The 461,373-nt window shown below is 39.4% G+C and carries 422 protein-coding genes, 14 tRNA genes, 6 rRNA genes, 2 pseudogenes and 2 riboswitches (2 of these 446 cut by a window edge); of the genes and pseudogenes, 177 read left to right on the top strand and 267 right to left on the bottom strand.

Annotated elements, in window-relative coordinates; translation table 11 throughout:
• The 5 genes from filE to filA form a co-directional block, all read right to left on the bottom strand.
• On the bottom strand, window positions 1–542 hold the 5' portion of the coding sequence (gene filE, locus AC0JIQ_RS13155) for a putative pilus assembly protein FilE (RefSeq protein ID WP_474201919.1). Its footprint begins 685 nt before the window's first position; the window shows 542 of its 1,227 coding nt (coding positions 1–542); the start codon lies at window positions 540–542; its stop codon lies off the left edge, out of view.
• Entirely contained in the window at window positions 542–2,206 is a 1,665-nt protein-coding gene (filD, locus tag AC0JIQ_RS13160) for a putative pilus system OmpP1/FadL family transporter FilD (RefSeq protein WP_241306449.1), read from the bottom strand. Before filD ends, filE begins: the two co-directional genes overlap by 1 nt.
• 12 nt (window positions 2,207–2,218) lie before the next feature.
• Window positions 2,219–3,343, bottom strand: a complete 1,125-nt coding sequence (filC, locus tag AC0JIQ_RS13165; RefSeq protein ID WP_474201920.1) for a putative pilus system protein FilC — start codon at window positions 3,341–3,343, stop codon at window positions 2,219–2,221.
• A 44-nt stretch (window positions 3,344–3,387) separates the two neighbouring features.
• Window positions 3,388–4,221, bottom strand: coding sequence for a putative pilus system C39 family peptidase FilB (gene filB, locus AC0JIQ_RS13170; RefSeq protein WP_241306427.1), 834 nt, complete (start codon window positions 4,219–4,221; stop codon window positions 3,388–3,390).
• 287 nt (window positions 4,222–4,508) lie between these two features.
• Window positions 4,509–5,486, bottom strand: coding sequence for a putative pilus system protein FilA (filA, locus tag AC0JIQ_RS13175; protein WP_474201921.1), 978 nt, complete (start codon window positions 5,484–5,486; stop codon window positions 4,509–4,511).
• A 519-nt stretch (window positions 5,487–6,005) separates the two neighbouring features.
• Between filA and AC0JIQ_RS13180 the strand changes: the two genes are divergently transcribed.
• Window positions 6,006–7,355, top strand: a complete 1,350-nt coding sequence (locus AC0JIQ_RS13180) for a chorismate-binding protein (RefSeq protein ID WP_474201922.1) — start codon at window positions 6,006–6,008, stop codon at window positions 7,353–7,355.
• A 13-nt stretch (window positions 7,356–7,368) separates the two neighbouring features.
• Here AC0JIQ_RS13180 and hisC read toward each other — a convergent pair whose 3' ends face one another.
• From hisC to AC0JIQ_RS13250, 14 genes and pseudogenes are all read right to left on the bottom strand, one after another.
• On the bottom strand, window positions 7,369–8,454 hold the full coding sequence (hisC, locus tag AC0JIQ_RS13185) for a histidinol-phosphate transaminase (RefSeq protein ID WP_474201923.1): 1,086 nt from the start codon (window positions 8,452–8,454) through the stop codon (window positions 7,369–7,371).
• A gap of 64 nt (window positions 8,455–8,518) precedes the next feature.
• Window positions 8,519–9,808, bottom strand: a complete 1,290-nt coding sequence (hisD, locus tag AC0JIQ_RS13190) for a histidinol dehydrogenase (protein ID WP_474201924.1) — start codon at window positions 9,806–9,808, stop codon at window positions 8,519–8,521.
• Window positions 9,809–9,939: 131 nt separating this feature from the next.
• A complete protein-coding gene (locus AC0JIQ_RS13195; protein WP_474201925.1) occupies window positions 9,940–10,602 on the bottom strand; it encodes a DUF4272 domain-containing protein in 663 nt (220 codons plus the stop codon).
• 138 nt (window positions 10,603–10,740) lie between these two features.
• Window positions 10,741–11,430 carry an ATP phosphoribosyltransferase gene (hisG, locus tag AC0JIQ_RS13200; RefSeq protein ID WP_004663840.1) on the bottom strand — a complete coding sequence of 230 codons (690 nt, stop codon included), beginning with the start codon at window positions 11,428–11,430 and terminating at the stop codon, window positions 10,741–10,743.
• Window positions 11,427–12,686 carry a UDP-N-acetylglucosamine 1-carboxyvinyltransferase gene (gene murA, locus AC0JIQ_RS13205; RefSeq protein WP_005158797.1) on the bottom strand — a complete coding sequence of 420 codons (1,260 nt, stop codon included), beginning with the start codon at window positions 12,684–12,686 and terminating at the stop codon, window positions 11,427–11,429. The genes hisG and murA overlap by 4 nt, the downstream gene beginning before the upstream one ends.
• 6 nt (window positions 12,687–12,692) lie before the next feature.
• Complete coding sequence (gene ibaG / locus AC0JIQ_RS13210) at window positions 12,693–12,944, bottom strand: BolA family iron metabolism protein IbaG (RefSeq protein ID WP_004663844.1); 252 nt, start codon at window positions 12,942–12,944, stop codon at window positions 12,693–12,695.
• Between the two features lie 135 nt (window positions 12,945–13,079).
• Window positions 13,080–13,421: a ribosome hibernation-promoting factor, HPF/YfiA family gene (gene hpf / locus AC0JIQ_RS13215; protein ID WP_004663846.1), complete on the bottom strand. Its 342-nt coding sequence runs from the start codon at window positions 13,419–13,421 to the stop codon at window positions 13,080–13,082.
• Between the two features lie 167 nt (window positions 13,422–13,588).
• Window positions 13,589–15,037 carry an RNA polymerase factor sigma-54 gene (locus tag AC0JIQ_RS13220; protein WP_474201926.1) on the bottom strand — a complete coding sequence of 483 codons (1,449 nt, stop codon included), beginning with the start codon at window positions 15,035–15,037 and terminating at the stop codon, window positions 13,589–13,591.
• 191 nt (window positions 15,038–15,228) lie between these two features.
• A pseudogene (locus AC0JIQ_RS13225) lies at window positions 15,229–15,567 on the bottom strand (hypothetical protein).
• Between the two features lie 128 nt (window positions 15,568–15,695).
• Window positions 15,696–15,810 (bottom strand): 5S ribosomal RNA (gene rrf, locus AC0JIQ_RS13230).
• A 159-nt stretch (window positions 15,811–15,969) separates the two neighbouring features.
• Window positions 15,970–18,860: ribosomal RNA gene (locus AC0JIQ_RS13235) — 23S ribosomal RNA — on the bottom strand.
• Between the two features lie 359 nt (window positions 18,861–19,219).
• Window positions 19,220–19,295, bottom strand: a tRNA-Ala gene (locus AC0JIQ_RS13240).
• Window positions 19,296–19,350: 55 nt separating this feature from the next.
• Window positions 19,351–19,427, bottom strand: a tRNA-Ile gene (locus AC0JIQ_RS13245).
• A gap of 59 nt (window positions 19,428–19,486) precedes the next feature.
• Window positions 19,487–21,023 (bottom strand): 16S ribosomal RNA (locus tag AC0JIQ_RS13250).
• Together the 16S, 23S and 5S rRNA genes with 2 tRNA genes alongside form the textbook arrangement of a ribosomal RNA operon.
• A 562-nt stretch (window positions 21,024–21,585) precedes the next feature.
• Here AC0JIQ_RS13250 and AC0JIQ_RS13255 point away from each other — a divergent pair.
• The 7 genes from AC0JIQ_RS13255 to AC0JIQ_RS13285 all read left to right on the top strand — a co-directional run bounded on the left by AC0JIQ_RS13255 (window position 21,586) and on the right by AC0JIQ_RS13285 (window position 26,638).
• Entirely contained in the window at window positions 21,586–22,470 is an 885-nt protein-coding gene (locus tag AC0JIQ_RS13255; protein WP_474201927.1) for an MlaA family lipoprotein, read from the top strand.
• A 131-nt stretch (window positions 22,471–22,601) separates the two neighbouring features.
• The gene (gene gigA / locus AC0JIQ_RS13260; RefSeq protein ID WP_034601930.1) at window positions 22,602–23,570 is read left to right on the top strand and encodes an RsbU family protein phosphatase GigA; all 969 of its coding nucleotides are present in this window, start codon (window positions 22,602–22,604) and stop codon (window positions 23,568–23,570) included.
• Between the two features lie 102 nt (window positions 23,571–23,672).
• A complete protein-coding gene (gigB, locus tag AC0JIQ_RS13265; protein ID WP_004664261.1) occupies window positions 23,673–24,194 on the top strand; it encodes an anti-anti-sigma factor GigB in 522 nt (173 codons plus the stop codon).
• Window positions 24,195–24,222: 28 nt separating this feature from the next.
• Window positions 24,223–25,047 (top strand): carbon-nitrogen hydrolase family protein, encoded by an 825-nt coding sequence (locus AC0JIQ_RS13270; protein ID WP_474201928.1) that lies wholly within the window; start codon window positions 24,223–24,225, stop codon window positions 25,045–25,047.
• Window positions 25,048–25,249: 202 nt separating this feature from the next.
• A complete protein-coding gene (locus AC0JIQ_RS13275; protein ID WP_474201929.1) occupies window positions 25,250–25,597 on the top strand; it encodes a DUF4951 domain-containing protein in 348 nt (115 codons plus the stop codon).
• An 80-nt stretch (window positions 25,598–25,677) separates the two neighbouring features.
• The gene (locus AC0JIQ_RS13280; protein WP_474203269.1) at window positions 25,678–26,115 is read left to right on the top strand and encodes a MarR family winged helix-turn-helix transcriptional regulator; all 438 of its coding nucleotides are present in this window, start codon (window positions 25,678–25,680) and stop codon (window positions 26,113–26,115) included.
• A gap of 88 nt (window positions 26,116–26,203) precedes the next feature.
• Window positions 26,204–26,638: an organic hydroperoxide resistance protein gene (locus AC0JIQ_RS13285; protein WP_474201930.1), complete on the top strand. Its 435-nt coding sequence runs from the start codon at window positions 26,204–26,206 to the stop codon at window positions 26,636–26,638.
• A gap of 66 nt (window positions 26,639–26,704) precedes the next feature.
• Here AC0JIQ_RS13285 and gspE read toward each other — a convergent pair whose 3' ends face one another.
• Window positions 26,705–28,195, bottom strand: coding sequence for a type II secretion system ATPase GspE (gspE, locus tag AC0JIQ_RS13290; protein ID WP_474201931.1), 1,491 nt, complete (start codon window positions 28,193–28,195; stop codon window positions 26,705–26,707).
• Window positions 28,196–28,288: 93 nt separating this feature from the next.
• Here gspE and AC0JIQ_RS13295 point away from each other — a divergent pair, with 93 nt between their 5' ends.
• Together AC0JIQ_RS13295 and AC0JIQ_RS13300 are read left to right on the top strand one after the other, a co-directional pair.
• A complete protein-coding gene (locus AC0JIQ_RS13295; RefSeq protein ID WP_474201932.1) occupies window positions 28,289–29,110 on the top strand; it encodes a hypothetical protein in 822 nt (273 codons plus the stop codon).
• Window positions 29,111–29,119: 9 nt separating this feature from the next.
• Window positions 29,120–30,037 (top strand): mechanosensitive ion channel family protein, encoded by a 918-nt coding sequence (locus AC0JIQ_RS13300; protein WP_474201933.1) that lies wholly within the window; start codon window positions 29,120–29,122, stop codon window positions 30,035–30,037.
• On the opposite strand, the gene AC0JIQ_RS13305 is transcribed toward AC0JIQ_RS13300, so the two are convergent.
• Entirely contained in the window at window positions 30,038–32,914 is a 2,877-nt protein-coding gene (locus tag AC0JIQ_RS13305; protein ID WP_474201934.1) for a DUF2339 domain-containing protein, read from the bottom strand.
• A gap of 189 nt (window positions 32,915–33,103) precedes the next feature.
• Here AC0JIQ_RS13305 and polA point away from each other — a divergent pair, with 189 nt between their 5' ends.
• Window positions 33,104–35,869, top strand: coding sequence for a DNA polymerase I (gene polA, locus AC0JIQ_RS13310; RefSeq protein WP_474201935.1), 2,766 nt, complete (start codon window positions 33,104–33,106; stop codon window positions 35,867–35,869).
• Window positions 35,870–35,928: 59 nt separating this feature from the next.
• Here the strand turns inward: polA and AC0JIQ_RS13315 are convergent, their stop codons facing one another.
• The 5 genes from AC0JIQ_RS13315 to ppx are packed head-to-tail and all read right to left on the bottom strand — an operon-like array spanning window position 35,929 to window position 41,064.
• Window positions 35,929–36,498 carry a YggT family protein gene (locus AC0JIQ_RS13315; RefSeq protein WP_004664238.1) on the bottom strand — a complete coding sequence of 190 codons (570 nt, stop codon included), beginning with the start codon at window positions 36,496–36,498 and terminating at the stop codon, window positions 35,929–35,931.
• 16 nt (window positions 36,499–36,514) lie between these two features.
• Window positions 36,515–37,354 (bottom strand): pyrroline-5-carboxylate reductase, encoded by an 840-nt coding sequence (gene proC / locus AC0JIQ_RS13320; protein WP_474201936.1) that lies wholly within the window; start codon window positions 37,352–37,354, stop codon window positions 36,515–36,517.
• A gap of 3 nt (window positions 37,355–37,357) precedes the next feature.
• A complete protein-coding gene (gene tilS / locus AC0JIQ_RS13325) occupies window positions 37,358–38,749 on the bottom strand; it encodes a tRNA lysidine(34) synthetase TilS (protein WP_474201937.1) in 1,392 nt (463 codons plus the stop codon).
• On the bottom strand, window positions 38,686–39,510 hold the full coding sequence (locus AC0JIQ_RS13330) for an acetyl-CoA carboxylase carboxyltransferase subunit alpha (protein WP_474201938.1): 825 nt from the start codon (window positions 39,508–39,510) through the stop codon (window positions 38,686–38,688). The genes tilS and AC0JIQ_RS13330 overlap by 64 nt, the downstream gene beginning before the upstream one ends.
• 33 nt (window positions 39,511–39,543) lie before the next feature.
• A complete protein-coding gene (gene ppx, locus AC0JIQ_RS13335) occupies window positions 39,544–41,064 on the bottom strand; it encodes an exopolyphosphatase (protein ID WP_005214561.1) in 1,521 nt (506 codons plus the stop codon).
• A gap of 273 nt (window positions 41,065–41,337) precedes the next feature.
• Between ppx and trxA the strand changes: the two genes are divergently transcribed.
• The 3 genes from trxA (at window position 41,338) to AC0JIQ_RS13350 (ending at window position 43,908) form a co-directional block, all read left to right on the top strand.
• Window positions 41,338–41,664: a thioredoxin gene (trxA, locus tag AC0JIQ_RS13340; protein WP_474201939.1), complete on the top strand. Its 327-nt coding sequence runs from the start codon at window positions 41,338–41,340 to the stop codon at window positions 41,662–41,664.
• Between the two features lie 327 nt (window positions 41,665–41,991).
• A complete protein-coding gene (gene rho, locus AC0JIQ_RS13345) occupies window positions 41,992–43,260 on the top strand; it encodes a transcription termination factor Rho (protein ID WP_004664227.1) in 1,269 nt (422 codons plus the stop codon).
• A gap of 393 nt (window positions 43,261–43,653) precedes the next feature.
• Window positions 43,654–43,908: a hypothetical protein gene (locus tag AC0JIQ_RS13350; protein ID WP_005214563.1), complete on the top strand. Its 255-nt coding sequence runs from the start codon at window positions 43,654–43,656 to the stop codon at window positions 43,906–43,908.
• Between the two features lie 102 nt (window positions 43,909–44,010).
• Here the strand turns inward: AC0JIQ_RS13350 and AC0JIQ_RS13355 are convergent, their stop codons facing one another.
• Genes AC0JIQ_RS13355 through pheS form a run of 3 tightly spaced genes read right to left on the bottom strand, consistent with a single transcriptional unit; the run spans window position 44,011 to window position 47,699 of the window.
• Entirely contained in the window at window positions 44,011–44,307 is a 297-nt protein-coding gene (locus AC0JIQ_RS13355) for an integration host factor subunit alpha (protein ID WP_004664224.1), read from the bottom strand.
• Window positions 44,304–46,685, bottom strand: a complete 2,382-nt coding sequence (gene pheT / locus AC0JIQ_RS13360) for a phenylalanine--tRNA ligase subunit beta (protein ID WP_474201940.1) — start codon at window positions 46,683–46,685, stop codon at window positions 44,304–44,306. Before pheT ends, AC0JIQ_RS13355 begins: the two co-directional genes overlap by 4 nt.
• A gap of 33 nt (window positions 46,686–46,718) precedes the next feature.
• Window positions 46,719–47,699, bottom strand: a complete 981-nt coding sequence (gene pheS, locus AC0JIQ_RS13365) for a phenylalanine--tRNA ligase subunit alpha (RefSeq protein ID WP_005239606.1) — start codon at window positions 47,697–47,699, stop codon at window positions 46,719–46,721.
• 232 nt (window positions 47,700–47,931) lie between these two features.
• On the opposite strand from pheS, the gene AC0JIQ_RS13370 reads away from it, so the two are divergent.
• The gene (locus tag AC0JIQ_RS13370) at window positions 47,932–48,933 is read left to right on the top strand and encodes a hypothetical protein (RefSeq protein ID WP_474201941.1); all 1,002 of its coding nucleotides are present in this window, start codon (window positions 47,932–47,934) and stop codon (window positions 48,931–48,933) included.
• A 152-nt stretch (window positions 48,934–49,085) separates the two neighbouring features.
• Here the strand turns inward: AC0JIQ_RS13370 and AC0JIQ_RS13375 are convergent, their stop codons facing one another.
• From AC0JIQ_RS13375 to rpmI, 3 genes are all read right to left on the bottom strand, one after another.
• Window positions 49,086–49,643 (bottom strand): NADAR family protein, encoded by a 558-nt coding sequence (locus AC0JIQ_RS13375; protein WP_474203270.1) that lies wholly within the window; start codon window positions 49,641–49,643, stop codon window positions 49,086–49,088.
• A 92-nt stretch (window positions 49,644–49,735) separates the two neighbouring features.
• Window positions 49,736–50,095: a 50S ribosomal protein L20 gene (gene rplT / locus AC0JIQ_RS13380; RefSeq protein WP_004664213.1), complete on the bottom strand. Its 360-nt coding sequence runs from the start codon at window positions 50,093–50,095 to the stop codon at window positions 49,736–49,738.
• 11 nt (window positions 50,096–50,106) lie between these two features.
• Window positions 50,107–50,301 (bottom strand): 50S ribosomal protein L35, encoded by a 195-nt coding sequence (rpmI, locus tag AC0JIQ_RS13385; protein WP_004637967.1) that lies wholly within the window; start codon window positions 50,299–50,301, stop codon window positions 50,107–50,109.
• A gap of 236 nt (window positions 50,302–50,537) precedes the next feature.
• On the opposite strand from rpmI, the gene AC0JIQ_RS13390 reads away from it, so the two are divergent.
• Window positions 50,538–51,791: an MFS transporter gene (locus AC0JIQ_RS13390; RefSeq protein ID WP_474201942.1), complete on the top strand. Its 1,254-nt coding sequence runs from the start codon at window positions 50,538–50,540 to the stop codon at window positions 51,789–51,791.
• Window positions 51,792–51,823: 32 nt separating this feature from the next.
• Here AC0JIQ_RS13390 and AC0JIQ_RS13395 read toward each other — a convergent pair whose 3' ends face one another.
• From AC0JIQ_RS13395 to thrS, 5 genes are all read right to left on the bottom strand, one after another.
• On the bottom strand, window positions 51,824–52,249 hold the full coding sequence (locus tag AC0JIQ_RS13395) for a YqaA family protein (protein ID WP_046738476.1): 426 nt from the start codon (window positions 52,247–52,249) through the stop codon (window positions 51,824–51,826).
• A 27-nt stretch (window positions 52,250–52,276) separates the two neighbouring features.
• The gene (locus AC0JIQ_RS13400; protein WP_050041707.1) at window positions 52,277–52,894 is read right to left on the bottom strand and encodes a glutathione S-transferase N-terminal domain-containing protein; all 618 of its coding nucleotides are present in this window, start codon (window positions 52,892–52,894) and stop codon (window positions 52,277–52,279) included.
• 127 nt (window positions 52,895–53,021) lie between these two features.
• On the bottom strand, window positions 53,022–53,342 hold the full coding sequence (locus AC0JIQ_RS13405; protein WP_474201943.1) for a DUF7709 family protein: 321 nt from the start codon (window positions 53,340–53,342) through the stop codon (window positions 53,022–53,024).
• Between the two features lie 157 nt (window positions 53,343–53,499).
• A complete protein-coding gene (gene infC, locus AC0JIQ_RS13410) occupies window positions 53,500–54,051 on the bottom strand; it encodes a translation initiation factor IF-3 (protein ID WP_081399795.1) in 552 nt (183 codons plus the stop codon).
• Between the two features lie 5 nt (window positions 54,052–54,056).
• Window positions 54,057–55,979 (bottom strand): threonine--tRNA ligase, encoded by a 1,923-nt coding sequence (thrS, locus tag AC0JIQ_RS13415; RefSeq protein ID WP_004664201.1) that lies wholly within the window; start codon window positions 55,977–55,979, stop codon window positions 54,057–54,059.
• Window positions 55,980–56,243: 264 nt separating this feature from the next.
• Here thrS and AC0JIQ_RS13420 point away from each other — a divergent pair, with 264 nt between their 5' ends.
• Window positions 56,244–57,887 carry an acyl-CoA synthetase gene (locus AC0JIQ_RS13420; RefSeq protein ID WP_474201944.1) on the top strand — a complete coding sequence of 548 codons (1,644 nt, stop codon included), beginning with the start codon at window positions 56,244–56,246 and terminating at the stop codon, window positions 57,885–57,887.
• Window positions 57,888–57,932: 45 nt separating this feature from the next.
• Here AC0JIQ_RS13420 and yjgA read toward each other — a convergent pair whose 3' ends face one another.
• The 9 genes from yjgA to mazG form a co-directional block, all read right to left on the bottom strand.
• Entirely contained in the window at window positions 57,933–58,472 is a 540-nt protein-coding gene (gene yjgA, locus AC0JIQ_RS13425) for a ribosome biogenesis factor YjgA (RefSeq protein ID WP_005164369.1), read from the bottom strand.
• 2 nt (window positions 58,473–58,474) lie between these two features.
• Window positions 58,475–58,744 (bottom strand): HPr family phosphocarrier protein, encoded by a 270-nt coding sequence (locus tag AC0JIQ_RS13430; protein ID WP_346511870.1) that lies wholly within the window; start codon window positions 58,742–58,744, stop codon window positions 58,475–58,477.
• The gene (gene rapZ, locus AC0JIQ_RS13435) at window positions 58,741–59,592 is read right to left on the bottom strand and encodes an RNase adapter RapZ (RefSeq protein WP_004664195.1); all 852 of its coding nucleotides are present in this window, start codon (window positions 59,590–59,592) and stop codon (window positions 58,741–58,743) included. The genes AC0JIQ_RS13430 and rapZ overlap by 4 nt, the downstream gene beginning before the upstream one ends.
• Before the next feature lie 23 nt (window positions 59,593–59,615).
• Window positions 59,616–60,461: a pantoate--beta-alanine ligase gene (panC, locus tag AC0JIQ_RS13440; protein ID WP_005214584.1), complete on the bottom strand. Its 846-nt coding sequence runs from the start codon at window positions 60,459–60,461 to the stop codon at window positions 59,616–59,618.
• A 3-nt stretch (window positions 60,462–60,464) separates the two neighbouring features.
• Window positions 60,465–61,274 (bottom strand): 3-methyl-2-oxobutanoate hydroxymethyltransferase, encoded by an 810-nt coding sequence (gene panB, locus AC0JIQ_RS13445; RefSeq protein WP_005214586.1) that lies wholly within the window; start codon window positions 61,272–61,274, stop codon window positions 60,465–60,467.
• 39 nt (window positions 61,275–61,313) lie between these two features.
• A complete protein-coding gene (gene folK, locus AC0JIQ_RS13450) occupies window positions 61,314–61,802 on the bottom strand; it encodes a 2-amino-4-hydroxy-6-hydroxymethyldihydropteridine diphosphokinase (protein WP_474201945.1) in 489 nt (162 codons plus the stop codon).
• The gene (gene pcnB, locus AC0JIQ_RS13455) at window positions 61,799–63,253 is read right to left on the bottom strand and encodes a polynucleotide adenylyltransferase PcnB (protein ID WP_005214590.1); all 1,455 of its coding nucleotides are present in this window, start codon (window positions 63,251–63,253) and stop codon (window positions 61,799–61,801) included. Before pcnB ends, folK begins: the two co-directional genes overlap by 4 nt.
• A gap of 169 nt (window positions 63,254–63,422) precedes the next feature.
• On the bottom strand, window positions 63,423–63,851 hold the full coding sequence (locus AC0JIQ_RS13460; protein WP_474201946.1) for a ComEA family DNA-binding protein: 429 nt from the start codon (window positions 63,849–63,851) through the stop codon (window positions 63,423–63,425).
• Window positions 63,820–64,626, bottom strand: coding sequence for a nucleoside triphosphate pyrophosphohydrolase (gene mazG / locus AC0JIQ_RS13465; protein WP_474201947.1), 807 nt, complete (start codon window positions 64,624–64,626; stop codon window positions 63,820–63,822). The genes AC0JIQ_RS13460 and mazG overlap by 32 nt, the downstream gene beginning before the upstream one ends.
• A gap of 93 nt (window positions 64,627–64,719) precedes the next feature.
• On the opposite strand from mazG, the gene AC0JIQ_RS13470 reads away from it, so the two are divergent.
• The 5 genes from AC0JIQ_RS13470 (at window position 64,720) to AC0JIQ_RS13490 (ending at window position 69,199) form a co-directional block, all read left to right on the top strand.
• Entirely contained in the window at window positions 64,720–65,493 is a 774-nt protein-coding gene (locus AC0JIQ_RS13470) for an SDR family oxidoreductase (protein ID WP_004664183.1), read from the top strand.
• Between the two features lie 201 nt (window positions 65,494–65,694).
• On the top strand, window positions 65,695–67,065 hold the full coding sequence (locus tag AC0JIQ_RS13475; protein ID WP_004664182.1) for a COG3014 family protein: 1,371 nt from the start codon (window positions 65,695–65,697) through the stop codon (window positions 67,063–67,065).
• Window positions 67,066–67,083: 18 nt separating this feature from the next.
• Complete coding sequence (locus tag AC0JIQ_RS13480; protein ID WP_474201948.1) at window positions 67,084–67,491, top strand: DUF1425 domain-containing protein; 408 nt, start codon at window positions 67,084–67,086, stop codon at window positions 67,489–67,491.
• Between the two features lie 29 nt (window positions 67,492–67,520).
• Entirely contained in the window at window positions 67,521–68,123 is a 603-nt protein-coding gene (gene lpoB, locus AC0JIQ_RS13485) for a penicillin-binding protein activator LpoB (protein ID WP_005214603.1), read from the top strand.
• A gap of 74 nt (window positions 68,124–68,197) precedes the next feature.
• Window positions 68,198–69,199 (top strand): CsgG/HfaB family protein, encoded by a 1,002-nt coding sequence (locus AC0JIQ_RS13490; protein WP_474201949.1) that lies wholly within the window; start codon window positions 68,198–68,200, stop codon window positions 69,197–69,199.
• Window positions 69,200–69,294: 95 nt separating this feature from the next.
• On the opposite strand, the gene AC0JIQ_RS13495 is transcribed toward AC0JIQ_RS13490, so the two are convergent.
• From AC0JIQ_RS13495 to cysM, 5 genes are all read right to left on the bottom strand, one after another.
• A complete protein-coding gene (locus AC0JIQ_RS13495) occupies window positions 69,295–69,684 on the bottom strand; it encodes a hypothetical protein (RefSeq protein WP_474201950.1) in 390 nt (129 codons plus the stop codon).
• Window positions 69,685–69,719: 35 nt separating this feature from the next.
• Window positions 69,720–72,026, bottom strand: a complete 2,307-nt coding sequence (locus AC0JIQ_RS13500; RefSeq protein ID WP_004664174.1) for a RelA/SpoT family protein — start codon at window positions 72,024–72,026, stop codon at window positions 69,720–69,722.
• A 31-nt stretch (window positions 72,027–72,057) separates the two neighbouring features.
• Window positions 72,058–73,467 (bottom strand): 23S rRNA (uracil(1939)-C(5))-methyltransferase RlmD, encoded by a 1,410-nt coding sequence (gene rlmD, locus AC0JIQ_RS13505; protein ID WP_474201951.1) that lies wholly within the window; start codon window positions 73,465–73,467, stop codon window positions 72,058–72,060.
• A 9-nt stretch (window positions 73,468–73,476) separates the two neighbouring features.
• Window positions 73,477–74,298, bottom strand: coding sequence for a 3'-5' exonuclease (locus AC0JIQ_RS13510; protein WP_474201952.1), 822 nt, complete (start codon window positions 74,296–74,298; stop codon window positions 73,477–73,479).
• 90 nt (window positions 74,299–74,388) lie between these two features.
• On the bottom strand, window positions 74,389–75,312 hold the full coding sequence (gene cysM / locus AC0JIQ_RS13515; RefSeq protein WP_004664170.1) for a cysteine synthase CysM: 924 nt from the start codon (window positions 75,310–75,312) through the stop codon (window positions 74,389–74,391).
• Between the two features lie 149 nt (window positions 75,313–75,461).
• Between cysM and AC0JIQ_RS13520 the strand changes: the two genes are divergently transcribed.
• The 5 genes from AC0JIQ_RS13520 to rsfS all read left to right on the top strand — a co-directional run bounded on the left by AC0JIQ_RS13520 (window position 75,462) and on the right by rsfS (window position 81,320).
• Window positions 75,462–78,272: a GacS-like sensor histidine kinase gene (locus AC0JIQ_RS13520; protein ID WP_474201953.1), complete on the top strand. Its 2,811-nt coding sequence runs from the start codon at window positions 75,462–75,464 to the stop codon at window positions 78,270–78,272.
• Window positions 78,273–78,348: 76 nt separating this feature from the next.
• Window positions 78,349–79,137, top strand: a complete 789-nt coding sequence (locus AC0JIQ_RS13525) for a crotonase/enoyl-CoA hydratase family protein (RefSeq protein WP_005164310.1) — start codon at window positions 78,349–78,351, stop codon at window positions 79,135–79,137.
• Between the two features lie 18 nt (window positions 79,138–79,155).
• On the top strand, window positions 79,156–80,022 hold the full coding sequence (locus tag AC0JIQ_RS13530) for an NAD(P)-dependent oxidoreductase (protein WP_474201954.1): 867 nt from the start codon (window positions 79,156–79,158) through the stop codon (window positions 80,020–80,022).
• A gap of 23 nt (window positions 80,023–80,045) precedes the next feature.
• Window positions 80,046–80,840 carry a hydroxypyruvate isomerase family protein gene (locus tag AC0JIQ_RS13535; protein ID WP_346511854.1) on the top strand — a complete coding sequence of 265 codons (795 nt, stop codon included), beginning with the start codon at window positions 80,046–80,048 and terminating at the stop codon, window positions 80,838–80,840.
• An 81-nt stretch (window positions 80,841–80,921) separates the two neighbouring features.
• Entirely contained in the window at window positions 80,922–81,320 is a 399-nt protein-coding gene (gene rsfS / locus AC0JIQ_RS13540) for a ribosome silencing factor (RefSeq protein ID WP_004664160.1), read from the top strand.
• A gap of 40 nt (window positions 81,321–81,360) precedes the next feature.
• Here rsfS and AC0JIQ_RS13545 read toward each other — a convergent pair whose 3' ends face one another.
• Both AC0JIQ_RS13545 and AC0JIQ_RS13550 read right to left on the bottom strand, forming a co-directional pair.
• On the bottom strand, window positions 81,361–81,975 hold the full coding sequence (locus AC0JIQ_RS13545) for a hypothetical protein (protein WP_474201955.1): 615 nt from the start codon (window positions 81,973–81,975) through the stop codon (window positions 81,361–81,363).
• Between the two features lie 12 nt (window positions 81,976–81,987).
• On the bottom strand, window positions 81,988–83,310 hold the full coding sequence (locus tag AC0JIQ_RS13550; protein WP_474201956.1) for an ammonium transporter: 1,323 nt from the start codon (window positions 83,308–83,310) through the stop codon (window positions 81,988–81,990).
• A 262-nt stretch (window positions 83,311–83,572) separates the two neighbouring features.
• On the opposite strand from AC0JIQ_RS13550, the gene AC0JIQ_RS13555 reads away from it, so the two are divergent.
• Entirely contained in the window at window positions 83,573–84,394 is an 822-nt protein-coding gene (locus AC0JIQ_RS13555) for an SDR family NAD(P)-dependent oxidoreductase (RefSeq protein ID WP_474201957.1), read from the top strand.
• A 59-nt stretch (window positions 84,395–84,453) separates the two neighbouring features.
• Here AC0JIQ_RS13555 and AC0JIQ_RS13560 read toward each other — a convergent pair whose 3' ends face one another.
• From AC0JIQ_RS13560 to soxR, 4 genes are all read right to left on the bottom strand, one after another.
• The gene (locus AC0JIQ_RS13560; protein WP_004664155.1) at window positions 84,454–85,908 is read right to left on the bottom strand and encodes an NAD(P)(+) transhydrogenase (Re/Si-specific) subunit beta; all 1,455 of its coding nucleotides are present in this window, start codon (window positions 85,906–85,908) and stop codon (window positions 84,454–84,456) included.
• A 3-nt stretch (window positions 85,909–85,911) separates the two neighbouring features.
• A complete protein-coding gene (locus tag AC0JIQ_RS13565; RefSeq protein ID WP_004664154.1) occupies window positions 85,912–86,235 on the bottom strand; it encodes a proton-translocating transhydrogenase family protein in 324 nt (107 codons plus the stop codon).
• 11 nt (window positions 86,236–86,246) lie between these two features.
• Window positions 86,247–87,374, bottom strand: a complete 1,128-nt coding sequence (locus tag AC0JIQ_RS13570) for a Re/Si-specific NAD(P)(+) transhydrogenase subunit alpha (RefSeq protein WP_474201958.1) — start codon at window positions 87,372–87,374, stop codon at window positions 86,247–86,249.
• A 697-nt stretch (window positions 87,375–88,071) separates the two neighbouring features.
• On the bottom strand, window positions 88,072–88,557 hold the full coding sequence (gene soxR, locus AC0JIQ_RS13575) for a redox-sensitive transcriptional activator SoxR (RefSeq protein ID WP_346511850.1): 486 nt from the start codon (window positions 88,555–88,557) through the stop codon (window positions 88,072–88,074).
• Between the two features lie 71 nt (window positions 88,558–88,628).
• On the opposite strand from soxR, the gene AC0JIQ_RS13580 reads away from it, so the two are divergent.
• Complete coding sequence (locus tag AC0JIQ_RS13580) at window positions 88,629–89,048, top strand: RidA family protein (protein ID WP_474201959.1); 420 nt, start codon at window positions 88,629–88,631, stop codon at window positions 89,046–89,048.
• A gap of 20 nt (window positions 89,049–89,068) precedes the next feature.
• Window positions 89,069–90,268, top strand: a complete 1,200-nt coding sequence (locus AC0JIQ_RS13585; protein WP_474201960.1) for an MFS transporter — start codon at window positions 89,069–89,071, stop codon at window positions 90,266–90,268.
• A gap of 156 nt (window positions 90,269–90,424) precedes the next feature.
• On the opposite strand, the gene orn is transcribed toward AC0JIQ_RS13585, so the two are convergent.
• A complete protein-coding gene (gene orn, locus AC0JIQ_RS13590) occupies window positions 90,425–90,979 on the bottom strand; it encodes an oligoribonuclease (protein WP_034601948.1) in 555 nt (184 codons plus the stop codon).
• A 124-nt stretch (window positions 90,980–91,103) separates the two neighbouring features.
• Between orn and rsgA the strand changes: the two genes are divergently transcribed.
• The 4 genes from rsgA to secB all read left to right on the top strand — a co-directional run bounded on the left by rsgA (window position 91,104) and on the right by secB (window position 93,431).
• Entirely contained in the window at window positions 91,104–92,162 is a 1,059-nt protein-coding gene (rsgA, locus tag AC0JIQ_RS13595) for a ribosome small subunit-dependent GTPase A (RefSeq protein ID WP_004664146.1), read from the top strand.
• Window positions 92,163–92,256: 94 nt separating this feature from the next.
• The gene (locus AC0JIQ_RS13600) at window positions 92,257–92,673 is read left to right on the top strand and encodes a rhodanese-like domain-containing protein (protein WP_004664144.1); all 417 of its coding nucleotides are present in this window, start codon (window positions 92,257–92,259) and stop codon (window positions 92,671–92,673) included.
• A gap of 11 nt (window positions 92,674–92,684) precedes the next feature.
• Window positions 92,685–92,945 carry a glutaredoxin 3 gene (grxC, locus tag AC0JIQ_RS13605; protein ID WP_004664142.1) on the top strand — a complete coding sequence of 87 codons (261 nt, stop codon included), beginning with the start codon at window positions 92,685–92,687 and terminating at the stop codon, window positions 92,943–92,945.
• A 27-nt stretch (window positions 92,946–92,972) separates the two neighbouring features.
• Window positions 92,973–93,431: a protein-export chaperone SecB gene (gene secB / locus AC0JIQ_RS13610; protein WP_004664141.1), complete on the top strand. Its 459-nt coding sequence runs from the start codon at window positions 92,973–92,975 to the stop codon at window positions 93,429–93,431.
• Window positions 93,432–93,491: 60 nt separating this feature from the next.
• Here secB and AC0JIQ_RS13615 read toward each other — a convergent pair whose 3' ends face one another.
• From AC0JIQ_RS13615 to AC0JIQ_RS13625, 3 genes are all read right to left on the bottom strand, one after another.
• Entirely contained in the window at window positions 93,492–94,100 is a 609-nt protein-coding gene (locus AC0JIQ_RS13615) for an alpha-ketoglutarate-dependent dioxygenase AlkB family protein (RefSeq protein ID WP_474201961.1), read from the bottom strand.
• Window positions 94,087–94,929, bottom strand: coding sequence for a bifunctional transcriptional activator/DNA repair enzyme AdaA (locus AC0JIQ_RS13620; RefSeq protein ID WP_474201962.1), 843 nt, complete (start codon window positions 94,927–94,929; stop codon window positions 94,087–94,089). Before AC0JIQ_RS13620 ends, AC0JIQ_RS13615 begins: the two co-directional genes overlap by 14 nt.
• A 204-nt stretch (window positions 94,930–95,133) precedes the next feature.
• Window positions 95,134–95,511 carry a cytochrome b562 gene (locus AC0JIQ_RS13625; protein ID WP_004664136.1) on the bottom strand — a complete coding sequence of 126 codons (378 nt, stop codon included), beginning with the start codon at window positions 95,509–95,511 and terminating at the stop codon, window positions 95,134–95,136.
• A 278-nt stretch (window positions 95,512–95,789) separates the two neighbouring features.
• Here AC0JIQ_RS13625 and AC0JIQ_RS13630 point away from each other — a divergent pair, with 278 nt between their 5' ends.
• Entirely contained in the window at window positions 95,790–96,278 is a 489-nt protein-coding gene (locus AC0JIQ_RS13630) for a phospholipase C/P1 nuclease family protein (protein ID WP_346511842.1), read from the top strand.
• A gap of 19 nt (window positions 96,279–96,297) precedes the next feature.
• Here AC0JIQ_RS13630 and coaBC read toward each other — a convergent pair whose 3' ends face one another.
• A complete protein-coding gene (gene coaBC, locus AC0JIQ_RS13635; protein ID WP_004664133.1) occupies window positions 96,298–97,554 on the bottom strand; it encodes a bifunctional phosphopantothenoylcysteine decarboxylase/phosphopantothenate--cysteine ligase CoaBC in 1,257 nt (418 codons plus the stop codon).
• Window positions 97,555–97,664: 110 nt separating this feature from the next.
• On the opposite strand from coaBC, the gene radC reads away from it, so the two are divergent.
• Window positions 97,665–98,387: a RadC family protein gene (radC, locus tag AC0JIQ_RS13640; protein ID WP_474201963.1), complete on the top strand. Its 723-nt coding sequence runs from the start codon at window positions 97,665–97,667 to the stop codon at window positions 98,385–98,387.
• A 44-nt stretch (window positions 98,388–98,431) separates the two neighbouring features.
• Window positions 98,432–99,343, top strand: coding sequence for a bestrophin family protein (locus tag AC0JIQ_RS13645; protein WP_004664130.1), 912 nt, complete (start codon window positions 98,432–98,434; stop codon window positions 99,341–99,343).
• Window positions 99,344–99,548: 205 nt separating this feature from the next.
• Here AC0JIQ_RS13645 and AC0JIQ_RS13650 read toward each other — a convergent pair whose 3' ends face one another.
• Window positions 99,549–100,400 carry a PHP domain-containing protein gene (locus AC0JIQ_RS13650; protein ID WP_474201964.1) on the bottom strand — a complete coding sequence of 284 codons (852 nt, stop codon included), beginning with the start codon at window positions 100,398–100,400 and terminating at the stop codon, window positions 99,549–99,551.
• 45 nt (window positions 100,401–100,445) lie between these two features.
• Between AC0JIQ_RS13650 and AC0JIQ_RS13655 the strand changes: the two genes are divergently transcribed.
• From AC0JIQ_RS13655 to mnmC, 4 genes are read left to right on the top strand one after another with little or no spacing between them, the layout of a single operon-like run.
• Entirely contained in the window at window positions 100,446–101,057 is a 612-nt protein-coding gene (locus AC0JIQ_RS13655; protein WP_004664925.1) for a septation protein IspZ, read from the top strand.
• 24 nt (window positions 101,058–101,081) lie between these two features.
• Window positions 101,082–101,384: a YciI family protein gene (locus tag AC0JIQ_RS13660; RefSeq protein WP_046737900.1), complete on the top strand. Its 303-nt coding sequence runs from the start codon at window positions 101,082–101,084 to the stop codon at window positions 101,382–101,384.
• Between the two features lie 3 nt (window positions 101,385–101,387).
• Window positions 101,388–101,840, top strand: coding sequence for an SH3 domain-containing protein (locus AC0JIQ_RS13665; protein WP_474201965.1), 453 nt, complete (start codon window positions 101,388–101,390; stop codon window positions 101,838–101,840).
• A gap of 17 nt (window positions 101,841–101,857) precedes the next feature.
• Window positions 101,858–103,768: a bifunctional tRNA (5-methylaminomethyl-2-thiouridine)(34)-methyltransferase MnmC2/FAD-dependent 5-carboxymethylaminomethyl-2-thiouridine(34) oxidoreductase MnmC1 gene (gene mnmC, locus AC0JIQ_RS13670; RefSeq protein ID WP_474201966.1), complete on the top strand. Its 1,911-nt coding sequence runs from the start codon at window positions 101,858–101,860 to the stop codon at window positions 103,766–103,768.
• A gap of 69 nt (window positions 103,769–103,837) precedes the next feature.
• Here mnmC and AC0JIQ_RS13675 read toward each other — a convergent pair whose 3' ends face one another.
• On the bottom strand, window positions 103,838–104,152 hold the full coding sequence (locus tag AC0JIQ_RS13675; RefSeq protein ID WP_004664933.1) for a rhodanese-like domain-containing protein: 315 nt from the start codon (window positions 104,150–104,152) through the stop codon (window positions 103,838–103,840).
• A 90-nt stretch (window positions 104,153–104,242) separates the two neighbouring features.
• Between AC0JIQ_RS13675 and AC0JIQ_RS13680 the strand changes: the two genes are divergently transcribed.
• Both AC0JIQ_RS13680 and AC0JIQ_RS13685 read left to right on the top strand, forming a co-directional pair.
• Complete coding sequence (locus tag AC0JIQ_RS13680; protein WP_004655922.1) at window positions 104,243–104,731, top strand: YajQ family cyclic di-GMP-binding protein; 489 nt, start codon at window positions 104,243–104,245, stop codon at window positions 104,729–104,731.
• 14 nt (window positions 104,732–104,745) lie between these two features.
• Window positions 104,746–105,240 carry a DUF4442 domain-containing protein gene (locus AC0JIQ_RS13685; protein WP_004664935.1) on the top strand — a complete coding sequence of 165 codons (495 nt, stop codon included), beginning with the start codon at window positions 104,746–104,748 and terminating at the stop codon, window positions 105,238–105,240.
• Between the two features lie 48 nt (window positions 105,241–105,288).
• Here AC0JIQ_RS13685 and AC0JIQ_RS13690 read toward each other — a convergent pair whose 3' ends face one another.
• The 3 genes from AC0JIQ_RS13690 to AC0JIQ_RS13700 are packed head-to-tail and all read right to left on the bottom strand — an operon-like array spanning window position 105,289 to window position 107,038.
• Entirely contained in the window at window positions 105,289–105,702 is a 414-nt protein-coding gene (locus tag AC0JIQ_RS13690; protein WP_005214645.1) for an acyl-CoA thioesterase, read from the bottom strand.
• A 1-nt stretch (window position 105,703) separates the two neighbouring features.
• Window positions 105,704–106,141, bottom strand: coding sequence for a thioredoxin TrxC (gene trxC / locus AC0JIQ_RS13695; RefSeq protein ID WP_474201967.1), 438 nt, complete (start codon window positions 106,139–106,141; stop codon window positions 105,704–105,706).
• A complete protein-coding gene (locus AC0JIQ_RS13700; protein ID WP_346511835.1) occupies window positions 106,142–107,038 on the bottom strand; it encodes an alpha/beta hydrolase in 897 nt (298 codons plus the stop codon). It lies immediately after the preceding gene.
• A gap of 123 nt (window positions 107,039–107,161) precedes the next feature.
• Between AC0JIQ_RS13700 and AC0JIQ_RS13705 the strand changes: the two genes are divergently transcribed.
• Window positions 107,162–107,497, top strand: coding sequence for a protein tyrosine phosphatase family protein (locus tag AC0JIQ_RS13705; protein WP_474201968.1), 336 nt, complete (start codon window positions 107,162–107,164; stop codon window positions 107,495–107,497).
• A gap of 60 nt (window positions 107,498–107,557) precedes the next feature.
• On the opposite strand, the gene AC0JIQ_RS13710 is transcribed toward AC0JIQ_RS13705, so the two are convergent.
• The 9 genes from AC0JIQ_RS13710 to AC0JIQ_RS13750 form a co-directional block, all read right to left on the bottom strand.
• Entirely contained in the window at window positions 107,558–111,970 is a 4,413-nt protein-coding gene (locus AC0JIQ_RS13710; protein ID WP_474201969.1) for a hypothetical protein, read from the bottom strand.
• A 342-nt stretch (window positions 111,971–112,312) separates the two neighbouring features.
• Window positions 112,313–112,427 (bottom strand): 5S ribosomal RNA (gene rrf, locus AC0JIQ_RS13715).
• Between the two features lie 159 nt (window positions 112,428–112,586).
• Window positions 112,587–115,477: ribosomal RNA gene (locus AC0JIQ_RS13720) — 23S ribosomal RNA — on the bottom strand.
• A 359-nt stretch (window positions 115,478–115,836) separates the two neighbouring features.
• Window positions 115,837–115,912: transfer RNA gene (locus AC0JIQ_RS13725), tRNA-Ala, on the bottom strand.
• 55 nt (window positions 115,913–115,967) lie between these two features.
• Window positions 115,968–116,044, bottom strand: a tRNA-Ile gene (locus AC0JIQ_RS13730).
• Window positions 116,045–116,103: 59 nt separating this feature from the next.
• Window positions 116,104–117,640: ribosomal RNA gene (locus tag AC0JIQ_RS13735) — 16S ribosomal RNA — on the bottom strand.
• A gap of 410 nt (window positions 117,641–118,050) precedes the next feature.
• Window positions 118,051–119,112: a DUF6670 family protein gene (locus tag AC0JIQ_RS13740; protein ID WP_346511211.1), complete on the bottom strand. Its 1,062-nt coding sequence runs from the start codon at window positions 119,110–119,112 to the stop codon at window positions 118,051–118,053.
• 16 nt (window positions 119,113–119,128) lie between these two features.
• Window positions 119,129–119,962, bottom strand: coding sequence for a CDP-diacylglycerol--serine O-phosphatidyltransferase (gene pssA, locus AC0JIQ_RS13745; protein WP_005218223.1), 834 nt, complete (start codon window positions 119,960–119,962; stop codon window positions 119,129–119,131).
• A gap of 49 nt (window positions 119,963–120,011) precedes the next feature.
• Entirely contained in the window at window positions 120,012–120,869 is an 858-nt protein-coding gene (locus tag AC0JIQ_RS13750; protein ID WP_004658904.1) for a 23S rRNA (adenine(2030)-N(6))-methyltransferase RlmJ, read from the bottom strand.
• A 119-nt stretch (window positions 120,870–120,988) separates the two neighbouring features.
• Here AC0JIQ_RS13750 and AC0JIQ_RS13755 point away from each other — a divergent pair, with 119 nt between their 5' ends.
• Both AC0JIQ_RS13755 and AC0JIQ_RS13760 read left to right on the top strand, forming a co-directional pair.
• Window positions 120,989–121,600 (top strand): 2OG-Fe(II) oxygenase, encoded by a 612-nt coding sequence (locus tag AC0JIQ_RS13755; protein ID WP_346511213.1) that lies wholly within the window; start codon window positions 120,989–120,991, stop codon window positions 121,598–121,600.
• 64 nt (window positions 121,601–121,664) lie between these two features.
• Window positions 121,665–122,192 (top strand): hypothetical protein, encoded by a 528-nt coding sequence (locus AC0JIQ_RS13760; RefSeq protein WP_046738040.1) that lies wholly within the window; start codon window positions 121,665–121,667, stop codon window positions 122,190–122,192.
• A 25-nt stretch (window positions 122,193–122,217) separates the two neighbouring features.
• On the opposite strand, the gene AC0JIQ_RS13765 is transcribed toward AC0JIQ_RS13760, so the two are convergent.
• The 4 genes from AC0JIQ_RS13765 to AC0JIQ_RS13780 all read right to left on the bottom strand — a co-directional run bounded on the left by AC0JIQ_RS13765 (window position 122,218) and on the right by AC0JIQ_RS13780 (window position 126,394).
• Window positions 122,218–122,460, bottom strand: a complete 243-nt coding sequence (locus AC0JIQ_RS13765; protein WP_241283369.1) for a DUF2789 family protein — start codon at window positions 122,458–122,460, stop codon at window positions 122,218–122,220.
• A gap of 158 nt (window positions 122,461–122,618) precedes the next feature.
• Complete coding sequence (locus AC0JIQ_RS13770; protein WP_004658908.1) at window positions 122,619–123,605, bottom strand: malate dehydrogenase; 987 nt, start codon at window positions 123,603–123,605, stop codon at window positions 122,619–122,621.
• A 167-nt stretch (window positions 123,606–123,772) separates the two neighbouring features.
• Window positions 123,773–124,459, bottom strand: coding sequence for a ribonuclease T2 family protein (locus tag AC0JIQ_RS13775; RefSeq protein WP_004658910.1), 687 nt, complete (start codon window positions 124,457–124,459; stop codon window positions 123,773–123,775).
• Window positions 124,460–124,486: 27 nt separating this feature from the next.
• Window positions 124,487–126,394 (bottom strand): lytic transglycosylase domain-containing protein, encoded by a 1,908-nt coding sequence (locus AC0JIQ_RS13780; RefSeq protein ID WP_474203271.1) that lies wholly within the window; start codon window positions 126,392–126,394, stop codon window positions 124,487–124,489.
• A 299-nt stretch (window positions 126,395–126,693) separates the two neighbouring features.
• Between AC0JIQ_RS13780 and miaB the strand changes: the two genes are divergently transcribed.
• From miaB to AC0JIQ_RS13800, 4 genes are all read left to right on the top strand, one after another.
• Window positions 126,694–128,145 (top strand): tRNA (N6-isopentenyl adenosine(37)-C2)-methylthiotransferase MiaB, encoded by a 1,452-nt coding sequence (gene miaB / locus AC0JIQ_RS13785; protein WP_474201970.1) that lies wholly within the window; start codon window positions 126,694–126,696, stop codon window positions 128,143–128,145.
• 39 nt (window positions 128,146–128,184) lie between these two features.
• On the top strand, window positions 128,185–129,261 hold the full coding sequence (locus AC0JIQ_RS13790) for a PhoH family protein (protein WP_005218240.1): 1,077 nt from the start codon (window positions 128,185–128,187) through the stop codon (window positions 129,259–129,261).
• Between the two features lie 72 nt (window positions 129,262–129,333).
• Entirely contained in the window at window positions 129,334–129,819 is a 486-nt protein-coding gene (gene ybeY, locus AC0JIQ_RS13795) for an rRNA maturation RNase YbeY (protein WP_474201971.1), read from the top strand.
• Between the two features lie 11 nt (window positions 129,820–129,830).
• Window positions 129,831–130,130 (top strand): antibiotic biosynthesis monooxygenase family protein, encoded by a 300-nt coding sequence (locus AC0JIQ_RS13800; RefSeq protein WP_474201972.1) that lies wholly within the window; start codon window positions 129,831–129,833, stop codon window positions 130,128–130,130.
• A gap of 70 nt (window positions 130,131–130,200) precedes the next feature.
• Here AC0JIQ_RS13800 and AC0JIQ_RS13805 read toward each other — a convergent pair whose 3' ends face one another.
• Entirely contained in the window at window positions 130,201–132,357 is a 2,157-nt protein-coding gene (locus AC0JIQ_RS13805) for a TonB-dependent siderophore receptor (protein ID WP_474201973.1), read from the bottom strand.
• Between the two features lie 266 nt (window positions 132,358–132,623).
• The gene (locus AC0JIQ_RS13810) at window positions 132,624–133,511 is read right to left on the bottom strand and encodes an energy transducer TonB (protein WP_474201974.1); all 888 of its coding nucleotides are present in this window, start codon (window positions 133,509–133,511) and stop codon (window positions 132,624–132,626) included.
• A 287-nt stretch (window positions 133,512–133,798) separates the two neighbouring features.
• On the opposite strand from AC0JIQ_RS13810, the gene AC0JIQ_RS13815 reads away from it, so the two are divergent.
• From AC0JIQ_RS13815 to AC0JIQ_RS13825, 3 genes are all read left to right on the top strand, one after another.
• On the top strand, window positions 133,799–134,479 hold the full coding sequence (locus AC0JIQ_RS13815; RefSeq protein ID WP_004658922.1) for a hypothetical protein: 681 nt from the start codon (window positions 133,799–133,801) through the stop codon (window positions 134,477–134,479).
• Between the two features lie 195 nt (window positions 134,480–134,674).
• Complete coding sequence (locus AC0JIQ_RS13820) at window positions 134,675–135,379, top strand: DUF3108 domain-containing protein (protein ID WP_005162415.1); 705 nt, start codon at window positions 134,675–134,677, stop codon at window positions 135,377–135,379.
• Window positions 135,380–135,467: 88 nt separating this feature from the next.
• Complete coding sequence (locus AC0JIQ_RS13825) at window positions 135,468–136,043, top strand: xanthine phosphoribosyltransferase (protein WP_004658926.1); 576 nt, start codon at window positions 135,468–135,470, stop codon at window positions 136,041–136,043.
• A 46-nt stretch (window positions 136,044–136,089) separates the two neighbouring features.
• Here the strand turns inward: AC0JIQ_RS13825 and AC0JIQ_RS13830 are convergent, their stop codons facing one another.
• Window positions 136,090–136,914 (bottom strand): YwqG family protein, encoded by an 825-nt coding sequence (locus tag AC0JIQ_RS13830; RefSeq protein ID WP_474201975.1) that lies wholly within the window; start codon window positions 136,912–136,914, stop codon window positions 136,090–136,092.
• Window positions 136,915–137,086: 172 nt separating this feature from the next.
• Between AC0JIQ_RS13830 and thyA the strand changes: the two genes are divergently transcribed.
• The 4 genes from thyA to msrA all read left to right on the top strand — a co-directional run bounded on the left by thyA (window position 137,087) and on the right by msrA (window position 140,401).
• Window positions 137,087–137,929 (top strand): thymidylate synthase, encoded by an 843-nt coding sequence (thyA, locus tag AC0JIQ_RS13835; protein ID WP_336938535.1) that lies wholly within the window; start codon window positions 137,087–137,089, stop codon window positions 137,927–137,929.
• Window positions 137,930–137,950: 21 nt separating this feature from the next.
• A complete protein-coding gene (locus tag AC0JIQ_RS13840) occupies window positions 137,951–138,460 on the top strand; it encodes a dihydrofolate reductase (RefSeq protein WP_050042181.1) in 510 nt (169 codons plus the stop codon).
• 20 nt (window positions 138,461–138,480) lie between these two features.
• Window positions 138,481–139,536, top strand: coding sequence for an Lnb N-terminal periplasmic domain-containing protein (locus AC0JIQ_RS13845; RefSeq protein ID WP_474201976.1), 1,056 nt, complete (start codon window positions 138,481–138,483; stop codon window positions 139,534–139,536).
• Window positions 139,537–139,876: 340 nt separating this feature from the next.
• On the top strand, window positions 139,877–140,401 hold the full coding sequence (gene msrA, locus AC0JIQ_RS13850; protein ID WP_046738247.1) for a peptide-methionine (S)-S-oxide reductase MsrA: 525 nt from the start codon (window positions 139,877–139,879) through the stop codon (window positions 140,399–140,401).
• 47 nt (window positions 140,402–140,448) lie between these two features.
• Here the strand turns inward: msrA and AC0JIQ_RS13855 are convergent, their stop codons facing one another.
• The 5 genes from AC0JIQ_RS13855 to AC0JIQ_RS13875 form a co-directional block, all read right to left on the bottom strand.
• Window positions 140,449–140,853, bottom strand: coding sequence for an ExbD/TolR family protein (locus AC0JIQ_RS13855; RefSeq protein ID WP_474201977.1), 405 nt, complete (start codon window positions 140,851–140,853; stop codon window positions 140,449–140,451).
• A gap of 1 nt (window position 140,854) precedes the next feature.
• The gene (locus AC0JIQ_RS13860; RefSeq protein WP_287692885.1) at window positions 140,855–141,475 is read right to left on the bottom strand and encodes a MotA/TolQ/ExbB proton channel family protein; all 621 of its coding nucleotides are present in this window, start codon (window positions 141,473–141,475) and stop codon (window positions 140,855–140,857) included.
• A 44-nt stretch (window positions 141,476–141,519) separates the two neighbouring features.
• On the bottom strand, window positions 141,520–142,341 hold the full coding sequence (locus AC0JIQ_RS13865) for an energy transducer TonB family protein (protein WP_474201978.1): 822 nt from the start codon (window positions 142,339–142,341) through the stop codon (window positions 141,520–141,522).
• Between the two features lie 245 nt (window positions 142,342–142,586).
• The gene (gene purU, locus AC0JIQ_RS13870) at window positions 142,587–143,450 is read right to left on the bottom strand and encodes a formyltetrahydrofolate deformylase (protein WP_004658942.1); all 864 of its coding nucleotides are present in this window, start codon (window positions 143,448–143,450) and stop codon (window positions 142,587–142,589) included.
• 83 nt (window positions 143,451–143,533) lie between these two features.
• A complete protein-coding gene (locus AC0JIQ_RS13875; protein ID WP_004658944.1) occupies window positions 143,534–144,235 on the bottom strand; it encodes a TetR/AcrR family transcriptional regulator in 702 nt (233 codons plus the stop codon).
• A gap of 121 nt (window positions 144,236–144,356) precedes the next feature.
• Between AC0JIQ_RS13875 and AC0JIQ_RS13880 the strand changes: the two genes are divergently transcribed.
• From AC0JIQ_RS13880 to AC0JIQ_RS13895, 4 genes are all read left to right on the top strand, one after another.
• A complete protein-coding gene (locus AC0JIQ_RS13880; RefSeq protein ID WP_004658946.1) occupies window positions 144,357–145,811 on the top strand; it encodes a coniferyl aldehyde dehydrogenase in 1,455 nt (484 codons plus the stop codon).
• Window positions 145,812–145,979: 168 nt separating this feature from the next.
• Entirely contained in the window at window positions 145,980–146,216 is a 237-nt protein-coding gene (rpmB, locus tag AC0JIQ_RS13885; protein WP_004649871.1) for a 50S ribosomal protein L28, read from the top strand.
• Window positions 146,217–146,228: 12 nt separating this feature from the next.
• Window positions 146,229–146,384: a 50S ribosomal protein L33 gene (rpmG, locus tag AC0JIQ_RS13890; protein ID WP_003654787.1), complete on the top strand. Its 156-nt coding sequence runs from the start codon at window positions 146,229–146,231 to the stop codon at window positions 146,382–146,384.
• Between the two features lie 221 nt (window positions 146,385–146,605).
• Window positions 146,606–148,321: a cation:proton antiporter gene (locus AC0JIQ_RS13895; protein WP_004658947.1), complete on the top strand. Its 1,716-nt coding sequence runs from the start codon at window positions 146,606–146,608 to the stop codon at window positions 148,319–148,321.
• A 115-nt stretch (window positions 148,322–148,436) separates the two neighbouring features.
• On the opposite strand, the gene AC0JIQ_RS13900 is transcribed toward AC0JIQ_RS13895, so the two are convergent.
• From AC0JIQ_RS13900 to AC0JIQ_RS13920, 5 genes are all read right to left on the bottom strand, one after another.
• On the bottom strand, window positions 148,437–148,616 hold the full coding sequence (locus tag AC0JIQ_RS13900) for a zf-HC2 domain-containing protein (RefSeq protein WP_474201979.1): 180 nt from the start codon (window positions 148,614–148,616) through the stop codon (window positions 148,437–148,439).
• Window positions 148,610–149,230 (bottom strand): RNA polymerase factor sigma-70, encoded by a 621-nt coding sequence (locus AC0JIQ_RS13905; RefSeq protein ID WP_046738504.1) that lies wholly within the window; start codon window positions 149,228–149,230, stop codon window positions 148,610–148,612. Before AC0JIQ_RS13905 ends, AC0JIQ_RS13900 begins: the two co-directional genes overlap by 7 nt.
• A complete protein-coding gene (locus AC0JIQ_RS13910; protein WP_474201980.1) occupies window positions 149,217–149,984 on the bottom strand; it encodes an HvfC family RiPP maturation protein in 768 nt (255 codons plus the stop codon). Before AC0JIQ_RS13910 ends, AC0JIQ_RS13905 begins: the two co-directional genes overlap by 14 nt.
• Window positions 149,935–150,798: an HvfB family MNIO-type RiPP peptide maturase gene (locus AC0JIQ_RS13915; RefSeq protein WP_474201981.1), complete on the bottom strand. Its 864-nt coding sequence runs from the start codon at window positions 150,796–150,798 to the stop codon at window positions 149,935–149,937. The genes AC0JIQ_RS13910 and AC0JIQ_RS13915 overlap by 50 nt, the downstream gene beginning before the upstream one ends.
• Before the next feature lie 66 nt (window positions 150,799–150,864).
• Window positions 150,865–151,173 carry an HvfA family oxazolone/thioamide-modified RiPP metallophore gene (locus AC0JIQ_RS13920; RefSeq protein WP_474201982.1) on the bottom strand — a complete coding sequence of 103 codons (309 nt, stop codon included), beginning with the start codon at window positions 151,171–151,173 and terminating at the stop codon, window positions 150,865–150,867.
• A 160-nt stretch (window positions 151,174–151,333) separates the two neighbouring features.
• Between AC0JIQ_RS13920 and AC0JIQ_RS13925 the strand changes: the two genes are divergently transcribed.
• Window positions 151,334–151,945 (top strand): HvfX family Cu-binding RiPP maturation protein, encoded by a 612-nt coding sequence (locus AC0JIQ_RS13925; protein ID WP_050041730.1) that lies wholly within the window; start codon window positions 151,334–151,336, stop codon window positions 151,943–151,945.
• 64 nt (window positions 151,946–152,009) lie between these two features.
• Here AC0JIQ_RS13925 and posA read toward each other — a convergent pair whose 3' ends face one another.
• Window positions 152,010–156,008, bottom strand: a complete 3,999-nt coding sequence (posA, locus tag AC0JIQ_RS13930) for a delta-poly-L-ornithine synthetase PosA (RefSeq protein WP_474201983.1) — start codon at window positions 156,006–156,008, stop codon at window positions 152,010–152,012.
• 382 nt (window positions 156,009–156,390) lie between these two features.
• The gene (locus AC0JIQ_RS13935; RefSeq protein WP_474201984.1) at window positions 156,391–156,954 is read right to left on the bottom strand and encodes a phosphatase PAP2 family protein; all 564 of its coding nucleotides are present in this window, start codon (window positions 156,952–156,954) and stop codon (window positions 156,391–156,393) included.
• Between the two features lie 503 nt (window positions 156,955–157,457).
• On the opposite strand from AC0JIQ_RS13935, the gene dusA reads away from it, so the two are divergent.
• Window positions 157,458–158,462, top strand: coding sequence for a tRNA dihydrouridine(20/20a) synthase DusA (gene dusA / locus AC0JIQ_RS13940; RefSeq protein WP_474201985.1), 1,005 nt, complete (start codon window positions 157,458–157,460; stop codon window positions 158,460–158,462).
• A 9-nt stretch (window positions 158,463–158,471) separates the two neighbouring features.
• Here the strand turns inward: dusA and AC0JIQ_RS13945 are convergent, their stop codons facing one another.
• A complete protein-coding gene (locus tag AC0JIQ_RS13945; RefSeq protein WP_474201986.1) occupies window positions 158,472–158,903 on the bottom strand; it encodes a GNAT family N-acetyltransferase in 432 nt (143 codons plus the stop codon).
• 336 nt (window positions 158,904–159,239) lie between these two features.
• Here AC0JIQ_RS13945 and AC0JIQ_RS13950 point away from each other — a divergent pair, with 336 nt between their 5' ends.
• Window positions 159,240–159,722: a hypothetical protein gene (locus AC0JIQ_RS13950; protein WP_004658972.1), complete on the top strand. Its 483-nt coding sequence runs from the start codon at window positions 159,240–159,242 to the stop codon at window positions 159,720–159,722.
• A 30-nt stretch (window positions 159,723–159,752) separates the two neighbouring features.
• On the opposite strand, the gene AC0JIQ_RS13955 is transcribed toward AC0JIQ_RS13950, so the two are convergent.
• From AC0JIQ_RS13955 to AC0JIQ_RS13990, 8 genes are all read right to left on the bottom strand, one after another.
• Window positions 159,753–160,523, bottom strand: a complete 771-nt coding sequence (locus tag AC0JIQ_RS13955; protein ID WP_474201987.1) for a tRNA threonylcarbamoyladenosine dehydratase — start codon at window positions 160,521–160,523, stop codon at window positions 159,753–159,755.
• A gap of 61 nt (window positions 160,524–160,584) precedes the next feature.
• A complete protein-coding gene (locus AC0JIQ_RS13960) occupies window positions 160,585–161,772 on the bottom strand; it encodes an MFS transporter (RefSeq protein ID WP_474201988.1) in 1,188 nt (395 codons plus the stop codon).
• A gap of 109 nt (window positions 161,773–161,881) precedes the next feature.
• Entirely contained in the window at window positions 161,882–164,638 is a 2,757-nt protein-coding gene (gene acnA / locus AC0JIQ_RS13965; protein ID WP_474201989.1) for an aconitate hydratase AcnA, read from the bottom strand.
• Window positions 164,639–164,764: 126 nt separating this feature from the next.
• Window positions 164,765–165,580 (bottom strand): TatD family hydrolase, encoded by an 816-nt coding sequence (locus AC0JIQ_RS13970; protein WP_474201990.1) that lies wholly within the window; start codon window positions 165,578–165,580, stop codon window positions 164,765–164,767.
• On the bottom strand, window positions 165,580–166,494 hold the full coding sequence (locus tag AC0JIQ_RS13975) for an RsiV family protein (protein ID WP_474201991.1): 915 nt from the start codon (window positions 166,492–166,494) through the stop codon (window positions 165,580–165,582). Before AC0JIQ_RS13975 ends, AC0JIQ_RS13970 begins: the two co-directional genes overlap by 1 nt.
• Window positions 166,495–166,602: 108 nt before the next feature.
• Entirely contained in the window at window positions 166,603–167,430 is an 828-nt protein-coding gene (locus AC0JIQ_RS13980; RefSeq protein WP_474201992.1) for a hypothetical protein, read from the bottom strand.
• A 67-nt stretch (window positions 167,431–167,497) separates the two neighbouring features.
• The gene (locus tag AC0JIQ_RS13985) at window positions 167,498–169,090 is read right to left on the bottom strand and encodes a peptide chain release factor 3 (protein ID WP_474201993.1); all 1,593 of its coding nucleotides are present in this window, start codon (window positions 169,088–169,090) and stop codon (window positions 167,498–167,500) included.
• A gap of 343 nt (window positions 169,091–169,433) precedes the next feature.
• Window positions 169,434–170,465 (bottom strand): AraC family transcriptional regulator, encoded by a 1,032-nt coding sequence (locus AC0JIQ_RS13990; RefSeq protein ID WP_474201994.1) that lies wholly within the window; start codon window positions 170,463–170,465, stop codon window positions 169,434–169,436.
• Between the two features lie 1,162 nt (window positions 170,466–171,627).
• Here AC0JIQ_RS13990 and AC0JIQ_RS13995 point away from each other — a divergent pair.
• Window positions 171,628–172,587: a hypothetical protein gene (locus tag AC0JIQ_RS13995; protein ID WP_474201995.1), complete on the top strand. Its 960-nt coding sequence runs from the start codon at window positions 171,628–171,630 to the stop codon at window positions 172,585–172,587.
• Window positions 172,588–172,655: 68 nt separating this feature from the next.
• Window positions 172,656–173,017: pseudogene (locus AC0JIQ_RS14000) on the top strand (roadblock/LC7 domain-containing protein).
• Between the two features lie 111 nt (window positions 173,018–173,128).
• On the opposite strand, the gene AC0JIQ_RS14005 reads toward AC0JIQ_RS14000, so the two are convergent.
• Window positions 173,129–173,698, bottom strand: coding sequence for a TetR/AcrR family transcriptional regulator (locus tag AC0JIQ_RS14005; protein WP_474201996.1), 570 nt, complete (start codon window positions 173,696–173,698; stop codon window positions 173,129–173,131).
• Window positions 173,699–174,320: 622 nt separating this feature from the next.
• Between AC0JIQ_RS14005 and AC0JIQ_RS14010 the strand changes: the two genes are divergently transcribed.
• Window positions 174,321–176,648: a TonB-dependent receptor gene (locus AC0JIQ_RS14010; protein WP_474201997.1), complete on the top strand. Its 2,328-nt coding sequence runs from the start codon at window positions 174,321–174,323 to the stop codon at window positions 176,646–176,648.
• A gap of 93 nt (window positions 176,649–176,741) precedes the next feature.
• Here the strand turns inward: AC0JIQ_RS14010 and arsH are convergent, their stop codons facing one another.
• Genes arsH through arsC form a run of 5 tightly spaced genes read right to left on the bottom strand, consistent with a single transcriptional unit; the run spans window position 176,742 to window position 179,793 of the window.
• A complete protein-coding gene (arsH, locus tag AC0JIQ_RS14015; protein ID WP_474201998.1) occupies window positions 176,742–177,446 on the bottom strand; it encodes an arsenical resistance protein ArsH in 705 nt (234 codons plus the stop codon).
• A 5-nt stretch (window positions 177,447–177,451) separates the two neighbouring features.
• Window positions 177,452–178,492: an ACR3 family arsenite efflux transporter gene (arsB, locus tag AC0JIQ_RS14020; protein ID WP_004659015.1), complete on the bottom strand. Its 1,041-nt coding sequence runs from the start codon at window positions 178,490–178,492 to the stop codon at window positions 177,452–177,454.
• Between the two features lie 7 nt (window positions 178,493–178,499).
• The gene (locus tag AC0JIQ_RS14025) at window positions 178,500–178,973 is read right to left on the bottom strand and encodes an arsenate reductase ArsC (RefSeq protein ID WP_474201999.1); all 474 of its coding nucleotides are present in this window, start codon (window positions 178,971–178,973) and stop codon (window positions 178,500–178,502) included.
• Window positions 178,974–178,979: 6 nt separating this feature from the next.
• Window positions 178,980–179,300 (bottom strand): metalloregulator ArsR/SmtB family transcription factor, encoded by a 321-nt coding sequence (locus tag AC0JIQ_RS14030; protein ID WP_474202000.1) that lies wholly within the window; start codon window positions 179,298–179,300, stop codon window positions 178,980–178,982.
• Window positions 179,301–179,358: 58 nt separating this feature from the next.
• Window positions 179,359–179,793, bottom strand: a complete 435-nt coding sequence (arsC, locus tag AC0JIQ_RS14035; protein ID WP_474202001.1) for an arsenate reductase (glutaredoxin) — start codon at window positions 179,791–179,793, stop codon at window positions 179,359–179,361.
• 260 nt (window positions 179,794–180,053) lie between these two features.
• Between arsC and AC0JIQ_RS14040 the strand changes: the two genes are divergently transcribed.
• Window positions 180,054–181,202 (top strand): alpha/beta fold hydrolase, encoded by a 1,149-nt coding sequence (locus AC0JIQ_RS14040; RefSeq protein WP_474202002.1) that lies wholly within the window; start codon window positions 180,054–180,056, stop codon window positions 181,200–181,202.
• A 109-nt stretch (window positions 181,203–181,311) separates the two neighbouring features.
• On the opposite strand, the gene AC0JIQ_RS14045 is transcribed toward AC0JIQ_RS14040, so the two are convergent.
• The 4 genes from AC0JIQ_RS14045 to AC0JIQ_RS14060 form a co-directional block, all read right to left on the bottom strand.
• The gene (locus AC0JIQ_RS14045) at window positions 181,312–183,372 is read right to left on the bottom strand and encodes a bifunctional diguanylate cyclase/phosphodiesterase (protein ID WP_474202003.1); all 2,061 of its coding nucleotides are present in this window, start codon (window positions 183,370–183,372) and stop codon (window positions 181,312–181,314) included.
• Window positions 183,373–184,046: 674 nt separating this feature from the next.
• On the bottom strand, window positions 184,047–185,063 hold the full coding sequence (gene ilvC / locus AC0JIQ_RS14050; protein ID WP_004659026.1) for a ketol-acid reductoisomerase: 1,017 nt from the start codon (window positions 185,061–185,063) through the stop codon (window positions 184,047–184,049).
• Between the two features lie 104 nt (window positions 185,064–185,167).
• The gene (ilvN, locus tag AC0JIQ_RS14055) at window positions 185,168–185,659 is read right to left on the bottom strand and encodes an acetolactate synthase small subunit (protein WP_004659027.1); all 492 of its coding nucleotides are present in this window, start codon (window positions 185,657–185,659) and stop codon (window positions 185,168–185,170) included.
• Window positions 185,659–187,383 (bottom strand): acetolactate synthase 3 large subunit, encoded by a 1,725-nt coding sequence (locus tag AC0JIQ_RS14060; RefSeq protein WP_046738168.1) that lies wholly within the window; start codon window positions 187,381–187,383, stop codon window positions 185,659–185,661. Before AC0JIQ_RS14060 ends, ilvN begins: the two co-directional genes overlap by 1 nt.
• A gap of 506 nt (window positions 187,384–187,889) precedes the next feature.
• On the opposite strand from AC0JIQ_RS14060, the gene AC0JIQ_RS14065 reads away from it, so the two are divergent.
• From AC0JIQ_RS14065 to holA, 5 genes are all read left to right on the top strand, one after another.
• Window positions 187,890–188,261, top strand: coding sequence for a DUF4124 domain-containing protein (locus AC0JIQ_RS14065; protein WP_474202004.1), 372 nt, complete (start codon window positions 187,890–187,892; stop codon window positions 188,259–188,261).
• 76 nt (window positions 188,262–188,337) lie between these two features.
• A complete protein-coding gene (locus AC0JIQ_RS14070) occupies window positions 188,338–188,802 on the top strand; it encodes a DUF4124 domain-containing protein (RefSeq protein WP_474202005.1) in 465 nt (154 codons plus the stop codon).
• Window positions 188,803–188,936: 134 nt separating this feature from the next.
• Window positions 188,937–191,561, top strand: coding sequence for a leucine--tRNA ligase (gene leuS / locus AC0JIQ_RS14075; RefSeq protein WP_474202006.1), 2,625 nt, complete (start codon window positions 188,937–188,939; stop codon window positions 191,559–191,561).
• 88 nt (window positions 191,562–191,649) lie between these two features.
• Complete coding sequence (locus AC0JIQ_RS14080) at window positions 191,650–192,159, top strand: LPS-assembly lipoprotein LptE (protein ID WP_005218406.1); 510 nt, start codon at window positions 191,650–191,652, stop codon at window positions 192,157–192,159.
• 7 nt (window positions 192,160–192,166) lie between these two features.
• Window positions 192,167–193,156: a DNA polymerase III subunit delta gene (gene holA, locus AC0JIQ_RS14085; RefSeq protein ID WP_474202007.1), complete on the top strand. Its 990-nt coding sequence runs from the start codon at window positions 192,167–192,169 to the stop codon at window positions 193,154–193,156.
• Window positions 193,157–193,158: 2 nt separating this feature from the next.
• Here holA and AC0JIQ_RS14090 read toward each other — a convergent pair whose 3' ends face one another.
• Window positions 193,159–193,608, bottom strand: coding sequence for a bacteriohemerythrin (locus AC0JIQ_RS14090; protein ID WP_004659048.1), 450 nt, complete (start codon window positions 193,606–193,608; stop codon window positions 193,159–193,161).
• A gap of 496 nt (window positions 193,609–194,104) precedes the next feature.
• On the opposite strand from AC0JIQ_RS14090, the gene AC0JIQ_RS14095 reads away from it, so the two are divergent.
• From AC0JIQ_RS14095 to AC0JIQ_RS14110, 4 genes are all read left to right on the top strand, one after another.
• Window positions 194,105–194,932, top strand: coding sequence for an SIR2 family NAD-dependent protein deacylase (locus tag AC0JIQ_RS14095; RefSeq protein WP_474202008.1), 828 nt, complete (start codon window positions 194,105–194,107; stop codon window positions 194,930–194,932).
• A gap of 107 nt (window positions 194,933–195,039) precedes the next feature.
• Window positions 195,040–196,374, top strand: coding sequence for a MacA family efflux pump subunit (locus AC0JIQ_RS14100; protein ID WP_474202009.1), 1,335 nt, complete (start codon window positions 195,040–195,042; stop codon window positions 196,372–196,374).
• Window position 196,375: 1 nt separating this feature from the next.
• Complete coding sequence (locus AC0JIQ_RS14105) at window positions 196,376–198,367, top strand: MacB family efflux pump subunit (protein WP_474202010.1); 1,992 nt, start codon at window positions 196,376–196,378, stop codon at window positions 198,365–198,367.
• Window positions 198,368–198,641: 274 nt separating this feature from the next.
• On the top strand, window positions 198,642–200,042 hold the full coding sequence (locus AC0JIQ_RS14110) for an efflux transporter outer membrane subunit (RefSeq protein ID WP_474202011.1): 1,401 nt from the start codon (window positions 198,642–198,644) through the stop codon (window positions 200,040–200,042).
• Between the two features lie 24 nt (window positions 200,043–200,066).
• Here AC0JIQ_RS14110 and AC0JIQ_RS14115 read toward each other — a convergent pair whose 3' ends face one another.
• Window positions 200,067–200,483: a hypothetical protein gene (locus AC0JIQ_RS14115; protein WP_474202012.1), complete on the bottom strand. Its 417-nt coding sequence runs from the start codon at window positions 200,481–200,483 to the stop codon at window positions 200,067–200,069.
• A 334-nt stretch (window positions 200,484–200,817) separates the two neighbouring features.
• Here AC0JIQ_RS14115 and AC0JIQ_RS14120 point away from each other — a divergent pair, with 334 nt between their 5' ends.
• Entirely contained in the window at window positions 200,818–201,294 is a 477-nt protein-coding gene (locus tag AC0JIQ_RS14120) for a hypothetical protein (RefSeq protein ID WP_314369960.1), read from the top strand.
• A gap of 116 nt (window positions 201,295–201,410) precedes the next feature.
• A complete protein-coding gene (locus AC0JIQ_RS14125) occupies window positions 201,411–201,893 on the top strand; it encodes a hypothetical protein (protein ID WP_474202013.1) in 483 nt (160 codons plus the stop codon).
• 96 nt (window positions 201,894–201,989) lie between these two features.
• Here the strand turns inward: AC0JIQ_RS14125 and AC0JIQ_RS14130 are convergent, their stop codons facing one another.
• The 12 genes from AC0JIQ_RS14130 to AC0JIQ_RS14185 form a co-directional block, all read right to left on the bottom strand.
• Window positions 201,990–202,793, bottom strand: a complete 804-nt coding sequence (locus AC0JIQ_RS14130; RefSeq protein ID WP_269228892.1) for an enoyl-ACP reductase FabI — start codon at window positions 202,791–202,793, stop codon at window positions 201,990–201,992.
• Window positions 202,794–202,934: 141 nt separating this feature from the next.
• On the bottom strand, window positions 202,935–203,669 hold the full coding sequence (locus tag AC0JIQ_RS14135) for a Bax inhibitor-1/YccA family protein (protein ID WP_474202014.1): 735 nt from the start codon (window positions 203,667–203,669) through the stop codon (window positions 202,935–202,937).
• Between the two features lie 370 nt (window positions 203,670–204,039).
• The gene (locus AC0JIQ_RS14140; protein WP_005162636.1) at window positions 204,040–204,318 is read right to left on the bottom strand and encodes a hypothetical protein; all 279 of its coding nucleotides are present in this window, start codon (window positions 204,316–204,318) and stop codon (window positions 204,040–204,042) included.
• Between the two features lie 112 nt (window positions 204,319–204,430).
• Window positions 204,431–204,934 (bottom strand): DUF6586 family protein, encoded by a 504-nt coding sequence (locus AC0JIQ_RS14145; protein WP_241283356.1) that lies wholly within the window; start codon window positions 204,932–204,934, stop codon window positions 204,431–204,433.
• Between the two features lie 72 nt (window positions 204,935–205,006).
• Window positions 205,007–205,366, bottom strand: coding sequence for an ASCH domain-containing protein (locus AC0JIQ_RS14150; protein WP_474202015.1), 360 nt, complete (start codon window positions 205,364–205,366; stop codon window positions 205,007–205,009).
• A gap of 6 nt (window positions 205,367–205,372) precedes the next feature.
• A complete protein-coding gene (locus tag AC0JIQ_RS14155; protein WP_004802550.1) occupies window positions 205,373–205,618 on the bottom strand; it encodes an RNA recognition motif domain-containing protein in 246 nt (81 codons plus the stop codon).
• A gap of 64 nt (window positions 205,619–205,682) precedes the next feature.
• Window positions 205,683–207,662 carry an ATP-dependent helicase gene (locus AC0JIQ_RS14160; RefSeq protein WP_474202016.1) on the bottom strand — a complete coding sequence of 660 codons (1,980 nt, stop codon included), beginning with the start codon at window positions 207,660–207,662 and terminating at the stop codon, window positions 205,683–205,685.
• Window positions 207,663–207,780: 118 nt separating this feature from the next.
• Window positions 207,781–208,353 carry an HdeD family acid-resistance protein gene (locus AC0JIQ_RS14165; protein ID WP_474202017.1) on the bottom strand — a complete coding sequence of 191 codons (573 nt, stop codon included), beginning with the start codon at window positions 208,351–208,353 and terminating at the stop codon, window positions 207,781–207,783.
• Between the two features lie 190 nt (window positions 208,354–208,543).
• Window positions 208,544–209,302 carry a hypothetical protein gene (locus tag AC0JIQ_RS14170; protein ID WP_474202018.1) on the bottom strand — a complete coding sequence of 253 codons (759 nt, stop codon included), beginning with the start codon at window positions 209,300–209,302 and terminating at the stop codon, window positions 208,544–208,546.
• A gap of 95 nt (window positions 209,303–209,397) precedes the next feature.
• Entirely contained in the window at window positions 209,398–212,031 is a 2,634-nt protein-coding gene (gene topA, locus AC0JIQ_RS14175; protein WP_474202019.1) for a type I DNA topoisomerase, read from the bottom strand.
• Between the two features lie 34 nt (window positions 212,032–212,065).
• Window positions 212,066–212,515, bottom strand: coding sequence for a hypothetical protein (locus AC0JIQ_RS14180; RefSeq protein WP_004659081.1), 450 nt, complete (start codon window positions 212,513–212,515; stop codon window positions 212,066–212,068).
• Window positions 212,516–212,671: 156 nt separating this feature from the next.
• A complete protein-coding gene (locus AC0JIQ_RS14185; RefSeq protein ID WP_346511261.1) occupies window positions 212,672–213,034 on the bottom strand; it encodes a winged helix-turn-helix transcriptional regulator in 363 nt (120 codons plus the stop codon).
• Window positions 213,035–213,133: 99 nt separating this feature from the next.
• Here AC0JIQ_RS14185 and AC0JIQ_RS14190 point away from each other — a divergent pair, with 99 nt between their 5' ends.
• Window positions 213,134–214,144 carry a zinc-binding alcohol dehydrogenase family protein gene (locus tag AC0JIQ_RS14190; protein WP_474203272.1) on the top strand — a complete coding sequence of 337 codons (1,011 nt, stop codon included), beginning with the start codon at window positions 213,134–213,136 and terminating at the stop codon, window positions 214,142–214,144.
• 45 nt (window positions 214,145–214,189) lie between these two features.
• On the opposite strand, the gene AC0JIQ_RS14195 is transcribed toward AC0JIQ_RS14190, so the two are convergent.
• Window positions 214,190–214,435 (bottom strand): SlyX family protein, encoded by a 246-nt coding sequence (locus AC0JIQ_RS14195; protein WP_004659082.1) that lies wholly within the window; start codon window positions 214,433–214,435, stop codon window positions 214,190–214,192.
• A gap of 32 nt (window positions 214,436–214,467) precedes the next feature.
• Here AC0JIQ_RS14195 and AC0JIQ_RS14200 point away from each other — a divergent pair, with 32 nt between their 5' ends.
• Entirely contained in the window at window positions 214,468–216,375 is a 1,908-nt protein-coding gene (locus AC0JIQ_RS14200) for an ATP-binding cassette domain-containing protein (protein WP_474202020.1), read from the top strand.
• Between the two features lie 59 nt (window positions 216,376–216,434).
• Here AC0JIQ_RS14200 and AC0JIQ_RS14205 read toward each other — a convergent pair whose 3' ends face one another.
• The gene (locus AC0JIQ_RS14205) at window positions 216,435–216,965 is read right to left on the bottom strand and encodes an O-acetyl-ADP-ribose deacetylase (RefSeq protein ID WP_474202021.1); all 531 of its coding nucleotides are present in this window, start codon (window positions 216,963–216,965) and stop codon (window positions 216,435–216,437) included.
• A gap of 129 nt (window positions 216,966–217,094) precedes the next feature.
• On the opposite strand from AC0JIQ_RS14205, the gene AC0JIQ_RS14210 reads away from it, so the two are divergent.
• Window positions 217,095–218,030: an LpxL/LpxP family acyltransferase gene (locus AC0JIQ_RS14210; RefSeq protein ID WP_474202022.1), complete on the top strand. Its 936-nt coding sequence runs from the start codon at window positions 217,095–217,097 to the stop codon at window positions 218,028–218,030.
• Window positions 218,031–218,312: 282 nt separating this feature from the next.
• On the opposite strand, the gene AC0JIQ_RS14215 is transcribed toward AC0JIQ_RS14210, so the two are convergent.
• Window positions 218,313–219,422 (bottom strand): endonuclease/exonuclease/phosphatase family protein, encoded by a 1,110-nt coding sequence (locus AC0JIQ_RS14215; RefSeq protein ID WP_005218452.1) that lies wholly within the window; start codon window positions 219,420–219,422, stop codon window positions 218,313–218,315.
• A 189-nt stretch (window positions 219,423–219,611) separates the two neighbouring features.
• Between AC0JIQ_RS14215 and asd the strand changes: the two genes are divergently transcribed.
• The 5 genes from asd to truA all read left to right on the top strand — a co-directional run bounded on the left by asd (window position 219,612) and on the right by truA (window position 225,438).
• On the top strand, window positions 219,612–220,730 hold the full coding sequence (asd, locus tag AC0JIQ_RS14220) for an aspartate-semialdehyde dehydrogenase (protein WP_004659097.1): 1,119 nt from the start codon (window positions 219,612–219,614) through the stop codon (window positions 220,728–220,730).
• A gap of 141 nt (window positions 220,731–220,871) precedes the next feature.
• Window positions 220,872–222,359, top strand: coding sequence for a type IV pilus assembly protein FimV (locus tag AC0JIQ_RS14225; protein WP_474202023.1), 1,488 nt, complete (start codon window positions 220,872–220,874; stop codon window positions 222,357–222,359).
• A 61-nt stretch (window positions 222,360–222,420) separates the two neighbouring features.
• Window positions 222,421–223,611: a FimV domain-containing protein gene (locus AC0JIQ_RS14230; protein WP_474202024.1), complete on the top strand. Its 1,191-nt coding sequence runs from the start codon at window positions 222,421–222,423 to the stop codon at window positions 223,609–223,611.
• A 44-nt stretch (window positions 223,612–223,655) separates the two neighbouring features.
• Window positions 223,656–224,624 (top strand): asparaginase domain-containing protein, encoded by a 969-nt coding sequence (locus AC0JIQ_RS14235; RefSeq protein ID WP_346511266.1) that lies wholly within the window; start codon window positions 223,656–223,658, stop codon window positions 224,622–224,624.
• 16 nt (window positions 224,625–224,640) lie between these two features.
• On the top strand, window positions 224,641–225,438 hold the full coding sequence (gene truA / locus AC0JIQ_RS14240) for a tRNA pseudouridine(38-40) synthase TruA (protein ID WP_474202025.1): 798 nt from the start codon (window positions 224,641–224,643) through the stop codon (window positions 225,436–225,438).
• Between the two features lie 41 nt (window positions 225,439–225,479).
• Here truA and AC0JIQ_RS14245 read toward each other — a convergent pair whose 3' ends face one another.
• Window positions 225,480–226,487 (bottom strand): AraC family transcriptional regulator, encoded by a 1,008-nt coding sequence (locus tag AC0JIQ_RS14245; protein WP_004659105.1) that lies wholly within the window; start codon window positions 226,485–226,487, stop codon window positions 225,480–225,482.
• A gap of 229 nt (window positions 226,488–226,716) precedes the next feature.
• Here AC0JIQ_RS14245 and infA point away from each other — a divergent pair, with 229 nt between their 5' ends.
• Window positions 226,717–226,938, top strand: coding sequence for a translation initiation factor IF-1 (infA, locus tag AC0JIQ_RS14250; protein WP_001284370.1), 222 nt, complete (start codon window positions 226,717–226,719; stop codon window positions 226,936–226,938).
• 61 nt (window positions 226,939–226,999) lie between these two features.
• Here the strand turns inward: infA and AC0JIQ_RS14255 are convergent, their stop codons facing one another.
• A complete protein-coding gene (locus AC0JIQ_RS14255; protein ID WP_004659107.1) occupies window positions 227,000–227,371 on the bottom strand; it encodes a lysozyme inhibitor LprI family protein in 372 nt (123 codons plus the stop codon).
• Window positions 227,372–227,534: 163 nt separating this feature from the next.
• Between AC0JIQ_RS14255 and AC0JIQ_RS14260 the strand changes: the two genes are divergently transcribed.
• Window positions 227,535–227,924 carry a hypothetical protein gene (locus AC0JIQ_RS14260; RefSeq protein ID WP_241283337.1) on the top strand — a complete coding sequence of 130 codons (390 nt, stop codon included), beginning with the start codon at window positions 227,535–227,537 and terminating at the stop codon, window positions 227,922–227,924.
• Between the two features lie 67 nt (window positions 227,925–227,991).
• On the opposite strand, the gene leuB is transcribed toward AC0JIQ_RS14260, so the two are convergent.
• The 4 genes from leuB to leuC form a co-directional block, all read right to left on the bottom strand.
• Complete coding sequence (gene leuB / locus AC0JIQ_RS14265; protein WP_005218467.1) at window positions 227,992–229,071, bottom strand: 3-isopropylmalate dehydrogenase; 1,080 nt, start codon at window positions 229,069–229,071, stop codon at window positions 227,992–227,994.
• 45 nt (window positions 229,072–229,116) lie between these two features.
• Window positions 229,117–229,692 (bottom strand): hypothetical protein, encoded by a 576-nt coding sequence (locus AC0JIQ_RS14270; RefSeq protein ID WP_004659113.1) that lies wholly within the window; start codon window positions 229,690–229,692, stop codon window positions 229,117–229,119.
• A 147-nt stretch (window positions 229,693–229,839) separates the two neighbouring features.
• Complete coding sequence (gene leuD, locus AC0JIQ_RS14275) at window positions 229,840–230,490, bottom strand: 3-isopropylmalate dehydratase small subunit (RefSeq protein WP_050042124.1); 651 nt, start codon at window positions 230,488–230,490, stop codon at window positions 229,840–229,842.
• 12 nt (window positions 230,491–230,502) lie between these two features.
• Entirely contained in the window at window positions 230,503–231,921 is a 1,419-nt protein-coding gene (leuC, locus tag AC0JIQ_RS14280) for a 3-isopropylmalate dehydratase large subunit (protein ID WP_474202026.1), read from the bottom strand.
• 270 nt (window positions 231,922–232,191) lie between these two features.
• Here leuC and AC0JIQ_RS14285 point away from each other — a divergent pair, with 270 nt between their 5' ends.
• Window positions 232,192–232,398, top strand: coding sequence for a DUF2061 domain-containing protein (locus tag AC0JIQ_RS14285; RefSeq protein WP_004674543.1), 207 nt, complete (start codon window positions 232,192–232,194; stop codon window positions 232,396–232,398).
• A 54-nt stretch (window positions 232,399–232,452) separates the two neighbouring features.
• Complete coding sequence (locus AC0JIQ_RS14290) at window positions 232,453–233,310, top strand: LysR family transcriptional regulator (RefSeq protein ID WP_005218475.1); 858 nt, start codon at window positions 232,453–232,455, stop codon at window positions 233,308–233,310.
• A gap of 11 nt (window positions 233,311–233,321) precedes the next feature.
• Here the strand turns inward: AC0JIQ_RS14290 and AC0JIQ_RS14295 are convergent, their stop codons facing one another.
• From AC0JIQ_RS14295 to AC0JIQ_RS14305, 3 genes are all read right to left on the bottom strand, one after another.
• Complete coding sequence (locus tag AC0JIQ_RS14295) at window positions 233,322–234,077, bottom strand: glycine-rich domain-containing protein (protein WP_474202027.1); 756 nt, start codon at window positions 234,075–234,077, stop codon at window positions 233,322–233,324.
• Between the two features lie 72 nt (window positions 234,078–234,149).
• Window positions 234,150–234,896, bottom strand: a complete 747-nt coding sequence (locus AC0JIQ_RS14300; RefSeq protein ID WP_474202028.1) for a sporulation protein — start codon at window positions 234,894–234,896, stop codon at window positions 234,150–234,152.
• A gap of 51 nt (window positions 234,897–234,947) precedes the next feature.
• Complete coding sequence (locus tag AC0JIQ_RS14305; protein ID WP_314367086.1) at window positions 234,948–236,384, bottom strand: DUF2252 family protein; 1,437 nt, start codon at window positions 236,382–236,384, stop codon at window positions 234,948–234,950.
• 131 nt (window positions 236,385–236,515) lie between these two features.
• On the opposite strand from AC0JIQ_RS14305, the gene AC0JIQ_RS14310 reads away from it, so the two are divergent.
• Window positions 236,516–236,974, top strand: coding sequence for a macro domain-containing protein (locus tag AC0JIQ_RS14310; RefSeq protein ID WP_474202029.1), 459 nt, complete (start codon window positions 236,516–236,518; stop codon window positions 236,972–236,974).
• A gap of 2 nt (window positions 236,975–236,976) precedes the next feature.
• Here AC0JIQ_RS14310 and AC0JIQ_RS14315 read toward each other — a convergent pair whose 3' ends face one another.
• On the bottom strand, window positions 236,977–237,627 hold the full coding sequence (locus AC0JIQ_RS14315) for an HAD family hydrolase (protein WP_474202030.1): 651 nt from the start codon (window positions 237,625–237,627) through the stop codon (window positions 236,977–236,979).
• 183 nt (window positions 237,628–237,810) lie between these two features.
• Between AC0JIQ_RS14315 and AC0JIQ_RS14320 the strand changes: the two genes are divergently transcribed.
• Window positions 237,811–238,287 carry an RNA pyrophosphohydrolase gene (locus AC0JIQ_RS14320; RefSeq protein ID WP_004659132.1) on the top strand — a complete coding sequence of 159 codons (477 nt, stop codon included), beginning with the start codon at window positions 237,811–237,813 and terminating at the stop codon, window positions 238,285–238,287.
• A gap of 92 nt (window positions 238,288–238,379) precedes the next feature.
• Window positions 238,380–240,671 (top strand): phosphoenolpyruvate--protein phosphotransferase, encoded by a 2,292-nt coding sequence (gene ptsP / locus AC0JIQ_RS14325; RefSeq protein ID WP_241306731.1) that lies wholly within the window; start codon window positions 238,380–238,382, stop codon window positions 240,669–240,671.
• A gap of 66 nt (window positions 240,672–240,737) precedes the next feature.
• Here the strand turns inward: ptsP and AC0JIQ_RS14330 are convergent, their stop codons facing one another.
• Window positions 240,738–241,196 carry a hypothetical protein gene (locus AC0JIQ_RS14330; RefSeq protein ID WP_474202031.1) on the bottom strand — a complete coding sequence of 153 codons (459 nt, stop codon included), beginning with the start codon at window positions 241,194–241,196 and terminating at the stop codon, window positions 240,738–240,740.
• Between the two features lie 617 nt (window positions 241,197–241,813).
• Here AC0JIQ_RS14330 and AC0JIQ_RS14335 point away from each other — a divergent pair.
• The 3 genes from AC0JIQ_RS14335 (at window position 241,814) to AC0JIQ_RS14345 (ending at window position 244,271) form a co-directional block, all read left to right on the top strand.
• The gene (locus AC0JIQ_RS14335; protein ID WP_474202032.1) at window positions 241,814–243,334 is read left to right on the top strand and encodes a catalase; all 1,521 of its coding nucleotides are present in this window, start codon (window positions 241,814–241,816) and stop codon (window positions 243,332–243,334) included.
• Window positions 243,335–243,426: 92 nt separating this feature from the next.
• Window positions 243,427–243,867 carry a thiol-disulfide oxidoreductase DCC family protein gene (locus AC0JIQ_RS14340; RefSeq protein WP_474202033.1) on the top strand — a complete coding sequence of 147 codons (441 nt, stop codon included), beginning with the start codon at window positions 243,427–243,429 and terminating at the stop codon, window positions 243,865–243,867.
• Entirely contained in the window at window positions 243,864–244,271 is a 408-nt protein-coding gene (locus AC0JIQ_RS14345) for a DoxX-like family protein (RefSeq protein WP_474202034.1), read from the top strand. The genes AC0JIQ_RS14340 and AC0JIQ_RS14345 overlap by 4 nt, the downstream gene beginning before the upstream one ends.
• Here the strand turns inward: AC0JIQ_RS14345 and AC0JIQ_RS14350 are convergent.
• Window positions 244,258–245,310 carry an MBL fold metallo-hydrolase gene (locus tag AC0JIQ_RS14350; RefSeq protein WP_474202035.1) on the bottom strand — a complete coding sequence of 351 codons (1,053 nt, stop codon included), beginning with the start codon at window positions 245,308–245,310 and terminating at the stop codon, window positions 244,258–244,260. The genes AC0JIQ_RS14345 and AC0JIQ_RS14350 overlap by 14 nt on opposite strands.
• 383 nt (window positions 245,311–245,693) lie before the next feature.
• Between AC0JIQ_RS14350 and AC0JIQ_RS14355 the strand changes: the two genes are divergently transcribed.
• Window positions 245,694–246,602: a LysR substrate-binding domain-containing protein gene (locus AC0JIQ_RS14355; RefSeq protein ID WP_474202036.1), complete on the top strand. Its 909-nt coding sequence runs from the start codon at window positions 245,694–245,696 to the stop codon at window positions 246,600–246,602.
• 38 nt (window positions 246,603–246,640) lie between these two features.
• On the opposite strand, the gene AC0JIQ_RS14360 is transcribed toward AC0JIQ_RS14355, so the two are convergent.
• From AC0JIQ_RS14360 to AC0JIQ_RS14380, 5 genes are all read right to left on the bottom strand, one after another.
• Window positions 246,641–247,252 (bottom strand): glutathione S-transferase family protein, encoded by a 612-nt coding sequence (locus tag AC0JIQ_RS14360; protein WP_474202037.1) that lies wholly within the window; start codon window positions 247,250–247,252, stop codon window positions 246,641–246,643.
• Window positions 247,253–247,304: 52 nt separating this feature from the next.
• Window positions 247,305–248,003 carry a helix-turn-helix transcriptional regulator gene (locus AC0JIQ_RS14365; protein WP_474202038.1) on the bottom strand — a complete coding sequence of 233 codons (699 nt, stop codon included), beginning with the start codon at window positions 248,001–248,003 and terminating at the stop codon, window positions 247,305–247,307.
• Window positions 248,004–248,080: 77 nt separating this feature from the next.
• Window positions 248,081–248,755 carry an HAD-IA family hydrolase gene (locus AC0JIQ_RS14370; protein ID WP_474202039.1) on the bottom strand — a complete coding sequence of 225 codons (675 nt, stop codon included), beginning with the start codon at window positions 248,753–248,755 and terminating at the stop codon, window positions 248,081–248,083.
• The gene (locus AC0JIQ_RS14375) at window positions 248,752–249,684 is read right to left on the bottom strand and encodes an RluA family pseudouridine synthase (protein ID WP_474202040.1); all 933 of its coding nucleotides are present in this window, start codon (window positions 249,682–249,684) and stop codon (window positions 248,752–248,754) included. Before AC0JIQ_RS14375 ends, AC0JIQ_RS14370 begins: the two co-directional genes overlap by 4 nt.
• A gap of 62 nt (window positions 249,685–249,746) precedes the next feature.
• Window positions 249,747–250,094, bottom strand: a complete 348-nt coding sequence (locus tag AC0JIQ_RS14380) for a hypothetical protein (RefSeq protein ID WP_004659153.1) — start codon at window positions 250,092–250,094, stop codon at window positions 249,747–249,749.
• Window positions 250,095–250,474: 380 nt separating this feature from the next.
• Here AC0JIQ_RS14380 and AC0JIQ_RS14385 point away from each other — a divergent pair, with 380 nt between their 5' ends.
• The 4 genes from AC0JIQ_RS14385 to AC0JIQ_RS14400 all read left to right on the top strand — a co-directional run bounded on the left by AC0JIQ_RS14385 (window position 250,475) and on the right by AC0JIQ_RS14400 (window position 256,173).
• A complete protein-coding gene (locus tag AC0JIQ_RS14385; RefSeq protein WP_474202041.1) occupies window positions 250,475–253,849 on the top strand; it encodes an Rne/Rng family ribonuclease in 3,375 nt (1,124 codons plus the stop codon).
• Window positions 253,850–254,038: 189 nt separating this feature from the next.
• Window positions 254,039–255,880 carry a long-chain-acyl-CoA synthetase gene (locus tag AC0JIQ_RS14390; RefSeq protein ID WP_241283324.1) on the top strand — a complete coding sequence of 614 codons (1,842 nt, stop codon included), beginning with the start codon at window positions 254,039–254,041 and terminating at the stop codon, window positions 255,878–255,880.
• Window positions 255,881–256,000: 120 nt separating this feature from the next.
• A tRNA-Lys gene (locus tag AC0JIQ_RS14395) sits at window positions 256,001–256,076 on the top strand.
• Window positions 256,077–256,097: 21 nt separating this feature from the next.
• Window positions 256,098–256,173 (top strand) — tRNA-Lys (locus AC0JIQ_RS14400).
• A gap of 124 nt (window positions 256,174–256,297) precedes the next feature.
• Here the strand turns inward: AC0JIQ_RS14400 and hemW are convergent.
• Window positions 256,298–257,452: a radical SAM family heme chaperone HemW gene (hemW, locus tag AC0JIQ_RS14405; protein WP_474202042.1), complete on the bottom strand. Its 1,155-nt coding sequence runs from the start codon at window positions 257,450–257,452 to the stop codon at window positions 256,298–256,300.
• Between the two features lie 116 nt (window positions 257,453–257,568).
• Here hemW and AC0JIQ_RS14410 point away from each other — a divergent pair, with 116 nt between their 5' ends.
• Both AC0JIQ_RS14410 and AC0JIQ_RS14415 read left to right on the top strand, forming a co-directional pair.
• The gene (locus AC0JIQ_RS14410) at window positions 257,569–258,030 is read left to right on the top strand and encodes a DMT family transporter (RefSeq protein ID WP_474202043.1); all 462 of its coding nucleotides are present in this window, start codon (window positions 257,569–257,571) and stop codon (window positions 258,028–258,030) included.
• Window positions 258,031–258,060: 30 nt separating this feature from the next.
• Complete coding sequence (locus tag AC0JIQ_RS14415; RefSeq protein WP_474202044.1) at window positions 258,061–259,422, top strand: MATE family efflux transporter; 1,362 nt, start codon at window positions 258,061–258,063, stop codon at window positions 259,420–259,422.
• Window positions 259,423–259,529: 107 nt separating this feature from the next.
• On the opposite strand, the gene AC0JIQ_RS14420 is transcribed toward AC0JIQ_RS14415, so the two are convergent.
• On the bottom strand, window positions 259,530–259,877 hold the full coding sequence (locus AC0JIQ_RS14420) for a hypothetical protein (protein WP_474202045.1): 348 nt from the start codon (window positions 259,875–259,877) through the stop codon (window positions 259,530–259,532).
• 138 nt (window positions 259,878–260,015) lie between these two features.
• Here AC0JIQ_RS14420 and AC0JIQ_RS14425 point away from each other — a divergent pair, with 138 nt between their 5' ends.
• Both AC0JIQ_RS14425 and AC0JIQ_RS14430 read left to right on the top strand, forming a co-directional pair.
• On the top strand, window positions 260,016–261,311 hold the full coding sequence (locus tag AC0JIQ_RS14425; protein WP_346511292.1) for an ABC1 kinase family protein: 1,296 nt from the start codon (window positions 260,016–260,018) through the stop codon (window positions 261,309–261,311).
• A 139-nt stretch (window positions 261,312–261,450) separates the two neighbouring features.
• Entirely contained in the window at window positions 261,451–261,705 is a 255-nt protein-coding gene (locus tag AC0JIQ_RS14430; protein WP_005218504.1) for a type B 50S ribosomal protein L31, read from the top strand.
• A gap of 101 nt (window positions 261,706–261,806) precedes the next feature.
• Here AC0JIQ_RS14430 and AC0JIQ_RS14435 read toward each other — a convergent pair whose 3' ends face one another.
• The 3 genes from AC0JIQ_RS14435 to AC0JIQ_RS14445 all read right to left on the bottom strand — a co-directional run bounded on the left by AC0JIQ_RS14435 (window position 261,807) and on the right by AC0JIQ_RS14445 (window position 263,638).
• Window positions 261,807–262,133, bottom strand: a complete 327-nt coding sequence (locus tag AC0JIQ_RS14435) for a DUF190 domain-containing protein (protein WP_474202046.1) — start codon at window positions 262,131–262,133, stop codon at window positions 261,807–261,809.
• Window positions 262,134–262,148: 15 nt separating this feature from the next.
• Complete coding sequence (crcB, locus tag AC0JIQ_RS14440) at window positions 262,149–262,529, bottom strand: fluoride efflux transporter CrcB (RefSeq protein ID WP_004659163.1); 381 nt, start codon at window positions 262,527–262,529, stop codon at window positions 262,149–262,151.
• Between the two features lie 131 nt (window positions 262,530–262,660).
• A riboswitch (Fluoride riboswitch) is annotated at window positions 262,661–262,727 on the bottom strand.
• A gap of 59 nt (window positions 262,728–262,786) precedes the next feature.
• Window positions 262,787–263,638 (bottom strand): DUF2071 domain-containing protein, encoded by an 852-nt coding sequence (locus AC0JIQ_RS14445; RefSeq protein WP_474202047.1) that lies wholly within the window; start codon window positions 263,636–263,638, stop codon window positions 262,787–262,789.
• 127 nt (window positions 263,639–263,765) lie between these two features.
• On the opposite strand from AC0JIQ_RS14445, the gene AC0JIQ_RS14450 reads away from it, so the two are divergent.
• Entirely contained in the window at window positions 263,766–264,098 is a 333-nt protein-coding gene (locus AC0JIQ_RS14450; protein WP_474202048.1) for a HopJ type III effector protein, read from the top strand.
• A gap of 14 nt (window positions 264,099–264,112) precedes the next feature.
• Here the strand turns inward: AC0JIQ_RS14450 and AC0JIQ_RS14455 are convergent, their stop codons facing one another.
• The 4 genes from AC0JIQ_RS14455 to AC0JIQ_RS14470 all read right to left on the bottom strand — a co-directional run bounded on the left by AC0JIQ_RS14455 (window position 264,113) and on the right by AC0JIQ_RS14470 (window position 267,086).
• Window positions 264,113–264,751: a flavin reductase family protein gene (locus tag AC0JIQ_RS14455; RefSeq protein ID WP_474202049.1), complete on the bottom strand. Its 639-nt coding sequence runs from the start codon at window positions 264,749–264,751 to the stop codon at window positions 264,113–264,115.
• Window positions 264,752–264,769: 18 nt separating this feature from the next.
• A complete protein-coding gene (locus tag AC0JIQ_RS14460; RefSeq protein WP_474202050.1) occupies window positions 264,770–265,180 on the bottom strand; it encodes a GFA family protein in 411 nt (136 codons plus the stop codon).
• A 78-nt stretch (window positions 265,181–265,258) separates the two neighbouring features.
• Window positions 265,259–266,449, bottom strand: coding sequence for a TIGR03862 family flavoprotein (locus AC0JIQ_RS14465; RefSeq protein ID WP_474202051.1), 1,191 nt, complete (start codon window positions 266,447–266,449; stop codon window positions 265,259–265,261).
• Window positions 266,442–267,086 (bottom strand): class I SAM-dependent methyltransferase, encoded by a 645-nt coding sequence (locus AC0JIQ_RS14470; RefSeq protein ID WP_474202052.1) that lies wholly within the window; start codon window positions 267,084–267,086, stop codon window positions 266,442–266,444. Before AC0JIQ_RS14470 ends, AC0JIQ_RS14465 begins: the two co-directional genes overlap by 8 nt.
• A 91-nt stretch (window positions 267,087–267,177) precedes the next feature.
• Here AC0JIQ_RS14470 and AC0JIQ_RS14475 point away from each other — a divergent pair, with 91 nt between their 5' ends.
• Window positions 267,178–267,369, top strand: a complete 192-nt coding sequence (locus AC0JIQ_RS14475) for a DNA gyrase inhibitor YacG (protein WP_005162768.1) — start codon at window positions 267,178–267,180, stop codon at window positions 267,367–267,369.
• Window positions 267,370–267,396: 27 nt separating this feature from the next.
• On the opposite strand, the gene AC0JIQ_RS14480 is transcribed toward AC0JIQ_RS14475, so the two are convergent.
• The 5 genes from AC0JIQ_RS14480 to AC0JIQ_RS14500 form a co-directional block, all read right to left on the bottom strand.
• The gene (locus AC0JIQ_RS14480; RefSeq protein WP_474202053.1) at window positions 267,397–268,041 is read right to left on the bottom strand and encodes an MBL fold metallo-hydrolase; all 645 of its coding nucleotides are present in this window, start codon (window positions 268,039–268,041) and stop codon (window positions 267,397–267,399) included.
• Between the two features lie 29 nt (window positions 268,042–268,070).
• Window positions 268,071–269,087 (bottom strand): ferrochelatase, encoded by a 1,017-nt coding sequence (gene hemH / locus AC0JIQ_RS14485; protein WP_474202054.1) that lies wholly within the window; start codon window positions 269,085–269,087, stop codon window positions 268,071–268,073.
• A 69-nt stretch (window positions 269,088–269,156) separates the two neighbouring features.
• Complete coding sequence (locus AC0JIQ_RS14490) at window positions 269,157–270,185, bottom strand: DUF4062 domain-containing protein (protein ID WP_474202055.1); 1,029 nt, start codon at window positions 270,183–270,185, stop codon at window positions 269,157–269,159.
• Window positions 270,186–270,289: 104 nt separating this feature from the next.
• Window positions 270,290–271,168 (bottom strand): glutamate racemase, encoded by an 879-nt coding sequence (gene murI, locus AC0JIQ_RS14495; RefSeq protein ID WP_004659185.1) that lies wholly within the window; start codon window positions 271,166–271,168, stop codon window positions 270,290–270,292.
• Between the two features lie 43 nt (window positions 271,169–271,211).
• Window positions 271,212–271,835, bottom strand: a complete 624-nt coding sequence (locus AC0JIQ_RS14500; protein WP_050042092.1) for a DUF1285 domain-containing protein — start codon at window positions 271,833–271,835, stop codon at window positions 271,212–271,214.
• Window positions 271,836–272,022: 187 nt separating this feature from the next.
• Here AC0JIQ_RS14500 and AC0JIQ_RS14505 point away from each other — a divergent pair, with 187 nt between their 5' ends.
• Entirely contained in the window at window positions 272,023–273,735 is a 1,713-nt protein-coding gene (locus AC0JIQ_RS14505) for an electron transfer flavoprotein-ubiquinone oxidoreductase (protein WP_474202056.1), read from the top strand.
• A gap of 284 nt (window positions 273,736–274,019) precedes the next feature.
• On the opposite strand, the gene AC0JIQ_RS14510 is transcribed toward AC0JIQ_RS14505, so the two are convergent.
• The 3 genes from AC0JIQ_RS14510 to tusA all read right to left on the bottom strand — a co-directional run bounded on the left by AC0JIQ_RS14510 (window position 274,020) and on the right by tusA (window position 275,699).
• Window positions 274,020–274,517 carry a hypothetical protein gene (locus tag AC0JIQ_RS14510; protein ID WP_227505847.1) on the bottom strand — a complete coding sequence of 166 codons (498 nt, stop codon included), beginning with the start codon at window positions 274,515–274,517 and terminating at the stop codon, window positions 274,020–274,022.
• Window positions 274,518–274,841: 324 nt separating this feature from the next.
• Window positions 274,842–275,438, bottom strand: a complete 597-nt coding sequence (locus AC0JIQ_RS14515; protein WP_474202057.1) for a LysE/ArgO family amino acid transporter — start codon at window positions 275,436–275,438, stop codon at window positions 274,842–274,844.
• Between the two features lie 3 nt (window positions 275,439–275,441).
• Window positions 275,442–275,699 (bottom strand): sulfurtransferase TusA, encoded by a 258-nt coding sequence (gene tusA, locus AC0JIQ_RS14520; RefSeq protein WP_005162798.1) that lies wholly within the window; start codon window positions 275,697–275,699, stop codon window positions 275,442–275,444.
• 175 nt (window positions 275,700–275,874) lie between these two features.
• Here tusA and AC0JIQ_RS14525 point away from each other — a divergent pair, with 175 nt between their 5' ends.
• Together AC0JIQ_RS14525 and lnt are read left to right on the top strand one after the other, a co-directional pair.
• Window positions 275,875–276,714: an HlyC/CorC family transporter gene (locus AC0JIQ_RS14525; protein ID WP_004659203.1), complete on the top strand. Its 840-nt coding sequence runs from the start codon at window positions 275,875–275,877 to the stop codon at window positions 276,712–276,714.
• Window positions 276,711–278,270, top strand: coding sequence for an apolipoprotein N-acyltransferase (gene lnt / locus AC0JIQ_RS14530; protein ID WP_474202058.1), 1,560 nt, complete (start codon window positions 276,711–276,713; stop codon window positions 278,268–278,270). Before AC0JIQ_RS14525 ends, lnt begins: the two co-directional genes overlap by 4 nt.
• A gap of 98 nt (window positions 278,271–278,368) precedes the next feature.
• On the opposite strand, the gene AC0JIQ_RS14535 is transcribed toward lnt, so the two are convergent.
• The 4 genes from AC0JIQ_RS14535 to gspF form a co-directional block, all read right to left on the bottom strand.
• Window positions 278,369–278,755: an ACT domain-containing protein gene (locus AC0JIQ_RS14535; protein WP_005218536.1), complete on the bottom strand. Its 387-nt coding sequence runs from the start codon at window positions 278,753–278,755 to the stop codon at window positions 278,369–278,371.
• Between the two features lie 27 nt (window positions 278,756–278,782).
• Window positions 278,783–279,127: a hypothetical protein gene (locus tag AC0JIQ_RS14540; RefSeq protein WP_474202059.1), complete on the bottom strand. Its 345-nt coding sequence runs from the start codon at window positions 279,125–279,127 to the stop codon at window positions 278,783–278,785.
• A 262-nt stretch (window positions 279,128–279,389) separates the two neighbouring features.
• Window positions 279,390–279,908, bottom strand: coding sequence for a type II secretion system major pseudopilin GspG (gspG, locus tag AC0JIQ_RS14545; protein ID WP_474202060.1), 519 nt, complete (start codon window positions 279,906–279,908; stop codon window positions 279,390–279,392).
• A gap of 23 nt (window positions 279,909–279,931) precedes the next feature.
• Window positions 279,932–281,137, bottom strand: a complete 1,206-nt coding sequence (gene gspF, locus AC0JIQ_RS14550) for a type II secretion system inner membrane protein GspF (RefSeq protein WP_474202061.1) — start codon at window positions 281,135–281,137, stop codon at window positions 279,932–279,934.
• 161 nt (window positions 281,138–281,298) lie between these two features.
• Here gspF and AC0JIQ_RS14555 point away from each other — a divergent pair, with 161 nt between their 5' ends.
• From AC0JIQ_RS14555 to AC0JIQ_RS14580, 6 genes are all read left to right on the top strand, one after another.
• Window positions 281,299–283,524 carry a primosomal protein N' gene (locus AC0JIQ_RS14555; RefSeq protein WP_474203273.1) on the top strand — a complete coding sequence of 742 codons (2,226 nt, stop codon included), beginning with the start codon at window positions 281,299–281,301 and terminating at the stop codon, window positions 283,522–283,524.
• Between the two features lie 121 nt (window positions 283,525–283,645).
• Window positions 283,646–285,463: a cation:proton antiporter domain-containing protein gene (locus tag AC0JIQ_RS14560; RefSeq protein ID WP_474202062.1), complete on the top strand. Its 1,818-nt coding sequence runs from the start codon at window positions 283,646–283,648 to the stop codon at window positions 285,461–285,463.
• A 119-nt stretch (window positions 285,464–285,582) separates the two neighbouring features.
• Window positions 285,583–286,458: an Hsp33 family molecular chaperone HslO gene (gene hslO / locus AC0JIQ_RS14565; protein WP_004659214.1), complete on the top strand. Its 876-nt coding sequence runs from the start codon at window positions 285,583–285,585 to the stop codon at window positions 286,456–286,458.
• A gap of 113 nt (window positions 286,459–286,571) precedes the next feature.
• Window positions 286,572–287,183: a LysE family translocator gene (locus AC0JIQ_RS14570; RefSeq protein WP_346511306.1), complete on the top strand. Its 612-nt coding sequence runs from the start codon at window positions 286,572–286,574 to the stop codon at window positions 287,181–287,183.
• A 141-nt stretch (window positions 287,184–287,324) separates the two neighbouring features.
• A complete protein-coding gene (locus tag AC0JIQ_RS14575) occupies window positions 287,325–288,269 on the top strand; it encodes a DnaJ C-terminal domain-containing protein (RefSeq protein ID WP_474202063.1) in 945 nt (314 codons plus the stop codon).
• 11 nt (window positions 288,270–288,280) lie between these two features.
• Complete coding sequence (locus AC0JIQ_RS14580; RefSeq protein WP_004659218.1) at window positions 288,281–288,607, top strand: chaperone modulator CbpM; 327 nt, start codon at window positions 288,281–288,283, stop codon at window positions 288,605–288,607.
• 29 nt (window positions 288,608–288,636) lie between these two features.
• Here the strand turns inward: AC0JIQ_RS14580 and AC0JIQ_RS14585 are convergent, their stop codons facing one another.
• The 4 genes from AC0JIQ_RS14585 to rpsO all read right to left on the bottom strand — a co-directional run bounded on the left by AC0JIQ_RS14585 (window position 288,637) and on the right by rpsO (window position 294,198).
• Window positions 288,637–289,860, bottom strand: a complete 1,224-nt coding sequence (locus AC0JIQ_RS14585; RefSeq protein WP_004659220.1) for a magnesium transporter CorA family protein — start codon at window positions 289,858–289,860, stop codon at window positions 288,637–288,639.
• Between the two features lie 140 nt (window positions 289,861–290,000).
• Complete coding sequence (locus AC0JIQ_RS14590; protein WP_474202064.1) at window positions 290,001–291,323, bottom strand: dicarboxylate/amino acid:cation symporter; 1,323 nt, start codon at window positions 291,321–291,323, stop codon at window positions 290,001–290,003.
• Between the two features lie 256 nt (window positions 291,324–291,579).
• Entirely contained in the window at window positions 291,580–293,670 is a 2,091-nt protein-coding gene (gene pnp / locus AC0JIQ_RS14595; RefSeq protein ID WP_474203274.1) for a polyribonucleotide nucleotidyltransferase, read from the bottom strand.
• 258 nt (window positions 293,671–293,928) lie between these two features.
• Window positions 293,929–294,198, bottom strand: coding sequence for a 30S ribosomal protein S15 (gene rpsO, locus AC0JIQ_RS14600; protein WP_004637724.1), 270 nt, complete (start codon window positions 294,196–294,198; stop codon window positions 293,929–293,931).
• Window positions 294,199–294,437: 239 nt separating this feature from the next.
• Between rpsO and AC0JIQ_RS14605 the strand changes: the two genes are divergently transcribed.
• Window positions 294,438–295,736, top strand: coding sequence for a serine hydrolase domain-containing protein (locus tag AC0JIQ_RS14605; protein WP_474202065.1), 1,299 nt, complete (start codon window positions 294,438–294,440; stop codon window positions 295,734–295,736).
• A 693-nt stretch (window positions 295,737–296,429) separates the two neighbouring features.
• Here AC0JIQ_RS14605 and recD read toward each other — a convergent pair.
• The 3 genes from recD to AC0JIQ_RS14620 all read right to left on the bottom strand — a co-directional run bounded on the left by recD (window position 296,430) and on the right by AC0JIQ_RS14620 (window position 305,636).
• Complete coding sequence (gene recD / locus AC0JIQ_RS14610; RefSeq protein ID WP_474203275.1) at window positions 296,430–298,148, bottom strand: exodeoxyribonuclease V subunit alpha; 1,719 nt, start codon at window positions 298,146–298,148, stop codon at window positions 296,430–296,432.
• Between the two features lie 132 nt (window positions 298,149–298,280).
• Window positions 298,281–301,994: a UvrD-helicase domain-containing protein gene (locus AC0JIQ_RS14615; RefSeq protein WP_474202066.1), complete on the bottom strand. Its 3,714-nt coding sequence runs from the start codon at window positions 301,992–301,994 to the stop codon at window positions 298,281–298,283.
• Between the two features lie 3 nt (window positions 301,995–301,997).
• A complete protein-coding gene (locus AC0JIQ_RS14620; RefSeq protein WP_474202067.1) occupies window positions 301,998–305,636 on the bottom strand; it encodes an exodeoxyribonuclease V subunit gamma in 3,639 nt (1,212 codons plus the stop codon).
• Window positions 305,637–305,818: 182 nt separating this feature from the next.
• Here AC0JIQ_RS14620 and AC0JIQ_RS14625 point away from each other — a divergent pair, with 182 nt between their 5' ends.
• Entirely contained in the window at window positions 305,819–306,325 is a 507-nt protein-coding gene (locus tag AC0JIQ_RS14625; protein ID WP_005218564.1) for a hypothetical protein, read from the top strand.
• Between the two features lie 25 nt (window positions 306,326–306,350).
• On the opposite strand, the gene pap is transcribed toward AC0JIQ_RS14625, so the two are convergent.
• Window positions 306,351–307,769: a polyphosphate:AMP phosphotransferase gene (gene pap, locus AC0JIQ_RS14630; RefSeq protein ID WP_004659237.1), complete on the bottom strand. Its 1,419-nt coding sequence runs from the start codon at window positions 307,767–307,769 to the stop codon at window positions 306,351–306,353.
• 204 nt (window positions 307,770–307,973) lie between these two features.
• Between pap and AC0JIQ_RS14635 the strand changes: the two genes are divergently transcribed.
• The 16 genes from AC0JIQ_RS14635 (at window position 307,974) to AC0JIQ_RS14710 (ending at window position 324,841) form a co-directional block, all read left to right on the top strand.
• Window positions 307,974–308,681, top strand: a complete 708-nt coding sequence (locus AC0JIQ_RS14635) for a DUF8198 family protein (RefSeq protein ID WP_474202068.1) — start codon at window positions 307,974–307,976, stop codon at window positions 308,679–308,681.
• Window positions 308,682–308,876: 195 nt separating this feature from the next.
• On the top strand, window positions 308,877–309,818 hold the full coding sequence (ubiE, locus tag AC0JIQ_RS14640) for a bifunctional demethylmenaquinone methyltransferase/2-methoxy-6-polyprenyl-1,4-benzoquinol methylase UbiE (protein WP_004659241.1): 942 nt from the start codon (window positions 308,877–308,879) through the stop codon (window positions 309,816–309,818).
• Window positions 309,819–309,828: 10 nt separating this feature from the next.
• Window positions 309,829–310,509 carry a ubiquinone biosynthesis accessory factor UbiJ gene (locus AC0JIQ_RS14645; RefSeq protein WP_474202069.1) on the top strand — a complete coding sequence of 227 codons (681 nt, stop codon included), beginning with the start codon at window positions 309,829–309,831 and terminating at the stop codon, window positions 310,507–310,509.
• A gap of 12 nt (window positions 310,510–310,521) precedes the next feature.
• The gene (locus AC0JIQ_RS14650) at window positions 310,522–312,141 is read left to right on the top strand and encodes an ABC1 kinase family protein (RefSeq protein ID WP_474202070.1); all 1,620 of its coding nucleotides are present in this window, start codon (window positions 310,522–310,524) and stop codon (window positions 312,139–312,141) included.
• A 121-nt stretch (window positions 312,142–312,262) separates the two neighbouring features.
• On the top strand, window positions 312,263–313,579 hold the full coding sequence (locus AC0JIQ_RS14655; protein ID WP_474202071.1) for an FAD-dependent oxidoreductase: 1,317 nt from the start codon (window positions 312,263–312,265) through the stop codon (window positions 313,577–313,579).
• A 26-nt stretch (window positions 313,580–313,605) separates the two neighbouring features.
• Entirely contained in the window at window positions 313,606–313,992 is a 387-nt protein-coding gene (locus AC0JIQ_RS14660) for a VOC family protein (RefSeq protein WP_474202072.1), read from the top strand.
• Between the two features lie 35 nt (window positions 313,993–314,027).
• Window positions 314,028–314,450 (top strand): hypothetical protein, encoded by a 423-nt coding sequence (locus tag AC0JIQ_RS14665; protein WP_474202073.1) that lies wholly within the window; start codon window positions 314,028–314,030, stop codon window positions 314,448–314,450.
• Window positions 314,451–314,532: 82 nt separating this feature from the next.
• Window positions 314,533–315,300 (top strand): bifunctional phosphoribosyl-AMP cyclohydrolase/phosphoribosyl-ATP diphosphatase HisIE, encoded by a 768-nt coding sequence (gene hisIE, locus AC0JIQ_RS14670; RefSeq protein WP_474202074.1) that lies wholly within the window; start codon window positions 314,533–314,535, stop codon window positions 315,298–315,300.
• A gap of 9 nt (window positions 315,301–315,309) precedes the next feature.
• Entirely contained in the window at window positions 315,310–316,812 is a 1,503-nt protein-coding gene (locus AC0JIQ_RS14675) for a UvrD-helicase domain-containing protein (protein ID WP_474202075.1), read from the top strand.
• Between the two features lie 24 nt (window positions 316,813–316,836).
• Window positions 316,837–318,219 (top strand): ATP-binding protein, encoded by a 1,383-nt coding sequence (locus tag AC0JIQ_RS14680; protein WP_474202076.1) that lies wholly within the window; start codon window positions 316,837–316,839, stop codon window positions 318,217–318,219.
• A gap of 405 nt (window positions 318,220–318,624) precedes the next feature.
• Window positions 318,625–321,468: a monovalent cation/H+ antiporter subunit A gene (locus tag AC0JIQ_RS14685; protein WP_474202077.1), complete on the top strand. Its 2,844-nt coding sequence runs from the start codon at window positions 318,625–318,627 to the stop codon at window positions 321,466–321,468.
• Between the two features lie 2 nt (window positions 321,469–321,470).
• Window positions 321,471–321,839, top strand: a complete 369-nt coding sequence (locus tag AC0JIQ_RS14690; RefSeq protein WP_050042068.1) for a Na+/H+ antiporter subunit C — start codon at window positions 321,471–321,473, stop codon at window positions 321,837–321,839.
• A complete protein-coding gene (locus tag AC0JIQ_RS14695; RefSeq protein ID WP_474202078.1) occupies window positions 321,839–323,650 on the top strand; it encodes a monovalent cation/H+ antiporter subunit D in 1,812 nt (603 codons plus the stop codon). Before AC0JIQ_RS14690 ends, AC0JIQ_RS14695 begins: the two co-directional genes overlap by 1 nt.
• On the top strand, window positions 323,650–324,177 hold the full coding sequence (locus tag AC0JIQ_RS14700; RefSeq protein ID WP_474202079.1) for a Na+/H+ antiporter subunit E: 528 nt from the start codon (window positions 323,650–323,652) through the stop codon (window positions 324,175–324,177). Before AC0JIQ_RS14695 ends, AC0JIQ_RS14700 begins: the two co-directional genes overlap by 1 nt.
• Complete coding sequence (locus AC0JIQ_RS14705) at window positions 324,174–324,449, top strand: monovalent cation/H+ antiporter subunit F (protein ID WP_004659265.1); 276 nt, start codon at window positions 324,174–324,176, stop codon at window positions 324,447–324,449. The genes AC0JIQ_RS14700 and AC0JIQ_RS14705 overlap by 4 nt, the downstream gene beginning before the upstream one ends.
• A gap of 11 nt (window positions 324,450–324,460) precedes the next feature.
• Window positions 324,461–324,841 carry a Na+/H+ antiporter subunit G gene (locus AC0JIQ_RS14710; RefSeq protein WP_005162917.1) on the top strand — a complete coding sequence of 127 codons (381 nt, stop codon included), beginning with the start codon at window positions 324,461–324,463 and terminating at the stop codon, window positions 324,839–324,841.
• A 161-nt stretch (window positions 324,842–325,002) separates the two neighbouring features.
• Here AC0JIQ_RS14710 and AC0JIQ_RS14715 read toward each other — a convergent pair whose 3' ends face one another.
• The 9 genes from AC0JIQ_RS14715 to tpiA all read right to left on the bottom strand — a co-directional run bounded on the left by AC0JIQ_RS14715 (window position 325,003) and on the right by tpiA (window position 331,933).
• Window positions 325,003–325,404: a ribosome-binding factor A gene (locus AC0JIQ_RS14715; protein WP_004659268.1), complete on the bottom strand. Its 402-nt coding sequence runs from the start codon at window positions 325,402–325,404 to the stop codon at window positions 325,003–325,005.
• On the bottom strand, window positions 325,404–328,118 hold the full coding sequence (infB, locus tag AC0JIQ_RS14720) for a translation initiation factor IF-2 (protein ID WP_004659269.1): 2,715 nt from the start codon (window positions 328,116–328,118) through the stop codon (window positions 325,404–325,406). Before infB ends, AC0JIQ_RS14715 begins: the two co-directional genes overlap by 1 nt.
• Window positions 328,119–328,128: 10 nt before the next feature.
• The gene (gene nusA / locus AC0JIQ_RS14725) at window positions 328,129–329,613 is read right to left on the bottom strand and encodes a transcription termination factor NusA (protein ID WP_005218583.1); all 1,485 of its coding nucleotides are present in this window, start codon (window positions 329,611–329,613) and stop codon (window positions 328,129–328,131) included.
• A 37-nt stretch (window positions 329,614–329,650) separates the two neighbouring features.
• The gene (rimP, locus tag AC0JIQ_RS14730; protein WP_004659273.1) at window positions 329,651–330,175 is read right to left on the bottom strand and encodes a ribosome maturation factor RimP; all 525 of its coding nucleotides are present in this window, start codon (window positions 330,173–330,175) and stop codon (window positions 329,651–329,653) included.
• A gap of 197 nt (window positions 330,176–330,372) precedes the next feature.
• Window positions 330,373–330,449, bottom strand: a tRNA-Met gene (locus AC0JIQ_RS14735).
• Between the two features lie 87 nt (window positions 330,450–330,536).
• A tRNA-Met gene (locus tag AC0JIQ_RS14740) sits at window positions 330,537–330,613 on the bottom strand.
• 44 nt (window positions 330,614–330,657) lie between these two features.
• Window positions 330,658–330,742, bottom strand: a tRNA-Leu gene (locus tag AC0JIQ_RS14745).
• A gap of 57 nt (window positions 330,743–330,799) precedes the next feature.
• On the bottom strand, window positions 330,800–331,129 hold the full coding sequence (gene secG / locus AC0JIQ_RS14750; protein WP_004659275.1) for a preprotein translocase subunit SecG: 330 nt from the start codon (window positions 331,127–331,129) through the stop codon (window positions 330,800–330,802).
• A gap of 12 nt (window positions 331,130–331,141) precedes the next feature.
• Window positions 331,142–331,933, bottom strand: a complete 792-nt coding sequence (gene tpiA / locus AC0JIQ_RS14755; protein WP_346511323.1) for a triose-phosphate isomerase — start codon at window positions 331,931–331,933, stop codon at window positions 331,142–331,144.
• 342 nt (window positions 331,934–332,275) lie between these two features.
• On the opposite strand from tpiA, the gene pilB reads away from it, so the two are divergent.
• From pilB to coaE, 4 genes are read left to right on the top strand one after another with little or no spacing between them, the layout of a single operon-like run.
• Window positions 332,276–333,991 carry a type IV-A pilus assembly ATPase PilB gene (gene pilB, locus AC0JIQ_RS14760; protein ID WP_474202080.1) on the top strand — a complete coding sequence of 572 codons (1,716 nt, stop codon included), beginning with the start codon at window positions 332,276–332,278 and terminating at the stop codon, window positions 333,989–333,991.
• Window positions 333,992–334,015: 24 nt separating this feature from the next.
• The gene (locus tag AC0JIQ_RS14765) at window positions 334,016–335,242 is read left to right on the top strand and encodes a type II secretion system F family protein (protein WP_474202081.1); all 1,227 of its coding nucleotides are present in this window, start codon (window positions 334,016–334,018) and stop codon (window positions 335,240–335,242) included.
• A complete protein-coding gene (locus AC0JIQ_RS14770; RefSeq protein ID WP_474202082.1) occupies window positions 335,242–336,102 on the top strand; it encodes a prepilin peptidase in 861 nt (286 codons plus the stop codon). Before AC0JIQ_RS14765 ends, AC0JIQ_RS14770 begins: the two co-directional genes overlap by 1 nt.
• 1 nt (window position 336,103) lies before the next feature.
• On the top strand, window positions 336,104–336,709 hold the full coding sequence (coaE, locus tag AC0JIQ_RS14775; RefSeq protein ID WP_046739321.1) for a dephospho-CoA kinase: 606 nt from the start codon (window positions 336,104–336,106) through the stop codon (window positions 336,707–336,709).
• On the opposite strand, the gene AC0JIQ_RS14780 is transcribed toward coaE, so the two are convergent.
• The 3 genes from AC0JIQ_RS14780 to ppnP all read right to left on the bottom strand — a co-directional run bounded on the left by AC0JIQ_RS14780 (window position 336,706) and on the right by ppnP (window position 338,843).
• Complete coding sequence (locus tag AC0JIQ_RS14780) at window positions 336,706–337,617, bottom strand: DMT family transporter (protein ID WP_474202083.1); 912 nt, start codon at window positions 337,615–337,617, stop codon at window positions 336,706–336,708. The genes coaE and AC0JIQ_RS14780 overlap by 4 nt on opposite strands.
• Window positions 337,618–337,647: 30 nt before the next feature.
• Window positions 337,648–338,397, bottom strand: a complete 750-nt coding sequence (gene rlmB / locus AC0JIQ_RS14785; protein WP_474202084.1) for a 23S rRNA (guanosine(2251)-2'-O)-methyltransferase RlmB — start codon at window positions 338,395–338,397, stop codon at window positions 337,648–337,650.
• 119 nt (window positions 338,398–338,516) lie between these two features.
• Window positions 338,517–338,843, bottom strand: coding sequence for a pyrimidine/purine nucleoside phosphorylase (gene ppnP, locus AC0JIQ_RS14790; protein ID WP_004659291.1), 327 nt, complete (start codon window positions 338,841–338,843; stop codon window positions 338,517–338,519).
• Between the two features lie 342 nt (window positions 338,844–339,185).
• On the opposite strand from ppnP, the gene recN reads away from it, so the two are divergent.
• From recN to ruvX, 3 genes are all read left to right on the top strand, one after another.
• The gene (recN, locus tag AC0JIQ_RS14795; protein ID WP_474202085.1) at window positions 339,186–340,844 is read left to right on the top strand and encodes a DNA repair protein RecN; all 1,659 of its coding nucleotides are present in this window, start codon (window positions 339,186–339,188) and stop codon (window positions 340,842–340,844) included.
• A 115-nt stretch (window positions 340,845–340,959) separates the two neighbouring features.
• Entirely contained in the window at window positions 340,960–341,514 is a 555-nt protein-coding gene (locus AC0JIQ_RS14800) for a YqgE/AlgH family protein (protein ID WP_004659294.1), read from the top strand.
• On the top strand, window positions 341,507–341,950 hold the full coding sequence (gene ruvX, locus AC0JIQ_RS14805; protein WP_004659295.1) for a Holliday junction resolvase RuvX: 444 nt from the start codon (window positions 341,507–341,509) through the stop codon (window positions 341,948–341,950). Before AC0JIQ_RS14800 ends, ruvX begins: the two co-directional genes overlap by 8 nt.
• 165 nt (window positions 341,951–342,115) lie before the next feature.
• On the opposite strand, the gene AC0JIQ_RS14810 is transcribed toward ruvX, so the two are convergent.
• From AC0JIQ_RS14810 to AC0JIQ_RS14820, 3 genes are read right to left on the bottom strand one after another with little or no spacing between them, the layout of a single operon-like run.
• Window positions 342,116–343,117, bottom strand: coding sequence for an HlyD family secretion protein (locus tag AC0JIQ_RS14810; RefSeq protein WP_005218603.1), 1,002 nt, complete (start codon window positions 343,115–343,117; stop codon window positions 342,116–342,118).
• Between the two features lie 53 nt (window positions 343,118–343,170).
• On the bottom strand, window positions 343,171–343,386 hold the full coding sequence (locus AC0JIQ_RS14815) for a DUF1656 domain-containing protein (RefSeq protein WP_004659299.1): 216 nt from the start codon (window positions 343,384–343,386) through the stop codon (window positions 343,171–343,173).
• Window positions 343,379–345,472: an FUSC family protein gene (locus AC0JIQ_RS14820; RefSeq protein WP_474202086.1), complete on the bottom strand. Its 2,094-nt coding sequence runs from the start codon at window positions 345,470–345,472 to the stop codon at window positions 343,379–343,381. The genes AC0JIQ_RS14815 and AC0JIQ_RS14820 overlap by 8 nt, the downstream gene beginning before the upstream one ends.
• Before the next feature lie 417 nt (window positions 345,473–345,889).
• Here AC0JIQ_RS14820 and AC0JIQ_RS14825 point away from each other — a divergent pair, with 417 nt between their 5' ends.
• Window positions 345,890–346,663 (top strand): IclR family transcriptional regulator, encoded by a 774-nt coding sequence (locus AC0JIQ_RS14825; protein ID WP_004659301.1) that lies wholly within the window; start codon window positions 345,890–345,892, stop codon window positions 346,661–346,663.
• 215 nt (window positions 346,664–346,878) lie between these two features.
• On the opposite strand, the gene AC0JIQ_RS14830 is transcribed toward AC0JIQ_RS14825, so the two are convergent.
• The 7 genes from AC0JIQ_RS14830 to AC0JIQ_RS14860 all read right to left on the bottom strand — a co-directional run bounded on the left by AC0JIQ_RS14830 (window position 346,879) and on the right by AC0JIQ_RS14860 (window position 354,800).
• Window positions 346,879–348,039 (bottom strand): hypothetical protein, encoded by a 1,161-nt coding sequence (locus tag AC0JIQ_RS14830; protein ID WP_474202087.1) that lies wholly within the window; start codon window positions 348,037–348,039, stop codon window positions 346,879–346,881.
• A gap of 119 nt (window positions 348,040–348,158) precedes the next feature.
• Entirely contained in the window at window positions 348,159–348,746 is a 588-nt protein-coding gene (pgsA, locus tag AC0JIQ_RS14835; protein WP_004659303.1) for a CDP-diacylglycerol--glycerol-3-phosphate 3-phosphatidyltransferase, read from the bottom strand.
• 105 nt (window positions 348,747–348,851) lie between these two features.
• The gene (locus AC0JIQ_RS14840; protein WP_474202088.1) at window positions 348,852–349,649 is read right to left on the bottom strand and encodes a thioesterase family protein; all 798 of its coding nucleotides are present in this window, start codon (window positions 349,647–349,649) and stop codon (window positions 348,852–348,854) included.
• Window positions 349,650–349,753: 104 nt separating this feature from the next.
• The gene (uvrC, locus tag AC0JIQ_RS14845) at window positions 349,754–351,553 is read right to left on the bottom strand and encodes an excinuclease ABC subunit UvrC (RefSeq protein WP_474202089.1); all 1,800 of its coding nucleotides are present in this window, start codon (window positions 351,551–351,553) and stop codon (window positions 349,754–349,756) included.
• Window positions 351,554–351,659: 106 nt separating this feature from the next.
• Entirely contained in the window at window positions 351,660–352,526 is an 867-nt protein-coding gene (locus tag AC0JIQ_RS14850) for a hypothetical protein (protein ID WP_474202090.1), read from the bottom strand.
• Between the two features lie 136 nt (window positions 352,527–352,662).
• Window positions 352,663–353,577, bottom strand: coding sequence for a lipid A hydroxylase LpxO (gene lpxO, locus AC0JIQ_RS14855; protein ID WP_474202091.1), 915 nt, complete (start codon window positions 353,575–353,577; stop codon window positions 352,663–352,665).
• Between the two features lie 158 nt (window positions 353,578–353,735).
• The gene (locus AC0JIQ_RS14860) at window positions 353,736–354,800 is read right to left on the bottom strand and encodes a GGDEF domain-containing protein (RefSeq protein WP_004659308.1); all 1,065 of its coding nucleotides are present in this window, start codon (window positions 354,798–354,800) and stop codon (window positions 353,736–353,738) included.
• A gap of 620 nt (window positions 354,801–355,420) precedes the next feature.
• Here AC0JIQ_RS14860 and fadB point away from each other — a divergent pair.
• The 3 genes from fadB to AC0JIQ_RS14875 all read left to right on the top strand — a co-directional run bounded on the left by fadB (window position 355,421) and on the right by AC0JIQ_RS14875 (window position 359,551).
• Window positions 355,421–357,574 (top strand): fatty acid oxidation complex subunit alpha FadB, encoded by a 2,154-nt coding sequence (gene fadB, locus AC0JIQ_RS14865; RefSeq protein WP_474203276.1) that lies wholly within the window; start codon window positions 355,421–355,423, stop codon window positions 357,572–357,574.
• Between the two features lie 12 nt (window positions 357,575–357,586).
• A complete protein-coding gene (fadA, locus tag AC0JIQ_RS14870; protein ID WP_474202092.1) occupies window positions 357,587–358,759 on the top strand; it encodes an acetyl-CoA C-acyltransferase FadA in 1,173 nt (390 codons plus the stop codon).
• A gap of 168 nt (window positions 358,760–358,927) precedes the next feature.
• Window positions 358,928–359,551, top strand: a complete 624-nt coding sequence (locus AC0JIQ_RS14875; RefSeq protein ID WP_474202093.1) for a PH domain-containing protein — start codon at window positions 358,928–358,930, stop codon at window positions 359,549–359,551.
• 54 nt (window positions 359,552–359,605) lie between these two features.
• Here the strand turns inward: AC0JIQ_RS14875 and AC0JIQ_RS14880 are convergent, their stop codons facing one another.
• Window positions 359,606–360,118 (bottom strand): hypothetical protein, encoded by a 513-nt coding sequence (locus tag AC0JIQ_RS14880; RefSeq protein WP_474202094.1) that lies wholly within the window; start codon window positions 360,116–360,118, stop codon window positions 359,606–359,608.
• Between the two features lie 289 nt (window positions 360,119–360,407).
• Here AC0JIQ_RS14880 and AC0JIQ_RS14885 point away from each other — a divergent pair, with 289 nt between their 5' ends.
• Complete coding sequence (locus AC0JIQ_RS14885; protein WP_474202095.1) at window positions 360,408–361,106, top strand: YidX family protein; 699 nt, start codon at window positions 360,408–360,410, stop codon at window positions 361,104–361,106.
• A 58-nt stretch (window positions 361,107–361,164) separates the two neighbouring features.
• Here the strand turns inward: AC0JIQ_RS14885 and AC0JIQ_RS14890 are convergent, their stop codons facing one another.
• Window positions 361,165–361,914, bottom strand: a complete 750-nt coding sequence (locus AC0JIQ_RS14890; protein ID WP_474202096.1) for a hypothetical protein — start codon at window positions 361,912–361,914, stop codon at window positions 361,165–361,167.
• 176 nt (window positions 361,915–362,090) lie between these two features.
• On the opposite strand from AC0JIQ_RS14890, the gene AC0JIQ_RS14895 reads away from it, so the two are divergent.
• From AC0JIQ_RS14895 to AC0JIQ_RS14915, 5 genes are all read left to right on the top strand, one after another.
• Window positions 362,091–362,786, top strand: coding sequence for a DsbA family oxidoreductase (locus AC0JIQ_RS14895; RefSeq protein WP_241283272.1), 696 nt, complete (start codon window positions 362,091–362,093; stop codon window positions 362,784–362,786).
• A gap of 393 nt (window positions 362,787–363,179) precedes the next feature.
• Window positions 363,180–363,365, top strand: a complete 186-nt coding sequence (locus AC0JIQ_RS14900; RefSeq protein WP_004659320.1) for a hypothetical protein — start codon at window positions 363,180–363,182, stop codon at window positions 363,363–363,365.
• Window positions 363,366–363,376: 11 nt separating this feature from the next.
• A complete protein-coding gene (locus tag AC0JIQ_RS14905) occupies window positions 363,377–364,819 on the top strand; it encodes a hypothetical protein (RefSeq protein WP_474202097.1) in 1,443 nt (480 codons plus the stop codon).
• A 194-nt stretch (window positions 364,820–365,013) separates the two neighbouring features.
• The gene (locus AC0JIQ_RS14910) at window positions 365,014–366,144 is read left to right on the top strand and encodes a hypothetical protein (protein WP_474202098.1); all 1,131 of its coding nucleotides are present in this window, start codon (window positions 365,014–365,016) and stop codon (window positions 366,142–366,144) included.
• A 131-nt stretch (window positions 366,145–366,275) separates the two neighbouring features.
• Window positions 366,276–367,157, top strand: a complete 882-nt coding sequence (locus AC0JIQ_RS14915; protein ID WP_474202099.1) for a selenocysteine synthase — start codon at window positions 366,276–366,278, stop codon at window positions 367,155–367,157.
• Window positions 367,158–367,247: 90 nt separating this feature from the next.
• On the opposite strand, the gene htpG is transcribed toward AC0JIQ_RS14915, so the two are convergent.
• The 5 genes from htpG to AC0JIQ_RS14940 all read right to left on the bottom strand — a co-directional run bounded on the left by htpG (window position 367,248) and on the right by AC0JIQ_RS14940 (window position 373,166).
• Window positions 367,248–369,167: a molecular chaperone HtpG gene (gene htpG / locus AC0JIQ_RS14920; RefSeq protein WP_474202100.1), complete on the bottom strand. Its 1,920-nt coding sequence runs from the start codon at window positions 369,165–369,167 to the stop codon at window positions 367,248–367,250.
• Window positions 369,168–369,283: 116 nt separating this feature from the next.
• Window positions 369,284–369,634, bottom strand: a complete 351-nt coding sequence (locus AC0JIQ_RS14925) for a lysozyme inhibitor LprI family protein (RefSeq protein ID WP_474202101.1) — start codon at window positions 369,632–369,634, stop codon at window positions 369,284–369,286.
• A 133-nt stretch (window positions 369,635–369,767) separates the two neighbouring features.
• Window positions 369,768–370,352, bottom strand: a complete 585-nt coding sequence (locus AC0JIQ_RS14930) for an OmpW/AlkL family protein (protein WP_250752051.1) — start codon at window positions 370,350–370,352, stop codon at window positions 369,768–369,770.
• Window positions 370,353–370,745: 393 nt separating this feature from the next.
• On the bottom strand, window positions 370,746–372,167 hold the full coding sequence (locus tag AC0JIQ_RS14935) for a Na+/H+ antiporter family protein (RefSeq protein WP_474202102.1): 1,422 nt from the start codon (window positions 372,165–372,167) through the stop codon (window positions 370,746–370,748).
• 123 nt (window positions 372,168–372,290) lie between these two features.
• Window positions 372,291–373,166: an alpha/beta fold hydrolase gene (locus tag AC0JIQ_RS14940; RefSeq protein WP_004659337.1), complete on the bottom strand. Its 876-nt coding sequence runs from the start codon at window positions 373,164–373,166 to the stop codon at window positions 372,291–372,293.
• Between the two features lie 114 nt (window positions 373,167–373,280).
• Here AC0JIQ_RS14940 and AC0JIQ_RS14945 point away from each other — a divergent pair, with 114 nt between their 5' ends.
• Window positions 373,281–373,772, top strand: a complete 492-nt coding sequence (locus AC0JIQ_RS14945) for a DUF4442 domain-containing protein (RefSeq protein WP_250752853.1) — start codon at window positions 373,281–373,283, stop codon at window positions 373,770–373,772.
• A 58-nt stretch (window positions 373,773–373,830) separates the two neighbouring features.
• Here the strand turns inward: AC0JIQ_RS14945 and AC0JIQ_RS14950 are convergent, their stop codons facing one another.
• Entirely contained in the window at window positions 373,831–374,190 is a 360-nt protein-coding gene (locus AC0JIQ_RS14950; RefSeq protein WP_474202103.1) for a DNA transfer protein p32, read from the bottom strand.
• Window positions 374,191–374,445: 255 nt separating this feature from the next.
• On the opposite strand from AC0JIQ_RS14950, the gene AC0JIQ_RS14955 reads away from it, so the two are divergent.
• The gene (locus AC0JIQ_RS14955; RefSeq protein WP_474202104.1) at window positions 374,446–375,300 is read left to right on the top strand and encodes an alpha/beta hydrolase; all 855 of its coding nucleotides are present in this window, start codon (window positions 374,446–374,448) and stop codon (window positions 375,298–375,300) included.
• Between the two features lie 103 nt (window positions 375,301–375,403).
• On the opposite strand, the gene rpoC is transcribed toward AC0JIQ_RS14955, so the two are convergent.
• From rpoC to AC0JIQ_RS15095, 28 genes are all read right to left on the bottom strand, one after another.
• Window positions 375,404–379,597, bottom strand: a complete 4,194-nt coding sequence (rpoC, locus tag AC0JIQ_RS14960; RefSeq protein ID WP_249571593.1) for a DNA-directed RNA polymerase subunit beta' — start codon at window positions 379,595–379,597, stop codon at window positions 375,404–375,406.
• Between the two features lie 153 nt (window positions 379,598–379,750).
• A complete protein-coding gene (gene rpoB, locus AC0JIQ_RS14965; protein ID WP_004659349.1) occupies window positions 379,751–383,839 on the bottom strand; it encodes a DNA-directed RNA polymerase subunit beta in 4,089 nt (1,362 codons plus the stop codon).
• A 309-nt stretch (window positions 383,840–384,148) separates the two neighbouring features.
• On the bottom strand, window positions 384,149–384,514 hold the full coding sequence (rplL, locus tag AC0JIQ_RS14970; RefSeq protein ID WP_004659350.1) for a 50S ribosomal protein L7/L12: 366 nt from the start codon (window positions 384,512–384,514) through the stop codon (window positions 384,149–384,151).
• 48 nt (window positions 384,515–384,562) lie between these two features.
• The gene (rplJ, locus tag AC0JIQ_RS14975) at window positions 384,563–385,069 is read right to left on the bottom strand and encodes a 50S ribosomal protein L10 (protein WP_004659354.1); all 507 of its coding nucleotides are present in this window, start codon (window positions 385,067–385,069) and stop codon (window positions 384,563–384,565) included.
• Window positions 385,070–385,315: 246 nt separating this feature from the next.
• Window positions 385,316–386,011 carry a 50S ribosomal protein L1 gene (rplA, locus tag AC0JIQ_RS14980; protein WP_004659356.1) on the bottom strand — a complete coding sequence of 232 codons (696 nt, stop codon included), beginning with the start codon at window positions 386,009–386,011 and terminating at the stop codon, window positions 385,316–385,318.
• A gap of 3 nt (window positions 386,012–386,014) precedes the next feature.
• Entirely contained in the window at window positions 386,015–386,443 is a 429-nt protein-coding gene (gene rplK / locus AC0JIQ_RS14985) for a 50S ribosomal protein L11 (protein ID WP_004637639.1), read from the bottom strand.
• Between the two features lie 112 nt (window positions 386,444–386,555).
• Entirely contained in the window at window positions 386,556–387,089 is a 534-nt protein-coding gene (gene nusG / locus AC0JIQ_RS14990; protein WP_004659359.1) for a transcription termination/antitermination protein NusG, read from the bottom strand.
• Between the two features lie 7 nt (window positions 387,090–387,096).
• Entirely contained in the window at window positions 387,097–387,537 is a 441-nt protein-coding gene (secE, locus tag AC0JIQ_RS14995) for a preprotein translocase subunit SecE (RefSeq protein ID WP_004659360.1), read from the bottom strand.
• 76 nt (window positions 387,538–387,613) lie between these two features.
• A tRNA-Trp gene (locus AC0JIQ_RS15000) sits at window positions 387,614–387,689 on the bottom strand.
• A 54-nt stretch (window positions 387,690–387,743) separates the two neighbouring features.
• Entirely contained in the window at window positions 387,744–388,934 is a 1,191-nt protein-coding gene (gene tuf, locus AC0JIQ_RS15005) for an elongation factor Tu (protein WP_004913952.1), read from the bottom strand.
• 164 nt (window positions 388,935–389,098) lie between these two features.
• Window positions 389,099–389,173: transfer RNA gene (locus AC0JIQ_RS15010), tRNA-Thr, on the bottom strand.
• An 11-nt stretch (window positions 389,174–389,184) separates the two neighbouring features.
• Window positions 389,185–389,260 (bottom strand) — tRNA-Gly (locus tag AC0JIQ_RS15015).
• A gap of 33 nt (window positions 389,261–389,293) precedes the next feature.
• Window positions 389,294–389,377 (bottom strand) — tRNA-Tyr (locus AC0JIQ_RS15020).
• Window positions 389,378–389,430: 53 nt separating this feature from the next.
• Window positions 389,431–389,506: transfer RNA gene (locus AC0JIQ_RS15025), tRNA-Thr, on the bottom strand.
• Window positions 389,507–389,605: 99 nt separating this feature from the next.
• On the bottom strand, window positions 389,606–391,099 hold the full coding sequence (trpE, locus tag AC0JIQ_RS15030) for an anthranilate synthase component I (RefSeq protein WP_474202105.1): 1,494 nt from the start codon (window positions 391,097–391,099) through the stop codon (window positions 389,606–389,608).
• 82 nt (window positions 391,100–391,181) lie between these two features.
• Complete coding sequence (locus tag AC0JIQ_RS15035; protein ID WP_474202106.1) at window positions 391,182–391,874, bottom strand: phosphoglycolate phosphatase; 693 nt, start codon at window positions 391,872–391,874, stop codon at window positions 391,182–391,184.
• A 69-nt stretch (window positions 391,875–391,943) separates the two neighbouring features.
• Window positions 391,944–392,561: an FHA domain-containing protein gene (locus tag AC0JIQ_RS15040; protein WP_474202107.1), complete on the bottom strand. Its 618-nt coding sequence runs from the start codon at window positions 392,559–392,561 to the stop codon at window positions 391,944–391,946.
• A 64-nt stretch (window positions 392,562–392,625) separates the two neighbouring features.
• Window positions 392,626–394,875: a type II secretion system secretin GspD gene (gspD, locus tag AC0JIQ_RS15045; RefSeq protein WP_474202108.1), complete on the bottom strand. Its 2,250-nt coding sequence runs from the start codon at window positions 394,873–394,875 to the stop codon at window positions 392,626–392,628.
• Window positions 394,876–394,916: 41 nt separating this feature from the next.
• Complete coding sequence (locus AC0JIQ_RS15050; protein WP_474202109.1) at window positions 394,917–395,753, bottom strand: type II secretion system protein N; 837 nt, start codon at window positions 395,751–395,753, stop codon at window positions 394,917–394,919.
• Window positions 395,753–396,496, bottom strand: a complete 744-nt coding sequence (gspN, locus tag AC0JIQ_RS15055) for a type II secretion system protein N (protein ID WP_474202110.1) — start codon at window positions 396,494–396,496, stop codon at window positions 395,753–395,755. Before gspN ends, AC0JIQ_RS15050 begins: the two co-directional genes overlap by 1 nt.
• Before the next feature lie 176 nt (window positions 396,497–396,672).
• Entirely contained in the window at window positions 396,673–396,999 is a 327-nt protein-coding gene (locus AC0JIQ_RS15060) for an H-NS histone family protein (RefSeq protein ID WP_004659373.1), read from the bottom strand.
• A gap of 392 nt (window positions 397,000–397,391) precedes the next feature.
• Window positions 397,392–397,829 (bottom strand): acyl-CoA thioesterase, encoded by a 438-nt coding sequence (locus AC0JIQ_RS15065; protein WP_346511781.1) that lies wholly within the window; start codon window positions 397,827–397,829, stop codon window positions 397,392–397,394.
• Window positions 397,830–397,836: 7 nt separating this feature from the next.
• A complete protein-coding gene (locus AC0JIQ_RS15070; RefSeq protein WP_474202111.1) occupies window positions 397,837–399,030 on the bottom strand; it encodes a heme biosynthesis protein HemY in 1,194 nt (397 codons plus the stop codon).
• Between the two features lie 7 nt (window positions 399,031–399,037).
• The gene (locus AC0JIQ_RS15075; protein WP_474202112.1) at window positions 399,038–399,865 is read right to left on the bottom strand and encodes a hypothetical protein; all 828 of its coding nucleotides are present in this window, start codon (window positions 399,863–399,865) and stop codon (window positions 399,038–399,040) included.
• Window positions 399,862–400,638: a uroporphyrinogen-III synthase gene (locus tag AC0JIQ_RS15080; RefSeq protein ID WP_474202113.1), complete on the bottom strand. Its 777-nt coding sequence runs from the start codon at window positions 400,636–400,638 to the stop codon at window positions 399,862–399,864. The genes AC0JIQ_RS15075 and AC0JIQ_RS15080 overlap by 4 nt, the downstream gene beginning before the upstream one ends.
• Window positions 400,638–401,555 carry a hydroxymethylbilane synthase gene (hemC, locus tag AC0JIQ_RS15085; RefSeq protein WP_474202114.1) on the bottom strand — a complete coding sequence of 306 codons (918 nt, stop codon included), beginning with the start codon at window positions 401,553–401,555 and terminating at the stop codon, window positions 400,638–400,640. Before hemC ends, AC0JIQ_RS15080 begins: the two co-directional genes overlap by 1 nt.
• A gap of 103 nt (window positions 401,556–401,658) precedes the next feature.
• Window positions 401,659–402,399, bottom strand: coding sequence for a LytR/AlgR family response regulator transcription factor (locus tag AC0JIQ_RS15090; RefSeq protein ID WP_004659382.1), 741 nt, complete (start codon window positions 402,397–402,399; stop codon window positions 401,659–401,661).
• 57 nt (window positions 402,400–402,456) lie between these two features.
• Entirely contained in the window at window positions 402,457–403,599 is a 1,143-nt protein-coding gene (locus AC0JIQ_RS15095) for a sensor histidine kinase (protein WP_046738950.1), read from the bottom strand.
• On the opposite strand from AC0JIQ_RS15095, the gene argH reads away from it, so the two are divergent.
• Window positions 403,590–405,023, top strand: a complete 1,434-nt coding sequence (gene argH, locus AC0JIQ_RS15100) for an argininosuccinate lyase (RefSeq protein ID WP_004659386.1) — start codon at window positions 403,590–403,592, stop codon at window positions 405,021–405,023. The genes AC0JIQ_RS15095 and argH overlap by 10 nt on opposite strands.
• Window positions 405,024–405,032: 9 nt before the next feature.
• The gene (locus AC0JIQ_RS15105; protein ID WP_004659388.1) at window positions 405,033–405,305 is read left to right on the top strand and encodes an oxidative damage protection protein; all 273 of its coding nucleotides are present in this window, start codon (window positions 405,033–405,035) and stop codon (window positions 405,303–405,305) included.
• A 462-nt stretch (window positions 405,306–405,767) separates the two neighbouring features.
• On the opposite strand, the gene phoU is transcribed toward AC0JIQ_RS15105, so the two are convergent.
• Complete coding sequence (gene phoU / locus AC0JIQ_RS15110; RefSeq protein WP_004659390.1) at window positions 405,768–406,490, bottom strand: phosphate signaling complex protein PhoU; 723 nt, start codon at window positions 406,488–406,490, stop codon at window positions 405,768–405,770.
• Between the two features lie 146 nt (window positions 406,491–406,636).
• A riboswitch (TPP riboswitch) is annotated at window positions 406,637–406,757 on the top strand.
• Between the two features lie 84 nt (window positions 406,758–406,841).
• Here phoU and thiC point away from each other — a divergent pair.
• The 5 genes from thiC (at window position 406,842) to gluQRS (ending at window position 411,926) form a co-directional block, all read left to right on the top strand.
• Window positions 406,842–408,737: a phosphomethylpyrimidine synthase ThiC gene (gene thiC / locus AC0JIQ_RS15115; RefSeq protein ID WP_241341011.1), complete on the top strand. Its 1,896-nt coding sequence runs from the start codon at window positions 406,842–406,844 to the stop codon at window positions 408,735–408,737.
• Between the two features lie 75 nt (window positions 408,738–408,812).
• Window positions 408,813–409,424 (top strand): NUDIX domain-containing protein, encoded by a 612-nt coding sequence (locus AC0JIQ_RS15120; protein ID WP_336938662.1) that lies wholly within the window; start codon window positions 408,813–408,815, stop codon window positions 409,422–409,424.
• Window positions 409,425–409,443: 19 nt separating this feature from the next.
• Window positions 409,444–410,259 (top strand): 3',5'-cyclic-AMP phosphodiesterase, encoded by an 816-nt coding sequence (gene cpdA / locus AC0JIQ_RS15125; protein ID WP_474202115.1) that lies wholly within the window; start codon window positions 409,444–409,446, stop codon window positions 410,257–410,259.
• A 189-nt stretch (window positions 410,260–410,448) separates the two neighbouring features.
• Window positions 410,449–410,982: an RNA polymerase-binding protein DksA gene (gene dksA, locus AC0JIQ_RS15130; protein ID WP_004659397.1), complete on the top strand. Its 534-nt coding sequence runs from the start codon at window positions 410,449–410,451 to the stop codon at window positions 410,980–410,982.
• Window positions 410,983–410,993: 11 nt separating this feature from the next.
• The gene (gluQRS, locus tag AC0JIQ_RS15135; protein WP_474202116.1) at window positions 410,994–411,926 is read left to right on the top strand and encodes a tRNA glutamyl-Q(34) synthetase GluQRS; all 933 of its coding nucleotides are present in this window, start codon (window positions 410,994–410,996) and stop codon (window positions 411,924–411,926) included.
• A 51-nt stretch (window positions 411,927–411,977) separates the two neighbouring features.
• Here gluQRS and ftsW read toward each other — a convergent pair whose 3' ends face one another.
• The 5 genes from ftsW to AC0JIQ_RS15160 form a co-directional block, all read right to left on the bottom strand.
• Window positions 411,978–413,171: a putative lipid II flippase FtsW gene (ftsW, locus tag AC0JIQ_RS15140; RefSeq protein WP_004659402.1), complete on the bottom strand. Its 1,194-nt coding sequence runs from the start codon at window positions 413,169–413,171 to the stop codon at window positions 411,978–411,980.
• Window positions 413,172–413,181: 10 nt separating this feature from the next.
• On the bottom strand, window positions 413,182–414,540 hold the full coding sequence (gene murD, locus AC0JIQ_RS15145) for a UDP-N-acetylmuramoyl-L-alanine--D-glutamate ligase (protein WP_474202117.1): 1,359 nt from the start codon (window positions 414,538–414,540) through the stop codon (window positions 413,182–413,184).
• A 399-nt stretch (window positions 414,541–414,939) separates the two neighbouring features.
• Window positions 414,940–415,191 (bottom strand): DUF6587 family protein, encoded by a 252-nt coding sequence (locus tag AC0JIQ_RS15150; RefSeq protein ID WP_474202118.1) that lies wholly within the window; start codon window positions 415,189–415,191, stop codon window positions 414,940–414,942.
• A gap of 12 nt (window positions 415,192–415,203) precedes the next feature.
• On the bottom strand, window positions 415,204–417,057 hold the full coding sequence (feoB, locus tag AC0JIQ_RS15155) for a ferrous iron transporter B (RefSeq protein ID WP_004659407.1): 1,854 nt from the start codon (window positions 417,055–417,057) through the stop codon (window positions 415,204–415,206).
• Window positions 417,054–417,314, bottom strand: a complete 261-nt coding sequence (locus tag AC0JIQ_RS15160; protein WP_034600743.1) for a FeoA family protein — start codon at window positions 417,312–417,314, stop codon at window positions 417,054–417,056. Before AC0JIQ_RS15160 ends, feoB begins: the two co-directional genes overlap by 4 nt.
• 150 nt (window positions 417,315–417,464) lie before the next feature.
• Here AC0JIQ_RS15160 and xerD point away from each other — a divergent pair, with 150 nt between their 5' ends.
• The 4 genes from xerD (at window position 417,465) to thrC (ending at window position 421,947) form a co-directional block, all read left to right on the top strand.
• Entirely contained in the window at window positions 417,465–418,385 is a 921-nt protein-coding gene (gene xerD, locus AC0JIQ_RS15165) for a site-specific tyrosine recombinase XerD (RefSeq protein WP_474203277.1), read from the top strand.
• Window positions 418,386–418,504: 119 nt separating this feature from the next.
• Complete coding sequence (locus tag AC0JIQ_RS15170; protein ID WP_005163146.1) at window positions 418,505–419,320, top strand: DsbC family protein; 816 nt, start codon at window positions 418,505–418,507, stop codon at window positions 419,318–419,320.
• A 127-nt stretch (window positions 419,321–419,447) separates the two neighbouring features.
• Window positions 419,448–420,749 carry a homoserine dehydrogenase gene (locus AC0JIQ_RS15175; RefSeq protein WP_004659413.1) on the top strand — a complete coding sequence of 434 codons (1,302 nt, stop codon included), beginning with the start codon at window positions 419,448–419,450 and terminating at the stop codon, window positions 420,747–420,749.
• 58 nt (window positions 420,750–420,807) lie between these two features.
• A complete protein-coding gene (gene thrC, locus AC0JIQ_RS15180) occupies window positions 420,808–421,947 on the top strand; it encodes a threonine synthase (protein ID WP_004659414.1) in 1,140 nt (379 codons plus the stop codon).
• A gap of 55 nt (window positions 421,948–422,002) precedes the next feature.
• Here thrC and AC0JIQ_RS15185 read toward each other — a convergent pair whose 3' ends face one another.
• Window positions 422,003–422,905 (bottom strand): hypothetical protein, encoded by a 903-nt coding sequence (locus tag AC0JIQ_RS15185; RefSeq protein WP_474202119.1) that lies wholly within the window; start codon window positions 422,903–422,905, stop codon window positions 422,003–422,005.
• Between the two features lie 161 nt (window positions 422,906–423,066).
• A complete protein-coding gene (gene pbpG / locus AC0JIQ_RS15190) occupies window positions 423,067–424,134 on the bottom strand; it encodes a D-alanyl-D-alanine endopeptidase PBP7/8 (RefSeq protein WP_474202120.1) in 1,068 nt (355 codons plus the stop codon).
• A 210-nt stretch (window positions 424,135–424,344) separates the two neighbouring features.
• On the opposite strand from pbpG, the gene gacA reads away from it, so the two are divergent.
• The 3 genes from gacA to AC0JIQ_RS15205 are packed head-to-tail and all read left to right on the top strand — an operon-like array spanning window position 424,345 to window position 428,009.
• A complete protein-coding gene (gene gacA / locus AC0JIQ_RS15195; RefSeq protein ID WP_005163158.1) occupies window positions 424,345–424,980 on the top strand; it encodes a response regulator transcription factor GacA in 636 nt (211 codons plus the stop codon).
• Window positions 424,981–424,999: 19 nt separating this feature from the next.
• Entirely contained in the window at window positions 425,000–426,556 is a 1,557-nt protein-coding gene (locus tag AC0JIQ_RS15200; RefSeq protein WP_474202121.1) for a sensor histidine kinase, read from the top strand.
• Window positions 426,557–426,578: 22 nt separating this feature from the next.
• Complete coding sequence (locus tag AC0JIQ_RS15205; RefSeq protein WP_474202122.1) at window positions 426,579–428,009, top strand: sigma-54-dependent transcriptional regulator; 1,431 nt, start codon at window positions 426,579–426,581, stop codon at window positions 428,007–428,009.
• A gap of 40 nt (window positions 428,010–428,049) precedes the next feature.
• Here AC0JIQ_RS15205 and AC0JIQ_RS15210 read toward each other — a convergent pair whose 3' ends face one another.
• The 5 genes from AC0JIQ_RS15210 to lptF form a co-directional block, all read right to left on the bottom strand.
• Entirely contained in the window at window positions 428,050–429,225 is a 1,176-nt protein-coding gene (locus AC0JIQ_RS15210) for a S41 family peptidase (protein ID WP_087545139.1), read from the bottom strand.
• A 9-nt stretch (window positions 429,226–429,234) separates the two neighbouring features.
• On the bottom strand, window positions 429,235–430,779 hold the full coding sequence (gene gpmI, locus AC0JIQ_RS15215; RefSeq protein WP_004659428.1) for a 2,3-bisphosphoglycerate-independent phosphoglycerate mutase: 1,545 nt from the start codon (window positions 430,777–430,779) through the stop codon (window positions 429,235–429,237).
• Between the two features lie 118 nt (window positions 430,780–430,897).
• The gene (locus AC0JIQ_RS15220; RefSeq protein ID WP_474202123.1) at window positions 430,898–431,392 is read right to left on the bottom strand and encodes a putative molybdenum carrier protein; all 495 of its coding nucleotides are present in this window, start codon (window positions 431,390–431,392) and stop codon (window positions 430,898–430,900) included.
• A 14-nt stretch (window positions 431,393–431,406) separates the two neighbouring features.
• Complete coding sequence (lptG, locus tag AC0JIQ_RS15225; RefSeq protein WP_004659432.1) at window positions 431,407–432,477, bottom strand: LPS export ABC transporter permease LptG; 1,071 nt, start codon at window positions 432,475–432,477, stop codon at window positions 431,407–431,409.
• Window positions 432,477–433,577: an LPS export ABC transporter permease LptF gene (lptF, locus tag AC0JIQ_RS15230; protein WP_004659434.1), complete on the bottom strand. Its 1,101-nt coding sequence runs from the start codon at window positions 433,575–433,577 to the stop codon at window positions 432,477–432,479. Before lptF ends, lptG begins: the two co-directional genes overlap by 1 nt.
• 157 nt (window positions 433,578–433,734) lie before the next feature.
• Here lptF and AC0JIQ_RS15235 point away from each other — a divergent pair, with 157 nt between their 5' ends.
• The 3 genes from AC0JIQ_RS15235 to blhA are packed head-to-tail and all read left to right on the top strand — an operon-like array spanning window position 433,735 to window position 436,256.
• Window positions 433,735–435,183, top strand: coding sequence for a leucyl aminopeptidase (locus tag AC0JIQ_RS15235; RefSeq protein ID WP_474202124.1), 1,449 nt, complete (start codon window positions 433,735–433,737; stop codon window positions 435,181–435,183).
• A 3-nt stretch (window positions 435,184–435,186) separates the two neighbouring features.
• On the top strand, window positions 435,187–435,594 hold the full coding sequence (locus AC0JIQ_RS15240; RefSeq protein WP_004659438.1) for a DNA polymerase III subunit chi: 408 nt from the start codon (window positions 435,187–435,189) through the stop codon (window positions 435,592–435,594).
• A 35-nt stretch (window positions 435,595–435,629) separates the two neighbouring features.
• Window positions 435,630–436,256 (top strand): cell division protein BlhA, encoded by a 627-nt coding sequence (gene blhA / locus AC0JIQ_RS15245; RefSeq protein ID WP_346511799.1) that lies wholly within the window; start codon window positions 435,630–435,632, stop codon window positions 436,254–436,256.
• A 43-nt stretch (window positions 436,257–436,299) separates the two neighbouring features.
• Here the strand turns inward: blhA and AC0JIQ_RS15250 are convergent, their stop codons facing one another.
• The 7 genes from AC0JIQ_RS15250 to glnK form a co-directional block, all read right to left on the bottom strand.
• Complete coding sequence (locus tag AC0JIQ_RS15250) at window positions 436,300–436,959, bottom strand: riboflavin synthase (protein ID WP_004659440.1); 660 nt, start codon at window positions 436,957–436,959, stop codon at window positions 436,300–436,302.
• 150 nt (window positions 436,960–437,109) lie between these two features.
• Entirely contained in the window at window positions 437,110–437,949 is an 840-nt protein-coding gene (locus AC0JIQ_RS15255) for an MIP/aquaporin family protein (protein ID WP_474202125.1), read from the bottom strand.
• A gap of 341 nt (window positions 437,950–438,290) precedes the next feature.
• The gene (locus AC0JIQ_RS15260; RefSeq protein ID WP_474202126.1) at window positions 438,291–439,583 is read right to left on the bottom strand and encodes a DNA adenine methylase; all 1,293 of its coding nucleotides are present in this window, start codon (window positions 439,581–439,583) and stop codon (window positions 438,291–438,293) included.
• A complete protein-coding gene (gene ribD, locus AC0JIQ_RS15265) occupies window positions 439,580–440,680 on the bottom strand; it encodes a bifunctional diaminohydroxyphosphoribosylaminopyrimidine deaminase/5-amino-6-(5-phosphoribosylamino)uracil reductase RibD (protein WP_474202127.1) in 1,101 nt (366 codons plus the stop codon). The genes AC0JIQ_RS15260 and ribD overlap by 4 nt, the downstream gene beginning before the upstream one ends.
• Before the next feature lie 12 nt (window positions 440,681–440,692).
• Window positions 440,693–441,157 carry a transcriptional regulator NrdR gene (gene nrdR, locus AC0JIQ_RS15270; protein ID WP_004659444.1) on the bottom strand — a complete coding sequence of 155 codons (465 nt, stop codon included), beginning with the start codon at window positions 441,155–441,157 and terminating at the stop codon, window positions 440,693–440,695.
• 126 nt (window positions 441,158–441,283) lie between these two features.
• Window positions 441,284–442,696, bottom strand: a complete 1,413-nt coding sequence (locus AC0JIQ_RS15275) for an ammonium transporter (protein WP_474202128.1) — start codon at window positions 442,694–442,696, stop codon at window positions 441,284–441,286.
• 67 nt (window positions 442,697–442,763) lie between these two features.
• A complete protein-coding gene (gene glnK, locus AC0JIQ_RS15280) occupies window positions 442,764–443,102 on the bottom strand; it encodes a P-II family nitrogen regulator (RefSeq protein WP_000780326.1) in 339 nt (112 codons plus the stop codon).
• A gap of 275 nt (window positions 443,103–443,377) precedes the next feature.
• Between glnK and AC0JIQ_RS15285 the strand changes: the two genes are divergently transcribed.
• The 3 genes from AC0JIQ_RS15285 to AC0JIQ_RS15295 all read left to right on the top strand — a co-directional run bounded on the left by AC0JIQ_RS15285 (window position 443,378) and on the right by AC0JIQ_RS15295 (window position 445,860).
• Complete coding sequence (locus tag AC0JIQ_RS15285; protein WP_474202129.1) at window positions 443,378–443,605, top strand: accessory factor UbiK family protein; 228 nt, start codon at window positions 443,378–443,380, stop codon at window positions 443,603–443,605.
• A gap of 68 nt (window positions 443,606–443,673) precedes the next feature.
• Window positions 443,674–445,152 carry a YifB family Mg chelatase-like AAA ATPase gene (locus AC0JIQ_RS15290; RefSeq protein ID WP_474202130.1) on the top strand — a complete coding sequence of 493 codons (1,479 nt, stop codon included), beginning with the start codon at window positions 443,674–443,676 and terminating at the stop codon, window positions 445,150–445,152.
• 12 nt (window positions 445,153–445,164) lie between these two features.
• Window positions 445,165–445,860, top strand: a complete 696-nt coding sequence (locus tag AC0JIQ_RS15295; protein WP_474202131.1) for a hypothetical protein — start codon at window positions 445,165–445,167, stop codon at window positions 445,858–445,860.
• 58 nt (window positions 445,861–445,918) lie between these two features.
• Here the strand turns inward: AC0JIQ_RS15295 and AC0JIQ_RS15300 are convergent, their stop codons facing one another.
• Both AC0JIQ_RS15300 and AC0JIQ_RS15305 read right to left on the bottom strand, forming a co-directional pair.
• Window positions 445,919–446,707, bottom strand: coding sequence for a TorF family putative porin (locus tag AC0JIQ_RS15300; protein ID WP_474202132.1), 789 nt, complete (start codon window positions 446,705–446,707; stop codon window positions 445,919–445,921).
• A 329-nt stretch (window positions 446,708–447,036) separates the two neighbouring features.
• On the bottom strand, window positions 447,037–447,810 hold the full coding sequence (locus tag AC0JIQ_RS15305; RefSeq protein ID WP_004659454.1) for a TorF family putative porin: 774 nt from the start codon (window positions 447,808–447,810) through the stop codon (window positions 447,037–447,039).
• A gap of 722 nt (window positions 447,811–448,532) precedes the next feature.
• Here AC0JIQ_RS15305 and AC0JIQ_RS15310 point away from each other — a divergent pair.
• Complete coding sequence (locus AC0JIQ_RS15310) at window positions 448,533–449,879, top strand: OprD family outer membrane porin (RefSeq protein WP_474202133.1); 1,347 nt, start codon at window positions 448,533–448,535, stop codon at window positions 449,877–449,879.
• 97 nt (window positions 449,880–449,976) lie between these two features.
• Here AC0JIQ_RS15310 and ppa read toward each other — a convergent pair whose 3' ends face one another.
• The gene (gene ppa, locus AC0JIQ_RS15315) at window positions 449,977–450,504 is read right to left on the bottom strand and encodes an inorganic diphosphatase (RefSeq protein ID WP_046737873.1); all 528 of its coding nucleotides are present in this window, start codon (window positions 450,502–450,504) and stop codon (window positions 449,977–449,979) included.
• A gap of 116 nt (window positions 450,505–450,620) precedes the next feature.
• On the bottom strand, window positions 450,621–451,019 hold the full coding sequence (locus tag AC0JIQ_RS15320) for an MAPEG family protein (RefSeq protein WP_005218756.1): 399 nt from the start codon (window positions 451,017–451,019) through the stop codon (window positions 450,621–450,623).
• A gap of 151 nt (window positions 451,020–451,170) precedes the next feature.
• Between AC0JIQ_RS15320 and AC0JIQ_RS15325 the strand changes: the two genes are divergently transcribed.
• Window positions 451,171–451,563 (top strand): hypothetical protein, encoded by a 393-nt coding sequence (locus AC0JIQ_RS15325; RefSeq protein WP_474202134.1) that lies wholly within the window; start codon window positions 451,171–451,173, stop codon window positions 451,561–451,563.
• A gap of 82 nt (window positions 451,564–451,645) precedes the next feature.
• Here AC0JIQ_RS15325 and AC0JIQ_RS15330 read toward each other — a convergent pair whose 3' ends face one another.
• The 7 genes from AC0JIQ_RS15330 to AC0JIQ_RS15360 form a co-directional block, all read right to left on the bottom strand.
• Window positions 451,646–453,325: an AMP-binding protein gene (locus tag AC0JIQ_RS15330; RefSeq protein ID WP_474202135.1), complete on the bottom strand. Its 1,680-nt coding sequence runs from the start codon at window positions 453,323–453,325 to the stop codon at window positions 451,646–451,648.
• A gap of 156 nt (window positions 453,326–453,481) precedes the next feature.
• Window positions 453,482–455,701 carry a DNA topoisomerase IV subunit A gene (gene parC, locus AC0JIQ_RS15335; protein ID WP_474202136.1) on the bottom strand — a complete coding sequence of 740 codons (2,220 nt, stop codon included), beginning with the start codon at window positions 455,699–455,701 and terminating at the stop codon, window positions 453,482–453,484.
• 160 nt (window positions 455,702–455,861) lie between these two features.
• Window positions 455,862–456,377 (bottom strand): hypothetical protein, encoded by a 516-nt coding sequence (locus tag AC0JIQ_RS15340; protein ID WP_346511810.1) that lies wholly within the window; start codon window positions 456,375–456,377, stop codon window positions 455,862–455,864.
• A 52-nt stretch (window positions 456,378–456,429) separates the two neighbouring features.
• A complete protein-coding gene (locus AC0JIQ_RS15345; RefSeq protein WP_346511811.1) occupies window positions 456,430–457,038 on the bottom strand; it encodes a hypothetical protein in 609 nt (202 codons plus the stop codon).
• Between the two features lie 7 nt (window positions 457,039–457,045).
• A complete protein-coding gene (locus AC0JIQ_RS15350) occupies window positions 457,046–457,690 on the bottom strand; it encodes a trimeric intracellular cation channel family protein (protein WP_004659470.1) in 645 nt (214 codons plus the stop codon).
• Between the two features lie 52 nt (window positions 457,691–457,742).
• Complete coding sequence (locus tag AC0JIQ_RS15355; protein WP_474202137.1) at window positions 457,743–458,225, bottom strand: YchJ family protein; 483 nt, start codon at window positions 458,223–458,225, stop codon at window positions 457,743–457,745.
• An 84-nt stretch (window positions 458,226–458,309) separates the two neighbouring features.
• A complete protein-coding gene (locus AC0JIQ_RS15360) occupies window positions 458,310–459,893 on the bottom strand; it encodes a TerC family protein (protein WP_004659474.1) in 1,584 nt (527 codons plus the stop codon).
• 326 nt (window positions 459,894–460,219) lie between these two features.
• Between AC0JIQ_RS15360 and AC0JIQ_RS15365 the strand changes: the two genes are divergently transcribed.
• Window positions 460,220–460,846, top strand: a complete 627-nt coding sequence (locus tag AC0JIQ_RS15365) for an LOG family protein (RefSeq protein ID WP_474202138.1) — start codon at window positions 460,220–460,222, stop codon at window positions 460,844–460,846.
• A 54-nt stretch (window positions 460,847–460,900) separates the two neighbouring features.
• Here the strand turns inward: AC0JIQ_RS15365 and AC0JIQ_RS15370 are convergent, their stop codons facing one another.
• Window positions 460,901–461,373 carry the final stretch of a choice-of-anchor I family protein gene (locus tag AC0JIQ_RS15370; RefSeq protein WP_474202139.1) on the bottom strand. It continues 1,372 nt past the right edge of the window, so the window shows 473 of its 1,845 coding nt (coding positions 1,373–1,845); its start codon lies beyond the right edge, outside the window; it ends in the stop codon at window positions 460,901–460,903.

Here is a 461,373-nt window from a genome sequence, read left to right on the forward strand (position 1 = left end):
TCTACTTGATTTACACTACTATCTTCAGATTTCTGTTTTATATCTGCGGTAGAAACTTTGGGATATTTTGATATCTGTATACTATTCGAAATAGGAGCCTGTTGTTCTTTTTGAATGTTTACCTGAATAGACTCATTTTTTTTTGATTCATTTGATTGAGTAGTTTTAGTAATTGACTCTATATTATTTTTTGATGGTGATTGAACTACCACATCATTCTGATTAATGCTAATTTTTTGACTGGTAACCGGTGCAGAATTAGAATGAGTTTCTATTTTTACTATGTTCGGTTCTTTTTCTGAACTTGATTGCTTAATCTCAGACGAATTGCCTGATGATTTGCTTTTCTCCTCAAGCTCAGGTTTTTTTATAGGTATAGGTATAGATGTATCTTTAGATATTCTTTTAGGAACAATCATTGGACGGCCATCTGGACCAATGATTGTATAAAAACCATCTGCATATAAATTTGATCCACTTGCTATCGCTACGAATAAACTTAACATAGCAAATTTAGATCGATTCATCATTTTCTTTTGCATTACCATCTTGTTCTATAATTAATACCAAGTAAGGTGACTTTAGTATTTGTTTTAACGTTTAAACCAGCATAAGGATTCAATAAAATATTATCAACACCTGTTTTATTAGAGAGGCTACTTGTATTTGCTGGAATATCATCACGACTACGTAAGAAACCTAAAGATAAATCAAGGTCTGTATCTTGATCAAATCGATAACCAATTCCTAAGCCAAATAATTGTGCGTTATTGATTGGAACCATAGTGTTGCGCTTATCATCAGGAATTGAGCTCGTTCTTGGTTCATATCCCATACGCAATTTTAAACGGTCCGTAGCTGAATATTCAAAACCAATTCCCCAACGCCAGGAAGACTGGAATTTCAAAGGTAAAGCTAAGGATCTATCAGTAACATCAGCTGACAAAAGTTTTGCAACTTTTAATAAAGAAATTTGTCGATCAAATTCAAATTTAAATTTATCCCATGCTGAGAAGTCCGTCCAACCAAGATCAAAATTCATTTGTAAATCTGGAAAAATTTTATATTTAATCCCTGCCTTGAAATGCTGAGGATATTTAAAATCCATAGCAACTAAACCAGATTCAACATTTGGCACATAGCCAGGCAGACCTAAAATTGCAGCTAAAATTTGACCTGTTGCAGACGAATTTAACCCAGCAACGAGTTGTTGGGGTGCAGTTGCATTATTAATTAAATACTTACCACGTAAGCGCATTTTGGCTTCACTTTGGTAGACCATACCAAAACTAAAATCATCAGTAGGTTCCCAAAGTACACCTAAATTATAACTTGGACTAAGTGATTGCTCTAAGGAAACATCTAGTGATCCCATTTTGTTAAATGGATTCATACCTTCTTTTGCATTACACATACCAAAAAGCAATAAGTCTGTGATGATATCACCATTGTCTTTGAAAGGGCCACAAACCACTTCATCAACCATGCGTAAAACACCGATCATTTCATTTGGAAAGCGTAAATCTGTCTTCATCGCAATCGCTTGATAAGACATCCCGAAAGACGCACCAATTGATAAATGATCATTGACTTGATAACCAAATGAAGGAGACAAATAAGTAATACGCTCTAGAGCAACTTGTTGTCCCATATAATTACTTGGATTACCATCTTCTGCACCAAAACCTGCAACCAATGGAGCATATACAGCAGTCGCATAAGTGACCTTTGAGCCAGGCGGTTTATAAGCGATACCAGCAGTCGGAGCAGCTAACGGCGAGTTTGGGCCTAAGTCTACGATTTTCTTAAGAATTGGCACATAAATACTCGCGTATTCAACATCACCGTGCACACTATCTTTAAAATCTGTACAAATATTTGAGTCAACTTCAGGTCCATCATTACAAACTAACGGATCATCTGAATAACCAAAAACGTTATAACCAGCTGGTGCTGAATAATCCCGTTTAATCGCAAAATTAGCTAAAATCCCTTGTACATCAGTTTGTAAACCATCAATTTTCGCAAGTGCAGCTGGATTAAAATGTACTGCACTAATGCCTGGTGGATCAGCGGTAACAGCATTACCTAACGAAAGAGAACGTAAATCAACGGATAAATCTTGCCCTAGTTGAGCATTGGTAATATTCGATAGTCCAGCAACCAAAATTGAAATCGCTAAAGGACATAATTTAGGATATTTCACCATTACATCTCCTTAGCGTATTTTTTTACCAAAGCCTATGATATCTAACGGGAATGATAGACCTAAAGAAACATCTGGCGCATCTTCAGTTAAACCAATACCGACTGTTCCATTTACGATAGTTTCAGGCGAGACTCTTACGCCAAGTGCAAATGACAACATTGCACTACTTTGATCAGCTGATTGATAGCTTTCACCATCTTTAAAATAGAATTTAGAGCCCGTGTTAAAACTCTGTTGATAAGACATCGTTAACGAGACGTCATAGTTAAATGAGTAAGCGAAGCCGAATGAAAATCCACCACTTAAACCAGGATCAAAACTTTCTAAAGTACGAGATCCTCGTAATTGGTTCAATCCTGTTTCTTTTAAGCCATAGTTTGCTGAAACTGAACTAAATAATACAACTGGGTCAATATACTTACGCGTACTTGCACCAATCCCAGCAGAATAATATCCTTTACCCGTTGATAATTCATCAATACCAATTTCATAAGGACTATCACCCGTTTTAGTCGATAAATTACCAAATAAGACTAAAGGTAAACGACCTTGTTTTAGCGGGAATGGCTCCCAACGAGCACCAAAAGAAACATCACCTAGACCTGCAGCTGTCTTATCCTGTAAAAGATCTTTTTTAGCCATTAATGGAATAGATGCAGAAAGCGTTACATTATCTAAGAAACCATATTGAACAGTGAAAGTATTCGTTAAAGTATGGTTAGCATCTTCTTCAACACGCAAACGAGCTAAAGTACTTGTGCTATCACTGGTTGCTAAATCAATACGACTATCTCGATAATACGTATAATCAATATCATAGTAAGATGAAAAAACACCTTTTTTAATTAAGGAGTATTGACGTTCATTAGATGTAAATACTTCTTGCAGATTTGTTTCTTTAGTTGCATCGCCTTCTTGTTTTTGTAATGCATTCGCCGCCTGATTCGCACTACTCTCTGTAGATGGCGCTGCTTCATTCGTCTTTGTAGCTACCGCTTCTGTACTACTAGAGGCGCTATCAACTTTAACCTGCTCAGCTTGATTAACTAAAGGTTGGTCTTCGGCATAAATTACTGAAGTGATTGTGCTTAAACTTAATGCCAGCACACTCATGTTCATCCATTGATTATTCATTATGACGTCCTACTTATGCATTTAATTTGATGAAATTTTGGTGATTATTTACGCTTATAGTACATCCGCATATAAGTCGTGATTGGCTTATTGTAGTTATCAGATTTTGGATCCGAATCTAATACACGACGCATGGTTGATGCCTTATCAGCAATCCGCTCAAGTTTTTGATTTGGGAATTGAATTTCGGCTAAAGCATATCGATTTATTGTGGCATCATCCACATGCCTCATATCAGCATCCTGCAACGCCAATAGATTCTTACGATATTGTTCAGGAACATCAACAATAAATAATGTATTATTATCCCAAATCTGTTTAAAGCGAGATTCATCAAAACTAATATTGCCAAGTGATGGATCTGCTACATATACTCGTCCATCTTTATATGCTTTATATACAACAAAGTGCTTAAAACCTGCATAAGTAATTGGGACGATTGCTGGTTGTTGAAGAGCAGTGAGATCTGAAAATTCTCCCCGATAACCACCACTGTTTAAGCCTAAAGCTGATACAAACCGTTTCATATCTAAAAGTGAAAAGCTTCTGCGCTCAATAATTCGCTGATATTCACCATATTGTAATAGTCCTGTCATCGTCTGTTGCTCTGTTAGCTTCAGACCTCCGTAACCATTGAGTAGAGTCGTTAGGGCAGCAGAGCCACAACTATAATCATAAGCTTGACGGACAATCCCACGAAATTGATCAGCGACTGCAGGTTTAATAGTCACTGCTTCTCTGTGGTTTTTCGTAAATGAAGAATTTCGGGAATCCAAAGTTTCTGTGTAATACACAGTCCCCTCTGGCTTTTTTTCTATTTCGAAGGCTTGCGTTGTAAAGTAATACATCAATGCAGAGCCTAGAGCAATCTCTAACATAAGTCTCTTTTCTTAACAGCGGCATTACTTGCCTTATTCATTTTATTTTTAGCGTCCATGACACTACATCCCTGTTTGTTGAAGATACCTTTTTTTATAAAAAAAAACAGCATTTTTTTAGTTTTTTTTGACGAAATGTAGCAAAATTTAATATTCAGTAAACTTATAGAACAAATTCGTGATTATTGTTGCATTTCGATCAAAAATCCAAAAAATAAAATTAAGTATTAAAACTTTATCTCAATAAAAAAAGCGCATCATGTGCGCTTTTTTTATTACACTAAAACTTAGTGACCAGAAATTGTGATACGAGTACCAGCAACATCACCTGCACCTACGTTATAGTAAGTTTGCATACCTTGAACTTCGATATCACCGATTGAACCAGCAGCAGCACTACCCAACTTCACGCTTTGAACATATACGTCAGTTTTAGGAGTAGATGATCCTGAACCTGTAATAACTTGTAGGAAACCGTTACCTGTAGTTGCTGAAGCGCCATATACACTTACTTTAGCATTTACAGTTAAATCAGTACCATTTGCATCAGCAACTTTGATGCTTCCAATGCGGATTTCACCAGCTGGACGGCTTGCAGCAGTAGAAGCTGTTGAGTTATCCAAAATACCGAGGTTTGTAATCTCTAAACCACCTTGCATAGTTGTATTCAACATAATCATTGCGCCTTGTGGAGCAGCACCAAGTTGAATATTTGCATTAGTTACGCCAGTTTTTAAAGTTAAACCAGATAAGATTGCATTGTAGTTAGAAGCAGTATCACCACGACGGATACTAGTTGTACCTGCAGTACCCGAAGCAGAAACACCAATTTCACCGATGTTAATTGTCAAACCTGAAACTTGTGCAGCAACGTTTAAGAATGCTGAATTAGCGCCACCAACACCAGCATCAGTATCGATTGAGATATCAGCTAAGTTGTGTGAAGGTAGAAGAGAAGTAGCATTTGGAGAAATTACGATACCGTTAGTCGCTGTAGCGCCTGTACCATTTGCCTTGATTACGATTGCACCAGCAGTACCAGTACCACCAAAACCTGCAGTACCAGCAGTACCAGCAGCAGCCAAACCATCGTTATCGTGAATTAAAACTTTTTCGATTTCAATTTTTGAAATACCGATACCTAAGTTGATACCGTCTTGACCTGTTGCAGCGCTTAGTGCAGCATCATCCATTGACTGCATAGCCATTGCATTCGCGCTAATCGCCATTGAAGAAACTAAAGCTAGTTTAGTAAACATTTTCATTGAGCACTCTCCCAAGAGCATTTATTTTTTGACTTTCACTACTCTAAACTGTCCACGGTCGTTTTTTTCTTAATGACAACTTGAACTTCCAATCCTTGAGTAGTTCGTTTAGCAAGTACTAAATTACAGGTTTGTTATTTTATGTTCAACTACTGTTAATCGATTTTTATAAATAACCCGACAAACGGCATGATACTTTTTTCGTGCATCACTTTAACTTATATGCCCTAACATCTGGAAAGCACTATAATTTTTTAATTAGCATTTTTAGAAAATCATAGTGAAATATCCTATTTCGACCTTTTATCATCCGCCCAAATCACTGCAAAATGTAAACAATTGCGCTTTCTTAAATCAATTCATGAAAATTGCAACTTGCTTTGCAATTTTAGTAGATAGAATCACAATACATTTCACAAATATTTTTTAAGCTTCTATCTATAAGATAAATATCAGTAGAGTTTAGATGATTGTAGTACAATTATATTTTCCAAATGTATATGAATGTATTTTTGTTATATGTCTCATTTTCAGCAAAAACTTGACACGCAACTCACCTCTGCATTTGACCTTCTTATACAACTGAATGAACTAACTGGTTTAGTTTATTTATACGACAATCACACTCCAACAATTGGTTTTTTGCCTCAAGAATTCTTAGTATTAGAGCAGTCAGAACTAAAAAAATTTTATAAAACTCAATTTAATAAATATAAGAATGAACAAGCAACCTTACCTATTAGCGATTTTTTAAATTTTCAAGCGAATTCAGAAAGTTCAATGGAAACTAATTTTAGTGGTGGATATATTGGCTTTTTTAGTTATGACTACAGTGCAAATCAATTTATAAACATGGTTTCACGAAATCAACCCAGTTTTTTCTTAGGTCTATATTCGACTTTTTTAAAGTTTCAGGATGATGCTTGGTATTTTTATAGTAATGAAAATGAAGCTGAAAGTATCTATCAAAATGTCATAAATCTACTCAATCAACCAATCAATATTCAAAAGACACCATTCTCATTATTAGAAAAATGTTATCCGCGCTGGTCTAAGCAACAATACCTACATGCATTTAATCAAGTGCAGGAATATATTAAAGCTGGTGACTGCTACCAAATTAATTTAACTCAAGAGTTTATTGCAAAAACACAAGGTTCATTATTAGATCGAGCACAGGATTTATGGGCGCTCACCCATGCACCTTATGCTGCCTATCTCAAGATAGATGATTTTGAGCTACTCAGTTGTTCTCCAGAGTTATTCATCGAGTTTCAAACAAATCGAAAAATTAAAACGCGGCCAATTAAAGGTACAATGCCTCGTTTTGATGATGCTGAGCAAGACCAACAATCTAAAGATCAGCTAAGCCGCTCTGAAAAAGATCAGGCTGAAAATGTGATGATTGTTGATTTACTTCGTAATGATTTAAGTGTTTATGCAGAAACAGGATCTGTAAAAACTACAAAACTTTTCGAAATTGAAAGCTTCAACCAAGTTCATCATATGGTCAGTGAAATCACTGCAACCTTAAAAAAAGAAGTAAACCCCATGCAGATGTTATTGTCCGCCCTTCCGGGTGGTTCAATTACAGGGGCACCCAAAATTCGCGCTATGCAAATTATTGATGAATTAGAAGGTGCTCCACGTGGCGCATATTGTGGAAGTTTGGGTTATTTTAATTTTGATGGAACAGGTTGCTGGAATATCTTAATCCGTAGTATTCAAAAATATCAGGATCAATTATCGATGTGGGCAGGTGGCGGCATTACAGTTGCTTCTGATGCCGAAGCCGAGTACCAAGAGTGCTTTGATAAAATTTCTGCCATGCTTGATTTGCTCAATACATGGCAAAAATCTGAAAACTAAATTTTTATACAAATTATAAAATTTGAGTTTTAAGCGTATCCACCAAACGCTGGTTTTGTTCATCTGTACCAATCGTGATACGCAAGAATTGATTAATGCGCGGCTTATTGAAATAACGCACAATAACCCCCTGTTCACGCAATTGTTGAGACAACTGAGCAGCATCATGTTGCGGATGTGTAGCAAAGATAAAATTGGCTTTCGAAGGCAATACCTCAAAACCCAAGACAGTGAGATCAGTCACTAATTTTTCTCGACTCTCAATCACTTTGGCACATTGCACTTCAAAATAAGCTTGATCTTCAAATGAAGCCACCGCTGCGGCAATCGCAAAACGATCAATTGGGTAGGAATTAAAACTATTCTTCACTGCTTCAAGTGCAGCAATCAAATGCGCTTGTGCAATCGCAAAGCCAACACGTAAACCAGCTAATGAACGTGATTTAGATGTCGTTTGGCAAACGACTAAATTTTCGTAACGATTGACCAATTGCACTGCTGACTCAGCGCCAAAATCGACATAAGCTTCATCAATCACAACGACTCGATCAGGATTTGTTTTAAGTACTTGCTCAATCTGCGCTAATCCTAATGCAATGCTGGTTGGCGCATTCGGATTGGTAATGATGATACCGCCATTTTCCTGTGCATAATCACAAACATCTATTTCGAACTTGTCATTCAAAGGAATCTGCTTGGTTTGCGTTGCAAAAAACTGGCTATAAACAGGATAAAAACTATAGGTAATATCTGGGTAGAGAATTGGCTCTTTCTGAATAAAAAAAGCCTTAAAAATATGTGCTAAAACTTCATCCGAACCATTACCGACAAAGACTTGAGCAACATCAACATGCTGCTGTTTGGCAATTGCTTGCTTTAAAGCCGTCGCATCTGGATCTGGATACAAGCGCAAAGCATCAGCTTGGTGAGTTAAAACTGCTTGGACTGCTTCCACAACTTTAGGTGATGGTGGATATGGGTTTTCATTGGTATTAAGTTTTAGTAAGTTCTGAATCTTAGGCTGCTCACCTGGTACATATGGCTCAAGTTCACGAACTTCTGGACTCCAAAAACGCATTTGTTCAGTTGTAAACGTCATTGTTCTACTCTCATATATCTCAAAAAAGGGGCTTCTATCAGCCCCTATCTATTCTTCGAATCGGTTATTGATAGCGATAGCGTGCCGAGCGTGCATGGGCATCAAGATTTTCTTCAACTGCCAACACATCTGCTGTTTTAGCCAAAGTTTTAACGCCCTCTTGCGAGCACATAATTAAACTTGAACGCTTTTGGAAATCATAAACGCCGAGCGGTGAAGAAAAACGCGCTGTACCCGAAGTCGGTAAAACATGATTTGGGCCTGCACAATAATCACCGATCGCTTCAGGCGTATAACGCCCCATAAAGATCGCACCTGCATGACGAATCTCTTGGCTCATTAATTCAGCATCATCAAGACATAATTCTAAATGCTCTGGAGCAACCTGATTAATCAGTTTAATCGCTTCCGAACGATCCTTTACCAGTACCAACGCACCACGATTTTGAATCGAAGTTCGAGCAATTTCTGCTTTTGGCAATTCACTTAAATGCTTTTCAATGGCTGTTTCGACAGCATTTAAAAGTGCTTCATCTGACGTAATAAAAATGGCTTGTGCAACCGTATCATGCTCAGCTTGAGACAATACATCCATAGCCAACCATTCAGCATTATTTTCCCCTTCGGCATACACCAAAATTTCCGAAGGTCCCGCGATCATATCAATACCCACCTGACCAAAGACTGCACGTTTTGCTGCTGCTACAAAACGGTTCCCCGGTCCTGTAATTTTATCGACAGCTGGAATGGTTTGCGTTCCATAAGCTAACGCGGCGACGGCTTGAGCACCACCAATAGTAAATACACGGCTTACCCCTGCTAAATATGCAGCTGCTAAAACCAATGGATTCAATTCACCATTCGGCGCTGGAACCACCATGATAATTTCAGGAACCCCTGCTACATGTGCTGGTAAAGCATTCATAAGTACAGATGATGGATAAGATGCTAATCCACCAGGAACATAAATCCCGACGCGATCAAGTGGTGTGACTTTCTGACCTAAGGTATTACCCAGATCATCAACATAAGTCCAACCTTCCTGCTTTTGTGCCTGATGAAAAGAACGAATACGTTTTGCAGCCAATTCTAAGGCTTCACGAATTTCTATGCTTAAGCCTTCAAATGCAGTTTTAAGTTGAGCTTGGGTCAGTTCCAAATCCGAGAATTGATGCGCTGGATGTCGATCGAACTGTTGTGTTAATTTAAGTACATGATCATCACCATACTGACGAACATCAGCAATGATTTGGTCTACAGTTTGTACTAATTGAGGATCATTCACAGTTTCAAATGCTAAAAGTTCAGCAAATGCCTGTTTAAAATTTTGATCCTGAGTCGATAAACGTCGCATCAATTTACCCACAAGGCGAATAAGAGAAGGCTAAGTTTACTCTTTTTCAACACGCTTGTGGGCAAGATAACATAAGCATTTCCACCTGCTTTAATAGGAAAAATCATTTTTAGGTTTAAATATTTTAAATTTTATGTATTTAAGTCTGGATTATCCCAATCTCCATCATGCTGTATTAGCCAATTCAAAGCACCATGACGTTCCACAACAACTGAAGCATTTAAATTTTCAGGCGCATCTTGTTGTTTTAAACGAGCATCTACGCATGCCCAATCATAACGATAGGTCAAATCTGCCTGATCTAAAATTTCATCCAGATTTCTTAACTCAACTTGCTGCATAAATTCATCAAATGAGCGACAAGCAGAAACTACCTGAACTGCAAAATCACAATCTGCTATTTCATTTGGATAATTGAGTTCTTTCACAATTCCGAGTGCCCAAAGTAAAACCCAATAAGCTTCATATTTCCAAATCATATTCACGACATCTTGTTGAGAAACCTCTTGATTTAAAATATTTCGTTCTTTACGGGTTAGCTCATCAAATACTTCAAATTTATTTAGTAAATCAACGATAAAGTCTTTAGCTTCTTGATCAAATTGCTGATTGTTTAAATCACATGCCACTTGGATAATGATCAAACACGCAATTGCTCGTTTGGCGATACTTTCAACTGAACGGGCTATAACTTCATCAGCCGATTCAATATGCGGCAACCATTCGATGTAAGGAATCGATTGTGCTTGTAATTTCAAAATAGATTCTTGTTTACGTTGCAAGGGCGTTTTCATTCTTATCTCTAATCACAAAACGATAAACCCTTTTAGCACACAGCCAAATTTGAAAGTAAGACATTCTTTCCCTTAATCAGAAAATTAAGCGATAAAAAAACCGTTCAAAAGAACGGTTTTTTGAATCATCATGCAAAATCATACTGAACGTGATTTCACAGCTTCTTCAAGTTGCGTCAAAATTGGATTTAACACGGCTTGTTTACGTTTAAAGCTCGCTTTATTGACAATTAAACGAGAAGAAACTTTACAAATTTCTTCTAATGGCTCTAAACCATTGGCACGTAAAGTATTACCTGTATCAACCACATCGACGATGTAATCACCCAACCCAACCAGAGGTGCAAGCTCCATAGATCCGTAAAGTTTGATCACATCAACTTGCTCGCCTAAACTTGCATAGTATTGACGCGTAAGATTCACGTATTTAGTTGCAATTTTTAAACGGCCTTTCGGACGTTCCATTCCAACTTTACCAGCAGTCATCAATTTACAATTTGCAATTTTTAGATCAAGTAACTCATAAACATGTTGGGCGCCGTGTTCCATCAGCACATCTTTACCCGCTACACCAAAATCTGCTGCACCGTTCTCAACATACGTCGGTACATCAGAAGCACGAAGAATCAGAATACGTACTTTTTTATGTGTGGTTGGGAAAATTAATTTACGTGATTTATCAGGATCTTCTAATAAATTAATACCCGCATTTTCAAGTAAAGGTAATGTCTCTTTTAGGATACGTCCTTTACTGAGTGCTAAGGTTAAACCATGATCAAAATTACCCATTACATCAAAATTTGGATCATCGTTTCTTAAGTCATTCATCCTTTTACTCGCTTAATCTGAGCACCTAAACTTTGTAACTTTTCTTCAACTTGTTCATAGCCACGATCGATATGATAAATACGATCAACTAAGGTTTCCCCTTCTGCGACTAATGCAGCGAGAACAAGAGAAAATGATGCACGTAAATCAGTCGCCATTACAGGAGCAGCTTGCAATTTATCTACGCCAGTTACGACTGCATCATGCCCTTCCACTTGAATATTTGCGCCCATACGTGACAATTCAGGAACATGCATAAAACGATTTTCAAAAATTGTTTCTGAAATCGTTGCAAAACCACGACCAATCACATTGACCGCCATAAGCTGTGCTTGCATATCAGTTGGAAATTCGGGATGAGGTAAAGTTCTAAAGCTCACAGCTTTAGGACGTTTACCTTGCATATCTAGTTCAATCCAATTATCACCACGGGTCACTTCTGCACCCATTTCTTCAAACTTATCCAATACTGCTTCTAACAATGCTGGATCCGTATGCGTGGTTTTAACTCGACCACCTGTAATTGCAGCGGCAGCTAAATATGAACCAGTTTCAATTCGATCCGCAACAACCGCATATTCACAGCCATGTAAACTTTCAACGCCTGTTACAACTAATGTATCTGTGTCTAGACCTTCAATCTTGGCACCCATTTTAATGAGCATTTGTGCAAGATCAGTAATTTCAGGTTCACGAGCAGCATTACGAATCGTCGTCACACCATCAGCCAATACAGCAGCCATCAAGATATTTTCAGTGCCACCAACAGTGACCATATCAAAAATAACTTCGCCACCTTTTAAGCGACCATCAACAGAAGCATGAACATAACCATTTTCAACTTCAATCTGCGCACCTAAAGCTTCCAATGCTTTCAAATGCTGATCAACAGGACGTGAACCAATCGCACAACCACCAGGTAATGAAACTTTAGCATTTCCATAGCGAGCCAATAGTGGACCAAGTACCAAAATTGATGCACGCATAGTTTTCACAAGTTCATAAGGTGCAAACTGATTATCTAATGTTGACGCATCCGCACGAACCGTATCCCCTTCATAGCTCATTGTAACGCCTAAGCCAGCAATCAGCTTCACTAAGGTGTTCACATCTTTTAAATGAGGTACATTGGTTAAAGTAATCGGAGAATCTGCAAGAATCATTGCAGCAAGTAAAGGCAGAGCAGCATTTTTAGCACCAGAAATACGTACTTCGCCCTCGAGCTTAACACCGCCCGTAATTAAAAATTTATCCATTAATATTTAAGCTCCGAAAAGGCTTGCTTTGCGCCATTCGTCTTTTGTCATTGCGCGAATCGTAACTGCGTGCACTTCACCACTTGCGATATAAGAGTTTAATGGTGCATATACGGCTTGTTGACGAGTAATCGTACGTTTGCCATCAAACTGATCATCAACAATTCGAAGGTCGAATTTCCCAGCTTGGCCACTCACTGCTACTTCTGCTTCAGGGAAAGCTTCTTTTAAAATTTGCGTGAGCTGCTCACTATTCATTACTAGACCTCTTATACAACCATGGCGTCAAACCATACATTTTACTATAACTTTTTCAGATAATTCAGTAAGCCGTTTCTTTTTTTATCGATAAAAAAAAGAGGCTATTTGCAAAGCCTCTTTTGATAAAAAAACTTAAGTTAAAATTGCCAGCTCATGTTGATAAGAACACTGTATTTTTCTATGTTTTGCAAGCTGTCTTTTTAGTTTTTCTGTTAATTTGTTAATCGAAGTATACATATCATCTGCTGTCGCCTGCGCAAACAGTTCAATCCCCGGTAAGCGAATAATCGCCTCAGCAATATGATTAGAGCTCCCTTTATGAGAACGTTTATCAATTTGATGATCTTTAGCCAATTTAATTTGCATACTATTCACTTGATCTAGATGCTTAGTCATTTGACTAAATTTCATTTTTATATTTTCTTCAATAGCAGGCGTAATGGTTAAATGGTGTCCACGAATCGTTATTTGCATAATTCTATCCCTCACCTTTTTCTAAGGATACAAAGAATCGCCCAAGCAAATTTAATGCATATTAAGATTCAACATTCATTAAATCATTTTAGCGATTCCTTTAGTGACTATTAAAAAGATTCATTATTCCGTAATAATGAATCCCTAGAATAGTCACACCTTGAAATTTAGATCAAGACTTTTCTTTCTGAAGATGATGGAATATGTAACGATTCACGATATTTTGCGACTGTACGTCGAGCTACTTCAATCCCCTCATCTTTCAACATTTCCGCAATTGCATTATCAGACAAAGGCTTACGCGGATTTTCATTCGAAACCAATTTCTTAATCATTGCCCGAATCGCAGTTGAAGATGCTTCACCACCTGTCGTTGTTCCAACATGACTTGAAAAAAAGTATTTCAATTCAAATAAACCACGTGGTGTAAGCATATATTTATTAGTTGTTACACGTGAAACAGTGGATTCATGTAACTCAACTTCCTCTGCAACATCACGGAGAACTAAAGGCTTCATCGCCTCAGGTCCTTGTTCAAGAAAAGCTCGCTGATGTTCCACAATACAAGTTGAAACTTTAAGTAATGTTTTATGTCGTTCATCTATACTTTTAATAAAATTTTTCGCCTCAAGCATTTGATTACGTAAATAAATATTATCATCACTCTGATCAGCACGACGAATCATATTTGAATAAAAAGAATTAATCCTTAATTTAGGCATAACATCAGGATTAAGCTGCACTTGCCAATGCTGATCTTTCTTGGAAACCACAACATCAGGAACTTGATATTCAGATTCTTGTTGGCTAAATTCTAAACCTGGATATGGTTTTAATGTTTTTAATAAATCAACAGCACCTTTCAACTGCTCTTTAGACAAACCCGTTTGTTTCAATAATTTATTTAAATCATTTGCTATTAATAATTCATAATACTTCAGTAAACACTTTGCTTCAGCTAAGTATGGTTTTTTTTGATCTATGCCTTCTAATTGGATCTTTAAACATTCTGCTAAATTTCGAGAACCAACTCCAATTGGATCTAAACGTTGAATATGTTTTAAAACAACAATAACTTCATCTTCTTCAACCTCATCAGCACTCTCCATTTCCTGTAATAGCCGAGTAACTGCAAGCAAAATATCATCTAATTCAGCATCTAAAAACCCTTTATCATCTAAAGAATCAACGATGCAATAAGCAATTAATTTATCTACTGTTGAAAAATGTAATAAATTTACTTGCTCTAAGATATGTTCTTTTAAACTCAATTGAACTTGACGATTATCCTCTCGTTCCTCATATTCTGGCGACGCCAATGCAGTTGATTGATGTGTATAAATATCATCCCATTCGGTATCAACAGGCAAATCATTTGGTAAATGGTCTGCATTAAGTTCAGTTGTTAAATCTCCTGACTCACTGATCTCTGAAGTAGATAAACTTTCTGTTGTATTATTTTCTTCAATTTTTTCCAGTAACGGATTACTATCTAATTGAGTTTGTATTTCTTGCTCCAATTCCAAGCTAGAAAGTTGTAGTAAACGAATTGCCTGCTGTAATTGAGGGGTTAACGATAAACTATTCGCAACTTTCAACCCTACAGATAATTTCATACCAAGACTTCCCTTTTAAATAAGCAAAAAACATGCCCATAAAAATATTTATAACATAAAGCAATGTTTACGCCTATAAGCAAAGCTCTTTTCTATTGATTAATCTGCTCAAAAATAGCAAAGATGCAAAATATTTATTGTAATAGGCGGTTGTATCCCTCTCATTTAACAAACATGCAAACAGCATAGAATTATTTTATGTTTTGCTGCTTAAGGCATTCAAGCATTTCTTCAAGCACGTTCTTTCCCATCGTTCTTCGCACAAGCTCATTTAAATCCCCTGCTAGAAAGCTAGACCAAGTCGTACTCGTTGAACCAGAAGAATGAGCATAACGACCAGAAGCAGACCACACCTTTTGATCTGATGTAATAAAAGCTACCTATAGCTCACCGTCAGGATCATCCAATATCCATTCACGAACAACTTTAGGTTCTTGATTTTGTTTCTCTGTATTTTTTTTAATGCTATTCAATATTAAGAAACACAAATAGATAGAAGCAATAGCAGATAAAAGTGTATAAAAAATCATGCTAACCCATCTTTATTAATTATTCGACATATTGCTAAGAGAATAACACAACTCTTATGAAAGAATATTTCCTTTCCCCTGAGTAAAAAACACCCCCACTCTTTCGAATGGGGGTGTTTGAATTTAAAAGCTGGCGATGACTTACTCTCACATGGCAAACGCCACACTACCATCAGCGCTAAGAGGTTTCACTTCTGAGTTCGGGAAGGGATCAGGTGGTTCACTCTTGCTATTGTCGCCAGCAAACTGTTTTGGCTTTCGGTGGTCTTACGTTTTTTGCCACTTATTACCGAAAGAGTTATTAACGGATTAGATTATTGGGTCTGTATTGTAACTAGTTTTCACACTAAATCAAGTTATGTATTGAATTTATCTTGAATACAACAACTGTTTGGGTGTTGTATAGTCAAGCCTCACGAGCAATTAGTATTGGTCAGCTTCACACGTCACCGTGCTTCCACACCCAACCTATCAACGTCCTAGTCTCGAACGGCTCTTTAGAGGAATAAATTCCTAGGGAAATCTTATCTTGAGGTAGGCTTCCCGCTTAGATGCTTTCAGCGGTTATCCCTTCCGAACATAGCTACCCGGCGATGCGACTGGCGTCACAACCGGTACACCAGAGGTTCGTCCACTCTGGTCCTCTCGTACTAGGAGCAGATCCTCTCAAATTTCCAGCGCCCACGGTAGATAGGGACCGAACTGTCTCACGACGTTCTAAACCCAGCTCGCGTACCTCTTTAAATGGCGAACAGCCATACCCTTGGGACCTGCTTCAGCCCCAGGATGAGATGAGCCGACATCGAGGTGCCAAACACCGCCGTCGATATGAACTCTTGGGCGGTATCAGCCTGTTATCCCCAGAGTACCTTTTATCCGTTGAGCGATGGCCCTTCCATACAGAACCACCGGATCACTAAGACCTACTTTCGTACCTGCTCGACTTGTGGGTCTCGCAGTTAAGCGCGCTTTTGCCTTTATACTCTACGCGTGATTTCCGACCACGCTGAGCGCACCTTCGTACTCCTCCGTTACTCTTTAGGAGGAGACCGCCCCAGTCAAACTACCCACCAGACATGGTCCTCGCCCCGGATTACGGGGCAGAGTTAGAACCTCAACATTACCAGGGTGGTATTTCAAGGACGGCTCCATTGGAACTAGCGTTCCAACTTCAAAGCCTCCCACCTATCCTACACAAGTAAGGTCAAAGTTCAATGTCAAGCTGCAGTAAAGGTTCACGGGGTCTTTCCGTCTAGCCGCGGGTACACTGCATCTTCACAGCGATTTCGATTTCACTGAGCCTCTGCTGGAGACAGCGCCGCCATCATTATGCCATTCGTGCAGGTCGGAACTTACCCGACAAGGAATTTCGCTACCTTAGGACCGTTATAGTTACGGCCGCCGTTTACTGGGGCTTCGATCAAGAGCTTCGCTTACGCTAACCCCATCAATTAACCTTCCAGCACCGGGCAGGCATCACACCCTATACGTCCACTTTCGTGTTTGCAGAGTGCTATGTTTTTAATAAACAGTTGCAGCGGCCTGGTTTCTGTGGCTGCCAATAGCTCAGGGAGCAAGTCCCATCACCGTCAGCAGCGTACCTTCTCCCGAAGTTACGGTACCATTTTGCCTAGTTCCTTCAGCAGAGTTCTCTCAAGCGCTTTGGTCTACTCGACCTGACCACCTGTGTCGGTTTCGGGTACGATTCCTGTGTAACTGAAGCTTAGAGACTTTTCCTGGAAGCATGGTATCAGCCACTTCACTGTACAAGTACAGCTTGCTATCAGTTCTCAGCATAGAGTACCCCGGATTTGCCTAAGATACATGCCTACAACCTTCCACCTGGACAACCAACGCCAGGCTGACTTAACCTTCTCCGTCCTCTCATCGCATTACACAGAAGTATTGGAATATTAACCAATTTCCCATCGACTACGCCTCTCGGCCTCGCCTTAGGGGTCGACTCACCCAGCCCCGATTAACGTTGGACTGGAACCCTTGGTCTTTCAGCGAACGGGTTTTTCACCCGTTTTGTCGTTACTCACGTCAGCATTCGCACTTCTGATACCTCCAGCATACTTCTCAATACACCTTCATCGGCTTACAGAACGCTCCCCTACCACTTGACTAATGTCAAATCCGCAGCTTCGGCACATAGTTTTAGCCCCGTTACATCTTCCGCGCAGGCCGACTCGACTAGTGAGCTATTACGCTTTCTTTAAAGGGTGGCTGCTTCTAAGCCAACCTCCTAGCTGTCTATGCCTTCCCACATCGTTTCCCACTTAACTATGATTTTGGGGCCTTAGCTGGCGGTCTGGATTGTTTTCCTCTTGACTACGGACGTTAGCACCCGCAGTCTGTCTCCCGGATAGTACTCATTGGTATTCGGAGTTTGCATCGGTTTGGTAAGTCGGGATGACCCCCTAGCCGAAACAGTGCTCTACCCCCAATGGTATTCGTCCGAGGCGCTACCTAAATAGCTTTCGGGGAGAACCAGCTATCACCAGGCTTGATTAGCCTTTCACCCCTATCCACAAGTCATCCCCTGGCTTTTCAACGACAGTGGGTTCGGTCCTCCAGTTAGTGTTACCCAACCTTCAACCTGCTCATGGATAGATCGCCTGGTTTCGGGTCTATACCCAGCAACTAAACGCCCTATTAAGACTCGATTTCTCTACGGCTCCCCTATACGGTTAACCTCGCTACTGAATATAAGTCGCTGACCCATTATACAAAAGGTACGCAGTCACCGAACAAGTCGGCTCCCACTGCTTGTATGCATGCGGTTTCAGGATCTATTTCACTCCCCTCACAGGGGTTCTTTTCGCCTTTCCCTCACGGTACTGGTTCACTATCGGTCAGTCAGGAGTATTTAGCCTTGGAGGATGGTCCCCCCATATTCAGACAAGGTTTCACGTGCCTCGCCCTACTCGTCATCATTGTGTGTGCCCTTTCGTGTACGGGAATATCACCCTCTACGTTCGCACTTCCCAGAGCGTTCCACTAGAACACACACAACTTAATGGGCTGCTCCCCGTTCGCTCGCCGCTACTAAGGGAATCTCAATTGATTTCTTTTCCTAAGGGTACTGAGATGTTTCACTTCCCCTCGTTCGCTTCATAAGCCTATGTATTCAGCTTATGATACCCGCCTTATAGCGGGTGGGTTCCCCCATTCAGAAATCTCCGGATCAAAGGATATTTGCCGCCTCCCCGGAGCTTATCGCAGGCTATTACGTCTTTCATCGCCTCTGACTGCCAAGGCATCCACCACATGCACTTAATTACTTGACTATACAACCCCAAACAGTCGTTAACACATACAAGTGAGTGTTAGCGTTGCAAACTTAATTGCTACTATTCGTTGTCTGTGAACTTAATCACCATACAGCTTCAATCTAAATTCATATACCAAAACGCTTGATTCAGTGTTTTTGCTAGTTCTCATTTTGTTCTTTCGAACAAATGAGTGAACAATTTATTTCAGACTCAATTTTCTAATCTGTTAATGATTAACTACCACCTCGTCGGTGAGCAGTAAACTGTGATAAATCACAGAGATTAATAAACCAGTCAACTTGGACTGTATTCACTAAACTCTATAATCTTCTTAGCTTTGAATTAAGTTCGTTTTTACAAACTCTTTTAATTCATGGTGGAGACTAGGAGAGTCGAACTCCTGACCTCCTGCGTGCAAAGCAGGCGCTCTACCAACTAAGCTAAGTCCCCAGCTTATCACTTAATGAACGACATATCTTTCAATCTAAGCTACTACAATCAGATTTGGTGGGTCTGACAAGACTTGAACTTGTGACCCCACGCTTATCAAGCGTGTGCTCTAACCAACTGAGCTACAGACCCTCAGATACATCTTCGAAGAACAACTTGTTGTGGATTCTTACCAGTCACCAATCTTTCGTTAAGGAGGTGATCCAGCCGCAGGTTCCCCTACGGCTACCTTGTTACGACTTCACCCCAGTCATCGGCCACACCGTGGTAAGCGTCCTCCTTGCGGTTAGACTACCTACTTCTGGTGCAACAAACTCCCATGGTGTGACGGGCGGTGTGTACAAGGCCCGGGAACGTATTCACCGCGGCATTCTGATCCGCGATTACTAGCGATTCCGACTTCATGGAGTCGAGTTGCAGACTCCAATCCGGACTACGATCGGCTTTTTGAGATTAGCATCCTATCGCTAGGTAGCAACCCTTTGTACCGACCATTGTAGCACGTGTGTAGCCCTGGCCGTAAGGGCCATGATGACTTGACGTCGTCCCCGCCTTCCTCCAGTTTGTCACTGGCAGTATCCTTAAAGTTCCCATCCGAAATGCTGGCAAGTAAGGAAAAGGGTTGCGCTCGTTGCGGGACTTAACCCAACATCTCACGACACGAGCTGACGACAGCCATGCAGCACCTGTATCTAGATTCCCGAAGGCACCAATCCATCTCTGGAAAGTTTCTAGTATGTCAAGGCCAGGTAAGGTTCTTCGCGTTGCATCGAATTAAACCACATGCTCCACCGCTTGTGCGGGCCCCCGTCAATTCATTTGAGTTTTAGTCTTGCGACCGTACTCCCCAGGCGGTCTACTTATCGCGTTAGCTGCGCCACTAAAGCCTCAAAGGCCCCAACGGCTAGTAGACATCGTTTACGGCATGGACTACCAGGGTATCTAATCCTGTTTGCTCCCCATGCTTTCGTACCTCAGCGTCAGTATTAGGCCAGATGGCTGCCTTCGCCATCGGTATTCCTCCAGATCTCTACGCATTTCACCGCTACACCTGGAATTCTACCATCCTCTCCCATACTCTAGCTTCCCAGTATCGAATGCAATTCCCAAGTTAAGCTCGGGGATTTCACATCCGACTTAAAAAGCCGCCTACGCACGCTTTACGCCCAGTAAATCCGATTAACGCTCGCACCCTCTGTATTACCGCGGCTGCTGGCACAGAGTTAGCCGGTGCTTATTCTGCGAGTAACGTCCACTATCCAGTAGTATTAGTACTAGTAGCCTCCTCCTCGCTTAAAGTGCTTTACAACCAAAAGGCCTTCTTCACACACGCGGCATGGCTGGATCAGGCTTCCGCCCATTGTCCAATATTCCCCACTGCTGCCTCCCGTAGGAGTCTGGGCCGTGTCTCAGTCCCAGTGTGGCGGATCATCCTCTCAGACCCGCTACAGATCGTCGCCTTGGTAGGCCTTTACCCCACCAACTAGCTAATCCGACTTAGGCTCATCATTTAGCGCAAGGTCCGAAGATCCCCTGCTTTCTCCCGTAGGACGTATGCGGTATTAGCATTCCTTTCGGAATGTTGTCCCCCACTAAATGGCAGATTCCTAAGCATTACTCACCCGTCCGCCGCTAAGATAAGGTGCAAGCACCTCATCTCCGCTCGACTTGCATGTGTTAAGCCTGCCGCCAGCGTTCAATCTGAGCCATGATCAAACTCTTCAGTTTAAAATCATTAGTAGCTTATGGCTACAAATCTTGGCTCATCAATTTTCTGACTAAAAATTCGCTCAAATAAACTTCGAGAAATTTCTACCATTCAATCAATGAAATATTTTCGATCGATCAACCAGTAAAAATCCACACAAGTTGTTCTTCTATTCTCTTAATGATCTTCTTGATGATTCGTCATCATCAAGCTAGGTCGGCTATGTTACTCTAATTTATCTTAAAGTCAACAGGTAATTTAGATATTTTTAAAACCTATCAATCAATCCAAGAACCCAACCAATCTAGCCAAATCCTTGTTTCTCAACAAGTTTTTATCTGCATCACCGCCGATGGATGTGCATTCTACAGCATTCCTAAACCAATACAACCCCCTTTCTTAATCTTTTTATTTAAGTGAACATTTTTAAACCAAAATCACAATTTTTCTTATATTTTTCGACCGAATTTGTTTTAATAATAAGAGAACAACTAAACTGTATACCTTATATCTATGTTTTGCGTCATGCAGCGCAATCATTCTAATGACTGTATTTCGCTCTAATGGCGACGAAGGACTTATATGCATTACTCAAATTACATCTTGCTTGGGCTGTTAACTGCTGGGGCATGCTCACCTGTATTAGCACAAGAAGTTCAAAACAAGCCATCTATTCACACAAGCTCTGTGGCAAATACTAACAATCAACAATCGACATCGACGATTCAAGCCATAAAAGATTTAAAACATATCACTAGAAATGATTTAAAGGTCAATGCAAACGCTGCCCAACCTGATGCTGTAAAAGATCCTTTACAACCATTAAATAGACAGATCTTTGCTTTAAATGATGCTTTGGATCGTAATTTATTAAAACCTGTTGCAATACAATATGTGGCAAAAGTTCCAGAAGAAGTCCGTACTCCTTATCGCCAATTTAGGAAAAATCTAGGTGAACCTTGGAATGCAGTCAACCAATTAATCCAAGGACGACCAACTCGCGCTGCCAAGACATTAGGTCGTTTCACGATTAATACGCTTACAACACTAGGTTTTGCTGATCCTGCTCGTCGTTTAGGCCTAACCACTGAAGAGGAAAGTTTTGGCGTCACTTTAGGTTACTACGGTGTACCATCAGGTCCTTACGTGATGCTGCCATTTTTTGGTCCAAGCACATTCCGTGACGGTTTTGGTTTAGCAACAGATAGTTTTGGTCGCCCACAAAAATATTTATTAGATGATCAAGAAGGTATTTATTGGTCTAGTAATTTATTACAAGCAATTGATGCTCGCTCACAAATTTTGGATATTGAAGAAAGCTTAAAAGGTGATAAATATTCAATGATCCGTGATTTTTACTTACAACGTAAAGCCTTCCAAATTGCTGAAAAGCATGGAGATTCGGCAGATGTTTCATTTGTAAGTGACGAAGATGATAATAACGATCAATCAGGTGATGACAAGTAATCTCTGAGGAATTTTAAATGATAGACTTATGCATTAATTTAAAGTTTTAGCAATACTATGTTTTTCATCATATTTCATCTATGATGAATTAAAAAATGATCATACAAATACAAAAGGTCGGCTACTTATCTATGTATTTTATTCAACCCACACGCTCAATATCTTATTTAGACCAAGCACTAAATGAGTTACCGAGTTTACAAATCATTCATATTGATGATTTAGATTTGTATGATCAAACTATAATTGCTATTGCCGATGTACAAGATTTTTTAAAATACCAATGGAAATTACCTACAATTGTTCTTGCTTTTGAACATGAAGGAACTGCATTAGCTCAAGCATGGGAAATGGGTGCGTTGGCAGGATGGATCTGGAGTGAATTACCCAAAAATCCTGTTCATTCATTGTTTAAAATTGATGCTCAATATAAACGTAATCAAGATAGTAGAGATTTACCTTCCGCCGCAGAACTACAAAAAAGATTATTACCAAACCCGATCGAATTACCAAACTATCAATTTGAATCATTTTTTCAGCCTTCAGCTTACCTGTCAGGAGATTGGTATGATTACTGGAGATTAAATGATGATGAAGTCTTGTTTTATTTAGCAGATGTTTCAGGGCATGGGGTAACAAGTAGTTTACTCACATCTTGGATGGCGGCATTTCATGGTCGATCAAAGACACCTAGTCAATTGATTCAAAAACTAAATGCAATGTTAGTACAAGAAAATATTGAAAAGCATATTACTATGGTGGCGGGAATATTAAACTTAGCAACTCATGAAGTATGTTGGTCAAGTGCTGGGCACTACCCTCCTCCAATTATTTTTGAGCCCAACCAACCACCACAAATCCTTACAACAAGTAGCTTTCCATTAGGCCTTACTGAAGAGCTAGAAGTTGAAGAACATTGTTGTACTCTGAGCCGTAATGCTCGATTTATATTATGTTCTGATGGTGCACTTGAACCATTTGATGGCGGTTTGAATGATCAATTTAATCAATTGGTCGAACATCTTCAGCATGACGCTTTCAAAGCACCAGATCATGTTGCTGACGATATTGCCATACTAAGCATATGTCGAATGAATTAACTCTAAAATCAATATTTTAATTAGATCACAGCATCCAACCACTTGTGTCTAGAATATCACTATGGGATAATTTTATATCCTTTCTCTGAAAATGGCATTTATATGTCAACAGGTCATGTTGAATATGCAAGTTTGAACGGAACGCATATTTTCAAGCTTATTGGCGAAGTGCGCGCTCACTCTTGTATAAGTTTAGACAAGTTACTCAACAAAATTGAACAGCAACAGAATGTTGTCGGTGCAATTGTTGATTTAACTGAAACTACATTTATTGACAGCACAGTCTTGGGTGTACTTGCAAAACTAGGTCTTAAGCTTAAACAAGTTCATCATATTCAAGCTGTTATGCTCTCGACAAATCCAGATATTACAACTTTAGCCAACAGTATGGGGCTAGGTCAGGTATTTGTGATTTTAAATTATTGCGGCGATCCAAACGTATGCACTTTAGAATTAACTGAAGAACACGTTACACATAGTGCAATGCTCAACACTGTGTTAGATGCGCATAAAACACTAATGCGTTTAAATGAAAACAACCAAAATATGTTTGAGCCACTTGTAAAGCAATTGCAAAAAGAACAAGAGTGTTTATCTCTTGATTCACAAAAACAAAATGCATAATTGCTGAAAACTAAATTGTGATGCTTGTATGACCTTACTTTCTGTTGCACAAATGAACTCTCAAAATGACATTGAAGTAAATTTCATCGTCATTGAGTCATTAATCCAACAAAGTAAGGCTCAAGCTGCTGAGCTTATTGTTTTCCCAGAAAATTTTGTTTGTTTTGCAGCAGGGAAACAACGCGAGACAGCAGCACAATTCGAGAGCATCCAACAACGTTTGGAACAATTGGCTCATCGTTATCAAATCTGGATTATTGCAGGTACCCTCCCTTGCCCATTTCGTCCTGATGGTTCAATCATTGATGATGGTCGAGTTCGAACCGTCAGTTTATGCATTAGCCCTGAAAGAACTGAAGCGCGTTATGACAAAATCCATTTATTTGACGTTCAGGTCAGTGATGCTGTAGGTGGCTATCAAGAATCAAAGTTCTTTGAACCTGGCGATCAAGTGGTAGTTGCCAAAACACCGTTTGGTAATATTGGACTGATGGTATGTTACGATTTACGCTTTCCAGAACTTGCTTTGATTCTACGCCAACAAGGCGCAAATATCCTAACCGCGCCTGCTGCATTTACTTACACCACAGGGCAACTTCACTGGCAATTACTATTACAAGCACGTGCAATGGATAGCCAATGTTATGTGCTTGGTGCAGCTCAGCAAGGCTGGCATGGTGAACAGCGTCAAACTTGGGGTCATGCAGGAATTACAAATAGCCGAGGGCAACTATTAGAAATGATTACGGCCGAAGGACATGGTTTAATTACATCTTCATTTGACCTAGCAGAACAAAATGATATTCGACTAGCAATGCCATTGATGCAGCATCGCAAACTTATCAATTATTAAAAATAATCGTTTTATCTAAGCATACTTTTGTTCAATTTATCCTCATATAGCATCACTTTGACTGTTATAGTCAATTTTCATAAATGTATGTTTTGTAGGATCATGATTTAATAGGCTTTATTTATCATGGTAGAACAAGATCAAGTGGTCGTATTCTATACGTGATGTAATATCTTCAATTAATTCGTATTAAGTTTGATTTATGTTTAAAGTAATTTTTTTATTTTTTATAGGGGCAATTGCACAACTCCATGCAGCCATAGTTGAAACCAATACCAGTCCACAAAGTGTCTTATCTACACCGCAAAATTTATCATTAAATTCTTTTGGACAATGGGTGATTGGTTGGGGAACGGGTGCTGAAGGTGCGAGACAAAGATTAGATAATATCCAGCGAGAAGACGTGCTTATTATCAAACAAAAAGGTGCAACTTTAGAAATGATTATTGCTTGGCAACAATTTTATGAACAAGAAGCGCTTAATAACCCCAATAATCCAACAGCTCGCTACAGAGCACGTTTAATGAAGAAGATTACTGAGCTTTGGTAATTATTGATGTGAAATCTGCATAACTAATCATAAGCAGATCACGATATACTGATCAAATGAATATACTGTTTGAGAAGCGCATGGGTGATGAACATAAGCAATTACTATTAGATAATCAGCTTTGTTTTCTGATTTACTCAACCAACCTTGCCTTAAATCAAGTCTACCGTCTATTGCTCTCTCCTCTCGGATTAACTTACCCTCAATATCTGGTAATGTTAGTGCTTTGGGAAAGGGATCAACTCAGTGTTTCTGAGATCGGTGAAAGATTATTCTTAGAATCTTCCACACTCACTCCATTATTAAAAAAACTTGAAGCCTCACAGCTAATTTCACGCAAACGCTCAGTCGAAGATGAAAGACAGGTTATTATTTCTCTTACGCCACAAGGTAATACTTTAAAATTACAAGCAGTCGATATTCCATCCAAAATTTCAGAAGCAGCGGCCTGTTCAACCACATCACTTACAGAGCTTAAAGATCAGCTTGCGACATTACGTCACCACCTCACGCAATAGAACCTAAGTTTACAAATCGATAGCTTGCATTTCCAGATATATCGTGTACGATTTAATTGTACACAATATTTATTCAGGAATAAAAATCATGTCTTTAGAACAAGTCGTTTATCGTGCAAAAGTAAAAGCTACAGGTGGTCGTGATGGTCGTGCAACTTCATCAGACGGTGTCTTAGATGTAAAATTAGGTGTGCCAAAAGAAATGGGCGGTGCTGGTGGTGAGGTGACCAATCCTGAGCAGCTCTTTGCGGCGGGTTATTCAGCATGTTTCTTAGGTGCAATGAAATTTGTTGCAAATCGAGATAAATTCAAAATTACGAAAGATGCTTATGTTGAAGGTGAAGTGGGAATTGGTCCAATTCCAAATGGCTTTGGTATCGAAGTCACTTTAAATGTCTATTTGATAGGTATGGAACAAGCTGAAGCTGAACAACTGGTTGCCGCTGCACACATTGTTTGTCCATATTCAAATGCAACTCGTGGCAATATTGATGTGAATTTTAATATCGTAACCACTGAATAATGATTTCAGATTTTATAAAGAAAAACAGCATGGTGATCCATGCTGTTTTGTTTACTTATATCATCTTTACACTTCCGCAGCTTCATTCGTCACACGCAATACTTCTTCTAATGTGGTTTTTCCAGCTAACACTTTCAATAAACCATCATCACGAATTGAAGCAGCATGGCGACGCGCATGATTTTCCAACTCAAACTCAGCTGCATTACCATGAATCAAACGGCGCATCGACTCATCTACTGGGACAATTTCATAAATTGCAGTTCGTCCGCTAAAGCCAACATGTGAACATTTTTCACAACCATGCGGTTCAGGCAACTGCATATATTCATCAACTTTGAGATGTTGGAACACTTGTCGCTCAAAATCATCTGCTTTTCGCCAAGTCACACAATGTGGACACAAGGTCCGAACAAGACGTTGCGCAATAACACCTATCAAAGAACTTGCCAACAAGAATGGTTCGATCCCCATATCTTTTAAACGTGTTACCGCACCAATTGCTGTATTGGTATGCAGCGTTGATAACACCAAGTGCCCTGTTAAAGATGCTTGTACCGCAATTTCAGCAGTTTCAAGATCACGAATCTCACCCACCATCACCACATCTGGATCTTGGCGTAGCATCGCTTTTAATGCACGTGCAAAGGTCATATCGACTTTAGTACTGACCTGCGTTTGACCAATCCCTTCCAATTGATATTCAATCGGATCTTCAGCAGTCAAAATATTACGCGTATTGTCATTAAGATCAGACAATGCAGCATATAAAGTTGTGGTTTTACCCGAACCTGTAGGACCTGTAACTAAAATAATGCCATGTGGTCGATGTACCAATTGCGTTAAACGCTCATAGTCATTTTTCATTAAACCAAGATGAGTCATATTTAAACGCCCAGCTTGCTTGTCTAGTAAACGCATGACCACTCGCTCACCATGAGAAGACGGTAAAGTCGATACACGTACATCCACTTCACGTCCCGCTAAACGTAATGAAATACGTCCATCTTGTGGAACACGCTTTTCAGCAATATCCAGTTTCGCCATGACTTTAATACGTGATACCAATAATGGCGCAAGTTCACGGCGTGGCTGTACAATTTCACGCAGTTGACCATCGACACGTAAACGTACCGAAAGTTTTTTCTCAAAAGCTTCAATATGAATATCAGATGCGCTGACACGAATCGCTTCAGACAATAAGGCATTAATTAGGCGAACAATTGGTGCATCATCCTCTTGATCCATCAAGTCTTCAGCTTCAGGCACTTGGTCTGCCAAACTTAATAAATCTGGATGATCTTCTAGACCCGCAGCCACTTGTTGTGACTCACCTGTATCCCCTGCATAACTCGAACTCAATAGAGCATGGAACTCTTGATCAGTACACAACTGATCGTGAGCCGATTTCCCCAAAATTCGACGTGCTTCCTGCAAAGCAATACGCGCGGTGTCCTTCCGTCGCACAATAAAAATTTGATCGCCTTCATAACGTAATAAAACGCCATGTCGTTTAGCAAAACTATAAGGAATTTGTATTTGTTTAAGTATTTGCATCACACAAATAATGATAAAAGAAAACAGTGAGTGTACTCTAAGCAGATTACAGCGTGAAGTCTGTTTAGCATACTCACACAGGAATTTTGCATCTTGTCTCAAAATAATCAATATCAAGCTCCACATGCCAACGAATTGAAATGGTGGGGCGAACAACAATTTGAAATTCAACAAGCCAAAGCTTGGCAATTTGGTTCATTATTATTTCGTCTGACACGTGGCATTAAAGAATGGCGCTTGGAATATCATCGCCCTCAATCTCAACATGATTACGAACAGCAATGGCATGTCTTGAATGACACGATTTTTGCAATGCCACAACCTGCAAAAATTGAACGTTATATGTTCCATAACACCCATGGTACGTTTCATTTAATGCCCCGTTTAGCAGATCGCTCTGTGGTGATTAAACCCGTTGATCCGATTTATATTCCTGCGGGACAACGTGGAACTTTATATATTAGTACCCCACTGTGGATTGCAGGTTTGGTGGATGGACTCACTGAACCTCTATTTGATATTCCTGTGATCCAACCGAAAGACACATGGTTCGGTAAAGATCCTCAGCACGGAGAGATTTGTTACGCGACCTCTGTAGATGGTCGTACTGATTTAAATCTGTTAAAACCACGTGCTTTTCGTGCAGTCACTCCAATTGAATTCCACAATACTAGCCAACATCAATTACGTTTTGATCGTATGAATGTTCCTGTTCCTGCTCTTCCCCTTTTCTATAGTGAAAGTACAGGTCGTTTATGGACTTCACAAATCAAAGTCTATTATGAAGGTACGGATCATCCAGCACGTATTCGGATTGAGAATAAAACCCCAACTCAAGCGGGTGAGGTTATCTATGTACATCCTCCTCGTGCGCCTGGAAGTACATTATTCAATATGTTTGATTCATTCTTTTAAGAGGTTGCTATGCCTGATTCGAATATTCCAAAGGATGTTGCTAGCAGTCTCGCCAGTATTTTCACCAATATTAACTTCGAACGTTTAAGCGAAATCGTTGTTGCGATTATTTTAGCGTTTATTGGTTTTGTAATCGCAAGACTGGTATCGAATGCCTTCATTCGTACAATTGGAAGTCGTTTTAATGCCCATCAACGCTTACTATGGCGTCGAGGGATTTTTTATTTTATTTTCCTGTTATTTATTATGACCAGCTTAAGAGAAGCTGGATTTAAACTCAGCGTGTTCTTGGGTGCGGCAGGGATTCTGACCGTTGCTTTAGGTTTTGCATCACAGACATCAGCAACCAACTTGATCAGTGGTTTATTTTTGATCGGAGAAGGTTCATTTGAAGTTGGTGATACGATTCAGATTACCTTAATTCGCGGACAAACTATTGAAGGACAAGTCATTTCAATTGACCTCCTCTCAGTTAAATTGCTGACACTGGATAATGTGTATATTCGTCTCCCAAACGAACAATTGATTCGAACACCCGTCATGAATTTATCAAAATATCCAATACGGCGTATTCCAATTACATTGGCGATTAATTTTCATGAAGACATTATCAAAGTACGACAAGTACTTTTAGATGTTGCTGCTAAATATCCTTTGGTCATGGATGATCCGAAAGCAACCGTTACTGTAACAGCATTTAGGGAGTCATCGATTGAACTTCTCTTTGCCGTATGGTGTCGACAGGAAAATGCATTGAAAGTTCGCGACGAAATGCAAGAACGTGTACGCAATGGTTTCTTAGAAAATCAAATTGAGATTCCTGTACCTAAAATGGGTTTAATTGATCGCCCTTTACCATTAGAAGATGATGAGGTTGATCAATATGCAAATCAAAAAGAACTGAAAACAGCAGAGAAAGAGAGATAATTAACTCTCTTTCTGAGTATCAGAAATTGCTGGTGGTAACGGTGCAAGATATGCAATCACAAGCATGATTGCACCTGACCCAATAAATGAAATGACACGAGTCAATGTGCCACTTTGCGATAGATCAAGCAGCAATAATTTAGCGACGACAATTGCCAATAATGCAGCTCCAACAAACCAGATTTGTCGAATATGGCGGCGACTGGAAAACGTCATCAAAATAAAGGCCAAAATCACCCATAATAAAGTTAGGCTCAGTTGTACATCACCATTCGACCAAATCTCGATACCCCATAGTGGTGTCCCAAGATAATGATGCATCGCACGCACAACAATACTACTCAAAACCAATAAGCCAACTAAAATAGTGGTGACTTTAAAGCCCCATTCTATTGAATGCTCATCACTCAGCTTGTATCGATAGACTATCCAGATCAGTCCGATGAAGATCAATAACGAGAAAAGATCAGTAAGATTTAATAAAGGTAAGAAATAATATTGTTCAGCAGAATGTATATCTAAACTAATCAGGATTAACCAAACTAGGCTTAAACTAAGCACAGGTATTTGTTGTATAAGCTGTGTATTTTTAGTGATTATTAAAAATATTCCATACAACACTGGAATGATCGCTAATCCGATTAATGGCATCATTGGGAAAATCGACAAACCAATACTCGCCAAACTTAACCACAATAAGCTTGACCATATAATAAGACTTTCCTTTGAAGTAATACTCTTCAAAGTGATTAGCATTAGAGCCAATACGACCGAAGCAACCGCAAAGCTGACTTGATTTAACTTACTCGACCAATGCAACAGAACATACACATTCTCTGCAAAACTTTCACCATAAAGCAGAAATAATAAACTCCCCAATAAGATCAGCTGTACATTGTCCCACTGTAATCTTGATGTAAAGTGAACGACTAGACTAAACGAAGCCAAAAATAAAACTGCTATTGCTAAATATGGGCTCAGTCCATGTTGTTGCCACTGCATCAATTCAACGCCTGCAATCGCTCCTGCATACATGCCCAATGCTAAAAAAATTCCACTGAGCATTCGAGCACTAAAATATTTTTCAACTTGTTGATAATTTAATAAATAGTAAGCTGAAATAAACTGAGCGATTGCATAGATGACTGTACTGAGTATCGGAAAGTGGTCATTTGACCAAACTTGGAAAATAAGTGCCACTGAACTTAACAGCACCAATACAACACCCACATAACGACTTAAACGATAACGTTCAGTTACTCCCCAGACAATTAATGCTGTTCCTTGAATCACCCAACCCGTTGAAGTCCAATGTGCCCCTTTAGCCAATGGGAAAATTAATGCAGTAAAAACCACTGCAAGAATAAAGAAACTTTTTGCCAAGATAGATAATTGTGGATGCCGACGTTTAATCCATAGATTTAATGTGATGTACACAATGGCTAATGCAACAGCTCCCCAAGTTAATGCTTGAGTCGAGTTATGCATTAAATATGCATGCAGGGAAAAACCAAGTACAGGAACACTAAAAATAAGCCCAACATCTAAGATAGGCTGTAGACGTTGACGACTTTGAGGAACTGTCTGATCGATACTTGTATCTTGAGTTTGTGTCCGTAACATTAGTTGGCTATAGCGAATACTTAACCAAATGAATAAAGCAATATGCAGCCATAAGATAATATCTAAGGTGTCAAACTGATATGTTTTTGCATATATCCCAATTGTTGCACAACCTATAAACATGGTGGCAAAAAATGCAATTTGATGCAAAATTTTCCACGGCTGAATAAAATTAACCGCAGCAACAGCTAAATTAATTAAAAAGTAATAGCCAAATAAGAAAATCACATCAGGATGATTTTGTGGAATCACCAGTGGTGCAAGATATGCCATGCTCAAAGCTAACATCGCTAAATACAAGGCTTGCTGTTTTAAACTGAGATAGACCGTCGCTAATAATAGAATTACAAATAAAATACTCGCTGTACTTAAGCTAGCAATCACGGCGAAGTGATGAGAGAAAATCAAGGTCAAAAAAACGACTGCCAAACCCACGCCTTGTAAAGCTACAGCAAATAATTGGTTTTTCTTTTGTAGTAAATAACCTGCTATGGTCGTGATAACACCAGCAAAAGCAATAAAACTGAGTTTCACCCCCAAGCTTAATTGCCAATGCTCGCTAGCAAAGCGTAACAGTAACACCACGCCAACCATTAATATTGCAACTGCAACGCGTAAAATGGGATTGCCATGCATCATCCAATCAAGTGCAGGTTGCCACCATGATACTGTTTGAGTTGTTGCTTGATGCTCAAAATCAACAGGTGACTGACTATTTTGATTTGGTATCGCCTGATAATCAGCTTTCATCCACGCAGGATGTTGTTCAAAAACTGGTGTCTGAGTTTCTCTCTTCTTGGCTTCATCAAGATACCGTTCAATATTTTGGGCGTTGATCTTTTGCTGAGCTAAAGCCTCTATGTCAGTCTCTACATTTGCATATTGTTCTAAATGAGTCAGTCGAGTTTGAAATGCACTGATCGTTTGGATTAAACATAGCATTAATACCAATAATGCACCGCCAGCTAACCACATCCACGTATTGGCGTAAGCAAAAAGTGCCACGAGTGCCGCAGCATAAATGATAATTTTTTGCCCATTTATATTCGCTGATTGTGCAAAAAAACTTGGCGCGACCTGCTCTAGCTGGCGTAAGCGCTGATGAATTTCTGAAATAACGTGCACAATAACAACAGTTAATCCAATTGTTGCAGCAACAATCGCTCCATGCCATTGAAATGCAATTGCACAAGCAAGCAGCACAGTCAAAGCAACTAAAACGATAATAATTCCCTGTTTATTTTTTTTATACATAGACTTAGATCAATTATGACAGCTTCATTTAAGTTATCTTACTTGATCACTTGATAAGCAGCCATTTTTACATACAAAATACTGCAATTATTTAACGCGACACAGTTTGCCACTGCTCTACAAGACAACAAGGACAGCCACTACTTTTTCACGTAAAATGCCATTTAGTTCATAATAAGGATTTGCATAATGCCACCTTTTGTCTTGGTTGACGGGTCTTATTTTTTATTTCGTGCTTTTCACGCTTTACCGCCATTAACAACCTCTACAGGTTTACACACCAACGCAATCCGTGGCGCAATTTCAGCAATTCAAAAGTTAATGCGTCGTACTCAGCCTACTCATATGGCTGTGATTTTTGATACACCAGAACCAACTTTCCGCCACAAATTATCACCCATTTATAAAGGTGATCGTCCAAGCATGCCTGAGGAGTTATCTCAACAAATTCCCTATCTACATGCACTGATCAAAGCTCAAGGAATTCCTCTGTATAGTCTTCCAGGTGCGGAAGCCGATGATATTATTGGTACACTCACTAAACGTGCATTGGCTGAAGGTCATCATGTCTTGATCTCAACAGGTGACAAAGACATGGCACAATTGGTTAATGAACACGTTAAACTCGAAGATAGTTTTAAAGAACGTGTGTTAGATGAAGCTGGGGTATTAGAAAAATTTGGGGTACATCCACATCAAATTATTGATTATCTCACCCTAATGGGAGATGCTTCTGACGGTATTATGGGAGTGCCAGGTGTAGGCGCAAAAACTGCCGCAAAACTACTGACAGAATATGGTTCATTAAATAATATTATTGCCAATGTTGATCAACTGAAAGGCAAAATCAGCCAAAATATTAAAGACAATTTAGAGAATATTAAGATTGACCATCAACTGGCCAGTATTGTCTGTGATCTAGATTTAGCTTTAGATTGGCATGATTTAAAACTAAGCAATCCAAATGTAGATCAATTACGTGACCTCTATACAGAACTAGAATTCCGTAACCAATTACAATCTTTAGACCATCCCAACAATCCAAATAATTCAGCTTATCAACAAACATCTCAAAGTATTGTCAAAGCCGAACAGAAAGTTGAGCAAGTGGTCACTGAGGATCATGCCAACCTTTCCAGTCAAGATGATCAACTCGGAACTGCAACCTATCACACGGTACTAACGCAAGATGCTTGGGATGCTTTATTTCAACGTATGCAGCATGCTGATCATTTTGCAATTGATACTGAAACTACTAATCTAGATTATCGTGTTGCTGAGTTAGTCGGCTTCTCAATCGCATTCGATGCTCATGATGCTTACTATATACCTGTTGCACATGACTATGAAGGTGCGCCTGTTCAACTCAACCGTGAAACATTATTAGCTCAGATCAAACCAATTTTAGAAAATGAGCAAATCAAGAAAATTGGTCATCACTTAAAATATGATGCGCATATTTTTGCTAATCACGGTATCACGATTCAAGGCTGGTATTTCGATACCATGCTTGCCTCGTATGTACTCAATGCAGCGGCAACTCGTCATGGGATGGATGATGTAGCTCGTGTTTATCTCAGCCATTTGACCACCACTTTTGAACAAATCGCAGGTAAAGGCGTAAAGCAAAAAACCTTTAATCAGATTGAATTAGAAATAGCGGCACATTATGCTGCTGAAGATGCACATGTCACTTATCGTCTTTATGAAGTATTAAAAGCAAAACTTCAAAGCCATCCTGAGCTTGTTCATATTCTACATAACATTGAAATGCCTGTAGCACGTGTGCTTACAGGTATGGAAGAAGATGGAATTAAACTGGATCATCAATTTTTGGATCAACTCAGTGTTGAGTTCTCTGAAACGATTCAAACTTTAGAAAACCAAGCAACTGAATTAGCAGGTGAAGCATTTAATATCGCATCACCTAAACAAGTGGGTGAAGTCCTATTTGATAAGCTTGGACTTAAAGGTGGTAAGAAAACTGCCACGGGTCAATACAGTACCAGTGAAAGTATTTTAGAGAAAATCGAACATCCTCTAGCTGAAGTTATTTTAGAACATCGTGGATTAGCAAAACTCAAAAATACTTATACTGATCGCTTGATCGAGCAATCACATGACGCAACGCATCGTGTACATACCAGTTATCACCAAGCACTCACGGCAACTGGGCGTTTATCTTCCACTGATCCAAATTTGCAAAATATTCCAATTCGTACACCAATTGGCCGTCAGATTCGTAAAGCATTTATTGCGCCTGAAGGTCGTGTATTACTCGCAGCCGATTATTCACAAATTGAGCTACGCTTAATGGCACATTTTTCGCAAGATGATGCTTTAGTTCATGCTTTCCAACAAGGCCAAGATGTACACCGTCGTACAGCATCAGAAGTCTTGGGAATTGCGATTGAAGATGTCACTAATGATCAACGTCGACAAGCCAAAGCCGTTAACTTTGGTTTACTCTATGGAATGTCTGAGTTTGGGCTTACTCGTCAACTGGGCTTTACACGCGAAGAATCTCGTAGCTATATTGCACGCTATTTCCAACGCTATCCGGGCGTACTCGACTATATGGAACGTACCCGTCAGATTGCACGTGAACAAGGCTTTGTTGAAACCATTTTAGGTCGTCGTCTGTATACACCAGACATTATGGCAACCAATAAAATGATCAAACAGGCAGCCGAACGCGCAGCAATCAATGCACCATTGCAAGGAAGTGCTGCTGATATCATTAAACTCGCCATGATTGCAGTTGATAAAGTCCTACCAAAAGATCAGGCTAAGCTGTTATTACAAGTTCACGATGAATTGGTATTTGAAGCAGATGTCGCTATTGCAGATGAACTTTCAAAACAAATTGCTGAAGTGATGCAATCGGTATTAGAAATTTCAGTACCATTTGTGGTTGAAGTTGGGCAAGGTCTTAACTGGGACGCTGCTCACTAATACGTGAGCCATAAAAAAAGGATTGTGTAACACAATCCTTTTTTTTTATTTAAAGCAGATTAAAGACCTGTTAAAAGAACTTTAGCTGCTTCATTCATTAATATCTCAGCAATATATAAAGCTAAGAAAGCCAAAATTGGAGATAAATCAATCATCCCCATATTCGGTAACAGACGACGAAATGGGGCAAGTAAAGGTTCTGCAAGCTCCTGAATCACTTCAATATAAGGTGACCGTGACTGGGTAAACATCACCACCCAACTCAAAATGATTGTTGCAAAAATCAAATAACGACAGAAACGAATTAAATCCTGGATCATCGTCACAAATGTCGTGATCACAAGATACACCGCACTATGTGGCATTTGTCCTGACAAATACATCAACCCAAAAATTTTCAGTAAGTACAATACCACCAACAAAGCAACTGCGGCTAAATTGACACGCCCCTTGCCTAGAGTGGGAAAAATACGGCTAAAAACATCCACAATCTTGGTCGCTTTCACGGTTGAAAGGACCACTGGATTGTATGGACTGACTGCCGCTAATTGCATTAAAAAACGGAAAAAGACCAATAAAATTGCAACATTGATCAAAACACCAAAAATTAGCGCAGAACTTGCACCCATAATTGTCTTATCCTACTTAAACCGATTTAGTCTTGTCACTCAACTCTTGTGCAAGCTCTTGGCTACGCTTCTGAGCTGCTGCAAGCGCTGCTTGAATATTTTGTGAAATCTGTGCACGATCAAACACTTCTAAAGCTGCTTGCGTTGTACCATTTGGAGAAGTCACATTTTTACGTAATTCTGTTGGAGAATTTGAGCTGGTAATCGCCATTTGTGCCGCACCCAACGCTGTTTGCAAAGTCAATGCCGTCGCGACTTTCTCATCTAAGCCCAAGTTTTTACCTGCACGAATCATACTTTCCATCAAGTAAAAGAAATAGGCTGGACCAGAACCAGAGACTGCTGTTACTGCATCAATTTGCGCTTCATTGTCTACCCAAATGGTTAAACCTGTCGCAGCCAAAATTTGACTGGTTAATTCACGATCTTGAGCATTTACTGCTTCAGATGCATAAATACCATGCGCACCCGTTTGTACCAATGCTGGCGTGTTTGGCATGACACGAACAATACGCTGACTACCGCCAATTAAATCTGAAATCGTTTGAATTTCAGCACCTGCAATAATTGAAATCACGAGTTTATCTGACAATAAATTTTTTAATGGTTGTAATACCGTTGCCAAAACTTGTGGTTTTACTGCTAACACCACCACATCAGCGTGTTTAACTGCTTCGACATTATCGACTGTGGTTTGAATTCCTTTTTCTTCTAATATGTGACGAATTTGTTCAACTGGATCAGAAACGGTAATGCGGGTCGTCGGTAAACCACGAGAAAGCAGCCCACCAATCAAGGCTTGCGCCATGTTACCACCACCAATAAAACAAATATTTTGATTCAATGTTGTCGCCATGTCCTACTCATCATATGAAAAAGACTGCTGAAAAAAGTCATTGCAGTCAGAAATTAAACTTGGTTGCCAACCGCCCTGCTCTAAATAATCAGATTGCGCCAACCAAAAACCCTTTGGGCTAAAAACCCCAAGCATAACATTATCTACGACCAATATTTGAATTGTATGACGTAACCAAGGTAAAATCTGTGCATCTTGAATGGCTTTTTTCAGTGGCCAATGTCCAACTCGACCATAGAGATGAATTTTTTCCCCTCCTAGGCGTTTCAGCAGCTTTAACTCTCGCCCTAAAAGCTGGGATGAAAACCCAATCGCTTGAGATTCGATTTTAAACGTTCCAGCCGCAACTTTGATCGTTTCACCCATCTCATATCGCTCTAATAATGCAGGCAGAATGGTAGATTGTTTTTCTGCATATAATTGGTTGTGAGTTAAACGATATAATTTTTTCTGATAGCGAACAAAATAGTGTTGATTGATATGTAAAATTGCCTGAGCATCTGGCTTTGCTAGAATAACCTCTTGTTGTAAGCGTTGTACCATATCGTAGCTTGGACGATATTGATCCTTACCTTTTACCCAAGCGGACAGTAATTGACGTTGTCGTGCATCCGATAATTCCAACAAACAAGTTAAATCCAGCTCATTCTCAGTTGCACATAATTTCCAATCACTTTGCAGCACATCATCTAAAATTTCTGCCGCATCTTGCATCAGATAACTCGTTCGTGACACAGCTAACTGCATTTTAGGGAAGCGTTTTTGTAAGACACCCCATAACTCTTCTCGACACCATGCCCGATCATAGTGCGTATCGTAATTGGTGAGATCAGTCACATAATCAAAACCCAGTTGCTGTGACCATTGCTCAATTTGCTCACGACTCATATCTAAAAATGGTCGCCAAATGATCATATCTTGCCGAACATCAATTTGCTGCATCGCTGCCAAACCATTGACACCTGCACCAGAGAATAATCGTAATAACAGCGTTTCCGCTTGATCCTGCTGATGATGCCCGAGTACTAAAATGTCATTCTCAGTTAAATGTCTACAATAAGCTTGATAGCGCGCATTTCGTGCTTGTTGCTCTAGATTACCTGACTCGACGGAGACTTTTTGCAAAACACAAGGAATCTTTAGCGCATCAGCGTGCTTTTGTACTAAATTGCCCCATTCTTCACTCATCGATTGAAGTTGATGATCAATATATATCGCACGAGTTCGGGTGGGGAGAAGTTCAGACATCAGATACAACAACAGCATGGAATCCATGCCGCCGCTGCACCCAATTAAGAATTGAGTTTGTTCAGAAAAATGCTGAGTTTGTGCTAAGACGCGATGCCTAAATTGCTGCTGCCAAACTTCATTAAACGTTGATAACGTGCATCGCATCGTTCTTGTGCATCCATCAGTTGCAATTCATTTAAGGCTAGTTTTAACACATCTTTCAAATCATGCATGACTTTTTCAGGTTGTAAGTGTGCACCTTCACCCTCATCCACCACATACTCAACAATACCTAAAGCTTTCAGCTTGTCGGCAGTTAATGCGAGCGCTTCACTGGCTTGAGCAGCTTTATCTGCAGTTTTCCATAAAATCGAAGCACAGCCTTCAGGTGAAATGACTGAGTAAATACTATGCGATAGCATAATCACGCGGTCAGCGACACCAATACCCAGTGCCCCGCCAGAACCGCCTTCACCAAGTACAGTCGCAATCACAGGTACTTTTAAACTAGAAAGCTGCGCTAAACTTGTTGCAATCGCTTCTGCTTGACCACGCTCTTCGGCACCTACACCAGGATAAGCTCCCATGGTATCGACAAAAGTAAATACTGGAAGATTAAAACGTTCAGCCATATCAAGTAAACGCTGTGATTTACGATAACCTTCTGGATTACACATACCGAAGTTATGTTGTAATTTTTCACGCGTACTGCGACCACGATGTTGACCAACCACCATCACTGGCTGCCCATCGAAACGAGCTAAACCGCCAATCATAGCACCATCGTCACCATATAAACGGTCACCATGAAGAGCATCAAATTCAGTAAAGATTTCACTGACATAATCTAGAAATTGCGGACGTTCAGGATGTCGTGCAATTTGAACCGTAGCCCAAGCCTTGGACTGAGTCGCTTTATTTTTCATAAGTCGTAGATAATCCCTAACAAGGATATATTGTTAATCAACAAAATTGTCTGACTGAATATTTAACTCAATGTCCCAATGTTTAAATTGCACTTGCTCATCATGCAAGTCTGCAACCAATAAAGGCCATTGTTTAGCATCACCAGAAACGCTGAGTTGCCATTGTTGATCATTTCCAACGCTCAGTTCAATGGCAGGAAGCATCTGATCACTACGACTATGGTTCAGCAAAACAGCGAGACGAAGCAGTAAGCAGAGATACAATAAATGACTACCACCAACTTTTAGAACGTCATTTTTTGCATCAGCCCGTAACTTACGACGATGATGTGAAACTAAATGCGAGAGATGATTTTGATCAATTTGTGAAAAACCGGGAATATCGGAGTGCTGTAATAAATATGCGCCATGACGATGGTATCCACCATGGCTAATTGCTAAGCCGATTTCATGCAAATAGGCCGCACGACGCAGTAAGTCACTGTCTTCAGTCGTTAAATTTAAAGCATCCGCCACACCATCAAATAGCTGTTGTGCTGTATTTACGACACGTTCCGCTTGCTTTGGATCAGCATTATAACGTCCCATTAAGGCTTGCACACTTCTGTCACGAATATCTTCATGCTTGAAGCGACCAAGTAAGTCATACATCACGCCTTCACGTAAAGCACCATCAGAATATGCCAATTTATCAAGCTCTAAAACTTCAAAAATGGCATATAAAATCGCAAGACCTGCTGGCAAAACTGCTCGTCGATCTTCACGTAGACCTTCAAAATCAATTTCAGAAATATGTTTAAATTTGAGCAAACGATCTTTTAATTTATATAAGCCTTCACGAGTTAAATTTTCTTGTTCATCACTCAAACCAAGATTTACAGTAATTTGACGACAAGCTTTGATTGTTCCACTTGAGCCAACAACAGTATCCCAACCTTCTGCTTTATAGGTATTTGCAATCGCAGAGAGTTCTTTACGCGCTGCGACAACAGCTTTATCAAAAGCCTTGCTTGAAATCTCACCATCAGCAAAATAAGCTTTACTGTAAGCGACGCAACCCATTTGCAAAGATTCAGTATGCAGTGGCTCAAATTCTTCGCCGATAATAAATTCTGTTGAACCACCACCAATATCAATCACTAAACGTCGACCACCATTAGCCATCGTGTGTGAAACGCCTAAATAAATTAGACGCGCTTCTTCACGTCCAGCAATAATTTCAATTGGTTTTGGTAAAATTTCAGCTGCTTTTTGAATAAATTCATGACCATTTTTTGCTTGTCTTAAAGCATTCGTCGCCACAATTCTTAGACGATTTGCTTGAACAGAGCTTAAACGACCTACAAAACGAGCCAAACACGCAAGTCCACGCTGTTGCGCAGCTTCAGTTAAATTTTTATTTTCATCCAACCCGGCTGCTAATTGTACTTTTTCTGACATTGAAGCAACTTTTTTCACTTCACCGTGATCAACACGAGCAATCGCCAAGTGGAAACTATTCGACCCCATATCAATTGCAGCAAGTAATTCTTCATCAATCAGAAAATCAGACATTATTCATATAAACCTATGCTCAATTCACGCATTAGAGTAATTCACACGCCAATAATTTTAAAGTCATTTTAAGCAATAATAGGTGCGTATTTTCGCTTTTAAGCTATAAATGATTGTAGAAGCCGATAATCAACATCGTGAGCATCCATTAGACTTTTCATTTTGAAACTTGAATAATCAGAACAAACCCTTACATTGAGTAAAGTAGCAATGTAATATTCATGCTGATGATGAACGAATTTGCACTTTATTTATTAAATTTGGAGTAACCTTATGTCTGCGACTATTGTTAATACAACTGATGAAAACTTCCAAGCAGATGTTTTAGATGCTGAAACTCCTGTACTTGTTGACTTCTGGGCTGGCTGGTGTGCGCCATGTAAAGCCATTGCACCAGTGCTAGAAGACCTTTCAAATGAATATGCAGGAAAAATCAAAATCGTTAAAGTTGACGTGACTGCATGTGAAGACACTGCTGTGAAGTACAACATTCGTAACATTCCAGCATTATTAATGTTTAAAAATGGTGAAGTTGTTGCTCAACAAGTCGGTGCAGCGCCTCGTTCTAAACTTGCAGCATTTATTGATCAAAATATCTAATGAGATTTTGACCGTATAAATTAAGAGAAATACGTCTAAATTAAGCGACGTATTTCTCAGTAAAAATTGACAAATTTCTTAGTTTCGCTTATATTCTTGGATCAAGAAGCTTTGAATGGAATCTACTTCATCGCGTTTCTTACAAGACACAAACATAAGATCGCCGCTCGGCAATAATAATTGTTTTCACATTTCTCTCTGAAACAATGAACCAGACTACTGAATTGTGGTTGTGTAACTATACAATTACATCAGCATGTATGTATGCGGTCGATTTTTTATTCTTTCCAAACACTCCTCCACTTATTCCATTCTGTCTGACCACTTATGAACTTAACTGAACTCAAGAAAAAACCCATTGGCGAACTCATTAAAATTGCGGAGTTTATGGGCCTTGAAGGCATGGCACGTAACCGTAAACAAGATATTATTTTTGCCATTTTAAAACGCCATGCCATGAATGGCGAAGAAATTTTTGGTGATGGTGTTCTCGAAATTCTTTCAGATGGTTTTGGCTTTTTACGCTCTGCTGCTGGTTCATATTTAGCAGGACCAGATGATATCTATGTGAGCCCATCCCAAATTCGCCGTTTTAACTTACGCACAGGCGATACCATTACAGGTACTATTCGCCCACCAAAAGAAGGCGAACGTTACTTTGCATTACTAAAAGTTAATCAAATTAACTATGACACCCCTGAGAACTCGCGTAATAAAATTTTATTTGAGAACTTAACCCCTCTCTTTCCAACAGAACAACTGATTATGGAATTGGGCAACGGTACAACTGAAGATCTCACAGCTCGTGTGGTCGATTTGGTTGCTCCGATTGGTAAAGGTCAACGTTCTATTATTGTTGCACCGCCTAAAGCAGGTAAAACAATGCTATTACAAAACATTGCTCAATCAATTGTGCGTAATAATCCCGAAGTGTTCTTAATCGTACTTTTGATTGACGAACGTCCTGAAGAAGTTACAGAAATGGAACGTACTGTTCGCGGTGAAGTTGTGGCATCAACATTTGATGAAGCACCTGCTCGCCATGTCCAGGTTGCAGAAATGGTGATTGAGAAAGCAAAACGTTTAGTTGAGCATAAAAAAGACGTTGTGATTTTACTTGACTCAATTACTCGTCTTGCGCGTGCCTACAACACGGTGATTCCATCATCAGGTAAGGTATTAACCGGTGGTGTCGATGCTCACGCATTAGAACGCCCTAAACGTTTCTTCGGTGCTGCACGTAACATCGAAGAAGGTGGTTCTCTAACCATAATTTCAACTGCTTTGATCGAAACCGGCAGTAAAATGGATGACGTGATTTACGAAGAATTTAAAGGCACAGGTAACCAAGAAATTACGCTTGATCGCCGTATTGCAGAGAAACGTGTATTCCCTGCAATGAATATCAAAAAATCTGGAACTCGTCGTGAAGAGCGCCTAATGAGTGAAGAAAATCTACGTAAAGTTTGGATTTTACGCAAATTGCTTCACCCTATGGATGAACTTGCTGCAATGGAATTCTTATTAGATCGTATGAAAGAAACTAAAACTAATGATGACTTCTTTGATCAAATGAAACGTAAAGCATCTACATAAGATAAGTGCATTAAAAAAGGCTACCTTTATGGTAGCCTTTTTTATTTGGTTGACAAACTTACATAATATTTACAGATTATTTTAAAATCCCAATAAAACAATAAGCCATTGTTTTTAATAAATTTAAAATTAATTTCAATGATAAAAATAATAAAATACCGATTTTAATTTTAATTTCCATAGTTTTTTTCTATCAAAAAATAGCCAAATTCTGCCCATTTTTGTCGTTTTGTTGGACAGAACAGTAGTAATTCATGATCTGCTTTGATAGGATAGCAGCAGACCAGTTAGGCTGCTCCCTGCGTTGTTACCTAAAGCGTTTAGGAATAATAAAAGCACAAACAGACTAACTCTAGGTTTTTTTTAATCTCACAATTTTATGAGAGTGATGCCATGTTATTCAAAAAATTCGCTGTTGCTGCTGCTATTGCTACTACTTTAGCTTTCGTTGGTTGCTCTAAGAAAGAAGAAGCTCCTGCTGCTGATGCTAACGCTGCTGCTTCTGAAGCTGTAGCTGCTGCTTCTGAAGCTACTACTGCTGCTTCTGAAGCTACTACTGCTGCTTCTGAAGCTACTACTGCTGCTTCTGAAGCTGCTGCTTCTGCTCCAGCTGCTTCTGAAGCTGCTCCAGCTTCTGCTGCTCAATAATCTAATATTTTTAGATTATCAAAAAGAGAACCTTTATAGGTTCTCTTTTTTTATGCCTAAATTTCTAATCAAATAAAAATATAACTATAAAAAAAAAGCAGATCAATCGATCTGCTCATTTCCAACGCGCTGTCTAAATTTTTGACCCGCTCTAAACGTAACCACTCGGCGGGCAGAAATCGGAATTTCTTCACCCGTTTTTGGATTGCGTCCTGGACGCTCACGTTTATCACGCAATTCAAAATTACCGAAACCAGAAAGTTTGACTTGTTCACCGGCAATTAATGCTTGGCTGATCTCATCAAAAAACAACTCAACCATCTGTTTTGCTTCACGGCGATTTAAGCTAGTAAGCTCACTTAAATGGTCCGCCATCTCTGCTTTTGTTAATGCTGTCATGAGGCCCTCAATGTCGCTTGGTAAGTGTCTTCCAACACTTGAATAATGTTATCCATACCAGATTTAATTTCAGCATCTTCAAGCGTACGTGCTGGATGTTGCCACAACACTGCAAATGCTAAAGAGCGCTTGCCTTGTTCAACCCCTTGCCCCGTATACACATCGAACAACCATGTTGAGTCGAGTAACTCATCACCAGTCTGCTCAATTAACCGCTGAATATCTCTTACCTCAATATTATCAGAGATTAAAAGCGCAATATCACGTCTAACCGATGGAAAACGTGATAATTCTGTAAAATTAGATACATAAGATTGCAAAACTGCCTGCTGATCCAGTTCAGCCACCCAAGTTATGCCCAAATCTAGTTCATTTTCCAAAGATGGATGTAAGCGCCCCAGATAACCAATTGACTGCCCATTCACTAAAATTTCAGCTGACTGACCTGGATGTAACCACTCGCGTTCAGTACGAACAAATTCAACAGCAATACGACCGGCAGCTAAAATCTCTTCAACCTCACCTTTGAAATCGAAGAAGTCCATTGCTTGTGGTTTTGCATGCCAAGATTCTGGTACACGTGAACCAACCGCAATCAATGCCAAAGTTGGGATCTGTTTTAGATCATGAATGCTTTGCGCATTCTGATAATCAAAACGCAAACCGAGTTCGAAGAAACGTACACGCTGCTGTTGACGGTTTAAGTTGTACTGTACACACGGAATTAAGCTAGACAACAAAGTACTACGCATTGCAGCCAAATCACTTGAAATAGGATTGGCAAGCATCAGTGGCTGTACATCTGGATTTAATTGCTTCTCAAGTTTTGCATCGGCAAAGCTAAAGCTAATTGCTTCTTGATAGCCCAATGTCACCGCAGTTTGACGTAATTGTGCAATTTCAAAACGGTCTTGGTACTTTTCCAGTTTTACATCAATTTTTGGCAAACTAATTTGAATGTTGTCATAACCGTGAATACGGGCAACTTCTTCAATTAAATCTTGATAGATTGCCATATCATAACGATGCGATGGTGGAACAACACGCCACTCACCTTCAGCTTTGCTTTCAACCACACAGCCCAAACGCATCAAAGCATCGGCAATAAAATCACCAGCCACAGCATAACCGAGTAATTGATCAACTTGTGCTTGCTTCAATACAATTGCTTCGCGCTTTGGAAGCAGTTCTGCCTGTTCAGCAACAGTCACTGGACCAAACTCACCACCAGCAAAGGCTTGTATCAGCTCAGAAGCACGGTGCATAGCAATCATTGGCAATTCAAAATCCACACCGCGTTCATAACGTTGTGATGAATCCGTATGTAAACCAAAACGACGCGCACGACCTGCAATCGCTAAAGGTGCAAAGAATGCACTTTCAAGGAAGATGTCTTGGGTATCATCAGTTACCGATGAATCTAGCCCCCCCATAATTCCCGCAATCGCTAAAACTTTTTGATCATCTGCAATGACCATCATGTCATCTTGCAATTCAACTTCTTGATCATTGAGTAACGTCAACTTTTCTTGTGACTGCGCTTGGCGGACTTGAATCGAACCTTCAATTTTTGCCAAGTCAAAGGCATGCATGGGTTGACCCAATTCAAGCAACACATAGTTAGTAATATCCACCAAAATACTATGCGTACGGATGCCTGAGCGTGCCAATGCCTGTTCCATCCATTCAGGTGTCGGCGCTTTCACATTGACATTTTTAACGATACGACCTAAATAACGTGGCGTACCTTCTGTACTGATGTTGACCGCTTTCTCATCAGCAATATTTGCTGCAATGGCCTGAATCTTTGGCTCATTCACTTCAAGCTGGTTAATCACCGCGATTTCACGCGCAATCCCGCGGATACTAAAGCAGTCACCACGGTTTGGCGTGATACTGATGTCAATCACATTGTCATCAAGTTTTAAATATTCACGAATATTCATTCCCACTGGTGCATCAGCAGGCAACTCTAACAAACCATCAATTTTGTCTTCTAAATCAATTTCAGAAGCACCGCAGAGCATACCTTGTGATTCCACACCACGCAGCTTGCCTTTTTTAATTTTGAAATCGCCTGGCAATACTGCACCGATCGTTGCAACAGGAGCTTTCATGCCCACACGAACATTTGGCGCACCACAGACAATCTGTAAGGCTTCACCCGAACCAATATTAATCGTGGTCACACGTAAACGATCTGCATCTGGATGTTGTTCAACCGTAAGGACTTCACCAACAACCACACCAGTAAACGGTTTTGCAACAGGCGCTAACTCATCGACTTCCAAACCCAACATGGTCAATTGATCAGACAATGTATCGCTATCAATGGCTGGATTCACCCAGCTGCGTAACCAATTTTCACTAATTTTCATTTGTATAAACCTTCTTTAATCCTGAAAAACTGTTTAGGCAAATTGGCGTAAGAAACGCACGTCATTTTGGTAGAACATACGCAAATCATTGATGCCATAACGCAACATTGCAAAACGCTCCACCCCTAGACCAAAGGCAAAGCCTTTGTATTTATCAGGATCAATTCCTGCAGCACGCAGTACATTTGGATGTACCATGCCACAGCCTAAAACTTCTAACCAACGACCACGTTCATCCATGATATCCACTTCAGCGCTTGGCTCAGTGAATGGGAAGTAAGATGGACGGAAACGTACTTTTAAATCTTTTTCAAAGAACTCATTGAGTAGGTTAATCAATAAACCTTTTAACTCAGCAAAGCTGGTATTTTCAGCAACGTACAGACCTTCGATCTGATGGAACATTGGCGAATGGGTTTGATCCGAGTCACAACGATAAACACGGCCCGGACACACGATACGAATTGGCGGCTGACTAGTTTCCATGGTCCGAATTTGCACGCCTGAAGTATGCGTACGAAGCAAATGCGTTGCATCAAAGTAGAAAGTGTCATGCATCGCACGGGCTGGGTGATGTCCCGGAATATTTAAGGCTTCAAAGTTGTGATAATCGTCTTCAACTTCTGGACCATGAGCAACTTGGAAACCTGCTTTAGTAAAGAATTGGCAAATACGCTCTTGTACTTGAGTAACAGGATGAATACTTCCCATGCGCTGACCGCGGCCCGGTAAAGTAATATCAATGGTTTCACTTGCTAATTTTTTTGCAAGTTCAGCTTGTTGTAATGTCTGTTGACGCTCAGTCAAAGCCGTATTGATTGCTTCACGCACAGCGTGAATCGCAGCACCTTGTACTTTTCGCTCTTCAGGATCCATTTTTCCAAGCGCTTTCGACTGCTCTGCGAGCTGGCTTTTCTTCCCTGTAAATTGCACACGAACTTGGTCGAGTGCAGCAAGGTCTTGAGCCGCTGCAATGGCAGCAAGCGCTTCAGTGGTCAGGGCTTCCAGTGACATAGTAACTCTCAAAGCAACAAAATATAGAAATATAATAAAACGCTATAGTTTATCAGCTTTTTACCAGTTTGATGAAAATAAACAGCGGTTTAAATAGCGTACTTTTGAAAATATAGACGCAAAAAATAAAACAACAAGATACCTAAGCAGATCAACTAAAATTTCTGAAAAATTACTCAACAATTGAATAAAATGTATAAGATACCGATATCGTCAATGAGAAAGAATAACGATGGCGCTTGATCAAATCTGGAAACAACAGCTTACATTAGTGACTTATGGCAATGAGTTTCTTACAGGTGAACTCAATTTTAGCCGCTGGATTGAACATCCAATTTTCAATCAAAATCGACTGATTTTTAGAGACTTACTATCTCAACACTTGTTAGCACAACATTTCCAGATTTGGCTTGAAGGCTTAAAAAAACAAGGTGTTAAAAAACTCAGCCTACATTTATCTAGCGTACTCAATGATGAGCAAAATCCAAATGCCAACGTAGAGCTGCTTCCCTTTGCACATTTTATTGTGAGCCATCAAGGCAATAAAAAAACCGCATGGATCTGTGGCCATGAACTGGCTGAATGGGATAACAGTGATCAAGCCTTTGATGCACCAGCATCTCAACAAACAACCCTCCGCCAAGAAGTGTTTTGGCGTTATGAGTTGAATGATAAATTCGCTAAAAAAATTGATGCTGACTTACAGAAGGTAAATTGGAATCAGGTTGCCATTTTCTTAGAGAAAGAACTGTTCGATAGTAAATATGCTGAACATTTTCCAGAGCCAGAACAACAAGATTTGCCTTTTTATGGTTATGAAGCTGATCTTACACATCTTTCTAGCAAACAATTAGCATTGATTCCAACAGATTATCCAGCGGATTGTGCACATCGATTATTACATCGCACACAAGCATTAACTAATTATTTAGAACAACAAAGAAAGCATCCTTATACTGCTACAGGTGAGTTAATTAGCCCTGAAGAACAGATTAATCTCCGTAATTTTTCACAAAAAACTGATGACTTATTTGCAAAGCTGATTGTAAAAACCGCAAATCACTACCAAACGGCTCGACTTACGGCAGAAGAACCTGAAATCATTGACCGAACCATGGAAATTCCACATCAGATTGATAAGTCCCACCATCATAAAGTAGGTGCGTCTGGCGTGATTAAATTGATTATATTAACCGTGATTATTTGTCTGGTTGCTTATTATTTTGGACTATAACTTCCATCAAGCGCTCAGTCGTATTCATAGATCTTGATAGAACCAGATTTAGATGTTGGATCAAATCGTATCGTCATAACATCAGCATGTTTGAGCAGACTATAAGGGCTGTACAATAGTACAGAGTATAGCTTCCTCTCAAAGGCTCAATATTACTGAGCCAGAAATTGAGACCGAACCTGCATCAGAGCAAATCCAAGTAAGTTTAACCCCTGCCATTGGTTCGGGTCTTGGATATGCTCGTGATCTTGAGCCATACCAATCCCCCAAATCTTATCAACGGGCGATGCTTCAACCAAAATACGATCATGCGTAGTAAGTAGAAAATCTCTTAGCTCAGGATGCTGTGAAAATTTAGCCCAATTTGCCTGTACTACGATCTCAAAACGCTTTTCCTGCCACAACTGCTCGTCATAATACTGTACTTTCCGACCGAGCTGTTTTGCTTCATTCGGGTGTGTGACCTTCAAAATCTGTTGAAATATCTCATCATCGTTAAAGAGTTTTGCTTTTTGCGCCATCATATAATGTTCCGCCGTGAGATATTCAATACCCTCCTGTTTGAATGGCGATGGAAACCACTGGCTAAAACAACTTTTATCCACATGATTGTTTTGCTTTGGAGTATGTCCCCAGAAATATAAATATTTAAATTGGCGACCTTGCTGGACTTGTTGAATTAAATCATTTAAAAATTTTTCGTCTTGCATCATCTATCTCTGATTATTATCTATTATTGAAAATCCAATTCACTAAAAATAAAAAAGACCGCTAAAAAGCGGCCTTCTTTGAATCTCTAAGCTTATGCAGCTAATGCGCCTTTAGCTTTTTCAGCTAAAGCAGCAAATGCAACTGCATCATGCATAGCGATGTCAGCTAATACGCGACGGTCGATGATCACTTGAGCTTTTTTCAAGCCATCGATCATACGGCTGTAAGACAAACCGTTAAGACGAGCACCAGCATTGATACGCGCAATCCATAAAGCACGGAATTGACGTTTCTTTTGACGGCGGTCACGGTAAGCGTATTGACCAGCTTTGATTACCGCTTGGAACGCTACGCGGTAAACGCGTGAACGAGCACCATAGTAACCTTTAGCGCGAGCAAGAATTTTTTTGTGACGGCGATGAGCCACTACACCACGTTTTACACGAGCCATTTATAATCTCCTTAGATGTATGGGCACATAGCACGAACTGATGCAACGTCACTTACGTGAACCATTACACAACCGCGCAATTGACGGATACGCTTAGCAGATTTTTTGGTCAAAATGTGGCGCTTGAATGCTTGTTTGCGCTTGAAACCGTTTGCAGTCGCTTTAAAGCGTTTAGCTGCACCACGGCGAGTTTTTAACTTAGCCATAGTAACCTCTTTTGGGCACCTGTTCGGCTCGTTTGCACTATTGCAAATCGACCTGCAGGTAAGGAAGGCAGTATCATATAGCATCTTCCTTTAAAACAAAAGTAAAATGCTCATTTTTTAACAGCAACTACTTTATTTTTCTCAAACGTTATTTTCCATAATTAATTCTCAAATTATGAGAAACATCCACAAAATCAGCGCCTATAATAGAATCAAATTATTAAATCTTTATTCTTATGAATATTCAGAATGATGCATTCGCCGCGTTACGGTATCGAGATTTCTCTATTGTGACCTTGAATCAATTTTGCTTAACACTGGCAATTTTAATTCAGGAAATTATTGTTGCTTATTCACTCTATCAAATAACTCGTGATCCCCTAACCTTAGGTTTTATTGGTCTTGCTGAAGCAATCCCATTTATCACGCTTTCTTTATGGGGTGGTTATTTTGCAGATAAACTGAATAAACAAAGCATTATGAAGGTCTGTTTATTCTTTTCCATTCCTTTACCTTTGGTTCTTTGGGGCTTATTCCATTTCCATGGCTTAGAAAAAATTGGTATTAGCACACTTTCTTGGGGCATTTATGCTGTCATATTTGCCTTAGGTACTATTCGAGGTTTTTACAATCCATCAGCAACCTCACTCAAACCCTTTTTAATTCCACGCGAACTGTATGGTAATGGTGCCACTTGGACCACGATCGGCTGGCAAAGTGGTGTCATTATCGGGCCAATGTTGGGTGGCTTTATGTTGGCATTTCTGGGACGTGAAACGAGCCTTTTTGCAGTATCAGCATTATTGGCGATCTGCTTTATCTTGATTAATTGCTTACAGAAACGTACATTCCCAAAAATGGAAACTGAGAATGTCTTACAAAGCCTGACCGATGGTTTCCGCTTTATTTGGAAAACCAAAATTGTTTTATGGGCAATCTCACTAGACTTGGTATCGGTACTCTTTGGTGGTGTGATTGCTCTGTTGCCCATTTTTGCAGAAGAAATCTTAAAGGTCGGCCCTGAAGGTTTAGGTTATCTACGCGCCGCCCCTTCGATCGGCGCACTGATTACTATGATTGTCCTGACCAAGTTCCCACCGATGCATCACGCTTGGCGGAATATGTTATTGGCTGTCGCTGGCTTTGGTATTTTTACCATTCTGTTCGCCTTTTCAAACAATATATGGCTATCACTATTTGCCTTAGCCATGACTGGTGCTTGTGACAGTGTTTCTGTCGTAGTTCGTCAAACTGTGCTACAAATTTTCCCGCCTGAAAATATGCGAGGTCGAGTGGCTGCGGTAAATGGAATGTTCGTTTCATCGAGTAATGAACTCGGGGCTTTTGAATCAGGTCTGGCAGCCAAATATCTCGGAACAATCACTGCGACCATATTTGGTGGTTGTATGACGCTTGCAGTTGTAACTTACTGTTGGTTTAAAACCAGTGATTTATTTAAAGTCGATATTACTAAAGGTACTGATCATTAAAGGTTTTAGGGAAAGTCAAACTTTCCCTTTTTTCAAACAACTCCAAGATATAACACATACAATGTTAAATAACGCCCACCTTTGGCGATGGTGACAATCAATAAAAATCGCCAAAAATTTTCTTTCATCAATCCTGCAATCAAAGTAATCGGATCACCAATCACAGGTGTCCAACTCAGTAGCAGCGAATAAAAACCATATTTATGATAGATCTGTTGAGCCTGCTCTAAACGCCGTCCAGAAACAGGAAACCATTTTTTATCTTTAAAATGTTCAATTTTCAATCCTAACCACCAGTTCACACATGAACCCAAGACATTTCCAATGGTTGCTATTAAGATCAGATAAAGAGGGTTGGAAAGCCCTTGTATCAATAAGGTTATTAATACTGCTTCCGACTGTAAAGGTAATAATGTCGCAGCCCCAAAAGCAGATATAAACAACAACCAATAACTCATGAGGCGAACTTAGACACTATAGAAAAATTAGACTTGGATCGACAAAGCTTTTTGTATCGCAGAACGCGCCGTTAGGCGTTCAATATAGTCTTGCACATACGGATAATCTTCAAGTTGAATGCCTTGCCATTCATAACGCAATGCCCAAGGCAAGATTGCCATATCGGCAATTGAATACTCACCTGCCACGAACTTCTGACCAATCAATTGCTTATTTAAAACAGTGTAAAGACGCTTAGTCTCATTGATATAACGATCAATTGCATAAGGAATACGTTCAGGTGCAAATTTATTAAAATGATGATTTTGCCCTAACATTGGACCAAACCCACCCATTTGCCACATTAACCATTGCTCTACTTCAACTCGCTCTTGTTCATCCGTAGGATAGAATAATCCAGTCTTCCGACCTAAATATTGTAGGATCGCACCTGATTCAAATACAGAAATCGGTTCACCTCGTGGTCCATTTTGATCAACTATCGCTGGAATTTTATTATTAGGAGAGATTCTTAAGAAGTCTGGTTGGAACTGATCATTTTCTAAAATATTAATAGGAAAAATCTGATATTCGAGTCCCATTTCCTCCAAGGCAATTGTTATTTTATGGCCGTTAGGTGTACCCCAATAATATAAGTCAATCATTATATTGTCCTATTCATCGTTATCTTGACTGTTGTTGCGTTATAGCACATTTTATAGTAAATGATCAGCAAACCAGCACGAAAAGAAACAATAAAACCGTGTTTTCAAAGGTAATCTTTTTAAATATCTAAATTCGATCAGCTAAGAATTGTTTTGCTTGTTCTCCTACAAATCTACGCCCCGCATTAGTTCCATTAATCCACTCATCAGCAGAGAATAGGTCAAACATACCCACTTTAAATAAAGTTGGAATTGCTAAAATCAACTCTTCCTCTACCGCACCTCGAACGCCTGCATTATAGAGATTAATATTATGCAGCATAGTGGCAACTGTTCCTGTTTGAACCCGACTACCATCTTTAAGCTTTACCTGTGGCAATACCTCACCATCTTGTACCACTTTTTGATTAATTTCTGCGAGTTCTTTAGTTCCTATAGTTGTAGTCATAAGTGTTCCTATTCTTAAATTATGTAATTATCAATCAAACCTATCATATTTTATTTTAAATATTGTTGAGTAATATGGATAAATTTTAAGTAGATAAATATATTATTTTTTGACATAAAAAAGCACCACTTGTTGTGGTGCTTTTTCTAAAGAAAAATTACTTTTTCTTTTTCGGACCAAGTAACATGCCCATCTGACGACCTTCCATCTTCGGCGCTTGTTCAACTACGCCAAACTCAGCAACGTCAGCTTCAATTTTTTGCAATTGAGCCAAACCAAGCTGTTGATGTGCCATCTCACGACCACGGAAACGCAAGGTAATTTTTACCTTATTTCCTTCTTCAAGGAAACGTAAAATTGCACGCAATTTTACTTGGTAATCACCTACGTCCGTTGCAGGACGTAACTTGATTTCTTTCACTTGCACTTGATGCTGTTTTTTCTTCGCATCTTTTTGCTTTTGCTTTAAGTCAAATAAGTGCTTGTTGTAGTCCATGATTTTACAAACAGGCGGTTCTGCATTAGCAACAATCTCAACAAGGTCAAGATTAGCTTCTTCAGCAGCACGTAATGCTTCAGTTAATGAAACAACACCTTTTTGTTCTCCATCTGCAGCGACGAGGCGTACTTCTTTCGCACGGATCTCTTCGTTAATTGCAGGACGGTTACTTTTAGCACCTTGTTGCTGGTTACGGTCAGGCTGTTTAATCTTTATTACTCCACAATGTACCGGCCGCGTTCGGCAACGGCAGATTTCACTAGGTCAATAAATGCATCTACTGACATAGTACCTAAATTTTTTCCTGAGCGAGTACGCACATTAACAGTACCTTCTTCAACTTCTCGATCACCAAGAACTAGAAGGTAAGGAATACGCTCTAGGGTACGCTCACGAATCTTAAATCCGATCTTTTCATTTCTCAAGTCAGAAATAGCACGAAGACCATTTTCTTTGAGTTTTGCAACCACTTGTTCACATGCTTCTGCTTGTGAATCAGTAATATTCATAACACACGCTTGAATTGGTGTTAACCAAGGCGGCATAAAACCCGCATAGTGTTCAATTAGTATACCAATAAAACGCTCAAAACTACCAAGAATTGCACGGTGAAGCATGACTGGTTGATCACGATCATTGTCTTCAGTGACATAAGACGCATCTAAGCGAATTGGTAAGTTGAAGTCACATTGAATCGTACCGCACTGCCATACACGGCCTAAGCAATCTTTCAATGAAAATTCAATTTTCGGACCATAGAATGCACCTTCACCAGGTTGCAAATCCCAAGCCAAGCCTGCGTTATCTAAAGCATCCGCCAAAGATTTTTCAGCTAAATCCCAAAGTGCATCATCACCGACACGTTTTTCAGGACGTGTAGATAATTTCATTTGCACTTCTTCAAAGCCGAAGTCTTTATAAACATCTAAAGTCAGCTTAATAAAGTCAGCAACTTCTTTACCAATTTGTTCTTTGGTACAGAAAATATGTGCATCATCTTGGGTAAAACCACGAACACGCATAATCCCGTGTAAAGAACCTGATGGCTCATTACGGTGACAAGAACCAAATTCAGCCAAACGAATTGGTAAATCACGATAAGATTTCAAGCCTTGGTTAAACACTTGTACGTGACAAGGGCAGTTCATTGGCTTAACAGCATAGTTACGACTCTCTGAATGAGTTGTAAACATATTATCTGCGTAGTTGGCTGCATGACCAGATTTTTCCCAAAGCGTAAAATCGACGATTTGCGGCGTTTTAATCTCTAGGTAGCCATTGTCCTGCTGAACCTTACGCATGTATTGCTCAAGCACTTGGTAGATTGTCCAACCATTTGGATGCCAGAACACCATACCCGGTGCTTCTTCTTGCATATGGAATAAATCTAAAGCCTTACCAATTTTACGATGGTCACGCTTTTCTGCTTCTTCAATACGTTTGATATATGCAGCTAACTGTTTTTTATCAGCCCAAGCAGTACCATAGATACGTTGAAGCTGTTCATTCTTCGCATCACCACGCCAGTAAGCACCAGAGATTTTTGTGAGCTTGAATGATTTTAAGAATTTAGTGTTTGGTACGTGCGGACCACGGCACATATCCAAATAATCTTGATGGTAGTACAAGCCCATTTGTGTTTCATTCGGCATGTCTGCGATCAAGCGCAATTTGTATTCTTCGCCACGTGCTGTGAATTCTGCAATCACCTCATCACGTGGTGTCATTTTTTTGATGACATCATAATCTTGATCGATGAGCTTTTTCATACGCTCTTCAATCGCTGCCATATCATCTAAAGTAAAAGGACGTGGCATCCAGATGTCATAGTAGAAACCTTCTTCAATGACTGGACCAATTACCATTTTTGCTTCTGGAAACAGCTGCTTAACAGCGTGACCAACGAGATGTGCGCAAGAGTGACGAATAATTTCTACGCCTTCTTCATCTTTAGGCGTGATAATTTGTACAGTTGCATCTTCGGTAATCAAGTCTGAAGCATCGACTAGACGATCATTGACACGACCTGCTACGGTATTTTTCGCAAGACCCGGACCAATGCTTAATGCAACATCCATCACAGATACGGCTTGATCAAACTGTTTTTGATCGCCATTTGGCAAAGTAATAATTGGCATAATAAAATCCTTAAGGAGTGATGCCCTATACGAAGGAGCATATCACCGCGAGATTATGTATTGAGGTGAACCTCAAAAGATAAAAAACGGCGGATAAAAAAGTATTCAAGATTTTACACAGGTTTAGTTGAGGATGAAACCTTTGAATCATAAAAACCTAGATTGATTAGGTTTCATCTCCGACTAAAGCCTAAATGATTTAGACTGAATGACACACTATGTTGATATAGATATAAATGAAAAAAACACAAATGGAGCAAACACATGGTTAGTGCATATGATGAATTACCGAGAACCCCTGCAAATTTCGTTGCCTTATCGCCTTTACGTTATTTAGAACGTGCTGCTTATATTTATCCACACCAAGCCGCAATTATTCATGGGGAACGTCAAATCACATGGCAACAAAGCTATCAACGTTGCCGCCAGTTTGCACATCAGCTCACTCAGTTAGGAATTCAAAAGAATGATACCGTTTCGGTACTCTTGCCGAATGTACCTGCAATGATTGAGGCACATTTTGCTGTACCAATGGCAGGTGCAGTACTCAATACGCTGAATACTCGCCTCGATGCTAAAACCATTGCTTTTATGCTGGCTCATGCAGAATCAAAAGTTCTTTTGGTCGATCCAGAATTCAAATCACTTGCTGAAGAAGCGTTAAAGCTGATCACTCAAGATATTATTGTGATTGATGTATTTGATCAGGAGTATGAGGGTGAGCAAATTGCACTTGGGCAATATGAATATGAATCGTGGTTAGCTAAAGGTAATCCTGAATTTGAATGGTTACTTCCACAAGATGAATGGGATGCGATTAGTCTGAATTACACTTCAGGAACCACAGGCAATCCAAAAGGTGTGGTTTATCACCATCGCGGTGCTTATCTCAATGCGGCCAGTAATATTTTGGCATGTGGTATGAAACCTCGTGCGGTTTATCTATGGACACTACCACTATTTCACTGTAATGGTTGGTGTTTTGCATGGTCAATTGCAGCTAGTGGCGGCACCAATGTTTGCTTACGTCGAGTTGATCCAGTTTTAATTTTTAAATATATCGCTGAACACAAAGTCGATTATTTCTGCGGTGCGCCAATTGTCTTATCGATGCTCATCAATACTCCAGCAGAACAAAAAACAGCTTTCAACCACCATGTTGAAGTCATGGTTGCTGGAGCTGCTCCGCCCGTTGCGATTATTGAAGGTATGCGTCATATTGGAATTAATGTTAATCATGTCTATGGTTTGACAGAAACGTATGGCCCATCGGCATTATGTGCTTCGCAAGCAGGATGGAGTGACTTATCTATTCAAGAACAGGCTCAACTTCATTCACGCCAAGGTGTTCCTTATCCACTCCAAGACAGTATGCGAGTACTTGATCCTGAAACGATGCAACCCGTACCGAATGATGGGCAAACCATGGGAGAAATTATGTTCCGTGGCAATATCGTGATGAAAGGTTATCTCAAAAATCCACAAGCGACTGAAGAAGCTTTTAAAGGTGGTTGGTTTCATACAGGAGATCTAGCCGTTTGCCATCCTGATGGTTATGCCAAAATTACTGATCGCTCTAAAGATATTATCATTTCAGGTGGCGAAAATATTTCATCGCTCGAAGTCGAAGATGTACTTTACCGCCACCCTGCTGTACTCACCGCAGCAGTGGTCGCAAAACCTGATGAACGTTGGCAAGAAGTGCCTTGTGCATTTATTGAGTTGAAGCAAGGTGCATCTGCTTCCGCAGAAGAGATTATTGCACATTGCCAAAAAGAACTGGCTCGCTTTAAAGTTCCTAAAGATGTGGTAATTACTGAGATTCCAAAAACATCGACAGGGAAATTACAGAAATTTATTTTAAGAGAATGGGCAAAAGAACGAGCAAGTGTTTCGTTTGAGAATTAACCCCTAAAAACAAAAAAGAAGTTTCAACTGAAACTTCTTTTGGCTTTAACCTTGGTCAGATAACAAGGCGACTTGCTGTACATAGTTCACAAATTTGAGCTTGGATGCGGCGAGTTCTTCTTCACTCACCTGCTGTTTGATATCTCGATGAATGCGCAAAACATGCTGACGTAAAGTATGGCGTTCAGAAGCATTAAAAACTTTACTAAACTCATTAATGATTGGATCACCTTGATCAATCATTCGATCGACCCAACGCATCAATTGCATTTGTTTTTTAGCACCTTGTTGCGGTGTCAAATAAGATAAAATCGTGGTTTCATTTTCATTACGCAATAACTTACCCACACGTTGAAACTGACGACGACGTGCTTCAAATGAACTGATCTTCTGCACTTCAAGTAATGCATCAATCAAACGTTCATCGACAGGAAGCTTTTGAATTTGTTTTGGATTGAGTTGAGCCAATTGCTCACCTAAAGCAGCCATACGTTGCACAGCTTTTTTTTGCTCGGTTCTACTCGCACGCCCTTCTAATGACTCAAAATCTTCATCTGTATAACGTTGTTGGGTACCACGTGCCACTATTACTCTGCCTCATAAAATTTTGCTGCGAACAGCGTTTGAATTTCTTCCAGTGCTTTTTCTTCATCAGCACCATCAATCACCAATCTTAATGTTGTGCCTTTACCAGCACCCAACATCAACAATGACATAATATTTTTTGCATCAATCAATTTTTCACCCTTACCAATTTGTATCAAAGAGCTAAACTTGGTTGTGACTTCAATAAGTTTACCAGATGCACGTGCATGTAAACCGAGTTTATTAATTACATCAATTGTTGTGTCTATCATGACCAGTGCTTCATTTCTCTATGTAAGATTTGGACAGTCCATTTTGCCTTAAGAGCCTGTTTGAGTCTATCCACGATATAAACTGAACGATGTTGTCCACCTGTACATCCCACTGAAATGGTCATGTAATGTCGATGTCCTTCCGCAAAAGCTGGCAACCATTTTTCCAAGAAGTTATAAATATCAGTAAACATTTCATTGGTTTGTTGATTGCTTTCTAAAAAACGGCAGACGGGATCATCCAACCCAGAAAGACGACGCAACTCTAAATCCCAATGCGGATTAGGTAAATGGCGCACATCAAATACATAATCGGCATCAAGCGGAATGCCATGTTTATAGCCAAACGATTGTAGAATCACAATCAACTTATCAGACTGCCCCAATCGAGACAGCAAGATATGTTTGAGATCATGGACACTTTTACCCGTCGTATCAATATGCACTGTAGAACGGAATTGTATCGGTATAAGCAACTGTTTTTCTTCCTGTATACATTGCAACAGGCTATTAAAACGATTTGCTAAAGGATGTGGTCTACGCGAAGAACTAAACCGTGCAACTAAGTCTTGATCTTGCGTGGTTAAATAAATGATATCCACCGTACCATGTTTTTTTAATTGTTCAAAAACATGATCAAACTCTTGCATATCCGCACGAGTACTTCGAATATCCACACCTAAAGCTAACTGCTCTAAGTTATTTTCATGATCCAGTTTAGCTACAATTTCAGGCAATAATGCCAAAGGTAAATTATCTATACAATAATAGCCCAAATCTTCAAGCACCTGTAATGCAGATGATTTTCCTGAACCTGACTGTCCTGTAACGATAAGAATACGCTTCATCGCATATCGCCCTTTAATTTATTTTATGTTTTAAAATTAATTTGTAAATTATCAATCAAACGTGTTGAACCTAATTTAGCCGCAATAAATAAAACTAAATCACGATCAAACTCTTCAATTGGTTGCAAATTAGGTTGACGAGCTTCTACATAATCCACAACAAATCCAGCTCGTGTCAATTCCGTTGAGATATTTGCTAACACTTGTGAAAGTGATTGCCCCTCTCCCAATCCAACCTCAGCTTGTTTTAACAACTGATAAATTGTTGGCGCAATACTTCGTTGCTCTTCTGACAAATAACCATTGCGTGAACTTAAAGCCAAACCATCTGCTGCTCGTACAATTGGTACGCCGATGACTTCTAATGGAATATTTAAATCCTGCACCAACTGACGAATTACAGCCAATTGTTGATAATCTTTTTGCCCAAAAAAAGCATAATCAGGTTGTACAATATTGAATAGTTTAGTGACAACAACCGCCACGCCATCAAAATGACCTGGACGCGATTGACCACATAAATCATTGGTAATTTGACTAACACTAATATTGGTTAAACGAGGCTGCTTGCCATACATTTGATCGACAGAAGGGGCGAAAATAATGTCACACCCTACATCTGCCAACAAACGACTATCTTGTTCTAAGGTACGTGGATAGCTATCAAAATCTTCACCCGCACCAAACTGGATTGGGTTAACAAAAATACTCACCACCACGACATCACAGATTTTTTTTGCAGCGCGCACTAAAGTCAAATGACCTTCATGCAAGTTCCCCATAGTTGGAACAAAACCAATAAGTTTTTTTGCTGTTCTTGCTGGAGCTAATGATGCAGTTAAGCCTTGTATTGTTGTTTCTGTTTTCATGAGTTAGAGCTCAACTTGAAAAGTGTGTTCTTTAGCAGGAAATGATTGGTCTTGAACAGCTGCATGATACGATTTAAATGCATCTACAATTGCTGTTTCACCTGCTTGTTCTTTCATGAAATTACGCACAAAACGCGCAACTCGACCAAAAGTCAAACCAAGCATGTCTTGTACAACCAAAACTTGTCCATCAGTTTCATTGCCTGCACCAATACCAATCACTGGAGTATTAGGAAATAGTTCAGCAATTTCCTTGCCCAACTGAGCTGGAACACACTCTAATAATAATACCGCGGCACCTGCATCAACCACAGCTTGGCAATCCGCAATTAATTGATCAGCTGCTTCACGCGTTCGTGCTTGAAGTTTATAGCCACCGAATACGTGTACTGATTGTGGTGTTAAACCCAAATGCACGCAGACAGGAATACCATTACGTGTCAAAACTTGGACTAATTCACTTAACCAAGCGCCACCTTCAATTTTGACCATTTGCGCGCCAACTTGCATCACTGCTTTCGCATTTTTCAAACCATCTTCAAGCGTTGCATAACTCATGAATGGTAGATCAGTCATAATTAAGGCGTGCGAATTACCACGACGTACAGCTGCTGTATGATAAGCCATATCTTCAACTGTCACAGGAAGTGTGGAATCTCTTCCTTGAATCGCCATTCCTAGAGAATCACCAATTAAAATTGTATCAATTTCAGCCAATTCCATCGCTTTAGCCATACTTGCATCGTAACAAGTAAGACATGAAAACTTACGTCCATCAGCTTTAAATTTTCTTAAGTCACTTAGACTAATCATGATGATATCCTCTGCAGGCATTTCCAGAACGAAACAATCTTACGCAGTTGCCCAAGATTGATCTGCGATTACAGTCAAGTTTGCTTGCTGTACTAGTTCTAAATCTTTTAATAAGTGCCCATTTAACTGTAAATGAGCATCTAAATCTAATAAGGGAAGGATCACAAAATCACGTTCTAAAATACCAATATGTGGTACAGTCAAACGTTCATTTTGAATCTGCTCTTGACCATAAATCAATAGATCCAAATCAAGTGTGCGCTCTCCCCATCGCCTTAAACGAATACGACCTGCTTCTTGCTCAAATTGTTGTAATTGGTCTAATAAGACAAGTGCTTCAAGTGTCGTGTCCAATTGAACAACAGCATTTAGATAATTTGGCTGGTCCTGAGGACCCATCGGTGGACTTTGATAAAGCCTTGAAACTTTTACCGAACCTAAACTAGCCAACTTCACAACAGCTTCGCTAAGAATCTGTTGTGAATCACCTAAGTTACTGCCTAAACCGATATAGGTACGAATAGTCATTGCGTTGGTCCAAAAACCACTTGGCTCAGATCACGTTGTACACGCTTACGCTTAAGGATCGGATGATCTGCATTGATTTGTCCTGAAACGGCAGTCGCTTTTTCAATAAAACGGCTAGTTGATTCATCTGCTCTAACACGTTCTTTCTTGGCACGGCGGCTTCTCGGCTCAGGGACATTCACCAAAGGCTCAATCTCAGTCGTCTTTGGCTCATCAACTTCAACTGTCTTACGACGTGTTTTACTACGTTGACGGTTGTATTGACGAATTGCGACTTCTTTCTGATCGATTGACATTTCTTGGTAAGCTTCCCACCAAATCCCCATGCCTTCGGTACTGCTATCACCTGATTTCTCACGTAACAACAAGAAATCAAAGCCTGCACGGAAACGTGCATGTCCAGCTAAAGCTTCAATTTGCTGTGGTTTTGGATTGAGCAAACGGGTTTGCATTTCCCATACTTCACGAATAAAAGTTTCAGCAAAACGAGGAATAATGGTACGTGTGGCTTGACGTTTCAATACATCTAAACCGGCTTGGGCACGTGCTTCAGCAGGAACAACACCTTTATTTAAATAAAAATCACAACGCTCTAAGAAAGGCTTCCACAACAATACTGCATAAAAAAATGCAGGATTAATGGTCTTACCAATTTGAATTCGTTGATCAGTATTTTTAGCTGCACGTTCGATAAAAGCTGTTAGATTTGGAGGAATTTCAGCAAATAATTGCTTCCAAACCCCAAACTCAATCAGCATCGGTAAAACGCGTGCAAGATGTCCCATAGTAAATAATTTTTGAGACTCATCGTATAATCGATGAGGTGAAACGTCACGCAACAGTTGCGTCATTTCAACATCAAAAACATCAATAATCGATTGATCAATTTGGAAGTTGAGTTTCGCAGCAAAACGTAAAGCACGTAACATCCGCACAGGATCTTCTTCAAATCGCTGTGCAGGCTCACCTAGAAAACGCAAAGTACGCGTTTTAATATCATCAACTGCATGACAAAAATCTAGCACGATCGCTTGGCGCGGTTGATAATACAAAGTATTAATTGAGAAATCTCGACGCGCAAAATCTTGCTCAATTGTTCCCCAATTATTATCTCGCAAGATCATACCAGAAGCACTGGTGACTGCTTTTTTGGGAGGAGCGCGGAAAGTTGCGACTTCAATCAGTTCGCGACCAGAATAAACATGTGCTAATTCGAAACGTCGACCAATAATTCGGCAACGTCGACCAAAAACTTCTTTCACTTGTGCTGGTGTTGCATTGGTGACAGCATCAAAATCCTTAGGATTAAGACCTAACATCATATCGCGAACACCGCCGCCCACAATATATGCCTCATAGCCCGCTTTCGTTAGGCTATCGATTACATCTAATATTGAAGAAGGGAGTTGGGCTGTGGACAAACCACATTTTGACGCACGCAAAGTTTGCAAAAGACACTGTCTCCTACGTCAGGACGTAAATAACAATTTGTCGCTAATCATAGCTCTAACACAATCAAAGGGCAATTTATTCTGTTGAAGTTTCAACAGATCAGTATGTTTTAATTGCAATATCATCTTTATTTTTATCCTATAATGCTAAGCGTGCTTTATTTTTATCCTATAATGCTAAGCGTGCTTTATTTTTTTCAAGCAATTTTGGACCAATTCCTTTGACATTGACCAACTCGTCCACCGTTTTAAAACCACCATTCTTTTGGCGATATTCAACAATTGCCTGAGCCTTTTTCTCACCAACGCCATTTAAAGTCTGTAACTGCTGTAAATTTGCTTGATTCAAACTAATCTTATCGCCCTGAATATTGGTAGAAGATGAAACTTGCTGAGAACTCTTCTGTGGCGTAGGTCTTGATAAATAATAATTATTGTTAGGCTGCTTCGCTAATTGCTGATCACGTGCTTGTTGTTGAGCTTTCCATTTTTCATAGGATTGATCAAACGGCTGTGCACTCACATAAACAAAGCAGTTTAAAAATATAAAAATAAATAGAATAAAGTTATGTTTGCTGCGTGGTTGCGGCAAATTCATTGGATTTCCCCTGAAGTTTTAAGTGTCGTTTTGCCTGCTCCCATAGTTCATCCATTTCTGTCAAACTCATTTCTTGCAAGTCTTTATTTTGTCTTTGTGCTTGTTGTTCAATGTATGCAAATCGGCTTCTAAATTTATGAATCGTTGCCAATAATGCGGTCTCACTCGACACGCCAAGTTTACGCCCTACGTTAATTAAAGAAAATAGACAATCTCCAAATTCTTCTTGTATTTCATCAGTTTTTCGAGTTTTTATTGCCTGTTGTAATTCTTCTAATTCCTCATTTAACTTCCCATAAGCATCTTCAACTGTTTCAAAATCAAAACCCAACTGCGCTGCTTTTTTTTGAATCTCATGTGCCTGTACCAATGCTGGCGCATGTTTCACTTCATCTAGTCGAGATTGAGCCTTACCTTGTTTTTCTTGTTGCTTAATTTGTTTCCATAATTCACTAACTTGTTCTGGATCTAAATTTTGATATTTTTCAGCTTGAAATACATGTGGATGACGACGAATTAATTTTTCACTAATTGCATCTACCACATCATGAAAGTTAAATGCGCCTTGTTCACTATACATCTGAGATTGGAACACGACCTGCAATAACAAATCGCCTAACTCATTACGAATTTCATTTAGATCACCCTCTCGAATCGCTGCTTCTACCTCATAGGCTTCTTCGATCGCATAACGGGTCAAACTATTTGGTGTTTGTTGTTGATCCCATGGACACTTTTGTCTTAATTCGTGCATGATTTCTAATAACTTTTCCATGAGTTTCTCCAAATACACCAAATTGTTGCAGCCTGAACCTGCTTATGCGTAATATACGCCGATTAAAGAAATATGATAAAGCAAGGGAAAGTAATGCAACATAGCGTATTTATCAGTGGGGCCGCACAAGGAATTGGTGCTGAGATCGCACGTATGTTTTATCGACAAGGTTATAAAGTCGGTATATATGATATTAACGATGAACAAGCACGACAATTAGCCGATGAGCTTGGTGAAAATGCTAAAGCGGGCTATCTAGATGTAAGCAACTTTCGTCAATGGCAAATCGCTTTACAAGACTTTAATAATTGGGCAGGTGAACTCAATATTTTAATTAATAACGCTGGTATCCTATATTCAGGTGCATTTGAAAACACCCCCATCCAATCTCATCATCGTACCATCGACATCAATGTAAAAGGTGTTTTTAATGGTTGCCATGTTGCCTTACCTCACCTACAAAAAGCCAGTTTTGCTCGTGTAATTAATCTTTCTTCAGCTTCAGCAATTTATGGACAAGCAGATTTAGCCTCATATTCAGCAAGTAAGTTTGCTGTTCGTGGTTTAACAGAAGCTTTGGACGTCGAGTGGCAGAAATATAATATTCGTGTGCTTGATGTAATGCCTTTATTTGTACAAACCAATATGGTGAAGAATATGGATGCGGGCAGTATTCAAAATATTGGCGTAGATTTAACCCCCGCTGATGTAGCAAAACAAGTATTACATCTAGCACAACAAAAAGATCACGCCTTGATTCCAACACACACTCCTATAGGAATTAAAACTAAATTGATGTATCAATTGTCGAGCATCAGCCCACAGTTTTTAAATCGATTGACCAATATTTTTTTATCAAAAAGATAATTTAAAAGATTCATTCAAATAATATTTGAATGAATCAAAATAAACATTATGTTTCAAAAACTTATACTAATAAAAAAATCTTTTACTTTATAAAATAAAAATATTTATTAAATATCTTCTTAAATTCCTGTTAATTATTTATAACTTTTTGTATATTTGCGTAATTTTTTAATACAGTTTGTATTTTTTATAGGGGTTTATATGTCATCTTTATTATTAAAACCAAAGCTTTCATTCTTATTCATCAGCTGCATGAGTTTGTCGATTTCTGGTTTAACAACTCAAGTACATGCTGGTTTATTTGATAACTATACAGACACGGCTCAAAATTTTCGTTCATCACTGACTCAACCAATATCGACGCCAACACAAGAATTATTTGAAAAAAAAGCTAAAAGTAATGATGCAGCGTTGTATTTATTAGAAAAAGCACGTTTAGAACAAGCAAACAAACAATATGAAGCCAGTAAGCAAACTTTTGAAAATGCATTTGAATTGTTAGATGCTCAAAATAATAAAGCGACAATTAGCGCCTCTAAATTAGGTTTTAAGGCACTTTCCCTCGTGAGTAATGATAGCGTAGCCCCTTATAAAATTCCTGAATATGAACAAGTATTAGCACATGTTTACCAATCGATAAACTATCTAGCTTTAAATAATACTGAGGGCGCGGCTGTTGAAATGCGTGTAGCGCAACGTATTCAACGCGAAATTGAATTAGCTCATAGCAAAGAAGCAGAAAAAGCAACAGCCAAAGCTCAAAATGATAATTCTGCTCCAGCTGAATACGATGAAGCTTTAGCTGGACTAAATACAATTGCGGGTAAAGTAAAAAACACGTATCAAAATGCGTATGCATTTTATATGGCGGCAACATTATGGGAAGCTTTGGGTGAAAAAAATGATGCTTTAGTTGATTATAAAAAAGCATATGAACTACAGCCAAATGATTTTATTAAAAATGATGTAAAACGACTCGATAACGGTGCAAACAAAGCAAATGCTCAATATCCTGTTGTTATTTTTCTGGAGCAAGGATTAGTTCCTCAAAAAATTTCTTCGACCTTGGCAATTCCAACACCAAATGGATTAGTGAATATCTCATTTGCAAGCTATGACCCTTCAACCTATATCACACCAAGACAGGTCGATATCGCAGTGAATGGGAAAACCGTTGCAAATACAGCATTACTTACTGATATTGGTGCGTTAGCTGTAAAAACACTAAAAGAAAATATTGCCGCTAATCTCACAACTCAAATTGCACGTTCTACAGCGAAATACGCTGTACAAAAAGAACTGGGCAATCGTTTAGGCGTATTTGGACAACTTGCAGGCAATGTCTATAACACTGCCACAGAAAAAGCAGATGTTCGTGCATGGAATACCCTCCCAAGCAATGCACAAGTCACTCGCCTTTTGCTCCCTGTTGGTAGTCATACCATCCAACTTAAAAACAATTATGCAAACCAATCGATCAATATTGAAGTAAAAGCTAATCAGACGACTTTTATTCATGGTATCGAAACCAACCAACAAATTGTCGCTGATAGCTTCAGTATCGCTAAATAATAACTTGAGTAAAACATAATGAAACAACGTTTTTTACCCATAATTCTGTGTAGCTTTAGCCTTGGCTTAACTGCGTGTACGGCACCAAATGCGATGCGTACACAAACAGACCCAAATACTGGCGCAAGTAATGTCAGAACCATGACAGGTAATCCTATTCTTGCAACCCGTATTGGTGTCAATCGAATCAATATGGTCAGTCTTGGAGATATTAAGAAAGCATCACTCGCCTTAAAAAATGGTTGGTTCTACGCACAATCTTTTGAATACAAAGTTGTTTGGTTTGATGCCAATGGAACAGAAATCAATCCAGAAGGTGCAACTTGGAAACCAATCACATTACAAGGGCGTGAAGTAAAAACTGTTCAGTCTGTCGCACCCAATCCAAGTGGTGTTGATGTACTTATTTACATGAAAAAAGATTAACCAATAGATTCTTGATCAGGGGGAAATATATGAAACTTCGCACTTTAGCTTTAGCAACAACAATCAGCACAATCGCTTTTGTGAGTGGTTGCACATCACAATCAGTCTCTTATGGCGATGCACAGGCAACTGAAACACTTACTAAAGATTTTGGATCAACTGATCTTCAACAAATCGCTGCAAAAATGGTTGATGACATGTTGGCATTTCCACCTGTCATTGAAATGACTCAGTCTCGTCGCCCTGTGCTCTTCGTCGATCGCATTAAAAATAAAACTCAAGAGCACATTGATACTGAATCAATCACCGATACAATCCAAACTAAACTCATCAATTCTGGAAAATTCCGTTTTGTAGATATGACCTCTGTAGGTGCTATGGCCGATCAACTGGCATATCAACAACAGAGTGGTATGGTAGACAAACGAACAGCTGTTAAAACAGGTTCGCAAATTGCTGCTGAATACATGTTAAACGGTAATTTATCGAGTATCGTGAAAAACTCAGGTGGTAAGAGTGATGTTTATTACAAATTCACGTTTAAATTACAAAATCTAAAAACAGGAATTGTTGAATGGACGAGTGAAAAAGAAATTCGTAAGTCTGCGAAACGTTCGACATTTGGTTTATAAACTCTTTAAAAAATTAAACCTGATACACAGTATTCCTGTGTCATCAGGTCTTTTGGTTAGAATGATAGATAACGATGAAATCTTTACTTTATGCAGCTTTATTCTGCCTCACAATAACGCATTCAGCCTATGCTGCTTTACAAGAAATTATGAAAGAAGCCACAGGCAGTGGCCCTACGCAACAACAAGCAATTGCCGAAGCTTTGCTCATCGCAGCACAATCTGTGAATGGAACTAGTGTTACTTCACGTACAGATCTGACTGAAGAAGTGAACATGGTCGTAACAAACAATCATTGGAGCTACCAAGGAAAAACTTCTCCAGTTTTTAGTGTTGAAACACAAGGTACCAGTGCAATTAATCGTTTTCAGGTGCTGAGTGTATCTGGTTCTGGTAAAAACTATCGCGCGAAAGTCCGTGCTTATGTCAGCAAGTTTCAATCAAGTGTAGCGGATCAACACTTACGCCGTATTGCGGTTATGCCATTTCAATATAACTATTCAAAAACTCAACTCACAGATGGCAGTGATGCTGATGACTTTGTGACAGAAGTTGCCGATCTAATTGGTACTCAGCTATCAAACTCACGCCAGCTCAGTTTAGTCAGCCGTGACTATATTGATGAGATGGCAACTGAAAATGCATTTCTTCGTTGGGATGGTGCACCAGCAGAAATGGCAAGACTTGGGCAAAAAGTGGGTGCTGACTATATTTTAGTTGGACGTATCAATGAAGCAAAAACGACTCAAGGACGTTCATTTTATGGCGCTGTTCCAGCTGGGCAACAAGCTATCCGTCTAAATTGGCGAGTGATTGAGGTGAATACAGGCAAAGTTGCTGCCGCAGGAACTGTAAATCAACAGCAGCGTCAATCTCTAGGAGAGCTTATTCATAATTCACAATCTACAACCTCATCAGACTTACTCGCACAACAAATAAGTAATGATGTCTTAAATGGCTTGTCTTTAATGCCAATCAGTTACTCTCAACAAAATTCAACACAAGTCGAGAGTTCAGAACCACTCTCGGATGCTGAACTCACACCAGGTTCGAGTGAAAAACCGATTCGTTGGTGATTGAATAACCTGTGTATATTCAACTTATGAATTTTTGTTGATGCAAAAAAAGAACACTTTAAATTAATTTAAAGTGTTCTTTTTTATTATTTTAATCAAATCCCATAACAACCTAGACGGCTAATTGTAAATCCCACCCATTCCCCGATGAGAGATTCATCACTTGAGGAGATAACATCTTCAACTTGCAAAACTAGGCAATCAACTACAACTGGATGAACAGCAACAATACGACCAAAAGCGCGATAGCGCCATCCACCAATATGTTCTAAACCATATTTTTGTTTAGCGTTATTAGCAAATATTTCATCCCAACTCTCATCATCAGATAACTCAATAGTCCAATCAAAGTCAAAAAGGCTATTTATTTTGCTTTCAATGTCATAGAGACTAAATTCATCATAAACATAATATAAATGATCATTAACCTCAATCTGAGCTTCTAAATATACTCCTTGAGTAGAGATCAACTTTGCATGTGACATTGCATAAATCCCTTCTCATAAAAATATAAATATCATCAACTGCCTTGAACCAATCGTCGTGCGCTGATAATGCCCGGCTGCTGCTCTAAACGAGCTAAAAGACGAGACAATTGCGCCAAACCTTTCACTTCAATCAACAACTTCATATTGGCAATCCCATCTGCCTCAGAAATCGTATTAACCTGACGAATGTTTATTTGATCTGAGAAAATCACTTGCGTGAGGTCTTTAAGTAGACCACGACGATCATAGGCTTCAACCACAATTTGCACGCTCTGACCACGCGTTGGCTGCATTTCCCAATCTGCTTCAACAGCACGTTCAGGCTCTTGTGTAGTCATACGCAAATAATCTGGACAAGCAACCTTATGGATACTGACACCACGATTTAAAGTGATATAGCCCCCAATCGACTCACCATGTACAGGTTGGCAACACTGTGCAATATGCAATTCAACATTATCCAAACCGTCAATCAAAATCCCATGCGCAGATAAGGTATGGCTGGCACGTGGATTTAAGGCAGGTTTTAAGACCAGTTCAGGCTCATCTTGATCCAAGTGCATCTGGCGATTCACTTGATTCATCAAGGCATGCAAACTAATATCACCACTGACCAAAGCAACTAAAATATCATCACCAGATTTCAGATTAAAGTGAGATGAATAGTCTTTAAGATCGATACTTTTAGGGTGAATTGCTAACCGTGCTAACTCTTTATTGAGTAACTCACGCCCCACCTCAACATTCTTACTACGATCTTGTTGTCTAAACCAATGCCGTAACTTGTCACGCGCACGAGCAGTTTTGATATAACCTAAAGAGTTCACCAACCAATCACGATTCGGTTCACGATCTTTTTTGGTTAAAATCTCAACCTGTTCACCCGTTTTCAACGTGTAAGTTAATGGCACATAACGTTGATTGACACGTGCTGCATAACACTTATTACCTACCTCAGTATGTACATGGTAAGCAAAATCTAAAACCGTCGAACCTCGTGGCAATTCTTTAATATCACCATCACGACTAAACACATAGATTTTTTCAAAATTTTCAAAATCTTGAATTTGATCTATACCGTTTGACTCTTCATCCTCGCCATGGGGTGTGGTTTCGGTACGCTCTTGATAATGTTCCAATACCGCACGTAAAGAATGTAGACGATGATTAAATGAATGATCGGTATTTTTTGCACCCTCTTTATAATTAAAATGCGAACAAACGCCCAGTTCGGCTTCGTTGTGCATTTCGAAGGTACGAATTTGTACTTCTAAAGATTTATTTTCAGCAATCACTGCTGTGTGCAATGAACGATAGCCGTTGGCTTTTGGATTGGTGACATAGTCATCAAACTGGTTCGGGATATGACGCCACAACTGATGCACAATACCTAAAGCGTGATAACAATCTGGTACACTTTTTACCAATACACGCACTGCACGAATATCATAAAGCTGATCAAAACTCAGATTTTTACTTTTCATTTTTCGATAAATCGAATAAATGTGCTTCACTCGTCCAGTGATTTCCGCCTGAATATGATGCATACCCAGTTCAGTCTTTAGCTTATCAATCACAAACTGAATATATTGCTCTCGCTCTAAACGTTTTTCATTCAACAACGATGCAATTTCTTTATAACGCTCAGGTGCTAAATAACGGAAAGCGAGATCTTCTAATTCCCATTTTAATTGTGCAATACCTAATCGATGTGCAAGCGGTGAATAGATGGTTAAAATCTCGCGTGCAACGCGTTCTTGACGTTCTTTACTTGCAGTGGCTAATTCACGTAAAGCATAAGTACGTTCAGCCAATTTGATCAAAACGACGCGTACATCTTCTGTCACTGAAATCAGCATTTTATAAATGCCGTTTAAATGCTCACGCTGATTGTTATTAAAATGATCTTCTAAACGTTTATTTTTTTCAATCAATTCAGAGAGCTTACCCATCGCAAGCGTGCCTTGTACAAGACCAAGCACCTGTTCGCCAAATTGTTGTTGAATATCCTCTAAAGTAATTAAACCTTCGCGCACACTTCGATATAACACTGCCGCTGACAATGTGTCTTCATCAACATGTAAATGCGCCAAAATATCAGCCATACCAATACCTGTACTAAAGGTATTGCTACGATGATGAACCGTGGTTTCTAATTCTTTTGCCAAGGTCAGCTCTGCAACTTTTTGAAGTTGCTTTAGCTCTGCCCCATCCAAAATATCACGCACTCGATCTAGCCAAGAGACCAGACCACTTTGCGCTTCAGCGGCATGTTCTACAGTCGTTTCCTCTGACAACTCATGGAGTCGTCCAGGTAACTGCTCACGTACTGTGACCATACCATTCTCCTCTGGATATGTAACTCATTCTCTAATCGTTTATTTCTTGGGTCTTTTCAAATTGCTCAATTTTTTCAAACAAGGCAATTGATTCAACATGCTCAGTATGGGTAAACATATCCATTACTGCCGCTTTTTTAAGTTGATAACCATATTGTGCCAGTACACCCGCATCCCTTGCCAGTGTTGATGGATTACATGAAACATAAACGATTCTTTTTGCTCCAAAATTAGGTACATATTGCATAACCTCAAATGCACCTGATCGAGGAGGATCAATTAATAATGCATCAAATCCCTGTTTTGCCCAAGAATGATGCGAAAAGTCTTTTGTTAAATCTTGTGAAAAGAACAGTGCCTGAGACAATTGATTTGCTTTCGCATTTTCAGTTGCCCGTTGTACCATCTCATCACTTGCCTCAACACCAACGACCTGACCTGTCTCACCAACACAACGTGCTAAAGGTAAGGAAAAATTACCTAGTCCACAAAATAGGTCGAGCACTCTCTCCCCTTTCTGTAAATCTAGCAATTCACATGCCAAGTGAATCATCTTTGCATTTACACCACTATTTACCTGAGTAAAGTCTAAAGGTGAAAATGCAAATTTAACCGCAAACTCATCCAGACTGTAGTGCAAACGCATCGGTGCTTGAGCATCATCAACACGATGTAAACTATCTGCGCCTTTAGGTTGCAAATACAACTGCCAATCCTTTAGTAACGCAAATTGACGTAATTGGTTGACATCCGACACATTTAATTCATCCAAGTGGCGAATCAATAAGGCTGTCTCGGTATCACCCATTGCTAATTCTATATGACCAATGTGGGCTTTGCCTGTTAGACTTTCGAGTAGTTTTCTCAACTCTACCAAACTTTCGGACAAACGCTGATCAAGTACGTGACACTGCTGAATTGGTGTTAAATGATTACTGTGATGTTCACGAAAGCCCATCACCAAACGATTTTGTTTAGCAATATAGCGAACGCCCACTCGAGCACGACGACGATAATCTATTTTTTCAGATCGGATTGGATCTAACCATTGTTCTGGTTGTAAACCAGCAAAATGTTGTAAATGTGACTTCAATACATTCTGTTTTAATAAAATCTGTTCATCTGGATGAATATGTTGCAAGCTACAGCCACCACAGACCCCAAAATGCGGACAAATCGGATCGACTCGTCCCACAGCCGCATCACTTTCTAGCTTAACCATATCCGCTTCTTCTAAACGAGAAGTTTGATTACTAATCTTGGCTTGTACTGTTTCACCCACGAGAGCATAACGAATAAAAACCTTCTTGCCATGCTTTTCTTTTGGATGATCAGGGTGCGTTCCATAATGCGCAATCCCTCGCCCCTCATGAGAAAAAGCTTCGATTTGAAAGGTATATATTGGATATTGAGCTGGGCGCTGTTTCGCTTTATGTTTCAAAAGATCAACCTAATTTTTTGGCGCAAACGTATTTGCGGTAAATACAGTATATTGCGATGTTTGTTGCCATACCTGTAAGAATTCTGTTTGTTGCGTTTGAGTTTGTAAATAATCGATCGTGGTTTGAAGCCAATGCTGATGATCATGTTGATTAAGCTGCCCTTTGAGCAACAACCAACGTAAATAGATCAACCATGTATTTAAAACATCACCTTCACAATAACTGGTCAGTTTTAACCATTGTTCAGTACGTACATACTCTGGCACATGATAACCAGTCTCACCACGTTTCCCAGGTAATCCTAAAAGGCAAGCAACATCATCAAGTTTTTGAAAATTTCGACCATTAAACATTGCCATCACATCCATCAAATCGAGATGACGATGGTGATAACGGTTTTGATAGTTATTGAAACGCTTTTGGTTATCAATTTCACCCTGATCGAATAAGCTTGACGCAGACAAACCATGATACATGGTGCGGAATAAAATCACAGGCAGATCAAATTGCGAACCATTCCAACTGATTAATGTGGGTTGCTTCTTATCAAAAATAGATAAAAATTTAGTCAACATCTCAGCTTCTGTATTTTGCTCCTGACTAAATGAAAAAAGTCGAACGCCTTTTTCATCAATCCACAAACCAGAAATACACACAATTTCATGCAAAGGTAGGCGTTGAAAATCCATACCAGATTCTTGACGGCGAATCTTAGTTAATGCTTGTTCAACATCGGCTTCAGGTAAATCAAGATGGTAAAGATGAGCACCGGCCTTTAAATCGGTTAGTGTCTCAATATCAAAAACTAAAATTGGAAAACGTAAATTCATCTTGAAATCTCTTCAAATCCCTCCCAACCCACCTTTTATAAAGGGAGGGTGTTCTCCCTCTTTTTAACAGAGAGGGATTAGGAGGAGATTTTAATCTTGAACTGAAAACAGCCCTGTTGACAAATAACGATCACCTCGGTCACAGATAATGCAGACAATTACAGCATCTGGATGTTCTTCAGCAATTTTAATTGACGCCCAAACTGCACCACCAGAAGAAGTACCTGCACTAATACCTTCAGTACGTGCTAACTTACGCATGGTTTTTTCTGCTTCGATTTGTGGAATATCAATAATTCGATCCACACGACGACGATCAAAAATAGTTGGAAGATATTCTTCCGGCCAACGACGAATCCCTGCAATGCTCGAACCATCAGATGGTTGTAAGCCCACAATTTGAATATCAGGGTTCTGTTCTTTTAAATACTTAGAGACCCCCATAATGGTTCCTGTCGTCCCCATCGAACTCACAAAGTGGGTAATTTTTCCGCCCGTTTGCTTCCAGATCTCAGGTCCAGTTGTGAGGTAATGCGCCTCTACATTGTCTGGATTACCAAATTGATTTAGGACAAAACCTTTGCCCTCAGCCTGCATTTGTAAAGCTAAATCGCGTGCGCCTTCCATACCTTGCTGTTGAGTCACTTCGATTAACTCAGCACCATAAGCCAACATTGCATCTTTACGTTCCTGACTCATGTTATTTGGCATGATCAACTTCATTTTATAACCACGCATGGCTGCAACCATGGCTAAAGCAATGCCAGTGTTACCGCTAGTGGCTTCAATTAAAGTATCACCAGGTTGAATTTGTCCACGCTTCTCTGCTTGAACAATCATGTTATAAGCAGGGCGATCTTTGACTGAGCCAGCAGGATTATTACCTTCTAATTTCGCTAATACGGTAGCTTGAGTATGACTTGCTAAACGTTGCAAACGCACTAAAGGGCTTTTACCGACATAATAGTCTAGTAAAAATTCATCTGCTAAAAAATCAGTTTGCGTATTCGTCATGATCGACACCGATATTAAGGTGGCGACTATTGTATGAAAAAATAAGAAATACTGCACCTTTTCACTATGCTTTTTATTGGCTAGCCAATACCTCTGATTTCGGCAAAGCATGATAAGATGTTTCACAGAATGATAAATCTGACCGCGCTATGTCAAATTTCAATAAAACCCTATCTAAACGCTTACGGCTCAATCATGCTTATGGACAATTGATTGCACTTATTTTAGTGCCAATCGCCGTTCTAACAGGAGTTGGTATTTTATGGGTTCTATCTGAAACAACTAGTGCAGCAAAACAACAACAATATTCAGATGCTTCTGCGATTTTAGCTCGCTACCATCAAACCGCAGAAAAATTACTACAACTGGTACAACAACACCCCGATCAATATGATCGCGCTCAAAACATTATGCAAAAAATGTTTGATGAGAAAAACTTACAACGTGCTGTCATTATTGATAACCAAGGGCAAACCTATCTCAGTGTTGGTTATCAAAATAATCGTTTTTGGCCAACTTTTCCAAATAACAGTAATTTTTTTGGTCCAATCGCACATAACCACAACAGCATCTATGGTGCAAAATTGGCTGGTGGTCATAACGAATCAATTTGGCTCATGATTGAATTAGACAATCAGCCACTTGAGTTAGCTCGTTATAAAATTCTATTAGCCTTGGTCGTGACTGGACTAACTACCCTATTACTTTTATTACTCTGTTTAAACGTATTTTCAAGAATTTGGCTTGCGCCACTCTATGAAATTCGCATGCAAATGCAACGCTTAAATGCAGATACACTTGATCAGCATATCGTGGTGAACAGTACAGGTGAGTTACGCTTACTCCAGCGTGATATTGCCAATGTAGTCAAACGTTTACATTTTAGCTTCTTGGAGTTGAAAGAGCATACTGAACAAACCGAAGAGGATTTACGTCGTACTTTAGATACACTCGAAGTCCAAAATATTACTTATCGTCAAGCACGTGACCAAGCGATTTCATCGAATCAATCTAAATCAGTCTTTTTAGCCAATATCAGTCATGAACTTAGAACACCTCTCAACAGTATTGATGGTTTTATTCACCTCTTGCTTCGTCAGCAAAACTTAAGTAATGAACAGAACCTGTATCTTCAAACTATTCGTAAATCTTCAGCTCACCTTTTAGCACTCATTAATGATGTCCTCGATTTTTCTAAAATTGATGCGGGTAAATTAGAGCTCGAAACAGCGCCATTTGATTTGGAAGAAGCTATTTTTGATGTGATGGATATGCTTTCTCCGCTCGCAGCGCAAAAACATATCAATATGGCATTTTACTACGCTGAGAATATTCCACAGCATGTAGTTGGCGATGCCTTACGTTTTAAACAAATTCTGACCAACCTCATTTCCAACGCCATTAAATTCACTCCAGATGGAGAAATCATCGTTCGTGTACGCATGGAAGATGATGATATTGGACAATGCCTATTACATTTCAGCGTTCAAGATAGTGGTATTGGTCTCAGTGGTACCGACCGTAAAAAATTATTTGAATCATTCTCTCAAGGCGATGCTTCCGTTACTCGTCAATTTGGTGGTACAGGATTAGGCTTAGCAATTTCTAAACAACTTGTTCATTTGATGCATGGTCAAATTGGCTTTGAAGACAACCAAGAACGTGCCCCAACAGAAAAAGGTTCAACCTTTTGGTTTACGGCTTCATTTAAAGTGGATGAACAAGATGAATTTGTTGAGCATCCACATTTTGATCATTTACAAGTGGTCTCTTACCTTGCCCATCCTGCCACAGCGAGTGTGCTTCGTTCATATTTAGAAAACTACCGTGTCTCACATATCGAAACACAATCAATTTTGGATTTATTTAGTCGTCTGAATCATTTAAATCAGCAAGAAAATACATGGCTCATCGTTGACCATAGTGGTGATACAGAAGCACTACTCAAAGAAATTCGTCAGCGTTACCAAGGAAACTTAGCCGTTTACGGTTATCAAATGAGCCTTGACCCGAACATGCTAAATGAATATCGTGCGCGCCCGCTCTATCAACCGTTGAGTCGTCGTGAACTAGTTCAGTTATTGGGAAATCAACCTATCTTTGAGCCTGAACCAGAAAACTTTAATGGTCAAGGATTACATATACTTGCTGTAGACGATCATTTACCTAACCTGATTGTACTAGAAGCATTACTCGGTGAATTGAACGTCACAACCACGAAAGCGCTCAGTGGGCAGAAAGCGATTGATATCATTCAGGCACGTATACAACAAAAATTACCGCCATTTGACTTAGTCTTTATGGATATCCAAATGCCAGTGATGTCAGGAATCGATACAACACGAGCAATTCGTTCCTTAGAGTCAACTTTAGATACAGGCATGCAACTTCCGATTATTGCACTCACTGCACATGCTCTAGCAGACGAGAAGCAAAAATTACTCAAAGTTGGTATGAATGATTACGTAACCAAACCGATTCAAATGGAACAAATCATTCAAATCTTAACGCACTGGACGAAAAACAATTTCTCTTCTCAACCAGCAAATGCGGAACAAAAACGTTCGACTGAAACGATTGATCCTCAAATTTTGAATTGGCAACAAAGCGTTCAACTAGCAGCGAATAAAGAGGATCTAGCACAAGACCTATTGAATATGTTGGTAGACAGTTTCGATACTGAACTTGCTGAAATGCAACAATTGATTGAAATGGAAGACTTCCCTCAACTGGAACATGTATTGCACCGTCTATATGGTGCTACTCGATACGTAGGAACACCGAATTTGCAACAGGTTTCTGGCGAGTTTGAACAATTCGTTTCAACCCTGCGTAAAGAACGACGTAAAGCAGATGACGGCTTTATTCGGGAAACAAATTATCGCTTTAATGAATTAAATACAGCCATTGAACAGGTGCGACAAGCCGCAAATCTCATCTTACACGCCCATGACATTTAATGTGACTGCGGTGTCATGTTTCAGGTTAAAGACTCATGCTATGCTGCCCCAATCAAACACAATAAGAGTATGGTAAATGGCACTTTTACGCGTTGAAAAGAACAATGGGATTGCAACCGTTTCCTTAAATCGACCAGATAAACGCAATGCAATGAGTTTTGCTTTATTAAAAGAACTGGTTGCAACAGCTAAAAAAATTGAGAAAGATCGTTCAATTCGTTGTGTCATCCTCACGGGTGAAGCACAAGTATTTAGTGCTGGTATCGACTTATCAGATCTAAATAATCCAAAAAATACAGCATTTGCGGCATGGGAACTGATCAAACCTGGACAAAGCTTATTTCAAAAAGCTTTTTTAATTTGGCAAAATTTGCCTATTCCAGTTATTGCAGCGATCGAAGGTTTTTGCTTTGGTGCAGGAATGCAGCTTGCACTCGCAGCGGATATTCGTATTGCGACTCCCACTACTAAAATGTCGATTATGGAAAGCCGTTGGGGCCTAGTACCTGACATGGGTTTAACACGCTCATTAAAAGGGCTGATCGGCGTTGATCTAGCCAAAGAACTAACGCTGACTGCGCGTATCTTTGACGCAGAATACGCTAAAGAAATTGGTCTAGTGACACATTTAGATCAAGATCCATTAGCCAAAGCAAACGTGATCGCCCAAGAAATCTTACAGCGCTCGCCAGATGCAATTATGGCAGCGAAGCGAGTATTGGATGCAATGGAACATCAACCTGAAAAGGCTTTACGTTTAGAAAAACTGTGGCAGCTTAAATTACTTTTAGGTAAAAACAGTAGCCTTGCACGTAAAAAAGATAAGAATCCAGAAATTCAATTCTTGCCGCGCCAATATAAATAAGCACGAGGATAAATTCACATGCATGCGAATCAACAAACACCTATCGCGTTCTTAGGTATGGGTTTAATGGGTACACGTATGGCCTCTCGACTTCTTCAAGCTGGTTATAATGTAGCTGTATGGAATCGAAGCCAACATGCATGTGAAGCACTTATTCAACAAGGTGCAACTCAGTTAGAATTAGACAAGATTGCGAAATACCCTGTTATTTTAATATGTTTAGCGGATGATCAAGCTGTTCAAAGCGTTTTCGATCAAATCCAGCCCTATTTAAAAGCAGAGCAAGTGATTGTTGATTTTTCTAGCTTGTCGGTAACCGTGACACAACAATTGGCGCAATTTGCCCAACAGCAACAAGTGACTTGGATTGACTCACCTGTTTCAGGTGGGACTATAGGGGCAGAACAAGGTACATTGGTCATTTTTGCTGGTGGCGATGAACACACCATCCAAGCACTCGAGTCTATTTATAAAGTCTTATCACAACGTGTTACCCGTATGGGTGAAACAGGGACTGGGCAAGCCACCAAAATTTGTAATCAATTAATTGTTGCAGCAAATAGCACTTTGATCGCAGAAGCTGTTGCATTAGCAAGCCAAGCAGGCGTAGATACCAACTTACTTGCCCCTGCTCTCGCGGGCGGTTTTGCAGATTCTAAACCATTTCAAATTTTAGCTCCTCGTATGGCAACCCATACTTTTGAGCCTGTGCAATGGAAAGTGCAAACCTTGTCCAAAGACCTTAATAATGCATTAAAACTTGCTCATAGTTTTAACCTAAATATACCTGTTGCACAAAAAGCTCTACTACAGTTACAAGCCCACCAAGAAAACGGCTTTGCTGATAATGATTTAGCGACTATTATTCAATATATAGAGCAATAATAATTGATTGAAGGAGATTGAATATGAGCCATCTTGCAGTCAATTTGTCGATGATTTTTACGGAAGTCCCTTTGATTGAGCGTTTTGCTTTAGCTCATGCACATGGCTTCCAACATATCGAAATTCAGTTCCCATATGAATTAGAAATTTTTGATATTCAAACTCAGCTTGAACAATACGATCTTTCCCTTTGCCTCATTAATGTGCCTGCTGGCGATTTAATGCAGGGCGGTAATGGCCTAGCAGGTATTCCTGGAAAAGAAATTGAATTTCATCATGCCCTTATGCTTGCAATTCGTTATGCAAAGGCACTGAATGTTCCTCGAGTCAATATTTTAGCAGGTAAACAGCCTCAAGATGCTGACCTCTTACCTTGTTTAAATACCTTAGCAAGCAATTTAAAACTTGCTTGCCACATGCTCACTGAACAAAGTATTGAACCCGTTTTTGAAATGATTAATGGCACAGATATGCCACGCTTTCTAGTTCAGAATATTGCTCAAGCCCAAGAAATGCTTGAAGTCGTCAACCATCCTGCTTTAAAGATGCAATACGATTGTTACCATATGGCAATGATGGGCGAAGAGATTTTGGCTGGATTACAGGAAAATTTACATCAAATTGGACATATCCAATTCGCCGATTATCCAAATCGACATGAACCTGACACAGGAAATATTCCCTATAAGCAAATTTTTGACTGGTTACGTCAAAGTGACTATCAAGGTTATATTGGTGCGGAATACCGACCAAAAACTCAATCAGATCAATCTTTTGCATGGAAAGGAAAGTACTTTTCCAATGACGTGAATACATAAACTGTTACTGCTGAAATTTGAATTTTATAGAGAAAAACGGTATATTTGACGATGAGCAATTGTCAGGAAAATATACCCTCTATGAATTTAGAACCATCGCCCAGCGCTTCTAATTCTCACGACCTAAAAATCAAAACAGCAAACAAAGATGTACATGCTTGTTTAAAAGTTGTACATGAAGCCCTTACTGATGTAAAAGCCAAAGATATTCTAGAACTTGATGTAAGTTCTATTAGCAATGTTGCCGATGCAATTGTGATTGCAAGCGGAACATCTACTCGTCATGTCAAAGCACTTGCTGACAATGTTGCTGATGAAGCACGTAAAGCAGGTTTTCGCCCAATTGGTGTTGAGGGTGAACGAGACGCTGAATGGATCCTAATTGATCTAGGGTTCGTTGTTGTACACGTTATGCTACCTACCGCCCGTAAGTTCTATGACTTAGAAAGTTTATGGCGTGCACCAGAATCAGTAGCGTAATGCTCAAAAAAGCGACCCAAATTGGTCGCTTTTTTTATATTCATAATAACTGTTTTAAATCAATTTCAGGATATTGTTGCTTCACTGTATTCTTAATCTGCGCATAAAGCTGATCAGCTTTATTTGGCCCATAAAAATCACAATAAATAGCATAAAAAATTGTAATCAATTCCGCATAGAATGCTTGAGGTATTTGCTTAAGACAATTTTTTTCTGAACCATCAATAAATCGATAAGCAGCCAATAAGCGATGCTTTTTCATTTTTACCCCCAATTCATCTACGAACTCTAAATAATCATTCCGATGAACTGACTTTAAAATTGTGATAATAAAATCATAAAAAGCTTGAAATAAATCTACAGGCTGCTCTTCTTCCGCAATCACCACATCTTTATCTTCTTTAACCTCAAGATGTTGTTGCTTTTCAACAATCGATATTTCATGCAAGACCTGACGCAACATGTCTTTGCGGAGCAACCGCAACTCTTGTGTTGTACAAATTTCACTTAAAAAACGGTTTAATACAAAAGAAGGCTGATGTCCATATTCACTTTCCCAATACTGCAAAACACGTTGCAAAACGGTATCTGGCAAAAATTGGGATAATCCTTTTGTGACTGCCTGCTTCTTTTGTTCAATTGTCAGTTCAACCATAGCGATCACCCCTTAATGCCGATGAGTGATGTTTTCAGTCTCAAAAGTCACATCTCTTTGAAACTCAGGATAAGATAACTCCGCATGTTCAGTGTAGTCCAAACCACGTTGTTCATGTTGTTGTGAAACTCGCAAACCACCCAAGAGCTTATCAAGTAATTTAAACATAATAAAAGATGCACCAAATCCCCAAATCAATGCAGCCCCCACACCTAAGGCTTGAACAAGAATAATATCTAAATTAAATAGTGCTTTTTCAAAGAAAATACCTGCGGCTAATGTCCCCCAAGCACCACAAACACCATGAACAGTCACTGCATCCACGACATCATCTAATTGCATCTTTTCTATAAATTGTGGAACAAAGGTAATTAATAATCCCGCAATTGCTCCTGTGATAATCGCAAACGGCGGTGACATTGTGGCACATCCTGCCGTAATTGCGACTAGACCTGCTAATGAAGCATTAATCGTATGACGCATCAAAACTGCTTTTGATTGAAGCAGTGCAAGAATCATGTAAGTTGAAGCCGCAGCACACGCAGCAAGATGTGTATTCAGTGCGATACGCCCAATACTAACACTGGCTGCAACGGTTGAAGCGGCATTAAAACCAAACCAAGCAAACCACAAAATAAAGCCTCCTAATGCAACGAGAGGTAAGTTATGTCCTGCTAAAAAATGGCTTTGCCCTTTGCGACCAAATCGACCTAAACGTGGTCCTAACACGATAATGCCTGCGAGTGCCACCCAACCACCAATTGAATGCACGACTGTTGAACCTGCAAAATCAATAAAACCCAGAGCTTTTAACCAACCATCTCCACCAAACAATCCTCCCCAAGCCCAACTTCCAAATATCGGATAAATCACGCCACTGACAAAGATTGCACTTACCACATAGGCCACAAAATGTATTCGCTCCGCCATCGCACCACTTGCAATCGTGGTTGCTGTTGCTGCAAACATCATTTGGAAAAACAATAAATTCCAATGCCAGTCATCTAATTGACTCGGCATAAAATATCCCCACCCTATCCAGCCTGTTTGATTTAAACCGAACATCAAACCAAAACCAAATAGCCAAAAAATGATGCCACCTATACAGGTATCCATATAATTTTTCATAAGAACATTAACGGTATTCTTACTACGAACAGATCCACTTTCAATTAAAGCAAATCCTGCTTGCATAAAGAAAACTAAAATTCCACCAACAACCACCCACACGCTATCCAAGGAAAGGCGAATTTCTTGAATATTAGGTGCAGTTTCGGCAAAAGTAGCGGAAGAGAGAAACAACAGAATTGGCAAAATCAATACGACATTTTTCATATAATTCCCCTAAAAAGAACAAGAAATTAAATGCAAAGAGAATGCCAAAACAAACTTCATTTATTCAAAAAATTTATTGGTTTATATTTATCTATCATAAAAAAACGATTTAACATTCATATTGATGATTAAAGTTTTTTACTCAAAGCACAAAGATGAACTATTGGTAATTTTAAAAAATTGACATGACAAATTGTCAGATTTAACGCACTATAACACCATCTTAGAACTCGGTTAATAAAAAGTATCACAGGAGTAACACATGAAGGTCTTGATTACAGGTGCAAATACAGGAATTGGCTTTGCTACAGCGGAACAATTGGTCAAACAAGGACAGCATGTCATTCTTGCCTGCCGCAATCCTCAAAAAGCACAAGCTGCACAAGTAAAATTACGTAAACTTGATCAAGCACAAGTAGACTTAGTTTCACTTGATTTAAATAGTCTTGAACAAACCCGAAAAGCGGCAGATCAAATCGCAGATCAATATGGCAATCTAGATGTTTTAATTAACAATGCTGGTCTTTTTGCCAAAACCAAGCAACTCACCGCTGATGGATTTGAACAACAATTTGGAGTGAATTATTTAGGACATTTTCTTTTAACTCAAAAATTACTCCCAGTTCTAGAAAAAGCACCTAAAGCCCGAATCGTACACCTTGCTTCAATTGCACATTGGGCGGGTTCAATCAAACCAAATAAATTTCGTGCTGAGGGTTTTTATAATCCACTGTTTTATTATGGCCAGTCTAAACTTGCAAATCTATTGTTCAGTAATGCACTAGCAGAAAGAATGGCAAACAGCACAATTACCAATAATGCTTTACATCCAGGTGGTGTTGCATCAGATATCTATAGAGAACTCCCTAAACCAGTATATGAAGTCATGAAACTAGGTTTAGTACCCACTTCTGTTCCTGCAAAGTTGATTACACAAATGGCGACTGGCGATGAGTGGGCAAAGCGTAATGGAGAATATGTCAGTGCTCATATGCCAGACTGGAAATCACCACATGCTAAAAACCAACAGCTTGCGCGCGATCTTTATACTCAGTCTATGGATCTTGTAGAAAAATATCTTTAATTAAATCGAAAATAAAAAAGCCACCCTTGGGTGGCTTTTACAATCTTAATGAGGTCAGATTAGTGACCACCACCATTGATTGCTTTCGTCATATCTTCCACAACTTTCTTCGCATCACCGAAGATCATCATAGTTTTTTCGTTATAGAACAAGTCATTGTCTAAGCCAGCATAACCTGTTGCCATAGAACGCTTGATCACCATGATAGTACGAGCTTTATGCGCTTCAAGGATCGGCATACCATAGATTGGTGATGTCGGATCATCTTTCGCCGCAGGGTTAACTACGTCATTCGCACCAATTACAAGTACTACGTCTGTTGCAGGGAAGTCTGAGTTAATCTCATCCATCTCTAAGATGTCTTCATATGCAACATCAGCTTCAGCAAGTAATACGTTCATGTGACCAGGCATACGACCAGCAACTGGGTGAATCGCAAAGCGAACTTTTACGCCCTGCTCTTTTAAGATTTCACACAATTCTTTAACCGCATTCTGTGCACGACCTTGCGCCATACCATAACCTGGTACAATCACAACACTGTCTGCATTTGACATCAGGAAGCCTGCGTCATCTGCTGAACCAGAACGGTGATTACGTTGAACTTGCTCACCTTTATCTGCTGATGCAACTGCTGCACCACCCATCGCACCACCAAACAAGACGTTGATGATTGAACGGTTCATCGCCTTACACATGATGTAAGAAAGAATTGCACCAGAAGAACCTACAAGTGAACCCGCAACGATTAACATATTGTTTTCAAGTGTGAAACCAATACCTGCCGCAGCCCAACCAGAGAATGAGTTCAAGAGTGATACCACAACTGGCATATCACCACCACCTACTGGCGCAATCCATACCCAGCCAAATGCAAGTGCAAGTGCTGTCATTGCCCAGAATGCAGTCATGTTACCCGTAGTGAAGAAGTAGAAACCACATGCAAGCATCGCAATAAAGATTGTTGCTTGAACTGGTTTAACCCATGCACCAGAAATTGTTTTTGCCCATTTCTTCGCAGCCAATTTACCGTAAGCAAATACCGACGCAGTAAATGTAATCGCACCAACGAAACAGCCAACAAACAATTCGAATAAATGAACTGGACTCATATGTGCGTGTTGAACACCAGCAGCAGTTAAAGCAGCTTCATTTTGTTCAAACAATACATTGAGTTGGTTGTTGTGCAGAATCGCAGCAATCGCAATTAATACCGCAGCTAAACCGACGAGAGAGTGCATCAATGCAACCGTCTCAGGCATTTGCGTCATTGGAACTGTTTTCGCACGTGCGATACCAACAACAGCACCCAATACCATTGCACCGCCAATCATCCAAACTACTGGATGTTCAGCAACAAAGAAGGTTGTTACTACAGCAATCGCCATTGCGATCATACCGTAGCGGTTACCTGCAATTGCAGTCTTAGGGCCAGACAAGCCACGTAAAGTTAAGATAAAGAGGACAGCACCAATCAGGTAGAACCAATCCGCATAGTCTCGAATAAATTCCATTGCTTAGCCCTCTTTTTTCTTTTGCTTCGGCTTGAACATTTCAAGCATACGAGCAGTTACAGCAAAGCCACCAAAAATGTTGATACTTGCCAAGAACACAGCAACAGCACCTAAGATGCTTACAACATTTACACTTTGGAATGCTACATTGGCATCAACACCAATTGCAGGCATACCTACAGTCTGGATCATCGCTCCAACCACAATAATTGAAGACAACGCATTCGTTACTGCCATTAATGGTGTATGTAACGCTGGCGTTACACCCCACACCACGTAATAACCTACGAAGATGGCAAGGACGAAAATTGTAATCGTTTCAACCATGAGAACTCTCCTTAACCGCGCTTGAGCAGTACTTGACCGCCATGAGTCACGAGTAACGCTTTTTGGATTTCTTCTTCTGGATTAATCGCAAAGTTTTTGTCTTTGTCGAATAATGTTTCAAGGAAGTTAAAAACGTTACGTGCATACAATGCAGATGCTTCCGTTGCAACTGTGCCTGGAATGTTTGGAATACCCAAAATTTTCACACCATTTTCAGTAACAACAGTTTCGCCTTCTTTAGAACCTTCAACGTTACCACCCGTTTCAACTGCCATATCTAAAATGACACAGCCCGGTTTCATCTTGGCAACAGTTTCAGCTTTGATCAGGCGCGGAGCATTACGACCCGGAATCAATGCAGTCGTGATTACGATGTCAGCATTTGATACAGCTTTATCTACAATCGCAGCTTGATCTTTGATGTATTGCTCACCCGGCTGCCAACCATAACCGCTTTTCGCAGCTTCAGCAGCACGTTGTTTTTCTTCGTCTGACATTGGTACGTCTAACCATTTACCACCTAAAGACTCAACTTGTTCTTTAGCAGTTGGACGTAAGTCAGTTGCTTCTACAACTGCACCTAAACGTTTTGCAGTCGCAATCGCTTGAAGACCAGCAACACCAACACCCATGATCACGACACGCGCAGGTTTTACAGTACCCGCAGCCGTCATTAACATTGGGAACATACGTTGATATTCAGCCGCAGCTAACAATACAGATTTATAACCAGCCAAGTTTGCTTGAGAAGAAAGTACGTCCATGTTTTGTGCGCGTGAAAGCGTACGAGGAAGTAACTCTAAAGCAAAAGCAGACACTTGCTGAGTAGCAAACTGGTCTAGTTCTGGATTGCGGTAAGGGTCAAACATAGCTATTACAGTTGTATTCGCCGCAAGTTTTTGAATTTCGTTACCGCTAGGAGCACGTACCTTCAAAATAATTTGGCTGCCTGTATAAGCATCGTCCGTAATAGTTGCGCCAACTTGTTCATAAGCACTGTCAATATAGGCTGCTTTAACACCAGCGCCACGTTCAATGACAATACTATGACCTGCGTTAATCAACTTCTTAACTGTTTCTGGTGTTGCCGCTACACGACTTTCACCTGCAACAGTTTCGGTTGGGATTCCGATCTGCATGAGCGTTCCTCAAGCTAGTTTTTCTTAAGTAAACATCGCGAGTAGCAATGTTTCCCCCAGGAGTATTCTTTGTTGAATTTTGGATTCTAATAGAACTTTTTTAAAATTCCACCCAATATTTATTTAATAAATACCTATATTTTGAACTGATGATTCAGATTAATGTTTACAACTTGTATAATCAGCATGTTTGCCTGCTTATAAGTAAAAACACTTTATCTTTATATACTATATGAGTAAGTCTGATTATTTAGACAAACTCACCAGCTCACTGTCTTTTTCAGTCCTCAACAACAGATAAAAAAGTAAGGTATAAATAACAAATCAGGGCTTTATTGCATCAATGACTCATAATCAATACAAATTACTTATCTGGTTTAGATATTGAACGTATTGTGATTTATAAATCATTCGAATCTGCATCATAATCATGCAATTAATCGGTGGGATTGGCTTCTTAGAACATTTATAGCGTTTTTAGAGCGACTTCGATCAAATTTTTACAGATAAAATCATCGATTAGTAAAGACTAAGCAAATCATTCAAAATGATCCAAAGATGCGTATAGCGATCAATGAAGATAATTATCAAAAATAAATGTAAAAATTTTAAATGGCATTTTTTCAAGTGATATTTGTATGATTTTGTCTAATCAAATCCTAAAAATTGCACAAAATTAGTGCAATAAAATCATCTTTTAAAATTCTGACTCATTTTTTTGATTCATTAAAAATAAAATTTCTTGAAAATGTGCACCCATTGCCTCCTCTGCCAGACAATCTTCAGGATTTCGCAAAGGACATTGCTCCAAAGACAAACAACCACAACCGATACATTGATCCAATTGTTGGCGTAACTGCAACAACATCATGATTTGCTGATCCAATTGCCCCTGCCACTTTTGTGACATGATTTGCCAATCTTTTTTCGTAGCCACTTGTTGCTTTGGTAAGATACTCAGCGTTTGTTTTATTTGTTTTAAACTGATCCCAACCTGTTGAGCCGCTTTTATAATTGCAATTCGCCTAAGCATCGCACGCTGATACCTACGCTGATTTCCCTCCGTTCTAGTACTCCAAATCAGATCTTTTTCTTCATAAAAACGAATCGTTGGAACACTTACGCCGCTACGTTTTGCAAGTTCTCCTATGCTAAGCCACGTTTCTGGCGAATATTGCTTCAAAATTTTCTTGACCTCTAGTTAACTTGAGCTTTGATACTAGCACATATCATATTTTATAAAGATGTACTGGAATGAATAAAATAAATAATCAAGCCTTTCAAATAATTAATCCTGAAGCGCTCTACCATCCTAAAAGCAATGGATATAGTCATATTGCTGTTGTGAAACCGAATATGCGAATTATTCATCTCGCGGGCCAAGGTGGAGAAAATAAAAATGGTGAACTTTCACCTTTTTTTGACCAACAGGTACAACAAGTCTTCTATAATATTCAACAGGCTTTAGCCTCAGTTCAAGCAACACTTTCAGATATTGCCGTGTTACGTGTTCTGATTGTTGATCATGACGCTCATAAACATCAGCTGGTGATTAAAACAATAGTGGATCTTTGGAAAACTCATGAATTCCCTGTTTGTACACTTATTCCAGTCACAGGCTTAGCATTACCAGAAATGCAAATTGAAATCGAAGCGACTGCGTATACTGCCTAAAAACCAGAGAAGAGAATATTATGTCAAACACCCCAAATATTAGTCAAAATAAAGCCTTACTCTGGTTTATGGCAGCAGCATGTGGTTTATGTGCAGGTGCAAACTATTATAGCCAACCCTTAATTCACTCCATTCAGCAATTTTTTGCGGTTACAGAGGGGCAAGCAGCTCTGACTGTAACTTTTGCTCAGGTTTCTTACGCGCTCGGCTTGCTCTTTATTGTTCCAATGGGCGATGTCGTTAATAAGACCAAATTTATTCCGCTCTTAATGGCATTATGTGCAGTAGGCCTATTTATTTGTGCTTTCTCTGTGAATCTACCAATGCTTTGGATTGGTACAATTCTAGTTGGACTATTTTCTGTCGCTGCTCAAGTTTTAATTCCACTCGCAACCATGACTGTTGAACCAGAAAAAACAGGTGAAGTTGTGGGTTTTCTCATGAGTGGTTTATTAGTTGGTATTTTACTTTCCACAAGTCTTGCAGGGCTCTTTTCAAATTTGTTTCATTGGAAAGTCATTTATGTGGTGAGTGGTATTTTAATGTTGATTTTGGCTTATGCACTTAAAAGTCGACTCCCATATGTTATGCGAATCAAAATGGATTACAGACAAATTTTTGTCTCTATGGCTGAATTATTAAAACAAGAAAAACGTTTGCTATTACGTGCATTGACAGGTGCTTTTGCATTTGCAGCAGTCAGTATTTTGTACTCAACGATTGCGTTATTGCTCACAGCAGCACATCACCTTCCTGACCTTGTGATTGGAATGGTTAGCCTAGTCGGTATCTTCGGCGCATTATCAACTCAATATATAGGTCGCTACGCTGACCAAGGTTATACCAAACAATTAACTTGGATCGGTTGTGGCTTGTTCATCCTCAGTTGGATTTGTTTCTATTTTGGACAAACTTTTCTATTCAGCTACATTCTTGGATTTGCGGTTATCCAATTGGCTTTAGCGCTTGTCCATACCAGTAATCAAAGTATTATTTTCCGCTTAAGACCTGATGCAAAATCTCGAATTAATGCCATATATATGACGGCGTATTTTACAGGCGGTGCTTGTGGCTCTGCACTTGGGATTTTTTCATGGAATCATGGTGGTTGGACAATGACTTGCCTCGCTGGAATAAGTCTTGTTTTTGCCTGTATGCTTTTTAGTTTATTGGATAATTACTTAATTTATAAAAATGAAAATACTGCAAATAATTGCTAGGCTTCAAACTAAAATCACTTATCAATCAATGCATACTAACAATATCTTTGAGCATCAAAAACGCCCCCAAAAACAATCAGCTTAATGCTCATTATTTTGGGGTTACCATTTTATTAGCCAATATCACAGCTAACTACTTTTGAGAATCAATGACTTTTAATGATTCATAATAAAAAAGTATTCACGGTAATATTTTAATTCAGCAATCGAATCACGAATATCGTCCATCGCCAAATGTGAGGCATTTTTCTTTAAACCACTCATGATTTCAGGTCTCCAGCGTTTCGCTAACTCTTTCACAGAAGACACGTCTAAATTACGGTAATGGAAGAATTGTTCTAACTCTGGCATTAAACGATGCAAGAAACGGCGATCTTGGCAAATCGAATTACCACACATCGGTGAAGATTTTGGATTGACCCATTTCTTTAAGAACTCAAGTGTTTGCTGCTCTACATCTTGTGCATTCAACTTGCTACGACGTACACGTTCGATTAAACCAGATTGACCATGTTGCTTGGTATTCCACTCATCCATTGCATTCAAAATGAGATCTGATTGATGGACAGCTAGAACAGGCCCTTCAGCTAAAATATTAAGGTTGTCATCTGTAATAATTGTTGCGATTTCAATAATCTTGTCGTTATCCGTATCAAGACCTGTCATTTCAAGGTCAATCCAAATTAATCGTGTATCTGGGGTGCTGCTCATAGATGGCGATTCTAAAGGGCTTAAAAACATCAATAGTAGCAAATTAATTACATCTTGGCTGTAATTCTATAGTGGCTTCATGCTATTTTTGCGGTCTTCAAAGTGTGGATTTTTTGGGACATGAATGGCTTTAATTCGTAAGCGTCGTTTAACTGAACAACAACAGCGTCGTATTGAGAAACAACACAAATCACGTCAAGACGACATTGATACATCGCAAGATTTAGATGGACTGGTTGTTCAGCATTATGGTCGTCAACTCGAAGTGCAAGCCTTATCGGTTCCAGAACAACATCCTGAAAAACCACAAATTGCCGAAGGCGAACCAGAGCCATTCTGGAAACCAATCGAGTTAGATAGTATCTGGCGCTGTCATACTCGTACTAATTTAGAACTATTGGTTACAGGTGATCGAGTCAAGTGGCAAGCAGATCCAAATACGGGCTTGGGTATTATTACTGCGATTTATCCAAGACAATCATTGCTCACTCGACCAGATCGTTATCATAAAGTTAAACCTGTTGCGGCAAATATTAGTCTGATTGTGATTGTATTTGCACCGTTACCAGAACCCGCTCCAACATTGATTGACCGTTATCTAGTGGCCTGTGCCGATGCCAACATTCCTGCCTTATTGGTACTCAACAAATCAGATTTACTGACTGACAATGATCCTATTCTCACAATGCTCAGTGAGTATGAAACTTTGGGTTATGAAACTCTGATTTGTCATTCTCGTGGTGATCTATCTGAGTTATCTACACGTTTGGATAATGAGACGGTAGCGTTCGTCGGGCAGTCTGGTGTCGGTAAAAGCTCGCTCATCAACACCATCGTTCCAGATGCTGCACAGAAAACCAATGTGATTTCCGAAAATTCAGCACTTGGTCAGCACACCACTACCTCAACTCGTTTGATTAAATTTGGAACAAACGGTGCGCTCATTGATTCTCCTGGAATTCGCGAATTTGGGCTATGGCATCTTAGTTTAGAAAAGGTACGTACAGGTTTTCCAGACATCGAAGCACATTTAGGGCTGTGTCAGTTCCGTAACTGCACCCATACCCATGAGAAAAATTGTGCCCTAAAACAAGCGGTTGATGCTGGCGAAATTTTGCCACGTCGTTTAGACAGTTACCTACGCCTCATTGACGAGATTCAAGAAGCGCAGCAAAAAAGTTAGTTTTCTTCAAGTTTTGCCCTTGAACTAACATTTTTGATCACCATAGAGATAAGTTATACTCAGGGTCAATTTTGATTTTAACTTTAGGTGACTTGTGGAACGCTGGTTAGAGTTTATGGGGAATCACCCCTTCTTGTTTGGTGCGCTCGGCGTGTTAATTGTGTTGTTCTTTATTTTAGAAGGACAACGTAATGGCCGTAAAATTTCACCACAATCACTTGGTATTTTGGTCAAGGCAAAAAATGCCATGTTGATCGACTTACGTGATGCGAAAGATTTCCGTGATGGCCATATCAGTGGTAGTCAAAATATTCCATATAGCCAAATCACTAGTCACATTGATGAGTTAAAAGCAAGTGATCGTCCATTGGTATTTATTTGTAACTTAGGGCAAGTTGCAGGCTCTGCATTGCAAAAAGTTGCTCATACGGATAGCTATCGTTTAGATGGTGGTATCAGCAACTGGAAAGCTCAAGGCTTACCTTTAGTGAAAAGTAAAACCAAAGCTTAAGGAGAGATGAAATGACAACCTCAAACGTCACAATTTATTCAACGCTTTCTTGTCCATATTGCGTACGCGCAAAACAATTATTGGAGCGTAAAGGCGTTGCTTATAAAGAAATTAATCTTTCCAACGAAGCCCCTGAAGTTCGTATTGAGTTAATGCAACGTACCAATCATCGTACTGTGCCTCAAATTTTTATTAAAGATCAATTTATCGGTGGTTTTGATCAACTTTATGCTTTAGAGCGTGAAGGTAAACTCGACCAATTATTAGCTTAACAACACTCCAAGATTTAAGGAAAAACAATGAGCGAAGAACAAGTTCAACCACAACTCGCGTTAGAACGTATTTATACAAAAGACATTTCTTTTGAGGTTCCTGGTGCGCAAGTATTTACTAAACAATGGCAGCCAGAACTCAATATCAATTTATCTTCTTCAGCAGAAAAAATTGATCCAACACACTACGAAGTGTCTTTAAAAGTTGTGGTTCAAGCAAATAATGAAAATGAAACTGCGTTCATCGTTGATGTAACTCAATCAGGTATTTTCCTTATTGATGGTGTAGAAGAAGATCGCCTTCCTTACATCTTAGGTGCATACTGCCCAAATATTCTATTCCCATTCTTACGTGAGTCTGTAAATGACTTAGTCACTAAGGGTAGCTTCCCACAATTGTTACTTACTCCAATTAACTTTGATGCTGAGTTCGAAGCAAACATGCAACGTTTACAAGCGGATGCTGATGCACAGGGTCAAGCATAATTACGCTGATGATTGTATTAAAAAAGGACTGATTTTCAGTCCTTTTTTATTGTCAAATAATCAATCAACAATTGTTCTAAAGGTCAAATTAACTCTAGGTGTAGTCACTTTCTTGGTTGGTGGTAAACGATGTAGCCAGTAGCTTTGAGTCGTATCTTTCATGACCAACAAACTGCCATGCTCTAAGTACAACTCGATTTTTTCCTTGCTATGTTTATGTTTAAATGCAAATTTTCTTTCTGCACCAAAACTGAGTGAAGCTATTGCACCATCTCTTTTAAGATCTGTTTCATCATCACTATGCCAAGCCATGCCTTCTTCACCTGTGTGATAAAGATTGAGCAGACATGAGTTGAATAATTCACCTGATAAGCTTTCGACAAGTACCTTTAATTCGAGTAATTCTTTTGTCCAAGGCAATGCATATTTATTGATATTTGAATAGGTATATTCAAATGCCTGATCACCATACCAAGCCACTTTTCTTTTGGTGATGATTTTTCGCCCAAAAATGATTGCTTGATCGTTTTCCCATGCAATATTTTGCATGAGCTTGTCAAAATAATCGTCTGCTCTCAAATTTGGAATCACTTTTCCATAATATTGAACAGTGCCTTGATAAGGTAAATAGTTATGATTTGGATCAGCATCAATATCAAATAGTTGCATGGATATGTACGCCCTCCCAAGCAATGATTGCCGTTTTTCTCAATTGTCCCCATTCATATCCACCGAATGCACCTGTCGATTGAATCACACGATGGCATGGAATCAGAAAAGCAATCGGATTATTACCAATTGCGGTACCCACCGCACGTGCGGCTTTAGGATGATCAATCGATTTTGCAAGCTCTCCATAAGTCGTGAGTTGACCCATTGGAATTTTGAGTAAAGATTGCCAAACCTTCAACTGAAACGCTGTCCCTTTTAAATGTAATTTAATCTTGGCCAATTGACTGTGATCTGTCTGAAACAGGGCTAAAGCACTTTGTTGAAGTGAATCTGATTGAGCAATAAACATTGCTTTAGGAAATTGTGCTTTTAAATGCTGTAAAGCTTCTGTTGGATTTTTCACAAATGTTAAAGCACAAATCCCCTTGGATGTTGAAGCAACTAAAACCTCACCGAATAATGTTTCTGCAAATTGATAAGAAATTGTTAAAGCTTCACCACCATTTTTATATTCAGCAGGTGTCATTCCTTCAATCTGAAGAAAAAGATCATGTAATCGACTGGTACTCGATAACCCTGTGGCAAAAGTCGCATCAAAGATACTGCCCTGTTGCTGCTTCAGAATCTGTTTTGCATATTCAATACTGGTAAATTGCAAAAATTTCTTAGGGCTCGTCCCCACCCATTCTGTAAACAAACGCTGAAAATGTGCTGGACTCAAATGAATATGAGCTGCCACCTCTTCAAGTTGTGGCTGCTGCTGAAAATTTTGTTGAATATAAGCAATTGCTTGAGCAACTTTTTGATAATGTTGTTGTGAGGACATAGACCACCTCTCATCATTCACATTTTCACTGTATCAATTTTAAAATGCAGTGAAAATCTGAATCATGCTAAGTTTAGGTTTTTGTTTATGCTTCTCTCTGTACAAATAAAAAAACTGCGCTCATTCAAGCACAGCTTTTAAAAGATAGAACATAAAATACTTTAGCTGATTACAAGGGATGACTCATCAATCATCTCGATGAGATTAGTGTGTATAGTATTTATGTCCCTGATCACGTAACTCGGCAATTTTTTTGCCTTGTTTTTTTGCTTCATCTAATTTACCCGCTTGAACAAGTACTTTAGCCTTATCAATCTCAACAATAATTTGATCAAATAAAGCTGTTGAGGTCGGTACTTTATCCGTTGTGTTTGCAGCTAATTTATATTGTTTTGAATGCGTTGCGGCATTACGCATATTATTTAAAGCAGTTGTCGCTGCTTGTGGATTTTCAGCTTGGTTAAACGCTTTATAATTTTTACCTAAAGCTTTCATATCATCAGATAAACCCGCAGCCATAACGGTGCTGCTAAGGGCAAGAGAAGAAAACATAATCACGGTGGCTAAAGTTTTTTTAATCATCAAGATATCCTATCGAAAACTGTGGCTGTAGATGGCTGATCAGAAGCAAAACTTATTTAACTCTGATTTGGCTGCATATATTGCTGCGCTGTTTTAGCATACATAAAAAATGCAACGATTTCGTTGCATTTTAATAAAAGGATATGTGTGCAGTTATAGGATGTAGACATTTTAATCACACACGCCATGATCTGTTCTATAGAAGGTGTTATTCATAACGTTACAGCCCGCTTTATGATGGCAGATCCAGATAAAGAACCATAATAAGAGAGAATAAAATGCCGATCACACCTTTACACTTAGGAATTGGCTGTTGTTGTAAAGCAATTGGTCAACAACAATTTAGCATGATGATTTTTGCAGGTACACAGTTTCTAATGGATATCGAACCTTTATTGGGTTTGATCTATGGCTGGCAATATTTACACCTATATACACATAATTTAATGGGTGCGACTCTCATAGGTAGTATTGCTCTCCTGATTGGTAAACCCATCAGTAAATGGAGTTTATCAATTATAAGTCATAGAAAATGGAGTATCTCATGGAAAACTGCTGCAATCAGTGCCTATATCGGTAGTTTTAGTCATATTCTCTTAGATGCCTTTATGCATCATGATGTTTATTTGTTTTATCCGTGGATATTGCAAAATCCATTATTAGGCTTAATTCCTTATTCAATTATTTTTTATGGCTGTGTATTCAGTGCCATTTTAGGCAGTTTATGCTGGTTGATTATTTTGAAACTTAAAAAGAAGGGAGTGTAAAACACTCCCTTGATCCATTCTATAAACGGCGCCGTAATGCATCCGCAATTGACTCCACCAATTGTTGTGAAATCTCTTGTTTTGATGCTTTCTCTAATTCGCGTTTTTGCATATGGTAAGACTGAGCAAAGAAAACCGTCATTGCATTTTCGTCTGAGGCAAAACCAATATCAGGGCGTGATACATCATTACACGCAATCATATCGAGCTTTTTAGCAACCAATTTTCCTGCTGCATATTGCTCAACATTTTGGGTTTCAGCTGCAAAACCAACCATAAATGGACGTTGTTGTTGCTCTGCAATCGTCGCCACGATATCTGGGTTCTTCACTAAAGCCACTGCAAGTTCATCACCTGCTTTTTTAATTTTATGTTCTGCAACTTGAGCCACGCGATAATCAGCAACTGCCGCCGTCGCAATAAAAATATCACAACCTTCTTTAAGCTGATTCATACTGACATCAAGCATTTGCATGGCTGAACTTACATTAATTCGTTGTACACCATTTGGTGTATCTAAACTTACTGGACCTGCAACTAAAGTGACTTTTGCACCAGCTGCGTAACAAGCGGCTGCTAGTGAAAAACCCATTTTACCAGTACTGTGATTGGAAATATAACGAACTGGATCAATTGCTTCTCGTGTCGGACCAGCTGTAATAGTGACACGTTTACCAGCCAACAAACCAAATTTTTCAGCAATCGCACGCTGAGCTTTATGAAAATATGCAGCAACTTGACGCGCCAAATCTTCAGGTTCAGGCATACGTCCTAAGCCGACATCACCACATGCTTGCTCGCCTGCATCAGGCATAATGACATGTACACCATCTTCAACCAAAGTTTGCAAATTACGCTGAGTCGCTTTCGCTGCCCACATTTGTTGATTCATAGCAGGAGCAACCCAAACAGGGGCTTTCGTTGCTAAATATAAGGTGCTCAGTAAATCATCTGCTAAACCATTGGCAAATTTTGCAATGCTGTCACAACTTGCAGGTGCAACCAAAACGAGATCGGCCCAACGCGCCAATTCGATATGCCCCATGCCTGCTTCCGCTTCAGGATCCAATAATTCGGTATGTACAGGATTACCTGACAAAGCTTGGAAAGTGAGCGGTGTAATAAATGCTTGTGCACCGTGCGTCATTACGACACGAACATCGAAACCAAAATCTTTTAAACGGCGTACTAAAATCGCACTTTTATAGGCAGCAATACCACCAGTAACCGCTAATATAATGTTTTTATGTGGAATAACACTTAGATCAAAGCTCACAAACAGGATACCTTACTGTTGCAGTGGCGCTCACAATAGCATTAAATACGGTCATACCCAAGTGATGTACTTGGAAAAATCATCATCATAAAAAAATTACGTGAATAAAAATGAATCAATCTATAAAAACTTGGCCTGAACAAGAACGCCCACGTGAACGCTTATTACTACAAGGTGCGCAAAGCTTATCTGATGCAGAACTTTTAGCAATTTTTCTACGTTCAGGCTCAAAGCAACATTCTGCTGTTGAACTATCTCGGATTCTGATTCAACATTTTGGCGGCTTAAATCCAATTTTTGATGCTTCACTTGAGGACTTATCTCAATTTAATGGAATTGCATCCACCAAATATGCCCAATTGATGGCCGTCAAAGAGTTAGGAAGACGTTACCTGCATAATTATTTTCATCAACAACGTTTATGTTTAGACACATCAAGCTTAGTACTCGATTATTTACGCTACGAACTGCAAGGTGAAAAACAAGAGGTATTTGCTGTATTGTGTTTAGATGCTGAGCTGAGAAAACTACATTTTAAAAAACTCTTTTTTGGTTCACATCATTCATGCAGCGTTTCACTGAATCAAACCTTACGTTATGCTTTACAACAACAGGCTTGCCAAATCGTGGTTGCACATAATCATCCTTATGGTATTGCTCAACCTTCACCAGAAGATATTTATCTGACTCAGCAACTCGAACAAGCCTGTAAACTCGTTGAAATTAAACTGATTGATCATTTCATTATTGCGCCTGATGCTCATTTTTCATTTTCTGAACAACAACTACTCAGCCCTATTCAAATCAAGCAATCTGAGCTTGACAAAGCATAAATCTAACCCGAACATCAACACATAAAATTAATGATTCAAATAACATGATTGTCCGTGATCAACCGAGTATTTTTAAAGTTTTATTCTCATGGCGCGGGACGATTTTACCTAAAATTTTACCCTCTCTAGGATTTGTCATGCTTATCTCTGCCATTATTGGTGGTGTTGAGTATGTAGATCTGTATCGATTTCCAGAAATTCCTTTGGTAGGTTTTACACTGATTGGGGTTGTCCTTTCGATTTTTTTGGGTTTTAAGAATACAGCTTGTTATGATCGCTGGTGGGAAGCACGTAAACTGTGGGGTGTTTTAATTGCAACTTCTCGTCATTTTGACCGTGACTGTCGTGTATTAACTCAGGCTCGCCGTGAACGTATTATTCAAAATGTAATTGTATTTGCGAATGTGTTACGCGACCGCTTACGCCACCAAACAGCAAATCCCACTGAACTTACGGAAACCAGTGGCCTAAGCCAGCAAGCACTAACCCAACTCTATCAACAACATAATGCACCACAATACACACTTAGCCTAATTCAATGGGAACTATTACAAGCCATGAAAGAAGGTGAAATATCAGATATTATTTATACTCAAATGAATCGCCATGTCGCGGCCTTAAGTGAAATGCAAACGGGTTGTGATCGTATTGCGAATACCCCGATTCCATTTGCCTACTCTGTTTTACTGAATCGCACCGTATATTTTTTCTGTTTTATGCTGCCGTTTAGTTTAGGATCTTTATTAGGTCTAGTGACCCCACTTTTAGTCGGAATTTTGGCTTATACATTTTTGGGGTTAGATGCTTTAAGTACCGAAATTGAAGAACCATTTGGAACACAAAGCAATGACTTACCTTTAGATGCGATGGTGCGTTCAATTGAAATTGAGTTACTGGGAACATTAGGTCGCCCAACGCCTCCACCGATTCAAGCACATGATCATAATTTATTATAAATTTAGATAAACCGATGACGTTTCATTCACTTGTAATCAAACTCAGTATTTGATGATTTATCAAATACTGGCAGCAGCAAAGATTGATTTTTAAATTTAATAAGTCATTAGATTACAAAACCGTGAAACATCCATTGTACGCCCCATAAAATAATGATCAAAAAGATGATGATTAAATATAATTCTATTTTTTTCATGTGCAGGTTTATCTAAAACTTTCCCAAATCCCTATCTGCCCTTCTTTCACTTTAGGTGTATTACCCAGTTTAATCCACGGCATATTTTCACCATGAAAATCACTACCGATTGAAACAGCCAAATCAAACTGCTGAATCATTCGATCCACCATTTGACGTGTTGATGCAGGTTCTACACTCGGAGGAAGTTCAACAGCATCTCCGCCCGATTCAGCAAATAATTCAATTAAATAACGAATATTGGTCGCTGATAAATCATATCTGGTTGGATGGGCTAAAACTGCGAAGCCTTGGCTGGCATGGATCACATCAATCGTTTCTTTCAACCCCAAACCTTCAAATTTCACAAATGCCTTTTTTCCTTCTTTAAGAAAACGGTCAAATGCTTGTTGTGGGCGACTGACAATATTTTTCTCTACTAATGTTTTGGCAATATGAGTACGGGTTACTCGATCTGGATGTCCATCAACCTTGGCAATCACATCTGGGTAAATATCAAAATCAATACATTTCTCTAATAAGCTACAAATTACTTTCGCACGTTCAGCACGAACTTTTTTCTGATTTTCAAGCATTGCTTTTATAGGCGTCTCATCTTGCATATTCAAAGCAACAATATGAACACCATAACTCTTTTTAATATTTGGCCTTGACCATTGGCTGGATATCTCTACGCCAGAAATGATTTTAATATCATAGTCTTGAGCATGTTTTTTGGCACGCCTTAAAGCATCCATCGTGTCATGATCTGTCACGGCAAGCATCTTTATTTTTAAGTCAACAGCCGCCTCTACCAGTTGTTCTGGAGAGTACGTACCATCTGAAATTTGGGTATGTGTATGTAAATCGACACCGAACATGGTTTGTATTATGCTATCTGACCTATTTCATCATCGTACTGTAACATGAAAGCGTTGCTCGACTATCTGCCGATTATTATCTTCTTTTATTTTTATAAAACCACTGATCCCAAAGATAGTCATCACCCTTTATTACAGTTGGTTGGTAGTGCAGGAAATACCGATCAAAATCATATTCTTGTTGCAACCTGTGCGCTTTTAATTTCAACGCTTGTTGTTTACGGTTGTTTGTTCTTTTTCCAGAAATTTAAACTGGAAAAAATGCAATGGTTTATTGTTGTCATGTCGGTGATTTTTGGTGGAATCACACTCGTATTCAGTGATGTGACCTACATTAAAATGAAAGCAATCATCATCAATATCGGTATTGGAATAGGTTTTTTAGTTACCCCATTATTCAATAAAGAACGTACCCCAATTATTAAAAAGCTTCTTGGTTCATTACTCGAGTTAAGTCATCAAGGCTGGATGAGATTGAACTTAGCGTGGTGTGGGCAATTCTTTTTGCTTGCCGCTTTACATTTCTTCTTTGGGTTCGTCTATATGCAAGGTAAATATTGGGGCGAATTCACAGCTTTCGGCGATATTATCGTTTCTATCAGTTACCTTGCTGCTATACTATTTTTCTTAAGAAAGCATTTTAAAACCACCGACTGAATTTTGAATCATTGAGCGACTGCCATGCCTTATTTTGTCCTAACCTGTACTGATCATGAAGGTACCTTAGAAAAACGTTTAGCAACTCGTCCACAACATATTGAACGATTGCAAAAGCTAGATGATGAAGGACGTTTAATTGCTGCTGGCGCTCATCCTAAAGATCCAAATAATCCACAAGCAGGTTTTTTAGGCAGTACGATTATTGTTGAATTTGACACGCGTGAAGCGCTAGATAGCTGGATTCAGGAAGAGCCTTTTTTAAAAGAAGGAATTTACTCAAATATTGACGTAAAACCTTTCAACAAAGCTTTTCCAAAAGGGTAAATCATGCACTTTGCAGCCAAAAGCTTTTTCGCCTTATGCTTAATGAGTTCATCAGTCTGGGCTGTTGAACCAACACCAGCTGTCACACCGACAACAACTGTTCAAGCTAAACCAAACTCAACAACAGCTTACCCCCCTGTTGCTACGGCAACTGCTAAGCCCTTAACTGCTGAACAAATTGCAAAGGCTAAACAGCAACAAGAAGCAAAAGTCAAAGCATTGGTTCAAGATCAAGCCAATCGCTTAAAACAACTTGAAAATGCCAATCTTGAAGCACTTTCGCAAAATCAAGAATTACAACTCAAAAATGACAATCTTACTGTTCAGATTCAAGTTTTACAAAGTGAACGCAGTGCTCAAATGTTCTTGTATGGTGCTATGACCATTGCAGTTGGTGTCATTCTAGGTTTCTTTATTGCGAGCTATGTCTACACCAAACGTCGTCGCCAGTGGTAAAAATATAATTTTTATTTATGTCTCACTCATCAAAATTACAAACTGCTGAATTAGATTGGGAAATAGTCGATGGCATCGAAATTCCTATTTCTAAGCAATTCGGTGATGTTTACTTTTCTAAAGACAATGGTTTACTTGAAACCCGACATGTATTTTTAAATGGCAATGATTTAACCGAACGCCTCTCTCAACTACATGATTATCAATATTTCTGTGTAGGTGAAACTGGTTTTGGTACAGGACTCAATATTTTGACCCTGTGGCAACTCTGGCAACAAGTTCGCTTAGATAATCACAGCCATTTACATGTTGTCAGCGTTGAAAAATTTCCATTAAATAAAGCAGATTTGATCCGTGCACTCAATGTTTGGACAGAGCTCAAACCTTTAGCAGAAAAATTGATTCAGCAATATCCCTTGCCAATTGCAGGTTGTCATCGTTTAAGTTTTCCTGAAGAACGTTTTAGCATTGATTTATGGCTAGGGGATGCTCAGGATATTTTTCCAACTATTCCCAAAACTCAAGCAGTTAATGCATGGTTTTTGGACGGTTTTGCCCCGTCTTGTAATCCAGATATGTGGCAAGCAAATGTCTTAGATCACATGGTGCGTTTATCTGATTTTGGAACAACTTTCGCATCCTTTAGTGTCGCAGGCATATTAAAACGTGGGCTTAAACAACACGGCCTCCAAATCAGCCGTCCACGAGGTTTTGGTCATAAACGAGAAATGCTCAAAGCTATTTGGCTAAATGCTTCACAAGAAGAAACTGACACCGCCGATTCGAAGCAAGACATGATGATTCAAAATGAATCTGAAATAACGAGCTCAGCATCTGTACAGCGACATATTGCGATTATTGGCGCAGGAATCGCAGGTTTAAGCTCAGCATGGGCATTTGCTCAACGAGGACATCAAGTTACGATCTACGAGCAAAATGAGCCGCTTTCAGGTGCATCTGGCAATCCACTGGCGTTGCTCAATCCAAAGCTATGCCCAATTGAACAGGCGCATGAACACTTGATGACCTCGAGTTGGCAACATGCGTTAAATTTTTATCCTCGTTTTAAGGCATTTAGACCGATTCAAGTACAGCAGATTGCATTAAAAAATGCAGATGAACTGCTAGGACTGGTTGAGCAATATCCTGAAAACGTTTTAACTGCAAATACAACGCTTGAATGCCTTCCTGAGACAGAGCTTCCAAGTCTGACCTTACATGAAGCGGGTGCAGTTTCACCCCATCAATTACGTGATGAGATTTTACAACATCCTAATATTCGAATAGAAAAAGCAAAAATTTCTCGATTAGAGTCGACTGATAGCCAAGTTACACTCTGGCAAGACCAACAAAAAATTGCCATAACGGATCATGCGATTGTCTGTTGTGCCAAACAAAGTGCTGAGTTATTTGAAAATTATCCTGTCTTAAAGCCAATTCGGGGACAAGTCAGCTGGGTTGAGAATATCCAACGACCTTTAGCACTGAATCAAGCTTATAGTTATGGCGGCTATTGCATGCAACTGGATGCCTCACAGTTAATTCTTGGTGCATCTTTTTATCCCAATCGGGATGATGCAGAAGTGCTAACTGAAGATCATGTTCATAACTACGAACTTATCCACAGTGTCTTCCCTCAATATGCAGAACAACTTCCAAAGCTGGAGACTTGGCAAGGAAGAGCATCCGTTCGCGCACAAAGTTTAGATTATTTCCCCTTAGTTGGGAAAATACAAAATCTTGATCAAATCTATACTTTTGCTGGTTTAGGATCGAAAGGTTTCTTATTTGCGCCATTATGTAGTGAAATCTTAGCAGCACTAATTTTAGGTGAACTTTGCCCAGTTCCTCAAAGTTTATTGGATAAATTAAATCCTCAAAGATTTCAAAAGAAATTAAAAGCTAAAAAACCTTATTATTCTGGGTAAATTATTATTTTAGTTGTTCATTCTTGAAATTTGCCAAAATACCCAAGTATTTTGGCAAATTTAACTGATCTATGCGCCTTGTTCTAAAGCTAAGCCAGCATCACGTGCTGCACGTGTACCGCCCATCAATACAACATATTCACGAGAATCATCTAAACCGTCTAAAAGCTCTGCTGCGCGTGGTGCTTTACTACCGCCACCACATAAAATATAAATCGGCTGATCCGCTGCAACTTGAGTCAAACTATCCGCATTAATTTCAGCAATTGGACGATTTAACGCCCCTTTGACGTGTGCCTCTGCATAAGCTTTGGCATCTCGGACATCCCAAATGACTGCGCCTTCTGGGAACTCAAATGTTGTAATTTCTTGTTTACGGATCATTGTGCACTCCTTTGATATAAACAACACTTGGCAAATGAAGAAAACACCCTTAGCATCTCAAATATTCTTTCCCTTTGTAAAGGTCTAACCATGCCTTCTTTTGATATTGTTTCTGAATTAGAGTTATTTGAAGTCAATCATGCTGTACAAAATACAGAAAAAGAGATTGCAACACGTTTTGACTTCCGTGGACAAGACGTTTCAATTGAGTTAAATGAAAAAAATAAAGAAATCAAAATCTCAACTGAAAGTGACTTCCAATGCGAACAAGTCTATACCATGCTTGAAAATCACTTCTATAAACGTAAGATTGATGTACAAGCTTTAGATCCACAAAAAGCCACTGCTTCTGGTAAAAATGTGGTTCAAGTGATCAAGCTGAAAGATGGACTTGACTCAGATACCGCAAAAAAAATTAATAAAGCCATTAAAGAAAGTGGTATCAAAGCGCAATCTTCTATCCAAGGAGACAAAATCCGTGTCACAGATAAAAAGCGCGATACATTGCAACAAGTCATGAACTTTTTACGTGAACAACAATTTGGTCTACCACTTCAATTTAATAATTTCAAAGACTAAACATTAGGTTCACTATGGCAAAAGATAACCGTCTTTATACGCTGGTTAAAACCACTTCTAAATTTCCAAAAAGTATTCGTAGTACGCTATGGAGTAAAGCTTTTGGTCGTGTTGTTCCTATGGTTGGAACAGCAAATATTCGTTATTTAGAAGTTGATAAAGACCATGTCACTGTGCGCATTGAAAACCAACGTAATATGCAAAATCATATTAAAGGGGTTCACGCAGCAGCAATGGCTTTATTAGCAGAAACTGCAACGGGCTTTTTAACGGGCTTACATATCCCAGATGATCGTATCTTGTTAATTAAATCATTACATGTCGATTATTTAAAAGTTGCGCAAGGCGGTTTAACTGCTACAGCAAGCTTGTCAGCAGACCAAAAAAAGTTTATTGCTGAACATGACAAAGGCGAGTTATTGATTCCTGTGACCGTAATTGACGATTCTGGTAACGAACCAATCCAATGTCAGATGCTTTGGGCTTGGCTACCAAAACGTAAAAAATAGTCTTAGATTTAAAATAAAGCCCAATTAAATTTGGGCTTTATTGTTTTATCAGCTTGCTAAAAAATCTTGCTTAATTTGTTCTGAGATTTGTCGTTTATTACCATTCACATCAACAGCAACAAATGTAAAAACACCTTGAGTGATTCGAATCGGATCCCGTGAATTGTCGTGACTATTCCATACCTCGATTTGCACCTGTACGGAAGTATTGCCGACTTTCAAAATTTTAGTATAGCAACTAATCACATTTCCAACCTTAACAGGCACAAGGAAAGTCATTTCATTAATCGCAATTGTTGCACATCGTCCCTTACTCAAACGCTCAACATGAATCGCTCCTGCGAGATCCATCTGTGAAACAATCCATCCTCCAAATACATCACCACTCCAGTTTGTATCTGCTGGCATAGCAATATTCTGCAAGGATAAAACTCCTTCTGGATGATTTGAACGTTCAGTCATGTTAATGTCCTTGATGTTGCTGTAATTGCTGATTTAACCATTGCTGTAGCTCTGGTGTACGTAATGCACCACTTATTCTGGCCAATTCAGTCGTCTTATTCATTAAGACCAAAGTCGGAATACTGCGGACATTAAATGCCGCACTTAAACGTGGGTTTGCTTCAGTGTCAATTTTAGCAAACACGACGTGAGGATTATGTTTGGCAACCTCAGCAAAATGAGGTGCCATCATTTTACAAGGATTACACCATTCTGCCCAAAGATCGATGAGTACAGGTAAATCTGTATTACTAATGAAATGGCTAAAATTTTGTTCATTTAATTCAATTGGCGCTAACCTTAATAATGGTTGATGGCATTGCCCACAGTTTGGATGTACTGCTAATTTTTCTTCAGGTACACGATTTTTTGCACCACAGGATGCACAGACAATGATCATTTACATCACTCCGATATGTTGATGTAAAAATTCTAATTGGGTTGTGACTGCTTTTTCAAACCAAGAACCATGATAAACATCGAAATGTTTCATTTCCCACTCATGATAGCTTACAAATGGTGCAATATTTGTAGCAGCTTCACGACTAGATTCAATTGGAATCAAAGAATCATGTTTCGCAGCAATAAACAAAACAGGGATATTAATTTTGCGTACAAATTGAATCGGACGATAGCGCATTAAATTAAAAAATACACGCGCAGGAACTTCACCACTCCAATAATAGTCAGGATTTACAATCGAATGATAACCATAATAACTATCGGAGGTCGGTAAAAAGCATAGCTTATGCTGATCTACAACTGGCAGAGTTTTAGGTACTAAGCCCATCTTAGACCCCATGTAATCCTGACTAGAGCGCTTTAAAGCCTCTGGATAACGCTGTAATGGGTATAATTTTGCTGTTTCAGCACCATCAACATAAGGCACTTGTACCATCACGGCCTGAATATTTTTAAGGTCAGTAGCTAAACTAAGCGCATATCCACCGCTTAGTGAGGTTCCCCATAAAATAATACGTCGACTATCAATTAATTTACAATTCGAAGCATATTGAACAATTGTTTTCCAATCATCTAGTTGAGCACTGAGTGAAACCAATTCACGCGGTTTTCCTGTGCTTCCGCCCCAATAGCGATAATCAAATAAAATGACAGCATAGCCAGCTTTAGCGAAACGTTGTGCATACTGAACTAATTTAAATTGGCGTAATCCAGCAAATCCATGAGCCATAAGAATTACAGCAGGTTTAATATTGGTCTTTGGTAGATAGAAATCTGCTGCTATGGTTTCTTCGCCACTAGGAACATACAACGGCTCAACTGTGTAGGTGTGCATGCGCGCTCCAATGCTTTATCTTATTACTTATCATCATTTATTTGCTACAGACATTTAAACTCAAGATCAAGCTTAATGCTATGATAGAGCATAAAATGTTTTGTTTATTTTTGGAGTGACAAGATGTCAGAAAATGTTGGTTTTGCAGGTCAAATCGGCCCTGAACATATAGATCAAGTTGTCGAAAAAGGCTTCAAATCTATTATTAATAATCGTCCAGACATGGAAGGTGGTTCTGAACAACCTACAAGTGCACAGATTGAAGAATCAGCTCGTAATGCTGGCCTAGATTATGTTTACCAACCAGTTGTTGCAGGTCAGATCACAGAGTTAGATGTTCGCACATTTGCTAATCACTATAACGAATTGCCAAAACCTATTTTAATGTTTTGTCGTACAGGTAATCGCTCTAATAACCTATACCAATTAGCGAAGCAGATGGACTTGTTGGATGATTAATTCAATTCATCAAAATAAAACTAGAAGCCCTTGAGCTTCCAGTTTTATTTGAATTAGAAATTATTTACAGGTATGTAAAGTTCCATACGGGCTAGTATTATCTAATGATGGTGTATATGCCCAATTCGACGTATCAAAATCATCGGCAACTGGTGCCAAGGAAACCGTACGATAACCATGTATTGGAGTACTTGATAAGGTTGTTGTTGCTCCAACCTGAACAGACAACCATGAGGCATATGCTTTCGGATAACGAATTTGGAAATCAAATTTACCTTCTTTATCCGTAGTATAAGTTGCTGTATAAGGATTTGCTTCACTTGCACCAATAAAGCGTACAGCATTCAGTGTTTCTAATACTTGATTACCGTTGCGATCCAGAGTCAAGATATCTCGATACGTATTCAATACCTGATCAAATTTGTTCAAACCATGAATAGTCACATTACGATCATCGTATGGAGTTGTTGGATCATCATTTGCAGGAACAGTACATGATAATGGTCCAACTAATGGAGGTGCTGGTGGTAAATATTGAACCCAAGATTTCACTTTTGTTACAGAATCCTCAACTACTGTCCAAGCGCCTCGTTTAAACTCCACAGCCCGCACATCCATTGTAACATTTTGATTTGCAACAGGGCGGCCATCTAAGTCAACAACTTGTGCAGAAGCACTCCAGTTATAATAGACACCATTTGGATCATCCACACCTACTTTGGTTGGATTCATAGTCACTGTAATTGAACCTTGACTAGCAGGAACATCAGCAGCAATTATATCCGCCAAATAGCTTTGACGTCGTTCAGTTCCATTATTATCTTTAACTAGTGCTTCTACACGAAGGTCATCTATCACAAATTGAGCTGCGCTATAACCTTGTCCACGAAGGTTTTCATCAACAACAACTGTGAATGTAGCCCAACCATTTGCATCACTATCAACTGTTGATGCCCCACGAATGTATGCCCCATTTTTTTGGTATTCTGGAATAGTTAAAGTTACTGCCTTACCGGATTGACTCGAACCATTAATATCAGTAACAAGTACAGAAATATCTACAGCATCACCACGAACATGCAACTTATCTTTAGATGCTTTCAATTTCAAATCTAACTGAGGCGCTAACGCAGTTGGTGAATTTACTGATATTTGTGATACTTGTTGTACTAAAGCACCTTGTTCATTAACGTGCGATGCTATGAGTAAAATAGGTGCTGTATTGGTATCGACAGTAGCCTTCATATCTAGGGTAAAAACAGCCTCACCATATTGATTAGTAACAACTTGTGAAGCACCTTTGATTGAAGTTACATTTCTAGGATCAACAATCGTTAAAGTTACTGGCTGATTTGCCACTCCGCCTTGATTAACATCTAATAGCTTAACGGTAGTTAATGCTGTATCACCTGCCGTACTTAATGAGACTTTATTACTATCAATTGTTAAATGATTTACATTGATAGGCGCAACTACAGTGAAGTTTAAGGTTGTTTTTAATTCTTCACCTTTTGGATTTTTAATTGTACCAAAGACTTTTATACCAGAAGTTAATAAAGCAGACTTAACGGAATCTGACATATCTTTTGGAATAGTCATTGAAATTGGGACTGTGCCATTTGCAGTTGTCATTACGGAATCAGCGCTCAACTTTATTCCTGCATTTATTGCTTCTTGATTTAAAGATAAATTAACAGGATAAGCAGTATTTGCACCAAGCTCATCTTTTACAGCAACTTGAACTTGATATGTTTGACCTATTTCCAGGTCATTCTTATCAGAAGTTAAACGTAAATTAACTGAGTCTTTAGGAATGGCAACTTGAATAGTACCTGTTTGCTGGATACGATCACCATTGTTAAGATTCGTTCCAACAACAGCGAATGTAATTCCATTTTTGATTAGACTAGCATCATAAACACCTTCAGATACCTTAACCGTAAACTCAGCTTCACCTTTGCTATTTGTTGTCAGCGAAACATTGGATAAAGAAACTCTAGAACTTACCAAGTTAGATAAAGCAATAGTCAATGGAGTATTCGCAATCATATTGCCTGCATTATCTTTAGCCGTTACTTTTACTCGTACTTCTCCACCCAAAACAGATACTGTTTGGACATCATAAGATAAGGCTAATCCTGCAAGATTTGGCAAAATTACTGGTGGCTGACTAATATCAATTTTACGTGCTATCGTATAGGCTGAACCATCTTTACGCTTACTATTGACAGCAACTGTTATTCCATTCGCAATTAAATTTGCAAGTTCTGTTGGACTATTCGCCTTAATTTTAAGACTAAAAATAGCTTTACCGTTAGCGTCAGTTGAAATTGCTGATGCAGTAGCAAGACTTACTCCATTAGTTATTGCAGCTTCATTTAAACCAATACCAACTTTTTGACCCACTAAAAATTTACCATCAGTACCCGTTGCATTCACTGCTACTTGTATTGTTTGCTCAACACCTTGCGTTATTACTAAATTACCAGGCATGTCTACAGTTAAATAGTCTAGATCTAAATCAGTTTGATCTGTAGGAGCTTTAAAATTAATTGTTGTTGTTTGTTGTGCACTATTCGAACTAGCCTGTGCCGTAATACGAATACCGTTTGAAACTAGTTGCTTTTGTTGACTTAAACCACTTGCCTTATAGTCATAAACAAAAGTTGCGTATCCGGTTTCATCTGTATTTTTAGAAGATGGACCTGTTAGGCTTAAGCCTAAATTTTGTAAATCTGTTGTAGATAATGCTGTTGGTAATGAAACAGAAACTGTTTCACCTTTTAGAGCACTTCCTTTAACACCAATTGCTTTAACTTTTACAGTAATAGTCTGGTCTTTTGTATAATCAAAAGCAGTGTTAATCGGATCAATTAATAAATAACTTACTGCCTCTTCAGATTTAGCTTCATCCGTCACAGCAATTTTTATTTCATTTGTTAAGCTATTATCAGTCTTAAATGTAGCAGTAATACCCGCCTGTACTAAAACAGCAACAGCATCTGCAGTATTCGCATTAGTATGTAAAGTATATGTAATATAACCACCTGCAGCTGTACTAAAATCTCGCTCAGCACTTCCATCAAAAGTTACACCATTAGATGTAGCGATATTATTTAGTGCTAATGTAACTTTTCCTTTTGTAGCGGCCTCACCTTTATTATTAATGCCTTTAACAGTAATCGTTATCTGATCATTTTTTGCATTGATTTTATAAGAAGATGCAACTTCTAAACGTTGTAACGCTAACTGGTCTGCTGCATTACTATCAACAGTAATAACACTAATCGTATCTTGAGCAAAAACTTCTGTATTATCAGAGTATACCGCTTTTAAGTTAATACCCTGTTGTGACAAAGCGATTGGATAGTTAGAATTAGCTTTTAACGTAAAGGTTGCATAACCATTAGAGTCAGTTATTACTTCAGTTTGATCAATACTAACACCGTAAGCATCACTTTTATCTGTGAAAATTAACTTCACTTTTTTATTAGCTAGAGCAATATCACTACTATTTTTTGCACGCACTTTAACGATCGTCATACCATTTTGTGCAGTAATTGGTGCATCGGCTTTAATAATTTCAAGCTTTTGCACAATCTGTGAAATATCTTTAAAAGTAATCGCAGCTTTTACAGTTTTTTGAGCTTTATATTCATCTATCAATTTGAAATCTAAGCTTTGAGAAGTCGCAACAAACTTTTGAACTTCTTCAGTCGTTAAATCAGCATTTGCAACAATTGTAAATGTAGCAATACCATTGCTGTTGGTAGTAAGAGAAGATCCAGAAGAAATAGAAAACTTACCTTGCATCTCAACAGGTAAAGCTAAACTAACATTTTGGCCAGCTTTAACCCCACCATTTTGATCTGTCACTTGTGCATTAATCGTTGCAGATCCTTTAGGTAAATTAAGAACAACTCCTTGCTGAATATTTAAGTTAAAGTTACTTTGAACAGTACTGGTTTTAGCAATGTTTAGAGTATAAACCTGCTTAATTGATGTGCCATTCACAGTTGCTGTTAATAATACTTTACCCGTTCCTGCAGATATAGATGGTACATTTAGTTCAAACTCGGCAATACCGCCATCAACTGTTTTCACTAATGAAACTTTACTGGTTACACCTAATTTTTCACTATCGGTGATAGATAAAGTCACATCTTTATCAGCAATTCCACCACTATCTTTATTTAGTACTTGTATTGAGAATTTAACAGTAGAATTATCATTAGCATTAACAATTACATTATTTGAAGTATCTTTTAAGTCTAATACTTTAATACTTTCAGCAACTTTTGAACTATCAGTAGAAGAGTTATTCCCTGAATCAGAACCACTACCATTGGTATTATTAGAACTGTTATTTCCATAATACCCCCCACCCCCACCCCCACAAGCAACTAATGCAACTGAAGTAGCTAAAAGTGTAGAGTTAACCCCTAATTTTTTTAAATTAATTAAATACGTCATGGCAGTGTCCATCTTATGTAATAATTTAGCCCTAAATTACTATTATGGCTTTAGGACAAAAATTTACTAGAAATAACATTTTTTATCAATCAGCAACTGTCTCTTTATCCATATATATAGAGAACTAATTGGCATAAAAGTTAATTAAAAGTTTTATTGGATCTTTCCAATGCTTTACGTAAATGAAATCTTAGGGATTCTCAATCTAATAGATCTTTGATTTCGAGATATGACTCTATTTTCATCAGACTAAAATTTATTCTTAAATCAATCCCCAATTTATTTATTCCCCCCGAATAAAAAACACCCCCACTCTTTCGAATGGGGGTGTTTGAATTTAAAAGCTGGCGATGACTTACTCTCACATGGCAAACGCCACACTACCATCAGCGCTAAGAGGTTTCACTTCTGAGTTCGGGAAGGGATCAGGTGGTTCACTCTTGCTATTGTCGCCAGCAAACTGTTTTGGCTTTCGGTGGTCTTACGTTTTTTGCCACTTATTACCGAAAGAGTTATTAACGGATTAGATTATTGGGTCTGTATTGTAACTAGTTTTCACACTAAATCAAGTTATGTATTGAATTTATCTTGAATACAACAACTGTTTGGGTGTTGTATAGTCAAGCCTCACGAGCAATTAGTATTGGTCAGCTTCACACGTCACCGTGCTTCCACACCCAACCTATCAACGTCCTAGTCTCGAACGGCTCTTTAGAGGAATAAATTCCTAGGGAAATCTTATCTTGAGGTAGGCTTCCCGCTTAGATGCTTTCAGCGGTTATCCCTTCCGAACATAGCTACCCGGCGATGCGACTGGCGTCACAACCGGTACACCAGAGGTTCGTCCACTCTGGTCCTCTCGTACTAGGAGCAGATCCTCTCAAATTTCCAGCGCCCACGGTAGATAGGGACCGAACTGTCTCACGACGTTCTAAACCCAGCTCGCGTACCTCTTTAAATGGCGAACAGCCATACCCTTGGGACCTGCTTCAGCCCCAGGATGAGATGAGCCGACATCGAGGTGCCAAACACCGCCGTCGATATGAACTCTTGGGCGGTATCAGCCTGTTATCCCCAGAGTACCTTTTATCCGTTGAGCGATGGCCCTTCCATACAGAACCACCGGATCACTAAGACCTACTTTCGTACCTGCTCGACTTGTGGGTCTCGCAGTTAAGCGCGCTTTTGCCTTTATACTCTACGCGTGATTTCCGACCACGCTGAGCGCACCTTCGTACTCCTCCGTTACTCTTTAGGAGGAGACCGCCCCAGTCAAACTACCCACCAGACATGGTCCTCGCCCCGGATTACGGGGCAGAGTTAGAACCTCAACATTACCAGGGTGGTATTTCAAGGACGGCTCCATTGGAACTAGCGTTCCAACTTCAAAGCCTCCCACCTATCCTACACAAGTAAGGTCAAAGTTCAATGTCAAGCTGCAGTAAAGGTTCACGGGGTCTTTCCGTCTAGCCGCGGGTACACTGCATCTTCACAGCGATTTCGATTTCACTGAGCCTCTGCTGGAGACAGCGCCGCCATCATTATGCCATTCGTGCAGGTCGGAACTTACCCGACAAGGAATTTCGCTACCTTAGGACCGTTATAGTTACGGCCGCCGTTTACTGGGGCTTCGATCAAGAGCTTCGCTTACGCTAACCCCATCAATTAACCTTCCAGCACCGGGCAGGCATCACACCCTATACGTCCACTTTCGTGTTTGCAGAGTGCTATGTTTTTAATAAACAGTTGCAGCGGCCTGGTTTCTGTGGCTGCCAATAGCTCAGGGAGCAAGTCCCATCACCGTCAGCAGCGTACCTTCTCCCGAAGTTACGGTACCATTTTGCCTAGTTCCTTCAGCAGAGTTCTCTCAAGCGCTTTGGTCTACTCGACCTGACCACCTGTGTCGGTTTCGGGTACGATTCCTGTGTAACTGAAGCTTAGAGACTTTTCCTGGAAGCATGGTATCAGCCACTTCACTGTACAAGTACAGCTTGCTATCAGTTCTCAGCATAGAGTACCCCGGATTTGCCTAAGATACATGCCTACAACCTTCCACCTGGACAACCAACGCCAGGCTGACTTAACCTTCTCCGTCCTCTCATCGCATTACACAGAAGTATTGGAATATTAACCAATTTCCCATCGACTACGCCTCTCGGCCTCGCCTTAGGGGTCGACTCACCCAGCCCCGATTAACGTTGGACTGGAACCCTTGGTCTTTCAGCGAACGGGTTTTTCACCCGTTTTGTCGTTACTCACGTCAGCATTCGCACTTCTGATACCTCCAGCATACTTCTCAATACACCTTCATCGGCTTACAGAACGCTCCCCTACCACTTGACTAATGTCAAATCCGCAGCTTCGGCACATAGTTTTAGCCCCGTTACATCTTCCGCGCAGGCCGACTCGACTAGTGAGCTATTACGCTTTCTTTAAAGGGTGGCTGCTTCTAAGCCAACCTCCTAGCTGTCTATGCCTTCCCACATCGTTTCCCACTTAACTATGATTTTGGGGCCTTAGCTGGCGGTCTGGATTGTTTTCCTCTTGACTACGGACGTTAGCACCCGCAGTCTGTCTCCCGGATAGTACTCATTGGTATTCGGAGTTTGCATCGGTTTGGTAAGTCGGGATGACCCCCTAGCCGAAACAGTGCTCTACCCCCAATGGTATTCGTCCGAGGCGCTACCTAAATAGCTTTCGGGGAGAACCAGCTATCACCAGGCTTGATTAGCCTTTCACCCCTATCCACAAGTCATCCCCTGGCTTTTCAACGACAGTGGGTTCGGTCCTCCAGTTAGTGTTACCCAACCTTCAACCTGCTCATGGATAGATCGCCTGGTTTCGGGTCTATACCCAGCAACTAAACGCCCTATTAAGACTCGATTTCTCTACGGCTCCCCTATACGGTTAACCTCGCTACTGAATATAAGTCGCTGACCCATTATACAAAAGGTACGCAGTCACCGAACAAGTCGGCTCCCACTGCTTGTATGCATGCGGTTTCAGGATCTATTTCACTCCCCTCACAGGGGTTCTTTTCGCCTTTCCCTCACGGTACTGGTTCACTATCGGTCAGTCAGGAGTATTTAGCCTTGGAGGATGGTCCCCCCATATTCAGACAAGGTTTCACGTGCCTCGCCCTACTCGTCATCATTGTGTGTGCCCTTTCGTGTACGGGAATATCACCCTCTACGTTCGCACTTCCCAGAGCGTTCCACTAGAACACACACAACTTAATGGGCTGCTCCCCGTTCGCTCGCCGCTACTAAGGGAATCTCAATTGATTTCTTTTCCTAAGGGTACTGAGATGTTTCACTTCCCCTCGTTCGCTTCATAAGCCTATGTATTCAGCTTATGATACCCGCCTTATAGCGGGTGGGTTCCCCCATTCAGAAATCTCCGGATCAAAGGATATTTGCCGCCTCCCCGGAGCTTATCGCAGGCTATTACGTCTTTCATCGCCTCTGACTGCCAAGGCATCCACCACATGCACTTAATTACTTGACTATACAACCCCAAACAGTCGTTAACACATACAAGTGAGTGTTAGCGTTGCAAACTTAATTGCTACTATTCGTTGTCTGTGAACTTAATCACCATACAGCTTCAATCTAAATTCATATACCAAAACGCTTGATTCAGTGTTTTTGCTAGTTCTCATTTTGTTCTTTCGAACAAATGAGTGAACAATTTATTTCAGACTCAATTTTCTAATCTGTTAATGATTAACTACCACCTCGTCGGTGAGCAGTAAACTGTGATAAATCACAGAGATTAATAAACCAGTCAACTTGGACTGTATTCACTAAACTCTATAATCTTCTTAGCTTTGAATTAAGTTCGTTTTTACAAACTCTTTTAATTCATGGTGGAGACTAGGAGAGTCGAACTCCTGACCTCCTGCGTGCAAAGCAGGCGCTCTACCAACTAAGCTAAGTCCCCAGCTTATCACTTAATGAACGACATATCTTTCAATCTAAGCTACTACAATCAGATTTGGTGGGTCTGACAAGACTTGAACTTGTGACCCCACGCTTATCAAGCGTGTGCTCTAACCAACTGAGCTACAGACCCTCAGATACATCTTCGAAGAACAACTTGTTGTGGATTCTTACCAGTCACCAATCTTTCGTTAAGGAGGTGATCCAGCCGCAGGTTCCCCTACGGCTACCTTGTTACGACTTCACCCCAGTCATCGGCCACACCGTGGTAAGCGTCCTCCTTGCGGTTAGACTACCTACTTCTGGTGCAACAAACTCCCATGGTGTGACGGGCGGTGTGTACAAGGCCCGGGAACGTATTCACCGCGGCATTCTGATCCGCGATTACTAGCGATTCCGACTTCATGGAGTCGAGTTGCAGACTCCAATCCGGACTACGATCGGCTTTTTGAGATTAGCATCCTATCGCTAGGTAGCAACCCTTTGTACCGACCATTGTAGCACGTGTGTAGCCCTGGCCGTAAGGGCCATGATGACTTGACGTCGTCCCCGCCTTCCTCCAGTTTGTCACTGGCAGTATCCTTAAAGTTCCCATCCGAAATGCTGGCAAGTAAGGAAAAGGGTTGCGCTCGTTGCGGGACTTAACCCAACATCTCACGACACGAGCTGACGACAGCCATGCAGCACCTGTATCTAGATTCCCGAAGGCACCAATCCATCTCTGGAAAGTTTCTAGTATGTCAAGGCCAGGTAAGGTTCTTCGCGTTGCATCGAATTAAACCACATGCTCCACCGCTTGTGCGGGCCCCCGTCAATTCATTTGAGTTTTAGTCTTGCGACCGTACTCCCCAGGCGGTCTACTTATCGCGTTAGCTGCGCCACTAAAGCCTCAAAGGCCCCAACGGCTAGTAGACATCGTTTACGGCATGGACTACCAGGGTATCTAATCCTGTTTGCTCCCCATGCTTTCGTACCTCAGCGTCAGTATTAGGCCAGATGGCTGCCTTCGCCATCGGTATTCCTCCAGATCTCTACGCATTTCACCGCTACACCTGGAATTCTACCATCCTCTCCCATACTCTAGCTTCCCAGTATCGAATGCAATTCCCAAGTTAAGCTCGGGGATTTCACATCCGACTTAAAAAGCCGCCTACGCACGCTTTACGCCCAGTAAATCCGATTAACGCTCGCACCCTCTGTATTACCGCGGCTGCTGGCACAGAGTTAGCCGGTGCTTATTCTGCGAGTAACGTCCACTATCCAGTAGTATTAGTACTAGTAGCCTCCTCCTCGCTTAAAGTGCTTTACAACCAAAAGGCCTTCTTCACACACGCGGCATGGCTGGATCAGGCTTCCGCCCATTGTCCAATATTCCCCACTGCTGCCTCCCGTAGGAGTCTGGGCCGTGTCTCAGTCCCAGTGTGGCGGATCATCCTCTCAGACCCGCTACAGATCGTCGCCTTGGTAGGCCTTTACCCCACCAACTAGCTAATCCGACTTAGGCTCATCATTTAGCGCAAGGTCCGAAGATCCCCTGCTTTCTCCCGTAGGACGTATGCGGTATTAGCATTCCTTTCGGAATGTTGTCCCCCACTAAATGGCAGATTCCTAAGCATTACTCACCCGTCCGCCGCTAAGATAAGGTGCAAGCACCTCATCTCCGCTCGACTTGCATGTGTTAAGCCTGCCGCCAGCGTTCAATCTGAGCCATGATCAAACTCTTCAGTTTAAAATCATTAGTAGCTTATGGCTACAAATCTTGGCTCATCAATTTTCTGACTAAAAATTCGCTCAAATAAACTTCGAGAAATTTCTACCATTCAATCAATGAAATATTTTCGATCGATCAACCAGTAAAAATCCACACAAGTTGTTCTTCTATTCTCTTAATGATCTTCTTGATGATTCGTCATCATCAAGCTAGGTCGGCTATGTTACTCTAATTTATCTTAAAGTCAACAGGTAATTTAGATATTTTTAAAACCTATCAATCAATCCAAGAACCCAACCAATCTAGCCAAATCCTTGTTTCTCAACAAGTTTTTATCTGCATCACCGCCGATGGATGTGCATTCTACAGTATTTCAGGTCTCGTGCAAGGGCTTTATTCAAATTTATTTTACTTATCGCATCAACCGATTATTTTTTACACAAATAAGGCTGAAAATGTGCGATTTGGTCGATTATTTGCTCAGTTTTATTTTTTTCTTGCCAGTGTAGAGGTCTGCAATCGATATATTCACAGTATCCAGTGCCCTCATAACTTTCATTGTTCCAGCAGAGTTGATAGTGAAAGCTGCCCACATAACCTGCTGCCAAACCAAATTTATAATCACCTCGACTTTGTGCTGTTAGTTGAAAGACAACCATATCCTTTTCTGAATATTGCCAAATGAAGTCCCTAGGTAAATACATATCACGACCATTGGGTGTTTGAACTTTTGGATAAACACGGCTGACATCAAAAATGACTTGATCATCATAAAGTCGAGATTGCTGTTCATTCGACTGAATTTCAATCCGAGAAAAAATAATGCTATTCCACTGGTTTCTGAGTTCGGACAAAATAATTTGCAAATCTGCATTAACCTGAATGATTTGATAGGTAAAAAAGTGGAAGGCTATAAAAGGTAAATAAATGGCTCTAGCATGTTTTAAAATACCTTGCGCTTCAATTCGATACTTTTGTTTTTTATAGGTGATTTCCCCTTCACATTGGCAACGCACATACCAATAATCACCAATCCCCCATTGCAAAGCTGAATGATTTTCTATTTCAGTCCCAATATTCACTTTGAGTTGGCAACTGAGCTCCTCATCATCACGCTTAAAATAATAATTTGGGAAATCAACTTGGATTTGATCTACATCTAAAAATTGATAACGGTCTTGCTCTAATTGACACTGCTCTTTGGCACTATAACTTTTGAGATGTCCAACAGTCGATGCGCTACTACTGACCAAAACGGTCGCAGTATCAATTGCCGTCGTAGTAATAGCACTGGCGTTATAACAAATCGGAATGCGAGGTTGACCGATTAGACTAATAAAATTTAAGTAATGAAAGGGTTCAGGTAAATTCGGCAGAATTAAAGCTTGATAAACAATTTTAAATAAGCCTTTTGGCGGATAAAATGTTAAAGCTTCTGACTTATTGAGGTTCAGCCGCTTTAATTGATTGTTATTCATCAATATTGGCATACTGAACCTCTCTTTTCTAAGTTATTATTTTTGCTTCATTCTTTTTTGCAAATAAAGTCGTTACAAAGCCTGAAAGTACATAAAGAATGCATACAATCAAGATCCCTACTGGAATGTTGTACGTGATTGCGGCAAAAATCAAGACCACAGGCAGCATCACAACAAAAGGCACACGTTTACGATCCATTTGTTTAAATGAATAGTATTTGATATTTGAAATCATAAGCAAACCAACTCCAACCATTACAACGGAGTTGATTACTTGAATTACAATATCTTTTAAATCAAAAACAAATGGGAAATCACGACCGACCCACACCACTGAAATCACAGTAACAGCAGCTAATGGGCTCGCAATTCCAATAAAGTAACGCTTATCCACCACACCAATTTGCACATTAAAACGTGCTAAACGAAATGCAGCACATGCAGTATAAATAAAACAGCAGGCTAGACCTATACGTCCAAGGTCATGCAAACTCCAGCTATACATCAAAATTGCTGGTGCAACACCAAAAGCTAATAAGTCAGAAAGTGAATCATACTGCTCACCAAATGCACTTTGTGCACCGATTGCGCGTGCAACTCGACCATCTAATCCATCAAGTAATGCAGCTAAAAAGATTGCGTAAATCGCCTGATTAAAGTTGCCGTTCATACTCGCAATAATGGAGTAAAAACCAGAAAGCAACGCTGCTGTAGTAATAAGATTAGGCCATAAATAAATACCACGGCGTTTTACTTTTTGCCCTTCATGCGTTTGTTCTTCTTCTTCTACTTCAAAGGTGATGCCATCAAAAGAATGATCTTCTTTATTTAAATCAGCATCAGGTTTAAGAGAATTTGTCATTATTTTCAATTCCTCGAGAATATTTTGACTTCTTTAGTGGCGAGATGGGTTATTCACCCACCAACCAACGCACAGCGGCATGACCACCATTTTCACTCATACGTAAATGCGGGAATAGCCATTGTAAGGCTTGGTCTGCATCTTCAGAGAATTTCCAAGGTGGGTTAATTACAAGTAAACCACAACCATTCAAGCCAACTGGCGTGTCATCAGGCCAAACACAAATTTCACAAATTAATTGGCGACGAATTCCTGTTTTGAACATTTTCTTTTCAAAACGTTCAATCATGGCGCGATCTTTGATTGGATACCACACTGCAAATACACCCGTTGGCCATTTTTTATGTGCGGCTTGGAGTATTTCAACCAATTGTGGAAAATCTTTACGCTCGATTTCGTATGGTGGGTCAATCATGACCAATCCACGTTTTTCTTTAGGCGGAATAACACCCATCAGGCCTTCATAAAAATCACGCTCATGCAAGCCCGCACGTTTATCGCGAATATTAAAATACAATTGTTGAAACACATCACGCTGCATTTCAAATATAGTTGCTTTATCAATATCACGCATGCCTTCAAGCGCAAACCAAGGTGAACCTGGATAAGCGCCTTTACCTGAACCTGCACGCATATCTTCAACAATTTTAAGATATTGTTTTATGCCTTCAGGTGCATTACGTTTAATCGAATCATCAAGCTTGACCAAACGATGGATACCCGTTAAAAACTCACCTGATTTTTGTGCTTCAGACGTAGATAAATCATATTTACCTGCACCACCATGGGTATCGATATATCGATAAGGTTTATCTTTAGCATTTAAACGAGCGAGCAGTTGAAGCAAAAGTACATGCTTCATAACATCGGCAAAGTTACCCGCATGGAAATGGTGACGGTAATTCATGTTGACAATTATTCCTCAATTCAAAGGATAGTTTAACATGAAAGAAAAAAGTATTCTTTAGCGTTGATGTGATCATCTAAAATTGCACTGTAATCAACTTATTAATGAACTGGAGTTCTATGCAACAAACCTCTTTCACAAGTTCATGGAACTTAAATCAAATTTTAGATGATTTAAATGAATTTGGTTTTGCTCTAATTGATGATGTCTACTCGGCTGAATATGTGGAATCGCTAGTACAAGAATGTAGCACCCATCTTGCTGAATTCAGAGCAGCAGGAGTACAAAACGGCGTTGTCAGTCATATCCGTAGTGACCATATTCTATGGATTGATGGCCAATTACCGGTTGCCCAACAGCATATCCAAGCTTTAGAAGAGTTCTCACAAGCGTTAAATCAGGAGTTTTATCTTGGGATTAAAGAAGTAGAAGCACATTTTGCCTGCTATAACGCGGGTGAATTTTATGCTTTACATCGTGATAATCCTCAACAAAAAAATGACCGAATGATTTCAACCGTTTTTTATCTACATAAAGATTGGCAGGAAGATTGGGGCGGTCAATTACGCTTGCAGGATAAAAATGGTCAATGGCATATTATCCAACCCTCGCCTAATCGTCTGGCGATTTTCCAGAGCGATTTATTACATGAGGTTCTACGCTCAAAACACCAGCGCTTGTCGATTACTGCATGGTTACGCAGTGGAGGCTCAATCTGGAATCAGAGCTAAGCCCTTTAAATTCCTGAAAACAGCCTTATATACCTAGGCATAACTGATGATTCTGGATCAATACATGTCGAATGAGACGAAACAAGTCATTGCACGAATTGGTGAAACTGACCAACTCTTTTTAGAGAACAATAGTCCTGAACTTGCTTTAGAGCGTGCTGATCTGCGTTTACAGCTAGTCGTACTCAGCCATGTACGTCAAGAACAATTACACTTCTTACAGGAAGCAATCGTACTGCTTGAACAAGCACGTATTGAATATGATGAAATGCCATTAAGTTTGTATTTGAATTTGTCTTTATGTTTAGCTAAAGCATATATGATTTACTTTGAGCTAACCAAAGAGCAGCGTTTTGCTTTAATTACACAGCAAATTCTTAAACCTTTGGCATATACAGAACACTTAGAGATTTATTTCTTCTTGGCTTATGCGTCAGCTGCGAAGCAAGAACCAGCATTAACACGGCATTGGCTAACGAAATACGTATCTTGCTTAGAACATGATTTAGAGTTATTGCAGCTTCATCCTGCTTTTGGTGAAGTCCGTAAAGAAGAATGGTTTAGTACCCTATTACGGAATAAAGCTCACTGATGTGAGCTTTATTTTTACTGAATCATTACTTGGTACTGTCTACATGCAACTGTTGATTCAGTTCATCAATCACAATGGCCCATTCATCATCTTTGTCCCAATGACTTTTTAGAAAATCTCGCTGACCTGCGCTCCAGAACTCAGCTTCATGCAATTTCTGGTCAGCACTGAGCTGATGCGTTTTCACAAAACTTTCAATTGCAGCATCATCTGCCCCAAGCCCCAATTGTTCAAATAAAAGCTCCAATGTCGGTTGCTGTTCAAACATTATTATTCTCCCAAACAAGTTACTTAATAGAAATAATTTAACAGTAATACTGCTAACATACAGAAAGATGTCTATATTTTCTTGTTGTTTTTTGTGTGAACTTAGCATAAAAAAAGCACCTTATGAAAGGTGCTTTTTCAATCTATCAAACTGATAAATTAGTTCAACATGTCTGCAATTGCAGCACGTTCTTCTTCAAGTTCATTTAACGTGAAGTTGATACGCTCACGGCTGAACTCGTCGATTTCTAAACCTTGAACGATTTTGTATTCACCGTTTTCAGTTGTTACAGGGAAACCAAACATAACGCCTTCTGGAATACCATAAGAACCGTCAGAAGGAATACCCATAGTTACCCATTGACCATTTGTACCTAATGCCCAATCACGCATATGATCGATTGCAGCATTCGCAGCTGAAGCAGCTGAAGACAAACCACGCGCTTCGATGATCGCAGCACCACGTTTACCAACTGTAGGAAGGAATACATCTTTGTTCCAAGCCGCATCGTTGATTTTGTCTTTTAAGCCTACACCATTTGCAGTTGCAAAACGGTAATCAGCATACATTGTTGGAGAGTGGTTACCCCAAACAGTCATGTTTTCGATATCAGAAACTGCAACACCAGCTTTTTGAGCAAGTTGAGTTAACGCACGGTTGTGGTCAAGACGTAACATTGCTGTAAAGTTTTTCGCTGGAAGATCTGGAGCAGATTTCATTGCGATGTATGCATTGGTATTAGCAGGGTTACCTACAACCAATACTTTAACGTCACGGCTAGCAACTTCGTTAAGTGCTTGACCTTGACCAATAAAGATTTCGCCATTTACTTTTAATAAGTCAGCACGTTCCATACCTGGACCACGTGGACGTGAACCAACTAATAAAGCATAGTCAGCATCTTTAAATGCAACTTTAGGATCATCAGTCCCGATCATGCCTGCCAATAAAGGGAAAGCACAGTCATCAAGTTCCATCATTACGCCTTTAAGCGCTTGTTGAGCTTTCTCAAAAGGAACTTCAAGCAATTGTAAAATTACAGGTTGATCTTTACCTAACATTTCACCGCTTGCGATACGGAATAATAAGCTATAACCAATTTGACCTGCAGCGCCTGTAACGGCAACACGAACGGGTTGCTTCATGTGATATTCTCCAATGAGATGCGTTTGCACAATTGAACGCTAAAGTGGTTCAATCGAATTATCATAAACGGCAAATATTGTACTCTAAAGCAAACACAGATGCATTTAAAAGAGAATGGATTTCAACAAAAGTCTGATAGAAAATACAAATTAAGTGAAGAAAAAGCTTAATAACTGCCTTTAATTGTAAATTCATTTGGACATCCCGTCACAATATGACTTGCGCATTGTTTGTATTGCCCATTTTTTTGATAACACACCCGAATCTCAGTCAAAATGGAATCAAATTTTGAAGACTGGCAGGTAAAGCGAATTCCTGTAGGAGGTAATGACGGGTTTAATTTCATAAATTGTTGTCGAAGGTTTTCTTTTTGCACTTCAATGGTATTCGGACTCGTCAAATCAGCAGGTACTTTTAAGCGCTCAGCAAAATTAATAATCGTTCTAAAATATTGACTGGCATTCATCGACATACACCCTCCAACATCTTGCCAGAGTTGCACACGTGCATTTTCATCGGGCATTACACGCGCCACAACTTTAGCTTGTAAGGGAGATAATTTCGCAGAAGTTTTAGTGGAACAATCCCGATTTAAAGGAACTTCTGGCAATAAGCTTGCGATAGTAAGAGAATAACCTTCTAAACATTTACGCTGTTTTTGTCTTGATGAATCAAAGGAACAAGCTGCGGGAGTCATTTGAACATGCATCACATAACCCGAAATATCAGGGTTCTCTGCAGCATGTAACGGCGCAGCAAGTGACATGACCAAGTAACAGATCAAGATCTGCAGTGATCGAACTAACCGTCCCTTGAATAAATTCATAAATTTCATCAAATATAAAAACTTCATTGTTTCAAATTAAATGTCTTTGTTTCTTTAAGGTTCATTGCGCACAGGTATTGTTCCCATCCTTTTTTCTAAGGATTGCGCGCCTAACCCTAACACAACACCATAATGCGTCGCATTGGTCATCACATGTTTGACGTAGTCACGTGTTTCCAACAATGGAATAGTTTCTGTGTATTGATCAGCCGCCATGGTTTGAAAATCTGGCTGCCATCGTTTTGCACGATTTGGACCAGCATTGTAACCTGCTGTTGCTAATACAGCATTGCCACTCAGCTGGCTTTGAATCATTGACAGATAGTATGTCCCATAACGAATATTGGTATTCATTTCACTTAGAGCCGCTGGGTTATAAGTTTCACCCATTTGGCGTGCAACTAACTTTGCAGTATTCGGCATAATTTGCATTAAACCACCTGCGCCCACATGTGAACGTGCTGATGTAACAAACCGACTTTCTTGGCGCATTAAACCATATGCCCAAGCTGGATCAATACCAGCATTGTAACTGTGACTCGTGACATTACTACGGTGTGGTGTTGTATAACGATAAGTATCATTATGGCGCGAGGTCGTACGGTCTGCGGCATAGATTGCTCGGTCATACCAACCAATATCATGCGCTTGCTTAGCGGCAGCCAAAAGTAAACCATCATCATGCTGCAAATACGCTTGGCGGACTGCCCAATTCCATTCACGATTAATATAATTTGCTGGTGCATCAATATTTTTTAACGCAAATGCACGTTTAAAGTGGATATTTTGGTTTAAACGTTGAATATCTTGTGAACTTGGTTGCTCGTTATAAGGCTGATGATTATAACGTTCACCTAAACGATCTTTGGCTAGCAAGTTATGATAATCATCTCCACTTTGTGCCAGTTTACGGTAAATCTGTTGAGCAGCTTGCTTTGAAGTAGCATCTGAGCGCTGCTCAGATGCTCGAGCAAGCCAGTACTGCCAACGATCTTCTTGTTTCTGCGTGATTGACATCGCATCAATTGCACGAATCAAACTTTCCCATGCGCCAAATCGAATCGCTTGACGTGCATAAATTTCTGCTTCTTCTGGGCTAAATGGATAACCATAACTTTGATCATAGGCATTTAACACTTCACGGTTAAAGCCATTCTTCATGACCGTCGTCCCCCCCACATAACCTACCGTACGATATAAATATTTTTGTACAGGTTGAGGAGTATCTTGTGCAACACGCTGAATATTTCCTAAAGCATTGGTGAAATCACTGTCTGCGACACGTCCCAATGCAAAAATTAAATATGCATAATCAGCATCGCTGGCTTTAGGAGCATTCCATAAATATGCTAATGGATTGGCTTGGATCTGATTCAACTGAGCCAAGGACAAATCCAGACCTATAGTTTGGGCGGTCGCAATCGCTAAACCAGATTGACCTGCTCGCAGTTGTCCCCAAAGTCGTTGTTGACGATCTTGAACAGTCATCAGAGGACTAGATAACATCAGTCGCCCTAAACCATTACACGATTCAGGCTGTGTACTTGTTGTTAACCAAATATCTTTATATTCAGCAAAAACCAGACTATCACCCGTTTTGGCACGGACTTGTGCAACCGCACAACTCTCTTCTTGGTCAGGATTAGTGACATAGCTGAGTACAGGTTTTGCTTCATTAAAACTGGCTTGTCTTACTTTTTCTTCGACATAATCTGCTGCTAATTTTTCAGCCATCGCTGATTGCGGATAACGTTGCGCAAAAGCGATAATTGAAGAAGCAGGTTGTAGCCCTAGGTTGGTATTCAATTTCCAATACTCAGGGTAATAACCTAATACATCATTTTGCATTTCATATTGATATTGATCGAGCAATGCAATATTGCCAGAACTTGCAGCACGTAGAGCATCATTAAATTGTTCGTCTAGAGCATATACAGATGAGCAGATCACCACGCCTCCCATAGCAACAAGTCGACGGAAGCTTTTCTTATTATTCACTTTATTGCTAACCATTGTTATAAATTGGGGATGTTTATTCATCTTCATCAATACGTTTGCTCAATTTTGCCCGCCATTATAGTGTAATAAGTCTAAGTTCCAACTATTGTTGTGTTATGTAACTTACTGATTCATATTCATTAAAATTCATCCAATTTTATTCATAAACTGTCCATTTTTGTCAGTTTTTTATTCTCTGCGTTCTTGCAAAAATACTGCTATAATCCGCGGTTTGTTTAAATCCACCTTGTTTAGGAGCCTGCATGACGGTTCAAACATTCATTCCAAGTGCTGTAAAAGCTGCTTCAGAAAACACTGTTATCCAGCCAACGCACACCACTGATGTTTCAATTAAAAAGCTATATATTGAAACGCAAGGGTGTCAGATGAATGAGTATGACAGTCATCGTATGGCAGATTTATTGGGTGATTCACATGGTTATGTACTCACCGACAATCCAAATGATGCAGACATTCTGCTCATGAACACCTGCTCAATTCGCGAAAAAGCACAAGAGAAAGTGTTCAGTGGCTTAGGTCGTTGGCGTAAACTCAAAGAACAGAATCCTGATCTGGTGATTGGTGTCGGTGGCTGCGTTGCCTCTCAAGAAGGTGACAACATTCAAAAACGCGCGCCATACGTCGATATGGTATTTGGTCCACAAACTTTGCATCGTTTGCCACAAATGTTGGATCAACATCAAGCTCAAGTTGAAAAGCCAAAGAAAGAAAAAATCAAGCTGGTTGATATTTCTTTCCCTGATATTGAAAAGTTCGACTTTTTGCCTGAGCCACGTGTGGAAGGCTTTAAAGCATTCGTTTCAATCATGGAAGGTTGTTCTAAATACTGTTCATTCTGTGTCGTACCTTATACTCGTGGTGAAGAGGTTTCTCGTCCACTCGATGATGTATTGGCTGAAATTGCGGGCTTAGCTGAAAAAGGCGTGCGTGAGATTAGCTTGCTCGGTCAAAACGTGAACGGCTATCGTGGTGAAACGTTTGAAGGTGAAATTTGCACTTTCCCTGAACTGCTGCGTTTAGTTGCAGAAATTCCGGGTATTGGACGTTTACGCTATACGACTTCTCATCCGCTTGAATTTTCTGATGATTTAATTCAATGCTATCGTGATTTACCACAAATGGTTTCACATTTACATCTACCAGTACAAAGTGGTTCAAACGATGTACTGCAAGCCATGAAGCGTAACCACACTATTGATGTCTACATCGATAAAATTGCCAAATTACGTAAAGTCCGCCCAGATATGCATTTATCTAGCGACTTCATTATTGGTTTCCCTGGTGAAACAGATGAACACTTTGCGGAAACATTACAGTTTATTAAAGATTTAGATTTTGATCATTCATATAGTTTTGTTTACTCAAAACGTCCGGGAACACCTGCATCTGACTTACCAGACAGCACCCCTGATCAAGTGAAAAAAGATCGCCTTGCACAAGTACAAGAAGTGATCAAGCAATCCAGTATTGATAAAACTGATGCCATGCTCGGTAAAGTTGAACGTGTCTTGATTGAAAAAGTATCTGATAAAGATCCAAATGTATTGGTGGGCACAGCAGACAATACTCGGTTGGTTACATTTATCGGTGATGCGACATGGGTTGGACGTTTCGCAGAGATTGAGATCACTGAAATTAAAACTTTAAATTTAGTTTATGGTGAACTCTTGAATCTTGAACCTGACGTGGCGTAATGTAAGGGTATTCTTACAAGTCAACAAAAAGGGTTTCTCTTGACTGCAGCGATTCGACGTACAGTAACGTTCCCTGAAATTTCCATGGAACGTTTGAAAAGCATGCTCGGTGCGTATAACGGGCATTTAAAACAAATCGAACAACGTTTAGATGTCAAAATTACTCACCGAGGCGATGCCTTTTATCTAGACGGTGATATAGAAACAGTTGAAAGAGCCGAAGCACTATTGCAACGGCTTTATCAAGAATCAGAAATTTCCTCACAAATCAGTGCCGATGTTTTACATTTGATGATCCAAGGTTCACAGACAGATCGTGATTTCATGGATGATTCGGAACAAGAACATACAGGCTTAGATAGCGTTTGGTTACAGACCCGCAAAGGGCGAATCAATCCTCGTGGTGCCAATCAAAAGCGTTATGTACAACGTATTTTACAAAGTGATATTTCCTTCGGTATTGGCCCAGCAGGGACAGGTAAAACCTATCTGGCTGTTGCTGCTGCAGTGGATATGTTAGAACGCAATGAAATCCAACGAATCTTACTGGTTCGTCCTGCGGTTGAAGCTGGTGAGAAACTCGGTTTTCTACCGGGTGATTTGACTCAAAAAATCGATCCCTACTTACGTCCACTTTACGATGCTCTCTATGAAATGCTGGGCTTTGAAAAAGTGGCCAAACTGATTGAACGCCAAGTGATTGAGGTTGCTCCGCTTGCCTACATGCGCGGACGTACGCTGAACCACTCATTCGTCATTTTAGATGAAGCACAAAATACCACACCAGAACAGATGAAAATGTTCCTTACCCGTTTAGGGTTTGGTTCGCGTGCTGTGATTACAGGTGACGTGACACAGGTTGACTTACCTCGTGGGCAACAATCGGGCTTAGCACAAGCATTACGTGTACTGGAAAATGTACATGAAATTCATATCACTCGTTTCCATTCCCGTGATGTGGTGCGACATCAATTGGTACAAAAAATTGTTGAGGCCTACGAAGGTTGGGACAGTGAACAGCAACGCCTGTCTGCTGAAGCTCGTGCTGAACGCAAAGCCAAACAAGAAGCATTGATTGCAGAAAATGATTCTGCGGCAGATGCGCAACACATTTAAAAATCCCCCTCACTCCCCCTTTTATTGCAATACTTTAATCGCATATCAGGGGGACGATTTTAAGGATCTATTTTGAAAATCAATTTAAGTCTTCAACAAGACTTTCAAGCAAATGAATTACCACTAAAACGTGGTCAAATTAAAAAGCAGATTGAAACCACACTCCGTCATGTCGGTTTCGACGTAGATTGCGAAATCGGAATTGCCTGCGTTGACCTCGCAGAAAGCCATGAGCTGAATCTGCAATATCGTGAAAAAGACAAACCGACCAATGTATTGTCTTTTCCAAGCGATATTCCTGAAGAAATGCTCAACGTATTGGATGCTGAACCTTTAGGTGACTTGGTGATTTGTATCCCTGTGGTTTTACAAGAAGCCTCTGAACAGCAAAAAACACCTATTGATCATTTCACCCATTTACTGGTTCATGGCATTTTACATTTACTGGGCTACGATCATGAAACCAGTGAAGCTGAAGCAGAAGAAATGGAAGCTTTAGAAATTGAGATTCTAAAAAAACTAGGGATTGCCAATCCTTATCAAGCCGATGAAAGCTAATTTAAAACACTATGTATATCGTTATTTTTAAAGCCACGATCAAACAACTTGATGCAACTTACTCTGAAATGGCACAAAAGCTGAGAAATAAAGCCTTGAGTCAATTTAACTGTGTCAAATTTGAAGCGTGTAGTGAAAATGGTTTTGAAATTGCGTTGTCTTACTGGCATAGCCTTGAAGATATCAAGCAGTGGCAACGCGATGCAGAACATTTAGTTGCTCAGCGTTTGGGTAAAGAAAAATGGTATCAGAATTTTACTGTGGAAATCTGCACAGTTGAACGTGCTTATTCAAATCAAAATAGCTTGTGAATAGATGTAAACTTATCCACATCTTCAACAAAAAAACGGCTGAATTCAGCCGTTTTTTTAATTCTTATTTTTAAAATTGATAACGTAAGGTTAATGTTGCGTTACGTGGTGCGCCTTGAGTAATTTGGCCATAAGCAGGGAATACGCCATAATAATCCTTATCAAATAGATTATTAATATTTAATTGTGCTGAAAAATCTTGGTTAATTTTATATTTAGCCATTAAATTAACCAAAGCATAGGCACCTTGTTCAATACGAGGATCTGCACCAACTGGTGCATTTGAAGCAACAATATAAGTCTTGCTTTGCCAATTAATCCCTCCTCCAATACTTAAAGCATCCCATTGCCCCGGAAGCTGATAAGTTGTGTATGTTTGAATGAGCTTGCGCGGCAATTGCGTATTGATATCCGCTCCGTTTTCTTCTGTTGCTTTATATTGACTATATCCAGCAGTAATATTCCAATTCGGTGTAAGTCGACCACTCAACTCAAGTTCAAAACCTTTACTTTTTGCCCCCTCAGCAGCTCGATAATATGTTTCTAAAGTTCCATTTGGTCGAGTGATTTGGCCGACTGCTTGAGCAAGATGATCTTGTTGAATATTGAAAAGAGCTAAAGAGCCACTCAAACGATCATCAAACCATGATGATTTCAATCCAATTTCGGTGCTCTTACCCTCAATTGGCTTAAGATAGTTATTGTTAATATCTTTTTCATCCTGGGGCTGAAAAATACTGGTATAGCTTACATAAGCTGAATAATTGGGATGAATGTCATACACCAATCCTGCATAAGGAATAAATTCATGTTCATATTTAATCTTAGGAGCCTTTGAACCTAAATCTTTTTCATAATCAGTCACCCGACCACCAACAATTAACTTCAGTGGATCGAGTAGAGAAAGCTGTGTAGCTGCAAAAATTGCATTTTGTTTAACTTGATAACTTTCTGAAGGTGCCCATGCACTCCATATAGGTTCTGGCAGCGCAGTATTCCAATCATAAATGCTTTCAGGAGTTTGCGTTGTACCAGATCGTCCTAAGGCTTCGAAGTCTTGATTTGAATATTGATATCCTGCGACAACTTTATGATTTCGTCCAAACAGATCAAACTTCCCATCTAATTGTAAGGTCGCATTATCTTGATCAACATTCACTTTATAGGAACCTGCAAAGCCAGATAAACCTAAGCCTGTTGTTTTATCGGGGTTCCCAGAAACATAAAATAGTTTTGAATCCGCTTCTCTTTTGCCATGTGCATAGGAAAATTTAACATTCCAGTCTTGGTTAATTTTTTGCGTTAAATCAGCAAACCAATTGGTATATTTAACATTCCAGCGAGTCCAGTCTTGGGTTGTTGTCGTACCTTTAGCTAGATTTGTGCGCGTACCATCGCTGAAGAATACTGGTAAGCCACCCCACATCGGTCCACGAGGGTCATCTTCTTGATAACTCACACCTGCTGACAACAATGTCGAATCTGTTAAATCCGCCTCACCTGTAAGCATTAAGGTTAAACGCTCTTTACTCAATAAGTCAGTAAAACTATCTCCTTGCTCATATTGCGCTATTGCACGTCCACGCAATGAACCTGATTCATTTAAACTATTCGCGACATCCCCCATCACACGATGATTGTTCCAACTGCCTCCACTGACCTCAATATTGGCCGTAGGTACATCACTTGTTGCACGCTTGCGTACCATATTGATTGCAGCAGAAGGATTTCCTGTTCCAGTGGTTAAACCTGTTGCACCACGTACAATATCAATATGATCATAAATTGCCGTACTTGCAAAAATTTCACCTGATGACCACGGCAAAGTATAGGAGGTCGGAATCCCATCAATTATATAATTATCAACAACAAAGCCTCTTGAATATAATCCACCACGATTTGTCTCATAGCGATTTACAGACAACCCCGTTACATTTTCAGCAACCTCAACCAATGTGGTCAAACCTTGATCTTGTATACGTTGTTGTGTAACAACTGAAATGGCCTGAGGAATCTCTTTTAATTTAAGATCTAAAGGTAAAGCCGTAGATGTCGTTTCGCTTGTATAAGCATCCTTAGACTTTCCACTTTCAGCTTTTATGCTAATGGTAGGTAACTGAGTGGTTTGACTGGTTGACTCAGCGTATGCAAATGATGGCAGTAATACCGACATAGCGAACATAAGTGGATGTGTTTTAAATATTTTCGAGCTGACAGATAGGTACATGGAGAGATTGTCCTTGATCATACGGAACATTTGGAAATACGCACCTCATTCCCCCGAAAAGCAATAAACAAGGATGCACACATTTCCAAAAATAAAGATATTGCAAATGATAATTGTTTTTATTATCAATTCAAGTTTTAACAATTAAACTCAATTGTTTGTTTTTTATTTAATAATTTAAATTATTTATTTTTTAAAAAATTAACACATTGATTTTTATAATTTTTATTTAATTTATAAAATACGATAAAAAGAAGTACACTTTTTTAATGTACTTCAAATTCCGCATCGACAGGATCAAAGCGCCATGTTCGAATAATTCGTAATTCAGAAATGTCCTTTTTCATATTATTATCAAAGGGTCCAAAAGGTGCTCCGCGGCGCACCGAAGCTTTTGCTGCTTCATCTAAAATAGGATGTCCAGAACTTTCTATAAGACGAATTGCACGAATCCCACCTTCAGCATTCAAAATGACCATTAAACGCACTTCACCCGATAAATGTTGTTGTTTCGCTTCATCTGGATAATAACGATTACCGTATAGTTCAACTTTTTGACGAAATTTATCAAGATAAGCTGCTGATGCATCTTGTTTTGCCTGAATCCCATCTACTGTTTTAATACGTTGTTTACGACTAAAATTTTGCTGACGTTGTAAATATTGTGCTTCCAAACTCGCAACCATCGCGGCTTTGGCTTGAAATTGACTCTGTAACTCATCTAAGGTTTTTTTACGTTCAGTTTGCTCTGCTTGCTTCTGCCAGCTTAAAACCGTCATGAGCACTTTTTCTTCAAATTTTAATTCTCGTTTTTGCTGGACTTTCTCTAAACTTTCGAGCTCTGACTCCCCTGTTGTCGCATCTGCTTCCATCGAAGCTGGCATATCACTCGACATACGATGTGCTTCACGAAAGTCACCTGAACCTTTTTGATCAGCTTGCGCCAAGAAGTCGGCATCTTTGACTTTTTCTTGACTTGTACGAACCGTAACTGCGATTTCTTTGGTTGATGTATCTGTAGGTGATGGCATTGCGAACTGAATTGCAAGCACAGCACCATGTAGAAGCATCGCTAACGCAACTGCCCCGATAAAAATTGGATCTTGCCACCAGTAAGGGGACAGTACTGAACGAAAATTTCTTTTATTCCACATGGCATTCAAGCGACAAAATATGTCTCATCCCCAACAGCAATCACCGTATAAAACCAAACTAATATTCAAAATATTAAAAAAATGTGATCCACTTATAGTCACAGTGTTTCCGTACCATCATTTTATGAAAATGTAGCAATTAATTTTGCTACACTGCAAGTCAGAAATTTATTTTTATTTTTTAGCTAATACAAAGATCGTGGTATTGCAGTCAGATTTGTTGATGATTGAGTTCGGTTAGAAACATCAAAAAATCTATAATCAATTCACTTTCTGGAACAACTTTTATGCAAACGCTAATTTCATCCGTTGTTAAACGTCTACGTAAAGTTTACCAAAAAGCAGAAGAATTCATTGAAGAAGAAAGAGAATTTGCACTTTCACAGGTATTTGTGAATGCGACAATGGAGCGTTATGTCACAGAAAAAGTTGGAATTATTCAAGATCTACACGCTGATCTATATGATGGATGGCTACGTTTATATTCCACGATTGATGTTAAAGGGCTACATACCACCTTATCCGTTGATTTAAAACTTATTCAAATGGAAATGAATAAAGATGTTCAACTGATGGTGTTCGAACAAATTAGTAATACACAAGTGATTGAAGCATCATTTAAGAATATTTTCCAAAAATGGGGATTTTATATTGCGATTTGGTATTACCAAAAATTTCGTGATGAAGATCCTCTAGGAAAAATCTTGGAGCATTTTGAAGTTGTTTCAGTCAAAGATGAATTGCTTTATTTAGATTTAAATCGCTGGTTTAAAAAGAAACCGAGTATTATTGAAACGCTGAGCAAAGTTCATGTAAACCGCGCCAGAGTCCGTCCAGCCGAACTGATTGTTTGGGGGAACGTCAATTTGGCTGCCATTTTGTATCCGCCAAATGAAGATGACTTTGATGAAGAAGGATTAGATGACACAGAAGTCACGCCAATTCAGCAAAAAGACACTAGAAAATAATCGTATTGAATAGGGTGGTATGAATTTCAGATTTATGCCACTTACTCAAATACCATCATGATTTATACGAAAAATTAACAAGCATTGAGTAAAAAACCTGATTTTTTCTTCATAATCTACAGGCATAATAATCATAAATCTTAATGATAAATGAATGATTACTTATTGATGATCATTCAAAGGATATATAGCGTGATGACAAAGAAATTATTGAAAGTAGTGAGTATTACGTCGGCTGCCCTGTTCAGTGTCAGCATGTCTAGTCATGCTCTAGCAATGGCACCTTTCCAAGCAAGCTATCAATTTAGCTACAACAACAAAAACCTCGGTTCAGCGACACGTACACTTTCGCAACAAGGAAATAATTGGACCTATCAGTTTAGCGCAAAAGCAGGCGGAATTGCCTCAGCCTCGGAAACGAGTCAATTTAGCTTTGTGGATAATAAAATTACTTCACAAAAGTTTAGCCGCAGCAGCAAAATCTTAATTCACAGTAATACGATGAGTATTAACTTTAATCCAAACACTAAAGTTGTGAATACGAAAAAAGATGACACCGCCCGCTCATTCCCATGGCAAGCAGGTGCGTTAGATGAACTGAATGCTGAATTGCAAATCCGTGAGGATTTAAAAAGTAATTCCCTTAGAACCAAATATTTAATTGCTGATGCAAAAGCCTTAGATGAACGCCGTTTTGTTAAGCAAGGCACGGAAACCATCAAAACCAATTATGGGACATTCAGCACCATTAAAGTCGTTATGCAACACGATAAACCAGAACGTAATACGGTATTTTGGTTAGCACCAAAACTTGATTATCTACCTGTCAAAATGGCACATAATGATGGTAAATCTTCTTATGGCTTATTATTAACAGGCTATTCAGGCAAAACCAACTAACCATCTGGTCAATTTTAGCTTGCAATTTTTTAGATGCTTTTTAAAATATGCCTTTGCTTGAAAAAGCATCCGTTTAGAGGATTCTCCCGTGTACGCTTTAGAACAGAAAATCTTAAATGAAGGTATCGTTCTATCTGATCAGGTTTTGAAAGTTGATGCTTTCTTAAATCATCAAATTGACCCCGTGTTAATGCAACAGATTGGTAAAGAGTTTGCTGCTCGTTTTAAAGATGCTGGCATTACTAAAATTATTACGATCGAAGCTTCTGGAATTGCACCTGCAATCATGACTGGCTTGGAGCTTGGTGTTCCAGTAATTTTCGCGCGTAAATACCAATCTTTAACACTCAAAGATGATCTTTACCGTTCTAAAGTGTTCTCTTTCACCAAACAAACTGAAAGCACTATCGCGATCTCTAACAAGCATCTTAACGCAACAGATAAGGCGCTTGTGATTGACGACTTCTTGGCAAATGGTCAAGCGGCATTAGGTTTAATCGATTTGATTCACCAAGCAAATGCTGAGGTTGTTGGTGTGGGTATCGTGATTGAAAAGTCATTCCAACCAGGTCGTGATGTGTTACTTGAAAAAGGCTATCGTGTTGAATCTTTAGCGCGTGTTGAGTCTTTGACTGATGGCAAAGTTACCTTCATCAGTGAATAAGTTTTTAAAATAAAAAAGCGGATGAGTGATCATCCGCTTTTTTTATTTAGTAACAATCCCAGTTATACAATACTTTAGAAAAATCTCGCTTCTTTAAGTCTTCAGGGTGAATAAAGAAATTCCCAACACCTGAATCTCCCCACATAATCTCATTCTCTGCATCTTCGCTATCCAACTGAAATAGTAGAATATAATCCTGAATATTTGCATTATATTGACGTGGATCAGTTTGGGTAAAAAATGGATAACCGCCTAAACGGTGCCCACTTACAGATAAAAGTTCATGATAAGGTTCAATGAAATCATTTTCAAAATCACCACCCTCAAATTGATCTTCAAAACCATAAAGGTCTTCAGTCCCTAAGATTTTCGGCGCAAAAGCGAAATCACCCAAACTGATTGGTTGCGTAGTTAAGGTAAATTCAATCGAGTATTGTCCAATAAAAGGTAAATAATCCTCTTCACCCAACTCAAAATCAGAAAAGTCCTGTTTTAATTGTGATGCATCCTCAATCACTTGATCAAAGTACAAAACCCTAAAACCAGATTGCTGCTGTTGGTCGTCGAAATTCATCCCGTACAAATCATTTGCAGCAATATAGAACTGCAAAATCCCCTTGTCTGGAAAATTAGGTAAACTTGGAATTTCCGCAAAATTAAATTGGGCCAATAAAGCAAGAGGATTGCCATTAGAATCTAAAGGATAAGCAGTATCTAAAGGTAGGTACGGTTCTCCCCCAATCTTACTTTGCCATACAGTCAAGGCATCGTTTGAACTGAGCTGTAAAGTTACTGTTGGCAAAATAGTAGCTGAAATTTTTTCTAAGAATGGCTGCAAACTGTTCGGCAAACTTTCTACTTTAAAATTCATTGTACTCATTATCCATGTCGTTATTTATAGAATCTAATATAAAACAATCAGCTATATTGGAATAGAGCATAAGGATTAAACTGCGACAATCAATGTCGCCAAAATTGAAAAGATATTTATCACATAAATTCTGATAAAATCAGCGCGATTAAAAGCAAAGATAGGCGTGAAGATGCAAACATACCTGAACCTCTTACAACATATCCTCGACAATGGCGGCGATAAAGGCGATCGTACAGGTACGGGTACACGTTCAGTATTTGGTCATCAAATGCGTTTTGATCTTTCTAAAGGTTTTCCACTATTAACGACCAAGAAAGTACACTTTCGCTCTATCGTGATTGAACTACTATGGTTTCTGAAAGGTGATACCAACGTTCAGTATCTCAAAGATAATAAAGTCAGCATTTGGGATGAATGGGCAACCGCGGAACAAACTGCACGTTTTGGTCGCCCTGAGGGTGAACTTGGTCCTGTTTATGGGCATCAATGGCGTAACTTTGGCGCAACTCAAAATGAAGATGGTAGCTATCAGCAAAATGGTTTTGATCAGATTCAATGGCTTGTGAATGAAATTAAAACTAATCCCAATTCACGTCGTTTGATCGTCTCGGGTTGGAACCCAAATGAAGCTGCTAAAGTTGCTTTACCACCTTGCCATACCCTGTTTCAGTTTTTCGTACAAGATAACAAACTATCATGCCAGTTGTATCAACGGAGCGCAGATGTTTTTCTAGGCGTGCCATTTAATATTGCCAGTTACGCCCTACTTACACATATGATTGCTCAAGTTTGCGGCTTAGGTGTAGGAGACTTTGTTTGGACAGGTGGTGATACTCATTTATACGCCAATCACTTTGAGCAAGCACAATTGCAGCTTACACGTGAGCCTCTACCCTTATGTCAATTAAAACTCAATCCCGAAATTACTGATATTTTTGACTTTAAATTTGAGGATATCCAAATTATTGGCTATGAGTCACACCCTGCTATTAAAGCACCCGTCGCAGTTTAAATCGATCAGAGAGAATATAAAATGGCATGGCAAGGTATTGAAGTTGTCCACGTAGTCGCAATGGATAAAAACAACTGTATTGGCAAGGGCAATGCTTTACCGTGGCATATCTCAGCTGATCTCAAACACTTTAAAGCGATTACCCAAGGCGGTGTTGTACTGATGGGGCGTAAAACTTTGGAGTCTATGGGGCGTGCTCTTCCCAATCGAGTGAATTGGGTCATCACGCGTGATTTAGAATGGCAATTTGAGGGTGTTAAGGTTGCTCATAGCATTGAAGATGCTTTAACTCATGCACTTACAGACGTACAACACTCTGAAAAAGCATCTTTATTTATTATTGGAGGTGGAGAGATTTTTACCCAGACCCTCGCAATTGCTGATCGTCTTGAATTAACCCATGTTGATCTAGATGTACAAGGTGATGCACATTACCCAAAAATCTCTGAGGATTTTCGCAAAGTAAACTCAGAACAACACATTGATGAAAAATCAAATATTGCTTTCGAGTTTGCGACCTACAAAAAATAAAAAATGGATCGCGCGTCATCATGCATAATATCGGATCACGTGAGTTTTTACTGGCACTAGGCATTGGACTATTACACAGTTTTTTTGCCTTATTTGTGATCCTTTCAAGTATCTGGTTATGTCTGGCATTCTGGATTCAACATCCTTTTGGAACAATCTTCAGCCGAATGATTATCATTCTTTGGGCACTGTTTGCACTTAGCCTACTTGGTGTTTATGTCAGTGGACATATTTTTAGTCGCCGCACTGATATTTTAATTTACTGTGTTGCCTTCGCCTGTTCATTGGTCTGGTATTTTTCATTGGAGGCTCGCCAAGATCGTGACTGGAACCCTGAAGTCGCTGAGCAGCTTACTTACCAAAAGCAAGGCAATCTAGTACAGCTGCATAATGTGCGTAATTTTAATTGGCATAAAGACGGCACTTATGACATTCGCTGGGAAAATCGTACAATTGACCTAGATAAAATTACAGGCGTCAATGTCATCACATCCTACTGGATGGGACCTCAAATCGCGCATACGTTAGTGAGTTTCGATTTCTCAGATCAAAAACCTTTGGTTTTTTCTATCGAGATTCGCAAAGAAAAAGGAGAAGAATTTTCCGCGATTGGTGGCTTTTTCCGTAAATATGAACTCAGTTTAGTGGCTTCTGATGAAAAAGATCTGATTTATACGCGAAGTAATATTCGTCATGAACAAGTTTATTTATTTCCAATAAGAATGCCTCAGACCGAACGTAAAGCGTTATTTATCGAATATCTACATAAAGCAGATGAATTACGTGCTGAAGCAAAATGGTACAACACGCTTACAAGTAACTGTACAACGCTCGTTTTTGACATGATCCAAGCGATCAACCCACAAACTTTACCTAAAGATTATCGTTTACTGGCTTCAGGCTATTTACCCAATTATCTTTTTGATCTACAAGCACTCAATCAAAATTATAGTATGAAAGAATGGTATCAATTGGCATGGATTAATACACGTGCTGAAAAATATGAACAACAACCAGATCAATCCAGTGAATATTTTTCGGAAATCATTCGACATGGATTACCAAAAGCAAATTAGTCCATTTCGCTTTTTTAACAAAACAATACTCAATCTCCTTCTATAGTCCATCTTGATTGATTTAAATCAATCAAGATGTATGCATTCACGTGATGATCACGAATCCACAATAGCACTCGTAAATTATTGCAAGATCGTGGGTAGAAATGCGACATCATGAATACATAGGAAAAATATGCTAAGGCTTAGGTGAATTTTTATGAAATTTATAAGGGGTACTGAATCAGTTATTTGATTTTGTGACATAAAAATCTAAATCTCTGATTGATGATGGGCTTTTACTTTTCAGTGACTTCGTATACTTTATTAGTATTCTTAGAATTAAAAATTGGGAAAATTTATGCAACAAGCATTATTCGGTGGAGGTTGCTTTTGGTGTGTAGAAGCTGTTTTTCTACAACTAAAAGGCGTCGAAAAAGTTGTGAGTGGTTATGCGGGAGGTATTGTTCACAATCCAAGTTATGATCAAGTTTGCCAAGGTAATACTCAACATGCAGAAGTTGTGTTGATTGACTTTGATGAACAGCAAATCAATTATACTCAACTCCTAAATGTTTTCTTTACCACCCACGATCCAACTACCTTAAACCGTCAAGGTAATGATATTGGCACCCAATACCGTTCTGTTGTCTATTATTTTAATGATGAACAAAAGCAGCAAGCGGAGAAAATTATTCAAGATTTAGAAAATGATGGTCTCAATATCGTAACTGAACTTAGTCCAGCACCAACATTTTACCCTGCTGAAGAATACCATCAAAATTTTTATGCCCGTAATCCATCACAAGGTTACTGCAATTTTAGCATTCCCCCAAAACTGTCAAAATTACGTTCAAAATATCTCGAACTACTCAAAACAGAGTAAGCATAAAAAAAGCAACTCACTGAGTTGCTTTTTTTATGAAACAAATTTTAGTTTTCACTCACAAATGCAATATCACTTAGCCCTGCTTCACTCGCCCGTGACATGACTTGCGCTACTGTATCGTATTTTGATTCTTTATCAGCACGTAACTGTACTGTCGGTTTTGTTTCTGCTTTTGCTGCTTCTTGGAAACGTGTCTGTAACTCATTCAAACTAATAATTTGAGCATCCCATGCCACTTCACCTTTTTCATTAATACTGATGGTGATTGCTTTTGGTGGAGGATCTACAATTTCAGCGGTTGTTTTTGGTAAAGCTAATGGAATTGATGGGTTAGCAACCGTTGCTGTGACTAAAAAGATAATCATCAATACCAACATAATGTCGATCAGAGGAATGAGATTCATCTCATTCATGCCACTGTCGTGGTCTTCACCCAATTGAAAGCCCATCTTAAGCTTGACCTCCAACTAAACTTTGTTGAGTCGCTTTAGTTTCTGTCTTTGCAGATGTTTCTTGCTGCAACATCGTATCGATTAACAAGCTATGTGCTTGATCTTGTAAATCATGTGCTAAACCACGATTGAAACGTACACAAATGTTGTAAGCTAATACCGCAGGAATCGCCACAGATAAACCCAAGCCAGTCATGATCAATGCTTCACCAACAGGAGTTGCAACTTGAGCTAAACCCGCCTGACCGCTCGTACCTACAGCGACAAGTGCATGGAAAATACCCCAAACTGTACCAAATAAACCCACAAATGGCGCAAGCGAAGCAATTGTTCCAAGAACAGATACACCTTTTTCTGCTTGAGATTTTTCAGCCGAGATTTGACGAAGTAAAGCTTGCTCAGCAACCGCTTTGCGTTGTTCAAAGGTCAAAGGTTGTAACTTAGATTTAAGCTTAGCCAAAGCTTGAACAAGTTGACTGTAAGCCTGTTGTTTTAATTGGCGTGTTCCTAATAGACGTAGAATAAAGATCGTCCACGTTGCAATCGACATTGCTAAAAGGATGAAATACAGGGTTTTACTCACTGCATCTGCATGTTGCCAATAAACTGAAAAGTTCATATAAGAACTCCTACATAATAATAAAATTTAATCTGCGAATGCATTTATCTTTTAACAACACTAGCGTCAAATGGCTGTCGTATCACAAAAGGTGTCGTAATACCATTTGGTTTATATGACTTAAACCTAGCACCATAGGTTTGCTTAACGACGTAAGCATCAAATTTCTCATTACCAGTTGATTTAATAACCTTAACATCAGTTATCGCTCCAGTCCCATCAGATGTTATTTCAAGTTCTATAACTTTCAATCCATCCTCAGGTTTAAAATAATAAGCAATCTTTTCTTCTGAAATTCTTGGTTGTCTACTCCAAGAAACCTCTCCAACACTTACTTTTTTAGGCTTATTACGATTTTCTTGCTCACGTGCTTGCTGCTCTCTTAAAGCCTGTTCTCGGGCTTGTTGCTCTCTTAAAGCCTGTTCTCGAGCCTGTTGTTCTTTCAATGCTTGTTCGCGCTGTAGCTGCTCAAGCCTTTGCTTTTCTAAATCTTGCTGTTTTTTAAGCTTCTCTTGAGTATCATCTTGTTGAATTGCTTTCGGCTCAATTTTCTGTACTTTTTGAGAAATAACTTTTGGTTTCTCTACAGGAATCGGCTCTATTTTCTTTTCTATAGGTTTGGGTTCAACCTTAGGCTTAATTGGCTCTATTTTTGCTGGCGGAGGAGGCGGTGGTGGCTCATCCTCTTTAAGAGTAACAAACTTAACCTTTAGTGGCTTTTTCTCAATTGATTTTAGCTCAATTGGCTTCATCTGGCTAACTGCCCACAGAACTCCTGCATGTCCAATCACAACCGCAACAAGTGCAGTGATGATCTTCTTTTTCATCGAGTGTGGCATATTCAATATCGCAGGAGATTGACTCATAAGAATCTAAGTACCTAATAGATGATGAAATCTTTACAAAATGAAAAACGATTTCAGTCATCGGATAGAACAATTAAAGTGGCGTAATAATAAATGAGAAGTGTTTTCATTTGCAACTATTTTTTTGTGAACATCTTTTAATTGATTGATCAATTTATATTTATTGATATAAAATGTTATAACATATCATTATTGACATAAAAAAAGCATGCTTTTAAGCATGCTTTTTTAAAATTCTATTTGATTTAGAAAACAACCGTTTTATTACCATCTACAATAATACGATCTTCTAAATGCCATTTTACAGCGCGAGCCAATACATTACGCTCAACGTCTTCACCTAACTCACGTAATTGCTCTACATTGTAATCGTGGCTAACACGTTCAACATCTTGTTCAATAATTGGACCTTGATCAAGATCAGCAGTCACGTAATGTGCTGTTGCACCAATCAACTTCACCCCTTTCTCATAAGCTTGCTTATAAGGATTTGCACCTACGAAAGCAGGTAAGAATGAATGATGAATATTGATAATCTTCATTTCCCACTTGGCAACAAAGTCTTCACTCAAAATCTGCATATAACGCGCCAAGATCAATAGATCATTGCCCTGCATCATTTCATCAATTTGAGCATAAGCTTCTACTTTATTGTCTTTATTGACTGGTACGACATGGAATGGAATACCAAAATTTTCAACCGATTCACGCAAATCTGGATGGTTTGAGATGACTTGGGTAATTTCACATGGCAATGAGCCACGTGCATGACGCCATAATAATTCCAATAAAGCATGGTCCACTTTAGAAACCAGAATACCCACTTTCTTTAATTCACCCACAAAAGTGAGTTTCCACTGCATTTCATAACGTTCAGCAACGTTGGCAGCAAAGGTTTGCATCAATGCTTCTTTGCGAGAATGCAAATGATCAAGTTCAAACTCAACACGCATGAAATAACGTCCGCCTTGAGCTTCTGTAGCATACTGATCAAGTGCGGTAATATTTGCTCCCTGATGATACAAAAAGCTCGATACGGCTTGCACGATTCCCGGCTTGTCTTCGCAAGTAATCAATAATCGTGCAGTGTGGGCGGTCGTCGTGTTCATGTGGTTAATATCACTTATTGGAATCAAAATTAAAAATCAGGCCGAGCATTCTAGCTCTTTTTTGCCTATGACTAAATACCTACTTATTCATCATCATCATTTTTAAGATTAGATAAGCTAGCAAATAAGTCCGATGGCCCCAAAGATTTCAATAATTGTTCATAAGTTTGACGACTTTCGCCCATTAAATAAGGACCTTCCAAAAATACCATTTGTCGTAAAGCTTGCCATACCCATTTTTCTTCTAAACGATTGTTATCACTAATATGACCCGACATGTACAGGAAATTAGTCCAGTTGGTCAGCACAATCCACAAGTTGATAATCAAAGCTTCAATTTCTGAATCAGTCATTTTCATCAAACCCGCATCCACAAAGGCACGATAAATTTTTTGCCCTTGCTGCATCACCTGCCCCGCAAAACGAGGATAGATTTTTCTGAAGTCTTCATTATTTTCAACAAGATGATAGACGTCACGGTGAATAAAGCGATAAGCCCACAACTGATTACTCAAAACTTGGAAATAACTAATTTTATCATTGGCATTTAAAGGTCGATCCGTTGGCAAGGCCAACATCTCCAAGGTTTCAGCCTGATATTGCTGTGCTAATTCTTTAATAATTTCCTGTTTATTACGGAAGTGATAGTACAGATTGCCTGGGCTAATTCCGAGTTCAGCAGCAATATGATTGGTTGTGACCGAACGTTCTCCACGCTCATTAAACAACTGCAAACTGATTTGCAGAATTCGATCTTTTGTTTTATTCGGTTTAGCGTGCGACATTGAGTTTAACCATCTATAACATTATCAATAGGTTATAAAACAAACCTATAAAGCGACTTGACACTTTAGAGTATTTACTCTAAAAATTAAAAAATAATAAGCTTTCTTTTGGTCCACTCCTATGAACAGTCAAACAAAAACAACCGCTATGACACCTCATGTTGATGTGAAACGGCTACATGATTTGCTTGAACAGCAAAAAGCAGCTTACCAACGCCATCCTGTGCCAAGCGCCAAAGAACGTATTGAACGCTTAGCTCGACTTAAAAATATCTTGGTAAAATATCAAGATCAATTTGCTAACGCAATTAGTCAAGATTATGGCAATCGTGCCATTATGGAAACCAAAATTGGCGAAGTTCTAACATGTTTAGAACATATCAAATACTATAGCAAGAACTTAACAGAGTGGATGAAACCCTCTAAGCGCCATATCAGCATGTTACACCAACCTGCAAAAGGCTGGGTACAATATCAACCATTAGGTGTGATTGGTATTATTGCACCATGGAACTATCCATTATTACTTTCAGTTGGCCCATTGATCTGCGCAATCGCTGCAGGCAACCATGCCATGATCAAAATTTCGAGCGCATCATCACATTTTGGGATGGTATTAGAAAATGCACTTGCGGAAGTATTTCCTCAGGAACTTGTGAGTGTTATCAATGGTGGTGGCGCGATTTCAGATGCCTTTAGTCATTTAGCATTTGATAAATTAATTTTCACAGGTTCAACGTCTGTCGGCAAAACCGTGATGGCAGCAGCATCACAGAACTTAGTGCCTGTGATTTTAGAGCTAGGTGGAAAATCGCCCGCTCTTGTACATTCGGCAATGAATATTCGTGATGTGGCACAACGTATTGCAGTAGGTAAACTTTGGAATGCAGGTCAAACTTGCGTTGCACCTGATTACATGTTCCTACCTAAAGGCAAAACGGCAGAATTCACCAAGCACTATAATGACTTTGTGAATACGATGTATCCAACGCTACGTGACAATAAAGATTACACCTCAATTGTGAATGACAAACAATACAATCGTCTTCAAGGTTATTTAGAAGATGCACGTGATCAAGGTGCGACGATCGTCGAGTTAAACAGCAAGAAAGAATCTTTAACTGAAGTTCGTAAAATTGCACCAACGTTACTCACAGGTGTAACCACAGAAATGGAAATCATGAAGAATGAGATCTTTGGTCCAATTCTTCCTATTCTAGAATATGAACATATTGAAGATGCGCTTCAATTTATCAATAGTCGACCACGCCCACTCGCATTCTACTATTTTGATATTGATATGGCTCGTGCTGATTATGTTGCAGGACGTACCCATTCTGGGCATTTTGGTATTAACCAAACCCTCACCCATGTAGCGCAAGATGATCTACCATTTGGTGGTATAGGTGCATCAGGTATGGGCAAATATCATGGTAAAGAAGGTTTCTTCAGCTTCTCTCACGAACGCTCAATGATGTCTAACCCTGTTAGCCCTAAACTTTATAGTTTAAAATTCATCTTGCCGCCGTACAACAAACCAACGCATAAACTGCTTTTGAAAACACTATTCCGTTAAGCTGATCAAGGCATGATCTATCACACTAGATCATGCCCTGTTTTTACCAAATTCGCTTGTCTTTTAATCGTATTTTTGGTATAAAACGCCCCTTGAATGATTTCATCCGTTTACTTGAATGGCTAGTTGCACGAAACGGTGCTATATAAACTAGCAATGGAGTTCACCATGTCTAAGGTTTGCCAAGTTACCGGCAAGCGTCCTATCGTTGGTAACAACGTATCGCACGCAAACAACAAAACCAAACGCCGGTTCGAGCCGAACCTGCACCACCACCGTTTTTGGTTAGAAAGCGAAAAGCGTTTTGTACGTCTTCGTTTAACCACTAAAGGTATGCGTATTATTGATAAATTGGGTATTGAGAAAGTTGTTGCTGATCTCCGTGCTCAAGGTCAAAAGATCTAAGGAGTCTGAACAATGCGTGATAAAATCCGCCTCGTTTCTACAGCTGGTACAGGTTATTTCTATACCACTACTAAGAACAAACGTACTATGCCGGAAAAAATGGAAATCAAAAAATTTGATCCAAAAATCCGTCAACACGTAATCTTCAAAGAAGCTAAAATTAAATAATTTTAGTTTTCTTAAAAAAACGACTTCAATTGAAGTCGTTTTTTTTGCATAAAAAATGTTTGGCTAAAATAAAATGAATTACTATTTCATAATTTTTTTTGATAAATAAAAAAATTGTCATCAACAAATCCGATTTTACTTGTTACAATTTATTCGCTGTTTTCTTGGCATGTTTTATGCTGAATTATTTGTACCTTAACCGCAATGATTAAGGAGTTTCAATGCCTCATGATGTTGATTTAATTATATTACTTGCCGTCGGTTTCGGTATAGCACTTATTTTTGGCTATATTGCCGCACGTTTACGTCTACCACCATTAATTGGTTATTTGGTAGCAGGTATTATTATAAGCCCTAACACCCCAGGTATCGTGGCAGATATACATCTCGCCAATCAACTTGCCGAACTCGGGGTAATGTTCTTAATGTTTGGCGTAGGGATGCATTTTTCCCTCAATGATTTATTACTCGTTCGTCGTATCGCCCTACCCGGTGCGATTTTACAAATCGCTGTGGCAACACTCTTAGGTGTCGCTGTATCTATGTTTTGGGGCTGGAGTTTTGGTTCTGCGCTGATTTTTGGTTTAAGTTTATCGTGTGCAAGTACCGTAGTATTACTCAAAGCACTGAGTGATCGTGGTTTACTCGACTCTGTAAATGGCAAAATTGCAGTAGGTTGGCTTTTGGTTGAAGATCTTGTTATGGTCTTGGTCTTGGTCTTATTACCTGCAACAGCTGTTCTACTTGGTGGACACCCATTAGCTGGAACGGATACCTCTCAAAATATTTGGATCACCATCGGCCTAACATTACTCAAAGTAACGGGTTTTATCGCTTTCATGCTGATTATTGGGAAGCGATTAATCCCAAAAATTATGCAATTAGTTGCTCGTTTAGGTTCTCGTGAATTATTTACACTTACCGTCGTTGCTGCTGCTGTTTCGATTGCTTATGGTTCTTATGCAATCTTTGGTGTCTCAATGGCATTAGGTGCTTTCTTTGCGGGGATGGTCGTAAAAGAGTCCGATTTCAGCCATAGAGCAGAAGAAGAGACGCTTTCATTGCGTGAAATATTTGCGATCTTATTTTTTGTTTCAGTGGGAATGTTATTCGATCCAAAAATCTTGATTGAACAACCTTTACATATTTTAGCTGTCGTTGCCATTATCATGATTGGTAAGACTTTAGCAGCGATGGCTTTAGTTTTATTCTTCCGCTACCCAATTAATACAGCTCTCACTGTAGGTGCTAGTTTGGCACAAATTGGTGAGTTTTCATTCATTTTAGCAACATTAGGCTTGTCACTTGGTCTACTCACCCCAGATGCACAAAACTTGATTCTTGCTGGTGCGTTATTTTCAATAACTTTAAATTCATTTGTATTTTCAGCGATTGAACCCGCTCAACGCTGGATACGAGAACGCTCACATTTAGCTCGCTTGTTAGAACGCAGTGGCGACCCGCTTGCCATGCTTCCAGATGAAGTTGATCAAGCTTATTTACGCGATCAGGTGGTGATCATTGGCTATGGTGGTGTAGGACGCCGCATTAGTGAAAACCTGATGCAACAGAATATCAAGGTCGTGATTGCTGAAGAAAATCGTGAGATTGTTGAAAAACTGCGCGCGCAAGGAATGGCTGCTGTAAGCGGTGAAGCAACTGAACCTTATGTACTCATACAAGCCCATATTCAACATGCTCGCTTATTGGTAATCTCACCAATGGATATTTTAGACATTCATCGTATTGTCGACATTGCGCAGCAACTCAACCCCCAAATTCAGGTTTTAATTTGTGCTGAAAGTAAGGAAGAGGCTGCTGTTATTCGCGATGAAAATATTGGTGAAGTTTTCTATGCGAAAGAAGAAATGGCGAAGAATATGAGCCATCATATCTTGAACCAAATTGAGCTTGCTCATCAAAGTACGTTACATTAACAATCTATTTTCAAATTAAAGCATCTAATACCAATTATTCAGATAGTTGGTATTTTTTTATCTTTTAAATATCAGTCTTATGATTTAAAGCTAAAATCCACATACTTAATAACATTTAACCCTCGTATTTGCAAAATGCTTTTGAAAGCTGACGAAGTGTTTTGATTTGTTTTCCATAACGGCGACAAGAACGACAAGCAAATAAATGTAATTGTAGATTGCTCTGCTCTATAAACTGAAGTGGTCTATCCTGTTTCTCGGAAATTAATTGTGTTGCTTGTCGGCAAGTTAGCATGAGCAATCCTCCTTAAGTAACCATTTATTTTCTAGACATTCACGCAATCTAGTTCGGCTTCTATACATCAAGACATTAAAATTTGAGACAGTAATCTCTAACCTTTCACAAATTTCATCAGAACTGAGTTCAATTACTTCTCGTAACATAAACACCTGCGCATATTTAGCAGGCAAATGATTCAAACAAGCATCAAAAACAATCCAAAAATCTTGCTGTTCCATCATTTCTTCAGGGCTTTGCCACGCTTTAGGCGCTTGATATTTATGCCAGTGACCCGAGGCATCAAATAATTCGTCGATACTCAACTCATTATCTTGTTCATCAAATAATTCAGTCATAGTCACTAATCGAGACTTTTGTCGGATCAGATCAATGATCTTATTTTTTAAAATCGCAAAAACCCACGTTTTAAACGCCGCTCTTCCTGAAAAAGAGCCTAGATGCTGCAAAGCACTCACTAACGCTTCTTGAACCACATCTTCAGCTTGCTGAAATGAGGACAGTTGTAAAACAGTAAACTTCAGCATCTGTTGTCTTAAATCCATTAGAAATTCAGGATTTTCAAGCTGATGCAATATTTCTTGATTATTATTCAATTCAGCCCCAAACATGATCACTTCCATTACTGTTCTGAGGCTGATTTAACAAGCCTAGATTCGTGAGTGTTGCTGCCAACTGATTCAATTGTATTGTAATCTCTTGCTCAGAAAAAGTTGGTGCAATTAATTTAATTAAGTCATGAAGCTCAAGCTCTGTGTATATCCCTAGGTTCATTTGCTCAATCAACATCGCAAATAAGGAGGACAATCTTTCCAAGCGAACCTTATCCTGATGGTCTCGCCAAACCATAATTGCGCTTGGCATTACTTCAATATCTGCCAGCATTGTATCAACAGTCCAATCATAAACAGGATATTGATAGACCAAGACCCACACTTTGTGTGTGAGTTGCCAACTTGTCTTTTCAACAATGTTAATGTCTTCAATTTCAAGCGTATCTAAATACAACTCCAACCACTCAAACTGCAATAACTCTTCTAGCCAAGGATATTGGCTTAAAACTGGATGTCGGTTTTCAGTCAAATAATCTCTAAATTGCAACGAAATATCATTATAGAAAGGTGACTGACATTTAGCTTTTTGAAAAAATTCTTCCAATAAAAGCTGCCATTGATCCACAGGTAGAATAGAACGAGCTATGGGATAAACCAAATTTATAAATGAACACATATTGTTGAACAATAAATCTCGATAAATCTGCATTCGCTCAAGATCACATATTTTAATCTGTTCAGCACTTGGTTCACGAATCCAATTACAGAATTGCTGCTGAGTGGTTTGGAAAGTGCTTTCTTTGAGCACCATAACCGTTCTCCTGTTGCTGCATCGTTTTGATTATTGTCAATTCTTGCTGTAATTGTTGCCATGATGGAATATTAAAATCTCTTTCCAACAAGGTTGGTTTAACGCCACAATGTTGATAACTTAATTGCAATAGCTGCCATACAGGATCGCAAATTTCGGCACCATGCGTATCAATCAATAAGTTTTCATTCATTTTTTCATGCCCAGCAATATGCATATAACGTATGTGTTCTTTAGGCATCGCTTGGATAAAGCCACGTGCATCACTGCCATGATTGATACTATTCACATAGACATTATTAACATCAAGTAATAATTCGCAGTCCGCTTGCTCAAGTACTTCACAAACAAACTCAGCCTCACTCATTTCTGCATTTGGCATTAAATAGGTAGATACATTTTCAATAACGAGGCGCTGACCTAAAATGTCTTGAACACGTAAGATACGCTCAGCGACATATTTGACCGCAGCTTCAGTCATCGGTATCGGTAATAGATCATATAAATACCCCCCATCAGAGGTATAACTGAGATGCTCAGAATAGATGGAAACTTGATACTGCTTTAAAAAAGCTTTGATCTGTTGAATAAATTCAATATTTAAAGGATGAGGTCCCCCAATAGAAAGGGACAGACCATGACACACCAAAGGTGATTTTTCAGTACATTGGGCCAATAACTTGGCGTGTCGTCCACCAAAACCCATCCAATTTTCTGGTGCAATTTCAATAAAGTCTGGATGTGATTCCGCATTCAAAAACGTATCAATAAAATCACGCCTTAGGCCTAAACCAACACCATTCAATGCAGTCATGCTGTTTTCCTTTTTGAACTGATACCGACAATTTGAAATGTATCGGTATCATTCGGCTGATCTAAACTATTTAGCACCACACTTGCCATCTGCAACTTTTTTATCTGCACCACATTTTGCATCAGCAGTTTTCTTAGTTGCCCCACACTTCCCTTCTGCTGATTTTTTATTTGCCCCACATTTTGCATCAGCAGACTTTTGTTGTTGTTTTGCCTTATTTGCACCACATTTGGCTTCGCCACATTTCCCATCAGCAGCTTTCGATGCATGAGACTCAGTTGTAGTCGTAGTTGGTGCAGCAGATACGTGAGTGATGCCTACAGCTGATAAAGCCAATAATGCAGCGACTGATGTAATTGAGTTTAATTTATTCATTTTTGTATTCCTTGTAAGGTAATTGCTCGGTTTGTACGGAGGTACATTAGGTTAGACGGAGTAAAAGACGATTTATTACAGATCAAATGAAAAAAATATGTAAGAAGTTCCATATTCATTCGACTAATAACTATTCAATAGCACTCAATGTGAAATTCCCATGAAAAACTTTATTTATTCTTTAACACAACAGTATCAAAAAATTTCTCACTGTATAAAACATTTCGATGGAATTGCTGCGCTAGCACTCAGATTATATTTAGTCCCCATTTTTTGGATGGCAGGAAGCAATAAACTCATGCATTTCCAAGACACGATTGAATGGTTTGGTAATCCTGATTGGGGGCTCGGTCTACCATTCCCTACATTGATGGCAGCTCTAGCAACCTCAACAGAATTGGCTGGTGCAGTATTGTTAGGATTAGGTTTATTCACTCGCTTTATCAGTATTCCACTCATCATCACAATGTTGGTAGCAATTGTAACAGTCCACTTACCGAATGGTTGGCAAGCCATTGCCGATCCAAATGCACCATTTGCAAACGCTCAAGTTCTGGCCTCCGCTGAGAAGTTAGAAAAAGCCCATGAGATTTTACAAAACTATGGTAACTATGACTGGCTCACTGCCAGCGGATCATTTGTCATTTTAAATAATGGTGTTGAATTCGCAGTGACCTATTTAGTGATGTTACTCGCTTTAATCTTTATCGGTGGTGGACGTTATATCAGTTTAGATTTCTGGATGAAATATCATTTAACCAAACGCTTATAAGCCCTATGAAAGGCTTAGAATATTCAATTAATTTCATGTATTCGAATATTCTAAGTCACAGAGCTTATTTATGTTTCCAAGGTACTGCTGGTGAGCCAATCCATGCCGATTTGGCAGGAATATTTTCACCTTTCATCACTAAAGTTAATGGTCCTAACACAGCATGATGACTGACATTGGCATTATATAAAATGATACTTCTCGCATTCACGACCACATCACTTCCAACATTTACTTGACCAATCTTCATAATACGATCTTCAAATAAATGTGTCTGTGGACCTGAAAAACTATTAAATTCAGCGCGATCTCCAATATCAACACAGTCGAACTCTGTAATATCCGCAGTATCCATATAAACGTCTTTCCCTATTCGAACCCCCAAAATACGCAAGAAGAATGGCAGCATTGGTGTTCCTCTTAAATAATTTAGGAAATTTGGAATCGCGACTGATTCATATAAACTTGTGATTCCTTCACTTAACCAAACAAACATGGTCCACATTGGCGCTGAACGAGGTTGGTAGCGTCCAATTAAAATCCACTTCAATAAAGCCACGATGATAAAGCAACCCACACCATACAATAATCCTGCGAGAGTTAAGGCCAACAATCCCATTGGAATCGTATAGTTATTAATGACATCTATCACTTCTAGCACAATCATATACCCCACACCAATCGCAAGCGCTGCGGGTAATACAATCCGTAGACCCTCAATAAAAGCACGCATGAAACGGCGTTTGAGACTCGGTTTAAAAGTAAGATGATCTGGGTATTTCTCTGCGGCTTCTCGTGCTGGGAGAAGTAACGCTGGAGAACCAAACCAAGTTTGTCCTGAATACATTTCTCGATTATCTGGCGTTTTAGACTGCACACCAATTAAAATATTATCAGGTAATACCGTACCATCTGCGATATAAGCACTGTTCCCAACAAAACTACGATGACCAATTTTTGTTGATTTTAATGACATCCAACCGCCTTTGATCTCCTCATCACCCAACATCACTGCATCAGCAATAAAACTTTCTTCACCCAAGGTAAGCATTTCAGGAATAACGCCTGTTGCGGTTGATATTTCAGTATTTTTACCGACCTTTGCGCCTAACATACGAAACCAAGTTGGTGCATAAATTGTTGCAAATAGACCATGTAACGTTTGTAAGCTAGTTTCTAAAATTTGGGCTGCGAACCACTTTCGATAATACGTTGCACCGTGAATCGCATAAGTACCCACCTCTAAACGAGGTAATACTATTTTACGTAAAGCTGAAGAAATCAAGGCGGTAATGATCATCATCATCGCACTCGCAGGAATGGCCAATAGGAAATAATAAAGCGCTGTTTGAATATGGTTATTCGGGTCAATATTGAAAACATTCACATCTAACCAATCAACCAATAAAAAACTCGGAAAGATTGGAATAAAGAAAATACAAGCAATAATTAATGCACTCACTCCATAGTAAACATACTCTGAAACTTTACGTAGTAAAGACAGTTTTGGTCGCGTTGCCAATTGTTCTAACTGATCCACATGACCAATCTTCTTCGCAGGCGTGCCATCCCAAATTTCACCAGCAGGCACAGTCGTATCATATTCTATCGCAGTCAAAGCATTCACATGAGCTGTTTCTTCTAATACTGTATTTTCTTCTAATACCGCATAAGAACCCACATAACTATCACGTTTCAAATGAATTGAACCCAAGACCAAATGCCCATGTTCAACTTTAGCATTCTCTAAATTCACTTGAGAACCAAGACTGACACCATCTTCAATCGTCAATAAGGATGGCATACGAATATTCACTGAACTAATGGAAACATCATGTCCAATTTTCGCCCCAAGTGCTTTGAGATATAAATTCAGTAAAGTTGAACCTGATAAGAGATAAACAGGTGAAATACTACTAATCCGATCTGCCAACCACCAACGGAAATAAGTCATTCCCCATAAAGGATAACGCCCCGCACCCACACCAACCATTAGCGCACGTTTAACCGTGATAGAAAGGGCAAAACTAGCAATAATGACACTGCCATAAACCAATAAAGAAAGCAAAATTGCAGAAGGAATACTGTCTCGTGCGCCACCAGTAAAATAATGATAGGTAAAGAATGGAGCGAGCCATTGCATGATGTTAATTGAAATTAACACTGGAATTGTGACTACCTGTGCAATACCGCAGAGCCACTTATAGGTTTGATTCCTTGGATTGTCTTGACCAATTTGGCTATCAAATATTGATGGTTCCAGTTGCTCAAGCATCAAAGCTGCAATTGCTCCCACTCTCCGTGCTTGGTATAAACTTTGAATCGTGAGGTGACTATATTCAGAATATTCACGTAAATTTGAAATTAAAACTGCAGCTAATAAAGAGTGTCCACCCAAATCATCAAAGAAATCGGCATCCAATTTAATCGGAATATTCGGAAACAGTCGATTTAAGATTTCAAATAAAATTTCTTCAGCTTCATTTTGAGGTTGATCTGATTCACTCCGATCGACCACACTCGTTAAAGGTCTTGCTTTTAGTGCTTTTCGATCAATTTTCCCAGAAAGTAGTCTCGGTACTTCTTCAATAATTTCAAAACGATTAGGTACCATGTATGGCGGTAACCGCTGACCAAGATGATGTCGAAGCTGTTTAATTTCTATGGATTGTTTTGCATCAATTTCTGCGGCTATAAAGGCGATCAACTGATCAATACCATCTTCATTACGTAAAATGACAGCAGCTGTGCCAATACCATCGAGATCACATAATGCAGCTTCGATTTCGCCAAGTTCTACGCGGAAACCACGAATTTTTACTTGATCATCCGCACGTCCTAAACAATGCACTTGACCAAATTCATCGATTTTAGCTAAGTCACCCGTCCGATATAAACTTTCTTCATCAGGACTCGTTGCCCATGGATTCTGAATAAACTTATCCGCGGTTAAATCTGGGCGACCTAAATAACCTTGTGCCACGCTTGGCCCAAAGATACACAATTCTCCCGTTTCCCCTTGTGCCAATAGCTCTCGATCAGTATTAATCACCAACATACCGTAGTTAGGTAATGGTTTGCCAATCGTGACAGGCTTACCTTGCTGTAATAACTCAAGACTCGCAGAGACTGTAGTTTCCGTCGGTCCGTAGGTATTAAACATTTGATGGTGTGGCAATGCCCAACGCTCAACCAATGAGTCTGGACACATTTCCCCTCCTAAATTGATGATGCGTAAATTAGCAACATCTTCAGGGAACAAAGCGAGCAAAGTTGGTACAGCATGCAAAACACTAATTTGCTCTTGTTGCAAGGTTTTACATAATCGTTCTGGATCACTGACCAAAGATTTTGGTGCAATCCATAAAGTTGCTCCAACCAAATAAGACAACCAGATTTCCTCGAAAGACATATCAAATGCAACTGAGAAGCCTTGATAAACTTTGTCTTGTTCTTGGATACCTAAAATACTGTTTTCACTGCGCAGAAAATGACAAATATTCTTCTGAGTAATGACAATACCTTTGGGTTTTCCTGTTGAGCCTGAAGTATAAATAATATAAGCAGGTTGCTCAGGAGTCGATTTTGCCAATTCGACAGTTTCATGTAGCATTTTTTGTAGTTCAGTATTGGTCCATTTACTTTGTGGTACTTCCAACACATGCTCATACCACTCATCAGTGGTAATCATTCCTACAGCCGCTGCATCTTCAAGACAAACTGCGATTCGATCTGCGGGGGTATCCATATCAAATGGTAGCCAAGCAGCACCACTTAAGCAGATTGCTAATTGAGACTTTAATAATTCAATACCACGTGGCAACCACAATCCAACGATGTCGCCAGCTTTAACGCCTTTGAGGGTTAAATGTTTGGCCATAAGTTGAGCTTGCTGATATAACTCACCATAGCTAATCGTTTGATCTGCTTCAATTAAAGCTATTTTTTCTGGTAGGCGTTGTGCTGTCTGGATAAAAATATCGGTTAAAACTTCATTCTGCAAAAACTCAGGGTGGTGTTTACCACGAATAATATTTTTTGCGTTCATCACACATTGGTTCATTTTTATACTCTCTTTAATGTTCTGATTTCGCTAGAATTTAGACCTATCTTACTTTCTGCTTACGAATCAAATTTAGTCGTTATGCTGTAAGTTAAAGAGCTGAACTTAAAAAGAGATTAAATTGAACTCATTATAAAAGTGAATATAAGTAACCAAGTGGACAAAAAGAGATTTTAAAATATGGAAATATAATTAAATCAAAATATTAAAAATGAAAAAACTGAACAAGATTTAAACAAATACTCTTCACAGAAAATAGATCATGCAATGATTTCTAAACCCACAAAATGCTATGGTAAATTTCTTATGGTTTAAACACAGTGGTTATTTAAGGAAGCGATCACAATGTATCGCTCGTTTTTCACACAAGCCATCTATCAATTTATACATCTACAGCTTGTATAGTAATCGGCTGCTTTGATTTTGAAATAAATCGTTTAATCAAAATATTGACGCTGAATACAATTACAAAAGCCACAACAAAAGAACCTAATACATCAAAAGGAAAATGAACTCCCATATAAATCCTTGACCATCCTACAATCAAACTTACAAATAATCCGAGAACACCAATTTGACGATAATCAGACATCAGAAATGAAAATGCGATAATTGCAACTGTGAGTGTATGTTGGCTAGGCATAGACGAACTGGAACTGTGGTGAATCAAGGTGTGTCCTAATCCAAGATCGAAAGGTCTAGGATGACGATAAAATGCGTGTAATAACTTCACAACAAATGAAGATATAACGACCATCACCACAGTTTTAAAATAATGAAATTGATATTTTTTATCCTTAAATAGCAATAAAATCGTTAGAAAAATCAGAAAAACCCCTATCAGATTATATGATGAGAACATAGCAACTTTCGTAAAAAATGAGTTTCCTGTAGCACCAGAATTAATCCAGTTAAATATACGAATATTGATCTCTTCAATAGACATTGCCTATCAATCCATAAGGGCTTTATGCGAGATAGACTAAGAATACGAACTTAAACCAAAATTAACTCTTATTAAATAGATGAAAATAGAAGCTACGCCCACTGTAGACACAATTAACAGAATTAAAGACTTTCCAATGAGTTAATACCTGAACGCTGCTAAATAGCATTTAAAGAAAACCTCAACGGGTGTGCAGCATCAATACCGTCCGAAATGTATAGATTTAATATTTGTGGTAGTATTGCGCGCAATTGGAAATCTCTTAATCAAGCTAGAAGAGTTTCGTTCTTTGATGCTCACTCTCAATGTATCCAAATATTTAGTCATAGCGTCTGTTCGATCAGATCAATCGGTTGCGCTTTGCATAAAAATGTTTGGACATACATCAGTGATGAATTCTTACTTTAAGTTTATTTCCCACTATTTGTCATAAATAGTCTATTTTCTAATCCGCTCAATCATTTTATTAGGTTGTTTAACACTGAATAAAGGCATGATTTTTTATGAATATTGAAAAAACTCAGACACCACGAATCAGTGTTGCACCAATGATGGATTGGACCACAAAAGACTATCGTTTCTTTGCCCGTTTATTTAATCCCAATGTCGTGCTGTATACCGAGATGGTCACTACAGGCGCGATTATTTATGGTGGTGCTAATCGCCATCTCGATTTCAATGAGCAAGAGCATCCGATTGTGCTACAACTTGGCGGCTCAAATCCACAAGAGCTTGCTACCTGCACCAAAATGGCCGAAGACTGGGGTTATAACGAAGTTAATCTGAATGTCGGCTGTCCAAGTGATCGCGTGCAAAACAATAAAATTGGGGCTTGCTTAATGGCTGAACCCAATTTAGTTGCAGAATGTATTCATAGTATGCAAAAAGCAGTCTCGATTCCTGTAACTGTAAAACATCGTATCGGGATTGATGACATGCAATCTTACGAAGAAATGCTGCATTTTGTTGATACGGTGGCATCAACAGGCTGCACACATTTTATTGTACATGCACGTATTGCGATCTTGCAGGGCTTATCGCCGAAAGAGAATCGCGAAGTTCCACCATTACGCTATGAAGATGTCTATCGTTTAAAGCAAGAACGCCCACATCTAACCATTGAGATTAATGGCGGTATCAAGACCTTTGAAGAAACACAACAACATTTACAGCATGTTGATGGAGTCATGATTGGTCGTGAAGCATATCATAATCCGTACTTATTGGCGGAGATGGGTGAACTTTGGAATTTGGAAGCACCTAATCGTTTTGAGATCATGCAGCACATGATGCCTTATATTCATCAACGCGTTGCTGAAGGTGCTCCACTTTCGATTATCACTCGCCATATTCTAGGTTTATTTCAAAATCTACCAGGTGCACGTAAATGGCGTCAGGCCCTCAGTGGTGGAAATGCCAAAACGATTGCTGATATTGAAAATGCAATCATCAATATCCAAACAGCGATGCAACGTACTGAAGATTACGTTCGAGAACATCAAAGTTAATTTGATGTTCTACGCATAACTTTTGCACATCGGAATATAGCGTAATCCGCCATTTTTAATCACTGTTGAAGTGACTGTAAATCCGAAATTTTCATAAACGGGCTGCGCATAACAACTAGAATTCACAGTGATTTGCGAATATTGCTGAGAAAGTTTATCTTCCAAAAACATCCAAAGCTGACGACCTATTCCTTGCTGTTGTGAATCCTGCTTAACAAAAAAATGAATCAAATGAGAAGGTTGTTTATAAGCAATCACACCAATAATGGATAAATCTTTCTCGAAAACAAAATATTCAATGCTTTGCATTTCAAGTAATTTCTCAATCATATCCTGACTAAATTTTGCTTCACCCTCTACATTCAGTGCAAAATCTTTTATATATGGCTGAATTAATTCTACTATTTGCTTGATATCTGTTGCTTGTGCTGGACGTATCACTTGTTATTCTTTCAATTTTTCACTTTAATAAACAATATTTTATTGTTTTGTAAATCACAAAGCTTTGTTTCTTTGAATCAGCGCTTGCGTATATTTTTTAATCAAAAAAGAAATATAATCTTACAAATCATTTTATTCAAACTAATTAACAACTAAATTCATGATAATAAAAAAGATTCTTTATGTGATTTTTACGCTAAGTTCCTCACAACACCCTCAAAAAGTTACGTTATTACATTACAAATAAGTTTTTTTAAGATTTATCGCTTAATATCTGCGAGCCACGGAATTTGGCGACCGCTTCAAAGTTGTTTTAGGATTGGTTGAGATTGAACTATGATTTATGATGCACCCTCATTAGATTCGATGATGCATGCACAGACTCAAAATGCAGTCATTATGCTCAGAGAAACTCCCGCAGATATTACACCGCCATACGCATTATCCAAGAATTCGCAGCAAATTAACTTACAGAAGTTTTCAGATAAACTTTCTCGTGTTTCCTCATTTCATAGTTCAGCAAAGTGTGCCAAATCAATTCGTATCGCATTACAAACAGCGGGCGCAAAAATTGCACAACATCCTATAGCAGCCTCAGATTGGGGTGGAACGCTACAAAAAATTGGCTATAAGCAAATTGACCCTGCTTTTGATAACCCAATGCCAGGTGATATTTATATTATTCATCGCACCAAAAAACATGTGTATGGTCATATTGCCGGTTTTACAGGCTCACAATGGGTTTCTGATTTTAAGCAGACTAGCTATGACGTTTATAAAGACAAAAACGTCACTTATACTTATTACCGTCTTGGTTAATAAAAGACTGAATCAAAGCCTAAACGAACATTATGTTTTAGGCTTTTTAGCATCTAATTTTTTCAGGACTTCAGCCACCGCCACCATGGCAAAGCTTGAAGTCACCACCACCGCAGAACCATAGCCGCCACAACGTAAACCTGCACTTGGACAAACATCTGCACTGGAAAATGGATTATCAATCGAATACACGCAAGTGATTCCGAATTTCTCTTTTGGTTTTTTACAAATCCCTTTTGAACGCAGTTGCGTGCGTAACTTTGCCAACATTGGGTCTTGTTCAGTCTTGGACAAATCTGCCACGCGAATTTTCAGTGGATCAAGTTTACCACCCGCTCCTCCCGAAACAATCAACGGGATTTTGTTAAAACGACAATGTAACATCAAGGCAAGTTTGGCTTTGACGTCATCAATACAATCCAAAACAATGTTTGGCACTGGGTTTAGAATCTCTTTGACATTTTCAGGCGTCAGATAATCATCAATCACATTCACTTTCATGCGTGGATTGATCTGGCGACAACGCTCCGCCATCACTTCAATTTTTTCTTGTCCGAGTGTTGAGCTCATCGCAGGCAATTGACGGTTAATATTTGATGCTGCGACCACATCCATATCGACCAAAGTTAATTCACCAATCCCTGTACGTGCCAGTGCCTCAACCGCCCAACTGCCAACACCACCAATCCCAATCACCATGACATGACTGTGTTCATAATGCGAAAAGGCATTTTCTCCATAAATTTTGGCAACACCAGCAAAACGGCGTTCATATTCATCATTTACAGGAACATCGGTCATCACAGTCGTGGTCTATCTTTTTAATCAAAGCACTATTTTAGCGTGTTTAACTGGTTTTAGGTTAGCCCCGTGAAACTTTAGGGGATGATTGATCTCGACGAATTAAAATAACCAACAGGATAAAAACCATCAGGCTCATGCATAAAGCCAATAGGTTTGCATTGATCCATCCAACGCTACTCAAAATCGGTGCAGGTAAAAATGCTCCCAAAGTCGCAAACAAAGCAATTCCTGTTTCATTGATGCCTTGGACACGATGCTTTTGCTGTTCGTTAAGACCTGCTAACAAGGTTGATGCACCTGAATAAGCAAAATTCCAACCCACGCCTAGGACGATCAAGGCAACATTAATATAGATACCGACCTGTCCAAACATTGGAATTAAAGACGACAACATCAACAAAGCAAAACCAACATAAATCGTGGTATGCGTTCCCCATCGTTGAATCAGTTTCGACACAAAGAAGGATGGGATAAACATTGCCAGCACATGTAACTGAATCGAGATCGAAGCATAATGAAATGAGTGATGTTCCTTGAGATGCAGGGAGGACATAATCATCATGACATTCATAATATAGTAGGCAAATGCTCCGCTGATCACCGCAGCAATAATCAAAGTACTTGGCAGTTTGCTACGCTGGGTTGGTTCAATTAGCACCTGCTGTATCTGCTGGCGTTGAAATTTTTTGTTCCATAGATACAAAGTCGGAGAGAGCAACAAGGCCAAGACACTAAAGATGAAATAGATCGCAGTGAAATCAGGTAAGCCTGCTACCTGCTGAAATTGAATTGCCAATATGGGCGCAATAATTGCTGCAATCACACCGCCCGAAATGACCATCGCGGTGGCTTTCGGAATTAAATCTGTTGCTAGCCGATCAGAAGCAGCAAAGCGGTAAAAATTAGCCGTGGAGATAAATAAACCGAGAGCAAAATGGCTCAGGCATAATAAATAAAACTGTTCATGCTGTAATGCCAGATAGCCCAGAACACCCGCGAAGAAAAGACAGATACAACCAAACTGGAAAACCAAATGCCGCCCTAACTTTTTCATCAAGAATGAAAAAATAAAAGTCGTCAGTAGCATTGCTAAAAATTGCAAGCCATAAGGCACTGTGGCGAGTGCCTGAGTCGGCGCCAGTTTTAACCCCACAATTGCTGAAACTGTTACTGATAAGACGGCAGCAATTAAGTTAAAGGCCTGAGCCACCAACAGATAATAAACATAGCGGGGTAACTGATTCAAAGCCTTTATCCAATTTAATCGAGCCTGACTACCTTAACGCTGAATGCTTGAAATTCAAACAAAAAAAGATGAAAGACCAGCTTTCATCTTTTTTTCAGAAGGTGTCTCGTTATGCAGCAATCAGATTGCGTAGTACATAATGCAAAATACCGCCTGCTTTAAAGTATTCCACCTCATTCAAGGTATCGATCCGGCACAACACTTTAAACTGGTCTTGACTGCCATCTTCTCGTACAACCTGAATATCCAACGTCTGGTGTGGCTGAATATCATCGGATAGGCCATAAATCGACAGTACTTCTCGGCCGGTCAGCTTTAAAGATTGACGGGTTTGACCATCCACAAACTGCAAAGCCAATACCCCCATACCGACCAAATTAGAGCGGTGAATCCGTTCAAAACTTTCAGCAATGACCGCTTTAACGCCTAAGAGATTAGTCCCTTTTGCAGCCCAATCTCGTGACGAACCCGTTCCATACTCCTTACCAGCAATAATCACCAACGGTGTTTTCTGTTGCTGGTACAACATGGATGCATCATAGATCGCCAGCTTTTCACCCGTTGGAATAAAGATGGTATTGCCACCTTCTTCACCACCCAGCATTTCATTCTTGATCCAGATATTGGCAAAAGTCCCACGCATCATCACTTCATGGTTACCACGTCGAGAACCATAAGAGTTGAAATCTTTCGGTTCAACTCCCTGCTGCTGTAAATAACGTCCTGCTGGGCTGTCTTTTTTGATATTCCCTGCTGGAGAGATATGATCGGTGGTGACTGAGTCACCCAATACCGCCAAGATGCGTGCCTGTTCAATATTGCGAATGGCTTTCGGAGGCTGATTAATTTCCTCAAAAAATGGTGGATGGCGAATATAAGTCGAATTATCTTGCCACGCATAAGTTTGGCTTTGTGGAATCTGAATCGCCTGCCAAGTTGCATCACCATCAAATACTGCTGCATATTCTTTATGGAACATGTCGGTATTCACTTTTTGCAGTACTTGATCAATTTCAAACTGACTTGGCCAAATGTCTTTCAAATAAACATCTTGACCATCTTTGCCTTGTCCAATTGGTTGCATGGTTAAATCAGTACGGATATTCCCCGCTAAACCATAAGCCACGACCAAAGGTGGAGACGCCAACCAGTTGGTTTTTACCAATGGATGAACACGTCCCTCAAAGTTACGGTTACCTGAAAGCACCGAAGCAACATTTAAATCATGGCACTGAATTGCTTCTTCAATCGGTTCAGGTAAAGGCCCAGAGTTACCGATACAGGTGGTACAACCATAACCTACCAAGTTATAGCCCAACTCATCCAAGTACGGCGTTAAACCTGCCGCAGCCAGATAATCGGTCACCACTTTAGAACCCGGTGCCAATGAACTTTTCACCCATGGTTTGCGTTGCAGACCTTTTTCAATTGCTTTTTTAGCCAATAGTCCCGCAGCTAACATCACACTTGGATTGGAAGTGTTGGTACATGAGGTGATTGCTGAAATCACCACATCACCATCCTTCAATGGATACGATTTTCCATCAATGGTACAAGCAGGTTCTTCATGCGCTAAATTCGCTTTCTTGGCTTCAACAGCCGTACCGCCACCGCCTTCATTCTCTAAACGTTCTTTGGCTTCTTTCGCAGGTTTTAAATTCAGCTCCATCAATGCATTAAATGTTTTCGGAACATCGCCCAACAAAACCCGATCTTGTGGACGTTTTGGCCCAGCCAGACTGGCTTGTACGGTACTCATATCCAGACTCAAGGTGTCGGTAAATACAGGTTCATCGCCTGCATGACGCCACAATCCTTGTTTTTTACTATAGGCTTCGACTAAATCTATACGTTCTTGTTTGCGACCAGTTAGGGCTAAATACCCCAATGTCACATCATCAATCGGGAAGAAACCACAGGTTGCCCCATATTCAGGTGCCATATTGGCAATGGTCGCACGGTCAGCCAATGGTAAATCAGCCAAACCATCGCCATAAAATTCAACGAATTTACCCACTACGCCTTTTTGACGCAGCATCTGGGTAATGGTCAGAACCAAATCGGTCGCAGTAATCCCTTCATTCAATTTACCTGTGAGTTTGAATCCGATCACTTCTGGAATCAACATGGATACAGGCTGCCCGAGCATGGCTGCTTCGGCTTCAATACCACCCACACCCCAACCAAGTACACCAAGGCCATTGATCATGGTGGTATGTGAATCTGTACCCACCAAGGTATCTGGAAAAGCAAAAATCTGACCTTCATCATCACCTAACCAGACCGCTTGCGCTAAGTATTCTAAATTGACTTGGTGGCAAATACCTGTACCGGGTGGCACTACACTAAAATTATTAAATGCAGATTGTCCCCAACGCAGGAATTGATAACGCTCACCATTGCGCTGCATTTCAATTTCAACATTCTCGGCAAAAGCATTTTCATCAGCAAAATGATCAACCATCACCGAATGGTCAATGACCAGATCAACGGGTGACAAAGGATTGATCAGGTTAGGATCACCGCCTGCTTGAGACATTGCAGCACGCATCGCAGCCAGATCGACCACTGCTGGAACACCAGTGAAATCCTGCATTAACACCCGTGCAGGTCGATATTGAATTTCTTGATCTGAGCGTTTACTTTTCTGCCAATCGACCAAGGCCTGAATATGCTCCACTTTTACACTTTTTTGATCTTCGAAACGGAGTAAATTTTCTAGCAAAACCTTTAAAGACTTTGGCAATTTCTCAATATTGCCAAGTGTTTCAGCTGCTCGCGCTAAACTATAGATTTGATAGGATGTCGAACCGACGGTGAGTGTTTGTAATGCATTGAAACTATTGATTTTGCTATATCTGGCCATAAGGTTACCCTCCCAGTATTGGCTGATTTGTTTATTATCAAATTGTTCTTTTAATGTACCCCTGTTTAGAAAAGCATGTGTTCCCTTTTAGTATCTTATTTTTAACGAGATTATTTGCTTATTCTCTTAAAATTTAAGTCGCAACGCAGCCAATGAGTTTTGCCATACTTGTGCAGCCAGCTGCAACTCAGGCAGGCCAAGGGTCTGAGCCAAACTTTCTAGAACATAAGGTAAATTGACTGGGGTATTACGAGTGCGATGCTCGCTCGAAGTTTGGCAACACAATGGTGTCATATCTGGACAGTCAGTTTCGATCACCAAGTTTTCACTGCCTATCGCTTGTACCACTTGATGCAGTTTTTTAGCATTTGGATTGGTGATTTGTCCTGTCACCCCAATTTTAAAGCCCAGTTTAACCAAAGCTTTGGCTTCTTCGACTCCACCACTAAACGCATGAGCAATGCCACCCAATTTGAATTTTTGTGTTTTTAAAATGGCAATGGTTTCTGCATGTGCCTTACGGATATGTAATAACACCGGCTTTTGATACTGTGTTGCCAATGCCAATTGCTCAATAAAATAATGTTGTTGCTTGGCAAACAGTTCGGGCTGTTTATGCTGTTTTAAAAAAGTATCTAAACCAATTTCACCTACAGCCACACAGTCATGCTGCTGTAAGACTTGCTCAAGTCGCTGTAAATGTTCTGGCTGATGTTGTTCGATATAAAAAGGATGTAAGCCAGGTGCCAGATAAGAAGTCGGCACCTTGTCCCAAGCGTGTAATTGTTGATGGGTGTGGATCAGTTCATCGAATCGTGATTCAACAAAACCGATTAACACCAAAGCATCGACCCCAACCTGTTTTGCTTGTTCAGCCAGATGTTGCCGATCATGATCAAAATCGGCAACATCAAAATGAGTATGGGTATCGAACAGTTGCATTAACTTTGACTTGGCGTACTTGCAACGGGGGTAGACGCTGCTGGCGTATCAATTTTTGGCAAATATTCAGGTTTTAAAACACCCTGCAATTCACTAAATGGAATCACTAACCGCGGTAAACCGACGACATAAGGACCAATCTCATATTCGCCATATTGCAGAATTAAACCCTGTTCACCCAATAAGAAATTATCGGTGACTTGGAATGGCCAAGCCTGTTCATATTCTTTCGGGTCAGTGGCAAGTTTGGCATCTACAATCCACACTTTAAAGGCTTCATGCGCCAGTTTGTCTAGAGTTGCTTTTTGCTTCGGTAATAATAGATCATGCAATTGAATCTGTTTTTGGTTCGCTAAATCAAAGTTATAGTAACGTTGTGAGGTTGAACCATGCGCTCCACCCAAATAACTGCTGCTATTCAACACTACGGTTGCCAGCTGGCCTTTCGGTTGTAAAATCTTTGGCTTAACCATCAAGCTGATCTGATGACTACTACTGAGCGCTTTCAACTCTTCATCAATTTTCACAAAAGCATTAGCATAGGCTTGTGCTTGAGTATCTAAATCTGTTTTTTGTTCAGCCGTTTTGGGTGCGGATGCTGCTGCGGTATCAGCATCAACGACATCGAGCATTTTACTCAGTTGATCGAGAATCTGTTGATCCAGTAACTGATCAATAAATGGGAAATTACTTTGTAATCGTTCAACTGTGAAATCTGGACAGGTATTGCCTTTACATTCAGGTAAATTTACCTGCAATTTCACGGTTTCACCACGCAGAATTGGCTCAGCAGTTTGCTGTACCACTGGCGGATCTGTCGGTTTATCCTGTGATTCTTTCGGTTCTGATTTCGGCTGGCAAGCAGCAAGCAAAATCGCACCTGCAAGAATGCTATATTTATAAAATGCTTTCATTTAAAACCTATCAGTATTGTTATTACACAAGATTTTTAAATGCTATCGAAGTTAAAGCAAAACCGCTATAAGCGCATGCAATTTCTATACGAAACTCAAGCAAGTAGATTAAAACATTTGCTGATAAATTTCAGGTTGTAGCATCTGTTTGCTTTGTTCGGTCGTTAAATAAATATCTAACTGCGGTGCATCTTTACTTATTTCATTGGCACGATAATGCAAGCCGATTCCTTCCCCATCGAAGAACCAATCTGCCTGCCCCCAATACAGTTTTTTAGGAACTTGTTTCTTCACTTCTGTACTTTGTTTTTCAATCCATTGTTGATAATGTGCTTGAATAATATTATTTAATTCATTTTGCTGATTTTTCTGTATCACATCGAGTACTGTTATATTTTTTTGTAACTTACGATCAGCAACGAAAAAGTAAAATCTGTCTTTAACCGCAATATCTTCTTGCTGTGTATCAACGCCAATTTGCAACAACACATACTGATTACGCTGTGAAGCAATACGTGTCGTTAAGTGCAGCTCATACGCTTTATTTTTAGAATATTTATCTTGCCATTCATCTGACTTTTTCACATAAGCATTCACGGCTTGCTGTAAGGTTAAATTCTTGTTTTGCTCAATTTGTTGTTGAATCACATTGGCCTGATTTTTTGCAATCCATGTGTTAAGCCACGCATCTTGGGTTTTGATAGTTTGAATATCGACATCAATACAGTTCTTCTTTTCACAGAACGGCAAGGCATAATCCGCTTTAGCTTCTTGCATATTGAGGTATGGCAGGACTTCGGCTTTTTCAGTATGCGTTGATACTTGATTTTTGTTTTGAGCTGTATCAGTCTCATTTTTTTTAGGATGATCACATGCCGTTAAAGCCATCATTCCAATCATTATACTGACAGCAAAAAGTGGTTTTAAAGTATTCATCTCATCATCCTTTTTTAGATCGTTCAATTAAAAACAGCCTCTAATTTAGAAGCTGTTTTTGTGCATTTTAGTGTTCTCGCGTGTTACGGAACTGAATATCTGGCCAGCGTTCTTGCATTAACTGCAAGTTTACACGGCTTGGTGCAAGATAAGTTAAGTGACCTCCACCATCAACAGAGAGTTGATCGTGTGCTTTTTTCTTAAACTCATTTAATATCTTTTCGTCATCACAATGCACCCAACGAACCGTATGCACACTGACAGGCTCATAAATACAGTCAACTTTATATTCTTCTTTCAAACGATAAGCGACCACATCAAACTGTAACACACCGACTGCACCAACAATCAAGTCATTACTAATTTGAGGCATAAATACCTGTGTTGCACCTTCTTCAGATAATTCTTTCAAACCTTTTTGTAATTGCTTAGATTTGAGCGGATCACGTAAACGAACTCGGCGGAACATTTCAGGTGCAAAGTGTGGGATACCTGTGAAATGTAATTTTTCACCACTGGTAAATGTATCGCCGATCTGAATCGTACCATGGTTATGCAAACCGATAATGTCTCCAGGCCAAGCTTCTTCCAAATGTTCACGTTCACCCGCAAGGAAGGTTAATGCATCACTAATACGTACATCTTTACCAATGCGTACATGATTCATTTTCAAGCCTTTTTCATATTTACCTGAGCAAATACGCATAAAGGCAATACGGTCACGATGTTTCGGATCCATATTGGCTTGAATTTTAAAAACAAAACCAGTGAAACCCTCTTCATTGGCATCTACTGTACGTTCTTGTGTTGGATGTGCTTTTGGTTCTGGTGCCCAATTGATAAATGCATCAAGCACATGATCTACTGCAAAGTTTCCTAAGGCAGTACCAAAAAGTACAGGCGTTTGTTTACCTTGTAAAAATAATTCACGATCAAGTGGTTCATTGGCCATTTGAACTAACTCAAGTGATTCTTCAAAAGAAGCCCAAGCTAATTCACCCACTTTATCACGAATATCGGCATGATCATAACCATCACGCACTTCAATGTCCGTAATCGTCGAGCCAAAACCTGCTTTATAAACATATAACTTGTTTTCAAGTAGGTTATAAACCCCTGCAAAGTCACGCCCCATACCTAGAGGCCATGTAATTGGGACACAGCGAATATTTAAAACATTTTCAATTTCGTCAAGCAACTCTAGAGGCTCGCGAATTTCACGATCCATTTTGTTGACAAAGGAAATGATCGGTGTGTCACGCATACGACACACTTCCATCAATTTAATCGTACGCTCCTCAACACCTTTTGCTCCATCAATCACCATTAATGCAGAGTCAACAGCAGTCAAAGTACGATAAGTATCTTCAGAAAAGTCTTCGTGACCTGGTGTATCGAGTAAGTTGATAGTGTGACTTTTAAAAGGGAATTGCATGACAGAAGTGGTAATCGAAATTCCACGCTCCTTTTCCATTTCCATCCAGTCAGATGTCGCAGCACGATCCGACTTACGACTTTTAACCATTCCAGCAACCTGAATAGCTTTGCCCCATAACAGAAGCTTTTCGGTCATCGTAGTTTTACCCGCATCGGGGTGGGAAATAATCGCAAATGTACGTCGTTGGGCAACTTGTGTCGCTAATTCGTCTTTAAAACTCATGAGAAAAATCTTCAATATGTACACAGTTACGTACACATAACTCAATATGTACCATAACTGAAAAAGTGAGAATTCGAAATTGGCGCAATTGTAGCAGATTTAGTGAACTTGTTTATTGATTGTTGATATGTACCAACTTATCCACAAGAAGCTTTACTTGCTAAAAATCAAATTGAAACGGAGCTAAAAAGATGTTCGAGTTAAGTGTAAGTTTTAGATAAAAGCGAAGACCCTTATTTCATATAGATAAACTCGAGGACAGCTAGCTTCTCAAAGTAATCATTTTTTAAAATATTATTACGAAACAGAATGTTGCTGTCTAAAGACAGAAATAAAAAAAGAATTAACTCTTTTTTAATATATCTTTTCTGAATTGTAATGGTGTTTTTTTAGTCCAGTTTTTAAAAGCACGCTGAAAAACACTTTGCTCCGCATATCCTAATAAATCAGAGATTTCATTCATATTAAAATTTTTGTCGCTTAAATACTCTTTTGCTAAACTTTCCCTGACTTTATTTACTGCCTGATTAAAATTAATGTTTGCTGCAAATAAATCTTTTTTTAATTCTTGCTTTGAGATTCCCATATGTTTTGCCACTTCAATAATATTTATATTCTTATTTTTTATGCAATATCTTATACTTAAATAAAGTCTATGTTCGATATCATCGTATATCTCTAACTTTTCAAGCAATCTATTTGCCTGCTTTTTTAATATTTTACAGAGTATAGGATCAACTCTTTGTAAAAATATGCTTTCAACCTCTGAAAATGAAAGTGTTATCGAAGTTACATCCGAATTAAAAATTACAGGACATCCAAAATAATCCTCATATATCTTTTTATTTCTGGGCTCATGATAAATAAAATTTATTTTTTTCACTGAGATCTTATGAGGATATATCGCTTTTTTAACCATATTAGAGGTAAAGGCAATCGCAGTTTCATCAATTAACAAACCGGGACGCCCCCTAGTATATTCCCAATTTACTTTAACAAAGTCTTGATCAACATAAAATTTTATAGAGTTAAAATCGTAAACTAAACGATTGTAATTTATAAAATCTAATAAAGCATCTAAAAGATTAGCTTCTGAAAAAGCAAGATAAGATAAAATACCTGCATGTGCTAACTGAATATGTTGAGCAATTTCCAGACCTAACCCTTCTACAGGATACTGCAAACTTATTTTATGTAAAATATTATTCCAAACTTGAAATGGTACGCGCTCATTGATATTATTTGGTAAAAATGTCTTAGTATCCAGATAAAAAAAGCATTCTTCAGGAAGATTTATTTTCTTTGAAAAACAAAAATCAACTATGGTCATTAATAGAGAAGTAGCAACGGACCCTAAAAAAACAGATTTATTCATTTAAAAAGTATTCCATTACCTATATCTTATTTACAATTAATTAAAAATAAAACCCAAATAATACTAGTCAATAAATAGATTTTAATAATAAATACCTTTGGATAATTTCATTAAAATAATCTAATCCTAAGCATTTATTTCATTTTGCTATTCTTAAAAATGACACATTTAAGGCTTCAAACAATAGATATCGTTAGCCATTAAAGTTACAAGTATAGTTGACATCATCTGGAGATATTGTGATATACATCACATTATTGATTTTAGCAAATATTGTCCGAAATACATTGACAATAAAATTCTCAAAAATTGACATCTATGAATTTAGTTAAGCAGTTCTAATGAAAACTCAAAAGCTAGTCGATGTGAAATCCCTATCACAATCCTAAACAAAAATATATTATTCAATTACTTACATTAAAAAAATAATTCGCATATTTAATCTTAGATAGTTCATGAGTGTTGGTTGTAGTTCAGGAAGTGAAAAAAATCTTCAAAGAGGACAAAAGTTTGTTGTATAGCTAAATCTATGCCTAGGTGAGCACATGATGAATATTTAAACTTTATTCAACTACTCTATGAGATTTCAGAAACCAAAAGATTTATGAACTATCAAATAACTCAGGTGATCGATTAAAAAATATATTTAAATTTTAATTACATCAAGAATAGACTGAATACTTCCACTCAAATTAATAAAGTATTTTCTTTGTCATATGAAAAACTATAAGAACCAATCCATTTTCTCAAATCAATTTTTCCAACTTGATGTATTTTTTAACGATCCATGTGCTTGCAGATGACCATTTATCTGAAATTTATATAATCTAAGCAAATGTCAATTTTCAATATAATTAATGTCAATACATTTTCAGAAATTCAGTATATTTTATCCATGATAATTGACACATCATTTCAATAAATAATTATCTGAACAATACCACTAATTTTAAAGTATTTATTAAGGATTATCTTTATGAAAAGAATATCTAGAGAAAATATTTTTAAAAATTTAACAGATATTTATCTTTTACTACAAATAAGAGTATTATATATATCAATCAACATAAAGAATTATTTTTAAAAATAAAATCAGCCCCCTAATCATAAATACCAACTTTTATGATAAATATCAACACATAAACCACCAAAAAGTGACATCATGAATAAAATCTATATTAATATTATAATTATTGGATTAGACATAAAAACAACTTTAGAGCTAAAAAGTGAATTACGCAGAATAACTCCAAGACAAATACATCTTAATTGGATTTATACATTAGATGAAAATATAGACCTCATCATAGTTGGTGATTCAATTTTCGATACACATACAATCCAACGCTTCATAAAGCAGAAAAAAATTAAATATTTGAAAATATTAGAAAAACAAAATATTACGACTATAGAAAATAGTGACATATCTATCTCAATACAACAAACTGCAATACTAAAAAACTGGATACAGTATTATATTATTAATAATTTATCACATTCAATACAGACAAATAAAAACCAAAATTCACTAGAAAAAAAACCTATAGATTTAAAATACTTAAATGATATTTTCAAATTTAAGAATACTAAACTCCATCTATCAGATCGTAATGGTAGCTTAGCAATTATTGATACTGGAAGCAGGTTAGCTTTTTTTGATCCTCAGCAATTATCTAGAAAAACAGATCAAAGTTTTAATTATAAAATTGCAACTAAATCAGATTTATCAAAAAAAAATTTTACGTCTGAAGCTAATTTAGAAGACTGGATTTGGAATCTATTCTGGAGATCACCTGAATTTAAAAATTTAACATTGGATCAAGAGGAATATTATAAAATTTTTTATTGGCCACAGCCCAATCAAAATATAGATCAAAAGATTATATTACAACTTTCTGCATGTTTTATCCAAGGGGCTCAGCTTTGCAAAGTCTCAAATGATCTAAACCTGCCTATTGAAATAGTCCAACAGTTTATATGTGCATGTCTGATATCAATGAATGGGAGAAGAATATTAAAATCAGAAAGCAATTATAGTAAAAAAGAAACACTTAAAGAAAATGAAAACAAAAAATTATTAAGTATTTTTTTCAATAAAATTAGAAACCATCTTAAAACATAAATTTCCCCATGCGTGGCTATAAAAATTTTTTGATAATTTAATATCAACAAGCTACAGGGCATAAAAAATTGATTCAATGAGCAAAAAATCATGCTAATGGTTTTTTAACCAGTTATGTCATGCTATGTTTGACGAATCGCCTTGAACTAAAGACTATTTATAAGAACAGCAATATGACAGCACCAAACTTGCCGCAGTTAGTAGCTCTATTCTTGCAATGATCAGTGCTTTTTTAAATGAAATTAATCTTACGGGCTGTCAAAGCATCACCTTCGATGCTAAAAATGGAACAGCTATTTTGACGTCCATCACCGCACCTCACCACCCAATGATATTGGTTACATTGAGTAATAAAGATTTACTTTTAAGACAATTACTTTATAGCTTGAGGCAAGTCAGTAATGCACTTATTCATGCAGACTCAACTTAAGATTTTATCGTTTTTCAAAAGTAGAAAGCTAAGATAAGCTTTAACCGAAGCCTTGTCTTAGTAGAACTAGAAGTAAAGAATATAGGCTATAAGACTGAAGATTCAGATGTATTAGACATTTAACGTTCGGCTCGCTAATATTAATTTTTTGATGTAACTCCAAGATTGTTTACTTTTACACATATCACTGTAGTTTCTAATATTAATCATTAAACCATCTATAACATTTAAAAATATATCAGTTAAAATTTTTGGTTGATCGACATGCAGACCTATCAACAACTCTTCAATTAATTTTCGCAACCAATTTTTATGTTCTGTAATTATTTGAGCTAAAGCAGGATATTTATTTAATATTTCAATAGTCGCCTTCTGAAATAAGCAACCATTGTAATTATTTGAATATATCCAACGGATATGCCAATCATATATTGTTTTTATCTTTCCTAAGTAATCAAATCCGTCTTTTAAATTTATTTCATGCAGTATGGCATCTCTTATTTCAACACTTCTTATAAGCAAACATAAGGCTATTAATTTTTCTTTTGATGGAAAGTGTTTATAAAAAGTCATTTTTGCAACACTAGAATCATGAATAATTTGATCCACACCAATAGAGCTAAAAGAGTTAGCATCAAATAACTTGATAGCTGTTACAATAATATCTTGTTTCTTATTCACTTTACTCTCTTTTACTTTTGACAAAAATTATTAAATAATTTATTAAACATCAATTTCAAAATAAGACTCAAAATAATTGAAAATTTAATAAATATTTATTTTTAGTTCTTAAAGTCAATTTTTATTTTAAAATACCATAAAAATTAAAAAAAATATTGACACTAATTATTTAAAAATTGACACTCCAATAAAATTTTATAAAGTTATATTTATAGGCATTCAGATTTATTTATAGTTGATCCATTTTGGATTTTTATTTATGGATCAGCTAGGTCTGATAATTTTGCAACTCTTGATCGCCTACCTTAATTATATTTCTATCAGTGATTACTAAACACCTATTTTAAATCAAGAGTTCATCACTATTTGATTAGGCGACAGAATACACTTCAATCTAGTTTCAATTCTTCCAATAATAGAATTCCCTTTTCATCATTTTCTTAGATAGATATCTGCACAAGAAATTCTCTATGTACGACCACAACTTATTTGTACATAAGGCCTAGACGTAGGTTCATTCTTCTTTTGCTGCCTATCCGACAAATAGTTCAGTTATAAATTGAAATTATGATTAAGAATTATTATTATTCTCAAAATTTTTCTCATATCTGTGTGAACGATTATGTCTTTTATCAAATCACGTAAGAAATTAGTATCTTCCGCAATCGCATCTTCACTCTCCGTGATTGCAGTACCAGCCATCGCTCAAGATCAGCCAGTACAATTACCAACAATTCATACCCAAGCAGAACAAGAACAAGGTCTTAAAGTAGACCAATCCTCAAATAGCAAATTTGTCGTTCCTCTTTTAGATACACCAAAATCTGTTTCTGTTATTTCAAAGCAGCTTATTGCAGATACTCAAGTTACAAGCCTTTCTGATGCTTTACGTACAATTCCTGGTATTACTTTAGGTGCTGGTGAAGGTGGTAATCCAAACGGCGACCGCCCTTTCATTCGTGGCTATAACTCAGAAAGCTCAATGTATGTAGACGGCATTCGTAACTCAACATCACAAAACCGTGAGATGTTTGCAGTTGAACAAGTTGAAGTTACAAAGGGTTCTGCCTCTGCTTTAGGTGGTGCAGGTACTTCTGGCGGTAGCATTAACATGATTTCTAAAGTTGCTAAAAAAGGCGATGCTTTAGAGGGTTCGGTTTCAGGTGGTACAGATAATTATGAACGTATTACCTTAGACGGAAACAAAGATTTTAATAATGGTGTCGCAGCTCGTGTGGTGGTCATGGGCCATCAAAATGAAAAAGCGGGACAACATGATGGTGCTGAATATAAACGTGCAGGTATTGCACCAAGTATTACCTTTGGTTTAGATACAGCAACTCGCGGCACCTTGAGTTACTACTACCTTAAAACCGATGATATTCCAGATTCTGGTATTCCATACAACAACCCATTTGCTACAACAAATGCAAATGCTAAATTTAATGGCAATGGTAAGCCTATCGATGTCCAACAAGGCACTTACTATGGTTGGAAAGATCGTGATTTCCAAAAACAAGAAAATCATGTTGGTACATTCAAATTAGAACATGATTTAACAGATAACCTAACGCTGAGTAATACAGCTGTTTACACTAAATCTAAGAATGATTATCTGTGGACAAACCCAGACGACTCTAAAGGTAACTTTTACAATCCAACGACAGGCGCCCTAGATGGATCAGTTTGGAGACGTACAAACTCTCGTGTTGGAGATACGGACGGCTTTACAGATCAACTTGCTCTAACAGGTAAGTTTGATACAGGTGCATTTAAACATCGTTTTAATACAGGTGTAGAGTATAGCGATCAGAAAACTGATCGTACTCAATATATTTTAAATGGCTTAGATTCAACAGGGAGTGCTAATAACACGTGTAAAGCTGCTGCAATTGCTTCTGGTTGGTGCACCTCAGTACAAAATCCAAGCAATGTTCCATGGACAGGTAGTATAAGTACTGATGGTGCTGATCGTTACAATATTCGTAGCAAAAACCAATCTGTTTATTTCCTAGATAATATCGAGTTAAGCCCACAATGGCTTTTGGACTTAGGTGTTCGTTGGGATAAATTTGAAACTAAACAAACCATGACTTATGGTGCACGCAATAATGCCGTGACAGGTCTAAATAATACAAAAATCACAGCTAAAGCTGGTGATCAAGTTACTGTTGAAAACAACAAAGATTTCTTTAACTACCAAGCTGGTTTAACCTTTAAACCAGTGGAAAATGGTTCTATCTATGTCAGCTATGCAACTTCAGCAAACCCTGTGGGTGTGGATGGTGGTGATGGTTCAGAAGGGATTACTGCTGCAATTCAAAACCTAAAACCTGAAGAAGTTAAAACATATGAATTAGGAACAAAGTGGGATGTTCTTAATGATAAATTAAACCTCACAGCAGCAATTTTCCGTACTGAAAAAACCAATACTCGTGCTACAGCTGAAGATGGCACCACTCAAAATATCGGCGAAACACGCGTTGATGGTATTGAGCTTGGCGTAAACGGAAATATTACTGAAAAATGGGCTGTTTCTGCGGGTTACACCTATTTAGACAGCGAACTTGTCGATGGTGGTTACACCAATGTAGGTAGTACTGCAGCTCCTGTTTACCAAGCAAATCCAAGTAATGGTAACCAAGTACAAAACGTTGCAAAAAATAGCGCTACACTTTGGACGACATACCAAGTCTTACCTGATTTAACATTGGGTGCTGGTGCTGTCGCAATGGATAAAGTCTATGGTAATGCCACGAATACCAAGTGGGTTCCAGGTTATGTTCGCTATGATGCAATGGCGCGTTATAACGTAAATAAAAATGTTGATTTACAGCTTAATGTAAACAACTTATCTGATAAGCGTTATTTCACTAAAGCATATTCATCTCATTATGCAACTGAAGCAGAAGGTCGCAGCGCAGTATTGTCTGTGAACTTCAAATACTAAAACCTGAAAATCCATCGTTAAACGATGGATTTTCATAAAAAACAGCCTCCTGACGAGGCTGTTTTTTATTATCTTAACGAAAAGCAATAAACATTATAGATTACGTTGATTGACACGCTTCGACAGCTCCTCAGCGGACTCTTTCCGTTCAGAATAACGGTCTGTTAAATACTTACTCTGCCCTCGCGTCAACAGCGTGAATTTATACAATTCTTCCATCACATCTACGATACGATCATAGTAAGGCGATGCTTTCATACGACCATATTCTTCAAATTCTAAAAATGCTTTTGGAATTGAAGACTGATTTGGGATGGTAATCATGCGCATCCAACGACCTAAAATACGCATTTGATTGACACTATTAAAAGACTGCGAGCCACCACTAACTTGCATCAATGCCAAAGTTTTACCTTGGGTTGCGCGAATCGCACCACCTGCCAGCGGAATCCAATCGATTTGCGATTTAAAGATGGAACTCATCGAACCATGGCGTTCAGGCGAACACCACACCATGCCCTCTGACCACGCCAACAATTCCTGTAATTCTTTAGCTTTTGGGTGTTCCATATCCGCATCTTCAGGTAAGGGCAAACCTTTAGGATGAAAGATTTTTACTTCAGCACCAAAGTGCTCCAAGATGCGCCCTGCTTCCATCACGGCTAAACGACTATAGGAACGTTCACGATTCGAACCGTACAACAATAAAATACGTGGTGCATGATCCAAGGCTTGCGCTTGCACTTTTTCTAAGGTGGGTTGATCAAGCAAATTCATATCTATATTTGGAAGAGTCATCACAATTACACCGATTTAAAATACTTTTTTCTAAGCCATAAAGACACACTGACTAAAGCAATCAGCACAGGCACTTCAACCAATGGGCCAATCACTGTGGTAAATGCCACGGGTGAAGCTAGACCAAACGTTGCGATCGCGACCGCTAATGCCAATTCAAAGTTATTCCCAGCAGCAGTAAAGGAAATTGCAGTGGTTTTCGGATAGTCATTCCCCATCCATTTGCTCATAAAGAAGCTCATGAAGAACATCACAACAAAGTAAATCGTCAATGGAATCGCAATACGGATCACATCGAAAGGCAAGCTCACGACATCAGCACCTTTTAGGCTAAACATTGCAACAATCGTGAACAGCAACGCCAACAGGCTCAAAGGACTGATCTTCGGCAAAAAGACATTTTGATACCATGCTAGACCTTTGGCTTTCACTAAAATCATTCGCGTCATGAAACCAAGAAAAAATGGAATACCCAAGTAAACCAACACCGCATGGGTAATCGTCCAAAAATCTACATGAATAACTTGCCCTGCAATACCAAAATAAGGCGGCAAGAAAGTGAGGAACAGCCAAGCATAACTACTAAAGAATAAAATCTGGAAAATACTATTAAATGCCACCAATGCTGCAACATATTGATTATCACCACAAGCTAAACCATTCCAGACCAAGACCATTGCAATACAGCGTGCTAAACCAATCAAAATTAAGCCCGTCATATATTCTGGATAGCTTTGTAGAAAAATAATGGCTAATCCGAACATCAAGACAGGTGCAATTAACCAGTTTTGCACTAAAGATAAAGTCAGCGTTTTTTTATCTTTAAATACTTCTGGCAATGCCGCGTAATCAACCTTTGCTAAGGGAGGATACATCATCAAAATCAGACCAATCGCAATTGGGATATTGACGGAATCCACACTCATTTTATCTAAAGCAACAGAAGCTTGAGGTAAAAATACACCGATCGCAATTCCTAATCCCATGGCAATAAAAATCCATAGGGTTAAGTTACGATCTAGAAATGATAATCTTTGCTGAGCCATGATGTTCTCATTCAATATCTGAGATTTGATTGATTGCAGCAATCAATTCAGGACGAGACATATTTGCGCTATCCAATGCAAATAGAGCATCTAAACGGCGGTTGATATGATCTACAGTCACTTGGAATGCTTGTAATTTTTCTGATTTAGGCAAATCTAAATGTGAAGGATCAGCCAAGCCCCAATGTGCTTTAATTGCACCACCTAAATAAAGTGGGCAAGCTTCCTGAGCCGCAGAGTCACAAACTGTAATCACCACATCTGCCTGATATTGTTCACAGTCATCAATGGTTTTACTCCACAAACCATCAGTTGAAAGGCCTAAGTTTTCAAGCGTTTCAATCGTCAGTGGATGAACCTGTCCAGAAGGCTTACTACCTGCACTATATGCTTTCCAATTTTCAGGTGCACGACTGTTAAAAAGTACTTCGGACAAAATGCTGCGACAACTATTTCCAGTACATAAGAAAATAAATTTCATGCGGTATTACTCACAATAACTTTTAATTTGGAGAGGCTGAGATTGGTTACTTGCGGAAGTTTGTTCACGTACCAAGAGATTGAGTAATTCATGACACCAAGCAGGCAACTCTGGATGAATGCTGTAATACACCCACTGGCTTTGTCGTCTGTCTTGCAATAAACCTGATGAACGTAATAATGCTAAATGTCTAGAGATCTTTGGTTGACTGAGTTGTAATTTTTCAGTCAAGTCACACACACATAATTCTTTATGCTCAGCAACTAAAGTGACAATATTGAGACGTGTTTCGTCTGCTAAGCATTTAAAAAAATTCACCTGATCCATCTTCACTTCCTATTTGCTTATATGAATATGTAAATTTCCATATATAAAAGCCAAATTTTTAATTTACGCGTTGCCCATTTTCATCAATCACCTGCTCACCATCTTCTTTAGTAAAAGCGCCCATCTGTGGTAGTGACAAAATATCTAACACAAGTTCAGATGGACGACACAAATGTGTTCCTCGTTCAGTCACCACAAATGGTCGATTGATCAAAATAGGGTACTCCAGCATAAAACTGATCAGTTGCTCATCGGTCCAATCTTCACGATCTAATGCTAGATCGTAGTAAGGATCAACATTCTTACGAATCGCTTCTCTAACCGTCAAATTCGCATCTTGAATAAGCTGAATTAACTCGCTACGAGTCGGAGGTGTATTCAAATATTCAATAATATTCGGCTCAATTCCTGTATTACGAATCAAAGCCAATGTGTTACGTGACGTTCCACATGCTGGATTGTGATATATCGTCACATCTAATGAAGTTGCCATCGAATTAAAACCTGATTAATTTTTAAATTCTTTATATATGAATTTTCATATATATGCAAATTCATATATGGTGCACCACAATTAAATCAGTTTCCCTGCTGTCTCTTTTTCCAAAACCTCAAAATTCAATCGTGCAAATCACATAATATTGTCTCAAGTTGATCATTTTGGAATACAAGTTAAGCAAATGAGTCACTGAGCTTAGAGACTTTTTCTTCTAATATGCGGCTACACAGTTGTAACCATAGAGTTCTTGCACGATGACTCAATTGCCTAAAGTTAAAGATACCTTTGTTAACGCTAAAACAGCCCAATCAATCTTAAAAACGCGTGCGGGTAAGCAAGCTGCACAAGTATTTTCAAATGCGGCAGATCGTTTCTTGAGGGGACATCAACTGGCATTGTCAGGAAAGACACCTTTTGAAATCGTTTATGAACGTGAAATTATTAGCTTACGGTTTTACAAGGCAGATGTAGAATCGGGTGAAAATAAACACCGTGTACCACTCGTTATTATTCCCCCATTAGCAGCCAATACCTTAGTGTTCGATTTGTTTCCTAATCGCAGTCTCATTCGTTACTTTCAAAGCCAAGGTTTTGATGTGTATATGATTGACTGGGGCACACCAAGCCGTAAACAAGCCAAATATAATTTCGGGACATATATCAAAATCTTTATGCCCGACTTTATCAGCAAAATTCGTGAACATAGCGGACAACAACAACTATCACTGTATGGCTGGAGTCTCGGTGGAGCTATCTCACTTTGCTATACCTCATTATTTAAAGATAAAAATATTAAGAATTTAATGATTTTGGCATCACCCATTAACACTCATCAATCAGGTTATATTGGCAAGCTTTATCAAAAGTTAAACACCCCAGCACAATGGGTGCGGACCAATACTAATTTCCGAATCCGTCAAATTCCGAGCCGCTATTTCCATATTCATGGTTGGCAAAATACGCTTGGATTTAAGCTCACAGATCCAGTAGGTAATTTTAAAAATTATTGGCAATTACTGAAAAATTTGAATGATCGACAGTTTGTCATTAATCACGCAACATCAAGTTCGTTTGTTGACAATATGCTCGCCTATCCTGGCGGTGTAATGCGCGATATTATTTTACGCTTCTGGATTGATAACGAACTTTCGACAGGTCTCGTTAAATTTGGAGATCAAACTGCTGATTTTAAAGATATTGAATGTTCAGTACTTGCAATTGGCGGGGATACTGACATTATTGTGACTGCAGAAGCTGTACGACCATTAATGGATTTGATCAGTAGCCAAGATAAAACATTTGAAATCGTTCTCGGAGGTCATATGGGTTTGGTTTCAGGTAGCCAAGCACCACAAGCAGTTTGGCCTGTAGTTAGTGCATGGTTGCAACAGCGCTCAAATTAAGTGCTTATAATTGCTAAAATAATTAAGGCTGTGAATCTCTTTTACTTGAAAAGATATGAGCAGCCTTTTTCATGAATAGATGACATAGATATCGTTAAATCAAAATAAATTAAGCAAAGTTGTGACGATTCAACACTAAATTTTCAACATTTACAGGTATACCCAATAAATAACCTTGTAATTGATTGCATCCTAAATTAGTTAAAATATCAGCTTGTTGCTGTGTTTCTACACCTTCAGCTGTGACGATTAAGCCTAACTTAGCGGCAAGGTGAATGATACTTTCTAGAATTGCCTCTTCTTTCGAGTTTGGTTGTAAATCTATGAGAAAACCGCGATCAATTTTAAGTTCATCAACAGGCAGATCTTTTAAATATAAAAAGCTTGAGTAACCAGTTCCAAAATCATCAATCGCGATCCGAATACCCAACTTACGCAAACGTTCTAAAGTACGAATACTTGAATCAATATGATGCATTGCTGTTGATTCAGTGATTTCTAAAATAAGATTGTGGGGCTGAATTTGATATTGTTCTAAGAGCTGTTCTAATACACTAAAAAGTTTTTTATTTTCAAATTGTAATGCAGATAAGTTGACGGCAATCGGGTAGAACGGACTATTACTTCGTTCCCATTTTTGAATCTGCTGACAGGCTTGCTCCAATGCCCAATATCCCATCGGAATAATCAAACCTGTTTTTTCTGCTCCCTCAATAAACATTTGAGGAGTCAACAAACCTAAGCTTGGATGCTTCCAACGGATGAGCGCTTCAACACCACAAACTTGATAATTCGCAGTAAATTTAGGCTGATAAAATAAAACAAATTGCTGCTCATCTACCGCTTTATACAAATCATTAATTAATTTGGATTGGCTACGAACATCTTGCTGATCTGTTGCGGAGTGGAAAACGGTAAACGTATTTCTACCCTGCTCTTTAGATGCCAACATTGCTACATCTGCATTAATTAATAAATCCTGAACATTCGTACCATGCTCAGGATACATCGCGATTCCCAAACTTGCAGAAATATTAATTTCTTTTGTCGCGATCAGATATGCTTCTTGAATAAAATGCAGAACTTCTTCTGCCAGCAACATCGCTTGATTAACATCCGTATTTTCAGAGATCAATACAAACTCGTCACCACCAATACGAAATAGCTTATGGCTTGAACTTAATTTTTCATGTAACCGATTGGCCATTTGAATTAAAAGTTGATCACCAATATGGTGTCCAAAAGCATCATTTACCGATTTAAAGCGATCTAAGTCTACATATAAAAATGCTGCTTTTTCTTCTCGTAAGCGATGATGGCTGAATATTACTTCCGCATAATCTGTCAAATATAATCGATTCGGCAACTTTGTTAATGAATCATGCAGTGACTGAGTTGCTAATTCTCTGTTTATTCTAACTAATTGTTGATTACGCTCTTCTAATCGGGCTTCTAAAACTGCGACGGCAAAACCAGCAACAAATACCAAACTGGTAATAAAAATAATGGTAAACAATAAAACGGCCTGCTCTGTTTGTGCTGAGCCAAGTGCTTCCGCAAATCCTGTATCAAAATAAGTAGCTGCCATACCCGTGTAATGCATACCTACAATACTAAAAGCCATCAATATTGCAACGACAGCCTTTAATGCAGTTTTATATTTAACCGCGGTTTTATATTTAAAAACGAATAAACAGCTCAAACCGGAACCACATACAGCGATGAGTACTGAACAAATCACCAATAATGGATCATATCTCAATTGATGGTGTTCAACTGAAAGCGCCAACATCCCCGTGTAATGCATTCCAGATATCCCTAGCCCTAAGAATAATGCACCTAAAATCAGACGTGGCATAGGTAAAGTAGGTCTAGTCGTTAGCCAAACAGCAAATACCGAAGCAGTTGCGCCTATCAAATATGAAAGCACAGTCAAACTAATATCAAAATGATAGCCTTCAGGCAAATGGCTCGCGAGCATTCCAATAAAATGCATTGCCCATATTGCCAAGCCTAAAGTCAACCCACTCGTTACTAAAATGCTTTTCTCAAACTTTTTATAAGCAGCCTTAAAAACGAGCTCTTCCATTGAAACTGCAGCATAACAAGTCGCTACTGCAACCAAAATGGAAACGATGACCCATGTGCTATCGTAATCAACGTGAACCATAAAGGACTTCCATGATTATTCAGTACTTTTTTTTATTTGTTGAGCGAATTGCTCGAAATCAGAACGATCCTTAACACTCAAAAAAGATACAAATTGTGTATTCATAAACTTTCCTTAACAATAACATCATCTAGCATAAGGTCAAGTCTTTTTCATTTTATAAATCAATAGAATAAAAACATATAATCATTTCAAACCAATGAAAAGACTTGCTTTTTTTATTGCACTTTTTTACCGAAAGACCAATTTATTTTTGCTAGGTGTTTTTAGTATTTAAGTAGTTACTTCTTATTTGTTTTAAACTACACTATGAACTTAAGTCTCATTGCAGTTTTGTTGTTTTTCTCATGTATTAAGCACGATATAAAATGCTTATTTCAGATACATACTAAGCCTTTTTTAATTTTTATACTGTTATAACTCTGTTATCAACAGCATTAAAAAATCTCATTTATCAACAAAGAGTTTCTTTTAACTCAGAGATAAAACTTAGTTTTCTCTTTGTCTAATATTTTGTTTGCTTGAATCCTGAGTAGGCTCTCCTACACAAGGAACAGGGAAATAGAAAAGCATGAGAAGCAAGATTGGAGCTATGCTTCGCTAATGCATAACATTAGGATGATCCAATAAAAAGCCCCTGTACAAACAAGGGCTTTTAAAGATTAAACTAAAACTTAGTTCTTCTCTTTGTCTACGATTTTGTTCGCTTGAATCCACGGCATCATCGCACGTAACTTGTTACCTGTTACTTCGATACCATGCGCAGCGTTTTGACGACGACGAGCAGTCATAGATGGGTAGTTTAACGCACCTTCTTGAATGAACATTTTCGCATATTCACCAGATTGGATACGTTTCAATGCATTACGCATTGCTTCACGAGACTGTTCGTTGATTACTTCAGTACCAGTCACATATTCACCGTACTCAGCATTGTTAGAAACTGAGTAGTTCATGTCAGCGATACCGCCTTCGAACATCAAGTCAACAATTAACTTAAGTTCATGCAAGCATTCGAAGTAAGCCATTTCTGGTGCATAACCAGCTTCAACCAAAGTTTCGAAGCCCATTTTAACCAATTCAACCGCACCACCACAAAGAACTGCTTGCTCACCGAATAAGTCAGTTTCAGTTTCTTCACGGAAAGAAGTTTCGATGATACCTGTACGACCACCACCTACACCTGAAGCGTAAGAAAGCGCTACGTTACGTGCATTACCAGAAGCATCTTGGTGAATTGCGATTAAGTCAGGAACACCTGAACCACGTTGATATTCAGAACGTACAGTGTGACCTGGTGCTTTTGGAGCAACCATGATTACGTCCAAGTCTTTACGTGGAACAACTTGGTTATAAAGAATCGAGAAACCATGAGCAAATGCTAAAGTCGCGCCTTCTTTGATATTTGGCTCAATCACATCACGATAAAGTTGAGATTGGAACTCATCTGGAGTCAAAATCATCACTAAGTCAGCTTGAGCAACAGCCGCTGGAACTTCAGATACTTTAAGACCTGAATTTTCAGCTTTTTTCCAAGATGCTGAACCAGCACGTAAACCAACAGTTACGTCAACGCCAGAATCTTTCAAGTTAAGTGCATGAGCATGACCTTGTGAACCATAACCAATGATTGCAACTTTTTTGCCTTGGATGATTGATAAGTCACAGTCTTTATCGTAAAAAATTTGCATCTGTTTTCTCCGCTAAAATTTTTGTCATTTCCCTTGTTATACAAGGATAGATCCTTTGAAACTTTCCAATTCTTGCATTTCTATATGAAGAATTAGGGAAGCTATTAAATACTTAAAACTTTTTCACCACGTGCGATGCCTGATACACCTGAACGTACAACTTCTAAAATGGTATTTTCAGCAAGTGCATCAATAAAACCATCAATCTTTTCAGTCGTACCAGCGATTTGAATCGTATAAGTGGTAGGTGTTACATCAACGATTTGGGCACGGAAGATGTCTGCTGTACGTTTAATTTCAGCACGAGCAGCACCGAGCGCTTTAACTTTGATCAACATCAATTCACGCTCAATATGTGAACCTTCTGATAAATCAACTACTTTAACTACTTCAACCAATTTGTTGAGTTGTTTCGTGATTTGCTCAATTTTGTGATCATCACCATAAGTGGTGAGTGTCAAGCGAGATAAAGTCTCATCTTCAGTAGGTGCAACATTGAGTGTCTCGATGTTGTAACCACGTTGGCTAAATAAACCCACAAGACGAGAAAGCGCACCAGCTTCATTTTCAACGAGTACAGAAATAATATGTCTCATTATGTGCGCTCCCCTTTACCTAACCACATATCTTTCATCGATTGACCTGCAATCAACATTGGATAAACATGTTCTGTACGATCAACCATGACATTAATGAATACACATTTATCATTAATTGCCATTGCTTCAGCCAGTTTAGATTCCAATTCATCTGCATGATTGATTTGAATACCTACGTGACCATAAGCTTCCATCAATTTTGCAAAATCAGGTAAAGAATCTACATAAGAGCTTGAATGACGCCCTTCATAGTTCATGTCTTGCCACTGCTTCACCATGCCTAAAGCTTGGTTATTCAAGCAAAGAATTTTCACATTTAAGCCATATTGCTTACATGTTGATAATTCTTGGATACACATCTGAATTGATGCTTCACCTGTAATACACACGACTTGTTGATCTGGGAATGCAAGCTTCGCTGCCATTGCATACGGTAAACCAACACCCATAGTGCCTAGACCACCAGAGTTAATCCATTGGCGTGGACGTTTGTATTTGTAGTAATTTGCGCCAAACATTTGGTGCTGACCTACGTCAGACGTAATGATTGCTTCACCATTGGTCACACGATCAAGCGCTTCCACCACTTGTTGTGGTTTCATTTCACCATTTTGAGCAGCTTCATAGCGTAAGCCATGAACTTTACGCCACTCATTAATCTGAGACCACCATTCAGCAATTGCTTCAGGATTTGGCTTAGACACATTCATCTGTTTAAGCTGAGCTAACATTTCTTGAAGAACTGGCTCAACCGCACCAACGATAGGAATGTGCGCCATGATCGTTTTAGAAATGGTCGCTGGATCTACATCAATATGAATAACTTTGGCATTTAAACAGAATTTCGCAGGGTTATTGGTTACACGGTCATCGAAACGTGCACCAATGGCCAAAATCACGTCTGCATTGTGCATCGTCATATTGGCTTCATAGGTACCATGCATCCCTAACATGCCTACAAACTGTGGATCATTGCCAGGGAAAGCACCTAAGCCCATTAAAGTATTGGTTACTGGATAACCCAATAAATGTGCAAGTTCAGTCAATAATGCAGAAGCATTACCTTGAACAACGCCACCGCCCGTATAAATAATTGGGCGTTTAGCAGTAATGAGCTCATCAATCGCTTTGCGGATTTGACCTGAATGTCCACGTGAAGGTGGTTGATATGAACGCATCTTCACTTTTTCAGGATATTCGTAGGCAAATTTTTCTGCTGGATTCGTGGCATCCTTAGGAATATCAACAACAACTGGGCCTGGACGACCAGAGGAAGCGATATAAAATGCTTTCTTAATAATTGCAGGAATTTCGCTGGCGTGACGCACTTGGAAACTGTGTTTTACGATTGGACGAGAAATACCAACCATATCTGTTTCTTGGAATGCATCTTCACCAATTAGGTGACTTGCAACTTGTCCTGACAAAATCACCATTGGGATTGAGTCCATATAGGCAGTTGCAATAGGAGTAACAGTATTTGTTGCGCCTGGACCAGAAGTCACAAGAACAACACCTGTTTTACCAGTTACACGCGAGTATGCATCTGCCATATGACCAGCAGCTTGCTCATGACGTACAAGGTAATGATTAATTTTGTCTTGTTGAAAAAGCGCATCATAAATATGTAAAACTGCGCCGCCTGGATAACCAAAAACATGCTCTACGCCTTCGTCCGCAAGCGCACGAACGAGCATTTCACCACCAGATAAAAGTTCCAACGTGATTCACCCTAGTGTTAGTACAATTTATGGGAGACATAAATTGTATTTTCATTCATTAACTTATGCACTTTTCTAAGTGTGCGTATTCTACTCGTTTTTGCTGCAATAGGAAAAATTTTCTGACTCATCAGCCGTATAAGCTGTTATTACATCTCGAATCAAAACATGTTGGGATAAACATATTTCAAAAAATCATTCTCTCGGCTAGAAAGAATGTCCATTGCAAACCATGACATTTATTCGAAGGGTGATCAAATAAGCGCATATAAAACTAAGCAAGCATTTTTGTTGCTTTCATACACAAAGTCAAGAATAAAGAAAAGGTTTTTTTAGAATAATTTTTAGCTGTTGTTTTTTTAATCTCTCAGCTCAAGCTGATTTATCGATCCAAATGCCCATTTATCAAAAAAATATTTTCTTTTTATACAAAAATAGGCATTGTGATTGGCTAATTCAAACATTTTGATCGAATATAGACGGAATTCTTTTGGGGAGATCAAATTATGAAACCATCATATTTAAAAACAAGCCTATACGCTGTTGCAACTACGACTCTGCTTCTTTGTTCTAGCCAAAATTATGCTCAGCAGTACTACAAATGGATGGATGCTAATGGTTCAACCCATTACACCACAACCCCTCCACCAAAAGGAGCAAAACGATTAGATAAAATTTCCACTTATGGAAGTAGCACTCAAAATACAAACCCACCGAAAGCACAGCAACCTCAAAACGAAAATCAACCATCTTCTGAAACACAATCACCTCAAAGCTTTGGTCAACCTTCAACGAATGTAGCTTCTCAAACTCCAGCTACTACTGCACCTGTTCAAACTCAAACTACAGCACCAGTTAGAGTAAAACCAAATCTTTAGATTCTTTTAATATAATTGAATAAAATGGTGACTCTAATATCACCACTTTATTCAATTTTTTAAAATACGAATATTTATGACAAAAACTCTTTTCCAACAACATGCTGTAATCACATTAATATTATCTATTTATCCAGCTACAACCTACCCTCAAGATTTTTATAAATGGGTCGACGCGAGTGGCTCAACTCATTATTCAGCAACACCTCCACCCTCAAGTGCGAAAAAGTTAGGCTCTGTATCCACATATAGCAACAGTTTAGAACAAACTAAAAAACAACTTTCAGATAATAAACCAGTTCAAAATCTCAATCAGCCACCATTTCCAGTAACTCCAAAAGATAAATTTACAGCAAAAGAACGGGCTGAAATTGAAGCAAAAGTACGAAAAGGAATGCAAGATTACTCTAAGGAGAAACGCACCAATCCTTATATAGACATGTTCGGTTCACTGACGGAACAAGATCTTAGATCCTCTTTAGAATCAGAATATCTCCAGAAAAAAGAGAAGTTAGCAAATTCAAGATTATCAAATCGATAAAAGTATCTAATTTATAATTACTGATACTCAAAACCAGAAGATAAAATCTTGCTCTAAAAACTGACATTGCCCCCTATTTTGCGCTATGCTGTGCGGCAATCTTAACTTTAATTTTTGTTGTATCGCATATCCCTATGACGACTTCTCACATTGACTCCGAATATCAAGCAAGTGCCATTGAGCCTCAAGTTCAACAAGACTGGGACAATCGCAAAGTTTTTAAAGTTGCAGACACTGAAGAAGGCAAACATCGCTATATCCTATCGATGTTTCCCTACCCAAGTGGCAAACTGCATATGGGGCATGTGCGTAACTACACCATTGGTGACGTGATCAGCCGTTTTTACCGTCTAAAAGGTGAAACAGTGTTACAGCCAATGGGTTGGGATGCGTTTGGTTTGCCTGCTGAAAATGCAGCGATTGCTCATCAAGTTGCACCAGCAAAATGGACTTTTGAAAACATCGCGTACATGCGTGACCAATTAAAAAAATTGGGCTTGTCTGTCGATTGGGATCGTGAATTTGCGACCTGTACACCAGAATACTACCACTGGGAACAATGGTTATTCGTACAACTTTATAAGAAAGGCTTGATCTATCGTAAGCTTTCAACAGTGAACTGGGATCCTGTAGACCAGACCGTGTTAGCCAACGAGCAAGTTGAAAATGGTCGTGGCTGGCGTTCAGGTGCATTGGTTGAAAAACGTGATATTCCAATGTACTACTTCCGCATCACCGACTATGCACAAGAATTATTAGATGATTTAGACACATTAAAAGATGGTTGGCCACAACAGGTCTTGACCATGCAACGTAACTGGATTGGTCGTTCTACAGGGATGGAAATTACCTTCCCTTCTGCGAATACTGAAGTCTATGCAGATGGTTTAACTGTTTATACTACGCGTGCTGATACATTAATGGGTGTGACTTATGTTGCCGTTGCAGCAGAACACCCAATGGCGCTTACAGCGGCTGAAAACAATCCTGAACTTGCTGCATTTATTGAAGAATGCCGTATGGGTTCAGTTGCAGAAGCTGATCTCGCCACTGCTGAAAAGAAAGGTATGGCAACCGGCTTGTCTGTTAAGCATCCAGTTACAGGTGAAGATCTCCCTGTTTGGATTGCCAACTATGTATTGATGTCTTACGGTTCAGGCGCTGTGATGGCGGTTCCTGCACATGATGAGCGTGATTTTGAATTTGCCAATAAATTCAACTTGCCAATCAAGCAAGTCATCGATGCTAAAGGCGCTGATGATGCTGAATATTCAGCAACTGAATGGCAAGAATGGTACGGTTCTAAAGATGGCAAATTGGTGAATTCTGGTGAGTTTAATGGTTTAGCATTCCAAGCCGCTTTTGATGCTTTCCTTGCAAAATTAGAACCACAAACTCTAGCGAATGCTAAGGTTCAATTCCGTTTACGTGACTGGGGTGTTTCTCGTCAGCGTTATTGGGGTTGTCCAATTCCAATGATCAACTGTAACAACTGTGGTCAAGTCCCAGTGCCAGAAGATCAATTGCCAGTGGTATTACCGACGGATGTGGTTCCAGACGGTTCTGGTAACCCATTGAACAAGATGCCTGAATTCTATGAAACCAAATGCCCAAGCTGTGGCGGCGATGCACGTCGTGAAACAGATACCTTAGATACCTTTGTAGAATCATCTTGGTACTATGCGCGTTATGCATCTCCAGACTTTACTGGCGGGATGGTTAAACCAGAAGCGGCGCAAAGCTGGCTACCAGTGAACCAATATATCGGTGGTGTAGAGCACGCAATTCTGCACTTACTTTATGCACGTTTCTTCCATAAATTGATGCGTGATGAAGGCGTAGTACAAGGCAATGAACCATTCACCAACTTGCTCACTCAAGGCATGGTGTTGGCAGACACCTTCTACCGTGAAGCAGAGAGTGGCAAGAAAACTTGGTTTAACCCTGCTGACATCGAATTAGAGCGTGATGAGAAAGGTCGTATCCTTTCAGCGAAATATTCAGGTGATGGTCAGGAAGTTGTGATCGGCGGACAAGAAAAAATGTCTAAGTCGAAAAACAATGGTATTGATCCACAAGCGATTATCGACCAATACGGCGCAGATACCGCACGTGTCTTTATGATGTTCGCTGCCCCACCTGATCAATCTTTAGAATGGTCAGATGCAGGTGTTGAAGGGGCTAACCGCTTCTTGAAACGTGTATGGCGCTTGGCTGCTGGTTTCTTAGAAAAAGGCAATCAGGCAACGGCAATCGATAGCGCGAATCTTTCTACAGATGCGCAAGATTTACGTCGTAAAACCCATGAAACCATTCAAAAAGTGGGTGATGACATCGAGCGTCGCCATGCTTTCAATACTTCTATTGCAGCATTGATGGAATTATTGAATGCGACTAATAAGTTTGAAGCAAAAGATGACAATGATGTAGCAGTTGCACGTGAAGCTATTACAACTTTATTGACTTTACTTGCCCCATTTGCACCACATTTAAGTCAAACACTTTTAGCACAGTTTAGTATTGATATTAATACGACACTGTTCCCACAAGTGGATGAGTCAGCGTTAACCCGTAATACGCAAACGATTGTTGTACAAGTGAATGGGAAACTTCGTGGTAAGTTAGACGTCGCAGTCGATATCTCAAAAGATGAGTTATTGGCTTTGGCAAAAGCACTGCCAGAAGTTCAGCAATTCTTGACTGGTCCAACCAAGAAAGAAATTGTAGTGCCAAATAAACTTGTTAATTTAGTTGTTTAATAATTCTTTCTAACCTCTCTTAAATATAAGAGAGGTTTTAATCCTCTACCAAAGAGGAATTAGAATAGATTTGATTAGAGGAATAAATATGCACTTAGCACAACGTTTAGCTGCTATTGTTTTAACTTTAGGTCTAAGTGCAGGCTTAGTTGGCTGTGGCTTTCATTTAAAGGGAAGCTATCCAACGGCAACACCATTGGTTTATAACAAACTAACTTTGGTTTTACCTGACAATACCGATGAACTCGAGAATCGTCTCAGCATCTATCTCAGTGCTACGGGCGTACAACTCAGTAATGCCAATGATGCCTATGTACTTCGTATCTTAGATTATACTCCTCGTCGCCAGTTATTGAATGGTAAATTGACTGAAGTACTATTGCGTTTAACCGTGACTTTCCAAATTGAAGATCGTCAAGGCAATAAAATCACAGAACCACGTACACTCACTGCATCTCGCACGTATCAATATGATGTGGCAACTGTAAATACAGATAACCAACAAGAAGCGTATCTGAACCGTATCATTATTGATGATATTGCCCAGCAAATTACGCGTCAAATTGCAGCGAATCGTTTACCCAAAGCTCAACCATAATTTTTTTATGAAGTTAGATTATGTTCAAGCATTAAAACGTATTGCAGAAGCCCGTGGTGCATGGATCATTCATGGGCAAGAACCTTTACTTGAGCAAAACTTACTTGATGCTTTTCGTAAAAGTTGGCAACAGCATGAAGTTGAACGTCAGCGTTATGACATCAGTAGCGTCAATGATTGGAAAAATGTTTTTAATGCGCTGAATAGCTTATCGCTGTTTTCTCAGCAACTCGCCATTGAAGTACATGGCAATATCAAGCCCGATGCCAACGGCTTAAAACTGCTTAAACACTATATTCAACATAATGAACATAACTTATTGCTGATCGTTTTGCCTAAACAAGACAGCAGCAGTTTAAAGTCTGCCTTTTTCCAAGTCGTGGAGGCCAATGGTGTTGTAGTTTCTTTGACCGCAACCTATCCACAAGACCGACAAAAAATCTTAAATTTAGAAGCAGAAAAATTAGGCATTCAACTGGATCATGATGCTTGGCAATGGCTGATGCAGCATCATGAACATAATCTATTGGCTGCGAAAAACAGCCTAATGCGTGTAGCAGATACCTTTCCTGATATACAAAAAATTCAGATTGAACAGCTATATGCTTGTTTGCAAGATCAGTCACGTTATACCACTTATGATCTGAGCGATGCACTACTTGCTGGTAACTTGGCGCAATCCATTAAGATTTATCAATATTTGATTGCGGCTGGTGAACCTGACAGTCTAATTTTGTGGACATTGAATAAAGAAATGCGTCTTCTGATGCAACTCTTTGAGCAGCCCCATAATGCGATACAAATTGGTATTTGGAAAACTAAAGTATCCGAATATCAACAAGCTTTACGTCGTCTAAATCCAAGACAGTTCTTGCTTTGGCCTGAACTATTGTTGCGCATTGATGCTGCAATCAAAGGGATGTCTAAAGAAAACTCAGAGCATCTTATGCTACAGGCGGTCGGAGAGTTATGTGGCAACCGCCTGTTTTCATCATAATTTTAACTAAATATACGAGAGAACCAGCTCTTTCCTTTGGTTTGTTCTTGGGTGCGTAAATATCGAATCATATTATCACGCACAGCATCGACATAATCCTGATCATCATGCTGTATATGATTAATCAACCATTTTGAGAGTAATCGATATAAATCATTTTCAACTGCTTCCCCTTTTTCAAAGCGTTGACGATAATCATTCAGTCTTTTGACAAATAAATCATGTATACCTTTATGCGAAGGTAAATATTGATAATTGACCTGCATTAATAAATTTTCTTCAAAGCTAAAATGTGATTGCGTGTAATCAATCAGATCTTCCAATACTTCTTGAATCTTAGAGCGATGACCACTCACCCGAATTTCTTCTAATCTATTGATATAATCTAATATTTGGCGATGCTGATGATCAATTACATCGATACCGATATTAAAGCTTTCTTGCCATTCCATTTTATTTCCCCTGTGAATTTTCCTATCAAATCACTTGTACTTATTTACATATTTTTTATGACTTTATTGCTTAGATTAAAACCATAAAAAAAATATGGAATTAGATCTTACAATTTTTACAACCTTAAATCCATAAAAAAATTAAGGTTTTATTAAATTTATTTACCTTATATTAAAAATAAATGTAAGAAATTGAAATTTATAATTATTATTTTTAAAATAACTATTTTAATGAAAATTTGGAAAGGCTGAGAAGGCTAAATTAGAGACGTAACTCATTTTTAATGAATAATGTAATTCAACCTACTTTAAATACATAAACGCGATCTTTTCTAAATCAAGATCGTCTCTTCGATAGAACTCAATAGGTCATCAATCGCCGTTAGCTCAATCATCACCAGAAAGTTATAATTCACTCAATATTTCTCAATTTTAGGGTAAATTATACTGAGATCAACTCAATAAAATACGATGACAGAGGATAAGAATACGGATCATGCAGCAACTCAGCCCAATCGAAATTGAAAGAATTAAAAGTTTATTCTCAAAAGCCGATAGCCTAATTATCAGTGCGGGTGCAGGTATGGGCGTTGACTCAGGTCTGCCCGACTTTCGAGGCAATCAAGGCATGTGGCGAGCTTATCCAGAATTGGGTAAACAACGTATCGACTTTACCAAAATAGCCAATCCAGCAGCATTTAAATTTCAGCCAAATTTAGCATGGGGTTTTTATGGACATCGTTTGGCACTATATCGTCAAACCTTGCCGCATCAAGGTTTTAATTTACTCAAACAACTCGCTGAAAAATTAGACCTCCCCTACTTTGTATTTACTTCGAATGTTGATGGGCAATTTCAAAAAGCAGGTTTTGATCCAAACCAAATTTATGAGTGTCATGGCTCGATCCACCATCTTCAATGCTCAGAACCTTGCCAACTCACAACATGGTCAGCAAATGAATTAACGCCTGAGATTGATCATCAAAATTGTCAATGGTTAGGACAACTCCCACTATGCCCACATTGTGGAAATTTATCCCGCCCAAATATTTTGATGTTTAATGATTATGCTTGGGTCAGCCAAAGACACACTCAACAAGCGAGACGCTTAGAAAATTTTTTAAAAGCCCACAATCAATCTATTGTCATTGAAATAGGTGCAGGCACAGCCATTCCAACCGTTCGTTATTTCAGTGAGCGTTTCGCACCACAACTCATCCGAATCAATCCTCGTGAAGCAATGCTTCCATCCAAGGGAGGAGTCTCAATCGCAGAAAATGCAGCCATTGGTATTCAAAATATTTATCAGATTCTAGTCGAATAATTTCAATAAAATTTGATAATAATTATCATTCTAGATTAAAAATATCCACGTTTTATCCTTATTTCGCTTTTATACTGGTTTGAGTTTCCAAATTTCGATCTGTTGCCATGCCAAAAACAAGTTCTAAAAAAATACCATTAAGTAAAATAATAATAATCGCTATCGGTGTCGCGATTATTGCAGCCGTTGCATGGTTTTTCTTTAAACCTAAAGATCAAGCACCACAATATATTAGTGCTGAAGTTTCCAAAGGTGATATTGAAGATTCAGTACTCGCAACGGGTGTACTTGAAGCAACCAAGATGGTCAGTGTGGGTGCTCAGGTTTCAGGTCAAGTGAAAAAAATGTATGTTCAGTTAGGCGATCAAGTCAAACAAGGTCAACTGATTGCACAAATCGACTCGATTCGCCAAGAAAACGAATTAAAAACAGCCAAAGCGAATATTCAAAATCAACAGGCTCAATTGGCGGTACAACAAGCCAATTTAGCAAAAGTTGAAGCTGAATATAAACGCCAGCAGGCAATGTTTAGCCAAGATGCAACTTCACGCGCAGAACTTGAAACAGCACTAGCAAACTTTAAAACAGCACAAGCTCAAATTGCAGCAATCAATGCGCAAATTGAACAATCTCGTTTAACACTCGCAACTGCACAAGAGAATTTAGGTTATACCAGTATTGTTGCACCAATGGATGGGACAGTGGTTGCCATTGTGACCGAAGAAGGTCAAACGGTGAATGCCAACCAAACCGCGCCAACAATTGTGAAATTAGCGAAATTAGATACGATGACAATTAAGGCTCAAATTTCTGAAGCCGATGTCATGAAAGTTGAAAAAGGTCAAACCGTTTACTTCACGACATTAGGCAATAGTGACAAAAAACATTACGCACAGCTACGTCAAGTTGAGCCAGCACCAAACTCTATCAATACTGAAACAACCAATACCAGTTCATCATCATCAAGCACAGCCGTGTACTACAACGCTTTGTTTGATGTTCCAAATGAAGACGGTAAGTTACGTATTGATATGACTGCACAGGTCTATATTGTTTTAGCTGAAGCAAAAAATGTACTAACAATTCCTGCCGCTGCCATCCAAACTAGACGTTCAAACAAAAAAGAAAATGGCAATAATTCGGTTGCAACAGATAAAGCAAAAAATACAGATACTCAGAAAGCGCAGCATCCTAAACGCCTAGATTTGACTGAAGCTGAAAAAGCGTTAATTGCTCAAGGTAAAGCATCTACAGGAATGGTTCGTGTGTTACAAGCGGATGGGACTGCTCAACCTCAACCTGTGTTAATCGGCCTTAATAATCGTGTCAATGCGCAAGTGCTGAGAGGTTTAAAACAAGGTGATCAAGTGGTGATTGCAGATGCAACTGATAGCTCAAACGAATCAGCAAAACGTAGCAATCAACGTGCAATGAGAATGTAATATGACTCAAGATCAAACGCATTCTTCACAGCCATTACTTGAGGTTAATGACCTCACTCGTGAGTTCCCTGCGGGTGAAGGTACAGTACAAATTCTCAAAGGCATTAATTTAAAAATTTATGCAGGTGAGTTGGTTGCAATCGTCGGACAATCAGGCTCAGGTAAATCGACCCTGATGAACATCTTGGGTTGTCTGGATAAGCCCAGCGCAGGGAGTTACAAGGTCAATGGTCGAGAAACACGCCAACTGGAACCAGATGAACTTGCACAACTACGCCGTGAATATTTTGGTTTTATTTTCCAGCGTTATCACTTACTCGGTGATTTGAGTGCTTCCGGTAATGTTGAAGTACCTGCAATTTATGCAGGCGTTGATAGCCATATTCGTCAGGAACGCTCTGCTAAATTGTTGTCTGAGCTAGGCCTTGAAGAACGCTTACATCATCGACCAAGTCAGCTATCTGGTGGTCAGCAACAACGTGTCTCCATCGCCCGTGCCTTGATGAATGGCGGCGATGTGATTCTTGCCGATGAGCCAACAGGTGCATTGGATAAGAATAGTGGTATTGAAGTGATGCGCATTTTGCGTGAGCTAAATGCCAAAGGCCATACCATTATTCTGGTCACTCATGATCTCAATGTCGCGCAAAATGCGACCCGAATTATTGAGATCAGCGACGGTAATATTATTTCAGACCGTGCAAATGTGCCTGAAAATGCCGATTCTGATTTAGAGCATCAGACCCTACAACGCACACCACAAAAGAAAACCTCGGCTTGGCGCTCTTTCTTTGATCGTCTCGGTGAAGCATTCCGTATGGCACTGCTTGCCATGAATGCCCACCGTATGCGGACGTTCCTGACCATGCTCGGAATTATTATCGGGATCGCATCCGTGGTCTCGGTGGTTGCGTTGGGGAATGGCTCACAAAAGCAAATTTTAGAAAATATCAGTAGCCTCGGTACCAATACCATTACCGTGTATCAGGGTCGTGGCTTTGGTGATAACTCGCGTGCTTCACAAGTCAAAACACTGGTGCCTGCTGATGCAGAAGCTTTGGCGGAACAGCCTTACGTGGATGGGGTGAGTCCATCCGCCAATACCAGTGTGACGCTACGCTACAAAGACACTGAAGCATCGGCAACAGTAAATGGTGTCAGTGCTGATTTCTTCTATGTCCGTGGCATGACCTTTAAATCAGGACAGCCTTTTGACAAAAACAGTGTTACTCAGCGTGCCCAAGATGTAGTAATTGATACTAATACGGAAAAAACCTTCTTTGCTGATGGGGCCAATCCCGTTGGTCAAGTATTGTTATTGGGCAGTGTACCTAGCCGTATTATTGGTGTGATTGATGCTCAACAAGGCTTTATGGGCAACTCTGACAGCTTGAATGTTTACTTACCTTATTCGACAGTCATGAGCCGTATGTTAGGTCAGTCTAATGTACGCAGCATTATTGTTCGTATTAAAGATGAATATCCGAGTAGTGCCGCTGAAAATGCCATTTTGACTCTACTCGAACAACGTCACGGCGCACAGGACGTATTTACCCAAAACTCTGACAGTATTCGTGAAACCATCCAACAGACGACGGCAACCATGACCCTGTTAATTTCTGCAATCGCGGTGATTTCTTTGGTCGTTGGTGGTATTGGGGTTATGAACATTATGCTGGTTTCTGTGACCGAACGAACCCAAGAGATTGGCGTACGTATGGCCGTTGGAGCTCGACAAAGTGACATTTTGCAGCAATTCCTGATTGAAGCAATTTTAGTCTGCTTATTGGGCGGCGTACTTGGTGTGCTGCTCTCTTTAGGGATTGGGCAAATTATTGGGCACTTTGCCAAAGGCATCATTGAAATGAGTTATTCAACTACATCAATCGTAGCGGCCTTTGTGTGTTCAAGCATGATTGGTATTGTTTTTGGCTTTTTGCCAGCACGAAATGCGGCACAACTCGATCCAGTTGCGGCTTTAGCGAGAGAATAACCAGCAAAAATTGATCTCAGGAATAAGATACTCGGGAATGCCATCCGCAACCTGCGTAGTATCAACAAGATATTGTTTCTGCGAGAAGTTAGATAAATGAAAAAATAGAACAGGTTTTGCGGATGACGATGGTTTTGCCTACTTTTCCCGAAATGAGAAACAGCGTTTCGTAAGGTAGGTCGAGCCGAAGGCTTAAACTGAAAATGGATGAGAACTCGATAAGACACTGTCTCGATAATCATGCTCTTTCAAATTATTAAGGGAATGACGATCAATGTTATTCAAACAACATAAAATCGCACTTGCACTTTGTCTCAGCACATCATTAGCTGGCTGTTCTGCTGTCGTCAAAACACCCTATAACGCACCAACAGTACAAGTGCCACAACAGTTCCAATACGATGCACAAAAAAGTAAAAATGTGAATCTAACGGATCAATGGTGGACGTTATTTAACGATGCCCAACTGAATCAATTGGTCGATCAGGTTCTCGCTAAAAATAGTGATTTAACTGTTGCGGGGATTACCCTTAAACAAGCTCGTTTACAGGCAGGTTTGGCTGAAAATAAACAAGGTATTCGAACCAGTTCTAGTGTTTCCGCAGGTCATAACTATGACCTCCGTTCCGGCGATGGCTCTGACCGTGGTTTATCGACCAGTGTCGGTATTAGCTATGAACTCGATTTATTTGGCAAGCTCGCCAATCAAACGGAAGCAAGTCAATGGGAAGCCTTAGCCACTGAACAAGATTTACAAGCCACAGCACAAAGTCTGGTTGGAACCACAGCAAAACTGTATTGGCAACTTGGCTATCTGAATGAACGCTATCAAACCATTCAGCAGAACTTGGCTTCGACCCAAAAAATCTATTCTTTGGTGAAATCACAGTATAAAGCGGGTGCTGTTTCAGGTTTAGATTTAACTCAAGCGGAACAATCGGTGCAAAGCCAAAAAGCCAGTTTAAGCCAAATTGAGCAGCTTCGTGTTGAAGCGCGTACTGCGATTGCTGTATTGCTACATGAACCTGTTCAACAACTGAATATTCAAGAGCCTACACAACTACCTCGCAATACTCTTCCGAATATCGCGGTCGGACTCCCTGCGGATATTTTATCGCGTCGTCCAGACTTACAAGCGTCTGAATTACGCCTACGCAAAACCTTAGCCAATAAAGATGCAACCAAAGCCAGCTATTATCCATCGATTAATTTGACGGGAAATCTAGGTTCATCTAGTACCTCTTTAACACAACTGTTAAAGAACCCTGCTTTAACTTTAGGTGCAAGTCTAAGCCTACCTTTTCTTCAATATAATGATATGAAGAAAGATATTGCGATTAGTGATCTTGAATATGAGAAAGCGATTACACAGTATCGTCAAACTTTATACCAAGCTTTTGCCGATGTGGAAAATGCATTATCAAATCGCACTCAGCTAAATCAACAAGTTCAGCTTCAGCAACGCAATCTTGAGTTAGCAGATAAAACCGAACGCTTAACTGAAGTGCGTTATCGCAATGGTGCGATTGCATTAAAGAATTTACTTGATGCTCAAGAGACCACACGCAATGCACGACTCAGCTTAGTTGAAACCAAGCAGAATCAATACAATGCCTATGTAACATTAATGCAAGCACTTGGCGGAAGTCCTGTGAAAGAACTGCCAAAACAATAGCTCTAGCGCTATTGTTTTGCGCGCTTATTCTTTCACTAGATCTGGATTATTCTGGATCTGTTGAATACGTTTAATCTTGTCCTGATCATCAAAAACAACTTCATACGAAAGTTTCTGACCATTGAAATACATCTCAGTTGGAGAGCCAATCACTTCCCATAGACCAATGGTGGCAATATCCGCAGTCGTGTGCCATAGCGTACGGCTGATTCTAGCTGCTTTTGAGTAGCCTTGCTGGAAAGTATAAATCTCTTTACGTTCTCCATTTACGGTTTCGGAAGTGATGGGTGCGCCCAATTCAGAAATCACATAATTTCGATGTTTGCCCACTTCTAAAACCGTCAGATTCTTTTTATGCGGTTGGTTACTTGCCATCACTGCGGCACAACCTTGAAGTGAAAGAAGAATGACTAATCCTAAAACAACAGCTATTTTCTTCACGTTTTAACCTACCCCGAAAGCTAAAAAATAATACATCTATCGACATTCTCTTTAGAATTTTCGATTAAACAAAAAACAGCATTAATTAGCATATAAAGTATTAACTGACAAATGATTAATTTTATTGATCAGTAAATTTCTCATCACCGAATTAAGCATTAGATCGAAGACTTAAAGAATTCTATTTCACATCATTTTTATATTGACGCAAATACTGCTGTTTTATATGCTGAGTAAGATAAATAGAAATAAGATAAAAACCTAATAGTTATATAATTTTATTTATAGGGTAAATGTCTTCTGTAAATGAAATCGAGTACAAAGAGAGTACATCATGGATAAAGAAAGTTTTTATGATGAATTAGACAAATTTATAATACTACCTGGAAAAATAGATTGCCTATCAAAGAGTAGTTTTGAAGCTGTTCAATTATCTGATGAGGCAAGAAAGCATCGCAATATAGTTTATTTATGGAGAACTTCACAGGAATTTCCACGATTTAAAGGTCTAAGTAATATTTTATATATTGGACAAACCAAGCATTCATTTGCAGCTAGATATCGAGATCATGCCAAATGGATTACAACAAAGGCAAACTCGCTAAAATATGCTCATGCTATTGAAGAGTATGGTCCCATCACTATATCTGTTTGTGATTTTAGTCGATTTGGTTCAACGTTAAAGCAAGCTGAAGGACAGTTGCTGTGGTGGTATTTTCAAAATCATTGTGAGTATCCACCAATCAACTACACCAAAACTAAAATTAGAACAGATGAATATCTTAGTACATATTTTCAAACAGATTCTTAAATAGAAAAAATTTACTATAAGTTAAATCTAGTTGTGTGCTCAGAATCCTGTATTACAATTAATTCATTAATGGATCATCATAGTTTTATCGACAAAACTAAATACGTGAGAATTCTATGGCGGCATGGCAATTTAAAGTCTGCTTAATTCCCCAAAGCTGTTTCAATACGAATGAGATAGACGTTTCTAGATTTTATGATGCAGATGGTAATTACGATACCTCTTTTGCTTGGAAAAATCGTCCAGTAAATGATGTAAAAGATGAAATTATAAAATATTACGCCTTATCTAAATCATGGCATGAGGACTTAGTTAGTTTCGGGGATGAAGAGAAAACTGATTGCCAAGCATGGTATGAAGAAAGTGCCTTAGAAAACATTCAGTTTCGAATAGATATGCGTGGCAATTTTGTTTTAGATATTGAACAGATTATTGATATTGCACAAAAAATTTCTTGTGTATTTTTTATACCTGAACAAAAGTGCATAACTGAACCAAATGTATTCAAAGTAATCAGTCATATTAAAAAATCAAATGCATATTTATTCGCTAAAGATACTGAACAATGGTTTAACAGTATAGAAAACCATAATAAATGAGTTCGAAAGATGGATTGTCATTTTTATAATTTCACTATCTTCTAAAAAATAAAGCCGCTATAAAAGCGGCTTTATTAAATAATTAGATTAATCTAATTATTCATCATCCATCATTGATTGGCTCATACCTACAGTATTGAAACCACCATCAACATATAAGATTTCACCCGTAATACCAGAAGCCCATGGTGAGCAAAGGAACAATGCAGCATTACCCACTTCTTCAATCGTCACATTACGTTGTAGCGGAGCAATCTTTTCATTAGCATCTAACATTTTACGGAATGATTTGATACCTGAAGCAGCCAATGTGCGAATTGGGCCAGCAGAGATCGCATTCACACGAATCCCCTCTTTACCCAAGCTTAGTGCTAAATAACGCACACCCGCTTCTAACGATGCTTTAGCCATGCCCATCACGTTATAGTTTGGCATCACACGCTCAGAACCTTGATAAGTCAAGGTTAATAAACAACCTTTACGTGCTTGTAATAAAGGTTTTGCAGCACGCGCCATCGCAACAAAGCTATACGCGCTAATGTCATGTGCGATTTTGAAACCATCACGGTCAGTCACATCGGTAAAATCACCATCTAGTGTATGTGCAGGTGCAAAACCAATCGAATGCACAACACCGTCTAAACCATCCCAGTGTTTTGCCAACTCAACAAAAGTATTGTCAATTTCTGCATCAATCGCTACATCACAAGGGAAAACGAGGGTTGAACCAAACTGTGCTGCAAAGTCATCAACACGTTTTTTTAGCTTTTCATTTGGATAAGTAAATGCTAACTCTGCGCCTTCACGGTGTAATGCTGTCGCAATACCGAAAGCAATTGATAATTTACTTGCAATACCAGCAATTAAAAAACGCTTACCAGCTAAAAGTCCTTGTGACATCTTATTCTCACTCGAAAAATTTTCACCACATCATGCCAACATTCCTGATTTTTCGGAATTGCATAATCCACCTTTTTTACAATCTTGCATAAAAAAATCGCCTTCATGTGAAGACGATTTATGTTTTATATTAATTTAAATTTAATCATCACCTTGAATTAGGCTTAATAAGCGCATGAATGAATAGTACATCCACACTAAAGTCGCAAGTAAAGCAATCGCACATACCCATTCAAATGCTTTAGGAGCGCGTTGTGCTGCTGCATTTTCAATAAGATCAAAATCTAAAATCAGATTAAGTGATGCAATTACTGCAACAAATGCAGCAAAACCAATACCCAACCAATTGCTTTCAAAGATATAAGGAATACTTGAGCCAAAGATTAACCGTAAAACGATCTGCACAACAAAAACTAAAGCAATCGCAATAGAAGCTGAAATTACAATTGCCTTAAATTTTTCAGTCGCACGAATAATTTGGAATTTATATAACGCGAATAAAACCAAGGTTGTAACAAAGGTCGCAAGCAAAGCTTGTAAAGGAACACCTGGAAACTTCAGTTGAAAAATAAAAGAGATACCACCTAAAAATGCACCTTCAAATAATGCATAAGGAATTGCTAAAGCTGGTGCAGTATTTGACTTGAAAGTGGTAATCAAAGCTAAAATTAAGCTACCAATAATTCCAACAATTGTTGCAGCATAGGCAATTGAAAGATTAGCAGTGATTGCACAATAGAAAAATAGTGCCACTCCCAATACAGCTGCAATCACTGTCAATAATACTGACTTTTGAATCGCACCTTGAATGGTCATTGGCTCAGTTATATCAGTATAGGTTTCCACCCGAGTTAAAATTGGATTATTACTTTGCATGTAAGCTCTCTTTTTATAGTAAGCAAATAAAAATTGAGTTTATGATATTTTTTATTCAATCCCAATATTTTTTACATTTAATAAAGCTTTAATTTTTTTGCAATTTATTGATAGCTAATCCATTAAAAATATATGAAACAAAGTACTTGATTGCAAAATTAAAGCACATTTTATGGCTATAACTTTCATTTCGTAGCGAGAACCATAAGCTTTTATTTACAGTCTAGATATATTTATACCAAGTGAATTAATTGTAATAAAATCTGAAAATCTGTATTCATCTAAGTAACATAATCAATAAAAAAGGAGTCGCATTTTAGGACTCCTTTTTAAATCATTTTTTAGATTAGAGTGAAATATTACAGCCCTTTTAGCTAAAGTGCTGCGGTTGCTCATCAATAACTTCTGCTTGTAACTGATTCATCTGTTTTTCCAACAAACCAAATAAAGCGGCTTGGATCATATGCTGTGCAACGGTTGGTGTCTGATCACCCAAAATCTTTTTAACATCTTCACTAAATTGAATTTTAACCAAAGGCTCTGCTTCCGAACCTGCATTACGCAAGGCAAGCTCTCCGCCTTCAAGTTGAACTAACTCGAGAACGGCTTCTTGGCTACCAAATAACTCTTTTAACTGTTGCATTGACATACAATTACTCCATGTTTCTACATGGTGGCAAAGCGCTACTGCACTTTGCAATCTCACGTCTTATTTATATAAGTGCTATTCACTCATATTTCAAGTCTATGTTGTACTCGAATTAAAACTCAACCATTTCATTACGAAAACCGTCAATCAAATGGCTTAAATCTCTATGCCATTCTCGTAATATTTTCGCATCGGGTAACCATGCTTGCGGGCTTTGAGTCACCTTAATAATCAAATTCGATGAGGTCTCATTTTCAGGCTCTGGTGCTGTTGGCTCTGGTGCGTACTGACATAAACGATACGCACGTTTGAGTTCTGCAATAAAACCATCTTTAGCAAGTTGCTGTAATACTGAAACTTCTGGTGAGACTTGTCCTTTAACTGCCATCTGTTCTTCAATCGACTTAAAGGTCGGTTGTAAATCATTTAAACGATAATAGCGCACCAATTCTTGTAAAAACGCTAAAATTGCCCCGTGTAAATGAAATACTGCTGCCTCACGATATGCCTGCGCTTGTTGAATATGTTCAGTTTGCTCAGCTTGTTGACATGCAAGTCGGGCAAAATACAATTTTTGATTGGTACGATCAGCATGGTAGCGAGCAACACGAGACATAATAAATCCCTTTTTCAGTTCATTTAAATCAAGACTGATTGTAAAGCGAATTGATGCTGAAACAAATAGCACTCACAACATCAATTCAATACGATAAAGTTTTCGCTTGGCAATGACTTGAATCGGTGGATCAATCGGACGAATATTGCGAATGACCCAAGCCAAATATCCTTCAGCCCAATACGTTGCACAAGCTGCATCAACTTCATCAGATTGCCATGGATGCACTGATTCAATATCCACCAGTGCAACGGCTAAACCAACGTCTTCATCCCCATCATTCAAAAGAAAGTGTTGATTCTCTACAATCATCAAATCCTTCAGCGGCAACATTTCAGGTTGCCATGAGCGAACTTCAAGCGTTTTAATTTTCTTCGCTATTCGCTCAGCATTTGGCGCAACAATTGATAAAGCCGTATATTGCTTTAACATTGCTAATTAAGCTTTATCATCCGCAGCTTTGACGCGAATGCCTTGGCTTTTTACTTTCAAGGTGTTTAAACCTTTAATTGCTTTAATCGCCTCACGTGGATTTGGCATTTCAACAAAACCAAAACCTTTCGATTTCCCCGTTGCTTCGTCTTTGACCACGACACAAGACTCAACTTTTCCATATGCTTTAAATAAGTCGAGAATTTCCGCATCAGTCACATTACGGTCTAAATTACGAACTAAAATTTTCATGCTAAAACCTAAAAGATGATTCATTGTAGAATCAATGAATCAAAAGAAATTGAATCTAGCTAGTTTAATCGAAATCAATCCCAAAACCTAAATTGATTGTAGTCGTGCGAGAACGATTGCTTTGACCATAGCCACGTGGAATATCTCGATGAATCTGAACATCGACTAAATGTTGAGGTAAATCATTGAGGAAGTAACTTTCTATTTTTCTTCCTAGCTCATCATATTGATCTTGTGACCATAAATTTAAATTCTGTTTGGTCAAAATCAATTCATCTTCTGCTCGTGTTAAGGCCACATACAGCACACGACGCTCCTCCTCCACATCATCAAAATCGCCTTGTGCACGTGCATGAGGATATTGATTCGGAGAAACATGTGGGACATAACAGACTTTTTGTTCAGCGCCCTTAGCTGAATGGATGGTAATCAGCGTCACTAAATCTTGGTCAGGCGTTTTATCAATTTCTGAGATAGAAATTGGATCAAGTACATATTCCTCTAAGAATTCCCCAAGAGCACTGTGTTTACGTGCCAATTGCTTGACCAAATCAAAGTCTTTAACACGGCGTGACCAATCTTTAGTTTTATAATTATTTTCCAGCTGTTCATTTAGCGCATCCAGTGCGAGGCCAATACAAGCTTCAACATGCTGCTGCAATACATCCAGTTGCATCAAAATTAAAATCGCCTGTTGCGGTACTTTGCCATGCCGCTCTAAACGTTGGCAACGGGCTTCGATATCAGGCAGTTGAATCAGTTCTTGCGCCAATTTACTGGCCCCCACATCGCCCACACCATCCCAAAGCGTCAGGAAACGCATCCAGGCTAAGTCATCCTGAGGGTTAACACTCACCCGCAGTAAGCTCAATACATCTTTAACATGTGCAGACTCAAGCAGTTTTACCCCGCCAATAAAACGATAAGGAATATTGGCGGCAATCAAAGCACCTTCCAAATAACGCCCACTAAAACCTGAGCGCAGCAACACCATATGTTCTGCCCAAGCCGCACCTTGCCTATGACGACCATTCAAATCCTGAATAATCCAATTGGCTTCCTCAAACTCATTGCTCAAGATATGCAGTTGTGGCTTTAAACCTTTACCTCGGTAAGCTTGAAGATGCTTGTCATATTCAATTTGGCTCTGCTCCAGCAGCCAATTGGATAAATCTAAAATACCTTGGGTCGAACGATAATTCATTTCTAAAGTCAGCACATCTGCATCGGGTACACGTTCTTTAAAATGATGGATATTTTCGAAATCTGCGCCACGAAAGCCATAAATGGATTGTGCATCATCCCCTACGCAAAACAGTTTTACCTTGCCAACTAAAGGCTGAAGCAAAGCCCATTGCAGTGGATTAGTATCCTGCATTTCATCAACCAATAAGGCAGAGCAGAAACCAGTGACCCACTTCACTAACTCTGGTGAACTTTGCAAATGCACAGCAACAATAGATAGGATGTCATCATAATCTAGAAAATTACGTTCTTGCTTGCGTTGCTCATAGGCTTTCATCAATTCAGCAATTTGAGCTTTATACTCAACCGCTTGGGGTAGCTGCTCAACCAATGCATCTGACAATTTGGTTTTAGTATTCCGCGCATAAGAATACAGATCGCACAATTCTGCAGCCTTCGGCAACACATTGCCCTTATCTTTACCACGCAATAAGCGGAACATCAGCAACTGATCATCTCGATCAATAATACTGAACTGGGTCAGCCCAAAAGCCCGTGGATTACGGCGCAATAGATACATACAAAAAGTATGAAAGGTTGATGCACGTAAACCTTTGGCCTGTGCGCCCATATGTTGTTCAACACGTGTCACGATTTCACTTGCTGAACGTCGGGTAAAAGTTAGAACCTGAATTTGTTGTGCAGCTAAACCTTGATCAATTAAATATGCTGCTCTTGCCACGATGGTTTTGGTTTTACCACAACCAGCTCCTGCCAAGACTAGACAATTTTGTGCTGTCGTTGTGGCTGCTTGTTTTTGTTGTGGGTTCAGTTCATCAATTAGCTTGGCAAGCGTCATACAATTGGTCAGTTAGAAATGAAATACTATTTTAACAGACTCAAGCCATTGAAATGTTTCCAACTACAAAAACAAAAAGAGCATGTGTATTACATGCTCTTAGTTTTAACTTGATCGTTTAAATTGTAGTTGAGCTATGTGGTAACTGTTTAATTGCACCAGCAAAAGTTAAGTAATTAATCCCTTGGAACAAAATATCAATCGCAAGGAACATCCCTAAGACCCAGAATGGTGAATCAGGTGATGAAAGAATGAGAATACCTGTAAGCAAGGTTAATATGCCAGAAAAGAGTACCCATCCCCAGCCTGAAATTGGTCGTAGAATAAAGGCATTTACGCTACGAATAATCCCAGCAATAACTAATGCAATCGCCAAGAAACTGGTGAGCACCACCGCGGTAATCACAGGCGTAGTAAAAGCAAAGTAACCCGCTGCCAAATACAGCACACCAAACAAGGCCCACAACCAACGTGTACCCCCTTTAAACACCATAAATGCGGCAACAAAATGCAAGATACCACCCAACATCATCAACACACCGAACAACAACACGGCAGATAATGTTGCAAATGGTAAAGCTGCTAAAAGAACAAGACCAAAAATAACCAATAACACGCCCAATAACAGATACCATTTACGATCAGCGTGTAGCTGATTGCGAATCAGATCGTTACCCACTGTTTTCATCATTATTTACTCTTTTATCATCAATGTTATATCTACATTTTGAGCGAATTTTCCGCTCAGTTCTGTATAAGGCATGTTGATAATTAATGATTTAATGTCAGGAAAACTCATATTTTATTCTGTCATTCTCTATCTAGGCCATGATTCTAATCACCAACGCCCATCTCTGGATAAGTCGAAACTTATCCACAATTTATTTGATCCAGCCTATTTCTTGGGCAGTAAGTACACTTATTACCGTCTGCTCTAAATCGTTTGGCATTTTACTTTTGTGTTCCGATAGAGGAATACGTCCTCCCATAATTTCAGCTTCAGTTTGTGGATAGAGCGGCTGTTTATCTGCCTGTGCATAGCCAATCGGAAAAATAGGTTCACCATTGGCTAAGTTATATTTATCGGTCGCGCCAAAACCATGTAATAACTCATGTACCAATACCACATTGTTTTGCTGTGTCTGTTTAGCTGAGGCAAACAGGTTGACTGAACCAATGCGCCCACGTTCCAGCGCAGTTGAGTGCTTGAGTTCCCGACTTTGCTTCGGATCATAGAAATTCAGATATAGAGTTAAACTCGGTGAACCATCAATCGATTGGTGCTGTTTCCATGCATAGAATCGGAACTTTAGACTCCACAGAATATTATTCAGAATACTTGGCTGTTCAGACATCTTCGGTGGTGCTTGCTGCAATTCCCGCCCAATCTCGATCATAAAGTAACTGCTTTGTCCTTGATATTTCTGGCTATTTTTTTCTAGATACTGCTTCACCTCAGCAAAATCATCTTGCTGCAATTGTTGAATATACTGCTGTGTTGTAGCTAAACCATCAGCATTAATCGGATGCAACAGCACATTAATCGGCTGATTCCAATCCTGATTTTGATCACGATAAGCATTGATCGCAACAATTAACAACACCAGCAATAAGCATGCAACTCGGATATTTTTCCACATGCATTTCACCCCAATAAAAATTAATTTTTCTTTTTATTTGTTCTATAAAAAATGCCAGCAATCGCCAGCATTTTTTTAAACTTTAATGTTTAAGCTTATACCCATTTCCCATCTTGAAACACCAGACTCCACTTGGTTTGCTTGCCTTCAGCGGTCTCAGAACCCACATATTGTGCTTGGTTCTTACGGCTGAATTTCACGACCGTTGGATTACCTTCTGGATCGACATCTGGAGCTTTCAACAAGAACTGGTATTTCGGATCAAGTTGCTCAGCAACACTGCGTAATTCAGCGACTTTCGGTGCACGCGTTTCACGGATTTTCGGGAATTTGCTGGCTGCTAAGAACAGACCTGCAGCGCCATCGCGTAACACGAAGAAATCATCATGCTTGGCTGAACGTAAGTGTTCCATTTTGATTGGATCAACACGCGGTGGCGCTGGTTGGCCGCTCTTTAACACTTTACGGGTATTGTCACAGCTTGAACAAGCGAAGTACGGACCAAAACGACCTGTCTTTAACTGCATTTCGCCATCACATTTATCACATGGAATGGTTGGACCATCATAGCCCTTAATCTTGAATTCGCCTTCTTCAACTTCGTAGCCATCACAATCTGGGTTATTACCACAAACATGCAATTTACGACCACCATCGACTACATAACTGTCCATTGCTGTACCGCATTTAGGGCAACGGTGTTTCGACATCAAATCAGCAGTTTCAGCACCATCATCATCCGACAATGCCGCTAAAGACTCGACTGGTGTTAAGTTGAGTGTGCCTTTACAACGCTCTTTCGGTGGCAGGTTATAACCTGAACACCCTAAGAATACACCTGTTGTTCCGGTACGAACCTGCATTGGACGCGAACATTCAGGACAAGAAACATCGGCAACTTCGACTGGCTGATTACGGCGCATGCCGCTTTCACCCTGCGCATTGGTTAAACGTTTCTTGAAATCACCGTAGAAGGTATCCAGTAACTCTTTCCAGTTACGCTCACCCATTGCGACACGGTCTAATTGACCTTCTAAATCTGCGGTAAAGGCATAATTCATCAGGTTATTAAAACTTTCATCCAGACGATCCGTCACGATCTCACCCATCTTCTCGGCAAAGAGACGACGGTTTTCCAGTTTTACATAACCACGTTCTTGAATAGTTGAAATAATTGCAGCATAAGTCGAAGGACGACCAATACCTTTTTTCTCTAATTCTTTGACCAAAGACGCTTCAGTAAAGCGTGCAGGTGGTTTGGTAAAATGCTGGCTTGGATCAAGCTTTTCTAACTTAAGTACTTCACCGACTTTCACCGCAGGCAATAAAATATCATCATCCGATTTATTGGCACCACGAACACGGGTAAAACCATCAAATACCAGTGTGCGACCTTTCGCCTTTAGCTCAACATTTGACGCTTCAACAGTCAAGGTCGAAGATAAATATTCTGCTGGTGTCATTTGACAGGCAACAAATTGACGCCAAATCAAATCATATAACCGTTGTGCATCACGCTCTACGCCCGCAAGTTTATCGCCAGTCAAACCAACATCTGAAGGACGAATGGCTTCATGAGCCTCTTGTGCACCCGCTTTATTGCCATAGCGATTTGGCTTGGCAGGGACATATTTTTCACCAAAATTTTGTTGAATATGATTACGCACCATATTTACAGCGTCATCACTCAAAAAGGTAGAGTCTGTACGCATATAGGTAATAAAACCACCTTCATACAAACGCTGCGCCAGCATCATGGTTTTCTTCACAGAGAAACCTAAACGCGTACTCGCCGCTTGTTGTAGGGTTGAAGTGATATACGGTGCGCTCGGATTAACTTTGGTTGGTTTATCTTCACGCAACACCACTTTATATTCCGCATCTTTTAATACGTTCAATAACGCATCAGTTTCTGCTTTATTTTTGAGCTTAAGCGTTTTACCTGCTTGCTTAACCACTTCAAGGCGTATGTCTTCTTTCTTAGAAATGGTATCTGCAAAAACTTGCCAGTATTCTTCTGGAATAAATGCACGGATTTCACGTTCGCGTTCAACCACCAGTTTTACAGCAACTGACTGCACGCGTCCTGCCGATAAACCACGGGCAATCTTTTCCCATAGTAATGGCGACACCATAAAGCCCACCACACGATCGAGGAAACGACGCGCCTGTTGAGCATTAACACGGTTTAGATCAAGTCGTGTTGGCTGTTTAAATGCTTCTTGAATGGCATTCTTGGTAATTTCGTTAAAGACCACACGATGGTAGCGACTATCATCCCCACCAATCACTTCTCTTAAATGCCAAGCAATGGCTTCCCCTTCTCTATCCAAGTCCGTTGCGAGATAGATTGCATCTGCATCTTTGGCGAGTTTTTTCAGTTCGGCAACCACATGTTCTTTGCCCGGAAGCACTTCATAGTGTGCAATCCAATCATGCTCTGGATCGACACCCATACGATTGATCAGTGCGGACTGGGCTTTTTCAGCTTTCTGTTCATCCGTCAGTTTAGTACGAGTTGCGGGCTTCTTTTCAGTCGATTTCGCCCCGCCTCCTGTCGGTAAATCACGCACATGACCCACCGATGACTTCACCACATATTGTGAACCCAAATATTTATTAATTGTTTTCGCTTTTGCAGGCGACTCCACAATCACTAAGGCACGTTTCTTTGCAGCAGGTGTAGGAGCTGCTGTGCTTTCTGAAGCAGAGCGTGGAGTATTCGCCATAATAAATCGTTTTTCCTATAATCTAATCAAATAATTAGCGCTGAGCTAATTCATGTAAATATGCTTTCATTGCTTCAAGCTGAGTGGCTCTTAAATCAGTTTCTTCATCCCAATATAGCCCGACACAGTTTGCCTGCATATCAATAGCATAAACTCCTGTTAATGCAATGGGTGAATCATTAAATTTCTGATCCCCTTGAACAACTTGAAGTTTGCCATCAACAACTCTTGCACGCATTAAAGCTAAACGCCCTTCTGGAATCAGCACACTATAATAAGCCACCATACTGGCACGCTTTTCAGAAGCCATTGGAATTTTTGTCCAATCAGGTGCGACGATTAAACGGGGATGTAATCCCATTTTTCTAGCTTGATCACGCATCATACCTAATGCTTTTTCTCGAGGACTCACACGCAGACCAAAAATCGAGCCCAAGACAAATAGAACTATCGCAACTGTAATCCAAATTCCAACATTACTCATAAACTTGCCCAAAACTTTCTTTTATTAGCGTTACATAAGTTGAATCTAAAACGCAAGTTACAACATGAAAATAATACTGAAATCATTTTTCAGTGCTAAAAGCCTCATTTTGAAAAATAAAATCCTTTCATTTAGGTATGAAAAACAATTTAAACTTTATTGGTTTAACGATAATTTACCAAATCGATCTAAATGGGCATCTCCCCAAGTTTTTAAAGCAATTAAGATCTGCTCTAGACCATGACCCAATTCTGTCAAACTATATTCAACTTTTGGTGGAACCTGAGGATAAACTTCACGGTGAATGATGCCATCTTGCTCTAATTCGCGCAGCTGATTAGTTAACATTCTCTGGGTAATGCTTGGAACACGTTTCCTAATTTCATTAAATCTTAAAGTCCCTTCGTTCAATAGATGCCATAAAATCACGGTTTTCCATTTCCCATCAATTAAGCTAATTGCTGCTTCAACTGAACAACCAGGAGAACAATCAAAACTCGAATGTCGAACTTTTGCCATTTTACAGTATCCTTTTTGACACTATGAGCGTTATTTGTCTGTAGTCACAAAATATAAGCTTACGCTATGCTCAAACTCCTATCAAGAGGAAGAAAGATGATGAAAGCTGTAGCGTATCAACAAGCAAATTCAATAACTTCAAAGCAAGCACTGGTCGATATTGAAATCCAGTCCCCTATTGCACAGGGATATGACCTACTGGTTCGAGTTCAAGCAATTTCTGTAAATCCAGTTGACACCAAAATTCGTAAGCATGTAAGTGCAGAACACAATCAATGGAAAGTCTTAGGTTGGGATGCTGTTGGTATTGTAGAGGCTATCGGGGAAAATGTTTCCAATTTTAAGGTAGGTGATGAGGTTTGGTATGCAGGTGCACTCAACCGACAAGGAAGTAATAGTGAGTTACAATTGGTTGATGAACGTATCGTTGGGCATAAACCTAAATCTTTAAACGCTGAACAAGCAGCCGCGTTACCATTAACAGCCATTACCGCTTGGGAAATGCTCTTTGATCGCTTACAAGTTCCCAAAGTAGCCGCAGAAAATACAACTATTTTAGTCATTGGTGGTGCTGGGGGCGTAGGCTCAATTACGATTCAACTTCTCAAGCAATTGACCAACTTAACGATTATCAGCACCGCTTCTCGTTCCGAAACAAAAACTTGGGTTGAACAACTGGGTGCAGATTATGTCCTAGATCATCGCCAACCTTTAGCTAAACAAATCAAACAATTGAATTTAAATGCACCCAAATATGTATTTTCAACAACACAAACAGATCAACATCTTGCAGATATTGCTGAATTGATCGTGCCTCAAGGGCATTTTGGTTTAATTGATGACCCAGAACAGCTTGATATTAAACTCTTTAAATCAAAATCGGTTTCAGTTCATTGGGAGTTTATGTTCACACGTTCAATGTTTCAAACTGAGGATATGATCAAACAAAGCGAACTATTGAATAAGGTGGCCCAGTTAGTTGATGATGGACAAATTAAAACCACGGTTAACCAAGTTTTATCACCCATAAATGCGGAAAATTTAATAACAGCACATCAACAAATTGAAAGTGGTTCAACCAAAGGGAAAATCGTTCTCCATGGTTTCTAGACCACTAAAAATGAGTTCCATGGTAAGTCTTATATTTACCATGGCTTAGTAATGCGGTGGTTTATTACTCATCGGATCAAAAGGCGCGATTCCTTCCGATAAATCAGAAGATTCAACACGACGATATAAAAGTTGCATTTGTTTTTTTAAAATTGCAATTTCTTGAGTCTGAATTGCGAGCTGTTGATTTAATTGTTCAACTAAATCGTCTAAAAATGCAATTCGGACTTGCAAATCTTCAATGGGTGCGGACAATGACGCGTGATCATCAAATTTTTGTGGTTTAGTCATTTCAGACCTCATCTGAACTCTTAGGAAACATTATGGCCTACATTACTTTAAGGGATGTCCATCTCGCATTTGGCGGACCTGCCCTACTCGACGGCGCGAACTTTAACCTAGAACGTGGCGAACGAGTCTGTTTAATTGGTCGTAATGGCGAAGGCAAGTCTACTTTATTAAAACTGATTGAGGGAAGTTTATTACCAGATACAGGTGAAGTTTCGATTCAAAATGGTTTAACTGTTTCAATGTTAGCCCAAGACGTGCCGATGGATTCAGGCAAAGTGGCCGATATTGTTGCTGATGGCGCAGGAGAAGCTGCAACCGTACTCAAAGACTACCATGAAGCAAGTGATGCCTGTGTATTAGGTGATATGGAAGCTTGCGATCGTATGGGCATGTTGCAGCATAAACTCGATCAGCTCGATGGTTGGGCACTTGAAAACAAAGTAAATACCATTTTAGGTAAAATGGGGCTAGATCCAAATGCAGATTTAGCAGATCTATCAGGTGGACGTAAGCGTCGTGTGCTCTTGGCACGTGCCCTACTTACCCAACCTGATGTGTTATTACTGGACGAACCGACAAACCATTTAGATGTAGAAAGTATCGAATGGTTAGAAAAATTCTTACTTGATCAAAATAATCTAACTCTTTTATTTATTTCACATGACCGTTCATTTGTAGATAGCATTGCAACACGTATTGTTGAACTCGATCGAGGTGTTTTACGTGGCTATGAAGGCAATTATTCACGCTATTTAGAGCTCAAAGCTCAGCAAATGGAAGCTGAAGAAAAACAAAATGCTTTATTTGATAAAAAATTAGCTGAAGAAGAAGCGTGGATTCGTCAAGGCATCAAAGCACGCCGTACCCGTAATGAAGGCCGTGTCCGTGCCTTAAAAGACTTACGTGAACAATCTAAAGCACGTCGTTCACAGCAAGGCAAGGTCAGTATGGCGACACAAGAAGCTCATCGTTCTGGTAAGTTAGTGTTTGAGATTGAAAATCTAAGCGTCAGTTATGGTGAGCAACCGTTAATCAAAGACTTCTCAGCGATCGTATTACGTGGTGATCGTATCGGTTTAGTCGGCGATAATGGTGTGGGTAAAACCACCCTGATCAAAGCGATTTTAGGTGAAATTGAACCTAGCGGTGCGGTGAAAACAGGTACTCAACTCGAAGTTGCTTATTTTGACCAGTTGCGTAATGCCTTAGACCTTGAAAAAACCGTCATGGCCAATGTTTCAGAAGGTTCTGATTTTGTTGATGTGAATGGTAACCGCCGTCATATTTATAGTTATTTGCAAGACTTTTTATTCTCGCCAGAACGTGCGCGCACCCCAGTGAAAGCCCTATCTGGTGGTGAGAGAAACCGTATCTTATTGGCAAAATTATTGCTCAAACCATCGAATTTAATCGTCATGGATGAGCCAACCAATGACTTAGATATGGTGACACTTGAGCTACTTGAGGAAATGCTGTCTGACTACAAAGGTACTTTGTTACTGATCTCGCATGACCGTGCTTTCATGGACAATGTTGTGACTTCGACTTGGGTATTCGATGGTAAGGGCAATATTGATGAGTACATTGGTGGCTATCAAGATTACTTGGAACAACGCCCTGACCAAAAAGTGGTTGATCAGAAAAGTGATGTGAAAAAAGCGCAAGCTAAAGCCGAAGCAGCGGCTGCCGCAGCACTAGTACCGAAGAAGGTCAAGCTGAGTTACAAAGATCAGCGTGAGTTAGAACAACTCCCCGCTGAGATGGAAAAGCTAGAAAAAGAACAAGCCGAACTTTCAGCAAAACTTGCAGATGGTTCTTGGTTTGTCTCTGACGCTAATGCTGCGACTTTAGCGAGTCAACGTTTAGCAGAAATTGAAGAATCTTTGCTTGAGAAGTTGGAACGTTGGGACATCTTAGAAAATATGTCGAAAGGCAATTAATCAGATGATGAGCATCTATCCATAAAATGATAGATGCTCTATTAAAATCCAATGAATGCTTAGATTTCAAAATCATCTTTTAATGACTGATAAATATTAAAATTTTCATCATCAAAACAAACAAAAATTACTTCTTGGACTGACTGACTTTGCTTTAACTCGTCATTAATCACTTTAAACGCGATTTGAACAGCAAGCTGTTTAGGAAACCGATAAATTCCTGTTGAAATATTTGGAAAGGCGATTGTTTTTAAACCCAGATGATCGGCGAGTTTAAAACTATTACGATAAGCATTTTCTAATAAAATTGGTTCGTTCTTCTCACCATTTAACCATGTTGGTCCAACAGTATGAATCACATATTTTGCTGGTAGATTTCCCGCGGTGGTTATCACCGCTTCACCTACTGCACAACCACCCTGTTTGGCATGGATTTTTTGAGACTCTGCCAAAATCGCGGCACCTCCACGACGATGAATTGCACCATCCACCCCACCGCCACCTAAAAGTGAGGTATTTGCTGCATTGATGATAGCATCCACTGCGATTTGGGTAATATCTCCCTTAAGTATGCTTATCTGTTTCAACATGGTCTCCTGATCAAAATATTTATTTATCTATACACAAAAAGGCTGTGCTTTATCTTTTAGATTTAAAGTCGTAAAACCGACTTCATGTTACACTGCTTCAAAATTCAATATCATTCATATTTCTAGTTTATGAGCCAACAATCGTCTTATATTCCTGGTGAGTTTCAATGGGAATTTTTATTCCCTAAGTATTGGAAAATCTGGATCGCCATCACTTTTCTCATGCTCTTAGCAATCTTACCTTGGGCAATTCAATGGCGCTTGGCACATGGTTTAGCCTCATTATGCTGGCACTTGCTCAAATCACGTCGAAAAACCACAATCAGAAATCTGGAAGTTTGCTTCCCTGAATGGTCTCCTGTTGAGGTTGAAGCACAAGCAAAACAAGTGTTTGTCGACATGATGTTGGGGGTATTTGAAACATTAAATGCTTGGTATTGTCCAAATTGGTTTAAAGGACGCCATAGTATTGAGGGTCTAGAGCACATAAACTCAGCCAAAGCACAAGGCAAAGGTATTTTATTGCTAGGTACACACAGTACTTTATTGGATGCCGGTGGTTATATTTGTGCTCAATATTTTGAGCCTGATGTGGTCTATCGTCCTCAGAATAATCCGATGTTGGATATGCTGATTTATCGTTGTCGCGCAACCATTTATCAACAGCAAATTGATCATGATGATATGCGTGGCTTGGTTCGTCGCTTAAAAGATGGCGGTGCGATTTGGTATAGTCCAGACCAAGATTTTGGCTTAAAACAAGGTGTCATGGCGCCTTTTTTTGGTGTTCCTGCTGCAACTGTTACTGCACATCGTCGTCTATTAAAAATCTCCAAATCTGTTGCAATCCCGCTTTATTTTTATCGTTATGGCGATGTTCGTAATCCGCAATACAAAGTTCTGATTGAGCCTATTGTTGAAAATATGCCTAGTGAAAATGAACTCGATGATGCAATTCGGGTGAATAGAATCATTGAAGCTCAACTGCGCATTGCACCAACTCAATGGATGTGGTTTCACCGTAGATTCAAAACCCGAGCAGAAGGTTACGAGAAAATTTATTAATATTTAGAGAAAATTAAAACCCGAGTTTCGCATCCTGCAAAACTCGGGCAAATGAGGTTGTGCTTTCACGTCATTTTTATTATCTTGCTTCCATCGCATGCATCATATCCTTGATGCGTTTTCCATCTCAGCGTCGCTATCCTTAATCGGAAATCCTTTCCTGCGTCCTTGTGCTGATGTATTTAGAATAAACCTTTTGATCAAACTCGACTATTCGCCGCAGACTTAAATCAATGTACGATATTGCTTACATCACGATATTTGCCATTTCATTCTATTGAGTCACTTATAAGGCTGAGCCAATTCATCTACAACTTGCTTGTGCTCTTGTTCTGCTTTTTCTATACCATCCCGAATTGCTTCTTCAGCCTCTTGTTCATCTTCAGCGCTTTGCTCAAGTTCTTCCTGCTGTTGCTCAAAAATACGACCCGTCTGTAAAACGACATAAATTGGAAAATGATCAGAACCTATATGAGATAAGCGTTTCATTTCCACTAAGCCAAAGTCAGTACTATGAAAGATATGGTCTAAAGACCAACGTAAAAGTCGATAATCTGCGTGAAAAGTATTCATGAAATAGCGACCTACCCGTGGATCTAGCAAACCACTGATTCGTTGAAATAATCGCGTGGTGCGTGACCATGCCACATCATTAAGATCCCCCATGACAATACAACTTTCATCCAAATCTTTTATTCGATCGCCAATAATTAAAAGCTCAGCATCTCTTAAAGTTGAATCTTTGGCTTCAGTTGGGCTTGGTGGTTTAGGATGCAAACAATATAACTGTACTTGGATACCTGAACGTAATTTTACTGAGGCGTGTATAGATGGAATTTCATCGCTTAAAATAAATTTAATTTCAGAATCATCTAAACGTAAACGGCTATACAAATGCATGCCATATAAATTATCCAATGGCACTGCAACACGATAAGGATATTGTTTTTCTATAGGCTGTAATGCATCTTGCCAATTCTGATCCGACTCTAATGTCAGTACTAGATCTGGTTGTAAATCATCAATATGTTTCAACAATAAATCATATTGATGATTAGGTGTAAGTACATTAGCAACTAACAAAGAAATTTGCTGTTCTGGATTTAATTGTTCTTGTTTCACTTGCTGAACTTGTTTACGCCATATTGGCGTGTAAGGCAAAACCATTTTTAATTGGAATGCGACCGCTGCGATAAGCCCCAAAAGCAGTACTTCTCGCGTTAAAGTCCATTCTGTTTGCATAAATAGCAAACCCAATAGGGCGATTATTCCTATTGCCAATATTTGCAAACGAGGAAAATCTGCACCGCGAAACCACCATTCATCACGAGGAATCAAGGACCATAGGCTCAGCCAAATAACCAGTACCGCACAGAATTCGATCCATATCATGTTAATTGTACTCTTAGGGTTATCTTGGATTTTTTAAAGAAGTTATAGCTTTATCAATTTTTTATCTAATACAAACAAGTTATTCCACTCAATAAAATTATCGTTTTATTTACGTAAAGCTTGCAGTTGTGGTCGCTTTTGATACACTCAAACCCCTTTAAAGTTTTTTACATACCGAGGCACAATGACATGAAAGTAGGTCTGGTCGGTTGGCGTGGGATGGTTGGTTCTGTCCTCATGCAACGTATGGTTGAAGAGAATGATTTTGCTCACATTGAGCCATTCTATTTTTCTACCAGTAATGCAGGTGGCGAAGCACCTTCATTTGGTGGTAAGACTGCGCCAGCACTTATGGATGCGTCAGACATTAACAGTCTGAAGCAAATGGATGTCATTTTAACCTGCCAAGGTGGTGATTATACATCTGAAATTTTCCCTAAGCTAAAAGCTGAAGGTTGGGATGGTTACTGGATTGATGCAGCATCTACGCTACGTATGGCAGATGATGCAATCATCGTACTTGATCCAGTCAATTTAAACGTGATTAAAGATGGTTTAGTCAACGGCACTAAAACTTTCGTTGGCGGTAACTGTACCGTTTCTTTAATGTTGATGGGTTTAGGCTCTCTGTTCCAAAATAACTTAGTGGAATGGGCAACTTCGATGACTTATCAAGCAGCTTCTGGTGCAGGCGCGCAAAACATGCGTGAATTGATCACTGGAATGGGCTATTTATATAACAATACAAAAACGTTATTGGATGATCCAAAATCTGCAATTCTTGATATTGACCGTCAAATTGCCGAGTTACAACGTGGTGAAGGTTTTCCAAAGTCTAACTTTGGTGTGCCATTAGCAGGTTCATTGATCCCATATATTGATAAACAGCTTGAAAGTGGTCAATCAAAAGAGGAATGGAAAGGTCAAGTTGAAACCAACAAGATCTTAGGCAATCAACAGATTGTTCCGATTGATGGTCATTGTGTTCGTATTGGTGCAATGCGTTGTCACTCTCAAGCCATTACTTTGAAGTTGAAAAAAGATGTTGCGCTTGATGAAATCGAAGATATGATTCGTCAATCAAGCCAATGGGCGAAAGTGGTTCCAAATACCCGTGAAGCCTCTATGACTGACCTTACTCCTGTTGCTGTGACTGGCACTTTAACAGTTCCAGTTGGTCGTTTACGTAAGCTCAATATGGGTAAAGAGTATTTAGGCGCATTCACTGTGGGTGACCAATTACTTTGGGGTGCTGCTGAACCTTTACGTCGTATGCTTCGTATTTTGGTTGAATACAAGAACGCTTAAGCAAAAATATTTAAAAAACAAAAGCCGATCACATTTGATCGGCTTTTGTTTTTTATCAAACATGAATATTTTACAATTCATTTACATCACGGTAATGTATACTTTTGAATTGACTAAAACATCACTTTTTCATGGATCGAGATGACTGTTTATAACAAATTAAAAGTTGCCATTTTAGCCATCATTTCTTCGCAACACCTTTATGCGATTACACTCGATCCATTGCAAATCCAATCTGCACCTGGTGAATTACTCTACGCAGAAATGAGTTTTCATCAAGCCGATCCTACCGCAAAATTAGATGTAGGCTTAGCAACACCTGAAGATCTTTTAATGATGGGTGCTGCTCATCAGCCTCCGAGTGGCCTAAATTTTTATACACGCCGTAATTCACAAGGTGAAGGGGTGATTGTGATCACTTCTACACGTCCAATGACAGACAGTGAACTTAATATTATTCTTAAAATACAAGAAAGTGGTGCAGCACATTTAAAGCATATTAAGCAGCCTATAGGACAAAGTTCGAGAGCGATATCCGCTAAAGCAGCTGCAAATGAAAAAACGCTTTCACCTAAATATATTGTCAGTGAAAAAGATATTGCGCTCAATTTACCCGAAAGCACTCGCTTCAGTTCACCAATTGCAACAAATGCAAAAGAGCTTAATTTAAAGCAAGAAAATTTATTAAATGTCTCCTCTGCTTTACCACCAATATTAAATAGCTCACAATCGAAGCAAAGCTCTCCAGTAGCAATATCCGTTGTTACAACGCCGATACCGAGCCAGAATCAGGACATTGTAAATGCAAAAATTAGCCCTAAAATCGAAACAAATAATATAAATACGACTGCACCAGTAAAAGTTGAATCAAATCCAACTGCTACCATGACTAAACAGCCGATTGTTCAAGTCGCAGCTCAGCCAGTTCAAACTGCGAGTCAACCACCTAAACCAATCGAAAAAGAATCAAAACCAGTTGAACCACAAGAAAAATTTAAAAAACAACAACCTACAAAAACTGCACAACAAGCTCAAAAGAAAGCACCTGCCACAAATAGCAATTCCATGACTGCATCTAATAACTCAGCTCAACAGCATGTCGTGCAGCGTAACGAATCTTTGTGGAGTATTGCGCAACAAATCGCATCACAAACACAACAGCCTGTTGCTAAAGTTATGAATCAGATCAAAGCACAGAATGAGCATGCTTTTATTGGTGGCAATGCAAATCGTTTAAGACAAGGGTCTCGTTTAAATTTCAATCTAAATACAACACCATCTCGTCAAAATACAGCTATAAACCAAATAGCAGCACAGACAACACATCCTCGATCAGGTCAAGCCAAATATCGCCTGCAGCAAGCGGAAATGTCACTGGTCGCTGAAAGTAACCAAGATTCAAGCAATGGAAGTGCGAAAAAAGACACATTACAGCAAAAAACCAGTGCAGATTTATCATTAAAAGTTATGACAGCACGAGAAAAAACCGTTACATTACAAAGAAACGTAACACAGTTAGAATTGGCATTACGTAACAAGGAACAACGTATTCAGCTATTAAATGCTCGGCTTGCAGAGTTACAAGATCAGTTGAAAGTGCAGCAGGAAACTAAAAAGCCAACACGCTAGGTTACGAGAAGATTCTCATAAATTTGCAACAAAGCGGCTCTATCTTTAAGGGGTATAGATCATGTCAACTATAATAATTGTACTGCTAATCGTCGTATTAGTTGTTGCAATCGTTTTAAAAAAACGCAGTGACAACCAAACTACTGCAACATCTAAAAAAGGTGCTACAGCAAAATCAGCGAAGAAAGCAGCTACAACTAAAACTTCACGTACGACATTAGCACGTGAAGAACAAGAATCTGTTCCAGCCGCCGCAACCGCGATTCCAGAGTCTTTACGCCAGAAAATTGAACAGCAAATTCAAAGCGGCAATTATCAAAGCGCAGAAGCACAAATCAATCAGATTTTAAAACAAGATAACTCCCAACATGAGTTATATTTATTTCTCCTTGATATTCACTTAGCTCAAAAAGATGATTTTGCAATTGATCAATTGATCAAACATATTCATGCTTTGAAACTTGATGATATTGCTCAAGCTGCTGAAGCAAAACAACGTGAATATGAAAAAAATAAACAACCTGATGCAATTGAGTTCAGTTCAAGCTCAAGCCATTTTCAGCAAACCAGTACATCAGATACTTTAGCAAAAGAGCAAAACAACGCAGATTTTGACGCATTAGCGGCATCAAAAACGTCACAATCATTTGATGACTTACAATCTGGATATGTTGCACCAGCAGAAGAAACTAAACCAGTTGAACCAGTCCCAGAAGTTCAGCCACTAGATTTTAATTTTTCCTTCGAGAAAAAGGAAACAACTGAAGCTGCGCCAACAATCGAGCAACAAGAGAATAAAGAGCCTGCTCCTTTAGAATTCTCATTCAATTTAGATGCTGCACCTGCATCCCCTCCTGTAGTTGAAGAAGCAAAACCTGAATTAGATTTCAATTTTTCAAACTTAGAAGTTACAGAACAAAAAACTGAAGCAGCACCAACGTTAGATTTTAGTTTTGAACCGACAGAAAACAAGCAAGTTGAAGTTACAGAAACAGTTACGGAATCAGTTGTTGAACTTGAACCTGTTCAAACCTCGCCTCAAACTACATCTGTTGCAATCAATGACCCTCTTGTACAATCATTTCCTGATTTACAACAACTTGATGAAGCACAGCTCAATCTAGAACTTGCTGAGCAATATATTGAATTGAGCGCTTATGATTCTGCACGTGAATTATTAAAAAATAGCCCGTCATTTAACGCAGAGCAACAACAACATTCACAAAGTTTACTGAATAAAATAGCTTCCTGAATTTGATCGGTCTAATATAAGCAGTCTCTCAGACTGCTTTTTTTATGATGAAAAAAATCGCTTTAATTTATATGGGTGGGACGTTTGGTTGCGTTGGCGAACCATTGATGCCGATGCCAGAACAGGATTTTTTACCTTTATTAGCTAAGATCATTCCACCTCATTTACAGGTCAAATGCTTCGCTGCACCAAGTATCAAAGACAGTAGTGCCTGCACCGCAACGGATTGGCTAAAGTTGGTACAACAAATCCAGCAATTGCAACTCAATAGTTTTCAACATTTTGTCATTATTCATGGGACAGATACTTTAAGTTACGCTGCAGCAACACTTGCTCGTTTCTTGGGACATTCTTGTCATGCCATCATTACAGGTAGCCAATACCCATTATTGAATGTTGAAGGCAATGATACCCGTGAATTTACAGATGCCACAGGCAACCTATATTTAGCATTAGAGCAAGTCCTCTCTTTGCCAACGGGTGTTTATCTGGCGTTCCATGAACAAGTTTTTCACGCACAAACGACCTTAAAAGCACATACCACTGAGTTAGATGCTTTTGTTGGTGTTAAAGCAGATCAAAGTTGTCAAACCACAGCAGATTCTCTTGTTGTTCAAAATGAATATATTCAGCAAGTAACTGAACTCAGCATTTTAAATTTGATGTTGCAACCGATTGCAAAAGAACAACTCATTCTACAATTAAAAAATATTCTGCTTAACCCACCAAATTTCTTGATTCTACAAGGATTTGGCACAGGCAATATTGCAGTAAATGACGAAATTCTGATGTTGTTTGAGCAACTTTACCAAAAAAAATGTCTGCCTATTATCAGCACCCAAGTGACCTTTGGGCAACTAGATCAACGTTATGCCGTCAGTTCATGGATTCAATCTGCCAAAGTTTTAATCAATGATTGCCACAGCCATGCTGATTTATATGCAAAAGTCTTGCAAATCTATTTAAAATATCCGAGCCACGAACAATGGTTCGCGAATTGGCATCAGCATTAATATTTGAGGTTAAAACATGCAACGTTATGCAATCGGTATTGAATTTTGTGGCACGCAATACCGTGGTTGGCAAACCCAGCAGGCTGGCGTTATCACTGTTCAGGAAACCATCGAGAAAGTGCTGAGCCGTATTGCCAATGAGCCCATTATTTTGCATGGTGCTGGACGAACTGATTCAGGTGTACATGCAACCAATATGGTAGCTCATTTCGACACCGAAGCCATTCGCCCAGAACAAGGTTGGATTCGTGGCACCAATAGTCAACTTCCAAAAGACATTTCAATTCAATGGATTAAATGCATGGATGAGAACTTCCATGCACGGTTCAAAGCCACTGCACGACGTTATCGTTATGTCGTCTATAACGCACCCACCCGTCCTGCACTATTGTATAAACAAGTCACTCATCTTTATCAAAAACTAGATGTACCGAAGATGATTGTCGCTGCAACAAAATTTGAGGGAACGCATAATTTTGAGACTTTCCGAGCTGCTGCATGTCAATCCAACCAACCCATACGTCATGTAAAACACTGCCGTCTATTTGAGCATGGACGCTATTTAGTATTAGATATTCAAGCCGATGGATTTTTACATCATATGGTACGGAATATCATGGGATGTTTACTAGAAATCGGACAAGGTATGTACGAGATTGATCATATCGATACCATGTTTGCCGCAGAAGACCGTACGGCTGCAGGCATCACCGCCCCACCTGATGGTTTATATTTTATTCAGTCCTATTATCCTGATGAGTTTGATTTACCACAGCTGCCTTTAGGTCCCCAATGGTTAAATCTGCCTGAATAAAAAAAGCCTTATCGAGAGATAAGGCTTTTTTCTTAGAAAAATTAACGCTGTTTACGCTTACGATATTCGACAGGGGTTTCATTCGTCCAACGCTTAAATGCACGATAGAACGTACTTGGTTCAGAAAAACCTGTTAAATACACAATTCTTTCTACACTCTCATTGGTATTCGCCAATAATTTCTTCGCTAGACGGCAACGATAATCTGAAAGGATTTGCTGGAAGCTCGTATTCGCCTCGCTAAGCTGTGTTCTTAAGCGGCGCGGCGTGATGCTTAATTGAGCGGCAACTGTTTCTAACGTAGTTTCACCACTTTCTAAAGTTGAACCAATCGCACGACGAACTTCACCAACCAAATCATATCGCGCAAGCTCTTGTAATTTCTCAATCGCTAGTTGTTCATGTAATTGTAGTAGTTCTGGTTCAGCTTGCCACAATGGATAATCAAGCACTGCAACATCAAAATAAAGACGTGTCGCTTTTTGTCCTAAACTAACAGGACAACCATATACTCGGAAATATTCATCATCATCAGCACCATCACTAAAATTAAAGTCGATATAAATTGGCTGAAACTGACCTTCAGTAATAAATTTAAAGAAACGTAAGATGCCTGACATAGCACATTCAGAGAAATGGCGATTGACTAAATTATCTGACCAAAACTGTTCACCGTTGGTAAGATAACAACGACCATCTTCAACTACGAGTTTTGCATCAAAAGCATCACTGATCAGACGCTGATAAGCTAAAGCTCGTTTTAGCCCCTCACCAAATGTTTCACTACTAATAAATAGATGCTCAATCACCTGACCACGATAGAGTGGTAAATGCTCACCTAAATGCAATCCAATATCAGGATCATTGCTGACTTCCTGTGCAGCAATCCAAAATGCATTTTGCGCACTTAATGGCGTTCTGGCATTGGTATCAATTTGATTTAGCGCTACCCCTGCTTTTGTTAGAATCTCTTCAGTTGGCAATCCTGCTTTACGAATTGCCTGATAACCAAAGCGCAATACAACTGATGCATCTGTTAACTGACCCACGCAGTGCCCTTCCCTGTAGATACGTTCTTGTAACAATAACAACAATTTTAGATTAACGTTGATTGACCAAACTGACAACAATATTCTGCTTCTTTTGTTAAAAAAAATTGTCAATTGTCCGACAGTTTTTATTAATAAAGATCTAAAAGGTTTACATACGCTTCACCTTGTAAAATTCAAATAAATTGACTATAATTTGCCCCTTTCCAATTTGATCATCAGGTAGGCTATGGCCAATAAAGAGGAACTCATTGAGTTCGAAGGCGTTGTCACCGAAACGCTTCCTAATACGATGTTCCGTGTACGTTTAGAAAACGGTCACGAAGTTATTGCTCACATTTCTGGTAAAATGCGCAAACACTATATCCGTATTTTGACGGGTGACAGTGTAAAAGTAGAAATGACACCTTATGACTTAACAAAGGGTCGTATCACTTATCGCGCGCGCTAAGAGATTCGTGAATGCAAAAAAGCCACATTTTGTTTGTGGCTTTTTTTATGCTTGATTCTTATTACTCACTCAAACGTGTTGTTTTACACCCTACCGTTTGACACTCACGTAATCTTTCCTCTAACCAATGATTACGCTCTTGTGTCGTCGTAAGTCTACATTGCACGCTTACGCTATTTTTTTGATCATCAGTACATTCTGCATCTCGATGATGAATCCATGCGAGCTGAGACTTTTTAAGAATCTTTTGTTGTGTCTCATTGAGTTGGTGACGTAATTGCTGGTAATTTTTATTTAAATCAGCATCAGCACTCGCATAAATTTTATTCGTGCAATAAATATCATCATACGTATTGCGTGCCTTATCACAATTATCTGCATGACTGAATGTTGCTAAAGCGCCACACATCAGTCCAAATATAAATTTGTGCATCAAGTTTTCTCAATCGCTTAATTTGCTATCTATCTAAGCATATTTGAACTAAATTGAATATTGCCTAAAAATAGACTAGTTTGTATATTTTTGTCTTTACTTTGTACTAATATTCGAATATATCAATTCAAACCAAAGAATACGTCCTAGGAAAATCTTCTATATGAATTATAAATATCTCATCATCTTTTCTTTTTTTATTTTACAAGCTTGTACAACGCCAGGATGGCAATCAGTTAAACTTCAAGACTACTTAGAGCCTTATATTGGTCAGTCCGCAGATCATATTCAGCAAAACCTTAATCTTAGAAGCTTAGGATTTCAAACCTTAAAGCAAGCTCAAAAAACCAACCAAGATTTAACATTTACTGTTCTTCGTCCAATAAGCATCCCCATTCCTCAAGATATGGGAACCTCAATTAATGGTTCTCGAATATCATCAGGTGTTACTTATAGTCAATCCTATGATGTTAAGTTTTATTGTCACATCATTTTTGAGCTAGACCAACAACAAATTGCTCGCTCTATTCGCTATGAAGGCAAGGCTTGTTAGTTCGCTTATATACATTAAGTTATAAAAAAACGCAGCTTAAGCTGCGTTTTTTATTGGCTATAAGACGTTAGTTAAGTGCTGAAACTACAGCTTCGCCCATAGCATCTGTACCAACTTTTGTCATGCCTTCAGACATAATATCTGCTGTACGCAAACCTTGATCTAATACTTGACCTACAGCATCTTCAATTGCTTTTGCTGCAGCTTCTTCACGGAAGGTATAACGTAACATCATCGCAACTGAAAGAATAGTTGCCAATGGATTAGCAACATTTTGACCAGCAATATCTGGTGCAGAACCATGACATGGCTCATACATGCCTTTGCCATTTTCATCTAAAGATGCAGAAGGCAACATGCCGATCGAACCTGTCAACATTGCTGCTTCGTCAGATAAGATATCACCAAATAAATTACCTGTGACGATCACATCAAACTGCTTTGGTGCACGCACTAACTGCATCGCTGCATTGTCAACATACATATGTGAGAGTTGAATATTTGAATATTGTGCTTGTTGTAAATCAGTAACCGTTTGCTTCCACAATTCAGTCACTTCCAATACATTGGCTTTATCAACCGAGCATACTTTGCCACCGCGCAAGCCTGCTAGCTCGAATGCAACTTTGGCGATACGCTTGATTTCACTTTCTGAATAAACATCAGTGTTATAGCCTTGTTTTTCGCCATTTTCTAATTCGCGAATACCACGTGGTTGACCAAAGTAGATCCCCCCTGTTAATTCACGAACAATTAGGATATCCAAACCGGCAACGATTTCTGGCTTCAAACTTGAAGCATCAGCCAATTGTGGATAAAGAATCGCTGGACGTAAATTTGCGAATAAATTCAATTCGCTACGAATTTTAAGCAAACCACGTTCTGGACGAATCGAACGTTCAATGGTATCCCACTTAGGACCACCAACCGCACCTAATAAAATGGCATCAGCATTTTTAGCTTGTTCGCTTGTTACAGCTGGATACGGTTCACCGTGAGCATCAATTGCTGCACCACCCAGTAAACCTTGTTCCCATGTCAAACCTAAATTAAATTTTTGATTCACCTTAGTTAGTACTTGCTCTGCTGCACCAACAATCTCAGGACCGATACCATCGCCTGCTAAAATTAAAATATGTTTAGACATTTATTCTTCCAGTTTCATATATGCAGCGTTCATACTGCAAGCCGATTAAATCTTTTTCTCAACAAATTCACCCAAACCTGTGCTCACATCATATGGGCGACAGAATCGACGAATCGTATGCTGTTCTTGTTGCAAATCCACACATAAGGGTTCAGGTATAGAAACATTTAATAAACTACCCGAACGATATGCACGGTCTCGGTACATTTTAAAGGTATAGCTTTGATGCGGCTTGAACGCATGAATCACATGGAAGGTTTCAGCTCGGTCTGGTGAAATAGGATAAAAGCGAATGACTACTTCATATTGTTTGGCTGGTACATTTAAGTAGACTTGTTGTTTTCTACTAAAAACCGAACCATGCAATCGAACAATCCCTCGCTCCATTGCCTGTTGGCTAATACGGTGCGATTTGGCATCAATCACAGCAATATCATTGATTCGTTCAAACTCACAATTTTCGACGCCTGAACAATACAAAGTTGCATTTTCTGCTTTATTGCCTACTGTATTTTGGGCAATACGAACCTGATCAACCATATTCGTAGAATTCTGACATGCGGTTAATGTCATACCAACACCTAAACACAGCAAAATACTGCGAGCGAGTCTTCTTTTCATTATTCAAGCCCAGTCCTATATCATGCAAACATGCAAGCGAATATATCTACTCGCATGTTAACAAGAGTTCCATGTCTGCGCTATGGCTATATTTAAAATGTACTAAAACATTAAGCTATGTTTATATTGATGAAATATAAATAAAACTTAAGCTTCTATCTCTTGAAACACCCAAGGACGTACTTGTTTCGCTTTGGCTTCAAAAGCGCGAATATCATCTGCCACTTGTAAAGTTAAGCCAATATCATCCAAACCATTTAATAAGCAGTGCTTACGGAATGGATCAATTTCAAATTTAAATGCTTCACCTGTTGGCGTACGCACTTCCTGAGCTTCTAAATCGATGGTCAATTGATAACCCTCGGTTTCAGCACATTCCTTGAATAACTGATCAACAATCTCTTCAGATAAAATCACAGGCAACATGCCATTTTTAAAACAGTTATTAAAGAAAATATCTGCAAAGCTTGGTGCAATCACTGTACGGAAACCATACTCATTCAAAGCCCAAGGTGCATGTTCACGACTAGAGCCACAACCAAAGTTAGTACGTGCCAATAAAATCGTTGAACCTTGATAACGCGGTTTATTCAACACAAATTCAGGGTTTATTGGACGTTTGCTAATATCTTGCCCTAAATAGCCTTCATCTAAATAACGCAATTCATCAAATAAGTTATCGCCAAAACCTGTGCGTTTAATTGACTTCAAAAACTGTTTTGGAATGATTAAATCAGTATCAACATTTGCACGATCTAAAGGTGCAACAATACCTTGTTCTACAGTGTATTTTTTCATGATTTTGCTCCTTTAGAATGAACGTACATCAACAAAATGACCTGCAATTGCAGCCGCTGCAGCCATTGCTGGGCTCACCAAATGTGTACGACCACCGTTACCCTGACGACCTTCAAAATTTCGATTCGAAGTAGATGCACAATGTTCGCCTGGTTGTAATTTATCAGCGTTCATTGCTAAGCACATCGAACAACCCGGCTCACGCCATTCAAAACCAGCTTCTAAGAAAATTTGATCCAAGCCTTCTTGTTCTGCTTGTTGCTTCACCAAACCTGAACCCGGAACGATCATCGCCTGTTTAATACTAGATGCAACTTTACGCCCTTTCACGACATCTGCCGCAGCACGAATATCTTCAATACGAGAATTGGTACATGAACCAATAAATACACGATCCAATTGAATATCAGACAACGCTTGACCAGCAGTTAAACCCATATATTGATAAGCACGAGTCCAGTCATTACGCTGAACATCATCTTTTGCTTGTTCTAAAGTCGGTACTGCTTGCGAAACAGGGATCACCATTTCTGGAGATGTTCCCCAAGAAACTTGTGGCTCAATCTCAGCGCCATTCAATACGACGACTGCATCAAATACAGCATCTTCGTCCGAGTGTAAGGTATTCCAATATTCTACGGCTTGATCCCACTGCTCACCTTTAGGCGCATAGTTACGATCTTTCACATAAGCGATGGTTTTGTCATCAACAGCAACCATACCTACACGCGCACCCGCTTCGATTGCCATGTTACATACGGTCATACGCCCTTCGATCGACATATCACGGAACACTTGACCACCAAATTCAATGGCATAGCCTGTACCACCAGCCGTTCCAATTTTGCCGATAATCGCTAAAACAACATCTTTCGACGTCACGCCTTTGCATAATACACCATCAACACGAACAAGCATGTTCTTCGATTTTTTCTGTACTAAACATTGCGTTGCTAACACATGCTCAACTTCTGACGTGCCAATACCGTGTGCTAAACAACCAAATGCGCCATGTGTAGCTGTGTGTGAGTCACCACAGACCACCGTCATACCCGGCAAAGTTAAACCTTGCTCTGGTCCTACCACATGGGCAATACCTTGACGAATATCATTAATACCAAATTCAACGATATTAAAGGTCTTACAGTTATCATCTAAGGTTTGAACTTGGATACGAGATGTATCATCTTCGATCCCAGCAATGCCTTGCTCACGCTCTTTTTTAGAGGTCGGAACGTTATGGTCAGGTGTTGCGACATTGGCACTTAAACGCCATGGCTGACGATCAGCAAGTTGTAAGCCTTCAAATGCTTGAGGGCTAGTCACTTCATGTAATAAATGACGATCAATATAAATCAAGCTTGAACCATCATCACGTTGCTTAACTAAATGGTCATCCCATAATTTGTCATATAATGTCTTGCCTGCCATGTCGTCGCTCTCCAACGTGCTTGTCATAGGACTGGGTAACTAAATCTTAAATTTATTATAGCAATGCTTTCACATAAATCTAATTTATCATTTTTATTAGTTATCAAACTTTTTGGAATACCTAATTCATTTGTGCATCAATTTTTTTCAATAAAGAGATAAATGCTTATCTATCTAAAAGTTCGATCATCGAGAGTAGAAATTTCTTTTTTACTTTTTAAATGATAATCATTATTATTTAATTAAATAGGATTTCAAAGGGTGAGCGACATGGCAAACATTCAGCAATTCGTGATTAACAATCAACGGACTTTAAAAAAAACCTTGAGTTACTACATCATGCATATTAGTGTTGCGATGATAGTTGCCTATATGATTACAGGGAATTTAATCATGGCTGCAACTTTGAGTTTAATTGAGCCAACCGTACAAGCTTTTGCCTTTTTCTTCCATGAAAAAGTTTGGAATTATTTTTAATTTTCCGCATCAATATTTGAGCACCTATTTTTAAAGTTATTTGAGTAAGCCTGTATGAATCTTGCTGCATTTGAAGCATTTTTAAAAGTGATGGAAACGGGTTCAATTTCTATCGCGGCGGAACAATTATTTATTACTCAACCTGCGGTAACCAAACGAATTCATACGCTTGAAGAATATTTTGGAGTAAAACTGTTTGAATCCGCAGGACGCGGTATTCAACCGACCCATGCTGCCCATTCTTTATTACCCAAAGTGAGAACATGGCTCAATGAATTAGGTGAAATTCACCATACACTGAGTCATGAGCAGAATCAGGTACAAGGTCGTTTAAAAATTGGGACGAGTCATCATATCGGATTGCATCATCTCGCAGACCCACTGAAAGCTTTTGTGCAATCTTTTCCACAAGTCACTTTAGATGTGCATTTTGTAGACTCCGAACAGGCGCATGAACAAGTTTTAGCAGGTGAACTCGAACTGGCCTTTTTAACCCTCCCTCCAATTGGAGATGAACGCCTAAGTTACTTGACGATTTGGAATGATCCTTTGGTTTTTGTCACCTCACCTTTTCATCCTTTAGCGCAACAATCACAACTTAAATTAGAAGATTTGATTGCTTATCCAAGCCTTTTACCCGCAGCACATACTTATACCAGTCAAATCACATTAGCAGAGTTTGAAAAAAAGGGCTTAAAACCTAAAATTAGTATGAGTAACAATCCTTTAGAGTCGATTAGAATGTTGGTTTCTATTGGCTTAGGTTGGTCAGTATTACCCAAAACTTTGGTGAATCAAGATTTAAAACAACTCGATCTCAATCTTGATATGCAACGCCAATTGGGTATGGTGTGGCATCCTGCACGAATCCAATCAAAAGCAGCGGAAGAATTAATTCATATGATGCAGTGAAGCTGAGTCAGTTAATCACCACCGCAACTGCTACAACTACTACCACAACTGGATGAAGATGATGATTGATCTTGCATGTATTTTGCAAAATCTTTAGTCATTTGTTCAAGTTCAAATAATTGTCCATTTTCCCAACCCAAAGCCTGATCAATGGCAAACAATCGTGGCAATTGCATCGTATTCCTTGGATTATATCCATGTAACATACAACTATACTTCCAAGCTTCAAATAATTGCCGTGCCTGTTCTTCTGGTTTAGTGGTTGCGTCATAAGGACTATGATGCAAAGTTCGGCCAATGGTTTGCTTACATAAATATTGATATTGGATTGGATATTGCAACATCAGATGCCATAAAGCATCTACAGCATGTGAGGGCATGGTATAGGCTTGTTTTTGCATCACGTGTAATGCCAAATAATCCTTAAAGCCTAGTTCAATCAGTCGACGTTGTTTTAAGCTCAGTTCGGGATACTGTTGTTTTAATTCATTCCAAAATATTGGATCAATGTTGAGTTGCTCAATCTTCTCTAATTTATTCCTTCGAGTCTTGGCGATCAAAACATGGTTTAAAACAATAATTGTCCATATTAATGGGAGTAAAACCCAAGCGGTAAATATCTGCTGTTGCCAACTATACATGAGCAGTAAGACTAAGATAGGTAACATAATCCAGCGTGTTTTTATCATCGGTTGCTGGCGTTCTAATTTGAGTAATGCATTAAGCATGCTGGAAGTATGTTCTTCCTGATTTGTTTTTATTTTCATACTGTCATCTTATAAAGAAAAGATGACAGTGAGATGACAAAAAACCTCCCGAACAAGGAGGTTTAATATTCACTACGCGATTTGTAATAGTCGACGAATTTGCTGAACCGTCTGATTTAAATCTAATAAATGATGCGGAATAGTCATCGTTAATAATTGATCAGATCGAAAATGACGATCTACTTCAAGCATGACATGCGTTTGATGTGGTTCAGCAACGAATGAAACTTCTACCTCATTAAAACCGCTGAACAGATGTGAAGATACAAACTCAAGCTCTTGGTAACAACCAATCGTCGACCTAAAGTTACGCGCAGTGAGTTGCCCTTTTTCTACATCTATAGTCGATAAAACAAAACCACATTGTTGCATCGCCTGTAAAAACATTTGCATCGCTGGCGTTGGTAATATACTTAAATAATCACGATCTGTTGCATCTATACCCCAATCTACATCTAGACGGGTATTGATCCAGACCCGTGTACCATTACGACGACAAGAAACTTCAGTGATAGGCGTTTCATATGGGATTTCCATAGTAAAAGGAATATTGTGTGATTGATTTGCAGCTAACAAAAAATTAGAACTAATTAGCCACTGTTCCAAAATCAAAGGTTGATTAAACTCATGATCACCTGATTCGACCTCAGCCATCGTCATCAATTGTAAGTACAAAGCATTGATTTCTTTATCTGATGAACCACCTTTAAAACTAATTTCTCCGTGAAGCGTTTCACCCGCCTGTAAAGTAGGATTATGCAAATGCGTTTCTACAGTTACCCCTTGAATACCCAAACTTGACATAATTTTATTAAACATGTTTCAACCCTTTTGGATTATTTCGTTAAATCTATAACTGGCTACTTATTTTTAAAGTGCTTCATCCCCAGCGATTTGAAGCTTGCCATCTGCTATTTCGTTCATAAATTGCTGATAATCATTCAAATTGCGCTCAGCATATTGCATGGCATACTCTTGCAAAACATCTACAATCTTGTTGCCTTCACCTAGATAGCCCATCAAAACATCGGCATTACCAGATTTTGCATGTGCATGCGCCAACGCTAAGCCACAACTTTCAGCATATTCATAAAAATATTCGTCATCCATATCTGTTAAATCCACAGAAATCTTCATATCTCGAAGCTGACGGATGTGGAAATGTTTATCTAATGTAGAAAATCCTAAGAAAATATCACTAGCAGCCTGCATTAATTGTTGACCATGAATGACTCGCTCACCTTCATGTTCTACTTTATCTTTGAAAAGTGGGCTAAGTATTGAAGGATTCGCTTCTTTCATTTGTAATATCAATGGCTCTCGATCTGCATCTTGGAACAGCGCAACAGCAGAGCGTGTGCCAACACTTCCAACCCCAACTACTTTGAGTGCAACGTCTGTACGTTGGTAACGATCAAATAAAACTTGTCGATCAAATTTCAATGAATCTCGATAACACGAAAAGAATTGATCAAGATTGTGGGCAAAAGGTTCATTTGTTTGGGGGTGCCATAAAAGTGGTTTGTCATCAATAAAATGCCTAAAACCCGTATCCTCATTTTTTTCAGTTAACTTTGGCAAAACCGAATGTGCATTTCTCTTTTGTGCTGAATCAAGATGCTTTTCTCTTTTCTTTCTGAGCTTTCGGCATTCCGTATTCTCTAGTAATGTCGTGGCATCGACCTTGTCATACCAAACCTGTAGTGGCGACAACTCCGAATTTTCTAATAAATGCTGACGATAACTATGCAACATAGTTTTAATTGCTTTTAAACCCACTTTATCGGCGAGATCAATATCACGAGCGGCAATCACAAAACTCGTTGCCAACCGTTTTAAATCCCATTCAAATGGAGCAACCAATGTCTCATCAAAATCATTAATACCAAATAATAAATTACGTTCAGGGCTGGCAAAACCGCCAAAATTACTTAAATGACAATCACCACAAATTTGCTGGAATAAGCCTGAGTTAAACTGCTCCCATGCTTGATCAAACAACATTAAAGAAGGCATACCACGATAATAGGTAAAGGGAGAAACACTCATACGTTTTGCACGAATCGGCTTAAGCTGCTCTAAACGTCCTTGATTACTCCAATCATAAATATTTAAAGCCGTTAGACCTTTAGGTCGTTGCGATAGTTGTGACAACTGTTCACGTGAAACTTTTTGACGTTGCGCTTTTCCTAATTTAAAACCTTCGGTTTTTGTCAGTAACTTACCTTGATAACTATGCCGAGTAAGATCAATGCAGTCTTCTGTCCAAAGTTGTTTGGGTAATTTAATTTGTGGTGTTTTAGGCATTATTTACTCATTATTTTAAAGGATAATTATTTGTTATCCTTATAATATTGACAGAGATATAATTCAATATTTTTATTGGGGTTAATAATATATCCCACAAATATTATATTTTTAAATTAGAGAATATTAAAATGAATAAAATTACTGGAGACTTAATTGCTCTTGCTCAAGCTGGAGAATTTGATGTCATCATTCATGGTTGCAATTGTTTCTGTACCATGGGGGGTGGCATTGCAAAAATCATCAAAAAAGAGTTTCCAGAAGCCTACCATGCTGACTTAAATACCATTTCTGGCGATAAGGAAAAGCTAGGAACATACAGCGAAGCGAATATTATTCGTGATGATTGTAATTTTATTATTCTTAATGCTTATACGCAGTTTAATTGGCGCGGACAAGGTATTAAAGCTGATTATCATGCTATTCGAAACGTCTTTAAACAAGTTAAACAAAACTTCCCTACAGCAAAAATAGCTTATCCAATGATTGGTGCTGGACTTGCCAAAGGTGATTGGAACTTGATTGCAACAATTATTGATGAGGAGTTGGGAGACCTCGATCATAGACTCGTTGTTCTCCCAACTCCATAATTTTAAATCGACCAGTCTTGGATGTCCCAATTTTTTTCTTCAGCTAATTTCTCTAAACGATCATCTGGATTTACAGCAATCGCATGGGTTGCATATTCAAGCAAAAAACGATCATTAATCGAATCTGAATACGCCCAAGACTCGTCAACTGCTCTTCCCTGTAACCATTGATCTAAACGAGCAAGCTTACCTTTCTGATAACAAGGTAAACCTGTCACCTTACCCGTATACTTCCCATCAAGAACTTCGGCATTCGTCGCAATAATTTCAGTAATACCAAATTCACGAAAAATCGGAGCCGTAATAAAATCACTCGTTGCAGTAATACCGACAATCGCATGACCTAAATCTTGATGCTTTTTAATTGCATCAAAACCTTTCAGACGCATTTGGGGACGAATCACTTTTTGCATAAACAACTGATGTAGTTCAGTTAAATAGTCATTTTCGTGTTTAGTTAAAAATTCAAATACAAATTCGTTATAGGCAATCGGATCAAGTTGTCCTGCCTTATAGTCCTCGTAGAATTTATCATTCATTTGGCGATGATGAACTGGATCAACCAAACCTTCATTAACTAAAAATTCACCCCATGAATGGTCAGAATCGGTATTTAACAGGGTGTGATCTAAATCAAACAAAGCCAATTTCATATAAATGCTCATTTAAATGCAAATTAAAGAAAAAAAACGTAAATCTATTTCCGTAAGTGACTAAAAATTCGTTAAGATCATAGCAATTTTAAACATTTTACTTTGACCTTTTTCGAGTTGGACGTGAAGAGTGACTGTCCCCGAGATCAAAGTCAACGATATAGAGAAAATTTAGGTAGCCAAATGATCGATTCAGAAGGTTTCCGACCCAACGTCGGGATCATTTTGGCAAACGATGACGGACAAGTTTTATGGGCAAAACGCATTGGTCACAATGCTTGGCAATTTCCACAAGGAGGGATCCAGTTTGGAGAAACCCCTGAACAGGCACTTTATCGTGAACTGAGAGAAGAAGTCGGTTTATTGCCCGAACACGTCCAAATTATAGCGCAAACTAAAAGTTGGCTGCGTTATCGTTTGCCACATCGGTACATTCGGTCAGATTCTGATCCGGTATGTATTGGACAAAAGCAAAAGTGGTTTTTACTGAAATTAACGGCATCGCCGCATCATATTCAGTTAAATCTATCAGACCCACCCGAGTTCGATGAATGGCAATGGGTGAGTTACTGGTATCCGTTAGGTCAAGTAGTGAACTTCAAAAGAGATGTTTACCGCAGAGCCATGATGGAGTTGTGTTTACAATTACCGCAGCGTTAATCGTCAACAAATCATCACTTTAAGCAATGATTTTTGATCATAGAGCTGTTATAACTAGACCGATAACGATTTATAAATTGGAGTAAACATCCATGTCAAACATGCAACTCGACACGCTTAGACGCATTGTGCAAGAAATTAATGCGTCCGTCAGTTTGCATGATTCTTTGGACATTATGGTCAATCATGTGGCTGAAGCGATGCATGTAGATGTATGCTCCATTTATTTATTGGATGAACGAAATAAACGCTATGTGCTCATGGCTTCAAAAGGTTTAAAACCTGAAGCTGTTGGACATGTTTCTTTGAGTGTTGGTGAAGGTCTCGTCGGTTTAGTCGGTAAACGTGAAGAAATTGTAAACTTAGATAACGCACCTAAGCATGAACGCTTTGCTTATTTGCCCGAAACAGGTGAAGAGCTATTTAACTCATTTCTTGGCGTACCCGTGATGTATCGCCGTAAAGTGATGGGCGTTTTAGTTGTTCAAAATAAAGAACCTCAAGACTTTAGTGAAGCGGCTGAATCATTTCTCGTTACTTTATGTGCGCAACTCTCAGGGGTAATTGCTCATGCACATGCGGTCGGAAATATTGATGTTTTCCGCAAACCGACCAGTGGTTCATCTTACAAAACATTCCAAGGGGTTTCAGGTGCTGGAGGGATTGCTTTAGGTCGCGCCATCGTGCTCTATCCCCCAGCCGATCTTGCTGCAATTCCCGATCGTGAAGCTGAAGATATCAGTGATGAACTTGACCTATTAGATCAAGCGATTGCTGCGGTACGTTTAGAGATTCAATCTTTAGATGAGAAAATGCAAGACTCATTGATGTCAGAAGAACGCGCATTATTTAGCGTGTTTTTACGAATGTTAGATGAAAATGCATTGCCAAGTGAAATCAAAGATCATATTCGTGCAGGGAGTTGGGCACAAGGTGCGGTTCGTAAAGTCATCGATAAACATATCGCGCTATTTGCTCAAATGGAGGACGATTACTTACGTGAACGTGTTTCTGACCTCAAAGATCTTGGTCGCCGAATTTTAGCTTGTTTACAAGAAAATGATTCCAGTCACCGTGAACTTAGCCCAGACAGTATTTTAATTGGTGAAGAAATTAGCACGGCGGCTTTAGTTGAACTTCCTGTTGATAAAATCGCTGCGATTGTGACTTCTGAAGGTGCAGCGAATTCACATATGGTGATCGTGGCACGTGCGTTAGGTATTCCAACTGTTGTCGGTGTGACTGAATTACCAATCACGACTCTTGATGATATTGAAATGATTGTCGATGCCTATCAAGGTCGTGTTTTTGTTAACCCACCACGTCGTTTGCGTCAACGTTATAAAGAAGTTCAAAAAGAAGAAGAACAAATCGCAAAAGATTTGAAGCAATATGAAACCAAAGATGCGATTACACCTGATGGTGTCTCTATTCCTTTATTCGTAAATACAGGTTTGATGATTGACGTTGTTCGTGGCGTGCAACGTGGTGCAAAAGGTGTCGGTTTATATCGCAGCGAAATTCCGTTCATGCTACGCGAACGCTTCCCAGGTGAGGAAGAACAACGTGCCATCTATCGTCAGCAGCTGAGCCATTTTGCGAATAAGCCTGTGATTATGCGAACTCTCGATATCGGTGCGGATAAAGATTTGCCTTATTTTAGTATTGAAGAAGAAAACTCGGCATTAGGTTGGCGTGGTCTTCGCTTTACTCTGGATCATCCTGAAATTTTCTCAGCGCAAATCCGTGCCATGCTAAAAGCTAGTATTGGTTTGAATAATTTGCATATTTTGTTACCGATGGTGACAAGTGTCAGTGAAGTTGAGGAAGTCTTGTATCTATTGGAACGAGACTGGTTAGCTGTACAAGAAGAAGAACAAGTCAAAATCACTAAGCCTAAAATTGGGATCATGGTTGAAGTACCGAGTGTACTTTTACAAATTGGTGAGTTTGCGGAGCTAGTCGACTTCTTTTCAGTTGGCTCAAATGACTTAACCCAATATTTATTGGCTGTTGATCGTAACAATCCTCATGTTGCTAACGTATATTCGCACTTTCATCCGTCTGTCTTACGTGCTTTAAACCGTTTAGTAGAAGATTGCCATATCTATCAAAAGCCTGTCAGTGTCTGTGGTGAAATGGCAGGAGATCCATTATCTGCCATTCTACTGATGGCGATGGGTTTCAATACACTTTCCATGAGTTCTAGTAATATATTAAGAGTTCGTAAAGCGATTTGCCATGTTCCAATGAGTGATGCAAAACAACTGTTAGATGATGTTTTACACATGAATAACCCTCTGGTCATCAAAAGTTGGCTTGAACACTATTTCAAAACTCATGGACTTGCAGATATGGTCAAATCAAATCGTTTGGTCAGTTAAAATGATTGTAAAAAATAAAAAAGCGATCATCATTTAGTTGATCGCTTTTTTATTGTTCAGTATTTATTAATGCTGTCGTAAATAGATCTGTTGTTTGGTTTTATTCAGGCTAACCGCTGGGAATTTACGATCATAATCAATTGCAATCAGATCTTTACCAGTTAAATTTTTAACATCAGGTTCCCATGTTATATAGTAATTCAATTCTGCATTATCTCGAACTGATGGCTGAATACTTTGACGATGATTTGCAGGAATATTCAAATCAACTGTAAAAGGTACCTGAGATACTTGTATTTTCTTTTGTGTGATCAAAGTCGCTGGAACATCTGCCATACGTTTTTCAACTGCATATAAACGAACCGTACCTTGTTGTTGCACAACGTTATAAGTGCCTTGTCCCACAAATTCAACACTGAGCGATTGAGCTGCATCCGCTTTAGTTTGATCTGAATGTGGCATAATAGATGTACATCCTGCTAAAACGGTTAAAGATAGTCCTAAACCGAGCACTAATTTCTTCATTTGTTTTAATCTCTGCAAAATTAAGCTCAAAATAACATAGCAAATTTTAATATTATGGGGTTTTACATATCTCCAACCGAGTTTATGTTTTTAGATACCAAAATTGAATATAAAAACAGGTACTAAATCCGCTCATTCATGCCAAAAAAGATTAAACGAAGGCATTTTCAAATGGCTATTTTTAGGTGATTTTACATAACTCCAACATGGCAAAGATGTCCCTGAATGAAAGAAATTAATCAAAGCTTGCTTCTGAATGTCAGCTTTTTTCCTACTTCTAGTTAAAACCTAGTAATACAGTAAGTCTTTATTTTTACATTATCTTTTATCTTTTTTTAACAAATTTCATATCTACAAAAGCTCAGTTCGTGTTTAAGCTTTAAACAGCTTCAATCGGATAAAGCATTTATGACATCAACTTTAATCCATTGGAAAAAAAACTTTCATCAACCTAGAGTAAAAATACAAAGGATGTAAACCTCATCATTACAAATCAATTTAGGCATCTTCATTTTTTGATACCCATTTTGTAGCTGATACGGTTAAACATTCATATCTTTGAACGGTCAAACAGTTCGGATGACCCAGCTCACAGGTCATCTTGATGGAGATAGAACATGAGCCAAGACGATAAAAAATGTCCTTATAGCCACTTAACCACTGATTTTGGCGCACCCGTGGTGGATAACCAGAATAGTATGACAGCAGGTGCTCGGGGTCCTTTATTAGCCCAAGATTTATGGCTAAATGAAAAACTTGCCAACTTTGTCCGTGAAGTGATTCCTGAACGTCGTATGCACGCTAAAGGTTCTGGTGCATTCGGTACATTTACAGTTACCCATGATATTACTCAATATACCCGCGCTAAAATTTTTAACGAAATCGGTAAAAAAACAGAAATGTTTGCTCGTTTTACCACGGTTGCAGGTGAACGTGGCGCAGCGGATGCTGAACGGGATATTCGTGGTTTTGCCTTAAAATTTTATACTGAAGAAGGTAACTGGGATATGGTGGGTAATAATACCCCTGTATTCTTCTTACGTGATCCACGCAAATTCCCAGATCTCAACAAAGCAGTAAAACGCGACCCAAAAACTAATCTACGCAGTGCTACCAATAACTGGGATTTCTGGACTTTATTGCCAGAAGCCTTGCATCAAGTCACGATTGTGATGTCAGATCGCGGTATTCCTGCAAGTTACCGACATATGCATGGTTTTAGTAGCCATACCTATAGTTTCATTAATGCAGCCAATGAACGTTTCTGGGTAAAATTCCACTTTAGAACGCAACAAGGAATTAAAAACCTAACCGATGCAGAAGCTGGTGAATTGGTGGGTCAAGACCGTGAAAGCCATCAACGCGATTTATTCGATGCCATCGAACGCCAAGACTATCCAAAATGGACGCTTTTTGTTCAGATTATGCCAGAACAAGATGCTGAGAAAGTTCCATATCATCCATTCGATTTAACTAAAGTTTGGCCTCATGGCGACTATCCACTAATTGAAGTTGGTGAGTTTGAACTCAACCGCAACTCTGAAAACTTCTTCCTAGATGTTGAACAATCTGCTTTTGCACCAAGTAACTTAGTGCCAGGTATTAGCGTTTCACCTGACCGTATGTTACAGGCACGACTATTTAACTATGCGGATGCACAACGTTACCGTTTAGGTGTGAACTATCAACAAATTCCAGTGAATGCTGCTCGCTGCCCTGTTCACAGTAATCACCGCGATGGTCAAGGTCGCATTGATGCCAACTATGGTGGTTTACCACATTATGAACCCAACAGCTTCGGCCAATGGCAAGAACAGCCGCAGTACAAAGAACCACCATTGAAAATTAATGGTGATGCAGACTTCTGGGATTATCGTGAAGATGATAATGACTACTTCAGTCAACCTCGTGCCTTATTCGAGTTAATGACACCTGAACAGCAAGATGCCTTATTTGGCAATACAGCACGCGCGATGGGAGATGCGTTGGACTTTATCAAATATCGTCATATCCGAAACTGCTATGCTTGCCACCCTGCTTATGGCGAAGGTGTTGCAAAAGCACTTGGTATGACTGTTGCTAATGCGCAAGCTGCCCGTGAGACTGACCCTGCTCGTCATTTACCAAGCTTTCTTTAAACCCTAAAACATCCAAATAAAAAGCCATCTTCGGATGGCTTTTTTTATGAACTTAGGTAACAATTTAGTCAATCTCTTATAGAAAAATAATCATGTCAAAACAATTAGATCAACTCATCCAAAGCTATAACCTGATCTTATTCGATGCGAAATGTGTTCTTTGCTCAGCATGGGCAAATTTTATGATCAAGCATGATCCACGTTATCAATTCAAACTCGTTTCTGTGCAATCAGATTTGGGGCAACAAATCTTAAAAAAGTATCATTTCCCAACTGACCATTTTGAAACCATGCTTTTACTTGAGAAGGGACAATTATTCACTGAATCAACAGCTTTCTTACGTGTGATGGAATCCCTTGATTTTCCTTACAATACATTACGATATGGCAAGTTTTTTCCAAAATTTGTACGTGACTTTACTTATCGACGTATTGCCCTTAATCGTTATCAACTTTTTGGTAAGACTGAAGATTGTTATGTGATTCAAGCAAGTGATAAACAGCATTTTTTATTGGATGATGTTTTAAGATGAGAAATGCTGAACTTACAATTGCACAGATTTTAAAATTCTGTCAGCTGATTATTGCCTTTCTTTGGATTTATCAAGGTTTAATTCCTAAATTAATTTTTCAGGTAGAGGGTGAACAATACGTTTGGCAACAATTACATATTCCTGAGGTGTATATACCATGGTTAGTCTCGCTTTCAGGGATAGGCGAGGTCATTTTTGGCATTCTCTTTCTGTTTATAAGACATCAATTTTTGCACTGGCTCAGCATTTTGAGTTTAGTTGGGTTATTTATTTTGATTCTATTCATTTACCCAAATCAAATTTACCAAGCATTTAATCCCGTCGTGATGAATATTGCATTAGGGAGTCTTTCGCTGATTTCAATCTGGTGCCTCAACGCAAAGACTCATACTAAGCCCGAATGAAATGTCCTTCACGAATACAATAAAATGGATTGACTAATTTAGATGAAGATTTCATTGCTTGTTGTAACTCATGTTCAGGAGCATTGCGGTCTTCATCGGTAAGCTGGAAAGTACGAAAATGAATGGCCAATGAACGATGCGCATGCAAATCTAAATGAGCGTGAAAAGCATCTTGTGGATTCATATGCACATATCGCATTAACTTTCGTGGCTCATAAGCACCTATGGGTAATAGTGCAATACGTGCATCACCATATCGCTCATGTATTTGTTTGAAGTGCGCTGCGTAACCTGTATCACCCGCAAAGAAACAATGTCCTGTCTTTGCTAGAAGCGAAAAACCACCCCACAAAGCTCTATTTTGATCCCGTGCCCCACGTCCAGAAGCATGCTGTGCTGGGGTATAGGCTATCTTGATTTCGTCATGAAAAGGAATTTCTTGCCACCAATCCATTTCAATTACATGTAAATGTTTTGCTAAATAGTAACCATTACCTAAACCCGTATAAATCGGCATTTTAAATTTCTGATGCAGCCACTCCAACGTTGCCAAGTCCATATGGTCATAATGATTATGGCTTAATAGTACTGCATGAATCGTTGGGAGCTTTTCTAGGGCGATCCCTGCTGGGCAAACTCGTTGCGGGCCTTGTCCTTGCTTTGGACTAACATAGTCACACCAAACAGGATCGGTTAAGAAGTTGTAAGGGCCTATTTGGATCAGAACCGTTGCATGTCCTACAAACCAAATCTGCCAATTATTTAAATCTGCGTGTGGTCTATTTTGTGGTAACTCAAGCATTTGATTACGCAAATTAGCTTCATGCGCACGATCAACATTCCAAGTATAAGATTTGCGTGTCGCTAGCCATTTAAATAAACCTTTACGGTCAAACGGTGTAAGCGGTTTTTCTAAATTATAAAAACGATCAATACCACAATGATCAGAAGGCTCATGTGGAAATGGAGGTTTCCCCCAAGTATGGCTCAAGCAAGATTGGGTCGGCAATTGATAGGTTAATGTCGGCTTATCTTTCATGTACTTCTTCTTTGCTGGAATTGAATCGCACAAAATTCCGATAGAATTGGGATAATGAGCAGTCCTTTACTCTAACTTTTAAAATCAATCTAATTGTATGATTTTTTTAGAGGGTTTAACTGCCTCTAAATAATCGAACTTGATCCTAACATAAGCTTGTTAGTTATGCTGATTTTATCCAGTCGAGTCAATACAATTTTAGGGTACATATCAAACTTTTCCACTATATAGCTTATATAGTTTTTTTATGTCTCTAATACATTTTTTATATTTTAAGAGAAAGTATATTGTTTACAAAAACAGCTATTATATAATGCAGACCGAGAAGTACTTTCTAACACTCATACTTTACAATAATAGTAAGACATATTTGGATCAGTCTAATGGAATTACGCCATTTACGTTACTTTATTACTGTTGCCGAGGAATTAAGCTTCAGTAAGGCTGCGGTAAAACTGCATACAGCCCAACCCTCTTTAAGCCAACAAATCAAAGATTTAGAGGATGATATTGGTGTTCAATTATTTTATCGCACCAAACGTAAAGTTGAATTGACTGAGGAAGGTCTCGTTTTTTTAGAACAAGCACGCTTAACCTTAACCCAAGCGGACAAAGCCATTACTATGGCGCGACAAGTTGCGGCAGCAAAAGTACAATGCCTAAGAATCGGATTTGTACCTTCTGCTGAAATTAGAATTTTTCCCTATATTTTCCCTAGGTTACGTGTAAAAACTCCTAAACTGCAAATCAACACCTTAAACTTAAAAGAAAGTGATCAAATCGCAGAATTAAAAAAAGGTGATTTAGACATTATTTTTATTAATCAAGACTTTCAAAATGAATATTTTGCCAGTCAATTGGTTTTGAAAGAACCGTTAATTTTTATCTTGCCGAAACAGCATCCTTTAGTGGAGTTTAATGTGTTAAATATTGAGCAACTGAATGGATTAGAACTGACCATCCTATCACATAAACTTTCTCAGCCATTGGCTCAAACGATTCTGAAATACAGAGATCAGCATCAAATTAAATTTAAATCGGTCCACGAAACCAACACGATCGCTGAATGTATTCAAGCAGTACATAGCGGTTTGAGTTGCGCGATTTTACCTTCTTATATGCAAGCACTTGCGACGGATCAAATCGCTGTTCGCCCATTAAACCACCCTCTGCCGAGTCTCGATGTATTTATGAGTTTCCATCGAACTTCACCAAGCCAAGCAGCAGAACAATTTTTGGAAGAAATTAGACAAGTTTTCGAACTAGAACAGTTAGCACTTTATGCAAGCTAAGAAAAAAGCCGATTTAAATCGGCTTTGAGTTTGTCTACTTAGGCTGGTTCACTAAAAAACGCCATAAATTTTTGATAACTTTCACGCTGTTTTACATTTTCTAAATATTGTTCTATTACGGGATGAGTCTGTATTTGACCAATTTTCAACTGCCAAAATAACATTGCTGCAACCATCACATCTGCTGTGGTAAATTGTTGCCCGCATAAATATGGATCAGCCTCATTTAAGCCCTGAATAAAGGCATGATAAGCTTCTTGATAATCACCATAGCCAACAAACATTTTCTGATCAGATTTTATCTCTACACCCAACATTTTGTTAGTCGATGCTGCTTCCCAAGGTCCAGAAATAAACATAAGCCAACGATAGTACAACCCTCGCTTAGTATCATTGAGTGCTGGTGCTAAGCCCTTATCCGCGAACTTATCTGTCAAATATGCACACACTGCTCCAAGCTCATAAATCACTATATCTCCGTCGACTAGAACAGGAACTTTTCCAAAAGGGTTTATTTTTAAATATTCTGGTGCCTTCATTTCTGTCTGGTAAGCCACTTCTATTCGCTCACAGGCAACCCCCAGTTCAATGAGCAACCAATCAACAACCATACCGCGAGACTGAGTATTTGTATAAAATTTAAGTGCCATTTTTCATATTTCCTTGTTTATTGGTGTTATTAAAATTTAATCGTTCTCATTGTCAGTTTTTGTCAGTAGTCGAACGACATACTTCCTGAGTCCACCATTGTTGAAAAAGTTGTTGTTTGAATTGTGGATAGAGTTCTTGGCTTAAACTTAGATTTTGCATACGATCAAGTCGAAAATTTCGGAAATCATTACGTAATTCACACCAAGCAGCGAGCACAATCTTGTCATTAAAATAACCAAGTGCAAACGGCCAAACCGTTCTCGCGCTGGTGCGTTGCTGTTCATCAACATAATCAAAGAAAATTTTAATTTGAGATCGAATCGATACTCTGACTTGCTCTACCAATATTTGATTGACAGGTAACCATACGTTAAATGCTCTTAATGTGGTTTGCTGTAATAAACTTTGTCGATGTTCAGGTAATACCGCATTTAATTTTGCTAACACTGAAATTGATGCTTCATTCAAAGCTTGATCAGGAATACTTTTGAGCCAATATAGGGCTAAAAACATGGCTTCAATTTCATTTTCATTCAAGGTCATTGGAGGAAGCAAAAAATCTTCTTTGAGCTGAAACCCCAATCCTGCCGCTGCATCAATTTGAACGCCCTGTTCACGCAAAGTGTCTATATCACGATAAACGCTACGCTGACTAATCTGCAAACGCTCAGCCAAAACTTGTGCTGTGACTGGATAACGATATTGTCGAAGTAATTGTAATAAATTCAGTAATCGAATAGAACGACTCATGCTATCCCTATTTTTATTATTGATGATGAGAAAATCAGCTTTCTCACCATCTTATCTTTGCAAATAATGTGAATCGCTTAACTTTCAGTAATCGCTGCACGTTCTAAGATAGTTTGCAAATAAGCATGTAAATCCTGCACATTATGGGCAATCGTTAAAGGCTGGTATTGTTGCAAAGTTTCAATACTATGCACCCCATAGCTGACGCCAATACGTGGCATATTCAGATTTTCTGCCATTTCTAAATCGTAACTGGTATCCCCCACCATAATGGCGCATTCAACTGCTACATCCAACTCAGCAAGAATCTCCTGCAACATCAATGGATCAGGTTTAGACTTGGTTTCACTTGCTGCACGGGTAATATCAAAAATCTGATGACTATTGGTTTGACTTAATACACGATCTAAACCTTTACGACTTTTACCCGTCGCAACTGCAAGCTTGATCCCTTGTTGTTTTAAGTCAGCCAACAACTCTGCTACACCACTAAACCATGCATCGCCTTTTGAATTTGCAACATAATGATCTGCATAGCATTGCAAAATATCTTGCTGCAAATCTGGAACCTGCGGAAATAAGATTTGCATGACTTCAGGCAAACCTAAGCCAATAATACTTTTTGCGGCATCATCCGTTAAAGGTTGTTCAAATTGCTGTGCTGCATATTGCAGACTTGCTACGATTTGCCCAACCGAATCGAATAAAGTGCCATCCCAGTCAAAAATCACAAGTTCGATATTTTGAATCATTTCTGCTTTCTCAATTCATTGATCACTTGTTGCATATCTTCTGGCATTGGCGCTTCAATGCTTGGATAGTTTGGAATGTCTAAACGCATGGCATGTAGGCATAAACGACGTGCTTCAGGGCCTTTATAGTCTGTGTTATGTCCATATTTATCATCCCCAACTAAAGGATGACCAATACTTAAACCATGTACACGGATTTGATGGGTACGTCCCGAAAGCGGCGAAGCATGTACCAAAGTCGCTGTCTTAAAACGTTCAACCACTTTCCAGTTGGTCTTGCTTGGCTTGCCTTCTTTGGTCACACGAACACGACGTTCGCCATTGGCCAACTCATAACGCAATAAGGGCGCATCAATCAGTTGCTGATCCAAACTGACTTGTCCTTTGACAATCGCCGCATACGTTTTTTGAATTTTATGCTCGCGTAGTAAATCCTGAAGCAGTTTTAAGGTACTACGTTTCTTACTAATCATGACCAAGCCCGAAGTGTCGCGGTCAATGCGGTGAATCAGTTCCAAGTATTTTTTACCTGTCGCGGCACGCAAGGCTTCGATTAAACCATACGCCACACCACTGCCGCCATGGACGGCAATCCCAGACGGTTTATTCACCACTAATAAGCCTTCATCTTCGTAAACCACACGACTAAGCAGGCTTTGCGCCACGCCATCACTCACTGGTGCCGCGCTTTCATCCTTTTGTTCATAACGAATTGGTGCAACACGAATCTGATCGCCAATATTCAAACGCGTTTCTGCTTTTATTCTTTTTTTGTTTACACGTACTTGTCCTTCACGAATCAAACGGTAGATTCGACTCTTCGGTACACCTTTTAATCGGGTAAATAAAAAATTATCTATTCGCTGCCCGTCTTGATGCTCATCCACGTCAAACCAAGTGACACTTTGCCATTGTTGTGTAGAATTCATACGCTCGATTAATCCAAGATTTGCTAAATATGATTAAAAATTGATCATTTAGCTAAGTTATTTCACAAGAAACCTAAACTTAGCCCATAGGCAGATGCCGCAAGGTTTGATATATTCAGCGCACGGATACCACCGTAAGTGAGCATCAGATCAGAAATTTTATTTAGATAAAATTTTAAATCGACGAGATATTCACCAATAACTCGGATAGGTCCTAAAGAATTATGCCGACGCCGAAGGCTTATTATATCGGCAAAATGGCAAACTGTTGCGTTTAATTGTGCATCAGCACATACAGTTTGTTCAGAAAAAATATGTTGCCAACAAATTTGTTGGTTATTAAACGTAAACTGATCCACATCAGACAATTTGCTCCCTGATGTCGCATTCAGGCTAAAGCGTTGATGCATTGGAACTGCTAAGCAGAGATACGATGATCATTCCGTATCACGAGACTTCCAGATGGATCGACTTCAATGCTTAATGACAGTGAAAGTCACCATCCAATGCACCGCTCACCCGCCAGTGAAGCGTCTAGGAACTTTGATTATGCTGGGTCTAACGATATTTCACAGATGCAAAACATGGATGAAATATCATTAGACTGAAGATTAAGGCACTATTGCTGACATCGAAATAAACGTATCAAAGCACAAACTGAATATTTACAGTCAGTGGTTTCAGAGCATCATGTACAAAGCTGCTTCTGAATCTTGATCGCGCCAATTTGATGTTTGCTCAAAAGTATCGGGCTGGTTGTTTGTGTGCATCACTATTAGGTGTCACACCCATGAAACGTATGTTGATTAATGCAACCCACGCCGAAGAAGTTCGCGTTGCACTGATTACTGGTAATCGTCTTTACGATTTCGATTTAGAAAATCGTACTCGTGAACAAAAAAAATCAAATATTTATAAAGGTCATGTCACTCGCGTTGAACCTTCTTTAGAAGCAGTTTTCGTTGAGTACGGCGCACAGCGTCAAGGCTTTTTATCTATGCGAGAAATTGCAAACTCGTATTTCAAAGCGGATCCTCGTCAAACTTCAAATATTCGTGAACTCATCACTGAAGGCACAGAATTATTGGTTCAAGTTGAAAAAGAAGAGCGTGGCAACAAAGGTGCTGCGCTTTCTACTTTTATTTCTCTTGCAGGCCGTTATTTAGTACTTATGCCAAACAACCCGAAAGGTGGCGGTATTAGCCGTCAGATTTCAGGTTCTGTGCGCGAAGAACTCAAAGAAATTCTATCTTCTTTAAATGTACCTCGTGGAATGAGCGTCATTGTTCGTACTGCGGGTATTGGTCGTACACAAGAAGAATTGCAACTTGATTTGCAACATTTACTTGACCTTTGGGCTCAAATCCAAGGTTCAGCAGGTTCTGGCCCATCACCAATGTTAGTTCACCAAGAAGCAGGTGTAGTGACACGTGCGATCCGTGATTACTTACGTGATGATGTTGCAGAAATCCTGATTGATAGTGAACAAGCTTATAACGAAGCCTATAACTTCGTAAAAGCAGTCATGCCACGTCAACTTGATAAGTTAAAAACTTATACCTTGAATGAGCCTTTATTTGCTCATTTCGGCATTGAAAGCCAAATCCAAACCGCTTATGAACGTGAAGTTAAACTTCCGTCTGGTGGTTCAATCGTGATTGACCAAACCGAAGCATTGGTTTCAATCGATATTAACTCGGCGAAATCAACACGTGGCCATGACGTTGAAGAAACTGCGTTAAACACCAACTTGGAAGCAGCTGAAGAAATCGCACGTCAACTTCGTTTACGTGATATTGGTGGTTTAGTCGTGATCGATTTTATCGACATGACCAAAGACCGTAACCAACGTATGGTCGAAGCGAAATTACGTGAAGCAACGCAAAGCGATCGTGCGCGTATTCAATTCGGTCAACTGTCACGTTTTGGCCTCATGGAAATGAGCCGTCAACGTTTACGCCCTTCTTTAGAAGAAGCGACTGGCTACGTTTGCCCACGCTGTCATGGCACAGGTATGGTCCGTGACTTACGTTCACTCTCACTTTCAATCATGCGTAAAGTTGAAGAAATTGCTTTACGTGAGCGTCAAGGTGAAGTTCAAGTTGAAGTTCCAGTTGAAATCGCAGCATTCTTATTAAATGAAAAGCGCCACAGTCTGGTATATCTTGAGCAAACATCAAATGTTCGTGTGACCATATTGCCTCACCCGCACTTAGAAACACCACATTATCAAATCCAGTACAATCCTGATGGCTTTGCTCCATCAAGTTATGAACGTACTGAAGCAACCCGTTCAAGTGAAAAAGAATTGGGGTATGAATCTTCTGAATGGCATTTAGAAGAAGCAGAGCATCACCATGCAGCACCTGCACAAAATAATGCAGCTGCACAGCAAAAGAAAGCAACTCAACAACAAGCTGCTCAACCTAAGCAAGCACAACAAGCTGTTGCACAAAAGTCAGCAAGCCCTTGTGCATGGTTAGAAAACTTATTTGTTCAAAAACAAGCACAAACCACTGACCAAGCGCGTTCTGCACAAAATGCAGCAGCAGCCATTGAGCAAATGGTAAATAATGGTGCTGTAAGCCGTGGTCAATTTGGTCAAGTGAATGCACCTGCTGCTATCACTGAAACTGCAGCACCAGCCGTAAATAATGCTTATATTTCACAATCACCAGTGAAACAAGAAGCGCGCGAAACATTTGAGAAAGATGAAAAAGCTCATCGCCCAAATCAATCGCAAAATCCAAAGAAACGTAAACATAAAGAACAACGTGAACACCATTCACATGCACATGAACAACAAAATCAAGTGCAGGAAGAAAATGTTCAAGTTTCTTCTCGTCAAGAGCAACCATCACGTCAAGAACAACGTGAGTTAAAGCGTCAGCAAAAACGTCAGCAACCACAAGAACATCAAAACCAACAGCAGCACCAAGATGCTGGACATGGTAATGATACAAACGCGTTGCCACGTCGTGATCGCAATAACCAACAGCGTCCAAATCGACCAAACCGCCATCGTGACCAAAGTGTTTTAAATGAAACTGCTGCGGCTACACCTGAAACTGTAGCGAATCCTCAACAAATTAAAGTTGATGTGATTGATGCACCTCGCGCAGAACCAATGAACACAGCGTTGATCGTAAATATTGATCAAGGCCAGAGTGAAATTGTTGCATTAAATCAACAACAGGCTAATCCAGTTACAAAAACTGAAACAGCACCTGTTGCTGTAGAGCAAGCTGAAGTCCTTGAACCTGTCCAAACAGAACAAGTGGCTACAGAAGTTGAAGAAGTGACCTCAACTGAAGCTGCTCCAGCACCTGTAAAACGTGCTAGCAATGATCCACGTTCACGTCGTCGTCATCGTGATTCACAATCATCGCCTAAAGCCGTTGTGCCTAAAGTTGTACCGTCGCAAATTCCAACGTTAGCTCAGTACACGATGAGTAGTCTGATTCGTCATGTATATGGTGAAGACTGTACTATTTTGATTGAGCAATTCGGCTTAGTGACAACATTTAATCGTGCATTACAAAAGTTTGCTGAACAATATGCAAACACTTTAGTGGTTGAAACTGTTGCTGAAGAAAAACGTCCCGTAACCCGTGATGCTGAGCTTCCAACTCAAAAGCAAACTGAAGAAGTTGAACCTGCACCTGTATTAGCACTAACTCCACCTGAAGCACCTGTTACTCGTGTTGCAAATGATCCACGCGAACGTCGTCGCTTGGCTAAACTTGCCGCTGAACAAGCTAAGGAAGCTCATATCGCTGCAAATACGACTGCTGTACCTGTTGAAAACACTGAATCGAAAGAAGAAGCGCCAGAAACAGTCGTTAATATTGTTGCAGATGAAACAGTAGCCACAGCCACCACTCCAGCGCAACAACCATTAGAACTAGACAGTACTGATGTTACGCCAGCAGAAGCTGCACCCGTTGAAGCTTCTGAGCCAGTAACATCGACTGAAACAGCTGAAGCTGAAATCGTAGCTGAAGTGGTTTCTGAAACGACTGAAACTATTCAAGCTGTTGAAAAAGCTGAGCCGACTGAAGCAGAACTAGAGGATGATGCAGCGAAGGCAGAAAAGGAAAAATCTAGCCGCCCTCGTCGCCCTCGTGGAAGACCACCTAAAAAGAGCACAACTGGCAATGAATAATTTGCTAAATTGCACTCAATAAGGCAAAGCCTAGTCATTTCGATGACTAGGCTTTTTTGTTATTTTGTCAGATTAGGTTGATTGCTCTAGGAACTTACCAGTAAAAACAGCATCAACAACAATGATGTTAATGGTTGTGTTCTAACAGATAGCCATTTTTGGACTGATCGAAAAATAAACAGGATTGATATGAGCCAAACTACGCAGACCGATATTATTACCCTTAGTGATGTTGCTACTAGACTTCCAAACTTCATCACCAAAGTACCTCATATCCTCAATGGACTTAAACAAGCATATATACGAACGCCAACTTCACCTGCTGGTTTAGGCATTGCCTTTGAAAAAGCAGTCAAGCGTAACCCTCAAGGCATCGCACTGTTATTTGAAGATCAAAGTTACAGCTACCAAGCACTGAATGAATGGGCTAACCAAATTGCGCATTACTATTTATCGCTTGGTGCTAAAAAAGGTGATGTAATTGCAGTGATGGTTGAAAACCGTCCTGAACTGATTGCTACGATTGTTGCTTTAGCTAAAATTGGTGTCACGATCGCACTCGTAAACACATCACAAGTCGGTAAGGTCCTTGCTCATAGCATTAATTTGGTTAATCCAATTGCAGTGATTGCAGGTGAAGAAGTCCGTGCTGCGATTGATGAAGCTCGCCCAGAATTAAAAGTGCCACAAGATCGTTTCCACTGGTTTGCTGATCTAGAAACACGAAAAAATGCAGGCATTGCACCTAAGGGTTATGTGAATCTGGCACAACAAATTGATCAATTTCCAAAATTTAATCCATCTACAACGCGTACAGTAACGGGTAAAGATGGCTTATTTTATATCTATACCTCTGGTACAACGGGCCTACCAAAAGCTGTTATTTTCACACACAGCCGTTGGACTCTAGCTTACGGTACCTATGGACATATCCTTAACCTCGGTAAAGATGATGTTATGTACGTTACCTTACCGCTTTACCATGCAACGGGAGTTGTGGTGTGCTGGTGTGGTGTAATTGCAGGTAGCGCAACACTTGCAGTACGTCGTAAATATTCAACTAGCGCATTCTGGAAAGATGTTCAGAAGTTTAATGCTTCAGCGATTGGTTATGTCGGCGAGCTTTGCCGTTACCTCATCGATGCGCCTGCAACTGAACAGGATCGTGCTCATCGTGTCACCAAAATGATTGGTAACGGTATGCGTCCAAACATTTGGGGTAAGTTCAAAGAACGCTTTGGCGTGCAAGAAGTACTTGAACTTTATGCATCAAGTGAAGGCAATGTTGGTTTTAGTAATATCTTTAACTTTGACAATACAGTTGGCTTCTCTCCTACTCCATATGCAATTGTTGAATTCGATAAAGAAAAGAATGAGTTGGTTCGCGATAAGAAAGGCAACTGTAAAAAAGTCAAAACAGGTGAAGTCGGCTTACTCGTTGGTAAGATCACTAGCCGATCACCCTTCGATGGCTATACAGACCCAGAAAAAAACAAATCTGTGATTTTAAAAGACGTGTTTAACAAGGGTGACTCATACTTCAATACTGGAGACTTGGTTCGTGACATCGGCTTCCGTCATGCGCAGTTTGTAGACCGTTTAGGTGATACTTTCCGTTGGAAAGGTGAAAACGTTTCTACAACTGAAGTTGAAAACATGGTCTGCGAATATGAAAAGATCGCGGAAGCTGTGGTATATGGGGTAGAGATTCCAAATACCAATGGTCGTGCAGGTATGGCGGCAATTACTTTGGTTGATGGTGCAGAGCTTAACGAAACTGATCTAAGCGCTATGGTGAATGTATTTAAAAAATGCTTACCATCATATGCAATTCCAGTATTTTTACGCATTCAAGCCAAAGTAGAAACAACTGGAACATTTAAATACCAAAAAAATAAACTGAAAGAAGACTCATTTAATCCGAGCAAAACATCTGAACGTTTATTGGTTTTATTACCAGGCACAAACAGCTATAGTGATGTAAATACTGAAATCTTTGATAACATTCAAAGCTATCAGTACCGTTTCTAGTTTATTTTTTAGCTAAACAAGAGGAAATCGTGCTTTTTATAAACAATCATGCAGATGTTTTTAAATTTCCTCTTGTGTTAGCTGAATAAGTTGCTAGAATACGCAACATCAAAACGAGATGGGTCGTTAGCTCAGTTGGTAGAGCAGCGGACTTTTAATCCGTTGGTCCCGCGTTCGAGTCGCGGACGACCCACCATCTAATGTTTTGAACCCTTATGGGTCGTTAGCTCAGTTGGTAGAGCAGCGGACTTTTAATCCGTTGGTCCCGCGTTCGAGTCGCGGACGACCCACCAGATTCTAAAAAACCTCATCATAAATGATGAGGTTTTTTATTTTGTGCGAACTATCTTTCTAAAAGATGACAACAACTAATAGATTACTTTAAGCATCCTTGCTCAAAGCAATCTTACACCTAAATTATAAAAAACTTTCCAACACCGAATTTAAAAAGATATGTCCCTGCTCTGTGCAAGCAATTCGATTCACATCAGCGACCAAAAGTTTTTTGTCACGTAATTGATTCAGCGTCTCATTGATATCTTGCAAATCAAGCCCTGTGCGTTGAGCATAAAATTCTGCATCTATCCCATCATTTAAACGCAAAGCATTCATCATAAATTCAAATGGCAATTCATCTGCTTCGATACGTTTCATTTGCACATGTTCAGCAGGTACTTTAGCCAAATAATCTTTTGGCAGCCGCGTCTTTTGAAAACGATAAATACCCTCTGGGCGAGTCACTTTGCCATGTGCACCTGCGCCAATCGCTAAGTAATCACCAAATTTCCAATAATTCAAATTATGTGCTGAGGGTTTTTCTTTACGCCATGCTGAGACTTCGTAATTGATATAACCATTCGCTTTTAAATAAGCTTCACCCAATTCTTGGATGTGTTCTAAAACTTCATCTTGTGGCAATACGGGTTGGGTTCTAAAGAACACCGTATTTGGCTCAATAGTCAGTTGATACCAACTAATATGTGTTGCACCATGTTCTACAGCTAATCTAAGGTCTTTTAAAGCCTGTTCTTGCGTTTGCTGTGGTAAACCATGCATGAGATCAACATTAACGCGCTCAAAGCCTGCTTGACGCGCTTGTTGGATTGCATCTAAAGCATTATTCGCTGTATGAATACGACCCAGTCGCTGTAAATGCTCAGGATCAAAACTTTGTACACCTAATGATAAACGATTGATGCCAACGGCAAGATAATCCGCAAATGGATCATGTTCAACTGTTCCAGGATTGGCTTCCAATGTGATTTCACAATCTACTTCAAAGTCTAATCGCGCCTTTAATTGACTAAATAACCACTGATAACCTTGTGCTGAAATTAAAGACGGCGTTCCACCACCAATAAATACGCTATGAATTGACCGACCTTGCGCCATTTCAATTTGAGTCTCAAAGTCAGCCACCAGTGCCTCAAGATATTGTTGCTCTAAATCCACAGACAATTTCCCATCAGGAACAGCATGTGAATTGAAGTCACAATAAGGGCACTTACGCACACACCAAGGCATATGGATATAAAGTGAAAGTGGAATATTTGCTGGATTTAAATGACTCAAAATAGAAGCTCAACAACAGAACCCTTTTATTTTAACATGACTCTATCAATCCGCTTATTATCATCACTTCACTATTCGGTTAGACTGAAACAACGAAGAACAATTAGATTGATAAAATGATCAAAATTACCAGCCAATTGCTATTTATTCTTCCTCTTGCATTAGGTGTCGGTATTGCAATGGCATTTCAAACTGCAATTAATTCACAACTTAGAGAACATTTACACTCACCTCTTCAAGCTGCCTTATTATCTTTTTTGGTAGGGACAGTTGTGCTTGCATGTATGGTTTATTTTCAAAGCACAGCAAAACCTAGTCTTGGAGAACTATCCCAAATTCCATGGTTTCTGTGGGTGGGTGGATGTCTTGGGGTTTATGCCATCAGCATGAGCATTTATACTGCACCCAAACTAGGTTTTTTAACTTTTTCAGGCTTAGTTATTTTCGGCCAATTGGCCATTTCAATGTTACTTGACCATTTCGGCTGGTTAGGTACAGAAAAAACACCTGTTAATTGGCAACGTCTTGTCGGCAGTATTGTCATTTTTATTGGTGTGATATTCACTCTACAACGCTAATTCTCCCTCAATTCAATAAGAGTATTTTTTGTGTCTCACGCGACAACCAAGCGGTTTGAACTTAAGCAATTATTTCATTTAATGTTTCCGATCTTAATCACCCAATTTGCTCAAGCTGGGCTTGGTCTTATTGATACCATCATGGCAGGTCATCTTTCTGCTGCTGATTTGGCAGCGATTGCTGTCGGTGTTGGTTTATGGATTCCAATTATGTTGTTATTTGCAGGAATCATGATTGCCACAACGCCTTTAGTCGCTGAAGCACGCGGTGCAAGAACACCAGAGAAAATTCCGACTATTGCACGTCAATCCTTATGGGTTGCGGTCATCCTCGGCATCGTTGCTATGTTGATTTTGCAATGTATGCCGATGTTTTTACCTCTCTTTGGAGTACCTGCAAGCTTACTACCCAAAGCAAGCCTATTTTTACATGCGATTGGCTTTGGTATGCCTGCGGTGATGATGTACGCAGCATTACGTAGTTATTCTGAAGCCTTAGGACATCCACGACCTGTGACTGCAATTAGCTTGATTGCCTTATTGGTCCTGATTCCACTGAACTTTATTTTTATGTACGGTTTTGGACCTATTCCTACTTTAGGGAGTGCGGGTTGTGGCTTTGCAACAGCAATCTTACAGTGGCTGATGTTTATTACACTGGCGATTTATATTTCAAAAGCTAAGGCTTATAAACAAGCGCCCATTTTCACAAAATGGGAAAAAATTGATCCTGTATGGGTAAAACGCATCTTAAAGCTGGGTCTGCCGATTGGTTTAGCTGTATTTTTTGAGGTGAGTATTTTCAGTACAGGCGCGATTGTCCTGAGCCCACTCGGTGAAAATGCGATTGCGGCGCATCAGATTGCAATTTCTGTGACTTCACAATTATTTATGATCCCATTATCTCTTGCTATTGCACTCACGATTCGTGTGGGCACTTATTATGGAGAGAAAAATTGGTATGCGATGCGCCAAGTTCAAAAAGTAGGCTTGATTAGCGCAACCGTTTTTGCTGCTTTGACCATGACACTGATTGCCGTAGCGCGCCCCTATATCGTGGCAATCTATACCAATGATATTCATGTCATTCCTGTCGCGATGTATCTCTTGTGGTTCGCGATGGCGTATCAACTAATGGATGCTTGGCAAGTAAGCGCTGCAGGCTGCCTACGTGGCATGCAAGACACGCAAGCACCAATGTGGATTACCCTTATGGCATACTGGGTCATTGCTTTCCCAATAGGCTTATATCTGGCGCGTTATACGATTTGGGGGGTTGCAGGTGTTTGGTTAGGATTGATTATCGGTTTAAGCATTGCCTGTGTATTCTTAATTGGTCGTTTATATTTAAACAATAAACGTTTAGGACAAATGATTAACGCTAAGCTTTAGGAAAGATCTGCTTGCAATATCGAGGGAGAACACAGTTCTCCCCTACCATCGTCATATGTGTACAGGCGAACTGCGTTCGCCTATGTAGATGATTATCACCTTTACAGTTAATCTTTGAGTAATAACCAATCAGCCCAGTCAACGCCACTTACTCGGATATGATTACCCATGCTTTTACTTAAAACGGCACTGGGATCATCATTAATATTGCCATACATACTCCAACCACTCCCTAAGTGTTGACCAAGTGCAATCACTTCAATCACGAGTGCTGACCAAATAGCCTTTTCCTCATGTCCAAATTCCAACGTTGCCATGTAACCGCCTTTATTATATTTTTCAATCTTTAAGCTTATTGGTACTCTTTCAAATACATCTATACATTGCTGTATGATCTTTTGAGCAGAACGTTCTGATGTAGCATTGACATGTAATTTCCAGATCGATTTTGGCATTTATATATCAAAACTTATATTTATAGAACATCTAAATATCTTATTACACGACTTAACATTTTGTTATAGGCAATTTAAGTTTTGTCGCCTATGATCAGGGTATCACTTTGAAACTGAATCGAATGAGGTCAAGCGAATATGGCAAAGCATGCAAGCTCTCCCAGTAGACGTTTTTTAAAACTGGCTGGTATGACCGCAAGTATTGCCAGCAAAAGCGTTGCTAACTCCATTCGTAATCTCACGGCAGATGAAGAACAAAAAAACGCAGCACGCAGCCAACTATTTCAAGATATTGGCTTACAGATTGCCGATACATTGGGTGAAATGAAAGGTGCTGTGATGAAAGTCGGGCAAATTGCCTCACAGTATAAAGACATCTTTCCACCCGAAGTGGCGAAAGCAATTGCTAAATTACAACGCCAAGCCCCTGCCATGCCTTTTACTGCGATCCAGCAGCAAGTCGAAAAAGAGTTAGGCAAACCCTTAAACCAAATTTTTAGCTCTTTTGAAACCGAACCATTTGCAGCAGCTTCGATTGGTCAAGTACATCGTGCGGTACTTCCAAATGGGCAAGCAGTTGTGGTGAAAGTACAATATCCAGGGGTTGACCAAGCTTGTGAAAGTGACTTAAAGCAAGTCCGCCTCGCATTACGCTTAATGGGCGTACTTAAGATTGATAAGAAGCTACAAGATCAACTATTTCAAGAAATTCAGGACAGCCTTTCTGCTGAATTGAACTACGAAATCGAAGCACAAAACCTAGAGGTTTTTAAAATTTTTCATGAGAAGTTGGATGATCAAATCATCATACCAACCGTCTATAAGGATTATTCGTCTCGCCGCGTACTGACGCTAAGCCTTGAACAAGGTGATTCCATTGAAACTGCAAGTACATGGTCAGTTGAAACCCGTAATCAAATCGGTCGTCGTTTGATTCGCGCTTTAGGACAAGAAATGTTTTTCTTGAAGCGTTTTCATTGTGATCCACATCCGGGCAACTTCGCTTTCCGTGAAGATGGCAGTGTGATTATTTATGATTACGGTAGCGTCAAAACACTATCCCCTGAAATCATTCAACACTTTAAAGCATTGGTCAATGCAGCTCGCCAAGAAGATATTGCTCAGGTTGAAGATTTATTGGTTGAACTGCATTCGATTGCTGAAAAGCAGAAATTTCCAACTGAACTGTACACGCAATGGATTGAAATTCTATTACGCCCGTTAAGTACACATTATGACTTTGCCGAAAATTCATCGCATCACGATGGAATGCGACTTGTTAAAAAATCGCTGAAATATTGGGATGTATTTAAACCCTCTCCAGATACGCTCATGGTCAATCGTACGATTTCAGGACATTATTGGAACTTGATTCACCTTAAAGTTCACGACAATTTAAATGATTTATTTGAAGAGCTTGTTCCAAATTACTAAAAAACCACCCCCTTTATTTTGAATAAAAGGTGGGTGAAATATTTTACCTACAATTTATAGATCACTCACTTGAAAGCATTAGAATTGACTCTATATATTGTTATGTTATAACATATCCTAAAAATAGGAGTCATTTAAAATGCGTAAAGATATCCATCCTGCTTATCAACAAGTCTTGTTTCATGATACCAATGCTGATGCCTACTTTTTAATTGGTAGCACACTACAGACCAAACAAAGCAAAGAATATCAAGGGAAAGTCTATCCATACGTTACCCTAGATATTTCAAGTGCATCGCATCCGTTTTACACAGGTGAAGTACGCCAAGCAAGTAATGAAGGTCGTGTTGCCAGCTTTAACAAACGCTTTGCACGTTTTAATCGCAAAGGTTAATCTTGCTTTAAGTTTCATTCATTAAGCTATTAATATTGGAAGTCTAAGGTTATATCTCCTCCGCTTAGACTTCTTTTTTTTATGTCTAGATTCTATACATCCTAGCGATCAGTTGATTTACCCACCATGCCAAATTCAATCGGTGTTTTCACATAGAATAAAGAAATCTCTTTACTATTCAGATAACTCAATAATTCGATTGACTGTTCAGAGCTTACTGCAAATTGAATTTGTATAGGTCGATCCGCTAATTCAAAGAAACGAGCAGAATGAAATAAACCTTGATGATCAACACCTTCCAAACCCGCTAATACTGTCGCCCCACGCAAACTCATTTGACTTGCGACTGCCAACAACCATTCGCTAATCGGTTGCCCCTGAACATTATGGTTTTGTGTTGTATAAAAAGTAATTAAAAATCCATTCATTTCATCACTCCTTGGCTATGTAGCACTAAGCCATTGATGCAAGCTCATACCTAAGATGGTAAACAGCAATGATCCAAGCACATGAATCAAAATCGCAGCACAGGCATAACCCAATTTACCACTTTGCAATAAGGTAATAATCTCAGCCGAAAATGTTGAGAACGTGGTCAATGCACCACAAAAGCCCGTGATCACGAACAGTTTGTAATTGGGACTCAATGAGCTTTGAGAAAAATAGGAAATTGCAAAACCAATAATAAAGCCACCAACAAAGTTGACGGTGACCGTTCCTAAAGGAATATTGGGGAAAATAGGATTCAGCTTTAAACCCAAAAACCAACGCAACCATGCACCTAATACCGAGCCAAGTGCGATTGAGAGTAAAGGATAGTACATGATTTACTCCACACACTGCGCTGGAGCTAAAATGATATTCAGCATGAGTTTATAGCTAATTTTCTGAAGATTTTTCATTTGCGAACTCCAAAATGGGAACAGAGCACGCACAAACCTACGCCCCTGTTCAGGGTAACGTAGGCATCATTAGCCAAAACGGCGGTTTGCAATAGGAGGAATGCCATCTCCTTTGTTCTAAAATAACATAATTTTTAGACAACTCAACTGCTGTGTATAAACACAAAGTTATCCACAATTTATTGAGATTCTGGCAATACTTTTTCTCCCACCACGTAAAACTCCAGTTTAGGAACCACAAAAGTAAAAGCTGTGGCATTATCATCTAAACCAAATTGTTGCAACAATTGAGGAGTCTGTAATTTATCGATCTCAGCAGCCTGAATTTGTTGAAATTGCACAGGCATGTTGATATCTCCTTGCGACATCTGAGTCGGTTGGTCAACCCATTCAGCCCACGCATGATCTTGATCCACCAAAAATTGAACGGCCTCCTCCCATGAGGAAAATAAGCTTTGCCAAGCCTCAGGTAAACGCTTCTGCATGGTGATGTGTATATCACTACTAAAAGAATAATCTTCATCCATGCGAATACAAGTATGAATCGCGTTTTCATCTCGTTGATGCTGAAAATTTGGCGCACATTGCGCAGGCATCACATCACTGGCAAGGCGACCACCGATCGCATACAAAGCTTGATCAACGATCACTTGTTCAAAGATTACGGTCTTGGGCTTTGATTCATTTAAATAAAAGCGCCAATTACTTTGCCGAGGTGAAGGCATTAGCTGGCGTAGTTTTCCAAGAAAAGTAAAGCCAAAATGCTGGTGCTGATAAGTTAAAATAGTAAAGATAGTTTTGCCCTGCTTTTCCCACAACACAACAGGATCTGGATAACGCTGGCGAACTTGCTCAGCATCCACCAACCAAGACAAATAAACCACATTGCTCACCTGACTTTGTAAACGCATAAAAGGAAGTATGCGCATCATCATACGACGGAGTTGCAAAACAAAACGACAACTTAATATCGGCGCGAAAAATCGCAATGTAGACCATGGTGAGGACCACTTTAAACGGTGTCTATTCATTATTATTCAAAAGATTCATGCTCGCTTTGAGCATAAACTGCCAAGATTACAACGTCCAGTTCAAATGCGATGCTGTATTTTAAATGTTATGATGCTGGCATTACTTCATCAAACATGGAATTTTGAAATGGCTCAAAGCTTATTGGCACAACTTAAAGATGGTTCAGCAAAGTTTGCAGACGTATTGGCATTTATTGAAGCGCGTTATCAACATACGCCAACAGCCTTTCAAAATGGCGCACAATCAAATGCTGAAGCCGAAAACCAAGGCAGCGCAAAAGTCCTCAGCTTTGCTCAAATCGAAGGCTTAAATCAAGCGGATACGCTCAGTTTATTTGCGGAACATTATGCATCTGTATTAGCGACACCTGAAGCAACAGATCATCAAAATATCCGTCAGTTTATGCAAAATGGTTGGGATGGCGTGAAGTTTGAAGGTAAAGCACTGACTGCAAAATAAGATAAAGGAGGTCTTTAACCTCCTTTTTTATCATCATTTTCTATTGTAATGTTGGGTCTAACCAGTTTAGATAAATTTGTTGTTAAACTATAAAAATCGCCACCCATTTTCCCAACACTATCGAGTTGCTGCTGATCAATCATCTGCCCATCCCACAACCGATCATCGACATAAATCGATTTGACATCCAGCAATACGACTGTACCTCCAGATGCTAAGCTACTGAGTTGAATCACCTCTCTTAATTGGCATTCATAACGCACTGGTGCATATTTTACTGCCAAGGCTGTGACTGCATGGCTCGGTTCAGACTCAATCTCAGCAAAATCAAACTCACTTTGCTCTGGGGGCAATAAAGCACAAGATAAATTCATCTGTTCAAGTAGGTGTGAATTTACAATATGAATCGCACATTGTTGCGTCTCGATTAAATTCCTCAAAGTATCTTTATCTTGCCCATCTCTTGGATTGACTTGCGAATACCAAAGGATGGGAGGATTACAACTCGCAACGTTAAAGAATGAATAAGGGGCTATATTGGCCACGCCACCAGCAGAAATTGTACTGATCCATGCGATGGGTCTAGGCGTAATTCCCCCAACCAACAAACGATAGATCTGATTGGCATCTAACTCGGAGGTTTCAAAAATCATGATAGTTGCACTACCTACTTATGGACGTTCGGTATATTGTGGTAAATCATCTGTAATGCAGTCCCATTCTGCTTTTGACGCCGCGAAAATATGCATGCTTGGTTTTTGCTGTAAAGGTGTATCCAATGTACCAATTCTTAAACGATACAATTCTGGTTGCATATCACGTGAGCTAATGAGTGGTGAACCACATTCGCCACAAAACCAGCGATAAACACCTGCAACAGCAAATTTTTTAACGAGGTGCTCACCTTGTATAATTTTAAAATCTCTACTACTAATCGGTGCGTTGGTGGCATAAGCCGTCCCGTTAGCTTTACGGCAACGGTGACAATGGCACTGAACTATCTCACCAATTTCACCCTGAATTTCGTAGCGAATGCCCTGACATAAACAACTCCCTTGATATACTGGCGATTGTTCAGACATAACATCATGCATCCTATATTTATTGACTACTCAAAACTAACACTATTCACATATCAAACAAAGTACAAAACAGCGTATTTATCTGCTTAAAAAATGTTGTACGCCTTGCCCTGCTGCTCGCCCTGTGGCAAAACAAGCCGTCAGCAAATATCCGCCTGTTGGTGCATCCCAGTCCAGCATTTCGCCACAGCAAAACACATAAGGATTAGATTTCAATTGCAGTTGTGAAGATAAAATATCTTGCTTGACCCCGCCTGCACAGCTAATTGCCTCTTCGATTGGACGGAAGCCATCTAAAGAAATACTGAGATGCTTGATCTGCTGCACCATTTGCTTGGCATCTGACCATAAGCTTTTATCAACGATTTCCCGAAGCAGATTAATTTTGACCTGATCCAACCCTGCTTTACGCCAAAGGTTAGTAAGTGACTGCTTCTTATTGCCCTGTAATTTCTTTTCTAATTGTTCAATACTGAGATCTGGAAGTAAGTCTAGGTGAAGTTTTAGGTTTTGCTTTTGGCTCAGCTGTGTTCTTAAATCACGCCCCAGCTTATAAATCACTCCACTTTCAAAACCATAGTGAGTAATCACAATATCACCATGCGTTTTGCTTTCTGTATTCACCCACGCATCAACACGTTTGAGTGGCTGACCGAAACAATCTTGCATAAACGGCGACCATTGTTTCAGCACCCCAGCATTGCTAGCCTGAAATGGTTCAATTTCATCGGTAGAAAGCCATTGCTGCCACACCCCATCACTGCCTAATTGTGACCATGACACTGCTCCACAGGCCAAAATAATCGCGTCATAAGTTGCACTAAATTGCTGAGTCTGATTCTCTATCGTGAGTTGATTGTTGGATAAATCCACACAACGATGACGATAATGGAATTTTACGCCCTTCAGAATCAAACGTTTTAACCAAGCACGAAGTAAAGGTGCCGCTTTCATTTCTACTGGAAACACACGCCCTGAACTGCCGACATAGGAATCGATCCCTAGACCTTGCATCCAATTTTGAATCCACTGAGCATCCCATTGCTTCACCCAAGGGCTCAACCAATCCGTACGATCATAGCGTTGTATAAATACGTCTACAGGCTCAGCATGTGAGATATTTAAACCTGTTTTGCCCGCCATTAAAAACTTGCGCGCTGCGGAAGGCTTTTGTTCAAACACATCAATTTGATAGTTGTATTGGCTCAGCACTTCAGCAGCCATCAAGCCCGCTGGGCCTGCACCAATAATCGCAATGCGTTTAGACATCAAGGTTCTCTTGAATATTCTGCCCTTGCAAAGGTGCAAAATCATCAAAACGGGTTGTATAGCCTTCTGGTTTTCGAATGATCAATTGTTGGCACAATTCACCACGTTCTAAGTACTTAATTTCAAAATGAGTACGTGCGGAATCTACTGCAATTTTCTGCTTTTCATATGGCAGTTTCCATAGCTCAATCAACCGCTGTTCAGCTTCATCAATATATTCAGGAATATTGCTTGCGAGCGTAATCGAGCCATTGGACTGAAGACGAGAAAGTAGGAACTCAAAGAATGGCATATTCAGCCAACGTTGTGCAGGATTATGCGGTTCTGGATTTGGATAGAGAATAAAAAAATGTTCGACCTGTGCAGGATATAAGGCATGCACAATCCAAGGTAAAGCATCGGCATGAATCGGATTGAGATATTCACGCGGTTCTAGTTGATGCTGTTTTTGCATAGCCAGAAATTTTTCTTTGGTTCGTTCAATCGCATATAACGTGGTTTGCGGATTTTGCCCCGTAAACAACAAGGCATGTTTGCCTTTTCCAGCACCAATTTCGACACAAATCGGTGTACTAGGAATGGCAATAAAATCACGAGGGGCTTGCATACGTTGTGCTTGAAATTGACGAATCGACATAATCTCATCAAACTATCTAGAAATCGGCATAAGTCTAACAACTCACTTTACTTTTGCCTAATCTATTTATTTTATGTTTTAGGAATTTTCTATGCCACGTACATTTCCCTGTCCTCGTTGTGGTGAAGCCAGCACTTGGGAAGGTAATGAATTTCGTCCGTTTTGCTCAGAGCGTTGCAAACTAATCGATCTTGGGGCTTGGGCGAGCGATGAATACAAATTACCTACTCAAGATGCCCCTCAATCAGGCTTGCAACGCCAAGAAGATGATTATGAAGATTAATCATCTTCTTCGTTGAAGATGTCGTGGTTAACCCGCTTTGCTTGCCACAAAAGGATTGAACTGTTTTTCATAGCCGATGGTACTCATCGGTCCATGACCTGAGATAAACTGAGTTTCATCAGGTAAGCTAAAGCATTCACGTTGAATTGAATCTAACAGTTGTTGGTGGTTGCCTTTCGGAAAGTCAGTACGTCCAATCGAACCTTTGAACAATACATCACCGGTCCATAGCAAACTATGTTTGGCATTATAGAACATCACATGACCAGGCGTATGCCCTGGCGCAAAACGGACTTCAAACTCATCCTCACCCAGTTTCAACATTTCGCCACCCTCTAACCACTGATCGACTTTGACAGGCTGTGGGATCGGGAAACCATAGCGTGCTGAAACTTCCTGAATCATATCCAACCAAAATTGATCTTCTTTATGCGGCCCAATCACTGGAATATTCCATGTCTCAGCAAGTTCACCCACCGCACCTGCATGATCAAGATGCCCATGCGTTAACCAAAGTGCTTTAACATTTAAACCGAGTGCTTCTACTTGTTGTTTGAGTACAGCGGCATCGCCACCTGCATCAATCAAAACAGCATCTTTACTTTCACTATCCCAAAGAATAGAACAATTTTGGGCAAATGCAGTAACGGGTACAATTTTGACTTGCAGCATAAAAACCTCTGGCGAAATAAAACGTCAATTTAACGATGGGCTAAGGTATGAGTGAGGGCATCAAGATTAGCCTGAACTAGACTAGCAAGCAAATCAATATGCGCTTGATCGCTGTTCAAAGCAGGAATATAAGCATATTCCCCACCACCCGCATGTTGAAACAGTTCTTTATTCTGGATGGCCAACTCTTCCAATGTTTCTAAACAATCTGCCGAAAATGCAGGGCTCAACACTTGCACTGATTTAACTTTTTGCTCACCCCACTGCTGTAAAACCACATCCGTATATGGTTTGACCCATTCCTGCTTACCAAAGCGAGATTGGAAACTAATTGCCCATTCGCCTTCATTTAAATGCAATGCTTCAGCGACAAGTTTCGCTGTCATACAACAACGATCAGCATAGGGATCACCTTTATCCGCATAAGGCTGCGGGATACCATGAAAAGACATCAATAATTTTTCAGGTTTACCATATTGGGCTTGATAAGCGACAACACTATCCGCCAATGCTTGAATAAACATAGGATGTTGATAATAATCTTTGATTAACGTCAGACCGGGTAAATGGCGTTGTTTAGGAATCCATTTTGCAAAAGCATCATAAAGGGGTGCTGTTGATGTTGCGGAATATTGCGGAAATAAAGGTAAAAGGATAACGTGCTCTTGTGGATTTTTTTCAAGCTGCTCAAAAACACCATATATGCTGGGTTGCCCATAGGTCATAGCAGGAACAACCGTCAAATCAAAATGCTGATTTTCCGATTGTAAACGTCGCTTCACCAATTCAGTTTGCTCAAGCACAATTTCTCGCATTGGTGAATCTTTTGACCATACGGAAGCATAAGCTTCAGCCACTCTTTTAGGACGGAATGTCAATACAAATAAATGTAAAATAATCCACCAAATCGGTTTCGGGATTTCAATTACACGTGTATCGGATAAAAATTGTTTTAAAAATCGACGTACTGCTGGGACAGTTGCTTCGTCTGGCGTACCTAAATTTGCTAAAACCACAGTCACTTTTGGTTTTGGTGTAGCTGACATAGATCGCTTCCGCTATAGCTGAATTTCTTCAATTACTTTAGCAGTTTTATGATTATTTTTTAAATTGAATTAATGCATGGTCTTAAATTGAAAAACCCGATTACTATCCAAAATGTTACTTTCTAACAACTTCTGCCCTTTTGAGGTCAATTGCCATAACATCCTTTGGCGATCATCACGACCAGTTGGTACAATCCATTCATTTTGACGCATTTGTGTTTTAATTTCATGGAGTGCACGAATATTAATTTGCGCGCGAGAAACAGCATGCGCTCGTGGCATTTCTACACGTGCATCATCAAGACCTGTTTCATTTAAAAATTCATTCATACGTTTAGAAAAATATTCTTCGGGCGTAGGAATTACAAATGAGGCACCTAACACATTCAGCAATTGTGCCCATGTCATTTTACGAAATGGTTTAATTTCTTTGAAATTACCATCTTGATAAGCATGCATACGATATTCAAATGAATAAATCTCATGCATTGATACCTTTGGAACAGTTGCAATCGGATCTACTTCTCGACTTCCAACTTCAGTTTCAAGTTGTTTTACTTTTGCACGCAAACTATCAATTTCATCTTGTAAAACTTGCGTATTTTGCGGACGCACCCAACCGACCACAGGATAACGCTCTAACATTTGCGGCATATTCGAACGTACCGCAAGTTCTAAATCACGCAAAGTCCGATAAGTAAAAACTTGATCAACTTCATGTTGAAGCTGTTTTCTAAACTCTTTGAATTTTTCTCTTAATTCTAATTTATGATCATGTAATACAGCATCACGTGATTCTGGATCTTCATGCATGAATACAATCACAGGTTTCTGCTTCGTCATGGCGTAAATATATTCCAAATGCATGTAACCGACACCTGAAACGGATTGTTCGCCATACTGGCTACCTAATAAGATTACGACGTAATCACAGTCATCTATTTGACGACGAGCAATAGAGGTACTTAATGGTGTGCGCTGTTCTAAGCCCCACGAAAAGAAACCCATCCCAACCAAAGTTTGAGTCAAGACTGCTCGCTCTGGTTGCATTTCATTGCCAGACGTAGAAATAAACACTTGATAACGGGTATCTTGCATAGGCTAAGCCTCAATTCACTGATCAATAATTTTAAGCTATTTTGCTTAAATTTTATTAATAGATAACCTAGATAAAACCACAAATATGATTAGATTTTACGCACTTAAGCAGTAATTTCATCCAAATTGCGAATCGTCCATGTTATTTGTTCTGGTACTAGATGTTTGAGCACTAATGATAACTCAATCGCATTATTACCGCTGACATAACATTCAATACGTGTAATATTATGACTTATTTTGTCACATAATAACCTATTTTTTATCAAAATATATGCTGTTTGTCGTGCAACCGCTTGCCCAGAGTCAATTAACTTTAACTTTTCACCAAAAACCTGACGAATCGCATCTTTTAGGAAGGGATAATGGGTACAACCCAACACTAAAAAGTCCGCACCTTGAGCAACAACAGGCTGTAAAATCTCTTGCAATACATTCAAACAATCTTGACTCATTTGCTGGCCTGACTCTACAAAAGGTACCAATTTTAAACTGGTTACAGCGAGAACTTTCACCCCAGCAGGTTCAGCAAATTTGAGCATGACATCTTTAATCAATTGACCACGAAAAGTTGCTGGTGTTGCTAACACTGCTACAACCTTAGATTGGGTTTGGATCACAGCAGGCTTCAACGCAGGAACTAAACCTACGATTGGAAAACGCTCACCATAATAATCTCGCAAATAATCCAAACTAAAAGCTGAAGCAGTGTTACAAGCGACAACTGCAATTTTGCAACCTTGTCGATACAACCACTCAATTGCTTGAGCAGTAAGCTTGCGAATCTCTTGATCTGAACGCGCACCATAGGGAACATGCGCTGTATCTGCATAATAAAGAATGCGTTCATTCGGTAAATGTTGTGCAATTTCTTGTGCAATCGATAATCCACCAATACCCGAATCAAAAACCCCAATTGGCGCATCAGCAGATGCGTGTGGCATAGGATCCAATAAGAGAGGCATAGGTTGAACAGCTGTCATACACACGTGAGCACTAATTTATCTAATCTTTTAAGCTTAAACCTCAGGTGCTCAAATGCAAGATCAAATCACCACTTTTTAACGTTAAAACAGCCTCACCTTGAGCATTTTCAGACAAAGAACCATAGTTCACAAGATGATAAAAACTTTGTCTCTGGATTAAAGCATTGATACCAAAACGTATATGTACATATGGGCGTAATTCACCTGCATATTCACGCATAAAAATAGGGTGTGTTTCATCCACAATCACCACGTCCTGATTGGTTGTAGAGACTTGCAAATAAGATTTTCCATCGATTTCAATTTGATCCACATGATTGATTAATAAAGGCTCATCTTCTACCTCAATTTCAATCTGCTCTACAGGTGTTTTAAGATAAAATTTACCCTCTTCTTTCCAAAGCACTTTAGTAAACAAATCCAATAGCGCCTGCCGCTTGATCAATTGACCTTCGTGCCACCATTCACCATTGGCTTTTACTTTCAAATCCATTTTACCACAATGCTTTGGATGCCATTGGTCTAAAGGTGGAATTGACCTTTTGTGACTTTGCTGTACATCTTTTAAGTATTGTGAAATGTTCATTAAGTTTTTATCATCAGAAAACATGATTTTTCCCTGATTTTCTAAAGGGTTTTGTGAAGAATCATTTTCATTTATCATAGTTTATGCCTTGCTGACGAGAAAATATGACCGCTCAGCCAATTGGCGAGCCCAAGGTTTAAAACTATACTATCCCAAACGTTTGCAAGCACAATAATAGCATTTGTGTTTGGCAATTCAGAACACTCATGGCAGCACCGAATCGCAATATTACGGTTGCCACCCTTAAAAATATGAGGAGTCCTACATGGAACACATCGAACGTGAAGCGATGGAGTTTGACGTAGTGATCGTAGGCGCAGGGCCTGCGGGTTTATCTGCTGCGATTAAAATTCGTCAATTAGCGATTGAAAACAACCTACCTGACCTTTCAGTGTGTGTTGTTGAAAAAGGCTCTGAAGTAGGTGCGCATATCCTTTCTGGTGCTGTACTTGAACCACGTGCCATGAATGAATTGTTCCCGAACTGGAAAGAAGAAGGTGCGCCACTCAATGTACCTGTAACGGATGACGAAACTTATTTCTTATTATCTGATACTAAAGCACAAAAGATGCCGTATTGGATGGTTCCTAAATCAATGCACAACGAAGGGAACTATGTCATTTCTCTTGGTAACGTTGTTCGCTGGTTAGGTCAAAAAGCTGAAGAATTAGAAGTTTCTATTTTCCCTGGTTTTGCTGCATCTGAAGTACTTTATCATGAAGATGGTACTGTAAAAGGCATCCAAACAGGTGATATGGGTATTGGCAAAAATGGTGAGCCAACACACAACTTTACTCCTGGTTATGAACTTCATGCGAAATATACATTATTCGCTGAAGGTTGCCGTGGTCACCTCGGTAAGCGTTTAATTGCTAAATACAACTTAGATAAAGATGCTGATCCACAACATTATGGTATTGGTATCAAAGAACTTTGGGAAATCGATCCTGCAAAACACAAGCCTGGTCTTGTAATGCATGGTGCGGGTTGGCCTTTGTCTGAGACTGGTTCTGCAGGCGGTTGGTGGTTATATCACGCTGAAAACAACCAAGTAACTTTGGGTATGATCGTAGACTTATCTTACGAAAACCCTCATATGTATCCATTCATGGAAATGCAACGTTGGAAAACACACCCAACGATTAAGCAATTCCTAGAGGGTGGTAAGCGTATTTCTTACGGCGCGCGTGCGGTAGTGAAAGGCGGTTTCAACTCTTTACCTAAACTAACATTCCCAGGCGGTTGCTTGATCGGTGATGATGCTGGTTTCTTGAACTTCTCAAAAATCAAAGGCTCACACACTGCAATGAAGTCAGGCATGTTATGTGGCGAGGCTGTATTTGAAGCTATCGCTGCTGGTGTAGCGAAAGGTGGTGATCTTGCCATTGCTCGTGTACTTGAAGGCGATGATCATTTTGCTAAAGAGTTAACTGCTTATACAGATAAATATAACAACTCTTGGTTAAAAGAAGAGTTATATCAAGCACGTAACTTTGGTCCAGCGATGCATAAGTTTGGTACATGGATTGGTGGCGCATTTAACTTTATCGATCAAAATATCCTTAAAGTACCATTTACGTTACATGACTTAAAACAAGACTTTGCTGCACTTAAAACTGTAGATGCATCGACATTCAAACCAAACTATCCAAAACCAGATGGTAAGTTGACCTTTGACCGTTTATCTTCAGTGTTCGTGTCAAATACAGTGCATGAAGAGAACCAACCTGCTCACTTAAAGCTAACAGACCCATCAATTCCAGTGAATGTAAACTTACCGAAATGGGATGAGCCTGCTCAGCGCTACTGCCCTGCTGGTGTTTATGAAATCATGGAAAATGATGATGGTTCTAAGCGCTTCCAGATTAACGCAGCAAACTGTGTACACTGTAAGACTTGTGATATTAAAGACCCTTCACAAAACATTACTTGGGTAACCCCTGAGGGTGGTGGTGGTCCAAACTATCCAAACATGTAATTGTTAGTATTAAAAAGCCTCAATTTATTGAGGCTTTTTAATTTCTAAATAAACAATACAGAATGGTATTTTCAAGAAATGAATTCATATTAAACCTATACAAATACAATCATTTGAAATACTTTAACAAAATTAATTTAATAAAAGAGACAAACTTAACTAAAATAAAAAATCATACTATTATTAAATGAATATTAAATATCTAAATTATATTCAAATAAAATATTAATTATAATAAGAATAAAAACCAACCTTAAAGATTGGTTTTATACTAAGTAATAAACTTAAAAACTTATTTCTTCGTAAATTTTTTGCTCTTTTGTTAGATCTTTAGCTAAAGGAATTTTCTTCTCAGTATTTAACGATTTTACATATTCGTTAAATTCATTTACCCAAGGTCCTGATTTAAACACAACTGTTTTAGAGAAGGTTTTCTTATATAAAACTTCAGAGTCGTAATAGATCGAATAGGTCTTATAAGCAATCACAATAAAGACTTCACGATCTTTATACTGCCATTTGTACCTTCTTTTAAAACCGATTTTTCCACCAAGCTCATCTAGCAAAAGGATCGATGAAATCAGTTTGTTTTCTTTAGGGAATGCACCATCACTTTCTTTAAACTTTTTACGAAGCGAACTATATTTCAAATTTTCAGATTCTAAGAAAATTAAAACACCCAAAAATAGAAGCAAGATACCAATGATTAAAAAAAAGTAATCTTTATTAAAAAATAGGAAATACCCTCCTAGTAAAAAAGAAGAGATAATGGATGACAACATTAGTCCGAACAAAGCCCAATAAAACATTTTCTTCTTTAACACAAGAGACAGATTATAAAAATTATACAAATATTACTGTTAATTACAATATAGTACGCCTGTCTACTATGCATTTATTTTCACATACATTAATGAGACTTTTGTGGCAATATTTGTCACATCAAAGCATTATATTTAAATAAAAATCATTATAATTCCACAATCATTTAGTACCACTTACAGATGAATTATATATTTAGTATATTAAAAACATATATTTTTTTTCACCCTAAAAGCAATTCATATATATTTTAAATAGAAAATTAATACACTTTTCAATAAATATTAGATCAACAAAGAAGCAGCAAGGATAAGCATAATAATGCCAATCAGCACATCAAGAATTTTCCATGCTTTAGAGTTTGCAAAAATAGGCCGTAACAAACGAGCGCCAAAACCCAAACTAAAAAAGAAAATAAAAGATGCTGAAACAGCCCCCATCGCAAAAGCGGTTTTATTAAGGTATTGAGCAGAAATAGAACCTAACAACACCACTGTATCCAAATAAACATGTGGGTTGAGCCAAGAAAAGCTGAGGCACAAAATCAAAGTTTGTACCAAACTTGTTGTAGGTTGATCAGAGGCAACTAAACCTGTATCAGCCTTGTACGCATTATAAAAACTACGTAGACCATAGATCAGTAGAAAAGCGGCACCAAAATATTTCATCGCCTGAATCAACCAAATCTGCTGACTCAAAATTGATGCAAAACCGAATACACCAAAACAAATTAAAACTGCATCAGATAAAGCACAAACTAAGCAAACCCAAAAAACGTATTGTTTCAATAAGCCCTGCTTCAGTACAAAAGCATTTTGTGCACCAATTGCTAGAATTAAAGAGAAACCTAAAAGTAGACCTGAGAAATATGTAGAAAGCAAAACTTAGCCTTTTTGAACTAAATAACGATATTCGGTGTGACTGTTTTCATCGAGACTTTCTTCTTTTAATAATAGTTCATGCCCAAGATGCATACAAAACTTAGGAATATCCCAAGATGTAGAAGGATCTGTAGCAAACACCTCGACGATATCACCCGATTTTGCTTTACGAATCGCTTGATGCAACATCATTACAGGCTCAGGACAACGTAAACCTCTAGTATTAAGTTGAACAGTGGGAAGTTGAGGTTGTTCGGACATCATCATACTCATATATTTTAATAGTCAAATTTTAACATAAAGTAAGTCGATAAAAATCATCAACAGCTTTTTGAAAAACTGTACATTTTTCGCATCGTTTTATTGATGCATATCCGCTTTTTCTTCGGTATGATGAAAATCATCTAATTGATATAGAGAGTCTTTAGGAAAGATCATGGTCGAGGAATCCAGTCCGTCGTGGGGTATGCGTGGCTTAAGAAAATGGTTAGGTACTGCACCTGAAACCCGCGATGAATTACTCAGGTTAGTTCAAGACTCACGTCGTTTTTTAGAACCAGATACTGTTGCTATGCTTGAGGGTGTTCTCGATCTACCAGCAACAAAAATTCGGGAAGTCATGACGCCTCGAACTGCAATCATCAGCTTACAAGAAGATGATCAGTTATTGGATATTTTAGATGTCCTGATTGATTCAGCACATTCGCGTTTCCCAGTGTTCTCAGCAGATCAAAGTGATAATGTTGTTGGTATTTTATTAGCAAAAGATCTTTTACCTTTTTTGACTGAGCGCAATGTCAAAGTCGATATTCGCTCTCTGATGCGCCAACCTGTGTTTGTACCTGAAAGTGCACGTTCAGACCAAGTGTTACGTATGCTCAAAAACACCCAAACACATATTGCGATTGTCATCGATGAATATGGTTCAACTTCTGGCCTAGTCACTCTTGAAGACATTCTCGAAGAGATCGTCGGTGAAATTGAAGACGAACACGATATTGCCGATGAAGAAGCACTATATATCGTACCTGACAATGATCCAACCACAGCCAATACATGGATTGTGCAGGCACTTACACCAATTGAACATTTCAACACAATTTTAGATGCAGATTTTTCTGATGATGAAGTTGAAACTATGGGCGGTTTACTGCTGCAAGAGATTGGTTTAGTAAGCGATTTACAAGGTCAAACCATTGAGCTTGGAGATTGGCAATTTACCATTATTGAAGCAGATGCACGCACTATTCATCTGATTCGAGCTGTACGTCAATGAGAGCCTATTTTGAAAAGCTGTTAAAAACTTCTCAACCGCAAAAACAGTTACCCTTTATTTTTCCCCTTTTGATTGCACTGATTTCAGGTGCAATCTTTAGTTTAGCTTTAGCACCTTATTATTTTTGGTGGCTGGCGATTCTATCACCAGCTCTATTATATGCTGTATTACGTCAACGTAACCCACGCCAAGCTTTTGCGCTAGGTTGGGCCTATGGTTTTGGTTTATGGTTTATCGGCGCGTTCTGGCTCTTCACCTCTATCCATACTTATGGTGATACCAATGCATTTTTAAGCATTTTGATGATTGCCTTTATGGCAGCAGCAATGGGTTTATTTACAGCTTTTCAAACATGGCTGTACCGTCGCTTTTTCCCAGAAACACCGTTAACCTTCGCTCCACTCTGGGTGCTATTTGAGTGGGCAAAAACTTGGGTATTCACAGGTTTTCCATGGTTATTTGCAGGCTATGCCTTCACTGAACGCTTACTCGATGGCTATGCCCCTTTATTTGGTGTCTATGCTGTTTCTTTTGTTGTGATTGTCTTGGCTTGTGCCTTGGTCGAGCTTTTAAATCGCCGTTGGTTCTGGGCTATTCCTTCGTCACTACTGATAGTGGGTGCATGGGGTGCTGGGTTGATTCAATTTGTGCAACCTAAAGCAGCTAAACCGCTGAGTGTGTCACTGATTCAAGGGAATATTCCACAAGACCTGAAATGGTTGACTGAGTATCAAATTAAAACCTTAGAAATTTATGCCACTTTAACCCGTGCGGAATGGGGGCGTGATCTCATCGTTTGGCCTGAATCATCTATTCCCTTATTTCAAACGGATATTCCAGACTTTTTAAAAGCAATGGATATTCAAGCAAAAAAGGCAGATAGCGCTTGGGTCACTGGAATCCCTTACTGGGATATGCCAAAGTCTCAACAAGTGGGTGAACCCTTATATTACAACAGTATTATGGCGTCAGGCAGTGACTCGCATGGCTTGTATAAAAAACAACGTCTTGTTCCATTTGGCGAATATATTCCTCTTTCAGGAATGCTGAAATGGGTTCTACCTGCAATGCAAAATGATATTAGTATGAGTGGCTTTTCACGTGGGGAAGCTAACCAAAAACCTCTAACAATTAAAGGACATGCGCTTGCAGCAGCCATTTGTTATGAAGTGGCTTATCCTAATCTGACCCGTCGTAATGCGATGAATAGTGATTTTTTAATCACTGTTTCAAATGATGCTTGGTTTACAGGTACAGCAGGTCCTTGGCAACATTTACAAATGGTACAAATGCGCGCCAAAGAGAATGGTCGTTGGTTTATTCGCGCGACTAATACTGGTGTAACTGCATTTATTGATCACAATGGTCACATTGTGAAACAAGCTCCTTTAGATCAGGAATTTGTATTACGTGGTGATTTACCTGCCATGCAAGGACAAACGTTATACAACCGTTTAAGTGATTATCCAATTCTGATTTTTTCAGTTTTTTTACTCATTTTGGGTTGGATTTATCGTCCACGCAAAGTCGATATTTCGTTTAAATCACGGCGGTAATTGTTTAATAAATTAAGATAAGCATTTAGAGGAATAATAGATTTAAGTGCTTATTTTATTAATATTTTTACAGAATCAATCTAAAGAAAAGACTTTTTCTAAGTACAGGTCTCCTTAAATGGTTCAGCCACGATTTGAAACTGATCTTCATATACAACATACCCTGGTCGTTCTGTACTCAAGATTTCTACATTAATACCATGCGCTCGAAGAAGATAAGTAACTTCATACATTTTTGATATATGTTCATCAGCTGTGTCTTTAAACCAACTAAGAGCAACATTCTTCGCATGGGGTTTAGATGATCGAGCAAAGCTATCTGGTTTCTTTAGGTTTTTTCTAAACCAATCATATATTTCATCATAATAAGTTTGTTCATAATCATACAATTCACCAGACGCTTCTAAATCTGACATTGCTTGAAACAAGCCCTGCCTCTTATTTGAACCCTCATCCTTTGCATGAATAATAAAACGGATAAACATCATATACCCTAACTAAAATTATTTACCTCAAAGTACCATAGATACTTGCACCGATAAATATGCCACTAAACTCGATAAAAATAACATTGGGATATAACGATAGGCATTAAACAACAATTGTTCATATTTAGGAATCAGCTCATGATTATTCCAAACACTGGTTTTTAAAGCACTTAAAAAACAAAGCACAAACCATGCACTCAACATACTCAGTGCAAAAAAACCAATCATTATTTGGCTACTACCCTCAGTCGTTTGCCATAAGGACAGAGCACCTTCACTCATCGGTAATAGGCTTAAAATAAAGAACACAGATTTCAGCATTGCCCAATGAAACTGATTAAGTTCATCTAACACAAGAAATGCTTTCATCTCATTTCTCCATACCTGATTTAAATGGTCTGAATTTATTATGCAAAGCTTTGATTTAAAGGAAAAGTCTATTTACCTACATAATTCATTGTTTCTTGTAACCATTAAGTATGGGAATAATTCTTATTATAAATCTCACATAGTTAATATTTTATTTTTATATATTTTTCAAAAACTTAAATAAAAATTATTAATCAATAAACATTATCACTTCACTCTCGATTTATTTAATCAAAAAATGAAGTGATATTTTATTCAAACATTATGGCTGGTAATAAATATCGGCATCATTGCCTTCCCCGCCTTCTTTACCATCCGCACCAAACGAATATAAATCAAACGCGCGGCCTTCACGACCTGGAATTACATATTGAACATCATTTTCCCAACTATCTTTTGGATAACCACCTTTAACATAACCACCTGGCAACCAGTTTTTAGCAGCCGCAGGTTTGTTGACCAAAGCATCTAAACCACCATCTTGCATCGATGGATAACGACCATTATCGAGCTTATATTGATCCAAAGCACCAGCAACACCTTTGAGTGTAATACTAGTTGTGTCAACTTTGGCTTTTTCACTTCTCCCCATTACGCTAGGAACAACTAAAGCAGCCAAAACACCTAGAATTACAATAACTACCATCACCTCAATGAGGGTAAATCCTGAGACCCGATTAAACCGAGCAGCGCTCGGTCGGGTCGCAAGACGAGAAGCTATGCTTCGAGTGGCAGGATTCAAGCTACGTCCAACATTTTGTTTATCTATTAAATTATTCATATTCATCTCTTACATCTTACTCATCAGATCATATTGTTCATATTAATAATTGGCAACATTACCGCAATCACAATCACCAATACAATTGCTGCCATAAAAATCAGCATCAAAGGTTCAAGTAAGGCCAGTAATGTAGAAATAAAGGTCGTCACCTCACGATCCTGCATAGTAGATGCACGGTCCAACATGCGATCCAGTTCACCTGACGCTTCACCACTTCGAATCATTTGTACCATCATTGGTGGGAAATAACCGCAACGCTCCAATTGTGTTGCTAAATTACCACCTTCTGTTACACGCTCCATCGCGACCTCAATCGCATCACGTATCACCCAGTTATTACTCACTTCAGCACCGATACGCAGAGCCTCAACCAAAGGCACACCTGAACGGGTTAAAATCGACAAAGTACTGGCAAAACGCGCCGCATTTATACCACGTGAAAGTTTACCAAATAGTGGCAATCTGAGTGTTAATCGGTCAAATGCATAATGCCCTGCAGTCGTTCTAAGGAAACGAGTAAACAGAATCATGGCAATAAAAGTGAGAATCAGCATACCAATCCAAGTATGCCGAATAAAAGCACTGGCTTTCATCAAGGCAACCGTAATCCATGGCAAGGCTTCTTTACTTTGTTCAAAAGTCTTGACGATTTCAGGCACGACATAGGTCATTAGACCCATGACAATTCCGAAAGACATCAACATCAGTACGATCGGATAAATCATCGCACCCTGAATTTTCTTTTGCATGGCAAAACGATTTTCGGTGTAATCCGAAAGCTGATCTAGAATCAGATCAAGATGGCCTGAACGCTCTCCCGCAGCAACAGTTGCAATATACAGTTCAGGGAATCGCCCCGACTGCTGCATACTTTTCGCTAGTGAATGTCCTTCCAAAACCTTGGATCGTACGGCAATTAATAAATTTTGGACATGTGATTTTTCACTTTGCTTACTCACTGCACGCAAGGCTTCTTCAAGTGGAATTCCTGCAGCGACCAAGACTGAAAGCTGACGGGTCATCAGGGCAAGATCATAGGCGCTAAAGCTTTTTTTAAACCATGAGCGTTGTTGCTGTTTGTCTTTTTGCTCAACGGCATCAACCGCAATCGGTGTCCATGCTTTATCGCGTAACTGTTGACGAATTTGGCGTGCGGAATCCCCTTCCAGCACACCTTTATGTTGCTTTCCAGAGGCATCAAGAGCGGTAAATTGATAAGCAGGCATGGTTCTGTTCTAATTGTCCCAAAATAGTTGTTGTTACAGTTGCATCCGTGTTTGAAATGAAACCTGATACTTTCACAAGAAATTCATCGACATAACACTTCGCACTTTAGCATAATTCCATGACATGCAGTCATGCCATTTTACCCATGAATGAAGCCTATATGCCTAGCCAAAATTCTAACGCTATTTTGTACCGTATTCGAGTTGCAATACCCGTTTATGTATACGACACGTTTGACTACACGGTCAGTGCTGAGCAATATGCACAGGCTCAAATCGGGGCACGGGTTGCTATTTCTTTTGGACGGCAAAATCTCGTGGGAATCATTACGGAGAAAGTTGATCCAAACGAAGCATTTATAGGGCAATTCAAACTTAAGGCCATCACAGAATTACTCGATCAGGAATCAATTCTAGATCAACAAGTTTTAACTTTGTTGACATGGTCAGCACAATATTACCAATTCCCGATTGGTGAAGTGATGCAAAGCGCTCTGCCTACTTTATTAAGACAAGGGCGCGCCTTAGATATTTTGTTTCATTTATGGAAAATCATCCCTCACAATGACCCAAATGCCTTGTTAAAACGCTCTCAAAAACAATATGATGCCTATCAGGTATTAAAACTTCATCCACATGGAGCCACCGAGAATATACTTAACCTGAGTGGCGTAGAAACATCAACCCTCAAAGCCCTAGAGAAAAAAGGATTGGTAGAGTGCTGTCTAGAGCCACATGATTTCACCCCAACGCCTGTGCAACTGGCACAAGTGCCTTTGACACCAAACGAAGATCAAAAGAAAGCCATTCAACAGATCCTCAAAGCACAACATCACTATCAAGCATTCTTACTTGATGGTTTGACTGGTAGTGGTAAAACTGAAGTCTATTTGCAAGTCATGCATGAGGTGCTAAAACAAGGCAAACAAGTATTGGTACTGGTGCCTGAAATTGGCCTAACCCCGCAAACGGTCGCTCGTTTTAAGTCACGTTTTCATTGTGATGTGGCCTTACTGCACTCAGGCTTAAATGACTCAAAACGTTTACAGGCATGGCAACATGCACAAACAGGCAAAGCTTCCATTATTATTGGTACACGCTCTGCAATCTATACCCCACTGCCGCATTTAGGCTTAATCATTCTTGATGAAGAACATGATCTCTCTTTCAAACAACAAGAAGGTTTTCGCTACCATACCCGTGATGTGGCGTTGTATCGTGGCCATTTGCAAAACTGCCCTGTCATTCTCGGTTCAGCCACCCCAAGTATTGACAGTTATCACTTGGTAGAATCGGGCAAGTTACATTTGCTTGAGTTAAATCAACGGGCAGGCGTGGCGGTACTGCCAAAGATGCATGTCGTAGACTTAAAAATCGCAAAAAAGAAGCACGGACTCAGCCAAACGCTCATCGAACAGATCAAACATACGTTAGAGCGTAAAGAACAAGTGCTGATCTTTTTAAATCGACGCGGCTATGCACCGATCCTGATGTGCGAAAGCTGTGGTTGGCAAGCCAACTGCCCGCATTGTGATGCGCATTTTACTTTGCATTCACAGCCCTACCATTATTTACATTGCCATCACTGCGGCACCATCAATCGCCTGCCTGATCATTGTCCTGCCTGTCAGAAGCAAAGCTTAAAAACCATTGGTGCAGGAACGGCAAAGCTTGAAGAACACTTACAAGAATTATTTCCTCACAATGAGGTGATTCGGGTCGATCGGGACAGCACCAGTCGAGTCGGGAGCTGGCAAAAGATCTATGATCGCATTCAGCAAAATAAGCCCAGTATTTTATTGGGCACACAAATGTTGGCCAAAGGGCATCATTTCCCGCATGTGACGCTGGTTGCGATTTTAGATATTGATGCCGGACTGCTCAGTGTTGACCCACGTGCGCCTGAGCGAACCGCACAACTGATTGTACAGGTCGCCGGCCGTGCTGGTCGCGGCGAGCATAAAGGCAGTGTCTATTTGCAAAGTTTGCGTCCAGATCATCCGATGCTGACCACATTGATTGAACATGATTATCGTACTGTCGCCAAACAAATGCTGGCTGATCGCAAAGTTGCCCTGCTACCGCCTTATCGTTATGCAGTATTGGTTCGGGTTGAATCTAAAGATCGCGACTATAGCCAACAATTTTTAGCTGATATTGCCCAACAATTGAGAGTGATGGCAAGTGATATCGTGGATATTTGGGGACCCATTCCCGCACCGATGGAACGTAAAGCTGGTCGTTATCGCGCGCATATGGTGATTTTATCAACTGATCGCGCCAAGCTGCACTTTTATTTACGTCAATGGTGGCAACAAGTGGTACATTTACCACGTCAGCATTTGCTCAGACTCTCGATAGATGTTGATCCACAAGAGTTTAGTTAAAGCTAAACGTCCGTTGATTCAAATGACCAAGGGCGTTTCCGAATATCATCTTTGCAGATCATATTTTTACCGGCGCTTTATTTGAGTTAGTCTAGATAAAATAGAAAAATTGAGGCATTCAATGTCTTTACTGCTCCCGATTATTTTTTTACTGGCTGCGGCTTTAATTTTTGTTCCTTTGACAAAACGCTATGCCTCCACCACTGTTTTAGGCTATCTGATTGCAGGGCTTTTACTTGGTTACAGCATTTCTGGTTTGATTGAAGATCCTAAACTGATTAATCAACTGCTGTATTTCGGTATGATTGCCGTGATGTTCTTTATTGGCTTTGCTTTTCGCCCGCTAAAACTGTGGGGAGAACGCAGAGGCATCCTAAAAAATAGTGGCCTACAATACTTCATCATCACGATCCTTCTAGTTGGAGCATGTTTCTTACTGGTTGATCAATTGTTGCACAGTATGATTCTCGGATGTGCTTTAGCGCTCTCCGCGTTGATTCTTCCACAACAACTACTCCAACAAAAACAACAGAGCAACCATAAATTAGAACAAGCTACTTTAGCCACCTTACAATTTCAGGCTTTTATTACCGTCATTCTGATTGCACTCTTTCCTTTACTAGAAGATACAGCCTCTACTCGACACGGAATCGCCTATTTTGCAGCGCTCATCGCTACGATTTCAGGCCTTTTCTTAGCCAATCGTTATTTAGTTCGTCCCATATTTCGTTTCTTAGTATATAAAAAAAGCCTTCATCTCATTCCTGTACTCAGCTTATTCATCCTGCTTTCAGTCATCCTGATTATGGATATTTTAAATCTTCATATTTTGATTGCTGCATTTTTAGCTGGACTTTTACTTGCTGAGACTGAATTTAAAGTTAAAGTTGAACGCATTCTAGAACCCTTTAAAGATACGGCGACAGGCTTGTTTTTTCTGGCGATTGGCTTAGGTCTTTCATTGACACCTTTAAGCCAATCTCCACTCTTGATTCTAGGTTCAATCTTTGCACTGGTCTTAATCAAAGCAGTTGTGATAGGTGCGATCAGCTATTATCACCAACGCAATACCAAATTTAGTACCTTATTTGCCGTAAGCTTGGCACAAAGTGGTGAACTCAGTTTAATTCTACTCAAGCTAGCTGAAAGCGAAAATTTACTTAGCACAGAATTATTAGCACCTACATTTCTTATTATCTTGGGTTCGATGCTATTCACACCTTTACTTTACGCACTGTTTAATCGGAAAATTTTACCGATGCTGCAAAAAAATAAAGTCGCTGTGGCTGATGCTGATATCCCACAACATCCAATTCTCATTATTGGATTTGGTCGTTTTGGGCAAGTCATTGCACGTGCTTTACATGCGCAAGGCAAACACTTTAACGTGATTGATAGCAACCAACCTGATGCTGACTTTATTGAACAATATGGACATCATTTTATTGATGCCGATGTTACACAAATCGAAAACCTACGCGCAACAGGTATTGAATACTGTAAGTTACTGATTATTGCGATTGATGATGTCGAGGACAGTATGAATCTAGCGCGGCATCTGCGTTTAAATTATCCAGATTTAACCATTTTGGTTCGTGCCAGAGACCGTCATCATGCACGATTACTTCATGATTTAGGTATCTCACAAATTTGGCGTGAAACCTACGCATCTGCGTTAAGTATGGCGCAGCAAGCCTTGGTTGAAACAGGTTTTTCCGAAGATAAAGCACAAAATTTGATGATGCATTTTAAACAAGAAGATGAACGGCTTATCCAGCAACATTGGAATTCTAATCAACAAGAGATCATTAAAAATTATCCAAGTGCTATTGCCGAGCTTGAGTATTTATTTGCAAATACAAAAACTTTGATTTTAGATCGTGCGAGCAATGATCAAAACACACAAAGTGATGTAAAATCACTCAATGAAACATCTTGAGTTTTGGCAAACTGACACCATTATTGACTGCATAACCATGCACCTCTTTATAAAGTCTGAAGTGCGTTACAAAGCAAAGCGTTGCTTTGCGCTCCCTCGAAGGAGCACTGGAGAAAAATATGTCTGATTTACGCCAACGCTTTTTTATCGAAGACTGCCCTGTTCGTGGTGAAGTGGTTCATTTGGAAGAAGCACTACAAACCATTTTGGCGCAACGTGAATATATGCCTGCGGTACAAAGTCTCTTGGGTGAAATGCTGAGTGCAACCGCCTTACTTGCGAGTACACTCAAGATTCGTGGTCGTATTAGTTTACAAATTCAAGCAAGTGGAACATTTAAATGGGCTATGGCTGAGTGCAATCACTTAGGTGAAGTTCGTGCGCTCGCAGATTATGAAGAAGATCCGCGCTTCACAGAAGGCAAAGATAGTCGTACCGTGCTTGCTGCCCTGACCAACCCTGTGCTGTTCATCAATATTGAGCCTGAACACGGCGAACGCTACCAAGGTATCGTACCATTTGATCAACCGACATTAGCAGGTTGCTTAACGCAATATTATGATTTGTCTGCACAGATTCCAACACATATCGTACTGGCAACTAATGGTCAACGTTCAGGTGGTTTATTAATCCAACTACTCCCTCGCAATAATGAAGAAGAACAAAAGTTGGTTGATGAAGACCTGTGGCCTCGTTTGACCATGTTGACTGAAACCCTTAAACCCGAGGAATTGACGGATCTTTCAGCCAATGAAATTCTCTATCGTTTGTATAACGAAGAAGAGGTTCGTTTACCTGAAGTTGAGCAGTTAAAGTTCGGTTGTACCTGTTCAAAGGAACGTTGTGCCCACGCTTTGATTCAAATTGGTGTGGATGCAGTTCATGAAACACTAGAAGCACAAAATCCAATCCAGATGGATTGCCAATTCTGTAATACACGTTATGAGTTTAGTGCAGAAGAAGCTTTAGGCTTATTTGGTGAACATTTAAGTTAATTGAAAAGTAAAATAAAAAAAGACGGGCTTCCGTCTTTTTTTATTTTGTATTAAGGTCTATCCGATAGAACAATTTTCAAATCTCCCAATAACATAGACCTTAATTTTGACTTATGAATTACTTCGAATATTTCTTGTTTATTATTAGCGTTATTGTCTTGATTGCTACCCCCGGCCCCGTAATGATCTTAGTGGCGAGTGCTGGTCTGAAAGGCGGTTATAGAAAAGCATTAGAAACTATTTTTGGTACCAATTTCGCTTCTTTAATCCTGATTTTTATTTCTGTACTCATTCTCAAAGGCTTTCTCACCATTGATGAGAACTATCTAAAAGCCATTCGTATATTAGGTTGCCTTTATATTGCCTATCTAGGCTATAGCATTATTAAAGAAGTGCTTCAGGCACCACATCCAACCGCTATTCAAACCGTATCCACACAAAGCGGAGGCTTTAAAAAAGGCTTTCTGGTGGGAATTTCCAATCCAAAAGATATTATTTTCTTTTCGGCTTTTTTCCCACAGTTTATTCATCTCTCGCCGAACATCAATTTCAGTTTAAGCTTACTTACGGTCACATGGATCATTTTGGACTTCTTAACCTTGTCTTTAGTGTATCTGTTCTTCAGTCGCCTCTCTCAAAGCGGAATCTATCCAAAGATTCTAGGTCTGTGTGGTGCTCTGCTCGTGTTGATTGCACTCTATGGGCTGATTGAAACTTTTATCTAAAGTGATCTTAGAAAACTGAAAGTACTCATACTTACTTTCAGCATTTAGCTAAACAAAACAACTCTTATACAATCGAATCCATTGAAATCTCTTGGATTCGTTTCATAATGAAAGAAACATCTCATTATTATATTTAAGATCATGGCAAAAAATTATTATGAAGAGCTAGGTGTTTCAAGAGATGCCTCAGCAGATGAAATTAAAAAAGCTTATCGAAAACTAGCACGTAAATATCATCCTGATGTGAGTAAAGAAACCGATGCGGAAGCTAAAATGCAGGCGATTAATGTCGCCTATGACACCTTGAGTGACGCTACAAAAAAAACTGAATACGATCAGATGTTAGATCATCCACAAGGTTTCTCTAATTTTGGACAAGGCAATCCAAATGGGTTTGACGGTTCACAGTTCTATCGCCAAAGCTCAGGTGAAGGCGCTGACTTTAGTGGCTTTGAGGATTTATTTGGTCGATTTGGCTCAGGTTTTGGTGGCGGACAACAACGTTCGCAACGTCAACAACGCAGCTATCGGGGTGAGGATCAACATGCCAGTATTCAAGTCGATTTAGATATTGCCTATCACGGTTCAACAGAGCAAATTACGCTTCAAATTCCAACCTACAATGTTTATGGTGAACCTGAAGTACAGCGAAAAACTTTGCAGGTTAAGATTCCAAAAGGAATGAAAGAAGGTCAGCAAATTCGCTTAAATGGTCAAGGACAAAGTGGTATCAATGGCGGTGAAAATGGTGATCTTTATATTGAAATCCAATATAAAGATACCGACCGCATTCGTATTGAAGGGGCTGATGTCTATCAAACTATTGATGTAACTCCGTGGGAAGCAGCTCTAGGACAAAGCATTGAAGTCTATACTCCCGCAGGGCAACTCAAGGTCAATTTACCTAAAAATGCTAAAAATGGGCAACAATTACGTCTCAAAGATAAAGGGATACCAAATAAAACCGCAGGGCATTTATATCTAATTATTAATATTGTTTTACCACCGGCACACAGCGAACAAGAGCAACAAGCTTATCAACAGTTTGCAGATGCTTTTGCTTCATTCAGACCTCGTGCATCATAAGGAGTAAGATCATGACAACTATTCAATACAAAGAAATTCAATATGACGGTCACTGCCAAGTTGAAATTATTGATGAACAATTGGCACTTGATCTCGAACACTTTGCAGAAGCATGTGGTCAAAGTACAGATTGGGTTTTAAAACTGATTGATTATGAAATTTTACAAATCCAAGTCGATCCACAAAGTTATCAGTTTATCGGTGAAGATGTAGCTCGAGCACGTCGAGCTTATCGTTTACAACGTGACTTCGATGCTAGCTTATCAGCAGTTGCGGTGATGTTGGATTTGATTGATGAAGTACAGCAACTGCGTAAACAGCTCAAACATTTTCACTAAGGCAACATTTTTATATATGACTAAAGGCTTTATTTAAGTTTAGTCATTTTCTCTACTTCTTTGAGTGTTTGCTTAATTGGTTCATAGTCTAAGAACCAAAGTAAATTTACATTTCGTTGTTTATGCTGTTGTGCCAATAGATCAATTACGCTCCGTTCACCACGCCCTACCAGATGTTGCTGGTAAAAATAGTACAACAGTACCACCGTGCTCATTAGCATGACTGCAAGCATAATCCAAAAACCAACAGGTGACTTTAACCCTGGGATAAATTCAAAATTCATCCCATAAATCCCTGTTAATAAGGTCAACGGGGCAAATATTGCCGTAATAATTGCTAAAATACGCATATTTTCATTGGTTTGATTCGCAATAGCAGAAAAATGCAAATCAATCGCCGATTGAATCGCATTTCTTAAACGCAAGGTATGTTTTTGAACACGCTCTACATGGCTCATTAAATCATTAAGACGAACCAAGAGGATGTCTTGATTCTTATGTTTATGCTCCCCCATCACATGATGATAATTATCCACCAGTTCATCTCGGAACTCCTGCAAGGTCTCTATTTGTTCCTCACATAAATTTTCAATTTGCTGGAAAGCCATATCTTCATGAAACAATTGATGCCACTGTTTAAAACGGCGATTGCCCTGCAAAAGTTGCTGTTGCCAATATTCAACACGACGGGTCAGCGGTGTACGCAAATTCAAATAGCCATCAATCATGCTGTTCAGCAAACGTAAGCATAAATCGGCAGGTGTACTGGCTAATTTTCTCGGCTTATTTTGTTCAGCAATCGGACGCCCCATAATTACTTGAATACGTTGAATATAGCTTTCGATTGCTTTATTGCCCTGCTCCCTCACACTCACCAAAATATTCGGCGTTAGGATAAAACTCATCGGTGTAGTTGCTAGGCCAAAAATACTTTCATGAGATTCTAAAGCATTGTCACTTTCATAAATTTGATCGTCTGGACTGATCAATTTCCGAAATACTAATAGGTCATATTCTTCAACTGTATCAAAGGCACAAGGATGTTCAATATTGAGCAAATCGCGCATATGAAATTCGTTAAGCACTACACCTGTATGCTCATAAATATTTTTTTGCCAAGAATCGGTATGATTAACCAAATCCTGTCTCAAACTATCAACCCACAAAAACTCAAGCGTATGTTCTGTTTGTTGTTCCACGCTAATAAAAATCGTATTTTCACTGTTATGACGATAAAAATAATAAAGCTGCATAGAGTCGAGATAAGTTTGAAAATCTATAGAAATGCTGCCATGAAGCACAATAAAAAGCTATGTTTATTCTATTATCAAAATCAAATGACATGAAAAAGCCTCGTATGCAAGGCATCGAGGCTTTTACAAATTAGGTAGTATTAAACGTCTTTGTTTACTACCACGCCATGTTTTAAGGCTTGGTCGAGTTGCTCTTTATCTAATGCCTTATCCCATTTTGCAACAACAATTGTTGCGCAAGCATTACCAACTAAATTGGTTAAAGCACGGCATTCAGACATAAAGCGATCAATACCTAAGATCAATGCCATTCCCGCAACTGGAATCGCAGGAACAACCGAAAGCGTTGCTGCCAAAGTAATAAAGCCTGCGCCCGTAATCCCCGCAGCCCCTTTAGAACTGAGCATAGCCACCAATAAAATTGTCACTTGTTGAGTGAGTGTCAATTCAATATTACATGCTTGTGCAATGAATAATGCCGCCAATGTCATGTAAATATTGGTACCATCTAAGTTAAATGAATACCCAGTCGGAATTACCAAACCCACAACCGATTTTTCACAGCCTGCTTTTTCCATTTTCGCCATCAATGATGGGAGTGCTGCTTCTGATGAACTTGTACCAAGAACCAACCAGAGTTCATCTTTGATATAACGGATCAGGTCGATAATCGAAAAACCATTATAACGAGCGACTGCACCCAAGATAACAATGACAAAAAGTAAAGCAGTGATGTAGAAAGTTGCGATTAATAACATCAAGTTCCCAATTGAACTAATCCCATAAGCGCCAATGGTAAATGCCATCGCACCAAATGCACCAATAGGTGCAAACTTCATCAACATACCCACTAAAGTGAATACAGGATTGGTTAATTGTTGTAAGAAGTCAGTAATTGGACGCCCCAAATCACCTGATTTAGCAAGTGCCAAACCAAATAATACTGCGACAAACAAAACTTGAAGAATTTGACCTGATACAAATGGACTCACCAATGTATCTGGAATGATATTCATCAAGAAACCTGTAATAGTTGATTCATGTGCTTTAGCTGCATATTCATCAACTTTAGTGCTGTGTAATGTACTTGGATCGATATTTAACCCATGACCCGGTTGAATCACATTCCCAACAATTAACCCGACGACTAATGCCAATGTTGAAAAGGTCAGGAAGTAAATCATCGCTTTACCCGTGACTCGTCCAACGCTGCCGAGATTTTTCATCCCAGCAATCCCTGTCACAACGGTCAAGAAAATTACGGGTGCAATAATCATTTTCACCATTTTAATGAAGGCTTCACCAAGCGGTTTTAAACTTTCACCAAATTCAGGAAAAAAATGACCTAACAATATCCCTGCAACAATTGCAAAGATGACCTGTACGTAAAGAATTTGATAAAACTTGGGTTTCTTTGGTGGCTGTTGGTCATCTTGACCTGTGGCGGCATGATCGATATGCATGTGTAATATTCCTTCATATTGGGATAACAAATAGACTTCCGACTGTCTATCTAAAACCTTATAAACACAGGCAGGAGCGGAAATTTGGGGAATTCTACGTTAATTGTAATCCTCACAATTTAAGCATTCGACTAATGTCTAATATAAAATAATTTTATGTTTATTGTTTCGCCAATTTATATTTATAATTTTCATCTAGTTAATAAAAAAGCGCATTGTAAAAACAATGCGCTTTTTTTAAGCAAAAGTATTGCTATTATTGAGCTTGCTCAATATCTTTCATTGTCAACTTAATACGACCACGATTATCAACATCAGCAACTTGTACTTTTAGCTCTTGACCTTCTTTTAACACGTCGGTCACATTCGCAATACGCTCATTTGAGATTTGTGAAATGTGAAGTAAACCATCCGTACCAGGCATGATATTTACGAACGCACCAAATTCAACGATACGAATCACTTTACCGTCGTAGATTTTGCCTGGCTCAACTTCAGCAGTCAGTGCTTGGATTTTTGCAATCGCAGCACGAGCAGCAGCTTTAGTTTCACCAAATACACGAACTGTACCATTGTCTTCGATATCAATCGCAGCTTTAGTCTCTTCTGTAATGGCACGAATGGTCGCACCACCTTTACCAATCACATCACGAATCTTATCTGGATTGATGTTAATCACTTCGAAAGTCGGCGCATTAGCACTGATTTCTGCACGCGCACGTGAAATGACTTTATTCATTTCATTCAGGATATGCATACGACCAGCAAAAGCTTGGTTTAATGCAACTTCCATGATCTCTTCAGTAATACCTTCGATCTTGATGTCCATTTGAAGCGCAGTAATACCGTTTGCAGAACCTGCTACTTTAAAGTCCATATCACCAAGGTGGTCTTCGTCACCTAAGATGTCAGAAAGAACTGCAAAACGCTCACCTTCTTTCACTAAGCCCATTGCAATACCTGCAACTGGTGCTTTAAGCGGAACACCTGCATCCATAAGTGCAAGAGATGCACCACAAACAGACGCCATAGAAGATGAACCATTTGATTCAGTAATATCAGATACGATACGAAGTACATAAGGGAAACGATCAACAGGTGGAAGAACCGCTTGTACACCACGACGTGCTAAACGACCGTGACCAATTTCACGACGCTTAGGACCTGATTCACGACCCGTTTCACCTACTGAGTAAGCAGGGAAGTTATAATGCAACATGAAGTTGTCAGTTTTTGTACCCGCTAAGGTATCAACCATCAATGCATCACGTGTGTTACCTAAAGTTGCAGTTACAAGTGCTTGTGTTTCGCCACGTGTAAACAATGCTGAACCATGAGCACGACCTAATACACCTACTTGAACGTCGATCCCACGAACAGTTTTAGTATCACGACCATCAATACGTGGCTTACCAGACAAGATGTTGTCACGTACGGTACGGTATTTAAGATCTTCGAATAAGAAATCAACTTCATCAGCGATGCCATCAACATCTTCTTCAGGAACGAATTGCGCTTTTGCTTCTGCATAAAGTGCATCTAAAGCTGCATAACGTTCTTGTTTTACCGCAATCGTATACGCTTCTGAAATTTTTGCTTCAAATGCTTCTTTTAATTTCGCACGTAATTCTTCGTTGTGTGTTGGAGCAACCCACTCTGATTCTTTCGCACCAACAGCTGCAGCAAATTCTTTGATTGCTTGCACAGCAATTTGCATTTCGTCATGACCGAAAAGTACTGCGCCTAACATTTGGTCTTCTGAAAGTTCTTTCGCTTCAGATTCAACCATTAACACTGCTGATTCTGTACCTGCAACGACAAGATCAAGATCAGATTGTGCAAGTTGTTCTAACGTTGGGTTAAGAACATATTCACCATTGATCAAACCAACACGTGCGCCACCAATTGGACCACGGAAAGGAGTACCCGCAATCGACAATGCAGCAGATGTACCTAACATTGCAGCAATATCAGCATCCATCGTTTTGTCAGAAGACACAACTGTTGCTGTCACTTGGATTTCGTTGAAATAACCTTCTGGGAACAATGGACGAATTGGACGGTCAATCAAACGAGAAATTAAAGTCTCAGCTTCAGATGCACGGCCTTCGCGCTTGCCATAACCACCAGGGATACGACCCGCCGCATATTGTTTTTCTTGATAGTTAACAGTTAACGGGAAAAAGTCTTGACCCGCTTTTGCTTTAGCCTGAGCCACAACCGCAACAAGCACAGTTACACCACCCATTGTGATTAAAACTGTATTTGCTTGACGTGCAACACGACCCGTTTCTAAAACAACTTGGTGCTGACCAAATTGGAATTCTTTACGAACGATATTAAACATTGACATGTATTATATTTTCCTAGTTTTATTCTAGTGAGACCCCTAAGGTTTGGCATTCAGACTACAACTCATGTGTAGATAAATGACAAAGCTTAGAAGCCATCGCACTAGATCAAAAATTTTTACATAAAAGTTAAACACAAAGAAGGAGCGAACAAGCGCCCCTTCTAAAATCACCTAAAGTAAATCAGGTGAAACTCTCTTTTCAGCGATAAAGCATTGCAACATGCGAAATAGCGAAAACAAAGTAAAATCGAATTAACGACGTAAACCTAATGCACCGATCAAAGCAACATAACGACCGTGATCTTTACCATTTAAATAGTCAAGTAATTTACGACGTTGGTTAACCATACGAATCAAACCACGACGGCTGTGGTGGTCATGTTTGTGTTCTTTAAAGTGACCTTGCAAATCATTGATTTGAGCAGTCAATAAAGCAACTTGTACTTCAGGTGAACCAGTGTCGTTTTCTGCACGAGCAAATTTAGCAATGATCTCTGCGCGATCTGCGTTAGTTAAAGCCATTCGATTTCTCCGAGATGCTTAAAAAATAAAATGATAATGATCAGTTGCAAGCAACTGACTGCCGTGCATCACTACAGCAAGTCGCCTATTTTAAGTGATCTATCATCATATTGCAAAAATGTTTTAACTTTGCTGGCATTTCGGCAGCTGACAGCATTGAACAAAATAGGCACACTATCGTATATCTGTTTTCAATTTATGACAGAGACGAAAGAAAACGAAAATATTGCGAGGGAATCGTGAAAATTTTATCGACCAATACTTGTTATGTACCAAATGACTTAAATCAAGTGATTCGCTCAAAAGATGAAGTTGCAGCTGAATTGGGTGGAATGACTGAAAAGCAGATCCAAAAGATCTGGAATAGCGTTGAATGCCTGTATAAAACAGGAAACTATCCACTCGTTACATTATGTTTGCGACGTCAAGGACAAATCTTACTGAACCGCAGTATTGGTTATGCACAGGGTAACTCCCCAGATGGTTTAGCCGCAGATGCAAAAATTGGTACGCCTGATACACCTGTATGTTTATTCTCTGCATCAAAAATGGTTACAGCAATGCTGATCCATATGTTGGATGAGCGCGGCGATTTAAATCTGCTCGATCCGATTAGCTACTATATTCCTGAATATGGGGTCAATGGTAAACGTCGTGCGACTATTTTCCATTTGCTTTCTCACCGTGGCGGGATTCCACGTATTGATACAGAAGTCACACCAGAACTTTTATTTAATCAAGAAGAAATCTTAAAAGTACTTTGCGCAGCTAAACCTGTTTCGCCATCAGGGACACATCTTGCTTATCACGCTGTTACCGCTGGTTATATCCTAGGTGAAATCGTTCAGCGTGTGACTGGACAAAGCGTACGTGAGTTTTTGGCTGAAAATATTGAGAAACCAATGGGGCTGGGTTATTTCAACTATGGTTTGAAACCAGAATATCGAGATAATGTTGCACTAAACTATGCCACAGGAATTCACCCAAGCTTAGGTACAGACCATTATCTTAATCATGTACTCGGTGGTGGTTTACAACTTGCAGTGGATGTAACCAACGATACTCGTTTCATGGATACGATTTGTCCTGCTGGGAACATTTATACCAGTGCCGAACAAGTTGGTCGCTTTTTTGAAATGTTACTCAGCGGTGGTGAATATCAGGGTAAAGAAATCATGAGCGCAAAAACTGTATTTCGCTCAACCCTACCAACATCAGGAACAAGCCTAGACCGCACCCTACTCGCCCCAATGCGTTATGCATTAGGTCCAATGCTTGGTAGTAATCCAGTCGGTTTATTTGGGCCAATGACTGGTCAGGCTTTTGGGCATATTGGTTTTTCTAATATTTTATGTTGGGCAGATCCAGAGCGTGATATTAGTGTATCGTTGCTTACCACAGGAAAATCTGTCGTTGGGACACACCTCCCTGCTCTTGCAAAAACATTATATCAAATCTCAACCAACTGCCCTAAGATTCCAAAGAATCAACGTCGTTCATTATTTGCAACAGATCGACACGAAGCAGACATCGTCTAATTCATTTGATCGCAGCAAAAAAAAGAGCCCAAGTCAGACTTGGGCTTTTGCGCGTTATTCATTTTTCTATTATTATTCTTTATGTTTCTTATTAAGCTACTTTCAGACCCTCTGAACGTATTTTACACATCACTTTTTATGTTTTTGCTTTGAGTGTGTATCTTCTTTATACCGACTATTCTGTCAGAACTAATTGTGGAGAAAAATAGCATTTTTCTTATCTCTATGTAAGCAAAAACGTACAGGTCTGTATAACATTTAACTTAATAATACAGAAAAATTGTCAAACAATCATATTTTTAATTTAAACTTTTGGTTCAAAGCTTTTATAGAAAAATTAATTTTTACTGCACACTGTTAAAGGTAGATATTCTTCATTAAAATCATTTTGATTAAAATAAATACAATGACTATCATGATGTTAGTAAGATTAAGGATTAAAAATAAAAAAGCCCTGTAGTCTCTCCCAAAACTACAAGGCTTAGCGGCTGTAAGTTTCCTCTTTTATCACTTACCTCACTGTAAGTTCGCTGTCTCATTGACTTTATTATTATATTTTTGCGATTTACCTAGCTTTCCGTGCTAGGCTCTTTGTGTGTACATGATCTCAAAAACATTTATTTCACTCTAGCGACAATATCTCGAATCCTTGTAAGCTTTTACTTACAAAACAGTGAATTTTAAAGAATAATTTCACAATCCCTCTAAATTGATCTTTTGCACTAAACCACTACGACGAACGGTTCTAATCATCAATGACTGTTGTAATGCCTTCCGATCAGCCAGAATACTCACTACTTTTTTAGCACGTGTCACTGCGGTATAGATCAATTCCTGACTCAATAGTTTCTCGGCATGTGCATCCAAAACAATCGCGGTATGGGTAAATTCCGAACCTTGTGATTTATGAATGGTTAAAGCAAAAGCGGTTTGCATACTGCGTGGCAGTCGGTGTGCTGCAATCCATTTATTTAAGCTTGGAAAAAAGACTTCGAATTGCTGTGACTGGGTACGATGTTTAAAACAAATCCCGATATCACCATTGGAAATTCCAAGCTGATAGTCATTATAGGTCATCATTACAGGACGCCCGATATACCAGTCTCCAACAGCGATTTGTTTGAGTTGCTGATTGAGCCAATGCCCAGCATAACGATTCAGCTGCTCAATCCCCAATGGCCCATGTCGAACTGCCGTTAAGATTCGATAATCATCAAAGTCTTGAATCACGTTCTGAATCTGTTCAGCAGGTTCATCTGCCTGTATATAATGTTTTAAAGCTTTAATATAAGCTTGAAATCCAGCCATCAATTTATTCTGATAAAGCTCTATATCAACCTGCTGTTGGTCAGGTAAATATTCCAACTGAATCAGGTCTGGCATATCCTTGCTCAAGGAAATCATTTGCAAAGGTGCAGCCTGAACAATTTCCGCCTCTAGTTTTGATAAAACTAAATCAGGGCTGCTGAGATCTTGCTGGGCCTGAATAAATCGTGCGAATTGTCCAATCTTGGCCTCACCAGAGAAACGGCGGCTAGTCTGTAGCTGAACTCGATTTTCAGTCAATGCCTGTACTTGCTGTAAATCAGCCAAAACCGAGCCGACATCAACCGAAGCCAATTGATTGGCATCACCGAGCAAAATAAGTCGGCATTGATCTGGGACTGCCTCGAATAACAGGGTTGCCAAATTTAAATCCAGCATTGAGGCCTCATCGACCACAATCACGTCATAAGGCAAAGGCTGTTTGGGATGAAAGCGTGGTATTTGTCGATTGCCCATGCCCAGTAGACGATGCAAGGTTTGCGTGGTTTGATCGCGTAACTCATCAGTGACGAGCCCTGATTCCAATAATTTTGGATCATTGAATGAGTTCTGTAATGCTTCCTGCATACGTTGTGCAGCCTTGCCTGTAGGCGCTGCCATGGCAATACGAATATCAGGTATGGTCTGGTTGAGGGCTGCAATAATACGTGCCAAGGTATAGGTTTTACCTGTCCCCGGTCCACCGGTAATAATGCTCAGGCCTTGTTGCAGCACCATTTTTAGTGCAGCCTGCTGATGTTCATCACTAAGTAAATCCTGATAAGGTTCAGCATCAACAGCCTGAATCGTTTGTCGCTTTAATCGACAAATCTGCTGTGCGAGGCGTTGCTCTAGATGCCAATATCGGTATAATGCCAAGCCCTGCTGATCATAGACACATGGCGCGACTTGCGTCACTGCAATTTCACTAGAAACTGCTAAATCAGCCAGTGCTTCAATCTGTGCTGCATCAGCCTCAATACAACTGTCTCCTTGTAAGCTGGCTTCAACCAGTTGTTGTAGTACCTGTGCAGCGTTAACGGTTTGAGTAGATTGAGAAAATGGTGCTTGTGAGAGGTAGTTACTCCACATATTTAACCATGTCATTTGTGCTGACTGATCATCAACTTGTTTGTCCACAGAGTTATCCTCAAACTTACCCACACGCTTGTCCACAAGGTTATGAACAGAGTTATTCACAAGCTAAGCTTTTGTTTAATTTAAAATCACGCACTTTATCTACACCATTTTTCCAGCTTTATCCTCAGAAAAATATCCAAGTATTGCATCCAAACGCAAGATAAACTCATCCTCAGGCTTCCAATAGAAACAGCCTTGCTGCGCCTGCCCATTCATACCGCGCAAATACAGATAAGATGCGCCACCCAAATGCAGTTGCATATCATAATCCTGCAATTTCACCGACAGATAACGATGCAACGCAACTAAATACAACGCCGCTTGTAACCAATAACTCGACAGTGACATACTTTCTGCAATCTGAGTAACCTGATAATCCAGTTGCTCTGCCCCCAGATAATTACTCTTATAATCGGCAATATGATAACGCTGGCCATCGAAGTAAACCAAGTCAATGGAGCCATTCAAGTAGCGGGCAGATTTAGCCTCAAGTAGCTCAGGCATTTCGATGCCATATTCCTCAAACAATTGCTGTACACGCTGCATCGCCAGCACTCGATCCGATAAAGCCAGATAGAATGGACATTCAGACAAGTATTGTCCTGCAGCTAATTGTTTTAACTGAAAGCCCTGATTGAGTGGCGTATGTAATACTTCACCAAGCCAATCAGCAATCCATTGATAGAGCTGTTGCTCGCCATTTTCTTGTTCTGGGAAATGCAGTTGATACTGTTGTAACAGCTCTAACCATAAGCCTTGATAGGTGTTTTTAAAACGACGGCGAATGTCTTCTACCCAGGTTTGGGGTTGCTGAAAATCAATCTGCTCAAAAATCTCATGCAGGAAATTACCAGCCAAAGTCCCTTTCGGGAAATATTGCTTAATCCAAGCGATTGGCTGAGCCGTGGCGATTTTTTCCGTTTCAGCAAGATTCAACTCATCTTCTGCTTGCTCAAAATTGGTATCGATATTGGCCAAACGATCCGCCCGAGTGGCCTTATGCTTTAGATGCTGTGCCAAATAACTAAAGCTAGTTTTTCCGCGTGCATAAAAACGTTGTGTCGGCAACGCTTGAGCCAACAGTGCAATTTGTTGTTGGTTTTGCTGCATCTGTAAGGCTTGTGGTCGCTCTAAGATGAGCGCAGCATCGGTACTATAGGGATGTTGAAAGTGATCGCCCTGATTCTTCCAAAAAGCCAAACCTGACAACTTATTTTTATCGCCTTTTTCCGGTTCAAATACGGCATAAACACGGTGACTGGCCCGTGTCAGTGCCACATACCACAACCGGTTTTGTTCCGCCAAAGCACGTTGCAGATGTTGATCCAGCTCAGTTTGCTGTAAAAAGTTTTTATCTGCCACGGCTACCACCCGTTGCGTCCGTATTTGACCCGTCTCAGGCAACTGGATTTCAGTGGTAGAAAAATTCAGTGTTTTCTGTACTTCAGCAAAAGCCTTATTCGCCCCCAGTAAAAAGACGATTTTAAACTCCAAGCCTTTGGACTGGTGAATAGTCATCAGTTGCACACCCGCTTCACTGGACAGCTTGTGTTCAAGCTCCCAATCGCGATCACTTGGCGAATTTAATTGTTTTAAATACCAGTGATACAGGTTTTGCATTCCTTGTACATGTTCACTGTGCTGGCTCAAGAGATCAGTGAGGTGGCGTAGATTCACCACGGCACGTTCATTGTCTTTACTTTGTGTGGCCACCAGTTGTTGCCAAAGACCAAACTGATTTAGGCAACGCTGCCACGCCGATAAAAAGCCTTGATTCAGCCACATTTCTCGTATGTCATCAAACTGCTGAATATAATCACTCAAGCCTTCTGCACTTTGTTCTAAGGCCAATAGTCGAGCCAGATCAAAGCCAAATAAACGACTGAGCAAAGCCCGTTTGAGCTTGGCTTCATCATAAGGATGAAGCAACGCCGTCAATAAGGCCCCCACATCCTGTGCAATGCTGGAATCAAACACACTGCGTTTCGATGGTCGATTGACCCGAATCCCCATACGTTCCAATACATATTGCACTTCATCCAGTTGGCGATGGCTACGCGAAAGAATGGCAATATCATCTTCATCAATCGCAGTCGGGATATCACCCTCTAAGTACAATTGCTTTAAATAGGCTTGGTTGAGTAAGTGCTGAACCTGCCACGCCACCTGTGTGGCCTGTTCATTGCCTTCGTGTAGTTGTACCCAACGTAAAGGCTGCGGATTAAATTGGGCATTTTCAACCAAGGCGGGATGCGGACGTGAACCCGCTTGAATCGGATCATAACTGACCTGCTCACCAAAATCGATCTGACGCTGAAATAGCAGATCCACCACTTCCACCAGCTCTTTCACCGAACGGTGGTTATGCACCAACTTATACTCACGCCCCTGTTTGGCCATAATATCCTGATAAGCATTCAGGAAGGTCAGCATATCGCCACCACGGAAACCATAAATCGCCTGCTTACGGTCACCCACCATAATCATGCAGCCTTTTTGATAACGTTGCGGATGGCGCCAGATACTGGCCAACATATCATCTTGATCTTGGTTGGTATCCTGAAACTCATCCACCAGAATCAATGGATAGCGTGACTGTACAAATACCGCAAAAGATTGTCCTTGCTCACCTTTTAAAGCTTCAGACAAAGTCTTGATTTGCTGAGCAAAGGTGGTCTCCCCTTTTTGCTGCAACACTTGAGGCAAACGCTTTTTGACTTCAACACATAAATAGGCTTTTAAATAGACCTGTAACTGCTCAAATTCTTGCTGAGTCTGCTGTACAGCTTGAAACAGCTTTTGCAGTTGCAACACGCATGGATGCTGATAGAAGCCCTCGGCAATTTCCGCAGGACATTTCTTAAAAATTTTTTGTGCTTCGAGTTTGTCTAAAAACTTAAATACAGCATCACGTGCATCGGCAAAATAGGCATCAAAGATCTGTATATTCTCAGGACTATTGAGTGCAGTTAATAAAGGCGGCAAGGATTCTGTAAACAGTCTATGAAAGGCATTATTACGGAAAGAAGCACCATTGATATGTGCATAATAGGCGCCCTTTAACTGAAAGTATTCAGCCAAGCTGCTCAGGTCAATCTGCTGTGCTTGCAGTTGCCACTGCTGCAACTGAGCCAACTCAATCTCAGGCATGGCAGGCAGTTTAAATTGTGCCGAGCTAAAATTCAGCGAGCTTTCCACCATCCCGACAAAATGATCGACACTTTTCAACCCACCCACGCTATACAACGCATTGATCACTTGCTGTGGTTGGGTCTGAATCCATTCCCGCAACACATCATGAATTAATTGACGGGTATAGCTTTTGGCATCCTCTGTGATTTCAGCGCGTTCGATTTTGCCACTTTCAAAGGCAAACTCACGCAATAGCTTTTGACTAAAACTATCCAAGGTTCCAACAAACAATTCATCCAATTGATCAATGACCAATTTGAGCCGTTCACTGGCATAGGCAATTCGTGGCGCAAAGTTTTGTAAGACCTGTTGTTTTAACGGATCAGACTCTTGTAATGCCTTGGCCTGAATATCTTGTTCCAATACATCACGAAAAGGCTCTAAAAACTCAAGGATTTCGACCAGACGCAAACGAATACGCGTTTTGAGTTCTGCGGCTGCAGCACGGGTAAAGGTGGTGGCAATCACCTGATTGGGCAAATATTTCTCTAAGAAAATCCGCACCATCAAACTGGATAGCGTATAGGTTTTCCCTGTCCCTGCGGAGGCTTCAATTAAATGCAGCCCTTCAAATTGAATATCACCAATCGGCTGATAAGATACGGGATACTTTGAGTTCATGTCTTACTCCACCCGTAAAAATTCAAAAATCGGTTGATATAAAGCAAAGGAATAATGGTCACAGGCATACTGCAATAAAGCGGTTGCATCTTGTTCCTGCAAAATGAACTGCCAATCGCGGTGCAATTTACAGGCTTCATTCTGGGTCATATCAAAACCCGAGAAATCCCCCGTATCATTCCAGTCTTTCAATACTTGCTTTTGACTCTCTTCAGTTAACACCTGAGTTGAATCCTGCTCAATCCACTCATATTGCTTGCCCTTTTCTAAAGACTTTAATATTAAGGCTGCAGGCAAAACCACAGGTTGCTGCTGTGCATCGTGCCAAAGCCGTAACCATGCATTTAAATAATGCTGTGCCTGCTGTGAACTTAAGCCTTCACAAATCACGGTCTGATCACTAAATACCACAATTCGACGCTTCGCTGTGGCATCATCACTCTTCATTACCGCCCGCCAAAGCAGATATTCCAGCCAGACTTTGGCAAAGCGCTTGGCACGTGCACTGGAAGCATCCAAACTGACCCAATCTTGGGTCTGCTGTTTCGGGGTCACACAGGCGATTTGTAATTGTTTCGAGACCCGCCAAACCCGTTGCGTGGTTTCAGTCGGTGCTGCGGCATATTGCTGCAAGCGCTCCAACAAGCGTTGCTGCTCTAAGCGACTTTGCTGCCAAGCACTGTGCTGAACTTTGCCAACGGGCAACTGATCTTGCAACAGACTTTGAGAGAGCTGGTCATCCTGCTGCTGTAAAAAATGCCGAATGGCATATTTACCGAGACCATCGAGTAATAATGGTTCAGATTGATCAAGCAATGTTTGTGCAGTTAAATTTTCCACACCTAAAGTTTTTAAATACAATCGTGCAGGGAAAGTAACATCCTGAATCCATTGCTGACTCTCCAAAATAATCATTTCATTCTGTTCAACAGGATAGGCGGTATTGACCCATGCTTGCCGCTCACCTTTGACTTGCTGAATTTGTGAAGCGACCTTAAACCATTGATCTTGGAAGCGCACAGGCCGATTCGAAACAAAGCCGAGTGGATCAAAAGGCTGTAACCGATGTAAATGATACAGCGGGTAAAGCTGTGGCGGGATTTGTAATGCATCCAATCCAGCTAAATCCACTTCTGATAAAGCAGGACTATCTTCGCTGCTAGGCGGTTTTACAATCAAAGCCAAATGCTCGCGGAAGCCCTGCAACACACTGGATGGTTCTCTGATTTCGCCATCATTGAGATCAAAGCCATTATAAAACAGCCAAACCTGTTCTTGTGCCAATAAGATGGCATCCAAAAATGCCCCCTGATCATCCTCCAAACGAGAACGATCACCCAATTGCTGACGCAGTGCATCCATCAAATCAAACGGAATATGACTGTCTCGATTTGGAAATTTACCTGTATCCAAATTCAACAGTACAATCAGCCGATAAGGAATCGGGCGAATTTGTCCAATCTGACTAAAGGTAATTTGTCCTGTCGGTTCAACTTGCGCAGACTGACTTTCTAATGTGCGCTGAATTTCTTCAATAATATAAGGCAAAGGTAAGGTAATTTGGCGCAACTGCATTTCTGCATCGTCATAATAGCTGGCCAGAGTCAGCATCCGTTCCTGCTTCTGAATAATTTCACGGATTGCTTTTAATGCCACCACATCGGCTTGCTCAAACTCTTGTACATCCTGTTTAATCCGTTGCAACCAGACCTCAACAGGCAACCGCTGTCCTTGCTCATGTGCCACCAGCCAATCTCGACGCGCTGCTAAATCTTGATAGATCTGAATCAGAATACCAATAAGTTCAAAATCACTTGGCTGCACCAAGGCATAACTGAGCATATCCTGCACCATCACATGGGCAGGCACAGCAATTCCTAAAGCCAAACGATCCAAAGCAAATTTAAAACTATAACGATAGTCTTGATCTTCATCACTCAGACTTTGCTTTAAGTGTTGTTCATCTAGACCTCGTTTAAAGCCAGCATCATTGAGCATGGCTAAAATGCGTTGTGCCTGCGTATAATCCAGCCCATAACGTTGTTGCGTCGCGGAAAGATTGAGCCAATCAGCAAAGTCATCCTGCGTAAAACGACCCTGTGTCAATTGCAAGCGTCCAAGTACCGCACGCCATGCATTTAAGGTATCTAACTGCGCCACCCCTGCAATTTTTACCGGTAAGAACACTTCATGTTCATTTGCAACCGCAGGGAACACGCTACGGATCAAAGGCTCTAATTCAGCTAGATTCGAAGCCAAGATCAATACGTCATTTGGACGACGTGGCTGACCATCCGCCTGAGATAGCCAATGGACCAACTGCTCTTTTAAGACCTCAAGTTGTCGTATGCTGGAGTGGCATACGTGGATCTGAATGGATTCATCTTCTGCTGCAAGCTTATATTGCTGCGACTGTGGCTCTGCCAAATAGAAGATATCGGATTGAATTTTACCGAGTAGCGTTTCAGGAAACTGCTCTACAAAAGCATCGACCCACTTACCTTCATCTCCAGTTGCCAGTTGCGACAACAGCGAAAAGTGGTCACGTGCCTGCTTGCCCAAACGGGTCAGCAATGGATGTCGAGACTCACGATTTAAGGCATTGAAGCCCAAACTGAAACTGTCAAAAAATGCAGCAATTTCTGCGTCGCTGGCATTGGGATGTTTGGCGATATAGCGCTCTTTCACGCCCAGATCATAACGCTTCTTCCAGAGTGGATCGACACTGTCAGCCCAGTATTCTTGTGATGGGTTATAGTGCAAAATCACCACATCCAGATATTGCCCCAGACGACGTAAAAAATGCAACTGGCTCGGTGGTAAATCTAAAATCGTAAATACAATTACCTGACTTGGCAGTTGTGTCAACGCTTTCTGACGTGTCTGCTGATTGTCTAGAAGCTGCCAGAAATCAGCATCAATGCTTTGTATTTCAACAAAATCATCATGAAAGTAGTTTTGCCACAACCAACGCTGCCAAGCTTCCAACTGTTCTGTTTGTTGTAAGCTAAAAGCTGAAGTTTGCTGATCTGTTTGCGCAACCAATTGTTCAATATTAAGGGCTTTATTCTGCCCCCACGTCGATAGCCAATTACTGCTACAGGTACAATTACTTTGGCAGCCGCGTTGACAATGACCACGATAAATCATGTAGTTATTAAACAGTTGTGAAACCTGCTCCGCCACCCAATACAGCATACTTTGTTTTTTTAGTTGTTTTTCAGTGCCTTGTTGCAGTTGATCGGCACTGGCATAAATCCGCTGCACAATCGAATATAAAGGGTGCTCTTGTACAAGACTATTCTGTTCGGGTTGAATAAAAGGCTGTAAAGCTTGATGGATGCGCCACTTTAAAATCAAACGCGGAATATTGGCTTTACGCACTTGTTCTTTATTTTCTAATACTTGCTGATAGGCATACCACTGAAAACCACGAATGCGTTGATGAAATTGATAGTTGGCAGTCATGCCTTGTTGTTCGGCAATTTTCTGCGTCAACCATTGTTCTTGTGCAGGACTGGGAACGATAAAATGCTGAGTTTTAAATACCTGAAATGGAGAAGAACTCGGTTGGGTGATTGATGCCATCACACCTTGTAATAACACTTCAAGGCGTTGACTTTGAATAACATGAATACCCATCTACGAATATGACCTCATCAGGAATGCTTATTGTATTGCACGAAAACGTACATATTTATCACTATACAACTTCATATAACTATGTCACGTTAAACACACAAGGAAATAAATAAATTGTTTTGAAATTCACCACTCAATCCGATTGAATGTACTATCGAGGGATAGACTTTAGGTATAACTTTATGAAAATTGAAAAAATTCCTGATTCGATTGATCCAAGCTTAAATTTGGAGCAAATTCGCGAAGAGTGTTTGGCACTTACCAAAAATCGTGCATATTGGTCTGCAGGTGCAGCGATTGTACCCATCCCATTTTTTGATGTGGTCGTTGATTTAGGTATGCTCACTCAGATTATTCCTTATATTAATGCGCGTTTTGGTTTAGCACCTGAACATATCAGTGTCTATGATCCTGAAACGAAAAAAGTGCATTGGGATGAGCTACGTAAACGTGGTTTCGAATTTTCAGGTTTTGTGGTAGCGCGCACTGCAATGAAAAAATCTTTTAATGGCTTTTTCACGAAAATTGCCACCAAGCAAGTGACCAAGTTTATTCCTTTAGGTGGACAATTGGTCGCTGCAAGCCTTGGTTATTTCATGATGCGTAAAATTACTGAAGCACATATTCAAGATTGCTATAACCTTGCTAAACGAATTCAACAAAAAAGTCGCAGTACTATTGTGGCTTAATAGTATTTGATGACGACAAGGCGGTTTAATCCGCCTTGAGTTGTTTTAAAATCGCCTTTAAAACTTCGATCCGTGCTGTATTTTTATCATCGGTAGCGATTACATACCATGGTGCATAATCTGTGTTGGTTCGTTCGAACATATCTGCAGCAGCTTTTAAATAATCATCCCATTTATCACGATTACGCCAATCTTCTTCAGTAATCTTGAAACGCTTATGTGGGGTTTGTTCACGATCTTTAAATCGAACTTCTTGTTCATCCTTACTGATTGCAAGCCAAATTTTTACAATCACGGTTTGACTATCAACCAAATTTTCCTCAAACCGATTAATTTCATTATAAGCACGTTGCCATTCAACGACTGAAGCAAAACCTTCGATCCGCTCAACCAAAACACGACCATACCATGTACGATCAAAAATGGTAATTTTTCCGCCATCATTGAGTTTATTCCAAAAACGCCACAAATAAGGACGGCGTAATTCATAACGTTCAGGTGCAGCAATACTATGAATTTCATATTCACGTGGATCTAATTTTTTAACAATTCTTTTTATTGCTCCCCCTTTACCTGCGGCATCCATACCTTCAAAAGCAACAATCACTTTTCGTTCGTCGTAACGTAATGCATCAGCTACTTTTTTGGTTAATTTGTTCAATTCTTCTTTGTAGTCATCTTTATCTAAGCTTTGTTTTGACGGTTCTAACAGTGCTGTTGGAATTTGTGCTTGTTGCCATTTTTCCGTGACTTTAGTTTGATGGTCAGGCAACTCTTGTAAAGTTTGTAATATGTATTGAGCAAAACATTGATCACGTAGAGCTTCGTCTTCACCATCAATCACAAACCAATCATCGGTAAATCTTTGGCTTAACTCCTGTAAAGTATCGTATTGTTTTTTATTGCGCCAATCTAAACCATGTAATTTATGCCAATGTTGTTCGGACGCATCAATTTGGTCTAAGCGTTTTTGTAAAGACTTCCAAGATAGATCAAACCAAACTTTGACCACATGTACATTATTATGCTGTAAGTCATGTTCGAATGAACGCATCTGATCAATATAGGCATCAAACAATGTTTCATCTAATGGTTTTGACACATGCATGGCGGTTGACAGCAAATCACTGTACCAATTCCCAAACATCACCACGATCTGACCTTCGGCAGGAATAAAGCGCGTATAAGACTGCCAAAAGGTTTGATAGGTCGTTAATAACCGTGGTGCATCTGCTTTAACTCTTAAATAGCGTGGATCTAACCATTCACGTAATTGCTTAACCGCCTCGCCTTTCCCTGCTAATTCAATCCCACTTACTAAAATCAGAACACTTTTTGCATTTTTTTTATCTTGGCTATCTTTTAAGGCATATTGTGCTTCAATCAAATCTAAAGAAAGCTCATCTTCATCGCGCAATTCAAATTTTGGTTGTTGTACACTCATGTTCTGCTCTAAATGGCTCATTATTAAGAATAAGTATAGTGAAATCTATTTCACTGCATGCAAAACCCTTGTACAGTTTCTGTAGAGTAGAATCAGTGTATAAACATACTGACCGATTGTTAGACATTTAGGGTTTAAGCTGTCATGGTTCTTCGTTATGATGCAGCCTATGATTTTCTGGTTTTATTTTCTTTGAGTTCGAACATGTCAAAACTCGCAGCATTTGATCATCTTTTATTACAATACCAAACTCTGAATTACCACCAAAATCCAGCACTTAAGCAACGTCTGCATGAAGTACAAGCGTGGATGAAAGCACGCATCGCAGAAACCCATAAAGATTTTTTTGCTCTGCCTGAAAATCAACTGATGGCACAGTATTTTCTCAATCGCTTATACGGTGGTCCTGATTTTGATGCGATTGCACAACAAATCGAACGCCTGTTGAAATATGCACATAAAGCAGAAAGCTTACTTCCTGAAAATGCAATTAAAACAGGAACAAAATCGGTCAGTCTTGCTGTACTTGCCACTCAACTCGATGAACAAGTCGCAGAACAACTACTCAAAGATTATCCTTTAGAAACACCATTAACTGATGAAATCATGCGCCAGACCTTAGTCAAACTCGATCAAGGTGATGTACGTTATGAACAATTACAATTACTTGACGAGCTTGGTCTCACATTAGATAAGTATATGCGCTCTACGATGATGTATGCAGCTTTTAAAATGTGTAAAGGCATTGCAACCAAATATCAATTTGAACGTATGTACGAGTTTATCCAAGAAGGTTTTGCTGCAATGAAACCAATGAAGTCTGCTGCAACGTTTATCAAAACATTTACGGCAAAAGAACGTGAGATCATCGAAAAAGTCCACGCTGGTCACCCAAACCCATTTCGTGACTAAATTGAATTGATAGCCATCCCTCTTCGTGTTAGGAGGGATTATTGAATTCCAAAACAAAAATTAAAAATGCTTTTGAGCGTGTGACTTTCTGTATATTATTCATAACAATGATATGCTAAACCCTGTAAAAAAATACAAAATCTGTCATCATGCTTGCTGATTCGTGCCGCTAGAGCGAAAGTTTAGGAGAAAACAATGTCTAACGAAAACCAACAGCCTACCCCAGAAGTTGAGCAAAACCCAAGTTCAGACAAAGTCAGTCCTTTCCTCAGTTCTCCACTTCCTCAAGGAGCACCTCAAGGTCAACAGCAATCGTTACAACAAGGTTCAACATCAACACCGAATACATCAGTACCAAAATATAATTTGCCACGTGGTGCCAACACGGGAAATGTTGGAGCAACCACTCACTTTGGCTATCAAACTGTAAGCAGTGATGATAAAGCACAAAAAGTTGCTGAAGTTTTTCATTCGGTTGCAAGTAAATACGACATTATGAATGACCTGATGTCATTCGGTATCCATCGTATTTGGAAACGTTTTGCGATTAATATGTCAGGTGTTCGCCGTGGTCAACATGTACTTGATATTGCTGGTGGTACAGGTGATTTAGCAAAAGTATTTAGCCGTGAAGTCGGTCCACAAGGTCATGTCGTACTCTCAGACATCAATGAATCAATGCTAAATGTAGGTCGCGATCGTCTGATTGATGCTGGCTGTACTAACGTTGATTTCGTACTTGCGAATGCTGAAACATTAGAACCCTTTGCCGATAATAGTTTTGATTTAGTGACTATCAGTTTTGGTTTACGTAACGTGACGGATAAAGATGCCGCACTACAAGCCATGTATCGCGTACTTAAACCAGGTGGTCGTTTATTGGTTCTCGAATTCTCTAAACCTGTGTTCGAACCATTCTCTAAGCTTTACGATCTTTATTCATTCACTGCATTACCAATCATGGGTAAACTCGTTGCAAATGACTCTGAAAGTTATAAATATCTTGCAGAATCTATTCGTATGCATCCAGACCAACGTACCCTCAAAGGCATGATGGAAAATGCAGGCTTCCAAAGCTGTGACTACCATAACCTCACTGGTGGTATTGTTGCAGTTCACCGCGGATTCAAACTTTAAGGCTTAAGATATGTGGTCGATTTTAGCACTCGGTGCAGTCGAACGTATCATTCATCATGTGATTGATTTGGATGCGATTACACGTATTCAACTCAATCAACTGCAAGGGCAATTATTACGTGTTGTGATTGATAGCCCACAACTCTCAGTTGATGTTTTTTTTGATGAAAATAAAGTTCGTCTAGAGCCCACCGTAACGGGACATAGTCAAAAGTCTTCTATTTTTGAACAGCGTCCATTTGATCCTCAATACAAAATCACCGATGCAACAGCAACATTACAAGTTGAAAATGTTGTTGAGTTAATTAAATTATTGCTGAGTGATATGGATCAGATTGGTAATATTCCCCTACAAGGCGATTACCATTTATTACAAGATATTCAAAGAATTATGCAGCAAGCTGAGCCTGATCTCGCTGCACATTTATCGCCTTGGATTGGCCCACAACTGGCACATGAATTGGGTAAGATTCAACTTGCACCCAAACAACTCAAGCGTTCATTACAAAGCCATTTGTTCTTTATTGAAGATACTTTAAAAGAAGATAGTGGTTTATTTGCACCACGTTGGCAAATGGATGATCTTCATCGCGAAACGCGTCAACTCAATCAAGAATTAGATCGTTTAGAAGCGAAATTTCAACAGTTACACGCTTCATTTAATCCAGCAAAACATTCCTCACAAGACTAGGTAAGATTTTATATGATTCCGCATGTTACACGGTTACTCGAACTCTGGCGTATTGCAGCACATTATCGCCTTGACACCTTGTTCCCTGCGGAAGAATTACCAGTTAAAGCCCGCCATGCCCTAAATATTATCAAAAGCCATCCTGCGGCATGGTCAAGTCGAGAGAAAAAAAATCCACTCAAGCTTAAAGAAGCTTTAGAGGATATGGGTCCGTTAGCCATTAAACTTGGACAATTGCTCTCTACTCGCCGTGATTTGATTCCACCAGAAGTATTATCACAATTAGTGTTGTTACAAGACCGTGTCAAACCGTATGACACCCAATTGGCCAAACAACGCATCCAAGAATCGCTCAAAGCAGATGTATCCACATTATTCTCTCGCTTTGATGAGCAACCCCTTGCTGCGGCATCGATTGCACAAGTTCACACTGCGGCTCTGCATGATGGTCGTGAAGTAGTGGTGAAAGTCACTCGCCCTGATATTCGTAATCAAATTCTGCAAGACTTTGAAATCTTAGCTTGGCTGGGCGATTGGCTTGAAAATCGTTTAGAGGCTGCTCGCGCCTTACATCTGACTGAAATCATTCAAGACTATCGTCAAATTATCTTGAATGAGCTTGATCTGAGTCTAGAAGCGGACAATACACGCCGAATGCGTCACTACTTCACTGGCTCAAGCATGATGTATGTGCCCGAAGTTTATATGGACAGTAAAGATGTCATGGTAGCCGAACGCATCACAGGTGTGCCTATTTCAGATATTGCAACCTTTGATCGTTTGGGTATGGATCGTGCAGACTTGGCTGAAAAAGGTTTAACCATCTTCTTTACCCAAGTATTTCGAGACAACTTTTTCCACGCCGACATGCATCCGGGTAATGTGTTTGTTGAAACCATTAACCCAAGTAATCCGCGCTTTATTGCTCTAGATTGCGCCATCATGGGTGAACTGTCAAAACATGACCAGATGACAGTTGCCCGTATGTTGCTTGCAGTAATGAATAGCAACTTTATGCAACTGATTCAGATCGTACATCAAGCAGGTTGGATTCCACCGGGCACAGATCAAGATGCCTTGTCACGTGAGATGCGCCGTACCGTTGGTCCAATGGTATCAAAACCGATGGATCAATTGGATTTCGCAGGAATTTTGATTCAGGTGATGGATATTGCACGTCGTTTCCATTTGGAAATTCCACCGCAATTAATGCTACTACTCAAAACATTGGTACACGTTGAAGGTTTAGGTACTGATCTTTACCCACAACTCGATATTTGGAAGCTGGCTAAACCGATTTTGACCGAATGGGTTAAAGCCAATATGAATCCGGTCAAAAATATCAAAGAACTTGGACAACAAATCCCAGATCTATTATTAGGTGCTCAAGATATCCCAAGCTTACTGATTGATAGCTTGAATGGTTTGAAAAATCAATCAGCTTGGCAAGATAAGCAACTCCGTGAAATTCAGCAAATGCGCTTACAAATGCAACAACAGCAACGCCGTAGTTGGATGTTTGGTAGCACCATGCTGATTATGCTCACCATTGCGATTATTAGTCCTTGGTTTGTCTCCATCATTTTAATCGTATTGAGTGCACTGATTGCAGTTTGGCGAATTATGAAATAAGTTCAAAAATCCCTTGCTCTGAAAAGGGATTTTTTATGGTTAAGATTTCTTTTCAAAAATCGTTTAGTTTCAATTAAGATCATAACTCAACAAATTTATAGATCCTTAAAAAGAATAAATAATGAAAACACCACATTTTGCCATTATTGGTGCAGGTACAGCGGGACTGGCGACTGCGATTTTGCTCGCACGAGAAGGTCATCAGGTTACGATTTTTGAACAGGTTGAAGAACTATCGCCTGTTGGCGCAGGCTTGTTGCTACAACCTGCGGGTTTGGCTGTTTTTGAACATTTAGGCGTACTCGATCAGGCGTTAAAACTCGGTGCAAAAGTCACAGGTTTAGAAGGGCAACTTTCCAATAAACGTCTCTTGGTGAATAGCCACTATCATCAGGCAGGTAAGAACCATTATGGTCTTGGTATTCATCGTGCAACCTTATGTCATGTCTTAACTGAAAAATTGGCGGAATATGCAAGTCATGTCACTTGGCGAATGAGTCATAACATTGAGAAAATTGAAGAGCAGCCGAATGAAATTCGATTATTTGGCACTCACCAACAACATAACTTTGATGACTGTTTCGATGCGGTATTGATTGCCAATGGTGCGCGCAGCCAACTCCGCCCCAAAGCTTGGGTCAAGGTTGATCAAGCTTATCCGTGGGGAGCTGCATGGACAATCGTGCCTGAATGCCTAAGCTTGAATCCTGAAATTCTTCATCAATTTTATGATCGATCTAAAATCATGATGGGCGTTCTGCCAACAGGTGCTATCCCAACTGCTCCTCAGCAAAGGCTTTCCAGTGTATTTTGGAGTTTGCCGACTTCACAACTGCAATCATTCTTAAAAACGGACGAATCAAAACAGGATTGGTTACAGCAAATTTCTAAGCGCTGGCCCGAAGTCGCAGAATGGCTTAAACAGCTTTTATTGGATGCAAAAAATCAACCGCAATGGTTATCTGCTCAATATCGTGATGTGGTGATGTCTCGATACGGACAAGGTCGAATCGGGGTAATTGGTGATGCTGCACATGCCATGAGTCCACAATTAGGACAAGGTGCGAATATGGCACTTTTAGATGCGTGGGCTTTTTCCCAATCATTACACGCCGCTCAGAAAAATCAGCAAATTGACTGGTCGATATTATGGCAACACTATCACCAACAGCGTCGTTCCTCGACACAGTTCTATCAGTTCCTTAGTCGTTTACTGACTCCACTTTATCAATCTGATCATTGGTGGGCAGCTGGTATACGTGATCTCACTTTCCCTTGGATGTATCAAATCCCCTATTTTCGTAAAGAAATGGCGATTACCATTTCAGGTTTAAAAACAGGTATGTTCCAACACATGAGCTATCAACAGATTGCGATATACCAACAAAATCAAAATGCCTTGATTCAAAACAATCAATCATTGCCTGAATATGACTAAGATCAAAAACAAGAGTTGAATTAAATATGAAAATTAGCCATTTAGATCATTTGGTTTTGACCGTTGCCGATATTGGAATCACTTGCCAGTTTTATCGATCAGTCTTGAATTTTGAAGTGATTACTTTTGGTGAAAACCGCAAAGCACTACAATTTGGTCATCAGAAAATCAATTTGCATCAAGTTGGCAAAGAGTTTGAACCTAAAGCATATCGTCCAATCGTAGGTTCTGCAGATTTATGCTTTATTGCAGAAACGCCATTAGAAGAGGTGATTAAACATCTGCAACAGCTTAATATTAAGATTGTTGAAGGGCCAATACAGAGAACAGGTGCTGTAGGTAAAATGGTCTCAGTTTATCTTCGTGATCCAGATCAGAACTTGATTGAAATTTCGAATTATCTCAACACTTAAAAAATTAAAATTCATCAATAAAAATAAGGTTAGACATGAAATATAGTTTTCTATGGGCTTTGTATCGGCAGAAAAAATCTAGTGTGATTATTTATATTGGATTGTTTTTATTACCGAGTTTATTGGATATTTTAAGCTTTTTTGATAAGAAGTACTCTTTTCATTTTTGGTACACAAATCAGCAATCCACAGTCGGACGTATGGTTGAAAGTTCCAGTTTTTGGTGGATGATATTATTTAACTTGATTCCATTCTTTTTATTACTTTTTATTCATCAAAGATTTTTAATTAGAATGCTGATTATTTGGGCTTGCTTATCGGGTGGCTATTATGTGCTTAATAGCTGGTTTATCGCTGATTATGCAAATTCAACTGTATCTACAATTATTTTGACTCTAATTTTGATTCGATCTGAAAATAGTAAATTACTAAGATCATCTATCCAACCCAGCACCTAAAGCATTTTTTCCCGAACAAGCATAGCCAACCCTAGTCACAAACGCTACACTAACGGCTTTCCACTCAATGGATTTTTCACTCATGTCAAACTGGTTAGATGAAGTTAAATTTGATTCCAATGGTCTTGTTCCTGCCATTGCACAACATCATCAAACTGGTCGAGTGTTAATGGTTGCATGGATGAATCGTGAAGCATTACAACTGACGGCTGAAAAAAATCAAGCCGTGTATTACTCACGTTCACGTCAAAAATTGTGGCACAAAGGCGAAGAATCAGGGCACTTCCAAACAGTGCATGAAATTCGTTTGGATTGCGATGCTGATGTGATTATTCTGCAAATTGAACAGCATGGTGGAATTGCTTGCCATACAGGTCGGGAGTCTTGTTTTTATCGTAAACTCACGCCACAAGGTTGGGAAATTGTTGATGCTCAACTGAAAGATCCAACCGCAATTTACGGCGCATCTGCGAAAGTCGAAGCACACGATCATGGTCAGGCTGAACAAGTTGACGTACTCAGCCACTTAGGTCGTTTGATGCAAGAACGCAAAAAAGCTGAAGCAGATAGTTCTTATGTTGCCAGCCTATACAAAAAAGGCATCAATAAAATTTTAGAAAAAGTCGGCGAAGAAAGCGTCGAAAGCATTATTGCAGCCAAAGATTATGCAGCACATGCTTCTTTAGAAAATAAGCATGATCTGATTTATGAAGTTGCAGATTTATGGTTCCACACGATTGTCATGCTCGGCTACTTCGACCTTGATCCACAAGAAGTCCTTGATGAACTTGCTCGTCGCCAAGGTCTATCTGGCTTAATTGAAAAAGCCAACCGTAGCCAAGAAGCGTAAACCTCGCCTGTGTCGAATATCGAGAAACCCAAAGCTACCTATGAGCAAGCGATTGCGATAGACAATGCACGTTTAGGTCAGTCCTTTAAAGTGATTGCCTATGCTGGCACAGGTAAAACGACAACTTTACAAATGATCAGTGACGCCATGCCCGAACGGCGTGGTATGTATTTGGCTTTTAACAAAGCCATTGCATCGGAAGCACAAAGTAAATTTCACGGCAATGTAAATTGTCGTACCTTTCACTCTCTTGCCTTTCGTAGCGTACCGCGTGGCGTGACTGATAAATTACGACTACCTCGCTTAAGCCCAAGTTTTATCGCTAAAGAATATCGTTTAGAACCAATCACACTTCGTCGTCTCATGGGCGGACGTTATGAAAAATATGTACTGATGCCAAGTCGTCTTGCGAGTTTGGTTGCCAATGCTGTCAGCTATTTCTGTTCGACCAGCTCACAATATCCTGCCCCTCGCCATATTCAAGCGCCAAGCTGGTTGCATCAAGATGATATTGAATCGTTACAACAACACTTATATCCAGCAGTTGAACGCCGTTGGTTAGAGTCAATTGATCAAAACCATCAAGCAGGGATTGGTCACGATATTTACCTCAAACTTTGGGCATTATCAGAACCCAATATTCCAACAGATTATGTTTTGTTTGATGAAGCACAAGATGCTGACCCACTCATGTTGGGTATTTTACTACGTCAAAAAAGCACACAAGTGATTTATGTCGGTGATGCACATCAGCAAATCTATGCTTGGCGTGGCGCGGTCAATGCTATGCAGCAAATGCCTTTACATGAAAGTCGCTTAACGACTTCATTCCGTTTTGGTGATGCGATTGCTGATGTTGCCAATAGTCTGCTTGGTGCATTAAACGAAACTGTTCCGCTACTGGGCAATCCAAATATTAAATCGAGTGTAGTGAATAAACCCCATACCAAAATGCGCGATGCAATTTTATGTCGTACCAATGCGCGTGCAATGGAACTCCTACTTTCTGGTTTAGTGCATGGCGACAAAGTCAGCCTACAAGCTGATCATCAAAAACTCAGTCGTTTTGTGGATGCCGCTAGTTTACTCAAACAAGGCAAACGCATTACCGATGTACCAGAGCTTGCTTGGTTTAATTCATGGCATGATGTACATGAATATTGCGAAACGAATGACGGGAGCGACATCAAACCTTTAGTCAAATTGGTCGATGATCATGGTACTGAGCCACTCAAGAAAGCACTTGCCAAAATCACGCCGATTGAGCAAGCAGATTATGTCATTTCAACTGCACACAAAGCCAAAGGCTTGGAATGGAATCGTGTGCATATTGAAGATGATTACCAATTTAAAATAAATGGCCTAGAACATAAAATTACAGATGAGGAATTAAGACTACTTTATGTTGCCTGTACTCGTGCTAAAGTAAGTTTAAATATTCATCATCTTTACGATTTAATACAACAATTAAAACGGGGCGCTCCCTCAAGTCTTCGCCAGTCCGTAGGTTAAAGCGCTTATGTTCAGGGAGAGCTTATGCAACTTGAATCAGTGCTATTTAAACATGTTGGCATGTTTCGCGACTTAACTATTGAATTTCAACCGACTCAACGTCCAATTACACTTATTTTAGGTGAGCAAGCTACAGGCAAAACTACAATTTTAAAAAATATCTATCAAGCCTTAACGTGGTTTTCCGCACGTTATAAAGATATTCGCACTGCAGGTGTGGTGATTGCTGATCAAGATATTTTGTTGACACGCTTACAAGCCAAAGTTCAGGTCCAAGTTAGAATGAGCAGCGAATTAAATCATCATCTACCAGAAAGTATCTCTGCACAAACGACTGACACTCAGAACTGTAGTTGGAAGTTATTTAAAACGTTTAACAGTCAAGGCATTGGAATTAGCCAAGTTGAAACGCAGCAACTTGATCAAATGGTATCGCTATACCAAAAAACCAGTCTTCAAGATCCATTATTTGGATTACCGTTAATTGCGTATTATCCTGCCGAACGCTTTGTACAAGAGGTTAATTTACAAAGCAAGAATGCGCCAGGAACACTACAAGATATTGCTGCCTACGATTTAACAGCGATTCCATACACAACTTTTGCGCGTTTCTTTGAGTGGTTACGAGAAATTAGTGATGTTGAAAATGCTCACTCTGCCCATATCGTCAGACGTCTTATTGGCAACGATTTCAGTCAGCAAAATCAATCAGAGGTTTTGCAGCAATTACAACAAGAACTGATGAATCATCCTAAACAACTTTCAGCACCTAATTTATATGCGCTGAAAAAAAGCTTACATACCATCTTTCCAGAATTGAATGATATCTATATTCAATATATTCCTAAACTTCAATTAATGGTGCGTTATAAAGATCAGACCATTCCCTTTCAGCAATTATCGGCCTCTCTTAAATCATGGATTGCATTGGTCGGTGATATTACACGTCGTTTATGCTTACTTAATCCACATTGTTTCGACCCATGTTTAGAAGGTGAAGGCATATTATTAATTGATCAAATTGAGCATCAGTTAGATCAAAATATGAGTGCCGAAATTTTAGAGCGTTTGCATCAAGCATTTCCAAGATTACAAATTATTGTTTCAGGCAATCGTGATGAATTATTAGAACATGCTTTAGAATATCAATGCTTCAGGTTAGGTGATAAAGAAATTTATGAGATTAATCTTGAGAAATCTCAACAACAACTTTCACAACTCTATAATGAGTTAAGTCAATCAGAAAGCATTCTCTTGCAGCAGAATCAACACTTATTAGAATCAGAAAATTTGGTCAGTAAAGTTGATGAACTCTTTCATCAAATCCAATCACTTGATGAGCAAGAAAAGAGTAATTTGCTTCATCTACTTAAAATTGATGATACCCCTCAAGAGACATCACTTTAAGATTGATTGCATCATTAATCCTTATAAACTAGAGGTCAATTTTTTCTTTTGAATAGGTCTAACACTAATTGTAGGGATGCGCATTTGATCCAAGACCAGATCTCTATCCCTCTTATGTATACAGATAAGCGGATGGAAAATATTCAATTAAATTGCGAACAAAAAACGTTGATAGACAAATTTTAGCGACAAAGATGTTGTTAGTTTCATGTAATAACATCAGATTTTTGTTGATTTTTTATAGTAAAATAAAATTCATTTTTTACTTTCAAGTTGTGCAATACAGCTTGCTCTTTCCGTTAACTTGATTGGGTTTCGAGACTTGAAACTTTGGCTTTCTCTTTGAACGCCTTAAGTCTTGGAAGAAAATCCACCATTAGGTCTCTCTCGACCTAAATCATCGACATGGATACCAGTGTGCTACCGATTATTATTTTATTACCACTCATACTTGGCACAACCCTTGTCTCACAATTGCAACGTATTTCACGGGGTATGACGGCAATTGGAGCAATTGGCATTAGCCTGAGTTGTTTTATTTTACTGCTTAGCCAAGCTGAAACGGTTTTACAGGGTAATGCCCTGCAACAGAGTTGGGAATGGCTTCCACAACTGGGCATCAATCTTAGTTTTCGCCTTGATGCATTAGGATTATTGTTCGGTTTACTCATTAGTGGGATCGGCACACTGATTTATATTTATGCCTATTATTATCTCAGTCCCAAAAACTCACTCAGTAAACTGTATCAGTTGCTCATGCTATTCATGGCAGCAATGCTTGGAATTTCACTCTCCAACAATTTGATTATCTTACTGGTATTTTGGGAACTGACCAGTATTTCTTCATTCTTGCTCGTGGGCTATTGGAGTCAATATGATGCCGCCCAACGTGGCGCGCGTATGGCACTCACGATCACAGGGATGGGCGGTTTGGCGATGCTAGGGGGCTTTGTCCTCTTAGGACAAATCACGGGTACTTACCAGATTGACCAATTGGTGTTAATGAAAGAGTCTATTCAACAGCATCAATTATTTGTTCCTACCCTACTGCTCATCTTACTAGGTGCATTTACTAAAAGTGCGCAATTCCCATTTCACTTTTGGTTGCCAAATGCAATGGCAGCACCTACACCTGTTTCAGCCTATCTCCATTCAGCAACGATGGTGAAAGCAGGTATATTTTTATTAGCACGCTTAGCTCCACTCTTTATTGGGGCAGCGTTGTACCACAATATCGTAACCTTCGTCGGTTTATTCACTTTATGTATGGCAGCGGGTTTCGCCATATTCAAAGAAGATCTCAAAGGGCTTTTAGCTTATTCAACCATCAGCCATTTAGGTTTGATTGTTTGTTTACTCGGCATTGGTTCACCACTCGCTGTTGCAGCAGCAATCTTTCATATCATTAATCATGCAACATTCAAAGCTGCTCTTTTCATGATTGCAGGCATTATTGATCATGAAACAGGAACACGTGATTTACGTAAGCTCAATGGTATCTGGCAACTTCTTCCATTCACAGGTACTTTAACCATGATCACCGCTGCTTCGATGGCTGGTGTACCACTGACCAATGGCTTTATTTCCAAAGAGATGTTCTTTACGGAATTACTGGCAAACCTATCAGGTCCAGTAATGATAATTGCAGCGATCGTGGCAACTTTATCCGGTATTTTTGCTGTTACTTATTCTATTCGCTTGGTACATGGTGTTTTCTTTGATGGTGGGATTGGTAAACACGTTCCTAATAAAGATGCGCACGAACCACCTCTCGGAATGCGCTTGCCTGCGATTATATTAGCGACATTATGTATACTAGTCGGCATTCTGCCTGCTCTATTGGCCGGAACAGTGGTGAATAGTGTAACGCGTGCGAGTTTGGCTCAACCTGAATTTGAGGGTGTTCACTTAGCGATTTGGCACGGTATTAATGCACCTTTAATCATGAGTCTGATTGCATTGATGGGTGGTGGTTTATTTTACTTTAGCCTCATTAAAAATGAGCGTTTACGTAAAATTGACTTAGACCCTTATTTAGGTAAATTCCAAGGCAAACTTTTATTTGAATCATTCCTGAAGCATCTCTTACTTACCAGTCGAAAAATCAAACAAAAGACTGAAACAGGTTCTCTACAAAGTTATCTTCTTTGGATTGTTTTCTTTAGCATTATCATGGTGGGTTTACCCTTATTCAATCAGGGTTTAACAACTGGCACACGTGAGCTTACCCATGCTCCATGGATTGCTGTGGTCTTATGGCTCACATTATTCTCTGGCTGTTGGATGATGTTGTGGTTCCACCACGAACGGATTAAAGCTGTTTTAATTAGTGGTGCTGTTGGACTTGTCGTCACCATGGTGTTTGTAACCTTATCTGCACCAGATCTTGCACTCACTCAAATTACAGTTGACGTTGTTACTACTGTTTTATTGTTGATGAGCTTATCGCTATTACCGCAGTTAACCCCTTACGAATCGAGCCGTCCACGCCGTTGGAGAGATGCAAGCTTAGCAATCGCAGGTGGTATCGGTATTGGTTGGATTACATGGCTAATATTAACGCGAGAACATAATTCAATCTCATGGTTCTTCTTACAGCAATCCCTCCCATTAGGCGGTGGTTCAAATGTCGTCAATGTCATTCTAGTTGATTTCCGTGGTTTTGATACCTTCGGTGAAATTACAGTATTGGGTATTGCGGCAATAGGAGCACTGTGTCTCATGGATGGTATGCGTGCACATGGCACCACCATGACACAAGGTTTATCTTATCGTTTTAACCCTTCACCATTGATGTTACGTATTTCAGCCTCATGGGTACTTCCCCTCGCCCTTGTCGTCAGTATTTACATTTTTATGCGTGGTCATAACTATCCGGGGGGTGGCTTCATTGCAGGTCTGATTACGGCAATGGCGCTCATCATTCAATATATTGTTTTAGGTCAAGATAGAGCTGAACAACTGATCAAAGCAAAATCTGGTCGTTTATATGAGATTTGGATTGGCTCAGGTTTAGCAATTGCAGGTTTAACGGGTATTGCAGCTTGGTTTTGGGCACGCCCATTCTTAACAACAGCACATATTTATATAGAACCACCATTATTTGGAAAAATGCATTTAGCTTCGGCTGTGTCATTTGATCTCGGGGTTTATATGACCGTTGTTGGCGCAACAATGCTGTTAATTTCAGTCTTAGGTGATTCGCGTCACTCAAGTATGTCTGGACCTGTTCCAAGTGGAGATAAATAAAAATGGTTAGTATTGAATTTTTGCTCGCTTCGGGAATTGGTCTTCTAACAGCAACAGGCATCTATTTAATTTTACGTGCCAGAACCTTTCCTGTCGTACTCGGTCTGGCCATGATCGGTTATGCCGTAAATTTATTTTTATTTGCAGTCGGTCGTATTCAAATTAATGCACCTGCAATCATTACAGAAACAACTAAAGTAACAGATCCGTTACCGCAAGCATTGGTACTCACTGCGATTGTGATTGGTTTTGCAACAACCGCTTTTATTGTACAACTTGCTTTACGCAGTCGTTATGAATCTGGAACAGATCATGTTGACTCCAAAGAAGAACCAACTGTGACTTATGACCCACGTGAGGATGAGCCATAATGTTTGATTTCAATAATTTTTGGCATGCTCATACTCCTATTTTAAGTATTCTAATTCCAGCATTTACGAGTTTTTTATTACTTTTATTAGGCAATCCTGGTTCCGGTTCTCTAAAACAGGATTGGCGCCAACCTTGGCGACGTGGCATTAGTTTAGGTTCTGCACTTCTAGGCTTAATCACAGCAATCAGTTATTTGATGATCGCCAATACAGGTCAAGTTACCATTTATCAACTTGGTGAGTGGTCTGCTCCTTTTGGAATTGTTTTAGTGCTCGATCGTCTCTCTGCATTCATGTTGGTGCTCACTTATGCACTTGCAGTGCCTGTCATTTGGTATGCAAGTGATAACTGGGATACACGTGGGCGCTATTTCCACACCATGTTCCATTTTTTGTTAATGGGTATAACGGGTGCGTTCCTGACAGGTGACTTATTTAACTTATTCGTGTTTTTTGAAATCCTGTTAATGGCATCTTATGTATTGCTATTACATGGTCAAGGTCGACCACGTTTCCAGCTAGGTATACATTATGTCACAATTAACTTACTCGCATCAGCGCTATTTTTGATTGGTTTAGGGATGATCTACGGTAGCGTTGGTAGTTTAAATATGGCTGATGTGGGTCGCCTTATCCCAACCTTAGACAGTGATCAACATAAACTTGCAATCGCGGGTGGCTTGTTACTCTTTGTCGTATTTGGAATTAAAGCAGCAATGCTACCTGTCGGCTTTTGGCTACCAAAAACCTATGCTGTTGCAAGCACACCCGTTGCTGCAATTTTTACTATTATGACCAAAGTTGGTATTTATGCCATTCTACGTGTCAATGGTACTGTTTTTGATGATGCAATGGCACAGAGTATTTTCAAAAACTGCTTATTAATGATTGGCTTGATTACTTCATTCTATGGTGTAATCGGTGCAATTGCTGCTGAACGCTTACGTCGTTTTGTTGGCTTTATGGTGTTGTCATCGATTGGAACATTACTCATCGCTATTGCCATGTTTAATACCCAAGCATGGTCAGCAGCATTGTATTATTTAGTCCACAGTACCCTAATTGCGGCTGCATTCTATTTATTTTGTGGTTGGATGACTGCGCAACGTGGTTCATTCAAAGATCATTTAAAAGTTGCACCGAAAATCAAACAGGAAAAAGCGGCTGCTTTTACTTATTTTACCATTGCATTAATGATGGCAGGTTTACCCCCTTTTAGTGGTTTTTTAGGTAAAGTTTTTATCTTACAGGCTACCGCTGAAACGCCTTATCAAGGTTGGATTATTGCTGTTATTCTGATTGTTAGCTTACTTAGCATTATCGCATTCACACGTGTTGGTTTTATCCTTTTTTGGCGTGCTAGTCCACCCGAAGAAAATCCTAAAGAACCAGCATATACCGCTTATCAAGCACTACCTGATACAGCACCTAATCGGAATGACAAAGCAATCTATGTACTACTGATTGCTTTGATGAGTTATGTTGTATTTGCAGCACCAATTCAGAGTTATACAACTTCAACTGCACAACAAATTCAAAATCATGCGCTTTATCAACAAGCGATTCTAAAACATGATAGTCAAGGTCGTGCCATTAGCGTACAGCCATTTGATGCAGCATATTTGCCTGAAACTAAATATGGCGGTGAGGTTGAAGATCATAATGCAGTATTAATTCCAGATGTTATCTCAAAACCGACGCTTCAAGGCGAACATATTTCGGAATATAAACAACGTCAAATTGCAGAGCAAACTTTGTCAAATCCAACTATTCCAAATGCCACACAATTAAAACCGATGGAGGAACACTAATGCAAAAATACGCTTTGCTTGATAGTTGGTTTCCCCACCCCTTTGTGTCATTTTTAATTTTTGTGACTTGGCTCATGCTGTCACATAGTTTGGACATCACAGATATTTTTATTGCAATTCTGTTAGGTATCTTTGTTTCACGTTTGGTAAGTCCTTTTATTGCACGTACACCACATATTCATTGGTTACCTGCAATCAAACTTTTTTTTGTGGTGTTATGGGATATTGTGATTTCCAACTTTCGTGTAGCTAAAATGGTGCTTGGACCAATGGAGGAGTTGCATCCAAAATGGTATCGCGTGCCATTAGAAACTGAACATGAGCAAGTAAATACGCTACTCGCAATGATCATTACAACGACGCCAGGTACAGTATCCGCAGGGATTGATCAAGAGCGAGGAGATATTTTAGTTCATGCACTCAGTACCGATAATGCTGAATTAGATATTCAAGACATCAAAAATCGTTATGAGCTACCTTTGCTCGAAATCTTTGATGTAAAGATTGCAGAAGGAGCAGCAAAATGACCATTTTACCTTATGCACTTGCAATTAGTTTAGTGGCGATCACGATCTCCATGTTTCTTTGTCTCATCCGCATGATCATTGGGCCATCTGTTGTTGATCGCTTGTTAGCACTCGATACTCTTTTTCTTAATGCAACATGCTTGATTGTGGTGTTAGGCATCTATTGGGCAAGTACCAATGTATTTGAAGGTGCTTTATTGGTGGCGATGCTCGGTTTCGTTTCAACTGTTGCATTAGCTCGCTATTTTACCACTGGACATGTGATTGATTAAGGAGAGTGGTTATGCAAATAATTTTTGAGATTATCATTTCGTTCTTTTTGATCTTTGGTGCATTTTTTATGCTCGTAGGTTCAATCGGAATGATTCGCCTACCCGACTTATTCATGCGCCTACATGCACCGACTAAATCAAGTACGCTAGGCTTAGGGAGTTTTTTAATTGCAGCTATGATATTTGGAGCGACACAAGGTCGGTTTGGTTTTGCCGAATTATTGATTACTTTATTTGCCTTTATTACTGCCCCAGTATCTGCCAATTTAATGGCGCAAGCTGCAATTCATTTACGTTTGCGTTCAACCAGTGGTGATGTTCCAGAAGCTTTAAATCGTCCGCTACCATGGCAACGTTATCGTCGTAATGCAGAAAAGAAAGATCAACTTTAAGTTGGTCTTTTTATTGAATTCAATGTCATTCTTTAAGTTTTAGAAACCCTAAGCTAGTTAATTAGCTGAAAGATATAATTTTAATAGAAAAAATCATATCAATCTAGACAATGATCTATAGCACAAAAGAAAGCCACCCGAAGGTGGCTTTCTTTTAGAACTTATTCTTTATCGTCTTGCCCTTGTTCAGGCAGATCCTTCACAGCTTCCGCGATCAGACCAAACATATAGTTACCATAGGCATTGGTTTTATCGTAATGGAAACGCAATCTTGGCGTAATACGTGTCTTGATACGACGACTCAATTCATGACGCAAGAAACCAGAAGCTTTATTCAATACATCTAAAGTTTCTTTATTTGCGACTTCACTTTGCTCATCACCAAGTTCACGCCCCATCACAGTGACATAAACTTCAGCATAACCCATGTCTGCACTGACTTTCACCGCAGAGATGGTCACTAGACCACCTAAGCGAGGATCTTTAAGCTCTTGACGGATCAGCTCAGACAACTCACGTTGTACTGAATCCGCCATGCGCTTTAAGCGTTGGCTACCCGCCATTAAAGACTCCGTTTAATCAATTGAACATCATAGACTTCGATCTTGTCTTTAACTTTGATGTCTTTATAGCCTTTGACCGCAAGACCACATTCCATACCAGCACGAACTTCTTCAACCACTTCTTTATAACGACGAAGAGATTCAAGTTCACCTTGGAATACAACCACGTCATCACGTAATACGCGAATCGGTTTATTACGATGCAGTGTACCTTCAAGTACCATACAGCCAGCTGCTGCACCAAACTTACTTGAGTGGAAGACTTCACGTACTTCTGCAACACCCAAGATCGTTTCACGATGTTCAGGTGCAAGCTTACCGCTCATTGCAGCTTTTACATCATCAATTAAATGATAGATGACACTGTAATAACGAATATCGATGCCATCTTGATCAGATTTTTGACGAGCAGTGTTATCTGCACGGACGTTGAAACCCAACAATACTGCTTCTGAAGATTCAGCTAAAGTCACATCTGACTCAGTGATTGCACCAACACCAGAACCAATAATACGGACTTTCACTTCATCTGTAGAAAGCTCATCAAGTGCAACATGCAATGCTTCTAAAGTACCACGCACATCAGTTTTGAGTACGACATTCACATAAGGAATATCTTTTTTACCCATAGATGCCATGATGTTCTCAAGACGCATTGCGCTTGCACGCTCTAGACGTTTATGACGCTCACGATCTGAACGAGCATCTGCAACTTCACGTGCTTTCTTCTCATCATTCACCACAAGAACTTCATCACCCGCCATTGGTGCATCAGGTAAACCTAAAATTTCAACTGGAATTGAAGGACCCGCTGAGGTGATACGTTGACCATTTTCATCAACCATCGCACGTACACGACCATAAGATGAACCTGCAAGAACCAAATCACCAATATTCAAAGTACCGTTTTGTACCAGAATAGAAGTCACTGCACCGCGACCTTTGTCAACACGCGCTTCAATCACCACACCTTGCGCCGCACCTTCTGCTGAAGCTTTAAGCTCCATCAATTCAGCTTGGATCAAGATGAGATCAAGTAACTCATCGATACCCGCACCAGAGTGTGCTGAAACCTTAGCGATAGGTGTATCCCCACCCCATTCTTCAGGCACGATTTCTTTATGTGCTAATTCATTTAATACACGATCGACATCAGCAGATTCTTTATCCATCTTGTTGATGGCAACAATAATCGGTGTACCAGCAGCACGCGCATGGTCAATTGCTTCAGCAGTTTGTGGCATCACACCATCATCAGCAGCAACAACAAGTACCACGATATCTGTTGCTTTCGCACCACGTGCACGCATCGATGTAAACGCAGCATGTCCAGGTGTATCTAAGAAAGTAATAATGCCTTTCTCAGTTTCAACATGGTATGCACCGATATGCTGGGTAATACCACCCGCTTCGCCGGCTGCCACTTTAGAACGACGAATGCGATCAAGTAACGATGTCTTACCATGGTCAACATGACCCATAATGGTAACAACTGGCGGACGAGTTGTTTGCTCACCACGTGCTTCTTCAGCTGCAACTAATAAGTTGTCTTCTGCTTGTGTATCAGAAACTAAAACTGGATTGTGGCCCAATTCTTCAACTACTAATACTGCTGTATCTTGATCAATCGCTTGGTTTTGAGTAACAAGTTCACCCATTTTCATAAGTGTTTTAATTACTTCACGAACCTTAACCGCCATTTTCTGTGCAAGATCAGCAACAATAATTTTTTCGCCGATCTCAACATCATAAATTTGCTTCTTCACAGGTTTTTCAAAACCATGTTTATTCGCTTGGCTGGTTTTTAAACCACGCTTATGATGACTCTTGCTAAAGCTTTGCTCAGCCTGAGCATCACCACCACGACCACCTTTTTTACCAGCACGTGGATTTGCTGTCGCACCACCGCGTTTAATTTCACGGTCTTCTTTATTAAAGGAATCTTCATATGCTTGTCCAACAAGACCAGCAGCTAAAGGTGAATCATCAATTACACGAATGGTTGTCGTCGCATCATCACTCGAATATTTTGATGCCATTTTACGCATTTGCTCAAGCGTACGCTGTTGCGCTTCCTCAGCAGCCTTACGACGCACTGCTTCTTCAGTTGCTTTCAACTGTGCTGCTTGTGCTTCACGTGCTTTCTTTTGTTCAGGTGTTTCGGTAGGGCGAACAACAGGCGCTTTCAAAATCTTATCGCTGTTACGCTTTTTAACTACAACTGCTGCTTTCGCAGTTGTTTGACCTGCATTATCAGAAGTATGTGCTGCACGCATTGCTTCTAACGTTGCATTGGCTTTTTGTTCAGCTACATCACGTGCATTTTGAACAGCTACATCACGTGCATTTTGCTCTGCGCGTACTTTAGCATCTGCTTCTGCACGTGCTTTCGCTTCTGCTGCAAGTAATTCTGGATTCGGTTTAGCAAAAACTTGTTTCTTGCGAACTTCAACATTAATGTTTTTTGCTTTACCCGAAGTACTTGTTACTTTAGCAGTACTGGTTGTTTTACGTTTCAACGCAATTTTTCCTGTGTTACCACTGTCCTGACCATGTACTTTTTTCAAGTGATTGATCAAAGTATCTTGCTGTTCAGCGGTAATAATGTCATCTGCTTTACGCTGTGGTAGACCTGCTTCGCGAACCTGCTCTAGGAGTTTCTCTACAGGACGTTCTACGCTGAGCGCTAACTCTTGAATCGACTTGTCCGTCATCTATTATCTCCTAGTTAAACCATGATTCACGTGCTTTCATGATCAATTGACCTGCTTTGTCATGACCTAAACCTTCGATATCTGAAATATCATCAGTCGCTTGATCAGCCAAATCATCAATTGTAATCACACCACGCGCCGCCAATGCATAAGCAATCTCAGTGGTCATACCATCCATACCGAGAAGTTCTGCGCTTGGCTCTTGAATATTTTCTTGCTGTTTCAGTGCATCAGTTAAAGCAGCTTCTTTAGCACGGCTTTGAAGCAATTCAACTAAATCTGCATCTAGTTCAATTTCATCAAATGTTTCAGCTGGAACATAAGCAATCTCTTCTAATGAAGTAAAGCCCATTTCCACCAATGCCATTGCTAAATCTTCTTCAATATCGAGACGTGTAACAAACATATCTAAATACTGTTGTGCTTCATTTTGCTGACGAGCACGATACTCTTCTTCTAACATCATGTCGAGTTTATAACCCGTCAATTCCGATGCTAAACGAACATTTTGCCCTTGCGAACCAATTGCACGTGCTAACTGATCATTGGTTGCGAAGATAATATCTGCACTACGTGCATCTTCATCTAGCACAATACCTGATACATCAGCTGGCTCTAATGCGCTTGCAATATATTGTGCTGGATCATCAGACCACACCACGACATCAATACGCTCACCGTTCAACTCTTGTTGTACTGCTTGAATACGTGTACCACGCATACCAATACATGCACCTACAGGGTCAATACGATGGTCATTGGTTTTCACTGCAATTTTAGCACGAACACCTGGTTGACGAGCAGCTGCTTTAATTTCGATGATTTCTTCAGAAATTTCTGGAATTTCTTTTTTCATCAATGCAATTAACATCTCAGGACGCGCACGCGACAATAATAATTGTGCGCCACGACCTTCGCGGTTTACGCTGTATAAAATGGCATTGATACGTTGCTTAGGACGCAAAATTTCTTTATGGATGGTTTCTTCACGTGCCAAATAAGCTTCAGCGTTATCACCTAGATCAATGATAAAACCATCTTTGGTTTGTTTTTTGACTTCGCCGTAAATCAACTCACCCACTTTAGATTCATAGGCATCTGCAACCAAAGCACGCTCAGCTTCACGAATCTTTTGCACAATGACTTGTTTAGCAATTTGAGCAGCAATACGACCAAACTCAATTGACTCAACTTCTAGCTCACGCACATCACCGATTGACCATTTTGATGGATCAACATCTGAGATTGCATCTTGGCAAGCTGGCATTTCATGATCTTCATCCGCCACAACTGTCCACTGACGGAAGGTGCGATAATCACCTGTTTTACGATCAATCTCAATACGAAGCTGTGCTTCTTCTGAATGTGTTCCTTCGTAAAACTTTTTCTTCGTTGCTGCAACAAGTGCTTGCTCTAATGCTTGGAAGATCGCCTCACGACTAACACCTTTTTCATTACTAACCGTTTCTGCAACGGTAAGAATTTCGCGGCCCATAAGTCACCTACCGATTTCTTATAAAATTAAGTTAATATTAGTCTTGATAGATTAAATTTGCTTTATCAATATTATTACTATCAATTTCAAGCACATGTTTACCTTCCACTTCAACTTGAATGATTTCATTTTCTAAGTCTACAGAAAGTAATTTCGCTTGAAACTTACGACGATTTTCGACGGCAGCAATTAATCGTAAAGCCACTTGTTGCCCAATATAAGCAGGCAATTGATTGAGTTGGAAAAATGGACGATCCCAGCCTGGTGAAGAAACTTCTAAAGCATATTCACCTGAAATTGGGTCATGAACATCAAGCATTGCACCCACTTGTTGTGTCACTAAAACACAATCTTGAACGCCAATACCACGCCCTTGTTCAACTTCGCCATCTTCATTCAAGATAGGTTCAACATTCTCATCAACTACTTTATCAATATAAATACGTAATAAAGAACGTTTACCTTGTGGTAGGAATTCAATCCCCCATAGATCTACACCACACGCAGCTACTGCTGGCGCGATTAGATCATGCAATGCTTGAGATTTATTTGATAATTTCATTTACTCTCGTCGCTCTCATGCGAGCCAATCAATCTTAACCGTATAGTGAAGCACGACTATTTGACCAATTGATGTCGAACACTACACGATAGCTAAACAACCAATAAAAAAGGGCGTAAATCGCCCCTATATTACACAGAAAACCGAAGTCCACTGTGCAAAAAGGCCCACCTTATTGTGAGCCTCTTTTAGAAACTTGGTAGCGGGAGCTGGATTTGAACCAACGACCTTCGGGTTATGAGCCCGACGAGCTACCAGACTGCTCCATCCCGCATCAACGTGCAAAAATTATATACAAATATAAAAAAAAGTCAATTTAAGTTTTTCTATATTTGCTTGATTAAGTTGCACCTTAATCAAATGGTAGCGGGAGCTGGATTTGAACCAACGACCTTCGGGTTATGAGCCCGACGAGCTACCAGACTGCTCCATCCCGCATCAACAACATCACCGCATACACCAAACTTACTGGTTATTAAGCTTGGTGCGGAAGGGGGGACTTGAACCCCCACGCCCGAAAGCACTACCACCTCAAGGTAGCGTGTCTACCAATTCCACCACCACCGCAGCTTTGTGGGACGCATTCTATTCCTTTAAATATAAAAAGGAAAGCGCTAATTCAACTTATTGAGTTGTTTTAGGTGCATTTGATGAAGTTTCAGGCGATGTTACTGGTGCAGAGGTCGTAGTTTGAGCAGATTTTAAGCTATACGCATCAGCTGTTTGTTTTTTTGCAAAAACAGCCAAAGTTAAACTCGTAGCAAAAAACAAGGCTGTAAAAATCGCGGTTAAGCGTGTTAAAAAGTTACCCGCTCCAGAAGCACCAAATACCGTAGCAGCACCACCGCCACCAAACGACGCTCCTGCCTCAGCACCCTTACCTTGTTGTACTAAAACCAATCCAATAATCATAACTGCTAAAATGATATGTACAACGAGTATAAAACTATACATTTCTACTTCCTATTATTTGCTTTGAGCAAATGCTTTTGCAATTTGATAAAAAGATTGTGCATTGAGTGATGCACCTCCAACCAAAGCGCCATTAATATCAGGACATGCAGCCAACTCAACAGCATTCTCGGCTTTGACACTACCGCCATACAATATAGCCATGTTTGTACCGAATGATGTAATTTGTTTTAAGCCTTCACGTATTTTTGCATGCATTGCTTGAGCATCCGCAGGTGAAGCTGTCTTCCCTGTTCCAATTGCCCAAATCGGCTCATACGCTATCACAATATTTTGCCATTGTTCAGCTTTAACGACGGATGCAATATCACAAATTTGTTGTAATACAACTTGTTCCGCAGCGCCTTGCTCACGCTGCTCTAAGCTTTCGCCAACGCAATAGATCACCGTCATACCTGCATTTAATGCATTTTGCAGTTTTGCTTTTAAAATATTGACGTTGTCACCAAATAATTCACGGCGCTCAGAATGTCCAATCAATACATATTCAATCTGACTATCTTTTAATAGTTCCGCACTTACCTCACCTGTGTAAGCACCGGTACCGGCCACACGAGAAAGATCCTGAGCCACAGTATAAACAGCTCTGGTTGTATCTTTTAACTGAGCGTGAACACCAGTCAACGCAATCGTTATTGGCGCTACACCAATATGACATTGCTCAGGAGAAATATTATCCTGTTGTAGTAACTGCTTAAATTCTTCTATTAATTGGAAAGCATTCGCATGCATTGGATTCATTTTCCAATTGCCAATAACCCAAGGGGTAATCGCCGAATTCGACATACTTCGCCCACCTACGACTAATTTATAAAAAATGCTGCATATTTTACACGTATTTTTATAAAATTCAGTTTTTCTTTTCAGTTTAAGTTTCCACCAACAAAAAATAGATCTAAAAATTCTCATCCCTTTTACATATATATGTCGATTTTTTACAATCGTTTGCTTTATTTCTAGCGAAGACTACTCTCTGAATCTGAAATTAATTTGTAAAAAAATCGATCAGTTCAAGTTTTTCAATATGAACCAAGTAAAAAACAACACTTTCTGTAGTAGTATTTTTACGTAACAAAAGTATAATTTTGAGAATAGCTATTATAACCATATTGTGAGTAAGGCGGACAGATGTCAGGATTACATACGTCTCCAAAGTTTTCGGGGTTCATTCGACGTTTAGTTGAAGATGGTCATATGACTGCTGCAAATATGCAGAATGCAATTGATGCAGCCAAGAAAGCCAAACAAGATATTGTTGCTCATTTGATTGAACAACATCGTCTTTCTCCACTTACCATTGCAGAAAGCATCTCCGTAGAATTTGGCGAACCACTTTTTGATTTGGCGGTTTACGATGTTGGATTATTACCTCGAGAATTAACCGACAATAAACTCATACAAAAACATCGTGTTGTTCCGTTAATACAACGTGGACAAATTTTGTATGTTGCTACGAGCAATCCAACCAATATTGATGCATTAGATGCAATTCGTTTCAATACCAAACTTAATATTGAACCAATTATTGTTGAGCATACGAAACTTGAAAAGTTAATCGAACAACATTTCGGTGATTCAGGTAATTTCGATTTTGGTGACAGTGAAGACTTCGACTTAGATATTGATGTTAATCAAGACTCTCATCAAGATGATGATGATGCGTCACCTCAAGGCGATGAGTCTCCAATTGTTAAATATATTAATAAACTTTTAATCGATGCCATTCGTATGGGCGCATCAGACTTACATTTTGAGCCCTATGAAAAAATGTACCGTGTGCGTTATCGTGTAGATGGCGTTCTACGCCAAATTGCTACTCCGCCTTTACAAATGGCAAATCGACTTGCCTCTCGCTTGAAAGTTATGTCCCAAATGGATATTTCAGAAAAACGAATGCCTCAAGATGGTCGTATTAAGCTTAAGTTATCAAAAACCAAAGCTATTGATTTCCGTGTAAACTCTTTACCCACGCTGTTTGGGGAAAAGTTGGTACTGCGTATTTTGGACCCATCAAGTGCTATGCTCGGAATTGAAGCATTAGGCTATGAAGATGATCAGAAAGCATTATTCATGGAAGCACTTGAAAAGCCTCAAGGAATGCTACTGATTACAGGTCCAACAGGTTCTGGTAAAACCGTATCGCTATATACTGGTCTAAATATTCTAAACACTGAAGATACCAATATTTCAACAGCAGAAGACCCTGTGGAAATTAACTTGGAAGGCATTAATCAGGTCAACGTGAATCCAAAGACAGGATTGACTTTCTCTGCTGCATTAAAGGCTTTCTTACGCCAAGACCCTGATGTAATTATGGTCGGTGAGATTCGTGATTTGGAAACAGCCGAAATCGCAATTAAAGCAGCGCAAACAGGTCATATGGTGATGTCAACACTGCATACCAACAGTGCGCCAGAAACTTTAACTCGCTTACGCAATATGGGTGTACCTTCATTTAACATTGCAACCTCAGTCAACCTTGTCATTGCCCAACGCTTAGCACGTCGCTTATGTTCACAATGTAAAGAAATAGTAAATATTCCTAAGCAAAGCCTCTTAGAGCTAGGTTTCACTGAACAAGATTTAGCCAATCCAGAGTTGAAAATTTTTCAACCGATTGGGTGTACTGAATGCCGTGAGGGATATAAAGGGCGTGTCGGTATTTACGAGGTAATGAAGGTCACACCAGCAATATCTAAAATTATTATGGAAGATGGGAATGCACTACAAATTGCTGCGGCATCGGAACAAGCTGGGTTTCACAATCTAAGACGTTCAGGTTTGAAAAAAGTAATGCAAGGTATTACTTCTTTGCAAGAAATTAACCGCGTAACAAGTGAATAAAATTAATAAAAAGGATTAAAAACCATGGCAGCGAAAAAAGCACAAATGATGCCTACTTTTGCTTATGAAGGGGTAGATCGTAAAGGGTTAAAAACTAAAGGGGAAATACCAGCACGTAATATGGCTTTAGCAAAAGTCACTCTACGAAAACAAGGTGTTACCATTAAAACTATTCGAGAAAAACGTAAAAATATTCTCGAAGGCTTAATGAAGAAGAAAGTCTCAACTTTAGATATTACAATTTTTACTCGTCAATTAGCGACGATGATGAAAGCAGGCGTTCCACTCGTCCAAGGATTTGAGATCGTTGCTGAGGGTCTAGAAAATCCAGCAATGCGAGAAGTTGTACTAGGTATTAAAGGTGAAGTTGAAAGTGGAAATACTTTTGCTGGCGCTCTACGTAAATACCCTCAATACTTTGATAACTTGTTTTGCTCTTTAGTTGAATCTGGCGAACAATCAGGTGCCCTTGAAACTATGTTAGATCGAGTCGCAATTTATAAAGAAAAAAGTGAGTTATTAAAGCAAAAAATTAAGAAAGCCATGAAATACCCTATAAGTGTTATTGTGGTGGCAGTGATTGTCACCATTCTCTTAATGGTTAAAGTAGTACCTGTATTCCAAGATTTGTTTGCTTCATTTGGCGCAGATTTACCTGCATTCACACAAATGGTTGTGAACATGTCAAATTGGACACAAAAATATTGGTTTATATTAATAATAGTAGTTGGAACATTAATTGCTTGTATTTTAGAAGCCAAAAAACGTAGTAAAAAATTTAGAGATGGATTGGATCGACTAGCTTTAAAACTGCCTATTTTTGGTGACTTAGTTTATAAAGCGATTATTGCTCGTTACAGTCGCACACTTGCCACTACTTTTGCAGCAGGTGTACCGCTGATTGATGCTCTCGAATCTACAGCAGGTGCAACTAATAATATCGTTTATGAAGAAGCTGTCATGAAAATTCGCGAAGATGTTGCAACTGGCCAACAATTGCAGTTCGCAATGCGTGTTTCAAATCGATTCCCTTCTATGGCGATTCAAATGGTCGCGATTGGAGAAGAGTCAGGAGCTCTTGACAGTATGCTGGACAAAGTAGCTACACACTATGAAAATGAAGTCGACAATGCTGTTGACGGCCTTACCTCCATGATGGAACCGTTGATTATGGCTGTTCTAGGTGTTCTTGTTGGTGGATTAGTTATTGCGATGTATCTCCCAATTTTCCAAATGGGTTCTGTCGTCTAATGCAAGAAATTATTTCTTATTTTATCCAAAATCCAACTGCGTTATATGTCGCAGTTGGACTTTTAAGTTTATGCATCGGTAGTTTTTTAAATGTCGTCATTTATAGAACACCCAAGATGATGGAACAAGAATGGCATCATGAATGCCAAATGTTGTTACATTCAGAACAACCTATAATAGACGAAGCGAAATTAACCTTAAGTACCCCACCATCTACGTGTCCAAAATGTAAATCTGCTATTCGCTGGTATCAAAATATTCCTGTAATTAGTTGGTTAATACTTCGTGGCAAATGTGGTGCTTGCCAAAATCCAATTAATATTCGCTATCCACTTATTGAACTATTAACAATGATTTGCTCATTAATAGTAGTTGCTATATTTGGCGCGACCGTACAAATGTTATTTGGTTTAATACTCACTTGGGTCTTAATCACATTAACGTTTATTGACTTCGACACACAGCTATTACCTGATCGTTTTACCCTACCACTTGCCGCACTAGGCTTGGGAATCAATAGTTTCACTATTTATACTTCTGCAGGCTCAGCTATTTGGGGCTATTTGATTGGCTTTCTATGTTTATGGATTGTTTACTATATCTTTAAACTCGTCACAGGCAAGGAAGGTATGGGCTATGGTGATTTTAAACTGCTTGCAGCTTTAGGTGCTTGGATGGGGCCAATGATGCTACCCCTAATTGTGCTACTCTCTTCAGTTGTTGGTGCAATTATTGGAATTATTTTGATAAAAATGCGTGGTGAAAACCAACCTTTTGCATTTGGTCCCTATATTGCAATTGCTGGCTGGATTGCATTTTTATGGGGAAATCAAATTATGAAAATATACCTAGGTGGATAATATGAGTTTTATCTTGGGCATTACTGGTGGCATTGGTAGTGGCAAATCCGCCGCGACACAATGGTTTGAATCCCAAGGAATTGTTGTAGTCGATGCAGATATTGTAGCTCGTGAAGTGGTTGATCTAGGTCAACCTGCTTTGAAAGAAATTCAACTTTCTTTTGGAGACTGGGTATTATTAGAAGATGGCAATCTGAATCGACGTGCACTTCGTGAACATATATTCCAGTTTCCAGAAGCGCGAGAAACTCTCGAAAAGATCACTCACCCTGCTATACGCCAATCCATTATTCAACAATTACAACAAGCAGAAAGCCCTTATGTCATTTTAGTTTCACCTCTTCTCTTTGAAACCAATCAGCATGAACTTGTTCATCACACCTTACTCATCGATGCTGATGAACAAACACAGCTACAACGTGCAAGTCAAAGAGATGGACAAAATGAAGAACAAATCCGAAAAATTATCTCGGTTCAAATGCCTCGCACTCAAAAGCAATTACTCGCAAATGATATTGTTATGAATGATGGTTTACTTGAGCACCTTCACCAACAACTAAAACCATTACATCTAAAATATCTACAAAGCGCTGAGCAGGCATTTTAATCCTGCTTCTGTTGCGCGAGTCGTTCACTCAGCGTGTCTTTTTTAAACCAGCGCCACGGCTGTAATGCACCAATACCCATTCCTACTAAACCACAAGCAATCGCTGCATTTAAAGGCTCATCAAGCAGTGGAACAGCAATTACAGCAGCGATAAAAGGTGCCAAAGTAACAATACTACCCGTTTTAAATGCACCTAAACGCTCAATCGCAGCAACATAGGTCAAGGTCGCAATAATTACGACCAATACACCATGAAATAAACCTTGAATGACTAAATGAATGGGTTCTGCTTCTTGAAAATGTTTTGGAACAAATAAAATATAAACAGGTAAATAAATAATCGCTGACCAAATTGCCACGCTTGCCATGGAATGCCAAGCCGATAATTTCCATTGTTTAAGCAATACTGTAAAAATTCCCCACCAAACAGCACTGATAAAAAAAAGTAGATCGCCTAAGCCAAAAGCGGCCGCTTGATCATGCAGCATCAGATAGCTCATCAATACAAGCGCACTTAACATAATGCTAAGACTGAACCAAGTATGTTTATCAAATGGTTGTCTAAACAGTAAATAAGCAGCAACTGCCGTACATAAAGGAATACAGCCATTTAAGAAAATTGCAGCGTGGGCTGCTGGTGCTTGCAAAAAAGCCGTATAAACGGTCAGACAGTAGGCTAAACCACCAGTTAAGGCTAAAATGACTGGACGTGGATGCCATAAGAAAGCTAAATCTTTTTTATAAATGAGCACAGGCATTAAAATAAGAAAGGCTATCGCAAAACGCATTGCCACCAAATCCCATGCACTCACATGCCAATGTAAATTTAAACGGGAGAAAATAGTGAATCCCCCCCAAATACACATTGTAATTAAAACAAATAGATAACCTTGTGTACGAGCAGTCATTTAAGATTACATTGGCAATACTTGCATGAATTATACAACACTACGCTGGCGACATGCTTCATAAAGTGCCATACCAGTTGCGACACTCACATTTAGACTTTGCAAATCACCAGACATTGGAATATAAACCGTATGATCACATTGAGACTGAGTAATCGGTCTCAAACCTGTGTCTTCCGCACCCATGACAATGACAACTGCACCCTTAAAGTCACATTGCTGAATTGGCAATGCTTTTTCATCTAGCATTGTGCCAATAACACGTGTATGTGTGGTCTCTTTTAAATGAGCTAAGGTTCGAGCTAAGTTAGTCACTTGAATGAACTTAACTTTTTCCGCCCCACCTGCTGCAACTTTACGTGCCGTCGGAGTTAAACTAGCTGAACGATCACGTGGCACAATCACCGCCTGAACACCCATCGCAGCTGCAGTACGAATACATGCACCGAGATTATGCGGATCAGTCACTTGATCTAATGCCAATAACAAAGCATCTGGTGACTGCTGCATCAATTCATCTAAATCTTTTTCATTTAAGGTTGGATGTTGGCGAACTGCTGCAACTACACCTTGATGAAAAGGTAAGCCTGCAAGCTTTTCCAAGCTATCCCGACTCGCCTTTTGGACGCTAATCCCAAAAGGTTCTGCGAGTTGCAAAATCTTTTGTAATCGCTGGTCATCACGACCTTTTAAGGTAAATAAAGTCAAAACACGTTCAGGCTCTAACTCCAATAATGACTCAACCGAATGAACGCCATAATAATATTCAGGTTTTGCCATGAACGACCTCTTGCAGTATTCCCGATCTATAAAGGGAGATTTTGAAAAATAAAAATCCTGCAAAGTAGCTTTACAGGATTTTCTTTAGCGATAGTGTACTCGATTTAGAACGGAATAGGTTAACCTTCTAAATGACATACATAATCAAGCACTTCATCAGTCTCTATGTGGAAAACACTATTTCCTGGGACATAAAAAGACTGACCTGCGCGGAATAACTCACTTTCTGTACTATCTGCAATTTTTACACGACATTCACCAGAAATGATTTCCATACGTTCTGGCACATGTGTTTCAAAAGTTAATGCCTGTTCAGTAGGTAAAATCACACCTAGTGTCTTTTTAGTACCATCTTCAAATTGTACAGTATGGCTGATACATGCCCCACCAAAATATACATTTGACTTTTTAATGACCGTAACATGATCAAACTGCACTGAACTCATGCATACTCTCCAAATAATGCAGCATTTATATTAGGTTATGATGGACGTAGTTTAATTGCGCCTGCGTCACTAATCAATCCATTTTTATCATGCTTTAACAGCAATTTTTATGCCTTTCTACTAAAGTTATGCTCAACTCACAAGCGCTTTTAGATCAAAGCATCTGATCTAAACTACAATAGAAAAAATCTTATAAATTGATAGATGAGCTTTACAACACCAAATTATCCAAAACAGTTCCAGAAATAAAACATGATTTCATCAACACAACGCTGATCCTCTTGTTCGATTAGCAAAATTTCTCTATCTTTAAGCAAAAGATTACGTGCACTGGATGCATATATGCTCACCCATTTAACTTTAATTAATTTTGCACTTGCAGACCATTTAGCTTTAGATATTGAACAAGGTTTCAATGTTTTGACTGGGGAAACTGGTGCAGGAAAATCGTTATTGTTAGATGCACTGTCTGCATGCTTGGGTGAACGTACCGATACAAACTATGTCCGTTATGGTGCAGACAAAGCAGATGTCACTGCTGTATTTAGTTATCAAGCTGAAAGTGCGGAAGCAAAATGGCTCACAGAACATGAACTAGATGATGATTCTGGTGAAATTCATTTAAGACGTGTCATATTTGCGACAGGCCGAAGCAAAGCATGGATCAATGGGCGCCCAAGTAGCTTGTCAGAGTTAAAAGAAATTGGACGCTTACTTGTACAACTTTATAGCCAGCATAGCCAACAGCAATTACTTGAACCCCCTTATCCGAAGCACTGGTTAGATCGTTATCATAATTTTGCCGAACCAGCAGATGAAGTACGTGAAGCGTATAGCACATGGCAAAAAAACATTCGCCAGCATCAAGCCGCTTTAGATGCGCAAGCCACGCGTATTCAGAAAATACAAAATTTAGAATCCCAAATAGAAGAACTTGAAGAGATTGTCCAAACGGATTATCGAGAGATTGAACAAGAATTTGATCGTCTCAGCCATCATGAACATATTATGCAAGACTGTAGTTACAGTCTAAATGTGTTGGATGAGGCGGAACAAAATATCACTCAAGAAGTTGCCTCAATTATTCGTCGTTTAGAGTCTCATGCGGGACGCAGTGAACAGTTATCAAATATTTATAATTCGTTACTCAATGCGCAAAGTGAGATTGAAGATGCAACCGCGAGTTTACGCCAATTTATTGATCGCCAAAGCTTTGATCCTGAAAGAATGGAACAGCTCAATACAACCTTAGAAATTTTCCATCGTCTCGCGCGTAAACACCGCACCCAACCTGAATTACTCAAACAAGAATATGAAACTTGGCAGCAGGAATTAGAGCAATTACATTTATTGGAAGATCCTGAAACCTTAGCGGAACAGGTAGAAATTTCTTATCAAGCTTTTATGCAAAAAGCTGAACATCTAGATCATATTCGTCGTGCAGCCGCAGTTCCATTGGCGAAGCAATTGACTGAACAAGTGAAGCCCCTTGCTCTACCTGAAGCATATTTTGAATTTAAGTTCGAGCCAATGGAAGCAAATGCCGAAGGTCTCAGCTTTATTCAGCTTCTTTTCACTGCCAATAAAGGGATTCCGCCACAACCGTTGGCTCGCGTTGCTTCTGGCGGTGAACTCTCTCGTATTGCACTGGTCATGCAAGTGATGAATGCTGAAAAAACAGAATCCGAAGTTTTGGTCTTTGATGAAATTGATGTCGGAATTAGTGGTGGTACGGCCGAAGTGGTTGGTCGTTTACTCGCTGATTTGGCTCAACATGTACAACTGCTCTGTATCACTCACCAAGCTCAAGTTGCTGCACAATCTGACCAACACCTATTGGTCAAAAAACAACAAACAGATCCAGCAAGCAGTACCATTATTGAGTTAAATGAGGAACAACGCATTCTAGAACTAGCACGTATGTCTGGCGGCGTCGAGATTAGCGAGACCACCTTGCAACATGCCAAACAACTACGTCAACTAAAATTTCAATCAGCTTAATACACATAGCAAAATGTGAGAAAAAGATTGGCGAAATCCGATTAACTCTTGTATGTTGATAAGAAGAACCTATATAGATAGATCAGCATAATTTTTTTGATGGAGAATCGCCTAGGTGACGAAACAATATCTAACTCACCGTTGTCTCATCGCTCCACCAGACATAACAGATGACTTCTTTGCCAATACTGTTATCTATGTGGCACGCCATGATGAAGATGGTGCACAAGGCATTATTATCAATCGCCCTTCTGAGTTACAAATCAAAGAATTATTGAATGATTTAGAGATTGATGCAGATAATGTACAACCTCATGCCGTGTTGCAAGGTGGACCATTACGCCCAGAAGCAGGTTTTGTACTACACACAGGTCAACCTACTTGGCATTCATCAATCGCAGTCGGTGAAAATGTTTGCATTACCACCAGTAAAGATATTTTGGATGCAATTGCACATAACGAAGGTGTCGGTCGTTACCAAATTGCTCTAGGCTATGCCAGCTGGGGCAAAAATCAGCTTGAAGAAGAAATGGCACGTGGTGACTGGCTGATTTGTGACTCAGACATGGATTTAATCTTTAATCTACCTTATGGCGATCGTTGGGATGCAGCATACAAGAAAATTGGGGTAGACCGCACATGGTTTGCTTCAGAGATCGGTCATGCCTGATTTTAAAACTTCGCAATCCATTATGGCCTTTGATTTTGGTACTCAAAAGATGGGGATCGCAATTGGTCAATCAACTATTGAGAGTGCCAATCCACTGCCATTGTTCGTGATGAAAGATGGTATCCCTGACTGGAACCAACTATTAAAACTTGTCAAAGAATGGCAACCCAATCTTTTTTTAGTCGGTTTGCCATTAAATATGGATGATAGTGAATCTGAACTCTCTGCTCGCGCACGAAAATTTGCACGGCGTTTGCGTCATCAAACCAATATTGAAACGTGGATGGTGGATGAGCGCTTGACTACACGCGAAGCGAGAGAAGAACTTGAGTCTTATCAAAATAAAGGCCAAGCAAAACGATTATCGGCTGATAGTTTCGCAGCTGCACTACTCATTCAAAGCTGGTATCGTGATCCTAATGGAATAACACCTTAATCATTTATATTAAGCGCTTTATCACGGTATAGCATACTGATGTACCGTGATAAAATCAGATCCCAATGCTCAAAATAATTGCTTTAGCACGTCTACAACCCAAATCACTCGAATAAAATTTAGAATGCAATTTTTAAAAAATAAATCAGCTCAGACTACGTCTGATTATTTCTCAATAATTCTAACCGTTGCAGTTCGCCCTGAAACAAAAGCCAATGGATTCTGAGGCTGTTCATCTAAAACAATTTTTACAGGCACACGTTGCGCTAAACGTACCCAACTAAAAGTAGGGTTTACATTTGCCAATAGATTAGAACTACCAGAACGCTCACGATCTTCGATCCCTGTTGCAATACCTTGAACATGCCCACGAATTAATTGACGATCCCCCATCAACTGTACGGTTGCCGAATCACCGACATGAATACGATTCAATTTGGTTTCTTCAAAATAGCCCACCACATAAAGCTGATGACGATCTAGCAGCGCAGCAACCGCTTGCCCAACCTTAACATAATTCCCAACACGTAAATCAAAGTTAGCTAAGGTCCCATCCGCAGGTGCAACGACTGCCGAACGACTCATATTGAGCTGAGCTAAATGTAAATTGCTATTCGCCACGTCGATCAAAGCTTGTTGTTGTTGAATGGCGGCCTCAGCCTGTTCAATACTCGCTGCTAGCTGTTCTTTCTCAGCAATCGCCTGATCACGTGTAGCAAAAACCTGATCTTGCTCTTGCTTAGAGATTGCACCATCCATCAAACTCGCATAACGTGCTGCATTCTTCTCAGCCAATTTCATATTAGCTTCAGTCTTGACCAAATTTGCCTTTGAACCGACTAAGTTTGCATGCGCCTGAGCCAAACCAGCATTGGCTTTAGCTAAATCAGATTTAGCTTGTTCAACGTCAAGGGCTTGACGCTCTACATCAATCTTGAAAAGAACTTGTCCTTTCTTTACCGTCTGATTGTCCTGTACCAGTACCTCAGTTACTAATCCATTAACATCCGAAGCCACTTGAACCACATCACCACGCACACGACCATCACGTGTCCACGGTGCGGCATTGTAGTAATTCCATAAATGCACGACTGCATATATCGCAATCAAAACCGAAAGTACTAATACAATTGGACGTATGACTTTTCGTACATCAAATGCATTCATGTTCATCACCTTTACCACATATTTTTAAATCATTAAATTTCGGAGAGAGCTACTTAAAGGCTTGTACCTTGTAAATAAAGACATAACCAATGCATACACAGCAACAATCCCAAGTACAAACACAAGTTGAAAATGTTCGGTAGTACAATCCAACCTCTCATAACTAAACGATCGATCAGTGGACTCATCAGCTTAAAGAGCACGTAGGCGATGATGGCTTGCACCAAAAGAATTGGAATATAGATTCCATAAACGTTAATCTCACCCATGCAATACACCTAAACCATATGTTTCTGAATCCATCTTTTGTGTTGAGACATGCCCAATGCTTTCACAAATATTATTCAGAGAAATCAACATTCTTTGAGCGAGTTGCTCATCTTCAATTTGCACTGCAATCCGCTGTAATAGATCAATCTGCTGCACAATTCGAATTGGAAAATGGTTCAGAGAAAGTTGTTTCTCCTGCATTTGAAAATATTCGGTCAGTTGCTGTTGCAGCACATTGACTTCATTTTTCAAACCGACCAATTGCGGGAGTTTTTGGCTAATTTCTTGTAATCGGACTAAGTCAATAATTGAACTACTTTCAATCAGAGCATTCTGAATCGAAATCTTAACTTCAGGATTTTGAACCATTTTGGTATTCAATACTCCAACTCGGTCCAACATACTGCGTAGATGAATTTTGAACTCACTACCATAAGATAGATTTAATGCCTGACGCATCGCCTGATAATGTAAAGTTAAAATTCGCGTTGCACTGGTATCAGGTGAAACAGCTCGAACTAAATCAATCACAATTAGTGAAACCAATACGCCCAGAACCATTGCAAATGAACTATCTAAATAAGAAACAGCATCCATGCTGTATTTATTATGCAGATTCAATCCCATCATGGTGTTAATCCCAAGTACCATTCCTACAGGCATTAACATTTGATTTGCCATCATGGTGACAGCCACTAAAAACACAGGAAATAGCACCAAAGCCAATTGCCAAAAATGGGTCACATGCGGAAAAATACCAAATGCATATAAGAATACTAAGCCTGCAGAGACAATACTGCCCCAAATAAAAATCCGTAGCACAGGTACTGGGTTATCCAAAGCCGTTAAGATACACGCCGTAATTGCACCCATTTGCGCCATCATAAAACCCGCCTTCCAACCAGACAGAATCCAAGCTGCAGTGACAATAAAAGTAATCAGTACCGCACTAATTCCCCCTCGTATCGCAATACCATGATCGCGATGTAAACTTGGATACTTCGTTGTAATTGCTGTAATTTCTATTGGAATTTCTTTATTACCTTGCTGAATCTGTTGCCAAAGTAGCTTTACTGCCAAGATATTGGCTATAAAATGACGAACATCCATCTTTAATGCAGCCAATACAACTTCCTGTTCAGACGTTGCTTTAGAAATCAGCTCAGCGAAATCCTCTTCAAATCCAATCGGCAAAGTCTGTAAATCAGCAGGTACTAAACTTTTCTCTTGTTTTAAAAATGTCAAAGTATGCTGACGAATCATATCCAAATGCGAAACAAGATTAACTAAATGCAAATGTTCGAGTTGTTTCACACGTTGAGACAATGCAACCAAATTCGCAACCACCAATGACACTTGATGTAGCATTTCTTGTAAAGGTTTAGTCATGCCTTTCAACTCACCTTTCTCATAAGCCAAATGTACAGCTAAAGCATGAATATCAGAGGCATCACGAGTAATCACAGATAAAATTTGCGTGTAATTTTCAGGTGTTTCTTCAACGGCAATCAATTTTTCAAAGGTTGCTTCTAGATCGTTTAAGGTTTTATTGACACGTTGCTTAATCATTGCGCCAACATGCACTGGAAAAAAGGTTGCCGAAACAACGGCGGAAGAGACTACGCCAACTGAGATTTCAAGTACACGTGCAACAGCGATATCAAAAATATTGTAGGTATCGATATAGGTAATTGCATTGTAAACAATCATGGCAGTTGAATATCCTGCCAACATAAATACGTAGCTACGCGGCGTGCGGTCTAGTAATGACACATATAAAGCAAAGCCCACCCAGAGAGATAAAATAACCGTAAATAGCCACGGCGTATTAATAAAATGTGGGGTTAATAACAGTGCTATGACTGCCCCTGCTACAGTTCCAATCAAACGATATACACATTTCGAAGACACCATTCCCGAATAAGGATTGGCAATAATCATGACCGTTCCAATCGACCACATCGGATTAATCAAATCTAATTCAAAAGAAATAAACAGTGCCAGCATGCCTGCTACAAAGGTTTTACAAGCAAAAATAAGATCAAGTCGGCTTGGTCTGAAAGCTAACAGCTGTTTAAGTAACATGAATATGTCTCAATTCTAAGTCAGCATGATCTAGATGACACATAACAATGTGGCACGAAGTTAGACCGATTTGGAGTATCAAATCAGTTGACAAGAAAAAGCTGATTATGGGGAGCAAGGCATAGTGTCTAGAGCAAATGCAGACAATTTAACGAATTTCATTATCCAATGAAGACACTACATCTATAATTTTTTCAAAACAAAGCAAATTAGTCAACATAAATTATCACTATTTGATAATTTTTCATTTTAATTTAAAATATTTTCAATAAAAGCCATATTTTTTCTCAATTCAAGGCTTAATTGATTGAGCAAAAATATTCCGACCTAAAAGTCCATACACGATCTCAGGCTTTTCTGATATAAAGCAATAAAGGTTCGATTTTCACGTTATTTTTAAGGAGTAGACAACGCATCATGGCAATTTCGAGTTTTGGTAAAATTCTCACCGTGCTGGATTTATTTTCAGTTTCACGTCCGATTATCAATGTCGATATCATTTGTGATGAGCTTGGTCTCTCAAAACCCACAGCCTATCGTTATCTTAAAGAACTTGTTTCAACAGATATTTTAAAACGCATTAGTGGTACATCAGGAGACTACACTTTAGGCTCTAAAATTGCCGTTCTTGATTATATTTCTCATAGTACCGATCCATTGGTTCAGATCAGTATTCCTTTTATGCGTGATATCGTAGATCGTACTGAACTATGTTGTTTATTAACCTATTTAAACCATGATTATTGTATTGATCTACATCATGAAACCTTTAAAGAAGCAGAACTTATCTCGTACGGAAGAGGTTGTCCACGCCCTGTTTATGTAGGTGCTTCACCCAAAATTGTGATTGCTCATCTCTCCAAGCAACATATTCAAGCTTATTATCATCAGTTTACTCAGGAACTTGCTCAGGTAGGCTTTGCCCATAGCCTCGATGAATTTATGCAGCAAATGCGGAAAATTAAAAAACAAGGCTTTTATTTATCGCAGGGTGAGATTGATCCAATGGTATGTGGCCTTTCCGTGCCGATTCGCTTTTCTACTAAAGAAGCACCGATTGCACTCACGCTAGTAGCATCAAAAAATCGTTTTGATTTCTTGAATATTCAAAAACTGATCGAGATCTTGCAAAATAATGCAGCGCAAATTGAGCATAAATTTGCAACACTTTCCGAAAATCAGTCAAACTGAATTGAGAATTTTAAAAAATATTTACATTTTTATCCGTTGTAAACAGCAATATATTCTCATATTATGATTATGTTCTTCAGCATACCCTCCTAAAAAGAGTATGACTTTCCTCAGAGAACTAAGCCCATCTTTGTTATGGGCTTTTTTCTTAAGCGCTATCCAAGACTATTAATTAAAAAAATTTATAAACAATGATTTAGAACATATTTATTGAGTTAACACATAATTTTATTGATTAACTTTGCTTCAACCAACATCTGTTCAGTCTGATCAGCCGTCATTGCAACCAAATATTTACCATTTGAATAATAAAGCGAACCATCCTGATTCAGGGCATAACCTAACACCCCTCTTTTCAGAACTTTCTGCTCTCCATTCGTTGCATATTGAATCAGTTCCCAATTACGAGGAATCACACCAGCAAATTTTTCACCTGCACTTTGATTTTGTTGCAAAGTTTTCTGAGCTTTAATCAAATTACCCTCAACAAATAATTCTTCTTCAGATTTTTGTTTAGTCTTAGCAGGATTTGTACCTGAGGTAGACTTAAGCGATTCGCCAGTATAACGTTGCGTAAAAAAGTCTAACCAACCAATCACAGCACGAATAATTTTGAAAGGCACAAATATAATATCTTTGAGTGAATTACCGCTGTGATGCTGATTTTTATATGGGCGCTTAAGGAAATAAAGCTGCCCCGCCGCATCAATTTTTGGTTTATAAAAATCAAACTTCGGATCAGCAATGATTGTTTCTAGTTCACCTGCTCTTAGATTCAAGCGACAAATCTCTTTCGGTCCCACACTGACATTACCTTGATGATCATAGGCAAAACCACAGCTATCATAATAAACAATATCAGGATCTTGAGGATCAAAACTTGGATGTTCGTCTTGACAGTCACCTTCCGTAATATATTGGATGCGATTCGAATCTAGCCCCAAAACGCAAAGATGCCTTTCATATGCATAACCTTTACTTGCAGATAAAATTAATCTTTGTTTTTGCGCTGCATAATCAAGATGATGAACAATAAATTCATTATTTCTAAGAACTAAAGCTTCTGGCTGTTGTAACTCAATTAATGATTTCATATAAATTGCACAACCATCTTGTAGTCGCGCCGCATAAATCATCTGTTGATTATCAGTCAATACAGCATCAACTGGAAATACATAAGCTAATTCATTTGGATCATCTTGACGGGTCAACCCCATAAATTGCGCGCCAGTCCCAGTGGTTTTCCATTGTTTGCGCTGCTTAATTTCTTGTAAATTTTTCTTGTACTGACTGACCGCATGACAATCTATAGTCTGTGTTTTTTGATTTTGTAATAGATACAATTCTTGATTTGATAAATATAATAAAGATGACATGTAACCGTGTTCCTACGTTATCATTTTTAACATTCACTATATTTCACAAATTTTATAGTGAATGCTTTGATTATCTAGATTTTTATTAAATTTAAATAAAATAGTGATGGCAAATCATTTTAAGGCTGTTTTAAATATGGCCAAGCAGCTTTCATATAAATAAACATCGACCATAAAGTCAAAATAACGGCGGTATACAGTAAAGCATATGCCCAGATTTCGAGTGGTTTCCAGTTTAATAAGAACACACTAATCGCAATCATTTGAAATGCTGTTTTGTACTTTCCTACCGTAGAAACTGCAACGCTAGTACGTGCACCTAGTTCAGCCATCCATTCACGCAATGCCGAAACAGTAATTTCACGCGAAATAATCACAATTGCAGCAAAAGCCATTGAGATCGTCGGTTGCCATTGCACCAATACAATTAATGCAGCTGCAACCATAAGCTTATCGGCGACTGGATCGAGGAAACGCCCGAAAGCAGAAGTCTGATTCAAAGTCCGAGCTAAATACCCATCGAACCAATCTGTCACTGCTGCAAGAACAAAGATTGCAGTCAATACCAAATGTCGCATCATTCCCCCATGATGCTCAGCAATTCCAATTGCAGGTGGCCAATAGGCAATTGCCAAAAATACAGGAATGAGGGCGATACGCGCCAAAGTTAAAATATTAGGAATGTTCAGGATTCGCCCTGTGCTCATAAACACCGCCATGTTGTTCGCATCAAATATGCATGTCGCACAAAGGATGTGCCGAGATTGTATCCATGTGTAAGCAACTTTATACGAAATGCACGGCAGTGTCGACTAGGCAAAAACGGCAACTGTTTGTCGAAGTACCGCAATCAGTCGATTTTCATCATCCCAAAGATAGGCATACTCGGTTGAATAGCCATGTTCAGCATATTCAGTCACTACTTTATATTTGAACCAATCCTGTACTTGATGAGCAATCGGCTGCAAATAGGTAATCTGCCATGTTAATGAGCTTGCTGGTGCAGGGGTTTTAAACATCGGTAACACACCTGGTGGCCAGACATCCATCAATCCAAATAGATCGGCCAATTTCATTTCACGATTTGGATGCAACTGAGGAATAAAACGACACCATCCGCCAAAGTCAGGCACTTTGCTGCCAGCCATTGGATAATTACCTTCAGCCCAACATAGTTCAAACTGTTGCAAACACTGTGGCATTAAGCCTTCAATATAAGCCGTTTTTTCCAACTGTGCCGGCAGTGGATAATCAGGAATTTGCGGTAGATTTTGCACATGAATCCGAGATTCACGCTGAGAACCAAAACTCGCAATTAATATACTTTGTACAGTATCTGCTTGCCATAACCGCACTTCTAAGGTTGTAACCGATTTACCCTCTCTCAACACCTCTGCCGTGAGTTTAGCCTGCCCTTCTTGCACAGGACCAACAAAGGTCACATTACAACTCAACAACTGCTTTGTTGTATCATGAACCACACTCTGCACCTTTTGGATTAATAATCCTGCAACTAAACCGCCAAATACGGTGCGACCTTGTAACCATCCTGAGGGAATATCAATCCACTCTTGATGTTCAATCTGTTGATACAGCGGAAGCAATGACATTATCTTTCCTTAATCGTCAAACCATCTTATCTTTAAATGTTTTTCTCTGTTTGTGAATGATCATTGACGCATCAGTCATTGAGAGATTGAGCCAATCGGTCAAATTATTCATGCAAAATTTTATAAATCGTTCTCGCCATGACTTCACCCAAACCCGGTACAAGCATCAACTCTTTTTCTGATGCTTTTAAAACACCTTGTATACCGCCAAAATGAGTGAGTAGATCACGACGGCGTTTTGGCCCTAGCCCAGGTATAGCCTCTAAAACTGAACTACTACGGCGTTTATCACGCTTAGCTCGATGTTTGGTAATGGCGAAACGATGCGCTTCATCTCGCACTTGTTGGATGAGGTGTAAAGCTTTATGGTCTTCGGGTAATTGAATTTTAGTGCCATCGGTAAAATGCAGCGTTTCTAATCCCGGTTTACGTCCCTCACCTTTAGAAACACCAATCATAAAAGCATCAAGCGCTAATTCTTGCATGACCTCCATCGCCATATGCAACTGCCCTTTACCACCATCAATCAAGAGTAGATCAGGTAACATATTTTTTTTATAACGGCGTATCAACGCTTGGCGCATCGCCGCATAATCATCACCGCCCGTAATATCCTGAATCGCAAACTGACGATAATCCCGCTTTCTTGCACCGCCCTGATCAAAGACTACACAAGAAGCAATCGGTGCTTCACCCATGGTATGACTGATATCAAAGCATTCAATCCGATCAATAGGTCTTCCAACCACTTGTTCAAGTTGATAAAAACGCTCGTTCAATTCCAAATGATTACTCAGTTTGCCTTTAATCGCATGTTGCACATTCATTTGTGCCAGTTCTAGCCATTCAGCCCGAGTCTCTCGCACTTTATGTTTGATTTGAACTTTCTTATTGAAGGTTTGTTGTAATGCTTCTTCTAATTGTTTTTGGTCGGGAATATCTACATTTACAATCAATTCTGATGGCACTTCATCCGCCACTTGGAAATAGAAATTCGCCATAAAATCATTCAGCATTTGCGCCAAATCATCTCCCAACATATCTGGAAAATAACTTTTTCCACCAAGCATACGTCCATTACGAACATACATGATTTGTACACAAGTCACACCAGCTTGGTAGGCAATCGCCAAAATATCGGCTTCGCCTTTGATCTTAAATACTGCTTGTTGTGCTTGAACCTCGCGCAATAACGCGAGGCGATCACGATAAAATACCGCTTTTTCAAACTCAAGAGCTTCGGCAGCCTGTTCCATTTTTCCAATCAGCTCTTGATTGAGTTCTTTGGTATCACCCTGCAAAAAACGAATTGAATTGTCCACATCTTCCTTATAGTCCTGAGGGCTAATCAGACCAACACAAGGTGCTGTACAACGTTTAATCTGATACTGTAAACAAGGGCGTTTACGTTGTGAAAAATAACTGTTTTCACATTGGCGGACATTAAATAATTTTTGTAATACAAGTAGCGTATCTCTAGCACTATAAGCACTTGGATATGGACCAAAAAACTTGCCAATTTGATGTTTACCTTTGCCACGACCACTGGCAATACGTGGGTAAGGTTTATCTGCTGAAACGAAGATATACACATACGACTTATCGTCACGCAACATAATATTGTATGGCGGACGATGTAATTTAATCAGATTTTGTTCAAGTAATAATGCTTCTGTTTCAGAACGAACAACTAAACTTTCGATGTCATAAATTCGCGCGACTAAAGCCTGTGTCTTAGGATGGTCAATCGTTTTAACAAAATAGCTGGATACACGATTCTTTAAGTTTTTGGCCTTCCCGACATACAGCAACTCTCCATCTTTGCCGAGCATTTTATAAACACCAGGCAATTGAGTCATATGAGTCAGAATTTTTTCAATATGTTCACGCGCGTTTGGATTCACAGCAGACTTTCATCATCAGTAATGCTTTCGATGATGTAGTCTGCATAAATCAATTTCAAGTCAATTGAGCTAAAATCCATCAATTCAATAACTCAAATAACACCTATTATTTAAAAACTCGACTCAATACGTTATTAGCGCTATTAAATGCAGACTCATTAAAGAAATCACAGGCTAGTTCATTTGTTGGAGCGATTGGATTAACTTCTCTAGTTGTATGGTAAAAACCCCAATATTCACGAGACTGATGACGAATCCGAGTGTCTGCTAAATTAAACTCAGTATTAGGTTGAAATGCAGTCCAAGCTGCATTTTGCCAAATATCTTGGCGGATGATATTACTTCCTACACTTACATGTGACAGATTTTGGGTTGGATAAGATTCAATATAATCTTGAGTACTCAACTGAACTTGTTTTTGCCAACATGTTGCACCTGCTGGGAATTTATCCTGACTGGCAAACAATATTCCTTTAATAATATCTAATGTTACATCGTTTATGAACGATGAAGCTTTTGCTTGAGTCAAAAAATAGCTGATATAATCAGAGACATTTAAACCTGACAAATCAATTTTTTTAAGTTGATAGGTGAGTTTAAATGCTGTTCTCTGCTCTAAATTATAAGGCTCATATTCTAAAACAGTGTCATTAAATATCGCTTTACGACCGACCATATAAGCACCCGTAGTATTTTGAGGTGGTAATATAGTGGATATACCATTGCTCGTTATAAAGTTTCGAAGTGCTTCTGTTTGCAATTTCGGTGTTTCAGTATAACGAATTAAAAGATCATTATTTTTATCTACTTGGTATAATTTCTTTGTTAGCTTGTTTGAGGTATTTGCCGCTGCAAAATCATAACTATAAAAAGCTTTATTCTTTGGGTCAACCTTTCCATAGATATCATTATTTTCATCACTACAAGCCACTAAACTTAAAAGGCTTAAATTAATCAGTAAAAATTTTTTCATTATGGTTTCTCAATTTTAATAAAATGCCTGCAAATTATGCTCAATTTAGACCATTTGATACAATATTAATAAACAAATAAATAACCAAATCATCGTTATAAAAAAACGCCCTTTCGGGCGTTGATCTCATTCAGACTTAAAATACATAAGGTCGAATAAAAATTAAGAAAAATAGCCCTAACATGATGAACCATTTCAAAAAATAATATAAACCACGATTGCTTGCTTTTAAAGCTTTGGCTTTTAAACGGAATTGATAAACATATCCAAAAAGCTTATTCAATCCACCAGTTTGATCACCCGCTTCATTAGGTGAACTGGCTGCCGTCATGACACTTTTACCAAACCAATGATTAAACTTTTCCATAAAACGGGTTTTTAATGGGCGTTCTACATCAGCGAAAAAAATAATACGATTCTGGTCAGTGGTGTTTTCCGCATAATGGATATAGGTTTCATCAAACACCACACTTTCACCATCACGCCACGAATAGCGCTGACCATCAACATCAATAAAACAGCGATCATCATTTGGTGTAATAAGACCTAAATGGTAACGCAATGAACCCGCATAAGGATCACGATGGCGAACTAAACGGCTATCTGGTGCCAACTCAGTAAACATCGCAGCTTTAATTGTTGGGAGGGTTTTTAATAATGCGGTTGTTTTTGGGCAAAGTTCAGCAGCAGATGGATGTGCCGAGTCGTACCATTTCAAATAGAAACGTTTCCAACCTGTTTTAAAGAAGGAATTGAAACCGAGGTCATCATAACTACTTGAAGCTTTAATCCCACCTTTGTCATATAAAGCTTTGGCTTCGTCTCGAATCATTTCCCAATTTTCATCTAAAACTTTTAAATCTTTAAAATACTGCGTATCAATATAAGGTTGATTCGGTACTTTAGAAAACATGTACATTAAAAAGTTTATAGGCGCAAGAATCGTTGAATGATCGAAAAATTGACGATAAAACGAATGCTTTACTTTACCGCGTCGTTGAATATACAAAGCTGAAATAATAAAAATCGCTAAAATGATCCATTTAACCATTGAAAAAATCGACCAAAAAAATGAATCTCGGAATTTTATCATTGTCTTTTTTAATTTCTAGCCAATTTTGGTTCAACAATTTGTTCCACTTAATTCATTAGATAAAATAAACAATAAATATCATGCAGATATAAAAATTAATCTTCCAATGAAAATTGTTATTTTTTTATTTTTTGCTGTTTTTTGACCAAATACATTTTTGCATCAGCTTCATGAATCAAAGTAGATGCATCTAAGTAACCATCAACATGATCTGTTTGTTTTACACCGATACTCAAAGTAATACTCGGCTCAATTTGATAAACATACTGTAGTAATCTCGGAACGAAACTTTCAAGTGCCTGTGCTTCAGTACAACGCGGAAATACAATACAAAACTCATCTCCACCACATCTAAAACAATGATCATCCAAACGTGCAACGAATCGAATCGCATCCGCTACAACTTTTAAGATTTGATCACCTTTAGAATGTCCAAAATTATCATTGATCATTTTAAAATCATTGATGTCGATAAATACGACTGTGACGGGTTCTAAACTTCGTTCAGCCGCATAAATTGTCGAATTTAAAATACGATTTAAATGTCTCACATTTAATAGTCCTGTGAGCGGATCGGTTTGAGATAAAGCTTCCATTTGCTGAGCACGATCTTCTAACACAGAAGCATATTGCTCAATTTTTTCTTTAGATGCCTTCAATTCACTAACCAAACTCCACACATAGGTTTCTACAACCAGCGAAATATCAAACATAAATAACTTTTCTAAAGTAGAACGTATTTGATGAAAATTCTCTGTATCGCCTAATTGTTGTTGAATCATCGATATCAGCATGGTTTTGAGATGATAGACGGCCGATAAATATAATTTGGGTTCGACGCCAATTCGTTTATGTACTAAACCGATTCTCAATCGGTTATTGACATAATTTGCATCATAATTCCCTGAAAAAAGTTCTACCAAGTATTGCCGTTGTGCATGTTGTAACCGAGATAAAGTGTCTATATCGCCAATCAGTGACGCAATCTCAGAAATCGAGGTTTGCTGTTGATAAAAGGTAATCACAACTTGGTCAAGTAGATACTCAAGATCAATTTGTTCCCCTAAGTCAACCAACTGCTGTAATTCTTGATGACTTAAACTAAGCAAAGATCGTCGATATTCAATTTCTTCAATCGAAATATGCATTTGTTTCATCAATGTTTGGTCTGTTGGTTTCATCCTTTACCCAGCCTTCCCTAAACAGGTTTGTTTTTTTATTCAGCTTCCCAACCACATCATCAACAAATAATTATTTTTCTATTCGTTTTCACATAAACCCTAAAAATAGCTATAACTAACATTTTTTGTCATAAAATCAAACTATGTCTCATTTCAAAAACAAAAAAAATCTTTCAAAATCCTTTTTCAACAAAGAGTTAACAACAAAATATTGCTTTCTCTACATCTATAATAAAGCAATAAATAAGCCATAACTTTATCAACTTAACTTAAATATTAACTTAAATATTAGCTTAAATATGCTAATAAAAAATATATGAATTTAAAAATGATTTATGGGTTGCTTAATGCACTTTTTACGTTTAAAACCGATAATCACATGACTAAAATCAATCAACTTTTCACTGTTTTTAAAGGAAAAAATAGCTTTCTATTTTTATACAAGCCTTAGAAATAAATTCTTTAAAAGAATAGATGACCCTAGCGTCACGGCTTGATACAACTTGTTATGTCCTTTTTGGATATAGTTATCGTAAGATTAGCGAAGCATTTTGTGTGCGCTAACGCATACACGCTTTATGACATCAACTCAGAATCCTCCACAACAAGGGAGATCAGGCATGATCCACGCTGGCAATGCCATTACCGTCCAAATGCTTGCGGACGGAATTGCAGAATTCCGCTTTGACTTACAAGGTGAGTCGGTTAATAAATTTAACCGTGCAACCATCGAAGACTTCCAAGCAGCAATTGCTGCGGTTAAAGCCAATAACGACATTAAAGGCTTAGTTGTTACCTCTGGTAAATCAACATTTATCGTTGGTGCAGATATTACTGAATTTGGCGACAACTTCGCTGCTGGTGAACAAGCAATTGTTGATTGGCTTATGCCTGTACATGACGTCTTCAATAGCTTTGAAGATTTAGACATCCCTAAAGTTGCTGCGATTAATGGCACAGCGCTTGGTGGTGGTTTTGAAATGTGCTTAGTGTGTGACTACCGTGTCATGTCTGAGCAAGCTCAAGTTGGCTTACCAGAAATCAAACTCGGTATCTATCCTGGTTTTGGTGGTAGCGTACGTTTAAGCCGTTTAATCGGTATCGACAATGCCGTTGAATGGATGGCAATGGCGAACCCGAAAAAACCAGCTGCTGCACTGAAAGATGGTGCTGTAGATGCGGTTGTTGCTGCTGACAAACTTCAAGAAGCTGCGATTGATTTGGTAAAACAAGCCATTGCTGGTCGTTTGAACTGGAAAGCAAAACGTCAAGAAAAATTAGACGCAATTAAATTAAACCCACTTGAACAAATGATGGCGTTCAATACAGCAAAAGGTGCGGTACTTGCAAAAGCAAACCCTGCTCAATACCCTGCGCCAAAATTATTGCTTGATTCATTACAAGCAGGTGCAAGCTTAACACGTGATGACGCATTAAAAGCTGAAGCTCAAGGTTTTGCTAAAGCAGCGATTACGCCACAAGCAGGTGCATTGATTGGTTTATTCATCAATGACCAAGTGGTGAAGAAAACTGCGAAAAAATATGAGAAAGGTGCTCACCCTGTTAACCAAGCAGCTGTATTAGGTGCGGGTATCATGGGTGGTGGTATTGCTTACCAAGCGGCAAGCAAAGGCACACCAATCATCATGAAAGACATTGGTAACCCACAACTTGCACTCGGTATGAAAGAAGCGAATGGCTTGCTCACTAAGCAAGTTGAACGCAAGAAAATGAAACCTGCACAAATGGGTGAAACACTTGCTCGTATCCGTCCAACTTTAAGCTATGACGAGTTTAAAGAAGTGGATATCGTGATCGAAGCCGTGACTGAAAATCCAAAAGTAAAAGAAATCGTGCTTGCTGATACTGAAAAGCATGTTCGTGAAAATACGATCATTGCATCTAATACATCAACGATTTCAATTACACGTTTAGCAAAAGCATTACAACGTCCTGAAAACTTCGTTGGTATGCACTTCTTCAACCCAGTACACATGATGCCACTTGTAGAAGTGATTCGTGGTGAAAAGACGTCTGAAGAAGCGATCGCAACAACTGTTGTTCTTGCTCAAAAAATGGGTAAAACACCAATCGTTGTTAACGACTGCCCAGGTTTCTTGGTTAACCGTGTATTGTTCCCTTACTTTGGTGCATTTGACCTACTTGTAAAAGACGGTGCAGATTTCCAACAAGTGGATAATGTAATGGCGAAATTCGGCTGGCCTATGGGTCCTGCATACTTAATCGATGTTGTTGGTATCGATACAGGTGTACATGGCGCAGAAGTGATGGCTGAAGGTTTCCCTGACCGTATGAAGCCAGACTACAAAGGTTCTATCGAAGCGATGTACGAAGCAAAACGTCTTGGTCAAAAGAATGACGTTGGTTTCTACAAATACGTGTTAGACAAGAAAGGTAAGAAAGCGAAAACTGTTGATCCAACAGCTTACGAAATCATTGCGCCTTTCGTTACTGGTGAAAAACGCGAGTTTGATAACCAAGAAATCATTGACCGTATGATGCTTGCTTTCTGTAACGAAACAGTTCGTTGCCTAGAAGACAACATCGTTGCAACTGCTTCTGAAGCAGATATGGCGATGATCATGGGTGTAGGTTTCCCTCCATTCCGTGGTGGTCCATGCCGTTACATCGACCAAACAGGTGTTGCTGAATACGTTGCGCTTTGCGACAAATATGCACACTTAGGTAAGGCTTATGAAGCGCCACAAATGTTGCGTGACATGGCTGCTAACAACACAAAATTCTACGGTTAAGGAGCGACGTGAATGGCTACTTTAAATCCACGTGACGTTGTGATTGTTGATGGCGTTCGTTCTGCCATGGGCAAATCACGTAACGGTATGTTCCGCAATGTACGTGCCGACAGTTTATCTGCTGAATTAGTACGTGCACTTGTTGCTCGTAACCAGTTTGATACCAATGAAGTTGAAGACGTAATCTGGGGCTGCGTAAACCAAACTTTAGAGCAAGGTATGAACATTGCTCGTAACATTGGTTTATTAGCTGACATTCCTAAGACTGCTGGCGGTCAAACAGTAAACCGTCTTTGTGGTTCTTCTATGCAAGCAATCCATACGGCTGCTGCACAGATCGCTACAAATCAAGGTGATGTATTTATCATCGGTGGTGTAGAGCATATGGGCCACGTAGGTATGATGCACGGCATCGACCTTAACCCAGAAGCATCTAAACATTATGCAAAAGCATCGAACATGATGGGCTTAACGGCTGAAATGTTAGGTCGTATGAACCAAATTTCTCGTGAAGAACAAGATGCTTTCGGTGTTGAATCTCACCGTCGTGCTTGGGCTGCAACTCAAGAAGGTCGTTTCAAAAACGAAATCGTGGGTGTTGAAGGTCATGATGCTAATGGCTTCAAAATCCTTTGCGACATCGATGAAGTAATTCGTGCTGATGCAAACCTTGAAGCATTCAAAGCATTGAAACCTGTTTTCGATCCTAAAGGTGGTTCAGTAACAGCAGCAACTTCTTCTGCTCTTTCTGACGGTGCATCTGCAATGTTGTTGATGTCAGCTGAACGTGCTGCATCTTTAGGTTTAAAACCTCGTGCTGTGATTCGCTCTATGGCGATTGCAGGTTGTGATGCTGCGATCATGGGTTATGGTCCTGTTCCAGCAACTCAAAAAGCGCTTAAACGTGCTGGTTTAACGATGGCGGATATCCAAACTATCGAATTAAACGAAGCATTTGCTGCTCAAGGCTTATCAGTAATGAAAGGCTTAGGCATCTATGACAAGCAAGACATCATCAATTTGAATGGTGGTGCGATTGCATTAGGTCACCCATTGGGCTGTTCTGGTGCTCGTATCACTACTACATTGTTGAACGTGATGGAACAACAAGATACGCAAATCGGTCTTGCGACCATGTGTATCGGTCTTGGTCAAGGTATCGCGACAATTATCGAACGTGTTTAATCGACACTGAGATAAAAAGAAAATCTCCGCTATATGCGGGGATTTTTTTATGTGATAGAAATTCGTTTCATCGTTGTATCGAATCCTTGAAATACCAATACCCACTGTAGACAGAACCATACACTGCAAATTATGATCGCTATTCCAATAAATAATAAGGTTCTAACAATGTTTAAAAATATGGCAGCCGATCTAATGGGAACCAGTGATATCGGTAAGATTATTGAACCAAGAGACTATGACAAAACAGATATTGATGACTATATTTTCCATGAAGACAATGAAAAAATTTTCTTTTTGATCAAAGCAAAAACTGATGAATATTGTTTCACCAACACATCATTTATTCATCTTGATGGTACCAGTGCGGTCAGCAAAAAACGTACTTTAAATCGCTACCCTTATAAACATTATCAGATCAGTCGCGTGTTGCTTGAAACCGCAGGTACCATTGATCGCGATGTCGAAATCAAATTCCAACTTGGTGGAGCAAGTTATTCAATTGATATTGAAAAATCACAAATCGAAAAAGTACGAGATTTATATAAAGCTCTGTTTAGTATTGGGGAAGCGTGTAAAGAAATAGAACGTCAAATGAATTCATTAGTAATTACTCAACAAGCTGTGAATAACATGTTTTCTCTGCGTGAATTACCAGAACAAGTGTTGTTAAACCTCCCCGATATTATTTCACAGACGACGATTCAAGTTGAAAATAAATTTACTGAACGCCGTAAACAAATTGAAAATTATGATTTTTCTAGAATTTTTGAGCGTTATCTCAAACAATAATACAAAAAATCCCCGCAAGATATGTGGGGATTTACATATAACAAAATATAAAATTTAGCGCGTTGGAAAATTTTGGGGTGTTTTTAAACCAGCATCAATCTGTTGTTGTAATCTTAATAAATCATCCAACCTAACTTTTATAGATCCTTCACGAAAAGCCTCAGCATTATCTCGATTAATATTCAACGGCTCTAATATTTTAAATACACCATTACTTGGGTTAGAAGACTGAAATCCCATTGCGACAGCTAAAATATAATCTTCTAAAAATGGTGAAACCTGAGACAAATCAGGCTGCGCAGCCTTTGGCTCAAATTCAACTGCACTAATATTCTCAGGAATTCCTGCATTCTGCATATCAGTATGAGTTTTATAAATACGATGCTGAAGTGCTTGACGTACTTTTTTATCTTCTTGAAATGGAGTAGGTCCTACGACTTCTTCACGTAATTCAGATTCAGCCATAAGACGAATGGTTGGTAAAGTTGCAACCTCTTCGGCATGTACTGATGAAAACCCAACCAAAGTAAATGCCATCATCAGCGCTGATCGTTTTAGAAAGTTCATCACTTGCTCCAAAAATCATTCACCTTAAACATTAAATAAAAATAACTGTAAGCTTAAGCCTACAACAAAGTAATATTGAATTCTGTATCACTCTGATAAACGGTAAATAGGATTATTTTTTTGAACGTAAGATAAAATGAGCGAATCAAATAATATGTCTGATCTTTGTAAAATGAATAGATAAAAGAGGAAAAAATCTCGCATAAGCTCGTTTTTTTGATTACTGTGCTCGAGTGAATTTATAAATATTGATTATTTTCTATACTTTAAAAACGATTGGGAGAAATGGATGTTTTCAACTCTAATTAAAATGACTACAGCGATATCGATTACAGGATTATGTTTAGCAGGTTGTGCAACCAAAACCCTTATTACCAAAGACAGTAAAACTTATATTCGCACAACTAAGGTTACTTTAGTTGAAGATACTGTCATTGCGTTTGGAAGACCTGCTCAACAATCTTCAAATTTACCTCAAGATAGTCTCGTAATCGCAGGGCAAAAGAATAGCTATATCCTTACCCAAGGTGGATCCCAATTTGTGAGCTTAATCACAAAGCTCGACCCAAAAAATATTCAAATTACACGTGAGCTAAGCTTTTATTCTGAAAAAAATGATGGCAATTTTTCAGGCACACTCCCCCTATCATATATAAAACTAAAAGAAGACTTGAGCAAAAAAGATTTAGCGTTTTTCATTGAGAATGGTGCGAGAGAATGTTCTTCTTCAAGTGATGAACGTATGCAAGCACAACGCTTCTGCTTCGATATCAAACTCGCTGGTGTTGTTTATCCTACTGCAAATAATCTAAGTTCACTCAAAGCCTTAAGTAAGCCTTACCAAGTCTCCATCTATACCAATAAAGAAGAAAGTTATAAATCAAAATCAGGTATGAATCCTTTGGAAAAACTGGTATTGCTCCCTTTTGCCGTGGCGATTGATGTGGTGAGTCTACCTTTCCAAGCAGCAGAGAAAATCTTTGACTAAGCTTAAGCTCGAGTTCAATCATGCAATGATGTATGCAAGGCATCATTGCATCACAAAATTATAATTCTTCATCTAATACTTCAACATTGTTTTGCTTAATTTTATCCATCTTCTGATTTAATCTGAGCACATCTTGATAAAGTGCATTAAACTTTTTGACTTGTGTTGTTTCCTTAAAAAGAATCTTGTTATCTTGTCTTTGCCAAGGGTAAGTTTTTAACATATCAAACATCGCTTGTGCTTTCTCAATAACTTGTTGTTCAATCGGAAAAATGTCATGCGCCTTGTCTGTTTTCAGGTTATTTTGCAGTTTTTCTTGTAAAGATTTTCTCATTTCATTATGGATGGCAAGATTTTTTGCTTGTTCAAGTGAATCTGCCTGTATTTTCTGTCTCTTTATTCCATATTCAGTCGAGATTTTTCGAACATCCTGAAGCATTTTTTCGGTCTCACGATAACCTTTTTGACGGTCTTGATCTAAACGTTCGACATCTAGAAAAGTATCCCAATTTGCTGCTTTGAGTTGCCTTAAATAAGCGTTTCTTGCCTCAACATTTTGCATCCAATAACTAAGTAGGAACTCGGACATCAACTTATAATCACCAGATAAACGATCATCATGCACGTTGAGTTGTATAGGCTTGCTCCAGTCCTGCGCTTGATCATAGAGCTCACGCATTTTTTCAGCCATAACAATTTCAAACATTTGTTCGGTATTTGCTGCATTTTGCTTTACGCGATACTGATAGAAAAAGAATGTACCCAAACAAATCACGACGACAGTTAAAAATAATAAAAAACGGCGCATACAGCCTCCAAGTATCTTTATATTTTTTATGTTCTGGATCTAAGTTTAATCAATCAAACACAGACTGTTAATTGATTTTTATTTCATTTCTCGTAACGGAGCATTACATTTTCATCGCTTTAAATTTCGTACTTTCGCCCCTATTATCAAATCAACTGAAATTGTAGAGATATGCCATGCGCGTAGATATTTGGTCAGATGTCGTTTGCCCTTTTTGTTATATTGGGAAAAAGCGTCTTGAACATGTTGCTGAACAAGCAGGAATTGAGCTTGATATTCATTGGCATAGCTTTGAACTCGATCCAGATGCACCTGCCAAACATGAGACTTCGAATACGGAACGCTTAGCAAAGAAATATGGGCGTAGCTTTGCTGACATGGAAGAAATGGAACGTAATGTTGCGGCTATGGCAGCGACTGAAGACATTGACTTTCAATGGCAAAAAGCCAATTCAGGCAACAGCTTTAATGCACATCGTATTATCCATTTGGCTCAAAGCAAAGGTTTGGGTAACGAAGCAAAAGAAGCTTTTTTTCATGCTTATATGACTGAAGGTCTTGCAATTGGTGAACGTGAAGTGGTTGAAGAAATCGCTTCACGGATTGGTTTGGATCATGCTGAAGTCGAGTATGTATTGAATTCAGATGAACTGGCAGATTTTGTTCGCCATGATGAAAAAATTGCCCATGAGCAATTAAATGTAACGGGTGTACCCTTTTTTGTCTTTGATCAAAAACTAGCACTTTCAGGCGCACAACCACGTGAGATTTTCTTGCAGGCATTACAGCAAGCTCAATCCGCTTCTACAGAAGAAATTCAGCAAACAGATGCGGCTCAATGTAGCGATGATCAATGCGAAATTAAGCCCTAACAAGCTAGCTAAAATACAAGCTTCAGCAACTGTCTGAAGCTTGTACACAGCAAACGATCCAAGCTAGATGTGATAGTTACATCACCTATTATCTTAAAAAGCATACCGTTTATCTCTAGTGGTAAATTCTGTAACAAACTAAGTATTTTATTGATCAACTTTTGACTAAAAAAAATGTGATTAAAATCACACTACAGAGATAGATTTATAGATAAACTTCCCCAGCGCGATCTATTTATCCGATTTATTGTTTTAAAATGTTGATACTTTGAAAGCCAAAACATGATCAAAATCTCTATTTGGAATACCTAAATGAGATTTTTTACTAACTTGCAGTCTATAGATTTTGCATATTTTTCTTCTATAATCGTCATAAAGTGACATTCTTTTGTTATGAAAATTCAAGAGTTACAAGCCCTAATAAATGGTCAGATTCAACCCGAACAAATATGCATTGAGCAACTTGTAGCCTTGGCTAGACAGCATAATTTGACGAATACACCTGAATACAAACTGTTAGATGATGCTGTGAATATTGTACTAATTCATTATTTAAAACAGGCTCAAGCCTATCTCTAAGGAAACTATCAATGGACGTATTAGAGAAAGCATTATTGGTTGATGAGCTCAAACATCTGATTGTTGGGCTAAACAACGATAAAAACTCACTTTTTGAGATTGCAAAATCAAAGCAACGTATTAAGGATATTTGTGCTTCTTGTGACGATCCATTGTTTCAAGAACAACTCACTCCATTTAAAGAATTTATTCAACAAGAAGAATTTTCGGCTGAAGAATTAGAAAGCTTTGGGTATGCACTCACTTATCGCGGAACATTTAAATTTATGGGGCGTGTTGAACATGCTTTATTTGCATCAGGCGACATGGGATGGGCAGCTTTACGTCAGTCACAGCATTGGCAAATTTGGGTTATTCGTCCTACATTGTCTTTTATAAAGAGCCCTTGGTTTACATCTACTCGACAAGCACTTGAATGGATTCAAACGAGTACAAGTGATTATATAAAAACAGATGATGAACTCAAAAGTCTCATCCCTGTTTTAGAACCAATTCATCAAACTTCAACAGAATTATCGTTAGATCTAAATCAGACAATTCACAAGGACAGATTATCTGCAATGAGAGAAGAAACTGCGAATTTTGAAGCACAACTCGAAGCAATTATTCAGGAAAGAATTCAATCTGTACCCAATACTCCAGCACAAAGTATTCCAACGGCCGCAAAGCCTAAACCAAGTTTTAGACAAAATGTGCGTCCTGTTGCAAATCTAAATAAAGCTAAACCTGTTGCGCTAAAAGATTTTAATTTAGATGGACTGGTTTGTCGTTTAGAGCGTATCGATCCTAAAACATTTCCATCTTTATATCGTGTAGAGCTACACGATGAGATTGATCAAAATATTAAAATTGATTGGTTATATTTAAAAGCTGAGAATGACGTTCAACCTGTTTGGGAAACAGCTCAAATCTTTGTTGCTGAACAGCTTTATGCACAAGGACAGTTTTCACATTATGTTGTCCTTATTGGTACTCATAGTGTCGAATATGCTGCAACAATCTTACAAGCTTATACAGACCAACGTCATACTCAAACAAGCTCGATTCATCAAACAGACTGGGTTATTTTTAAACAACATTACCACCAACATGAAACACTATTTAATGAATGTATCATGAATGGTAGTCAAGTTTGGCAGCGTAATGAGCGATCTTACCCTTATATTCCTGCTGCCTTTATTAACACGCAAAAGTTTATTCCTTTTGAAGAAACAACAGCGACTTTTCTGACGCCAGTCATCCTACTCAAAGAGCGTCAAAAAATCAGAGTGCTACACGGCGCAGAACGCGTAAAATTATCGAGCGAAGATCAAGCTTATCCGTATCTATTGTTAGATCGTGCAGACGGCTATACATGGCAATTAATACGTCAAGTGATTAGCCGTCTCCCTCAACCAATTTCAGTTCACGATCTCTATCAAGCACTCGAAAATGCGGATGTTTCAGCGACCTAAATATCCATTTTTAAGATACATCTAATCCACCATCAAACTTGTGATTGCTTATTGCAAGTTTCATGGTGGATTTTCATAAATACTCATTCAAATTTTCAAAAGAATTGTTAAATTGCTGTTTTTTGTGTCTTTAGCTTGATTTTATTGCTTGAATAATCAAAAGTTAAATGAAGAACAATATATAAGTTTTAACTATGACGACTTTAAATCAAACGGTACCATCATATATTTTATATACGCTCATTGTACTTCCATTCGGTTTATCAACAACTGTTAGTGCAGCAACTAAACTGGTTGAACAAACTGAGAATAATATTCCCAAAGCGGAAACATCAAATCAAGAAAATTTCTTAGACTATATTCCTAAATGGGTAGATGCGAGTCCGACGGTTTTTCCTGAACAATCTGATCAATCTATTGTTCCTCCAACCGCTGAAACTGAGAATAAAACTTGGGTTGATCGTAAACAGCGTGATATTCGCAACTGGGCTGATCGAACCTCGGTTAAGATTGATGACTGGTTTGGTGATGTCGACCCTGAAAAACCAGCTTCAGCAACAATTCGTTTTATGTTGGATAATTATTGGAATGAATATGATAACTACGAGGTCAAACCTCGTATTCGAGGAAAAATCAAACTTCCAACTTTAGAAAAAAAATTTAGCGTAGTTTTTGGTGATGATTCTCTAGATGACGAATTTAAAAACAATATTGCCAATACCAATACACAACCGAATCAAGATCCAGATAAGAAGTTTGATTCCAAACAGACACGAGATAGTAATGGCTCTATTGCATTACGTTGGTCTAATTTTTCCAAAAAGCTACCATTTGATACAGATGCAGATATTGGTATTCGTTCTGGTGATGATGTTTACCTACGTCTAAGAGCCGAGAAGCACTGGGATTTACACAATGATTTCCACTTTAATGCTGAACAAATCTATCGATATGGTAGTCAAAGTGAGAACTATTTGCGCACAAATTTAGAATTGATACATGCTCGACCCAACCAACCTTTTCTTTCAAATCAATTCAGTTTAACTTACGCTGACAAGCAAGATGATGATTTGTTATGGGACAATCGCATTTTCCGCCAACACCAATTTTTTGCGCATAACAATTTTAATTACGGTCTCTATACAGGTGGGTATTACAACAATAATGACTTGCGTCTAAATAGTTGGGGGCCTTTTGTTTCTTGGAGACAACCTTTATGGCGTGAGTGGTTCTATGTACAAGGTGATCTGAACTATTTCAATGATCATCGCGAGGATCGAAATCATTATGTGAGTACTTTCGTTCGTCTTGAAACCCTATTCTAAATTCATTTAGATGATTTGAATGCTCAATTTAAATTTTAATTGAGCATTTTCATTTTTAAACAATCTTATAAAATAAATAATTAATTAAGCTTTGATTATTATTATTTGATTCTTTAATTTTTCTTTTATGCATGAATCATCGATACGCCATACTTGTGTATGTTTTGATTATAGGAAATCTATATTTAGGTTACCTAGTGCTCCCCTTTTTTCCTGTTTTGATCCCAATCAATAGACATCATACGCATCTTGCTCATCAATCTTTTTTACAGCCACATTCGCAAGTACATCATGTTTTAAAATGTTCTACGGTGATTACAGATGAAGCTCATGAACTAAGCAACGATCAACAACTTGCCGATGAACTTATGCAGGTTTTTGGTCATGACACTTTATGGCAACGTGCTCAGCAAACTCAACCGCCTAAAAAACTAGGCAAAAATACCAAGCACAATGCCTACAAAAGAATTCCCACGCCAAATCCACTCAGCGCAAGTTGGTCAACCATGTCTAATTTATTGCCCTTTCATAATGATCTAGATTTAGGATCAAATTCAGATACAGATATTTATGTCCAATTTCTCGCAAAGAAAAACTGGATTTTGCATTCCGGACTACGGCTCAATACAACTCAAATCTTTCGTTACGGTTCAAGCAGTAAAAACTATGCGGAAACCTACTTAGATTTAACCCAAAAATTTCAGGAACAAACACAAATTTCAACGCAATTTAACTTTTCTAAAGCTCAAGACTCGGAATATGTATGGAGTAATCGCACTTTTCAGAAATTAAATCTGTTATCTCAAAACAATCTCACCTATGGAATTTTGACTACAGGTGATTATGAAAACAAGGCTCTTCGTGTGAATGAGTGGGGACCATATTTTTCTTGGAAAAGACCAATTTGGCGTAATTGGGTCTTTATGCAAAATGACATTAATTATGTAAACATACCAACGAGTGAACAAGGATATTCTTTCAACTATCAAATGAAGTTTGAAGCACAGTTTTGATCAAAAGACCAACATAATTGTGGATAACTTAAATGTTATCCATAGATATAAAAAACCTCTGCCGAAGCAGAGGTTTTTAGGTCAAATCACTTATTGTAATAACAAACTGTTAATACGTTTTACATAGGCTGATGGGTCTTCAGGTAAGCCACCTTCTGCTATCACCGCCTGATCAAAAATCACATTCGCGAGATCATCAAACTGCGCAGAGCTTTCTAATTTTTTCACCAATGGATGTTCTGGATTGATCTCCAGTGTTGGTTTAATTTCTGGAACTGCTTGACCTGCCTGTTTCAACATGCGAATCAATTGCGGAGAAAGTTCACCCTCACTCGTTACCAAACATGCTGGTGAATCAACTAAACGCGTCGTAACACGCACTTCTTTGGTTTTGTCTTTTAACGATGTGGTTAAGCGATCCACCACAGGCTTAAACTGCTCAGCCGCTTGCTCTAGAGCCTTTTTCTCTTCGGCATCCTGTAAATCTCCTAAATCCACGGCACCTTTAGATACGTTTTGTAGTGGCGTACCATCAAACTCAAAGACAAAATTCATTGCCCACTCATCAACACGATCTGCCATGAGCAATACTTCAATACCTTTTTTCTTGAACACTTCAAGTTGTGGCGAATTTTTCGCAGCTGTTAAATTATCCGCAGTCACATAATAAATCGCTTTCTGTCCTTCTTTCATACGTGCTTTATAGTCGGCAAAAGAAGTCGAGATTTCATCATTGCTAGAAGTTGCATAACGCAATAACTTCAAGATACGCTCACGATTGCCCGTGTCTTCGCCTAAACCTTCTTTTAATACCGAACCAAATTCAGTATAGAAAGCTTTGAATTTCTCTTGGTCTTTTTCATCTTCCGACTTTGCTAAACCATCCAATAAAGTCAAGACACGACGCGCATTGCCTTCACGAATAGTTTTCACATCACGGCTTTCTTGAAGTAATTCACGGCTGACATTTAATGGTAAATCAGCACTATCGACCACGCCTTGTACAAAACGTAAATAGTTTGGAATGAGGTTGTCTGCTTCATCCAAAATGAATACACGCTTCACATACAATTTGATGCCCGCTTTTGCTTCACGTGTAAACAGATCTTGTTTAGCTTGACTTGGGATATACAATAATTGTGTATATTCAGTACTACCCTCGACACGGTTATGTGCCCATGCTAGAGGTTCTGCAAAGTCATGGCTCAGGTTTTTATAAAAGTCGATATATTGTTCATCAGTGATTTCGCTCTTACTGCGTGTCCATAATGCACTAGCAGAGTTAATCGCCTCCCATTCATCCGTCTTCACCATCTGACCGCCTTTAGGCTCTTCGCCCTCAGCGACTTCCTCTTCTTGCCATACTTCTTTTTGCATTTCGATTGGCAAACTGATGTGGTCTGAATACTTATTGATGATTTGTTTAACTTTCCACGACTCTAAATAGTCGAGTGCATCATCACGTAAATGCAAGATGATATCGGTACCACGGGTTGCTTTCTCAATCGTTTGAACTTCGAACTCACCTGTACCACCACTGATCCAACGTACACCTTCAGCAGTCTCTAAGCCAGCGCGGCGTGATTCAACCGTAATTTTATCGGCTACAATAAAACCAGAGTAAAAACCAACCCCAAATTGACCAATTAACTGTGCATCGGCTTTCTGATCACCACTTAACTTTGACATAAAATCTTTAGTGCCCGATTTTGCAATCGTACCAAGATTCTCTATCGCCTCTTGTTGGCTCAGGCCAATACCATTATCGGAAATAGTTAAAGTTTTATTCTCTTTATCCAAGCTCACACGAACATGCAAGTTGGCATCATTTTCATAATATTCAGGGTGATTAATCCCTTCAAAACGTAACTTATCGCAAGCATCCGAGGCATTTGAAATCAGTTCACGTAAGAAAATTTCTGGGTTGGAATACAGCGAATGTGTCACCAAATGTAATAACTGAGCAACTTCAGCTTGGAAACTATAATTTTGTGCGACTTGTTCACTCATAAATCACTCCTTATCTTGAGGCTTATATATTTGGAATGATTTATGAATGGTGCATATCTTGAATATTTCAATCCTTGTATTTTATTTTTTCAGTTAAAAAATGCACAAAAGAACAATTAGAATGGTCCTTGGCTCAATATACGTGTTTGTAGAAGTTGATCCAATTGCTGTTGTCTTTGTGCATATGCACGACGAAGACAAGAGGTATTTGCTGCACATGAATTACGCTGTTTCAACCATTGGAATTGCTTATCTTTTTCTGCATCACGTCCTCCCATAGGTAGTGCGTGCAAAATAATCTGGTAAGTTGTTGCCAGTTTTACATCTGCATCATTTAAACCAAGATCGTTACAAATCTGTTGTTCCGATTTTAATTTTGCAGCTTTGCATGGGAAACTGGCGGCATGGGTTTGAGATAAAATGAGTAATGGCATAAGAAATAATGCTGAACTGAATAATTTTTTCATCACCGATCACAACTTATTAAAAACTAGTTCTTAGCTTACCGCACGCTCTGTTTCAGGCTTGTATCTGTTTTATATTACGATTGCAAAATAGAAAACCTCACGATTTGTGAGGTTTCTTTAAATCTAAATCGTCTTAGAACTTATAGCTATAGCCCAAAGTATAGACCATTGGATTTAGGTCTAAATCAAACTTCGTACCATTAACCAACTTAACTTCAGGGCTAAGATCTGCATATCGAACATCCATATATACACCCCAGTTTTTAGCATCAGCAGGTTGGAAATTAAAACCTAACTGACCAGCAAAACCATAAGTATTTTTCACGTCATCAGCTAAGCCCTTTTCGTGCCATGCAATGAAGGCTGTACCACCAACACCAATATATGGAGTAAATCGAGTTGAATTCTTAAAGTTATATTTTGCTGTGATTGTCGGTGGTAATTGACGAACACTTGCAACTTTCTCACCATTTAATAGAACATCGTGATTAATTGGGTTAGCAAGCAAAACCTCAGCTGAAAAAGGCGTATCACCAAAGAAATATTCTACTGAAGGTGTAAATGCGAATTCATGATCACCTTTAACTACAGCACCTGGAGCTACTGTTGTATCTGCAGTTGGCGCAATAACACTACCACCGACCTTAACCTGAAAACCACCTGCAAACGCAGTTGATGATAACCCCAATAATGCAACAACTAATACATTTTTTAGCATTTAAACAACCTCTTTTAAAAAATTATGTTCTTGTTCAACATAATAAACACGTGTTTTTACATTATGCAATACATATTAATTCCAACCTTTTTGATTGATTTTGTAATATATTGAATAATAAAAAAATATATTTGTTAAAATATGTAATAAAAATAATTCAGACTAATTTAATCAACTTAAATCATTATAAAACCTAGTATTTTTATCAAGATTTATTATTTAAAATTTAGCTGAAGTTTTTAAAAAAATAAAATTAAGATTAATTTAAAAATTAAATTACATATAAATTTCTATTTAGAATATATTATAAAATTAGATTAAAAAACAGACAAAAAATGTCACTTCTTGATATTTTTTATACTCAACAAAAAAGGCTCATATTGAGCCTTTTTATTATAAAACCATTGCTGCGATCCAGCCAAAAATAAGTAGCGGGATATTAAAATGTATAAATGTTGGCACTACAGTATCCCAAATGTGATCATGTTGACCATCTACACCTAGTCCTGCTGTAGGTCCTAATGTTGAATCTGAGGCAGGCGAACCTGCATCACCTAATGCAGCAGCAGTACCAATCAATGCAATTGTTGCTAAAGGTGAGAATCCAAATTGTACGCATAGTGGCACATAAATCACTGCCAGCACAGGTACACTTGAGAAAGATGAACCAATACCGATCGTGACAAACAAGCCAATAAATAGCATCAAGAACGCAGCTAAAGCATGATTATCACCAATGATATGTACAACGCCATTCACTAGATGAGCGATGTCGCCTGTATGCGTCATGACTGAAGCAAAACCTGCCGCAGAAATCATGATAAAACCAACTAAAGCCATCATTCGCATCCCTTGCACAAACACATCATCGGCTTCTTGCCATTTAAAGATGCCAGAAGCGGATAACACAGCAAAACCAACAAGGCCACCTAAAATCATCGAACCTGAATACAACTGTGCGACTAAGGTTAAACCGATTGCAAGTAAAGCCATGAGCATGGTTTTTTTGGCAATATAAGGTACATTTTCAGCTTCATGCTTCAACTCTTCAGCATCCACCTTGAGATCATATTCAGCTTGTGTTGTTGCTCGTAGTGGTTTATCCAAATCAATGCTTGTAACAGGTGAAATTGATCGATCAACGTATTCACGGGGTTTACGATAACTAATAAACACAGCGACTAAAGTACCTAAAACCATACCCAAAACAGGTATCGCCATGCCCATAGGCATCATGCTACGTTCTACATGCAAACCATATGCAGCCCCAATCTTATTGATATTTCCCATCAGAATTTGTTCAAGGAAAATGGCACCAAAGCCCACAGGTAAGAATATATATGTTCCAACTAAACCCAACGTCAGTACACATGCTGCCGCACGTCGATCAAGCTTGAGGTGATTCATCACTTTTAACAATGGCGGAACCAATACAGGAATAAAAGCAATATGAACTGGGATTAGATTTTGAGAGAAAATTGCAGCGATGAGTAAAATCGTTAATAAAAGATATTTCACTTTTTTTTCTTGATTTTTACTGGCTTCCATTCCTAATAAACCAATCAGTTTATGTGCAAGTAAATCTGGTAAACCAGATTTAGATAATGCTAAGGCAAAAGCACCTAGAACAGCATAAGCCAAAGCGACTTCAGCACCATCTCCCAGTCCTGCATTAAAAGCTTCTACAGTTTGAGAAAGGCTCAGTCCAGCAACCAAACCACCAATAATGGCTGATATGACCAAAGTGAGAACAACAGAAACGCGTGCCAGTGACAAAATAAACATCACGGCAATCGCAATTACGACAGCATTCATGGACAAAATTTAGGAGCAAAAAGAAAGGCGACATTCTAGCAGATTCATTGTATAGAAGCTGAAAATGTCGCCAAATTGCAATCTGTTTTAAGTGATTTTTATTTTGATTAATCCGCTAAAGCCTTAAACAGTCTGGCGTTTTACAAAATGACGGATTAGTTCAGCAATTTTGGTTGGCTGACTTAAAACTGCCCAATGGTTGGCATCAAGTTCAACATATTCAAAGTTTTCAACCCATTTTGGCATCGATTCTGTAATGTACTCTGGACTAACAAATGCATCGCGTTTTAATACAATCGCCTGTACAGGACATTGAGCATAGCGTTGGCGTGGTTGAGTCAGTGAAGGAATAAAGTTAGCACGATATAGATTAATACCATATTTACCATCTGACACAATATTTGCATTTAATGGCAAGTTTTGTTTTTTCTCTAAGCCACTTAAAATCTTACCCCACTTTTCTGGACTAAAGAAAGTCCATACGGTTGGAGCAACTAATGGCAAATGGAAAGCACCAATGTACCAAGATTTAGTCAGCATTTTCAGTACATTACTTGGTGCAGATTTAAACTTTTCACGCAAATATAAAGAAGCATGATCCAAGCAAGGGCCTGAGATTGTTGTATAAGATAGTAAACGGCCTTTTAACTTAGGTTCAGTTGCTGATTCCCAAGACTGTAAAGAACCCCAGTCATGCGCTGCCATATGGAAATTGCGGTTGGGTAACACTTGATCAACCACTTCTTGTAAATCCAAAGATAAACGCGGTAATCGATAGTCTTTAATACGCTTTGGAATTGATGACAAACCTGCACCACGTACATCGTAAGTAACGACATAATAGTCATCAACCAATTGCTCGATAATCGGTTCCCATACTTCCTGGTTATCGGGATAACCATGTACTAACACCAATGGTGTTTTCTTTTCATCCCCCCATGTTTTGACACAGAGGCTTTGTTGGTCAGAAGTGGTTACTGTTTTTACTTGTGCTTGCATAATTCTTTCCCATTTTGTTTTCTATCGGCTTGGTTATAAAACAGCCATTGCCAGCGATGCACTAAAAATGATACTTATGGAGTATGAATAGAGTTGCAAGAAAAAAAATTGACCATGAAAGACTTTTTCAAAAAAATTCGAACCATTCCAGCGATTTCTAAATTTATGCTGAATCACTATTCCCCTTATCGTGGGGCAGGCATTGCAATCGAAACATTTGATCTTGATCGTTACTTCATTCGTGTCAAAATGCCGCTGACTAGAAAAAATCGTAATATTGTCGGGACACATTTTGGGGGCAGTTTATATTCCATGGTTGATCCCTTTTATATGCTGATTCTCATGCATCATTTAGGACATAAATATATTGTTTGGGACAAAAGTGCTTCTATTAATTTCCTATCACCTGGTCGTAGTGAGGTCGTTGCCGACATTAAACTGAGTAAAAATGAAATTGATGAAATCAAACGATTGGCAGAAAATTATGAACCAGTTTTACGTCATTACACCCTAAATATTTTAGATGATGCAGGAACACGAATTGCAGAGGTTGAAAAAATTTTATATATACGTCGGAAGAAGCCTAAAGCAAGTTCTTCAAAATGAACCTAAATATAAAATGCCTGCAAACAATAGCAGGCATTTACTAAAATTTTAATTCATATTACTTTTTCTTTTCTTGGATTGCAGCACCTGCGCCACCACCGATTGCACCACCAATCGCTGCACCAGTATCACCACCAAAAATAGACTTACCAATCACAGAACCAATACCTGCGCCAATTGCACTACTTGTGGTTGAATTACTACTACCACCCTTGGCATTTGCACCTACACCAGCACCTGCTGCTGCACCTACACCCGCTCCTAAGCCGCCACCTACATGATTACCAACACCACCACCAACTGCACCACCCAATGCTGCTGCACCAATACGCTGATCAGATGCGCTCATGTTTTGGCAGCCTGTAAACATCAAAGTAGATAATACTAATGTTGAAACTAAACCAATTGTTTTTTTCATGTCCAAAACTCCTCAATTTTATAGTCTAAGCATAATCTGATTTTTGTTAGAAAATAATCAGATTATGTAATTGCTCTAAGTGCATTCTTTTCTTTTTGTAATAAAATAAACTAAATGGAAGAATCTTTGATCAATACAGTACTACACTGTTGATTGAATTATGTTATTAAAAATGAAGTCAAAGTTCCAATCTAATCAGCATGAAAACAAAATGTGTGGCTCAATTTAGAAATACAATTTAACAGGGGCGAAAAAATGACAAGATTTATGCTATCCATGTTGATCTTGATGAGTTTAAATTCAGCAACTCAGGCAAATTTTTTCAAGTTCCAAACATTAGCAAAAGTAGAATCACTTAAAAATATTGCTTATGGTAATGATTCCCAACAAATGATGGATATCTATTTCCCATCATCTAAACCACACACCGATAATAATCTAGCTCCAATCATCGTTATGATACATGGTGGTGCTTGGAGTATAGGTGATAAAAATAATGCTGCTGTAGTAAAAAATAAAGTCGATTATTGGGGTAAACGAGGGTGGCTTTTGATCTCCGTTAATTACCGATTAGTTCCAAATGCAACCGTACAGCAACAGACTCAAGATATATCAAATGCTTTACTCTATATTCAAAAACATGCAAATGATTGGCATGCAAACTCAAAACGGCTTATTTTGGTAGGGCATTCTGCTGGTGCACATTTAGTCAGCTTAGTTACTGTACGGCCCTCGTGGTTAACTCCACAACCGCAACCTTGGCGAGCAACCATTGCCTTAGATAGTGCTGCTTACGATATCGAAAAGATCATGCAAAATCGGCATGCTCGATTTTATGATCGAGCCTTTGGTCAACAACCTGAAAACTGGAAAGCCCTCTCTCCGATCTTACAACTTCATCAAAGTTTACCTTCATTTCTCGCTGTTTGCTCAACCACTCGCCCTGATCAACCCTGTATACAGGCTCAACAATTTATTCAGCAAGCACAAAAACTTGGGACATCCGCACAATTATTATCACTCCCACTTTCACATCGTGAAATAAATAGATCTTTGGGAGAAGATAATGCATATACCCAACAAGTGAATCAATTTATACAATCACACTAATTTATATCTATGAAAACTTAGTTTCGTTTTCTAAATACAATCATTTTGCTATTTTCAAACATAAAAAAGGCACCCAAAGGTGCCTTTTTTAATTCGTTAAGACTTAGAACTGGTCTGAGTTCAACGCTTGACTAAATGCTTGGTCAACTTCACTGAAATCATTATGAAGTTCAAATTCAGCAGCTTCTGCCTCTTGACGACGACGCTCTAAGTGATATGCAAGACCTGTACCCGCTGGGATCAAGCGACCCACAACAACGTTTTCTTTCAAGCCACGTAAATCATCTTCTTTACCTGTTACAGCAGCTTCAGTTAACACGCGTGTTGTTTCCTGGAACGATGCAGCAGAAATGAATGAATCAGTAGAAAGCGACGCTTTGGTGATACCCATCAATTGACGTTCAAACTTCGCTGGGAACTTGTTCTGAGCCAAGACAGCTTGGTTCTCTTGAACAACGCGGATGTAATCCACTTGCTCGCCTTTGATGAAGCTTGTATCACCGCCATCAGTGATATCAACTTTACGCAACATTTGACGTACAACAACTTCAATGTGCTTATCGTTGATTTTTACACCTTGGAGACGGTAAACGTCTTGAACTTCGTTCACGATGTAGTTGGTTAATGCCACTTCACCTTTCAAACGTAAGATGTCATGTGGGTTTTGTGGACCATCAGAAATGGTTTCACCACGGTTCACATGCTCACCTTCGAACACGTTAATGGTACGCCATTTTGGAATCAATTCTTCGTAGATCTCAGAACCATCATCAGGGCTAATCACTAAACGGTTCTTACCTTTAGTCTCTTTACCAAAGCTTACAACACCTGATACTTCTGCAAGAATCGCGTGTTCTTTCGGTTTACGTGCTTCAAATAAGTCAGCTACGCGTGGAAGACCACCGGTAATATCACGGGTACGTGAAGTTTCTTGTGGTACACGACCAAGTACATCACCCACACCAATCGTTGCGCCATCACGAACGGTTACGATCGTATTTTGTGGTAAGAAGTAGAATTGTTCGCCACCATCTGTTGTATCCAACACAATTGCAGGACGTAAATCTTTACCAGAAGCAGGACGAGCTGTTACAGGTAAGATTTCAACAGTAGTCATACCTGTTGCATCATCTGTCTTAGAGGTTGCAGTTACACCATCAGCGATTTGGCTGAAACGTGCTTTACCAGCAACTTCTGTTACCAATGGATGTGTATGCGGATCCCAAGTCGCTACGATACCGCCAGCCTCCACAGCTTCACCATCTTTCAACAAGATGCTTGCACCGTAAGGAAGTTTATAACGCTCACGCTCACGACCTAAATCATCTGCAATACCGATTTCACCTGAACGTGAAACAGAAACCAAATGCCCTTTGGCATGTTGTACAGTTTTCACGTTGTGGAAACGTACAGTACCTTTGTTACGTACTTGAACACTGTTTGCAGCAGACGTTCGGCTCGCAGCACCACCCACGTGGAACGTACGCATCGTTAACTGTGTACCTGGCTCACCAATTGATTGTGCAGCCATTACACCCACTGATTCACCTGGGTTCACCAAGTGACCACGTGCAAGGTCACGACCATAACAACGCGCACATACACCGAAGGTAGATTCACATGCAATCACTGAACGTACTTTAACTTCATCGACACCCGCTTCTTCAAGCTGAGCAGCGATTTTCTCGTCAATGAGCGTACCACGTGGAAGTACAACTTCATCATCAGATGCACGACGTACATCTTCAGCAGTAACACGACCTAATACGCGATCGCGTAATGGTTCAATAACGTCACCACCTTGAATGAATGGAGTCATCACTAAGCCACCAGCTGTACCACAGTCAGATTCAGTAATAACTAAATCTTGTGCTACGTCTACTAGACGACGTGTCAAGTAACCTGAGTTCGCTGTCTTCAATGCAGTATCGGCCAAACCTTTACGTGCACCATGTGTTGAGATGAAGTACTGAAGTACTGTCAAACCTTCACGGAAGTTTGCTTTAATTGGGGTCTCAATGATCGAGCCATCCGGCTTCGCCATCAAACCACGCATACCAGCAAGCTGACGGATCTGCGCCGCACTACCACGGGCACCCGAGTCAGACATCATATAAATCGAGTTGAATGATTTCTGCTTCTCGTCTTCACCTTGTTTGTTTTTCACAAGGGTATAAGACAAGTTATCCATCATCGCTTTCGCAACTTGGTCGTTTGTACGCGCCCAGATATCGACAACTTTGTTATAACGCTCACCCGCAGTTACGAAACCTTGCTCAAACTGTTGTTCGATTTCACGAACTTCTGTTTCAGCTTTATCGATAATCGTATGCTTGGTTGGTGGAATCAACATGTCTTCCATACCAACAGATACACCTGAGCGCGTCGCTTGACGGAAGCCCAAATACATCAATTGGTCAGCGAAGATAACCGTATCTTTCAAACCAAGTTTACGGTAGCAAGAGTTGATTAACTTCGAGATGTTTTTCTTGGTCATCTCAAGGTTGATCATGTCGAAGCTTAAACCTTGTGGAACAACTTCCCATAACAAGCAACGACCAGGTGTTGTATCAACAATAATGGTTTGCTTTTCACGCTGACCATTTTCATCAATAACAGTTTGGTGTACACGTACTTTTACGCGCGCATGGATTGCAACTTTACCCGTCGCTAACGCACGGTTAACTTCGTGTGTATCCGCAAACACCATGCCTTCACCTTTGGCATTTACCGCATCACGAGTGATGTAGTAAAGACCCAAGACAACGTCCTGAGAAGGAACGATGATTGGCTCACCATTGGCAGGTGACAAGATGTTGTTGGTTGACATCATCAAGGCACGTGCTTCTAACTGTGCTTCCAATGTCAATGGAACGTGTACCGCCATTTGGTCACCATCGAAGTCGGCGTTAAACGCAGCACATACGAGTGGGTGAAGACGAATCGCTTTACCTTCAATTAGAATAGGTTCAAATGCTTGAAGACCTAAACGGTGAAGTGTTGGCGCACGGTTCAACATCACTGGATGTTGACGAATTACAGAAGCAAGAACGTCCCAAACTTCTGGGGTTTCACGCTCAACCATTTTCTTCGCAGCTTTAATGGTTGTTGCCTGACCAGATGCTTGTAGTTTCGCGAAAATAAATGGCTTGAATAATTCAAGTGCCATCTTCTTCGGAAGACCACATTGGTGAAGACGTAAAGTAGGACCAACGGTAATCACCGAACGACCTGAATAGTCAACACGTTTACCAAGTAAGTTTTGACGGAAACGACCTTGTTTACCTTTGATCATATCTGCCAAAGATTTCAACGGACGTTTGTTCGAACCTGTAATTGCACGACCACGACGACCGTTATCAAGCAACGCATCAACAGACTCTTGTAACATACGTTTTTCGTTACGTACGATGATATCTGGCGCAGCAAGGTCAAGAAGACGCTTCAAACGGTTATTACGGTTGATCACACGACGATATAAATCGTTCAAGTCTGAAGTCGCGAAACGACCACCTTCAAGTGGTACAAGCGGACGTAAGTCTGGTGGAAGTACAGGAAGTACGTTCATCACCATCCATTCAGGCTTGTTGTTTGAATCTTTGAATGCTTCCATCAATTTCAAACGCTTAGACGCTTTTTTAAGTTTCGTCTCAGACGTTGTTTGTGGAATTTCTTCACGTAAACGCGCAATCTCAGCTTCAAGATCGATATCTTTTAATAAATCCTGAACTGCTTCTGCACCCATTTTCGCAGTGAATTCATCACCGTGTTCTTCAAGTGCATTGTAGTATTCTTCGTCTGTTAAAAGTTGATACTTTTCAAACGGAGTCATACCAGGATCAGTAACAACATAAGATTCGAAATACAATACGCGCTCGATATCACGTAATGTCATATCAAGAAGTAAACCGATACGGCTCGGTAATGATTTTAAGAACCAGATGTGTGCAACTGGAGAAGCAAGGTCAATATGACCCATACGCTCACGACGAACTTTAGCAGTCGTTACTTCAACGCCACATTTTTCACAAATGACGCCTTTGTATTTCATACGCTTGTATTTACCACACAAGCATTCATAATCTTTTACTGGACCAAAGATTTTGGCACAGAACAAACCATCACGTTCAGGTTTAAAAGTACGGTAGTTAATGGTTTCTGGCTTTTTAACTTCACCGTGAGACCATGACTTAATCATCTCTGGTGACGCAAGACCAATACGGATACGGTCAAATTCAACAGGTGCATGACCTTCTGAATCCGTTTTCTTACGCATGATATCGAGCAAGTCTTTCAATTTTTTTCTCCGTGTGTCGGGGAGCTACGCTCTTCCGACTGGGTCACAAATATTGTTTTTACTGAAATTTGGGAATCTCGAATCCCCCTAAAGCCCCCTTTATAAAGGGGGACTTTCTTCCCTCTTTCTTAAAGAGGGATTGGGGGAGATTTTTTAGTCACCATTTTTCAGTTCAATGTTGATACCTAAAGAACGGATCTCTTTGGTCAATACGTTGAACGATTCAGGCATACCCGGATCCATATAATGGTTACCATCTACAATATTCTTATAGATGCGTGTACGACCTTCGACGTCATCCGACTTCACTGTAAGCATTTCTTGGAGCGTATATGCAGCACCGTATGCTTCAAGTGCCCATACTTCCATCTCACCGAAACGCTGACCACCGAATTGTGCTTTACCACCAAGCGGTTGTTGAGTCACAAGTGAGTAAGAACCTGTTGAACGCGCATGCATCTTGTCATCAACCAAGTGGTTCAATTTGAGCATGTACATGTAACCTACAGTTACAGGACGGTCAAACTGTTCACCTGTACGACCATCAAACAATACTGTTTGACCTGTACGAGAAATGTCTGCCAATTCAAGTAAGTCTTTGATCTGGCTTTCTTCAGCACCATCAAATACAGGAGTTGCTAATGGAACACCAGCACGCAAGTTACCTGAAAGCGCCAAGATTTCTGCGTCAGTCAAGCTATCAAGCTCTTCCTGCTCACCACCAACCTTGTTATAAATCTTGTCTAAGAATTCACGCAGTTCAATCACTGTACGTTGTTCTTTCAACATTTTTTCGATCTTATCGCCAAGACCTTTCGCCGCCATACCCAAGTGAGTCTCAAGAATCTGCCCCACGTTCATACGTGACGGTACACCGAGTGGGTTCAATACGATGTCGACTGGTACACCGTTCGCATCATGTGGCATGTCTTCAACTGGTAAGATGTTTGATACAACACCCTTGTTACCGTGACGACCCGCCATCTTATCACCAGGCTGGATACGACGTTTAACCGCAAGGTAAACCTTAACAACTTTCAATACGCCAGTTGTTAACTCATCACCTGTAGAAAGTTTACGCTTCTTCTCAGCAAACTTTTCGTCAATCTCGTAACTCTTCTCTTTCAAGAACACTTGAATTTGAGTTAAACGCTCAGCAATTGCTTCATCATTTGGCTGGATTTCAAGTAAATCAACAAGCTCTAAACCAGACAATACGTCTTCAGAAAGTTTATCACCGCGTTTAGTTGAACCACCACCGTTAGATTCTTGACCTTTCAACAAACGAACAATACGTTCACGTGCTGCTTCTTCGAAGATTTTGTATTCTTCTTTCAAGTCTTTACGGTATGCGTCAAGCTGAGCTTTCTCAATTGCTTGAGCACGTTCATCTTTTTCTAAACCATCACGTGTGAAGACTTGAACGTCAATTACTGTACCTTTAGTACCAGACGGAACACGTAAAGACGAGTCTTTTACGTCAGCCGCTTTTTCACCAAAGATTGCGCGAAGTAATTTTTCTTCAGGTGTTAACTGAGTTTCACCTTTAGGTGTTACCTTACCAACAAGGATGTCACCTGCAGTCACTTCAGCACCGATATAAACAATACCTGACTCATCCAATTTAGACAGTGCAGCTTCACCAACGTTAGGAATATCGGCAGTAATTTCTTCTGCACCTAACTTAGTATCACGTGCTACACATGATAATTCTTGAATGTGAATCGACGTTAAACGGTCTTCTTGAAGAACACGCTCAGAAAGTAAGATCGAGTCTTCGTAGTTATAACCGTTCCATGTCATGAACGCGACGCGCATGTTTTGACCAAGCGCAAGTTCACCCATGTCAGTCGATGGACCGTCAGCCAAGATATCACCACGAGCAACTTTGTCGCCCAAGTTCACGATGACATTTTGGTTAATACATGTATTTTGGTTTGAACGTGTATATTTGATCAGGTTATAGATATCTACACCTGCTTCACCTGCAATCATTTCATCTTCGTTGACACGAATTACGATACGAGATGCATCTACATATTCAATCGCACCACCACGATCGGCAATCACACATACACCTGAGTCACGTGCTACGTTTGCTTCCATACCTGTACCAACAAGCGGCTTGTCAGCACGCAAGGTAGGAACAGCCTGACGTTGCATGTTTGAACCCATCAATGCACGGTTCGCATCATCGTGTTCAAGGAATGGAATCAATGACGCTGCCACAGATACAACCTGTTGCGCAGAAACGTCCATATGCGTTACACGCTCAGGCGACATACGAACGAAGTCACCTTGATGACGTACAGAAACCATTTCTTCAGTTAAAGTACCGTCTTTATCCACTGCAGAATCGGCCTGTGCAATAACAGTACCCACTTCTTCAATTGCAGATAAGTATTCAACTTCATCAGTCACACGACCATCAACAACTTTACGGTATGGTGTTTCCAAGAAACCGAAGTCATTCGCTTTTGCATAGACAGAAAGCGAGTTGATCAAACCAATGTTTGGACCTTCAGGTGTTTCAATTGGACAAACACGACCGTAGTGAGTTTGATGTACGTCACGTACTTCGAAGCCCGCGCGTTCACGTGTCAAACCACCAGGGCCAAGCGCAGATACACGACGTTTGTGTGTAATTTCAGACAATGGATTATTTTGATCCATGAACTGAGACAATTGGCTCGAACCAAAGAATTCTTTGATTGCAGCAGCAACTGGTTTTGCGTTGATTAAATCTTGTGGAGACAAGTTATCGGTTTCTGCTTGGCTTAAACGCTCTTTAACAGCACGCTCAACACGAACTAAACCAACACGGAATTGGTTTTCTGTCATTTCACCAACTGAACGTACACGACGGTTACCTAAGTGATCGATATCGTCGACTTCACCTTTACCGTTACGGATTTCTACTAATGTACGTAATACATCAATAATATCGTCGTGCGACAGAATACCTTCAACTTCACGTGACTTCTGATCTGTACCCACTTCGTAAGGACGACCCAAACGACGGTTGAACTTCATACGACCGACTGGAGAAAGGTCATAACGCTCAGAAGAGAAGAATAAGTTATTGAATAAGTTTTCAGCAGCTTCTTTCGTTGGTGGTTCGCCTGGACGCATTACTTTATAGATTTCAACAAGTGCTTCTTCACGACCTGTTGTTGTATCCGCACGCAATGTATCTGCAACGAAAGGACCACGATCGATGTCGTTCGTGAACAGGATGTTAAACTGTTTAACACCACCTTCAGCGATCTTCACCATGATGTCATGGCTAAGTACAGTATTCGCAGGAATCACATCACCACTTTTCAGTGTGATATCTTCAGCTGTAATACGCTCATATAAATATTCATCAGGTACAGAAAGCTTGGCTAAGTTCGCAGCTTCCATTTGACGTACGTGACGTGCATTAATACGTTTACCTTGTTCAACGATCGCTTTACCATCATTGTCTAAGATATCGAATTGTGCCATTTCACCACGTAAGCGATCTGGAACAAGATCAATTTGATAGCTACCCATATCAAGATATACAGGTACTTTTTCATAGAACAAATTCAAGATTTGTTCATTGCTGTAATTCAAGGCACGTAGAATCACCGTTGCAAGCAGCTTACGACGACGGTCAATACGTACGAATACTAAATCTTTAGCATCAAATTCAAAATCTAACCATGAACCACGGTAAGGAATAATACGTGCTGAATACAACACTTTACCACTTGAGTGGGTTTTACCCTTGTCATGGTCAAAGAATACACCTGGTGAACGGTGTAATTGAGATACGATGACACGCTCAGTACCGTTGATAACGAAAGTACCGTTATCGGTCATGAGTGGCATTTCACCCATGTAAACTTCTTGTTCACGAACGTCTTTAATTGATTTCGTTTCACGATCTTTAATGATCAAACGAATTTTTACGCGCATTGGTGCTGCATAAGTTGAACCACGTAAAATACATTCACGTACGTCAAACTCAGGCTTACCAAGACTATACTCAACAAATTCTAAAGCAGCATTGCCAGAATAACTTTCAATAGGAAAAACTGAACGAAATGCGGCTTGGAGACCGATATCTTCGCGATTTTTTGGAGTTTTACCGCCTTGTAAGAATGTCCGGTACGAATCGACCTGAATCGACAGTAAGTACGGTGCTTCCATTACGTGGGGCAATTTACCAAAATTCTTACGGATCCGTTTCTTTTCGGTATATGAGTATGCCATCTGGAGTCCTCGGAAAGTAAACTAAACCCGCCTGCAGAACGGGTCTAGAAGGAATTACGCAGGCCGATATGGCCACCACTGTTTACAAATGCTGCAATTTTTAGTGGTATTAAAACGCTTAACAATATTTTTATAAGCAAAAAAATATTGGTAAGCGTTTGATTTCATGAATTTTGTTTAAATAATACGCACAATAAACGTAAAACTATCAAAAAACGAGCCGATTATTGTAACGCAAAAAGGCTGATGACCCAAGAGCCATCAGCCATTTTTTGGAGCCGATTTTGAAAAAATCGACTCCCTACAGCATTACTTAAGTGTAACTGTAGCACCAGCTTCTTCAAGCTTCTTCTTAAGTTCTTCGCCTTCTTCTTTAGAAACGCCTTCTTTAAGAACTGCAGGAGCGCCTTCAACAAGATCTTTAGCTTCTTTAAGACCAAGGCCAGTAGCTTCACGAACTGCTTTAATTACAGCAACTTTGTTAGCACCGAAAGAAGTCAACTCAACGTTGAATTCAGTTTGTTCTTCAACAGCAGCAGCAGCTGGACCAGCAGCTACAGCTACAGCAGCAGCAGATACGTTGAAACGCTCTTCAAATGCTTTGATTAAGTCAACAAGTTCGATAACTTTTAATTCAGCAACTGCGTCTAAGATTTGTTCGTTTGTTAAAGCCATGAGAATAACTCCAAATGGATATTGAATGGTGTGAAAGTAGATTTAAGCTTAAGCAGCTTCTGACTCGTTTTTCTCTTGGAGCGCTGTAAGTAAACGACCCAATTTCGAAATAGGAGCTTGAAGAACAGAGGCAAGCATAGTAAGCGCTTTTTCGTGGTTCGGAAGGTTTGCAATAATACTAACTTCTTCACCTTGATAAAGTTTGCCGTCAAATGCAGCAGCTTTTAATTCAAATGCTTTGTTAGTTTTAGCAAATTCTTCGAACAAGCGTGCAGCTGCACCCATATCGTCTTCAGAAGTTGAGAATGCTAAGATTGTTGGACCAACAAGATTGTCATTCAAGATAGAGAATTGCGTATCTTGAAGAGCACGTTTAGCTAAAGTATTACGTACAACACGTGTAGCAACACCTAGTTTACGAGCTTCAACACGAAGAGCAGTTAATTGCTCAACCGTTAAACCTTGGTAGTCAGCAACAACGGCAGCGAACGCTGTAGAAGCAACTTCAGTTACTTCAGCAACGATCTGTTTTTTGTCTTCAATAAGAAGAGCCATTGTAAAACCTCCTAACGGTGATTTATGTACCTACACAGGTACACTCCCAATTCGTAAGTCTTTCGACTTACACGCGGAGGAGCAACAAATCACACCACCGCGTCTACTCAGACTGGTATTTTAAGAAGCAAATCCTAAAACCTGCCTCGCCTGAGGTCTTTGACGCTGATAAACCTTCATTTATCAATTCAAAGTTTGCTTAGATTTTCTGCAAGAGAAAATCTAAGGCTTTAAAATTCTTTCTAATTACTTAGAAACGTTGTTTACGTCAACGATCAAACCAGGACCCATAGTTGAGCTCAAAGTGATCTTCTTAACGTATACACCTTTAGAAGTTGCAGGTTTTAAACGTTTTAAATCTGCAATTAAAGTTTCAACGTTTTGACGCACAGCTTCTTCGCTAAAGCCAAGTTGACCAATTGCAGCATGGATGATACCACCCTTGTCTACACGGTAACGTGCCTGACCAGATTTAGCATTTTTAACTGCATTCGCAACATCTGGAGTCACTGTACCCACTTTAGGGTTTGGCATTAAGCCACGTGGACCAAGAATTGTACCTAACTTACCAACAACGCGCATTGCATCAGGAGCAGCAATAACTACGTCGAAATCAAGATTTCCACCTTGAATGCTTTCAGCAAGGTCATCAAATCCAACAACATCTGCACCAGCTTCTTTTGCAGCTTCAGCAGCAGCACCTTGAGCAAATACTGCTACACGTACAGTTTTACCTGTACCTGCAGGTAAAGTCGTCGCACCACGAACAACCTGATCAGATTTACGTGGATCAACACCAAGGTTTACAGAGATGTCTAATGATTCTTTGAACTTCGCAGCTGGAAGGCTGTTAAGAACTTGTACTGCTTCTTCCAAAGTATAAACTTTGTTTGCTTCTACAGCAGCAGCAATGGCTTTTTGACGTTTAGTTAACTTTGCCATGTCTTATAGCTCCACTTCCAAGCCCATAGAACGTGCAGAACCAGCAATGGTACGCACACGAGCGTCTAAATCAGCACCAGTTAAATCTGGTTCTTTAGTAGTCGCAATTTCTTCTAATTGAGCACGAGTCAACTTACCAACTTTAGTTTTGTTAGGTACAGAAGAACCCTTTTGAATACCAGCAGCTTTCTTAAGAAGAATAGATGCAGGTGGAGTTTTCATGATGAATGTGAACGACTTATCGTTGTACACAGTGATCACGACAGGAATTGGCAAACCAACTTCAAGTTTTTGTGTAGCAGCATTGAATTCTTTACAGAATGCCATGATGTTTACACCACGTTGACCTAAAGCAGGACCAATTGGTGGAGATGGATTTGCTTTACCAGCTGGAACTTGCAGCTTGATATAGCCGTCAATCTTCTTAGCCATTGAAAATTACCTCTGGGTACAGACGCCGTCAGGCTCCCCAAAAAATTAAACAACACCGAAGTGTTAGAACAACAATGCCCGATCAAATCGGGCGCTTACCAACCAACTCAAGTTAAATCGTTTTTTCGACTTGTCGAAACTCGAGTTCAACTTGCGTTGGTCGATTAAATACATTAATCGTCAACGTTAAACGTGACTTTTCGTATTGTACTTCCTCCACGACCCCTTTAAAGTCAGTGAACGGACCATCAACCACGAGTAATTCTTCACCAGGCTCAAACATTGTCTTAGGACGAGGTGCTTCACCTGTATTACGTACACGCGCAAGAATTGCATCAGCTTCACGTTGAGAAATTGGCGCTGGTTTTTCTGGTGTACCACCAATAAAACCTAGAACCTTTGGACACTCTTTAACGATGTGCCAAGTATCATCATTCATTTCCATTTCGACCAATACATAGCCAGGAAAGAATTTACGCTCAGACTTACGCTTCTTACCATCCTTCATTTCCACTACTTCTTCAGTAGGAACAAGGACTTCACCAAAACTATCAGCAACAGTGCTGCGCTGGATTCGGTCATTAAGTGAACGCATCACTTGTTTTTCAAAACCTGAATAGGCATGAATAATATACCAACGTTTCATCGCACTCTTACCCGATAATTAACTTAATAAACCAACCTAACCCGTAATCGAAACACCATAAAACCAATGATGCAACAACCACAACCAAAAGCACTTGCCACGATGTCGTGATCGTCTCTTGTTTTGTTGGCCAGGTCACTCGACGCAGTTCAATTCGCGCATCTTGCAACAAACGCACAAAGCCTTTGCCTTGATGGGTGGCGTATAATAAACCTAAAGCGACGACGACACAAGCCAAAATTACCCCAACGCGCACCCAAATATCATTTGCAGGTGCCCAATAGGCTGGTAAATGTTGATTTACCAATGCTGAACCAACTAACAAAACAATTGCAATTAACCACAAGACAATATCAAGCGGAGAACTTGCATTTATAACTTCTGCAGCATTATTTCTTTGAGGGATTGGCGCGTCGCTTAATGCGTCACGCGATTTATCATTCGACATTTTTTTACTCGTCGTAGAATTCGCGAATTATTATATGACAACTTAGCCAGAATTAAGCTTTTTTATTTAAAAAAAGTGGCAGGCCAGGAGGGACTCGAACCCCCAACATTCGGTTTTGGAGACCGACGCTCTACCAATTGAACTACTAGCCTATGAAGCAAATCGAAAGCCGAAGCTTCCGATTTGAATGTAATACAATATTGGGCTTATGCAGTTACTTTAGCAACAACACCAGCACCTACAGTACGACCACCTTCACGGATCGCAAAACGTAGACCTGGGTCCATTGCGATCGGGTGGATTAACTCTACTGACATCTCAACGTTGTCACCAGGCATAACCATTTCTACGCCATCTTGTAATTTGATCGCGCCAGTTACGTCAGTTGTACGGAAGTAGAACTGTGGACGGTAACCGTTAAGGAATGGAGTATGACGACCACCTTCTTCTTTAGAAAGTACGTATACTTCTGCATCGAATTTAGTGTGCGGCTTGATTGTACCTGGTTTAGCAAGTACTTGACCACGTTGTACGTCTTCACGCTTAGTACCACGAAGTAAGATACCACAGTTCTCACCCGCACGACCTTCGTCAAGAAGTTTACGGAACATTTCAACGCCAGTAACTGTAGTCGTTTGAGTATCACGGATACCAACGATTTCAACAGACTCACCAACTTTGATGATACCAGCTTCTACACGACCAGTTACTACTGTACCACGACCAGAGATAGAGAATACATCTTCGATTGGCATCAAGAATGCTTTATCGATTGCACGCTCTGGTTCTGGGATGTAAGAGTCAAGCGCTTCTACAAGTGCAAGAACAGAAGCTTCACCGTAAGGACCGTCGTTACCGTTTAATGCTTGAAGCGCTGAACCACGGATGATTGGAGTGTCATCACCTGGGAAGTCATAAGTAGAAAGAAGTTCACGAACTTCCATTTCTACTAATTCAAGTAATTCTTCATCATCAACAAGGTCACACTTGTTTAAGAATACGATGATGTAAGGTACACCTACCTGACGAGAAAGAAGGATGTGTTCACGAGTTTGTGGCATTGGACCATCAGTCGCAGCACACACAAGGATCGCGCCGTCCATCTGAGCAGCACCAGTAATCATGTTTTTAACATAATCGGCGTGACCCGGGCAGTCTACGTGAGCGTAGTGACGGATTGGAGAATCGTATTCTACGTGTGAAGTATTAATTGTAATACCACGTGCTTTTTCTTCAGGAGCTGAGTCGATTTGTGAGTAATCTTTCGCTTCACCGCCGTAAGTTTTTGCACAGATAGTTGCAATCGCAGCAGTTAAAGTTGTTTTACCATGGTCAACGTGACCAATTGTACCCACGTTTACGTGTGGTTTATTACGTTCAAACTTAGCCTTAGCCATTTGATTTTCCTCGTTTACGTCGACACCAGTTTAGAGAAAAACAACCCTGAAAAACTTTCTTTATCGACATTCGCCTAAAAAACTAGACACCCAATACTTGAAAAGCAGACTATAATAGCCTGCTTCTTTAAAAATTTTGTAGAAATTCTACTAAGCTGTATATCTGGAGCTCTTATCGAGATTTGAACTCGAGACCTCTCCCTTACCAAGGGAGTGCTCTACCACTGAGCTATAAGAGCGACATCTTCGATGGAGCGGGAGACGAGGATCGAACTCGCGACATGCAGCTTGGAAGGCTGCCACTCTACCAACTGAGTTACTCCCGCATGTTGGTACTTACCACTTCAATCGAAGTTAGATGGTGGTGAGAGAAGGATTCGAACCTTCGAAACTTTCGTAGCAGAGTTACAGTCTGCCCCCTTTGGCCGCTCGGGAATCTCACCATATCACACTTACACAGTGCTGTTCTTTACTTTATACTACCACACTTTTGAGATGGTGCCGGCACACGGATTCGAACTGTGGACCTACTGATTACAAGTCAGTTGCTCTACCAACTGAGCTATGCCGGCTCTTTCTTAGTGTTTCGTACGTTTCGTATCGGAACGGTGTGCAGTTTAGCAAAACTCTGAATCGATGCAAGTGGTTTTTTCAAAAAAACCGTTAAAAACTCATAAAATCAACCCGTTTGATGATAATTCAACCGCTTTGATCACTGCGCGAGCTTTTATTTGGGTTTCATTCCACTCTGATTCAGGATTTGAGTCTGCAACTAAGCCTGCCCCAGCCTGTACATAGACCTTTTTATCACGAATCACACAGGTACGAATCGCAATCGACATGTCCATTTCACCATGCCAGCCTAAATAACCTACAGCACCACCAAATACACCACGTTTAACTGGTTCTACTTCATCAATAATTTCCATAGCGCGGATTTTTGGTGCACCTGAAAGTGTTCCAGCAGGAAAGGTTGCTTTAAACACATCTAAAGCATCCACGTCATCACGTACTTCACCCTGCACATTAGACACGATATGCATGACATGAGAATAACGCTCAATCACCATACGATCAGTCACTTGCACTTTACCAATTTTAGAAACGCGACCAACATCATTGCGACCTAAATCGATTAGCATGAGATGTTCAGCAATTTCTTTTTCATCTGCGAGTAAATCTTGTTCCAAGGCAAGATCTTCTTCCTTAGTTTTACCGCGCGGTCGTGTTCCCGCCAAAGGACGTACTGTTGCGATACCATTTTCTAAGCGTGAAAGAATTTCTGGCGAAGAACCCACGATATGAAATGGCTTTTGATCTGTGAGTGTTTGTCCTTGCACCAGAAATAAATACGGCGATGGATTGAGATGGCGTAATGCACGATAAACTTGTAAAGCCTCACCATCAAAGTCAGACACCATACGTTGACCAGGCACAACCTGCATCACATCGCCTGCACGGATATACTCTTTTACTTTCTCAACGGTTTCTAAAAACTTTTCTTTACCCGTAATGGATTCGAAATGTGGCGCAGTATGGGGTTTCGCTTGTAAGCTGACAGGCGTAGCGAGCAACTGCTCAAGTTGATCCAGCTTCTGCTGAGCCTTATCATAAGCATCAGGCTGACTCGAATCTGCGTGATGAATTAAAAACAAAGTGTCCTTTAAATTATCAAACACAATCACGGTTTGAGACAACATTAACCAAAGATCTGGCAAAGTCACAGGATCAGCCGTGGGAACATTTTTAAGTTTTGGTTCGATATAACGTACCGCGTCATACCCCAGATACCCAACCAAGCCACCAGTAAAACTTGGTAACTCAGGCAATTCAGCTTGAGTTGGCACTTTAAATTGACTTTGAAAATCGCGGATATACTGAAATGGATCAGCGCAGTCTTGCTGGCGAAGCGAGCCATCAGCTTGCTGAATGGTCAATACACCTGCATTACAGGAAAAAACAATCGACTCCCCTAAACCAATCATTGAATAGCGCGCCCAATTCTCGCCCCCTTCAACGGACTCAAAGAGATAAGCTTGTTTTTGTTCTTTAAAACGTGCAAAAACAGAAAGTGGGGTTTCTGTATCGGCTAAACGTTGGCGATACACAGGAATAGTGTTATAGCCTGCTGATTTTAATTGCTCAAATTGTACTAAGGTCGTCATGAATCTTCTCTATGGTTTTAATTTCTGCGCGTTTTTTCTGTAGTGCCTTTTCAAGCCCGCCATCGAAAAACCATAACAAACTTCATGCTTGTCTCCTGACTAAATCATCTTCTATCAATTCTGCCAAACTATCGACCACTTGCTGTGGCTGACAGTCATAGATACTTTCCCCATGATTATAGCCATAGCTGACCACAATACAATCAATACCTGCACGTCTGGCGGCTTCCACATCATTACTCGAATCACCGATCATCAAAGTTTGCGAGGCTGTAATATTTTGTTGCTGCATACAGTGTAGTAAAGGCAAAGGATGAGGTTTACGTTCAGCTAAACTATCACCACCAACCACCATCTTAAAATATGGGTTTAACTGCAAAATGTCGAGAATACCTTGCGCTAAATGCTCTGGTTTGTTAGTTACGCAAGCCATCGTAATATTATGCTCTTGACAGTAATCCAAAAATGGTAAAACACCTTCATATACTTTGGTGTTTACACATAATTCTTGTTCATAAATCTCAACAAAGGTATCAAGCAATTGCTTCTGCTGCTGGGCATCAATCTGACCAAACAAATGCTCCAAAACAGTATCACATAGTTTAGCCGCACCCTTGCCTACCCAAGCTCGAATCTGCACCTCTGTTACCAATGGTAATGCCAGCTTTTCCAAACTTAGATTCATTGCTCGATATAAATCAGCCGCCGAGTCCACAAGCGTCCCATCCAGATCAAATAAAATTAAATTTCGTTGTTGTAACTGAGCAACAGACATAGATTTCGACTCAAGAAATAAAAAGGCACGCCCATATGAGCATGCCTTGATTGTAAAAGCTTAATATAATTATTTAAAGAATAACCAAGCAATCACAGCTAAAATGATGAGCACAACTATTGAAATTAAACCAATCGATGCATTTTTTTGCTGTTCAATTTCTTGTTGGACACGAGAAATAGGTTCTTCAATCGCGATCGGTTGCTGTTCAGCAGCAGCCCGAACATCAATACCTTCAGGAATTGGTGCCGGTTTTGGAATTCCAACTTGTTGTGGCATACCATCTTGATTAATCGAAGTTTCCGCAGCTCGCTCTGCAAGCGTTGGCATACCCGCATCGTGCTTCGTTGCTGTTACTGGCTCAACTTCAATTTCTGGTAGCTCTGTAAGTGTTGGCACAATTGCCAAAACTGAAAACACAAAACTCGCGAATTGTAAAATATCGCCATCATTTAAAGCAGTTTCTTGTTCAACACGGGTATCATTAATAAACGTACCGTTTGAAGAATTTAAATCTTGCACCCATAACTGCTCTCCTTTGAGTAGCAGTGCTGCGTGACGGCGTGAAATATCCGCAGATTGCAATAAAATATCTGCATCCTGATGTCGCCCCACCAACATATCACGTTCAACACTAATCTCTTGCCCTGTAAATTCACCTGTAATGGCTTGTAATTTCCAAGTCATAGATGTTTATCCTTATCATAATTTCTTTCAATCATAACATTGTGACATAAGCGCTTCTGTGCATCTACTGTGAAGACGCTGGGCGAATCGTCGTGGTTGTCACTGTATTTTTACTGCGTTCAGTTGCTTTGGCTGGAAGCTGCACCGTTTTTCTTTGTACTTGAGGCTCAACCACAATGACAGGCTTTGTGATAACCACAGCCTCTTTTTGCGTTGTTGTTGGAACTTTTTGGTATGGTGAGCTACTTACCACAGGTTGTGGGCGATAAATATCGGCAACATTTTCAGGTAATTTTGCAAAATTACCATTTTTATCCATAGACAATTGGAGACTATATAGCTGGTTGTAACGTTGTTGAGATATACGTTGTACATCCTCAGCATCACCCACTATGGTTGGATGGATAAATACAAGTAAATTACGTTTTTCATTGCCACGACTATCTGAACGGAACAAACGACCAAGATAAGGAATATCCCCAAGAACAGGCAAACTTTGACGACTAACATCTGTCTGATCGGTAACCAAACCACCTAACACGACTGTTTGCCCATGATCTGCGAGGACTGAAGTTTTAATCGCTCTTTTACTTGTCACCAAGTCAGCAGCCTGACCCTTACTATTTTCAACGTTTGAAACTTCTTGCTCCACTTCAAGTCGGACAGAACCACCTTCACCAATATGAGGAATCACCTTTAAAGTAACACCAACATCTTTACGTTCAACAGTGGTGTATGGATTCACACCTGTGCTGTTAGTCGTCACAGAACCAGTTACGAATGGTACATTCTGCCCCACTACGATATAAGCTTCTTCATTATCCATTGTCACGATGGATGGTGTAGACAATAAATTTGATTTTTTATTTTCTTTTAGCGCTTGGATGAGAGCACCATATAATTTACGCGAGCCATTCGCACCTTCCTTGTATTCACCCAAAATAATGGATGAACCTGTACCAAGTGCGGAACCAACGCCAGCCGCCCCACCTGTTAGATAACCTGCTGCGAGCTTAGAGATACTAGAGCCGACATTCGAAAAGTTAATTAACCCAACACCGCTATTGAGATCACCTAATGCCCATTGCACACCAAGTTGATCAGCATCACTACCTACAATTTCAATGATGGCAGCCTCAATCAAGACTTGCTGACGTCGAGTATCTAACTGCTGAATGGCTGCCTCAATTTCACGCATCAATTGCGGATCAGCTTTAACAACCAAAGCATTTTGAGTGCTGTCTGCAATAATACTCACACCAGCACTATTAAAGCTTGTAACACCGCTATTTTGGCTGTTGTTGCTGTTATTATTTAGGTTAATTGATGAAGTAGAAATTGACGACGAACCTGTCGATGAACCCGAATTTTGATTATTTGAAACTAGATTGCTAATTGAGTTTGATTTACTAGCACTAGAATTTGATGAAGACGAAACTGACTGTCCGGTGACTAAACCTTGTAGAATTTCAGCTAAATTCTTCGCACTCGCATATTTCAAACGGAATACTTTCAAACCACCTAAGCGATCTGCCGATGGAACATCGAGCATTTCAATCATCTGGCGTAAACGTTTGCGTGAATCAGGATCACCCTTAATTAAAATACGATTGGTTCGGTTATCTGCAATAATTCGCACACGCGAACCAATAAAATCTTTCGACGCACCTGTCGCACTCATGGTTTCGAGCAAACCAATAACTTCTTCAGCCTGACTTGATTGCAAACTGATCGCTTCAATATCATTTTGCCCTGTACCATCCAAATTACGGATAATATTTTCAAGTTGATAAATATTCGTCGCACGATCTGAAACGATCAAAGCATTGGTGCCAGCCACAGCAGCCAAATGTGCAAATTGCGGCATCAATGGTCGTAACGCAGGAATCAAATCATTTGGGTTCGTGTTTTGCAACCAAATGACACGAGTAACAATTTGATCCCCACCTGCACGACTTCGAGCATCGTAAGGAATCCCTGAGTTTTTAGCATTGCTATCAGGAACTAACTTGACCGTATTACCTGATGGAAGTGCAACTACACCATTAACATTCAACACACCTAAAAATAGGTCATAGACCTCATCTTTATTGAGAGGTTTATTGGAAATAACAGTAACGTTCCCGCGCACACGAGGATCAACAGCAAAGTTCTTACCCGTAATATCAGCGACTTCATTAATAAATGCCGTTAAATCCGCATCACGTAGATTAATCTTCCATGTTTGTGCTTGCACATTGGTACTGATGGTCGCAACCAAAGGTGCGGCAGCAAGTAGTGCCCAAAGTGGACGTTGATGATTCAAGAAAGCCATAACCTGCACTTATTCCTAACTAATGTGATGACGTGTTATCACTAAAAACTTTGTTGTATGGTCATCACTTGATCACCACGTTTTATTTCTATTTTGGCATGTCCTTCACGACGTACTTGCTCTAATAATTGCACTTCGCTAAGACCCTGCCCGACTGTCTGACCGTTGATCGATAGAATACGATCACCAGACCGCAAACCCAAGGTATTTTTTAAATTCGTTGGTGTTCGATCTGAGATTTCGTAACCGTCTGAACCACCACCACTCACTCCCATATTTTTTAAATACTGCTCACGATTTTCCTGCATTTGTTGGATCGCTTGTCCTAGCGCAGATTGCGATGAGTTTTGAGCAGGCGCAGGTGTTTGAGGTGCTGCAGCTTGAGGGTTTAATACAGGGGCAATTGGCTGATATAAACCATTATCTAAACCCTTAAATTTAACTTCTCGTGTCGCACCATTACCCTGCTTCAGAATGACATGATCCCAATACACTTCTGCCAGTTGATAGGAAGTTGAACCGATGGTTTCACCAACACGATAACGTTCAGCAGTATCGTTCAACTTAATAACCGCCGATGACAAATAGCTTGGATAACCTAGCAATACGCCCTGCAACTCCACATTGACATCATCTTGTGCTGTCGTGGTAGCAGGTTCATTAAATAGTGCAAAAGAACTAATATTAGGAACTTGCGCCTGTTGTGAACCTAATGCAACACGATCAAACTGCATCGGCTGAGGTGGAGCCACCACCCACCAAAATAAAGAAGCTAACTTCCAGCACAACCATAAAATGAGTAAAGCTAGGATAAAAGCACTTGTTTTATCGAATTGCTGCCAACGAAACTGTTGTAGTTTTTGTGCTATTGTTTTCATTAAAAACCACCTTGCAACAATGGTTGGCGAGAACTAATAACGTAAGTGTCGAGTCCCGCTTTACCTTGATAAGATGGTACATTTAATAACATCCGCTGTGTCAACTGAACATCGAGCATAAGATTCGGGTCTAAACTTAGATTCGCCATTTTCTGACTTTGCTGATCCCGAACATCTATTTGCAATTGCCCATTTTCATCTTTCATTTCTGCAGTTAATGAAGGCATATTCATACGATCTTGGCGTTGACCAAAGGTATAATTCAATTCACCACCACCCCAGTGCAATTTACCTTCAGTTACAGTAAAGCCTTTTTCTTTTTGATAATTAAACTGTACATCTTTAAGTTGAATTGAATTCTCAGGCCACTGCCAATTGGCAAAATACTTTAAAGTCTCAGGTGCAATTTCACCTTGCAAATCTTTGATCAAAATCTTTTGACCTAAACCGTAACCAAAAATACCATTAAATTGGGTATTCCCACTGTGAATATCGAGATTTGCGCCAAGACGCAACATTAATAAATCTAAAGAACGGGTTTTCCAATGTACAGAACCACGTAACTGACCTTTTTGCCAATCCGCTTGTCCCTGCCAAATATTGCCGCTAACATTATGTAAGATTTGATTATCTTTAGAAAATTTCGCAATTAACCATGTTGCTGGAATTTGTAAAATAATAAAAATTAAAAATGCAAAAATGGCGAAAACCCACCACTTCCATTGTTTGGTATTTTTCTTCATTCCACCCTTACCAAATGCAAAATATCATCCTTTTAGAGACACTCTCCCCTGAATGACATTATGCATACTTTTTCAACATCGCCAATTCTCTCATATAAAAAAACCAAGCTTTTTAAGCTTGGCTTTAATGAAGCATAGAATCATCGTATGACAAAACGATGACGACTAAAACTTGTTTAGATTAGAAAATCTTCAAGTTTTGCACCTTTTTCTAATTCAGCAACTAACCAACGTGGCTGTTTACCACGACCAGTCCAAGTTTCTTCTGTATTATTTTTATTACGGTAGCGTGGTTCTACTGCTTTACGCGTTGTTTTCTTACGCTTTTGCTCACCTAACTCTAATAACTCTTCAACACTAAAACCAACTGCTTCAGCTATCGCAATAATCTGATTATAAGCATCTTCAATTGCTTGATCTTTTTTGCTTGCGATTAAAGCTTCTGCTTCCACCTGTAAACGTTTTAAGTCTTCTACAGATAAATCACTAATATCTGGTTTCATTAGAACCACTCCAACTCAAAAGAAATATATCACTCAAAATAAAAAAGAATTCAAAAATTCTATTTCCATAGTAATTTATATACAATTAAATAATCAATATTAAATTAGTCAACTTAATCACAATATAACCATAAATCATCTTATATTTACAATAAAACAAAAAAACTTAAGTTCATTCGATTAAATCTATTGTATTAATTTTTTTTAAAATCATGAAATAACTTTTAGAACCTGATGAATATTAATTTTATCTTAATTCTTGATGTTTTCTACAGGTTGAATTTCATATAACAAATCCACACTATCTATGAATTAATTCACAAAATAAAAAGATGAGTTATATGAGATTAACGCACTCAAAATAAATATAGACATAATAGTCTTTATAAAAATTATTTTAATGTAAGATTATTTCCAACACTTTGTTCAATAGCAATAATATTTTGTTTAATCAATTCAGGAATAGCTAGTTTATTGGACGTTAATTTATCAACACAAACCATCACTGCCTCTCCTGTTGCAACGATTTGGTTTTGTGTTTCACTCCATAAACTATAATGCATTCGAAAAGCACTATTTCTGAGCTCTTCAATACGCGCACCAATATGTAGCACATCAGGGTAAAATACTGGCTTTAAATATTTACATTGACTAGACGCTACCACCGTCACTATATCTTGATCAAATATATTTAATGCCATTAAATAAGCAATTCGTGCACTTTCAATATAGCGATAATACTGCACATTATTTACATGCCCAAAAGCATCCATATCTCCCCAAGCAATTGTTTGTCGATGTATAACAGGATAGACAGACAGTTCTTTCATATTTCACTCATATCTTAAAGTTTAGAAAATTAACATCATTTTCAAAGATTAAATTCAACTGTCTGATTAAATCCAGATTATCCCCAAGCGTTGATTTAATCCGCAAATAGCTCATTAATATATTATCAGGATATAAAGTTAATAACTGCTCGGCTTCTTCTGAACGTTGAGTTGCAACATAAATATGCCATTTTGCAAAGGTCAACATTGGAACACTGGTGTAACGCTGTTCTAGCTGAATAATACGTTGCTCAACATAGCTATAATCGGGAATTTGCTTCAGTAGTTGCTGTTGGAACCAAAGATAAAAAACCTCTGGATCGAAATTTTCTTGCAATAAATGTAATGCAAGATCCTCATGCTGCAATCCCATTTCTGGCATACGTGCTAATAATTTTAACCACAAAACCTTACTACTATATGGTCGTGCTTGAATTTCATTCTCTAGAGCAATATATCGCTGTTGCAGTGCAGCTAAGTCATCTACAGATGCTTGATCAAACTGTATGAGCAATTGTTGCAACCAAAGATCACGATGTTCTGCACTTAATAAACCATGCTGAATTGATTGTAAAAATAACCAAGGCTGTTGTAAGGCAAGTTTGCCCCACAAAACAGTAATGCGTTGTTGGTAAGCAGTTTCAATCTCAGCCAACCAAGGTGAAAGCTGATGCTGTGCAAGGAATTCTAGATGAGTTAATGCCTTTTCTGTTTCATGTTGTTCTAAGAAAATATCGATCCGCTGTAGTTCTGCCAGCTCAAAGGCCATCGGTGCTGATTTCTCTAATTTCTGCAAAGCCAGTTGATAGTCACCATTTTTATAATCAAATTGTGCATCAACAATATTACTCAGCAATCCTGATTGAGTAAAAACACGCTCAACAAACCCTTGCTGTTCTTTGGCCGCATCAAGCAGCCAGACTATACCGAGCTGCTCATATGGATGTAGATCCTTAAATTGTAAAATATTCTCTTTCTTACGCTGTTCTCGCGCAAAATATCTGCGACTCACAAACCACAACAACTGTGCGAATAAACTAATCACAATAAAAAGTGCGATTAAGCCCCATAAACTGCTTTGGAACTGCCAATCGCGCCAGTAAATATATACATAGCCATTACCGTAGCCATAGCTCATCATGACAAACATAGCAAAAAATAATAGGCTTACAAGTAAATAAATGAGCACCAGTTGTTTCATAATTAGATTACCCCAGTAAACCAAGGGTCGTTAATTTAGGTGTCGGAATAACTGAAAGATTTAACAGCTTTTCTAATTTTTGCTTGATCGTTTGACTGTTTTGATCAGGTAAAATTGATAATAATCGAATTACCTCTTGAACGGATTTGCGATACTCAGATGCTTGCCCTTGATGTAAGGCTTGTGAAGCAAGTAATAGACGTAACTGAGCTTCTTTTAAAATGAGATGACGATTGATTAAATCAGGCTGTGTACGTTGCACCTTTTCAAATTTGAACCAAGACCACCATGAAGAAGCTTCAGCTTTTTGCATTTTAATAGTTGGGTTATGCACTTCTTGTAAAAGCTTTTGATCCAATTGCTGCAATAAAGTATCAATCTGCTGCTGCTGTTGGGTTTGCATAAGCACATGATGTTGAATAGCTTGTTTATCCTGTTCGATCGCTTTCATCAGACTATGCTGTAAAGCAGGAGAAACCGTATATTGAACAATATGCTGCTGTACTTGATTTAATTGATCAATCGCATAAATGAACTGTTGTTGATCTATTGCGAATTGAACTAACTGTAATTGCTGTTTGATTAATATAACAGGAGCAACACCAGTGACCATACTAGGTAAGTTTGAAGCTTCTGAAGGGTCAGATAAATGAGCATCCTGTAATTGTCGCTGCACAGCGACAAATTGATCATTCAGCAAAGAATAACGTTGCTGCTGCTGTGTAAGCTGTTGCTGGAGTTGAGGAACGATCTGAGAATATTGTGCTACGTCATAACTAAGTTTGGCTAACCATAATAAACTTAGTAATAAAATCAGGTAAACAATCTTTCTCATATACGTCCTTGCCAAGCACCGATACTTTGAATAATCTCTGATATAGATAAATTATCAAGCTGAATAATGTTAATCTCTTGATGTGTTTGCAACCGTGCATTTTTGAGTAGCTGCGCTAAACGTTCACCTAGCACCAAATATATCCATTTCGCATCTATACTATTTTGACCACAAAGCTGCTGCCAATTATTCCAACTCGCCTCACTACTAATCAACACCATAACAGGTTGACTTGGCATTATTTTTTTTAAAATTTTTGGAAAAAGCGTAACACTTTGAATTGGGCATTGGCGACGATAAAGAACAAAATTAAGAATCTCGACACCTTGCTGTTGCAACTGCTGCATCATAAACTGCCGCCCCCCAAGACCACGCCAAAAAGCAACTTTATCCAAATGTACTTGTTGATTTAATATTGGGAGATCTAGCATACCTTCCGAATTTTCAACCTCAGGGATGTGGCTGTCTATATTAAATTTTGCGAGTGCTTGGGCAGTTGCTTGACCCACTGCGATCCACTGCACATGCTTGAGTTGATCTAAGGATATCTTTTGTTGTTGTAAATATTGCATACCGACATCAACGGCGGTCGGGCTGACAACAACAATAACTTGCACCTGCTCAAGTTGCTGATACAGTTCACGTAAATGCCCCGAAAAAGGTTCAGCTACAAGTTCCAATAATGGCAGATTGATAACTTGATGACCCACTTCCAACAATGCTTGCGTTAAGTTCACAGCACGGTCTTCAGGGCGCGTATTAATAAAAAGCATTAATAAAGCGCTTTTAACAATTCACCTGCACCTCGCTCCAATAAGCGTTGTGCAAGTTGTTCACCTAATTGTTCAGCATCTTCTGAAGTTCCAACCAATTGTTGTTTTAGTAAGATTTTCCCATCAACACTTCCCACACGACCTTCTATGTATAGCCGATCATTGGCTAAAGTTGCATATCCTGCGATTGGAACTTGACAGCCACCCTCTAGATAGGCATTAAACGCACGTTCTGCACGCACACAAATTGAGGTTTCTTCATGCTGTAATGGTTGAATGATTTTTAATAATTCCACGTCATCTGCACGGCACTCTAAGCCCAATGCACCCTGACCAACAGCAGGTAAACTTAAAACAGGCGCTAAACAATGACGAATTCGATCTGCCAAACCTAAACGCTTTAATCCTGCACTGGCTAAAATAATGGCATCATATAAACCATCATCAAGTTTTGATAAACGCGTCCCCACATTCCCACGTAAGTCAATAATCTCTAAATCAGGACGTATTTGTAAAATTTGGCATTTGCGACGCAAACTAGATGTACCTACTTTGGCACCTTGAGGTAACTCATCAAAACTTTGGTAATGATTCGAAACAAAGGCATCAAGTGGGTCTTCTCGCTCACAAGTCACAGCGAGCGTTAAACCTTCTGGTAAGTGCATTGGCACGTCTTTCATTGAATGGACCGCCAAATCAGCGCGACCATCTAACAAAGCAGCTTCCAGTTCTTTAACGAATAATCCTTTACCACCAATTTTTGCCAAAGGTGTATCTAAAATTTTATCACCCTGCGTCACAAACTTAACCAACTCAACCATTAAATCTGGATAAAGCGCGTTTAAACGGGAGCGAATATGCTCCGCCTGCCAAAGTGCAAGAGGGCTTTGTCGAGTCGCAATTTTTAAGGTTTTCATAAATTCAAGTTAAGCATGGATCAAAACAATTGTTTCAAACTTAACTTGCTCACCTAAAATTGCAAGCAAAAACTGATTTTTCATCTGGCTTAAGCTCAATATTTTATAATTGATGCATACATTCTCTTAAGCTTGGTAAATGGCGGCGACTCACAGATAAGCGTTCATCCAACTCACGTAATCTAACCTGATACTGACCTGCCGCAATCAGTTCCAACCCTTCTAAATAATCAAGAGAAACTAAAGCATTACGATGAATTCGAATGAAACGATCTGAAAACTCAGATTCTAGATCTTTTAAAGTTTCATCAATTAATACGCTGCCATTCCGATGACGAACAGTGACATATTTCTGATCTGCTAGAAAATAGTAAATATTCTCTATTGGAATAAGTTCGACCCCGCGATAAGTTTTCGCAGCAATCTGATGGCGTTGAGTTTTAGTATCGTACATATCGTCTTGTTGTTGTAAACCAGTCATTTGTGCTTGTGTAAGTTGCGTCAGACTATTGAACACCTGTTGTAAATCTTGTTGTGCAATAGGCTTGAGCAAATATCCTTGTGCTTGAAACTTAAACGCTTCCAATGCGTGTTGATCATATGCCGTACAAAAAATAATAGCTGGACGAGGGCTAAGATGACTGATCTGCTCAGCGCACTCCAATCCGTTCATTCCAGGCATTTGAATATCTAATAGAACAACATCGGGCGAATCATTTTCAATATGGTTTAACACATCCTGCCCATGATGCGCCGTCGCAATCACTTCATGACCCATTTGGGTCACTAAACGTGACAAACGCTCTACTGCGAGAGGTTCATCATCAGCAATCAGAACTTTCATCCTCTCCTCCTTGTCACCGTTAACTTCATCCGTCATTTTTATGGTTAACTTAACTTATTATTTTACTCGATAGTGATAACTTACCACCGTGGTATATAACGATACTCCCCCATAAACCTGAAACTTCACTGTCTGTCCGTAATAGGCTTTTAGACGTTGCTTCACATTTTCTATTGCAATACCATTCCCTTGTCTCGATTTTATTGTATCGTGAGAATAAGGGTTAGTAATGACTATACTGACTTGATTTTGCAATATTTCAACCAATACACTAATGGTTGAGGGCTGTAAAACTTTTTCTACCCCATGAAAAATACTATTCTCTAGCAAAGGTTGCAATGTTAATAATGGAATCGTGACTCGTTTTAATTCTAAAGACGTCGCCTGTATATTCCATTCTACCTTTAAACGCTCTCCTAAACGTAATTTTTCAATACTTAAGTACTGCTGGCACAAGTCAATTTCTTCAGCCAAACTCACCAATTTCAACTCTTGAAAACTGGCGCGGAATAATCGTGACAAGTTAATCAACATATTTTCTGCTTTGTCAGGATCAATTGAAATCAAACTCACGACACTATTTAAACTATTAAATAAGAAATGAGGATGAATACGTGCTTGCATGGCTTGAATCCGCGCATTCAGCTCACTATATTGCTGATTCATCCATTGCTCTCGCATATAGAGATAACGCAAACAGAAAGCACCAAGCAAGATGCCATACCCCAAATGCAGACTTACACCTTGAAATAAGATATCTTCAGAAAACTCATTGGTTGATGAACCCCAGTATTGAATTATATTAATGACACAAGTGGTAAGTAAAACAATAAGTTGAAGAAAAATAAAACCTAAAATTAACGCCATTTTCTGACTAAATTTGGCAAAAAACTCTTGAAAATAGTCAACAAAAGCAGAAAACGATAAAATTATCCAGTTAATAAAAAGCATGTATTGAAAAACTCGGATACTTTCCACTGCTTGCCAAGAACGAGCTTCTGCAAGTGCAAGTACCATTGCCAAAACATTACTTGCTACAATTAATTCCAATAAGTGTTGCGATTGCCTTATTTTCGTAAAAAAATAGGACCCTGCTGGACTCATTTGACGTGTTTTCGATAACTTCTTGCGTCGAATTTCAGCAACTACGTTTGGATTTGCTATACTCTTTTTTATTTTACTGAGCCGCCATGACCACATCTTCTCAATCCTCTTCTTCAGCAAGCCCTAATCAAACCTCTGGAATGTGGGGCGGTCGCTTCTCTGAAGCAACAGATGCATTTGTTGCAGAATTTACCGCATCTGTTCAATTTGACCAACGTTTTTATAAACAAGATATTGCAGGTTCGATTGCACATGCAACCATGCTTGCTAAAGTTGGTGTACTGACTGAAGCTGAACGTGATGATATTATCCAAGGTTTGAATACAATCAAAGCCGAAATCGAAGCGGGTAATTTCGAATGGCGTATTGATTTAGAAGATGTACACATGAATATTGAGTCTCGCTTGACTCAACGTATCGGCATTACAGGTAAAAAATTACATACAGGCCGTAGTCGTAATGACCAAGTTGCAACTGACATCCGTTTATATTTACGTGATGAAATTGATGACATTTTAGGTCTATTACTACGCTTACAAAAAGGCCTACTCAGTTTGGCAAGCAAAAATACCCATACTATCATGCCTGGTTTTACTCATTTACAAACAGCTCAGCCAGTAACATTTGGTCATCACCTATTAGCTTGGTTTGAAATGTTGGTTCGCGATACTGAACGCCTTCAAGATTGTCGCAAGCGAGTTAATCGCATGCCACTCGGTTCAGCAGCATTAGCAGGAACAACCTACCCAATTGATCGCGCATATACAGCAGAATTATTGGGTTTTGAAGCAGTTTCAGAAAACTCACTTGATGCTGTTTCCGATCGTGACTTTGCGATTGAATTTAACGCTGCTGCATCATTGATCATGATGCATTTATCACGTATGTCTGAAGAACTGATTTTATGGACTTCAGCACAATTTAAATTCGTGAACATCCCAGATCGTTTCTGCACAGGCTCTTCAATTATGCCTCAGAAGAAAAATCCAGATGTACCTGAACTTGTGCGTGGTAAATCAGGTCGCGTGTTTGGTGATTTAATCAGCTTATTGACTTTAATGAAAGGTCAACCATTGGCATATAACAAAGACAACCAAGAAGATAAAGAACCTTTGTTTGATGCAATTGATACCGTTCGTGGTTGCTTAATGGCTTTTGCAGACATGGTGCCTGCACTCGTTCCAAACATTGAAATTATGCGTGAAGCAGCACTTCGTGGTTTCTCTACAGCAACTGACCTTGCTGATTACCTTGTGAAGAAAGGTGTTGCTTTCCGTGATGCACATGAAATTGTAGGTAAAGCAGTTGCGCTTGGTGTAGCTGAAGAAAAAGATTTATCTGAATTGACACTGGAACAGCTTCAACAATTCTCTGATTTGATCGAAGCAGATGTATTTGATAAAGCCTTAACTTTAGAAGCTTCTGTGAATGCACGTGATCATATCGGCGGGACATCACCAAAACAAGTTGAAGCAGCTATTACTCGTGCACACACTCGCCTAGAACAGTTGTACGCTTAAGGATAAATCATGACTAGACAAGTATTTTGCCGCAAATATAAACAAGAGCTTGACGGTTTAGACTTTGCCCCATTCCCAGGTGCAAAAGGTCAAGAATTCTTTGAGACGGTTTCAAAACAGGCTTGGCAAGAATGGTTAAAACACCAAACCACGCTCATTAATGAAAAACGACTCAATGTATTCGAACCCGATGCGAAGAAGTTTCTTGAAGAGCAACGGGAGAAGTTCTTCAACAATGACGAAAGTGTTGAAAAAGCAGAAGGTTGGACGGAACAAAAGTAAATCGTTTCAGCTAACACCACTGAATAAAAGAGAGCTGAATATAGCTCTCTTTTTACGTGACATTTACATAAGTAATAAAGGGTTACAGAGTATACACAGTTGTCTACATGACAGATCAACACTCTCCGCTTATATTGAATATCAGAAACACAAAGAGATAGTTCGATATCTCAAGCAATACATGATATTTCTCTCCCAGACTTTCCCCCGAAGTCTGGGATTTTTTTATTTGTATGATATAAATTTATATTCGCGATTACATTGGGACAATAAATTGCCCCAGCAACGTTGTTCAAATTACGCTAATCCCACAATAAAAAATACCTTAGGATTTTGAGAAATTATTGGATGACTACTCTTGAAATTTACCTAATGATTACTTCATTTCCGATGACTTTATGCAACCTATGGCGATAAAAAAAGCTGCTCATTATGTAGCAGCTTTGAATCTTTATTTGATGATTATTTTTGATTCACTTTTTGTTCGATTTCTTCAATACTGGTATGACGTACATCCATACCTTTTGCCATGTAAATAACTTGCTCTGAAATATTACGTGCATGATCGCCAATTCGCTCAAGAGAACGTAATACCCACATCACATTAATCACACGAGCAATATGACGTGGGTCTTCAATCATGTAGGTCATCAAAGTTCGTGTTGCAGACTGATATTCACGATCAATATCCACGTCTGCCATCACCACTTTTAAAGCCTGGTCAACATCTAAACGCGCGAAAGCGTCCAAAGCATCATGAATCATAACGCGCACTTGGTTACCAATATGGCGTGTTTCCATATAACCGCGCGGAGACTCACCTTCTTCACATAAATTTTGCGCAATACGAGCAATTTTTGAAGCTTCGTCACCAATCCGCTCTAAATCTGTATTTGCTTTGCTCATCGCAATGACCATACGCAAATCAATTGCAGCAGGATGACGGCGGGCGAGAATCAAGGTTAAACCTTCATCAATATCACGCTCATATTGATTAACAACATTATCTTTAAATTGAACATCAATCGCCAAATTTTCATCTGTGTCTAATAAAGCATGAATTGCATTTGCAACTTGCTGCTCTACTAAGCCACCCATCGTCATAAATTTGGTATGTACATCTTGTAAGTCTTCATTAAATTGTGAAGAAATATGGTGACTTAACACAGGATTACTTGGACTCACAGTATGCCTCCACTAGACACATGGAAAAATGATTGGTGATTAAAACACAGCAATGATGAAACTTTTATGACAATAACACAGCTGAGCCAAAAGTCGATTGGTGCGAATTGATAAAACAAAAATCTAAAAATCTGTTAGTCTAAATACCCAGCTTGACGGAGCGCAGTTAATTAACTGCTGAGATTATCTTAATCACAAGATTTAAAGATGAGTACCGTTGAACCTGATCAGGTTAACACCTGCGTAGGAATCAAGCCCAACAAAAGCCTCGCCTTTATTTATCAAAGAGATAAATTCGCTATCGTTTTTGCTCGTGCTTGATTCGTTAATGTAATACATAAGGATCATGCCATGAACCAATTAACGAATCTTCCCTCTGCTGATATTTCTGCTCAACATGAGCAAGATGCTAAAGATTTAACCCGTATTTTACCCGCATCAAAAAAAGTCTATGTAACAGGTTCTCGCCCAGATATCCAAGTTCCATTTCGCGAAATTAGCTTGACAGAAACCCCAACAGGTCTAGGTGGTGAATATAATCCTCCTGTAATGGTTTATGACACATCAGGTGTTTATACCGATCCTGATGTACAAATTGATTTAAATCAAGGTCTACCTTCTGTCCGCCAAACTTGGATTGAAGAACGTGATGATACCGATGTACTCTCAAGTTTAAGTTCTGATTTTGGTCAGGCTCGCTTAAAAGATATTCGTACTGCTGACATTCGTTTTGCTCATATTCAAAACCCTCGTCGAGCTAAGGCAGGTAAAAATGTTACGCAAATGCATTATGCGAAACAGGGCATTATTACGCCTGAAATGGAATATATTGCAATTCGTGAAAATCAACGCCAAGGTGAAGGCGTAGACATGCGTCAGCATGCAGGACAAAACTTTGGTGCTCAGAATTTAAGAGAAATTACACCTGAATTCGTGCGTCAAGAAGTTGCCGCAGGTCGTGCGATTATTCCTGCCAACATTAATCATCCTGAAATTGAACCAATGATCATTGGTCGCAACTTTTTAGTAAAAATTAATGCGAACATTGGGAACTCCGCTCTAGGTTCATCGATTGATGAAGAAGTTGCTAAAATGACATGGGCAACGCGTTGGGGCGCCGACACTATCATGGACTTATCGACGGGTAAGAATATTCATGAAACCAGAGAATGGATTATCCGTAACTCTCCTGTACCAATTGGTACCGTTCCTATATATCAAGCTTTAGAAAAAGTAGATGGTGTCGCGGAAGATCTCACTTGGGAAATATTTAAAGACACTTTGATTGAGCAAGCTGAACAAGGTGTAGATTATTTCACTATTCACGCAGGTGTGTTATTACGCTATGTGCCTATGACAGCAAATCGTCTCACAGGTATTGTATCTCGTGGCGGTTCAATTATGGCGCAATGGTGTCTTGCGCATCATCAAGAAAACTTCTTGTATACGCATTTCGATGAAATCTGTGAAATCATGAAAGCCTATGACGTTTCATTTAGCTTAGGTGATGGTTTACGTCCGGGCTGTATTCAAGATGCCAATGACGAAGCACAATTCAGTGAGCTTAAAACCTTAGGTGAACTCACACATCGCGCTTGGGAACATGATGTACAGGTGATGATTGAAGGTCCTGGTCATGTGCCTATGCATATGATTAAAGAAAATATGGATCTACAACTTGAAGTATGTAAAGAAGCACCTTTCTACACACTTGGCCCACTCACCACAGATATCGCACCGGGTTATGATCATATTACTTCTGCAATTGGTGCTGCAATGATTGGATGGTATGGCACAGCAATGCTCTGTTATGTCACACCGAAAGAGCACTTAGGTTTACCAAATAAGAAAGATGTTAAGGATGGCATTATCACTTATAAGATTGCAGCACATGCAGCAGACTTAGCCAAAGGTCATCCGGGCGCTCAAGTTCGTGATAATGCATTGTCGAAAGCACGTTTCGAATTCCGATGGGATGACCAGTTCAACCTCAGCTTAGACCCTGATACAGCACGTAGCATGCACGATGAGACTTTACCCAAAGAAGCACACAAATCTGCACATTTCTGTTCTATGTGCGGACCAAAATTCTGCTCGATGAAAATCACGCAGAATGTGCGAGATTATGCCCAAAATCAGCACAATGCCAAGCAATCAAATGATGCTGAAACAGATGTTGAAGCAGGTCTCAATGCAATGAAAACCGCTTATCAGGAACATGGTCAAAAATTGTACCACAAACTGTAAATCGACTAAAAAAAGATTTGCCCACGAATCATTCTCGGTTAGGATGAGATATGTACAATCTCATCCTGATTGAAGATGAATATTCTTGACCACGCCAGCTATTCAGCATCCGACGTTACGATAGAATCTCGAGAGTTTTTATTCCGAGGATTCATTCAAGTTGAGAAAGTGAATCTTACGCACCGACTATTTCATCGATCTGAATATTCACCAATTATTCAGCGTGAACTTATACATCGTCCAGAAGCTGCTGGCGTTTTACTTTATAACAATCAGCAACAACGTTTCGCACTTATTGAACAATTTCGTGTTGGTGCATTAAATGACTCCGAGTCAGCATGGCAACTTGAGATTATTGCTGGTGTACTGGATGGAAATGAATCTCCAGAAACCTGTATTCGTCGTGAAAGTCTAGAAGAATCAGGCTGCGAAATTGATGAATTGCAGCATTTATTCAGTTTTTATCCTTCTGCTGGTGCATGCGCTGAGTTTTTTCATTTATATGCTGCAGAAGTTGATTTACCAAGCAGTGGGGGCATCTTTGGCGTTCCAGATGAAGGAGAAGATATTCAACTCCATTTGTTTGATTACGCTGAAATCACGATGTTATTCAAAAATAATCGCTTGAAGAATGCCCCTGTCATCATGGCATTACAATGGCTTAGTCAACATATACAACGACAATAAATCTGAAAGGGGTAAGACGGTGACTTTCCAAGTCTCAAAATTATCACAAAAAGATTTTGTGATCATACAAATTACTGATACTCATCTATTGGAGTATCCGCATTTAGAGTTTGTCGGGATGCACCCTGAACAAAGCTTTCATGCAGTAATTGACTTGATGCGCCAACAACATCCGCAGATCGATATGATTGTGCATACTGGAGATTTAGCACAAAATCCAACAACTGTGACTTATGATCGCTATCTTAAGCATATGCAGAGTATAGGTATTCCCTTTTTTCAGACGCCCGGCAATCATGATGATGTATCTCACTTTCCTTTTCATGGAGCAAATCCACATCAACCTACTGTGGTAGAAATTGGCGATTGGTGCATTATTTTACTCAATAGCGCACAGCCAACAAGAATTGATGGCAAAATTGCAGAGGCTGGCCTTGAACAATTAACAGAATTATTAAAAAAACATCATGATCGCCATATTATGATTGCCTGCCATCACCATCCTTTTGCCATGGAATCTGCTTGGATTGATCAACATAAACTAAAGAATTCATCTGATTTACTCGAAACGATTCGACCTTTTTCAAATATCAAAGCCATCATCTGTGGTCATGTCCACCAAGATTCTATTAATACATGGCAAGGTATTCAATTTTTATCAACGCCATCAACCTGCATACAGTTCAAACCTAAAAGTGATAAGTTTGCACTTGATGAAGAACATCCGGGTTACCGCTTTATTAAGCTTAAAGCAAATGGAGAAATCGAAACTCAGGTCTATCGTTTATCAACTTCACAGCGAATGAATAGCTCTGAAGTCTTGGGATATGACTAAACTTTTGATTACAAATTACATTATCGTTTTCTCACAAAATCTAGACGGGAATGACTACCATCTTGCTGAAAAACTCTATATGATGTCGACCCTTGATGGAAAAAACCATCTTAGGTTTCTATAAAAACACTTGCATATCACCATATTTTTTGCGTATAGATAGTACGTGTAAGATGAGGAATGCCCTATATGGCGAATGACAACCAAAATCAAGTCTTGGACGAACAGACGGAAGTGATCGACGATCAAAAATCGGCTGTGAAACGCGTACGTAAAACCAAACCAAAAGCTTCAGAAGGTGGTACAACTGCAAGCTTATTTGGAATTGCACCTTATCAGCCGAAGAAAAATGAAGAATATATGTCTGAAGGACAGCTTGAGCATTTCCGCCAAATTTTAAATGCATGGAAAGCTGAGTTAATGTCTGAAGTTGATCGTACATTGAACACAATGCAAGATGAGTCAACGGCTCTTCCTGATGTCAACGACCGAGCAACGCAAGAAGAAGAATTTGCGATTGAATTACGTACACGTGACCGTGAGCGCAAACTCATTCGTAAAATCGAACAATCAATTGAAGCAATTCAAAATGAAGACTACGGTTTCTGTGAGACCTGTGGTATTGAAATTGGTTTACGTCGTTTAGAAGCTCGCCCTACGGCGACCTTGTGTATTGATTGCAAAACTTTGGCTGAAATCAAAGAAAAGCAAAATAACGGTTAATTTTGACAGCTATGTTAAACCATGCAGCGAAGCATAGCTTCGCTCTTGCGCAGCGGCAAAGCGGTGCTTTGCTTAATCGCTGCTCATATGTGGGTCGGTTTGCGCCATCGCCAACCGGCCCATTGCATTTTGGTTCTTTGATTACCGCAGTTGCCAGTTATTGCGATGCCAAGGCCAACCAAGGGAAATGGCTAGTTCGCATCGAAGATACCGATATTCCTCGTATTTTTCCGAATAGCGAAACACATATCCTCTCTTGCATTGATGCCTTTCAATTTGAACTAGATGCTGAGATTATTTTCCAAAAAGATCGTTTCGAGATCTATGAACAGGTACTTGAGCAACTCAAGCAATCCGATGCGATTTATGCCTGCCAATGCACACGAAAAATACTGGGTTCAAATCATATCTATGCAGGAACCTGTCGCGATTTAAATTTAGAGTTTGCTGATCAAGCCATTCGTTTAAAAGTCACGGATCAACAGATTTGTTTTCAAGATCGCTTACAGGGTCAGTTATGCTCTAATCTTAAATATGACTTGGGTGATTTTGTTTTAAAACGCCGTGATGGCATTATTAGTTATCAACTCGCTGTCGTGGTAGATGACTATTTACAAGGTATTACGCATGTGGTGCGCGGCGCAGACCTTTTAGACAATACCGTCAGACAAATTTGGTTAGGCTCTTTACTGAATTACCCATCTCTCAACTATATGCACCTCCCCCTTGCCATGAATGATCAAGGGCAAAAATTATCTAAACAAAATTTGGCTCAAGCGTTAGATATCAATCAGGCACCTGAGCTCTTACAGCAGGCTATTTTAGCTTTAGGTCAATCTGCTATAGAACTTGATCAGCCACGTATCATGCTTCAACAAGCCGTACAACAATGGGATATAAATCGAATCCCCAAAGGCATCCATCTTAATGGTGTTTTCTTATAAATAATAAAAAAGCCCTGCATAATGACAGGGCCTTTTTATTGTTTAAATATCTTAGAAATTCGATTCTTCTTTCACAGGGTTTAACTCTTGAGTTGAAGCATCAATTTTCAGAATTAAACTAATCATCGCAGCACACATCATTAAAGATGTACCGCCATAACTAATGAATGGCAAAGTCAAACCTTTAGTAGGCATTAAGCCCATATTCATGCCAGCATTTACCAAAATTTGCATCAGAAAAATAATGCTAATGCCATATGCTAAATAGCCTGCGCGTAAGTAGTTATGTTGCAGAGCACGATGTCCTATTCGAATACAGCACGCCAACATAGTAAAGGACAATACCATCACCAAGGTGACACCAACAAAGCCAAACTCTTCACCAAGAACCGCTAACATAAAGTCTGTATGCGCCTCTGGAAGATAGGAAAGCTTTTGTACGCTGTGTCCTAAACCCGTTCCAATCCATTCTCCACGTCCAAATGCCATCAACGCATTTGATAACTGATAACCGACACCTAATGGGTCAGCCCAAGGATTCGTAAAGGAAATTAAACGCTGGAAACGGAATGGTTCAAATAAAATAAGTGCAGTAATCCCTGCTAGAATTGCCCCAAGCATAATTAAAAATTGAGTTGCTGGTGCACCTGCCAAGAAAAACACACCAACCATCATGAGGACAATAACAACCGTTGCACCGAGATCGGGCTCTGCAACAATAAATCCAACTGTCAAAGCCATGACACCACTCAGTCGCAATAAGCCTTTCCAATGCGTTCGAACTTCTTTAGCACGGCGAACAACATAGTCAGCGGTAAAAATTGCCATTACGATTTTCGCAATTTCCGTCGGTTGTAAAGTAAAACCACCGAGCTTAATCCAACGATGTGAACCGTTTACTTCCGAACCAACGACCAACACTGCCAATAGCAGCACCATCGTCACAAGCCATAATGGGAAAGCATTTTTAAACCATAAGTTCAAGGAAACTCTATAGGTTAAGAATGCCACTACGGCAGCAACAACAATCGAAATTCCATGACGAATTAAGAAATAAAATGGATTCTCATGAATATATTCAGCATATGGCATTGATGCAGATGCCACCATGACCGAACCGAAACACAGCAAACAAATTACACAAAAAATGAGCACATTACGCGCTGTCATTTCGGCAGGAAGTTTAGGTAAACGATTCAATAATTGTGAAATCTTTTGTACCGTATTTTGGGCTAAATCAGCCATAGATCAGTTCCTAATTTTTATTTTCATTCAGGGCATTTACACATGCCACGAATTGATGTCCGCGATCATTATAGCTTTTAAACATATCAAAGCTTGCACAAGCTGGTGATAGTAAAACGACATCTTCAGCCTGAGTATATTTCTGCGCGAGTGCTACAGCTTCCGATAAATTCGTTGCGTGTTGGATTACAGTGGTACCTTGAATAGCTTGTTCAATCACAGCTGCATCTTCACCAATCAGAATCACTGATTTTACATATTTTTGAATCGCATCTCGTAATGGTTTGAAATCCTGCCCTTTACCTTGACCTCCTAGGATCAAGGCTAGTTTGCCATGTTTCACTTCAATAGCAGCACCTAAACCATCAATTGCAGCAAGGGTTGCACCTACATTGGTTCCTTTAGAGTCATTATAGTAACGCACCCCAGAAACTGTTTTCACATATTCACAGCGATGCTCTAAACCTTTAAAATGCTTGAGTGTTTCCAACATGGATGCAGTATCTAAACCAATCGCCTCACCCAACGCCAGACATGCGAGTGCATTAGCAACATTGTGCATACCTTGAATATACATATCAGAGGTTTTCATCAAACGCGCTCTGCCACGTGCTAACCACATCGTGCCATCAGCATCACGAAGCACACCATATTGATTTAAATCAGGTGCATTCAGACCAAAACTTTGCATTGGTGTAACATCAGGTACCAGCGGACGACTTAAATTATCATCGCGGTTATAGACCACTTTTTTTACGCCTTGGAAGATTCGATGTTTGGCCTTGTGATAACCAAGCATATCACCATGACGATCTAAATGATCTTCACTCATATTCAAAACAACTGCGACTTCTGCATTTAAATTTGAGGTTGTTTCTAACTGAAAACTAGATAACTCTAAAACAATTAAATCTGGCTTATCTTTGAGCAAATCTAATGCAGGACGTCCTAAATTCCCGCCTACAGCGACTTTTCGACCAGCTTCTTGTGCCATTAACCCAATCAGCGTCGTTACTGTGCTTTTTGCATTTGATCCTGTAATTGCAACAATTGGGACTTCAGTAGCACGACGTAGTATTTGAATATCACCAACAACAGGAATACCTTGTTCAATTGCTTGTTGAATTTCTGGCAATTGAGGCGCAAGTCCTGGACTAAGAATAATTTCTTCTGCTTGTAATAAAAGTTCTGTATCCAACTTTCCAAAACTGGTACGAACACCGGCAGGAATTTGATCATGCCCTGGCGGTGTTTCTCGAGAATCCGTTACTGCAACTTGGTAGCCTTGCTCATGTAGGAAGTTGACTGCTGACACTCCCGAAATCCCTAAGCCAGCTACAACTTTTAATCCACCACGTTGTATTAACATTTTTGCCCCATTTTTTGCAGATTACAGAATGGCAAAAATGTTAGCACTTTACTGTTTTAAATGCTTTTTCAGTTTTCATTTTATTCGATATTTTTTGTGTCAGTGCGTAAGCGTTAAACAGATAAAATTTACTGTTATTTTTTCGGCTTATTGATTCAAGATATAAATTTTTTTAACTTTAAAATGAATGTATTTTAGCAATGAGATGTTTCAAAGATGGGCGAGAAGTTGACTGATTTTGAATATTTATTTAATCCAACATATTCATGCTACAGGTTCTTTTTGAATGATCTAAAATAAGAAAAACACCCGTATTTAAAGAGAGACATATTTTCAAAGAACTCACAATCAAGAGTATCAAAAAATAAAGCCCACAATCCAATGTGAGCTTTTAGAGATTCAACGCCATTTTACTGTTTGAATCGCTTCTTTATTTTGTGGTTCATTCGCGTCAGTCGAGCAACCACAACCACCAGCACATCCGATAACAGCTTTAGGTTTTAACCACATGGCCAAACTCTGCCAACCAAATCGCTGACATAGATTTGACAAAATAAGCGACAAGGAACTTGCAGTTTTAGGGAATACTTTCTTAAAAACGACAAAAGTGCTCCATAACACTAATACAGCAATAATCAAGTACTCAAACATAAGCGACTCCTTTTAGCCCCAAATGCGTGATGCAATTTGGTAGGTGAAAAAAGACATTAGATAAGCCAAGCCAAACAAATACGTTGCCATGATTGCAACATATTTCCATGAACCTGTTTCACGACGAACGGTCGCCAAAGTTGCCAAACAATGCGGAGCATAAATAAACCAAACCAATAGCGATAAACCTGTAGCCAATGACCAACCCGTGCCATCCATACTAATCAGATGAGATAAACCTTGTGCCACAGCATCATCATTCGCTCCCGATAAGGCATAAACCGTCCCTAATGCTGCAACAACCACTTCACGCGCTGCCATCGCAGGGATTAATGCGATACAAATCTGCCAATTAAATCCTATCGGGGCAAAAATTGGTTGTATCAGGTGCCCTAACATCCCTGCAAAGCTATAATCAATTGCAGGCTGTGTCGCACCATCTGGTGCTTGCGGGAAAGTACATAGAAACCAAAGTAAAATCGAAAGCGCGAAAATAATTCCACCCACACGTTTTAAAAAGATTTTGGCACGGTCTAATAATCCAATCCCGACACTTTTTAAATCAGGAATACGATAACTTGGTAACTCAAGTAATAAAGCATGCTGTGATTTATCTTTTTGTAGAAATTTCATCACAATCGAAACACACAAAGCACTGACAATACCCGACATATATAAGCCAAATAGCACCAAGCCTTGTAGGTTGAAAATCCCCCATACCATTTGATTTGGAATAAATGCTGCAATCAATAAGGCATAAACAGGTAGTCGTGCTGAACAAGTCATCAATGGTGCAACCATAATCGTGGTAAAGCGATCACGTGGATCACTAATACTACGCGTTGCCATAATGCCTGGTACTGCACAAGCAAAGCTCGATAATAGAGGAATAAAAGCACGACCACTCAAGCCTGCTTTAAACATCAATTTATCTAACAAAAATGCAGCACGCGGCAGATAGCCAGACTCTTCTAAAACCAAAATAAAAAAGAATAGAATCAAAATTTGAGGCAAGAACACAATAACGCCCCCCGCCCCAGCGATAATTCCGTCAACGACTAAACTATGGAGCAAAGGCTGCGAGATATAAGCACCAAGTGTCGTACCTAACCATCCAAAAAGACCTTCAATCCCATCCATAAATGGAGCAGCCCAAGCAAATACAGCTTGGAACACAATAAACATCATCACAGCAAGACTTAATAAGCCCAATACAGGATGCAAAAATATTTTGTCGAGAAAATCGGTTCGCTTATCTTCCTGATCAACAAAGTTCACCACATCTTTAAAAATAATTTGGATCTTTTGATGATGCTCACCCGTTAAACCACTGAGTTCGGTATGCGGCACTGTATATTTTTGTTGATCTAATGCGTGCAGTAAGTTCTCAATACCTGAGTTACGCACAGCGACTGTCTCAACCACGGGAACGCCCAATCGCTCTGATAATTTTTGAGTATTGATTTGAATTCCACGGCGACGTGCTTCATCCATCATGTTTAACACAACAAGGATAGGACGACCTAACTCAATAATTTCTAGCACTAATCCAAGATGAAGCTTTAAATTAGTCGCATCAACAACACATAAAAATGCATCTTGTTGCCCTTCTTCAGCAATTTTACCTTCACACACATCACGCGTTATTTCTTCATCAGGGCTTGTTGCTTGCAAACTATATGTGCCAGGCAAATCAAGTACTCGAACATTTCGACCTGAAGGCAACTGAAAATGTCCAACCTTACGCTCTACTGTTACCCCTGCATAATTGGCAACTTTCTGGCGTGTTCCAGTTAAGTGATTGAATAAAGAAGTCTTACCGCAGTTTGGATTTCCCACAAGGGCAACACGTAACGCATCACTCATGCAGGTGCTCCTTCAAATTGGATTTCAATTTTATCGGCTTCAGTTTTACGCAATGCAAAACGAGTAAAACCAATTTGGATTAGAATCGGATCGCCACCAAAAATACCTTTGGTAATCACTTGCACTTGTGTACCGGGCACAAAGCCCAAACTCTCTAATCGAATAGCCACAAGATCTGGCTGTTCGGTATCATCTACTAAGCGATTCACTTTTGTGATCATCGCCGTTTGCTTGACTTTTAATGCTGACAATCGCACCGCTTCTAACCCTAAACTCTTTTCTCCTAGAGTATACAGGCAAATGAGAATAATTACCAAAAACAATATCAATGGCATTTGCTTTTGTGACAGATCGACAACAATTCATTTTTCTTTTACAGTGCCATTGAATGAAGGATTCTGCTGATGATGCTAAATAAAAAACCCCGTATTCCTACTCCTGTTACGATTCCTAAAGATCTCAGTTTTCTACAAGGGTTTCGTGATTATTTAGTTGCACAAACCGTTAGTCCACATACACGCAATGCCTATCTATCAGATCTTGTTCAATGTGCTGAGTTACATCCTAATGTGACATTAACGCAATGGTCGAGTGATGACATTGCTGATGTCTTAATTGCACTCACTAAAGCAGGCAAAAGCCCACGCTCCATTGCACGCTGCTTGTCTGCTTTACGTCAATTTTATAAATTTCTGAGAGAACAGAAACTCCGGGATGATAATCCTGTTGCAAACCATCGTTCTCCTAAAATTGGACGTGCTTTACCCAAAGATTTATCAGAAAAAGATGTAGAAGCATTAATCAATGCACCCGATGTCAATACGGCGCTAGGTCTCCGTGACCGAGCAATGTTTGAAGTGTTATATGCCTGTGGCTTACGTGTATCAGAACTACTTAATTTACGTTTGGAATTGATTAATCTAAAACAGGGCTTTCTTCGTATTACAGGTAAAGGCAATAAAGAACGCCTCGTTCCTCTCGGACAACATGCTTGTGAATGGATCGAAAAATATCTCGCCGAATCACGACCTCAACTCTATAAAAGTAGTACGGATTATTTATTTTTGACGCAACATGGCGGCATCATGAGTCGGCAAAATTTTTGGTATGCGATTAAACGTTATGCACTACAAGCGAATATTCTCGCTGAACTATCCCCACATACCTTACGACACGCGTTTGCAACACATTTACTCAATCATGGTGCTGATTTACGTGTTGTGCAAATGTTACTTGGCCATAGTGATTTATCAACTACTCAAATTTACACGCATGTTGCTCAGCATCGGATGCAAGAACTACATAACAAATACCATCCAAGAGGATAAAACCACCTTTTATCTATCAATATGATTTCATTCACACAGCATCAGCAAGATTTAACGAAGTCAATTTAAATTTTTGGTATGCTTGGGCAAGCTTATAAATACAGTATGAAAGGTTGTTTATGTTGTTTACTCGGTCTCAGTTGTTCATTGCATGTGCATTAACCTCAACACTTTTGATCAGCGCTTGTTCAAAAGAAAATTCAGCACAAAAGCCTGATGCTCTGACAGCGAGTGCACCAGCCACTGGTGAAGCATCAACTTTAAATGAACGTAATGCGCAACAACGTCTAGTTTCTACTTTAGAAAAACATTTTAAGACCGCCAATATTAATGCCAAAATTCTTGCCATTAAAAAAACTGAGGTTCCAAATTTATTTTGGGTAAGCCTAGAAGGCATGGGATCAGTTTATGCGACCAGTGATGGGCAATATATCATTCAAGGTGATGTCATTCGTCTTGGTGAAAAACAATTAAAAAATGTGAGTGAAGCTTTACAAGCGACTGAGAATAAAAAGCACTTAGCAGCACTCAAAACAGAAGACCTTATCGTTTACCCAGCACAAGGGGGTAAAGCGAAACACGTCATTTATGTATTCACTGATTCAAGCTGTCCTTATTGTCACAAACTACATGAACATCTTGCCGAAATTAATGCGAAAGGCATTGAAGTCCGTTACATCGCATGGCCACGTGGAGAGCAATTTATGCCAACCATGCAAGCGATTTGGTGCAGTCAAGATCGTAAAGCTGCATTCGATCAAGCTGCGCAAGGCTTACCAGTTGCATCAGCAGAATGTAAAAATCCAGTTCGTGATCAATATCAATTAGGCTTAAATATGGGCGTGAATGGCACACCTGCAATTTATAATGTTGAAGGTGTATATTTAGGTGGGTACATGACTCCAGATGAAATCATTAAACGCCTAGAAAAATAAAACATTCTCCACACCGTCTCACCACGACTCGGGCGACAGATTAAAGATGATCTTAGCCCTAGTGTCTGCGCACTTTTTTAGCTATGATCAAGCTTCATTAAAATGATTGAATAAAATGGAGTGTGACGTGAAACCAGTTCGTCTGGCGATACTCGGTCTTGGTACTGTAGGTGGTGGAGCCCTTAAATTATTACAAGAAAATGCTGCTGAAATTAAACGCCGTACCGGTCGCGAAATTCAAATTACACATGTAGGCACACGCCGTCCACGTCCAGATTTACAACTCGAAGGGATCAAACAAAGTGATGATCTCATGGACATCGTACGTCAACCTGATGTTGATGTCGTAGTCGAAGTGATGGGCGGTATTCATCCTGCCTATGAAGTTATCATGGAAGCCATCAAACATGGCAAGCAAGTTGTCACTGCCAATAAAGCATTACTTGCAGAACATGGTAATGAGTTGTTTAAAGCAGCTGAAGATAATGCTGTTCAAATCGCTTATGAAGCAGCTGTTGCTGGTGGTATTCCAATTATTAAAGTCATTCGTGAAGGTCTAGCTGCGAACCATATTCAATGGCTTGCAGGTATCATTAATGGTACAGGCAACTTCATTCTGACTGAAATGCGCGAAAAAGGTCGTGCATTTGATGATGTCCTCAAAGAGGCTCAAGAACTCGGTTATGCTGAAGCAGATCCAACTTTTGATGTAGAAGGAATTGATGCTGCGCACAAACTCACTATCTTGGCGTCATGTGCTTTTGGTATCCCATTACAGTTTGATAAGGTCTACACAGAAGGCATTAGCAAAATTACAGCACAAGATGTGAAATATGCTGAAGAGCTTGGCTTCCGTATCAAACATTTGGGTATTGCACGTCGTGCAAGTAATGGTATTGAGTTACGTGTTCATCCTACACTGATTCCAGCAGAACAACTGATTGCCAATGTGAACGGTGTTAAAAATGCGGTATTGGTACAAGCACATGCCGTAGGCCCAACACTTTACTATGGTGCTGGTGCTGGTGCTGGCCCAACGGCTTCTGCAGTTGTTGCTGATGTGATTGATATCGTACGTGATATTTCTTATACCGAAGATGGTGCAGGAACGATTCCACAATTGGCATTTGAAGCACTAACAAACATGCCTATCCTGAGTCGTGAAGAAATGACGACTGGATACTACATCCGTTTAAATGCTGAAGACCAAACGGGCGTACTCGCTGATGTAACCACCATCCTTAGCCGTGCTGGTATCAGCATTGATGCGATCATGCAGCAATCTCGCTTGAAAGATTTGATTCCAATCGTGATTTTAACAGATCCAATTGTTGAATCAAAAATGGATGAAGCTCTTGCTCAAATTCAAGCATTACCAGCTATTCGTGGCGAAATCGTAAGAATTCGTTTAGAATCGCTCGATAGTTAATCAGGTTGAGGGAAAATGCATTCCCTCTCCCAGCTCTACCTCATATTGGAACACCATCATGTCGAATGCCAATCGTTATACTGGTCTTGTAGATCGTTATCGTGACCGTTTACCTGTGTCTGCAACTACACGTGCAATTTCTCTAGGTGAAGGAAATACTCCTCTTATTAAACTTGAGAACATTCCACGTATTATTGGCAAAAACGTTGAAATCTATGTGAAATACGAAGGTCTTAACCCAACAGGTTCATTTAAAGACCGCGGTATGACGATGGCTGTAACAAAAGCTGTTGAAGAAGGCTCAAAAGCGATTATCTGTGCATCTACTGGAAATACTTCAGCAGCAGCAGCAGCATATGCAGCGCGTGCAGGAATTAAAGCCTTTGTTTTAATTCCTGAAGGCAAAATCGCAATGGGTAAAATGGCTCAAGCGATGATGTATGGTGCGATCACCATGCAAATCCGCGGTAACTTTGATGATGGTATGCGCCTCGTAAAAGAAGTTGCAGATCAAGCGCCTGTGACGATCGTAAACTCAATCAACCCTTACCGTTTGCAAGGCCAGAAAACGATTGCTTATGAAATTGTAGAAGCATTGGGTCGTGCACCTGACTATCACTGCTTACCAGTAGGTAATGCAGGTAATATCACGGCTCACTGGATGGGTTATACCGAAGCAGTTGCAAATCAACCTGCTGATCAATTTGAATCTGTTATCTATGATGCTGCAACAGATCAATTCACAGGTCCTAAACCAGAAGGTTTACCGACTATGGTAGGTTATCAAGCTTCTGGCGCAGCGCCATTCTTACGTGGTGCTCCAGTCGAAAGCCCAGAAACGATCGCAACGGCAATTCGTATTGGCAACCCACAAAGCTGGAATCATGCCAAAGCAGTTGTACGCGATTCAAAAGGTTGGTTTGATGAACTTCAAGATAGCGAAATTCTTGAAGCACAACGCTTACTTTCTATGTATGAAGGTGTGTTTGTAGAACCTGCTTCAGCAGCGTCTATTGGCGGTGCAATTCGTGACATTAAAGCAGGTAAAATTGCTGAAGGTTCTGTAATCGTTTGTACCGTTACAGGCAATGGTTTAAAAGACCCAGATACTGCAATCAAACAATGTGCTGATGCTGTCATGTTGTCAATCGATGCAACGATGGCTCAAGTGAAAGATTCAATTCTTTCGAATATGTAAGCTATTATTGATAAATCAAAAAACCTGCTACAGCAGGTTTTTTGATTTTCAGGCTTTAAGATTCTTTTTTAACTTCCTCAAAGAGTTCAGCTCGCTGTTCATCGCTCAATTCCAACTCTTCGGCCAACTCCTGAATCAGTTCAAGGGCTTCGGCATCAAAGTCTTCTCCACCCTCTTCTTCGGCTCCCCATTCATCTTCATCATAGCTATACTGCTTGGCCAATTCTTTTTCAATCGTTTGAATTTCCTCTAAACCAATTTCTTTGATTTCAAATAAAGGCTGTTTTAATAAAGGATTAACCGCATATAAACCCTCCTCTTCCCAGCTTTGCATAATAATTAATGTTTGACTTTTATTATTATATTTTAATGCTTTATTATTTTTTATTAAGGCTTGTAATAATACAGGTTGTTCCGATAAATCTTCGAATGAACCTTTCAACTCAATATCATCATAATCGTAATCTGCAAAAATGCTTCTGACATTCTTTTTTAATTGTTCAGGTTGATCCGCATAAGCTAAACCTGCAAAAAACTCATCATGCTCTTCCACCCATGCTTGTTTTTTCACTGACCATAAACCATAGAACTTAATATCTTGATCAAAATGAATCAATTGATAACTTTGCATGTTAGCAAGTTGAATAAACTCAAAAGTATCTTCATCATTTAAGCTTTCAGGCAACGTTTCTCGAGAAACCCCTCCCTCCTGATAAATATGTTCACCACAACGTGAAAAGACAAAATCATCCAATTTTTTTAATAATGCTTCATCTGCATCAAATAATGATTCAACTTCATATAAAAAAAAGTTACGTGCAGCTTTAATTTCAAGTTGTTTATAGACCGCTTCGGCTTGCTGTTTATTATCAAACACATTGCTCATACGATGTCCAATTACATAAAAAACCTCGTCGTTATAACCAAAGCTTTTTTCACGAATAACATAGTTTGTCATTTTAATTCCCCAATTTTAGTGTGTAATTTTTAAATATTAAGAATCATAATTTAACAAAAATTGCTCAAAATAGAAGTTAAAAAGTATTTTTTACGTCATGAAATGTCGTTCTATTATATAAAAAAAGCTCCTCAGATGAGGAGCTTTACGTTCATAAGCAATTAAATTCTTTTCGGTAAAGTACTCAGCCAAGTTAATAAGTTGGTTGCATCATTGGTACGTGCCTGAGAAGTTGAAGCTCCCAATAGCACGACTACAGCAGGACGCGAATTAACGGTTGCATGCATGACCACACAACGCCCAGCCTCACCAATATATCCCGTTTTAGATAGGTTAATATTCCAACCACCATTACGTACCAAAGCATTGGTATTATTTGACTTAAGCACACGATAACCTAAATTAAAATCATAGGTTGGTGTAGTGGAAAACTGACGAATTAAGCCATACTGAGAAGCAGCACTCACCAAAATACCAAGATCACGTGCGGAAGAAACGTTATGAGGATCTAAACCTGTTGATTCTGCATAACGGGTTGAGGTCATTCCTAATTGTTTTGCTTTAGCATTCATTGCAGCAATAAATGCTGAACGCCCGCTTGGGTAAGTCCTCGCTAATGCTGCCGCAGCAGGATTTTCCGATTTCATCAAAGCGAATAACAAAAGTTCCGCTCGATTCATGGTATCGCCTACTTTCAAGGTCGAACTTGAATTCTTTCCACCTGCACCCGCAAAATCAATTTGCTGTAGCGTGATTTCTTCCGACATATTCAGCCGTGCATCTGCGGTAATCACAGCCGTCATCAATTTGGTAATTGAGGCAATCGGTACCGACATATTACTGTTTTTACTAAACAGTACTTCGCCCGTTTGTGCATCCATCACCAAAGCTGCACGTGCATTTACAGCGGGTTGGCTACTGAAATGAGAGGTATCTCGAATCTGTATGCTTTTTTGTGGCGTTGCAGATGAACTAATACTTGCAGAACCACCACTTCGTAAAGTGGTCGTAACCGAAGTTGAACCTTGCGGGCTGATCTCTAATGAATCATCATCTTCCATCAATTGGCTTGCATCACTTGCAGACCAATTTAACGAAGCTGAAGAACTATTCGCACTTGTAGAGACTGGATTGTTATTTACAACCAACTCAGCATAACTTGTTGAACTAAGAGCCAACAAAATAGACATGCTCAAGGCATGCATGATAGATTTTTTAGAATTTTTCACGACACAATACTCAACTCGGGACGCTGCACATTTGCGCTTAATAACATTATGCCTTACATTTGAACAAATCGGGTAAAGCTTTTATAGACACAATTGTGTACAACTATTCTCTAAACATGGAGAATAGGATTGCTAATTTTGTCGTTTGATTGCAAGCTCATTTTTCTTTATGTAACAAAAAAATCGTTTTTTTGAAAAAAGGAGGTCTTCTTGATCACTGTTCTCGTTGTTGATGATCATGAACTCGTACGTACAGGCATTTGTCGTATGTTGGAAGACCACCCAGATGTAGAAGTCATTGGACAAGCTGAATCTGGAGAAGAAGCGATTGCTTTAGTTCGATTAAAGCATCCTCAGGTTGTACTATTAGATGTCAATATGCCAGGAATTGGTGGCGTAGAAACAACACGTCGCCTTTTACAAACAGCACCTGAGACTAAAGTGATTGCTGTCAGTGGTTTAGCGGAAGAACCTTATCCATCGTTGTTATTAAAAGCAGGTGCAAAAGGCTATATCACAAAAGGCGCGCCTATTTCAGAAATGGTACGTGCAATCAATAAAGTGATGCAAGGTGGTAAATATTTCAGTGCAGATATTGCTGAACAGCTTGCGAGTTCTTACCTTTCAGATACGCAACAATCTCCTTTTGATGCACTTTCTGAGCGTGAGATGCAAGTCGCAATGATGGTGGTTAATTGTATTAGTGCTCAAGAAATCGCTGACAAATTATTTGTTAGTGTTAAAACCGTAAATACTTATCGTTACCGCATTTTCGAAAAACTAGCAATTGATAGTGATGTAAAGTTAACTCATCTCGCCATCCGTTATGGACTCATTAAACCTTAATCATATTAAGTGATCGCTTATGTTGGGAAAAATTGCGTCATCAGTGTCCCAAACCGTTTATCGGCTCGGAATTTGGTATAGTGGATACAGACTGATTATTTCAATCAGTCTGATTCTTATTTACTTACTTACCGCAGAGGAGCTCGCTACCAATTATGATTATCCATTTTTATATTTTTACACTCTGATTTGTTATATCAGCTTTAATATTTTTCAGCTTTTTTTACTCAAAATTGTTCCATTACAAATCAGCAAACAGCTCATTTTTATTTTTATTATAGACGTGATCTGTTTAAGTTTGATTACCTTTTCAGCAGGCGGTCCAAACTTACAATTAAGCTTATTGTACGTCATCATTATTTTTTCCTCAGCAATTCTCCTGAATGCTCATCTTTCACTGATTGTGACCCTTTTTGCCGTTATTATGGTGGTTTACCAGCGCTTCCTTGGAAATTTCTTTGATTACAATAACTTAGGCAATAGTGCATTACTTGCTTTCTTATTTTTTGTAGTACACGCAATTGGTCGTATTGCAGTTCAGCGATTTAAGATTTTAGAAACACTCACTTTTCATCAGTCGATTGAAATTCATCAGCTGCAAAATATTAACCGCTATATTTTGGAACAAATCGAAGATGGCTACTTAGTTTTAGATACCAGTAACCATATTGTACTGAGTAACCCAGCCGCTAATACATTATTAGGCATTCATATTCCTGTTTCTCCTGAAAAAACACCATTACTTAAATGGCAACCTGACTTATTCGAGTTAATTAAATTTAGTGACTTAGAAGATGGTGAAGAATTTAGTTTTGAATCACAACAAAGTCCTTACACTATTAATGTCCGTGTTAAACACCTAATCGTCCCTGAACAATCATTAATTTTACTTATCTTGAAAGATGCACAAAAACTCACGCAACAAGTTCAACAATTAAAACTCGCCGCGCTCGGTCAACTCTCTGCAAGTATTGCACATGAAATTCGGAATCCTTTAGCGGCAATTGTGCAGGCCAATGAATTATTTAAAGAAAGTGATAGTCATCAACAAGAAATGCTCTGTCGTATGATCAGCAAACAAGCTAGACGTATTGATAATATTGTACAAGATACATTAGGCATGGCACGCAACAAACCAACTGAGCCACAAGTAATTCAACTTGCCGATTTTTTTGAAAGCCTATTAAATGAAGATTTAGTCGATGCGAAACATATGATTAAACTCAATCTTGCAGAACGAATTAATATTCTTTTTGATGAGAAACAATTACGCCAAGTTTTAATTAATCTGATTCGAAATGCCCTGCGGCACAATGCAGCTGATGCTCAATTTATTGAAGTGAATGTAGACTTAAAAGATGGCAGAACATGTATTGATGTGATCGATTTTGGTACGGGTGTCGCAAAACGAGATATTTCTCAGCTATTCAAACCATTTTTTAGTACCGAAATTAAAGGAACTGGTTTAGGATTGTATTTGTCTCACACCTTTTGTGAGGCAAATCATGCAAAGCTCACTTACGTAGAGCGACAACAAGGAGCATGTTTCAGGATTGAATGCTCAAAAATTCATTGATTAGATTAGGTTTTTCGGGGAAATGGCAACTAAACAACCGCTCGTCTTACTCGTAGACGATGAAGAAGACTTATGTCTTTTAATGCAAATGACGCTCGCACGAATGGGCATTAAAACTCATCTTGCCTATCGTGTAGAGCAAGCAAAAAAATTCTTTACCGAGTTTCAGTACGATGCTTGTTTAACAGATTTGAATCTCCCAGATGGCAACGGTCTGGACTTAGTTAAACATGTCACACAAAACTATCCCAACACACCAATTGCAGTATTAACAGCATATGGCAATATGGATATTGCAATTGCTGCATTAAAAGCAGGTGCTTTTGATTTTGTCAGTAAACCTGTCAATCAAACTCACCTAGATCAATTGATTCAAAAAGCATTGAATCGACCACAGCCTGAACAAGAAGCTGCTGAAAGTGCACTAGAAAATAAACTTCTCATTGGTCGATCTACGCCCATTCAGCAATTACGCATTGCTTTAAAGAAAATTGCTCGATCTCAAGCCCCTGTCTTTATTACTGGTGAATCGGGGACAGGAAAAGAAGTTGTTGCCAATTTAGTTCATCGTCTGAGTAACCGTAGCGAAGGACCTTTTATTGCGATCAACTGTGGTGCTATTCCAACAGAGTTAATGGAAAGCGAACTATTTGGTCATAAAAAAGGCAGTTTCACAGGCGCAACCCAAGACAAACAAGGTTTAATTCTTTCCGCACATGGTGGTAGTTTATTCTTAGATGAGATCGCTGAATTACCCTTAAGTATGCAGGTAAAACTGCTTCGTGCTGTACAAGAAAAGAAAATTCGCCCTGTCGGCTCAGATCAAGAAATTGATGTTGATTTCCGTGTCATCAGTGCGAGTCATCAAGATCTTGAATTACTAGTACAACAAGGTCGTTTCAGACAAGATTTATTCTTCCGTATTCACGTCATGGATATTGTATTACCTCCTTTACGTGAACGTGGGCAAGATATCTTATTGTTAGCAAATCACTTTATTCAAAAAATTAGCCAAGAATGGGAAGTCTCTGTCAAAACCCTTTCTTCTCGTGCTGAACAATTCTTATTGCAACAATATTTTCCAGGTAATGTACGCGAGCTTCGAAATATTATTGAACGTGCAATTACGCTCAGTGATGATGAAACAATTGATCTTGCTCATCTACAAACTGCACCATTACGTAGTCCAATTCCGACACCAAGTATTTCATTTTCCTCACAAGAAGAAAATGATCATTCAACAGTCGGTGCAAGTCCAATGATGGGTTCAAAAAAACTACCGCCAGAAGGTTTGGAACGCTATTTAGAAAATATTGAAAAAGAGATTCTTCTCAATGCACTGAATTTAACCCATTGGAACCGAACGTTAGCAGCTAAGAAATTAGGAATGACTTTCCGTTCTTTACGTTATCGTTTGAAAAAATTTGGTTTAGATACAGAAGATGATGAATAGTCTTAAAAATAAAGCCCCTAAATAGGGGCTTTATTTTTAATTAAATTTTACTTTTTAGAACCAAATCTGTGACGTGTTCCAAATAACCATCTTCTTTCATTTCAGGTAACAACGGATAGCTTTGATTCGGTTGAATCCCTTGACCTTCAATCATGTTCCCATTGGGTGTGTAATAATGTGAGACCGTCATTTGCAGTGCTGCACCACTCGGTAATGGAAATAATTTCTGTACTACACCTTTTCCATAGCTATTTTCACCTACAACCCACGCACGTTTATGTTCTTTTAATGCTGCGGTGAATACTTCAGCTGCCGAGGCTGAACGATGGTTGATTAAGATACCTAATTTTATATTTTGAAATTCATTTGAGGGTAAAGCCTGAAATTGTTGATCTCCTTCTGAACGACTCTTTGTTGTCACAATTAAGCCTTGATTCAAGAATAAATCTGTTGATTCAACAGCAGCAGACAATAAACCACCTGGATTATTACGCAGGTCAAGAACGACAGCCTTGAGTTTAGTTGTACTATATTCTTCGATTAAACGTTTAATTTCATTCGCTGTATCTTGTTGAAACACTCTAATTTTAAGTACAAGCACCTGATTATGTAGTAAAACAGGTTCAATATCTGTCTCAACTTTTTTATTTCGAACCAAAATCACCGTGCTATTATTATTTTCCGGTTGTATTTGTACGGTACTGCCTATCGAGCCATAAAGCAGACCTTGCACTTGATCCTGATTTAAACTCTTTAATTCTTGATTATCGACTTTGAGTATGGCCTGCCCATTACGCAAACCCAACTTACTAGAATCAGATCCTGATTTTAGGTCTTGAATTTGCCATAAACGAGTATGAGCATCGTAATTTAAATTGAAATCAACAGAAGCCAGATCACCTTCAGTATATTGAATAAGCTGGCGGTATTCTTCGGCTGATAAATAACGAGAATAACGATCTAAACCACTCACCAACCCTTTGATTGCTTGCTGAAAAAGTGCATCGTCTGTTTTTTTATCAACGTAGTTATCTTTCACAATCCCATAAATCTGTACAAATTGCTGAATAGATTCAAGTGGCACTTCAGCATTCCGACTTGTAGTCTCTTCCCCCCATCCTGAGGCATGTGTAATAGGTGCAGATAACGTATGCGATCCCCAACACATCAACAAACTCGCAAACAATCCTCGATAAATGTTGTTGTGTTGGGTCATATGTTCACCTTATTTTAAAGTAATTAAATTCTTGCCTTGCATATCGGAAGGTACAGGAATATTCATCAAATGAAGTAATGTTGGTGCCACATCAGCCAATACACCACCCTCTGCAATCGTTGCTTGAGTTGGACCCACATAAATAAATGGCACCAATTCAGTGGTATGTTGGGTATGAACTTGTCCACTGTCGTAGTCTTGCATTTGCTCTACATTACCATGATCCGCTGTAATTAACATATGACCTTTGTTTGCCATTACTGCTTCATAGACACGACCTAAACACGTATCAACGGTTTCAACCGCTTTCACGGCTGCATCAAATACGCCAGTATGTCCGACCATGTCACCATTGGCGTAATTGACAACCAAAAGGTCAAACTCACCCGAATTAATAGCATTCACTAACTCATCAGTGACTTCATAGGCACTCATTTCTGGTTTTAGATCATAGGTCGCGACATTCGGAGAGGGAATCAAAATACGCTTCTCTCCCAGATATTCATCTTCACGACCACCGCTGAAGAAGAATGTCACATGTGCATATTTCTCTGTTTCAGCAATACGCAATTGGGTTTTGCCCAAACCAGATAAATATTCACCGATGGAATTTTTAAGCTCTTCTGGCATGTATGCAACTGGTGCATCAATACTTGCCTGATAGCGTGTTAGCATCACAAATTTAGATAAACTTGGAACGACTTTACGCGTAAACCCAGTAAAATCTTTCTCAACAAAGGCACGGGTGATTTCACGCGCACGATCAGCACGGAAGTTCATGAAAACCACACTATCGCCATCTTGGATTTTGGCAATTTCACCAATACGTGTTGCTTGAACAAACTCATCATTTTCTTCTGCTGCATAGGCTTGCTCTAAACCTTCTACAGCTGAGTTTACAACACGTACTGCCTCGCCTTCTGTCATTAAACGATAAGCGAGTTCAACACGATTCCAACGGTTATCGCGATCCATTGCAAAATAACGGCCAATCATCGAAACGATACGACCTTGATTTGGATACTGAGCAAATAAAGCATCGAATTTTTCTAATGAAGGCTTTGCGCTACGTGGAGGGGTATCACGACCATCAAGGAAAGCGTGTAGATATACTGTTGCGCCACGTTTTAATGCTAGCTCACACATCGCCACAATATGATCTTCATGCGAATGCACACCACCTTGTGACAACAACCCCATGACATGAACGGCACCATTTGCTGCTTTGGCTTTTTCAACCGCATCAACTAACACTTCATGCTCAAAAAAAGCACCTGTCCGAATATCTTTAGTAATCCGTGTAAAGTCCTGATATAAAACACGACCTGCACCTAAGTTCATATGACCAACTTCAGAGTTGCCCATTTGTCCATCAGGTAGGCCTACATCTTCACCAGAACCTGAAATCAAACTATTTGGATGCTTTGCTTTCATCGCAGTCAGATTTGGTGTTTTTGCTGCTAAATATGCATTATCCTCAACTGCTTCACGATGTCCTACACCATCCATAATTACAAGAACGTGAGGAATTTTGCCAGCATTTGCATCCGTCATAATGGACTCTCTGTTTGTCTATCATTTGATCGGCGTATTTTACCCAAATTTACTGTAATTCTCTATGGCGTTACTGATGGCTTTCATCAATCAAAAGCATCGGGAATCATCTTTATATTCAAGTTTGGGGCTGATCTTGATTAATTATTTTATTGAGCATCTGCGTGATGACGTGTTGGGTATAACTATGTGCCTGAGGCAAACTCGCCCCTTTGGGACCTGCGACATTTAAAGCAGTAATATTATTCTGATGGCAAAATAAATAGATCCGCTCTGCTGCTCGCTCAATCGAAATCTCATTTCCATCAATAAGCAAATATGCTTTGGACTGCTTGATACATTCTAATAACGTAAGCTCTGTACCACCTTTGGGATAAATATAATCGAAATAGATAATGACTGTTGCATCACTATCTCGAACATTCTGTTTGGTCCGCTTTCGATAGCCACTCTCTGCTAAAATAATTAAAGGATACTTGTCTGGAATCCTTCCATCTTCTGCCATTCGATCCTCGGGACACCAGCCACCACACGGCACCCCTAAATCTAATGCGGCATCTAAAGCATCTCTATCAACTCCGGTTTGTCCACCAGATATAATTTTAATGTGCATAGAAATCTAATTTTCTACCTTGCTCGATATAATAAATAGCTACCCATCATGAACATCAATACCACTGGTAATAATACGAACCAAGCAGGTGACGGTGCATAAACCAAGCTTGCATAACCTAAAAAGTCTTGTAAATAGAAGAACCCTAACCCAGTGAAAAGTGCGATAACCAAGCGAAAACCCATCGACTGCTGACGCAATGGACCAAAAATAAATGAACAGGCAATAAGAACCAACGTAATCAGTGCAAATGGAGACGTGACTTTTTTCCAAAAGGCTAACTCATAGGTCTTTGGAACTTGGCTATATTCTGATAAATACTGCATAAAACTAATCAATTGACTTGGTGATAAATCATCTGGGTCCAAAGTCACCATGTGTACATATTTAGGTTGTAAAGCCAATCCTAACGCTTGTTGCTCGTGATCCGTTTTAATCGCATTCCCTTGAGCAAGTAAATCAACCTGATGTGATTTCTCTAAAGTCCACTGACCATCTTTTAAAAATTGGCCTTTTTCAGCAGTGACAAAGGACTGCAATCGATAGTTCTGATCAAAATCAATCGCTTGAATATTACGTAATTGACCTTGGGAATTCGCATAATCAATATAGATAAAACGTTGGCCTTCACGTGACCAATAACCTTTTACCTCACCTAAAGCCGCTACGCTACGTTGTTTTTTAATGCTTTGTGCTTTTTCATTGGTATAAGGAATCACCCATTCACTCAATACAAAAGACAATACAATTAAAAGTAAAGCTGAGCGCATCACCCAACCCACTATACGCCACAGGCTGATACCAACCGAACGCATGACGATCAGTTCACTATTCGAAGCAAGAGCACCCAAACCTAAAACAGAGCCGATTAACGCTGCAACAGGTAAAATATCATACAAATAACTCGGTGCGCCCCATATCACATATAGGAAAGCTTGCCATGCGTTATAAGTTGGTTTCAGCGAACCTAATTCACCTAAGTAAGTGAATAATATTTGTAAAAAAGATAACACGAGCGTTGTGCCCAGCATTGCAAGAACTGTAGTTTTTGTCACATGTTTGGCGACTATTCGACGTGCTAACATTACAACCCCACTCGCTGAATACTTTTCTTAAGTTTTGGTGCTAACTTTTGTTTCCGTGCAAAAATTGCCGCCGCAATAGCATAAATCATTAATGCGACAGGATAAGCCCAGATGTCTAACTCACCTTTACTAATTCGTGTCTGAATTGCGATCATTAATACAATAAGACTAGCAAAAATAAATATAGATGGAATAAGACGATAATATCGACCTTGACGTGGACTTACTTCAGATAACGCAACCGCAAGCATCAATCCAACAATAATCACAAATGGACCAAAGATACGCCAACCAAGCTCGCTGCGAATAACAGGGTCATCACGTCTTTCCCATAGCTTAGACATCGATAAAGCTTCAACATCATCGCTTTCAAACTTAACGTCTTTATCATTCTCTAAACGTAAGCGATAAGATTGAAATTCTGCTTGGGTATAGCGCGGCTGATTCGGATAAATTTCGTAACGGCGACCTTGAACCAAATCAACGACATTCGCTGTATCATTTGCCATTTCGACACGTGTCGCTTCTTTGGCTAAAATCATGACATCTGGTTTATCTTCACGATCAGCTTTCTGATAATAAAAAATATCTTTTAAATTTTTGCGATCTTCAGAAAGTGAACCTGCGTAAATGGTATAAGGACCTGAAGAAATAAATTCTTTAGGTCGGACCAAATCAAACCCTGCTCGCACTGCTTGTGTTTGCATCAAGCTTTCGTAAGCACGAATTCCAGATGATGAACCCCAGAACATTAATATTGCTTGAACAATCAAAAAAACAAATGTCATCGGCAATAAAAGTTTAGCCAACTGATTACGGCTAACACCACTACCATTTAAAACTGCCATTTCATGGTCAACATATAGACGACCAAAAACCAGCATGAGTCCAATGAAGAAACCCAATGGCAAAATTAAAGTTAGAAACTCTGGCAAACGATAAGCAATGATACTCAGCAACACACTAGCGTCTAAACGACCCTGTGCAGCTCGCCCAAAAATCTTGATTAACTGCCCACCCATAATAATTAAAGTGAGCAAAGCAGTCACAACCAAAGAGGTGGAGACCACTTGTTTGACGAGATAACGCCGAATAATCAAAGTAATGCTTCCAAAAATAGACCAATCGAGGGGTAGTGCTAGTTTACCCGAATGTTAAAAATATAAAACCTATCGCTTGTTGCGGATTGCAACCTCATATCTGAAAGTGTTTAATGGACTTATCTTTCTTTTTCGCTGCTTAGGTTCTATACAAACAATGAAATTTACCCTTCATACCGCATTCCCAACACAGTCGTCTAGTGAATCTTTGTGGATTTTGGTTGATTCAGAACAATTACAACAGAACTTAAATAGTTATCAAATCAATCATCTAGAAGATGTTCTGAATGCTACACAATTCAAAGCTGGTTTTAATGAAAATATTGCCCTGATTACCAATATCGCTGTACAAGCCAATGCACATTTACTCGGTTTAGGCAAAAGTGCTGAATTGAAAGCGACAAAATTAGCAAAACTTGCACAAACGATTATCAAATCATCACAAAATAAATTTAGACAAATCACTGTAGATCTCAGCGCATTACCGACTGATTTACATTACCTCTTTGTCTTAGGTTTAACTCAAGCAGCCTATGCCTATGATGAGTTTAAATCAAAAAAAAATGAGTTCATCTTAGAAACCATTAATCTAGTTGCAAATGAAACTGTACTTGATGATGCTCAATTAAAGCTCGTCCACGCAGTTCAATCTGGACAAAATTACGCTCGAGATTTAGGCAATCGCCCAGGAAATATTTGCTTCCCTGAATACCTTGCAGATCAGGCGATTGCACTTGCAGCACAATACCCTGACCTATTAAAAGTCACTATCCTGAATGAACAGCAAATGGCTGATTTAGGGATGAATGCTTTTCTTGCTGTAAGTAAAGGCTCTGATCGACCAGGCAGAATTATTACACTTGAATATCACGCGAAAGCTGATCAAGCACCTATCGTACTTGTCGGTAAAGGCGTTACTTTTGATACAGGCGGTATTTCATTGAAACCAGGCTTAGGTATGGATGAAATGAAATTCGATATGTGTGGTGCTGCCTCTGTATTAGGTACTATGCAAGCACTTTGCGAAGCTCAACTCCCAATTCATGTTATCGGTGCGATCGCAGCAGCAGAAAATATGCCTTCAGGTCATGCAACACGCCCTGGAGATATTGTGACGACCATGAGTGGTCAAACTGTAGAAATTTTGAATACTGATGCAGAAGGTCGTTTGGTTCTATGTGACACCCTCACTTATATCAAACGTTTTAATCCTGCGCTTGTGATTGATATTGCGACACTTACAGGTGCATGTGTTGTTGCGCTGGGCAAAGTCGTCAGTGGGCTATTCTCTCCAGATGATGAACTTGTACAAGAATTACAACTTGCTGGTGAACAATCACTCGACCGTGTATGGCGTATGCCTGTGATGGAAGAATATCAAGAACTCCTTGATTCACCGTTTGCCGATATTGCCAATATTGGTGGTCCTTATGGTGGTGCAATAACCGCAGCATGTTTCCTTGAGCGTTTCACTCGTGATTATCGTTGGGCACATCTTGATGTGGCTGGTACAGCATGGTTATCTGGTGCAGCTAAAGGTGCAACTGGACGCCCAGTACCATTACTTATGCAGTTTTTAGCTAATCGTGTTGAAACGAATAACTAATCTATGGCACAAGTTAGTTTTTATTTGTTTGAAAACAGCATTGAGCGGCAAGTCGAAAGTGCTTGCCGTTTATGTCGAAAAATTCTGAATCAGCACCCACAGATTTGGTGGTATTGTGTTGATTCAAATTTACAAAATGAGTTGGATAACAAGCTATGGTGTTTTGATCCAAGTAGCTTTATTGCTCATGGAATTGATCAGTTGAATAGTCCAGTGTGTATTTCAGCTGACTTACCACCATCCAATGATTGGATTGTATTTAATTTTAACAATCATGCACTTGAACAAACTCAAGATTTTCGCCACATTATCGAAATTATTGAAAATAATGAAACGGCAAAACAGATCGGGCGAGAGAAATTTAAGATGTATCGTCGTTTAGGCATTGAGCCACGCACATTTAAATTATAAGTCTGTAAATCATAGCATCGTATAAGGAGTGTCGTGTGGCATTAAATGTAGGTCAAGATTTTAAAAAACGTTGGTTAAATACGCCTGAAACTGTACGTCAGACCTATCAGGAAGATTTAGCTCGTATCTGTGATCTACTGTTACCACAAACACAAATCCAAACATGGATACAACTCGAAGAAAAAGCTCAGCTACGCTCTCAACAACGCATTGATCAAGCTTATGCACATTTAAAGGCTGAGTTAATTGAACAAGCACGCGTTCGTAAACAATTGGCTTTGGAAAAAGCTCTGGCAGAAAAACGTGCTGCCCAAGCTGCTTATGCCGCGCAACTGCAAGCAGATGAGTTAAATCAGTTCGAACAACAAACGGAAAATCTTGTTGCCCTTCGACAACACATTGATCAAGAAATTGCACAACAAACTGAACGTTACCAAGCGAATCCTGAACAACCAAGTATTGATTATGCACAGGCTCAACGTGTTCGAATTGATGACCAACAAATCTTATCTGAACTCGAAAGTGTGCGTGTTCGCTTAGAACTAGAAGCAGAAAACTTAATAGAACAAGCTGTAACTGTATTCCGAGCAAAACTACATGCACTTGCCCAAGATGAAATTGATTACATTCTGAAAAATAGTAAGTTTTCAGATGAAAAATAATAAAAAAGCCCAGTTTGAACTGGGCCTTTTTATGTTTCATTTTTTATTTTAAGAAACCGTTTTCAGCCAAAAATGCCATACTGATGTTTGACTCAGTTTTTTGTTCCGCTGCTTTATCACCCAACAATAAGCGCTCGATATAGCGTGCCAGCACATCAACCTCTAAATTAACTTTTGTACCAACTTGCCATGTGCCAATATTGGTACGCTCAGCAGTATGAGGGATGAGATTCAAACTCAGAATATTGCCACGTAGATGGTTAATGGTCAGACTAATCCCATCGACAGTTACAGAACCTTTTTCAGCTAAATATTTTGCCAATTCAACAGGTGCTGTTACTTCAAAATATAATGAACGTGCGTCTTGTCGAACGACTGTAATTTCTCCAAGACCATCAACATGCCCACTCACAATATGTCCACCAAAACGTGTTGTTGGCAACATTGCTTTTTCGACATTGACGGATTGACCCACTTTCCATTGACCTAAAGTCGTTCGATTTAAGCTTTCACGAGACACATCTGCAGCATACCAATTGCTTCCCCACTCGATCACTGTGAGACAAATTCCATTAGTCGCAATTGAATCACCTAAATGCACATCAGACATATCCAAATCAGTTTGAATACGTAGACGTACATCACCGCCTACACTTTGTAAGCTCTCAACCTTACCTAAACTTTCAATAATGCCTGTAAACATGGGAGTTCTAACCTAATCTTATGCAATATATGCCATAGTGAATCGAATACCATAAAGCAAAGCCTTAGAGATAACAAGGGACTCCAAGTTCAAATACCTGCAATAAAAAAGGCGATCCATTGATCACCTTTTATTATTTTCAATCTTAAATTACTGCATTTCAGAGACACGTTTATTGGCTCTCTGTTTAAGCTCAATCGTATTATTTAACAAGAAATGGCTAAAAAATAATTTATAACCTAATACGCCTAAGCAAGCGCCAACAATTGGTGCAAAGATAGGCACAATAAAATAAGGAATATCACGACCGCCAGTAAAAGCAATTGAACCCCAGCCCGAAAAATAGGCCACAACTTTTGGACCAAAATCGCGTGCAGGATTCATAGCAAAGCCTGTTAATGGACCAAAAGAAGCTCCAATGACAGCAACTAATAAACCCACCAAAATTGGTGCTAAAGCACCACGTGGCAAACCATTATGATCATCCCCAATCGCCATGATGAGCCAAAGCAATAACATAGTGATAAACATTTCCACCATAAACGCCTGTCCAATAGACAATAAATGATGTGGATAGGTTGAGAAAATTCCAGCCAACTCCAAACTCTCTACACTCCCCCGTACCATATGGTGTGTTTGCTCATAATCCATAAATAGATTGCTATACAAACCATAGACCAATAATGCGCCTAAAGCAGCACCAGAAACTTGAGAAATAATATAGAAAGGAACTTTACGTTTATCAAAACCAGCAAACAGTGCTAATGCAATCGTAACGGCAGGATTGAGATGAGCTCCAGAAATACCTGCAGATAGATAAACAGCGAATGCTACAGCCAAGCCCCATACGAGGCTGATTTCCCATAGCCCTAAACTTGCTCCTGCAAGTTTAAGCGCAGCTACGACACCAATACCAAAAGATAAAAAAACTGCGGTAGCAAAAAATTCAGCTATACATTGCCCCAACAAGTTGGGTTCCGAGCGACTCATCACAACCTCTCTTGGTCAGTGCTGCGTATAGGCATGACCTGAAATAAAGCTCGGCAAAATATATTCATTTTCGAAAATGATCAATATTCTTCTGGTAGTTTTTCAACCAAATAGTAAAATATTTTTTGTAAATAAAAAAGATTAAGCCACGCAACAAGAATAGATAAGCAATTGTTTTTAATTAATTTAAAGGTAAATAGTTATTCAGAAAGACTTATTTAAATTCAATGAAAATTCATGTAAAAACAATCATTTATTTTATAAAATTATATGTATTAGCAAGAAAGTGAAAAAAATAGAAAATCGACACCACTTTATCCGAAAATGGTGTCTACTTGAATTTACCAAAGTGCAAGCTGAGTACTATTGCCTGTCGTATCAACACCACCCAGCTCAGCAAAATGATATAACTGCCCTAAAAGTTGTCGTAATGGAGGGCCAGACTTCGCATGTGTATCCGTAATCACAATAAATTCAAGAACACGTGCACGTTCTGATTGACGCTGTTTACTCACTCGATAACGCGGTACATCTTGAGTTAACAAAGTCACTTTGCCGCGTTTTAAATTAGCAGTAAGCAAATCTTTAGGCTCAATATTCCCATCAGTCGAATAACTAGTCAAAATATAGCGAGCATTAATTGTTTCCAATAACTTTTCATAAGCTTCTTTCGCATACTTAGAAGAGTTATAAGGACTTGGGCGCTCTTTACGCCATGCTCGATCAATTCCACTCTTAAAGCCTTTGGTATCAGGTGATGGTAAATCCACTTGATCCCATAAAGTCAGAGCATTTAAAACATGGTAGTTACTGCTGTAGGCATGCTGATTATAAGGTGGATCAAGATAGGCAACATCGACTTCGAAACCACTCATTTGGTTGGCTAAATGTTGTGCATCGACACACCACATTTCAGCCGCAGGTCGTTTGGGATCACCAATCTCACAGAAACGGCTCGGAGTAAGCCATATTAATGACTCGATTCGTTCTAGCGCCGTTTGAGTTCGACCACCCCAACCCTGATGAAAGCTCTTAAATACACCACTGGTATTACTAACAAAACTTGCCGAATATAAAAGTGGTGCCAATAGAGCACTCATTTCGACATCATTGATTGCACCTTGCGCTTGCCAAGTTGCGATCTGTTGACGAATTGCATCAATACGCATCCCATTACGGCGTTTGAAAAACAAACGGTCACGAGCAGGATCATACACATCATCATTACGTGGACAAAGATTATGTGTCACCCAGCCTTTGACTTCTGGCAATCGATTCAGATAATCAATCGCTTTTTGATAGCCACCTAACTCTTTAAATGTAGGTGCATCAACACAAGCCAAAATCGCATTGTTCAGTGCATGGCTATACGGTTCCCAGTCATTGGCAATCACGCGATAACCATTTTGACGTGCTAAACGTGAGACCACGCCACTCCCCGCAAAGAAATCAGCAAAAATCGGTGGATTCTTTTTCTTACTATTCAGTGTGCCCGTAATCTCAAGTGCTTCCAAAATGAGATGAAGCAGTCGACGCTTATTGCCTAAATAAGGTACTAGCTGATGAAAAAGATATTCGTCAGTCGTACGTGCTGCATGACGACGCTTGTGATAAACCGATGGTTCTGGATTCATATCATCTCTTGGATAGGGAGCAATCTTAGGCGAATATCTTGCCCAAGTTGGGTTACATCGACTAAATCAAAACGCAATTGTTCTGCCATTGTACTAAATTCAGCATTGAACATTGCACGGGCAGATTGACTAAGTAAAGTCGGTGCAACATAACTGATCATTTCATCAACTAAACCTTGCTGTAAAAAAGCCGTTGATAAAGTTGCGCCTGCCTCAACCAACACATCATAAATTTGATACTGTTGAGTTAAAGTTTGCAATAATTGACTTAAGGGTTGCGGCGCTAATTGTATCACGCCTAAATCAGCAAGTTCTTGACGAAATGGTGTCATCACCATCACTGTTTCAGGATTTTTCAAAATCTTAGCTGAAAGTGGTAACTGTCCTTGTCGGTCGAGTACAACTCGCTTAGGTTGAACCACCGAAGTAAGATCAACTCCCTCCAATTCACGTACATTCAGCTCACAATCATCTGCTAAAACGGTTTGAATCCCTGTAATCACAGCACCCGAAATTGCACGCCAATGTTGTACATCCTGTCTAGCGATTGCTCCAGTAATCCATTTTGATTCTCCTGAAGCCATTGCAGTACGTCCATCTAAACTTGATGCAATTTTCAAACGCACATACGGCGAACCCGTAGACATCGCTTTTAAAAAGCCCAAATTGAGCGTTTTCGCAGTTTCTACACAAATTCCTGTTTCAACTTCAATACCGGCTGCTTGTAAAATTTGAACGCCTTTTCCCGCAACTAATGGGTTTGGGTCTGAACAAGCGACCACGACTTTCTTCACCTGAGCTTTAACCAATGCTTCTGCACAAGGCGGCGTTCTACCATAATGTGCACATGGTTCCAAAGTCACGTAAGCTGTCGCGCCTTTAGCATGTTCGCCCGCTTGGCGAAGTGCAAAAACTTCTGCGTGAGGTTGACCCGCTTTAGGGTGATAGCCCTCTCCAATCAGCTGCCCATCTTTGACAATAACGCAACCCACATTAGGATTCGGCTTGGTTGAATATTGCCCTAGTCGAGCCAACTCAATTGCTTGCTGCATCCAATATTGATCTTGGGATAAATGAATTTGCGTGAACTCAGACATGATTTCTCTAACTTATGCTTCATTTTCACGTTGTTGCATTTGTTCAATCTGACGACGAAATGCTTCAACATCTTGGAAATCTTGATAAACAGAGGCAAAACGAACATAGGCTACATGATCAAGTGCAAATAAAGCCTGCATCACAATCTCACCAATTGTTCTAGACTTTACATCTCGCTCACCTAGACGTCGAATTTGTGATTGTATATCACTTAAAACCGTTTCAATTTGCTCTTGGGTTACTGGGCGTTTCTGTAAAGCATGCATCAATGAGCGGCGCAATTTTGCTTCATCAAATGGTTCACTTTTTGAATCAGATTTAATGACTCGCGGCATCACCATTTCATAACTTTCAAAGGTGGTAAACCGCTCACCACAAATCGTGCATTCTCGACGACGACGGATTTGACAACCCTCAGCCGCAAGGCGAGAGTCGATGACTTTACTATCAGCAGCGTTACAAAATGGACAATGCATAATTGTGCGATTATTTACTCACTTTGCTTAAGTGTAGCAAAGTTTCTGCAATTGCTGAACTAACACACGAAAAGCATAAAAAAACAGCCTTATTCGGCTGTTTTTTAAACTTCAAAGAATAATGAATTATTCGATACGTTCGCCATGTTGACTAAGGTCGAGACCCATGCGCTCATCATCAGCACTTACGCGGATACCAATCACAAGATCAATCACTTTAAGGATAATGAAAGTCACTACTGCGCTATATACCATCGTTGCGAGTACACCTTCAACTTGCACCCATAATTGACCTGCAAATGTTGGAGCAAGTGCAACGTTAGCAGCTTTAATGATTTCATCACTGTAGAACACACCAGTAAGAATCGCACCAACGATACCACCAACTGCGTGTAGACCGAAAGCATCCAATGCATCATCTGCTTTAAGCAGACGTTTAAGTGCTGTAATACCCCAGAAGCACACTACACCACCGATTAAGCCCATGATTAATGCACCACCCACACCAACGAAACCAGCAGCAGGAGTGATTACAACCAAACCAGCAACCGCACCTGATGCGCCACCAAGTACTGAAGCCTTACCACGAACTAGACGTTCAACAATCAACCAAGAGAATGCAGCAGCGGCAGCGGCAACTTGAGTTACAAGAATTGCCATACTTGCACGAGCGCCAGCACCTAAAGCACTACCACCGTTAAAGCCAAACCAACCTACCCAAATTAAGCTTGCGCCAATCACAGTGAGAGTAAGGTTGTGCGGTGCCATTGATTCGCGACCTAGACCAGCACGTTTACCCAACATGTACGCAGCCACTAAACCAGCTACACCTGCGTTGATATGTACAACTGTACCGCCTGCAAAATCTAAAGCACCAGCTTTGAATAACCAACCATCAGCAGCCCAAACCCAGTGAGTAATTGGTGCATAAACCAAGATTACCCAAACTGCAATAAACGCCATGAATGCTGAATATTTCATACGATCAGCAATCGAGCCACTAATAATTGCAACAGTGATGATGGCAAATGTCATTTGGAAAATAACAAACAAGCTTTCTGGAATAGTTCCACTTAAGGCATCAAATGCCACGCCATTTAGCATTGATTTGGCAAAGTCACCGACGTAGGCACCTGAACCAGAGAATGCAAGCGAATAACCAACGATAACCCAAATTAAGCTGACTAGAATTGCTGCAGAAAGGCTAAACATCATGGTGCTGAGTACGTTTTTCTTACGAACCATACCACCATAGAATAGAGCCAAACCAGGAATAGTCATCAACAGAACCAGTGCTGTTGAAACGAGAATCCAAGCTGTATCGCCTGTATCAACTTTTGCAACTGGTGCAGGAGCTGGAGCAGCTTCTACAGGAGCAGGAGCTTCTGCTGCTACAGTGACAGTTGATGCAGCCGCCGTATCAGACGCTGCTACAGTTTGTTCAGCAACGGGTGTTGATGCAGTATCTTCTGCCCAAACCATCGCTGAACCACCTAAGAGTGCGCCAGATAGACTGAGCGCCATAAGCATTTTTTTCATTCGTGTCCCCCAACCTTATTTTGTGAGCTATTTCTCTTAATTCTAACTCAGCAAACTTTGTGCCAATTTAGACAGCATCTGGTCCCGTTTCACCAGTACGAATACGGATGACTTGTTCCAAATTCGTGACAAAGATTTTACCGTCACCAATTTTTCCAGTGCTTGCGACACGAGTGATAGATTCAATAACCGCATCGACCATTTCATCGCTAATCGCAATTTCAATCTTTACTTTCGGTAAAAAATCAACGACATACTCTGCACCACGATACAGTTCAGTATGACCTTTTTGACGACCAAAACCTTTTACTTCAGTTACGGTAATCCCTTGAACACCAATATCAGAGAGTGCTTCACGCACATCATCGAGTTTGAATGGTTTTACAATTGCAGTTACAAGCTTCATGTGTGTTTTCCTTCGGCTTATTTTCACCAGTAAGGTTTTATGTTCAATTTTCATGCCAATATTTGAAGGTTGGGGATTTTCAAACCATCAGCAAGAGCTTTCTTTATAACCTATTTGGGCTTCAAGATGTAGATATTCAATCGAAAATAAGTTTCATTTGCTCCTGTTTAACCGAATTTAGACATCGGTGGCATCAATGCATTGAACAGGGCTATGGGATTACTACAAGCAATGGTACACTTGCCTACAAATACATATAACCTATTGAGCGCTTCATGATTGAAACTCTTTTACAAGCCATTCTTGAACAAGTTGACCAACCTAAAAAAGATTTAGAAAAAAATTTACGTGCTTTGCTCAATGAAAGCGTCGAAAAATTAGATTTAGTCTCTAAACAAGAGCTGGAACGCCAGAAAATAGCGCTAAATTTGGCAAAGCAACGCCTCGCTGCACTGCAACAGCAAATGAATGCACTAGAAGAGATGGTGCAGAAGCAAAAATAAGCACTAGTTTAGCGCAACAACCAATAAAAATGATTAAAAATAAAGCACCATGATGGAACAATAATAAAATGTCTTTCGCAAAAATTTACACGAGGGGTTTATTGGGTTTACATGCCCCTCAAATCGAAGTTGAAGTTCATATCAGTTCAGGACTCCCCTCCTTAACCATTGTAGGTCTAGCAGAAGCCGCTGTAAGGGAAAGTAAAGATCGAGTTAGATCAGCAATTATCAACAGTGGTTTCTTGTTTCCAACCAAACGTTTAACGATTAACTTAGCACCTGCAGATCTTCCCAAAGATGGCTCCCGCCTAGATTTACCGATCGCACTAGGAATTTTGATTGCTTCAGGTCAACTTCCTGAAAATTGTACTGAAGGATTTGAATTTATTGGTGAACTTGCATTAGATGGACATTTACGCCCTGTTTCGGGAATATTACCAATTGCGATGGCTTGCCAACAAGCCCAACACCGCTTATTGGTTCCTACTAATAATCTAGAAGAAGCCAATCAACTCCCTCAGTTTGAAGTTTATGCTGCTAAGCATCTGCAAGACGTATGCGCACACTTTTTGGGCACTTCTCATTTATCAGCGTCGCCCAAACATGAAAATTTAACCACTGCTCAGTATCAATTTGATCTTGCAGATGTCAAAGGTCAATTACGTCCTCGTCGTGCACTAGAAATAGCAGCAGCGGGTGGACATTCTTTACTTTTCAAAGGTCCACCTGGCACAGGTAAAACATTACTGGCTTCTCGGCTACCTTCTATTTTGCCACCACTTAATGCTCAAGAAAATTTAGAAGTCGCAAGTATTTATTCGGTTGCAAATGCTCAGCATACTTTTGGACAACGACCTTTCCGTGCACCACACCATACTGCGTCAGCGATTGCATTAGTTGGAGGTGGTTCACAACCTAAACCAGGCGAAATTACGCTTGCACATTTAGGCGTATTATTTTTAGATGAATTACCTGAATTTGACCGCAAAGTTTTGGAAGTTCTCAGACAACCTCTAGAGTCGAAAGAGATCGTCATCTCTCGTGCGGCAAGACAAATGACATTCCCAGCAAATTTTCAATTTATTGCAGCAATGAATCCATGTCCTTGTGGCTACGCATTTAATCAAGATAGCCGCTGCCAGTGCTCAGTAGAAAATATTCAGCGCTATCAAAATCGTATCTCAGGTCCATTATTAGATCGTATTGATTTACATATTGATGTGCCACCTTTACAGACCAAAGAACTACAAGATCAAAGTCCGACAGAAAGTTCTACAATTGTGCGACAACGCGTGATGAAAGCTTATGATAAACAAATGTTAAGACAGCAATGTTTGAATCAGGCACTTTCTCCAAATTTGCTAGAACAATATGCTCAATTAGATGACAATTCAGCCAAAATCATCGAAATGGCTCAACAGCGACTTAATCTCTCAGCACGCGCCTATCATCGTGTACTTCGTGTTGCACGAACCATAGCAGACTTGGCCGAAAGCGATATCATTTTAACAACCCATTTAACAGAAGCCTTGTCTTATCGAGGCTAAATAGAAAATTACATGAATCAAAAATTGCCTTTATTAAAACTAAAACCTAGCGACATTGAACATGGACTGAAAGTCGTCAATCGTACGAAACGTTTCATTGTTTTTGTTACTGTCTTATTACATGGCGGCGAAGCACTGATTTTTCCATCGCAAAGTCGTTACTCAGGTCAACAAATTAAGCAAGGGAGAGGTATTGTTTTTTATAATGGGGTTGACTCTGCATGGCAAGCAGCTCTCGGTAATGGTGAAGACTGTATTATTATTAATGACATTACTCCATCACAAGCATCGTTGTTACTTGAAAAATATCATGCTCTCTTAGGACAAAATAAAAATCTGAACTTACAAAGTATTAAGACGCTTTTAGCATACGCCAAACAAGAATTGAACATTATTGATTTTTATAATAAACGTGCATCCAGTGTATTAAGGGATACTAAAATTATTGATGAAAATAATCCATTCTTTATGGAAGTAACCAAACAAGAAGTTCACAAAGCATTATATATTCCCCATGGATTTATATTTGATGGTCCCGTCCAACAAGTATACCCTCAAGGAGCAGTGATGGTGAGTGATAAGAAAAGATGTTGGGGTGTAGGAACAGATGTATTTCTAAGGGGTTATCGAAAAATAGAAAATGGCAAAGAATACAATTTAATAAGTATTGAAAATGATTTTGGAGAAAGGTTTACTTTCTCCAAATAATCAACCCCATATAAAAAGGCTGAGATATTGCTCAACCTTTTTATTAAATAAAATCTTTTTAAAAAGTGTAACCTAAACCCAAAACCACTTTATTTTTTTGCTTTGTTTCATCACGAGTATAGCCACCAAAGATATAGTCTAGGCTCCAAGTTGCACCAGTATTACCTAAAGGATGTGACAATCCAAGAGTTGCGTGACGGAAAGCAAAATCTGTTTTGGTAACATCTCCTGCTTTGGCTTGGTAAGCTAAATACTCATCATCATCGCCATAATAATAGGCTGCTAATTGAGCTTTACCCGTAAAACCACCAGCTAATTTTGGTGCATATGTTGCTAGGAAATAAGTATCACCTTTATTTCCAAAAGTGACATTATTTAATAAAGTTTGGGCTGTAATACTCAAATCTTTATAACTTAAGCCTAGAATGGTTTCATACCCTGTTGATTCCCAACCTGGATAATAGTAATAAACCGTACCACCAATTTGATAACCAAGATCATCTGTAATCTTACCTTTATAACCAGCATATAAATCATTTTCAAATGACTTCTTATCTTCGTTTACATAAGTCGGTGAGGTATTTAAATCTGCATATGCAGCAGTTAAGGTCGAAAACCAGTATCCCAAATAGAATCCACTATCATGCGTATAATCAAGTCCACCTTGTACTGCAGGTGTATCACTTTCAGGTGAATTTGTCATACCACGTAGATTATAACTAGATACTACGTTTACATTGCCTGTAATCGTTCCTGGAAATGGTAGCTTTGTTTCTTCAGCCAAACTTAAAGTTGATGCTGTAAATACCATCGCTAGAACTGTAGCCTTGCATGCAAATTTCATCATATTGATTTCCCCCATTATTTAGATATTCAACTGATTTATGTTCTAAATTGCATCATGATGAAATTTGCAAATGCTGTGCCAAAAGTAGAATTTAAATTTAAATTAAATTCAACCTATTGATTATAATTATATTTTAAATATATTTATTTTTATTTTTCTATTAATCAATCAACCGCCCACGACAAGCATGCGATAATAAAATGCATCTTTAAATATAGAGGTGCACATAATTAGTACCTATTTTGAATATAAAGTTTTCGTTTTTTCTTTTCTAACAATGAATAAAAAAAGCCAGCATATACGCTGGCTTTTTTTATTCATTGTTAATATTAAAATGCTTTGGTCAGGGTAAATACGGCACCTGTTTCAGTTCCACGCTTATATGGTTGATCATTTGCATCAATATTAGTACCAATGGCAGCTAGTTCAGCCGTTAAACCTGAAACTGATTTAACTGAGTATGTTACACCAACTTTCCAGTCAACATAGTTGTCATCCTCGCTAGCATTATCGCTAAAATCATATTTGTCGGCTTTCGTATAACCAACGCTCGCAACACCACCAAAACCAGCAGCAAACGGTACATTATAAGTTGCATTTAAGTACCAAGCATTTTCACTTAGACCAACAAAGTCATTTGTATAGTTAATACTTGCCAAGAAGCTATCACCAGAAGTTACAACTTCTTTAAACCCTAGTTTTGCATATAGCTCAAGCCAATTTGAATCAGATGAACTTGGATAACCGTAATACCAAAGACCAACATCTAATGTTGGCTTGCCAGCAAACGGTAATTCAGTTGCATAACCGACATATGGATCCAACTCTAAATGTGCTTTTGGATTTACATCACCAAAATTAACATTTGAACCCCATACACCAGCATAAAGACCAGAAGAGTGAGTTAGAGCAAAACCACCTTGAACTGCTGCATCATTTTCAGTTTGGGTAACACCACGATAGCGATAATCTGTAGTCAGTGCCGCAGTGCCTGAAAAAGTAAGACCATTTTGAGACAAAGTGTTTGCTTCTTCTGCCATAGCAAAAGTCGAAGTCACAGCAAAAATACTTAACGCGATCGCCTTACATGCAAATTTCATCATATTGATCTCCCCCATGATGGATATTCGACTGAATTTATGTTTTAAGTTGCATCATTATGTGAATAGCAAATGCTATGCCAACTTCTTTAAAGCACTATAAAACCTAGGTTTGATGTCATATCTTTGTCATGAAATATATAAAGAGAATAAAAAAGGGCTATTTAAGCGTTTTAAAATAGACTTTTTGATCCATTTTTAAGCAAAAAATAAGATTAGTAATTAAACCGCACAAAAACAATGCAACAACAATGCTCAACAATCGATCATTGTTAAACAATTAAAGTTTTGGCTTAAAAAACGGGGAAAATTCGCACAACATAAGTGCAACTTCTAAAAAACGAGCGCTTTTTGGTACAAAAATTTTACCACTTATCGGGATGTCATTTTTTGCAAATCAACCCAATCATTTTTTAATCAATTACAAAATAACTTATTAAAATAGAAAAGAAATTATCAAATATAATCACATATTTTAAAAAGAAAATATCAAAAAATAATCAACTTTAATTACAGTAATAAGATAATATTATTTAAATATAAATCAGTTATTTAATTTTAATTTATCTATTTTTTATACAAGAATAAAAACAAAAAATCTTATCCTAATTTTGTGTAAATTTAATTAAAATATTTTAATAAAAATCTATCTTTTTTATGCATAACTTATACAATTGGTCAAAATTTCGGATTCTCCCAAAATTTGTTATTTTATGAGGCTACATATGCCAAAGGCACAAAAACTTACTTTAGCGGTTTTGATCAATGCCGCGTTAATCACCTCAACATATGCTAGCGAACAAAGCGAAGCAAAAGGATTTGTTGAAGATGCCAATGGGGATGTTTTATTCCGTACTGGTTATCTAACTCGTGATAAGAAAAATGGTGTTGAAGACACTAGTTCATACGCACAAACAGCTATGCTCAAACTCGACTCAGGTTTCACTCAAGGGGTCGTGGGTTTTGGAGCGGGTATTATTGGTGATGCCTCTTTTAAACTAGGTTCAAACCATAATGCTGGTAATGGCATGATCCCACGTGAACGCCTAAATGGTGAAGATGGCACGGGTGATACATATGATCACTGGACACGTGGTGGCGGTTATGTAAAAGCACGCGTTTCTAACACAACTGTAACTTACGGTACACAAATTCTAGATTTGCCAGTTCTTGCAAGCAACACTGCACGTTTAGTACCTGAATATTTTGAAGGTGTTTTAGCAAACAGCCGTGAAATTAAAGGTTTAGAAGTTACTGTTGGTAAATTTACCAAGAACCAATATTCTGACCAGATTACATCTGATGGTAATCAATTAGATAGCGCTGTAGTTTGGGGCGCTAAATATAAAGTAAACGATCAATTGAATACGGCCTATTATGGTACGGATATTAAAGATCGTTTAGAGCGCCATTATGCCAATGTGAACTATAAACAAGCATTAGCAAATAGTAGTTCATTGACCTATGATTTCAGTGGTTACCATACCGATTGGGATCGTCAAGCGAATAAGAGCTTATATTCTTATATCGGTTCAGCAAATGATGAATACCAGAACTCAATCTGGGCAATTTCAACAACATACAATACTGGTCCACATACAGTCATGTTCGCTTACCAACAGAACAGTGGTAATGCAGGCTATGACTATGGTTTAGGTCAAGGTGTTGGTGATGGTCATCAAACAATTTACTTACCAAATTCATATCTTTCTGACTTCATTGGTAATGGTGAAAAATCAGCGCAACTGCAATACAATTTAGACTTCGGTAGCTTTGGTGTACCAGGTTTAAGTTGGACAACTGCATTTGTATATGGTTGGGATATTAATACCAACGCATCAGTTAAAGATTTGAGTGGCAACGTGATTGAACGTGTTCGCACAGCAGACAATGCAACTGAACGTGAATTCTTCAACCAAGTGAAGTACACAGTTCAATCTGGCTTTGCTAAAGATGCAAGTTTACGTGTACGTCATTCATATTATCGTGCAAGCGATGAATACCAATCTGGTTACATCGGTGATACCAACGAATGGCGTATTTGGCTTGATATTCCTGTGAAATTTTTCTAATTCGTAGCAATTCAAGCAATAAAAAACTCCATTCAACTGAATGGAGTTTTTTTATTGCGCTCAACTTTAAAACATAAAATTAAGCTAAATCTGAAACTTATTTTTTAGCAGCTTCGATTGCTTTCAATACTTCAGCTTTTGCAACATCAGCACCTTCCCAACCACTGATTTTTACCCATTTACCAGGCTCTAAATCTTTATAGTGAGCAAAGAAATGCTCAACTTGGCTAATCAATAAAGGAGGAAGATCTGTATATTCTTTCACATCTTTATAGAGAGGAGATAACTTCTCATGTGGAACTGCGATGAGTTTCGCATCGATACCACCATCATCTTCCATTTTTAATTTACCTACTGGGCGGCAACGGATTACTGAACCCGCAGCAACAGGATGTGGAGTTACAACAAGTACGTCTAATGGGTCACCATCTTCAGATAATGTATTTGGTACATAACCATAGTTAGCTGGGTAAAACATTGCTGTACCCATGAAACGGTCTACAAATAACGCATCAGAATCTTTATCGATTTCGTATTTGATTGGCGCTGCATTTGCAGGAATCTCAATGATGACATAGATGTCATTTGGTGCGTCTTTACCCGCAGGAATATTGCTATAACTCATATCAACACTCGTTTATCTTGTGAACTTAGATGTAAATCCGACAGATTATAGCGTGAATACCATAAAAATGATGCTAGATATGCTGAGCGTTAATGAATTTTATACTCAACATCGATTTAGGTCAGTTTAATCGTAATCACAAACAGTAAAATTGGACAAAATATTGAAAAAAACCAAATAATCGAACGTAAAGTGGCTAGATTCGCTAAATAACAGATACCATAAATAATGCGAAATACGATATACGCCCAGCCTAAGCTCAGAATAAATTTCTCAGGCACAACCATATATTCGGCCATTAAAATTGCAGCGATAAATAAGGGTAAACTTTCAAAACTATTCTGTTGTACTGCATTGGCTCTGGCAGCTAGACCTGTCGTTTTCGCCAAAAATTCACGCGGATTCTGATTATCCTTTGCTTGGAAGCCACCTTTTGCTTTTGCAATTAAGGTAAAAACATATGGCAATAAACACGCAACGATAAGAATCAATATAATGCCGCTAATACCTTGCATGCTGATATCCATCATTTGAAGTTCTTGTGATCATGCTATCATAACTTATAATTTATCAAACTTTCATTTGTGCTTGTTCAACAAGCACTGCTTTTATATATTCTGCTAGTTTTAAAAGTAGTTTTCTTTGATTCAATCTCAAGGTCATGTTATGCCAGCTCAAGATCAAAACAAATTGTTTGATGTTCTTGCTCAACAACGACAGCATCAGCTTTTAGTTGACCGCGTTCTCAAAGTAGTGTTGCCCGTCATCGCATTTCTACTCAGCGTGATTTGTGCAAACTACAATTGGCAATCTACGCTTGGCACCTTTGTCATTCTCATTATTGCTTTTTATGCTGTGGGGATTTACCGCTTAACACTTTGGTATTGGCTAATCGTTATTGTGCTATATACCCTTATTGACAACTACTTTAGCTTTAATGCTATCAATCAAACCCGATTATTTTTTCAACTAATATCCATGGTCGTTTTTGTTGGCATTGTCGGTATTGGAAGGCCTTATATCGATCGTTGGTTGATGAAATCAAATAATACTCAATAAGCCCAAATAAAAAAACGCCACAATAGCGGCGTTTTTTTATTTCCAATAGCTCCCTTTTTTAAACGGAGGCTAAGTGGAATTCTTAAGCTGGTTTACGTAAATCTTTACGTAAGATCTTACCTACGTTAGATTTTGGTAGATCATCCATAAACTCAACATAACGTGGGCATTTATAGCCTGTTAAGTTTTGTTTTGCATAAGCAATAATTTCTTCAGTTGTTAATGAAGGATCTTTTTTCACGATGAATAATTTAGGCACTTCACCTGATTTTTCATCTGGCACACCAATCGCAGCAACTTCCAATACTTTTGGATGCTTCGCAATCACTTCTTCAATTTCACTCGGGTAAACGTTAAAGCCTGAAACCAAGATCATATCTTTTTTACGATCTACAATTTTGAAATAACCACGTGAATCCATGATACCAACATCACCAGTACGGAAGAAACCGTCTTTGGTCATGACTTTCTCAGTTTCATCAGGACGATTCCAGTAGCCTTTCATTACCTGTGGGCCACGAATCGAAATTTCACCCTGCTCACCAAGTGCCACTTCATTACCATCATCATCAAGTAAAGCAACTTCAGTTAATGGTAATGGGATACCAATCGTACCACTGAACTCTGTTGTTGCAGGCGGGTTTGCTGTCGCCACTGGCGATGTTTCAGATAAACCATAACCTTCGATAATGATGGTACCTGTTACTTTTTGCCAAGCAGCAGCCGTAGATGGCAATACAGCCATACCACCACCCATTGCCATCTTCAATTTGCTATGGTCAAGCTGTTTGAATTCTTCGTTATTCACTAAGGCATTAAACAAGGTGTTTACTGCTGGGAAGAAAGAAGGCTGGTATTTACGTAATTCACCAACGACTGCTGGTAGGTCACGTGGGTTCGGAATCAAGATATTCGCTTGACCTTTATACATACCGTAAAGCGCACACACCATGAATGCAAAGATGTGATAAAGCGGTAACGCACACACGATACGATCATCTTTAGAACCGTCACCTGTGCCAAACTTACTTGAGAAAATACCATCACATTGTAATAGGTTAGAAACCAAGTTACGGTGTGTCAACTCAGCACCTTTAGAAACACCTGTCGTACCACCTGTATATTGCAGTACAGCAGTATCGCTTAAGGTCAAACTTGGACGTTTATAATTGCTTGGATTCGCTTTACCTAGCGCTGCATTAAATTTAATGTGGCCAGGAATGTTCCATGCTGGAATTTGTTTACGTACTTTACGTAAAACGAAGTTTACAATCGTACCTTTCAGTGTACCGAGCATGTCACCGACAGAAGCAACCACAACATGTTTCACTGGTGTTTTACCAATAATACTTTGATAAACACTAGCAAAGTTTTCGATGATTACAAGAGCTTCTGCACCAGAGTCATTTAACTGATGCTCAAGCTCACGTGAAGTATAAAGCGGGTTTACATTGACCAATACTAAGCCCGCACGGAATACACCTAGAGCAACTACTGGATATTGAAATACGTTCGGCATCATCACCGCAACGCGTGTCCCTTTAGCCAAACCAAGGCCTTGTAAATAAGTAGCAAACTTACGGCTAGCGACTTCTAATTCATTGTACGTTAAAACTTTATCCATGAAGATAAAGGCATCACGTGAACCAAATTTTTGGAAATTGCGTTCAAAAATATCAACAAGTGAGGTGTTTTCAGCAGGCAGCGCAACTGTTTCTGGAATTCCTGTCTTTTGGTATTCTGCAAACCAAATCTTTTCCATAATGCCATTATCTCCGAGTAGTAATCCTTAAAAATGTAACGACGTTACTTTCCATGACAAAACTTTTTTTTAACTTTTGGAATTGCCCTGTCAATCTATTCAAATAATATGAATACCTTGTCATATATAACGTATTTTTATCACAGAATACTAGCCTTATCTCTGAATGAGGAGTCTATTTGCTTTTTGATATCCCCGTGGTAAAAGTTGCCCCTTTGTTGCTCTTTTTCCTATATATTTTTGGAGATCATCCCCTTTCAGTTTTAGGTGTTGTTGTCCTGCAGCGACTTGGATTATTTCATCTAAACCTAGGGTTGTCATGGATAAAATTTGCTCTTTTTCATCAAGTTGTATCAACTTGTTACCTTTACCTTTATTCAAAACAGGTAATTCAGCCAAATCGATGATCAGTAAGCGCCCTGATGAACTGAGAATTGCAACATGTGTGGCTTGTTGAATTGGCAGTAAAGGTAAAGCGGTTGCATTATCTGCTACTGTCAAAAAGGCTTTACCTGCTTTCGCATTGGTATCTAACTGCGCCGCTTGCGTTTTAAATCCATATCCATTTGAACTGACAGCAAGTAACTCATTACTGTCCTCATCAACAAATACTTGAATAAATGACACGCCACTGGCTGGTGCAAGTTTCGAACTCAATGGCTCGCCTAAGCCACGTGCAGAAGGGAGACTACTAATCGGCAGCGCATAACTCCGCCCTGTTTCATCTAAAAAGTAGACTCGTTGATTGGTTTTTCCGACTGCATGACTCAAATATTGATCACCCGCACGGAAATTTAGATTTGCTGCATCAACATCACCGCCTTTAGCGGCTCTCACCCAGCCTGCTTCTGATAAGACCACAGTTACCGTTTCCGCAGGCATTAAATCTTGTTCTTTGATTTGTACCGCATCTGCACGAGTAACAATCGGTGAACGGCGATCATCACCGAACTTTTTCGCGTCTTCTTTTAACTCACCAATAATTAAATTTTTCAATGATTCAGGATTTGCCAGTTGCTCGCGAATAATGGCAGCTTTTGCTTCCAGTTCTTCTTGTTCACGGCGGATTTCCATTTCTTCAAGTTTAGCCAAATGACGAAGCTTGAGCTCCAAAATTGCCTCAGCCTGAATATCATCAATCCCAAAGTGCTGCATCAAAACAGGTTTTGGTTGATCTTCTTCACGAATAATCCGAATTACAGTATCAATATCTAAATAAGCAATTAAAAGGCCTGCCAAAATATGCAAACGTTTTTCAATTTTAGTTAAATGGTATTGCAAACGACGTGTTACGGTTTGCTTACGGATCTCAATCCATTCCAACAAAATACGGCGAATCGATTTAACTTGTGGACGACCATCTGCGCCAATCATATTCAAATTAACGCGATAGCTTGATTCTAAATCAGTAGTTGCAAATAAATGGCTCATCACCGTTTCAGCATCTACACGATTAGAACGTAATACAATGACTAAGCGTGTTGGATTTTTATGATCTGATTCATCACGAATATCTGCCACCAAAGGTAACTTTTTCGCAATCATTTGATCTGCAATCTGAGTGACGACTTTTGAACCTGAAACTTGATAAGGCAGCTCAGTAATCACGATCTCATTTTTTTCGACCGTATACACTGCACGCGCACGATAGCTACCACGCCCTGTGGTTTGAATTTTTAGTAATTCTTCTGGCGGTGTAATAATTTCAGCTTTGGTCGGTAAATCGGCGGCTGGAATATATTCTGCTAATTTTTCATCAGTGGTTTCAGGATTACGAATCAGTGCAATCGTACCTTTGACCACTTCACGTAAGTTATGCGGTGGAATATCAGTTGCCATCCCCACTGCAATGCCCGTCGTACCGTTCAGTAGGATATTGGGAATCCTTGCAGGCAAAGTAATCGGTTCTTTCATCGAACCATCAAAGTTATCTTGCCATTCACTTGTCCCTTGTCCAAGCTCACTCAGTAATAATTCACTATAAGCAGACAATTTGGCTTCGGTATAACGCATTGCAGCAAATGACTTAGGGTCATCAGGTGAACCCCAGTTGCCTTGACCTTCAATCAATGGATAACGGTAGCTGAATGGCTGTGCCATCAACACCATCGCTTCATAACAAGCTGAGTCACCATGCGGATGATATTTACCAAGTACATCACCAACAGTACGGGCTGACTTCTTCGGCTTACCTGTCGATTTTAAACCCAGCTCACTCATTGCATAGACAATACGACGTTGTACAGGTTTTAAACCATCGCTGATATGCGGCAGTGCACGATCCATAATCACGTACATGGCATAATTTAAGTAAGCTTGTTCTGTGAATTCGGCTACGGAGCGGTTTTCGGTTGCATGATGTGCAAGGCTGGTCATTTCAGCAAGTCATCCAAAATCATTGTTATCGTCAATGCTTTGTATGCTATGTGGATGAATGCCTTGTGACAACCCCTTGTTGTTGTTTAAACGTCAAATGGTGTCTTGTTCGGAGAATTTGTAATTGAATAAGGTACTGAACCAACTTTCAGCTATCAAATCAGAGACTTTCTCTGAATAATCTCATTTTAACTTGATCAATATTCAAGATTTGCAAGGAGGTCAATTGATTATTAAAACCAAAACCAAAACCGAAATTACAATCACGCACATATTCAATTGTATTTTCTAAAGGTAAAAATACGAGTTCAATATAATTTTTACCCATGAATAATTGGAACTCTGTATCAGATGTATCCTTAAACCTGCTAGAAAAATCATCCAAATCATACGACCAAGATGACACATCAAAAATTGGTAAATATACTTGTGCTAAATCACTAGAAAACAAATTCTTCCCTGTTTGAATCAGATTATGACAACTAAAGCTAACTAACGTAATTGTTGATAATTCACCAGTCTTTAAAAGGCCGATTTCAACTAAAGACGTATGGCCATTACCGCCCCTCCAATACATATCTGGAGATTTTTCATTGAAATGAATATCAAAGGGTACGTAACCATCAATTTCGACCGAATGCTGGCTATAGGCATTGATAGCAATTTTTTTTAACATCTAAATTCTCATAAAAAAGAGCTAATAATATGTATCTATCAGCTAGTACGGCTCATAAATTGCCATAAACTACGATATATTCAGCATTGCTTAATTGGTCACGCCACCAACTGATTAAAGCTTTTATAAAATTTTCTACGACTAAATTATTCGTTGGAATTTTTAGCATCGCATTTAAGATAGCTGTACAAGTATGATGATCTAGGTAGTTATATCCACATACATCAAAACTGGTTTTTGAAAGCGAATTATCTAGTTGGTCGACAGAGCAAGCTATTTTAAAAGCATCTAAAACATAATCAAAATCATGCACTGGAATAAAAAAATCATTTGAACTCGTTTTACTACCTTCAGTTTCAGCCCAAAGAATAAAACCTATTTCATTCTTGATTTTTTGTTGATTTTCACGTGTTGTAAGGAGCATAACTTGTGACTGGATTTTTTTAATCGCCTTTTCAACATTGAAATTACAACATTGATAGGTATCTTGGGCGACCGAGCTTTGACATTCAGTGGCTTGAATCACTTTTTCAATATTATCTTGATGGAAATTAATTATTGCGGCAGGTACATCATTTTGGTTTTCTTTTAAAAGCTTTATCGCATATGTAAGTGGAATAGAGAGTTCTTTTCTTATTTGCTCAATTTTCTCTCTATCCATTTTAGTCTCAATGCTCATCTGTTGAAGAAGCAGATTCCGCATCATCTTCTTTATAAATAAATTTCGGCATTTCCAAACCAAAATAAATTGCGATTACACGTAAAGTAAAACCAAATACTAAAGTGAAAATCACAGTCAAATCATGAGGTAAACCAATTTCCAAACACACCCAATAGCAGATGACTGCAACAAAGGAGATACTGGCGTACAACTCACGGCGGAACACTAAAGGCACATCATTACAAAGAATATCTCGTAGGATACCGCCTGAAACTCCCGTTAACACGCCTGCCACGGCAGAAACTACAAAACCATGCCCCATCGATAATGCAATTTGACAGCCAATAATCGTAAAACCAATTAAGCCCATAGCATCAAGCAATAGAAACACGCTACGTAAATGTTTCATCCATTTAGCGATAATAATAGTGACAAACGCAGCGCAACAAGTCAGAACCAAATATTCAGGATGTTTGACCCACGTTAAAGGATAATGGCCTAGTAAAACATCTCGAACAGAACCACCACCTAACGCGGTCACACAAGCAATCAGTGTTACCCCAAACCAGTCCATACTACGTCGTCCTGCTGATAACGCCCCTGTCATCGCTTCCGCAGTAATGGCAATAATATAAATCACGGTGAGTAACATCTGCCGACATCCCTAAATCAGGCATCAAAGTGTGCGCTATTTTAAGACAAACTTAGATGAATTGTGCACAACATTGTTTAAATTTTTTCCCCGAACCACAAATACAGGATTGTTTCATTGTTATTTGAATATCCAAGGTTGGATCAAGAAAGTACCAGTGTTGTTGATGCAAAACAAAATGTGAAATTTCATGATGAATATGCGCCTGTTTGTTACCCTGATTTTTATCACAATAATGAGCTTTGAACTCGACCAAGGCATGGGTTTTATCCAGTTTTGGCTGGTGCTGCACGACTTCTAATTTTAGCCACTGATTGGATTGACTCCAATCTGCAATCGCATCTCGATCCAAAGCAGCTTGCTGCCCCAAAGCGGTAGTTCCCACAATATAATCAATCTGTTGTAAAGCAAAAGCACTGTAACGCGAACGCATTAATTGCTCTGCATTTTGAGCAAATTGTTGTTTCAAATGCAAAGGCTGGCAACATGTTACATATAGCCCATTTCCACATGGGCAATTGTCTGTCAATGTCATTTCAATACTCAAATAAAAATAGCCTTGAGCAAAACTACCGCAATCACGATCGTAAAGCTCAAAGGCTATTTAAAACAAACTTAATTATTTATCGGCTAACTTTTCTTTGGCAATAATACGCACTTTTTCAATTTTGTGCCCATCCATTGTAACAACTTCAAAGCGATAGCCATCAGCTTCAACCATTTCCCCATTTTCAGGTAAACGACCTAAATGGAATAACACATAACCAGATAAAGTTGAATATTCTTCACTTTCATCAACCAGATCTTTACCTAATAACAGTGATACATGGCGAATGTCAGTGGAACCTTCTAATAACATTGAACCATCATCTAAACTGGCAGCCACAGCTTCCAATTCGTCTTCATCAGGGAACTCACCCGCGATCGCCTCTAATACATCTATCGGCGTTGCAATACCCTCGATAGAACCATATTCATTTAAAACGATGGCAATTTGTAATGGAGCCTGACGTAACTGTTCCATCACCATTAATACTTGTGCATTTTCATGCACAATCACAGGCTCACGTAAGTGTTTACTGAAATCAATTGCACCTGTTTCAATATATTCATTCAGCACTTTATGCGTTAAAACAACACCTTCAATATTGTCTAACTCACCACGCGCAATAATCAACCGCGAATGGGTCATTGCCATTAAACGTTCTTTCAACTCTGCAGGATCAGCGTCTAGATCTAACCATTCTAATTCAGGACGCGGCGTCATCACAGATTTCACAGGACGCTCAGATAAGCCTAGAACACCCTGTACCAATACGCTGTGATAGACGCCATTATCTTCGTCAAAAACTTCTTTGGCATAGGCTTGAGTCGCTAAAACATCTTCGGCTTCTTTATTTTGGCCTTCACTACCATTACCTTTACTGCCCAACATACGTAATACCGCAGAAGCTGTGCGATAACGTAAATCAGTCGTCGTCACCAATTTCTCTTGATTTCGGCGCATGGTCTGATTCACGATTTCGACTAAGACAGAGAAACCAATCGCAGCGTACAAGTAACCTTTCGGAATATGGAAACCAAAGCCCTCAACTACTAACGAGAAACCAATCATCATCAGGAAGCCAAGACACAGAATCACGACCGTTGGATGTTTATTCACAAAATCCATCAGCGGTTTGGATGCCCAAAGCATAATACCAACAGCAATAATCATTGCCAGCATCATGACACTTTGATGCTTCACCATACCAACCGCAGTAATCACACTATCTAAAGAAAAGACGGCATCCAAAACGACAATCTGAACAATCACCATCCAAAAAGTCGCATGTACAGGATTTTCTTCTTTCAGTGTTTGGTGACCCTCGATTCGTTCATGTAACTCCATCGTACCTTTGAAGAGTAAGAACACACCACCAAATAGCAAAATCAGATCACGACCAGAAAAGGCATGGTCAAAAATATGGAATAGTGGTTCAGTTAGAGTCACAACCCATGCAATTGCAGCAAGCAATCCTAGACGCATGATTAAGGCGAGAATCAAACCAACTCTACGAGCAGCATTACGTTGTTCTGGTGGTAGTTTTTCTGCCAAGATTGCAATAAATACTAGGTTATCAATACCTAGGACGATTTCAAGCACCACCAATGTGGCTAAGCCAACCCATGCAGAAGGATCAGACATCCATTCAAAAATCATTGATGTGACTCCTCTGCAAAATCAGCAATATCGTTATGAAGTTGAAATTTTAAAAGGTCGGCACAAATAGCCAAAACATTTTTTTTAGGAAATAAGAACAAAGCGGAGCGACAACAACCACTACTCATAGAGGTACATAAATTAATAAAAGGATTTTCAGTATAGGCAAGATTGCAGTGAAATTCATCTTTTTTATGTGCTTGTTGTTTTCAAATTTTTTCTAAAATTCATAATATTGTTTTGTACGTAAAGTGTGCATAAAACTGTCATAAAAGTCATTTAACCTAGACAAGCACAATGAAAATGATAAGGTGAAAATAAACCGAATGAATAGTGTATTTAGAATGACAGATAAAAAAACCATTTCTTCTACTCCCAAAAAAACCACCCAATCTCTTATTGCTTTATATTGCGGTTCTCGTACAGGTAACAAACCCATTTATCGAGATAAAGCCATCGAGCTTGCTCAACACATCGCAAATCAAGGTTTTGGAATTGTCTATGGCGGGGCGAGTATTGGCTTAATGGGGCAAGTTGCAGATACTGTATTGGAACATAGCGGTGAAGTAGTCGGTGTAATTCCTGAGTTTATGTTGGACTATGAAATTGCACACAATAAATTAACAGAGCTTCATATTGTTGAGACCATGCATGAACGTAAAGCATTGATGGCGGAGCGTGCCAGTGCTTTTATTGCTTTACCTGGTGGTTTGGGTACTTTTGAAGAGATTTTAGAAATAGCTACTTGGGGCCAACTCAATCAGCATCAAAAACCGATGATTATTTATAATGTAAATCATTTTTATGATGCCTTGATTGCTCAACTAGATCATGCTGTTGAAGAAGGATTTTTACCTCCTCAACATCGTGCCAAAGTGATTATTTGTGATTCGCTTGAACAAATTACCAATGTAATTAAAAATTTGAATAGTCCTACACGTATCGAAGTTTAAAATACTCAGCATAAAAAAACGGATCAAATTGATCCGTTTTTTTATGCCAAGAGTTTATTGAAGATTAACTTGGTAAACAGCCGTTGAACCACTGACTTCATTACCAACCACGAGCAATGGCTTACCATTTGGGGAGTCTTTTGCAGAGACAAAGATCAACCCCTCAGGTCCTAAATCACCCTGCTGCGCAATAGCTGTTTCTACAAAGTTACGGGTCGTAAAATATTCAATAAACTTAGGTTTATTCGGCGTAGTGATGTCATACGCCATGATACCACTCATACGTTCCAAACCAATAAAAGCAAAGGTTTTCTTCCCGATTGTCCCCACAGTAATACCTTCTGGTTCTGGGCCTTTGGCAGCACTTCGCTTATCAAAAGTGACTTCTTCATGATCACTATTAAAATATTTAGGGAATAACTCTGCTATTTTCTTTTCAAATTCGCTGCCTGAATCCCAAACAAGTTGACCTTGGGTATTCCAGATACTAAATGAACGCGCACCATAGGCATAGAGTTTGTCATAAA

This window comes from Acinetobacter sp. FB (assembly GCF_056033405.1).

Coding starts and splice junctions, on each gene's coding strand:
- ruvX (WP_004659295.1), top strand. CDS start 341,507: ATGCCTGATTTTAAAACTTCGCAATCCATTATGGCCTTTGATTTTGGT.
- AC0JIQ_RS13375 (WP_474203270.1), bottom strand. CDS start 49,643: ATGCAAGACGAAAAATTTTTAAATGATTTAATTCAACAAGTCCAGCAA.
- AC0JIQ_RS15305 (WP_004659454.1), bottom strand. CDS start 447,810: ATGATGAAATTTGCATGTAAGGCGATCGCGTTAAGTATTTTTGCTGTG.
- gspD (WP_474202108.1), bottom strand. CDS start 394,875: ATGGCTTTCTTGAATCATCAACGTCCACTTTGGGCACTACTTGCTGCC.
- arsB (WP_004659015.1), bottom strand. CDS start 178,492: ATGGCTCAGCAAAGATTATCATTTCTAGATCGTAACTTAACCCTATGG.
- AC0JIQ_RS13495 (WP_474201950.1), bottom strand. CDS start 69,684: ATGTCACATGCAAAGTTGATCTCTACTCAAGGAGTATATTTAGAAGCT.
- AC0JIQ_RS13895 (WP_004658947.1), top strand. CDS start 146,606: ATGCCTCATGATGTTGATTTAATTATATTACTTGCCGTCGGTTTCGGT.
- AC0JIQ_RS13830 (WP_474201975.1), bottom strand. CDS start 136,914: ATGAATTTTAAAGTAGAAAGTTTGCCGAACAGTTTGCAGCCATTCTTA.
- tuf (WP_004913952.1), bottom strand. CDS start 388,934: ATGGCTAAGGCTAAGTTTGAACGTAATAAACCACACGTAAACGTGGGT.
- AC0JIQ_RS14365 (WP_474202038.1), bottom strand. CDS start 248,003: ATGAGTCGTTCTATTCGATTACTGAATTTATTACAATTACTTCGACAA.
- AC0JIQ_RS14590 (WP_474202064.1), bottom strand. CDS start 291,323: ATGCATATCGATCATGCCGCCACAGGTCAAGATGACCAACAGCCACCA.
- AC0JIQ_RS14140 (WP_005162636.1), bottom strand. CDS start 204,318: ATGTCAATGCAACAGTTAAAAGAGTTATTTGGTAGCCAAGAAGCCGTT.
- AC0JIQ_RS14915 (WP_474202099.1), top strand. CDS start 366,276: ATGAATCATCGATACGCCATACTTGTGTATGTTTTGATTATAGGAAAT.
- AC0JIQ_RS14360 (WP_474202037.1), bottom strand. CDS start 247,252: ATGGCACTTAAATTTTATACAAATACTCAGTCTCGCGGTATGGTTGTT.
- AC0JIQ_RS14345 (WP_474202034.1), top strand. CDS start 243,864: ATGAGAAATGCTGAACTTACAATTGCACAGATTTTAAAATTCTGTCAG.
- AC0JIQ_RS14945 (WP_250752853.1), top strand. CDS start 373,281: ATGAAAGACTTTTTCAAAAAAATTCGAACCATTCCAGCGATTTCTAAA.
- AC0JIQ_RS14815 (WP_004659299.1), bottom strand. CDS start 343,386: ATGGGTGAGATTAACGTTTATGGAATCTATATTCCAATTCTTTTGGTG.
- parC (WP_474202136.1), bottom strand. CDS start 455,701: ATGACCAGCCTTGCACATCATGCAACCGAAAACCGCTCCGTAGCCGAA.
- AC0JIQ_RS14535 (WP_005218536.1), bottom strand. CDS start 278,755: ATGTTTATCCGTTTTATTATTCATGCAAAGGATGAGGGTTCAAATAAG.
- AC0JIQ_RS13395 (WP_046738476.1), bottom strand. CDS start 52,249: ATGAGTTATTGGTTGTTGTTTATATCTGCTTTTGGGGCTGCGACATTA.
- AC0JIQ_RS13815 (WP_004658922.1), top strand. CDS start 133,799: ATGCAAACGCTAATTTCATCCGTTGTTAAACGTCTACGTAAAGTTTAC.
- AC0JIQ_RS15150 (WP_474202118.1), bottom strand. CDS start 415,191: ATGTTTGAGTACTTGATTATTGCTGTATTAGTGTTATGGAGCACTTTT.
- AC0JIQ_RS15220 (WP_474202123.1), bottom strand. CDS start 431,392: ATGCACATTAAAATTATATCTGGTGGACAAACCGGAGTTGATAGAGAT.
- rpsO (WP_004637724.1), bottom strand. CDS start 294,198: ATGGCTTTAACTAACGCAGATCGCGCAGAGATCATTGCTAAATTTGCT.
- AC0JIQ_RS14475 (WP_005162768.1), top strand. CDS start 267,178: ATGCCACGTACATTTCCCTGTCCTCGTTGTGGTGAAGCCAGCACTTGG.
- AC0JIQ_RS13675 (WP_004664933.1), bottom strand. CDS start 104,152: ATGATCCGTAAACAAGAAATTACAACATTTGAGTTCCCAGAAGGCGCA.
- AC0JIQ_RS13490 (WP_474201949.1), top strand. CDS start 68,198: ATGAAATCTTTACTTTATGCAGCTTTATTCTGCCTCACAATAACGCAT.
- AC0JIQ_RS14680 (WP_474202076.1), top strand. CDS start 316,837: ATGCAACTTGAATCAGTGCTATTTAAACATGTTGGCATGTTTCGCGAC.
- polA (WP_474201935.1), top strand. CDS start 33,104: ATGCCACCTTTTGTCTTGGTTGACGGGTCTTATTTTTTATTTCGTGCT.
- AC0JIQ_RS13430 (WP_346511870.1), bottom strand. CDS start 58,744: ATGATAGACACAACAATTGATGTAATTAATAAACTCGGTTTACATGCA.
- AC0JIQ_RS14200 (WP_474202020.1), top strand. CDS start 214,468: ATGGCCTACATTACTTTAAGGGATGTCCATCTCGCATTTGGCGGACCT.
- hemC (WP_474202114.1), bottom strand. CDS start 401,555: ATGAAAACCTTAAAAATTGCGACTCGACAAAGCCCTCTTGCACTTTGG.
- AC0JIQ_RS14890 (WP_474202096.1), bottom strand. CDS start 361,914: ATGCGCCGTTTTTTATTATTTTTAACTGTCGTCGTGATTTGTTTGGGT.
- AC0JIQ_RS15340 (WP_346511810.1), bottom strand. CDS start 456,377: ATGTTAAAAAAAATTGCTATCAATGCCTATAGCCAGCATTCGGTCGAA.
- AC0JIQ_RS14145 (WP_241283356.1), bottom strand. CDS start 204,934: ATGTCTCGTGTTGCTCGCTACCATGCTGATCGTACCAATCAAAAATTG.
- AC0JIQ_RS14290 (WP_005218475.1), top strand. CDS start 232,453: ATGAATCTTGCTGCATTTGAAGCATTTTTAAAAGTGATGGAAACGGGT.
- AC0JIQ_RS13305 (WP_474201934.1), bottom strand. CDS start 32,914: ATGTATAAAAAAAATAAACAGGGAATTATTATCGTTTTAGTTGCTTTG.
- AC0JIQ_RS13975 (WP_474201991.1), bottom strand. CDS start 166,494: ATGAAAGCATTTTATAAATATAGCATTCTTGCAGGTGCGATTTTGCTT.
- AC0JIQ_RS14030 (WP_474202000.1), bottom strand. CDS start 179,300: ATGGATCAGGTGAATTTTTTTAAATGCTTAGCAGACGAAACACGTCTC.
- topA (WP_474202019.1), bottom strand. CDS start 212,031: ATGGCGAATACTCCACGCTCTGCTTCAGAAAGCACAGCAGCTCCTACA.
- AC0JIQ_RS13900 (WP_474201979.1), bottom strand. CDS start 148,616: ATGCTAACTTGCCGACAAGCAACACAATTAATTTCCGAGAAACAGGAT.
- AC0JIQ_RS13300 (WP_474201933.1), top strand. CDS start 29,120: ATGCCTGATTCGAATATTCCAAAGGATGTTGCTAGCAGTCTCGCCAGT.
- dksA (WP_004659397.1), top strand. CDS start 410,449: ATGGCGAATGACAACCAAAATCAAGTCTTGGACGAACAGACGGAAGTG.
- AC0JIQ_RS13180 (WP_474201922.1), top strand. CDS start 6,006: ATGTCTCATTTTCAGCAAAAACTTGACACGCAACTCACCTCTGCATTT.
- pgsA (WP_004659303.1), bottom strand. CDS start 348,746: ATGAGCACAGGGCGAATCCTGAACATTCCTAATATTTTAACTTTGGCG.
- recN (WP_474202085.1), top strand. CDS start 339,186: ATGCTCACCCATTTAACTTTAATTAATTTTGCACTTGCAGACCATTTA.
- AC0JIQ_RS15300 (WP_474202132.1), bottom strand. CDS start 446,707: ATGATGAAATTTGCATGCAAGGCTACAGTTCTAGCGATGGTATTTACA.
- AC0JIQ_RS14150 (WP_474202015.1), bottom strand. CDS start 205,366: ATGTTAAAGCAATATACGGCTTTATCAATTGTTGCGCCAAATGCTGAG.
- AC0JIQ_RS13740 (WP_346511211.1), bottom strand. CDS start 119,112: ATGCCAATATTGATGAATAACAATCAATTAAAGCGGCTGAACCTCAAT.
- AC0JIQ_RS14900 (WP_004659320.1), top strand. CDS start 363,180: ATGAAAATTCAAGAGTTACAAGCCCTAATAAATGGTCAGATTCAACCC.
- AC0JIQ_RS14355 (WP_474202036.1), top strand. CDS start 245,694: ATGGAATTACGCCATTTACGTTACTTTATTACTGTTGCCGAGGAATTA.
- AC0JIQ_RS13805 (WP_474201973.1), bottom strand. CDS start 132,357: ATGTACCTATCTGTCAGCTCGAAAATATTTAAAACACATCCACTTATG.
- AC0JIQ_RS14560 (WP_474202062.1), top strand. CDS start 283,646: ATGTCTTTACTGCTCCCGATTATTTTTTTACTGGCTGCGGCTTTAATT.
- rpoB (WP_004659349.1), bottom strand. CDS start 383,839: ATGGCATACTCATATACCGAAAAGAAACGGATCCGTAAGAATTTTGGT.
- cysM (WP_004664170.1), bottom strand. CDS start 75,312: ATGACGAATACGCAAACTGATTTTTTAGCAGATGAATTTTTACTAGAC.
- AC0JIQ_RS14570 (WP_346511306.1), top strand. CDS start 286,572: ATGAATTACTTCGAATATTTCTTGTTTATTATTAGCGTTATTGTCTTG.
- AC0JIQ_RS13860 (WP_287692885.1), bottom strand. CDS start 141,475: ATGAACTTTTCAGTTTATTGGCAACATGCAGATGCAGTGAGTAAAACC.
- AC0JIQ_RS13985 (WP_474201993.1), bottom strand. CDS start 169,090: ATGAGTTTTAAAGACGAATTAGCGACACAAGTTGCCCAACGACGTACA.
- AC0JIQ_RS14315 (WP_474202030.1), bottom strand. CDS start 237,627: ATGAAATTGGCTTTGTTTGATTTAGATCACACCCTGTTAAATACCGAT.
- leuD (WP_050042124.1), bottom strand. CDS start 230,490: ATGAAAAAATACACTGTAGAACAAGGTATTGTTGCACCTTTAGATCGT.
- AC0JIQ_RS14930 (WP_250752051.1), bottom strand. CDS start 370,352: ATGCTAAAAAATGTATTAGTTGTTGCATTATTGGGGTTATCATCAACT.
- AC0JIQ_RS15325 (WP_474202134.1), top strand. CDS start 451,171: ATGCCAGCTCAAGATCAAAACAAATTGTTTGATGTTCTTGCTCAACAA.
- AC0JIQ_RS13500 (WP_004664174.1), bottom strand. CDS start 72,026: ATGGTCACAGTACGTGAGCAGTTACCTGGACGACTCCATGAGTTGTCA.
- murA (WP_005158797.1), bottom strand. CDS start 12,686: ATGGATAAATTTTTAATTACGGGCGGTGTTAAGCTCGAGGGCGAAGTA.
- AC0JIQ_RS14655 (WP_474202071.1), top strand. CDS start 312,263: ATGAAAACACCACATTTTGCCATTATTGGTGCAGGTACAGCGGGACTG.
- hemH (WP_474202054.1), bottom strand. CDS start 269,087: ATGTCAGCTACACCAAAACCAAAAGTGACTGTGGTTTTAGCAAATTTA.
- AC0JIQ_RS13760 (WP_046738040.1), top strand. CDS start 121,665: ATGTCGAATGAGACGAAACAAGTCATTGCACGAATTGGTGAAACTGAC.
- AC0JIQ_RS14010 (WP_474201997.1), top strand. CDS start 174,321: ATGTCTTTTATCAAATCACGTAAGAAATTAGTATCTTCCGCAATCGCA.
- rimP (WP_004659273.1), bottom strand. CDS start 330,175: ATGAAATTATCAAATAAATCTCAAGCATTGCATGATCTAATCGCGCCA.
- acnA (WP_474201989.1), bottom strand. CDS start 164,638: ATGGCCAGATATAGCAAAATCAATAGTTTCAATGCATTACAAACACTC.
- AC0JIQ_RS15090 (WP_004659382.1), bottom strand. CDS start 402,399: ATGAAAGTTCTGATTGCTGATGATGAACCTCTCGCAGTAGAGCGTTTG.
- AC0JIQ_RS14310 (WP_474202029.1), top strand. CDS start 236,516: ATGAATAAAATTACTGGAGACTTAATTGCTCTTGCTCAAGCTGGAGAA.
- rplT (WP_004664213.1), bottom strand. CDS start 50,095: ATGGCTCGTGTAAAACGTGGTGTAGTGGCTCATCGCCGTCACAAAAAA.
- secG (WP_004659275.1), bottom strand. CDS start 331,129: ATGTATAGTTTTATACTCGTTGTACATATCATTTTAGCAGTTATGATT.
- AC0JIQ_RS14340 (WP_474202033.1), top strand. CDS start 243,427: ATGTCAAAACAATTAGATCAACTCATCCAAAGCTATAACCTGATCTTA.
- AC0JIQ_RS13315 (WP_004664238.1), bottom strand. CDS start 36,498: ATGGGTGCAAGTTCTGCGCTAATTTTTGGTGTTTTGATCAATGTTGCA.
- AC0JIQ_RS14390 (WP_241283324.1), top strand. CDS start 254,039: ATGAGCCAAACTACGCAGACCGATATTATTACCCTTAGTGATGTTGCT.
- AC0JIQ_RS13750 (WP_004658904.1), bottom strand. CDS start 120,869: ATGAATTACCGTCACCATTTCCATGCGGGTAACTTTGCCGATGTTATG.
- AC0JIQ_RS14225 (WP_474202023.1), top strand. CDS start 220,872: ATGACTGTTTATAACAAATTAAAAGTTGCCATTTTAGCCATCATTTCT.
- AC0JIQ_RS13195 (WP_474201925.1), bottom strand. CDS start 10,602: ATGAAAACGCCCTTGCAACGTAAACAAGAATCTATTTTGAAATTACAA.
- AC0JIQ_RS13220 (WP_474201926.1), bottom strand. CDS start 15,037: ATGAAATTATCTGTAGGGTTGAAAGTTGCGAATAGTTTATCGTTAACC.
- AC0JIQ_RS14500 (WP_050042092.1), bottom strand. CDS start 271,835: ATGATAAATGAAAATGATTCTTCACAAAACCCTTTAGAAAATCAGGGA.
- AC0JIQ_RS13420 (WP_474201944.1), top strand. CDS start 56,244: ATGGTTAGTGCATATGATGAATTACCGAGAACCCCTGCAAATTTCGTT.
- AC0JIQ_RS15120 (WP_336938662.1), top strand. CDS start 408,813: ATGAATATTCTTGACCACGCCAGCTATTCAGCATCCGACGTTACGATA.
- rpmB (WP_004649871.1), top strand. CDS start 145,980: ATGTCTAAGGTTTGCCAAGTTACCGGCAAGCGTCCTATCGTTGGTAAC.
- AC0JIQ_RS15285 (WP_474202129.1), top strand. CDS start 443,378: ATGATTGAAACTCTTTTACAAGCCATTCTTGAACAAGTTGACCAACCT.
- AC0JIQ_RS13845 (WP_474201976.1), top strand. CDS start 138,481: ATGCATAATATCGGATCACGTGAGTTTTTACTGGCACTAGGCATTGGA.
- hslO (WP_004659214.1), top strand. CDS start 285,583: ATGTCTGATTTACGCCAACGCTTTTTTATCGAAGACTGCCCTGTTCGT.
- AC0JIQ_RS14255 (WP_004659107.1), bottom strand. CDS start 227,371: ATGCACAAATTTATATTTGGACTGATGTGTGGCGCTTTAGCAACATTC.
- AC0JIQ_RS13620 (WP_474201962.1), bottom strand. CDS start 94,929: ATGTCCTCACAACAACATTATCAAAAAGTTGCTCAAGCAATTGCTTAT.
- AC0JIQ_RS13530 (WP_474201954.1), top strand. CDS start 79,156: ATGCATGCGAATCAACAAACACCTATCGCGTTCTTAGGTATGGGTTTA.
- purU (WP_004658942.1), bottom strand. CDS start 143,450: ATGAACACGACGACCGCCCACACTGCACGATTATTGATTACTTGCGAA.
- ubiE (WP_004659241.1), top strand. CDS start 308,877: ATGTCTAACGAAAACCAACAGCCTACCCCAGAAGTTGAGCAAAACCCA.
- AC0JIQ_RS14705 (WP_004659265.1), top strand. CDS start 324,174: ATGACCATTTTACCTTATGCACTTGCAATTAGTTTAGTGGCGATCACG.
- AC0JIQ_RS14510 (WP_227505847.1), bottom strand. CDS start 274,517: ATGTTGTCATCCATTATCTCTTCTTTTTTACTAGGAGGGTATTTCCTA.
- rapZ (WP_004664195.1), bottom strand. CDS start 59,592: ATGAAGCGTATTCTTATCGTTACAGGACAGTCAGGTTCAGGAAAATCA.
- AC0JIQ_RS14505 (WP_474202056.1), top strand. CDS start 272,023: ATGGAACACATCGAACGTGAAGCGATGGAGTTTGACGTAGTGATCGTA.
- AC0JIQ_RS13980 (WP_474201992.1), bottom strand. CDS start 167,430: ATGAATACTTTAAAACCACTTTTTGCTGTCAGTATAATGATTGGAATG.
- AC0JIQ_RS14270 (WP_004659113.1), bottom strand. CDS start 229,692: ATGAAAAGAAGACTCGCTCGCAGTATTTTGCTGTGTTTAGGTGTTGGT.
- AC0JIQ_RS14385 (WP_474202041.1), top strand. CDS start 250,475: ATGAAACGTATGTTGATTAATGCAACCCACGCCGAAGAAGTTCGCGTT.
- orn (WP_034601948.1), bottom strand. CDS start 90,979: ATGAGCAGCACCCCAGATACACGATTAATTTGGATTGACCTTGAAATG.
- rplJ (WP_004659354.1), bottom strand. CDS start 385,069: ATGGCTCTTCTTATTGAAGACAAAAAACAGATCGTTGCTGAAGTAACT.
- pssA (WP_005218223.1), bottom strand. CDS start 119,962: ATGACAAATTCTCTTAAACCTGATGCTGATTTAAATAAAGAAGATCAT.
- AC0JIQ_RS14330 (WP_474202031.1), bottom strand. CDS start 241,196: ATGAAGAAATTAGTGCTCGGTTTAGGACTATCTTTAACCGTTTTAGCA.
- infA (WP_001284370.1), top strand. CDS start 226,717: ATGGCCAATAAAGAGGAACTCATTGAGTTCGAAGGCGTTGTCACCGAA.
- rsgA (WP_004664146.1), top strand. CDS start 91,104: ATGGCTTTAATTCGTAAGCGTCGTTTAACTGAACAACAACAGCGTCGT.
- AC0JIQ_RS13645 (WP_004664130.1), top strand. CDS start 98,432: ATGATTGTCCGTGATCAACCGAGTATTTTTAAAGTTTTATTCTCATGG.
- AC0JIQ_RS13655 (WP_004664925.1), top strand. CDS start 100,446: ATGAAAGCGTTGCTCGACTATCTGCCGATTATTATCTTCTTTTATTTT.
- tilS (WP_474201937.1), bottom strand. CDS start 38,749: ATGCGATGCACGTTATCAACGTTTAATGAAGTTTGGCAGCAGCAATTT.
- AC0JIQ_RS13545 (WP_474201955.1), bottom strand. CDS start 81,975: ATGGTTGAACTGACAATTGAACAAAAGAAGCAGGCAGTCACAAAAGGA.
- AC0JIQ_RS14195 (WP_004659082.1), bottom strand. CDS start 214,435: ATGACTAAACCACAAAAATTTGATGATCACGCGTCATTGTCCGCACCC.
- AC0JIQ_RS14465 (WP_474202051.1), bottom strand. CDS start 266,449: ATGTCTAAACGCATTGCGATTATTGGTGCAGGCCCAGCGGGCTTGATG.
- rpmI (WP_004637967.1), bottom strand. CDS start 50,301: ATGGCTAAGTTAAAAACTCGCCGTGGTGCAGCTAAACGCTTTAAAGCG.
- AC0JIQ_RS14615 (WP_474202066.1), bottom strand. CDS start 301,994: ATGAACTCAAAGTATCCCGTATCTTATCAGCCGATTGGTGATATTCAA.
- AC0JIQ_RS14410 (WP_474202043.1), top strand. CDS start 257,569: ATGATCAAAATTACCAGCCAATTGCTATTTATTCTTCCTCTTGCATTA.
- AC0JIQ_RS14375 (WP_474202040.1), bottom strand. CDS start 249,684: ATGAATTCTACACAACAATGGCAAAGTGTCACTTGGTTTGACGTGGAT.
- AC0JIQ_RS13780 (WP_474203271.1), bottom strand. CDS start 126,394: ATGGGAGGCGTGGTGATCTGCTCATCTGTATATGCTCTAGACGAACAA.
- AC0JIQ_RS14580 (WP_004659218.1), top strand. CDS start 288,281: ATGACAACTATTCAATACAAAGAAATTCAATATGACGGTCACTGCCAA.
- fadA (WP_474202092.1), top strand. CDS start 357,587: ATGGCTACTTTAAATCCACGTGACGTTGTGATTGTTGATGGCGTTCGT.
- AC0JIQ_RS14540 (WP_474202059.1), bottom strand. CDS start 279,127: ATGAAAGCATTTCTTGTGTTAGATGAACTTAATCAGTTTCATTGGGCA.
- AC0JIQ_RS14120 (WP_314369960.1), top strand. CDS start 200,818: ATGGATAAAGAAAGTTTTTATGATGAATTAGACAAATTTATAATACTA.
- AC0JIQ_RS15040 (WP_474202107.1), bottom strand. CDS start 392,561: ATGACTTGGAAATTACAAGCCATTACAGGTGAATTTACAGGGCAAGAG.
- murI (WP_004659185.1), bottom strand. CDS start 271,168: ATGACAGCTGTTCAACCTATGCCTCTCTTATTGGATCCTATGCCACAC.
- gigB (WP_004664261.1), top strand. CDS start 23,673: ATGTCAACAGGTCATGTTGAATATGCAAGTTTGAACGGAACGCATATT.
- ilvN (WP_004659027.1), bottom strand. CDS start 185,659: ATGAGACATATTATTTCTGTACTCGTTGAAAATGAAGCTGGTGCGCTT.
- gspF (WP_474202061.1), bottom strand. CDS start 281,137: ATGCCTGCTTATCAATTTACCGCTCTTGATGCCTCTGGAAAGCAACAT.
- gluQRS (WP_474202116.1), top strand. CDS start 410,994: ATGTTAAACCATGCAGCGAAGCATAGCTTCGCTCTTGCGCAGCGGCAA.
- AC0JIQ_RS13875 (WP_004658944.1), bottom strand. CDS start 144,235: ATGTCGCACGCTAAACCGAATAAAACAAAAGATCGAATTCTGCAAATC.
- AC0JIQ_RS13855 (WP_474201977.1), bottom strand. CDS start 140,853: ATGGGCTTTCAATTGGGTGAAGACCACGACAGTGGCATGAATGAGATG.
- AC0JIQ_RS14370 (WP_474202039.1), bottom strand. CDS start 248,755: ATGATTCAAAATATCGAACTTGTGATTTTTGACTGGGATGGCACTTTA.
- AC0JIQ_RS14810 (WP_005218603.1), bottom strand. CDS start 343,117: ATGAATGCATTTGATGTACGAAAAGTCATACGTCCAATTGTATTAGTA.
- AC0JIQ_RS13470 (WP_004664183.1), top strand. CDS start 64,720: ATGCAACATAGCGTATTTATCAGTGGGGCCGCACAAGGAATTGGTGCT.
- AC0JIQ_RS14190 (WP_474203272.1), top strand. CDS start 213,134: ATGAAAGCTGTAGCGTATCAACAAGCAAATTCAATAACTTCAAAGCAA.
- AC0JIQ_RS14690 (WP_050042068.1), top strand. CDS start 321,471: ATGGTTAGTATTGAATTTTTGCTCGCTTCGGGAATTGGTCTTCTAACA.
- AC0JIQ_RS14185 (WP_346511261.1), bottom strand. CDS start 213,034: ATGGCAAAAGTTCGACATTCGAGTTTTGATTGTTCTCCTGGTTGTTCA.
- rplL (WP_004659350.1), bottom strand. CDS start 384,514: ATGGCTTTAACAAACGAACAAATCTTAGACGCAGTTGCTGAATTAAAA.
- arsC (WP_474202001.1), bottom strand. CDS start 179,793: ATGGCAACTTCATTAGATGTGACGATATATCACAATCCAGCATGTGGA.
- AC0JIQ_RS14300 (WP_474202028.1), bottom strand. CDS start 234,896: ATGTTTAATAAAATTATGTCAAGTTTGGGTATTCAAGGGGTAACTGTA.
- trxC (WP_474201967.1), bottom strand. CDS start 106,141: ATGATCATTGTCTGTGCATCCTGTGGTGCAAAAAATCGTGTACCTGAA.
- crcB (WP_004659163.1), bottom strand. CDS start 262,529: ATGTACTATCCTTTACTCTCAATCGCACTTGGCTCGGTATTAGGTGCA.
- AC0JIQ_RS14105 (WP_474202010.1), top strand. CDS start 196,376: ATGACTCAAGATCAAACGCATTCTTCACAGCCATTACTTGAGGTTAAT.
- dusA (WP_474201985.1), top strand. CDS start 157,458: ATGAATATTGAAAAAACTCAGACACCACGAATCAGTGTTGCACCAATG.
- ppx (WP_005214561.1), bottom strand. CDS start 41,064: ATGTCTGATTTTCTGATTGATGAAGAATTACTTGCTGCAATTGATATG.
- AC0JIQ_RS14715 (WP_004659268.1), bottom strand. CDS start 325,404: ATGGCGGGTAGCCAACGCTTAAAGCGCATGGCGGATTCAGTACAACGT.
- AC0JIQ_RS15275 (WP_474202128.1), bottom strand. CDS start 442,696: ATGAAAAAAATGCTTATGGCGCTCAGTCTATCTGGCGCACTCTTAGGT.
- AC0JIQ_RS14490 (WP_474202055.1), bottom strand. CDS start 270,185: ATGCAAGATACCCGTTATCAAGTGTTTATTTCTACGTCTGGCAATGAA.
- AC0JIQ_RS15355 (WP_474202137.1), bottom strand. CDS start 458,225: ATGACATTGACAGACAATTGCCCATGTGGAAATGGGCTATATGTAACA.
- panC (WP_005214584.1), bottom strand. CDS start 60,461: ATGAAAACAGAAACAACAATACAAGGCTTAACTGCATCATTAGCTCCA.
- ptsP (WP_241306731.1), top strand. CDS start 238,380: ATGTCAAACATGCAACTCGACACGCTTAGACGCATTGTGCAAGAAATT.
- AC0JIQ_RS13880 (WP_004658946.1), top strand. CDS start 144,357: ATGAACAGTCAAACAAAAACAACCGCTATGACACCTCATGTTGATGTG.
- AC0JIQ_RS14125 (WP_474202013.1), top strand. CDS start 201,411: ATGGCGGCATGGCAATTTAAAGTCTGCTTAATTCCCCAAAGCTGTTTC.
- coaE (WP_046739321.1), top strand. CDS start 336,104: ATGAGTTTTATCTTGGGCATTACTGGTGGCATTGGTAGTGGCAAATCC.
- AC0JIQ_RS14420 (WP_474202045.1), bottom strand. CDS start 259,877: ATGCCAAAATCGATCTGGAAATTACATGTCAATGCTACATCAGAACGT.
- secB (WP_004664141.1), top strand. CDS start 92,973: ATGAGCGAAGAACAAGTTCAACCACAACTCGCGTTAGAACGTATTTAT.
- AC0JIQ_RS14820 (WP_474202086.1), bottom strand. CDS start 345,472: ATGTTACTTAAACAGCTGTTAGCTTTCAGACCAAGCCGACTTGATCTT.
- AC0JIQ_RS14935 (WP_474202102.1), bottom strand. CDS start 372,167: ATGAATGCTGTCGTAATTGCGATTGCCGTGATGTTTATTTTGTCACTG.
- AC0JIQ_RS15350 (WP_004659470.1), bottom strand. CDS start 457,690: ATGTTACTCACCGTGATTTATATTATTGCCATTACTGCGGAAGCGATG.
- lnt (WP_474202058.1), top strand. CDS start 276,711: ATGAGAGCCTATTTTGAAAAGCTGTTAAAAACTTCTCAACCGCAAAAA.
- AC0JIQ_RS13475 (WP_004664182.1), top strand. CDS start 65,695: ATGTCATCTTTATTATTAAAACCAAAGCTTTCATTCTTATTCATCAGC.
- AC0JIQ_RS14575 (WP_474202063.1), top strand. CDS start 287,325: ATGGCAAAAAATTATTATGAAGAGCTAGGTGTTTCAAGAGATGCCTCA.
- AC0JIQ_RS14555 (WP_474203273.1), top strand. CDS start 281,299: ATGCCTAGCCAAAATTCTAACGCTATTTTGTACCGTATTCGAGTTGCA.
- AC0JIQ_RS14905 (WP_474202097.1), top strand. CDS start 363,377: ATGGACGTATTAGAGAAAGCATTATTGGTTGATGAGCTCAAACATCTG.
- pheT (WP_474201940.1), bottom strand. CDS start 46,685: ATGAAAATTAGTGAAAATTGGTTACGCAGCTGGGTGAATCCAGCCATT.
- argH (WP_004659386.1), top strand. CDS start 403,590: ATGACCACATCTTCTCAATCCTCTTCTTCAGCAAGCCCTAATCAAACC.
- AC0JIQ_RS13270 (WP_474201928.1), top strand. CDS start 24,223: ATGACCTTACTTTCTGTTGCACAAATGAACTCTCAAAATGACATTGAA.
- AC0JIQ_RS13765 (WP_241283369.1), bottom strand. CDS start 122,460: ATGTTTGAACAGCAACCGACATTGGAGCTTTTATTTGAACAATTGGGG.
- AC0JIQ_RS14180 (WP_004659081.1), bottom strand. CDS start 212,515: ATGAGTAATGTTGGAATTTGGATTACAGTTGCGATAGTTCTATTTGTC.
- AC0JIQ_RS14700 (WP_474202079.1), top strand. CDS start 323,650: ATGCAAAAATACGCTTTGCTTGATAGTTGGTTTCCCCACCCCTTTGTG.
- lptG (WP_004659432.1), bottom strand. CDS start 432,477: ATGTTAGCACGTCGAATAGTCGCCAAACATGTGACAAAAACTACAGTT.
- AC0JIQ_RS15065 (WP_346511781.1), bottom strand. CDS start 397,829: ATGAAAGAACTGTCTGTCTATCCTGTTATACATCGACAAACAATTGCT.
- AC0JIQ_RS14620 (WP_474202067.1), bottom strand. CDS start 305,636: ATGGGTATTCATGTTATTCAAAGTCAACGCCTTGAAGTGTTATTACAA.
- AC0JIQ_RS15250 (WP_004659440.1), bottom strand. CDS start 436,959: ATGTTTACAGGCATTATTGAAAGTTTAGGTAAGGTTGAGAGCTTACAA.
- AC0JIQ_RS14830 (WP_474202087.1), bottom strand. CDS start 348,039: ATGTCATCTTTATTATATTTATCAAATCAAGAATTGTATCTATTACAA.
- feoB (WP_004659407.1), bottom strand. CDS start 417,057: ATGAGTGATGCGTTACGTGTTGCCCTTGTGGGAAATCCAAACTGCGGT.
- ftsW (WP_004659402.1), bottom strand. CDS start 413,171: ATGGCTGATTTAGCCCAAAATACGGTACAAAAGATTTCACAATTATTG.
- mazG (WP_474201947.1), bottom strand. CDS start 64,626: ATGGAAAAGTTATTAGAAATCATGCACGAATTAAGACAAAAGTGTCCA.
- AC0JIQ_RS13955 (WP_474201987.1), bottom strand. CDS start 160,523: ATGACCGATGTTCCTGTAAATGATGAATATGAACGCCGTTTTGCTGGT.
- arsH (WP_474201998.1), bottom strand. CDS start 177,446: ATGACTCTTCCAAATATAGATATGAATTTGCTTGATCAACCCACCTTA.
- AC0JIQ_RS14660 (WP_474202072.1), top strand. CDS start 313,606: ATGAAAATTAGCCATTTAGATCATTTGGTTTTGACCGTTGCCGATATT.
- thrC (WP_004659414.1), top strand. CDS start 420,808: ATGTCGAATGCCAATCGTTATACTGGTCTTGTAGATCGTTATCGTGAC.
- AC0JIQ_RS14665 (WP_474202073.1), top strand. CDS start 314,028: ATGAAATATAGTTTTCTATGGGCTTTGTATCGGCAGAAAAAATCTAGT.
- AC0JIQ_RS14430 (WP_005218504.1), top strand. CDS start 261,451: ATGCGTAAAGATATCCATCCTGCTTATCAACAAGTCTTGTTTCATGAT.
- AC0JIQ_RS13565 (WP_004664154.1), bottom strand. CDS start 86,235: ATGGTTGAAACGATTACAATTTTCGTCCTTGCCATCTTCGTAGGTTAT.
- AC0JIQ_RS13700 (WP_346511835.1), bottom strand. CDS start 107,038: ATGCACACCTACACAGTTGAGCCGTTGTATGTTCCTAGTGGCGAAGAA.
- nusG (WP_004659359.1), bottom strand. CDS start 387,089: ATGAAACGTTGGTATATTATTCATGCCTATTCAGGTTTTGAAAAACAA.
- AC0JIQ_RS14205 (WP_474202021.1), bottom strand. CDS start 216,965: ATGTTGAAACAGATAAGCATACTTAAGGGAGATATTACCCAAATCGCA.
- trpE (WP_474202105.1), bottom strand. CDS start 391,099: ATGACGACCTTAGTACAATTTGAGCAATTAAAATCAGCAGGCTATAAC.
- AC0JIQ_RS15105 (WP_004659388.1), top strand. CDS start 405,033: ATGACTAGACAAGTATTTTGCCGCAAATATAAACAAGAGCTTGACGGT.
- AC0JIQ_RS13910 (WP_474201980.1), bottom strand. CDS start 149,984: ATGGTGCTCAAAGAAAGCACTTTCCAAACCACTCAGCAGCAATTCTGT.
- hisC (WP_474201923.1), bottom strand. CDS start 8,454: ATGACGTTTACAACTGAACAAATGCGTTTTTGGAGTCCAGAAGTTCGT.
- AC0JIQ_RS13405 (WP_474201943.1), bottom strand. CDS start 53,342: ATGACTACAACTATAGGAACTAAAGAACTCGCAGAAATTAATCAAAAA.
- AC0JIQ_RS14135 (WP_474202014.1), bottom strand. CDS start 203,669: ATGCAAAGTAATAATCCAATTTTAACTCGGGTGGAAACCTATACTGAT.
- AC0JIQ_RS14160 (WP_474202016.1), bottom strand. CDS start 207,662: ATGACGCTTGCCAAGCTAATTGATGAACTGAACCCACAACAAAAACAA.
- AC0JIQ_RS15200 (WP_474202121.1), top strand. CDS start 425,000: ATGTTGGGAAAAATTGCGTCATCAGTGTCCCAAACCGTTTATCGGCTC.
- AC0JIQ_RS13535 (WP_346511854.1), top strand. CDS start 80,046: ATGAGCCATCTTGCAGTCAATTTGTCGATGATTTTTACGGAAGTCCCT.
- AC0JIQ_RS15060 (WP_004659373.1), bottom strand. CDS start 396,999: ATGAAACCAGATATTAGTGATTTATCTGTAGAAGACTTAAAACGTTTA.
- AC0JIQ_RS14230 (WP_474202024.1), top strand. CDS start 222,421: ATGTCAACTATAATAATTGTACTGCTAATCGTCGTATTAGTTGTTGCA.
- AC0JIQ_RS15070 (WP_474202111.1), bottom strand. CDS start 399,030: ATGAAACAACTGGTGCTCATTTATTTACTTGTAAGCCTATTATTTTTT.
- posA (WP_474201983.1), bottom strand. CDS start 156,008: ATGAACCAATGTGTGATGAACGCAAAAAATATTATTCGTGGTAAACAC.
- AC0JIQ_RS13560 (WP_004664155.1), bottom strand. CDS start 85,908: ATGGAATTTATTCGAGACTATGCGGATTGGTTCTACCTGATTGGTGCT.
- AC0JIQ_RS13665 (WP_474201965.1), top strand. CDS start 101,388: ATGCACTTTGCAGCCAAAAGCTTTTTCGCCTTATGCTTAATGAGTTCA.
- nusA (WP_005218583.1), bottom strand. CDS start 329,613: ATGGGCCGCGAAATTCTTACCGTTGCAGAAACGGTTAGTAATGAAAAA.
- AC0JIQ_RS13970 (WP_474201990.1), bottom strand. CDS start 165,580: ATGCAACTGTTCGATACCCATACTCATTTTGATGTTGCCGATTTTGAT.
- AC0JIQ_RS14645 (WP_474202069.1), top strand. CDS start 309,829: ATGTGGTCGATTTTAGCACTCGGTGCAGTCGAACGTATCATTCATCAT.
- lpoB (WP_005214603.1), top strand. CDS start 67,521: ATGAAACTTCGCACTTTAGCTTTAGCAACAACAATCAGCACAATCGCT.
- filB (WP_241306427.1), bottom strand. CDS start 4,221: ATGTTAGAGATTGCTCTAGGCTCTGCATTGATGTATTACTTTACAACG.
- AC0JIQ_RS14080 (WP_005218406.1), top strand. CDS start 191,650: ATGCACTTAGCACAACGTTTAGCTGCTATTGTTTTAACTTTAGGTCTA.
- AC0JIQ_RS13865 (WP_474201978.1), bottom strand. CDS start 142,341: ATGAGTCAATCTCCTGCGATATTGAATATGCCACACTCGATGAAAAAG.
- infB (WP_004659269.1), bottom strand. CDS start 328,118: ATGACGGACAAGTCGATTCAAGAGTTAGCGCTCAGCGTAGAACGTCCT.
- AC0JIQ_RS14825 (WP_004659301.1), top strand. CDS start 345,890: ATGGCAATTTCGAGTTTTGGTAAAATTCTCACCGTGCTGGATTTATTT.
- AC0JIQ_RS14650 (WP_474202070.1), top strand. CDS start 310,522: ATGATTCCGCATGTTACACGGTTACTCGAACTCTGGCGTATTGCAGCA.
- AC0JIQ_RS14260 (WP_241283337.1), top strand. CDS start 227,535: ATGAATTATAAATATCTCATCATCTTTTCTTTTTTTATTTTACAAGCT.
- AC0JIQ_RS14235 (WP_346511266.1), top strand. CDS start 223,656: ATGATGAAAAAAATCGCTTTAATTTATATGGGTGGGACGTTTGGTTGC.
- AC0JIQ_RS14635 (WP_474202068.1), top strand. CDS start 307,974: ATGTCAAAACTCGCAGCATTTGATCATCTTTTATTACAATACCAAACT.
- rplK (WP_004637639.1), bottom strand. CDS start 386,443: ATGGCTAAGAAGATTGACGGCTATATCAAGCTGCAAGTTCCAGCTGGT.
- grxC (WP_004664142.1), top strand. CDS start 92,685: ATGACAACCTCAAACGTCACAATTTATTCAACGCTTTCTTGTCCATAT.
- AC0JIQ_RS14895 (WP_241283272.1), top strand. CDS start 362,091: ATGCGCGTAGATATTTGGTCAGATGTCGTTTGCCCTTTTTGTTATATT.
- AC0JIQ_RS14850 (WP_474202090.1), bottom strand. CDS start 352,526: ATGAAAAAATTTTTACTGATTAATTTAAGCCTTTTAAGTTTAGTGGCT.
- holA (WP_474202007.1), top strand. CDS start 192,167: ATGAAGTTAGATTATGTTCAAGCATTAAAACGTATTGCAGAAGCCCGT.
- AC0JIQ_RS13685 (WP_004664935.1), top strand. CDS start 104,746: ATGGCAAAAGATAACCGTCTTTATACGCTGGTTAAAACCACTTCTAAA.
- AC0JIQ_RS14780 (WP_474202083.1), bottom strand. CDS start 337,617: ATGACTGCTCGTACACAAGGTTATCTATTTGTTTTAATTACAATGTGT.
- pap (WP_004659237.1), bottom strand. CDS start 307,769: ATGAGTGTACAACAACCAAAATTTGAATTGCGCGATGAAGATGAGCTT.
- tpiA (WP_346511323.1), bottom strand. CDS start 331,933: ATGTCGAATTCGGCGATTACCCCTTGGGTTATTGGCAATTGGAAAATG.
- thrS (WP_004664201.1), bottom strand. CDS start 55,979: ATGCCAATTATTACTTTGCCAAATGGCGATCAAAAACAGTTTGATCAA.
- gpmI (WP_004659428.1), bottom strand. CDS start 430,779: ATGACGGATGCAAATGCTGGCAAAATTCCTCACGTTCTTGTAATTATG.
- AC0JIQ_RS14090 (WP_004659048.1), bottom strand. CDS start 193,608: ATGGAATGGCAAGAAAGCTTTAATATCGGTATCGATGTAATTGATCAT.
- AC0JIQ_RS14435 (WP_474202046.1), bottom strand. CDS start 262,133: ATGAATGGATTTTTAATTACTTTTTATACAACACAAAACCATAATGTT.
- AC0JIQ_RS15210 (WP_087545139.1), bottom strand. CDS start 429,225: ATGACCCAACACAACAACATTTATCGAGGATTGTTTGCGAGTTTGTTG.
- AC0JIQ_RS14765 (WP_474202081.1), top strand. CDS start 334,016: ATGGCAGCGAAAAAAGCACAAATGATGCCTACTTTTGCTTATGAAGGG.
- AC0JIQ_RS15330 (WP_474202135.1), bottom strand. CDS start 453,325: ATGGAAAAGATTTGGTTTGCAGAATACCAAAAGACAGGAATTCCAGAA.
- AC0JIQ_RS15235 (WP_474202124.1), top strand. CDS start 433,735: ATGAAATTTACCCTTCATACCGCATTCCCAACACAGTCGTCTAGTGAA.
- AC0JIQ_RS13840 (WP_050042181.1), top strand. CDS start 137,951: ATGGCATGGCAAGGTATTGAAGTTGTCCACGTAGTCGCAATGGATAAA.
- AC0JIQ_RS14295 (WP_474202027.1), bottom strand. CDS start 234,077: ATGAAAATAAAAACAAATCAGGAAGAACATACTTCCAGCATGCTTAAT.
- lpxO (WP_474202091.1), bottom strand. CDS start 353,577: ATGGTTAAATGGATCATTTTAGCGATTTTTATTATTTCAGCTTTGTAT.
- gspE (WP_474201931.1), bottom strand. CDS start 28,195: ATGCAAATACTTAAACAAATACAAATTCCTTATAGTTTTGCTAAACGA.
- AC0JIQ_RS13775 (WP_004658910.1), bottom strand. CDS start 124,459: ATGAAGTTTTTATATTTGATGAAATTTATGAATTTATTCAAGGGACGG.
- truA (WP_474202025.1), top strand. CDS start 224,641: ATGCAACGTTATGCAATCGGTATTGAATTTTGTGGCACGCAATACCGT.
- pnp (WP_474203274.1), bottom strand. CDS start 293,670: ATGTTTAATATCGTTCGTAAAGAATTCCAATTTGGTCAGCACCAAGTT.
- AC0JIQ_RS14210 (WP_474202022.1), top strand. CDS start 217,095: ATGAGCCAACAATCGTCTTATATTCCTGGTGAGTTTCAATGGGAATTT.
- AC0JIQ_RS13525 (WP_005164310.1), top strand. CDS start 78,349: ATGGCACTTTTACGCGTTGAAAAGAACAATGGGATTGCAACCGTTTCC.
- AC0JIQ_RS14685 (WP_474202077.1), top strand. CDS start 318,625: ATGGATACCAGTGTGCTACCGATTATTATTTTATTACCACTCATACTT.
- AC0JIQ_RS14470 (WP_474202052.1), bottom strand. CDS start 267,086: ATGTCGATTCGTCAATTTCAAGCACAACGTATGCAAGCCCCTCGTGAT.
- AC0JIQ_RS13625 (WP_004664136.1), bottom strand. CDS start 95,511: ATGATTAAAAAAACTTTAGCCACCGTGATTATGTTTTCTTCTCTTGCC.
- leuB (WP_005218467.1), bottom strand. CDS start 229,071: ATGTCTAAACATATTTTAATTTTAGCAGGCGATGGTATCGGTCCTGAG.
- AC0JIQ_RS14585 (WP_004659220.1), bottom strand. CDS start 289,860: ATGCAGCTTTATTATTTTTATCGTCATAACAGTGAAAATACGATTTTT.
- AC0JIQ_RS14040 (WP_474202002.1), top strand. CDS start 180,054: ATGACTCAATTGCCTAAAGTTAAAGATACCTTTGTTAACGCTAAAACA.
- ibaG (WP_004663844.1), bottom strand. CDS start 12,944: ATGAATAGTGAGCAGCTCACGCAAATTTTAAAAGAAGCTTTCCCTGAA.
- AC0JIQ_RS14925 (WP_474202101.1), bottom strand. CDS start 369,634: ATGAAAAAATTATTCAGTTCAGCATTATTTCTTATGCCATTACTCATT.
- rpmG (WP_003654787.1), top strand. CDS start 146,229: ATGCGTGATAAAATCCGCCTCGTTTCTACAGCTGGTACAGGTTATTTC.
- AC0JIQ_RS13705 (WP_474201968.1), top strand. CDS start 107,162: ATGTCAGAAAATGTTGGTTTTGCAGGTCAAATCGGCCCTGAACATATA.
- hisIE (WP_474202074.1), top strand. CDS start 314,533: ATGTCAAACTGGTTAGATGAAGTTAAATTTGATTCCAATGGTCTTGTT.
- AC0JIQ_RS13350 (WP_005214563.1), top strand. CDS start 43,654: ATGTTATTCAAAAAATTCGCTGTTGCTGCTGCTATTGCTACTACTTTA.
- AC0JIQ_RS15255 (WP_474202125.1), bottom strand. CDS start 437,949: ATGAGTCGCTCGGAACCCAACTTGTTGGGGCAATGTATAGCTGAATTT.
- secE (WP_004659360.1), bottom strand. CDS start 387,537: ATGTCGAATGATAAATCGCGTGACGCATTAAGCGACGCGCCAATCCCT.
- mnmC (WP_474201966.1), top strand. CDS start 101,858: ATGTCTCACTCATCAAAATTACAAACTGCTGAATTAGATTGGGAAATA.
- tusA (WP_005162798.1), bottom strand. CDS start 275,699: ATGTCCGAACAACCTCAACTTCCCACTGTTCAACTTAATACTAGAGGT.
- gigA (WP_034601930.1), top strand. CDS start 22,602: ATGTATTTTATTCAACCCACACGCTCAATATCTTATTTAGACCAAGCA.
- AC0JIQ_RS13280 (WP_474203269.1), top strand. CDS start 25,678: ATGGGTGATGAACATAAGCAATTACTATTAGATAATCAGCTTTGTTTT.
- AC0JIQ_RS15205 (WP_474202122.1), top strand. CDS start 426,579: ATGGCAACTAAACAACCGCTCGTCTTACTCGTAGACGATGAAGAAGAC.
- AC0JIQ_RS14320 (WP_004659132.1), top strand. CDS start 237,811: ATGATCGATTCAGAAGGTTTCCGACCCAACGTCGGGATCATTTTGGCA.
- AC0JIQ_RS13650 (WP_474201964.1), bottom strand. CDS start 100,400: ATGTTCGGTGTCGATTTACATACACATACCCAAATTTCAGATGGTACG.
- leuC (WP_474202026.1), bottom strand. CDS start 231,921: ATGGCAGGCAAGACATTATATGACAAATTATGGGATGACCATTTAGTT.
- AC0JIQ_RS14525 (WP_004659203.1), top strand. CDS start 275,875: ATGGTCGAGGAATCCAGTCCGTCGTGGGGTATGCGTGGCTTAAGAAAA.
- xerD (WP_474203277.1), top strand. CDS start 417,465: ATGCTAAATAAAAAACCCCGTATTCCTACTCCTGTTACGATTCCTAAA.
- AC0JIQ_RS13915 (WP_474201981.1), bottom strand. CDS start 150,798: ATGACTGCATTGAATGGTGTTGGTTTAGGCCTAAGGCGTGATTTTATT.
- AC0JIQ_RS14955 (WP_474202104.1), top strand. CDS start 374,446: ATGACAAGATTTATGCTATCCATGTTGATCTTGATGAGTTTAAATTCA.
- gspG (WP_474202060.1), bottom strand. CDS start 279,908: ATGAATAATTTAATAGATAAACAAAATGTTGGACGTAGCTTGAATCCT.
- AC0JIQ_RS13920 (WP_474201982.1), bottom strand. CDS start 151,173: ATGAATAAATTAAACTCAATTACATCAGTCGCTGCATTATTGGCTTTA.
- AC0JIQ_RS14445 (WP_474202047.1), bottom strand. CDS start 263,638: ATGAATAGACACCGTTTAAAGTGGTCCTCACCATGGTCTACATTGCGA.
- AC0JIQ_RS14695 (WP_474202078.1), top strand. CDS start 321,839: ATGTTTGATTTCAATAATTTTTGGCATGCTCATACTCCTATTTTAAGT.
- filA (WP_474201921.1), bottom strand. CDS start 5,486: ATGAAAATGTTTACTAAACTAGCTTTAGTTTCTTCAATGGCGATTAGC.
- AC0JIQ_RS13820 (WP_005162415.1), top strand. CDS start 134,675: ATGACAAAGAAATTATTGAAAGTAGTGAGTATTACGTCGGCTGCCCTG.
- AC0JIQ_RS13615 (WP_474201961.1), bottom strand. CDS start 94,100: ATGCAACTATTTGATATTGATGCTGATCCAAATCATAACTATTTACCT.
- AC0JIQ_RS15095 (WP_046738950.1), bottom strand. CDS start 403,599: ATGTGGTCATGGCGGCTCAGTAAAATAAAAAAGAGTATAGCAAATCCA.
- AC0JIQ_RS14070 (WP_474202005.1), top strand. CDS start 188,338: ATGACAAAAACTCTTTTCCAACAACATGCTGTAATCACATTAATATTA.
- AC0JIQ_RS13950 (WP_004658972.1), top strand. CDS start 159,240: ATGATTTATGATGCACCCTCATTAGATTCGATGATGCATGCACAGACT.
- murD (WP_474202117.1), bottom strand. CDS start 414,540: ATGTTAATACAACGTGGTGGATTAAAAGTTGTAGCTGGCTTAGGGATT.
- htpG (WP_474202100.1), bottom strand. CDS start 369,167: ATGAGTGAACAAGTCGCACAAAATTATAGTTTCCAAGCTGAAGTTGCT.
- glnK (WP_000780326.1), bottom strand. CDS start 443,102: ATGAAGCTTGTAACTGCAATTGTAAAACCATTCAAACTCGATGATGTG.
- AC0JIQ_RS13925 (WP_050041730.1), top strand. CDS start 151,334: ATGAAAAACTTTATTTATTCTTTAACACAACAGTATCAAAAAATTTCT.
- AC0JIQ_RS14215 (WP_005218452.1), bottom strand. CDS start 219,422: ATGATATGGATCGAATTCTGTGCGGTACTGGTTATTTGGCTGAGCCTA.
- filC (WP_474201920.1), bottom strand. CDS start 3,343: ATGAATAATCAATGGATGAACATGAGTGTGCTGGCATTAAGTTTAAGC.
- hisD (WP_474201924.1), bottom strand. CDS start 9,808: ATGCGACGTTTATCGACTCAGGATCAAAATTTTAAACAGGCATTTGCT.
- hpf (WP_004663846.1), bottom strand. CDS start 13,421: ATGCAAATAACGATTCGTGGACACCATTTAACCATTACGCCTGCTATT.
- AC0JIQ_RS13770 (WP_004658908.1), bottom strand. CDS start 123,605: ATGAAGCAACCCGTTCGTGTTGCCGTTACAGGCGCTGCAGGTCAAATT.
- AC0JIQ_RS15075 (WP_474202112.1), bottom strand. CDS start 399,865: ATGAGAAAGATTGTTTACCTGATTTTATTACTAAGTTTATTATGGTTA.
- AC0JIQ_RS14910 (WP_474202098.1), top strand. CDS start 365,014: ATGACGACTTTAAATCAAACGGTACCATCATATATTTTATATACGCTC.
- AC0JIQ_RS14875 (WP_474202093.1), top strand. CDS start 358,928: ATGTTTAAAAATATGGCAGCCGATCTAATGGGAACCAGTGATATCGGT.
- AC0JIQ_RS14770 (WP_474202082.1), top strand. CDS start 335,242: ATGCAAGAAATTATTTCTTATTTTATCCAAAATCCAACTGCGTTATAT.
- AC0JIQ_RS13935 (WP_474201984.1), bottom strand. CDS start 156,954: ATGTCTATTGAAGAGATCAATATTCGTATATTTAACTGGATTAATTCT.
- AC0JIQ_RS14350 (WP_474202035.1), bottom strand. CDS start 245,310: ATGAAAGATAAGCCGACATTAACCTATCAATTGCCGACCCAATCTTGC.
- pilB (WP_474202080.1), top strand. CDS start 332,276: ATGTCAGGATTACATACGTCTCCAAAGTTTTCGGGGTTCATTCGACGT.
- AC0JIQ_RS13355 (WP_004664224.1), bottom strand. CDS start 44,307: ATGACAGCATTAACAAAAGCAGAGATGGCGGACCATTTAAGTGAGCTT.
- AC0JIQ_RS14460 (WP_474202050.1), bottom strand. CDS start 265,180: ATGTCTGAACAATCGCCAGTATATCAAGGGAGTTGTTTATGTCAGGGC.
- AC0JIQ_RS14170 (WP_474202018.1), bottom strand. CDS start 209,302: ATGTGGAAAAATATCCGAGTTGCATGCTTATTGCTGGTGTTGTTAATT.
- AC0JIQ_RS15260 (WP_474202126.1), bottom strand. CDS start 439,583: ATGAATCCAGAACCATCGGTTTATCACAAGCGTCGTCATGCAGCACGT.
- folK (WP_474201945.1), bottom strand. CDS start 61,802: ATGACTATTCGTACCTATATCGGTTTAGGCAGTAACTTAGGTGATTCA.
- AC0JIQ_RS13800 (WP_474201972.1), top strand. CDS start 129,831: ATGTATATCGTTATTTTTAAAGCCACGATCAAACAACTTGATGCAACT.
- AC0JIQ_RS13480 (WP_474201948.1), top strand. CDS start 67,084: ATGAAACAACGTTTTTTACCCATAATTCTGTGTAGCTTTAGCCTTGGC.
- AC0JIQ_RS13285 (WP_474201930.1), top strand. CDS start 26,204: ATGTCTTTAGAACAAGTCGTTTATCGTGCAAAAGTAAAAGCTACAGGT.
- AC0JIQ_RS14710 (WP_005162917.1), top strand. CDS start 324,461: ATGCAAATAATTTTTGAGATTATCATTTCGTTCTTTTTGATCTTTGGT.
- ppa (WP_046737873.1), bottom strand. CDS start 450,504: ATGAGTTATAGCAATATTCCTGCGGGTAAAGACGCACCAAATGACATC.
- AC0JIQ_RS13555 (WP_474201957.1), top strand. CDS start 83,573: ATGAAGGTCTTGATTACAGGTGCAAATACAGGAATTGGCTTTGCTACA.
- AC0JIQ_RS14155 (WP_004802550.1), bottom strand. CDS start 205,618: ATGAAAATTTTAGTTCGTAATTTAGACCGTAATGTGACTGATGCGGAA.
- AC0JIQ_RS13255 (WP_474201927.1), top strand. CDS start 21,586: ATGCATTACTCAAATTACATCTTGCTTGGGCTGTTAACTGCTGGGGCA.
- AC0JIQ_RS13390 (WP_474201942.1), top strand. CDS start 50,538: ATGAATATTCAGAATGATGCATTCGCCGCGTTACGGTATCGAGATTTC.
- AC0JIQ_RS15080 (WP_474202113.1), bottom strand. CDS start 400,638: ATGCTTTTTATTAATACGCGCCCTGAAGACCGTGCTGTGAACTTAACG.
- AC0JIQ_RS14380 (WP_004659153.1), bottom strand. CDS start 250,094: ATGCATCAACGCTTTAGCCTGAATGCGACATCAGGGAGCAAATTGTCT.
- AC0JIQ_RS15310 (WP_474202133.1), top strand. CDS start 448,533: ATGCCAAAGGCACAAAAACTTACTTTAGCGGTTTTGATCAATGCCGCG.
- AC0JIQ_RS15320 (WP_005218756.1), bottom strand. CDS start 451,019: ATGCAAGGTATTAGCGGCATTATATTGATTCTTATCGTTGCGTGTTTA.
- ribD (WP_474202127.1), bottom strand. CDS start 440,680: ATGTCTGAGTTCACGCAAATTCATTTATCCCAAGATCAATATTGGATG.
- AC0JIQ_RS14840 (WP_474202088.1), bottom strand. CDS start 349,649: ATGTCATTGCTTCCGCTGTATCAACAGATTGAACATCAAGAGTGGATT.
- AC0JIQ_RS13370 (WP_474201941.1), top strand. CDS start 47,932: ATGGCGCTTGATCAAATCTGGAAACAACAGCTTACATTAGTGACTTAT.
- AC0JIQ_RS15185 (WP_474202119.1), bottom strand. CDS start 422,905: ATGACAAACTATGTTATTCGTGAAAAAAGCTTTGGTTATAACGACGAG.
- AC0JIQ_RS13275 (WP_474201929.1), top strand. CDS start 25,250: ATGTTTAAAGTAATTTTTTTATTTTTTATAGGGGCAATTGCACAACTC.
- AC0JIQ_RS15295 (WP_474202131.1), top strand. CDS start 445,165: ATGAATCAAAAATTGCCTTTATTAAAACTAAAACCTAGCGACATTGAA.
- AC0JIQ_RS14305 (WP_314367086.1), bottom strand. CDS start 236,384: ATGCCTAAAACACCACAAATTAAATTACCCAAACAACTTTGGACAGAA.
- AC0JIQ_RS14165 (WP_474202017.1), bottom strand. CDS start 208,353: ATGATGAAAACAGTGGGTAACGATCTGATTCGCAATCAGCTACACGCT.
- AC0JIQ_RS13330 (WP_474201938.1), bottom strand. CDS start 39,510: ATGAAAAATAAAGCGACTCAGTCCAAGGCTTGGGCTACGGTTCAAATT.
- AC0JIQ_RS13510 (WP_474201952.1), bottom strand. CDS start 74,298: ATGAATTTACGTTTTCCAATTTTAGTTTTTGATATTGAGACACTAACC.
- AC0JIQ_RS15050 (WP_474202109.1), bottom strand. CDS start 395,753: ATGAAAACAATAGCACAAAAACTACAACAGTTTCGTTGGCAGCAATTC.
- gspN (WP_474202110.1), bottom strand. CDS start 396,496: ATGAAGAAAAATACCAAACAATGGAAGTGGTGGGTTTTCGCCATTTTT.
- asd (WP_004659097.1), top strand. CDS start 219,612: ATGAAAGTAGGTCTGGTCGGTTGGCGTGGGATGGTTGGTTCTGTCCTC.
- AC0JIQ_RS13570 (WP_474201958.1), bottom strand. CDS start 87,374: ATGCAGATCGGAATCCCAACCGAAACTGTTGCAGGTGAAAGTCGTGTA.
- AC0JIQ_RS14110 (WP_474202011.1), top strand. CDS start 198,642: ATGTTATTCAAACAACATAAAATCGCACTTGCACTTTGTCTCAGCACA.
- fadB (WP_474203276.1), top strand. CDS start 355,421: ATGATCCACGCTGGCAATGCCATTACCGTCCAAATGCTTGCGGACGGA.
- thiC (WP_241341011.1), top strand. CDS start 406,842: ATGAACCAATTAACGAATCTTCCCTCTGCTGATATTTCTGCTCAACAT.
- AC0JIQ_RS15240 (WP_004659438.1), top strand. CDS start 435,187: ATGGCACAAGTTAGTTTTTATTTGTTTGAAAACAGCATTGAGCGGCAA.
- AC0JIQ_RS14335 (WP_474202032.1), top strand. CDS start 241,814: ATGAGCCAAGACGATAAAAAATGTCCTTATAGCCACTTAACCACTGAT.
- AC0JIQ_RS14025 (WP_474201999.1), bottom strand. CDS start 178,973: ATGAAATTTATTTTCTTATGTACTGGAAATAGTTGTCGCAGCATTTTG.
- AC0JIQ_RS14950 (WP_474202103.1), bottom strand. CDS start 374,190: ATGAAAAAAACAATTGGTTTAGTTTCAACATTAGTATTATCTACTTTG.
- AC0JIQ_RS14450 (WP_474202048.1), top strand. CDS start 263,766: ATGGCTCAAAGCTTATTGGCACAACTTAAAGATGGTTCAGCAAAGTTT.
- AC0JIQ_RS14480 (WP_474202053.1), bottom strand. CDS start 268,041: ATGCTGCAAGTCAAAATTGTACCCGTTACTGCATTTGCCCAAAATTGT.
- rsfS (WP_004664160.1), top strand. CDS start 80,922: ATGAATTTAGAACCATCGCCCAGCGCTTCTAATTCTCACGACCTAAAA.
- rplA (WP_004659356.1), bottom strand. CDS start 386,011: ATGGCAAAGTTAACTAAACGTCAAAAAGCCATTGCTGCTGCTGTAGAA.
- AC0JIQ_RS15170 (WP_005163146.1), top strand. CDS start 418,505: ATGTTGTTTACTCGGTCTCAGTTGTTCATTGCATGTGCATTAACCTCA.
- proC (WP_474201936.1), bottom strand. CDS start 37,354: ATGGCGACAACATTGAATCAAAATATTTGTTTTATTGGTGGTGGTAAC.
- AC0JIQ_RS14940 (WP_004659337.1), bottom strand. CDS start 373,166: ATGCAAGCACAAGTAAAAACAGTAACCACTTCTGACCAACAAAGCCTC.
- AC0JIQ_RS13580 (WP_474201959.1), top strand. CDS start 88,629: ATGAATAAAATAAATAATCAAGCCTTTCAAATAATTAATCCTGAAGCG.
- AC0JIQ_RS15345 (WP_346511811.1), bottom strand. CDS start 457,038: ATGGATAGAGAGAAAATTGAGCAAATAAGAAAAGAACTCTCTATTCCA.
- AC0JIQ_RS13630 (WP_346511842.1), top strand. CDS start 95,790: ATGCCGATCACACCTTTACACTTAGGAATTGGCTGTTGTTGTAAAGCA.
- recD (WP_474203275.1), bottom strand. CDS start 298,148: ATGACATGGTTAAATATGTGGAGTAACTACCTCTCACAAGCACCATTT.
- AC0JIQ_RS13755 (WP_346511213.1), top strand. CDS start 120,989: ATGCAACAAACCTCTTTCACAAGTTCATGGAACTTAAATCAAATTTTA.
- thyA (WP_336938535.1), top strand. CDS start 137,087: ATGCAAACATACCTGAACCTCTTACAACATATCCTCGACAATGGCGGC.
- AC0JIQ_RS13550 (WP_474201956.1), bottom strand. CDS start 83,310: ATGAAAAATGTCGTATTGATTTTGCCAATTCTGTTGTTTCTCTCTTCC.
- AC0JIQ_RS13460 (WP_474201946.1), bottom strand. CDS start 63,851: ATGAATTTGCCGCAACCACGCAGCAAACATAACTTTATTCTATTTATT.
- radC (WP_474201963.1), top strand. CDS start 97,665: ATGAATCAATCTATAAAAACTTGGCCTGAACAAGAACGCCCACGTGAA.
- AC0JIQ_RS13520 (WP_474201953.1), top strand. CDS start 75,462: ATGTCAAATTTCAATAAAACCCTATCTAAACGCTTACGGCTCAATCAT.
- AC0JIQ_RS13905 (WP_046738504.1), bottom strand. CDS start 149,230: ATGTTTGGGGCTGAATTGAATAATAATCAAGAAATATTGCATCAGCTT.
- AC0JIQ_RS13660 (WP_046737900.1), top strand. CDS start 101,082: ATGCCTTATTTTGTCCTAACCTGTACTGATCATGAAGGTACCTTAGAA.
- nrdR (WP_004659444.1), bottom strand. CDS start 441,157: ATGCATTGTCCATTTTGTAACGCTGCTGATAGTAAAGTCATCGACTCT.
- AC0JIQ_RS14885 (WP_474202095.1), top strand. CDS start 360,408: ATGTTTTCAACTCTAATTAAAATGACTACAGCGATATCGATTACAGGA.
- msrA (WP_046738247.1), top strand. CDS start 139,877: ATGCAACAAGCATTATTCGGTGGAGGTTGCTTTTGGTGTGTAGAAGCT.
- rho (WP_004664227.1), top strand. CDS start 41,992: ATGAACTTAACTGAACTCAAGAAAAAACCCATTGGCGAACTCATTAAA.
- AC0JIQ_RS14100 (WP_474202009.1), top strand. CDS start 195,040: ATGCCAAAAACAAGTTCTAAAAAAATACCATTAAGTAAAATAATAATA.
- AC0JIQ_RS13710 (WP_474201969.1), bottom strand. CDS start 111,970: ATGACGTATTTAATTAATTTAAAAAAATTAGGGGTTAACTCTACACTT.
- AC0JIQ_RS13400 (WP_050041707.1), bottom strand. CDS start 52,894: ATGATTGACTTATATTATTGGGGTACACCTAACGGCCATAAAATAACA.
- AC0JIQ_RS13990 (WP_474201994.1), bottom strand. CDS start 170,465: ATGAATAAATCTGTTTTTTTAGGGTCCGTTGCTACTTCTCTATTAATG.
- AC0JIQ_RS14065 (WP_474202004.1), top strand. CDS start 187,890: ATGAAACCATCATATTTAAAAACAAGCCTATACGCTGTTGCAACTACG.
- AC0JIQ_RS13690 (WP_005214645.1), bottom strand. CDS start 105,702: ATGACTGAACGTTCAAATCATCCAGAAGGAGTTTTATCCTTGCAGAAT.
- AC0JIQ_RS15035 (WP_474202106.1), bottom strand. CDS start 391,874: ATGTCTGTTGCTCAGTTACAACAACGAAATTTAATTTTATTTGATCTG.
- trxA (WP_474201939.1), top strand. CDS start 41,338: ATGTCTGCGACTATTGTTAATACAACTGATGAAAACTTCCAAGCAGAT.
- AC0JIQ_RS14130 (WP_269228892.1), bottom strand. CDS start 202,793: ATGTCACAAGGACTTTTAGCTGGTAAGCGTTTTTTAATTGCTGGTATT.
- AC0JIQ_RS14095 (WP_474202008.1), top strand. CDS start 194,105: ATGCAGCAACTCAGCCCAATCGAAATTGAAAGAATTAAAAGTTTATTC.
- ilvC (WP_004659026.1), bottom strand. CDS start 185,063: ATGCAAATTTTTTACGATAAAGACTGTGACTTATCAATCATCCAAGGC.
- AC0JIQ_RS14285 (WP_004674543.1), top strand. CDS start 232,192: ATGGCAAACATTCAGCAATTCGTGATTAACAATCAACGGACTTTAAAA.
- AC0JIQ_RS13810 (WP_474201974.1), bottom strand. CDS start 133,511: ATGTGGAATAAAAGAAATTTTCGTTCAGTACTGTCCCCTTACTGGTGG.
- pheS (WP_005239606.1), bottom strand. CDS start 47,699: ATGTCACTGGAAGCCCTGACCACTGAAGCGCTTGCTGCCATTGCAGCG.
- AC0JIQ_RS14860 (WP_004659308.1), bottom strand. CDS start 354,800: ATGAAACCAACAGACCAAACATTGATGAAACAAATGCATATTTCGATT.
- AC0JIQ_RS13995 (WP_474201995.1), top strand. CDS start 171,628: ATGAATAAAATCTATATTAATATTATAATTATTGGATTAGACATAAAA.
- leuS (WP_474202006.1), top strand. CDS start 188,937: ATGACGACTTCTCACATTGACTCCGAATATCAAGCAAGTGCCATTGAG.
- AC0JIQ_RS14455 (WP_474202049.1), bottom strand. CDS start 264,751: ATGATTTTTGAAACCTCCGAGTTAGATGCCAATCAGATCTATCGTTTG.
- AC0JIQ_RS15290 (WP_474202130.1), top strand. CDS start 443,674: ATGTCTTTCGCAAAAATTTACACGAGGGGTTTATTGGGTTTACATGCC.
- panB (WP_005214586.1), bottom strand. CDS start 61,274: ATGATTAGTCTAAGTGACTTAAGAAAATTTAAAGCTGATGGACGTAAG.
- ppnP (WP_004659291.1), bottom strand. CDS start 338,843: ATGAGTTCAGTGCAGTTTGATCATGTTACGGTCATTAAAAAGTCAAAT.
- AC0JIQ_RS15360 (WP_004659474.1), bottom strand. CDS start 459,893: ATGATTTTTGAATGGATGTCTGATCCTTCTGCATGGGTTGGCTTAGCC.
- AC0JIQ_RS13585 (WP_474201960.1), top strand. CDS start 89,069: ATGTCAAACACCCCAAATATTAGTCAAAATAAAGCCTTACTCTGGTTT.
- AC0JIQ_RS14425 (WP_346511292.1), top strand. CDS start 260,016: ATGGCAAAGCATGCAAGCTCTCCCAGTAGACGTTTTTTAAAACTGGCT.
- rlmB (WP_474202084.1), bottom strand. CDS start 338,397: ATGGCAAAACCTGAATATTATTATGGCGTTCATTCGGTTGAGTCATTA.
- AC0JIQ_RS15365 (WP_474202138.1), top strand. CDS start 460,220: ATGAATAGTGTATTTAGAATGACAGATAAAAAAACCATTTCTTCTACT.
- miaB (WP_474201970.1), top strand. CDS start 126,694: ATGACGGTTCAAACATTCATTCCAAGTGCTGTAAAAGCTGCTTCAGAA.
- AC0JIQ_RS14880 (WP_474202094.1), bottom strand. CDS start 360,118: ATGAACTTTCTAAAACGATCAGCGCTGATGATGGCATTTACTTTGGTT.
- hisG (WP_004663840.1), bottom strand. CDS start 11,430: ATGAATGACTTAAGAAACGATGATCCAAATTTTGATGTAATGGGTAAT.
- AC0JIQ_RS14625 (WP_005218564.1), top strand. CDS start 305,819: ATGAAAATTGAAAAAATTCCTGATTCGATTGATCCAAGCTTAAATTTG.
- AC0JIQ_RS13680 (WP_004655922.1), top strand. CDS start 104,243: ATGCCTTCTTTTGATATTGTTTCTGAATTAGAGTTATTTGAAGTCAAT.
- AC0JIQ_RS14045 (WP_474202003.1), bottom strand. CDS start 183,372: ATGGTTCACGTTGATTACGATAGCACATGGGTCATCGTTTCCATTTTG.